Below are 461373 nucleotides of genomic sequence, written 5' to 3'. Positions count from 1 at the left end.
CCACTCGTATTACAGTTGAACCACCGAAACGGTACAAGTTATACTAACGTAGATGCCGGAGATTCTGCCTCCTGACATCGCCACAAGTGTTGGGAGTGGATAATTGATATGTTAAAAAAGACTTTAGGTATAATCTTGATCATCGCCGTTATTGCAGTCGGGTTCTATCAGAAAGAAGCTTGGCTTGATGCTATAAAAGCAGGCGGATTGATCTCCGTTTTATGTAGTATGCTGCTGATAGCCGCCGACGTCTTTTTCCCGATTGTGCCGTTTGCAATCATTGCAGCTTTAAATGGCGCTGTGTTCGGAATTGCAAATGGTGTTTGGATTACACTGGCCGGTTCAATGCTCGGTACGATATTGCTGTTTTTTCTCGCGAGGTACAGCTTTCGAGATTGGGCCAGAAAAAAAATAAAAGCTTATCCTGCTATACAAGGCTACGAGGCTTCATTCGATAAAAATGCGTTTACTGCAGTTTTATTGGGAAGGCTTATCCCTGTTATCCCTTCTCTAGTCATGAACGTTGTATGCGGACTAAGCAGTGTTCGGTGGCATGTTTTTTTCTTCGCCTCTTTAATAGGAAAAATTCCGAACATTTTAGTTGTTACCATTGCCGGCGCCAATTTCTCCAGCAACAAATTATTATCTTTCAGTATTTACGGGGCCTACGTTCTGATCCTGATGCTAATCATATATATAAAGTTTCCTCATCTGGTGAAAGCATCAAAAAAATAAGGGCGGCCCGCTTCGCCCCCCTTACTTTTTTTCTGCTGCATGTCCTCCAAATTCATTACGGAGCGCAGCAACGACCTTTCCTGTAAACGTATCGTCTGTTAACGAACGGTATCTCATCAAGAGCGACATCGCGATCACCGGAGCTGCTGTCTGCAGATCTAGTGCCGTTTCCACTGTCCATTTCCCTTCCCCTGAGGAATGCATGACGCCTTTGATCTGATCCAGCCTCGCGTCTTTAGAAAAAGCTCGCTCAGTCAGCCCCATAAGCCACGACCTTATGACAGAGCCATGATTCCATACCCTTGCGACTTTCTCATAGTCAAATTCAAACGGACTGTTTTCCAGCACTTCAAATCCTTCACCAATGGCAGCCATCATTCCGTACTCAATGCCATTATGAATCATTTTCAAAAAGTGGCCGCTGCCCGCTTCTCCGGCATATAAATATCCATTTTCTACAGCAGTATCCCGAAACAGCGGCTCCGCGATACGCCATGCTTCCGGATCTCCTCCAACCATATAACAAGCCCCGTGACGCGCCCCCTCCATACCGCCCGAAGTTCCGGCGTCGAGATAATGAAGACCGGCTTCTTTCATTTGATTGTAGCGCCGGATCGATTCTTTATAATGAGAATTTCCAGCCTCAATGATAATATCCCCTTCGTTTAATAACGGTGCCACATCACTCAGTACAGTATCTACAACGCCATGCGGCACCATCATCCACAAAATTCGCGGCGTATCTAATAATGAAATCAATTCTTTTATATTTGTTGTCCCCTCAGCCCCATAAGATATCAGTTCATCAACAGCCGCTTGATTCACGTCATAACCGATTGCTTGATGATTGCGGTCGATCAATTGCTTTCCTATGTTTATGCCCATTTTCCCTAAGCCGATCAATCCTATTTTCATGTGAGTTCCTCCTGGTTGTCTAAACTCTAAAGCCATTACTCTTTATGTTCCCTGTGAACTGCTATGTGATACGTCCTGTTTTCTCAAATAAAAAACAAAAGCGGGCCGCGATCAGCAAGAGTGATTCCTTTTATCCCCAGTAACTTACTGCTCCGTGTTATATCGTTTCTGTATAATCTTTATCATAAAGAAGGCTTGATAATCATTTGGCGGCTTCATGTATGACAGCAAAAATCGCGGAAACATTCTTGATTTCCTCTCTATTTAAGTTAAAATATGGGAAGGGAATTCAACTTATTTCTAGCTAAGAAGGTGAAAACTTGCAGGATCAAACACAAACTATAATTGGAATTACGAAAACCGCGAAATGTTTATTATACGGTACACTTGCAATCATCGGTCTTCTCATTGGTTATTTTTTTCATCAGCTTGCGAAATGGGCATTATCCCTGCCGTGGATTCCATTGGAAGGCCCTCTTCGGCTTGTTACCTCTTTTCACGGATCACCGGTGAAGTTTATCACCGCGCTGCTTGGCCTGATTGCCGGTATATGGTTCGCTCATTCAATCATGAAATTGCTATTAACTGTACAGATTACAAACGACTCCGTAGCATTAATGAAAGGCAAGCATGTTCAAACGATCAACTCCGAAGACATTGCTCTGGTATTTATTGATCACAAACGGCTTGTCCTCTTAGGAACAGACGGATATGAACTGGCACGTGAAGAAATAGATGAAAAACCTAAAATCATTGAGCAGGCCTTTAAAAAGCACCATTACGTGTGGTCGGCTGAAGGTGACCCGTTTAAAGATAAATTTCGGCGATGGGTACCTGAATCACCCGATCTCTCTCCAAGCGCTCATGCTATATTGAAGGCTCGTCAGAAAGCACTGAAAGAAGAGGAAACAGACGACATTGAAGATTTCCGTCTTGAACTTGCAAAGATCGGGATTGTTGTACGTGAAGAAGGAACACGCCAGTATTGGCGAAAAGCAGAATCGTATCCTCCTCAGGAGAATCAGCCTAGCGGAAAAATAGGATCATAGCAAAAGAGGCTCAGAATTGAGCCTCTTTTTTTATTACTGAACAATAAACAATACTTTGGTACCATCTGGATAACTGCTCATTTGATTTCCGACCCATGAACCGGCGCCGCGATTATCAGAAGGCGTTACATATCGTACATCGGCTCCGGCACCTCCTTCTTCACAAACTGCCATCGGCCATTCATCCCGATCGTAGCCAGGCTTCGTTGGAATTCCTTTTAATGATTCCTCCCGCCTTTTGTCCGCTCCATCACGATCAATTGTACATATATCAGAATGTCCTTCGGCAATCGCATCTCTTATATGATCCCCGGTTTCCGGATAACGAGACAACGGAAAGTATAAAATTTTGTCATATAAAGCAGCCCCCTTGGCCTGTTGCGGAGCCGTCATATCCTTTCCCAACAAACAAAGAAAAACTGCTGCCGCCAGAAGAAGCATTGCCATCCATCTTTTCATCCTCATCCCCCCATACAGTTTCGTTCATTTAAATGTATGGGGGCAGCGTAAAGATTATTTTAAAAAACAAAACCTAAGCTCCCCATTGAGAAATTTCCCGGTACAGACACAGACAGCCTTCCGATCACATACATTGACATATAGGCTTTTGCCTACATAATCATGTGGAGGTGACGATGGTGACAGGTGTTTTCGCAGCGCTCGGTTTTGTAGTTAAAGAGCTTGTCTTTTTAGTATCTTACGTGAAAAACAATGCCTTTCCACAACCGCTCTCAAGCAGCGACGAAAAAAAATACTTAGATCTCATGGCTAAAGGGGATGAACATGCCAGAAACATGCTGATTGAGCATAATCTTCGCTTGGTCGCCCATATTGTAAAAAAGTTTGAAAATACAGGTGAAGACGCAGAGGACTTAATCTCCATCGGAACAATCGGGCTGATCAAAGGAATTGAAAGCTATTCCGCCGGAAAAGGGACAAAACTGGCGACGTATGCTGCGCGGTGTATTGAAAATGAAATCCTCATGCATTTGCGAGCATTGAAAAAAACAAAAAAAGATGTGTCCCTTCATGATCCGATCGGGCAGGATAAAGAAGGGAATGAAATAAGCCTGATCGATGTCCTAAAATCAGAAAATGAAGACGTGATTGATACGATTCAGCTCAATATGGAGCTTGAAAAAGTGAAGCAATACATTGACATTTTAGATGACCGTGAGAAGGAAGTGATTGTCGGGCGGTTTGGGCTTGATTTAAAGAAGGAAAAAACGCAGCGTGAGATTGCCAAAGAACTCGGTATTTCGCGCAGCTATGTATCTCGGATTGAAAAGCGGGCGCTGATGAAGATGTTTCATGAGTTCTACCGGGCGGAAAAGGAAAAGCGGAAGAAAGCGAAGGGGAAATAATGCAGAAGAAGCCGGATCTAATATGCCGGCTTTCTCTTATTCATTTACATGCTTCTTTTAAAACTTTCGAAACTAATGGAGACAGAATATACGATAGAGGTATGAAAATGCTTCCAGCTAACCGCTTGTCTCACTCTCTCAACTCGTCAGCACTGATAAGCTCAATTATCATTTCCGAGAAAGACGGTCAGGACCTTAGCAAACTTAAGTCCTTTACTCGCATTCTCCCTCAAGCGATTCTAAGTCGGACGTTCTAAAAGCTCGTCAGAAAATCGTTCATGCCTCAGCACATCCTTAGTCCCTGCTTTCTTATGCAGTCCTCGATCTGGCTGTCAATACTCGATTCCTCGATCCCTTGATCCCTTGATCGCTTGTTCCTCGGTTGATACCCTTACATATATTGCTATCACCCTGGATTTTCTTCCTATAACGTTTTATTAAATATTGATAGCAATCGTTAATGCATTTGCCAGCTTGCGTTCCCTCGATGATTATCACCTTCATAAAATGCATCACCCCTTGGGTAATGCTATGTAACAGCTGTTTGTCCAAATGAGGAGATTTTAAATTAAACTACAGTGTTATTAAACGTTTCAATGTATATGCAGAAAATAAAAAACACCGATAATTTGAAACAATCGATGTTTTGTTGAGACATTTCTACACTCCTTAGATCCTCAATAGGAGAGATTTTATTTTCTAATCAAAGCCTTAAATCAAAATTAGCTTATTATCGTTTACAAAGATTTATTCTCATTTTAAAAATGAAGTAGCGTTTTTATTGCCAGTTATTAATGCAATTTCAACAATACAAATTTTTGTTGAGGGGACTATTTAAGAAAACAGAAGTAGGGCAAAAATTAGAAGAAACCCTGGTATATAACAGAATACTGCCCCTATAGTAAATAAAAAAGCTACCACATTGGTAGCCTGATCTTAAAGTAACTTGCTTTTCGAATTAAGATTATCCTCATACGGTAGGTATTAAAATAACCAGTGATAAACAAAAAATTCCTCTCTTGAAAAGTTTGAGCTTAAGGGCTTGTATAGGTTAAAGAAATCATTAAGTACACTTTTTCGTCTGAACGGTTTATGTACGTGTGAATCTCTTCACCTTTAAATTTAATGACATCCCACTTGTTTAGTTGGTGTTTTTCCTCTCCAACTTTCATTTCCAATTGACCATTTAATACAAGTACGATTTCTTCAGATCCAGCCAAATGTGACTCACTGTACTCACTGTTTGGATCGATACATGCTCTATACCATTCAACCGTGCCAAGTGCCTTAAACAATGGGTTGATAAACCAATCATTATTTTGTCCCGCAAAGTGATGGGGAGGCACAAATCGGTGTACTTCAATTTCCTCTTCAAAAGTTAGTAAAGATGCTAATGGAATATTTAATCCTCTACATATTTTCCATAAGACATTTATTGTTGGGTTCGCTTCGCCTCTTTCAATTTTACCTAGAGTTAATTTACTGACATTGCTTAAGTTAGATAACTCTTCCAAGCTAATTTTTTTACTTCTTCGAATTCCTCTAAGTTTAATCCCTACCTGATTGGATAAGTCAATATTTTCTTCCTTCACTTTTTCACACCTTTCGCATTGATTCTATCAACAAAATATATTATAGTATACCAAAGATATAACTATAGTATACATTCAAACGAAAAAGTTAACTATATTATATCAAACAATCATCTAAAATCATAAAAGGAGCGTTTATAATTATGAAAAAAAAGGGAAACATTTATATAATTTGGAGCATCTTTTCTTTGTTTGTTATATCCATGAGCTTACGTGCTTCCATTACATCAATCTCTCCAGTTTTAAAAACTATTCAGGCAGACTTACAAATGTCTAATGTTTCGGTTAGTTTACTTACAGCCCTCCCAGTTTTTTGTATGGGGGTATTTGCTCCTGTGGCTGCAAAGCTTAGTCAACGATGGGGAATTGAATTGACCATTGCATTTTCAGTCTTATTAATTGGACTAGCAACAGCGTTGCGCTTTATGGCAACCTTCCCTTTTCTATTATTAATGACGGCTGTACTTACCGGAATTGGAATTGCAATAGCCGGTCCACTTATCTCTGGATATATAAAAAAACAATTTCCTAAATATTCATCTTCAATGATTGGTGTTTATTCAGCTGGCATGGGCGTTGGAGCATCCTTAAGTTCTGGGTTGGTAGTGCCCGCTATGCATTCTTTTAATAATTCTTGGAACATCGCTTTAGCAATATGGGCTTTATTCGCTGGAATTGGAATAATTGTTTGGATGCCAATCATTAAAAAATCTAAACTAAAGAAAAGTGTAGAAGGGGAGTCTGTAAAACAAAAAAACCAATTACCTTGGAGAAATCGATATGTATGGCTGCTAATGGTGATTTTTGGCCTACAGTCTGGCATGTATTATTCTTTTGCAACATGGCTAGCTCCAAAAGTACAAGAAGTAGGTTTTAGTGCCACATATGCAGCAACAACTGCTACTGTTTTTTCAATCATACAGATGATTTTCAGCTTCATCATCCCTATTTTAATTAATAATAATCCAAATAGAAAACCTTGGATTATTCTATGTGCTTTATGTTATTTTATCGGGATAATCACGTTAATAGCTGGAAGTATTTCACCCATTATTAGTGCTATTTTGACTGGGATTGGTGCCGGAGGGTTATTTCCAATAGCGATGATCCTTCCTTTAGACGCAACAACTACACCAAGAGATGCTAGTCAATGGACTGCTATGATTCAATTCGGTGGTTACATTATAAGTGGCGCTGTCCCTATACTTGTTGGGGCTGCAAAAGATATAACAAACTCTTATAATTTTGCATTCTTTTTATTACTTTTTATTTCAATCATATTAATGCTATTAACTTTAAAAGTTAGAAAGAAGAAAGAATCTAATTTTCAAATAAATGAGTTGAAAACAACAAGCACGTAATATTTTTAACACTTTAAAAACTACCTGAAATAATAAACCCAGCTTCTATTGTAAAGATGAAGGTGGGTTTATTATTTGGAAAATTACTCAAAACTATGTTATGCACCAACTCGATCTGCGGCAATTTTGAATCCATCCTTATCCTTAAGCAATTCAAAGCCGGACGTTCTAAAAGCTCCCCAAAGCTTCATCGGCATACTTCAGCACATCCTTAGTCCCTGCTTTCTTTATACAGGCCAGGCCTCTATCTGGCTGTCGATGCTTGACCCCTTGATCGCTTGTTTCTCGGTCGATACCTACATATATCGCCATCATTCTTTAAGCCAATATGTTTATTACTTACTGTTCTCCCTCTTCATGGGATGCAGCTAGCGAGTAATCTTACTCCATTTTCAATTTCTTCAATTGATAATCCACCAAATCCCAACATGATATAGGAATCATTTTCGGGGTTTGGATTAAGCCAAAACCTTGACGGAGAATATACTTTGACACCTTTTTGGAAACCAGCTTCGATCAACTCGAAGGCTGTTACGCCTTTTAGTTTCAATAAGATATGTAAGCCTGACTTTTCTCCAACAATTTTTACTTGATTGCCCATATACTGTTCAATGCTCCTTAACAGAGTCTGATGTTTTCTTTGATAAATCTTGCGCATTCTTCGTATATGCCTCTCAAATTCCCCGGATTGCATAAACATGGCCATAGCCCTCTGAATAATAGGAGAAGCAGATTGCTTGTAAGCTGCGAACTTTCGTGAATATTGAACCATTAGAGAGGATGGAAATACAATATAACTTAATCGAGCTGAAGGTAGAAATGATTTAGAAAATGTACCTAAATAAATAACCCTTTCCTCTTCATCCAATGATTTCAGTGAAGGAATCGGCTGTCCCCTGTATCGAAACTCGCTGTCATAATCATCCTCAATAATGTATCCCCCAGTTTGATAAGCCCATTTTAGTAAACGCATTCTTTTCGATATGGACATAATCATACCAAATGGAAATTGGTGAGAAGGCGTTAAATACACTGCTTTTGCCCTGCTCATTTGAATATGCTCCATTGACAATCCGTCCTTCTCAAGAGGAACTGGTTCAATTTGGCATCCTTGGTCTTTTAAGACTGATCGAACTCCACTGTAACCGGGTTCTTCCATGGCCACGTTTTTTTCCTGAAGTGCTAAAAGACGGCAGATTAACGCCATGGAGGCTTGTGTTCCGGCCGTTACAAGAATCTGTTCCGGTGTAGAGCGTACCCCTCTGGATTGCAGCAGATAGTTTGAAATCTCTCTCCTCAATGCAAAGTCACCCTGATTTTCTCCATAATGAAATACTTGATCAACTGCGTCTGACAGACATTTTTTCCACTGCTTCAAGGGAAACTTCTCCAGATCGATGTTTCCATATTTAAAATCCACAAGGACCTCGCTTGATTGTTTACTTTCCAACCTAATAGGATGTTCCACAACAATCGGATGTAGTAAAGGTTTCTCAATCTCAGCTACCCATATTCCACTTTTAGGGACACTTTCTAGGTATCCCTCTGATTGTAGCTGCTGATATGCTGTCTCAACCGTGTTTCGGCTAACCTTTAAATGAGCCGTTAGCTGACGAATTGATGGCATCTTCATTCCTGGCAAGAGCCTACCTTCCTCAATTTCATTCTTAATCCAATGATACAATTGACTATATAACGGCTCAGACGACTCCCTATGTAAAAATGGGGTAATTTCCACTGTTAACCCTCCATCTGTCCCTATTGTTTTTTTAAATTCTGTCACTTTTATTAGGTACAGAAATTCTCTAAAATGATTTTATCATTTATAAAGAAAGTTGGGATAAAAAAAATGCATAATATCCGCCAATAAAATTAGTATGTACAGATAATAAGAGGATTGATTTTACTCAGATACGATCGGTTAAATTGTTTGGATTATTCTTGAACTAGGTACTTTATTGGGAGAATTCTTACGCTGATGGAATCCCCAAAAGTTAGAGAAATCAATCTTATTAAACATTCAATGTAATATTAACAAGCATAAGTTCCCTACTTCGTGGGTTGATCTAAGAAAGGATATGTTAAGTATGCAAATTAACCAATTTGGACAAAAAATCGGTGAGCCAGTTGAGGGCTATCAGCATCCACTAGTTCCAACAAGAAACACAATAGCAGGAAAATACTGTACGTTAGAAAAGGTATCAATGAAGCATTTTGATGATCTGTACAAAATTGTTTATGGACCCGAGAGTGACGATAAACAATGGACCTATCTGCCAACCGAAAAATTTACAAGTGAAAAGGAATTCGAAATTTTCTTATCAAAATTAATAAAATCAGAAGACCCTTTTTACTATGCAATAGTTGACAATGACAGTAACGAAGCACTGGGCTCTTTTTCACTAATGAGGATCAATATCGAAAATAGTTCAGTGGAAGTTGGACATGTAATATACTCTGAAAGACTAAAAAAAACTAGAATTGCTACTGAAGCACAGTTTCTACTGGCGCGTTACGTATTCGAAGAGCTGCACTATAGACGTTATGAATGGAAATGTGATAGTTTAAACGATCCTTCTAGAAAGGCAGCTCTAAGATTGGGATTTCAATATGAAGGAACTTTTAGGCAAGCACTTGTATACAAACAAAGAAATAGAGATACAGCTTGGTTTTCGATAATTGATAAAGAATGGCCCAATATAAAAAATCGGTTCGAAAAGTGGCTTTTGGAAAGCAATTTTGATGAATATGGAAATCAAATTTCAAAACTAGACAACCAGTTTTGAAACGAGAAATTTCTTTATCCATTTTTATGATGTTTCAAAACAGATCCGCGGCTTTTTGCTCTCGAAGTTTTTTCATGGCCACCGGGCGTTGCAAGTGGGACTTCCCCTACAGATTTGACTCCACCAACCGTGGCAGAAATCGGTAGCACCTGGGCATTTCAACGTACTGGTGTTAATACAGAGTGCAAGCTTCTGATGCTTGCACATGCATTTGATTCGTGGAATACTATCAGAGTCACACTGAAAACTGACGCTCGTAACATACGTTCACGTTCTGCTATACAAAGGCTTGGTGCTACTTTTGAAGGCATTCGCAGGGCACATCTCCCTGCAAGTAATGGTAGCATTAGGGATACAGCTTACTTTTCAATCATTGCCGAGGAATGGCCTGCTGTCCGCACAAATCTCAAAGATCGGCTTGAAAAATATAACTGAGTAAAGCGAACGAGAATCAGAGTGTAATGAACATAAGCCGGAGCCTCTAGTTGAACAGGAATCCGGCTTTAATGAAAAGTGGCTTAGCGTGACAGGAAATTTGACTTTTTTAGTTTGAAGTTAAGCTTTGTGCAAAAAATCCATGTTTCCTTATGTCACTTTTGATATTTTAGGATTTGGAAATAAAAACAATCCTATGACCCCTTATACATGTATCTCGGCTGAACCCCAAATAGACTTTGTTCCGTGGTCATGTATCTGTTGAAAAAGCTGAATCTTTTTTGGCTTCTTGTACCTTTTGGGTACTAAGCACAAAACTTACGATTGCTGCAACGCTACAAACATATGGAAGTGAAGAATATCCCCAATTAGATATGACATAACCCCCAATCATTGAACCAATGGTAATACCAATATACAGAGCTGTATTATTCCATGCCATAACAATTCCTCGTTCTTTTGGATATTCCACTGCTAATCTTGCTTGGTATGATGTAAATCCTGCATACCCAACTAAAGCCCATATAAAAAGAAAGAAATAAATCCAATCACCAGATGAGAAGAATATCCCTAAACAAATGAGTATTAAAATTAACAAAATTAGCGTAACCTTCGAAATTTTCTCTTCTCCAAATTTATCTGTTAATTGCCCACTTGTAAGGCTCCCTAAAACAGCACCGACACCATAAAAAGCAACAGCTAATGCGATTTCTGATGACGAGAATTTATTTTTAGAGTAAAGAGCTGCACCTAAATAAACATAAAGGGTATACATTGAAATCGCCCAAATGGTAGTAACACTTACAGAACCAAGTATTCTTAGCAGATTTCCTTCTAACAGGTTTCTTGTTAAACCATTTTTAGGAATAGATTCCCATGTTTTAAAATTCACTGCCGCCAATACGGCTCCTATGATTGCCATTACAACAAATACTGAGCGCCATCCAAGAAAATGCTCTAATAACGTACCGATTGGCGCTCCTGCCCAAAGAGCCGTCAAGTGTCCTGAGACAACAATCGAAAGCCATGTTCCTCTTCGGTTAGGCGGGGCAGTATCTCCAATGATTGCGTATATCAAAGGAGTGATTGAAGCAACGGATAAACCAGCTAAAATACGGCTAACAATCAACCATAAAAATGAAGGAGAAAATGCAGTTAGCATATTAGAAATAGCGAACAGCAATAAGCCAAATGTAATCAATGTTCTCCGTTCTTTGATATCTGAAAGCCAACCGAAGCAAGGAGCCGAAAAAGCATATGTAACTGCAAAAACAGTTACCATCCATCCAGTGGTTGATGCACTAACTTTATATACTTCCGAAATAAACGGTAATAATGGGGATACCACAAATAAATCAGTACCCATTAGAAACAAAGTTATCCAACCAACGCTTAAACTTATCCTCCCTTGCAACTTCATATAATCCCCCATATGAAAAAATATTTTTACATGTATATTCTCTAGGGGGCATAAAAGAACTTTATGTAAGTGGTACACCCCCATAAAATGAGACAAATAAAAACACCGATAGTTTGAAACAACCAGTGTTTTCTCGGACAATTACTTCGGCCATTAGGTCCTAAGTAATTTTGAAGTCATTCATTACATCTTTTTACACAGTTTTATATTTTATGCACAAAAATGGGTACAAGTTCAGCAATCATCCAAAATAGAAATAAAAGGTCTGATCACCTTTCTCTTTATGCATAACTTGTTCTGCAGCAATTTTAAAATCACTTTTGAAGCACTGTCTTCATCTACGAAGTGAGTTTTTAATGAGCTAATCCTCAAAACCACTTAATTCACCATCGACAGATTTTCCATGAGAACTAAAAAGTTATTGCGGTCTCACCGAAAATTTAAATTGCGGTGCCCTATTGCCTTTTTCTCTCCCCAAAAGTAAAGGTTATTCCTCAAGGATTTAAAGGGGGGATACTAATTATATCGCATTTGATTCCATTGTTTCTGTTGATATCAAATAAAAAAACCTCCATTTCTGAAGGAGGTTGAATGTAATATTATCAAGTTTGAAAACGATCAGAGGCAATATGAAATGTGTTTTGAGTTTGATTTTCTGTTAAGTTGGATCCGAAACTACACACTAAAACAAGTGACAAACCCAGGATTAGGCATACCTTCTTTTTAAAAGTCATACAGGCATTCTCCCCTTTGAATTTGTGTTTGAGTCTCAAGCATTTTCTGATGATATACATAGGATGTTTCAAATTCTTTTGAGTTTGCGTAAGCAGCTGCGGTCTCACAGGCAATGTCTTCAATATATGAATAGTTCTTATTTTTTTCTAAGTATTCTATTGTTTTATTAACACCTTGTTGGTCCACTGCATCGACATAAAGAGCTTTTAAATATCCCTGTAATTTTGCGAAAAGCTCATCACCTTGATAAAGAGCTGCTGTCAAACCTTTCTTACTTACTTGGATAGCCTCATTCATTTTTCCTTGTTTAAAAAGGATTTTTGCATAAGAAAATAAAGAATGTGGCAAGTTTGTGAGCTTTTCTTTTTCTGTAATCTCCACTGCTTGCTTTATGTATACTTCCGCCTGCTCGTAATCACCACTATCAGCAAAATTAGTGCCTAAATTATATAGTGCAGAACTAATCAACCTTTTGTTATTCAATTCCCTAGATAACTCTAATGCCTTTTCAAGATGCGGCTGACTTTTTTCGTAATGTTTAAAATCAGTATAATTCCCTGAGATAACAAACATACATTGAACTTTTCGCACCTTATAAAGTTCATATTGATTATAAATATCCAATGCTTGTTTAACGTGATGCATAGACACATGACTTTGCTTCATACCATAATATGCTTCAGCTAACTTAAAATGAAACTCTGCCCTTTCGATCTCATCAGGGACATGTATAAGCTGCTTTTCAGCTTCTCTATAATAGTAAATAGCTTTCATGTATTGCTTCTTATCAAACTCGTACATCCCTCTGAAAAACAGAGAATAATACGACAAAAGACCAGATATGCCTTTATTTGAAGTCTCAATTTTTTCAAGAAGTTCGTCAATAGTTGGTCTTATACGTGTTGTTACGGGTTCCAAATAATCTAACATGAGTTGATGACGGAATTTCATTAGGGAGAAGTAAATGAGTAAATACTCATCTTCCTCCATCCGTTGGATTTCTTGCTCCACCTCTGCCTTTAAAATCTCTGCATCCGGGACACTAAATTGACGTATCATTTTATACCATTCATTGATCTTTACGCCAACTTCTGACGATGATAAAACCGGATTCACAGGACCCCTCCTTTTATGTCTTTTTATGTAATATTCTAACATTTCAAAAAAGTGTTTGAACCGCAAAAAAACCGCAAACTTTTTCTTCGGTACCTTTGATATGATTAACCAAGATAATTTTAGGCTCGTTTCTCTCCTCTTACATTATTGAACATAAAAATATGAGTATGTCTTGAAGAGATTTCTTCGCTTCTTTGTTCTAATTTCTTAAATATAAAAGAGAAGGCACATCTCTGCTTCCTAAACTTATTCCCACAAAAAATAGGAGCAGTTCACATGTTAGTTACTGCTCTACATAGTTTATTCCCCGTTAATTCGTTTTACAATGTATTCAGCATCATTTCCTACGCCTTGAAGCAATGCTGAACCTCGCCTATGCTGCCAAGGCAAACCTATAAAGTACAATCCTTCTACAGGTGAAACACCTCTATGATGTATGATTCGACCTTCTTTATTCAAAACACCTTTTATATTTATCCATTTAAGGGGATTCCTAAAACCTGTAGCCCAAATAATATTGTTTACTTCTAATGAAGATGAATCTTTAAAAATGATTTCATTTTGCTTTCCAGCTACGACTCTTGTTTTTAACATAATCTCCCTCTGTTTTATTGCGTGTTTTAGTTCATACCCAAATATTGGATCATCTTTCTTTTGAATGAATTTGCCTAATATCGATGTATGACTTGCATGTAAAACTCCTAATTTATCAAACCACCAAAAGATGCTTCTTTTTCCGATCATTAAAGGCAAATAAACAAGTTTATTACTACAGGCTAAATATGTAACTCTTTCTTTGGATAATTCAACAGCTATCTGCGCACCACTATTCCCCCCACCAACTACTAGTACATTTCCATGTACCAATTGTTTTGAATTCTTATATTGTGACGAGTGTAGTTGATTAATATTATCAGCTAAACCTTTTGATATTGATGGAATATTAGGGGTATGAAAAGGACCTGTAGCAATGACAAGATTCTTTGATTGATATTCTCCCTGATTTGTTTTTATTAAGAAATAATTCTTTGATTTTAGAACACTTATTACATCTGTCTGTAATTGGATTGGAATATCAAATCTTTCAACATATTTCTTTAGATAAGCTACAATTTCATCTTTTGAAGGAAATCCGTTTTTTTCTCCTTCAAGATGCATCCCAGGCAAAGAGCTATACATTCGAGAAGTAAATAAAACCAATGAGTCATACCGTTCTTTCCAGCTCTCCCCAACCCCCTGACTTTTATCCAAAATGATAAGCTTTTGGTCGGTCTGCTTAAGATAATATCCTATTGAGATTCCTGCTTGACCAGCTCCAATTACTATCGTGTCATACATATTAAGCCTCCCACTAATTTTATTCATACGAGAGATAGACTAAAACTGAACCTCATCAGATAAAAATTTTAATGATGATGGTGGTCATGCGGCTTCTCAATTGTGGCCTGACAAAGGATCGCATTGTCATGATTATGTGCTTCTGTTTCCATTTGAATGGTTACATGCGTAATGCCTTTATGCTCAAGCTCATGTTCAATTTTGCGTAAAATATTTTCACTTTCTGAAATGGTCAGCTGATCGTCAACCACAGCGTGGCAAGAAAGAGCATTTAATCCACTTGTGATAGACCATATGTGTAAATCATGAATGTTTTGAATTCCCTCTGTCTCTTCAATTGCACGAATGATGTCAGTGACATCGATATGTTCTGGAGTTCCTTCCATTAATATGTGAATGGAACTTTTAGTCACATTGTAACCACTTCTTAGAACAAGAATAGCCACAATCATACTAGCCAATGGGTCTGCCCAGCCCCATCCAAAGAAGATGATAAGTATGGCAGCTAGAATGGCACCTACAGAGCCGAGCATATCGCTTATCACATGCAAATAAGCTCCTCTTATGTTCAGATTATTCTTTGTATCTCCGCCACTCATCATAATCCATGCGACTAATATATTCACAACTAACCCGATAATACTAATCGTAAGCATGCCAGTTGTTGCTACTTCTGGTGGGTTAGAGAAACGTTCGATTGCTTCATAAATGATATAAAGAGAAATAAGAATTAATGCAACACCGTTTATCACAGCAGCAAGAATCTCAAATCGTTTATAGCCGAATGTCTTATTGTGATTTGCCTTTTTTTCAGCTAATGTAAAAGCAATCAAGGCAACCATTAATGAAATTGAATCACTCAGCATATGGCCTGCATCTGATAAAAGCGCCAGACTATTTGTTAAAAATCCACCTATGGCTTCTATCATCATATAACCTGTAATCATGATAAAAGAGATCAATAAAACCTTTTTATTAGCTCCCGTAGTATGATTGTGACCCATAAAAATCTCCTCCTTAACGAAAGTTTCTTGATTCATATGCTTTATTATTTCTTATCTTTTATTGAGCATTCTAACCTGACACTAGAAATATCAATATATGATTACATGCTCATATAAGAATATATATGCTCTTTACTGAAATGTCAAAATATTTATTATAAAAATTCCAATACAGGTTCTTTTGTATTCAAATAAAATCAATTGATGCTTTTCTTAAAAATACTATTGCAACTTGATAACAACACCACGACGACTATCTGATAAGCAAAAAAAGAGGAGCAAACACAAGGTTTACTCCTCTAACAGTCCCAACCCGTCACTTTCTACGTAGCATATAATCAAGATTCTTAATACCAAGACAAAAAGTTATTGCGGTCTCACCGAAAATTTAAATTGCGGTGCCCTATTGCCTTTTTCTGCGAACAAAAACTTGTTAATATTTACAGTACTAGTAGAGTTAAGGGAAGGGTGAATATCTTGATATCAATCACATCAGCTGAAGTGGGAATGAAAATTAATGAATGGCATAGGCATATTCAAAAATTCAACGTTACTGATGCTGAAATGTTAAAAGCTGAAATCGAACGTGATATAGAGGTTATGGAAGAAGATCAAGACTTGCTTATTTATCATCAACTAATGGCCTTTCGACATAAAATCATGCTGGAGTATACGCTGCCATCTGATGAGAATCGAATGGAATTTTCAGAATATTTGAAGAAAATCGAAGGATATAAGAAAAAACTGGACAATATGCGGGCATATTATTATAACTTCTTCCGCGGGATGTATGAGTTTAGAAACGGTAAATACACAAAGGCCATTACATATTACAAAAAAGCTGAACGCAAAATTCCAACGATCTCCGACAAGATTGAAAAAGCTGAGTTTTATTTTAAGTTATCCGAAGTCTATTATCATATGAAAATGACTCTTAACTTTCATACAATATCTATAAAAAACATGAACTTTATTCTGTTCGGCGTATTCAGTGCCATTTTGTCATTGCCGGCAACTACGATGACCTTGAAAACCATGAAAAAGCTCTCCCCCACCTTGCTTTAAAAGGTGCTGAGCTGCTTAAAAGTAAAAATACTCACATCTATGCCACTCCATTTTTCAATCTCGGTAATTGCTATTACAAAATGGACAACTTAAATAAGGCTGCACGTTACATCGAGCAGGCCTTGGTTCAATACAGAAAAATAAACTCTGACGTACTTCCACAGGCCTATCATGATCTAGCGTTGATTTATTTTATACAAGGCAAAAAAGAACAGGCATTAGAGTGTTTCCGCAAAGGAATCAGAAGCGCTGTAGACTTTAAAGACGAACTTTTTATGAACTTATTTGAAGCATTAGACGTTCTTTATATAAGAAATGGCGATACACCTAAACTCCTCAACATTTTTTCTCGTTTAGAGAATGGCAAAGTATACCCTTATATGGAAGAGATGGCATTTTTAGGAGTAAACCTTTTCGATTAAAATGGAAAAATAGAGGATAGTATCATCTGTTTCAAGAAGATGGTATATGCTCAAAAGCAAATATCGAAAGGGGAATGCATGTATGAAATCTAAATTGTTTATCAGTTTATCCGCCGTTTTAATTGGACTTGCCTTTTTCGGAACTATGTCTAATGGCGAAATGAAGGAAGCATCCCGGAATGTAACTCTAGCACCTACTCATGAATTCCTTGTTTGATTCGATAAACAACATTAGTTCTGATTCCCTTTAGCCGTTTCATAACGGCTTTTTCTTATTTCTAATACTGAAAAAATCCATCATACATAAAGCTTTTGAGGTGAAAATTTTGGACTTATTTGATGAATGCTTAGAAGCTCTAGGGAAAAACAAAGAAATCTTATCAGAAGAATTAACGGCAAAATATTATGAACTGCTTTCAAACTGTTTTCCCTTTACATCTTGGGGACGAATCAAGTGGGAAGAAGTTTGTTGTCACCAATTTATAGATTACGAGGAAGAGATTTACGATTGGCTAGCTAAACACCATTTTAAAGATAGGAACATTATTATCCTTTGGGGTTACGGAGAACAGCCAGCATTAAAAACCAGTCTTGAGCATGCATTAAACGTAATTGATGATGTAACTGCCGTTGGATCAGATACTTTTCTGTTTAGTGAATCTGGCTACGTTATCGAATTTTTTCATGATGGCGATGTTACAATTGGAAAGTCCCCTTTCATTGAAACGATTGGTAAATAGGTAAAATAGCACAGATCGAATGATTCATTTCCAACCTTTGATCCACATAACAGTTAGTTTCATCATTCTTCCATGGTAATATTTTGTTATATGATTAAATGAGAGGGTATGATTATGAAAGTCTTTGAAGCTAAAACACTTATGTCTGAAGCTACAGACCGCGCCAAAGAATATAAAGAACTAAGGACGCAAATGGTCAACTTGAGAAAAGCTTTACAAAGCGTCGCTGAACTGGATGACAGCGAATTCTCAGGTAAAGGCGCTAATAACATTAAAGCATTCTATCACGATCATGTTGGTGTCACTGATCAATGGATTGACTACATTGACATGAAAATCGCATTCTTTAACAGCATTGCCGGAGCTGTCGAAGACAAAGGTCTCTCTGATGCTTATATTGAAGAATCTTTTTTAGAACATGAACTGGCTAACGCCCATACAAAATCAAAATCAATCATGTCTGAACAGAAAAAAGCCATGAAAGATATCCTAAACGATATTGACGACATCCTTCCGCTCGACCTGTTTTCAACAGAAACCTTCAAGGATGAGCTTGCGGATGCCAATAATAAACGCAAAAAAACAATTGAAAAACTAGGTGATCTTGACGAGGATTTACTAACAGAATATGCTATGTCAGAACCAAATGAACAATTCATCAAGTCAGATTTCCAAAAGCTCCAAGAAGCAACTGGCAAAGGCAAAAACGCTACGCCTCTTCACTACAACGCCAAGGCGTACCGTGAGAGTGATATACATAAGAAAAAGGGCGATATTGAGAAACGTACAGAAGCTTATTTGACGATTAAGAAAGAGGAAGCTAAAGAGCGAGAAATCAAAGAGCTGAAGAAGAAGTTAGCTGACGGAGTGACGGATCCGGATGAATACTTAGAAATTGCCAAGAAGATCGGGTATGAGAACCTTGAGCCTGCACAGTTACAATATGTGGTGCAGCTTGAACAAGCAAAACAGCTCGAAGAAGTTGGTGAAAGTGTGATCAATGCCGGTAAGGCAGCAATTGATTTCATCGATGGAGTTAATGATGGGCTTAACGATGCGATTGACGATACGATATATGGCATCAAAGACTTGGTTGTAGGAGCCTGGGAATATTCACAGCTTCCTATGGAACTAAAACTTACAAAAACAATTACAACAGTCTTAAGCGTTCCCTCCTATCCAAAAATAATCTGGACAAACATCGTCGATTCATGGAATGATAAAATGATAAATGGTGATGCATACACAAGAGCACATTATATCAGTTATGCAATCGGCAATATTGTTGGACCAAAAGGTGCGGGTGCCGCAGTACAAACCACTACTAAGCTCTCAAAAGTGGGTAAAGTGGTTGAAGGTGGAACAGCCGCTTCTCATGTGAATAAAGGGATAAACAAAGGCAAAGCTTACATCAATTCTATTATTAGATAAGAATGATCTTGCACTTGTCGGAATTGCCCAAGACATCGACAATACATATAATATAAAGAATACGCCTTTATTAAAAAGTATTATTGAAGATAAAAAAGAGAGTGTACTTAGAAAATCTGAGACTTCTAACAACATGGGTATAGGTAATGTCAAACAAGGTGATAGTACCCCTCTCGCACCTGGCGGAGGATTAGCTGCTCATGAAGCAAAGGGCGGGCATCTAATTGATAGACATATCGGTAAGACTGATGAAGAGTTATTACAGAGACTACAGAAAAACAAGAGGATACGTGCCTCTTCTAGTTTCACTGATAGGCCAACTGCAGAAAAAGTCGCTAATGAAACATTAACTAAATATAAAAAGGAAATTGAAGAGTGGTTAAATAGTGATATTGACGATACATTACCGTTGCCTTATAGGGGAACCGAAGTTATAGGTAGAGGAGTTCGTAGAGGTTCAAATGAAGTTAAAGATATGACTAACGCAAGAATAGTATTAAGGAAAAATGAAGATGGTAGCTTTATACTAACAGGCTACCCAACGAGGTGATATATAATGATTGAAATTAAAGTTTCTGATCCTGTATTTAGATTTCTCGGTGGACATTTCCACCAAGATATAGAGTCTCCGGAAGATGCCCTTGATGAATATTTAAATGAAGCATCACAAAAACTAAAAGAAAGAGATTTAATAGCACTAACTGAGTTTGTAAATAGTGATTATTCAGAAGAAGACAAGAATGAATTTATAGAAGAAGCAGCTGATGGTATATACTTTCCTGAAGATGATATAACTCCATTAGAATGGCTTAAGCAAGTCATTGAACAAATTAAAGAACACCTTAAAACAATATAGTTAGAAAAGGAGCCCCTCTTTTTAAGAAGGGCTTCTTTTAATTATTTTCAATAAGTCTTCAAGTTTTGCTTTAGTATCAGGTCCATAAATGTCGTCCTGAGTAACCCAAACATAGGCTAAAATCGTTTGACACACTCTTGTGTTCTGCGAAATCTTAATTCACTAGCAAAAGTAGAACCTAATAAAAGAATTCCACCCATAATTTGTAATAACGTGAATTGCTCTTGTAATATTAGACCAGAAATGAGAATAGCAACAAATGGGTCAACATAACTTAACACAGCTATGCTCTGACCTTTTAATTTTTCCATGCCAGAGAAAAACAACCAGAACCCTATTCCTGTGTTTACAATCCCCAGAAAGATTATAAAAGGAATTGATGATGATGATACACTTAGCATGTTAAGTCCTTCTGTAATAAGGACATATGGTAGAAGAATTAAAGCTGTGACCAACAGTTGGATAATGGTTACTTCCAGCCGATTCATCTCTTTAATAAACTTATTTAACAACATTAACGCAGCATAAAATGCAGCTGCAATTAACCCCAAAATAATCCCAATTAAATCCTCTCTTCCGGATGCACTAACACCATTTCCGACAATGAACATCATCCCTAATACTGCTACGAAGATACATATCACTTTTTTAAAAGAGAGTTTTTCCTTTAAAAAAATAGGTGAAAGTAACATCACAAAAACAGGTGCAAAATAATAACCTAACGTGGCATTCGTTAGTGTTGTATACTCATAGGATTGATAAAGAAATATCCAATTTCCTCCCAAAGCAATGCCCGATAAAAAAAGAAATATCCCACAACTTTTTATTTTTTTCCAGGAGAAGCTTTTTCTCTTATTAATAAACACAAGTGTTAAAAAGAGAAAACCAATTGAGCTACTTAAAAACGCTGTTTCACTCGAAGATAAGTCAATGTATCTCACAACTAAACCAATTGTACCAAAAATAATCATTGATAATATAAACTGTATGCTAGATTTCATTTTCTACTCCTTCGAATCTGCGAAACAGCTTATATTTCGCAGATTCTTAATCTGTTTTAAATATAAGCGTGTTTATGAGCAGAAACGGTGGTGGTGGAGAAGTAGCAAGTCTAACACTCGGATTTGTCATTGAATTTGATAATGGCATAAATAAACCAACCTCCAGTTTTTTTGGTTAGATAAGTATATAATAAAAATATTTGGATGTATATTAAGAATTTTTGGATATAAAGGTTGTAATGGCTAATGGCAAAAGTCACTCAACCAAAATTGTGCTATTTAAAAGGATAAGGAGCTGTTTTATTATACTTAGAGCTTGTTCAGTTCCTCTTTGATAGAGCTTCAAGTTTGGCTTTAGTCTTAGGTCCATAAATTCCATCAGCAGATAGTCCATGCATCGACTGAAATCGTCTAACTGCATCTGCTGTTTTCGGTCCATATACGCCGTCGATACCGTTATTCTTCGCTCCTTTATCTGGGTAGAAATAAAGAGCCGCAAGTGATTTTTGAATCCCTTACAAACCCTTACGTGGCAAGGGTTTTTGTTGTTTTTCTCATTTATATTTTCATTTATGTTTCTTTTACATTTTCATATATAAAAATGAAGTGTCCTGATTACATAAGGTGCGTTTATTGTGAAGAGAACCATTGAATTTTTTTAAGTTTGACAGGGAGCCTACTGGGTGTTGTAGCATCTATTCTAGCTCTAGGTATCGCCTATTTAGATTTATTTTTTCATTTGATCAGATACTTTGATATGACAAGCGACCTTCTTGTTGGGGCATGGGGGTCTTTGATCTTTTCATGTATTGGGTTTACGGCTTCAATTGTTGTCTTATTCAAACGACTGGTTTTACTTAATACCAGTATACTTATGATCATCCCTGGAATCATGGTAATTGTAAGGAAAGGAAAAACTGCTCCTAAATCTGTTTAAATTTGAACACAAAAGAACCGCGACTGGCGGTTCTTTTATTGTATATTCCTGTTTAAATATACTGATTCATTATCATTGGACAGTACCATAATCAAAATCAATATCTTTCTTGTCTAAATCCCCCTTAAAATTTTTAGCATAGGTCATGGTTAAATGTACGCTTTTATCTATCCACCAAGTTCCATCATCTGTATTCGTATCCCAAGTAACATCTATATCTCTGTCAAAATTCTCAAAAAACACCAAATCCCCAACAGCTACTGTTTTTCCGTTGATCTTGTAATATATTAAAACTATTTTCTTATCGAATATACCTGTCCCGTGCTTTACGATTGTTAAACTGTAAGGCTTATTAGGACATTGCTGTTCAAGTATAACTTTAGGATTTAAAAATAAAACATAACAAATGAATAGAATTGGTACAATCATTAACCTTTTTAAGAATTTTTTATTGATATTTAACCCCTCCAACAGCATACTGATAGCGGTATAAAAAAACGTGATCCGTAAAATGCATTACTGGAACTTTCTTTGATTTTTAAATTTATTTTCTTATGCAGCTATCGCTATCCGTTAGTTTAATTAGAATTCAGATAATCCAAGACACGGTCAACTCTTTCATTGACTGAGTGATCGCCTTCAATCTTTAGCACTGGACAAGATAAATCTTCCATCCAATGTTCATGCAAAGCTCTACTTCTAACTTCCATTCCAGCATTATCATATAAAGAAGCCCACTCTAAAAATGCTTTTGATTGTTCATATTTACTGCCACCGGCTAACACTTCATTTCCATAACGCTGAAATTCCCTATGCCTTAATCTCTCAAGCCGTATATCTTGTGGAATCCATAAGAAGACGACAAGGTCAAAATAACTTTTTAGATTATCGCCCCAGCCACACACTGCACCAGAAAGAATCCATTTCTCATTTATTGTTAAGTCTTTTTCAAGCAACTTTCTTCTTTCAGGAATTTCTCTTTTTTTAGTGAATTTATCTATCCAATAGTAATCATCGGTATCAAAATGCGTATGAGGCAAATGCTTTGATAATGCAACACCCAATGTTGAAGTCCCGACACCAGAAGCTCCCAATATGTGAATATTTTTTTTCATAGTTCCCCTCCTTATTAAACAACCATACTCCATTTTTGTTGCATAAGGTACATACTATTATTTTGACATAAATCCCTAAAGACCTTTACTTTTCTAGAGAAATCCAGATGTGTGTCAAAATTATCATTCTTACGAAAACAGCCATTATTAAACGGATTCATATTCCATCTTTTTAGACGAATTTTCCTATGAAAAAGTCTTGCTTTCCATATAATATTTAAACGAATCCAATTTTTAGATTGTCGTCTTTAAGGAGGTTTTTTATCTTGAGGTATACAAACAGTCATTTAGAGGATTGGATTGAAAACTTATACAGAAAGATTGATATTACAGAACCTGAACAAATTAATTTTGAACGGATTGCCGAGTCATTAGATATCAGGCTTTCATTTAAACCTGTTACAAGCTTCGCACTTAAACATAGCGGAATTTATAACATATGCTTGGACAGCCGAAAAAGTCGAATTGAACAATGGTATGATTTCGCTCATGAATTTTGCCATATATATAGACATGAAGGCGATAAAAAAACAATGCCTGCAACTTGGACTGATTATTAAGAGTGACAGTCCAATTATTTTACATATCACTTTTGCATTCCAACTTTTATGTTGCGTAATATTAATCTTTTGTACATATAATCACATACAATTGAATATGTGCTTGTTTATTTAAGGTATCCTCTTCATTCGCTAAGAAACGTTTAAGCATTTATTACAGGAAACTGACTCAACATTTATTTAATCAAACACAGGAAATCTGTGCACCCCCCTTTTGTAATTAATAATGAGATCCTCATGCATTTACGCGCATTGAAAAAAACAAAAAAAGACGTGTCCCTTCATGATCCGATCGGGCAGGATAAAGAAGGGAATGAAATAAGCCTGATCGATGTCCTGAAATCAGAAAATGAAGACGTAATTGATACAATCCAGCTCAATATGGAGCTTGAAAAAGTGAAGCAATACATTGACATTTTAGATGACCGTGAAAAGGAAGTAATTGTCGGGCGGTTTGGGCTTGATTTGAAGAAGGAAAAAACGCAGCGTGAGATTGCCAAAGAACTCGGTATTTCGCGCAGCTATGTATCGCGGATTGAGAAGCGGGCGCTGATGAAGATGTTCCATGAGTTCTATCGGGCGGAGAAGGAAAAGCGGAAGAAAGCGAAGGGGAAATAATGCAGAAGAAGCCGGATCTAATATGCCTGCTTCTCTCATTCATGTACATTCTTCTTTTAAAACTCTCGAAACTAATGAAGACAGAATATACGATAGAGGTATAAAAATGCTTCCAGCTAACCGCTTGTCTCGCTCTCTCAACTCGTCAGCACTGATAAGCTCAATGATCATTTCCGTAAAGACGATGAGGATTGTAGCAGATGACTTGACTTTTAAGTCCTTTGCTTGCATCCTCTCTCATGCGATTCAAAGCCATAGTTTGAAACCATCGGATCTGTTCTAGGATGAGTAGACTGGATCAATTTTCAACAGAAGATTTTATAAACTTCATGAAAATTGCTTCCGTAGTAAACGACCATATGATAGACTCAACTCGAAAAAGTTTCCGTTAATTTCATATACCTTACAAAATCAATCACTAAAAGATAAGTAATAGTGTTATGGGATCTTTATCTGAAAGTAACTAAAAAGAACCCATTTTGAAAAAAATCAATCAAAATGGGTTCTTTATTATTTTTTTAGCTCTGTTTAATATAATGTTTCAATTGCCTCACGCGTAAACGGAATTAATTCTTCTGTTCGTCCATCTCGGATTTTGTTTACCCAGTCAGGGTCAGCCAATAATGCGCGACCCACAGCCATCAGATCAAATTCTTCACGTTCTAACCTCTCGATCAAATTGCCCATTTTGTTGGCTTTACCAGTGGCCTCTTCTCCAGTAGCGAAGAAATCCAAGAAATCAGCGCCATCAAGACCGACAGATCCAACTGTAATTGTTGGTTTTCCTGTTAACTTTTTAATCCATCCTGATAGATTCAGTTCAGATCCTTCAAATGCAGGTTCCCAAAAACGACGAATAGATGCATGAAAGATGTCAACTCCTGCATCAACTAATGGCGTTAAGAAACGTTTTAGTTCTTCTGGAGTTTCTACTAATTTTGCTGTATAGAAATCATATTTCCACTGTGAGATTCGCAACGAGATTGGAAAATCTGGTCCAATAACACGTCGGCAAGCTGCGATGACCTCACTCGCAAAGCGTGTGCGCTTAACTATGTCGCCACCATATTCATCAGTACGTGTGTTTGTTTTTTCCCAAAAGAACTGATCAATTAAAAATCCATGGGCTGCCATAATCTCAATGCCATCAAAACCAACCTTTTTAGCATTGGCTGCTGCCTGTGCAAAAGCTTCAACCAATTCCAAAATTTCTTGTTTTGAGTAATCATTAGCGTTGCCTCGTGCACCCATGTGCCACAATTGAGAGAAAATTTTCCCACCGGCCTCGTGTACCCCATCAACTACTTTTGACCAACCGTTTAGCGCCTCTTCTCCGTATAAGTGTGGTACGTCCTCCTGCCATGCTGGCACCTCGGATGCAACATCAGGATGGTTGATAAACGTACCCTCTGTCACAATAAGTCCAACACCATTTTCAGCTCTACGACGATAATACGCAGCGACATCCTCCCCTGGTACTCCATTTGGAGAAAAGTTTCGCGTCATAGGTGCCATCAAAATACGATTAGATAGTTTCAGATTTCCCATTTCAAATGGTTTAAAAAGAGCTTCAACTGACTGAAAATTATTCATAAAAACCTCCAAGTTTTATACTTTAAGACTTATTCATTATGCATTAACTCCATGATCAAGAGCAGATCCGACTTTCAAGGCAGTTGCTACCATAATTGATTCAGCAACTTCTTCTTTTGAATCTCTATGTTTTTAATTTGTTTAACATCGTCTTGACTAATAATTCTTCCCTCTAATTCCTTTTATCCGTACCTACCGTTTGGTACAATTTTATGTTAGCAATTAAGCGGACAATCTGTTAAGAAATGTTTCGATTTCTTCTTGTGTTTTCCGAGCCTTGCTAACAAACCGCCCTGCTTCTTCTCCGTTATGATAAGCGATAAAACTTGGAATACCAAATACATTCAGTTCGATGCACAAATCAATAAAGTCATCCCGGTCTACATAAATAAACTGATATTCCGAATAATTCGCTTCAATGTTCGGTAAAATTGGCTCGATCGCCCGACAGTCTGGGCACCAGTCCGCTGAAAACATAAAGACAACGCGCTCTGTATTTTTTAACTTCTCAAATTGATCAATTGATTCTAATTTTTTCATCATGATTCCCTCCATTTTTTCATATACATAATCTTTGAATTCTTTAGCACCTATAGGATGCTTGATATCATCTATATTATCCATTTGAACTTCTCGCATCCATCCTTAATCATAAGGGGATTCATTTACATATTCAGGACTATCCTCTAATACGGTGTTTACTTTTAGAATTTAAAGGATGAGATAAGGAGTAGTTTTAATGGACTCCACAACACCACAGCTATTGTTTATCGTTAATGAATTCCATTCCTCGGGGGATCTAAGAATACAATTTCATCAAATTGTTGTTTGAGCATTATATCTGTAATCCCTAAACGTACTCGATCTTCAATTGCCCATATAGGGTCCTTGGAATAATACAGTTCTGTTGGTGTAATCACTTAACCTCCTTCTATCAATAACTAAACTCCTGTACCTACCAGTCGGTACAATATTATATTAGCATGCTTTTTTAGCTTTTTGCAACCCTGTATCTTTTTATAATATTCACCATTTTCATTCACAAAGCACAATTGTTACTACCAATCATCAATTATCTACCTTATTTAAAATAGAGTACAACAGAGTAGCTTAAGAAAAAAATCACTGTATTTCAGTGATTAATAAATGCATCATTCCAGAAGGGGTCTTGACTATTACATCATCATTTAATTTGTGACCAATTAGACTTTTTCCGATTGGAGACTCATCGGATATATAGTTTTCAGATAAATGTGATTCTGCGGGACTAACAAGTTTAAGATGCATTTCATATTTTCCTGTCATTTCTTTAACAGTGACAATGGATCCGATCCCTACTTCTCGTATATTTGCATTTTTAATTATTTTTGCTTGCTTTATAATGTATTCCAAATCATTTATTTTCTTTTTAAGTGCAGCAAATTCATCTACTGAAATTTGATACTCAGGATCTTTATTAAAATCACAAAAATTTCTGCTCTCTTGAACTTTTTCACTAACTTCTTTCCATCTTTTTTTCTTTAAAAAAAGTAATTCTTTCTTCAACGCATTATAACCAGCTTTCGTAAGTAACTTCTTGTCCACCAATCATTCACCCTCCTTTACCCAAACTACTTTTCTCGGCTTTGTTGGATTTGTTACATTTTGCATAAAGAATCACCATACACTTATGCAATAATCAGTAACGTTAGGGAAATCCGGAAAATCATGTTTTTAAGATTAAGCCTGATGCTGTACTGTTAGTCCAACAGTTGGTTTGGCCTTAAGCTCCATAATTCTATGGAACTTCCGCACTTATGCAGTGGGATAATAACAAGAATGGTGTTAAAAATAAAGCTGTTTACTATTCAACTAAAGGATTGCTTTAATTAAAGAACAAAGATTAAACAGGTAAAAATGGATCCGTCAAGTTCTCTTAAAAACGAAAAACACATGCCATTACTGTGTTAAAAAACAAAATGAGTACATCGTTTAATGTTTATAATGGATAAGAGAAATCATTGCCCAAACTCCTATAACAGGACCGATCGCAAGGATGGAGAATGCCCATTTCCACCCTACGATATCTTCAAAGACCGGAATCAAATAAATAGAAAGGACCGTAATAAGAAAACCTATAGCCATTTGAAATGTCAAGGCAGTTCCTGCACATTCTGATTTTGCGAAATCTGCAACCATTGCTGAAAATTGTGCCGAATCTGCAACAACTGATATCCCCCAAATGATTGCTACGATAACGGTAATCCATATAGAAAGACCAAAGGTGAGTCCGATACATAAAGAAGATAGAGCACTAACAATCATGGCAATCATAGAAAGTCGTGCTTTTCCAATTTTATCAGCATATAATCCACCTATTATCGAACCTATAGCCCCCGAAATTCCAATTGTTAAAAATGCGAACAGTGTACTGGTCTCTTGTAAAGCTGTCCCCTCTAAGGATGCTTTAAAGCTGGCTGTTAAGAAATATGGAAGCCATGTCCACATAGCATATAACTCCCACATATGACCAAAATATCCATAGTTAGCCAACATTACAGGTCGATCTTTTAAGATATATTTGAGTGTATTCATCGATACAGTAGCTACTTCTTTTTTAGACTCCGGAGCATCCGGAAGACCCCAATGCATAATACCAGCTGCGACCAATGCTAATAAAGAGCTGACCAGCATTAATATCTTCCAGCTGACATTCGGAATAAATAAATTAAAAAGATGCGGCAATGAAGAACCTAATGTCAGAGCTGCAATTAGGATTCCAATACCAAATCCTCGTCTATCTTGAAACCAAGTAGAGAGTAGTTTCACGGCAGTAGGATAAACACCTGCCATAGTAATTCCTGTTAAAAAACGTAAACTTAATCCCACTACCATTCCAGTGCTTAAAGTAAATAAACTATTGATGACAGCTCCGAATATACAGGCAATAGCAAATATTTTTCTTGGGTTATAACGGTCTGCCAACCCTAGAAAAGCAAAACAAATGGCTCCAATAATGAACCCAACCTGTACGGATGTGGTCATCCATGACCCTTCTGTTGCACTCATTCCCCATTGATGTTTTAATTGGGGAAGAACGGCTGAAGCGCTAAACCATAAACTGAGGGCAAATAGTTCAGCCAATGCAATCAAAAATAGAGCCTTCCATCTATTAATACTGTTCACATCAGACATAATGGGGGTTTTTCCTCCTCTCGGATTTCCAATTCTACCTGCAACGTATGAGAACGTAGACATTACGCATGTAATATGATCGTATATCTACGTTTTTTTAAAAAATTAGTTATACAAAATAAATAAGATCGACCCTGTCATAACGCTTTTTACTTATTACGTTTAAAAGTTGAATTTACTTGAACATTTCTTTCTAATGAATTTTTCACAGGCGAAATTTCCATTGCTTTTGAAACTAATTCTTCAAGTTGTTTATCGTCTGCATCACTATCTATTGTGAATTGAACATCAATTTCGTTAAAACCTGGATTCCCTTCTTTTAAGCCCAAAAAGACATTTAAATCTAATTGTCCTGAAGCGTTAACTTCTAGTGAATTTACCTTAATCCCCATTAAACTAGCTGTTGCAATAAATCCAATTGATAAACAACCACCCAATCCACTTAATAAAAGTTCAACTGGATTTGGACCCTTGTTAGATCCTGATAACCAATCTGGCTCATCAATCAGAACGGGTTTGTGATCACCTACTTGCGCTTCAGCGTAAAATCCATCTTTCCATTTTACCGAAGAAGACCATCCTGCCATTCCTTCCTCAGGATTTTTCTTATAATTTTCTACTAAGTTTTCAATAACTTTTGTATCGACTCCATTAATTTTTGTCATTTTTATATCTCCTTCATTTTGTTTTTTATAGGGATTATCTCTTTCTACTCTCGTTATCTAATAAAAGTTATTATGATTTTAAGGGGGGATGACACAGCTGCCAACAGTACATAACCCTCCATAAGATTATTCATCATAAGCAACTAATGCATTAACTCCATGAGAAAGAGCAGATCCGGCTTTTAAGGCAGTTGCTACCATAATTGATTCAGCAACTTCTTCTCTCGTTGCTTTCGCTTTTTTGGCTGCTTTAGTGTGGATATCAATACAGTAAGGGCACCCTGTTGTATGCGCCACTGCTATAGCAATCAACTCTTTTTCCTTCACACTAAGTAATCCCGCCTTCATCGCTTGTTGGTCAAATGTCATAAACGCTTTAAAGGCATCTCCATTTAACTGAGAAAACTCTTTTAGTCGGTTGATATAAGGAGCTCTAAATAATTCATCATCAGCTGTTCCATCATAAGCGTTTAAAGCATTAACACCATGAGCAAGAGCAGACCCTGCTTTCAATGCTGTTGCTACCATAATTGATTCAGCCATTTCCTCCCTGGAAGCTCTATGTTTTTTAACTTGTTTAACATGAAAATCAATACAATGGGGACATCCAGTCGTATGAGCAACAGCAACTGCAATTAATTCCTTTAATTTAGCTGTTAACTTTCCTTCAGATAACGCTTTTCTGTCAAAAGCTACAAATGTTTTAAAGCTTTCAGGTGAAAGTGTACTAAATTCACCTAAACGGTTAAAATGTGATTTTTTGTATAAACTATCGTTCTGATTCATAATTTTCCCCTCTAACTTTTTTATTTCACACCTAATTGTACCTACTATTCGGTACAATTAGGTGTGATGATAAATTACCAAAATAGATCAATGTTGTTTCTTATGAATTCCCGAGGTTTTCAATATAATGTTGGGCGCTTTGAGCTGCTATTGATCCATCACCCGTTGCTGTGACAATTTGACGCAGGGTTTTATCACGGATATCTCCAGCTGCATAAATACCAGGAATCTTTGTAGCCATTGCTTCATCCGTCACTACATAACCTTCTTCATTAGTTATGTCTAAATTTTTGAATGCACCATTTAATGGAAGTGTCCCCACGTAAATAAATACACCATTTGCAGGGAATTGAGATTGTTCCCCTGTTTTTGTATCTTTTAACGTTACTGTATTCACTGTTCCATTTCCTGCATTTATACTTGTAACTTCTTTATTCCAAATGAATTCAATCTTTTCATTGCTATATGCTCTTTCTTGGAGTATTTTTTGCGCACGCAACTGATCTCGACGGTGAATAATGGTGACTTTTGAAGCGAAACGTGTAAGATACACAGCTTCTTCTACAGCTGAGTCTCCTCCACCCACAACAACAAGTTCACGTCCTTTAAAGAAGGCTCCATCACACACGGCACAATATGAAACTCCTAGACCACCAAGCTCATTCTCCCCTGGAACTCCAAGCTTTTTATGGTCTGCCCCAGTAGCGATGATAACAGATTTTGCATAAAATTCTTTCTTTGTAGTTACTACTTTTTTTAAACGGCCTTCATCTATAATTTCTTTTATATCTCCATATTCATACAAAGCACCAAACTTTTTGGCGTGCTCAAACATTTTATTAGAGAGGTCTGGACCTAAAATATGATCAAAACCAGGATAATTCTCTACATCCTGCGTATTAGCCATTTGTCCACCAGGTATTCCACGTTCAATAAGCAATGTGTTCAAATTAGCACGTGAAGTGTAAACTGCTGCTGTCATTCCCGCGGGACCTGCCCCAACTATGATGACATCATAAATTTCCATTTCCTCCAATATGATCTCCCTCCTTTAAAAGAATACATTAATGCACATTTGATTAAAGGGACTTAATTTTTGAAACTTCTTCTTTTAATTGCGCAATACCAACAATACCAGCAAAAGGTTTTTCGAATTTATTATTAGAATAGAAGCGTGTATTAGGGATACTCATTACACCAAATTCTGCAGCAAGCTCCGGATTCTCATCCACATCAACTTTAACAACTTGTACTTTATCACCAAACTCTTTGTCAAACTCCTCTAATGTCTCAGCAAAAACCCGGCATGGTCCACACCAAGATGTTTGAGAAGTTTAGTAAAACCACTTTATCTGTATTTAAGTTCTTTTCTAAATTACCATCTGTTACTTTGATTATAGTCATTTTGTTTTCCCTCCTAAGTTGTAAAAAGCTTTTTTAATAATTAATTGAATCGATTAAAGAGTAGACACTTTACCTTTGACTTCTATTTCTACGCCTGCTTTTTTGACCATGTTACCTACTATACATGCTCTATCAGCTGCTTCACTCACTCTTTCCATTGACTGTACTTCTTTTTCTGTTGCATCAGCAGATAAAACAACACGAGGATAATGGATAATATCAAAACTACTGTCAGAAGCAACCATCTCAGAATCAACCTCAATACTCACTACTGGCAGTTTTCTTGATTCAACCATCGACACTAATGTTGCTACATAACAAGCTTGTACTGATGACACAAGGATTTCTTTAGGCGATGCTCCTTCCCCATTACCTCCATACTCTGTTCCTATAGCAATGGGTGTATCAATATATTGAGATTTGATGATGCCGTTTCCTTCTACTCCTCCTTTCCAAACAGCATTCAGTTTTACATTCACATTAGACATATGAAACACTCCTCTAGTTTTTGGTTGCCATACTTTTTTAACATTGTTAAAACATCATGTTGTATATATTTTACTTACTCTTTCTAGTCTTTTTTCTAATTGTTCAAAATGAACAAAGCGTGCTTCTCTCAAATATTCAGTTCCTTCAATGAATAAAAGGAGTGCAGGAACCGTAAGAATTGAAAACCTTGAGGCTATCTCCTCTACGTTGTAAGCATTGATATACCCTAATTTGATATGTGGAAATTTATCAAGTAATTCTCTGAGTTGAGGCAAGACTGCATGGCATACTCCACAATCCGGCCTTGAAATATACAAAAAACTAAATTTATTTTGATGGATAAAGTTATCTATTGAATCTAAAGATGTTAATTCAACTGTTTCTACCATTAGTTCTCTCCCTCCTAATACTAGTCTTTAATAGGATTAAACTTAAAATTGCCATTACTAAAGAGATCAGATCAGTTTTAGAAGAGAAGTTAGAGTTTAAAAACAAACTCATCTAAGAGAAATTTTGTTGCTCCCACTTATTTTTTACTTGTAGGAATTCCGCAGCTTCCATCAGTACAAAGTGTGTCATCCTCACTATTCACTGATAGATTCTTAAGTTTCAGTAACGGATTTTCTTCTTCCCATACCTTGTTGAGTGCCTCTAAGAAAGCCTCTGCTGGTTGTGCCCCAGAAACGGCGTATTTCTGATTTATAATTAAAAAGGGAACTCCAGAGATACCATAACGCTTAGCTTCTATTTGATCTGATCTTACCTCATCTGCATAAAGAGACTTGTCATTTAGGACCTTCAGAGCCTCTTGTCTATCTAAACCAGAAGCTTCTGCTAAATCTGCAAGCGTTTCATGATCACCTACATCCTTAGAATCAGTAAAGTGTGCATAAAGCAGAGTTTCCGACATATCAGCTTCTTTTCCTTTTGTTTTTGCCCATTTTGTTAAGCGATGGGAATCAAACGTATTAGTTGGTTTCAAACCTTCTAAATTAAATGTTAATCCAACCTTTTTTGCACTTTGAGTTAAGTTTTCAAGGAACTGTTTTGTTTGTTCGGAATCCCCAAATTTATGGAGTAATTTTTCATAATAACTTTGCCCGTTATATACTGGCGCACTAGGATCTAATTCAAAGCTTTTATATTCAACTTTAACTTCATCTCTAAAAGGGAATTGTTTCAATGCTTTTTCTAAATTTTGTTTACCTATATAACAAAAGGGACATGCTACATCAGACCAAACTTCAATTTTCATATGAACACTCCTTTAATTAAATTATTTAAATTTGACTTACGTAATTATCGTATTCCTCCGCATTTAGAAGTTCTTTTATCTCCTCTGTGTTAGAAGCTTTTACTTTCAGTAACCACCCTTTATCATAAGGTGATTCATTCACAAATTCTGGACTATCTTCTAATTCTGTATTCACTTCTATAATCTGTCCGTTAATCGGAGAAAAAAGCTCCGATGTAGTTTTAACTGATTCAATACTCCCAAAGCTAGTATCTTTCACTGTTAAAGTTCCCATTTCTGGGAGTTCTAGGAACACAATTTCTCCAAGCGTTGATTGAGCATAATCAGTAATTCCTAAGGTAACAATATTGTTGTCAACCTTTACCCATAAATGTTCTTTAGAATAAAACATATCTGTTGTACTCCTTCAGTCAGTTATAAGCAAGTTACTGTACCTACTATTCGGTACAGTAACTTGCGAAAAATACTCTTATAATTATTCTTTTTTCTTATTGTGACTTAAAGATGCCTGAACATGAACATTTCTTTGGATTGTATTTTTTACAGGTGAAAGTTTCATGGCCTGTGCAACAAGTTCTTCAATCTGATGTTCATCCGCATCACTATCGACATTAAAATGCGCATTGATTTCATCAAAACCAGGATTTCCTTCCTTTAATCCTAAAAAGACATTCAAATCTAGTTGTCCTGAAACCTCTACTTCTAACGAGTTTATCTTGATTCCCTTTCCACTAGCATTTGCAATAAACCCCACTGACAGGCAAGAACCTAGTGCGCTTAATAAATATTCCACTGGGTTTGCTCCCTTATTGGAACCTGCTAACCATTTTGGCTCATCAACATGAATAGGAGCATGATCACCTACTTTTGCCTCCACATGGAAACCGTTATCCCATTTTACAGAAGATGACCAACTTCCAGTACCTTCAGCAGGATTTTTTTTGTATTGCTCCACTAAACCTTCAATAATACTCATATCAACACCATTTAATTTTGCCATTGTTTATCTCTCCTTCGTACAGGATTGTACCTACCAGTCGGTACAAAAAGAGCTTAACATAAGAAAGACAATATTGCAAGAAAAAAAACAGTTGACTATTCTAGATTAAATTGTTTTCGAATTACTTCTATAATGTCACTTAAAAAGTTGACGTTTTGTTGGTTTTTCATTAGCAAAATTCCTCCTTCAATCATAGCTACAATTGCTTGAGCATCTTTTTTTGTATCAAAGGAATCTAACAGGCCTTGTTCAACCATTTCATTTATTGTAATCTCTATAGCCCCTATCCAACATTCAAATAAATGTTGAATTTTTACACGAAACGTTTCATCATGCTCACTCATTTCAATGGCTAAGTTTCCTATCGGACAACCTGATTTATTCTTCACTTCAGTATGAAAAGTAAGTGTTCTGTCCAGCATCATATTTAACTTATTTACTGGAGTATTATCTGACTGAAGAATATCTGATATTAACTCTGTTTGCCATTCATGGACTATAGATTCCACTACTGCTAATCCTAAATCATATTTAGAAGAGAAGTAATGATAAAATTGGCCTTTTCCAATCTCTGCAGCCATAAGAATATCATTTATAGAGGTTGCTTGATATCCCTTAGAATAAATAATCTCTCTTGCAGCTGATATTATTTCATGCTTTTTAGACAAATTTCTCACACCTTAATCGCAAAGTTTAGTTTATATATTATATGATTCCATTAGGTTTTGCCAAGTAATTTATGAATGGTTCATATTTCTATTATCCAGTATAATCATCAGAACATTGCTTTCAAGTAACGAACAGTTAAGAAATAACTTAAATTATAAATGCGCAGAACAAGCAGGAAAAGTTTTAACGGCTCCCTTTTCCTTTTGACTCAATTGTCAATGTTGAACCAATCCAATACATAAAGAAAAAACCCTCAATTGAGAGGGTTTAATAATTCTTATGTTTGATTCCGGTCAGAAAGTTGATGATATGCTGCACTTTCTTCTATAGTAAAAGTTGCAACGAAACCTAAGCTTAAAGTAACTGCAGTAAGAATAATGATTACGCCTTTTTTAAAATTCATACAGGCATTCTCCCCTCTGAATTTGTTTTTGCGTTTCAAGCATTTTTTGATGATAAATATAGGATGTTTCAAACTCCTTTGATTTTGCAAAAACTTCAGCCGTATCAATTGCGATATCTTCCACATACGCATAATTCTTATTTCTTTCTAAGTAATCAATCGTTTTTTTGATTCCCGCTTGATCTACTGCATTAATATAAAGTGCTTCCAAGTACTTTTGCAGGGACACAAAAAGTTTGTCACCTTGGGATATCGCAGCCGATAAACCCTTTTTACTCATTTTTATTGCTTCACATGTTTTCCCCTGCTTTAAAAAAAATTTAGCGTATGTAAACAGGGAATGTGGTAAATTGCTCAACTTAGCACTTTCTGATACCTTGGCAGCCTCATTTAAGAAATGATCTGCTTTATCATTTATTCCTAAATCTGCGTAATTCTTTCCGAGATTGTAGTAAGCCGAGCTAAGTAGCCTTTCATTGCGATCTAATTGTTTGGACAACTCTAAGGCTTTTTCAAGGTGCGGCAAGCTTTTCTCGAAAAGTTTAAAATCAACGTAATTTCCAGATATCACGAAATGACATTGTATTTTTTGCACTTTATAAAGTTCATATTGATTATAATGGAGAAATAACTGATGAAATATTACAGGCTGCTTTGGAGATTATAACGGAGCAATTAAAAGAAAGACGGAAATCAGATAAATAAACGCAGTTTGTTTATTATTATTTATTTCTGTTTATTATGTTTAATTCTGTTTACTAATAAGATTTAGATTCTCATTCATATCCTCATTTATAAAGTGATTTTTGAATCCCTTACAAACCCTTACGTGGCAAGGGTTTTTGTTGTTTTTCTCATTTATATTTTCATTTATGTTTCTTTTACATTTTCATATATAAAAAAGAGCGTTTGTTGTGAAAAAAACTGCTAAGTATCGAATTGGAAAAAGAGGGCTTCTTGTTAAAAACCTTGCAAGGTTGTAAATGAAAAAAATACGGTTTTCTCGTCAACGCCAACGCTTTCTGCGACCTCTACAAAAGTCTTAGACATGGATTGCTCTTGGATGGATTTTAAAAGCCTTTTGGTCATCTACGTTTTTCATCAATGGATATTAAGCGTTCCCAGATTCACGACACTTGTATCGTCTGCGGTTCAATTGTAAGCCCACTCGCTTTAAACGAATGGGCAAATCAATAATTGGTTTCTTTCTTGAACTGTGTTTGTACAACTTGTCAAAACCACATTCAGGACAACGTTCAGGTGGATCGACTGCTTCAACTTTAAACATCATATCTGTGTTATTTTCTTGTGGTGATTCAATTGCAATTAGATCTGAAATACATAGTAGGCCTCTCATGTTTTTATCCTTTAAACAGAGGGTAGGAAATATCCCTGCTTCGTTACTGTATAGGAACTAATATTTCACACAAATGATTATCAATCATTTGTGAAGTATATCTTTCTATAATTGGTTGTTCTCTTATTGATAGATTATTTCTTTCTATCTCAGTAAAAATACTGCCCCAAAATTCACTGACTGCCTCTTTTATATGGTCAAGCAAGAAAACAGCGTATTTCCCACCAGAAAATTCACCAACATGAGCTGGTTTTTCCACATTAAAATCTTTATTTATAACAACGCAAACATCATAACGACATTCTTCTTTAGGAGTAATCTCTGGGTTATCTTGTGGTATGCCTAAAATTGTAGAATGATCAAATACACCATTCGATTTTGCCCACTTTTTAAAATTCTCCATTAATTCTTTGTTTTGCTTTTCACCATACTCCCCAACATTTCGGAAGTAAGCAATCCTTGATTCAGGTAATTCTTCAATAGTTATTTTCATATTTTAATCCTCCTTTCTTAGATAAGGTAATTCGATTTAAAATGTTTTTCAAGTTATTTTTTAGAATATTCTGATTATTGCAGTTTAATTAATCCATTATTCCACTTTACTATATTTTAAGCACATCTGTTAAATAAAAGTAAGCTACATAAACTTTACTCAATGATTTATACAGTCATTAGGCGTAAAGATGCGACTTACTGTCGGGAAGCTGGTACAGGAACCCAGTGACTAACCGCTACCCGTTTTTTCCCCGTATGTGTATCGTAGATATGACGCTCTATTTTTCCAATATTGCCGCCGTACACATGAATTCCTACACACGGATCATTGGAGGCACACTCCACTTTGTGAAGGTCTTGGTCAGTGGAGCAACAGACGACAACCTCCCCTTGCAGAATATAACGGTCATTACATGCTATCAGTTCCTCATGCTTATTAGAAGGCGATGCATACTGTATTTCGTGTTCCGTTCCTTGAACTACTCCAATTACGCCCCACGTTCCATGATCATGGACAGGAGTGGATTGCCCAACATCCCAAACCGCAACCGCGATAGAAAAACTCTCATCGTCAGCAATATACAACGGATACAGAGCGTATTTTGGGTTCGGTTGCCGATACTGTGAAGGGAGAATATTATCGGCCTGTAACAGATGTCTCATCCTCTCCGCAATCTTACCAGTCAAAACCTCTTCAGTCCCGCCGTCATGAACAATTCGATCCACATCCTTAATAAAAGACTCAATTTCAGGATTTTTCATTAACAAACACCACCTAAACTAAAGTTTATATACCCTACCCCTGTATTGTATATGAATTTCATGCTGAGTTTCAAGGATAAATTCCCTTCCTTATCCAATTCAAGGTAATAGATTTTATTCGAAAAAGTACTTTTGTTAAATGCGTATATAAAGATGTGCTTCTGGTCTTCAACAATTAAGATAGGAGATTGATTATTAAGATTCTGTTTAAACACTTTTCATTATCAATTATTGTCATTAATTACTTAGCAGCTCTTCAATAAACACCACACTTATCTTAGATGCATTTTCCCGTGAAAAAAGTCTTAGTTTCCCCTATAATATTTAATAAATCCAATTTTTAGATTGTCGTCTTTAAGGAGGTTTTCATCTTGAGGTATACAAACAGTCATTTAGAGGATGGATTGAAAACTTATACAGGAAGATTGATATGACAGAGCCTGAACAAATTAATTTTGAACGGATTGCCGAGGCTTTAGATATCAGGCTTTAAACCTGTTACAAGCTTCGCGCTTAAACACAGTGGAATTTATAATACATGCTTAGACAGCCGAAAAAGCCGAGTTGAACAATGGTATGATTTCGCTCATGAATTTTGCCATATATATAGACATGAAGGCGATAAAAAAACAATGCCTGCAACTTGGACTGATTATTTAGAGTGGCAGTCCAATTATTTTACATATCACTTTTGCATTCCAACTTTCATGTTGCGTAATATTAATCTTTCGTACATACAATCACATGCAATTGAAAATGGGCTTGGCTTTTTAGTTTGAACATATATTACAGGAAGCTGACCCAACATTTATTTAATCAATCAGTGACGGAAAATCTGTGCACCCCCCTTTTGAATAAGGAGAAACTAGTTACTGATTAGTAACTAGTTTTTATCTTAAAAGATTTAAATGTTTGGTTTCACCATATCTTCTGGCTTAACCATTTCATCAAATTGCTCTTCCGTTAATAATTCGAGTTGCACAGCAGCCTCTTTTAACGTTAAGCCTTCTTTATGAGCAAACTTAGCAATTTTCGCAGCTTTTTCATATCCGATATAAGGATTCAATGCTGTGACAAGCATCAAAGATCCGGAAAGATTTTCTTTAATGGTTTTCTTATTAGGTTCAATACCAACCGCGCAATGATCATGGAAAGATTTTATTCCATCACTCAGTAACTGCACGGATTGAAGGAAGTTATAGATAATAACTGGTTTAAATACATTTAGTTCAAAGTTGCCTTGACTTGAAGCAAATCCAATAGTTGCGTCATTCCCCATAATTTGAGCCGCAATCATGGTAAGGGCTTCACATTGAGTAGGGTTAACTTTACCGGGCATAATGGAGCTGCCAGGCTCATTTTCCGGGATTGAAATTTCCCCGATACCACAGCGAGGACCGCTTGCAAGCCATCTAACATCGTTCGCAATTTTCATTAAGTCAGCAGCTAATGCCTTCATTGCACCATGTACATACGTTATTTCATCATGACTGGTTAAGGCATGGAACTTATTCGGTGAACTTTTAAACTGTTGGCCTGTAAACTTCGAGATTTCCTCTGAGACAACTTTTCCAAACTGTGGATGTGCATTAATGCCTGTCCCTACTGCCGTACCCCCGATAGCAAGCTCACGCATTTTTTCAGTTGCTTCCAAAATCATTTCTTTCGAACGATCAATCATATATACCCAACCGCTAATTTCTTGTCCAAGGGTTAAAGGTGTAGCATCTTGAAGATGTGTACGACCTATTTTTACAATGTCATTGAATTTTTTTGCTTTTTCATCTAATGTGTTCCGAAGTTGATCAAGTGCAGGAACTAATTGTTCATAGATAGCTAATACACCTGCAACATGCATCGCTGTTGGGAAAGTGTCATTCGAACTTTGACTGCGGTTGACATCATCATTTGGATGTATGGTTTGTATAGAGCCTTTTTCTTTTAATAAAGCTGTTGCAAGGTTTGCTATCACTTCGTTAACATTCATATTGCTTTGTGTACCGCTTCCCGTCTGCCAAACAACGAGTGGAAAATTGTCATCATATTTGCCTTCAAGAATCTCATCACAAACTGCTGTAATAACCTTTGTTTTTTCACTATCCAAATTACCTAGACGATTATTAGCAATAGCTGTACTGCGCTTCAATATAGCAAAAGCTTTAACAATACGGATAGGCATTTTTTCAGAACCTATCTTGAAGTTCTCTTTACTACGTTGTGTTTGCGCTCCCCAAAACTTATCAGCAGGCACCTTTATTTCTCCAAAAGTATCTTTTTCAATTCGATAGTTCATTAAAATAATCCTCCTTCTGAATACACAATTAGTTTATAATTCATATAAAAATTCATATATTTTTTCGATAAATTGATCATAACACTAATAAATTATGATGTATAATGCATAATAAATATGATTTTAATTCTTTTATGTAATGATTTATAAAAAGGTGGATGTTTTAATGGAATGGGAACAATTAGAGTACTTTCAAACTCTTGCTCGTATACAGCATGTAACTAAAGCTGCTGAAACGTTATCAATAACACAGCCAGCACTTTCTCGGTCTATTGTTAGATTAGAAAATTACTTAGGGGTTCCGCTTTTTGATAGACAAGGCCGGTCCATTACATTAAATAAATATGGGGAAAGATTCCTCAAGAGGATCGATTCCATCATGAAAGAATTTACTGAAGGAAGGGAAGAAATTCAATCCCTTTTACAACCAGATCAAGGTGAAGTGTCTTTAGGCTTTTTACACACACTGGGTACAACCATCGTTCCAAATTTAATTGGAGCATTTAAAGATCAATACCCAAATGTTCATTTCCAACTAAACCAGTCTCACTCTAATCAGCTTTTAGATAAACTAAAATCAGGTGAACTAGATCTCTGCCTGCTTGCTTCTTTTCCAGTCGAATCAAATATAATGTGGAAACCCTTATGGAAGGAGGAGCTCTTTTTATTCTTGCCCAAACATCATGTGTTAGCTACTCGTCAGGAGATTACCTTAAACGACATTGCTCATGAGCCTTTTGTTTTAATGAAAGAAGGTTTTGCTCTTCGAGTAACCATAGATCATATATTTGAACAGGTTAATATTACCCCAAACATTGTATTTGAAGGCGAAGAAGCTGCTACAATCGCAGGTTTTGTTGCAGCAGGTCTGGGCGTTTCAATTCTTCCTGATTTTAAAGGCTTAGACCAAACAAATATCGCAAAGGTTCGCATTAGTTGGCCAAGGTTCGAGCGCACAGTTGGTATTTCCTGGATTGAAGGGAAGTATCTATCACCTGTCGCTGAAAACTTCAAGCAATATATCATCAATCAGTTTCCTCAAATAGATTCGATATAGTATTAAGTTACTGTTGCTGATGCCAAGTCATGATGCTCCTAGATGGATTTAATAGCTCTAAAAAAACACAAAGAAGATACCAAAATGGCTTTTTGGTATCTCTTTATTAGTTCGTTGCCCTCAATAAAGTGGAAGTATTTGCAGTTACAGAAGCTTTCAAGCATCTGAAGTTATCCAATACACACTCATTGCATCATTTTATATCTATTTTGGGCACAAAATGGGCACGGTTTTTTTCCTTCCAAGTAAAAAAGAAAGGTTCTTTCCTTCCTTTAGTCCCTAACTTGATCTCCAACTATTATGAAACCAACATTTGAATCTGTCTGTATCTACAAAGTGAGTAAATATTAAAATGCTTAATACCATTACTGTCAAATGGAATTAGACTAATCATCATCAATGATAGCTGAGTCATTGAGGATAACTTGCTTATGAGTCCTTTACTTGCGTCCTCCCTTAAGCGGTTAAAAGCTGGACGTTCAAACAACTCACCAGAATACCCTTCATCAGCATACTTCAGCACATCTTAGTCCCTGCTTTCTTTATGCAGGCTTCGATCTGGCTGTCAATGCTCGATCCCTTGATCACTTGTTCTTCGGTCGATACCCTTACATATATGGCTATCACCCTGGATCTCCTTCCTATAACGTTTTATTAAATAATGATAGCAATCGTTAATGCATTTGCCAGCTTGCGTTCCCTCGATGATTATCACCTTCATAAAATGCATCACCCCTTGGGTAATGCTATGTAACAACTGTTTGTTCTAATAATGAGGTGATTTTCAATGAGTATATAAAAGCAGTAAAAAAAACCGATAGTATTAAACCACCGGTTTTTACTACACTCATTAGGCCTTCAACATTATAAAACCATCTTGCACGTTATGAATGTTTATTTTTATTATACTCTTTACTTTCATTTTCTATAATTTTTAATTTCTTCCTTATGATAGCTTGTTTTTATGAATTGTATATTTCTCTGTTTAGATTCACAACATCCTCGTGTGAAAATTTAACATCCTTTTTCTCTGCAAATATTTCCATCACTTTGTCGCGTAGTAACGGTGCTTTTTCTTTATTCGCCTTTTTCAACGCTTTCGTAAGTTCATCTTTTGTTAGCTCTGTGCAGTAAGCAGGAGTTCCTGGTTGCTGTCTCCAAGAATCACTTAAAGAACCACTGTCTATTGCATCGAAGCCTAACTCGGATACTACGTCTATGACTACTTGTTTTTGTGATGTGTCATCACCAGAAACTGCTATCGCGATTCGTTCACTAGAATCTACGGTTGTTCCTTCATTTTCTAAAGTATAGGCTAATAAATTGTTGAATGCTTTAATGACAGGTCTGCCTAATTGATTTGATACCCAAACACTTTCAACCATCCCGTTCTCGATTTCTTCAATTTTGTCGTCTCTAAAAGGATAATAATTTGAAGTATCTACAATGATTACATCCTCTCCGACTTGATCGATCATATTTCGAATGCTTGACATTGCTTTTGTAGGAAGAGATATGATCAGAACATCAATGTTTTTAATTGCATCCTTTACGCGCACAGGGGTTCCAGCAAGCTTTTTTCCTTCTAAATATTCAATTGCCCTTGCATCTGCAATTTTGACATCATGCCCATTCTCAACTAATTTTTTAGAAATAATTGACCCAATTGTTCCTGCACCTATAATTCCGAATTTCACTATTTTCCCTCCTAAAGGATTTGTATATAAAAAGAATAATTCTGCTTAAAGTTACACAATTATTTGTTTACCAAATCGCAACATATAATCATTAGATATGAAAAACGAATTGAATAATTCTTTTACATATACTAGAATAAAATCATTTCTCATCTATTTAAAGAGGGCAATATAAATTGCCGTAGTACATTTTTTTGTACTTAACAGCAGAAAGCAGGTGAAAAGGTGTCTAAAATATGTAAGGATGGATTTGACAAAGAGTATATAAAGGAACAGAGAGAAGTATATGGAATTGCATATGCCCAAAATATGCTTTCGGGACGCTGGAAATATATTATTCTCTGGTTTTTAAAAACAAAAAAACGTCGTTATAGCGAAATTAAAGCTTTTTTATGGGACATTTCACAAGGTTCTCTTACAAAGCAGCTGAGAGAATTAGAAACAGATGGATTAATTAAGAGAGAGGTGTTTCCTGAGGTTCCTCCTCGTGTAGAGTATTCACTAACCTCAAAAGGGAAAGAATTCATTCCTATAATTGATTTGATGGAAGAGTTCGGAAAGAAGTTTGGGGAGCAGATAGAGTAATTTTACGATAAGAGTTTATGAAGAAATGTATTAAAGTAACGGGGCAAGAGTTAAAAGATCAGAAGCTGTCGAATGTGACAGCTTTTTTTTACTAACTAAGCAGGTTGACACAAGCTTCCTTTTTCGGGACATTTGCCGGATCTTTTGTTTATTCCATTTAAATTCTTTTTCAAATTCGTTTTAACAAAATCTAGCCACCTTTTTATCCAGTTTTTGGTACTAAGTACAAAAAAATGCACTACGGCAATTTAAATTGCCCTCTTCATAAATTAGAGTGCTGATTTTATCATATTGTATACAAGTTACACTTTTTTCAAAAGTAACTCTAGCCCAACTTAATCAGCTTGAATCTAATATGTAAGAAAGGAAGAGTGTCAATATGAACAATACAATTGAATTACTTTGTAATCATACTTCCATTCGGTCTTTTACAGATCAACCTCTCACAAAGGAGCAACGAGAAGCAATCTTTAAGGCAGCTAATCAGACTTCATCTTTCAGCCTTCTTCAGGCCGTTTCTATCATTAGAATTACAGATCCAGATCTTCGAAAAAAAGTAATGGAGCTTTCTGCGAACCAGCCTTATATTGAAGAGGCAGCAGAGTTTTGGATTTTTTGTGCAGATTTTAACCGAAATCATCAAATCGCTCCCGATGTAGATCTTGAGTATATTGAATACCTTTTAATAGGTACATTTGATGCTGGGCTAATGGCTCAAAATGCTTTGACTGCAGCCGAATCAATGGGACTCGGTGGCGTATATATCGGTGGAATTAGACTACATATTACAGAATTAACTGAGATATTACATTTACCAAAACATGTGGTTCCTTTAGTAGGGCTATGCATAGGCCACCCTGCTGAAGAGAAACCTGGATTAAAACCACGTTTGCCTCAATCGATGGTCATGTTTGATAATCAGTATCAATCGCTAGATGATGAAAAATTAGCAACCTATGATCAACAGATGCGTGAGTATTACCAGAATCGTCCTGTTAAAGCGCCTTTCACAGTGAAAAAAGTAAAGGGATGGAAAGATCATATTGAGGACCATCTCGAAAGAAGCAAACTCCCCTTCATGCTTGAGTATTTAAATAAACAGGGATTTGCTAAAAAATAAATTTTCCCAAGAGAAATTTTCGGTATTCTATCCAAATAAAAGAGGAAGAGTTTTGACGCTCTTCCTCTTTATGCTTAAAAATTTTTTATTGATATTTAACCCTTTCAACATAGCCCTCCCTTTTTAACAATCCATTTCATTTAGGATAAACCCCCATCATTGAACGTATTTCCTATGAAAAATGATTTTGAACCTCATAGGAACCCTTACATGACAGGGTTTTTGTTGTTTTTTTCGTTGTTTATCAAGACCTAAATCAAAAAAAGCCATAAAAAATAAGGAGTGATACATATTATACATGACTAATATGTATCACTCCTTTAGTTCTTGTTCAATAATCGCGCCCGATTGTGGAAGATCGTTATTGAAACTAAAACCCCCGATAGTTGGATAAGAAAAAGTAAAAGAACTTGCTATTTCTCAAATACATCCACCAAATTTTCAATGTTAGTTTGTTTTTCATACATACTAATAAAAAAATAAAACCTTGTTATAACTTTACAAGACAAACTGAATTGACTATAGTCTAATTAGACTAAAATATTGATGTAAAGAAGTGAAAAATGAGATGATAAAGTCTTTTTTAATGTTGGGGCAGTCGAATATGGCGGGCCGTGGATTTTTGAATGAAGTAGACCCTATCTATAATGAAAAAATAAAAATGCTGCGCAATGGACAGTGGCAGATGATGACAGAGCCGATTAATTATGACCGTCCGGTTTCCGGCGTTGGCCTAGCGGCATCTTTTGCAGATGCATGGTCGAAAGCTCATCCCGATGAAGAAATTGGCTTGATCCCTTGTGCGGAAGGTGGCAGTTCATTGAATGACTGGCATCCGGAAGGCATCCTTTTTCAGCATGCTTTGTCCGAAGCCCGCTTCGCCCTCCGGTCCAGTCAAATTTGTGGAATCCTTTGGCACCAAGGTGAGAGTGATAGTTATCGTTCGCTACATGAAACTTATTACGAGAAATTAACTCTTATCATCGAGACGCTAAGAAACGAGTTGGAAATTGATGAGGTACCGTTGATTATTGGAGGGCTTGGTGACTTTCTTGGGAAGACCGGTTTTGGACAGCACGCGACTGAATTTCGACAGGTTAATGAACAATTGCTTCGTTTTGCCAACGAACAACAGAATTGTTATTTTGTTACTGCAGCAGGTTTGACTGCGAATCCTGATGGCATTCATTTAGACGCAGCTTCACAACGCAAATTCGGTTACCGCTATTTCGAGGCTTTTTCGAAAAAGTACCATATCTTGAAACCCATTTCGGGAGAGGAGCAATCACTGAAAGTGAATGGTGACTATTCTAAAACAGAACAGATTTACCTTCATAGTATGGATTTGGCTTCGGGTAAAATTACGTACGCGGAATTTGAGGCGCAGATGGCGAAGGTGATGAAACCATGATTCCCTTACTTATCCTTGGCTTGCTAATCCAAAACCCCGGAGCTCACGGCTATGAACTTCTGGCCTTAATGGAAAAACGTCATTACAAATACATTGTTAACTTCACGAAAGGTTCATTTTATTACAATCTGCAGCAACTTGAAGAAAAGTGCTTAATTGAACAGATTCAGCAGAAACCCTCAACCAGCGGGCGTGAAATCCGTAACTACAAAGTCACAGATTCGGGAAGGGCAGAATTCGAAAAATTAATGATCAAATACGGCACCAAATCGGAATATGTGAACCTGCAATTTTATGGGGCGTTACTCTTTGCCGATGAATTCGACAAAAATAAATTACTGGATCTGATCCAATCACAAATCGATCAGACTAAAACTCGAATCGAGCTCCTTGATGAATACCTGTCCATCACTCAAGAAATTCCCGGCACAATCGATTACTTTCGCCGTATGAACGAAAATTCCCGTTCACATCACTTGGTTAATTTAGAGTGGTTTGAAAAATTGAAAACAGAAATAGAATCAACTATTGCAGAATAAAAAAATGCAAAGTTAAATATAAGAATATTAGTTACCTAAATATAAAACCTGTGTCGTAGATATCTAGTAACATCTTTGATACAGGTTTTATACTCCTTCTTTAATTAAGCCAGCTAATAGAGTTGTCAACACTTGCCCCCCAACAAGAGCAAATGAATCTGCTGCGTGTCCTTCTTTTTCAATCCTTCGTATGAATAACCACTATTTACACCGTTGTCTTTCTCATTTATATTTTCATTTATGTTGCTTTTATATTCTAATATATAAAAATGAAGTTGCTTATTACATAAGGAGCGTTTATTGTGAAGAGAACCATTGAGTTTTTTTTAAGTTTGATAGGGAGCCTATTGGGTGTTGTAGCATCTATTCTAGCTTTAGGTATCGCCTACCTTGATTTATTTTTTCATTTGATCAGATACTTTGAAATGACGAGCGACCTCCTTGTTGGTGCATGGGTATCTTTGATCTTTTCATGCGTTGGGTTACCGCTTCAATTGTTGTCTTATTCAAACCAAAGTTGAGCAGTGTTTTACTTTTTATCTCAGGAGTTGGAGGACTTATATGTATTGATTGGTTTTACTTAATACCAGCTATACTTATGATCATCCCTGGAATCATGGTATTTGTAAGGAAAGGAAAAATGAAGACTGAAACAATTTAGAGAAGAGTATTATGATAGACTCTTCTTTTTTCATTAGTTTAATTTCTTCTTTGTACACAAGAAAACCTCCCGCTAAGGAGGCGGGTTTATGCATTCATTTTAATGAGTTATAAATACTTTCCGTATACTTTGTGATGACTTTATCATAATCTGGATACTTATATCTAAGACTTTCTGATACAACTTTTGAATATTTCCTAAATAATTCATAGCAAGTAAATAACGACTTCCACATTTCTTGATACCCATTCATAGAATATGTAGACATTAGCTCTTCCCATTCTTTATTTGAAAGGTAACGTTTAATAAATTTATAGTTCTTCCCCATACTGAATGAATACCCTTGCTGGGATGCAATATGCCACGCCATCATTCTCAATAAATTAGGACGTACATTCTCATTTAAATGGTCAATTGCAAAAAGTATTTCTTTTCTTGCTAATCCTTTTACTACGTATGTCGAAACCATCCAGAACTCATTACAGCAATCATCAAATTCCCTTGCAGAAGGCTCTTTAATCCAATATTGACGATCATTTGGGATTACTTTATTTTTGATGAAATTATCCTTATCAAGCAGGACCTCAACCAAACCATCGTTCTTAGCAAAATAATCTTCTACTTCACTGATTGGAATAAGGGTTAGATCTAATTTGTTACCATCCTCAAAAAGAATGATGTATGAAAACCAGTTACCTAATTCAGGAGGAAAAAGCTCCATATCTTCGGGTTTTTGCATCATAATGCGAGTACCAAAGAATTCAAGCCACCGATCATTATCTTTAAAAGATTCCATATCAGTTACAAAATAAGAAATGTCATAGTCTCGGAAGTTGTCGGGGAGAATATTTCTGTTTGTACGTGATCCTTCCAAAGTAACCAATCGGATTCTTTCATCATTCAAAGCAAAGTCTAAAAAAATGTCCATCATAACCTGTTCACTCCGCATTGCATGTATTCCTCCGTTTCAACTTTTTCTTTTTGCAGCCTAAATACCTCTAACTCTAAACCGAATATGGCTCTAATTATGAAACAAACACTTTTCATTATCGATTATTGTCATTAATTACTTAGCAGCTCTTCAAGAAACACCACCCTTATCTTAGATGCATTTTCCCGTGAAAAAAGTCTTAGTTTTCCCTATAATATTTCACGAATCCAATTTTTATATTGTCGTCTTTAAGGAGGTTTTTCATCTTGAGGTATACAAACAGTCATTTAGAGGATTGGATTGAAAACTTATACAGGAAGATTGATATTAAAGAACCAGAACAAATTAATTTTGAACGGATTGCCAAGGCTTTAGATATCAGGCTTTCGTTTAAACCTGTAACAAGCTTCGCACTTAAACACAGCGGAATTTATAATATATGCTTGGACAGCCGAAAAAGCCGAACTGAACAATGGTATGATTTCGCTCATGAATTTTGCCATATATATAGACATGAAGGCGATAAAAAAACAATGCCTGTAACTTTTTTCAAATTCACAAAACCAAAAAAGAAAGTCTACTCTATTATTATTTTAAACTCATCCTCTAATTCCTCTTGAGCCTCTTGTAAAACTTCTAATGCATCATCAGCGTATGAACCTAAAAACTTTTTACTACACTCAAAATTTCTCCAGATTAAAGTTAACGGCAACTCTATCCACCCTGTAAGGCAATCCCATAAAGCGTCTAAATTTCCCCCATAGTAGTCTGGGAAGTCTAATTTATCTTTTAATGCATTATGTAACCCTTCTTTATTTTGAAAATCTTTTCCATATACAACTATTTTTTTCATTAAAAACTATGTCCTCCATTATTTAACTTAACAAACGTTTTATAATAAATCTGTTGTTTTATACCCTCATTCGAATAAAGTAATCTGTCATTCCCTCTGTAACCTGTGATATAGTTTATATCAGCTTCGCACCACACTCTATTTTTAGCTTCAGAAAGATTTTTCTCTGTTTTTGTATATATCTCCCCCGATACTTTTACCCGGTGCTACTTACCTTTTATGCTTTCTCATCCTACTTGCTTCTTCTTTATTTATGTAATTATCCGGCACCGGCCATTGATCGCCATCTCATCCATACTGAGCAACACTCCAATTTCACATTAGAGTTGCTGAACCATAGAGTACTCTCTGCAACTGTTGAACCTCTTTCACCATCCAGTGATAGCTGTTAATTAGATTTTCCGTTATCCTTTAAGAACTAACATATTAGCAGGGAGCTAGCCATGATTGAAAAATACACAACTGAAGTTTCTTTAGACTTTTTTAATGGTGATGAAACAGATTTAAAGGATACAATTGAGGAGATGAAACTTTTTGCAAAGACATATGAGAACGATAAAGTAACCGTCCTAAGTGTTACTGAAAACGAATCTTCAAAGAAAAAAAACTATAAAGTTCTTTTACAGCACGAAAGAGATACAGATAATCTAGGACGTAAATATGAATATGATGAAGAAAAACTATTCGGTTTCTTTGAAGATGAAGAATAGTTATTACCCCGTTAGCGCATACAAAGAACCCACATTTTAGTTGGTTTTTTCAATTACTCATTTACATACCCTTAAAATCTATCTCATGATTAAACCTGCGCAAGGCTGCCCTTATTTGAATCACTGTTCTGCCATGCTCGGGAGCTTCTAAGACATGCGCAGTAGCCCGCCTGAACATGTATTACAGGAAGCTGACCAACATTTATTTAATCAATCAGTGACAGGAAACTATGCTCCCCCCTTTTGTAATTAATAAAAAATCCTCATCATGCATGTACGCGAAATGAAAAAACAAAAAAGACGTGTCCCTTTATGATCCGATTGGGCAGGATATTGATTACGAAGATAAAAATGAATAGCTGCATTCGAAAAAGCTATGTATCACTCAGAAACTCATGTTAAATAAGTGGATAGCCCTTCTCATAAAGGAGATAGGCTCTTTTTTACTTCAATATTGTTTTCGATTTCGCGTTTTTGGACCGTAAATTCTATCCCAGGTAATCCGTTGTATGAGTAACATCTAACGTCAAAATACATCACAAACATTGATTTAAGATACCGTTCCTTTTGCAACATATGAGAATAGGGATGATTAAACCACTCAGTAAAAATCTCTTTCTGTAGAATTTCTACACCTTTCCTTTAAAATGCTTTATTTCTATAAATACGAATCGACAGAAGCCAAGAACAAACATATAGAATAATAACCGAAAATAGAATTAATAAATAAACATTAAGATTTTGTAATGATAATAATATTCGAACACATTCTCTGATTATATCATTCAAATTTCGGAACAAGGTATTAACTAATACCATATAAATACCAAGTAAGATAAGTGAGCCTTTGAACAAATATTGGCTGTTAAACTGATAACTAAATGGAAAGATAAATGAAGCAGATACCATCACAAGGCATACGATAAACATTAGATCTATCCATGTTGTTAGTTCTCTATGAATGATCAAGTTCCCTATGAAAATTGTAAGAACTACAATCAAAGTAAAAATAAGTACCCCGATGTACTTTGAACTAACAATTTCCCTTCTTGTATAAGGCAGTGAATTCAGCAGGGTATTTATTCGGGCTTTTTCATCCATTGAAAACGCGTTCATTATTATGACAATACTAAATACAAAACCTGACCAGATATATGATATATTTAACGTTAAATAAACAAATAAAGCAGGCAGCAATATCATAAGAGATTTCTTTTGTAAAATGATATCTTTTCTTATTAAGTGAAACACCCTATTTAGCCCCTTTCTTTGTATAGAACATCAGCTCTTCAATCGTTGGTTTTTCGATTAAAACTAAGTCACCAAACACGTCTTCTATTCGTGTTCTATTGGTTGTTAATGCCTCAAAACCAGCATTAGATTTCCGAATAGAAATAAACTCCTGTTCTGTATCTCGATCTAATAACTCCGCGCCTCCTTTTACAATGGCATACTCTTCTTGAATTTGATAAGATTTCTTTGTGAAAATATGCTCACCATTATGAATAAAAGTAATATAATCTGCAATACGGTCTAAATCTGTTGTAATATGTGTAGAAAAGAAGATCGTTTTCTTTCCATCTTGCATTATATTATGCAGTATATCCAGAAAATCCCTGCGAAATATTGGGTCTAATCCCGATGTGGGTTCATCCATAATAATTAACTCTGCATGATGTGATAAGGCTATTGATAAAGAAGCTTTCATCATCATTCCTTTAGAAAATGATTTGATTTTTTTATTTAACGGCAGTTCAAATTTTTCAACATAGTAATTAAATAGGCGATCATCCCATTTCATATAGCAGGGCCTTATAATCTCCTTCATTTCTGCTAATGTTAAATGTGCGTAGAAAATATTTTCATCAAATACAAAACCAATCCGTTGCTTTATTTTTTTTTCATGTGCTTTATGATCTAACCCAAATATTGAAATCGATCCGCTATCTGGTTGCAATAAGTTCATCATAAGTTTAATCGTTGTAGATTTCCCAACACCATTACCACCGATAAAACCCGTTATAAATCCTTTTTTAACTGTCATTGAAATATCTTTTAGCTGAAAATCACCAAATGATTTATAAACATGTTTGAATTCAATAACATTTTCCACTATTCTTCCTCCCTATATAACAGTGTAAGTATGCCCTTTAATTCTGTAAGTGAGATGCCCATTTCTTTACTGTTTTGAATTGCCGTCAACAATTGCTCTTCAATTACCTTCATTTTTCTTTCTTTCATCATCTCACTATCCTGCTCCGATACAAAAGAACCTTTCCCAACAACCGAATATATGAATCCGTTCTTCTCAAGTTCCTCATAGGCACGTTTCGTTGTAATAACACTTATATCCAAATCCTTCGCTAACTGCCGCATTGAAGGTAAGGATTGCCCTGCATGTAATTCATTGGTCAAAATATGTTTTTTAATTTGAGCATAAATTTGCTCGTAAATAGGTTCTTTTAAATGATTTGAAATGATAATTTGCATATAAAACCCCGCTATCATATTGTATATATACTTTATATACAATATATCCAAATTAATATCAGAATACAACTCTTTTTTAATCCAATCCTTCGAGTTTATCGTTTGGTTAAGTGTAGGGCTCTAATGCTTCATTCACTTGTAAGGTGCATGAATCATTGCCAAGACAACAGAGGGATAGTTGAGAAGGTTTATTTCTTCACTCAATTTATATTTAAATTGCTAATTATGTATAGAAAGTTAATTATGTTTACACTCCAAATCAGAAAGAAACACAAATTACATAAGAATTAGGATAAAATTTTTAATAATGTACACATTCATTTATAGAGATAATAGAAGTTCGGTAATGTAGTGCTCATGATCAAAAGTTTCCTTTACGGAGTGTAACAGCCTGGGAAATACAAACAAAAATAAGCACCCCCTACTCAGAACATAATATCCAAGCAGAGGTGCATATAAAAATGAGCAGGTATATAATGGTGTGTTGACGTATTTTCTCCTGATTATTTCAAGAGAGACTCAATTTCCGATTTCGTTTTCGTTCCATAAATCCGTCTATATTGGTATTGTTGCCCTTCCAATGCTCTCTATTTCAACTTAGACTAAAAAATCATTTTAAAATTCATTTCAACTAGCATCCCTTTCGAAGTAACTCGCCCCCGCATATCATGTACTATCCTCTTTTAAAGGAGGTGGACATATGGGATACTCAAATGGTTGTGGTAGCTCCTTCGCATTAATCGTGGTGCTATTCATCTTACTAATCATTGTTGGAGCAGCTTTCTTCGGAGGCTATCCAGAAGGCGTTCCTATTTAACCCTATATGCAGGAGTACCTCCCTGTTCTGTTTGACGCCATAAGAAACTTTTATGGCGTTTTAATTTATTTTTTAGACAAAAAATTCATTTTTTCTTATTTAGACGTAAATCTATGTCGAAAACGATCGTTTGGCATATCTTATACTACCCTCACTAAAGGAGGTGGCAATATGTCTAATGGTTACGGTAGTTCCTTCGCGTTAATTGTGGTGCTATTCATCTTGTTAATCATTGTTGGAGCAGCTTTCTTTAGATATTAAGTTAATATCCGCAGCAGCACCTCCCTGTTCGGCTAAACGCCATAAGAAACCTTTATGGCGTTTTGTAATGTGATTAACTCCTTATCCTGACAAAGTTTCTGTACCAGGGAAATATAAATTACAAATCTTCATCTTTCTGAAACTCTATGAGCTTTTTTAAAACGTCCACAGTTTTACCTTACATCATTCATATTGATCCAGAGCCATTTTATACGCTCAGCTGAAGTTATATAGTGTAGCAATATAAAACAAAAAAAGTTACAAAGATCAATAATTCAATAAATAATCTTGTTCACGGCTATTACAGTTTGACCGCTTCGACTAGGATCATTGCCTGCAAATATGGACCAGATAATAAATCACTACAATTGGTAAAGCTAAAGTTAAAGCATATTCTAAGCACACACCCCCTATGAAAATGACTGCAGCACTTCAAGTGAAAATCTTAGAAGTAGATTAATTTGACTCAGTTTTTCCAACTCCTCAGTTTTTATAGAGATCTTCTCCACCATTAAAAGATAGTAAAATATGACAACTTTTCCCGTTCTGGTTATGATAAGTCGGTTGCATCTTAATTATTCGAAGGATTACTTGTTACCCTTTTCGAAATCAATTACTTGTTTTTGTTGCGAATACTGCCCACTGCCGTTGGCAGAACATCGGTCCAAAACAATACCTATATTCTTACATTGACAAGGGTATGCTGCCTCCTTAAAATGAAAATGATTATCAACATCAATTAGGGGGGGAATACAGATGCTTAGTGGGAAGATTCGTTTGAAAATTAAATTTACTTTCGTATCGATACTCATCTTTTCTATTTTATTAGCAGGATGTACAAATGCAGGACAAACAGAGAAGAAAGATCCTCACAGTATGGTCACAATTGCTTGGCCTAGAGATATAGGAGAAATAAACCCACATGTCTATAACCCTTCCCAATTGTTTACGCAATCAATGGTGTACGAGCCTTTGGTCTCTTATGAAGCGGGCGGAAAGCTTAAACCGCATTTAGCTGAGTCTTGGGATATATCTAATGACGGCAAAGTGTATACGTTTCATTTGCGTAAGAATGTAACATTTTCTGACGGGACAACATTTAATGCAAAAATCGTGAAAAAGAATTTTGACTCCATTTTAAAACATCCTGAGTTACATAGCTGGTTAGGATTTATTACAAAAATAGCTCAAACAAAAGTGATCGATAATCATACATTTCAATTGACACTGACTGAATCATATTATCCAACCATTCAGGAGCTTGCTGTTGTACGGCCTGTTCGGTTTTTAGGAGAGGCTGGGTTCCCTAAGGATGGCGATACATCAAAAGGTGTAACAAAACCGGTCGGGACGGGTCCATGGGTATTGGAAGAGCATAAAACCGATGAATATGCGATTTTTAAACGCAATGAAAATTATTGGGGTGAAAAGCCTAAAGTCGAGAAAATCAAGGTGAAAGTCATCCCAGACGCAGAAACAAGAGTACTTGCATTTGAAAAAGGTGAACTGGACTTAATTTACGGTGAAGGCGTCATCAGTTTGGATGCATATAAGCAGCTGCAATTGACAGGTCAATATGAAACAAGCCTTTCCGAACCGGTGGCGACGAGACAGCTTGTCATGAATACAAAAAAAGAACAGCTTTCTGATGAACGTGTTCGCCAAGCCCTGCACTATGGCTTTAATAAAGACGCCATGGTGGAAGGCATTACCTCCGGATTAGAAGAAAAAGCAGATCATATTTTGCCGACAACCTTCCCATACACGTCTGATATTGATGTAAAGCCAGTGAAATATGATGCGGAAAAAGCGGGAGCGTTATTAGATGCAGCAGGTTGGAAGCTTCCGAATGGCAAGACGGTGCGTGAGAAAGACGGAAAGCCTCTTGAATTTAGTTTAATGTATGATTCAGCGGAATCCATTCAAAAAGCAATGGCAGAAACGCTGCAAGCAGAGTGGGCAGCGATTGGGGTGAAGTTGAATCTTGAAGGAGTAGAATTGGCGACTCAGGTTAAACGGTTCAAAGCGAATGAATTTGATATGAACTTCTTTAGCAACTATGGCGCACCTTATGATCCGCATACATTTGTAAACATTGTCGCGTCAAAAGGATTTGGATTTAATGAAGCGATTTCGGCATATCCAAACAAGGATGAGCTATTGAAGCAGATGGCAAAAGTTCCCAAAACAACTGATAAAAAAGAGCGTCAACTTCTTTACTCATCTATTTTAACATCCCTTCAAGATCAGGGAGCTATCGTTCCTATCTCTTATATAAAAAAGACAGCGATCTACCAAAAGAATATTACAGACTTTACTTTCCCTGCCAACCGTGATGAACATCCATTTACAGGTATTCGCATTAAGCAGTAGGAGGCTTTTATGGGCATCTATATATTGAAACGAATCATGTCCATCATACCAGTGTTTCTTTTAGCTACACTTCTGACAACTGGAATGATTCAACTCTCACCGGTTGACCCGGCTGAAGCGTATGTAGCCGCAGCGCATATTCAGCCAACCGATGACATTTTAGAGCAAAAAAGACATGAGTTTGGCTTAGATCAACCTTTCTATATCCAATATGTAAACTCTATTTTGAAGAAATGCCAATTCGATTTCGGCATTTCTTATGTTTCGAATAAGCCGGTTTGGGACGAGGTTACACTCCGAATGCCAGCAACGATCGAACTTGCGCTTGGTAGTTTATTGATCGCGGTGGTTGTCAGTGTGCCTCTCGGCTTCCTTGCGGGAATGAAAAGAAATCGCGCAATTGATCATATCAGTCGCTTCATTTCCTTTTTCGGGGCATCCATTCCGACTTTTTGGTTAGGGTATATGTTGATTTTTTTCTTTTCTGTTCAATTAGATCTTTTTCCAGTAGAAGGAATTGGGACATGGCAGCACCTCGTACTGCCGTCAATGACGCTGGCGCTTCCTTTAATTGCTATGTATACAAGACTTTTGCGCGCCAGTGTTATAGAAAACCTGCAAGAACCATATGTACAATACGCAAAAATCAGAGGCTTGAAGAATAAAAGCATTATGGCTAAGCATGTATTGAAAATGGCCATTTCTCCGATGATTACAGGCCTAGGAATGAATCTTGGCAAACTTCTCACCGGAACCATTATTGTTGAAGTGGTTTTTTCTTGGCCTGGCTTTGGCCGTTATTTTATTGAGGCCATTTTCAATCGTGACATCCCTGTCATTCAATGCTATGTGTTCATAGCCGCCACATTTTTTATATTGAGTAGCTTAATCGTTGATCTCATTCAAATGTTTATTGATCCGCGCATTTCCAGGAAAGAAGGGCAGTTTCGATGATCACAAGCATACGCATGATATGTAAAAGTCAAAAAGTGATAACAGCATGTATCATCATATTATCAATTCTATTTCTCATTGCTGTATTTGCCCCTTGGATTGCGCCGAATAACCCTGTTGCTGTTCATTTGGCATATAAGCTGCACCCTCCATCCTTGGAGTTCCCTTTAGGAACTGATCATTTAGGAAGGTGCAACTTATCCCGCCTTTTGTACGGAACACGAATTTCTTTGGGATTTGCAGTGCTCATTTTTATTTCCTCACTTGTGATCGGTCTCATCGTCGGTACGATTTCGGGATATAAAGGCGGATGGATTGATCATCTGTTAATGAGATGTTGTGATGGTGTGATGGCCTTTCCGAACTTAATTTTAGTTCTTGGTCTAGTGGGCATATTCGGACCTGGACTTCCTCAAGTCATTCTTGCCCTCATGCTTGTGCAATGGGTCTATTATGCGAGAATCTTTAGAGGAATGGTGCTTAGTCTCAAAGAGGAGAACTTTATTAAAGCCGCACAAATCAATGGATCATCACAATGGAAGATTCTGAAAAAACATATCATACCTAATGTGCTCCCTCCCCTCGTTGTCATGGGTACATTGGAAATGGGCTGGGCCATTATGGACATATCCGCTATGTCGTTTCTTGGATTAGGCGTCCAGCCACCGGCTGCGGAATGGGGAGCGATGATTCATGAAGGTAAATCGTATATCCGGACGAACCCTGAGTTGATGATTTATCCAGGGATGATGATCATGATTGTGGTTGTAACGTTCAATTTATTAGGCGAGAGCTTATCAGAAAAATACGGAGTCAAACGTCGATGATAAAAAGGAATGAGGAAGTTGGGAACAGAACAATCACCGGTGCTGCAAGTTAGAGATTTGCATGTACAGGCCAAAACGCACAAAGGAGTTTCTACTCTAGTGCAAGACGTCAATTTCGAACTGAAGCGCGGTCAAGTCCTTGGCCTGATTGGTGAGAGCGGATGTGGAAAAACAGTAACAGGCATGTCCATTCTTCAGATGCTTGATCAGAAAACAACCAAGGTGAAAGGAAGCATTTCACTACTAGGCCGAGAATTAAACGGATTGGCAGATAAAGAAATGCGCAAAATACGCGCCAAAGAAATTGCCTATATTATGCAAAATCCGATGAACGCTTTTACCCCCGTTTTTACGATTGGTCATCAAATGATTGAAACGATTCGCACTCATACGTCTTTTAACAAAAAGCAGGCAAAGGAGCTTGCAATCGAAGCGTTGCATAATGTGAGCTTATCCAATCCTATTAAACTTTTAAAATCTTACCCTTTTCAATTAAGCGGCGGAATGCTTCAACGGGTGATGATTGCAACCGCGGTATGCTTACATCCAAGCATTCTCATTGCGGATGAGCCCACAACCGCACTAGACGTAAATAATCAGAAAACCGTGCTGAAACATTTAGACGCCATGCGCTCTGAATGTGGAACGGCGATTTTGCTTATATCTCATGATCTGGGCGTCATTGCTGAAATGGCGGATGAAGTCGCTGTGATGCAGAAAGGAAGAATCACAGAAAAAGCAGATGTGCTTCAGCTGTTTGATGCACCAAAGCATGAATATACAAAGAAGCTATTAGGTGCACGTTTGACATTGCCAATTGATGAACGTGCCATTGGGTCAATTTGACGAAAGAGCGCATTTTAATGAGGTGAACAAGTGAGTTTATTACAAGTGAAAGAAGTCTCTCATCGTTATGCGGAGCGTTCATTATTCAAATGGAAATTTCAATCTAAACAAGTCCTATCCGATGTCAGCTTTTCGATTGAGAAGGGTACATGCTTAGGCTTGATTGGGCCAAGTGGAGCCGGTAAGAGTACATTGGGAAAAGTGTTGCTTGGTTTAGAACGGCCGCAATCAGGTCAAATCCTTTTTCAAGGGCATGATATGTATAGCGTAGATAAATCGATCCGGCGAAAAATCCGTCGTGACCTTCAAGCTGTCTTTCAAGATTCATACTCGTCCGTCAACCCGCGAATGACGGCGGAACAGATAATTGCAGAACCATTAGAAAACTATGAAACCCTCACTGCGGCGGAACAAAGACGAACCATTATTAAGTTATTGGAAAGAGTAGGCCTAAGTGAAAATGATTTAACAAAATATCCGCACCAATTCAGCGGCGGGCAATTGCAGCGGATCAATATCGCCAGAGCAATCTCGCTCAAACCGAAACTGATCGTTTTAGACGAATCAGTCAGCAGTCTGGACATGGTTACCCAAACGCTTATACTCGATTTGTTAAAAGAGCTCAAGGACGAGTTTGGGTTATCGTATTTTTTTATTACGCATGATTTGAAAGCCGCTTATCAATTGAGTGACACATTAGGTGTTCTAGATAACGGAAAATTAGTTGAGCTATACGAGTCCAAACTCCAGTTCTTTGCATCAGACCATCCAGCAGTAAAAGAAATGAGACGCTCCATACTCGCAGAACACCCGCGCTTTCGTTCGATAGGAAGAGGAACGATGCTACAATAAGGAAGGCGCGTGTAGATATATAGCATTTCCGGTTACATCGTTTTTTCATGATATTACTTTAACGAGTACAGCATGTCTCTTGTTGTTCAAAGCATGGAGTGCTGATTTCAATAGAACGGTTGCACCGTTAACTGCTTTCAACTCACGGCTACACATGCCACATTTTAACCAATGTTCCTGCTTTAAATATGACATTGAAAAAGAACCGTTGGCTTTAAACCATTGGTTCTTTTTCTAACTGTTTTTGCTTTCGTTGTTGTGTTCGCATAACATACACTCACAGAACTTTGAAATAATACCAGAGCTTCTTCATCTTTAGTCATTTCATTTTTTCCTCATACTCTCCCTTACTCTTCACCCTATCTTCAAAAAGCTTTTTCCCAACCGTCAAGTTAATATTGATCGTATCTTAACTTTGTTAATGACCGTCAATCCCCGTTGCGAAGAGAAAGAAACGGATAAAAACGAAAGAGGGCAAAAAAGCTGCTGACGAGGAGTCAGCAGCTAAAAGTATTTAAACATTCAAACTCCATCAGGGACTAAGCTTGTTTTTCCCCATTCTATCAATTTTCCATAGTGAAAAAAAAACCGTTTGTGTAGAAGAAATGCCATAATTCACGGTATGTTCATCTTCATTTAATGCGCCATCATCTCATGGGCAATATCGTGTCCATCCATTTTAGACGGGTAGTAGGTTGGCCAGTTTTTCACTTCATCAAGTAAAGCTTCACGGTCCTCACCCCAATACAGATGGTAATGGCTAGCTTTAGTCGGGTAGATACTATGATCGCTAAACTGAATATACTGAGGAAGTCCTTCAGCTTTTTTAGCTCGTTTGAATATGTATCTTACCCCTCTATTGCCCGCATCATATGTTAGAATTTCGTACCCGTCATACGTATACTTACCTGAATATTCTTTTCCATTTTTGAAGAACGTTACAGTATCTTTTTGGATTACAATACGGTCAACATCTGTTTTATACCCTTTTTTATAATACTCTTTATATTCTTCAGCTGTCTTGTCACCTTCATGTTTTGATTTATATGAAAATACTTCGTCCAGAGTGCCATCTTGCAGGTATGGATATACCGATTGCCAGTCTCCTTCCCAATCAGAAAGTGAACGATCCTTTACTTGGCTGTTTTTAAAATAGCCTTCATGAATTTTTTCTGTCTCTTCACCATGTGCATGACTATGGCTATGGCTATGATCGTGATCATGAGATTCTGATGTTTGCTCTTGCGTGTTAGAAGAGTTTTCTTCACCTGCTGAGGATGATGTTGCTGTTTTATTAGACTCACCTTTAGATGAACCTGAAGTCTGACATCCTGCCAATATTAGTAATAAACCAATCATAAATATCCCTAATCTCTTTGCAAATAAAATTTTCATTACAACACTCCTTTTCCCAAACCGAAATAATTACGATTTGCATTATACAATTATCTTGTTCAAAAATCAAAGGGAAAATGCTCCTAATCTCGCTTGAATGTTGCTGGGAGCAGATGGCGATTTCATTAGAATCCTACTTTGTTAATCAGAAATTCTTTTAAAATGCGAAAATCTACGATATTCCATGAGGAGAGATTTGTTGTGAAGTACACCTTTTTAGGAAGAACAGGATTGCGGGTCAGCCGTTTATGTTTAGGTGGCTCGATACAGATGAAAAGACCGCGTTCCATATTATAGATGAAGCGCTCGATAGCGGCATTCCCACAAATGCAGGTGCGGAAGACATAATAATAGCAAAAACCATACCAACATTGTTGGTATGGTTTCTCTCAGATAGGCCCAAAGAAGAGACTCTATTGTACGAATTATATAGCTAGTTGCATTTGTAACCGACAGGGCCGTCTGAACCTGTGTACACATATGTGTCAGACACATATCCAATATTCACGACCCCCCGGGAATCTTTCCACTGGATTTGGTCCCAAATATTACTCGTTCCATACTTCCCGGTAACAGTCGTTCCGTAAGCGTAACAATAGTAAGGAACACGTGAGCCGCTAGGAATGGAAAGCATAATAGGATAGTTTGTACCTGGACCGCTACGCATATTTACAGGCGCACCGCTGCTTGTTGAGACAGTAAAGTACTGAACGGCAAGTGCCTGACTGGAAAAAATGAATAATGATGCGATCATCACGGTTAACATACTCAGCTTTTTCAGTTTTGTCAATTGAATCCCTCTTTCTATGAAAATATCACTGTCTTAGTTTTTTGATTTCAGCTTAGACTACCAGCTGCATTTAGGGACTACCGGGCCGTCTGAGCCTGTATACATATATGTATCAGAGACAAATCCAGGAACAATCTCCCCGCTTGCAAGCGTCCGTTCTGTGTAGTTCCAAATATTACTCGTTCCATACTTTCCAGTTACAGTTGTACCGGTTTTGTAGCAGTAGATCGGGATGCGGGTTCCGCTCGGAATAGTAGTTACAATCCCCCAACTTGTACCTGGGCCGCTGCGCATATTTACGGGAGCACCGCTGCTTGTTGAGACAGTGTAATACTGAACTGCTTGTGCATGACTAGAAAAAATGAATAATGACGCCATCATAACGGTTAATAAACTTCCCATTTTTAACTTTCTCAACTTATACTCCTCCTCATCATAAATATCCTGCGTCTGGTTTTCTTACATTCAGTTCAGGAATGATTCGGCAGACCACCTACGCTCCTTTCGTTTACATATATTGATCATATTACCATCAAACAGGTATATGAGAAGTGCCATTATTACTGAATTTTCCGACAGAAGAGAGGATAAAATTTGGGAATATAGGGATTACAATGCAAGCAAAAATAATGCATGAAAGTTATCACACACACCAATTAAAAGCTTGATTGCTAATCAAAATTTTTGATGATCCCTCTGTCAGTTTCCATCATAAGTGGTGCATCTATACTGTATTTATCCGAGAATATCCATCTTCTCCCGACAGGACCTAATAAAATATAGACCCCTTCTTTATACTCCCCCATGAAATGTAAATGATTTTTTGAGAAAGGTTCATCATTTCTTTGCCGAATTCCCAATTTTAAAAGGTAATCAAAACATTCTTTAACATGATCTGTAGATAAACCAATCTCGCTTATCCCTATTACATTGTCGGGCGTGAATTCTTTTGACCTCGTTTCCGGAGAGGTTTCTAATCGAGAAATAAACTCAACAATATTACCTGCAGGATCTTCAAAATATATCGATCTTGCTTTTGCATTTGAAAAATACGCTTCATCGTCACCATCTTCTTCAAGTAAATCAACCTTCTTTTTCAGCCATTCTTTAGCTTGTGCGAAAATATTCGAATGGATATTAAACGCAAAATGATAGTAATAGCGATTCACTTCGTCTTGGTGCAAGGTTAAGATGCTTTCTCCCACTTGAAATATGGCTAATGTATCAGTTAACGCCAGCCTTTTAAATTGAAGGATATCTTTATAAAAGCTTACAGTTTGATTAAAATCAGAAACAAATATTTCAAGATTTTTTATTTTCACTATTCACACCCCCTCTCTTAATATATCTAAAATGAGAAACAAATTCTTTCTACATTTAGCTTATTTAAGCTACATCATTAGACTGAAAAATAAAGAACCACCTGCACTTGTTTTTCATCCACATTTCGTAGCTTTAACGATACACAGTATGCCTCTTCTATCAGCCAGCAGCCGTAGGATCTCCACTTTTATAGCTTCCAGTCACATTGTGATCTGAAACCACTTTCTGAACTCGTCACCAATGTCATGACTAAAAGCTGCAGAGATTTACTCGTTCTAGTTTTCTACATCAAAATGATAGAAAACTATGCCCCCTTTCTTGTCATGTGTATCGAAATCCTAAAATAATAGCGGATTTTTTATAATATGAGTTTCTTGTCTAGGACAACCTTTTTTCTTCATCATAACTTATGTAGTAAGACAAGATTTTTTGAGAGGGTGATTTTGATGAGCTGCAGCAACGGTGGGTTTAGAAGTGTGGACGAATTCATGTTCGGCTCTCGTCGCGGGAACAACGGTACCAATAGCTTCAATGGCTTCAATGGTTTTAATGGGGGTAATGGAGGTAATGGAGGTAACGGAGGCAACAATGTAGAAACAATTGTTTCTCCCACAAGAAATGTTGTAAATACGACAACCAATGAACGTACTGTTAGACGTGTTCAGCCGACTCACATTGTTAATGTTAATAGAAATATTACAAGAGTAGAAAATTACTATCCAGTGACACAATCTATAGAGAATGAAAATATCGTTGAGGAATATGATTGTGGAAGTGACTTAAGAAATCCATGCTGTAAACCAGTAAAAGGATTCAATAGGTAATCATTCAGTAAAGATGCATTTTAGGCATCCTTATGGATGCCTTTTTCATAACCCTATCCTTTCCAATTATAAGATTTTCGGCATTAATATGAAGAGAAATGAGTTGGTTTCTTCAAAGATAAGCATTTAACAAAACGCTCGTATAAAAAAGGGGGACTTGGAGCGAGTCCCTGAAAATGATAAAAAAAGAGAGGTTTTCTTCCTCATTTCTTTGTGAACTTGTTTTTTTGCAAATGATCTTCTATCGCTTGTAAAGCCTGATTCTCGTCAACGCCATTAGCTCTTATCCTAATGTGGGTATTAGGTTTAATTCCTAGTGACATCACATCAATGAGGGACTTGGGTGTGTTTTTCAGATCGACAGCTTCCCCTTGATATTCAAGATATATACTGGAGCTGAATTTACAAGCCGCACGTACTAACAAGACTGCTGCACGTGCGAAGCCTGTACTCGCGATAATTGTATACTGTTTTTCTATCATTCTCCCCTGCTCCTTAGGCCTGAGAATTCCTTAAAGAATTGGAATAGGCCAGTTTTTATTCATAAGCCCTCTATTCTTTCTCTCAATCCGAAACATAGTATTTTGTTGAATTCCAGCAATATCGTTTTCGAGCATAATTCATGATGACCAACTATTCGGTGAGGTACATATGGTTCTTCTAGAAACTTAACTTCTGCAGGCGTCAATTTAACTGCAAGAGCACCTACGGCATCTTCAAGGTGTGACATTTTCGTAGCACCGATAATAGGAGCTGTTACAGGCTCTTTCTGCAGCAACCAGGCAAGCGCGATATGAATACGGGAGACACCGCGTTTTTCCGCGATTTCCCCTGCTCTTTTATGATAAATGTTAACAAAGAAGGAATTGTTTAATTCATTCTAGCCTTACTGGTACTTATCCATGAAAACTTTCCGTTTTAGGTCTGCTTTTGAGTTTGTCCTCATTTTCGCGCAATTTCCCATCATAATCCTCAATTTTTTTATTTAATCTTTTTATTGTTTCATCAATTTCTTTCCGCTTTTCTATCAATCGCTGTCTTTCGTCAGCCAGGATATTTTTGCGGGCTTCTACTGTTCGGTCTCCTTCAGTAAATAACGTTGTATATTCAATTAACGCTTCTATCGTTAGTCCAGCATTTCGCATGCATTTGATGAATTCAACCCATTTGATATCTTCTTCATCATAATCGCGGATTCCGCTTTCTTTTCGTTTTACCGGCGGGATCAATCCAACACGTTCATAATATCTGAGCGTTGCGGCTGTTAGGCCAAACTGCTTTGCCACTTGCGTAATATTCATATTTTTCACCTCTTTATCCTGCTGTTTTTGAAGATAACACTTAAAGTTCACTTTAAGTCAAGAAGAAACCAAGTTTAAACTCTGACGTATTCCTCAATCTCATTCTTCAGGAGATGTCGTGAATATTCCGCCGCACGTAAAACATTGGCATGGCGCAACAAAAGACAGTTGGCTTGTACATGTAACCATTACTCTTGGAGAGACGGACCTGTTCATGATGAATGGTATGATACATGATAAAACGAACGCATCGAGTCAATTGATTCGATGCGTTTTTTATATGAGCGGCCGTACAGAATTTAATACTTAAGTGTTAAAAAAGCATTATTTCTTCAATAATTGTGTTTACTCTTAATCTTTTATAAAAATATGTTTCTAAAAAAACTCTTGCCTTAAAGTGGACTTTAAGGTTTAAAGTGATGTTGAACACACATGACAAACACCAAGTGACATGTTCTTATCTGGAAACTGACTATATGAAAGGAAGGTCTGTATGTGTAATCATTATAAAACTCGTGTATTAAGCGTACCAAATGCTAAAGCGAAATTTGAACAGACGACAATTGAAAGAAGAGAATTACGGCCGCACGACGTCTTAATCGACATTAAGTTCAGCGGTATTTGCCATTCCGATATCCACAGTGCGTTCGATGAATGGGGCGGAGGAATTTTTCCGATGGTTCCCGGTCACGAAATCGCCGGAGTTGTGGAGGCTGTGGGAGCAGAAGTCACAAAATTTGCTGTCGGAGATCGCGTTGGCGTCGGCTGTTTTGTTGACTCCTGCGGAGAATGCGAATACTGCCTCAGCGGTGAGGAACAGTTCTGCACTAAAGGTGTTGTCCAAACTTATAATTCACTGGACTATAATGGAAATCCGACGTATGGCGGGTACAGCCAAAAAATCGTTGTCACTGACAGGTTCGTTGTTCGGATACCGGACAGTTTGGAGATGGATGTTGCCAGCCCTCTACTGTGTGCAGGGATTACAACCTATTCCCCTCTAAAACACTGGAACGTCGGCCCAGGCAAAAAGGTTGCGATTGTAGGGGTCGGCGGGCTTGGTCATTTGGCGATTCAATTTGCGCATGCTTTGGGTGCAGAGGTAACCGTCCTGAGCCGCTCTATGAATAAGAAAGAGGAAGCCCTTGAACTAGGGGCTGACCATTACTATGCAACCAGTAATCAAGCTACATTTACTGAATTGGCCGGGCGTTTTGACGTAATCTTAAATACAGTATCCGCGAACCTTGATGTAGATGCCTATTTATCAATGCTTCGGATAGACGGAACCCTTGTGAATGTAGGGGCACCGGCCGAGCCGGACAAATATAGTGTATTCTCCTTAATCATGGGCCGCCGCAGCCTAGCGGGTTCTCTTGTCGGCGGAATTCCAGAAACACAAGAGATGCTTGATTTCGCTGCTCAGCATGGCATTGCACCTAAAATTGAGGTGATTCGTGCCGATCAAGTGGATGAAGCATATGAGCGTGTTCTTCGCAGTGATGTACGCTACCGATTCGTTATTGATATCTCTACATTATGAGTCGGAATAGTTGTAAAAGGTGAGGTAGCCATACTATTGGCTACCTCGCCTTTTGTTTACTGCACTCCGCTCCACAGTGAAAATCATTTAAAAAGTCTTTTTTTAAAAAAGAAATAAGTTAAGAAGAGCGCTAATCCTTCTGCCTCGTTTTGGCGGCGATGTTACCATATGAAAACCATAAAATCTATAAAACAACCCCTTCGCAGGACTCTTGCGAAAACCATCTCAAGCAAATATTTTGAAGGAAAATGAACGTGCCTGTTATTCTATGGTATATAGGAATTCATAGGAGGTATAAATATGAGCAAAAAAATCGCTGTTCTCGTTACAGACCAATTCGAAGATATCGAATATACAAGTCCGGTAAAGGCATACGAAGAAGCTGGCCATAGCGTCGTTGCCATTGATTTGGAAGCAGGCAAGGAAGTTACCGGTAAACATGGCGAGAAAGTGAAGATCGACAAAGCGATCTCCGACGTAGATGCAAGTGAATTCGATGCCCTATTAATTCCTGGAGGATTTTCCCCAGATTTGCTTCGCGGAGATGACCGGCCGGGTGAATTTGCGAAAGCATTTGTAGAAAATGAGAAACCTGTTTTCGCTATTTGCCACGGCCCGCAGGTACTCATTGATACGGATCTTCTGAAAGGCAAAGACATCACTGGCTACCGCAGCATTCGCAAAGACTTGATCAACGCTGGTGCAAATTACAAAGACGAAGAAGTAGTCGTCAGCCACAACATTGTAACAAGCAGAACACCTGATGATTTGGAAGCATTTAACCGCGAATCATTGAACCTGTTGAAATAAGAAAAAGGCACAGACTGTTTGAGTCTGTGCCCTTTTTTATAGAGAAAGTGTAAGAATTTCTATTCCCCCTTCATTAAAAATGCCTCTTTTTTCTTTTCTAATCAGCCTTTGCGTTGACATTCTGAAAGGCTGCTGTAGCATCCCAAACGTTCAAGCCAAATTGACCTTCTGAGAATGCAGAATCTTCAGCATCTATGACTAGACGGTCATCCAAATATATTTTAAAGTGAGCGCCATGAGCCACAGTTTTCAAGTGATATTTTTTATTTATATCTATCGGTGTTTGGTGTTCGGCAATAACAGAGGCAATCCCGTCCTCAAATTTAAAAAATTTCACAAGATCATGTTTCGCATCCACATTGGCTACATAACCGTTTTGTGCGTCTTTATCAGAACGAAACACAAGAGCCCCTGCCCCTTTTCCGTTCCCATCCTTAATGATTATATCGGATTCATAAGTGAAGTCAGCTCCTGATGCTGAAGACATCATGAAGGAATCGCCGTCTGATCGTCCTTGTTTTCCATCAATTGTGTCGGCCCACGTACCGTTTACAGTTGTCCAGCCAGTCAAATTGGATATAAACGGTGACGCTCCCCATGCTTTATTTAAAGGATGAATCGTTAGGGAGTTTACCTTAACACGGCCATTAATAGCATATAATTCAAGACCTTTGCTTGATCTATCCGGAAGAATGATGTCAGTCAACACCTGTTGCCCGTCATTACCAAATACTTCGACTGAAGAGCGGTCAACAAAAATACGCATTTTTATCTTTCCATTTACCGGCTTCAGCGGAGCTGCTTGCTTCCCAGTGTTAAAGGTTGGATTAAAGGTGACATTTCCGGATTGGCTTCGGTCAACGAACAGTTTGCCGCTCTTTTGATGATAACCGACTTTTGTATATTGATTTCTCCCTGTTCGAACCTTAAAACCGAATTCAGAAGCCGAACCTGGATTCACTTGAAACTCTGCATTCATTTCATAAGCATCTCCAGATATACCCGCCAATACATTACTGCTCTCTGGCGATATAATCTTATTTTCCCACTTCTGCGCGGCTCCCCTGATAGATTGCAGCTCTGTTACTGGTGTTTGAATAACTCTGATCCCTTTAGAAAACGCTTTCAATTTTACTTCTCTTGGAATAGTCATTGCACTTCTCCATGGAGATGTAGGAACATCGTTGGCATATTGCCAATTGCTCATCCACCCTAGCCAAAGCCGCCGTCCATCTGAAGAAGGAACATCGGACCAAGAAACAGCCGCATAAAAGTCTTTACCGTAGTCGGTCCATAATACTTTGTCTGACGGGTTTTCGTTCTTGAAAGTTGTTCCATCAAAACTTCCTACAAAATATTGCATGCCTGATCCTCCTGAAACCGCACCGTTTCCCACACTGACTTGCATCACCCATTTCTTTTGTTTCGGATTGCCGTCTACAGGAAGCTCAAATAAATCCGGACATTCCCATACGCCTCCATGACTTCCTTGTCCTTGTCCAAACTCACTTGCATATGTCCACTGCTTCAGATTTTTTGATGTATAAATGAGTATTCGGTCACCAGCTGCCAGGACCATCACCCACTTTTTATCTTTTTCATACCAAAACACTTTCGGATCGCGAAAATCTTTTTTTCCCGGGTTTGGAATGACCGGATTACCTGAGTATTTCGTCCACGTTCTGCCTTTATCATTACTATAGGCGACGCTTTGCACTTGGCCGTCTTCATGATCCTGCGTATATATAGAGACAAGCGGCTTCTCCTTTCCGGTTTGAAAAACCGCTTGTATTATTCCAATCGACCACTGCGCTCCCGGAAAAAATTGTACCTTTTTCATCAGGTGACAGCGCTATGGGAAGGTGCTTCCAGTGAACTAAATCCTTGCTTACTGCATGGCCCCAATGCATCGGCCCCCATTGCAGACCGTATGGATGATGCTGATAAAACAAATGATACTCCCCTGCATAATAAACCATTCCGTTTGGATCATTCATCCAGTTTGCCTCTGGTGTGAAATGATATTGGGGACGGTAATCCTCATCATAGTAGCTTGAATCGGCTGCACTTACTGGCAGTGCCATAGTAAACAGCATGGTGAATAGGATCACGACTTGAATTAGCTTCTTTTTCATTCTGATTCTCTCCTCTCTAACATTTAAAAACATTCAAGAGAGACATCTGCACGAGTGATCCGTGATAAAAGCTGTATCGAATGATGAAGAGGTTATGAGAAAGACTTCTGCAGGTTCTCCCCTTTTTACCCGTTAAGCGCTTATGCCAGAAATCCAGCCCAATAGCCAAGAATACCGATCACAAATATGCCAACTATAATAAGGAGCGGATTTACTCCTTTTCGCAGCATCCATGCCACTAATAAAGTCAATCCTAAAGGCAGCACCCCCGGCATAATGCTGTCTAAAATATTTTGCACAGTTTGAACGTCAACTTTTCCGTTATCATCTTTAATTCTTGAAACAACGATCGGGATGTTGATGGTGGTCCACTTGGAGACCAAAGCCCCCATCACAAATAACCCGAGGATGGAAGCACCTTCTGTCAGTTTTTGAATACGATTCCCTGCTAGATCCTGCAGAATCTCCATCCCTTTTACATAGCCATACTTTAAACCGTAATATTTTGTGGTTAATCTGATGGCATTCAGCAGGAAAAAGAACAGCAGAGGACCGGCAATGTTTCCGCCTAAAGCAAGAGAAGCCCCTAAAGCAGCCAATACGGGGCGTACGGTTCCCCAGAAAATAGGATCGCCCACACCCGCTATCGGACCCATTAAACCGATTTTCATCCCGCTTATTGCTTTCCCGTCTATTCCTTTATTGTTCGCCATTTCTTCTTCCATGGCAGCTGTCACCCCAAATATGGGTGCGGACAGCCACGGATGTGTATTAAACCATTCCAAATGGCGCTGCAAAGCTGCGTTTCTTTTCGCTCCCGGACCGTACAATTTTTTTATCGCCGGTATCATCACATAGCAATATCCCATTGCCTGCACACGTTCAAAGTTAAATGAGCCGAGCAAGAAATTCGAACGGATAAACATACTGAAAATGTCTTTCTTTGTTAATCTTTTTTCTTTCTCCAATTTTCATCCCCCCCTCATTCTTATGCATCAAGATCGTCATCATCATCATAGACAGCTGCATTGCTGCCGTCTGCGGCTGCGGCGACTGCCCCGTGGGCGCTATTTTTTTGCATAACCTGCTGGTATAAAAGCGCCAGACAGAGACCAAGAGCGCCAAATCCTACTAAATTGAAATCGGTAAACGCTGCCAACAAAAAACCAATATAGAAAAATGGCTTAAGATAAGGGATATTCATCATATTGATCACCATTGCATACCCCACAACAACAATGATGCCTCCTCCTATTTGCAAACCTTTGGTAATGACTTCCGGAATATTTCCCAAGAACACCTGAACAGCGCTCACACTGATTAAGGCCACAATCAAAGTCGGTATCATGACACGCAGCGCTTGAAACACCATGGCGGTAACATGCATAATTTCAATTCCTTTGATATTCCCCTCCCTGGCATATTTATCAGCACGGTGAATGAAAAAGACAGTAATCGTTCGGACAAAAATAGTAAGCGCTTGACCTGCAGCTGCCAAAGCAACAGCGACGGCAATGCCTTCACCAATGCCTTGATCAGCGGTAATCACTAAAATGGTTGAAATCACAGAGGCAATGGCTGTATCAGGCGCCATGGCGAGGCCGACATTCATCCAGCCCAGCGCCATCAGCTCCAGCGTTCCTCCTAAAATGATTCCTGTTTTTAGATCACCAAGCACAAGGCCAACCAAAGTGCAGGCAATCAGCGGACGGTGTGTTTGTCCTTCATCCAATACACTTGCAATACCTGTAATGGCTGCAATGATTAACAACAAAATAATTTGTATTGAAGTCATCATCTCATCCCCTTGATGATTTTGTTACATTTCTCAAAATCTCCATAAAGTCTTCACTGGTATCAGAAGGCAGCTGCCTCAATTCCAGTGTGACGCCTAATTCATTTAATATTTCAAACGCCTCTGTATCCTCTTCAGTTACGCTGACTGATTTGGTGATTTGCCGGCGATTATTCTCAAAACGCATCCCTCCGACATTTACGGTTTTGATAGGGACGCCTGCTTCTATGAGAGATACAATATCGGATGGGTTTTCAAACAGCAGCATCGCCGTTACCCCTTCGTAGCGCGGACTATGAAACGCCTTTGCCATTTTAGAAATTGATACGGCACTCGCCTTTACATTGGAAGGAGCAACAGATAGGATCAGGGTTTTTCTCATTTCATCCTGCGCAACGTCATCTGACACAACGATGATTCGGTCTGCTGCATGGACTTTAATCCATCTTGTCAGGATTTGGCCGTGAATAAAGCGGTCATCAATTCTTGCCAATGTAATGTTCATCATAGTTCATCCTCTCTTTTTTCTTCACAAACTGTTTTTGCTTTTTCTAAATGTTCGCTGCAAACTTGAAAGCTTTGCTGGCTCATTTTTTTTAAGTGATTCAGCAATTCTTTGAGTTTCAGATGTTCTCTCAGGCTTAAAACCTCCAGTAGTATCGGCAGGTTTATGCCGGCAGCCATATCCATTCTTTGATCCTTAGCGATGAAGGAAGCCGCTGCGTTATACGGTGTGCCTCCAAAAATATCAACTAAAAAAAGCACCTCATTTTCTTTCGGAATATCCTGAAGCGTCTGATGATATTTTTCTTGCAGCGTTTGGATGCCCTCTCCTTTAAAAAACGGCACCGCTATCAGATGATTTTCTTCACCGAATATCATGCCTGAAGATTCTTTTAATGCTATGGGAAAGTCCCCATGTCCGCTAATAATGACTGAAATCATAACACGATTGCTCCTTTCCTTTTTCGTACACCCATTTATAATGCAAGTATCGTGCCAAAGAAGCTGTGTTAAGCGTTTTCATTTGTTTTGCAGCACATGAAGAAAGCTGATTGAAAACACATGTGAATACAAAAATAAACCTGTATTAAAATGGCGTTCCATTTAATACAGGTTTACGTAAAAAAATCGTTTTTAACACATGTGGCCATGTACTTCGTCAGCAAAAATGGCGGCTATAAATAATTTTTCATCATCGCTTATGTTCAGCCCCAATTTTTGTTCGTAAGGGATTAATGTTCGCTCTGTCACCTCAAAGATCTCTTTCAGCTGATCGGTTATTTCGTCTTCTTCGGAAAAAGCAATCGGATTCTGTTTAATCACCCTTTCAAAGGCAAAAGCTGTATGCATAATCACTTTGATCATCACTGTATTATTGAAAATGATGCCTAGTTCATCTTGAATGGTCTGAAGCCACTCTAATAAGATTTCTATAATGTGATGGGGGTTCAAAAAAACCAGATACTTTTTCAAACTATCCTCGCAAAGCTCCCGTACAATGATGTTTGTGCCCGATAATCCATTACTCATCGGGATGCTTCCTTTTGTGATCGCCTGTTGGATCATCTTCTCTCCTTCTCCTCCAATTAATACCTCCAATGATACATGCGGAGCATTGATTTTAGGATCTTTTGTTCCTACTGTCGCAAGGATCTCATACTCTTTTTCGATTTCTTTGATGCTGTTTGCCAATTTAATCGATGATACGGTCAATATGTGGATGGGAACATCAGAGGCCTTGTTTACGATCGTTGTTAAGATGTCTTCCAGCTTTTTTGCCGTTCCGCTGCCTGTTGTGCAGATTGAAACCAACGCCCTCTTTTTTCCTGGTGAGGCGGCAGGCTGCCGATCCCATAACTCAATAAAATCCTTTGTGACCGAATCATATATGGCATGTAAATGTAAATTCAGATAGTTCACCTTTCTGACGGCGTCCAGCACCATTGAGGTCGTGACATTGCTGATTGTTTTGATTTTGATGCCTGTTTTTTCTTCAAGCTTGCTTTCCAGCATTGCAAGTGACCCCATGTCAACAAGCATTAAAACACCTTCACCTTCATCTACCTGCTGTATTTTTCCCGCTAAGCGCTCCATAATTTCCGCAGGTGAAACAGAAAGGGGCATATCAACGGCCGCAATTGGGGTGCTTCCTAAAAGCTCCGTCGCTACTTCTACCATGGAACTCGCCATGCTATTTCCATGTGCGGCAACCACAATCCCTACTCTTTTGTTTTCTTTTAACGTTTTGATGGAATGAATCAGCATCGTTAAGTAGATGACTTCTATTTCCGGGACGGTTACTCTGAAGTGTTCCTGAATTTTGTCTTTAAATATGAGCGCCACCTGATACTCTTTCACATGGGTATCACGGATTTCATCCGTTTCCTGCGCATTTAAAATATCAATTTGCTTACCGCGTTTTAAAAATGAATCGATATGCATACTTAAAAAATAGATAAATTTACGGTCAAATGTGCAATTCAGTTCATGTTCAGCAACTTCTTTTAATTGCTTCGTCATTTGAATCACGCCGTCCTCAACAAATGTCAGCAGGTTGTCATTTCGGAACGCGCTTTGATTAAAAAAGCTTCTGACATGCAAATGAATATCCGTTAAAATATATTGGTTTATTTCCTTTTTGGACAAACCTTCTTTGTTTAGCACTTCGACCTTTTCTTCTATCAAATGATACAAATTAAATGATAGATCATCATCAATTTTTGTTGTTTCATCTTCTACTATCGGGGATATGATGGTTGTGATATTGACATATTCAGAAATCGTTTTGCTTCTTTTCATGTTTTTGCTGCTTGACATCCAATCTTGCTTGATTTCATCCGGGAGATCCCGAACGGTCAGTTCAACAACTTCATCTCTGTCAAGATTATGTAAGAATCCATGTGCACAAACTAACTGCACATTTGATTTCAGCTGTCCCACATTCCCAAACTTCGCAGAATGAATCAATGCATTATATACATCGATATGCACACTTAGATTCTTCTTAATACGCTCTGCTTCTTTCCCTAATAAAAACGTTGTGAGATCAACTCTCTCTTTAAGAGATCGTTCTTCCAGCGATGGAATATGAATCGTCATTGGAATTCTCCGCAAAAATGTTTTTAATAGAGCAGAATTAGGGTTTTCGGTAGTTGCGCAAATAAATAATACTTTCGATGTTCTTTTATGTTCAGTTTCTCCAAGACGGTTATAAGATCCGCTGTCGATAAAATAAAACAGCATTTCTTGTCCCTCAGGCGGAAGACGATGAATTTCATCCATAAACAGAATGCCCCCGTCGGCCTGCTCAACTAAACCGGCTTTATCTTCGCTGGCACCGGTAAATGCTCCTTTCTTATGACCAAATAATTGAGAGAGCAATAATTGAGGATTGTTATAGTAATCTGCACAGTTAAATGTGATGAACGGAGAACCAGCCTTCAAAATGTCAGAGTAAATCGCAAACTGGTAAATCCGGTTCGCAAAAAGGGATTTACCGGAGCCTGTTGGTCCTAAGAGAAGCATGTGCAGACCGTGCGGAGGATAAAAAACAGCTGCTTTTGCTTGAGAAATTGCTTTCTTCAAACTGCCTTTTGCTCCAATCATAAGTTCAAGAGGATTCGTAGAAATATTTTGATCGTTCTTTTTTTGATTTTCAGAAAGCCCCTTCAGTTCTTTCACTTCCATTATCTCTGTATTCCATTTTTTGTTGAATGCCCTTTCCACTACTTCCACTGGAATGTAGCGCACGGGAAACGTTTTAATTTTTATTACCTTTTTGGACCGCACGAGATTGTTTAATTCAAAACTGACATTGGACCGCTCTATCTTCAATTGCTGAGCAATTTCCTTTGCTGAATTTCCCTGTACCTTTAAAAGATGATCTAAGCTGGAGTCATGAAAATTATGCATGAGCTGATGGTATATTTTATCAATTCTTTTCATCTATATCATCCTTTGTCCTTATTAGTCAAAATTGAAAAAACGGACATCAGTTTTATGCCTTGTACTGAGGATCTCATCTCATTCTATGGCCTTGCGTCCGCACTCGGATTTTCTTTTTCAATATTCTGTGAAATGTTTTTGTATGCAGGAACAATAGCACGTATCTCAACACAAAAGCTTGCACCGATTAAAAAATAATTTCGTTATTTGTCTAAACAAACACCCTTTTTGGTGTTTTTGATCTATGATTCACTCAGGTTGTCCCCCTTCAAAAGTAATAATTCGTAAACAGTTTACCACTCTCCGTGAACATATTGGTGACAAAGTTCTGATACTTCAGAAAATACATCTTAAAGATCAGGGCAAATAACCCAAAACTTAATCTCTTGTCATTATAAACATGACTGAATGTAAACTCTCTATTCTTCTTATAACATTATTATTTTAATAAAAAATAGTGGGATATATTATTAGAGCGGCAGAAAAGAAATCCTTTACTCATCCTGATGGATATTACACCTTATAAAAATAGAAAAGAAAGATAGATACATTAGTTACATTTAATTAAAAAAATCAATAAAATTTAAAATAATATAGTTTCCTGTTATAATGATAGATAAAAAATTTAGGAAGCTATGATTCCTAAACAACCAAGATAACTATATTTTTTATTGGAGGAAAACATAAAGTGACGGACGATTCCACTATGGACAATTCTCTGCACAAACGGAAATTGTCCAGAGGCCTTAAAAACAGGCACATACAACTCATAGCGATTGGGGGGGCAATCGGAACTGGTTTATTCCTAGGATCAGGGAAATCAATACATTTTTCAGGACCCTCTATTTTATTTGCTTACATGATCACGGGCGTATTTCTCTTTTTTATTATGCGTTCACTGGGAGAGCTGCTCTTATCAAACGCGGGATATCACTCTTTTGTTGATTTTGTAAGTGATTATTTAGGAAATATGGCAGCATTTATTACCGGCTGGACGTACTGGTTTTGCTGGATCTCACTTGCTATGGCTGATTTAACAGCTGTCGGTCTTTATACCCAATATTGGTTTCCTGGTGTACCCCAATGGATGCCAGGGTTCATTGCGCTTATGATGTTGCTCATCATGAATCTAGCGACTGTAAAACTTTTTGGTGAATTGGAGTTCTGGTTCGCATTAATCAAAATCATCGCAATACTGGCACTGATTGTTATCGGTATTGTCTTGATCATAAAAGGATTTTCCACACAGTCAAGCATAGCCTCCTTCACAAATCTTTGGAGTCACGGCGGCATGTTTCCAAATGGTTTACATGGATTTATCCTCTCATTCCAGATGGTCGTGTTTGCATTTACGGGCATTGAACTTGTGGGGCTTACTGCAGGCGAAGCAGAAAACCCAGAAAAAGTAATCCCTAAAGCAATTAACAATATCCCTATTCGAATTTTGCTTTTTTATATTGGCGCTCTTCTTGTGATTATGAGTATTTATCCATGGAATATCATTAATCCTGCTGAAAGCCCATTTGTTCAAGTATTCTCAGCGGTCGGTATCATAGCAGCCGCCAGCATCATTAATTTTGTTGTACTGACATCTGCTGCTTCAGCTGGCAATAGTGCTTTATTTAGTACAAGCCGGATGGTATACTCGCTTGCCAAGGATCATCATGCACCTGACCCATTGCAAAAGCTGACTGCCTCAAATGTACCAAGCAATGCATTGTTCTTTTCAGCCATTGCCATTCTTATTGGTGTTATTCTGAACTATGTAATGCCAGAGCAAGTCTTTACGCTTATCACAAGTGTTTCTACTATATGCTTCATCTTTATTTGGGGCATTATTGTGATTTGCCATTTGAAATATCGGAAAACAAGACCGGATGCAGCAAAGGTGAATACATTTAAAATGCCGCTTTTTCCATTATCCAATTACGTAACACTGGCTTTCCTGGTGTTCATACTGGTTGTGCTGGCACTCGCGAAAGATACGCGTGTTTCCCTATTTGTCACTCCAGTTTGGTTTCTCTTATTGATGATTGCTTATAAAGTTCGTCATACTAAGTGAAATCATAAAAAAGACAAGGGAGTTGTTTATCCCTTGTCTTTTTTGTGTGCTGCGAGGCACTGGATATTCCATGTTTTACGATCCCGCTCATTTAGTGTCATGATCTTTTCCCGTACAAATGTCTCCAAATAAACGTATGCTGAAGATAAAAACATACCTGCCTCCGTGATTTAATCTCCATATTTATCAAAAGACTCCGTTCAAAATATGAACGGAGTCTTTTGATAAGTGGCCGTGACATCAATTTAAACCAGTTTTAATACCAAACCCAACTAATATGATTCCCGTTATTTTTTGAAAAGCTTTCTGGAACTTGGGATTTTTCATCCATTTTTTTGCGTAATCAATGATATAAACGAGAAAGAGGAACCATAACACCGCTAATAGGGTGAGAATTGAAGCTAAAATAATGAGCTGCTGGTTTACATTTCCCTTCAGATTAATGAATTGGGGCATGATCGTGACATAGACCAAAACCGTTTTGGGATTGAGAATGTTACTGAGTGACCCTTGCATAAAGGAAGATTTATAGTGTCGTTTCGGAGAAATTGCTGCGGTTTTTGCTTGAGCTTGCATGTCGTCTAAAGAAAACATATTTTTTGCAAAAAAACTTTTTATCCCTAAATAAATTAAGTATGCTGCTCCCAAATATTTGATTGTTGTAAAAAGAATCACCGACTTGGCAATGACCATTGATAAACCTAGAATGGCAATAACCGTCCAAAAAGAAAGTCCCGTTGCCAATCCGAGAATATTATATCGGCCAGCCTTTGCGCCATACCTAAGGGTATTTTTCATAACAAGCATCGTATCTGCTCCTGGAATGATAACCATCATGGCAGCGATCGGTATGTATGCGAGTAAGCTGTGCATGTTCTTTCCCCCTTTAAATGAATCCCCTTAACATATAGTGACTACTAAAGTAACTCCCTATAAAAAGTGTATCAATACGTTTGGAAAAAATCAATATGGTTTGTTAAAATAGCGATTACAAAGGCAGCGACTGCTCTTTATATTGGAGGATGTATGAAGGAAAATATGTTAGACATTTTAAAAAACCTCAATTTTACCGAATATGAATCAAAAGCTTATCTGGCATTATTGCAAGAAGCGCCTTTAACCGGCTATGCGGTAGCCAAAAATTCGGGCGTGCCTCGTTCAAAAATATATGAAGTCTTGGAAAGCTTAGTCTTAAGAGGAGATGTTTTTGTAAGCCACGGAAACACGCCTCAGTATGTCCCTGTACCCGCTAAAGAACTGATTAAAAACCGACGGCTCAAAGCGGAAGAGAATTTTGACCAGGCTGAAAAATACTTTGAAAAATTCGAGCAGACCGCAAATGACCGGGAAAATATCTGGAATATCACCGGACGCAGTGAAATTCTTGAAAAGGTGAAGGCTTGTATATTATCAGCAAAAAAAAGAATCCTCTTGGAGATCTGGAAAGAGGATTTCAAAGAGGTGGAATCAGAGCTGAGACAGGCGGCAAATAAAGGTGTCATTGTCACCATTATTGCCTACGGAGATATCGCATCTGATTTTGCTAATGTTTACCTTCATGATATGAGCAGTGAAATTACAGAAGAGTATGACGGACGGTGGCTTGTATATAGCGGAGATGATTCAGAAGTAGTAGCAGGTATTGTCTCTCTTGGCAACGATAGCCGTGCTGCATGGACGATGCATGTAGGTTTAGTCATGCCTATTACAGAAGTGATCATTCATGATCTGTATCTCATGGAAATTATGAAGAAGCATAGAGGGCTTTTAGAAGATAGTTTCGGGAAAAATCTCATCCAGTTACGACGCAAATTTTCAATCCACTCAGATTTTAAAAAACATTACTTGGAATAGAACACATGATATTTCCTGTATACCATGTAACCAAAAAACATGGCTTGTATCAACAAGTCATGTTTTTTTATGCAACTCCCCCATTAATAGGGTCTTTTCCGTTTATTTTTAAGCAATTGATCCTCCCCTCCCGCTCCTGATCACTTTTTTAAAAAAAATAATATCTGCGCAAACTATTTTTCAAACTGCCCCGTCTATCCTAGGTAACATCCTACGATATACGTATATTCAAAAAGGAGCCCTTTATTGCAATGAAGAAAAAACAAACAATAAAAGCGTTACTTGTCACGTGTATAACTGACCATAAGCAAGATTTCTACAGATTAGCCTTCAGTTATGTGAAAAATCAAGATGACGCATTAGATATTATTCAGGAATCTATAAAAAAAGCGCTCAGCTCAGTTGAAACGGTCAGAAACCCTGAGACGATAAAAAGCTGGTTTTATAAAATCTTAGTACGTACAGCTATTGATTTTTTGCGAAAACAAAAAAAGTTAAAGGTGATCGATGACGAAACGATTGAGTTTTTAAGCTCAGGAAAGGAAGATCACTATAAGGACACTGATCTTCATGAAGCGCTCGACGAATTGCCGTCCCACTATAAAACAATTATTATTTTGCGTTTTTTTGAAGACCTCAAACTAGAAGAAATTGCGGAAATTACAGGGGAAAACTTGAATACCGTCAAAACGCGCCTTTACAGAGCATTGAAGCTGATGCGCATTCAGTTGACGAAGGAGGATTCTTAATGGATAAGAGATTACAGCAATTAAAAGAAGAATATAAAAATGTCCAGATTCCTAAAGAACTGGATATCATTGTCGAAAAAGCCCTTCAGCAAAAACCAAAAAAGAAAAGAATCGTCATGTGGCCGACATCAGCAGCTGTCGCGGCAGCTATTTTATTCACTGCACTTGTCAACATCAACCCAGATGCAGCTCAAGCTATGTCAAAAATCCCTGTCATCGGCAAGATCGTCAAAGCCATCACTTTTATTGAGATCAAAGAAGAGAAAGATGAATCAAGCATCGATGTCAAAACGCCTGCTCTGTCGGGACTTTCTAATAAAGAGCTTGAAAACAGCATCAACCAGAAATATTTGAAAGAAAGCAAGCAGATGTATAAAGAATTTATACAGTCCACATCCAAAAATAAAAAAGGACATCTCAGCATCTACAGTGATTACGAGACAGTAACAGACACGCCAGATTTAATTTCTATTCGGCGTGATATTGAAAAAACACAAGCATCATCTTACACACAAAGCCGTTATATCACAATTGACAAAAAGAATGATATCTTACTTACATTAAAAAGCTTATTTAAAGATGACCGCTATATCAAAGTCATCAGCCAAAACATCAAAGAACAAATGAAACAGCAAATGAAGGAAGATCCAAATAAAATCTATTGGGTCACTGACGAGGATGCAGAACCATTCAAACACATTCAGCCTGATCAAACGTTTTATATTACAGAAGACCATAAACTTGTGATTTCATTTGATGAATATGAAGTTGCCCCCGGCTATATGGGCGTTACAGAGTTTAAAATTCCGACCAGCGTCATCTCAAATCTGCTCATGGGAGAACGTTATGTTCGATAACAGAAAAACATCCATGTCATCATCTGTGTCATGGGTGTTTTCCCTTTCGCAAAGGGACCTGACAGATATCAAGAAGGCCGTAACCTTGCAGCCAAAACAGCGAGAATATCTGCACATTATTGGAGGAATACCATGTATCACAAAACACAGCATCACCGCTACATCACTGGACTCGATGGCCTTCGGGCTTTTGCCGTCCTGGCAGTTATCGCTTATCACCTAAACTTCAATTGGGCTAACGGTGGCTTCATTGGAGTTGATATCTTTTTTGTATTATCAGGCTACTTAATTACATCTATTATATTGCCGGCACATGGAAATAATATCAGCCTTGATTTTCGGGACTTTTGGGTGCGCCGAATTCGGCGGCTTCTGCCAGCGGCTTACCTTATGATCATTTCCGCTGTTATTTGGGTCGTCGTGTGCAACCGAGAACTTTTGCACACTGTGCGCGGAGATGCCATCTCTTCTCTCTTTTACATGAGCAATTGGTGGTTTATTTTTCATAAACTCTCGTATTTTGATAGCTTCGGATCCCCGTCACCGCTTAAAAACCTTTGGTCATTGGCAATTGAAGAGCAATTTTATATTGTATGGCCGATGTTTTTGGTTGCTGGAATGTACATATTTAAAAACCGTGCGAAACTGGCGGCAGCGGTATCGTTGCTTGCGCTCTGTTCAGCCGTGATGATGAGCGTACTGTATGAACCCGGCGGAGATCCGAGTCGCGTGTACTACGGCACAGATACTCGTTCGTTTGAACTTCTCATAGGATGTGCTCTGGCTCTGATATGGCCGATGAAAAGGCTGTCTTCCAACAGGCTGCCATACAAACTGAAGCGCCTTTTGTATGGCACAGAACTATCGGCGTTTTGTATTTTAGTTTTGTGTGTCTATTTTACAGATGAATACGAACCTTTTCTTTACAGAGGCGGAATGTTTTTAATAAGCATTACCGCAGCGGTCCTTATTGCATGTGTATCCCATCCGAGCAGCTTTTTGGGCATTCTGCTGTCATGGAGGCCTCTTCGTTGGCTTGGAACGAGGTCTTACGGTATTTATCTTTGGCACTACCCTGTTATTGTGTTAAGCACGCCGATTCAAGAAATCGGAAACCCTGTTTTTTGGCATATCGCGCTAAAGATCTTCGTTACATTTATACTCGCCGAGCTTTCCTATCATTTCATTGAAAAGCCGATACGGACAGAGGGGTTTAAGTCATTTTTCCGCCGGGCTTTTATTCATAGAATTCGAGAATGGAAAACGACATCTGTCATCAGCAAAATGTCAATTGGCTTCGTCATTCTCGCTATACTTATTTTTGCAGGGGGACTGTCAGGGGTAGCCGGAGAGAAAAAACATCCGCAATGGACGTATAGCACGTCAGAGCATAGAAAGTTGGCAGCATCCGATAAAGACGGAGAAAACAAATCGAAACAAAAAACAACAGCCTCAAATAAAGATCAAGAGGAAACGAGCGCAAAAGGACAGGAGACTACGAAAAAAAAGGACATAAAATCTCAGAAAGAACCGGCAGCTGCTGATAAAGAAGTATTAGCAATAGGGGATTCCGTCATGCTTGATATCGCCTCCAGCCTCCGTCAGTCTCTTTCACATGTCATAATTGATGGGAAGGTGGGAAGACAAATGTCTCAAGCTTTAGAACTGACACGAGAATACAAGTCTTTTAATCAGCCGAATAAAGCTGTCATCATTGAACTGGGAACCAATGGCTACTTTACAAACAGCCAAATCGATCAATTGCTTACATCTTTCTCAAAAGCTCATATCTATCTTGTCAATACGCGGGTTCCCCGGCAATGGGAAAGCAAGGTGAATGAAACTTTGCGGCAGCAGGCTAACACGCATAACAATATTACGTTGGTTGACTGGCATACAGAAGCTCTCCAGCATCCGGAGTATTTCACCCCTGACGGCGTACACTTGGTTCCCCAAGGGGCTGAAGCTTTAACCGCTCTTATCGTTCGGGCAATAAAATAGATTAGCAAAAAAGAGGTCCTGCTTAGACCTCTTTTTTTGCGATGGATCAATTCCAGCTGCGTGCAGCAAATTGCTTTTAAAAAAGAATTGCCGTTCACATTGATGACATGGACCAGGCATAAAACCTAATCTATTGGAAATTTATATTCTGCATTCTAAAATTATTCCTTCCGCTTCGTTCTCAAATTCACCTAATACGATAATAACCTTCGATTCTTTATTCATATTGCCACCCCCTTCGTTTATGATCTATTTATATTACAACATTTTTCAATTTATGTTAATAAATAGGTATAAGAAAACTCACAAACTACCGCCCTTCCTAACTTGAGAAATGGCTGACCTATATATGGTCCTCATCATTTTTATTTCTAGCTGTGAAGCTCTTATGTTTACCTATCGTTTACGTGAGGGTAAGAAAATATAGAATGGAGGGATCATCGTGGAAGCTAATGCAGAAAAAGAGATGAAAAAGCAAATAAATCGATACGAGCTTTTTTTCAAAAAACGATATAAAGTTCTCTATACAGTAAACGATTTTATCATTGGCTTTTTATTTTTCATCGGCAGCTTTTTCTTCTTTTACGATGAATTAATGTCTGCAGGGATATGGCTGTTTGCGGTTGGCAGCTTCCTGCTTTTAATCAGACCGACGATTCGTTTGGTTCATGATTTTCATTACAGAAAACATCTTGAGCGTCTATATCATCATGGAACATCCTCTGACTAGCATGAAGTGTGAGGAAGCGAACAGACAAATGCATAGTCTCAAATCGGACATTCTAACTCAAACGGCATGATGAGATGCAAGAATAAAAAGAAAAGAACGCTTGATTAAGTTTCTAGAAAATTAAACCCAAAGATACAAATATATAACTTTATAACTATTCATTTATAAAAAACCAGAAAAAACCTAAAGTTTTATATCTTTTGGACGATAATAATAACAAGGCCGGCGCGATACTCCCTATAACATCCTTTTCAGTAGATTTCAATATCGTGCCGGTTTTTTTCACATGCTAAAGCAATCCCGCCATCTCTGGCGGGATTTATTTTTACTTACATTCCAGTCCATACATCTTTTACATAACGTTTTTGATCTTGCAGCTTCTTCAGCCATTCTGCTGACGCTTCCTGACTTGCTCCTTTGTCAGCTTCATAAGCCGCACGCAGTGTGTTCTCTACTTCAGGAGCCATTTGTGCACCATCGCCGCATATATAAACGTGCGCACCTTTTTCAATCAGTGAAATTAATTTCTGTGCATCTTGTTTTAGTAAGTGCTGAACATATACTTTTGGTTCGTCTTCCATTCGTGAATAGCATCGATGGACTGTTACCAAACCGGCTTTTTCCGCCTGGTCAAGCTCTTCTTTATAAAGATCGTCATGATCAGGACGCCGGCATCCGAAGTATAAATGAGCTTCGCCAAGCGCACTTCCTTCCTTCTTCAGAACGGATCTGGCCTGGATGAAACCTCTGAATGGCGCAATTCCTGTACCCGGTCCCACCATAATCAGCGGGGTTTGGAGATCATCAGGCAGCTGGAATCCAGATTGCGGTGTCCGAATGAAACAGGCAACCGTATCACCTTGACGGAGTCCGGCTAAGTAATTGGATGCAACGCCCTTATATTCCCCGCGTCCGCTCCAAGCTGAGGCCTTTACAACTCCCACCGTCATACTGACCCTATTTGCTTTGACCTTCGGTGAGCTTGAAATTGAATAATATCTTGGCTTTAGTGATGGCAAAAGCTCTAAAAACCGTTCAAACGGCATTTCACAGGCCGGATAGTCCTCTAACAGATCCAGCATTGTCACACGTTTTGTCAGAACATGTTCCTTGTACATTTCATCACTCGATATAAGTAATTCCAGCTCTTTTTTATGAGGCGGGCATACTGTATATGAAGCCAGCTCACGAAGCTGAAGCCTTGAAGCAGAATCCTGCAGCTCTACGTAAGATGATAATAACTCCATCACTCTGATCGGCCGATCCAGCGGAAGGTGAGCCATATGCGGGCTGCCGTTCATTTTTATCACAGCTTGCGGCTGCAAATCGAATCGGTTGAGAACCCGTTGAACCAGCTCTTGGCTGTTTTTCGGCAATATTCCGATGTGGTCGCCTTCTTTATACGTTTTTGAGTCAGGGAGCTCCAATTCTATATGACGCGTCGAACGCAAACTGCTTGCTGTCTGAAGCTCATGGTTTTCAAGAACGATACCTTCAAACGCGCCATACGCTTTAGCAAGCGGTGTCTCTGTTGCTTCACTGAGGAATGTAATGGATAGTGACGGCTTCGTTTCTTTCTCGGTTATTTCATTCACGTGAAAGGCTTCCATTGTTTCCTTCCAAAAGCGGTTTTCCCAAGACTCGCGATGGCTTTCAAAGTCATCGGCCGCATCGCCTTCCCCAATGGATGTCAATCGTGATGCTCCTTTTGATGCCATCATGTCATCGATAAGGCGAGGAATTCGCTGATACGTGCTGGCCCAGCTCCGGTTTCCGCAGCCAAATACCGCATAGGAAACACCCTTTAATTGACCTTCCTCCAACTCTCCCAGCCACTCGACAAAGCCAGAAGCATTATCAGGCGGCGCCCCGTTATATGAGGCAGTCACAATGACAACAGCGCCTTGGTCGGGGAGTTTTCCAATGTAATCATCAAGAGGTGCAGTTTCCGCTGTAAAGCCGAGCCGGCGCCCGTAAGCTGCCAATTCACCTGCCATGCCTTCTGCGGTGCCGAGGTTTGAACCGTAAAGAACGAGTAAAGGTGTGCCGTGTTTAGGTTTTGTCTCGTTTTCCTTCGTTTCGTGCGCGGTGCCAGTCTGTTCTTTTTTCTGAACATTCATTTGGACCGTTTTCCTTGGTTTCACTGTAATTTTAAAATCATCCGGTTTAATTGTTAATGCCTCTTTGATTTTGAGCTCGTAACCAGTGTGATTCATCAATTCAAAGTGCTTTAATACAAGTCCGAGAACCATTGTCGCTTCTTGAAGCGCAAACTGCATCCCGATACACGCCCGCTGGCCGTTTCCAAACGGTTTATACGCATGGTGAGGAATATTTTCAGGGTTCTCAAACCGTTCCGGACGAAAATCTTCTGCATCTTCACCCCAAGCGTTTTGATCTCTGTGAAGTTTTGGGATCAAGACGGAGACGGGCTGTCCTTTACTGATAGGGTATTCGCCGCCTAAAACTGTTTCCTCCTTGGCATAAAGAGAAAAAGCGGGCGCTGTCGGATACAGCCTAAGCGTTTCATTGAGAACCATCCGAACATATTTCAGCTGCTGAATGTGTTTATATTCAGGCGGGTCTTCCGTTAACACGCGATCGGCTTCCTCTTGAGCTTTTTTAAGTTTTTCCGGATGTTTAAGCAGACAGTAAATCGCAAAGGAAAGCAAGCCGCTCGTTGTTTCATGGCCTGCGATTAAAAACGTGATGATTTGATATCTGATGTTTTCATCATCCAGTGTCTCACCCGTTACAGGATCTTTCGCATAAAGCATGAGCGATAACAGATCCTTAATGTTTTGGTCCGGGTTTGCTTTTCGCTCTGCTATAATTCTGTCAACCAGCGAATTCATCACTTCGATATCCTTTTGGAACTGCTGTCTCGTTTTGACCATCATCTTATCCTGCAGGCCCAGTCTTTTTGTTTGGTTCATTCCCTCTTTTAAAGCCCGGAGCATGCTGGTGATAAACGGATGCTGCGTATCACGGTAAAAGCTGTTAAACCGATAGTTAAATCCGCATAACCCGATGGTATCAAGCGTCAGGCGGGTCATATCGTCCGCCACGTCAATTTCTTCATTCGGATTCAGCCGGCTCCATTTTTGAATCAGCTGTGTCGCGATATCCAGCATCATAGAATGATAGCCTTTCATTGCTTTTTGACTGAAGCTCGGCAGCAGAATACGATGGGCTTTCTGCCAATTCGGCTCGTGCGTCCAGCTTGTAAACAATCCGTCTCCTCCGAACTCACGCACTTTCAGCAAGCCTTTTCCAAGGTTTTTGTCAAATCGGCTCTCGTCACACACTTCAGCAACGAGTTCATGGCCTGATACGAAAACGCCGGATACACCAGGAAAATCGAAACGGAAAATCGGCCCTAACTCATCAGCAATCCGCCATAAGGATTGGGAAAGCTGTTCCTTTTCCAAATGCGGGAGGTTTTTTAAAGGTCCGTATGTTTTCGGCTGAGGTATTGCACTTGCCTGTTTCATAAACATCTTCCTTTCTTTATTCTTCTGAAGTCAATGAATGAAGTTTAATCGCGTCCCAGCAGCACTGCTCCAATTCAGAAATCAAATCAGCATTCATCTCTATATCACCTTGTTGCACAAGCTGATACAACTTGAGAAATGCGCCTAATACAATCGCAATTAATACATTGGAGGGCAAGGAGCGGATCACTCCTTCTGTTTTTCCCTTGTTAAAGAAATCGTCAAGCATTTGAGTCAGGTTTTCTATCATTTTTTTGCTTGTTTCATTTAAATAGTGAGCATCCTTTTTCGTTTCAAGAAAAAACAGCGCGTAGTCGCTCTCCTTCGTAAATTGAACGAGACAGCAAAATATGTGGCGAAAGCCCTCTCTGACAGGCATTTCAGAATAATTTCGCTTTACCTTTTCTGAAAAACGCTGAATGCTTTCTTGAAACAAAACATTGACGAGTGTTTCTTTGCTGTCAAAGTAGCGATAAATCGTGCCTGTACCAACTTCAGCTCTTTTTGCTATCATTGGGATGGTGGTGGCATCAAATCCTCTTTCCGTAAAAAGCGAGAGCGATGCCTTCATGATCAAATCGTATTTACTGATAAGTGCGGATGCCATGTAAACTTAAAACCTCCGATTCATTTAGGAATGAACATTCATTCCGGTTGTTCATAAATGATATCCACTCTGTCTCGAATCACCTCTTACCCATTCTTATGTTTATAGTTTATATGAAAAAAACTTTTTTTAATATAAATGCTATGCAAAAAATATAAAATTAAGAAAATATACCCAAATCCCTGAATGTCAGAAGTCTGGATATATTTCCCGAGAAATTTTTTATTTAACAGCGACAATACAAAGGCACGAATCGCGTCTGATGACAGAAATGTCTCTAAAATGCTGATCTTGCAGCAATTGAATATATTTTTTCTCGTTTTTTTCTGCATTGTTATTAATACTGATGTAAAATCGGCCGTCAATTTGAAGCACTCGATAAATCTCTCTTAATGCGAGCCTGACATCAGTACAAGCCTGAACCGTATGTAAAGAAAATACTTTATTGAAGGTACGGTCTTCAAAGGGGATCCTTTCCGGATGACCATGGAAAATGCCCCCTTGATCTGTTTTCTTTTGCTTTTGGATTGCACGAGATACCTGTCTTACTTTTCGCTTAGAAGAGTCGATGCTTTTTATGCTTCCCTTTTCAAGTTTTCCCGTTATTGTCTTAAAGACAGAGCCGTTTCCGGTTCCAATTTCTAAAATTCTGTCATTTTCTTGTATGTCTATAGAATCAATCATCATATGCTCAATTATTTTAGTTTGCTTATATTTCCCAGAAAATAATTTCAATAGGTTCGCTCGTTTATAAAGTTTGTTTTCTAGCATTTTAAACACCTGCTTTTGGTTTCCTGTGCTTATTTATTATATTAAAAAAATAAACATCGCTTCATTTCTTATACAGAATGAAGATATCAACTAGACGGCAATGTGTTTAGAAATGTTTCAACAGAACTGAACATTTTCATTTTTTCCCGCAAAAAAAGGCAGAAAACAAAATGTTTTCCGCCCGCTTTTTAATGCCAATGATATGGGAACATATACAGCCTTTGCTGCTGCATCGCCGCCAGTCTCTGCTGACGGAATGGATTGCCATAGCCGTGTTTGAAGGAATGCGGCATGGATGCATAACCATGACCTATCGACGGCAGCCTTTTTTGTTGAAAGTTCATCATGCCATCACCTGCCCTTACATAAAGTGCTGCTTTTTTTATGATATGCAGGACGGCATTTCCTTGACAGCTTCATTCGCTACACTTGGTCCTTCTCCATCGTATAATGCATCAATAGTTCCATTTTAAGCATTTGTCATCTCTCCCTTCTGTATTTTGTTTCCTTTTTCAGCGCCAGTTTGTCAAATAAAGATGTTTCAGCTGAGATTCTTTCATTTCATCATAAATCTGCTCGATCTGCTGTTCTTGTTCGAACTCTTCCGGGCTTTTAAACCGCTTGTTAATCGTTAAAGTCAAAAAGAATAGGTTAATCGTCATATCGCTCACCCCCTTTCAAAGTCTGCCCCAAGCGAAATAACCCGCGGCATCTCCCTGCTGCGGGCACATAAAAACCGCAGACAAAAGAAGACACCCATGTCTCTACTGCCTGCGGGGAGTTGCGTATGTCCGACGATTCCGAATTTAATGCGTGCGATAAGCATCGGTTAAGGAAGGACACGGACTCTTCCACAGGCTGAATAAACCATTATAAATTCCTTGTACATTGCGTGAGCCATTAACTGGTCTGCGTCGTTGTCGCATTGTCATTTTGATTCAGCCTCCTTTGCTTTTTTTCTTACTTCGTAAGTATATCCACCAAATTCCATTTTGTAAACATCTTTTTCTAAAAATGGACGTAAATTGTGTGATTCATCGACTGTCTTTGTCCCTTGTTTATGATACCTGTTTCATTTCTTTTCTGGAGCGGTCTTTCTTATGATATGCGATAAAATAGATGAATCCGACAAACACTGCTCCTCCAATAACATTGCCGATAAAAGCCGGAATGAGGTTTCCGATAAACTGCCCCCACGTAAACGAGCCTGCAAAAATGGCAGCCGGAATCACAAACATGTTGGCGACAACGTGCTGAAATCCGATTGCCACAAAGGCCATGACAGGGAACCAGATGCCAAAAATTTTCCCTGCGCCATCTTGAGCACCGAAGGAAAGCCAAACTGCAAGACACACCAGCCAGTTACAGCCGATGCCGGAAACGAGAACCTTGCCAAAGCTCATATCAAGCTTGCCTTGTGCAACAGCGATCGTCTTTTCCAAATATGGCCCCGTTTCGGTTAAGCCGACAAGATGGCCGAAAAAGTAAGCAACAAACAAAGCTCCGATCAGATTCATAATGGTGACGATCACCCAATTAACCGCCAATTCCTTTAGTGATATTTTTCTCGAAAATAACGCCATTGCCACTGACATCATATTTCCTGTAATCAGCTCAGCCCCTGCAAGAACCACAAGTATCAGTCCTACAGGAAATACCGCAGCCCCGATAAAACTGGACATGCTTCCCCATTCTTTCGGAAGATCGCCGATCACCCTGATATCAAGCAAATAACCGAGTGCGATAAAGGCACCGCCTAAAAACCCCAGCACCAAGAGAGACAGCAGCGGAAGCTTTACCTTTTTCATCCCTGCTTCAATTGCTGCTTCTGCTATTTCATCCGGTTTCCGAAAACCCATACTAAATACGCCCCCATTGTTTCTCCATTTTTACAGTTATAAAAGAAAAGCATCAAAAAAGGCAGCACTCAAATAACCTGTATCAATCAGGTGTTTGAATGCTGCCTAACTTGTGTGCATACCCATACAACAACATCAAGCAGAATTAAGATATTGATAGAGAATATATACAGTTCGTGCATACATTCCATTGCTTTTGTCCTTCTATAACTGCAGTAAAAACATCATATCAAATGTGACAATTTTGTGTCAATGGCAAATATGCTAGTTAAAAAGGACTTCTTTTTGGTCGTCAATTTTTCGGTCAAAGACAAAAACAGATACGGCGATATTTTCTTCAATTTTGATATCAGAAAACAAATGAACAAGCTTAGCCCCGATCAGCTCCTCCATTCCTTCCGGCGTTTTTTTAGAGTAAAGGTCTTGAATCAGGCTTGTCCGGGCCGCATGTACCATTTCTCTTCCCTCAGGCGTGCGGGCGATAAACTGCTCGCTCGCGCTCAGGTTGCCGTAGAGCGTCGACACAGCCATATTATCTACAAATACCGTGTGAATCCGTTCAGGTCCTTTGCCGAACAATTCCTTGCGAAGTTTTCGAATAATATCATTGAACTCATGAATTTTCTTTGACATGCTGATTACCCCTTCCGATTTTGCCTTAAAAAAGGCCGTTCCCGGTTCCCCTCAGGACATTTCACTTGGTTAAAATTTTCCTGTCATATTGTATTATAATAAATATCACTTTATAATAAAAGCAGTGTTGATGGATTTGTAATAGGATCTTGTTATGAGTCTATCGGTTTATAAAAATCCAGGATTGGTCTGTTAGTAAGACTTGCTAGTGAACTATTCCGCCATGTGTGTTTACACCTTCTGTGAATGAAAGACAGGTGTATCTATACATGGCTTTTTTGACTTCTTGAAAGAAAGATGGAGGGGAATATGAATATGATGGACGATAAGTCGATCAGTGTCCGCGTTGACGGAACAGAAATTCAAGCACGAGCAGGGGCCACAATTTTAGATATTTTAAATGAAAATGGGATTGAGTATCCGCAAATCTGCCACGTCCCAGAGGTTGATCCGATTCAAACATGCGATACATGCATTGTAGAGGCAGACGGCAAGCTGGTTCGTTCATGCTCTACGGTCGCTGAAAACGGAATGTCAATTGATCTTTCGGGAAATCGGGTGAAAGAGGCACAAACCGAAGCAATGGACCGCCTTCTTGAAAATCATTTGCTGTATTGTACAGTTTGCGATAATAACAATGGGAACTGTACACTGCATAATACAGCGGAAATGATGGGGATCGAGCATCAAAAATACCCTTATACGCCAAAAGAAGATCCGTCTTGTGCGGTTGATATGTCTCACCCGTTTTACCGATATGATCCAAACCAATGCATCGCCTGCGGCCAGTGTGTTGAGGTGTGTCAGAACCTTCAAGTCAATGAAACACTCTCTATCGACTGGGAACGCGAACGTCCGCGGGTTATTTGGGATGAAGGAGTTTCAATCAATGAATCTTCTTGTGTCAGCTGCGGCCAATGTGTCACGGTTTGTCCGTGTAATGCACTGATGGAAAAATCAATGCTTGGCCAGGCTGGCTTTATGACGGGCATCAAGCAGGATGTCATGGAACCAATGATTGACCTTGTCAAAAATGTTGAACCGGGGTACAGCAGCATATTTGCCATTTCTGAAGTTGAAGCGGCAATGCGTGAAACGAGAACGAAAAAAACCAAAACGGTATGTACGTTCTGCGGCGTCGGCTGTTCCTTTGAAGTATGGACAAAAGGCCGGGATATCTTAAAGATCCAGCCTGTTTCCGATGCTCCGGTTAACGCGATTTCTACATGCGTGAAAGGAAAATTCGGCTGGGATTTCGTCAACTCTGAAGAACGGATTACAAAGCCTTTAATCCGTAAAAACGGGGCTTTTGTTGAATCATCTTGGGAAGAAGCCCTCGATCTAGTCGCAAGCAGATTAGGTGCAATTAAAGAGACATACGGCAAAGGCTCTGTCGGATTCATTTCTTCTTCTAAAATTACGAATGAAGAAAACTATGTCATCCAAAAATTAGCGCGTCAGGTATTTGAAACAAATAACGTCGATAACTGCTCTCGCTACTGTCAGTCTCCTGCTACAGACGGGTTGTTCCGTACGGTCGGCATGGGCGGTGACGCCGGCACGATTAAAGATATTGCCAAGGCCGGACTCGTCATCATCGTCGGCGCCAATCCGGCTGAAGGACATCCGGTGCTTGCAACACGGGTCAAACGTGCACACAAGCTCCATGGACAAAAATTGATCGTTGCCGACCTGCGGAAAAATGAGATGGCTGAGCGGTCTGATCTGTTCATCAGTCCTAAACAAGGTACAGACCAAGTATGGCTGATGGCCGTTACGAAATATATGATCGACCAAGGCTGGCATGATCAAGCGTTTATTGAGGAGAACGTGAACTACTTTGAAGACTATAAAGAAACACTTAAAACCTATACGCTTGATTATGCGGAACGCATCACAGGCCTCTCAAAAGAAAGCATCATTCAAATTGCCGAGATGATTCGTGACGCTGACGGCACTTGTGTTCTTTGGGGAATGGGTGTTACTCAAAATACGGGCGGCTCTGATACGTCAGCAGCGATTTCGAACCTGCTTCTGGCAACAGGCAACTACCGCCGTCCGGGTGCCGGCGCTTATCCACTGCGCGGCCACAATAACGTTCAAGGCGCTTGCGATATGGGGACATTGCCAGGCTGGCTTCCGGGATATCAGCATATTACAGATGACGAAGCACGCGCCAAATTTGAAAAGGCTTATGGTGTGGAGATTGAAGGAAAACCAGGTTTAGACAATATTCAAATGCTTCATTCCATTGAAGAAGGCAAGATGAAGGCCATGTACCTTGTTGGTGAAGATATGGCACTGGTCGATTCGAATGCGAACCATGTGCATGATATTTTATCAAGCCTTGATTTCTTCGTGGTTCAGGACATTTTCCTGTCGAGAACGGCTCAATATGCCGATGTCGTCTTGCCTGCCACTCCATCTCTTGAGAAAGATGGAACGTTTACCAATACAGAGCGCCGTGTGCAGCGATTGTATCAAGCGCTTCCGACACTTGGAGACGCGAAACCGGATTGGTGGATTATTCAAGAGGTGGCAAACCGCTTAGGAGCCGGATGGAGCTACAGCCATCCAAGCGACATTTTCTCTGAAATGGCGAGTCTTTCTCCTCTATTTGGAAAAGCCAGCTATGAGGTGCTTGAAGGCTGGAACACCTTCCTATGGGGCAGCTTCACAGGTGAAAGCACGCCGCTTCTGTATGAAGACGGATTTAATTTCCCAGACAAGAAAGCCCGTTTTGCACTGTCTGATTGGACTGAACCTGCCGCTTTCCCTGAGGAATATGATCTTCACATCAATAACGGCCGGATGCTTGAGCATTTCCATGAAGGAAATATGACAAATAAATCGAAAGGCATTCAATCCAAAGTGCCGAATGTATTCGTCGAAGTATCGCCGGAGCTTGCACAGGAGCGCGGCATTTGTGACGGTTCACTGGTTCGCCTCGTTTCTCCGTTCGGAGCTGTTAAATTAAATGCGCTCATTACTGACCGTGTGCGAAAAAATGAACTCTACCTGCCGATGAACTCGACAGACAAGGATTCAGCGATTAACTTCCTGACAGGGCCTGCGGCTGATAAACGCACGAACACGCCTGCTTACAAACAAACGAAGGTTCGCATGGAGGTGCTTGGAGGCTGCGAAAGCGCACCGCTTCCTAAAACAAATCCGCGCAACAAGAAACGGAATCCGCAAAACGGCGTCGAGGCAGAAAGAAAATGGAACCGTCCGGGTTATGTCCATTTGACTGATTAAATGAAAGGGGGAAACGAAAATGGCCACTCCGATTACAACGATCAAAAAAGAAACAAAAACAGCGGAGCAAATCAAGCTTGAGAAAATCGAGGAGCTGAAGGAGCTGCTGACGGAAAATGAGGATGCCGTCTCGAAAACGATGACGTTAATGAGTGAACTTAATGAGCTTGGCATCTTTGATGCAGCAGCAAGCATGCTGAGGGCGAAAGAAGACATCGCCAAAATCGCGCTTGGCCAGGTATCTCGCGAGCCTGTCACAAACCTCATCAACACGATGATGGCGGCTGGAGGCGCTTTGACAAAGGCTGATCCTGCGTTTACAGGCAAGCTTTTAGAAAGCGTAATGGCGGGAACCGAACAGGCGCAAAGCTTTTTAAAAGAAGACAAGAAAGTCGGCATTCTCGATCTTTTAAAAGCGATGAACGACCCTGATATTAACAGAGCAGTCGGCTTCGGCCTTCAGTTTTTAAAAGGCATGGGAAAAGAGCTGCGAGAAGAATAACAAAAAACAGCCATCAGTTGATGGCTGTTTTTTTATTCGTCGGCTTCTTCCAAGCGCTTCTTATATACAAGTGAACGGTCGGCGCAAAAGAAAGCGCCGGCTAAAAACACGCAATCCGTCATAAACATAACTGATTTCTGGCCTAACGTTAAGCCCTGATCAGGAAGAACCGCGCCTATATATAAAAAAGTGCTGACTGCAAGCAAGGTAAAAGCGAAATGCTTGTAGTCTTCTTTTAATGATTTCATTCTATTCTTCTTCATAAAAGAATCACCTGCCAGATTCATAGTATACGACTATTATAATATACTCTGGCAGCTTACAGAGAAAGTAAATCTATCCATTTGTTATAAAATGTTAAGAGCCTGCTCGATATCTTCCAGCAAATCCTCCCCATCCTCTATTCCCACAGAGATTCTGATCAAGCCGTCTGTAATGCCGAGTTCAAGCCGGCGCTCTCTCGGAATAGAAGCATGTGTCATTCTAGCCGGAACAGAAATTAAGCTTTCTACAGCGCCCAGGCTTTCTGCAATTGTAAACAGCTTAAGTTTGCCTAAAAAGGCATCCACTCGCTCTTCACTGCCAATATCAAAGGAGATCATGCCTCCAAAGCCTGATCCTTGAGATTTCGCAAGCTTATGTCCCGGATGGTTTGGAGAACCAGGGTAATATAACGTTTGAACAGCAGGATGCTGCTCAAGAAAGCTTGCGATTTTCCGCGCGTTTTGATCGATTGCTTCCATTCTGAGCCCCAGTGTTTTGATCCCTCTCATTAACAGCCATGAATCCTGAGGGCCGAGCACGCCGCCTGTTGAATTTTGCACAAAATGCAGCTCTTCTCCAAGCTCTTTCGAAGCTGTAATAACTAAACCGCCGACAACATCACTGTGCCCGCCGAGATATTTAGTCGCACTGTGAAGTACGATATCAGCGCCTAAAGTAAGCGGCTGCTGAAAATATGGTGTATTAAAGGTGTTGTCTACGATTAGAAGAACCCCCGCTTTTTTCGCAATATCTGCCATCAGTGATAAATCGGTGATTTTGAGAAGCGGATTTGTCGGTGTCTCAATATAAATTGCCTTTGTATTGGGACGAATCGCTTTTTCGACTTCTTCTCTGCTGCTTGTATCCACAAAAGTTGATTCAATGCCGAGACGGTTAAGCACTTTTGTCATCACTCGATATGTCCCGCCGTACACGTCATCAGTCAAAACCACATGGTCTCCGCTGTTAAACAGCATCATAACAGCTGTAATTGCAGCCATTCCTGAGCTGAACGCATAACCTGCTTCCCCGGCTTCGAGCTCTGTCACAAGCGTTTCCAGTGCAGTTCTTGTCGGGTTGGCCGTTCTTGAATATTCATAGCCGGTATGCTGCCCTGCTTTTGGCTGCTTGTACGTGCTCACTTGATATATCGGAACGGAAACAGCTCCTGTTTTCTCATCACCTGTGATCCCGCCATGTACCATCAATGTTTTTTTCTTCATATCAGATGCCTCCTTCGTATATATGTTTGCTGATATACCGATCACTGCTGTCTGGGAATACTGTGACAATATTTGTTCCGGCAGACGATTTTTTCGCTTCCTCCAATGCCGCATAAAGCGCTGCACCTGAAGAGCTTCCGATCAGCAGGCCTTCTTTTTCAGCCGCTTCTTTCACAAGTCTAAAAGCATTCTCATCTGTTACCGTATATATTTCATCAAAATGGCTTTGATCCATATAGTCAGGGATAAACTCCATGCCGATCCCTTCTGTTTTATGAGCATAAGGCTCTCCGCCGTTTAATATGGAGCCTTCCGGTTCGACAATCACTGTTTTGACTGCGGGATGTTTTTCTTTTAAGAAGGATGCTGTTCCCGCGAATGTGCCTCCTGATCCTGCCCCCGCGATAAACGTATGAATATTGCCGTCAAGCGCTTTCCATATTTCAGGCCCAAGAGTCTTATAGTAAGTCGATGGATTTACTCGGTTTTTAAATTGCAAAACACAATAGGAATTATCAATTTCCCTCTCCAGCTGTATCGCTTTTTGAATGGCTCCCTGCATTCCGTCTTTACGCGGCGTATGCACGATTGACGCTCCTAGCGCCTGCATAATTTGCTGCTTTTCTTTGCTGAAATGTTCCGGAACACAGAAAATGGCTTTTAAACCATGTTTTCTGGCGTTAAGGGCAAGCCCGATACCTGTATTTCCGGCCGTTGCCTCTATAATGACTCCCCCGGGCTTCACTTTGCCTGAATCCAGGGCGTCACGAATCAGCATATCTCCCAGCCTGTCTTTTATGCTTCCGCCAGGGTTCATCATTTCCAGCTTGGCATATACAGCCACTCCTTCAGGAATATCAAAATTCTTCAAGCGGAGAAGCGGTGTATTCCCAATCAGCTCCGTAATGTCCGTAATAACTGTCATATATGTCCTCCTCCTTGATAGAGGTTGTTTTAGGGAAAACGGAGGAGAACACTCCCCCGTTTTAATGAATTCGTTTGATCACTTTTAACACAAGCTCTGTTGAGTGAACAGCGGCCTGCTCTAAAAATTGGTCAAATGATACATGTGATTCTTTTCCTGCGATATCAGATAATGCTCTGATCACAACAAACGGCGTTTTAAACTGGTGGCACACTTGAGCGACTGCCGCTGCCTCCATTTCAACCGCATACAGATCAGAAAATCTCGCACGCACCTCTTCGACCCGCTTCGGATCATTCATAAAAGAATCACCTGTTGCGATCGTTCCTTTTGCAACTTGAATGCCGTCAAGCTCAGAAATCGCTTCTTCAGTAATGCTGATCAGCTTTTCATCTGCGGCGTAAGCAGCCGGAAGGCCTGGCACCTGTCCGTATTCATAATCAAAGGCCGTTACATCTACATCATGATGGCGAACGTCAGTAGAAATGACGACGTCTCCCACATTCAGTGTATGATGAAATCCGCCCGCTGAGCCTGTGTTAATCACATAATCAGGCTTGTAGCGATCAAGCAGAAGTGTCGTGCTGATCGCAGCATTCACTTTTCCAATTCCTGATTTTAAAAGAATCACTTCAGTTCCTTCATATTGGCCTGTTGTAAATTCACAGTGCGCGATCGTTTCTGTTTTTGCATTTTCCAGTTTGTTTCTTAGGATGGTTACTTCCTCTTCCATTGCTCCGATGACTGCTAGTTTCATCTATACACATTCCCTTCACTTTACCGTTTGATCGCCTCCATTATCCACACGAAGTCGTTTTGCTGAATGAATTGGACTGCAAAACCTTCAGCTGTAAACATCTCTTTCATCGTTTCCAATGTGGGATAATGCTCTGTCTTTAAATCATTCGCCAGCTGATAGAAGCCCTGAGAACGTGCTTTATCAATGGCTTGATTATACGCTTCCTCGTGTTCAAAGACAGTATCGGCAAACACTATTTTATCATGCATGTGAAGGTATTTGCCATATTGCTTTATTGCAGCTCGTTTTTCTTCGTCAGTCAAATGATGAAAAGCATATGAACTGACAATCGTGTCAGCCTGAAATGGCGGTTCAGGGAATGTCAGGAAGTCTCCGTCAACAATTTCCGCCCTGCCGCGAAGCTTGTCAGATGCTAACTTGCGCATCGCCGGAGACGGCTCGACTCCAAATACAGATTTCCCCGCTTCAAGCAGTTTCGCTGTCAAGTTGCCGGTCCCTGGCCCAAATTCTAATACACGAATCCCTGACCGGCTGACAATGGCATTCAAAATATCATCATAGCCTCTGAACGCCTCTTTATACTGAATATCAAAACCTTGAACTGTTTGATCGTAAGTTGCGGCCCAATCCTCAAAAAGAGGGATAAATTCACGTCCCATAGTTGTCACACTCCATATTTTATAATTCCTATAAGCATACTATGAATTAATGATGGAACAGTTCCTATCTTACCATATCTTCTTGAAAGTAGGTACTAAAACACTTTGGTGTTTTTTATCCAGTCATATATTGCGCGTACAGCGTAAAAAGGCTTATACTTCATATGACTTGTAAAGGCGGAGGGGTCGAAAGATGAATTTTCAATTGGATATGATTAAAGACAAAGTAGAATTTTTCGAAGCGGCATCATTGCAGGAGCTTGAAAAGAAAATCAACACACAAATTGAAAACAATAAAGCAATCATGCTGCGTGTGAAATCTGTCTCGCATCAAACTGCTGTGGCAGACGGAAAATTTTTTTACAGCGCCGTTGTTCATTTTGCGGCTGAGGTGTAAAACAAAAGCAGCCGAAAGATTCGGCTGCTTTTGTTTATTTTAATTTTTCTACTTTTGTCGGCTTCCAGCCTTTTTCATCAACCCATGTAATCGTTACTTGATATTTCTCTCCGCTCGTTTTATCTAAAATCTTACCTTTGGCATCCTGAGGGCTGCCGTTATTTCCGAGCCAGAGCACGGTCATGTTATCTGTTGAAACACCGGTTGCATATGATATGGCTTTCAGCATCTCAGCCCAGTCTTGTGAGCTTGAGTCATAAGTGGCGGCATGCTCGCCCTTCTGCTCAGTTCCGACTGCTTTCCAGTCAGGATTTTCATACGTTTTTTCTACATCACTTGATGAGCCGCCTTCTGTGACTTTTGCGTCTTTAAGCGGGTCATCTGAATTTGAGTCTGAATCTGAATCTGAGTCATCACTTTTAGAAGAATCATCTTTTTTGGAATCTGAATCTGAGTCAGAAGATTTCTCAGAATCCTTTTCGCTGTCAGATGTATCTTTCTTACTGTCTTTTATATCCTCATCCGATTTCTTTTCCGTCTTTCCTGAAGCCGGAGATTCCTGTTTTTGCGCCGTTTCAGAATCCTTGCTGACATCTTTGCTAGAAGGACTGTTAATGAAGAGATTGGCTGCTACTACAACAATTAGAATAGATACGATTGCGATTAAGATGTTAAGCACTAAATTAGCTTTCCTGCGCTTATCACGGTTTTCATAACGAGATTGATTATTGCTCAATAATTCTGCACTCCTTTATCCCTCTTGGCTCAGCATATATTTTACCATGTGCTGAGAAGTTGTTCTATTTCTGATTGATTTCAATTTCGTGTACTTTTTTAACAATATCATAAAACACCGAATTTGTCAGAGCCTTATCCCCCGGCGTATCCATGTGCAATACGACAAGCGCGTATTTCGGCTTATCCGCAGGAAAATACCCGGCAAACCATTTTTCATAAAGCGTTTCTTTATCTTTTGAAAGCTTGCCTGTCTGGGCGGTGCCTGACTTCCCTGCTACAGTATACGAGAGATCCTGAAACCTTCTGCCCGTTCCGGAAGGAGATTCCACCACCCGCCGCAGCATTTTTTGAAGCTGCTGTGCCGTATATTTGTCTATTGTTTCTCCTTTAAGCTTCTGATCTTTAAACTTGACGAGCGTTGTGCCGTTTTTGTATTCAATCTGCTCTGCGATTTTCACCTGCCGCTTTTCACCGCCGCGGGCGATTGTCGCCATCATATTAGCTACCTCAAGCGGCGTTACCTTTACATTTTTCTGCCCGATCGCTGTTTGCGCAATTGCTTTTTTGACTGATTTGTCTTTTTCATCCCCCCAAATCACACCGCTTTTTTCATTATAGAATTGGCGGAAATCTGACTCGTGGTACAGTTTTCCTTCCCAGCCTGCCCGATCTGTAAGGGACAGCTTTTCTGACATGTCTTCAATGACGGAATGGTCTTTCTTCATTAATTGTTCGGCAAGACTTGTAAACGTGTAATTGCAGCTTTGTGCGAAACTTTCTTCAAAGGACAGGGTTCCTTTGTCGTCTCCCGGTTCGCCGTACAGGTTTAAATTACAATTAAAGGTTTGACTCGGCTTTACCGCGTTATGCTCAATCGCAGCTGCCGCTATCACAGTTTTAAAAACGGAGCCGGGATAGATTGGCGTCAGCATGTAATTTTGAAGCGTGTTTTGTCTGGACACATCGGCATCCGGTTTGCTTACGATGCCCAACACACTGCTCTTTTCGATGTCCAGCAGCACCGCTCCTCCTTTTTTCAGCCCCTGATCATCTAGTATGCCTTCTATCGCTTTTTGAATGCTTTGATCAATCGTTGTTTTGACTTGGAGCGGATAAAATGAGTTGGCCTCAGCTGTATATTTGACGTCCATGCCGAACAAAGGGTTTCCTTTTCCGTCCACATGATACAAAAGCTTCGTGTCCTGTTCCGGGAGCAAAAACTCATCAAATGTCCGTTCTAAACCAGTTGTGCCGATTTTCGTTTTAATCGGCAGGTTTTCCTTTTCTGGATACTTATTGCGGAGAAGCGCCGGATCTTGATTGGTTGTGCCTATCGTATGCGAGGCAAGACTGGGCTTGTCTTCATTCTCCATATATACGCCGTAAATGCCAGGATATTTCAAAGAATTGATTTTTGTGATAGATTCCTTCGAAAGTGTTTTGATTTTCTTTTGATGTAAAATAACTGGTTTTTTCGATTTTGCAAGAGTCTGATGCAAATCATCTTCAGACATGCCGAGAATCTCTGCGACTTTTTTAATCGGCCAGTCCTGCGTTAACAGAAAAGGAAACAAGACAACCGCAGGCTCGCTTGTACCCGTCAGCGCTTGGCCGTTTCGATCTAAAAACGATCCTCTGCCGTCAGAAATGAGCACTTCCTCCGTCCGCTGATTAACACTTTCCTGTATTAAATTAATTTTCTTTTTCGAAAATGATTCTGTGAAAAACAGCTGGATTTCCGCGAGCCTCAGCAAAAGCAGAAAAAACACGATTAAAAAAGCCAGGACAGCCAGCTTCATTCGTTTCGATAACTTCATAAAAAAACACCTCACCCACATTGTGGACGAGGTGTTTCTTTGCTAAACGGATATTATGAAATTTTCACAATTTTCACGAGCATTTCTCCGCCCGGCGTCTGAACTGTGACTTCATCATCTACTTTTTTGCCAAGCAGGCTTTTAGCGATCGGCGAGTCGTTTGAAATTTTCCCTTCAAACGGATCAGCTTCAGCGCTTCCGACGATTGTATAAGATTCTTCATCACCATCAGGCAGTTCGACGAAAGTGACGGTTTTACCTAAACCGACAACGTTAGAGCCGCCGTCATCTTCAATGATTTTCGCATTGCGGATCATATTCTCAAGAGTCGTTACACGGCCCTCTACGAATGCCTGCTCTTCTTTCGCTGAGTCGTATTCAGAGTTTTCGGAAAGATCCCCGAAACTTCTCGCGATTTTGATGCGCTCTACTACTTCTTTTCGTTTAACCGTTTTCAAATATTCTAATTCTTGTTCAAGTTTTTGTTTTCCTTCTACAGTCATAGGAAAAACTTTCTCTTGTGCCATGTCCCTTCACTCCTTCTGGTTGTCCCTCAACATCTTCGATTATGTATGAGAGCATAAACTAAAATACAAGAATGAGAACACAGGGCAGTCCTCGTTCTTCTCTCCCATATTGGTACTGTTTATCTTAAACTGAATCTTGTGGTTCTGCAAATATTTCGCGTTTATAAACAGGGAAAGAAGGGAATTTACACATCCCCTTCCTGCCTATACATAATATGGTCAGAGTTATTTATGTCTATGCTATGGTATTACAAAATCGCGTTTTGTTCAAGAATGGTTTGAATTTTTGTGACCATCAGATCAATTGCAACGTGATTTTGTCCGCCTTCCGGGATAATAATATCAGCGTATCGCTTTGTCGGCTCAACGAATTGATTGTGCATCGGGCGGACAACAGACACATATTGTTCAATGACAGAATCAATAGAGCGTCCGCGCTCATTAATATCTCTCATAATCCGTCTGATGATGCGCAAGTCAGCGTCTGTGTCAACGTAAAGCTTGATATCCATCAGGTCGCGCAGCCTTTTATCTTCAAGAACAAGAATGCCTTCAAGAATAATCACGTCTTTCGGCTCTACGTGAACCGTTTCTTCTGACCGTGTGTGAAGCTTATAATCGTAAATCGGCTTTTCAATCGGACGGTAATTCAATAGGTCTTGAATATGCTCGATTAAATAGTCATTATCAAACGCAAGCGGATGATCATAGTTTGTATTCAGCCTTTCTTCAAATGGAAGATGGCTTTGGTCTTTATAATAGAGGTCTTGCTGGATCATTAAAATCGAGTGCCCTTTGAATTGTTCATAAATTGAACGTGTGACACTCGTTTTTCCTGAACCGGAACCTCCTGCGATTCCAATGACTACTGGACTCTTACCCATGGGTGATTACTTCCCCTTTCTCATCATGTTGCTCGGATAAATCTTTTTGTCTAATTTGAATTTGACAATTTGCAGGGGATGGCGGGCAGCGTCTAGCTCATTTCCGTCTTCGTCCCAAATGGTTTCAATCGTATGTGTAAAGTTTTCGATTTCCGGACCGAAAAATTCTACTTCGTCGCCTTTTTTGAAGAAATTGCGCTGCTGAAGAGTGACCATTTGTGTATCCTCATCATAATTCAGCACTAAGCCGACAAAATCAAATGTTGTTTTTTTGCCGTGTTCGCCAAACATTTGCTCTTCATAGCCTGGTGTTCCTTCGAAGAAAGCTGTCGCAGTGTCACGGTTGGCGCATTTATCAAGCTCTTCCAGCCATTCTTTTTGAATCACAAAGTTATCGGGATCAGCGCAATAAGCGTCAATCACTTTACGATACACGCTGACAACTGTCGCTACGTAGTGAATGGATTTCATCCGTCCTTCAATCTTTAAGCTGTCGATGCCCATTTCAATCATTTTCGGAATCGACTCAATCAGCTTCAAGTCTTTCGGACTCATTGCAAACGGAGCGTCTTCTTCACTGTATAAAGCAACGGCATTGGCACCGTCGGTTTGATATAAATCATAATCCCAGCGGCATGACTGGCAGCAGCCTCCGCGGTTGGAATCACGGGCTGTCATGTGATTGCTCAGGACACAGCGGCCGGAGTATGCAATACACATCGCGCCGTGAATAAAGGATTCAATTTCGATATCTACTTTTTCTTTCATTTCTCTGATTTCGAGCGCGCTTGTCTCACGGGCTAACACCACACGGTCAAGCCCTTCTTCCTTCCAGAACTGAACAGCCTTCCAGTTGGAGAGAGATTGCTGCGTGCTCAAGTGAACCTCAACATGAGGAGCTACTCTGCGGCAGGTTTCGATAATAAGCGGATCTGCCACAATGATGCCGGCAACATTGGCGTCACCGAGAGCTTTTAAATAATCTTCAAGCCCGTCAATATTCTCATTGTGGGCAAAAATATTTGTCGTGACGTAAATTTTCGCGCCGTATTTTTTCGCAAATTCCACGCCCTCTGCGATTTCTTCAATCGTAAAGTTATCCGCATTCGAACGAAGCCCGTATTCCTGCCCTCCGATAAAGACGGCATCCGCTCCGTAATGTACAGCAATTTTCAGCTTTTCAAGATTCCCCGCAGGCGCGAGAAGCTCTGGCTTTTTCGTAATCACACGCTTACCATCAACTATTTTAGAAATCTTATCATTTACGGCAGTCATAGCGTAACCTCCTTTTCATTAATAAACCGTTTCTTTAAAGAAGAAGCCGGTATCTATTTTTCTGTTTACTGGCTGAATGTTTTCAATACGTTCGATCCAGTCTTCTTTTTTCGCTTCGTAATCGTCACGGTTTTCCGCACACAGATCAATCGCTTCTCTGTACATGCTGGTGACTTCCACTAAGTATTCAGATGATTTCAGAACACCGTCGATTTTGAAAGAATCGACTCCCGCATCTATCAGCTCTTCAAGTTCATCAATAATGCACACATCGTTCGGGCTCATGATATGTGTGCCGTTCTCATCTTCGAAAATCGGATATTTATTATGGCGTTCCTTATCATGCAGGAACATGCCGGATTCTTTTTTCTTTCTTTCAATGTCCATGACTTTGCCTTGGTATTCGAAATAGTTTCCGATCAAGGAACGCTTCGACTGGAACATGCAGGTCATTCCATGCACCTGGACTTCAATTTCAACTTCTGCGTTTTCTTTGATCTCAACAATGCTGTCCATATTTAATTCTCTGGCAAGCACAGATCGAGCTGCGCCTTTACGTCCCCAGTAGTTGCATGTATAATAGTTGGTTCCTGTCGTTTCTGTGCTCCAATGAAGCTTCAGCTCCGGCGCTGATTCACGTGCAGCCATAAGAACGGCAGGATCGCCGAATACAGCCGCATCAACGCCCGTTTCCGCTAAGAAAGCGAGATAATCGCCAAGTTCTCCCACTTTATCGTTATGAAAAATTCCATTTACGGCAACGTATACTTTTGCTCCTTCGTTATGGGCAATGTCTACCGCTTTCGTTACATCCTCACGGGAAAATTCCCCCGCTAATCTCAGACCGTATCTCTGTTCCCCAACTAAAAACGCAGTTGCCCCCGCCTGAATCAGCGGCAAAATGTCTGCCGTACTTGTCGGTGTGACTAAGAGCTCTGGCTTTTTCATGACGTTCACCTCTTCTTTTTACTGATCGCAAGCCCGTCCCCAACAGGGATAATCGCAGTTTGATAATCCGGATGATTCATTAGCCAATGATTATACTCATCGATTTTTGATACCAGCCTGCGCCTTCTTTTTGGTTCTATTTTGCTGTAATCCTCTGCCACCAGACCTTTAAACAGCACGTTGTCTGTTAAAATCACCCCGTCTGGCGAAAGCATCGGTTCATATAAGTGAAAAAAGTTTTGATATTGACCTTTAGCAGCATCAATGAAAATCACATCATATGGCGCTGTGACATGAACGGCTTCTGCTAATTCGAGCGCGTCCCCGTAAAACACATGGATTCGGTCATCAAGCTGAAAATCCTTTATGTTGTTAACAGCTTCCTCATGGCGTGTCTCATTGCGTTCAATCGTATATATTTCTGCAGACGGCAGTGCCAGCGCCATTCGAATGGCCGAGTAACCGATAGCCGTTCCGATCTCCAGTATTTTCTTCGCCTGTTTGACAGACAAAATTTGGAGCAGCACTTCTATGCCCGCTTTTTCCATAATCGGAACATGATGTTCTTCCGCATATGCTTCCAGTTTCCTCACGTTATCCGGCTGAGGCTTCAATAATGCTTCTATATAGTCATTTATTTGTTCATAGCGGTCTGTCACAACAAACAGCCTCCCGTTCTAAAAAGGAGTGCCCCAGTCTTTGACACAGGACACTCTCTGAGCACAACTTGTATACGTTAGTAAACAACCCGATATATTTTATCATAAAACCTTGCGGAATGCGAATAAAAGGAGAGCTTTTGCTCTCCTTTTATTTCTGATTTTTTGCCGAAATATATTTTTCTTTTGCTTTATTATGTTCTTTTAATGTTTTCGTAAATACGACCTCACCGTTTGATTTTGCTAAAAAGTACAGATAGTCCGTTTTATCCGGATGAAGCGCCGCTTCCCATGACGACATTCCGGCATTGGCAATCGGTCCTGGCGGCAGACCACTGTTTTTATACGTATTGTACGGCGAATCGATTTCAAGGTCTTTATAAAGCACCCGGTCTTTATGCTTTCCAGCCGCGTACAAGACGGTCGGATCGGTCTGAAGCGGCATCTTCTTTTTCAGCCTGTTATAAAAGACGCTGGAAATTTTATGGCGATCCGCTTTTTCAGTCGCTTCCTCTTCGATCAAAGAAGCCATCGTCAGCAGCTTATGCACAGAAAGCTTTTCTTTCTTCATTTCTGTTTTGTATGTTTTCACATAAGAATCTGTCTGTTTCATCATCTCAGTTATGATATTCTCAAGCGACGTATCCGGATCGTGGAATGGATATGTAGCCGGGAATAGGTATCCTTCCAGCGGATGCTTTATATTTTTCTGAAAAACATCGTTTGTAACGGTGTCCGGAAATTCCTTTTTCAGCTGATTGATAAACGTTTTATCGTCCAGCTTTGCCATGACCTGTTTTTTTGAGTATTTCGTTTCCTCCGCAATGGCTGTGGCGATCTGTGTCAGCTGTTTCCCCTCAGGCACCGTGATTTGAAAGGCGTAGCTTGTTGCTCCGCTTGTCAGCTTCTTGATAATGGCATCCAGATCCATTCCTTTGTTCAGATGGTAGTACCCGGCTTGGAATCCGGAAGCTTTTTTATATTTTACATAGTACTGAAATGCCTTTTCACTTTTTATGACATTGTTTTCCTTCAAAATCGATGCGATCGCAGATACAGACGATCCGCTCGGAATGTTAATATTAACTGTCGTTTTATTGTTTTTTTCAACAGGTTCCAGCAGTGATTTCCCATATAAAAATGCTCCGCCTATGATGAGAAGCAGCACAATAATGGAAGACAGTACAATTCTTTTTTTATTTAAAAATGATTTTTTTTGCTGATTAATATACATAAGGTCTCCTCCCATCAGCTTTTATACTACATGATTCATGCTGTTTCGGCAATTTATTACAAAAAAAGTCTCTTTATAAGCAGAAAAAAAGCCGGAGCAGTATAGGCTCCGGCTTTTGGCGCGGTTTTTACTCTTCGTCTTCTTCCGCTAAAAACGTGTTTAATGTCTCTTCGATCATATCCCATTCTTCATCGGTTTCGATCGGGAATAGTTCGCCGTCTTCACCATCTTCGTTTGGCGTAAAGCTGGAAGCAAGAATTTCTACTTCTTCGTCATTCTTTGTTTCAATTGGGTAGTACAACACATAAGATTTGCCAAACTCTTCGTTTTCAAATGTAAACAGCACTTCGCAAAGCTGTTCATTTCCTTGATCGTCAACAATTGTAATATTTTTTTCGCCGTGTTCCATTATATTCACCTCTGGCTTTAATTTAAGCTGTCAAGATATCCTTGCAGAATCATAACAGCCGCCATTTTATCAATGACTTTTTTTCGTTTCTGCCTGCTGACATCAGCGGCAATCAGCATTTTTTCAGCCGCCATTGTGGTAAGACGCTCGTCCCACAGCACAACAGGAACATTGTACGTGGTTTCAAGCACTTTCGCAAATGTTTGGCTGGCTTCACCTCTCGGGCCGACTGTTCCATTCATGTTTTTAGGAAAGCCGAGCACGATCTTATCTATAGTATAGTCTTTTGTCAGTTCAGATAAACGGGGTAATCCGTAATCGCCCTCTGCTTCATTTATCTTTATGGTCTCAATGCCTTGAGCAGTCCAGCCCATTTCATCGCTCAGAGCAACACCGAGTGTTTTGGTTCCTAAATCGAGCCCTAATATTCTCATTGTTTATTTACGCCTCTTTATGCTGTTCTAAATAAGACTTCACCAATTCCTCGATTAATTCGTCTCTTTCAAGTTTGCGAATTAAATTGCGAGCGTCACGATGCCTAGGAATATAAGCGGGATCACCTGACAGCAAGTATCCGACAATCTGATTGATTGGATTGTAGCCCTTTTCCTGAAGCGCGTCATACACAGTAATCAGCACCTCATTTACGTTAGTCTCGGCAGAATCATCGGAGAAATTAAATTTCATCGTTTTATCAAACGAGCTCACCGTTTTGCACCTCTTTCCCAAATTCGCAGGCAAAGTTCAGCCTGGGGTCCTAATCTTACCATCATTCTACACTACATGGGCAAATTATAAAACGGATTTCACCCAATCTTCTACAGAAGCCAATGCTTCTTCTAATTTTTCCGGCTGTTTGCCGCCCGCCTGTGCCATGTCCGGACGGCCTCCTCCGCCGCCGCCGCAAACTTCCGCGGCTTGTTTGACAAGCTTGCCGGCATGAAGGCCTTTCTCAATCAGATCCTTTGTAACACCGGCAGAAATATTGACTTTATCATTTTGCACAGCGCCAAGCACGATGACCGCAGAGCCGATTTTTGCTTTCAGTTCATCAACCATTGTGCGGAGATGGTTCATGTCTTTGGCGTTTACCTTTTCCGCAAGCACGCTGACACCATCAACTTCTTTTACTTTTGATAGAATCGCGCCTGCTTCAACGTTGCCAAGTTTCGCCAGAAGAGATTCATTTTCTCTTTGTGCTTCCTTCAGCTCAGCCTGCAGCGCAGCAACGCGCTTTGGCACTTCTTTGATATTTGTTTTCAGTTCGTCGGCAGTCTGCTTCAAAACTGAGATCTGGCTGTTCATTTCCACGTAAGCGCCTTGTCCTGTTACAGCTTCAATCCGTCTAGTGCCCGCTCCGATTCCAGACTCAGATACGATTTTAAATAAGCCGATTTCCGCTGTGTTGCTGACATGGCATCCGCCGCAAAGCTCAAGGCTGTAATCCCCAACTTGAACAACCCTTACAATATCACCGTATTTTTCTCCGAACAGAGCCATAGCTCCCATTTCTTTTGCTTCAGCGATCGGTTTCAGATCAATGCTGACCGGGATGCTTGCCCAAATCTTTTCGTTTACAATGACTTCAATTCGTTCGAGTTCTTCTTTTGTCACTTGCCCGAAGTGTGAGAAGTCAAAACGAAGGCGGTTTTCATTCACAAGGGAGCCCGCCTGATTGACGTGCGTTCCAAGAACATCCTTCAAGGCCTGGTGCAATAAGTGCGTTGCCGTATGGTTTTTAATCACGCCGCTTCTCATATGATCTTCAACCTCAGCTGTTACATGCATGCCTTTTTGAACGGTTCCGCTCTCGACAACACCTTCATGCACATGCTGGCCGTTCGGCGCTTTTTGCACATCTTTCACTTTTACCACTGCCTGCTCGCTGCGCAAAAAGCCTTTGTCGCCGATTTGACCGCCGCTTTCCGCATAGAAAGGTGTTTCGTCAAGAATGATCTGTACAGTTTCGCCTTCATGTGCTTCTTCAATTAACTGGCCGTCCTGCAGAAGCACTATCACATTGGCATTAGCCTTTGTTTGGGAGTAGCCGACAAATGTGCTTTCTTCTGTTACGTCGCGTAATGCGCCGCCCTGCACCTGCATGCTGCCGACATCCTGACGTGCATTTCTGGCCCGCTCGCGCTGCTGGTTCATTTCTTCTTCAAAGCCTTTATGGTCAACTGTCATGTTCTCGTCTTCCGCATATTCTTCAGTCAGTTCAACCGGGAATCCGTACGTGTCGTAAAGTTTAAAGACATCCGCACCTGAAATGACGCTGCTGCCCTTATCTTTTTCCTTTTTGATCATTTCTGACAAGATGGCAAGTCCTTCATTCAGTGTTTCGTGGAAGCGTTCTTCCTCCGTTTTAATGACCTTTGAAATGAATTCTTCCTTCTCTTTTACTTCAGGGTAGAAAGCAGCCATGATCTCAGCAACAACCGGCACAAGATCGTACATGAACGGACGGTTGATATTAATCGTTTTGGCATAACGCACAGCGCGTCGCAATAAACGTCTTAATACATAGCCGCGTCCTTCATTTGACGGAAGCGCCCCGTCACTGACAGCAAAAGCAACCGTTCTGATGTGGTCGGCGATGACTTTAAATGCAGTGTCTTTTACATGATCTTGGCCGTATGCTTCACCGGAAATCGTTTCTGTCGCTTTGATGATTGGGACAAACAAATCAGTATCAAAGTTTGTCGGGACATTTTGAATGACAGATACCATTCTTTCAAGCCCCATCCCTGTATCGATGTTTTTCTTCGGAAGCGGCGTATACGTGCCGTCCGGATTATGGTTGAACTCAGAGAATACAAGGTTCCATACTTCAAGATAGCGGTCATTTTCTCCCCCAGGATAAAGCTCCGGATCGTCAGGATCGTTCCCGTACGCTTCACCGCGGTCGTAGAAAATTTCTGTGTTTGGTCCGCTCGGCCCTTCGCCGATGTCCCAGAAGTTCCCTTCCAGGCGAATAATTCTTTCTTCCGGAACACCGATTTTTTTCGCCCAAAACTCATACGCTTCTTCATCTTCCGGATGAACTGTAACAGAAAGAAGCTCTTCGTCAAAACCAATCCACTTGTCACTCGTTAAAAATTCCCAAGCCCATGTGATCGCTTCTTCTTTAAAATAATCACCGATGGAAAAGTTTCCGAGCATTTCAAAGAATGTGTGATGGCGCGCGGTTTTACCCACATTTTCAATATCGTTTGTTCTGATTGCTTTTTGAGCGTTTACGATTCTTGGATTTTCCGGCACAACGCGGCCGTCAAAATATTTTTTCAGCGTCGCAACACCGCTGTTAATCCAAAGCAGTGAAGGATCTTCATGAGGCACTAATGACGCGCTCGGCTCTACAGCATGTCCTTTTTCTTTAAAGAAATCCAAAAACATTTGACGCACTTCAGCAGAAGTTAAGTGTTTCATTGTATTTCCTCCTCTATAAAAATCGAAATTCTCTTCAGTGACAGCAAAAAAGCCCTCCCCCTATGCAAACACACGTTTACACAGGGACGAGAGCTGTCTCGCGGTACCACCCTGATTACGGGCCTTATGATTCGCCCGTCACCTTTCATCCAATAACGCAGGATGTGCGGCAGCGATTAACTGCACTCAGGATTAGCTTCCTCCGATCTTCTGATAAAGCTCCTTTCAGCTTACGGAGCTTCTCTCTTTAACAGGGCTTCGGCGTACTCAGATCCGTCACTCGAGATTCGTATGTATTCTACGAGAAATTATAGACAAGCGGCACGCCAATGTCAATGCTCCGTCCGCATCCGCAGAAAATGGATCATCATTACTTTTAAAACAGCCGCAGCAGGCACTGCCAGTATCATGCCGACAATCCCCGCCAGCTCACCTCCGGCAAGAAGCGCAAGCATGATCACTACCGGGTGCATCTTGAGACTTCTGCCGACAATAAACGGACTGAGGACATTTCCTTCCAAAAATTGAAGTACAAACACCGTAATGACAACGACAAGAACGGCCTTCACAGAAATCGTCATTGCAATCAAAAGCGCAGGAACAGCGCCGATAAAGGGACCGAAGTACGGGATGACATTCGTAATACCCGAGATAAGACCCAGTATCAGCGGATACGGAAGGCCAAATATCCAAAATGTAATACCGGCTACGGCTCCGAGAATCAAGCAGACGAGCAGCTGGCCGCGAATGTAATCACCGAGAGAATCATCTACATCAAGCAAAAAAGCGCTGCCCCGCTTCCTCCACGACTTCGGCGTCAAATACCACACCGTTTTTTTCATCAATTCGATGTCCTTGACCATATAAAACACGAGAAAAGGAATCGTTGCCGCAATTAAGAAATAGTCGAGCACTTTACGGATTCCGCTAATTGCCCCTTCGATTGTGCCGGCGAAAAACGCCTCTGTCTGCCTAATCATTTTGTCTATGCGGTCATGCATGCCGTCCGGCCAGTCATCTGTATGGTTATGCACATGGAGAAGGAGCCCATTATACGTCTCGGCAAACATAGGTATATTTTCTGACAGATCCGTCAGCTGCACGATTAGAACAGGCACACCTTTATATAATGCCCAGCCCAGTCCGCCAAAAAAAAGGACGTAAATCACCAAAATGCTTAAAGTCCTTGGCAGACCTTTGTCATGAAGCCACTCAGTGACCGGAAGTAATAAATAAGAAATAAAAATAGAAATGATCAAGGGAATAAAGATCGATTTTATGACGAGCCACAGGGGAGACCATAACATATCTAGCATACAAAAGACATAGACTGTTAACAGGACCAATAAACAAATGGCCACCCATAACAAAAGCTGCACCGGTTTCTGGAGCATCTGCTTTCACCTCTTCTATATCTTTTGAGGATTATAGGGAATTATTCTCTTATGTTTTCTTTACACAGACAAAGGGAATGGATATTTTTCCACGCTAAATTTTCAGAAAAGTTTGACCCTTTCGCACTAAGGTATGCATCATATCGTGTTGTTACTTTCCTCAACCTTGTAAGTTAGTTACATTCACACATAATTATTGAAGTTTCTGTTAGGAGGATTGCGATGATCTCATTTCAAAATGTAAACAAGCATTACGGAGATTTTCATGTGCTAAAGCAGATTAACCTGCAAATCGAAAAAGGTGAAGTCGTCGTCATTATCGGCCCATCAGGTTCCGGAAAAAGCACTTTGCTCAGATGCATCAACAGGCTGGAGACGATTAACGAAGGAACACTTACCGTAAACGGCACAGTTATTAATGACAGAAAAACTGACATTAATAACGTACGGCGAAATATCGGAATGGTGTTTCAGCACTTTCATTTATATCCTCATAAAACCGTGCTGCAAAATATTATGCTGGCGCCCGTAAAAGTACTCGGACAATCCGCTGAACAAGCGAAGGAAACTGCGCTGTATTACCTTGAAAAAGTCGGAATCCCTGAGAAAGCTAACGCCTACCCTTCCCAGCTTTCCGGCGGGCAGCAGCAGCGTGTGGCTATTGCCCGGGGACTGGCGATGAAGCCGGAGGTCATGCTGTTTGACGAGCCGACATCGGCGCTCGATCCGGAAATGATCGGTGAAGTGCTTGATGTGATGAAGAACCTCGCCAAAGAAGGCATGACAATGGTTGTCGTGACGCATGAAATGGGGTTTGCGAGAGAAGTGGCGGATCGTATTGTCTTTATTGATGAAGGAAACATTCTGGAGGAAGCAGCACCGGCTGAGTTTTACGCAAACCCGAAGGAAGAACGGGCACGCCTATTCTTGAGCCGTATTTTAAATCATTAAAAAGAGAAATGGGGGAGTTTGTATGAAAAAGATTTTATCGTTAGCATTGATTTCTTTAATCGCTGTTGTCATGCTTGCTGCATGCGGAAGCAAGGGGTCAAACGGAGAAAGCGCAAAGGATAGCAAAAAAGATACATTAGCTGCCATTAAAGATCAAGACAAAATTGTTTTCGGTGTTAAAACCGACACCAGGCTGTTCGGCCTGAAAAACCCAAGCTCAGGTGATATCGAGGGATTTGACATCGACATTGCTAAACAAATCGCTAAAGATATTTTAGGCGACGAAAACAAAGCTGAATTTAAAGAAGTCACATCAAAAACAAGGATTCCGATGCTTCAAAACGGAGATATCGACGCCATTGTCGCAACGATGACGATCACTGATGAACGAAAAAAGGAAGTTGACTTTTCCGATGTCTATTTTGAAGCAGGCCAATCACTTCTCGTGAAAAAAGGCAGCAAGATCAAAAGTATTGAGGACCTTGGCAAAGGCTCGAAAGTTCTCGCTGTAAAAGGCTCCACTTCCTCTCAAAACATACGCGAAAAGGCGCCTGATGCGAGTGTATTAGAGTTCGAAAACTACACCGAAGCCTTTACAGCGCTGAAATCCGGTCAAGGCGATGCTCTCACAACGGATAATGCTATTTTATACGGAATGGCTGACGAGAATAAAAATTATCAATTAACAGGAGAACCATTCACGGATGAGCCATATGGAATTGCCGTAAAAAAAGGACAATCGGCTCTCGCAAAAGAAATTAACGCTTCTCTCGAAAAGATGAAATCGGACGGTAGATATGACGAGATTTATAAAAAATGGATTAAAGAAGAACCAGCTGAATAACGAACATCCCGGGGTGAGCAGGCGATGCTCATCCCGATTTTATAAGGAGAGTGAATAAAGCATATGAATGTGTCTATTCTATTCGATAACTTCGACATGTATATGGACGGTTTTTACCACACGCTGCTCGCAAGCCTGATCGCGCTGGCCGGCAGCTTTGCGCTTGGCGTTCTTGTCGCGGTGATGAGAATAACAGTATTTAAGCCCTTGCAATGGCTCGGGACGGCTTATGTCGAATTTATCCGCAATATCCCCTTGCTTTTGATTACATTTGTCTTTTACTTTGGACTTCCAAATGCGGGTCTGAGGCTGGATGGATTCCAAGCGGGTACCGTTGCGCTCACAATTTATACGTCTGCTTTTATCGCAGAAGCCATCAGAGCCGGCATCCAGTCTGTTTCAAAAGGGCAAATGGAAGCAGCCAGATCGTCAGGCTTTACCTACAGCCAGGCAATGATATATATCATTTTGCCCCAGGCGATCAAAATTGTGATCCCCCCCTTGGGCAATCAATTTTTAAACTTGGTCAAAAACTCGTCTATTCTCGGGGTTGTTGCCGGATTGGATCTCATGTATCAGGCGGATTTGGTGTCATCAAGCACGCTCGTCGTTTTTGATGTCTATATCTTTGTGGCACTCTTTTACTTAGTGCTGACGATACCGCTTAGTATCGGTGTTAACTATTTGGAAAAACGGCTGGAAAGAAGCTATTGATAAGGAGTGAAAAACATTGGATTTCATCGGAGCTTATTCATCTGAACATTTAGCTTTTTTATGGGACGGCTTTCTCGTCACACTGTACGTTGCATTTATTTCTATCTTTCTGAGCTTTTTTTTCGGGTTGATCGCAGGTACTCTCCGTTATGCGAAAATCCCTATTCTTTCTCAACTGATTGCCGTTCTCGTTGAAACGATCAGAAATCTCCCCTTATTATTAATTATTTTCTTTACGTTTTTCGCCCTGCCGGAAATCGGGATCAAACTTGAAATTACAGCTGCCGCTATTACAGCCTTAACAATCTTTGAATCCGCCATGCTTTCTGAAATCATACGGAGCGGCCTGAATTCAGTTGACAAAGGGCAGATTGAAGCGGCGCGTTCCTCCGGTCTTAGCTATACACAGACACTTTTCTCTATTGTGATGCCTCAGGCGCTTCGCCGGATGGTTCCGCCGATCGTAAGCCAGTTTATTTCTTTATTAAAGGATACATCGCTAGCTGTTGTGATTGCCCTGCCTGAGCTTATTCATAACGCGCAGATTTTAAACGGGCAAAGCGCTGACGGCAGTTATTTTTTACCGATTTTTCTGCTGGCGGCATTGATGTATTTTGCAGTCAATTACAGTCTTTCACTTGCAGCCAGACGCCTAGAGGCACGGCAGACATAAAAAGGATACTCTAAAGAGAGTATCCTTCATTCCTTAAAACATCTTCATCATTCTTTTTCTCATCCGCTTCATGCTTCGATTATTCAGCATGTCAGATTGAGTTGCCATTCGGTACACGAGAGCCCCGGCTCCCAGCGCCAAAAGAGAAGTCATTGTCCGATTCATCCTGCGCATCTCCTTTCGTTATTAAAAATTGATGCTGCGTTCATCCTCAGAAAACAAATCATCCAGGCTGCTTAGCGTTCCGTCTTCTTCCACTTGATGAGTTTCAATCTTCCCTTTGACCACTGTCAGCTCAATGAAACAGCCCCAGCAATAATATTGGTTCACGCCGATTTTCCCGATATCCTTACTTTTGCAGTTCGGGCATATAAGCATATCTCACACCTCTATCCGTTCAGAACGATCTCGTCTTTCCGCACCTCTACAAGCGAATCCGCTCTTTGGATCTGGCGTTTGCACCCCGCCAAGTCAGAAAAGAAACCGTCCGAGAGTTCATATGCTACGATTATGCCCTTGTCCAAACAAAAGTATACATCTTCCAGCATCCCCAAAATATCACCCTCTTGCGATTTCACGAGCTTCATTTTCATCTGCTCATATGTGAAGCATGATTTCGGAAGAGGCAAAAGCTGTTCTGAATTGACTGCGGCCAATATCCGGTCATGAAGAATGCAACTGATATCACATGCTCGTAAAAGCGCATGATGGTTATGAAAAAGACGTTTTTGTTCAAGAATAAATCCGAGACAATTTCCTTCAAGAGAAAAACAAATATCAGAAATCGTCCCAAGATAAACAGAAGTTTGTTCTGAATATACAGGAAAACCTTCTACCTCATGGCATGTTCTCAAAGTGTGATCAACCACCTTTTGTTGAACAGGCTTAGGTTTTGCTTTTCGCCTTTGACACATACGATGAAATCACTTCCACCCCCAATGAAAAAAGCTCCCGCAAACACGGGAGCCCTTTTTACAGCTGTTCTTCTTTCATAAAATCGAATGGCGTAATGCCTTCCATTCCGATATTTGCGTCGTGCACGCTGAACGGGAGCTCTTTTTGCAAAGCCGCCAGCTCAGCATCCATTTCAGCCGCCTGCGCTGACAGCCTGTTTTTTAATGAGGTCTGTCTGACAGTCGCGTCATTATTTTTCACGCCCCACTCCAGCGCTTCCTCTTCCCCGCATAAAATGAGAAATTTCTTCGCCCTCGTGATGGCAGTATATAGAAGGTTTCTTCTGAGCATTCTATAGTAGCCCTTCACTACAGGAAGAACCACGATCGGAAATTCACTGCCCTGCGATTTATGAATAGAGCAGCAATACGCATGAGTAAACTGACTGAAGTCTTTTTTCGTAAATGTCATTTCATTGCCGTCAAAAGAGACAACAGCCATGTCTTCTTTTTCTGTATTTTCCTTCGCGTAGAAAATGGAAGTGATTTCTCCAATATCGCCGTTAAACACATTGTTTTCCGGCTGATTGACAAGCTGCAAAATTTTATCCCCGGTTCTATAGACAACGTCACCGAACTTAATTTCCCTCCGCTTTTCTTTTGGAGGGTTTAAAATATCCTGCAACATCACATTCAGCTCATTGATTCCGGCTTTCCCTCTGTACATCGGTGCGAGGACCTGAATATCTTTTGCCGTATATCCTTTTTTCAATGCATTCGCGACAACCTTCTCAACCACTTCTTTAATTTGCGAACCACCGCAGCGAATAAAGGAACGATCCTTTGTCGGGGCCGTCAGGTTGTTCGGAAGCAGCCCGTTTTTCATCTCGTGGGCAAGCTCGACAATCGACGATCCTTCCGCTTGCCGATAGATGTCTGTCAGTCTTACGGTCGGAATCACCTGGGATGCCAAAAGGTCTCTGAGCACTTGACCGGGTCCGACGGAAGGCAGCTGGTCTTCGTCTCCGACAATGATGATTTGAATATGGTCAGGGATCGCTTTGAACAAATGATTCGCAAGCCATATATCGAGCATACTCGCTTCATCGATAATCAAAAGCTTCCCTTCAATCGGCTGGTCCTCTGTATGAGTAAATCCTTCCGCGCCGTTCCAGCCGAGCAGCCGATGTATCGTAACCGCCGGAAGACCCGTTGACTCACTCATTCGTTTCGCCGCTCTACCTGTAGGCGCGGCCAGCACAATCGGAAAGGCTTCATCTTTTTTATAATCCGACGGATCAAGCGAAGCACCGTGGAGTTCTCCATACAATTCCACAATGCCTCTGATGACCGTTGTTTTACCGGTACCCGGCCCTCCCGTTAAAAGAAGCATCGGTGACGACAGCGCTTTTTGTATCGCTTCCTTCTGACTCGGCGCGTACTGAACATTCATACGCTCTTCCAATTCCCCTAAAGCCAGAAGGAATTCTGATTCAGGAAACTGGTCGTCATATTCGGTTTGGCTTGCGATCTGTTTCACACGCTTTGCAACATTTTGTTCAGCGAAAAACAGCGACGGAAAGTAACATCGTTCATCTTCAATGACAATATCCTTATTCTCTCCAAGCGCAATCATTGCATTAGCGGCATCCATTTCTGTAATGCGCTGTCCATCTGCCGCTGACTGATTTAACAGCGTTTGGGTTTCGATAATCAGCTGCTTCGTTTCTATGTACGTATGCCCTTCTGAAAGGCATGTCGTTTCAAGCGTGTACAAAATAGCCGCTTTTATCCGCTCAGGATGATTCCCTGAGAGCCCCATTCTTCCGCCAAGCTCATCTGCTTTTCCAAAGCCTATGCCTTCCACGTCTCTCACAAGCTGATAAGGGTTTTCCTGAATTTTCTCAAGCGTCTCGGATTCATAGGCCTGATAGATTTTCATAGACAGCTGAGGGCCGAACCCAAATTGATTCAGCGAAATCATAATTTGCTCCAGTCCCTGATGCCGCTGCAAAGCACCGGCAAGGGTGTCAGCTTTCTTTTTTGACAGTCTCGGAACATCATAAAGGACTGAAGAATCAGCCAAAATTTTATTAATCGCACTGTCACCCAGTTTTTTTACAATCTCTTCAGCGGTTTTTTTACCGATTCCTTCAAACAGATCGCTCGACAAATACTGAATGACACCTTCTTTTGTTGTCGGGATCTCCTTTTTGAAATGCTCAGCTTGAAATTGCAGTCCGAACTTTGGGTGAGTAACGGTTTTTCCGTAAAACGTGTAGGTCTCTTCTTCTTGAAGCGCAGGGAAGTAGCCCGTCACGGATACGACTTTATCTTCAATAGCTTCGGAGGTCTCTCTGACTTTCACTTTCAGAACCGTATATAAATTGGCGTCATTGTGATAAATGACGGTGTTTACTGTCCCTTTTAAAAAGGGCTCCTCCTCCATTTTCAGCTGATCCGGGTGCTGCTGCACGAGCCGTCCCTCCTCCTGAGCTTTTTATGATGGGTCGATCAGTTTTTTTGCATGAAGCGCCAGCATATGATCGGGCTGGATTTCGATAGCCTTGTCCAGCATTTCAAGCGCTTTTTCACGATTTTCTTTATAAGCATAAGCGACACCGGAATTATAAAACGCATCCGCGTGCCCCGGGTCTTGCTCTGTTACAGCTTCGAATTGGCTGAGTGCTTCGTCCAGCATGCCTTCGTTCGCTAAGCACATCCCGAATTGGAAACGCGCTTCTGCATCGTTTTCATTCAGCTCGACGGCTCTTTGTAAATATGGCAGAGCGAGCTTAGGCTGCTCAAGCTTTACGAGAACGGTTCCAAGCATGTAGAAAAGATCACCGTTCTCCATTCCGGCACGCAGCGCTTTTTCAAACATGTCTTTCGCTTCTTTGTACATTTCTTTTACAACATAGACATTTCCTGCTCCATAATAAGCAGTGGCTGCCCCGCTGTCTAAGTCAAGCGCTTTTTCATAAAACGCAAGCGCCCGTTCCAGTTCATTTACTGATGAAAGCAGGTTAGCAAAGTTAATATACGGAATTGCGTCTTCTTTGTTCTCTTCAATCGCTTTTGTAAAAGCCTCTGCCGCTTTTTCGTAATCGCCTTCCTGCATTGCCTCTATACCGGCTTGATTGTAGTCCACAGACATCTTCCTTTCATTAAAAAACCCCAACTCGCTGTTGAGGTTTTTTTCATTTTATACATACCACAATTTTGTTCCGTCTTTATATACGTCATCGATGGTTCCGCCGCCAAGGCATTCTTCGCCATCATAAAAGACAACGGCTTGTCCCGGTGTGACAGCACGGACCTGTTCGTCGAAGATAACCTCCGCTTCGCCTTCCCCAGTCATTCGAACCGTGACTTTATGGTCTTCTTGACGGTAACGGAATTTAGCCGTGCAGGAAATCTCTTCGCCCTTCATGATATCCGAACGAACCCAGCTGATATTGGTTGCTGTGATTTTATCGGAGTAAAGGAGCGGGTTGTGGAACCCTTGATCCACGTAAAGGATGTTCTTTTCAAGATCTTTACCGACCGCAAACCACGGCTCGCCGCTTCCGCCGATGCCAAGGCCGTGACGCTGTCCGATCGTGTAGTACATTAACCCGTCATGGCGTCCTTTTACTTCGCCGTCCATCGTCATCATATCGCCCGGCTGTGCAGGGAGATATTGGCTAAGAAACGTTTTGAAGTTGCGTTCGCCGATAAAACAGATGCCTGTGCTGTCTTTTTTCGTTGCCGTTGCAAGTTCTGCTTCTTTGGCAATTTCACGCACACGGCTTTTTTGAAGCTCGCCGATCGGGAACATGACTTTGCTTAGCGTATCTTCTGTCAGCTGATTCAAGAAGTACGTTTGATCTTTGTTTTCATCAATGCCGCGCAGCATTCTGACTTTGCCGCCGCTTCTGTCGACCCTTGCATAGTGGCCAGTCGCTAAATAGTCGGCGCCAAGTGACAGGGCATGCTCCAAAAATGCCTTGAATTTAATTTCTTTGTTGCACAGCACATCCGGGTTTGGTGTTCTGCCTGCTTTATATTCATCGAGGAAGTATTGAAATACCTTCTCGTAATATTGCTTTTCAAAATTAACGGCATAGTACGGAATTCCGATTTGATTGCAGACGCGGATGACATCTTCATAATCCTCTGTCGCCGTACAAAAACCATTTTCGTCCGTATCATCCCAGTTTTTCATAAAGATTCCGATCACATCATAGCCCTGTTCTTTTAACAGCAGAGCCGCCACAGATGAGTCTACTCCGCCGGACATGCCGACAACGACTCTTGTATCCTCCGGCCGTTTTTCCATTTCATTCACTCCAATAATTAAGTCCGCCTTATTGTGTCAGCCGCTTTACAACGGCAGCCACATGTTCGGCAGCGGTTTTCACTTGCTCAGCCGTATTGCCGAGACCGAAGCTGATTCGAATTGAGGACGTCAGCCGGTCGCTCTCTTCACCGAACATGGCAGTCAGAACGTGTGATGGCAGGACTGAACCAGCGGTGCACGCTGATCCGCTGGAGACCGCAACTCCCGCCATATCAAGATTTACCAGCAGTGCCTCCACAGATGCACCGGGAAAATAAAGGTTCATGACATGCGGAAGGCTATGCTCTTGATCTCCATTGATCTCGAATGCCACATCGGCATCCTTAAGCGTACCGGCAATGATTGTTTTAAACGATTGATACTTCTCGTTTTTTTCGTCCCGTTCTTCGCCCGACAGCTTGACCGCTTCTTTCAGCCCGACAATTCCCGGAACATTTTCTGTTCCGGCACGGCGTTTTCTTTCTTGCTCTCCTCCGAATAACAGCGGAGAAAGCTTTACATCCTTACTTGCATATAAAAAGCCTGTCCCTTTTGGCCCGTTGAGCTTGTGCCCAGAAACAGACAGAAGGTCAATATGGCTGCTTTTCACATCAATTGGAAAAAACCCGAATGCCTGAACAGCATCGGTATGAAAATAAGCCGTGTGTTCCTTCAGCAGCTGGCCGATTTCATCGATCGGCTGCACAGTTCCGACTTCGTTATTTCCATACATCACTGTCACAAGGATTGTATCATCACGTAGTGCTTCTTTCACCTGATTTGCACTGACTCTGCCGTTTTCATCAACATCCAGATACGTCACTTCAAATCCGTCTTCCTCCAGTTTTTCGCAAGTGTGTAGCACGGCGTGATGCTCAATTTTTGTCGTGATGATATGTTTTCCCTGATCTTTTCTGGCAAGCGCAGTTCCCATTATCGCTAAGTTGTCGGCTTCCGTTCCCCCGCTAGTGAAAATAATTTCCTGTTCTGCCGCACCAATTTCAGCTGCAATCTGCGCTCTTGCTTCGTCCACCCATTTGCGTGATTCTCTTCCAAATGAATGAATGCTGGATGGATTGCCGAAATTTCCGGAGAAATGCGGTATCATTTTCTCCAGCACGCGATCATCCATCGGAGACGTTGCGGCGTGATCCAAATAAATCCGTTCCATTTTGTTTTACACCTCTGATTTAAATATAGAACATATAAGCTTCTTGCTCCCCATCTGTATAGCTGGCAAGGTCCTCTAATGTTGTGCTGTCTAACACTTCTTTGACGGCATCCCGTATGCGGATCCACAGCTCCCGCTTGGCAGGCTCCTCGTCTTCGAGCACTTCCACAGGGCTGATCGGACCTTCAAGCACGCGGATGATGTCTCCAGCTGTAATGGCATCCGGCTCACTGCCTAATACGTATCCGCCGTATGCGCCTCTGATGCTTTTGACTAAGCCGGCATTTCTGAGCGGTGAGACCAGCTGCTCTAAATAATGCTCTGACAAATTATTTGTCTGTGCGATGCTTTTTAATGAAGTCGGGCCTTCACCATGCTTTTTCGCGAGCTCGATCATAATGGTGAGACCGTATCTTCCTTTGGTTGATATTTTCAACATGAACACCTCTGTTATTTCATGATTTTCCACATATATAATGGTAATTTCTATATAATTCGTCCGTTTATTAAATAATAGACCAACTGCTATTATAGCATACCTTCTGCGAATTTTCATGGAAGCTGGCGGAAACGGGGCTTCCCCCTTTTCTAATTTCCGGTTTTCCGTTACCCTGTAATTAAGTAAGGAGAGATGATGATGAAGCCATTGGCATATCGGATGCGTCCGACGAAAATAGAGGATATTATCGGCCAGCAGCATCTGGTGGCTGAAGATAAAATTATCGGCAGAATGGTTCAGGCAAAACATTTGTCATCCATGATTTTGTACGGGCCGCCCGGAATTGGAAAAACCTCAATCGCAACAGCAATCGCCGGTTCAACAAGTATTGCTTTCCGCAAGCTGAATGCCGTTATTAACAATAAAAAGGATATGGAGATCGTAGCCCAAGAAGCCAAAATGTCCGGCCAGGTCATTTTGATTTTGGATGAAGTCCACAGACTCGATAAAGGAAAACAAGATTTTCTTTTGCCTTATTTAGAAAATGGCATGATTATTTTAATCGGCGCCACTACAGCTAACCCATATCACGCCATAAATCCGGCCATCAGAAGCCGAACGCAGATTTTTGAGCTAGAGCCATTAACACCTGAATTGATTAAACAGGCATTAGAGCGAGCTCTTCATGATGAGCACCGGGGGCTTGGCACATATTCCGTTTCAATTGATGACCAGGCGATGGAGCATTTTGCCCACGGATGCGGAGGAGATGTCCGTTCCGCTTTAAATGCGCTTGAGCTTGCCGTATTGTCAACGAAGGAGTCTGCGGACGGCGTGATTCACATCACGTTAGAGTCTGCGGAAGAATGCCTGCAGAAAAAGAGTTTTTCTCACGATAAAGACGGTGATGCGCATTATGACGTCTTGTCCGCTTTTCAAAAATCGATCCGCGGCTCTGATGCCAACGCCGCTCTTCACTATTTGGCCAGATTAATTGAAGCGGGTGACTTGGAAAGCATCGCGAGAAGACTGTTGGTTATCGCCTATGAGGATATCGGCTTAGCCAGCCCGCAGGCCGGACCGAGAGTGCTGCATGCAGTTCAGACCGCCGAACGTATCGGCTTCCCTGAAGCGCGCATACCGCTGGCCAATGCGGTCATTGAGCTCTGTCTCTCGCCAAAATCCAATTCAGCTATTTTAGCAATCGATGAAGCGCTCGCGGACATCAGAGCAGGAAAAATCGGCGATGTCCCAAAACATTTAAAAGACGCGCATTATAAAGGAGCACAGGAACTTGGAAGAGGAATCGACTATAAATACCCTCATAATTACGAAAATGGATGGGTTGAACAGCAGTACCTCCCTGATCCTTTAAAGAACAAGCAATATTACAAACCGAAGCAAACTGGTAAATTTGAATCTGCGTTAAAGCAAGTGTACGATAAATTAATAAAAAGAAAATAAAAAAACAGCCTTGAATATGCTTCAAGGCTGTTTTTTATTCATTATTTATCCTTCACGCGTTTGATTTCAATATCTTTCAAAAGATCCATGACAACATGACCGCCCATAATCAATCCCGCAACTGACGGCACAAAAGCATTAGAGGAAGGCGGCATTTTGGCTTTGCGGATTTTCGCATCGTCATTTCCGACTTCTTTTCTGACGTCTTCCCGGATTACAATCGGGCTTTCATCGGAGAAAATCACTTGAACGCCCTTTTTGATGCCTTCTTTACGGAGTCTCGTACGAACCACCTTTGCGATCGGGTCAGTATGCGTTTTAGAAATATCTGCGATTTGGAAACGTGTCGGGTCTGTCTTATTCGCCGCACCCATACTGGAGATCAGCGGAATATCCCGTTTCAGACATTCTTTCATTAAATGGATTTTATAATGAATGGTGTCTGACGCATCAATCACATAGTCAAGGTTATACTCAAAGAATTGCTCATACGTTTCTTCCGTATAGAACATTTTTAACGAAATCACTTCACACTCGGGGTTAATGTCTGCAATACGCGCTTTCATTAAATCCACTTTCGGCTGACCGACAGTTGAAAGAAGAGCGTGAAGCTGACGGTTTACGTTTGTGATGTCCACATCATCCTTATCAACAAGCAGGATGCGTCCAACGCCTGAACGTGCAAGCGCCTCCGCTGCGAACGATCCGACGCCTCCAACTCCAAGCACAGCAACCGTGCTGTTTTTCAGCGTTTCAAGGCCTTCTTTTCCGATAGCTAATTCATTGCGTGAAAACTGGTGTAACAAGAACCTCACTCCACATTCGTAATCTGGTTTTCATATGATAAATGGCTATTACAGAAACAGCCGTTTTTTCTGCGCATAAAAAATAAAGTCCCAATTGTGCCGTTGCAGCTTTCCTTTGTTTTGAACCCGCTCTCAGCAGGTGGGTGCCCTCTTTTAAATCTTGTAAGTCCTCTTTACCGAATGAAAAGAGGCATGTACGCCATTTAAAAATGCGGGCTCCCAAATCAAAAAAATGTTCGGTCAAAACTAGGTGTACAACTAACACATCAGGACTTTATTTAACTTGTCAAAATCATATCATAGACGATTTTGATTTTCAAGAATCGAACTGCACATTCAGTTCTTTACTTTTGATTTAATAGAAAGGTGAAGTTCATCAAGCTGCGCGTCGCTTACTTCTCCCGGCGCATCTGTCATCAGACAGCTTGCACTTGCCGTTTTCGGGAAAGCGATCGTATCTCTCAGATTCGTACGGCCGGCAAGAAGCATCACGAGACGGTCTAAGCCAAGCGCGATTCCGCCGTGCGGAGGAGCGCCGTATTCAAATGCCTCAAGAAGGAATCCAAACTGTTCTGCTGCTTCTTCTTTTGTGAAACCAAGCAGTGCAAACATTTTTTCCTGAATATCCTTTTCGAAAATACGGATCGAACCGCCGCCAAGCTCATAGCCGTTTAAGACGAGGTCATAGGCTTGTGCTTTCATGTCCTCAGGCGCTGTTTCAATCAGCTCAAGGTCTTCACGGACAGGCATTGTAAACGGATGGTGCGCTGCGTAAAAACGGCCTTCCTCCGCATCATGCTCTAAGAGCGGCCAGTCAATAACCCATAAGAAGTTGAAGAGGTTTTCATCAATGAGTCCCCGTTCTTTCCCAAGCTTTAAGCGCAGGGCTCCGAGTGATGCGGCAACAACTTCGAATTTATCCGCTCCGAACAGCAGCAAGTCACCCTCAGCGGCATTAAGTGCTTCAATCAGCTTAGACTGCTTTTCATCATCAAAGAATTTGGCGATCGGGCCTTTCACTCCGTCCGCTTCGACCTTCACCCAAGCAAGTCCTTTCGCTCCGTAATTTGCGGCAAACGCGCCTAGAGCATCGATGTCTTTTCTTGAGTAATCGCCTGCCCCGCCTTTTACGTTGATGGCTTTGACTACACCGCCGTTTGCCACAGCTGATGAGAACACCTTAAATTCAGTATCTTTTACAATGTCAGATACATCTGTCAAAAGCATGTCAAAGCGAGTATCCGGTTTATCAGAACCGTATTTGTTCATCGCCTCGTCATACGTCATTCGAGGCAGAGGAAGCTTGAGTTCCACACCTTTCGTTTCACGCATAATCTTTGCCATCATATCCTCAGCCAATGACATAATGTCTTCCTGGCTCATAAAGGACATTTCAATATCGATTTGCGTAAACTCAGGCTGGCGGTCCGCACGCAAGTCCTCATCACGGAAACAGCGGGCAATCTGATAATAGCGTTCAACGCCTGAGACCATCAGAAGCTGTTTAAATAGCTGCGGAGATTGAGGGAGCGCATAGAATTCACCTTCGTGCACACGGCTCGGCACCAAGTAGTCACGTGCGCCCTCAGGTGTGCTTCCTGTTAAAATCGGCGTTTCAATATCAAGAAACCCTTTTTCATCTAAAAAGCCCCGAGCAGCTCTCGTCACGTTATGGCGCAGCTGGATCGTTTGAAACATAGCCGGTCTGCGCAAATCTAAGTAACGGTATTTTAAACGCACGTCCTCTGATACATCATCCGCTTGATCAGAAATGGCAAACGGAGGCGTCTTCGCAGCACTCAATACAGTCACTGCATCAGCGTGAATTTCAATCGCGCCTGTTTTCAAATTCTTATTCACTGTACCTTCTTCGCGCGCAACCACTTTTCCTTGAATATCAAGTACATATTCGTTTCTGATGCCTTCCGCAATAGCAAGCGCTTCTTTTGATACATCAGGGTTAAAAACGACTTGAACAATTCCCGTACGGTCACGCAAGTCAATAAAAATCAATCCGCCGAGGTCCCGTCTTTTTTGGACCCAGCCTTTCAGCGTTACAGATTCGCCAATTGCTTTTTCAGTCATTTCGCCGCAATAATATGTTCTTCCAAACAATGCGTTCCACTCCTTATCCCTTTTGGTTTGCTTTCATCACATGTATCAATTCATCAAGAGCCACTTCAATCTGTTCGCCTGTTTTTGCATCCTTTACATTGATTTTGTTTTGAGCAAGCTCATCCTCTCCCAAAATCGCAATAAATCTGGCGTTGAGGCGGTCAGCTGTTTTAAACTGGCCTTTCATTTTCTTATTTTCGTAATCAATTTCACTGGAAATGCCTGCTTCTCTCAGTTTGTACACCAACGAAACGGAATAATCCTTCGCTTTCTCGCCAAGCGTCACGATATAGCAGTCAATCCCCTGATCAACAGGCAGTTCTCTTTTTTCAGCATCAATTGCGGCAAGCAGGCGTTCAATGCTCATCGCAAATCCGATGCCGGGCGCTTCTGGTCCGCCGATTTGCTCGACCAATCCGTCATAGCGGCCGCCGCCGGCAAGCGTTGTAATCGCGCCAAAGCCTTCCGCATTGCTCATGATTTCGAATGCGGTATGATTATAATAATCCAGCCCTCTCACAAGGTTAGGATCAATTTCATAAGAAATGCCGAGATCGCTTAAATATTGCTTCACTTTTTCAAAATAAGCGGCTGATTCTTCATTTAAGTAGGTAAGAATAGAAGGTGCCGATTTCATCAGCTCATGATCCCGGTCCTTTTTACAATCCAAAATTCTGAGCGGATTGGTGTGCAGACGTGACTGACAGTCTGAACAAAATTCCTCGATGCGCGGCTCAAAGTGTTTCACGAGCGCTTCTCTGTAGCTTTTGCGGCTGTCCCGATCGCCAAGACTGTTTATCACAAGCTTGACGTTTTTCAAGCCGGCCTTCTGATAAATACCCATCGCCAGCGCCATTACTTCAGCATCTATTGCAGGATCTTTCGATCCAATCGCTTCGATTCCAAACTGATAAAACTGGCGGTAACGGCCTGTCTGCGGACGTTCGTAACGGAACATCGGCCCGACATAATACAGCTTTGTCGGCTGAACAGGATTCGCAAATAATTTATTTTCATTAAAAGCGCGAACTGCTGCAGCAGTTCCCTCGGGGCGAAGCGTCAGGCTTCTGCCTTTGCGGTCCTGGAAGGTGTACATTTCTTTTTGTACAATATCCGTAGACTCCCCGACGCCTCTGGCGAACAATTCTGTATGCTCAAAAATCGGCGTGCGGATTTCTTTATATTGATAAGTTCGGCAAGTGTCTCTCATGATTTGTTCAACATACTGCCAGCGCTCTGATTCTCCGGGCAGAATATCTTGTGTTCCTCTTGGAATGTTATATCCCATGTGTAGACCTCCTTATGTATCCCTTATAAAATATACATTTATCGTCAATGATGAAAAATAAAAAAACTCCCGCCCCTACTATACACATATAGTAGGGACGAGAGTTATACCCGTGGTGCCACCCTAGTTGGAATATTTTCGTATTCCCGCTCGATCCTTTAACGCAGGTTCACGTTCACTGCCTAATGACGGTATCACGCGTTCAGCAGGAAACCTCCGGAGTGTTGTTTCGAGAAAGACGCAATGGGAGCCGCTTTCAGCCTGGGGCGGTTCCTCTCTAGCCATGCAATCTGACCTACTCTTCTCCATTATTGGTTCAGTTTAATTATTATTTATTATGTACTCGATTTCTATTATAATAATGGCATTGCTGTACTCTGTCAAGCTTTATTCCGGTTGTTTTTCTGCTGTGATGCTTCTTTGGACATAAGACCAAATTCCGTTGCCGTTTCAGTGAGATAACCGATTGTATCAGGATCGGCATGATCACTGAAATGCAGGTTTCCTTCGCCGTCGTGAAATGCACGTCCCATTTTTGGATGATATTTCATGATTTGCACACCTTTTTCATTGGATTTATGCCTAGTATAAACAAATCATTTTATTTTTATTTAAAAATCAGAAAGGACTTTACGATATTAAGAAAGAATGCTTTTTTTTATGATCATTAGAAAGGAGGACACAATGAGCAAGAAACACTTTGTCCTTATTGTATGTATTATCGTCGCCGGGGCGCTTTTCCCGCCTTTTTCTGCCGTTACAGCCGCTCAGGGAGAAGCGGTCATCGCAACAGATGAAATGAACGTCAGAAGCGGCCCGGGGCTTAGCTACGGCATCATGGCGGAGGTGAAAAAAGGAGAACGCTACCCCATCTTGAAAGAAGACGGAGACTGGGTGCAAATACAGCTTGGTTCCGGAGATAAAGGGTGGGTTGTCTCCTGGCTTATTACTAAGGAAAAACAGTCAGGCACAAGCTCTACAGACAGCAGTGAAACTGTAACATCAACAGATCCCGATTTACGGATGAGAACAGGCCCTGGTACTTCATACGAAGTCATCGGCAAATTCCCGCAGGGCAGCCAAGCCGCAGTGATTGACAAGGATTCCGGCTGGATCAAAATATCATATCGAAATTCCACCGGATGGGTATCTTCCGAATACGTCACTTCAGGCAGCGGCAGTTCAGCGTCTGAGGAAAGTGATCAGACAGAATCATCTGGTTCAACAACGGGCACGGTTGGCGTTTCTTCACTGAATGTCAGAGGGTCCGCCTCACATGATGCAGCGATTATAACAAAACTCTCGCGAGGAACGAAACTTACAATCCTCGAAGAGAAAAACGGCTGGCTCCATATTGAAGTGAATGGGCTAAAAGGCTGGGTCGCAAGCCATTACATTGTGACCAGTTCTGACCCAGCTGAAGATTCAGCTGATGTCAGAAGTTCAGACAGTACAAAAAAAGCCTATATCGTATACGGAGGAACGAATTTAAGAAGCGATGCTTCAACATCAGCTTCTATCGTTAAACGCGCAGCCAAAGGCGATGCGTACTCCATTACCGGATCAAAGGGCAGCTGGTATGAAGTAAAACTTGACAATGGGCAGACCGCTTATGTCGCCAACTGGGTGGTACAGACGTCTAAAAGCGCTGAAGAATCCGGAGAGCCGCCTGTCGCTGATTCCGCTTCCGGAAGCGGGTCGCTGAAAAACAAAGCGATTGTTGTCGATCCGGGGCATGGAGGAAAAGACAGCGGAACAATCGGCTATTCAGGCCAATTCGAGAAAAAACTGACGATCAAAACGGCGAAACTGCTGGCCAGCAAACTTAGATCAGCAGGAGCAGACGTGTATGTGACACGGCAGGATGATACATTTGTCAGCTTACAGTCACGAGTCTCGACGTCTCACTACCGCAATGCAGACGCCTTCATCAGCATTCATTACGACAGCTTTGCGGATACTTCTACAAGGGGAAGCACAGCTTATTACTACAGTCCTGCAAAGGATCAGGAACTGGCATCAGATGTACACTCTGAAGTGGTTAAGCGATCTTCAATTCCTGACCGCGGCGTACTGTTCGGAGATTATTATGTGCTCCGTGAAAACAAACAGCCCGCTATGCTGTACGAGCTAGGATATGTAAGCCATCCGCAGGAAGAAGCCATTGTACATAGCAATTCATATCAAGAAAAAGTAACAGACGGAATTGAGAGCGGATTGGAGAAATATTTTCAATAAAAAAAGCTGCCTTTTGGCAGCTTTTTATTTTGAATCCATAATCAATGTGACCGGTCCGGAGTTTGTGAGCTTTACATCCATCATGGCGCCGAATTTACCGGTTTCTACTTTGATTCCTTTTTCACGAAGCAGGTCATTCCATTTTTCATAAAGCCCCAAAGCCTTATCAGGTTTTGCGGCGTTCATGTAGTTCGGGCGCCGTCCTTTTCTCGTATCTCCGTAAAGCGTAAACTGTGAAACAGACAAAATCTCTCCGCCTGTGTCTAGAAGCGACAAATTCATTTTTCCATCACTGTCATCGAAAATGCGAAGATTCACCACTTTATCCGCTAAGTAAGCGGCGTCCTCTTCTGTATCATCGTGAGTGATGCCGACCAGGACCATAATGCCTTGTCCAATTTGGCCGATCACATCTCCATCAACGGTTACGCTTGCTTCTGTTACTCGCTGAACGACTAATTTCATTTTCTGACTCCTTTAATTCATGACGCGGCGCACAGAATATATATCCCTTATTTGCTTAATGCGCTCGACGACTTTATGCAGATGATTGATGTTCTGGATAAAAATAGCCATATGAATGGTTGCCACTTTGTTGCGATCCGATTTGCCAGAGACAGAAGAAATATTTGTTTTCGTTTCATTCACTGCCTGAAGCACCTCGTTAAGCAATCCGCGGCGGTCATACCCAAGAATCTCGATCTCAACATTGTATTCCTTGCGTTTTTGCACCTGTGACTCATGTTCCCACTCTACGGGGATCAGCCGCTCCTGCGCTTCATTCGTTTTGACATTCGGGCAGTCGTCGCGATGGACGGAAACCCCTCTGCCTTTTGTAATGAAACCGACAATATGGTCACCAGGCACAGGATTACAGCATTTCGATAAACGCACAAGGAGATTGTCGATCCCCTTGACGCGAACGCCAGCTTCCCGCTTTCTTCCTTGCGGATACGGTTTAGGCTCCGCAGTGACATCCTGAACAATTTTTTCTTGTTCTTCCTGATCGCGCTGTTTTCTTTCTTTTTCCGTCAGCCGGTTCGCCACCTGCAGGGCTGTGATGCCATTGTAGCCGACCGCTGCGTACATGTCTTCTTCATTTGAGAAATTAAATTTATCTGCAACTTTTTGGATGTTCTCCGGTGTCAGGACGTCCTTCACTTCAAAGTCCAGATTTTTAATTTCTTTTTCAACCAATTCACGGCCTTTTTCGACATTTTCTTCGCGCCGCTGCTTCTTAAAGAATTGACGGATCTTATGCTTCGCCTGTGAGGTTTGAGCAAGCTTCACCCAATCCTGACTCGGACCATAGGAATGCTTGGAGGTGAGAATTTCAACGATATCACCTGTCCGGAGCTTATGGTCAAGGGTCACCATTTTTCCGTTGACCTTCGCACCGATTGTTTTATTGCCGATTTCAGAGTGAATCCGGTAAGAGAAATCAATCGGGACAGAACCGGACGGAAGCTCGATGACATCTCCTTTTGGCGTAAAGACGTACACCATATCCGAGAACAAATCGATTTTGAGCGATTCCATAAATTCTTCGGCATCTGTTGATTCATTTTGGAATTCCAAAATTTCGCGGAACCATGAAAGCTTTTTCTCAAATGTTGCGCTTTCACTCGCTGCTTTTCCTTCTTTATAAGCCCAGTGAGCCGCAACCCCATATTCCGCGATTTCATGCATTTCAAAGGTGCGGATCTGCACTTCCAGCGGGTCGCCTTTAGGCCCTATAACTGTTGTATGAAGCGATTGATACATGTTCGGCTTCGGCATTGCGATATAATCTTTGAACCTGCCGGGCATCGGCTTCCAGCAGGTATGAATAATGCCGAGCACCGCGTAGCAGTCCTTTATACTGTTCACGAGAATCCGGACAGCAAGCAGATCATAAATTTCATTGAATTGCTTATTTTGCAGCACCATTTTTCTATAGATACTGTAAATATGTTTCGGCCGGCCTGAGAAGTCAGCCTTGATATTGACTTCTTCGACACGTTTTTTCACCTCATTGACAACCTCGTCGACATAAAGCTCGCGTTCTGCGCGTTTTTTCTTCATGAGGTTGACAATTCTGTAATATTGCTGAGGATTCAAATAACGGAGCGCCGTATCTTCCAGTTCCCATTTAATCTTTGAAATCCCGAGGCGATGAGCCAAAGGAGCAAAAATTTCCAGCGTTTCATTAGAAATTCTACGCTGTTTTTCTTGGGGAAGATGTTTCAGCGTCCGCATATTGTGAAGACGATCCGCCAGCTTGATCAGTATGACCCGGATATCTTGAGCCATAGCGACAAACATTTTGCGATGATTTTCCGCCTGCTGTTCCTCTTGAGATTTATATTTAATTTTACCGAGCTTCGTTACACCGTCCACAAGCATTGCTACTTCCTCGGAGAATGCTTCCTTCAGGTCATCAAGCGTCACATCAGTATCCTCCACTACATCATGCAGAAATCCGCCCGCGATTGTGGATGGATCCATTTCAAGATCAACGAGAATTCCCGCAACCTGAATCGGATGAATGATGTAAGGCTCACCTGATTTGCGGTATTGCTCGCGATGAGCATCTTCAGCGTACAGGTATGCTTTTTCGACAAATGCGATATGCTCATCGGATAGATAACTGCGCGCTTTATCAATAACTTGCTCGGCAGTCAATACTTGTTCGTTCGCCATGGAATCACCTTTTTTAAAATGTAAACTGTATTGTAGTTTATTATCAAGAAAAAAACGATAGATGTAAAGAGCAGAAGTTCAAATCACCAAATAATATATCAAATAAATGCAAAACAATAGGAAAAAAGCACCCTGTATCGAGTGCTTTTTCCTTTATGAGGTTATCTTTAGTATTTCATTAATGTTAAGATGTCATAATTATCAAGTTTATTTCTACCATCAAGGTAAGAAAGCTCGATTAAGAAAGCGATACCAGCTACAATGCCGCCAAGCTCCTCAACAAGTTTGATTGTTGCTTCAATTGTGCCGCCTGTTGCAAGCAGGTCATCTGTAATAAGCACACGCTGGCCTGGTAAAATCGCATCTTTGTGGATCGTTAATACGTCTTTGCCATACTCCAAACCGTAATCCACTTTGATGACCTCGCGCGGCAATTTGCCTTCTTTGCGCACCGGTGCAAATCCGACGCCAAGCGCGTAGGCAACCGGACAGCCGATAATAAAGCCGCGCGCCTCTGGGCCGACAACCAAATCAATTTGTTTTTCTTTCGCATATTCCACAATTTGATCTGTTGCATAGCGATAAACATCGCCTTTATCCATCAGTGTCGTAATATCTTTAAATTGCACGCCCTCTTTCGGGTAATCGGGTACAATTGTTACGTATTGTTTTAAATCCATCTGTTTTATGTCCTCCTCGTACTTTCATAAGCCTCTGAATCTTGTTTCATCAGCTTATTCAGCCATTCCTTCAGCTCTTCAGCCGCAGAATAATTCAGCTTTTGATCCAGCTCCATCAGCTGCTGTTTTGCTTGATATGTTTGCGAGTCTGTTAAATCGCGTTTTTTCGCTCCGCTTATTACAGACAGCACACCATTCTCTATTTTAACAAAACCGAGATCAAAAAACACCTTTGTCATGAAATTGATTGTTTCAACGGACCAGCCTTTATGCCTCGCAAGCTCTGAGCCGTGTTTATTCAAGTCAAAAGTGCCTCTTTTCAGCAAGAATGCATAATACCATTTAAAGTGGTCTCTTGCCGGAAAAGATGATAAAAAGTGTTCCTCATGATTGAGAAAGATGAAGTAAATCCGCTCAGGCGCTTTGCCTTCCAGCAAACGTGCGAGCATGTCCAGCGAAGGCGGAGAATCCAGTAATACAATATATGCATTGTCAAGTTCACATGCCTTCGCTTGGTCTTCAGAACTGATAACGTGCACGTCATGGCGAAAATCTTCAGACTGAAGAAGCACTTTGGTTTCTTCTTTGAAGGAGACAATGACTCGTTTATCAGACGGAAGGGCGGAAACCGGATCTTTCCACGTGCGTTTTCCTCTTAAGTCAAACAGCTGCCATTCAGCAACAGCCGCATCCTTGATCATCAGCTGCGGTTTTTTTCTGTTATTCCATTCGTTGATCGACATTTCACCAACAATCGAAATTTTTGAACCGGGCACAATATTTTCCTCAAGCTCGCCTTTATTGAAACCGACGCAGTCAAGCTGGAAGGAATCGTTTCTAATCGTCATTTTGACATGATTTTTATTCGCCCCGATTTTGCGGACATCTTCCAGCACTGCGTTTTCTACCATCACATGCGGTTTCGGGTTCAGCATGCCGAAGGGGGAAAGCAGATTCATCTCTGTGATGCTTTCAACCGTAATGTCCTCCACGCTGCATACGAGGTCTACTTCCTGTACAGGAATAAAATCTTCTTCTGTAAGCGTATTGTCAGCTATCTCATTCAGCCTGTTCCGCAATTCCGGCACATCTTCGGCATTCAGCGTCATGCCAGCCGCCATTGGATGGCCTCCAAAGTGCGGAAGAATATCTCTGCATTCAGAAAGGCTTTCAAACAAATTAAATCCCCTGATGCTTCGTGCCGAACCTTTGGCGATCCCTTTTTCTTCATCAATTCCAAGGACAATGGCCGGGCGGTAAAAACGGTCTACAAGCTTTGAAGCAACAATTCCGACGACTCCGGGATTCCATCCTGCTTTTGCCACGACAATCGCAGTTTGATTAAGCCCTTCTTGTTCAACCATTTCAATCGCTTCATCCGTCATTTTGCTGACCATCTTTTGCCGTTCTTTATTAAGCTGATCGATTTCAGCGGCAAGCTCTTCCGCTTCAAACGGGTCCTCTGACATCAGCAAATGAACAGCAGGATCGGCCTGTTCAATTCTTCCGACTGCGTTCAGTCTCGGTGCGAGCTGAAATCCGACGGTTTCTTCGTTCGCTTCTCCGATTTCTCCGCCTGAGAGCTTAATCAGTTCTTTTAAGCCAAGCCGGTTCGTCCGCCGGAGCTTTTCGAGACCTAATGTTGCAATTAATCTGTTTTCATCATGCAACGGAACTAGATCGGCAATGGTGCCGATTGCCGCCAGGTCAAGAAGTTCATCTGGCAATTCGCCCAATAATGCGTGGGCAAGCTTAAACGCCACGCCCACTCCTGCAAGCTCCTTAAAAGGATAGGTGCAGCCAGGCTGCTTCGGGTGAACGATCGCATGGACATCCGGAAGCTCCGGTCCAGGCTCATGGTGGTCGGTAATGATGACATCTAAGCCAAGTTCCTTTGCTACCTTCGCTTCATGGACAGCGGCAATCCCCGTATCAACCGTAATAATGAGTGAGAAGCCTCGTTCTTTAATCGAGCGAAATGCCTGTTCATTAGGGCCGTAGCCTTCTTTAAACCGGTCAGGTATATAAAAATCAACTTGCGCCGACAGCTTTTGCAAAGTGTGCAGCATCACTGACGTACTGGTAACTCCATCGGCGTCATAATCGCCATATATCATAATCTGTTCTTGTTGTGAAATCGCCTGTTTTATTCGTTCTACCGCTTCTTTCATCCCCTTCATCTCATAGGGATCATAGAATTCGGTATCCTTTGTATGTAAAAACAGCCTCGCGTTTTCTGCCGTATCAAAGCCTCTTTTTACAAGCAGCGACGCAACAAGAGGTGTTATGTCCAATTGTTCTGTGAGTGATTTGACCTTTTCCTGATCTGGTCGCTGGATTTCCCATCGCATTTTTGACGCTAACATAAATTCACCCCTCAACCACCCTATTATACTAGAGCATGCTGAGGGGTTTCAAATATAATTCGAAAACTAGTCTTTTTTCTCAATAATGGCGGATGCATCCTGTGTGTCGGCTTGAACATCATTCAAATGAGCATCCTCTTGGTTATGTATCACATCCTGTGCGGTTTTGGTTTCTTTCCGCAACGCTTTTATTTCTCTCTTTAATTTCATGACTTGAAAAATTCCGGCAGAAAAAACGATCAGCGCCCCCATCAGTACTGAACCTAAAATGACTAGAATAAGCGGCCACTCTGATCTGCCAAACAGGTAATCAACTTCTACGGATCTTACATTAATGACTGCGAAAACAGCGACAAGCAACGTAAAAATAAGTGCAAATATAATCGTCCATTGTTTGTTCATTCGATTACCCCCAAACTTCACTTATTGAGGTTAGTTTCCCTATTCACATTGGTTTTAAACATGGCTTGACGCGAGTCAAGCCCCCAGTGCGGTTAATTTTTCACGGATCAGCCTCTTCAGTCCGTCTCTCTCTCCAGAGATGACGAGTGTATCTCCTTCTTCTATCACTGTTTCAGACCCTGGATTCAATTGCTTTTTCTGATTCTTCTTTAATATAGCGATGACTGTCGCTTGATATTCCTGCCGCACGTCCAAATCACCGATTGTCTTGTGAACGGCTGGTGCTCCTGCTTCTGCTTTAAACCATTCTATGATCAAATCGTCAAGAGCCACTTCCACGGTTTCTAACGCTTTCGGTTTATATGCCATCCCGCCCAGAATCGCAGAAATCTGTCTCGCTTCCGCATCATCAAACTGTACGGATGTCACACATTCTTCATGATCATTTTCGTCAAAATAATACAGCTCCCTTCTGCCGTCGTCATGAATGATAATTGATATTTTATCTTGGTTTCTGGTGACAATCTCAACTTTTTGCCCGATACCCGGCAGCTCCGACTCGCGAACCTTCATACCCAAACCCTCCCACATAAATGAAAACCTGTCACAAATCCTCTTCACACCATTTATATGTTTAATTGTAAGCGTATGTCATTATAGCAAATGTCTATTTTAAGATCAATCAAACGCCAAAAAATCAGGCTGCCCATAATGGACAGCCTGACAGCTACTCTATTGTTCCGTACCTTTTTTTAATTCTTTCCCTTTCCAAACAAGCCAAATTTGCGCGGCAATGTAGAGGGATGAATAAACACCTGTTAACAGCCCAACCAATAGAGCGATTGAGAAGTTTGTAATAGAAGATGCCCCAAAGATCAGCAGTGTTATGACAACAATCACTACAGTTAATACAGTATTAATGGATCTTGTAAAGGTTTGCTGCAAGCTTAGATTTACGATATGGCTCAAATCGGCAAACGTTTTCGGCTTGCGCTTTTTCATATGCTCGCGAACCCTGTCAAATGTAACGATTGTATCATTAATCGAATAACCGACAATCGTCAGGACGGCCGCAATAAAGGTAACATCTACCTCCAGCCTTGTAATGCTGAAAAATGTGACGATAAAGAAAGCATCATAAAGCAGTGAAACAATCGCAGCAATCGCCATTTTGTACTCGAATCGGATGGAAACGTAAATAATGATTCCGATTGAAGCAATGGCTACTGCGTACAATGCATTTCTCGCCAGTTCTTTACCAACAGTAGGTGACACCGTGCTGACATTCGGCTCGGATCCGTACTTGTCTTTAAAGTAATCTTTCACTTTTGCAATGGTTTCTTTATCAGGCACTCCTACAAAGCGGGCAACACCAATATTGCTCTTTTCGCCTGACAAGACAACCGTGTCAGGTTCCATGCCAAGTGATGCAAAGTCCTTCTCCACCTGCTCTGTCGTGAGCTTATGGTCACTTTGCACTTCAATCCGTGCGCCGCTCGCAAAGTCAATGCCCAGATTCAGTTTAAATACAAGCAGAATAATAATCCCGGCAACGGTAACTGCACTTGAGAAAATAAAGAAAAAGTTTCGCTTGCTCGTAAAATCCCATTTTTGGAACGGCGTATACGGTTCTGTATTTTCATCTGTGTCCTGGATGTCCACAATATGTTTCTTTTTGACGCCAAACCAGCCTTTTTTCCGGTCTAACCATCTGCTTTCCACAAGAAGCGAGAGCAGAAATCTTGATAAGAAGACTGCGGTAATAAAGCTTGTCAGAATCGACAGAATCAGCATTGTCGCAAACCCTTTAACAGAGCTTGTCCCAAAGACAAAGAGCACAACCGCTGCAATAATGGTTGTAATATTCGCGTCAAAAATCGTCGCAAATGACCGTCTGTTTCCTGAGCGGAAGGCAGAACGGACGGATTTTCCTAGCTTAAGCTCTTCCTTAATCCGCTCATAGGTGATGATGTTGGCATCTACAGCCATCCCGACCCCTAAAATGAGTGCGGCTATTCCCGGAAGAGTGAGAACAGCGTTCATCCAGTCAAAAATCTGGAGCGTAATGTATACATAAACTGATAGCGTAATCACTGCAATCAATCCTGGCAGGCGGTAATAGAAAAGCATGAATAGGAAAATAATAGCTATTCCGACAATACCTGCAAACACCGTATCATGCAACGCCTGCTGTCCAAATTGTGCGCCTACTGATGTTGAGTATTTTTCAGTCAGTTTAACAGGCAGCGCCCCGGCATTTAAAATGCTGGCTAAATCTTTCGCTTCCTGGACTTTAAAATGCCCTTCAATTGTAACGTCTTTTGTGTTTAATTCCTGGCTTACATTCGGAGCGGAAACATACTTAGGGTGCTCTTTTTGAACTTCTTTCTTAAAAGAGTCTCCTTTTTCGTAATCCATCCAAATGACAAGCTGGTTGTTTGGCGCCATTTTCATGACCTTTTTCGTCACTTCACCGAATTTATCAGCATCTTTCAGTTTAATACTGACAATCGGTTCATTTGTTTTGGCGTCGTATGTTTGTTTTGCCCCGTTTTCAACGAGATCAGAACCGTTCAGCAATTCTTTGTCATTTGTATCTCTGAAAGAAAGCTGAGCCTCAGTCGCCAAAATTTCCCGCGCTCTGTTTTGGTTTGTCACACCAGCTAGCTGAACACGAATCCGGTTATTTCCTTCAATTTGGATGTTCGGTTCACTGACACCGAGGACATTCGCCCTGCGGTTCAAAGCCTCTACTGTGCTGACCAGAACGTCTTTTGTGATTTTGTCACCTTTTTTTACGGGCTGTACGTCATACAGCACCTCAAATCCGCCTTGCAAATCCAATCCTAACGTAATATTGTTTGCAGCAGGCTTTGTAAAGTAGCCCAGCCCCGTGCCAATCAATAGAACGAAAAGGAAAAACGCAATCAAGCGTCCTTTTTTCATTATGTATATCCTCCCTTAAACCTATGCAGATCAACTGCTACCTCAGTAGTTCTTCCAATGCTTCCTGACCTTCTTCACTGCCCAGCCAATTAGACGTTTTAAATGACTCAACAGTTGCATAGTTCATAAATTCTCCAATTTTCACTGATAAAATATCCCTTGTCAGTTCATAGATGTGCAGCTCCGATTTCTTTTTCCACTTCTTGTTTTTTAAGTATGACCACAAGCTTTCGAGTTCAACATCATCATATCCCAGAATCTTAAACTCTTCCAGTTTGCTGTAAAGAAACGGCCTTACGTGGTCTTTATACAGATCGGCTGGATGCTTATCCACGAATTCCACGCTCCTTTTTTATTGTTTTTCAAGAAGACTTGTCATGCTTGGACGATATATACGCATATCTTTATTGTATATGATTCCAGGTAGTTTGAGAAGGCAGGGGGTAAAAATGGCGAAACAGACGTTTTTAAAGGGCACTCTTATCCTTATCGCAGCAGGGATGGTCACAAGAATGCTCGGCTTTGTCAACCGGGTGGTCATCGCCCGTTTTATCGGCGAAGAAGGGGTCGGGCTCTATATGATGGCGGCTCCTACCTTTTTCTTAGCCACTACATTAACTCAATTCGGTCTTCCCGTCGCGATCAGTAAGCTTGTCGCTGAAGCCAGCGCACGCGGAGATCATCAAAAAACGAAAAATATTTTAGTCATGTCTCTTACCATCACTGGGATTCTCAGCCTGATTTTCACACCGCTATTTTTATTTTTCGCCCCGGTAATGGCGGAAACCATGCTGACAGATCAGAGGACGCTGTACCCCCTCTTGGCCATTACTCCGGTCGTGCCGATTATCGCCATATCCAGTGTGCTGAGAGGGTATTTTCAAGGAAAACAAAACATGAACCCGCTTGCCGTTTCACAAGTCCTGGAACAGGTCGTCCGCATTTCTCTCGTGGCTGTATGTACGACGATTTTTCTCCCTTACGGAATTGAATATGCCGCAGCGGGAGCCATGCTTTCTTCAGTTGCAGGAGAGCTGGCGTCACTTGTTTATTTATTCATTTGTTTCAAATTCAAAAAGACAATGAAAATCAGAAAACATTTTTTTCAATCGATTAAAAATGGAAAAGAAACTTTTTCTCAATTAATGAGCGTCTCACTTCCTACAACCGGCAGCCGTTTTATCGGCAACCTGTCTTGGTTTTTTGAACCCATTGTTGTCGCGCAAAGCCTTGCAATTGCCGGAGTGGCGACAGTTGCGGCTACAAAGCAATACGGGGAACTGACCGGCTTTGCCATGACGCTGCTGACTCTGCCCAGCTTTATTACATATTCTTTGTCGACCGCGCTTGTTCCTGCGATAAGTGAAGGAATGGAACAGAAAAAACTTCAGGTGGTTGAATATCGATTGGAGCAGGCCATGCGGCTGTGCCTGCTTAGCGGGGGCATTTCAGTAGTGATTTTATATGTGTTTGCGGATGAGCTGATGAGCGTGATGTATGGGTCCTCAGGCGCAGCTGTGTTTATAAAAGTCATGGCTCCGTTTTTTCTGCTTTATTATTTCCAGGGTCCGCTTCAGGCTGTGCTGCAGGCGCTCAATTTAGCAGGAGCTGCAATGATGAACAGCTTGATCGGAGCCCTTGTAAAAACAGGCCTTATTTTCGTCCTTGCCACGAGACCGTCTCTCGGCATCATGGGTGCTGCATTAGCGATTGTAACGGGCATGGTGCTCGTCACCCTTTTGCATGCAGCGACAGTGAGCAAAGTGCTGCCGATCAGCATCAAAATAAAAGAGTACGTGCTCTGCTTTGCGGTTATTTTTATATGCGGGTTCCTCAGCTCTGCTGTCAAACAATATGTGCGGTTCGGAGAGTCGGAGGCTGTGAATGTTGCCGGATGGATTGCGATAAGCGCTGTTTTCTATATCATCTTGCTGCTCGTTTTCCGTTTAATCAAAAAAGATGAGCTTCGCCGCATCCCTATTATCGGACGCCTGATCGTCCGATGAAAATCAGGTGCGGCGCCCATCTTTTTCATCAATAAAAAATTCGCCGTCAGTAAACGAACAAAATGATATAGCTGAAGGATTCGTATATCCCTGTTTCAATAAATTCTCCTCAAGCCACTGGTTATCTTTGCCGATCCGAGCCAGGTTCTCAGTTTGAATGTCACCGTCAATGATAAGCGGCATCTCCAGCTGTCTATGTTCATCATTGTTTTGTTTTTTTACGACAGTCAGTTTGCCTGACGGCTCTAATATAGCAAATGATACTTCAGCCACTCTGTCGATATTATTTTCTCTTAGCTGAACCATCAAATCATCAAAATTATAACGCTGTGATTTCATGGCGTTTTCGTCAATTTTTCCGTATTTAATGATAATGGTGGGCTTGCCGTCAAGAAGCTGACGTACGTTCCGGTTTTTTAAGGATATGTATGCAAACGTCACTTGGATCATCATTAGCACAAGCATTGGCAAAATGGTATGAAACAGATGGTCCTCTACGTTTTCTATGGCCAGGACAGCAATTTCTGCCATCATGATAAAGACAACGAGATCTAATATACTAAGCTCTCCGATCTCCCGCTTGCCCATGAAACGAAAAATAATCAGGATCACAAAATATAATACGACTGTGCGAAACGTTATAGTAAGAAGCTCTTCCATCATGCACCTCCAACTCATCATAGCATGCAACAAAACATACGATTTATGTAAGAAAAAGTGATCGTATTTCATAAAGCTTTTACGTCTAATTCACGGAACGAGGGAATACATTTTTACAAAGACGAGCCATCAGCATGTCTGAGGCTTTGTTTAAAAAGAACAGAAGCCTTTATAGATAGGCAGGGAGGAGAAATTCATGGAGGAAACGAAACAAGTTGGAAAAGGCATACTCTACGGCTTAATCGCTATTTTTTCAGCCATGCTCCTAACGAGTTTAGCCGTTTCACTTTTACTGACAGCAACCTCGCTTGAAGAATCATCATTCAACTGGCTGATCACCGCCGTATCATTTCTTTCTTTATTTATCGGCGGATTCATATCTGGCGGGAAAGGGAAGGAAAGAGGATGGCTGATTGGGGCATTGACTGCTTTAAGCTTTTCCTTGATTATTTTACTGTTTCAATATCTGGGATTCGGAAAAACATTTACAGCAGAACAGCTGCTCTTCCATCTTGGCTTTTTAGGCGTATGTATGCTTGGCGGCATTTTCGGAGTGAATTTGAGAGGAAGCAGATCTTCCTAATAAAAAAAGAGCGGGGGTTACCCGCTCTTTTTTTGTTTGCTATGTATGAACTCCTGCTGTTATTCAGCAGCAGAAGTTTCTCTGATCGCGCGGCGGTCGAAAGTAAGACGTGTGTTATCACCAGTCTTAATGACGACTTTGCTTTCGTCGATAGAGTCAACTGTACCGTGCAATCCACCGATTGTCACGACTGAATCGCCTTTTTTCAGTTCCTCCTGCATTCGACGCACAGCTTTTTGCTGCTTCTGCTGCGGACGGATCAGCAAGAAATAAAGAACCGCAAACATTAAAATAATAGGAACTAATGTACCTAAAGTACCTGTCATCTTTTTCCCCCCTTTCTGAAACAAACTTGCCATTATGGCTTTTTATATTAGAAGCTTTTCGCATTTGGCTTGTTATAGCCGTAACGCTCAAAGAACTCTTCTCTGAAATCACCCAGACGATCCTCGCGAATAGCCTGTCTTACCTGCTCCATTAAGTGTAACAGAAAATGAAGGTTATGGTAAGTTGTTAATCGGAGTCCAAACGTTTCATTGCAGCGAATCAAGTGTCTGATATACGCCCGTGTGTAATTTTTACATGTGTAGCAATCACACTCTTCATCAATCGGACGGAAGTCTCTCTCAAATTTTGCGTTTTTCATATTGAGCCGTCCTTCAGCAGTAAACACCGTGCCGTTCCGTGCAATACGGGTAGGCAGCACACAGTCAAACATGTCTACTCCGCGGATCGCTCCGTCAATCAGAGCATCCGGAGAACCGACTCCCATCAGATACCTCGGCTTATCCTTCGGTAAAAGCGGTGTCGTAAATTCAAGCACCCGGTTCATAACGTCTTTCGGTTCACCAACGGACAATCCACCTATAGCATATCCCGGAAAATCAAGGGAAATCAAGTCTTTCGCGCTTTGTGTACGCAAATCTTCGTATTCTCCCCCCTGAACAATACCAAACAGGCCTTGCTCGTCCTGCCGGGCATGGGCATTCAGGCAGCGTTCAGCCCAGCGGCTTGTCCGCTCAACTGACCGTTTCATGTAATCGTATTCTGCCGGATATGGCGGGCATTCGTCAAATGCCATCATAATATCAGAGCCGAGTGCGTTTTGGATCTCCATCGCTTTTTCCGGAGATAAAAACAGCTTATCTCCATTTAAGTGATTGCGGAAGTGAACGCCCTCTTCCTCTATATTACGAAACTTGCTTAATGAAAAGACCTGAAAACCGCCGGAATCTGTTAAAATTGCGCGGTCCCAGTTCATAAATTTATGGAGTCCGCCCGCTTCTTTTACAATATCCTGTCCCGGGCGAAGCCATAGGTGATATGTGTTGCTTAATATGATGCCCGCGTCCATTGCCTTCAGCTCTTCAGGCGCCATTGTTTTAACTGTCGCCAGTGTGCCGACCGGCATAAAAACAGGCGTTTCAAAGGAGCCGTGGGGAGTATGCACTCTGCCCAGGCGCGCCCCTGTTTGTTTGCATTCTTTTATAAATTCATAGCGTATTGGTTGTTCAGCCACTTTTTATGAGGCCTCCTGTTCTCAATTTATATAATCAGCATTGCGTCGCCGAAGCTGAAGAAACGGTATTCTTCTTCAACCGCATGGTTATACGCACGCAGAACGTTTTCTCTGCCTGCAAGCGCACTGACCAGCATAATCAATGATGATTTCGGCAAGTGAAAGTTTGTAATCATTCCGTCAATGGCTTTGAATTCATAGCCCGGATAAATAAAAATAGATGTCCATCCGCTTGATGCTTTAAATCGCCCATCATGTTCACCGGCAATCGTTTCAAGCGTGCGGGTTGAGGTCGTGCCGACAGAAATAATCCGTCCGCCCTTTTCCCTTACGCTGTTTAAAGCCGCGGCCGTTTCTTCTGACATTTGATAGAACTCTGCATGCATATTATGCTCTTCCACTTCATCGGCACTGACCGGACGAAACGTTCCGAGACCGACATGCAGTGTGATGAACTCAATCTGAACGCCTTTGTCCTTCAGCTGCTGTAAAATGTCTTCCGTGAAATGAAGTCCGGCTGTAGGCGCAGCGGCAGATCCGATTTCTTTTGAAAACACCGTTTGGTAACGCTCTCTGTCATCAAGCTGTTCCTTAATATATGGCGGAAGCGGCATTTCTCCGAGTGATTCCAGCACCTCGTAAAAAATACCGTCATATTGGAACTCAACTTTTCTGCCGCCATGCTCCAGCTCTTCCGTGCAGACAGCTTTTAATCTGCCGTCTCCAAATGTTACAACGGTTCCTTTTTTTACCCGTTTTGCCGGTTTGACGAGCGTTTCCCACCTGTCACCGGCTTCCTGTTTCAGCAAAAGCAGTTCTACTTTTGCCCCCGTATCCTCTTTTGTTCCGAATAACCGGGCAGGCAAAACGCGGGTATTGTTCAGCACGAGACAATCCCCTTCTTTAAAGAAACTGATGATCTGTTTAAACGAGCTGTCTGTCAGCTCTCCTGTATGTTTATCAAGCACCATCAGCCTTGAAGCGTCGCGCTGTACCAATGGCACCTGTGCAATTAAACGTTCCGGAAGTTCAAAATCAAATAAATCAACTTTCATAATTTCACCTTTATTCTAGTCTTTTGTTATTTCATTCTGCCGAAAAGATTAAGCAAGATTGATAATACCACACTTATGATAATACAAGTGACAACCGGGAAGAAAAACGTCACATTTCCTTTTTTTACAAAAATATCTCCCGGCATCTTGCCGACAAAATGCAAAACCGCTCCGATAATTAGCAAAACAGCACCAAGAATCATAATGATCTTAGGAAATTCAGTCATATCGGGGAGCCTCCATTTGAAAATGATGATAAACGGCCGGTGTGACGATCCTTCCCCGCGGCGTTCTCTGGATAAAACCGATTTGCAGAAGATACGGTTCGTACACATCTTCAATCGTATGCGGTTCTTCGCCGATCGTGGCTGAAATCGTATCAAGCCCCACCGGACCGCCGTTAAATTTTTCGATCATTCCCATCAGCAGCTTGTGATCAATGTGATCCAAGCCAAGACGGTCGACTTGAAGCCGCTCCAAAGCGTCCTGAGAAATCTCTTCTGTAATCCGGCTGTCGCCTAACACCTGTGCAAAATCCCGGACCCTTCTCAGCAGGCGGTTGGCCACCCGCGGCGTTCCTCTTGATCTTCTGGCAATCTCAAGCGCTGACGGCTGATCAATTTCAACCTCAAACACATCAGCCGTTCTCGTAACAATATCAGCAAGCTCTTCTTGTGTATAATACTCAAGCCGCGACATGACGCCGAATCGATCTCTTAACGGCGCCGTCAAAAGCCCTACTCTTGTCGTGGCGCCGACCAGTGTAAAAGGCGGAAGATCAAGACGGACTGAACGGGCAGAAGGCCCTTTTCCAATGACAATATCAAGACAAAAATCTTCCATTGCCGGATAAAGCACCTCTTCAATCGATCTGTGCAGCCTATGTATCTCATCGATAAATAATACATCCCCCGGCTCGAGCGCCGTTAAGATCGCAGCCAAATCACCCGGCCTTTCAATCGCAGGTCCCGAAGTCGTCCGCAACTCCACTCCCATTTCGTTGGCAACGATGGAAGCAAGCGTCGTTTTTCCAAGCCCTGGCGGACCGTATAAAAGAACATGATCAAGCGTTTCCTGTCTCATTTTTGCGGCATCTATAAAAACACGCAAATTCTCTTTTACCTTATGCTGCCCGATGTATTGAACCAGGCGCTGAGGCCTCAGGCTTTGCTCTATCACTGATTCATGGTTGTCTGCTTCACTTGAGACGAGCCGTTCATCCATGAACATCACCTTACTTCAATAGTTTTTGTAATGCTTTTTTTACGTACTGGTCTGTTGTCAGACCAATATCCTCTTTTAAGTGAGGAAGTACCTTTTTGATTTCTTTTTCGGCATAACCAAGTACCCTGAGGGCCTCGAGTGCTTCTTCAAGCGCCGTTTCTGCCGTTTGTTTTTCAAGTCTTTCTTCATGATTGAACAGATTTTCAATCATTTCAGGCACGACGTCAGCCAGCTTTCCTTTTAAATCAAGGATAATCTGGCGGGCAGTTTTTTTGCCGACACCCGGAAACTTGACTAAAAAGGCTTCATCTTCATTTTCAATTGCTTGAATGACCGCTCCCGGGTCACCTGATCCCAAAATGGCGAGTGCCCCTTTTGGACCGATTCCGGTCACATTTAACAGCTTTGTAAAGAGCGCTTTTTCCTCCCTTGTTGAAAAGCCGTATAGTAAAAACGCATCTTCTCTTACATGATGGTACGTAAAAATGGTTTCTTGACTTCTCTCCTTATATATAAACGGATTTGGCGTAAAAATCTGATAGCCGATGCCGCCGTTTTCTATCACAATATATTGGGGAGATACATAATCAATCGTCCCTTTAACAAATTCGATCACGAAAATTCACCTCTTTGACTGTTCTTCATTGTACCATAAAAACAGCCAAAGGCTTAAAGAAAAGTTAACATATGTTCGCTTCTCATTCATTGTTCCACGAAAAAAAAGACATGAGCACATGTCTTCAATCAGCAGTGGTCACCCGCTGTACGTCTTGATATGTTCTATGACATCTTCAAACTCCGCTTTCGTCCGAAACGGAATGCCTTTTTCGAGATTTTTTTGCATATGGCTCTCCAGTCTTTCTAAGTCAATTTGAAAAAAAGATTGAATCGGTTCAGAATCCGACTCCGGCCGTCCATGAAAGGTGGAAATTACTCCGCTGTCAGAAACGCCGATATAACCATTCACCTTGCTGAGCGGAGAAATATCGTCCACCTGCTTCCGAAATAGAACGTACCCATTTTTATGTTCGACAAGCGTCCATCCCGCATAATCCGCCCAAAAGTCATCCATGGACAGCACCTTTTCACGCTTATGCTCGATGCTGACCTCTCCATCCAAATACACTTTTTCAAGCTGCACATGCACTTGCAGCGGTTCATAGTGCTCCACTTCCGCCCCTGACGCGCGGGGAGCACCCATTAGAAAAGCTGCGGCTGAGCATAAAATCCCCAGCAACAGATACGCAGTGCTAAATCGTTTCACCCTTTACACCTCTTTGCACACGTTTATGACTAGTCTGACCAAAGAGGCTACTGCTTAACCGTTTCCTCAAAATTTGTTTGCACATTTTTCCTGACAAGCCGTTCCTCTGGATACATATCGGCGTGCCGTTCTGAAATCGTCAGAAATTGTGTCAGGAAAGCACTGAGAAAATATAATGCCGCAAAAATCCATATCACGCCGCCTGCGCCGAGCGGGCCGATAAAAAGGCTCACGATGCCGGGAGCAATAAAAGCGCACAGACCCGATCCCAGATTTAACACAGACATGGCAGCACCTTTGTTATCAGGCGCAAGCGTCGGCAAAAGCGCGCTTAATGGAACATATCCGGCCAGTGCCGCACCGTAGCAGCAGGCAATGATCATCAGCACCCAGTACTGATGCCCGATCAATTGCGGCGTGTAATAGAGCGCCAGTGTAAAAATGCCGCTGCCGACTCCGCCAAACCACATGACAGTATTGCGCCAGCCCAGTTTATCTCCGACCGCGCCGAAAATGATGTTAAATATAATGTTGACAAAAAACAGCGTCCCCCAAATTTGCAGCCATTCTGAAACAGAATAGCCGTAACGCGCCAAATAGGTCGGAAGAAATATCGCAAATCCGAATTGTCCGATAGCATTTATTGTCTTGACTACGCCGCCGATGCCGACTTTAGGATTTTCAAACATAATTGTAAACGCCTTCGACAGCTCTTTCCATTTCGGCTGATCTTGTTTTTGTACAGGCATAAATTTATCTTTATTAAAAAACAGTGCGAGAACTCCGCCTGCTGCCACAAATAGTAAAGCGCTCCAAAGCGTATTGATTTCTCCAATCGCCGGAACCGCATAGCTCGAATAAAACGGTCCAAGCACGTTCAGGCCGCACGTAAACATAAACCAAAACCAGCCGACGGCTTTACCAAGGATTTGCTGAGAGGTGCTGTATGATACCCATACAAGAAACGAGTATGCAAACAGCGGGTATCCCAAGCCCCTGAGCGCGTAGCTGCCCAAGAGAGCCGGATAGTACATATGAGGAATCGCCCAGCCGATAAAAGCAACCGAACCGAGGATAAAAGCAAGTAAACCGACCGTCATCGTCTTTCTTGGCCCCCAAGTCTGGACAAAGGTTCCTGATAGCCAAGCCGAAATCGTGACAGCAATGCCATACACCGTAAACAGCGAAGCAGATTGCTGCATACTGAGACCGTGATCAACAAGAAAAGGAGACAGCCATCCTTGCTCAAGTCCGTCTCCAACCATAAAGATGACCACACCAATATAACCCCAAATCATGTGAGAAGGAATACCGATTTTGTTTAAAGCATTTCCTTTAGCATGTGCTGTATTCATGATTTCCACCGCCTACTTTTTATAAAGTATCAATGGAATGTATATACCCAAGCTTGCTGTATTGTAATCCCTTTATCTGAATATTAAAAAACAATTTTTTCAGTATGTTCAATGCTGACAGGCATGCCTAAAGCGAGCGACTGCTGAGCCGCCCTTGCTATTCGTTCCGCCTGAAAGCCGTCCTCGCCGGTGCAGGCAGTCTCCCGATTGGTTTTGATCGCATCTGCAAACTGAAGAATCTCTTCTGTGTAGGCTTCCTTATAGCGTTCAAGAAAAAAGAAATGCGGTTTATCCTTCATGACAAAGTCAGCCGTTGACACTTCTACCGTCGTCGGCCTGCTGTTATCCGCTGCTGCCGAGCCTTTCGTGCCGAAAACCTCGACCCGCTGGTCATATCCGTACACAGCTTGACGGCTGTTGTCTATCACACCCATGGCACCGTTTGCAAATGTCAAGGTAATGACAGCCGTATCAATGTCCCCCAGCTCTGCAAAGGACGGATTCACCAAAGCCGCTCCTTTTGCATACAATTCCGTCACTTCACTTCCCATGATGTATCTCGCCATATCAAAATCGTGAATCGACATATCGATAAATAAGCCGCCTGATGTGCGGACATAATCAACATTCGGGGGTTCAGGGTCCCGTGACGTAATTTTTAATAAATGAGGCGGGCCGATTTCACCATTTGAGACAATGGTTTTGATTTTCTTAAAATGAGGGTCGAAACGGCGGTTAAATCCGACTTGCAGCTTAACCCCATGTTTCCGCACGGCCGCAAGTGCCTCCTTCGTTTCATCAGGAGAAAAACTGATTGGTTTTTCACAAAAAATATGTTTTTTCGCCTCAGCTGCTTCTCTGATGATTTGCGCATGTGTGTTTGTTGGCGAACAGATAAAAACAGCGTCAATATCAGGATCAAGCAATAAATCTCTATAGTCAGCGGTTATGTATTCAATGTGGTGACTGGCGGCCCAATCCTGTAAACAGCTTGCAGAAATATCAGAAACCGCTTTTATTTTCATATGAGGAATCCGATGTATATTTTGAACATGAAGTTTGCCGATGCGCCCTGCACCGATAATTCCTGTCACCATCTGTTTCGTCATAGCGTGTTCCCCCTTGATAGTTTACGAAAGCGCTTTATTTCAAATTAATAGTATCCCATTTGTAAGCGCTTTTCAAGGAGTGGAATCAACGTTTTCATGTCTCTTTTATCACAATCAAAGCTTATAGGTAGCCTTCTTTCCCAAGACCAGATACACTATATTTAGGCTCTTTTTCCTGAACAGTTTTGGATTTTCCTATAAACAACTGCATAAAATAGAGCAAAGAAGGTGAATGAAATGCTGACAAAAGCAGAGGCACTGGCCCATTCAGTCATATACCGCCAAAACAGCAGATTTGATAAAGTCAAAGAGAAACCCGAGGAATTAACATTGATCGGCAAGGGACGAAGCGCCTATGTGTTTGCCATAACAGAAGGTGACCGGAAAATGGCGCTGAAGGTATTTTTTCCGGAGTATCAAGCGACAGCCGTCAAAGAAGCAGCGATTTATGAAAAATTAGCCGGATCCGCATTCTACCCTGACATTTATGAAACTGGTGATTCATTTATTTTAATGGAATATATTAAAGGCGATACCTTTTACAACTGCCTGAAAAAAGGCATCGCGATCAGCGACGATATGATTCAGCAGGTAGAGGACGCACTTTCTGACGCCCGTGCAGCCGGCCTCAACCCGTCAGACATTCATTTGCGCAATCTGATTCTGACAGAATCCGGAGCAGTGCGGGTCATTGATGTTGCGAGATTTGAACAGACGAAAACGTGCACGCAGTGGGACGATTTAAAAACGGCGTATCATACGCTTTATAAAAAGCCGATTTTCCCGAAAAAAATCCCGGGCTTTTGGCTTGAGGTTATTGCTTTTTTATATAAAAAAGTTTGGTTTCAGAAGCACTTTGCACAACGGAAAAGAAAATATTTTTCATAGAAAAGGCAGCCGCATAAGCGGCTGCCTTTATCATTTTATTTTTACTTTCTGACAGCAGAAATTAAATTCATTTGTTCAGGCGACAGCTTGATGCGATATCCTCTCACACTCAAATAAACCGCGTCTGAGTTCTTTTCGCTGGAATGACAATATGTGTTTTCCATTTCTGTCTCCTCCACCCTTTATCTATTTTCTTTTATCATACCTGCACTTTATTGAGGAAATTTTAAAGAAATGTAAAGATCGTATAAAATCCGTGATGTGGTAAAAGAGAGAAAAAGGGAGATAGTCACATCAAAACACGCAGTAAAGTCCTTCTTATAATATTCTCATGTCTTCTGTTCTTCGGCGGTGCCGTCTATTGGATGTTTTTTTCACTGAAAAACGTTCCGAAAGGCAGCCTCGTACAATCAGTGGAATCGCCTGACGGAAGCTATACGCTAAACACTTATATATCCAAAAATACCTTAAGCTCAGATGCCGCCAGGGGCGAACTCGTGAATGAAAAAACACTTGTCAAAAAAACAATCTATTGGAATTATCCTGACAGCAGACTATCTGTTAAATGGTTGAACAACAATACAGTAAAAATCGGCAGCCAGACTTTACATCTCGATATCGATGAAACTTATGATTGGCGAAAGGATGATCATTGGATTCGTGAGGAACCGCCGCAAGCATCAGTGAGGTGAGATAATGAAAGATCCTTATCGTTTGCCTTTTATATACACAATGAGCTTGGCTATTTATTTCTCAAAGACTGTTTCATAATTGGTGTCCACATGCCTTTATAAACAGAAGCGCAGCGTACTTCATACGCTGCGCTTTTTTCACCCCATTCTCCCCTCTCATGATCATTACACGTTATATAATGTGACAGATTGATTGTAAAAATAGTTCAATTAACCCAAAATCCTCTTTATAAATGCAATCGAAACGACGTGAGGAGGAAGCTTGATGGCAGATGTTGTTGCTAGTTTAAACGCGGTCTTATGGAGTACACCCGTCATTTATATTTTATTAGGAATTGGATTGATCTTTTCTATTGTGACCCGTTTTTTACAAGTCAGACACATCAAGGAAATGATTGTGCTGATGTTTCAAGGCAAGAGCTCAGAGGCAGGGGTATCTTCGTTTCAAGCATTATCAATCGCGCTGTCCGGCAGGGTGGGGACCGGAAACATCGCAGGTGTGGCAACAGCAATTGCGTTCGGCGGACCCGGCGCGGTGTTCTGGATGTGGGCCATTGCTTTTATCGGTGCTTCGAGCGCCTTTGTTGAATCTACTCTTGCCCAAATTTATAAAGTGAAACAAGGCGGCCAATATCGAGGCGGACCCGCTTATTATATAGAAAAAGGATTAGGCATTAAGTGGTTTGCTGTTTTATTTGCGGCTGCGGCCCTTATTGCAATGGCTCTCCTTATGCCAGGGGTCCAGTCCAACTCCATTGCAGCGGGCGTCCAAAATGCATTCGGCATCTCTCCTGCCATTACTGGCTGTTTTCTTGTTCTCTTATTAGGTTTTATCATTTTCGGAGGTGTAAAACGTATCGCCAGTGCCGCACAAATGATTGTCCCGTTTATGGCAGTCGGATACATTCTGCTCTCTCTGATCATCATTGTGATGAATATTTCTGAACTGCCTGCTGTCATTTCTTTGATTTTCAGAAGTGCTTTTGCATTAGATTCCGCATTCGGCGGTCTCATCGGCATGGCCATTTCATGGGGCGTCAAACGAGGCATTTATTCAAACGAAGCCGGACAAGGAACAGGCCCTCATCCTGCTGCCGCCGCAGAGGTATCTCATCCGGTAAAGCAAGGATTGGTTCAGGCATTTTCTGTTTATATCGACACTTTATTTGTATGTTCCGCTACAGCATTCATGATTTTATTTACCGGTATGTACAATACACAGGCTGCCGACGGTTCATTTATTGTCAATCACCTGAAAGGTGTAGAAGCTGGACCGGGCTTCACTCAGGCCGCCATTGACAGTGTGCTGCCCGGCTTTGGTGCAGGCTTTGTCGCTATTGCTTTGTTCTTCTTCGCTTTTACAACCATTATGGCTTATTACTACATCGCTGAAACAAATATCACATATTTAGCGAGAGGCAGAGAAAGCAAGTGGGCAATGCTGGGCTTAAAACTGATCATTTTAGCCGCGACATTCTACGGTGCTGTCAAAACCGCTACACTTGCTTGGGCATTAGGTGACGCGGGACTTGGCATTATGGTTTGGCTGAACGTCATTGCCATTGTTTTGCTCGCCAAGCCGGCGCTTATTGCGTTAAAGGATTATGAGCAACAGAAGAAACAAGGCTTAGACCCAGTCTTTGATCCTAAAGCTCTCGGCATCAAAAACGCTGATTTCTGGGAGAAAGAATACACACACGAAAATGAGCGCGTCTCTTAAGATGAAAAAAGACCGGCCTGAGATCACTTCGCGCCGGTCATTTTTATATTACTGGTAATTTGTATACACTGCCTGAACATCATCATCGTCTTCAAGCGCATCGATCAATTTTTCCAGTTTTTCAACAGCCTCATCATCAGCCTCTGCATATGTTTTCGGAATCATGGTTACTTCAGCTGAATCAACTGGATAATTTGCTTCAAGTGCTGTTTTTACCTCTTCAAAACGTTCAGGCGCTGTTAATACCTCAAAGAATTCATCCTCTGTCTGCAGCTCTTCGCCGCCCGCTTCTATGACATCAAGCATCAAGTCATCCTCTTCTATTTGCCGATGTGTGCGGTCAATTGCAATGTACCCCTTCCGTTCAAACAAAAATGCTACACATCCGCTTTCTCCGAGACTTCCGCCGTTTTTATTGAAAGCTGTCCGCACATTTGTCGCCGTACGGTTTTTATTATCAGTTAAGCACTCCACCATGACGGCAACCCCTGAGGGACCGTAGCCTTCATAGGTGATTTCCTCGTAGCTGCTGCCGTCCTGGCTTCCTGCGGCTTTTTTTAGGGCACGGTCTATATTATCATTTGGCATATTGGCGCCTTTTGCTTTTTCAATCACAAGCCGCAATGCTGAATTTGCTTCAGGATCGGCTCCGCCTTGCTTTGCTGCCACATAGATTTCTTTAGCAAGCTTCATAAATACTTTTCCGCGCTTTGCGTCTTGCGCATTTTTTCTTTTTTGGATGTTTTTCCACTTAGAATGGCCAGCCATGCTTTCACCTTCCTTGATATTTCTATGTACACTTTAATGGGTATTGCAAGCCGTTGTAAAGAAAAAGACCGCCGGGAATCACTCTCCGGCAGCCTTCTTAGTCCTAGCGTCTGTTCATTTTATGAAGTCTTGTGAACAGTCCTTTATCTGTAGATACTTGAACGTCACGGCCATCCGCATAGTTTCGTGCGGCTTTTTTGACATTTTGCCTGTCAGACTGTGTAAAATCAGCGTGGCTTCTGACTGCGATGACTACTTTGTCATCCGTTACCATCACTTGTGTGTCGTTGACGTTTTTGACTTGTTTCACACGATTGGCGATTTTTGCGGCAAGTCTTCTGTTCTCTTGGTTGTCATACCCGTTGTTGTTCGTCCCATTTCGGTTCATGTTTCTGTTATTTGTGTTGTTATATGTTCCGTCAGTTGCCAATGGGACGCGATCATCTGCAGTAACACGGTCGTTTACATTGGTTGTGTTTCGGTCACGGCCGTTCTGGCCGTTCTGGTCCTCCATCAATTCAGAGACCGGGCCGTCGTGATCCATCCCGTCTCCCTGTCTGTCAGCGTCATTCTCATTTGTATAATATCCGATTGGACGGGTATTGCCGTTATTACCGTTATTACGCGTATCATTAAGGGCATCATTATTTGCGCCGCATGCTGTTAATCCGGCTGTCATCAAAATGAGGCCTGCAATTGTTAACTTTCTACCCAATGGAAAAACCCCCCGAGGACTGATTGAGCATGTTGTGCTCGTTTTTATCATGTGCATCAGGGAGATATGTTAAGCGTGTCAGTTATGACCATTCGACGATTGTAAGACAATATAAAAAAAGGAACGATTTACATCGTCCCGAACAATCATTCACTTTCTTCTTCCGGGCGTCCAAACATCTGGTTTGTTGAAGGCTGATTTGGCATGGAAGTTCCGGCTGCATACGGATTCGGATTTGCTCCTCCGTAAGGCATATAAGGAGTTCCATATGCTCCTCCCTGATATCCAGGTGCTGAGAAGTATGGCTGCTGATCATCGTCACACCCGCAATCATCATGATCCTTAAATGGCGGCATATAACCATGTGCCACATTTGGCTGATAAGCACCCATCACTTGAGGAGCGCCATAATAAGGACCATATGGCATATGCCCATAAGGAGATCCATAAGCCGGCGATGCATATTGAGGCGCGCCGTGCGAAGGCTGATATCCGTAATGCCCGTGATGGCTGTTTTCATGATGCTGGTTATCATATTCACCCGGATCATATTGCGAAGGTGATACAAAACCTGGCTGGTAGCCATAAGGCTGATGCATCGGAAATGCATGTGCAGGATAGTATGGGTAGCACAGGCCGGATCCAGGCAGTATCGGTGAGACAGGAACCGGACATGGCACAAAATGGGCTGGATACGGATAATATGGCTGAACTGCCGGCATATTCGGAACAGTGTGGTGGATGTTTTCTTCTTCCATACCGCCTACATCTGGCGCCTTAGGCGTATTGGGCATATTCGGATAATTTGCATTTTCCATATTACTCATTGCCTCCTGTTGTGGAAATTGATCTTGCATGTCATACATATGATCTATATTTCCGTCATGATGCTTTTTAGGCTCCTCCGGTTTAGGAGGTGACCAAGGCTGAAAAAGCTGATTCATATCATAATAATCGTTCACATCAGCTTCAGGATACACATTATCATGCAAATTCGGCATCGGCGGGACAAAAGGAACAGACTGCTTTTCTTTCGGTTTTGTGTCTTCTACGTCGACAACGGATTTAGGCTTCTCCTTAGAAAATGGATGTTCTTGCTTCTCATCCCCGACTGCCGCCGGACTTTTGCCCGCTTTTATCTCTTTTCTGACTGGAACACCTCCAGACGGCACTTTTATTTTCATCCCAGGCATGATTAAATCTGGATTGCTGAGCTGCGTATTGAGTTTTTTTACTTCCTCAACATCAACTCCGTATTTTTCAGCTATTTTCCAGAGTGAATCGCCTTTTTGAACGATATGGATTTTCAACGTTTTCCCCTCCTATGCAAAACGTGAACAGTTCAGTTGTGATTACAATATGTTTCTTCACAACATATGCCTGATCGAAAGAAATTATGAGTACAGGAGGGGAAATATTTCTGGTTTACGTGATGGAAAGCATTCGATTCAGCGCAAGAAGGGCATCGTCCTGAATGACTTTCGGCACTTTGATCACGCCTGCTGGTTCTCCTTTTTCTATTTGTTCTAAAGACCAGAGCAAATGCGGGAGGTCAATTCGATTCATCGTCAGACATGGACACATATCCGGATTGAGTGATTCAATTTGTTTGTCGGAATGCTCTTGAATCAGTCGCTGAACAAGATTCATTTCTGTACCGATTGCCCATTTGCTTCCCGGCTGAGCGTGGCTGATTGTATCAATAATATATTTCGTTGATCCGCTGTCGTCACTTTGCATTACGACTTCATGGGAGCATTCAGGATGAACAATGATCCGGATGTCAGAATCTCGTTCTCTCAAATCATTTATATTTTTCACGGTGAATTTTTCATGAACAGAGCAGTGGCCTTTCCAAAGAATAACCTTGATATCGTTTTGTTCTGCCTCGTTCTCTAATTGATCTTGAATCGGGTCCCAGACAGCCATGTCCTCAAGCGGGATACCAAGTTCATAAGCGGTGTTCCTTCCTAAATGCTGATCAGGCAGAAATAAAATGCGTTTTTTCTGTGTAAACGCCCATTCAAGCACTTTTTTGGCATTGGATGAGGTTACAGTCGCTCCGCCGTGCTTTCCGACAAATGCCTTGATCTCCGCTGTAGAATTCACATAGGTTAATGGTATGATCGTGTCGCCGAATATATGCTGAAGTTTCTCCCACGCCCTGTTCGTCTGCTGCATGTCAGCCATATCAGCCATAGAACAGCCCGCTCTCATATCTGGCAGGATGACCGTTTGGTCCGTACCTGTCAGCATATCAGCGGTCTCTGCCATAAAATGTACGCCGCAAAATACAATATATTCCGCATCCTTATTTTTTTCCGCCATTTGGGCAAGCTGGAGTGAATCGCCCGTTTGGTCAGCAAATTGAATTACTTCATCCTTTTGATAATGATGGCCTGGAATAAACAACTTGCTCCCGAACTTTTCCTTAATGGCTGCAACACGTCTCTCCATCTCTTTCATTGACAGCCCTTTATAATGGTCAGGCATCATTTCAAATTGTTTGATTGCCTCAAGAATTGACATAACCGCATTCCTCCACTGACTGATTTGTTAACGCTACATCCATGCTGATATCTAAGCTTCTGACCGAATGAGTCAGAAATCCTAAGGAAATATAATTCACACCCGTCCCTCTAAAAGTGGGCAGAGATTCTAATGTAATTCCTCCGGAAGCTTCGGTTTTAATGTGATCCGGTGTGATATTTGCAAAATGGCGGACAGTGTCAGGCGGGCAATTGTCAAACATAATGACATCAGCTTCAGCAAGAATGGCTTCTCTGAGCTGCTCCTCAGATTCAATTTCCACTTCAATATTCACCATGTGCCCTGCTGCCTGCCGCGCTTTTTCACACGCCTTTACAATGGAACCGCAAGCTGCAATATGATTATCTTTGATCATGATTCCGTCGTACAGGCCGAATCGATGGTTATATCCTCCTCCGACCCTGACCGCATATTTTTCGAGCATTCTTAACCCCGGCGTCGTTTTCCTTGTGTCACAAACCTTAATCTGTTCATCATCAAGCCGTTCAACAGCCTGCCTTGTCATCGTCGCAATACCCGACAGCCTTTGAATAAGATTTAATACTACCCTCTCTCCAGAAAGAAGAGCAGCGGCCGGCCCGCGTAAGACGGCAATCACATCACCCTTTCGCAAATGATCTCCATCTTTTTTGTGTAAAAACGTCTGAACCTTTTCATCTAAAAAGGCAAAGCCTTCCTTTATTACCGCAGCTCCGGCGAAAATGCCGTCTGACTTTGCAACAATTGAGGCCTCACAGTTCTGTCCTTCAAAGATGGACTGTGATGTAAGATCTCCCGTCCCTATATCCTCATGAAAAAAGTGATTCAGCAATTTTTTCAGCTGTAAATGATTCATTTCTCCAAATCCCTTCGTTTTTTCTCATTTTGGTTCCCTTTTTTGTATGGACAATTTGTTTGCCTTGCCAGCCTGTATCAGCCTGAGGGATATCAATTCGAAAATGCGCCCCCCTGCTTTCTTCCCGCAATAGAGCAGACGAAGTCATCAGCTTTGCAACCTGACACAAGTGAGAAAGCTCCAGCTGCGGAATTGTGATATCCTTCACATTTATCTTCTGAGATGGGAGCCCATAAAGCCAATTGCTCATCTCAATCAGTCTGTCTTTTTCTCTTACTATGGACATGTCGCTTGTCATTCTGTTTTGCAGTTCAGAAAGCTCGATATTCGGCACCGCATAAACTCCGCTGGTTTCACCGTTGAATTGACTATACCTGATATCAACCGGTTTTCTCATGATATGTTCTGCTGCTCTTTTACCAAATACAAGTGCCTCCAGCAAGGAATTGCTCGCAAGACGATTGGCTCCGTGTAAGCCGGTGCATGCAGTTTCCCCTATCGCGTAAAGCCCGGGCACAGTTGTTTCTCCCCACCGATTGACTGAAACGCCTCCCATTAAGAAATGCATTCCCGGCGCAACAGGTATTTTTCTTTTACGAATATCAACCCCTGCCTTTTCGCAAATAGAGGTGATTGTGGGAAAACGCACTTCGAAGTCAGAAATAGCGCTGCAATCAATATACACACGTTTTCCTTTTGCTATTTCTTCATGAATCACCCGCGAGACGACGTCCCGTGGTGCTAAATCCTCCAGCGGATGCCGTCCGGCCATAATACGGCGGCCGTTTTGGTCTGTTATAAAACCGCCCTCACCTCTGACTGCCTCTGAAACAAGCCCACACGAGACGCCATTTTTGACGAGAAGTGTAGGATGAAACTGGGTAAACTCTAAATCAGTTAATTCCGCTCCGGCCCGGTAAGCAAGTGAAAGACCATCACCCGTGACAGATGGATCGTTCGTATGGTGCTGAAACAAGCTTCCGCATCCGCCAGCTGCCAGCACAACCTCATCCGCATGCCGCAAATTGATCCGGCCGCGGCTGTCTTTCGTCACTACACCGGCACAGCGCCCATTCTTCATCAGCAAATCAACCGCTGTTTCATTCTCGATGACTTCGATTTGGCTATTGATTTGTTTCAGCAAGTAATCAATAAGCATGCTGCCTGTAGCGTCTCCTCCCGCATGAAATATGCGGTTACGCGTATGGGCTCCTTCCCTGCCAAGGCTGACTTTGCCTTGTTTATCCCGGTCAAATGGAAAGTCATTCTCCAAAAAGTTCTCAATGATGGTTTTTCCATCAAGTAAAACGTCTGATACGATGTTTTGATCGTTATGTCCGCAGCCTGCATATAACGTATCCTCCATATGAGACGCAATCGAGTCATCTTTTGCATAAGCCGCCGCAATTCCGCCCTGTGCATGTCTTGAATTGCTGTTTTTTGTGCTTTTTTTCGTGATGACAGTCACCTGGTATGATGGCGGAAGTGCAGAAGCCAGGGCAAGTGCCGCCGCTCCTGAACCAATAACCACAATCGTCTTTATAGACATATGCCACCTCCTGTTGTTTACACCTGTCTTGACACCTATATTTACACAACGATAAAATAAACTCAAGAGTTTTTTATGAAGAACATATGGAGGAAAGACCGGATGATTTATTTAGATTATGCAGCAACCACGCCAATTTGCGAGGAAGCACTGGACGTATTTCAGAAGCTCAGCATTGATATGTACGGGAATGCCAGCAGCTTGCATGACGCTGGGGGAAAAGCAAATCATATACTGGAGTACTGCCGGGGGAAAATAGCTGACATAATCGGCGGAGAAACAGGCGGTATATATTTTACAAGCGGCGGCACTGAATCCAATTTTCTTGCCATTCAATCATTGTTAAACGGCCTGCCAAAAACAAAAAGACATTTTATTACGACTACCATGGAACATCAATCAATCCATAACTGTGCTGCTTTACTGCAGAATCATGGCTTTGACGTGACAATCATTAAGCCTAACGAGTACGGACTTATTACCGAGGAAATATTGGCAGCTCATATTCGCCCGGACACAGGCCTGGTTTCTATTCAGCATGCCAATTCAGAAACAGGAATTATTCAGCCCATTAAACACCTGTCATCGTATCTTCACAATAGGCAAATTCTTCTTCATTGTGATGCGGTACAAACATTCGGCAAACTGCCCATCCATACTGAAGAAATGGGGGTGGATGCTCTCTCTATTTCCAGTCACAAAATTCACGGCCCTAAAGGAGTCGGAGCTGTCTATATTCGGCCGGACGTCAATTGGAAACCGGTGTACCCTGACACCGTTCATGAGAATGGGTTTCGAGCAGGCACGTTAAACGTACCGGGTATCGGAGCCTTTACAGCGGCAGCGGAGCTGATCGTAAGTGAAATGGAAAGTCAGATATCCCATAATCAAATGTTAAGACAATACTTTTTAGAACAAATCCGTATTCGGTCTCTCCCTGTAACCCTTGCGGCAGATGGTGCAAACACAGAATGTCTGCCCCATATTATCGGGTGTTTTTTTGGCTCATTTGAAGGACAATATGTTATGTTAGAATGTAATCGGAATAATATTTGCATTTCAACGGGCAGCGCTTGTTCTGCAGGTTATCACGGGCCGTCTGAAACGATGAAAGCGTTAAGAAAAACAGAACAGGAAGCCCTGCAATTTATCCGCATCTCTTTCGGAAAAAACACAACAACTGAACAGCTGGATATGTTATTACATACGTTTACAGCGCTTTTGGAACAAAGGAAAGGAGAATATCATATTGACCGAAGAATTAAAGCTCTTGGGCGCCAATAGGCGTGAGCAGCTTCTTTTGTGGCTGAAGGAATCCACATCGCCGCTGACAGGAGGAGAGCTCGCAAAAAAAGCAAATGTTTCGAGACAGGTGATCGTTCAGGATATCTCGCTTTTAAAAGCGAGAAACGAGCCGATTATCGCCACAAGCCAAGGCTATGTCTATCTGGACGCCGCCGCTCAGAAGCATCAGCAGGCAGAAAGAATTATAGCGTGTCTGCACGGGCCTGAACGGACAGAAGAAGAATTGCAGCTCATCGTGGATGAAGGGGTAACTGTAAAAGACGTAAAAATCGAGCACCCTGTATACGGAGATTTAACTGCAGCGATCCAAGTCGGCACGCGAAAAGAAGTCGAACATTTCATCAAAAAGATCAATTCCACAAATGCCGCCTATTTATCACAGCTGACAGATGGTGTGCATCTTCATACACTGACAGCACCCGATGAACATCGCATCGATCAAGCCTGTCAAGCACTCGAAGAAGCCGGTATTTTGATTGAAGACTAAAAAAAGCCCTAATAGGGCTTTTTATAATTGATAAGATTGATATGTACCAAGCAGCTTTACTTTGCATCCGAGCGCTTCAAGCTCCTGCATAGCCCCAGGGATTAATACTTCATCAAACGCCTGTTCAATATCAATAATAAAGAAATAATTCCCTAACCCGGTTTTGGTCGGACGGGATTCGATTTTTGACAGGTTTAAGTTTCTCCAAGAAAAAGCAGACAGCACTCTATGCAGCGCTCCGGACTGATCATCCTGCGGAAGCATCACCATCAGTGTTGTTTTTGGTCTTGAATTCAATTTTGAATTCACTTCAAAGGTTATATTTTCATCAGGAGACAGAATGACAAATCGCGTATGATTGTCTCTATAATCCTGTATATCCCGTTTTACGATTTTTAATTCGTATGTAGAAGCCGCCATTTCATTGGCAATCACCCCGATATTCAGCTCGGGATGGTCACTGACAAACTTTGCCGCCGCTCCGGTTGAATTGGCGTATTCATACGGCACGGAAGAAAAATGCCGATGCAGAAATTTATGGCACTGCGCAATCGCATGTGAGTGAGAATAAATTTTGTCTAGATCTTTCCACGCATTTTCTCTGGAAGGATGAACGAGTAAGTGCTGATGAATCGGTAATGTCATTTCACCTACGATGGGCAGAGGCTGTTCATGTATTAAATAGTCTATTGTTAAATTTACTGATCCTTCTAATGCGTTCTCTAAAGGAACAAAAGCAAAATCAACCTCACCTGAAACTGCCGCATCTATACATCCCGGTATCGTGCGGTAAGCAACATGCTCGGCGCCATTTTGGAAACAAGAACTGACTGCTAGATGTGTGAATGTAGCTGCTGGACCTAAATAACCGACTTTCATGACAATATTCTCTCCCCTTACGCTCCTGAACCTAATATTTCAACCTTTTCTACAAAGTCAAACTTTCTCATCTTGTTCATTAATGTATGAATATCCTCTTCCATTGCAGATGTACTGATAGACAGCGTTACGTTTGCTCTCCCTTGAAGCGGGATGGTCTGGTGAATGGAAAGAACGTTGCTTCCAGAGTCAGCCACCGCCTGAAGGAGCTGAGATAACGCCCCGGAGCGATCCTCTAAATGAAAGAAAAGTGTGATAATTTGCTCTTTAACCATTGTATAAAAAGGAAAAACGGCATCTCTGTATTTATAAAATGCACTTCTGCTTAAATCCACCTTTTGAACGGCATCTGCCACTGATTCTGCTTTTTTTCGATCCAGCAGTTTTTTGACTTCCAATGTTTTTCTCATCGCATCAGGCAACACATCTTCACGGACAAGATAAAACGTCTCCTCTTTCACTTGCATCCCCCCTTTTGAAAATAGAGAGCCTGATATCCAGGCTCTCACCCATCATTAATCAATAAATTCAAATTCGAATTCAAGAAGTCTGATAATGTCTCCGTCTTTGGCCCCGCGTTCTCTGAGTGCTTCATCAACACCCATTCCCCGCATCTGTCTTGCAAATCGTTTAACAGATTCATCACGTGAGAAATCAGTCATCTTGAATAACCGCTCAAGACTGTCTCCTGAAAGCACAAAGACTCCGTCAGGATCTCGCGTGATGCTGAATGGCACTTCTTCATTCTCCATCGTGTACATAACACGGTTTTGCGTAAGCTCTTCCTCGTCATACAGCGGGAATTCCGGAGTGTTTTCCAGCTGATTGGCAACTTCATACAGAAGCTCGCGAAGACCTTCTCTTGTCACTGCACTGACCGGGAACACCGGATAATCATCCGTCAGCTTTTCTTTAAACCCTTCAAGATTTTCCGCCGCCTGCGGCATGTCCATTTTATTTGCGACAATAATTTGCGGGCGCTCAGTGAGACGCAAATTGTACTCGCTCAATTCCTGATTAATTGTCACATAATCCTCATACGGATCGCGGCCTTCCAAGCCGGACATATCAATGACATGAACGATAACACGGGTCCGCTCAATATGGCGCAAAAATTGGTGGCCAAGCCCGACGCCTTGATGAGCCCCTTCAATCAGTCCAGGCAAATCGGCTATAACGAAGCTCCGTCCATCATCTGTTTCGACCATGCCAAGATTCGGAACAAGTGTCGTAAAATGATAATCCGCAATTTTCGGTTTTGCAGATGAAACGACGGACAACAAAGTCGATTTTCCTACACTTGGGAACCCGACAAGCCCGACGTCTGCAAGCACTTTTAATTCAAGAACAACATAGCGTTCTTTTCCCGGTTCACCGTTTTCTGAGAGCTGAGGTGCGGGGTTCGCCGGTGTGGCAAAGCGTGAGTTCCCTCTTCCGCCTCTTCCGCCCCTTGCGATGACAGCCTGCTGTCCATGTTCGGTTAAATCGGCAATGACCTGTTTTGTATCATCGTCTGTTACAACAGTGCCAGGCGGAACTTTAATGACCATATCATCAGCATTTCGTCCATGCTGGTTTTTTGACATGCCATGCTCGCCGCGAATCGCTTTAAAGTGTTTTTTATATCTAAAATCCATAAGAGTACGGAGACCTTCGTCCACTTCAAAAACGACGTCTCCTCCTTTTCCGCCGTCGCCGCCGGCAGGGCCGCCTTTCGGCACATATTTTTCACGGCGAAACGCAACCATCCCGTTGCCTCCGTCGCCGCCTTTTACATACACTTTCACCTGATCTACAAACATAATGTCCTCCGTTCTAAACCGTTAAAAACTCCGCTAGTTCAACCCAATTTCAATCAGACATTCGTGACTTGTGATCTCAAAACGCATGATATCAAAGTCCTCATATCCATTTTGCCGAAAATCGTCAAAGGCAGATATATTGGCAAAAGTGCCGTGAAAATCAAGGTACAGAATCAGCTGTCTGTCAGGATGATCGGTTTGAAGCGAAACGGTTAAATGATTTTCACTGCCTCTAGTGACTGCTTGTTCAAACAGATCAAACAGCTTTCTCATCAGTTTCGCCAATTTTTGATCATAAGCTGACAAATCCTTAATTTCCCCGAGAACTTCATATTCAAGTGTCATACATTGGGCTTTCCAATTAAACGTAAGAAAATCAAACGCTAAATGCGGTGTTTTCAGGTTTGAGAGCTTTGATTCGTGCTTAGCGTCTATCACCATTTCTTCAATGATTTCAAAGACGCGGTCATACTTCTGCAAGCTTAAGTTTCCTTTAATTAGCTGCAGCTTATTCATCCAATCATGCCGGGAATGGCCAAGAAGATGAATCAGTTCATTTGTTAAAGCCGTATCGCTTATATTTTCTTCTTGATTTTTTGAAACATCCTTCATTTTCGCACTCCCAATCATTTGATTTCTTATTTAGGAGTCTGTATAAGTGTGTATTATGAATTATAACAGAGAAGGCTTTGATAGAAAAACAATTGTTTTTCCCAGAAATATCATGTTCCTTTTTTCTGGCTTCGGTTGATTTTCAGCCAGGCAGAACATTTTATGTATTACTGCTTGGGGAACATATCCAGTGGGTTTGAGACATTCGTTCTCATTCTTGGCGGGGTCTGCTCGCACATACTCTGCATAACATTCTTGATGCTTACTCCGCATATTGCAAAAAAAACTCCAGTCATCATCGACCGGAGTTTTTGAATCATTATTGAGCTACAGGATATACGCTCACTTTTTTGCGGTCACGGCCGAAACGTTCGAATTTAACAGTTCCGTCGATTTTCGCAAAAAGAGTGTCATCTCCGCCGCGGCCCACGTTTTCACCTGGGTAAATTTTTGTTCCGCGTTGACGGTAAAGGATAGAACCGCCTGTTACGAATTGACCGTCAGCACGTTTAGCACCTAAACGTTTAGCCTCAGAGTCACGTCCGTTCTTTGTAGAACCTACTCCTTTTTTAGAAGCGAAAAACTGAAGATCTAATCTAAGCATGTAGCTCACCTCCTATATTATGTTTGTGGTCACACGCAAGTGATCTTTATAATCCCGCTCAATTGTCTCTAACGAAACAATCATGCCTTCAATCAGCAACTGAGCTTTTTGGCGCGCCTCCGGATCAAGAGATTCAGGGAATTCAAAGTAGAAATAACCCCCGTCTTCTCCTATATCAAGAAGCGGCTCGAAGCCCGCCAGCGCGATGACCGCGTTAACGGATCCAAACACAACGGCTGTTACTCCGGCACAAACGAGATCTTGTCCATGTTCAGCAAAGTCGGCGTGGCCCGTCATTTCAAAAGACAATAAGCTTTTGTCAGTACGGGACCGTCTGATTGTTGCCTGAATCATGCTTACGCGTTGATTTTTTCGATCGTCACTTTAGTGTAAGGCTGACGATGACCTTGTTTTTTATGAACGTTTTTCTTTGCTTTGTATCTGAAAACAGTGATTTTTTTCGCGCGGCCTTGTTTTTCAACTTTAGCCGTTACTGTTACGCCTTCAACTGTAGGGTTGCCGACTTTCACATTGTCTCCGCCAACAAACAAAACGTCTTCAAAAGTAACTGTTTCACCTGCTTCAGCAGCAAGTTTCTCGATGTAAACAGTTTGGCCTTCTTCAACTTTAATTTGTTTACCGCCTGTTTTAATGATTGCGTACATTCTCTGCACCTCCTATTAGACTAAGACTCGCCAGATACCAGGGGGCTGTAAAACAACTCTTAACACCTGTACTGAGCGGTTGTAGCATTGGTGCTACATCCATAACATTAAAAAATATATCAGAATACAAGGCGTTTGTCAATCGATTTTAATAAGGGAGCAGCAGCTCTTCCATGGAGGAATTTGTCCGTTTATCAGCAAAGTAGGCATGCAGCACTTCATTCTCATCCAGCTGGCTTAGCTTCTCGCCGGATTTTTCTATAATAATGGGATGCTTGCAGCCTCGTTTGAATTCCGCCATGACATGATAGACTTTGTCCTCAGCATTAACGGTAAGCGGTAGCAATTTTTCAAGCTCACGGTTTTTCCCATAATATCTTTCCAGGAGAAACCTCACATGGATGTAGTGTCTTTGCCTGTACTCCTCAAACAGAGAAACAGCCAGAAAGACAAACAAAACCCATGCGCTGATTTGCAGAGGAACCGCAAATAAAACCCAGCATGCGAGAAGCAGGCAGCACACAAGTGAAGTCTTCAGATTCAGCCGGTGCGCTTTTTGAAAAGACAGATGCTTTGAAAAAATTAAAAATAACAGCTTGCCGCCATCAAGCGGCCAAATCGGCAGCAGATTCACAAATAAAATAGATAGATTATAAAATGTAAACAGTTCAAAGGTCTGCTGATCAATTATTGAGAGGCCTGCAATCATCCAAGCCGCAAGCTGAAGCCAAATGTGCTGAAGAGGTCCGGCAATAATAACCGCAAACTCTTCCTTTAACGGCCGATTTCCGTGCTCTTCCACTTCAACTGTTCCTCCAAATGGCAGCAAAAAAACACGCTTGATTCTCCAAGAAAAAAACACGGCCAGAGCGGCATGCCCCAGCTCATGGATCAGAACAATCACAAGCAAACACAGCAATGCTTTCATATGCCCTGTAATCAGCCCCAGCGCCATGATAATCCAAAGAAAAGGATGAACATGAATTTTCAAGATGAGGTCAAGCCATTTATTCAAATGAGATCACCTGAATCGGATCAATAAATTTGTCGCCGTCTTTCATGGCAAAATAATAGAGCCCTTTGTTATGATCATCGAGTTTAATCGAACCGAGCTTTTTGCCTTTATCTACAAAATCATATAAAGCGACATCCACGTCTTTCAGTTCACCATAAATGCTGTAGGTATTGTCAGCATGCTGCACTTTCACTGTCAGCCCCGTCTCACCATCTTTACTGACTTCAACAACATAGCCTTCTTTTATACAATCGATTGTATCGCTGCTTGTTTCGACTTTAATGCCTTCCCCGTTGTCCTGAAAATCCTGCTGAACTTTACCAGATGCGGGTGCGACGAGATCCTGACCCACTTCAACCTGCTGTTCCTTATTTTTCTTTTCAGGAGCGAGAAATGCAAGCGGGCTGCCAAATTTCGTTTCAAACCAATGGCTTGCTGAAGCAAATTGAAATTCTGTTTCGAAGGTTTGTGCAACGACCGGCTTGATCTGGCTGACGGGTCCAATATTTGTTTTATAGGCTATGGCAGAAACAAGAACAAGGCAGGCCGATAGAAGACATTTCAGAATAATTGAGTCTGTTTTCACCAAAGGGTGTCTTCCGCTGAAATTCGAATTGCCATCTTCATATACCGGGAGGGTTCCATGTTTTTCCTGATCAGACATCATGACCCAAGACGGCGGTTTTTCCTTTTCGGAACCTGTCTGAGTAGGGAAACGTTTTGAGCCGGAAACCTGTTTCCTTCTTTTTTCTAATCGTTTTCTGATTTCATCTGCTCTGTGACTCATTGCCATCATCCTTTGCATTCGTTGGGTTTGTACATCATATGTCTTGTCCACGGCAATTATTCGATTTACCTTCAGCACAGAGCAGTCAGAAACAAAAAAACCTGACACAGCATTTGCTTTGTCAGATTCTTCTCTTTTATTCTATGAAATTATGATCTTACTCCGAAAAATGACTTAATCTTAGCCATCATTCCCTTGTTTTGCTCTTCAAGCACCTGCAAAGGAACAGATTCGCCTAAAATGCGGCGGGCAATATTGCGATATGCGATGGAGGCGCGATTTTTAGGGTCCATTGCAATCGGTTCGCCATGGTTAGATGCCTTAATCACTTCATCATCATCGGCAACGATACCGAGCAAATCAATCGACAAATGCTGAACGATTTCATCGATATCCATCGTGTCACCGTTTTTCATCAGGTGATTTCTGATTCTGTTTACGACGAGCCGCGGCGGTTCAATATTTTCTTCTTGTTCCAAAAGCCCTATAATGCGATCAGCATCTCGCACAGCTGAAATTTCAGGCGTTGTGACCACTACCGCCTTGTCAGCCCCGGAAACGGCGTTTTTGTATCCTTGCTCAATTCCTGCGGGGCAGTCTATGATGACATAATCAAATTCCTGCTTGAGCTCTTGGACCATAGTTTTAATTTGTTCAGGAGCAACAGCCGTTTTATCGCTCGTTTGAGCAGCAGGCATTAAATAGAGCAAATCATCAAAACGTTTATCCTTTACGAGCGCCTGATGCATTTTACATCTGCCCTCTACAACGTCTACGAGATCATAAATAATTCTATTTTCAAGACCCATTACTACATCCAGGTTGCGCAGTCCTATATCAGTATCTACTAAACATACACGCTTCCCTAAAATGGCTAAGGCGGTACCGAGGTTAGCAGATGTTGTTGTTTTACCTACTCCGCCTTTTCCCGAAGTTATTACGATAGCCTCACCCAATTCACATTCCTCCCTCAAGCCTTGTTAGATCAGGTCTTAAATGAGCCAAATGTTGAAGGCGTTCAATGACCATATTTCCGTCTGTATCTAAATAAGCACATTCCATTTCGTTCCCTTTTTGAATGTGGTCTGGGGAGCGATTTAACACGTGATTGATTCTTAACTGTGTCGGCAGCATTTCAGAGGCAGCAATGACCGCATGATTATTTCCGTTAAATCCGGCGTGGGCAATCCCTTTCAGCGAACCCAAAACAAAAATGTTTCCGCCGGCTCTGACTGTCCCGCCCGGGTTCACATCTCCGATTAGAAGCAAATCGCCCTTCACCTCGAGCACTTGGCCTGAACGGACAATTTTTGAAACAGAAATAATTTCAGCTTCCTCTTTCATACGCTGTGCTTCTTTTTTAGTAATGACTTCACTCTCAATAGAATGAACAAACAAATCTTTCTTTGACGCAATTAATTCGGTCAGCTGTTCTTCTTGTTCCTGATATAAGCAGCGATTGCCCAGCTTAATGTGAACACTGATTTTCTGGCCTTTTCCATCTGTATATTGTTCAATTGACAGCATATTCTGAAGACCATCGAGAAGCTCATCAAAAGAACATGCATCATCAAGATGCAATGTCAAACCATTCTTTGTTCCTTTTATCGTTACATATTGCTGCTTTTTGGTCTTCACAATATTCACCTCAACAACATACTCATTTCGTCAAAAAAAGATAAAATCCTTTTTACTCATCTCTCAATTCTTTCTTTAGACTCATAAAAAATAATCTAAATGGGAGAACCAGGATGAGTGCGCTTATCATATTTAATAAAACTGTCGGTATAAACCGGTCTAGCACAAAGCCATTAAACGTCATAATGTCTTTGTGAATCAGCGACTGAATGCCGAATACATAAAATTCAAGCAGGCAAACTGCGAGAACAGCAATCAGGATGACGACAAAAGCGTTTGTGTGCAGCACTTTAAACGCTTTTGACGCCAAATAGCTTAGCCCCGCAAAGCCAAACATATAAACACCTAATAGACTTGTATAATTCATATCATATAGAAAGCCGAAAATAAAACCGTAGATCACCGCGTGTTTTTGATTGATAAAAGCCGACATAAAAATCAGCACAAGCATCAGAAAACGCGGGACGAGCACCTGGTCATCCGTGACGAACGGGAAATGCACCAGATCAGTAAAGATGCTTTCCGCCGAAAAAACCAACATCATAACGAAAGGGAGAAGGAAACGTTTCACGATCCTTCCTCCTCTGTATCGACAGTCGGCACATCACGATTAACAACGATCACATTATTTAAATCAGAAAGATCAGCCGCAGGTTTTACATAGGCAACTTTCGTTAATCCATAAGAGTCAGACTCAATCTCAGTCACTTCACCGATTGTCAGCCCTTCTGGAAATACGCCTCCTGTGCCCGACGTTTCAATCAGATCGCCTTTTTTCACGTCTTGTTTATCCTTGCGTTCGATTATGGTCATCTTCAGCCGTTTTTTGTCTTTATCATAGCCTTCGATTAAACCGTAGCCTTTGCTGCCTTTTTTCCCGGAAATGGTTGTTGCGACTCTGTTATTCCGGTCAGTATCGCTTAAAAGCTGGACCGTAGACGTAAAGTTATTAAGGCCGGAGCTTTTAATCTTCCCGATTAATGCGCCTTTTTCGTTCGTTACAGCCATATCTTTCGCTACGTTTTGCTGAGTCCCTTTGTTAAGGGTCACCTGCTTCGCCCAGTTATCAGGACTTCTGGCAATGACTGTCGCCAAAATCGGCTTGTAATCTTTTATTGATTTCACATGGCCGAGTTCGTCACGCAAGGATTTGTTTTCGTCTTCAAGTTCTTGGAGCTTGGCTTCATATTTTGTCTGTCCGTCAAGCTTTTCTCTCAGACGCTCGTTTTCTTCGTATGTGTTTTTTAAATCACTAATGTTCTCAAATATCCCTGCAAAAAATTCGGCAGGCGTATGAAAAATGTTTTGAAATACTCCCGTCGTATCACCGATCAGTTTCTCAGGCCAGGTGGTATTACGGCCGTCCTTCAGCGAAAATCCAATCATAGCCACCAATATGATAATACACAGAAGTAATAGCATTAACCGTTTATTCGGCATCGTGTTACACCTCTTCTATTGAACTCCCGATTATCTTGTTTTTCCTTTGAAAAGATGGATGTGCTCCAGTGCTTTTCCTGTACCGATCGCTACACAATCAAGCGGGTCTTCAGCGATAAGGACCGGCATTTTTGTTTCTTCGCTGATGACTTTGTCCAGATTACGAAGAAGCGCTCCGCCGCCGGTTAACACAATACCTCTGTCCATGATATCTGCGGCAAGCTCAGGCGGTGTTTTTTCAAGTGTGCTTTTCACTGCCTCTACAATAGTTGACACAGTGTCACGCAAAGCATTAGAAATTTCTTTTCCAGTAATTTCGATCGTTTTCGGCAGACCTGTCAGCAAGTCACGGCCGCGGATTTCCATTTTATCGGATTCTTCTGCGGATTCAGCAGAGCCGATATCCATTTTAATCGCTTCAGCAGTGCGGTCCCCGATCATCAGGTTGTATGTTTTTCTGATGTAGTTGATAATCGCATCGTCCATTTCATCACCGGCAACGCGGATGGATTGAGATGTTACAATACCTCCGAGGGAAATAATCGCAACTTCTGTCGTTCCGCCACCGATATCAACAACCATGCTTCCAGTCGGTTCCCAAACCGGCAGATTGGCGCCGATAGCCGCAGCAAACGGTTCTTCGATCGGATACGCGTCACGCGCTCCGGCTTGTCTTGTCGCATCGATAACAGCACGCTCTTCAACCGCAGTAATGCCGGATGGCACACAAACCATCACATAAGGTTTTCTGGCAAACATGCCTTTATTTTTAATGGCCTGATTGATGTAATATTTCATCATGGTAGCCGTCGTTTCATAATCAGCGATAACGCCGTCTTTCATCGGGCGAAGAGCTACTACGTTTCCAGGAGTCCGTCCGATCATATTTTTCGCATCATTTCCGACAGCAACAATCGATTTCGTATCCGTTTGCAGAGCAACGACTGACGGCTCTCTCACAACAATTCCTTTACCTTTCACAAAAACAAGCGTATTCGCAGTTCCAAGATCTATACCAAGGTCTCTTGTACCAATTCCAAACATATGTATGTATCTTCCTTTCTTAAAGCAAAAATACCCTAAAGGGAAAAACTCATAAACTCTATTATAGCTTAATTCGACGAAAAAAAAAGTGTTACAAATATCCTTTTTCCTTTAAACTCACAAATTTTTTGTCGCCAATCACCAAATGGTCAAGCAGCTCGATGCCAATCAGGTTTCCGCATTCAAACAGCCTTCTTGTCACTTCAATATCTTCCCTGCTCGGCGTCGGATCCCCCGAAGGATGATTGTGGATACAAATAAAGGAAGCGGCAGATCGTTTGAACGCTTCTTTAAATACCTCCCGGGGGTGGACAATAGATGAATTCAGACTTCCGATAAAAACAGTGCGTTTATGGATGACTTGGTTTTTTGTATTTAAATATAAACAGACAAAATGCTCCTGGGTTAAAAAGCGCATATCCTCCATGACCAGGTTTGCGCCGTCTTCCGGGGAGCGGATTACAAAATGTTCTTCATTGGCTAGTTTATGAATACGGCTTCCCAGTTCAACTGCTGCCAGTATTTGCACAGCCTTCACCAGACCGATTCCCGGGATGCTGGACAGCTCCTCAACGGAAGCTTCTTTCAGCAGACGCAGCCCGTCAAACGAGCGCAGAAGCCTGTTTGAAAGGTTCATAACAGATTCGTTCTTTGTGCCTGTCCGCAATAAAATAGCCAAAAGTTCGTTGTTTGCTAAGTTCTCGGCTCCGACTTTCAGCAGCCGTTCTCTAGGTTTTTCTTTCTTTGGGAAATCTCTGAGTTTTAATGGCAGATCGTGTATGATCAAGCCCTCCTTTTCTTTCCCTTCCCGTTTATAAAAATCGTCAGGCTTCTACATCAAAATCCTTCAGAACTCTCATTGTTTTTGATATAGGGAGCCCTACGACTGAATAATAATCTCCGTCTATTTTTTTTACAAAAAGTGCGCCTTTTCCTTGGATGCCGTATGCACCTGCTTTATCCATCGGCTCTTTCGTTTCAATATAAGTCCAAATATCTTCTTCGCTGAGGGGCCAAAACACAACCTCTGTCTTATCATAGAACGTTTCGCTGTGATTTGCGGCTTGAATACTGACAGCGGTTATCACTGAATGACTACGGCCGGAAAGCCTGCGAAGCATTGCAGCGGCTTCTTCTTGATCTTGCGGTTTGCCAAGGCACTCACCGTCAAGACATACCATTGTATCAGCACCGATTACAATTGCGCCCGGATTGAGATCGGCCACAGCCTTAGCTTTTTGTTTTGCCAACCATTGGACGTTTTCTTCAGGTGAAAAGTTTCGATTTAATTTTTCCTCTACTTCACTGACAATAATGGTGTAGGGGATCTGAAGCAGATCGAGGAGTTCTTTTCTTCGCGGAGATTGTGATGCAAGTATAAGCGGCTTAGCCATGTTCGTCATCCTTTCAGGGTTTGCTTAAGAAAAAAAGATACTCATTTATCCTACCAAATCATGAGGCTCGCCACAATTTCAGAAAAATAACTTTTTCATGACAAAATAAAAAAAGCCTGTCGCTAAGGACGAAGGCTCAGGCACTTTCTATTATTTAATTACGGCTAAAAGCTGCTGCTGAGCCTTCCATCCGGCTTCAGCACTTGGGTCCTCTAATTCCTTTAACGCCTGCAAAACTGCTTTTTTCTCTCCCGTTTCAGCCGCTTCTGATTCACCGAGCGACTTTTCTATTTTTTTAACACTTGCTTTTGTGATATCTTCTCCGAGAATCGCCTTCGCAGAGAGCTCTGCTGTTTTCTTGAAAGAATCTGTCATATCCGACTCTATTGATAAGGATAATTCCTTGCCTCCCCAAGCTTCAAAATCGCTGTCGATCAAAAGCTGCCCTAACTGCTGTGATACAGCCTTATCATTTGCCAGGCCCGCAATGACATACGTATACCCGTCATCCTTTGACAGGGAGACGGCGGAATATCCTTTTTCAGTCAGCTGTTCAGTTAATGTCTCAGCACCCTTTTCATTTGAAAACTTTCCTGCTTGAACTGCATATGTTTTATATGTACCTTCCGTTTGTGCCGCTTGTTTTTCACCGCCGGTGCTTTGTTTCTCCGCAGATGTATCTCCTGCTTTTGCCGTCTGGCTGCCTAAAGAATCGTCTAAGGAGGCTGGCGCCGACGCTTCTTTATTGCCTGATATATTCAATGCGAATAGCCCTAAGCCTGTGCCTAAAACCGCAGCAAAGGCAATTGTCGCCGCCACTCTTTTTACTGGCTTGGCCGACCCTGACTTTCCTTTTGAATAGAGCTTCGATTTCTTCTTTTGATAAGGCGGAACAACTTTGGGGTCATCTTTAAACACCTTATCCTCGTCTGAATCCCAGTTGAATTCATCTTCATCAGTATGTTCATGGGATGCCGCAACCTCCTGCTCCGCCTTTCTCTTTTCCTCCCAATTTGAAAACGTCATGTTTTTTTCTTGCTCTGTCTCCGGTGTCTCTTGTTCATAAACTGTTTCTTCTTTTCCATTAATCGTCACCTTAAGGGCTTTTTCTTCCGCTTTACTGATTTTTTTTTGCTTCCTTTTTTTCAATTCTGCTTCCTCCCTTCATTTGTGTGACCGTTCTTGTGGCTTTTCATGCTACACACTTTAGCACAGGCGAAAAAAAAAAGAACAAGACTTTTGTCGTCTTGTCCAAAAAACGTTCGTCAAATTTTTTATCAGTCAGCCTAACGCCGTTTTGACATAAAAGGAAATGATAGAGTCACCGTATAAATAAGCGAAAATGCTTCCTGCCGCAATTGCCGGGGCAAAGGGAATCGGCTGTTTTCTGGCCAGCCTTCCGAACAGTACAGCGGCAGCTCCGTACAATGCGCCTATAAAAACTGAAAAGAAAAAGGCGGCAGCAAGCATTTTTACACCAAGCACAAGGCCAATAACGGCAAATAATTTAACATCCCCTCCCCCTATTCCTCCATGAGTGATGACGGCAATAAAGGCCAGTAAAAGAAAACCGGCAGCCGCGCCTATAAAGCCTTCATACCAAGAAAGAAGCGGAGAAATGATTCTGCCAGCTGCCAGAAAGGGAAGAAAGAATAGCAATATGCGATTTGGAATCAGCATAAAGTGAATATCTGTCACAGAAACAATAATTAGAAGAGATAGAAACACCAACGCAACAATCAGTTCCCAAGACAAACCAAAACGAAATCCCGCGGCTGCAAATAAACTCGCTGTCGAGAGCTCTGCCGCCGGGTACATAAGAGAGAGCTTTTGGCCGCAGCTTTTGCAATTGCCTTTTTGCAGAATAAAAGATAAAACAGGGATTAATTCCGTCGGGGTTAGGGTTCGACGGCAAAAGGAACATGCTGAACGCGGACTTATGATGGATATGTGCAAGGGGATACGGCATCCAACCGTATAATAAAATGAACCGAGGATAAGGCCGAGGACAAAAAGAATCTGAATCATAGACAACACACCTTTACTCTCTTTAGATTATGCTATGGATTGTAGCACAGCAAGCATATTGATCTATAATAAGCAATTTTAGATTTTGACAGAAAAAATCCCGGCAGAATATCATTATTGATTCTGCCGGGCCAAAGTCATTACAGCATTCTTTTTCGAATGTCAGAAATAAAATAAAGTGATCCCGTAATGAGCACGATATCATTTGAGCCTTTTTTGCTTTCTATTAATTTGATCACATGCTCCGGATCTTCATTCCAGCTTTTGCTGCTGATTTCACTAGCATCATACAGATCTTTCGCAAGAGAAGCACGCGGAAAATCAAAAGAAGCAAAATGAATCGAGTGCGCGATCGTTTCCAGTTTCTTAATCATGTCATGATACGGCTTATCCTTTAACGCACTGAACACCACACAAATATCGGAATCTGGGAAACGCTGCTTCATCGTTTCAGTCAGCTTATCGATCCCTTCTTCATTATGGGCGCCGTCTAAATATACCGGCGGATGTTCCTGAACCAACTCTAATCTGCCCGGCCAAGCAGCCTTTACGAGCCCGCTTCTTAACGCAGAATCACTCATTTCAGCAATGTTTTCCCTGTTAAGCCACTCGGCAGCCAAAATGGACAATGCCGCATTTTGTCTTTGATGCGTACCGATGAGAGATGTTCGAATATCTTCATAACACGTTTCTCCGGTTTTTAAAGAAAACTGTTCTCCTGCAGGGAGAGCCTTTTCATTATAAATCCTGCTTGTATCATGCAATGACTGAAAAGGAGCAGATTTTCGCTCAGCTTCATGCCGGATTACCTGTAAGGCTTCCGGCTGGGTAACGGCTGTCACGATCGGAATGCCTTCTTTTATAATCCCGGCTTTTTCGCCTGCGATTTCTTCAATGGTGTTTCCTAAAATGTTCATATGGTCGTGTCCGATACTTGTGATGACGGTTAAAAGCGGCTCGACAACATTAGTAGAATCGTACCTTCCGCCCAGACCTGTTTCAAAAATAACAAAATCGACCTGATGATACGCAGCAAAATATAAAAATGCACAAGCCGTCATAATTTCAAATTCTGTCGGCTGACCGTGTTCAGTTTGATCAAGCTCTTCAACGATCGGTTTCACCTGATTAACGAGTGTGAGCCACTCCTCATCTGTAATAGGTGTGCCGTTTACGCTGATGCGCTCATTAAATGTGATGATATAAGGCGATGTAAACGTACCGACAGTGTATCCCGCTTCTTGCAGCATAGAACGGATAAAAGCGACAGTTGATCCTTTGCCGTTTGTTCCCGCCACGTGGAGCGCGCGGATTTTCTTTTCAGGATGGTCCAATCGCGCCATCAGCTGCTTCATTCGATCAAGACCGGGCTTCACTCCGAATTTTAGACGGCTGTGAATCCAGCTGCGCGCTTCTTCATATGCAGTAAACAATGATAATCCCCTCTTTTATAAGACAAGGCGGTTTCTCAAGAAACCGCCTCGGCTTTTCATTAGCCCTTCAGCTCAGCCATTCGTTTTTGAACAGCGTCACGCTTTGCCACATAATCTTTCTCTTTCTCACGTTCTTCATCAATTACGTGCGCAGGCGCTTTTTTTATAAATCCTTCGTTTCCAAGTTTCTTTTGGACACGCTCGACTTCTTTCGTCAGCTTATCGAATTCTTTTTGCAGACGGGCGATTTCTTCATCGATATTAATTAAACCTTCAAGCGGAAGTATGACCTCTGCTCCTGTGACAACTGCCGTCATTGCTTTATCAACAGCTTCGATATCTGTACCGATTTTCAGCGCGCTCGGATTTGTAAAGCGTTCCACATAAGAACGGTTTGCTTCGAGACGGGCTGCGACCTCGTCCGTGCTCGCTTTAATGTACAATTCAACTTGCTTGCTCATCGGTGTGTTTACTTCGCTGCGGATATTACGCACAGAACGGATCAGTTCAACGAGAAGCTTCATGTCAGCAGCAGCTTCAGTGTCTGTATGCTCAGGCACAACAGCAGGCCATGTGCTTACAGTAATGGATTCTCCTTGGTGAGGCAGGTGCTGCCAAATTTCCTCCGTTAAGAATGGCATAAACGGATGGAGCAGGCGCATCGTTTGATCCAGAACATAAGCAAGAATGGAACGGGTTGTTTTCTTAGCCGCTTCGTCTTCTCCGTATAGAGGAAGCTTCGCCATTTCAATATACCAATCACAGAAATCGTCCCAAATAAAGTTATATAAATGGCGGCCGACTTCACCAAATTCATATTTATCAGCTAGCTGTGTCACACTTTCGATCGTTTCGTTTAAACGCGTTAAAATCCACTTGTCAGCTACTGATTTCTCACCTGAAAGATCAAGCTCATCATATGTCATGCCATCCATGTTCATTAATGCGAAACGAGAAGCGTTCCAAATTTTATTGGCAAAATTCCAAGTCGATTCCACTTTTTCATAGCTGAAGCGAAGATCTTGGCCAGGAGAGCTTCCAGTCGCCAGGAAATAGCGAAGGGAATCGGCTCCGTACTTGTCAATCACTTCCATCGGATCGACACCGTTGCCAAGAGATTTACTCATTTTTCTGCCTTGCTCATCACGGATTAAGCCATGGATTAAAACATCTTTAAACGGACGTTCGCCAGTAAATTCAATCCCTTGGAAAATCATGCGTGACACCCAGAAGAAAATGATGTCGTAGCCTGTAACGAGAACGTCAGTCGGATAATAGCGTTTAAAGTCTTCAGCTGTCAAATCAGGCCAGCCCATAGTGGAGAAAGGCCAGAGCGCAGAACTGAACCATGTATCCAGCACGTCTGTATCCTGCTCCCAATTTTCGCTGTCCTCCGGCGCTTCAAGACCGACATATAACTCGCCTGTTTCTTTATGATACCAGGCAGGAATGCGGTGGCCCCACCATAATTGACGGGAAATACACCAGTCGCGGATATTTTCCATCCAATGCAAATACGTTTTTTCGAAGCGGTCAGGAACAAAGTTGACTTTTTCTTCTTTCTCCTGCAATTCAATTGCTGCATCAGCAAGCGGCTGCATACGCACAAACCATTGGGTAGAAAGATATGGTTCAACAACCGCTCCGCTCCGTTCACTATGTCCGACAGAGTGCAGATGGTCCTCGATTTTGAAGAGAACGCCTGCCTCTTGTAAATCTTTAACGAGCTTTTTGCGGCATTCAAAGCGATCCATGCCTTGATATTGCAACGCATTTTCATTCATCGTGCCGTCTTCATTCATGACAAGAATGCGCTCTAAGTTATGGCGGTTGCCAAGCTCGAAGTCGTTCGGATCATGGGCAGGCGTAATTTTCACCGCACCTGAACCAAATTCCATATCAACATAGTCATCGCCGACAATCGGTATTTCACGATTTGTAATAGGCAGAATAACCGTTTTTCCGATAAGGTGCTTGTAGCGCTCATCTTCAGGATGAACCGCAACGGCCGAATCACCAAGCATCGTTTCTGGGCGTGTCGTCGCGATTTCAATTGAACCTGATCCGTCAGCAAGCGGATAGCTCATGTGATAAAACGCGCCTTGAACATCCTTGTAAATGACCTCAATGTCTGATAAAGCTGTTTTTGTTGCCGGGTCCCAATTTATGATGTATTCGCCTCTGTAGATCAAGCCTTTTTTATAAAGTTTGACGAATACTTCGCGAACCGCTCTGTTTAAGCCTTCATCAAGCGTGAAGCGCTCACGGGAATAATCAAGGCCAAGCCCTAATTTCGCCCACTGGCTGCGGATGAAGTCAGCATACTCTTCCTTCCACTTCCACGTTTCTTCAAGGAATTTCTCACGGCCTAAATCGTATCGGCTTGTGCCTTCTTCACGAAGTTTCGCTTCAACTTTAGCCTGTGTCGCGATACCGGCGTGGTCCATCCCCGGAAGCCACAGTACATCATAACCCTGCATGCGTTTCATTCTTGTTACAATGTCTTGCAGCGTGGTATCCCAAGCGTGACCAAGGTGAAGCCTCCCTGTTACGTTTGGCGGTGGAATAACGACAGAGTACGGCTCTTTTGTCTGATCGCTGCCTGCTTCAAAAAACTTACCTTTTAGCCAAAAATCATATCGGTCTTTTTCAACCGCAGCCGGATCGTATTTCGTCGGCATTGTTTGTTCATTCGTTTCCATCATAACCCTCCAGCATGTTTAAAATGGCTGAGAACGAAAAAAGAGCCCTTCATCCTTGGGAAAAGGACGAAAAAGCTCTTTCGCGGTACCACCTTTTTTCATGAACTTTGTCAGTTCATGCGCTTCAACGGATAACGGGGGTTTCCCGAATTTCTCTACTCTTCTTTCAAGAAATTATGCTCCCGGGCGACCTTCCAATCAGACAACATAAGAAGCCTTTCAGCAAGCGGCTTCTCTCTCTGCATGCGTCTTTCTTGTACTCTTCCCGTTCTAAGCAGGTGTATCTATCAGCTCATTATATACTTTATTTATGTTCTTTATTATAGTAAAAGTGTTTTTGATTCGTCAATCATCTTTTCCAAAAATACTGCGTCCTATACAAGATGGGCAGGCACCTATTGACCAAGTATACATATGATGCTTGTAAATGCGTTGAGGAGGATGCACCGTGAAGAAACGTTTCAGCTCTTATTCCCTGCCGCCGTGGGTCAGGCAAATTCGGCTTGTATCCGCGCAAGTGATTATCCCGATTACGATTTTCCAAGGTATCAGAACCATTTTCTTTCCGACAACCTTTGATGTCTTGCTGCTCGCAATATTGATTCTGTTAGCCTGTGCGCTTCATTTGGAATGGATATAAACAAACAAGTCCGCGCCAATTAAGACGTGGACTCGTTTTCCGCCTGAAATTTTTTCTCTTGTTCAATTTGATGGATTTTCATCACAAACGGCTCAATATTTTTCATTTGCCAGTATGCCTTTAATAAGTGTGTACATTCATCTTTTTCACGCCGTCTTTTCCCGGTCTGATAGCGGTTCAGCACTTTGTACACCGTTGCCGGATAAGCCATGTAACTGAGAAAAAGACTGATTTCAGCCTCATGCAGAGGAAATGCTTTCGTATATGCATAAAACCAATCGACACACTCCGGACAAGCTTTTGGAAAACCGCTGAACATTCGTGTGTAAAAGCCGAGCAAGTCGTTATGCGGCGGCCCCACAGACGCTCTCTCAAAATTCGTAAAGTATCCGGTCCCTGCATCATTATACAGAAAATGGTGAATAGACAGGCTGCCGTGGGTAATGACAACCCTTGAGGAGCCTTTTTCTTTTGCCGCTTCATACCAGTCCTTAATCCGCTCAAGCGCAAAGTTTACGGCGGAAATGGTTTCTGAATAATAGGTTACAGCCTGCAATTCAAAGGGGGAAAGGTACCATTCTTTCTCAGCTCTGTCTACAAACTGTTCATAAATGACCTTTTCATTTTCCCACTTTTTTCTCGTTTGTTCATAGTGGCGTTCAATGTCTTCACGCCTGACCTTGATTTCCTGCGCAGTTCTCTCGTGAAGGCGGGCTGTTTCTCTAAATAGATAGGCATGTTTCTGATCCCGCTCTTCCTCTTGGTCAAATTGGAGCCAAGGCATTAAGTAATAGGAGTCTCCAGTTTGTACGCCCCCGGAGAAAAACTCTCCCCCATTTGTTCTGTAAATGGGAACAAAGGAATGAAAGCCTTTTTCCTCAATTGCCACCATTTGATCTGTAAAATGTTTGCCGCGAACCGACTTCATTTTTTTCAGCGCAAATACCCCATAATCTGAATACACTTTCCACACACGAGAACTGACTGGCTCAATAAATTGAGCCGTCAGTCCGTATTCCTGAAGAACCGATTGGACATCTTCCATTCCATTCACCACATTTTCCGATCGCTTACGGCTTACGCATGGCTGCTGTTGTATTGAGGGATATAAAGAATCTGCCCTGCTTTCAATTCATCATCCAGCGCCAAAGAATTCATCCTGATCAGCTGCTGGGAGGTAATGTCGTACCGTTCGCATAAACGTTCAATGGTATCTTCCTGCTGAACAATACAGATTTTCATTCTAGAAAACTCATCTTCTTCTCTTGTAAAGAGTTTTGTTAAATAAAGAGAATTATGATTTTCCTTTGTTTCAGTTCCCTTTGTTTGAGCAGCAGGAACAGCCCCAGCAATAGCATCTGTTTCCTTCCTTTCAGGTTCGGAAGTGTCTGGCAGCTGGTAAGAATGAAAAGACGCCTCTTCCTCAGGTTCTTCAGGTGTAGGTGTTTTTCTCACTTCAATTTCAAAGCTTTCTTTCTTCTGCTCTTCTTCCTCCAGCAGCTTAGGCGCTGAATAAAAGGAATGCTCTTCTGAATCTTGTTCCGGCAGGAAGGTACGGTAGGCCGGCGTAAGTTCTTCTTCCTGAGATTCCCCTTCAGCACTTATCTTTTGATTAAAATGCAGGGTTGGAGCTGCTGCTTCTTCCTTTAAAAGTGCAGCTGGCGCTTCTTCCTGCTCTCTGCTTCCTTCTAAAGAAACAACGTCTTCATGTATAGTTTCCTGGACTTCCTTCAGTTGTTCTGCATCCTGTCGAGGTGCAGGCTCTATGTGATCCGATAGCTCCGATTCTGTTTTTTGGGATTCTTGACGCAGAGCATGCTCAAGAATAGAAGAATCTGGTTTTTCTGTTTTTTCTTCACCACGCTCAGCCTCTTGCTGAAGCTCAGCTTCTACAGCAGGTGATATTTCCGCCGCTGAAACAAGCGGTTCTGACAGTTCAGCCTGCTCTTCTTCCGTCTCTGCTTTTTCGCGGATCTCTATTCCTGAAGCAGCCTTTGGGGAATCTGCTTCTACTGTTTCCGCTTCCTCACGAAGCCCTGCCTCTGAAAGAATGAGCTCCGGCGGCTTCGCTTCTTCTGCATTTATATCTTTGCTGCCCTCTGCTTTTAAAGCAGCTGATTCTGATCGCTCAGCTTCTTTCTTTTCATTTTCCTGTTCTTCACGAAGCCTCGCTTCCGAGACAACAAGCTCTGGCGGCTCGGCTGGCGCTTCTTCTGCTTTTATACCGCCGCTGCCCTCTGCTTTTAAAGCCAATGGCTCTGATCGCTCAGCTTCTTCCTCTTCATTTTCCTGCTCTTCACGAAGCCCCGCTTCCGAGACAACAAGCTCCGGCGGCTCAGCTGACGCTTCTTCTTCCGCTTTTATATCTTCGCTGTCCTCTGCTTTTAAAGCCAATGGCTCTGACCGCTCAGCTTCTTCCTCTTCATCTGCTTGCTCTTCACGAAACCCCGCTTCCGAGACAACAAGCTCCGGCGGCTCAGCTGGCGCTTCTTCCGCCTTTATACCTTCGCTGTCCTCTGCTTTTAAAGTCAATGGCTCTGACCGCTCAGCTTCTTCCTCTTCATTTTCCTGCTCTTCACGAAGCCCCGCTTCCGAGACAACAAGCTCCGGCGGCTCAGCTGGCGCTTCTTCCGCCTTTATATCTTCGCTGTCCTCTGCTTTTAAAGCCAATGGCTCTGACCGCTCAGCTTCTTCCTCTTCATTTTCCTGCTCTTCACGAAGCCTCGCTTCCGAGACAACAAGCTCTGGCGGCTCAGCTGGCGCTTCTTCCGCCTTTATACCTTCGCTGTCCTCTGATTTCAAAGCCAATGGCTCTGACCGCTCAGCTTCTTCCTCTTCATTTTCCTGCTCTTCACGAAGCCCTGCTTCCGAGACTAGAAGCTCCGGCGGCTCGGCTGGCGCTTCTTCTTCGCTGTCCTCTGCTTCTAAAGCAAATAGCTCTGGCGGCTCAGAAAAACCTTCATCAGGAGCTTCATAGAGAGGAATGTCTTGCTCTCTGTCTGCTGTGTCATCAAGAAGGCCTTCTATTGCTAAATCAGCCTGGATCGTCAGGATGCGCGAGTCTGTTAGTTGATAGTCAAATGCATCAATAAACACAAAAACTTCATGTAAATGACTGACTTTATTTTTCGGGATGGTAATATCGACAGGGAAACAATGAGTCAGTTCCGCAGTTCCATCCTCTCTCGTTCTGACCTCTTCGACAAACCGCTTATCGGTATAAAACTCTTCAGTATTTTTGCTCTGATCTATGTTGTACTCACCTGTAAGTTCAAGCGATCCTCTGATTGAAACGTAATCATTTACTTCCTGAACCCTAATATCAGGATCTAATGAAATGGAAAGCAGTTCAGAAACTTCCTGTCCTTTTTGGAAACAGATCGATTCTTCTACAGAAAATTGCAATCGATGATTTTGCGGCAAGTTCATATCCTCCTTTCATCTAATCCTTAAAATTAGATGTCACTAAAGGTGTATGTATGAAATGGAGAAAATATGAATGGGGAAGCATAGAAAAACCGGTACAAGGATGTCCTTGATACCGGTTTTTATCGTACTTATCCGCGGCTGATCTCAGCGAATACGTTCTCAGCTGCCTGAATTGTTTTTTCAATATCTTCATCAGTATGAGCCGTCGAGAGGAAAAGCCCTTCAAATTGAGACGGCGGAAGGAACACACCTTCGTTTGCCATTCCTTTATAATACTTGGCAAACAGCTTCAAATCCGATGCTTTGGCTGTTTCATAATTGATGACAGGTTCATTTGTAAAGAAGAAACCGATCATTGAACCTGCGCGGTTAAAGGTATGCGGAATACCGTGCGCCTCTGCCGCTTTTGATATGCCTTCTTCCAGCCTGTCACCTTTTTTCATAAAGGTCTTGTATGATTCAGGCGTGAGCTGCATTAATGTTTCGAGTCCAGCCGTCATCGCAAGCGGGTTGCCTGACAGCGTACCTGCCTGATAAATCGGACCGCTCGGAGCAATCCGCTCCATAATTTCGGCTTTACCGCCATAAGCGCCGACAGGCAGTCCGCCCCCGATTACTTTTCCTAAGCAAGTCAGATCAGGCGTTACGCCGAAATAGCCTTGAGCGCATTTGTAATCGACCCGGAAGCCAGTCATGACTTCATCAAAAATCAGCAGCGTGCCGTACTGTTCAGTAATATCACGCAATCCTTGCAGGAAGCCTTCTTGCGGCGGAACTACTCCCATGTTTCCGGCAACCGGTTCTACGATGACGCCTGCAATATCTTCACCGAACTGTTGGAATGCAAGCTTTACACTTTCTAAATCATTGTACGGAACGGTGATGGTGTTTTTCGCTATTCCTTCAGGTACGCCCGGGCTGTCAGGCAGACCGAGTGTTGCCACTCCTGAACCCGCTTTAATCAGCAGAGAATCTCCGTGTCCATGGTAGCAGCCCTCAAATTTTAAAATCTTATTGCGGCCTGTATATCCTCTTGCCAAACGAAGCGCGCTCATGGTCGCCTCGGTTCCTGAGCTGACCATCCGTACAATTTCTACTGACGGCACTCGGTCAATGACGAGCTTCGCCAATTCATTTTCCACCTCAGTCGGAGCCCCGAAGCTTGTCCCGTATTCAGCCACTTTTTTGAGGCTCTCTACAACGCGGTCATTTGTGTGTCCTAAAATTAAAGGCCCCCATGACAAGACGTAATCAATATACTCATTTCCATCAATATCATAGATTTTAGAGCCTTTTCCGCGCTCCATAAAAATCGGGTCCATGTCTACCGATTTAAAGGCGCGAACGGGGCTGTTTACACCGCCCGGCATGAGTTTTTGCGCTTCTTTAAAAGCCGCTTTTGATTTTTCATAGCTTCTCATCTGCCTCAACTCCTGTCAACTGAATAAAATTACTCCGCAAGCCATTTTGCTGCGTCTTTTGCATGATACGTAATAATCAGGTCGGCACCCGCACGCTTCATGCTTGTCAAAATTTCTAAGACAATCTCTTTTTCCTTGATCCAGCCGTTCTGAGCTGCAGCCTTCACCATAGAATACTCTCCGCTTACATTATAAGCCACAAGCGGCAATGTAAACTCATTTTTTACATCCCGCATGATATCCATATAAGAAAGTGAAGGTTTCACAATCAGGAAGTCCGCGCCTTCTTCAACATCTGATTGGGCTTCACGGAGTGCTTCCAGACGGTTGGCAGGGTCCATTTGATACGTTTTGCGGTCGCCAAATTGAGGCGTGCTGTTTGCTGCATCACGGAACGGACCGTAAAACTCACTTGAATATTTCACGGCGTAAGACATGATCGGAATATTGATGAAGCCTTCTTTATCTAACGCTTCTCTGATAACCGTCACAAATCCGTCCATCATGTTAGAAGGCGCAATGATATCCGCTCCGGCTTTTGCTTGGCTGACAGCTGTCTGTGCCAATAGCTCCAAGGATTCATCATTCAGGATCTGTCCGTCTTTGACGAGACCGCAATGTCCGTGATCTGTATATTCACATAGGCATGTATCAGCAACGACAACCATCTCAGGGAAGTGCTTTTTAATTTCGGCAATTGCTTCTTGCACAATCCCGTGGTCATGGTAAGCTTGCGTTCCGCAATCATCTTTTTCTTCAGGTATGCCGAAAACAATGACGGATTGAATTCCGAGACTGACCAGCTCAGCCACTTCATCCTTTAATAGATCTAAAGATACATGATAAACATCAGGCATTGAAGGAACAGCTTTTTTTCCTTCTAAACCTTCAACGACAAAGATCGGATAAATAAAATCAGATGGATGCAGACGAGTTTCTTTCACCATCTCTCTCATTGCTTTTGATGACCGCAAACGGCGGTGTCTGTTAAATGATTGACTCATATTCTATCTTCCTTTCTAGACATGCGGCACATTAAATCAAGCATGCCGTCAATTGTAAATGTATCAGGCATATACGACGTGATTCCGTACGACAGCAGAGCGTCCCTCGTTAGCGGTCCGATGCTGATGCAGGCCGTCTGGTGCGCCGGCCATTTTTTTATTCCTTCTCCCAGAACATGCATAAATGTATGTACGGTTGATGAGCTTGTAAATGTCATATAATCAAATGAATACTGATTCGCGGCATTTTTTAATTCCTCGATGCCATCTTCATCAGGAACAGTTTCATATACGACCCATTCCTTCACCTCAAAGCCAAGAGGCGCAAGCTCTGTTTTTATCACATCGCGAGATAAATTGCCTTTTATGACTGAAATTCGTTCTGACGGTTCGGCATGCTGCTTAAGAGCGTCCGCCAATTGTTCTGCAATATAGTCATGAGGCATTACATCAACCGATACGTTGTACGATTCTAAACGGCGTGCGGTTTTTTCACCAACAGCCGCAATTTTTTTATGACCGGGAACAATAAGCTGATTTTCTTTCAGATAAGAAAAAAAGAAATCCGCTCCATTTACACTCGTAAACACAAGCCAGCCGGGTATGGTTAGATCTAGTCGCACCTGTTCCGCCAGATCATTCGGCAGAGCTCTACGAAACGTGATCAATGAGGCCAATACCGCTTTTCCGCCAAGCTGCTCCACTTTCTGCCGAAACGATTTTGCCTGCGTCTTATTTCGGGTGACAAGCACTGTTTTTCCTTTCAAAGGAAAATCATTTACCATTCTCATCAAGCTCCCGTTTTACGCGATCGATTAAATCTTTAGCGCCTTTATCAGTCATGAGAGCCGCACAGCGCTTACCGACTTCCTCCGGATCGTTTCCGGTGACGGTTTCTTTGAAAATGATTTTTCCATCAGGCGAAGCCACAAGCCCTGTCAGTTCAATTTCATCCTGGCCATTTATCACCGAGTAGCCGGCGATCGGCACCTGACAGCCGCCCTCCATCGCGTTTAAGTAGGCACGTTCTGCCAGTACAGTCCGTTTTGTGTACTCATCCGTAAACTGAGAAAATAACGTTAAAAGCTCTCGATCGGATTCGCGGCACTCAATTGCAAGAGCGCCTTGGCCAACAGCCGGAAGACAGCGCTCAGGCTCAAGAAATTCAGTTACGACATCCTGCTTCCAGCCCATTCTGGAAAGCCCTGCCGCAGCTAAAATAATTGCGTCATAATCTTCGTTTTCCAGCTTTTGAAGTCTCGTATCTATATTACCTCTAATCCATTTAATTGTAATGTCAGGGCGCTCAATCAAAAGCTGCGCGCTTCTTCTTAAACTGCTTGTGCCGATTACAGCACCTTCCTTCAATTCAGAAAGCTTTACACGATTCTTTGATATAAGAGCGTCACGAGGATCTTCCCGTTCAGGAATACAGCCGATCACAAGGCCTTCAGGCAAAACGGCAGGCATATCCTTCATGCTGTGAACAGCCATATCAATGTCTTCGTTTAAAAGCGCTTGTTCGATTTCTTTGACAAACAGCCCTTTCCCTCCCACTTTTGACAGGGTAACATCAACGATCCGGTCACCCTTTGTGACGATTTCTTTTATGTCAAAAGCAAAAGAAGGATTGATTTCCTTCAGTTTGCGAATCACCCATTTTGTTTGGGTCATAGCGAGTTTGCTCCGTCTGGAACCTACTTTTATCGTTCTCATTTTTTCTTTCCTCCCGAATCTGCTTGGGCACATTATTTAACTGAACCAATGGAATTGAGACAGGCTTCCGAGCAGGAAATAATTGATCATCAGCACGAGAAAACAAGCCGTATTCCACAGTGCGGCGACCTTCCCCTGAAGCTCTTTAATCAGCCTGATATAGAGATAATAGCTGTAGAGAAGCAGGACGACAAACGAACCAAGCACTTTGGCGTCGAACCAATACAGCGTTTCTAGAGACACATACGCCCAAATGACGCCAAGAATCAAACTCAGCAAAAGCATCGGAACTCCGATGACATTCAGAACATACGCCATATAATCAAGCTTAGACAAATCTTCTATTCTCAACAGCCACTTTCCCCATTTTTTCTTTTTTAACAGATGATATTGAAACAAATAGAGCACAGAAAATACAAAAGAAAGGGAAAAAGCACCGTAAGAAAGAATCGCCATTGTAATATGAATCACTAACAGCTCCGATACGAGCTGACCCGAAAAAGCCGCTGACTGCTGCTCCGTCGGTGAAAATGTATGAATGGCGATCATAGCAAACCCTATTACATTTGTAAAAAACACAATAAAATCAACACGCAGCAGCTTTGTCAGTACAAGTGACAGTGTGACAAGCACCCAAGCATAAAAATAAAGCGCCTCCGTCACATTTAATACCGGAAACCGCCCCGTCACCCACATAAAGTAGGCTAAATACACGGTTTGCAGAGTCCAGACAATAGAAAGCAACCAGAAGGCCATTTTCCCAGCCTTCCGGTTGTGTTGAAGAAAATCTATAAAATAAAAGAGTACACTTAATGCGTAAATGACGATTGTCCCTTCATTAAGTCTTGCCATTGCAGTATCAATCATTCAGCTTTCACTCACTTACAAGTGGGGCAAACCCCGCTCTTGATTCAGCCTTCTTATAAGAATGGACCTTTTGGCTGCCTTCAACGCTTTTGATCATTTGCCGGTCTGCAGCTTCTTCTATATCAAAAATCTGCATAAACAAAGCCAGCTTTTCTTCAGAATCAGCCTCTGCCGCCAGTTCTTTCACCTTTAATATCGGGTCGCGGAGCATTTGATTAATGATACTTTTCGTATGTTTATTTAAAAGTTTTTTCTCTCTTGTCGTCAAATGCGGCAGCTTCCGTTCGATGCTGTCCATCGTTTCAGACTGGATTGCCAGCGCCTTTTCACGCAATGCGGAAATGACGGGCACTACACCGAGTGTATTCAGCCATTGTTTAAATTCAACAATGGTTTCTTCGATTAACAGTTCAACCTTCTCAGCGGTTTCTCTCCGCTCTTTCAGGTTCGCTTCTACGATCCCTTCAAGATCGTCTATATCATAAAGGAAGACGCCTTCTAGATCGTTCAAAGCGGGATCCAAGTCTCTTGGCACGGCGATGTCCACCATAAATAAAGGACGGCCCTTGCGAAGCTTATTCGCGTTTTCCATCATTTCTTTAGACACAACAAAATCACTCGCACCGGTAGAGCTGATTAAAATATCGGCTTCTGCAAGCGCGCTTTCAAGCTGATTTAAGCTTCGCGCTTCACCGGAGAAACGGTCTGCAAGTTCTTTCGCTTTCAAGTATGTTCTGTTAATGACGGTCACTTTTCCGATTCCCTGTCCATGCAGATTTTCGGCTGCAAGCTCGCCCATCTTTCCTGCACCAAGGATCAATATATGCTTGCTTGAAAGGTTTCCGAAGATTTTTTTCGCAAGCTCAACGGCCGCATAGCTAACAGACACTGCATTAGAGCCAATGTCTGTTTCGGCATGAGTCCGTTTACCCACTGTAACCGCCTGCTTAAACAACTCATTAAAAATCGTGCCGATCGTTTTTTCTTGCTGAGCTGTTTTGAAGCTGTCGCGCACCTGGCCGAGAATTTGCGTTTCACCGATCACCATAGAATCCAATCCGCAGGCTACACGGAACAAATGCTCAACAGCCGCATCGCTTTCATAAAATCTTAAAAACGGCGACAGGTCTTCTTTGCTTAAGTGAAACCAGTCAGCTAAAAATTTCTTTATATAATAACGGCCGGTATGGAGCTGGTCGACTACCGCATAAATTTCAGTGCGGTTGCAGGTAGATACGATGATATTTTCGAGAATGCTTTTCTCTGCTTTTAGCTGCACCATCGCTTCTGCAAGCTCATTCGGCTGAAAACTTACTTTTTCACGTATCTCAATAGGGGCGGATTTATAATCTACTCCCACAACAAGTATATGCATAGCTTTCCTTACACCCCCAACACCCAAACTTTAATTTATAATCATTCTAACATAGAATTCATTATTTATAATAATTATAACATAGTTTCTTTCGCAAATTGTGAACAGATTTCAAAAATCTTGTGCTATATTAGAAAAAGCTTCACGAACAAAATATGTTCCTATTGACAATACCAAAAACAGCAGAAAATTACTCAAAATCAGCTCTAGAAAACAAGAAGGTGATATGCATGAAACAAAAATCAATTTTATTTCCTTGTCTGCTGCTCGCCGCATCCGTTTACGCATGGCTTGAAAGCTGCCAAGCCGAACTGTTTTCAGGTCAGGATCAATGGCCTGTTCTTCTTATGCTGTTAGGCGCATCCTTTATATACCAAGGAAAAAAAGAAGCTGTCTCCCCCCATTTCTTTATCGGCTTGCTTCTCTTCGGAATCGGTTTGCACTTTTTCGCTAAGCCAAAGTGGACATGGTGGCCGGATGATTTTGAAATGCTACTCTTCATGGTCGGCTTCTCACTGCTCGTTTCAACCGTTCAGAAAAAAGAATATGTATATGAAGCTGTTTCGATGATTTGTTTTTCCCTGTTTCTTTACTTTTTCAAACAGATTATGGCATGGCTCGAGTCTGCGCATGTTCCCACGGCCCTGCTGAAAGAGTATTGGCCGTTTGTATTTATCGGAATCAGTTTATTGTTATTATTGATAAAACGAAAAAAATCTATACGATAAATAAAACCGGCAGAGAGTATTCTCTACCGGTTTATCATTTTTTTGATCACTCCCCAAGCTTCGTCTTTCCCCTTTTTCGTTTCTGAGGAGAAGAGAATCAGCTCGTCTTCCGGATCAATATTTAATGTCTGTCGGACAACCTTCGCATGTTTGTCCCATTTTCCTTTCGGGATCTTATCCGCTTTTGTAGCGATAATAATAACAGGAATGCCGTAATACTTTAAGAATTTATACATCTGCACATCATCATTAGACGGTGCATGCCGCAAATCAACGATCTGCACCACTGCTTTCAATTCCTCGCGTGTCGTGATGTAGGTTTCAATCATTCTGCCCCAAGCTTCACGCTCGGATTTTGACACTTTGGCAAAACCGTAACCCGGTACATCAACAAAATGCAATTCGTCATTAATAATGTAGAAATTTAATGTTTGTGTTTTTCCCGGTTTTGATGATGTTCTCGCAAGATTTTTACGATTAATCAATGAATTGATAAAAGATGACTTTCCAACGTTCGATCTTCCGGCCAGTGCAATCTCCGGAAGCCCCCCTTCAGGGTACTGTTCAGGTTTAACTGCACTGATTACGATTTCTGACTTTGTGACTTTCATTTCTTCTCTCCTACTAAGGCATGTTCCAAAACTTCGTCTAAGTGGGATGCCAATATAAAGGTAAGCCCCTCTCTGACGCTTTCTGGAATATCCTCTATATCTTTTTCATTATCTTTAGGCGCAATAATGGTCGTCAATCCCGCTCTATGTGCCCCGAGTGCTTTTTCTTTCAGTCCGCCGATCGGAAGCACGCGTCCGCGAAGCGTAATTTCGCCAGTCATTCCGACTTTACGCGATACAGCCCGTCCTGTTAAAGCAGAAACAAGCGCAGTCGCCATTGTGATACCGGCAGACGGACCATCTTTAGGCACCGCACCCTCAGGAACATGTATATGAATATCATACTTCTCATGAAAGTCAGGTTCAATGCCAAGTTCTTCTGTTTTTGAACGCACGTAGCTGAAAGCCGCCTGAGCAGACTCTCTCATGACATCGCCAAGCTTACCCGTCAGGATCAATTTTCCTTTCCCTGGAGAAAGCGATACTTCGATCGACAGCGTATCTCCGCCGACAGTTGTATAAGCCAGCCCCGTGACTACGCCCACCTGATCTTCCGTTTCTGCTTGTCCATATCTGAAAATTCGTTTTCCGATAAAGTCATGAAGATTTTTCTCCGTAACTGTAATCCGTTTTCTATCTTCAGAAACAATGGCTTTTGCGGCCTTGCGGCAGATGGCAGCAAGCTGGCGTTCGAGGTTTCTCACACCTGCTTCTCTCGTATAATAGCGAATAATATCAAGAATGGCCTGATCACGCAGCTGCAGGTTGCTCTTTTTGAGCCCATGCTCCTTGATCTGCTTCGGAAGAAGGTGATCTTTCACAATTTCAAGTTTTTCCACTTCCGTGTAGCCCGCAATATTAATGATTTCCATTCTGTCTCTAAGCGGTCCCGGGATTGTCGCTAAATTGTTAGCCGTAGCGATAAAGAGCACTTTTGACAGATCAAAGGTCTCCTCAATGTAGTGGTCGCTGAAGGTGCTGTTTTGCTCCGGATCAAGCACTTCAAGCATTGCGGATGACGGATCGCCTCTGAAATCAGAAGACATTTTGTCAATTTCGTCTAGTAAGAAGACCGGATTCAGCTTGCCGGCTTTTTTCATGCCTTGAATAATACGTCCCGGCATTGCCCCGACATATGTCCGTCTGTGCCCGCGAATTTCTGATTCGTCGCGCACCCCGCCAAGTGAAATTCTGACAAATTTCCGATCCATACTTTTAGCAATCGATTTGGCTAAGGACGTTTTTCCGACCCCCGGAGGTCCTGCCAAACAGAGAATCGGGCCTTTTAAGGATTTTGTCAGCTTCTGAACCGCCAAATACTCTAAAATACGCTCTTTCACTTTTTCAAGTCCGTGATGTTCTTTGTCCAAAAGATGTTCAGCCTCTTTTAAATCAAGCTTATCTTCTGTCTCATCCGTCCATGGGAGAGCGACCAGCCAATCAATATAATTGCGGATAACAGAACTTTCGGCAGAACTGGACGGAATTTTTTCATATCTGTTTAATTCCTTAAGAGCCGTTTCCTTCACATGTTCAGGCATACCCGCTTCTTCGATTTTTTCGGTCAGCGATTGAACTTCACCTGTTTTGCCTTCTTTATCGCCTAGCTCTTTTTGGATCGCCTTCATCTGTTCGCGCAAATAATATTCCTTTTGCGTACGCTCCATTGAACGTTTGACACGCTGGCCAATTTTTTTCTCGATCTCAAGCACTTCTTTTTCATTGTTGATAAAATCAATGACCTTATTCAGTCTGTCTTTGACATCGGCCGTTTCTAAAATATCCTGCTTATCCTTTAGTTTAAGAGGCAGGTGAGAAGCAACAATGTCTGCCATTCTGCCCGGCTCTTCGATATCAGTAACCGCGGCATACGTTTCGGCTGAGATTTTTTTAGAAATTTTTATGTACTGATCAAAGTGGTCCAACAAAGTCCGCATCAGCGCTTCGTCTTCTGTATCTTTTGAATCATCTTCATGGATCAGCTGAATGTCTACCGATGTATAATCCTCATGCTCACTGTATTCAATGATCTGGGCGCGCTGTATGCCCTCCACCAGCACACGAATCGTACCGTTCGGAAGCTTCAGCATTTGTTTAATTTTCGTATAGGTGCCGACAGTAAAAATTTCGTCTTCACCCGGTTCGTCTATCGAAATATCCTGCTGAGTAGCTAAAAATATCATATGATCATGCATCATTGCCTGTTCAAGGGCCTGAACCGACTTGTCACGTCCTACATCTAAGTGCAAAACCATTGTCGGGTACACTAATAAACCTCTTAAAGGGAGGAGCGGGATGCTGCGTTTTAATTCTTCTGCCATGTGACTGACACCTCCGTGACTTTAGTATGAACCATTATAATACAACTTTTTCATCCTTGTACAATAAACGGCATGGTTCAGCTTTTCTATAACACAGTCTCCTCGTAGTATACCCTTTCTTTCTCATCTGAAAAAGGAAAAGATGTCCTTCATAAAAAAAACCCTATTTTAAAAATAGGGTCAGACTGATTCTTTATTCATTTGCATGTTTAACGGTTTTTGTTCAGTAGGCGGGTTCACTAAAATTTCATCAAGCACTTCCTGGAACGTTTTCACCGCCACAATTTTGATCCCTTCAATCTGTTTTAAGATCGATTGCTGATTTTCATGCGGGATAATAACTTTTTTGGCACCGGACTGTTTTGCCGCTTTAATTTTCGGGATCACGCCTCCAATCGGTTTTACAAGTCCGTTTAGACTGATCTCGCCTGTCATGGCAACCGTGTTATCGATCGGAATTTTATGAACGGCTGAAAAAATTCCCGCCGCCATGGCAATACCTGCCGACGGCCCGTCAATCGGAATGCCGCCGGGAAAATTAATGTGGATATCATAGTCTGAAGGCTTCATTCCCATTGTACGCAGTACGGTTAGCACATTCTCAACCGAGCCCTTTGCCATGCTTTTCCGGCGAATTGATTTTGATTGGCTGCCGATGCTTTCTTCTTCTGCTATTCCGGTAATGTTAATTGAACCTTTATCCTGAGCCGGTGTTACGTTCACTTCGATTTCCAGCAGCGAACCGCTGTTTGGGCCATACACTGCGAGTCCGTTTACAATGCCGATTTGCGGTGCAGTGCCGATTTTCTGCTCGTGCTTAGGGGTAAGCTGGCTGGAATGAATCACCCATTCTATATCCTCAATGGTGATGTCCTTCCGATCTTCGGTCACCGCCATTCCCGCCGCGATTTGAATCATATTGACGGCTTCCCGGCCGTTCCGCGTATAGCTGGTCAGCAAATCAAGCCCCTCTTCAGAAATATTCTTTTCAATCTTATCCACTGCTGTTTTGGCAACTGATTTCAGCTCATCTTTCTCAAGCTCGCGGAAAAATACCTCTAAACAGCGGGATCGGATTGCCGGAGGGATTTCATTAGGCATTCTTGTTGTCGCACCGATCAAACGAAAATCAGCTGGAAGCCCATTTTGAAAAATGTCGTGAATATGGTTCGGTATTTGTGTATTTTCTTCGCTGTAATAAGCGCTGTCTAAAAAGACTTTCCGGTCCTCAAGCACCTTCAGCATTTTATTCATTTGAATAGGATGCAGCTCCCCAATTTCATCAATAAACAATACACCGCCGTGGGCATGCGTGACAGCCCCCTGCTTCGGCTGCGGAATACCCGCCTGTCCCATCGCTCCGGCCCCTTGGTATATCGGATCATGTACAGAACCAATGAGCGGATCGGCAATTCCTCTTTCATCAAATCGAGCCGTTGTCGCATCGAGTTCCACAAAAACAGCCTGCTCTTTAAAAGGTGATTGCTTATGTTTTTTGGCTTCCTCTAACACAAGCCTTGCAGCAGCTGTTTTTCCGACTCCCGGCGGTCCATAGACAATGACGTGCTGGGGATTCGGTCCGCACAACGCCGCTTTTAACGCTTTAATCCCGTCTTCCTGACCGACGATATCTTGAAAGCTTTTAGGGCGCACCTTTTCAGATAACGGTTCGGACAGGCTGATAGCCCGCATTTTGCGAAGCTGCTCCATTTCCTTCTTTGATTCCTTATCTATCGTGACTTTTTGTGTCCTTTGATTTTTAAGCAAATTCCAAAAATACAAACCAATGATAATCCCAAAAAACAGCTGAATAAATAATGCGATCCCTGTCCAACTCATGGTGGTCCCTCCTGAAAAACAATTTATGTATCCAATTCATTCCTCTGATTGCTAGTATCTCCCACAAAAGAGGGGAATAAACGTTTTCCGGAAGAGTTTACACAACAAAAAAACCTCCTGAATGTTACCACTCAGGAGGTTCATTTTCATTTTTAAGCAGACGTTTTATCTTGGCTAACCTCAGTACCGTCCTTTAACAAAAGGCGAGGCGGTTCTCCATGCGTTACAGTCGCCCCAGTAATCACACATTTTTCAATGTCATCACGGGAAGGCAGGTCAAACATCACATCAAGCATAATGCCTTCAATGATGGAACGGAGTCCGCGTGCTCCTGTCTTACGCTCAATTGCTTTTTTAGCAATTTCAGACAGCGCTTCTTCTTCAAACTCAAGCTCAACATTATCAAGCTCAAGCATTTTCTTGAACTGCTTCACAAGAGCGTTTTTCGGTTTTGTTAAGATCGCAATCAACGCTTCTTCGTCAAGCTTTTCAAGGCTTGCAATAACCGGAAGACGTCCGATGAATTCCGGAATTAATCCGAAACGGAGCAAGTCTTCTGGAAGCACTTTTGAAAGAAGGTCTTCTTTCTCCAGATCTGCAGCCTTATTATCTGAACCGAAGCCAATCACTTTTTGTCCTAAACGGCGTTTGATGATTTGTTCGATACCATCGAAGGCACCGCCGCAAATGAACAAAATGTTTGTTGTATCAATTTGAATAAACTCTTGATGAGGGTGCTTACGTCCACCTTGAGGCGGCACGCTCGCCACAGTTCCTTCAAGAATTTTCAGCAATGCCTGCTGCACGCCTTCACCTGACACATCACGTGTAATAGACGGGTTTTCAGACTTTCTTGCCACTTTATCGATTTCATCAATATAAATAATGCCTTTTTCCGCTTTTTCCACGTCATAGTCAGCAGCTTGGATGAGTTTCAAGAGAATATTCTCTACATCTTCACCTACATATCCAGCTTCTGTCAGGGACGTAGCGTCAGCAATCGCAAACGGCACATTTAAAATACGGGCTAAAGTTTGCGCAAGAAGGGTTTTACCGCTTCCTGTCGGGCCGATTAATGAAATGTTACTTTTCGAAAGCTCGACATCGTCCACTTTGCTGTTGGAGTTGATGCGTTTGTAGTGGTTATACACCGCAACAGCTAGTGATTTCTTCGCCTGATCCTGACCGATTACATATTCATTCAGAATTTCACGAATTTCCTGCGGCTTCGGCACATCTTTAAATTCTACTTCTTCTTCTGTTCCGAGTTCTTCCTCCACAATTTCAGTGCAGAGTTCGATACATTCGTCACATATATATACACCAGGTCCAGCTACAAGCTTACGAACCTGATCTTGTGTTTTTCCACAGAACGAGCATTTTAATTGTCCTTTTTCCTCGTTGAATTTAAACATTCTTTCACCCCTTAATCTTGTCTCACTTTTTCTTTTACCGGCAGAGCAAAAGAAAATGATTCTTGAAACGAAACGAGTATGTATTGCATTTTACCATACTTTCCAAAAAGACGGTAACATTGTGTTTCTGACTTGCACATTCTATATGTATGACAAAAAACAGCCTGCATTAACTATATTGCCCCAAGAAAAAGAGATATATCATAATTGTACAAAACAAGGCACGAATCATTCGCGCCCTGTTTTATTATTACTATTATTATGCACCATATTAACGGTTTTCTACAAGAAAATCAATTGCTTTGCGAACTTTTAAATCTTCTTTCATCGCGTCAGTAGAACCGATGGCTTGTTTGATATTTTCAACAGGCATGTTGTATGCTTCAGCCATTTTAGAAAGCTCAGCATCAACTTCCTCATCTGTTACTTCAAGGTTTTCCGCTTTCGCAATCGCCTCAAGAGTCAGGTTAGATTTTACGCGTTTTGCAGCATCTTCTTTCATTTGCTCTTTTAACGCAGCTTCGTCTTGGCCTGAGAATTGAGTGTAAAGCTCAAGGTTCATGCCTTGCATTTGAAGACGCTGTTCGAATTCTTTCAGCATGCGGTCAAGCTCAGTGTCAATCATCGCTTGAGGAACATCGATTTCAGCGTTTTCAGAAGCTTTCAGAACAAGCTCTTCACGCAATTTAGCGTCAGCTTCGTTTTCTTTTGCTTCTTCTAAACGTTTCTTCGTTTTTTCAGTCAATTCAGCAAGTGTTTCCACTTCTTCATCGATATCTTTTGCGAATTCATCATCAAGCTCAGGAAGCTCTTTCGCTTTGATTTCGTGAATTTTCACTTTGAAGACAGCTGGTTTGCCGGCAAGATCTTCAGCGTGGTACTCTTCAGGGAATGTTACTTCAACATCCTTCTCAGCACCTGCTTCAAGGCCAACTAACTGATCTTCGAAGCCAGGGATGAATGAACCTGAACCCACTTCAAGTGAATAGTTTTCAGCTTTTCCGCCTTCGAATGCTTCGCCGTCAACGAATCCTTCGAAGTCAAGAACAACTGTGTTTCCTTCTTCAACAGCGCCTTCTTCTTTTACAACAAGCTCAGCTTGACGCTCTTGAAGCCCTTTTAGTTCGTTTTGAACATCTTCGTCAGTTACAGCTGTGTCGTCTTTTTCGACGCCTAAGCCTTTGTATTCGCCAAGCTTCACTTCAGGTTTCACTGTTACTTTTGCAGTGAAGATTAAGCTTTCGCCTTTTTCGATTTTTTCAACATCGATTTCAGGACGGTCTACAGGCTCGATTCCAGCTTCTTCAACCGCTTTAGGGTATTCTACAGGAAGAAGAATATCCAAAGCATCTTGGTAAAGAGCTTCTACGCCAAAGCGCTGTTCGAATAAACCGCGAGGAATTTTCCCTTTACGGAATCCAGGAATTGAAACTTGCTTAACTACTTTTTTAAATGCATCATCAAGTGCCGTTTTAAATGTTTCAGCATCAACTTCAACCGTTAAAACGCCTTCGTTGCCTTCTTGTTTTTCCCATTTTACAGACATGTGTTTCCCTCCAAAAATCTATTCAGGTTGTGTCGGTCTTCCATTCTAAAGCAATCATTCGGCTTCGTCCATCAAAAACGAAGCTGCCAAAGATCAGAATCATTATGTATACATTTTAATAATGAACTGCAAAGCCTGTCCAACCGTATTTCTTATAACCCGTTATACACAAATACAACCATTATATTATAACATAACACATACCGCTTTCAACTATATGGCGTGATTTACAAATAAGAAATTTCTTCAATATCTTTAATCATTGTGCACGCTTCATCAAGTTCTCTGTCGGTAAACTCATACATCATATGCAGCTCTTCTCTTTCAATCTCAATCCCATGCATTTCATAGCCGACTTTATGCAGGGCCGCCGCCCAAAGATCGGCAGACAGCAGTTTTGGCTGAAATGGATATAAAACATACAAATGTCTTCTCCACAGTTCTTCTACCGCTGCATACAGGGTTGGATTTTCATTCCCAAGCGTTTCATCCAGCACACGGAGAACGCGGTGCAAAATCGGGGAGGCGTCAGGCGGGACAGTCTCGCTCGGCTCGATTGTCATGGAGTCGCCGAATTTTGTAATGTGGACCGGTTTGCTGTAGTCGTGTTCCGCCATTAACATCACGATCATCGTCTTGATAATCGGGTGAGCAGCGGGATCTTCAAGAATTGTTTTTAACAGCCCCGTATACTTCGCTACATTGCGGTCTTTCAATGAATGGATCAAATTCATTTGTTCCTCTGGGCTGGCTAACACTTTCTCCGTGTCGATCACATCTTCATACTCTTCGGCCCAAGCCTCGTCTTCTCGCTCTGGGTCGGTCATTTTGCGGCTGAAATCAAGCAGTTTATAAAATTGCTCGGCGCTTTCCGCAGGCAGCTGATTTTCCTCCAGGACGGCCTCAATCGTGCTTTTGACTTCTTCGTATTTCTTAAGCTGAATTAAGATCGTCATGTATACTTGTAAAACTGTAAAATACTGGCCGTATCCTTCTTTCAGCATCTTTTCGCATACACGTTTTGCCTCTTCCAATTCGCCCAGCTCCAAAAAGCAAATGGCCATACCCAAGTGAAGATCTGATTCAGTATCATCATATTTCATTGCTTCTGAAAACAGTTCCAGCGCCTCTTGATACTTTTTCTCCTTCAGCGAGGACATTCCTTTTTCCACCAGACGGTCTTTCAAATGAGGAAAAGGAATAATTTTTGCGTTTTTCTTGTCATGCGTCATACCTATATTCCTTTCAGGCATTTATTTTGTTCAAGTGTATCAACACCCGTACACAAAAACAAGAAAGGAAAGGTTCTGCCAGGCAAAAAAAGCTGCCGGACAAATTGCCGGGCAGCTTTTTTTAAGCTTGAAGCCAAGAGCTTCTCTGCGACTCAAATTGCTTAATTTCATCTTCAAGTAAAAGCGTTAATGAAATTTCATCATAGCCGTTGATCAGCATTTCTTTCCAATGCGGATCGACTTCGAATGAGATCTGATTGCTTTCGCTGTCGTGAATAAGCTGATTTTCAAGATCGACTGTCATTTGCAGTGACTGATTTTCGTATTGTCCGACAAGCTTTTTCCAATTGTCATACGGCATACGAATCGGCAGCATACCGTTTTTAAAGCAGTTTTGGTGGAAAATATCAGCAAATGACGGTGCGATAATGATTTTAAAGCCGTAGTCATCAAGCGCCCACGGAGCGTGTTCACGCGATGACCCGCAGCCGAAGTTTTCTCCCGCTATTAAAATGGACGCCCCTTCATAAGCCGGCTGGTTTAATTCAAATTCCGGGTTTGGTTCGCCATTCGCATCGTATCTCCAGTCAAAGAATGCAAAACGGCCGTAGCCCGTTCTTTCAATTCTCTTTAGAAATTGTTTCGGAATGATCTGGTCTGTATCAACATTAATACGATTTAATACGGCCGCTTTCCCCGTATGTGTTTTCAAAGGTTCCATCTCGTGCACTCCTTACACAACTGTTTTTTCCTGATAAAACTTTCTGACATCCACGAAATGGCCGTGAATGGCGGCCATCGCAGCCATCGCAGGGCTGACGAGATGTGTTTTCGCGCCTTTTCCTTGTCTGCCCTCAAAGTTACGGTTAGAGGTTGACGCACAGCGCTCTCCTTCAGGAACAACGTCATTATTCATGCTCAAACACATGCTGCAGCCTGATTCTCTCCATTCAAATCCAGCGTCTAAGAAGATCTGATGAAGCCCTTCCTTTTCAGCCTGAAGTTTTACGCTCTGAGATCCAGGCACGACGATTGCTCTAACACTTTCAGCCACCTTTTTCCCTTTGATCATATCGGCAGCCTGGCGGAGGTCAGTCATGCGTGAATTTGTACAGGAACCGATAAATACGTGCTCCACTTTAATGTCTTCAATTTTCTGATGAGGAGTCAGCCCCATATATTCATAAGCGCGAATCGCTTCTTTTTTGTCATCTTCCGCTGAAAAGCTTTCCGGCGCCGGAACTTCAGAATCGACAGGAAGAACCATTCCCGGGTTGATACCCCATGTCACCATAGGAGAAATGTCATTGCCGTCAAGCACAATTGATTTATCGTAAACAGCACCTGGATCAGTGCGCAGCGCTTTCCATTCTGCTACGGCTTTATCAAATTCTTCTCCTTTTGGCGTATACTTGCGGTTTTTGCAATATTCAAATGTCACTTCGTCAGGCGCAATCAAACCTGCTCTTGCTCCGGCTTCAATTGACATGTTGCAAACGGTCATCCGCTCATCCATCGTCATGTTTCTGAATACTTCCCCAGTGTATTCAATAACGTAACCGGTGCCGAATTTCACGCCGTATTTACCGATAACAGCAAGAATGACATCCTTTGCCGTTACCCCTTTTTGCAGTGTCCCGTCTACACGCACCTCAAGCGTTTTCGGACGCTGCTGCCAGAGTGTCTGTGTAGAAAGAACATGCTCAACCTCACTCGTTCCGATTCCAAATGCCAGGGCGCCGAATGCACCGTGAGTGGAAGTATGGCTGTCGCCGCATACGATCGTTTTTCCCGGAAGCGTTAAGCCAAGCTCGGGCCCGACTACATGGACAATCCCCTGATCTACGCTGTGAAGATCGGCAAGGCGTACGCCAAACTCTTCGCAGTTCCGCTCAAGCGCTGTCACTTGGCGTTTCGCAACTTCGTCCGTTATCTCAAAGCGATTGACGGTTGGAATGTTGTGATCCATCGTTGCGAATGTATTTTGCGGTCTCCTGACCTTTCTTCCCTTTTGTCTCAACCCTTCAAATGCCTGAGGGGATGTCACCTCATGGATGAGATGCAAATCAATATAGAGAAGATCCGGTTTTCCCTCACCATGTTTTACAATATGCTGATCCCAAATCTTTTCGATGATCGTTCGAGGCATCATCTTTATTTCCTCCCTCTACCTATGAACTAAGACCGCTTACACCATAAGCTGTCACACGTTAGAAATTGTATTTTCACTCATCAATGCCGTCTTTACTTCCTCTGTAATGGCCTGAGTGCTGCTGTATTCTTCGCCTCTTGCCAAGTCTCTTGTTCTTTTTCCGGAAGTAAGAACCTGATTGACTGCATCTTCTACAGCTTTCGCTTCTTCTTCAAGCCCGAAAGATGTTCTCAAAAGCATTGCCGCTGATAATATCGCCGCGAATGGATTTGCCATCCCTTTCCCTGCTATGTCAGGTGCTGAGCCGTGTACAGGCTCGAACAGATGGAGTCCTGAGCTTGATAAGCTGGCTGACGGAAGCATTCCGAGAGAACCTGTTAGCATGGACGCTTCGTCGCTTAAAATGTCACCAAACATATTTTCAGTCACCACGACATCAAATTGATTCGGTGCATAAATCAGCTGCATAGCCGCGTTATCAACGAGCATATGCTCAAGTTTCACATCAGGATATTCTTTTGCGACGTCTTCAGCCACTTCCCGCCACAGCCTGCTTGATTCAAGAACGTTCGCTTTATCAACAGAGGTAACCTTGCCTTTTCTGGCAGCCGCCATTTTAAAGCCCTCTCTGATCACGCGTTCAATTTCTTCCCTCTTATAAAACAGTGTGTCTACCGCTTCTTGCTCACCTTCACTGTTTACATAGCGTTTGCTCGGCTGTCCGAAATACAAACCGCCTGTCAGTTCACGAACGATAACGAAATCAACGTTATCAATATATTCTTTTTTCAAAGGCGAAGCGTCAGAAAGGCTTTCAAACACTTTCACAGGCCGTAAATTCGCAAACAGGTCAAGCTGTTTTCTAATGCTGAGCAGACCTTTTTCGGGTCTCAGCTCCGAAGGGTTTTGATCCCATTTCGGGCCGCCGACAGCACCAAGCAAAATAGCATCAGCCTTTTTACAAATCGCAATGGTTTCCTCTGGGAGAGGGTCGTTGTGTTCGTCAATTGCCGCTCCTCCAATAAGGCCGTATTCAAATTCAAATTCATGGCTGAAGCGTTCGGCAACACTTTTCAGCACGTCTGTCGCTGATTCTAATACTTCGGGGCCGATCCCGTCTCCGGGCAATAGAGCAATCCGTTTCTTCAAATTAAGTTCTCCTTTCTTTTATGATCCGACAGCTGTATGGTTTTGCAGTCCGTTCATATTAGACTGGAAAACCAATTGACGGTTGACAGCGTTCAGATAGGCTTTCGCCGAAGCTTCTAATACGTCTTGCGCTATGCCCCGCCCTGCTGATTCTTTTCCGTTTACTACTACTCTTACATAAACCTGGGCAAATGCGTCTTCGCCTTTTCTATTGGACTGAATGCGGTAGTCTAAGAGCTCCACATCTTTATCAATACAGCGTTCAAGGGTATTGTATATCGCTTCCACGCTTCCGGCTCCTGTTGCCGCTTCCTGAATAAGCTGGGCGTTTTCTTGATTTTTCAAAGAAACCGTAGCCGTAGGGACCTGAGATGTTCCATAATGGACTTGCAGAGAAAGAAATTCATACCCAATCTTGCGGTCTGTTACTTTTTCTTCTAAAATAAGAGAGACAAGATCCTCATCAGTGATTTCTTTTTTCTTCTCAGTTAACTCTTTAAACATCGTAAAGAACTTATTAATCTCTTCACTATCAAATTGGAATCCCAATGCAGTCAGCCGGTCTTTAAATGCATGGCGTCCTGAATGCTTGCCTAGGACAAGCGCATCTGCCGTTACACCGACAAGCTCTGGTGAAATAATTTCGTATGTTGATTTTTCCTTTAAGAAGCCGTCCTGGTGGATGCCTGATTCATGAGCAAATGCGTTGTCGCCCACTACCGCTTTATTTCGCGGAACAGCCATACCTGTGAACTTGCTTACTAAATCACTAGTGCGTTTTATTTCATTTAGCGTAATGCCTGTTTCGACTTGATAGAAATCTTTTCTGATATGAAGGGCAACTGCAATTTCCTCCAATGCAGCATTTCCGGCTCTTTCACCAATTCCGTTAATCGCACATTCAATTTGATCGGCGCCATTTTCGATCGCTGAGAGAGAATTGGCGACTGCCATTCCCAAATCATCGTGGCAGTGAGCTGACAGCTTTGCTTGATGAATGTTTGGAACGTTCTCTTTCATATATTTAAAGATATTCCCGTATTCTGCCGGAGCCAAATAGCCGACTGTATCCGGAAGGTTGATGACACTAGCCCCTGCGTCAATCACTTTTTCTACGATTTCCGCTAAAAACGGCAGTTCAGTTCGGCAGGCATCTTCAGCAGACCATTGAACAATCGGGAAACGCTCTTTTGCGTATTTCACCATTTCAACGGCTCTTTCGATGACCTGTTCACGCGTCATTTTCAGCTTGTGTTTTAAATGAATGTCCGATGTGGCAATGAATACGTGAATTCTTGGCTGAGCACCGTCTTTTAACGCTTCCCAGGCCGCATCAATATCACCTTTTACACAGCGGGCAAGACCTGTCACAGAACAATTTTTTATGGTTCTTGCGATTTCCTGCACAGCTAAAAAGTCACCTCGGGACGAAGCGGGAAATCCCGCTTCAATGATATCTGCCCCGAGTCTTTCGAGCTGCTTTGCTATGGCAAGTTTCTCCTGTGTATTTAAGTTTACTCCAGGTGATTGTTCACCATCACGAAGCGTCGTATCGAAAAAATTAATTTTGCGCAACGGAGACCACCGCTTCCTTCTTCTTGCCTTGTTTGACAAACGGCATCATTTCACGAAGCTTTCTTCCCACCACTTCGATTTGATGTTCGTTTTCGCTCGTATTGATTGCGTTGAAACGAGGACGGTTTACTTGGTTTTCTACGATCCATTCTTTTGCAAATGTTCCGTCTTGGATGTCTTTTAAGACTTCTTTCATTGATTCTTTTACTTTTGCGTCTACAACACGCGGCCCGGATACGAAATCTCCCCATTGAGCAGTATCAGAAATAGAGTATCTCATGCCTTCCAAGCCTTCTTCATACATAAGGTCAACGATCAATTTCAGTTCATGAAGACATTCAAAGTATGCAAGTTCCGGCTGATAACCAGCTTCAGTTAATGTTTCAAATCCAGCTTTTACAAGGGAAGTTAATCCTCCGCAAAGTACAGCTTGCTCACCGAACAGATCCGTTTCTGTTTCTTCTTTAAATGTCGTTTCCAAAACGCCTGCTCTTGCTCCGCCGATTCCTTTTGCGTATGCCAAAGCTTTATCTTTCGCTTCACCTGTCACATCTTGATAGATCGCGAACAACGCCGGTACGCCTGCTCCTTGCTCATATGTTCTTCTAACCAAATGTCCAGGACCTTTAGGCGCTACCAAAAATACGTCAACATCTGCCGGTGGAACAATTTGGTGGAAATGAACGTTAAATCCGTGAGCGAAGACCAATGATTTGCCTGCAGTCAGCTCATCTTTGATTTCAGCTTCATATACTTTTTGCTGCTGTTCATCCGGAAGAAGAACCATAATGATCTCAGCTTGAGCCGCAGCTTCTTTTACTGAAAATACTCGATGTCCGTCTTCTTGCGCCTGAGTGAAAGATTTTCCTTGTCTGACACCGACAATCACGTCAATTCCGCTTTCTTTCAGGTTCAGCGCGTGTGCATGCCCTTGTGAGCCATAACCGATAATCGCTACTGTTTTTCCAGCCAATACGTTCTCTTTGATATCACCGTTATAATATACTTTTACCATTTCAATCTCTCCCTTGTTTTGTTTTATACAATAGATATTGTTTTATTGGATGACGACTTTTGCTGAGTGCCCCTCGCAAAAGCCGTTGTACCTGTTCTCGCAATTTCTTTGATTCCATACGGTTTTAGTAATTCAATCAGCGCTTCAATTTTGTTAGATTCGCCAGTCACCTGTACAACGATGCTGTCTCTGCTGACATCAACGACAGAAGCTCTGAACGGCTCTATCATTCCGTGAATCTCTGTCCTCGTTGACGGTGCGGAAACGACCTTGATTAAGGCCAGCTCCCTTTGGACAATTGATTGATTTGTGATGTCAGTGACTTTCAGTACATCAATTTGTTTGTTAAGCTGTTTTGTCAGCTGTTCAACATCATTTTCTCCTTCAACGTGAACGACAAAGGTAATTCTGGAAACGCCGCTTGTTTCTGTGTGTCCAACTGTAATGCTTTCAATGTTGTAGTGTCTTTTTGTAAATAGACCGGTGATCCGGTTTAACACGCCGGAGCGGTTCACCACAGTCAATGTGATAATTCTTTTCAAGGTTTCACCCCCACCATTTCATGCAGCCCTTTCCCCGGAGCCACCATCGGGAATACTTTTTCTTCGCTGGCGACCCGAACATCAATGACAACCGGTTCTTTTGATGTCAATGCCTCTTCCAGCTTTTCCTTCGCTTCTGCATCAGAGGAGATTCTGATGCCTTTAATGCCGTATGCTTCTGACAATTTGACAAAGTCCGGCTGTGAAGCGAATTTAGACTCTGAATAACGCTCTTCATAGAAAATCTCCTGCCACTGTCTTACCATTCCGAGACAAGCGTTATTTAAGATCACAACTTTAACCGGCAGATTCAATTCGCGAATAACATCAAGTTCCTGTAGCGTCATTTGAAAACCGCCGTCTCCAAGCACCGCCACCACGGTTGCATCTTTATCGGCCAGCTGTGCGCCGATCGCTGCCGGAAGGCCGAAACCCATTGTTCCAAGACCGCCTGATGTCACCCATTTATCTGCCTTTTGGAACGGATAAAATTGCGCTGACCACATTTGATGCTGGCCGACATCCGTTGCGACAATGGCTTCCCCTTTTGTAAATTGATGAATGTATTCAATCAGTTTTTGAGGTTTAAAGCCTTCTTCTTCATTGTCTACATACCAGAGCGGATACTCTTCTTTCCACTCGGCAAGCTGTTTTTTCCATTCGCTTGAATCGCCTTGTTTGCCGTTTTGTTTGATCAGCTCTTGCAGGACAACTTTGCTGTCGCCGACAACCGGAATCTGTGTTTTCATGATTTTTCCGATTTCAGCCGGATCAATATCAATGTGGGCAATCTTTGCGTTTCTCGCAAAATGTTTCAGGTTTCCTGTGACGCGGTCATCAAAACGGGCGCCGATGCTGATTAAAAGATCACAGTCATGAAGGGCCATGTTCGCTGTATAAGTGCCGTGCATACCCGCCATCCCCAAGAAAAGCGGATGGTCTGCCGGGAAACCCCCAAGTCCTAAAAGCGTGTGTACAACTGGAATTTGCTGCTGTTCCACATAATTTTTTAATTCTTCTGACGCTTTTCCGTGCAATACGCCCGCACCCGCTAGGATAACCGGTTTCTTTGCGCTGCTTACAGCTTCCACAAGCTTGCGGATCTGCAAATAATTTGGCTCCGTTGTCGGCTGATATCCCGGGAGATTCATCTCGTGATCATAACTGAATTCCCCTTCAATTGCTGCAACATCTTTCGGAATATCGATTAGTACAGGTCCCGGTCTTCCCGTTGTCGCAATATGGAACGCTTCTTTAATGATGCGCGGCAGATCTTCCGGCTGGCGGACCTGATAGCTGTGTTTTGTAACCGGCATTGTAATTCCTAAAATGTCCGCTTCCTGAAAAGCATCGCTGCCGATAACGGAGGTTGCCACCTGCCCTGTAAAGACGACTAAAGGCAGTGAATCAATCATGGCATCCGCAAGTCCAGTAACAAGGTTTGTCGCTCCCGGGCCTGATGTCGCAATAACGACCCCTGGTTTTCCAGAAACTCTCGCGTATCCTTCTGCTGCATGAATGGCGCCTTGCTCGTGTCGGGGAAGGATATGTACCATTCCTGAATTGTACAGTTTATCGTAGATCGGAAGTACAGCTCCGCCCGGATAACCGAATATCATTTCTACTTTTTCTTTCTTTAATGATTCAATCAGCATTAACGCTCCGCTCATCGTCTGTGTACATTTGGCAGATGCTGAATCCACCTGTACATTAGTCCCCATTTTTAGTTCCTCCTTTTGGATTTTCATCCTCTAAAGATCATCATTTATTAGCTTTACAGCTGATTATTCAATAAAAAAAGCCCTTCCGCCCACAATCAGCCGCGCAGTGAATGCGATAGCCAAAAGGGGCGAAAAGGCTCTTCTTTCCGCGGTACCACCCTTGTTTACGGCCTTTCATACGGCCGTCTCATGGATATTCCTATCCGTTTTAATAACGAGTAAACATCATCGTTCACCCGGCCAAGTCCTACTGTGATTTCAGACTGGCACTCTGAGGCGAGTTCACCTTGTAAAGCTTCGCCGGTTCTCAGCTAATCCGGTTCTCTGTGGAAAGCTTTTTCAAGGCTACTTATCCTCATCTGCGCTTTTCATATTCAGTCTCTTGAACAGCTTTTCTGCCGTCCAAGAAGATCGTTTTTTTCATTTTTTTAGTATCCTATTGCAATCATTTGTGCTTGTGAAACTTGCGTTTATCTTTTGTTGAACTCATATTACGCCGCTTTGGACGCAGTGTCAACAGCATTTTTTAAAATTATTAGACAATTTAGATTAATCAAACTATACTGTATACGCTTTCATTATTGGTATATAAGGAATTTCAAAAGATAAAAGTTTTTGTAATTTTTTTATTAATCTATCAAGTTTACACTCGAATTTTTCAATTTCATATAAACATGTCATATAATATGACGTGTTTTTGTTTCGATGAGACGTAGATGAGACGTATATATGAAAGATCTTCTGGCAAAAAAACAATTTCAGTTCGGATAGGCTCTTTCATTATTTTTCGTCATACACTGGTGTTATCTTGCAAAGAAAAGGTGATACGAGATGAATAAATCATTAGCAGACATCCAATTCCCCGGGGGTTTTCCAAGCTTTCCCCAGCCATTTTATCCGGCAGCTCCCAGCTTTTATCAGCAAGGCCATCAGCCATTTGGAGGCTTTGGATACGGACAGCCGTACAGCCAGGCATACAGCCCGCTAAGCACCCCATCTGCTATGTACTCTTCATTTCCATATGCTTCAGGATTTTACGGGCAGCAATTTTCAGGTGCCGGCTATAGCGGCCATGGCGGCGGTTTTAGTATCCCGGCGACGCACGCCGGAGGGTTCAGCGGAGCATCTGGTGTACACGGAGGATTTCGATATTAAATATCATCAGGTGTCGAACATCTATGTTCGGCACTTATTAATTTATTCATCTTTAAATAAAGCTAATAGAATGTGAGGTTTCCTATCTTACTATTTGGAAGCAAAAAGGATATATTTTAAGATAAAGGATAAGTCTGTTCAGAGTGACACGTTTTTGAGGAGGAATTCATTTTGCATATTAAAGTAGATGATTTGACCGGACATCAAGTGATCGAATTAGTAAGTGAGCATTTACATAGCATGACTCTCATGTCTCCGGCTGAAAGTATTCATGCCCTGGACATAGAAAGGCTGAAAAAACCTGAGATTACATTTTGGAGCGCTTGGGACGGCAATAAATTAGCCGGCTGCGGAGCACTTAAGGAACTGGACAGCCGGCATGGAGAAATTAAGTCGATGCGAACCTCTTCTTCCCATTTAAGAAAGGGCGTTGCCAGCAAGGTTCTTCAGCACATTATAGTAGAAGCCAAGCGGCGCGGCTATCAGCGATTGAGTTTGGAAACGGGGTCAATGACTTCTTTCGAGCCGGCAAGAAAACTTTATGAAAGCTTCGGATTCCGGTATTGCCAGCCGTTTGCAGACTATATAGAAGATCCGAACAGCGTGTTTATGACAAAGGAATTGTGAAATATAAAGGATAGATAAGTGCGGGACTATGTTTCTGTCTTATCTATCTTTTTTATTTCCTCCTGTCTTTCGCCTGAATGCTGTTGGCAGCACCAAGTGTTTTCTATTTTGTTTATTTTAAAACGTAACGGGAATTAAAGACGACAAGAACGATAAAATTTTATTTTTACAGAGGAGGAGATTAATATGACAAAAAGTGTAGTTGGTGTATACGAAACTCCGCAAGAGACCATTGCAGTGATTGAAGGCTTGCTAACAAAGGGGTATGATTCTGACAATATTTCTGTTGTCACAAATCGCCGGGATACCGATTATCTCGAATCCCGTACAGGGACAGAAGTAAATCAAGTCCTAGAAGCAAATGATAGTGATTCTGAATCCTTTTTCGATAAACTGAAAGATTATTTCACAATGGATGATACAGGCGCACACAGCAAAGCATTATCAGACCTGGATATCTCAAATGATGAAATAGACAAGTATCAAGAGGACCTGGATGACGGAAAGCTTCTCGTAGCCGTCGATACAGACGCAGACTTAGATGCGACTATTGATAACGGCAATGCCCTTTCAGGCGGCTTTGCAAATACAAATGAGACAGTGGATTATACAACAAAAGAAGAAAAAACCATGCCGCTTCGAGAAGAACAGCTGAAAGTGGATAAAGAAGATATCCAAACCGGAGAAGTGGAAATCGGAAAAGAAGTCAAAACAGAACAAAGAGATATGGACATTCCGGTAAGACATGATGAAATTTACGTTGAACGCCGTCCGGTGGATGAAAACACGGCAGACGCTTCTCCCGTAAATGACTCAGAAACGGTCAGAGTTCCTATCGTTGAGGAAAAGCTTGAGGTGACAAAAAAACCCGTTGTTACGGATGAAGTGGTTGTCGGAAAACGGACTGTCGAAGAAAACGAACATATTTCCGAAACTGTGAAGAAAGAAGAACCTCGTCTGAATAAAGAAGGAAATGTCCGCGATCTGGATGATGATACGTTAAATAACAAATAAAAATCATCATAAACAAAAACCTCAAATCCTTTAAGATTTGAGGTTTTTTCTTGGTACGTCCCAGGAGAGATTCGAACTCCCGACCGACGGCTTAGAAGGCCGTTGCTCTATCCAGCTGAGCTACTGGGACACGTTTTGTTTTTTGTTTTCGCTTTAACTATCAGCGACAAGATTTATTATATATGGGATGCAATGATAAGTCAACGGTTTTTTAGAATTTTTTTCATGAGGAAGAAAATTTTCTTCCTCATGTGATATTTCATAGGGTTACCCGGTGTTGCAAATCAATGATTTCATCGCCTGCTTGGTTATAAAAACGCACTGTTGCTGTATCATTTTCTAAAGACAGTATAGCATAGCTTTCTGTGCTGCGCACTCTTGGAAGGCGGATGCTGCCGGGATTAATCAGCAGTTTTCCGCGCAGCATTTCGCTTCCTGCGATGTGTGAATGCCCGAAGCAAATGATATCCGCTCCGAGCTCCTCTGCACGATAGTATACGTTTAGCAAGGTCTGTTTAATACCATGAAGGTGTCCGTGCGTAACCAATATTTTTTTGGAACCGGCCGTCAGCAGGAGCTCGTCCTTAAAATCGCCGATAAAATCACAATTGCCTTTTACAACGGAATAAGGCTCTAACGCCGGATGGCCGGTTTCAAGCTCAGAGTCTCCGCAATGAATCATGAGATCAACATCCGCTTCATGACGTTTCGCTATGGTTTGAAGCTCCTCTTCAAGCCCATGGCTGTCACTGATAATCAGCACGTTCATATATAAGCTCCCCCTTATGCCTCCAACAGCTTCGACAGCTTTTTAAGCGCGTCAGCCCTGTGGCTGATTTTATTTTTTTCATCACTTGTCAGCTCGGCCATAGTTTTATCTTTATCTTTGACGATAAAGATCGGGTCATAGCCAAATCCGTATTCTCCTCTCGGCTCTTCGGCAATATAACCTTCAACATGACCTTCGACTGTTTTTGTTTCCTCTCCCGGAATACTTACGGCAAGCGCGCAGCGAAAACGTGCCGTACGCTGTTCTTTTTCGATGCCTCTCAGCTCGCTCAGCACTTTATCGATATTCGCCTGGTCATCTTTCTGTTCCCCTGCATAGCGTGCTGAATAGACGCCGGGACGGCCTCCTAAATTATCAACGGACAAGCCGGAGTCGTCTGCAATCACCATTTTGTTCACTGCTTTCGCCACCGCTTCCGCTTTTAGAATCGCATTTTCTTCAAACGTATGGCCTGTCTCTTCAATTTCATCTGTAAACCCGATTTCAGCTAATGATTTTACCTCGTACCCTTTCGGCTCAAGGATTTCTTTAAATTCCTTCACTTTTCCCGGATTGTGAGTTGCAATAATTGCTTCTTTCATGATGATCAAGCCTTTCTGTCATTATTTCAGTTCTGGAAGAGAATCGCCCAGTACTTCTTTTTGCTTGTCAATCAGTTCCTGAATGCCTTTTTCTGCAAGACCGAGAAGCCCATTCAGATCCTCACGTGAAAAGGTTGCCTCTTCCCCTGTTCCCTGAAGCTCCACAAAGCGGCCGCTGCCTGTCATGATGACATTCATATCAACTTCAGCAGCAGAATCTTCATCATAATTTAAATCTAACAAAATTCCCCGCTCTTTATCAATTCCGACAGAGATCGCTGCCAGGTAATCAGTGAGCGGGTTTGTTTTAATCGTTCCTGCTTTGAGAAGCTTGCCAACCGCAATCGCCATGGCAAGAAATGCTCCGGTAATGGAAGCCGTTCTCGTTCCTCCGTCCGCCTGAATGACATCACAGTCAATCCAAATCGTACGTTCGCCCAGTTTCTCTAAATCAACGACTGCCCGAAGCGCGCGGCCGATCAAACGCTGAATTTCCATCGTTCTGCCGGAAATTTTTCCTTTGGAAGATTCTCTGATCGTTCTTTGATTTGTAGCCCGCGGCAGCATGCTATACTCAGCTGTAATCCACCCTTTGCCTCCGCCCCGCAAAAACGGCGGTACGCGGTCCTCTACAGATGCGTTGCAGATTACTTTTGTATTCCCCGCTGTTATTAGAACAGACCCTTCCGGATGGCTGATAAAGTCCAAATCAAACGTGATTGGACGCAGCTCATCATGTTGTCTTCCGTCATGTCTCATGTTTTACCTCCGATTGTATGTACATAAACCATTTTTGTCCCGGAATTGAATAAAGAAAGAGGCAGCCGGAACGCTAACCTCTTTCTTTCTAGTATATCAAAAATCCCAATTTAAAAACTACCCGTATTCACTTGAGACGGTCTGGATACCGCTTCTGAAAGTTTTTCGCCTTTTTCGTTCACAAGCTCGGCTTTTCCGTTCACTTTAACGGATACGCTTTTTACATCCGGCTGCTCTGTTAAAGTCAGCACAATGCTGTTGAGCACTTCTGAAGAAATCATTTTCGTCTTTTCATCGGCGCTTCCGAAAATGGATTGATTAAAATCTAACGTTACACGTCCATCTTTGATTTTCGGCTTACTGACCAATTTCACATCTTCGCTGAAATCCGTTAACAGGCCGCTCGCCTTGCTCGGGCCCTCAGCCAGTTCATTAATAGCCGCTGTAATGTCGTCTGTTTTAGAATTGTCAATTCGTTTCGTTACCGGCACGTAATACTCACTGTCATCGGTTTCCGCCAAATAGTAGACTGTCAGCGGATGTGTAGCAGTGAGATCATTGACGCCTGCTGTTTCCAAATTAATCCCGTCCTTACGGCTTAAATCGTCTGAGATCGGCGTGCCGCCTACAGGCATCTCCTTCAGTTCATGGCCGTTGATTCTCAGCTTTACTTTATCAATTGAACTGAATTGAGTCAGCGTCCACGTCACCGATTGAACGATTTTCTGTTCATCTTCCTTCTTATAGTTTTTAAATTCTTTCGAGAAGTCCGCTATAGCAGTGCCATCTTTTTTGATATCTACGTTAACAGTTGTGTCAGCCGGCAAAACAGCTCTGAAGCCATTCGGCAGAATCTCTGACACAGGCCCGCCCTGCACAAGGTATTCAAGCGCCTGCTTAGCCGTTCCTTCACTTTTCGGAAGAGGCATCGTTTGAGCAACGACATAACCGTTTTTATCAATGAGATAAAGCTCCCTCATCACTGTAGAAGAGTCCTGATTCGCTTTTTCGGTATCACTTTTTTCATTTTTTGTTTTTTCGGCTGCTGTTGTATTTGAATCGGTCCCCGCTTCATCATTTACGTATGTAACGTCTTGAGGCGGATCGATTTCCTCAGCTGTCTTATCGGATTGAAATAAACCGCACCCGGATAAAAGCAAGGCAGAGGTGAGACAAGTGGCACCAATGACTGCAGGTCCTTTTTTCAGCATACTTTTCCCTCCTAAGGCTGTTTGTACTACTATGTATACGAGCCTCTGCGGAAAATAGACCGATGAATTCCATTAAAAACAGAAAAAACCCGCAACACGCCGTTGCGGGGCAAAACTATCTTCTAATTGGTTCTCGCAAAGAGATGCATTCTACGTGACCTACTTCATGGCCAAACCAGTCATCTGCTATTTTCGCAAACTGATCCCGTTCTCCTGTAGTCAGGAATTGATGATCTGGGGTAAACGGAGATTGATTCAGCAGTCCTTTATACGATAGAATCGTACTCACTTCCCGGGCTGTTTCATCGCCTGACGAAATAATATTCACATGCTCTCCCATATATCTTTGAATTGCGTCTTTTAAAATAGGATAATGGGTGCAGCCTAAAATCAGCGAGTCAATCGATGTATCTTTTAATGGAGATAATGATGTTTTGACAATCTCGTCTGCTGTTTTGTCCAGAAACTTTCCGCTTTCCACAAACGGCACAAGCAGCGGACAGGCAAGATTTTCGACCTTCAGTTCGGCATTTAATGCCAGAAGGGCTTCTTCATAAGCATTGCTCTTAATGGTGTTTTCTGTGCCGATTACACCGATATGCTGATTTTCTGTCACTTTTATCGCTGCCCGCGCACCAGGCTGGATCACCCCGACCACCGGAATATCAACGTCGCGCTGGATGTCTTCCAGTGCAATTGCTGTCGCGGTGTTGCAGGCGATCACCAGCATCTTAATGTGGTGGTTTTTCAACAAATAATTTGTCAGCTCCCGCGTGTATTGAAGCACTTCTTCTTCAGGACGCGGCCCGTACGGACACCGTTTTGTATCCCCTACGTAGATTATATTTTCTTTTGGTAGCTGTCTCATGATTTCCTTTGCAACGGTTAACCCGCCAACCCCGGAATCAATGACTCCTATTGGTTGTTCCAACAAAATCGCCTCATTTTCTCTTCATTTCATGCTGCAGTTTCATCAATGATTTTTCGAAGATGGCTATTTCTTCATCTGTAAACGTTTCGAACATATCACGCAGGTATTCCTGCCTTTTTGTAATGACCTCTTGGATAATGCGTTCTCCTTCAGGCAGAAGGTGTATCCTGACGACACGTCTGTCCGCCGGATCCTTTACCCGCTCGACAAGCTCATTTTTTTGCATACGGTCGATGAGATCCGTCGTCGTGCTGCATGCCAGATACATTTTCCCCGATAGTTCGCCGATTGTCATGTCTCCTAATTCATAAAGCCATTGCAGACCGACAAATTGCGGCGGCGTGATCGCGTATTGGTTTAGGATTTCTCTTCCTTTTTGTTTAATGATCGCGGCAATGTGGCGGAGCGACTTTTCAATGTCCGCAACATGCTCCAAAGGTTTTGATGTCATTTGTCCATCCCTCACTCAAGGATCTCTTACGCACAAAAGCGTTCCGTGTCTATTTTCCTTCTTTTTTAAAGAAAATGCAAGACTCGCGGGACGAGAAATAGAGGGACATTAGGCAAATGAAAGCAAATTGAAAATCTCGTTTTATATCGTATCATCCAAGTTTAATATAGGAATTTGGAACTTTTCAAACAAACAGCAATAACCGGCTCCCTCCTGAAAAGAAGGAATACCGGCAAGGATTAAAGCTCTAGCTCACCCATTCTAAGAAGCTCAACAACGGCTTGCGAACGCCCTTTCACACCTAATTTCTGCATGGCATTTGAAATATGGTTTCGAACGGTTTTCTCACTGATAAATAGCTCGCTTGCAATCTCCTTTGTTGTCTTATCTTGAACGAGCAATTCGAACACTTCTCTTTCTCTTTTCGTTAGCAGCGGCTTCGATTGAAATTCTTTCTCCTTCAAGTATTGTAACCCTCCTTGCTAAGGTGAGAGCGAATCTGAAACGAATGGGTTTTGATATAGTCAAGATATCATATGTCAGGAGGGCGCAGGAGGTGACGTTTACAGAAGAATTAGTTTATGGTGTATGGAGAAGCTTTTCTTTCTCCTCACTCGTCCAGCTGACAGCCTTTCCGCTTTCCTTTGACACTTGAACCATGACAACAGCTCCAGTGAAGCAAGGCTCCCCTACGCTATTTTCTCCGAGGTAATGCAAGGTGAGGGATGAACTGCCGACAGCGCTTGTTTTTACATAAATACGCAAGTCTTCATAAGGCATAACTTGGCGCAGATAATCACATTGCTGACTGGCGACGACTGTCATGGTTTGCTTATGTTGTTTCATCATATTCAGATTTTTAAAATAAGATATCCTCGCTTCTTCAAAATAGATGAAAGGGATTACATTATTCATATGCCCAAACATATCTGTCTCAGAAAATCGTACAGATACTTCATTAAAAAAAGAAAAGGATTCTTTCCATTTTTGAAACGGCATGTCAATGTAAGCAGGAAGCTTCATTTCACTCATCTCCTTATTGTTAAAAAAACCTCTCCCATGCGGAAGAGGTTTTTTCATCTTATACTCTGTCGCTTCCGAAGAAATTGCGGAATGCTTGTAAGTTTGTATCCCTGTTTAAGGCAGCGATAGAAGTGGTCAGCGGAATGCCTTTCGGACAGGATTGAACGCAGTTTTGCGAGTTGCCGCAATCTGCAAGGCCTCCTTCATCCATCAGCGCTTCCAGCCGGTCGGATTTGTTCATGGCTCCTGTCGGATGGGCGTTAAACAGACGGACCTGAGACATTGGAGCAGGCCCCATGAATTTCGATTTGCTGTTTACATTCGGGCAGGCTTCCAGGCAGACACCGCACGTCATGCATTTTGATAATTCATATGCCCACTGGCGGCGTTTTTCCGGCATTCTCGGTCCCGGCCCTAAATCGTACGTGCCGTCGATCGGTATCCACGCTTTTACTTTTTTCAGAGAATTAAACATTCTGCTGCGGTCAACCTGCAGATCACGCACGACCGGGAACGTTTTCATCGGTTTTAAGCGGATCGGCTGTTCAAGCTGGTCAACAAGCGCCGTACAAGACTGGCGTGGCTTTCCGTTTATAACCATTGAACATGCGCCGCATACTTCTTCAAGACAGTTCATATCCCATGTGACAGGAGTTGTCTTTTCACCTTTCACGTTAACCGGATTCCGGCGGATTTCCATTAGAGCGGAAATGACGTTCAGGTTCGGGCGGTATGGTATTTCAAATTCTTCATCGTAAGGCGTGCTGTCGGGTGTGTCTTGACGTGTGATAATAAATCGTATGGTCTTTTTCTCACTCATGATTATTTCGCCACCTTCTTCTTCGAGTAATCCCGTTTCCGAGGCGTTATCAGTGATACATCGACATCCTGATACTCAAACTCAGGCGCTTCATACGGGCTTACATGTTTAGCCATTGTTGTTTTGAGCCATTCATCATCATTACGCTCAGGGAAATCCGGTTTATAATGGGCGCCCCTGCTTTCATTACGGTTGTAAGCACCCAGTGTAATCACCCTGGCAAGCTGAAGCATGTTTGAAAGCTGGCGTGTAAACATAGCTCCCTGGTTGCTCCATTTTGTCGTGTCATTGATGTTAATCTTTTTATACCGCTCCATTAACTCCTGAATTTTGTCATCTGTTTTCAACAGCTTGTCGTTATGGCGGACAACCGTCACATTCGCCGTCATCCATTCCCCGAGCTCTCTATGGAGGACGTACGCATTTTCGTTTCCGTCCATATTCATGATCTCAGCCCATTTTTCTTCTTCTTTTTTCACGTGGGCATCGAATATCGATGAAGACATATCCTCTGCGGAAGATTCTAAGCCGTTTACATATTTAACCGCATTCGGTCCGGCTACCATTCCTCCGTAAATCGCGGAGAGCAGGGAGTTTGCTCCCAAGCGGTTGCCGCCGTGCATGGAGTAATCACATTCTCCAGCGGCAAACAGTCCCGGGATATTTGTCATTTGATCGTAATCTACCCATAAGCCGCCCATTGAATAATGAACCGCAGGGAAGATTTTCATTGGGAGTTTGCGCGGGTCGTCTCCCATAAACTTCTCATAAATTTCAATGATGCCGCCGAGCTTAATATCAAGCTCTTTTGGATCTTTATGAGACAGATCGAGATACACCATGTTCTCGCCGTTGATGCCGAGTTTCTGATTCACACACACATCAAATATTTCGCGTGTCGCAATATCACGCGGCACCAGGTTCCCATATGCAGGATATTTTTCCTCAAGGAAATACCATGGCTTACCGTCTTTGTATGTCCATACGCGTCCGCCTTCACCGCGCGCTGATTCACTCATCAGCCTTAATTTATCATCCCCCGGTATAGCTGTCGGGTGGATCTGAATGAATTCTCCATTTGCATAATACGCTCCCTGCTGATAAACGATCGATGCAGCAGACCCTGTATTAATCATGGAGTTTGTGGATTTACCGAAAATGATTCCCGGTCCGCCTGTCGCCATAATGACAGCGTCAGAACGGAAGGATTCAATTTGCATGTTTGTCAGGTTTTGCGCGACAATTCCGCGGCAGGTTCTGTCATCATCTAATATAGCGCCAAGGAATTCCCAGCCTTCGTATTTTGTGACCAGACCGGCAACCTCGTATCTGCGCACTTGCTCGTCCAAAGCGTAAAGCAGCTGCTGGCCAGTCGTCGCACCTGCATAAGCTGTTCTGTGGTGCTGTGTACCCCCAAATCGGCGGAAATCAAGCAGCCCCTCAGGCGTCCGGTTAAACATGACGCCCATCCGGTCTAATAAGTGGATGATTGATGGCGCCGCTTCACACATCGCCTTAACCGGCGGCTGATTGGCAAGAAAGTCTCCCCCGTATACAGTATCGTCAAAATGTTCCCACGGAGAGTCGCCTTCCCCTTTTGTATTGACTGCTCCGTTGATGCCGCCTTGGGCACAAACCGAATGAGAACGTTTCACAGGAACGATGGAAAACAGCTTAACCGCCATTCCTGATTCCGCTGCTTTGATTGTCGCCATGAGGCCGGCAAGACCCCCGCCGACTACAATAATGCTTGTTTGACTCATGATAGCCCCTCTCCCTCTAGTAATCTAGTACTCTTATACAAATGCAAAAATCGCTTTTAAGCCTACGTATGACAGTGCAACAAAGATAATCAGCGTAACGTACGTCGAAATTCTTTGAGAACGTGGCGTTACAGTGATGCCCCACGTGACAGCAAAAGACCATAAACCGTTCGAGAAGTGAAAAATTGTCGATAAAACACCTACAATGTAAAAGCCCAGCATAGCCGGCGAGCTCAAGATATTCGCCATCATGTCGAAATTGACCTCAGCGCCCATCTGTGCAGCAATGCGGGTTTCCCACACATGCCAGCTCACAAAAATGAGGGTGATGATACCCGTTACACGCTGCAGGACAAAGAGCCAGTTTCGCATATAGCTATATTGTCCTGCGTTATTTTTCGCAGTAAACGCTATGTACACACCATAAACTGCATGATAAATTAAAGGTAAGAAGATAATAAAGATTTCCAGAGCATACCTGAAAGGCAGACTATCCATAAAATGAGCAGCATTATTGAATGCTTCCGCGCCCCTTGCGGCAAACTGGTTGACGACTAAATGCTGAATCAAAAAGATGCCGACCGGTATGACGCCAAGCAAGGAATGCAATCTTCGAAAATAAAACTCTCTGTTCCCAGACATTACTTTACCCCCTGTTTGATAAGTGCGAAATGTGCTAAATCTCTTCCCCCACTTCTTTCAATTGTAAGCACTTTATTAAGATTTATTGACAATTTCATTTTACTCCTACCACAAAAGGGCGTCAAGAAAACGCGTACATAAATTCTAATTTTCCGAATTGATTAGTTGATTCAAAAATTTTATTTTATCAATATATAATTCTTTCTTAATTTTTCATGAGAATTACAGGATCATTCTGTAATCCTCCCCCCTGTTTGGGCTATAATATACGAAGGAGAGAGGGGAGACAGATATGAAGTCTAAATATGAAGCATCAATACATAATCTAAAAGAAATTGAAATGAACGCCTATGCCTATGAACTGATACGAGAGATTGTTCTCCCAGACATGCTTGGCCAAGATTACTCTTCCATGATGTATTGGGCAGGGAAACATCTCGCCCGAAAGTTTCCTCTTGAATCATGGGAGGAATTTCCGGCTTTCTTTGAAGAAGCAGGCTGGGGAACCCTCACAAACGTTAGCGCAAAGAAACAAGAGCTAGAATTCGAGCTTGAAGGACAGATCATTTCCAATCGGCTAAAATATCAGAAAGAACCTTGCTTTCAGCTGGAAGCTGGCTTCATCGCCGAGCAAATTCAATTGATGAATGATCAGATTGCCGAATCATACGAACAAGTAAAAAAGAGAGCCGATAAAGTGGTTCTGACTGTTAAATGGGATATGAAAGACCCTGTTTAATGAAAAAGGCGGTGACTGCATGAGTCCCGCCTTTTTGGTTGTCATGACACAGCTGAAGGATGTTTCGAGAGCTCGAATGCATCGTGGAGTGCTTCCACCGCTTTTACCATGTCATTTTCGCTCACTACTGTTGAAACTTTGATTTCAGATGTGCTGACCATTTTGATTAATATGTTTTTTTCCGCCAGTACAGCAAACATTTCAGCCGCTACACCAGGGTTTGATACCATGCCTGATCCGACAATGGATACTTTGGCCAATTTGCTTTCTGTCTCGATTTTTTCGAATTCCAGCGCATCTTTGTACTCTTCAAGTACGGCAACAGTCTGGTCCGCGTCTTCGGATTTAACAGAGAAGGAAATTCCGGTCTCATGGTCTCCCGCCTGCGTTTGAATAATGATATCCACGTTAATGTTTCTTTTTGCAAGAGTTGTAAAAATAGTAGACAAAGTGGTCAGGCCGCTTGTCAGCCCGTAGATGGTTACCCTTGTGATTTGATCTTCGAACGCGATGCCTCTGACGATAAGATTCTGCTCCATGGATGATTCCTCCTCAATTAATGTTCCCGCTTCTGTTTCTGTACTTGAACGCACTTCTAACGGCACTTGGTGATTTTTCGCAAATTCAACCGCTCTCGGATGAAGAACTCCAGCGCCTAAATTGGCAAGCTCCAGCATTTCATCGTAAGAGATGCCGGCAAGCTTTCTCGCTGATTTCACGTAGCGCGGATCGGTTGTAAACACGCCGGGCACATCTGTATAAATATCACATTTATCCGCTTTTAATGCGGCAGCCAAAGCCACTGCTGTTGTGTCTGAACCGCCTCTGCCCAATGTCGTGATTTCACTGTCGTCTGTCATGCCTTGAAACCCTGCCACAACAACGACTTTTCCTTCCTGAAGCTGGCCTTCTAACACGGATGTGTTCATCTCCGTAATTCTGGCGTTGCCATGGACGGCCTCCGTGCGGATCCCCGCCTGCCATCCTGTATAGGAAACGGCGTCATAGCCTTTTTCCTGCAGCGCCATGGAAAGCAAGGAAATGGTGACCTGCTCGCCTGTTGCCAGCAGCATATCCATTTCACGTTTGCTCGGCTGATCAGTGATGTCTTTTGCAAGGCTGACCAATGCGTCAGTGGATTTCCCCATAGCTGATACGACAACAACGACTTGATGGCCTTTCTGTTTTTCCGCAATGACACGGTTTGCTGCATTTTGAATTTTTTCGACTGAGCCGACGGAAGTACCACCGAATTTTTGTACAATGAGACCCATGTATAACCACCCTTTACATTTTGGTTCGTGCGGGTGAGGAGAAAGAGCGCTTTGTCCACAATAAAAAAAGCAATGAGAGGAATTGCTCTCATTGCTTATCAATTAATCATCACGATGATTATGAACAACGAGATAGCCCTCCAAGAAAATGATTTCTTGACAGCCTTACATTTATTCAATGCACGGCCAGCAAATAATACCGATGGGGTTTTATTTGCTTCGGCGACGCTCCCCTTTCAGCCTTTTTCTCAGAATCCATCTTTCTCCAAAGGCTTACTCTTGAAGTTCGCACCTCTATCTTCACCATATTACACGATCTAATTATGAAATTAGTTCACATTTTATCAGAACTTTTTCAAAAGGACAACATTATTTTTGCAATTTATCATAAAGCAGCTGTGCCGCCGCTGCGGGTACACCCGCTTTTTTGATGTCCTCGAGGCTTGCTTCCTTCATTTTTTTGACGGAACCGAAATGCTTTAACAGCATTTTCTTTCTTTTTTCTCCGATTCCGGGTATATCGTCTAGCACAGACTGGAACGCGCTTTTCCCGCGGATTTGCCTGTGGAAGCTGATCGCAAACCGGTGCACCTCATCCTGAATGCGCTGAAGCAGGTAAAATTCCTGGCTGTTTCGTTCAAGATAAACCGTCTCCAGCGGATCGCCGATTAATAAATTGGAGGTTCTGTGTTTATCATCCTTCGCCAAGCCGGCAATCGGGATATCAAGGCCGAGTTCGTTTTCTATGACGTCACGGGCCGCATTGATCTGGCCTTTCCCTCCGTCTATAATGATCAGGTCAGGGAGCGGCAGGTTTTCGCGAAGCACTCTTGTATATCTTCGTCTGACAACCTCTCTCATTGAGCCGTAATCATCAGGCCCTGTGACAGTTTTGATTTTGTATTTGCGGTATTCCTTTTTGTATGGTTTGCCGTCGATGAACACAATCATCGCCGAAACCGGGTTTGTCCCTTGTATATTCGAGTTATCGAACGCTTCGATTCTGTGCGGGGTATAAATATTTAAGGCGTCTCCGAGTTTCTGCACAGCACCGATTGAACGCTCCTCGTCACGTTCGATTAAAGAGAATTTTTCTTTAAGCGCGATTTTTGCGTTTTTATGTGCCAGCATAAGCAATTCTTTCTTCGACCCTTTTTTCGGCTGATGGACGTTTGTTTCCAACAGCTGCTCAATCATCGATTGATCGACGCTGTCCGGCACTAAAATCTCCTTCGGCAGAAAATGGTTGTTTTTTGAATAAAACTGCCCGATGAAGGTAAGGAACTCTTCATCTGCTTCCTGATAAAGCGGAAACATGCTGACGTCACGTTCGATGAGCTTTCCTTGCCGTACAAAAAAGACCTGTACGCACATCCAGCCTTTATCATAAGCGTAAGCGAATACATCACGGTCGACTAAGTCGTTCATCGTCATTTTTTGTTTTTCCATCGTTGATTCGATATGGGCAATTTGGTCACGAAGCTCCTTTGCCCGTTCAAATTCAAGGTTCTCAGCCGCCTCAAGCATTTTCTCTTCAAGCTCTTTTTTGACGTCGTTATAGCCGCCTTTTAAGAAACGGGTAATACTCTCAACCAGCTCTCTGTTTGTCTCTTCAGAAATGTCCTTTACACACGGAGCAAGACATTGTCCGAGGTGATAATAAAGACACACTCTGTCGGGGAGCTTTGAGCATTTTCTGAGAGGATAGAGACGGTCGAGCAGCTTTTTCGTCTCCCTTGCGGCCTGCACATTCGGATACGGTCCGAAATAGCGCCCTTTATCTTTTTTGACATTGCGGGTGACAATCAGCCTTGGGTGGCGTTCATGGGTGAGTTTTATAAAAGGATAGGTTTTATCGTCTTTCAGCATGACGTTATATTTCGGATCATGCTTTTTGATCAAGTTCATTTCTAAAATAAGCGCTTCAAGATTTGAGGACGTCACGATGTATTCAAAATCCTCGATTTCCGTCACAAGCCTCTGTGTTTTTGCGTCATGAGACCCGGTAAAGTAGGAGCGCACTCTGTTTTTCAGCACTTTTGCTTTTCCTACGTAGATCACTGTCTGCTGACGGTCCTTCATTAAATAACACCCGGGCTGATCGGGAAGGAGGGCGAGTTTTTCTTTCAGTTGTTTGTTCATATGTTACCCTTCCTTATAGTTAGTCCTTTGTTTCCAGTTTAACACGAACAGGTGTTTTTCTCCATGGTTCACGATTGGCGAATAAAAAAAGCGATCCCTCAATTGGAATCGCTCTGGCATGTAAGCAGCCGAACATTAAAGATGTTTGTTTACAAGCTCTTGAAGCGCTTCTTTCGGTTTGAAGCCTACAGATGTTTCAACAACTTCTCCATCTTTTAAGACAAGAAGTGTCGGGATGCTCATAACGCCGTATTTGCCTGCTGTTTCTTGGTTCTCATCTACATCGATTTTTACGATTTTCAGTTTGTCGCCCATTTCTTGATCCAATTCTTCAAGAACAGGTGCAATCATTTTACAAGGTCCGCACCAAGGGGCCCAGAAATCAGCCAGTACGACGCCTTCGCTTGTTTCAGCTGAGAAAGATTGATCAGTTGCTTTTACGATAGCCATTATTGAATTCCTCCAATTGTGAAATGATGATTTTTAGTATAGCATCTCCCATTCGTTCACGCTATTTAAATGCTTATAAATTATTTTTTCCTGATCACAATCGGTTTACTCATAGAATGGGGCATTTCGAAATTAAAACACGAATCTGATAATCGCTCCGATCACCACGATTGCGCCGATGATCATTAAAATTGTACGAAGCATAGGACAACATCCCTTCTATAACCGTCATATACTTTACCATGCCCTTTTGGAGCTGTTTCAAAACAAAAAAGAGCGCTGTCCTCTAGTGGATCGGCGCTCCTTTTTTTGGTTAAGAATCAGTCCGTAATGTGAGTAAGACAACTGCCATTGGCGGCAGCTTTGCTTTCAATTTGTTTTTATTTACAGAATAACGGCTGAACGATTCAGGTTTTACGTGCTCCGGGTCATCAAACGTGTTATGGGCGTTCATCTTTTCAGCAGTCAGGATAACGCCGGAATGATCCACAGTCTTGTCAAGACCTCTCAGCTCGATCTCCACCTCTGCTTTATTTTGATGATCAATGTTACAGATGCTGACGTTTATATCGCCCTCAGCATTTCTTGATGCTGACACACTGATTTGAGGCAGCGTTTCTCCCTTCCATTCATAGTCAGCGGACGTTGTTTCAGTATCTAAAAGAGAGGCATCCTGATGTACCTTAAACATATCAAACACATGGTATGTCGGCGTTAATAGCATCCGTTCTCCCTCAGTCAGAATCATAGCTTGAAGCACGTTTGCCGTCTGTGCGATGTTGGTCATTTGCACCCGGCGGCAATGCTGATGGAAAATGTGAAAGTGAGAAGCTGCGACCAGCGCGTCACGAATCGTGTTTTGCTGATATAAAAAGCCTGGGTTTGTTCCTGGCTCAGGGTCAAACCATGTGCCCCATTCGTCAATAATCAGTCCGACCCGCTGTTCCGGATCATACCGGTCCATAATTGTTCCGTGTTTTTCAATCAATTCATCAATGTATTTGGCCTTTTTCATCGTGATGAACCATTCGTCCTCTGTAAATTCTGTGGCCGATCCTTTGCCCTTCCAGAAATCTCCCGGAATCGTGTAGTAATGAAGGCTTAGCCCATCCATCAGGCCAGCGGCTTTTTTCATGAGCACGTCCGTCCAATTAAAATCATCGACGTTTGCACCGCCGGCAATTTTATAAATTTCATTGCCGCTGTAATTGCGGACATACGTTTGAAAACGGCGGTATAGATCGGCATAGTACTCTGGATGCATGTTGCCGCCGCAGCCCCAATTTTCATTGCCCACTCCAAAATATTTCAGCTTCCAAGGCTCTTCTTTTCCGTTTTGTTTTCTCCAATCCGACATGGGCGTGCCTTCTTTAAAGGTCATATATTCGATCCATTCCGCCATTTCCTGAACTGTTCCGCTTCCTACATTGCCGCAAATGTAAGGTTCGCACTCAAGCAGCTCGCACAGCATCATAAATTCATGTGTCCCGAATTCATTCGATTCAACTGTACCGCCCCAGTGAGTATTGAGCATCGTCTTGCGGTCACCCACACCATTAGCCCAATGATATTCATCCGCAAAGCAGCCTCCCGGCCATCGGAGGACAGGAATACGCAGCTGTTTCAGCGCTTCTAACACATCTTTTCTTATACCGTTTATATGAGGAATGCTTGATTCCGTTCCGACCCAAATCCCTTCATAAATCCCTCTTCCTAAATGCTCAGCAAAATGACCGTATATATTTTTGTTGATCGTTCCTTTTACAATATCCGTTTGAATCACTGCTGTATGTTCAGACATGCTTGATCATTCCTTTCATAAATATGAAAAGCACCACAGTCAAATATAGGATCTGTGTTTTGTCTGAGGAGCCAGCATGAATGTAAGCGCTTTTAAAGTAACCTTATTATATATGTCCGTACATGTCAACGACTTTTTTTATTACTAAATATTTGTACGTACGTATTCAAAAACCCCGAACTTTTGCAGTCCGGGGCTTCCCTTTATGAGTGAATATTCAGCTGTTTGAATTCTTCAGTCAGTAATGGGACGACTTCAAATAAATCTCCTACAATACCGTAATCAGCTATTTTAAAAATATCGGCTTCAGGATCTTTATTGATGGCGACAATTACCTTGCTGTTGGACATCCCCGCCAAATGCTGAATGGCACCGGAAATTCCGCAGGCGATATACAAATCAGGAGTGACAACTTTTCCGGTCTGTCCGATTTGAAGAGCATAGTCACAATAATCAGCGTCACACGCCCCGCGTGAAGCGCCGACTGCTGCGCCCAGCACCTCGGCAAGCTCCTGCAGCGGCTGAAAGCCTTCCTTGCTTTTTACACCGCGGCCGCCCGCAACAATGATTTTCGCTTCAGAGAGATCAACGCCGTCCGCTGTTTTTTTGACGATCTCTTGTATGACGGTACGGAGATCCGTAAGGGAAACTTCGATGCTTTCAATGCTGCCTGCCCGGCTGGCGTCTTTTTCTAACGCTTGAATGTTGTTTGGACGAACCGTCACAAGCGTCATCGGATCCGTTGAAATGACACGTTCAAATGCCTTCCCTGAGTAAATCGGTCTTGTGAAAACAACGTTCTCTCCGGTAACGCTTACATCTGTAGCGTCAGAAATCAATCCCGTTTGGAGCCGGGCTGCAAGCTTCGGCGACAGATCCTTCCCCATTGCAGTGTGTCCGCATACGACCGCATCAGGTTTCTCCTTTTCAATAATGGTTCGCATCACTTGGCTGTATCCGTCTGCCGTATATGCCTTGAGCTTTGGGTCCTCAGCTGTGAGAACTTTGTCTGCACCGTAGTGGATAAACTCCTCTGCATGCTGTGATACGTTTTCTCCTATAAGAACACCGATCACTTCTCCATCACCTGAAATGGTTCTTCCAGCGGAGATCGCTTCAAAGGTGACATTTCGCAGTTCTCCGTCACGAATTTCTCCGAGTACGATCACTTTTTTTCCCATCCTAACATCCCCCTGTTTCTTTGAATGTGCAAGCGCTAAATGACTTTCGCCTCGCTGCGGAGCAATGATACGAGCTCTTTTGCCTGTTCGGCAGGCTCACCCTGCAGAAGCTTTCCGGCTTCTTTTTTCGGAGGCAGAAAACGTTCAATTGTTTTCATTTTTGGTTCAGCATCTTCTTCATCCAAGTCCAGATCATCCAGCTCAAGCTCTTCAAGCGGTTTTTTCTTGGCTTTCATGATCCCCGGAAGCGATGGGTAGCGCGGTTCATTTAAGCCTTGCTGAGCTGTGACCAGCAAAGGAAGAGTCGTTTTGATTTTTTCAACATCCCCTTCAACGTCCCTTTCCGCTTCTGCGTCACTTCCATTGATGTCGAGTTTGGTGATCGTCGTGATGCACGGAATGTCCAAAAGCTCTGCCAGGCGAGGCGCCACTTGTCCTGAGCCTCCATCGATCGCGACATTTCCTCCGAGAATAAGGTCAAACTCCTGATCCTTCATATAGTGGTATAAAACTTGAGAAATGGAATACTGGTCGGGTTCTTCGAGATCATCTTCTATGTTGATTAAAACGGCTTGGTCACATCCCATGGCAAGCGCTGTACGCAGCTCCTTTTCCGCTTCTTCGCCGCCGACAGTAACAACGGTGATGGTGCCGCCGTGTTTTTCCTTCAGCTGAATGGCTTCTTCAATCGCATATTCATCGTACGGATTGATAATCCATTCAGCCCCGTCATCCTGAATCTCCCCTGCGTCAATGACGATTTTTTCTTCTGTGTCAAACGTCCGTTTCATCAGTACAAATAGATTCATGATCATATCCCCTTTTATTCGCCTTTGAACTGAGGCTTTCTTTTTTCGAGAAATGCCTGAATGCCTTCCTTGGCGTCCTCCGACTCAAACGCTTCTCCAAAACGCTTTGCTTCAAGCTTTAAGCTGCCTTCATAGGAATACACCTTATTTGTATAGAGAAGCTCAAGCAGAGACGCCATCGTTTGCGGGCTTTTTTCTGCAAATTTGGCGGCAAGCGTTTTCGCTTTTTCAAGCACTTCTGCTTCATCTTTTGCTCCGATTGTCACAAGTCCGAGGTCAAGCGCTTCTTTCCCCGATATCGGTTCTCCTGATCCAATGAGCTCCAATGCTTTTGCTGTACCAACGTATCGCGGGAGCCGCTGTGTACCTGCAAAACCGGGAATAATGCCGAGGTTAAGCTCAGGAAGCCCCAGTTTGGCATCTTCTGCCGTAATTCTGATATGGCAGGCCATTGCAAGCTCCAGCCCGCCGCCGAGGGCAGCTCCGTGAATCGCTGCGATAATCGGTTTTGGAAAGCTCTCCATTCTCTCCATCAGCTGCTGGCCGCGTTCAGCCAGCATTGAGGAATCCTCACTGTTTCTCAGTGATGTAAATTCTTTGATATCAGCGCCGGCGGAGAAGAACCTTCCTTCCCCGTGTATAATAATGCACCGCACGCCGGCATCTGTCTCACACTGATCAAGACAGGAGGACAGCTCTTCTAATATCCGGCTAGAAAGCGCGTTTGCCGGCGGATTGTGAATCGTCATAACTGCAACAAATTGATCAACTGCGAGTGATATTGCATTCATAGGACAGAACTCCTTTACTTATTGTGAATTCCGGATACCAGTAATTCTAAAACACTGTCTGACAAAGCAGCCAGATCATATTTTTGATCATTCATCACCCAGGTCGTCACGGTTTCGTCAATCGTTCCAAAAATCATCTGCCGGGCGAGGCGGACATCGAGGCCTTCTTTTAACTCGCCTGATTGTATTCCTTCCGTCAGAATGCCGTCTAAAATATTTAAGTAGCCCTTTAATATTTCATTAATTTTCTGCCGCAGCTCCAAATTGGATTGGCGGAGCTCAAGCTGAGTGACAATGGCGAGGTTATGGTCGCCCGCCAAAAGTGAGAAATGTTTTGAAATCACGAGCGCCAATTTCTCTTTTGCTGTTGCCTTTTCTTTTATGTCCTCTTCCATCCGCTCAATGAATTGGCCCATTTTTTCTTTAAACAGAGAAATTAAAATGTCTTCTTTATTTTTAAAATAAAGATAGATGGTGCCGTCCGCTACTCCGGCTTGTTTGGCGATTTTAGATACCTGTGACTGGTGGTAGCCGTTTTCCGCAATGACTTCAACTGCTGCATCAATAATCTGCATATACTTTGGCCGTTTTTGCTTCAATTTTCATCGTTCCTCCCTATAGAAATGAATGACTATTCATTCATAATTTTATGATAAGAAGGATTTTCCGGTTTGTCAAGTTTATTCATAAATGTTCTCTTTTTCTGGCTCTATTTGTTACTTGATATGATGATTTTCGGTTTCTTCTTCAAGTAAACGCCTTCTTAAAATTTTCCCAACCGCTGTTTTCGGAAGCTCTTTTCTGAATTCATAGGCTTTCGGCACTTTATAGGGTGCGAGACGGGCTCTGGCGAAAGCGTCCAGTTCTGCTGCGTCGGCTTGTGCGCCTTTCTTTAACACGACAAACGCTTTTACCGTTTCCCCTCTGTACGAATCAGGCACGCCTGCAACGACAATTTCCTGAATCGCTTCATGTTCGTACAGCGCTTCTTCAACTTCCCGCGGGTAAATATTATAGCCGCCTGCGATAATGATGTCCTTCTTCCGGTCGGCAATATAGAAAAATCCATCTTCATCCATATAGCCCATGTCTCCGGTAAAAAGCCACCCGTCCCTTAAGACAGCAGCCGTTTCCTCCGGCTTGTTCCAGTACCCCTTCATGACCTGCGGGCCTTTTACGACGATCTCACCGTGCTCATACGGAGCGGCAAAATGGCCAGTCTCTTCAGAGTAAATGGCTGCGTCTGTATTAGGCCAGGGACAGCCGATACTGCCGGGTTTGTTTTTTCCCCAAATAAAATTAGCGTGTGTCACCGGAGATGCCTCGGATAAACCATATCCCTCCACAAGCTTTCCGCCAGTCAGCTTTTCAAATTGCTGCTTCACCTCGACAGGAAGAGCGGCTGAGCCGCTGAGGCAGCTTTTAATGGATGACAGATCGTATTGCTGTAATTGGGGATGATGCAAGAGGCCAATGTAAATCGTCGGCGCGCCGGGAAACAGTGTCGGTTTTTGTTTATCGATGATTTTGAGCGTTTGCAGCGGATCGAACTTGGGAAGCAGGATCATTTCAAATCCTAGTTTAATCGTATAATTCATCACTGCCGTCAGCCCATAGACGTGAAAAAATGGGACAATGCCAAGCACTTTTTCATCGCCTTCCTTTACGTTGTACATCCAAGCCGCACACATTTCGGTATTGGCTAAAATATTTCTGTGCGTGAGCATGACTCCTTTGGGCGCTCCCGTCGTACCCCCAGTGTATTGCAGAACGGCAATATCATGTTCAGGGTCAATGTCCGGAATTGTGATCAGCTCTGTTTTTTCCCGCTTCATGCTTGAAACAAAGGTATGAATATTGTCGTTTTCATCATAATCAATGTGCACTTTTTGTTTTTGCGTAAGCGGATAGAGAATATTTTTTGGAAATGGCAAATAGTCTTTTATACTCGTTACCAATATCTGATCCACGATTGATAACGTTTTCATTTTTATTGCCTTCGGGAAAAGCAAATCCAAGGTGATGATCACACTGGCCTCTGCGTCTCTCAGCTGATATTCGAGCTCATGCTCGGTGTAGAGCGGGTTTGTCTGCACCACGATACCGCCGGCAAACAGCACCCCATAATAGGAAATGATGGATTGCGGACAGTTGGGCAGCATGACAGCCACTCTGTCTCCTTTTTGCAGGCCATGTTGCTGCAGAAAAGCTGCGAGTTTAAGAGCATCTGTCAAAATGTCATGAAAGGTGAGTTTCTTTCCGAAAAAAGATACGGCTGTATTGTCAGGGAATCTTGCGGCGGAGTCTGTCAGGATGGATTGCAGGGTTTGGTTCGGCAACGGAAGCTCATGCGGGATTTCGTCGGGATACTCAGCAAGCCACGGCTTTTGAGACTGCATAAAACCTCCCCTTTCGATTTTAGAGTTCACCCTATTATTATAGCAGATGGACGGCAAAAAAAAGAAAAAGAAAGGAAAATCTTTCTTTTTCTCATCTTACGAACAGATAAATAAGACCAATCAACAAAAAGATTCCCGCCGCGGCGAGCAGTATTTTTGCAAGCTTTTCCATCTATTCTCCGTCCCCTTATATTCCGGCTGCCACAACAAATGAGAGCCCGACAGAAATGACAAATGAAATAAAGCCGACAGCCCGGTTATCATTTTCAATTTCTTGATCAATTTTAAACCGCGGTGTCAAAAACTCAAAAATGAAGTAGCTGATCAAAAGCATAACAAACCCGTACACACCCCAGCCGATCATTTGCAGCAGAGAATTGTGCTGAGAGATGGAGTGCTGGAACACATTTGCTATCCCTAAAATTTTCCCGCCTGTTGCCATTGCCACAGCGAGATTTCCATTTTGAATCTCTTCCCAGTTTTTATAAGCTGTCACCAGCTCAAACACAGTCAAAAAGAGGACGAGGCAGAGAACCGCGACACTGTAATACGCCGCGATTTCCACAAGCTCGTTTTCCCAAAAATCACTCATGGCCATACTCCCTTTTATTTTAGTTCAACAATTGTAACGCCTGATCCTCCCTCACCAGCTTCACCGAAACGGGAGTTTTTAACGCTGCGGTGATTTTTCAGGAGATCCTGCACGCCTTTTCTTAAAGCGCCGGTACCTTTGCCGTGGATAATGGACACTCTTGGATATCCCGCTAACACCGCGTCATCCAAGTATTTTTCAACACGGCTGAGGGCATTTTCATAGCGCTCGCCGCGAAGATCAAGTTCAAGCGATACGTGGTAATCTTTGCCCTTAACCGCCGTAATGAGTTTTTCTTTTTTTGGTTCCGGAGCCGATTTGATAAATTCCAAGTCTTTTTCTTTCACTTTCATTTTTAAAATGCCGATTTGAACATTCCATTCATTGCCGCCGGTTTTTTCAAGCAATGTTCCTTTCTGCCCGAAAGTAAGGACTTTTACTTCATCCCCCGGCTTCAAGACGCGTTTTTGCGTTTTCGGTTTTTCCGGTTTTTTGGACTTTTCAAAGGTCGGCATAGCGCCTTCTAACCGTTTCTTCGCGTTAATCAGCTCGTGATCCTTGAAGGACTTGTGTTCTTCTTTAATCGAGCGTAATTCGTGAATGATGTCTTCAGCTTCTTTTGTGGCCGCTTTAACTTTTTCAGCCGCCTGCTGTTCGGCCTCTTCCATCAATTTGTCTTTTTTGCTGTTGAGTTCGATGATTTGCTGCTGCAGCTCTTTATGCAGCTTTTCGGCTTCTTTTCTGAACGCCTCTGTTTCCGAAAGCTCTTCTTCCGCCCGTTTTTTGCTTCGTTCAAGAGACGCAATCATCGTATCGACCTCATTATGCTCGGCCGTCATTTCTGATTTCGCCTGCCCGATAATATGGTCCGGAAGCCCGAGCCGTTTAGAAATTTCAAAGGCGTTGCTTCGTCCCGGCACACCGATTAAGAGCTTATAGGTTGGTGAAAGGGTCTCAATGTCAAATTCGACACTGGCGTTCATGACGCCTTCTCTGTTATAGCCATACGCCTTTAACTCAGGATAATGCGTCGTCGCTAATACTCTGGCATTGGTGCGGTGGACTTCATCCAAGATGCTCATGGCGAGTGCCGCGCCTTCTTGCGGGTCTGTACCCGCTCCCAGTTCATCAAAGAGCACAAGGCTGTTTTCGTTGACTTGTCTTAAAATGCCGACAATGTTCACCATATGGGAAGAAAATGTACTTAAGCTTTGCTCGATCGACTGTTCATCGCCGATATCAGCGAACACATGCTCAAATACAGCGGCTTCCGATCCTTCATCTGCCGGAATATGAAGACCCGATTGCGCCATTAAGGTCAACAGCCCCAGTGTTTTTAAAGTAACTGTTTTCCCCCCGGTATTCGGTCCTGTAATCACGATGGTTGAAAAATCGCCGCCCAGCTCGATGTCATTGGCGACCACCTGATCAGGCGGAAGCAATGGATGGCGCGCTTTTTTCAGACGGACAAATCCGCTGTCATTCATGGTCGGTTTTGTAGCTTTGACCGCTTTTGCGTATTTCGCTTTTGCAAAAATGAAGTCAAGCGTCTGCAGGACTTGCAAATCTTGAAAAAGCTCCTCTGTGTGCTCCGCCGTATGCTCTGTCAGCACGCGTAAAATCCGTTCAATTTCTTGCTTTTCTTTCACTTTCGCCTGCTGAAGCGAGTTGTTCATATCTACAATCGCCTGCGGTTCAATGAACAGAGTCGCGCCAGAAGAAGAGGTGTCATGCACAATGCCTCCGTAGCTTGATCTGTACTCTTGTTTGACCGGGATAACAAAGCGGTCATTTCGGATTGTAACAATCGTATCAGACAGCATTTTCGAAGCAGAGGAGGAACGCAGAATGGACTCTAACCGGTCTCTGATTCTCGATTCGAGCGTTCTGAGCTGCGTGCGGATTCCTCTTAACGTTTCTGACGCGTGATCTAGCACTTCGCCGTGATCATCTATGCAGGAATTAATTTCTCGTTCTATATCGGGCAGTGTAATGAGCTGTTCAGTATATTGCTGCATCAGCGGAATGTCGACTCCGTCTTCAGCCATTTGTCCGAGAAAGTGTTTCATTTGTTTGACTGCGTAAAGCAGTCCTGATATTTCAGTGAATTCCGAGGGACTGAGAACGCTGCCGATTTCCGCCCGTCTTAATGCCCCTCTGATATCGGTAAGGCCGCCAAACGGTGCCTGGCCTCGCAGCCGGATGATCGCAGAGGCTTCATCTACCTCATCCAGCTGTTTTTTGATTTCGTCAATCGAAGCAGAAGGCTTTAGCTGGAGAAGCATTTCTTTTCCGAGCGATGAAGCGGCGTGCTCGATTACCTGTTCTTTCACTTTATGGAATTCAAGAGATGATAATACTTTTTGCTGCACGGTTGTGTGAGCCTCCTTACTTAATCGTTGCGCTTCAGGAATGCCTGTACATCTTCAAGCGACCGGGCATTCAGGACGTTTTTACTTTCCGTCCAGCCTTTGCGCGCGGCAGTAACGCCGGTTTTCATATCGTTTAACATCTCGATGTTATGGGCATCGGTATTAATGACCAATGTAACTCCTTGTTCATTTGCTTTTATTAAATGCTCTGTCCGCAGGTCGAGACGCGCAGGGTTAGAGTTGAGTTCAAGCGCCGTATTTGTTTTCTTCGCGAGCTCAATCAGTTTGTCGATATCGATTTCGTAACCGGCACGTCTGCCGATGAGGCGTCCGGTCGGATGTGCGATAATGTCAACATGCTTGTTGGTCAGTGCCGTCTCAAGCCGCTTCATAATGACGTGCTCCGGCTGATTAAAGCTTGAATGGATGGATGCAATGACAAGATCCATTTCCGCCAGCACATCGTCATCATAATCAAGTGTGCCGTCAGGAAGAATATCCATCTCAACGCCTTTAAAAATGCGGAAGTTCTCAAACTCAGCATTCAGCGCGTCAATTTCTTTCGCCTGCTGCTTGAGCCTTTCAGCAGTCAGCCCGTTGGCGACCTTTAAATATTGCGAGTGATCAGTGATAGCCATGTACTGATAGCCTTTTTTCATGCATGCTTCAGCCATTTCCCTAATCGAAAAGGCGCCATCGCTCCATGTGGAGTGCATGTGGAGATCGCCTTTGATTTGATCGTGCTCTATGAGTTCAATGCTGTCGTTGTAGGTTTCCACCTCTTGCCCGCTTTCACGGAGTTCCGGCGGGATCAGCGGCAAGCCGAAGTGTGCGTAAAATTCCCGTTCACTCGGGAAGGTTTTGATTTCTCCTGTTTCAACCGTCTCGACGCCGTACTCACTGATCCGTTCACCGCGTTCTTTTGCAATTTGCCGCATTTTGATATTGTGGTCCTTCGATCCCGTAAAATGATGAAGAGTTGTCGGGAATTGTTCTTCCGTCACGAGACGGAAATCGACACTTGTTTCATATTCAAAAGAAAGAATGACCGATACCTTCGTGTCCCCGCTGGCAATGACGCTTTTGATGTTTGGCAGCGCAAGCAGCTGCTCTCTTACTTCAGCGGGATGATCCGTCGCAATAATATAATCCAGATCTTTGACGGTTTCGCGTGCTCTGCGGAGACTTCCGGCACGGGAATATTTGATGATGTCTGTCAATTGAGAAAGATGCTCTTCAATTTCCCGCGCGACCCGGAGCGCATAGCCGATCGGAAAACGTTCAGGCTGTTTTCCGGCTTCTCCGAGCGCCTGTAATATTTTTTCTTCGGATTTCTTGCCGAATCCCGCAAGCCCTTGGACTTTCTGCTGTTCGCAGGCTTCCTTCAATGATTCTGCATCATGTACGCCAAGCTCTTTATACAGCTTTGCGATTTTTTTGCCGCCGAGCCCCGGGAGCTTCAATAAAGGCACCAGCCCTTCCGGCACCTCCTGCTGCAGTGATTCGAGCGTACTTGACTTTCCTTCATCTATATATTCTTTTATGACGCTGTACGTGCCTTTTCCGATACCGGACAGTGACATCATGTCGTCCATTTCTGATAAACTGCGGTCGTCCTGTTCCAAGGCTGCCGCTGCTTTTCGGAATGCGGAAACTTTAAACGGGTTGTCCCCTTTCAGTTCCATGTAGACTGCAATGGTTTCCAGCAGCCGGATAATATCTTTTTTATGCATAGAATAACCCCCAGACGTTCACATATGTTTCCATCATACTTGAAAAAAACTTCTCCGGACAAGAGAAGTTTTTTATCCTCCGTATTGCGTCCAAAGCTCCTGTAAAAGCCCTGACAAATACGGTGTATGGTTGATCATGACATTTGCGAGAGACGATTGCCCCATCATTTGCTGTAAGCCGTCTATCGGAAGTACGGAAGCAACATACAGCAGCACAAATGTAAATAAATAGACTTCCAGAAAACCCAGAACGGCACCGAGCATTTGGTTGATTTGTTTAATCACAGGAATGCCCGCTACAATACTTAGGAATGAGCCGATGATTCTCAGTAAGATTTTAGCGATAATAAATAGAACGACAAACGCAATCGCATTATAGTAGGCTGCTTCCAGATTTCCCGAGAAAAAAGAAAACGCCGGCTGTCCCGCTGAAAAATCGGGTGCGGGAATCCACTTCAAATGCGGTGCGACATTTTTATAGAATAAAGACGCAAACGCGATCGAAAGAATAAAGCTCGTCAAGCGGATAAACTGGAGGATAAAACCGCGTTTTAATCCCAGTAAAGTCCCCATCAGGAGCAAGATTAAGATGATGATATCTAGCATAGTTGTTCAATCCTTTTCTTTAAGCTGACGCTCCAGTTTTTCATATTGCTCTTTTAATTTCACATAGTCATGCACCACATTTACCGCTGTCAGCACTGCAAGTTTATTTATATCAAGATATGGATTTTTTTGATTAATTTCTCTCATTTTATCATCAACAATTCCGGCCACATATCTCATATGGGCTCTGCTTTCTTCACCGATCATAGTGAAGTGCTGGCCGTAAATGTCAACGGTTGTTTTCGTTTTTTTGCCGTCAGACAACGTTTCTCCTCCATTCCGTGAGAATCCTAGTTCCTATCATAACACGTTTATTAAATGAATGGAAAGACGAGCCTCCCGCTGTTATGATACACTGGTAGATACAGTGAATCGTGTAAAAAAAGGAGATTATTACGTGTCCCATTCTGTGATAAAAGTACCAATGTCTGCTATTGACCAAATGAAAACAGCGTATAACAGTTCACTTACTGCATCTGTGCCGCAGGGTGCCATTTTCCAGGCAAAACCGGCAGGCTGTACCATTACAGCTTATAAGTCAGGGAAGGTATTGTTTCAGGGCAAAAACGCAGAGGCAGAATCTGCCCGCTGGGGAACTGCTGAGCCGCAGGAAAAGAAAAAAACGGCAAAAAAGCCGGCTGATTCACGCTACGCCCCTCCAACACACATCGCAGGCATGTCTGTCATCGGCTCTGATGAGGTTGGAACCGGAGATTACTTTGGCCCAATGACGGTTGTCTGCGCATACGTTGACAAAACAAAGCTTTCTTTAATGAAGGAACTCGGTGTGAAGGATTCTAAACACCTAAAGGACCCGCAAATCATTGAGATCGCCCGAAGCCTGATCAAAACCATTCCGTACAGCCTGCTCGTTTTAAAAAACGAAAAGTACAACAGCATGCAGGAACGAGGCATGAGTCAGGGAAAAATGAAAGCTCTCTTGCATAATCAGGCCATAACCCATCTTTTGCGAAAAATGGACGGAGTAAAACCTGAGGCGATTCTGATCGACCAATTCGCCGAGCCCGGCGTCTACTACAACCATTTAAAGGGAAGAGACATTGTACAGGAGCGCACCTATTTCAGCACAAAAGCCGAAGGCATTCACCTGTCAGTGGCTGCTGCATCGATTATTGCGAGATATTCCTTTTTAATGGAAATGGATAAGCTTTCGCGCGAGGCGGGAATGACACTGCCGAAAGGGGCCGGCCCTCATGTAGATGAAGCGGCCGCCAAACTGATTCTCAAAAAAGGGTTATCCGCTCTCCGAACCTTTACAAAACTCCATTTTGCCAATACGCAGAAAGCGCAGCGCCTGGCGGATAAAAAACGTTCATAGAAAAAGCTTGCAGATGTTCTCTGCAAGCTTTTTTATTAGCCTCTCAATACGGCCTGATAAGTGTTTTCCAACGCTTTCAGGACTTTGTCGTGCGCTTTTGTCACTTCTTCTTCAGTCAGCGTTTGCTCCGGATTTACATATTGGAGTGAAAAAGCGACTGACTTTTTGCCTTCCTCCATATGTTCGCCTTCGTAGACGTCAAAGACGGTTACTTCTTTCAGAAGCTTGCCGCCCGCCTCTTTAATGACGCTCTCGAGCTGGCCGCTTGTCACTGATTTATCTGTCACAAGCGCGATATCACGTGTCACAGACGGATATTTCGGAATCGCCGTGTACACGAGCGGCGCCGTGTCTGCTGTAAGCAGCGTGTGAAGATCAAGTTCGAACACGTACGTTTCTTTAATATCCAGTTCTTTTTCCAGTGAAGGATGGACTTGGCCAATAAAGCCGATAAGAGAGCCGTTTAAAAGAATGTTCGCAGTTCTGCCCGGGTGCAGCTGTTTTCTTTCTGATTGCACAAATTCAATGCTGCCCAGGACGTTCAGTTTATCTAACAGCCCTTCAACAATTCCTTTTGCGACAAAGAAATCGACCGGTTTTTTCTCGCCCTGCCACAGATGCTTGCGCCATAAACCGGTTACCGCTCCTGCCACGCGCTCCGTTTCAACAGGTTTTGTATCCTCTTCCTTCGTCAGGAAAACGGAACCGACTTCGTACAATGCAACCGAATCAGTTTGTCTTGCCAGGTTGTAAGAAACGGATTCAAGCAGATTCGGAACAAGGCTGTGTCTGAGAATGCTTCTTTCTTCACTCATCGGAAGCGCAAGGACAGTGTTAAATGATTTTTCAATCGCAAAAGCCGCCGCTTTTTTCTCGTTTGTTAATGAGTAGGTAATCGCTTGTGACAAGCCGGCTCCTTCAAGGAAACGTCTGACTTTACGGCGTTTTGCCTGGTAAGGCGTCAATCCGCCTGTTGTTCCCGCTGTTTCAGGAAGTGTGGACGGAATGTTGTCGTAGCCGTACAATCTTGCCGCTTCTTCAATCAAATCCTCTTCGATGCGAATGTCACCGCGGCGTGACGGAACAGTCACAACGAGTAAGTCATTTGCTTCTCCGACAGTAAAGCCAAGACGCTTATAAATGCTGATCAGTTCTTCTTTGCTGATCGTCATGCCGAGAACGCTGTTCACCTTGTCAGCCGATACATGAACGTTATTCGCTTCGATTGTGAGATGGTCTTCTTCAACAGTTCCGGCAAGCACTTCACCGCCGGCATACAGGTGGATCAGCTGTGCCGCTCGTTCTGCCGCAAGACGAACACGCGCAGGATCAATGCCTTTTTCGAATCTTGCACTCGATTCACTTCTCAAACCAAGATCTTTTGAAGCCTTGCGAACCGTCTGCCCGTTGAAGAACGCAGCTTCAAGCAAAATCGTTGTTGTGTCTTCCCGAACTTCTGATTCTGCTCCTCCCATAACACCAGCAACGGCTTGTGCTTTCGACCCGTTTGTAATGACAAGGTGATCAGCAGACAGTTTTCGTTCCTGATCGTCGAGTGTTAAGATTGTTTCATTTTCAACAGCTTTTCTGACTACGACTTCCTTAGAGCCAAATCTGTCATAATCAAACGCGTGAAGCGGCTGTCCGTACTCCAATAAAACAAAGTTTGTGATATCCACGACGTTGTTATGCGGTCGAATGCCTGCATTCATCAGTTTCGTCTGCATCCAAAGCGGTGACGGAGCAATTTTTACGTTTTTAATGATTTTTGCTGCATACAGCGGATTTGCTTCCTGGTCTTCAACTTTGACAGAAATGTAGTCTGACGCTTGTTCTGAAGCGACTGGGTAATCCGTTTGCGGAAGCTTTACCTCTGTGTCTAAAATCGCTGCAACCTCATAAGCAACACCAAGCATGTTCATCGCATCGGCGCGGTTCGGTGTTAAACCGAGCTCTAAGACAGCATCGTCAAGCTGTAAAGCAGCTAACGCATCACTTCCTGCTTCAACATCATTTGGGAAAACGAAAATGCCTTCCGCATATTCCTTCGCCACAAGCTTGCTCTCAATACCGAGCTCTTGTAAAGAACAAATCATGCCGTTTGATTCTTCACCGCGAAGCTTGGCTTTTTTGATTTTGAAATTGCCCGGCAGCACCGCTCCGACTGTAGCGACTGCAACTTTTTGCCCTTTATCCACGTTTGGCGCGCCGCAAATGATTTGGACGGGTGCCTCAGCTCCGATATCTACAAGGCACTTATTCAGCTTATCGGCGTTTGGATGCTGTTCGCGCTCCAGCACATGGCCGATGACAACGCCTTTAATGCCTTCTCCTTTATACTCAATTCCTTCAACTTCAATACCGGCTCTTGTTATTTTCTCAGCAAGAACAGCCGGATCCATGCCTTTTAAATCAACATAATCCTCTAACCATTTATAAGAAACAAACATTCTAGCATCCTCCTCTTACGCCTGTTTAAACTGCGAAATAAATCTGACATCGTTTGTATAGAAGTGGCGGATATCATCGATGCCGTATTTCAGCATCGCGATGCGCTCAACACCCATTCCGAACGCAAAGCCCTGATATTCCTTCGGATCAAAACCGGCCATTTCCAGCACATTCGGGTGAACCATGCCGGCGCCGAGGATTTCAATCCAGCCTGTTCCTTTACATACAGAGCAGCCGTTTCCTCCGCACTTAAAGCACGTTACGTCTACTTCTACTGAAGGCTCGGTAAACGGGAAGAAGCTTGGGCGAAGTCTGATTTCACGGTCTTGCCCGAACATTTTTTTCGCAACCAGTTCAAGGGTTCCTTTTAAATCACTCATGCTGATGTTTTTATCAACAACAAGCCCTTCAATCTGCATAAATTGGTGAGAGTGCGTCGCGTCATCATTATCGCGGCGGTATACTTTTCCGGGACAAATGATTTTAACAGGCCCTTTGCCTTTGTGCTTTTCCATCGTCCGCGTCTGAACAGGAGAGGTTTGCGTTCTCATCAGCATTTCCTCTGTGATGTAAAAGCTGTCCTGCATATCGCGGGCAGGGTGTTCTTTCGGCAGGTTGAGCGCTTCGAAGTTGTAGTAGTCCGTCTCGACCTCAGGGCCTTCTTCAACGGTATAGCCCATGCCGATAAATAGATCTTCAATTTCTTCAATGACAACAGTGAGCGGATGGCGTCCGCCGATTGCGACAGGATTACCCGGGAGTGTGACGTCAATTGTCTGTCCCGCAAGCTTCTGTTTCATTTCTTCTTCCTCAAGCTTTTCGTTTTTAGCTGCAATCGCATTGGCGATTCGTTCTCTTACCTCATTGGCAAGAGCGCCCATTTTCGGACGCTCCTCCGCAGAAAGCTTGCCCATTCCGCGCAGCACTTCTGTGATCGGCCCTTTTTTTCCGAGATATTGAACCCGAATATCATTGACAACCTTCAATGAGCTTGCCGCTTCTACTTGATCTAAAGCTTCTTGTTCCAGCTGTTTTAGCTTTTCTTCCATTTTGCATCCTCCTTTTATGTAAACAAACCGTTATATGTCTTTGGAAAACAAAAAAACCCGCCCCTTATAGGACAAGGGACGAGTTGTGGCCGCGGTACCACCCTTATTTCAGACAGACTGATGCTGTCGTCAGCTTCATTGACATAACGGAATCAGATTCCGGTTCACCTTTACGCGCAAGGTGCGCGGTCCCGGTGACAACTCGAGAGGTGAAACCAATTTCCGGCTGCTTTAAAAATGCTCTCAGTCTGCGGCATTTTCTCCCTGGAAGGCAGTTGATCAGAAATCGAGATCCTCTGTCACGGTTTTTCAAATATTATGTTCTATTATAGTGAAATACTCCGCTCGGCGCAACACTATCCTCGCAAGTGGTACACCAGAATAGCCGCCGCAATAGCAACGTTCAGTGATTCAGCCTGCCCGTACAGCGGGACGTACAGGTTTAAATCTGTTTTTTCCAGCAATCCGGCATCCACCCCTGCCCCTTCATTGCCGACGATTAAAGCAAATGAACCGGATGGTGAAATGTCCTGGTAAGGCGCCCCGTTTTGCAGTGCTGTGCCGTACACTTTTACGCCCTCTGCTTTTAATTCATCCACGTATGATTGTAAATTTCTTCTCACAACAGGAATGTGAAAATGGGAGCCTTGCGCGGATCGCAGCGTTTTTCCGTTAAACGCATCCGCCGTGCCGTCACCGAGCACAACCGCATCCAAACCGGCTGCGTCCGCCGTGCGAATCATCGTGCCGAGATTCCCCGGATCTTGAACAGCGTCAATCAGCAGCACACGTTTAGGCGGCGCGAGATGTTCTTCCGGCATATGGCAAACAGCGGCGATCCGCTGCGGTGTTTCCGTTTCTGTAACAGCTGAAAACGCGTCTTCGCTAAGCACGTAGCACTGGATGCCCATATCAAGATTCGGCGGGATGTCCGCTTCATCCTTGACAAGAATTTCTTTCACCGCGCCCGGGCTCTTCAAGGCTTCTTCAACAAGATGTTCTCCTTCAATCAAATAGGTATTCGTTTTTGTTCGTTCTTTTTTTGTGTGAAGTTTTTTCCAATCCTTCACTTTTTGGTTTTTTGCCGATTCTATTTGTTTCACTGTCTGTGTGGCTCTCCTTTTTTTAACATGATGTTATTATATCGCAAGAACAGCACATAATAAACCGGGTGCAGGGTTAGAATATACGTATTACATTTTTAGAAAAAAGGAGCGCTTCATATGGATCTTAATTTACGTCATGCCGTCATTGCCAATGTAACCGGCAATGATCAGGAGCAGCTTGAACACACAATTGTGGACGCGATTCAAAGCGGTGAAGAAAAAATGCTTCCGGGACTCGGCGTTTTGTTTGAAGTCATTTGGCAGCACGCATCTGAGAGTGAGAAACAAGAAATGTTAAAGACGCTGGAAGGCGGATTAAAACCTGCCCAATAGCACATCAAAACCGGGTGACAGCGCCCGGTTTTTTTCTTATATAATAAAAACATGAGGGGGATCGCCGCCATGTTTTTACAACCGCTGTTAGCGAAAAAAATCATTGCCGAAGTGAAAAAAATGTACGAACGTGAAGTCATTATTGTCAGCACAGACGGCCTCATTATCGCAAGCACAAATGATGAGCGAGTCGGGCTATTTCATGAAGGAGCGCTCATCTGCGCGAAAGAGAAACGCAATGTGATCATTACAAAAGAAGATGAAAAGAGACTCAAAGGGGTAAAGGCGGGGTTAAACCTCCCCGTATTTTCTGAGCGTGATGTCATCGCCGTGTTCGGACTGACGGGAGAACCTGCTGAGATTCAGCCGTACGGGGAGCTGCTCAGGAAAATGACAGAGCTGTTCATTAAAGAATCGTGGCATCTGGAGCAGACCCAGTGGCGCGAGAGAATGCTGGAATCCTTTATGATCGACTGGCTGCAATTAAAAGAATGGTCTCCGGGTTTTCTCGAAAAAGCGCAGCTTCTTGGCGTTGACCTTACCTCCCTCCGCCAGATGATCCTCATTCAAGGGCACGAATGGTCTCCCGGCGATATTGATCAAATGACACGCGCCTGGAAATCAGTGTTTCCATCCGATCTATTCATCAGATGGGGAAATGAACGTATTCTGATTAATCACGAAGTGCCGAAACATGAACAAAAGGAGCAGCTTTTGCGGCAAATTCAGCTTATTTGTTCATTGGCTGAACGCCTCGGAAACAGCCGTGCAGCTGCCGGCGTTGGGAGGGCTGTCAGCTGCTCCGGCCTGCCGCAGTCATACGAACAGGCAGAAAAAGCGCTAGCCGTCAGCCTTAAACGCAAAACCGCCGTATGCGAGGAAGACCTGAAGCTTGATATGTGCCTGACTGAGATCAGCCCGGGTACCCGACATGAATTTCCGCAAAGAGTGTTTCAGGAAGCGCTCCGGAACGAAGAGCTTATGAATACGATACGAACTCTCTTCCATTACGATTTGTCCCTGAAAAAAACGGCTGAAGAGATGCATATTCATATCAACACGCTCCGCTATCGCCTGTCAAAGGCTGAACAGCTGACGGGTTTAAGTTTTCAGCGTACAGAGGACATCGTCACGATGTATGTCGCGCTTTACTTTTTAGGTCAAGATACAAAATAGAGAGAGTTTCAGTTTCATTTTTTGTATGTCCCTACATGGAAAGCTTTGCTTTTTTTCTTTTACAATAGATTGAAAGCATTTTTTGATAGGGGGATGGGTGAACATGATCACCAAAGATGTAAAAGAACAGCTGATCCAAATCGTCGGACCGGAAAACTATGATGACTCGAAAGCCGGCCGTCTCGTGTATTCATATGACGCGACACCGCAATTTCAGTCTATGCCGGATGCAGTGATTGCGCCGAGAGATGCACATGAAGTATCACGTATTTTAAACATTTGCAGTGAGCACCGTGTACCGATTGTTCCGAGAGGATCGGGGACAAACCTGTGCGGGGGCACGTGCCCTACTGAAGGCGGGCTTGTTCTTCTCTTTAAGCATATGAATCAGATTCTTGAGATTGATGAAGAAAATTTGACGGCCACAGTCCAGCCTGGCGTTATTACCTTGGATATAATTCGTGCGGTTGAAAGCAAGGGGTTGTTCTATCCGCCTGATCCGAGTTCTATGAAAATATCAACCATCGGAGGAAACATCAACGAAAATTCCGGCGGTCTCCGCGGCTTAAAATACGGCGTCACCCGTGACTACGTCATCGGGCTGGAGGTTGTTTTGGCAAACGGAGATATGATCCGCACTGGGGGAAAACTTGCAAAGGATGTAGCCGGGTATGATCTCACGCGCCTTTTTGTCGGCTCAGAAGGGACACTCGGCATTGTGACAGAAGCGATTCTGAAACTCGTGCCGAAGCCAGAAACAAAGAAGACGCTGCTCGCCCTTTATGAAAATATTGATGCCGCTGCTCAAACAGTGTCAGCCATTATTGCCGAAAAAATTATACCGGCTACACTTGAATTTCTCGATCAGCCTACCCTTTTGGTGATTGAGGATTATGCCAAGATCGGCCTTCCGACAAATGCGAAAGCGGTTCTTTTGATCGAACAGGACGGGACAGCTGAGACCGTGGCTCGTGACATGGAAAAAATTGAGGCAATTTGCAAAAAAGGCGCTGCCGTCTCCGTTCAAACTGCACAAACAGATGAGGAAGCATTCGCCCTCACTGAAGCCCGGCGTTCAGCGCTTTCTGCACTTGCCCGTTTAAAGCCGACCACCATTTTGGAGGATGCGACTGTACCGCGGTCAGAAATCGCAAATATGGTAAAAGCCATTAATGACATTGCCGCGAAATACGATATTTCGATCTGCACCTTTGGCCATGCCGGGGATGGAAACCTTCATCCGACATGCACGACAGACATAAGAAATAAAGATGAAATGGAGCGAGTCGAACAGGCTTTTGCCGAGATTTTTGAAAAAGCGATTGAGCTTGGCGGCACGATTACCGGGGAGCACGGAGTCGGTGCCATGAAAGCGCCTTACTTGGAAATGAAGCTGAAAAAAGAAGGCATCGCCGCAATGAAAGCAATGAAAGCGGCATTTGATCCAAAAAATATCTTAAACCCGGGCAAAGTGTTTGCGAAAGATGCCAGAAAACGTGTGGTGACGGAAAGATGACAACAGAAAAAGAAATGAAACAGATCCAACATGAGTTTAAAGAGCGTATGGATGAGAGCGAACTTTTGAATTGTATGCGCTGCGGTTTCTGTCTGCCTTCTTGCCCAACCTATATCGAATCCGGTTTTCAGGAATCTCACTCGCCGCGCGGGCGAATCGCCTTAATGAAAGCAGTCGCCGACGGTGTGATTGAACCGGATGAAGATGTCGAGCGTTCACTGTCTCTTTGCCTCGGCTGCCGCGCGTGTGAACCGGTATGCCCATCAGGCGTTAAATACGGACAGCTGCTGGAGGAAGCAAGAGATATTATCCACCAAAATAAAAAACACTCGCTCAGCGCGCGTGTTATGAGAAAAGCGGCTTTTCAGGAGCTCTTTCCGCATCAAAACCGCATGCGTTCGGCTGTGAGTCTCATTGGGTTGTACCAGCGGTCAGGGCTGCAGACGGCTGTGCGAAAAACCGGCATGCTCCGCATTCTGCCTGAGCATTTGCGCACGATGGAAGCCGTTCTTCCGGATGTGCCTAAACGTGAAGAAATGAAGCATCGGCCGCGTTTACTGCCGGCGGTCGGCCCAGCTAAAAAAAGGGTTGCTTTTTTTTCAGGCTGTTTAATGGATACGATGTTTTTGCCGACAAACAATGCCACGCTGAAACTGCTGCAGCTGGCAGGCTGTGAAATTGTCATCCCGCCTGAGCAGGCATGCTGCGGCGCACTGCATGGACACAGCGGCGAAAAAAATGCGGGAAAAGAGCTTGCGAAACAAAACATCGCCGCGTTTGAAGCGCTAGACGTAGATGCTGTCATTACAAACGCGGGCGGATGCGGAGCCTTTCTCACTGAATACGGCCATTTGCTGAAGGATGATCCCGAGTGGTCGGAGCGGGCTGTTTCATTTGTGCAGAAGCTAAAAGATTTTTCATCGGTTTTGATTGAGCTTGATTTTCACCAAAAAGACTTGGAGCTTGAAACACCTAAGCTGATTACCTATCAAGATTCATGCCACCTGAGAAATGTAATGCATACATCTTCGGAGCCCAGAAAGCTTCTTCAAAGCATCAAGGGAGCTGAATTCAAAGAAATGGATAAAGCGGACAGCTGCTGCGGATCAGCGGGAATTTACAATATTGTTGAAGCAGACATGTCAATGAAAATACTGGACAGTAAAATGGCTGCTGTCAAAGCAACTGAAGCAGCGGTCATTGTAACCGCCAATCCAGGATGTCTTTTGCAGATGAAGCTCGGCATTGAACGAGAGGGGTTAAACGGCAGGGTCCGAGCTGTTCACCTTGCTGATTTGCTATTGGAAGCCGCCGGATCGCTAACATCATAAGAAAGCCCAAAACAATTTCTGTTTTGGGCTTTGTGCTTTATTCCATCGGACTGCAAATTTCAATATAATGTCCATCAGGATCGGCGATATAAGCGACCGTCTGTCCCCATGGCTTCACTTTAGGCTCCCCGATAATGGTTATGCCGTGTTCTCTTACTTTTTTGATGACCGCTTCTACACTTTCAGTGACAAACCCGATTTCAAATGTTTGTGAAGAAACGGGTGTTTCCGGTATATCTAACGGCGTCATTTCCTTGACACTTTCTCGTGTATTGAGCGCCAAAATGGTGGAGCCGGTATCAAACTCTACATATGTGCCGTGTTCCGCGCGGATCGGCAGCCCCAAAATATGCTGATAAAAATGAATCGAGCGCTGGCTGTCCGATACATACAGGATGATATACTTCATTGATAAATTCATTTCTTTTCCTCCTTAAGGTTTCCATTTTTCCTTTTATCCCGGTATAGAGGCTTCCATTCTTAAGCTGGGATCTCTCCACATCTGCGCCCATTTTTTCACTGCCGCCACGATAATGATGAAGCCTAACAGCAGCATGATGATAGACAAAACGCCATTCAGGACACTGTAACCCGCAGCGTCTGGATTGAGATACACATAGCGCACCATCCAATAGCCCGCGTAATTCACAGTCACATATAAATAGGCGAGCGGAATGAGGCAGGTGAGGATGTAACGGCGTTTGTCGGCGATTTTCAGCACAATGGTTGCTCCGATAATCAGACCCACTGAAGCCATCAGCTGATTGGAAACGCCAAACAGCGCCCAAATGGATCCGATATCACCTGAGTAAAGCAAATAGCCCCACATAAAGCAGGCAAGCGCACTGGCAAATACAGATCCGGGAATCCAGTCCGTTTTCTTCAGCGGCTTATACGCCTCTCCGAAGAAGTCCTGAATCAAATAGCGTGCCACACGCGTGCCGGCGTCGATCGCCGTTAAAATAAACACCGCTTCAAACATAATGACAAATTGGAAAAAGTATGAGGCCAGATGGCTGAAAAACGGAATTCCGGTAAAAATATAAGTCATTCCTACCGCAAGCGTGACGGCTCCCCCTGTTCTGCCTTCTAAGTCCAAACCGATTTCCCTGCTCAGTTCAGGCAAATGCACAACATCCATGCCGAGCGTACGGAAAACCTCAGGCGTGCTGTTGATCGCAAAGTAATCTGCAGGCTGCAAAGCAGTCGCCGCAATCAGCGCCATAATGCCGACAAGGCACTCAACAAGCATTGCACCGAAAGCAACCGGCTTCATATCACTCCATTTATTAAGCATTTTCGGCGTGGTGCCGGAACCGACAAAGGCATGGAACCCCGAGATCGCGCCGCAGGCTATCGTAATCGAGATGAATGGCCAGACAGGACCCGCAAGCACAGGCCCGCCGCCTTTTATAAACTCCGTAAAAGCCGGAAATGGAATGGACGGATTCACGACAAACACACCCGCAATTAAAGCGATAAACACACCGATTTTCATAAAACTGCTTAAATAATCGCGCGGTGCGAGCAGCAGCCAGACCGGCAGTGCCGCTGCAAAAAAAGCGTAAATCGGCAACGCGATTGCAAGCGTTTTCGTATCAAGGGTTAACAGATCACCAAATGCGGTAGTCTGCACCCAAGGGCCGATAAACACTCCGGCCATTAAAAATAGAAAACCGATAGAAGACGCCAGCTTTAAATTCCCTGTTTTCTTATAAAACAAGCCGACACCCATCGCAATCGGAATCGTAATCCCTACAGCAAATGTCCCCCACGGATTCCGTTCAAGCGCGTGCAGCACAACCATCGACAGGCCTGCCATCGTAATGGTAATAATAAACAGCATGGACAGTCCCGTACAAAAGCCGGCAACAGGACCAAGCTCATCCTTCGCCACTTCCGACAGCGACTTTCCGTTTTGACGCATTGACGCGAACAGCACAACAATATCATGGACGGCTCCCCCTATCACCGCCCCGATTAACAGCCATAATAATCCCGGCAAATAACCGAACTGCGCCGCGAGAATCGGTCCGACCAGCGGCCCGGCCGCCGCAATGGCCGCGAAATGATGACCGAATGAGACCCATTTATTCGTAGGCACATAGTCTTTTCCATCCTCAAGCGCATGTGCAGGCGTTGGCTTTTCATCATTCACTTTGAGAACCTTCACCATCATAAATGTTCCGTATAAACGATAGGCGATAGCCAATATACACATTGACGTTATCACAATTGTAACCGCATTCATTTCTCCCCAACCCCTTTGCTGTTTTTCATAAATATATCATAATTTCAAAGCAAAAAGCGGTCATTTTTTCCTATTCAAAAAAGCCGGCTGGAGTGGGCCGGCTTGAGGCAGTTAGTTTAGTTCAATGTCTCCAGAGGTTGTACGAACTTTTAAATGGTTAGAGGGGCTATTACCTACATAACCTACAACACGGTGCTCTGTCTTTTCTTTATACAGGATGTGGTCGAGATTGACCGCAGCATCACCTGAGTCAGCCTGAAAATCCACTGCCAAAGATGCAGGTTCTTTCTGATACCCTACTGACACACTTCCGCTCGTAGTGACGATGTCGACCTCTTCGTTCTGATGATCCTGAAGAAGATCAATATCCCCGGAAGTTGTCTTATAGTTCACCTTTTCAGCTGTTGTGTGGCTGCTTTTTATTGATCCGCTTGTTGTCTTTACCTCACCTTGGCCGAATGAATTTTGATCAGCTTGAACATCTCCGCTCGTTGTTTTTAGCGTCAGCTCGTTTTCGATGCGTGTATGCTTCAGCTCAATATTTCCTGATGTAGAGTCAGCAGCTGATTGATCCGTTTGCGCATTTTCTATCAGAATATCGCCAGAGGTTGTCGTTACGGTTATCTCATCATACTTCTTTTTCGGAATCGTGATTGTGATTTTCATATCCTTTTCGCTGCCCCACGGTATAAAAGAGATGATATTCTCGCGTGCTATTTGATTGATTGTTAATGATTTGCCATCTTGGGTCACATCGAACAGCTTTTTGCTTTTATCACTGACTTGTCCTTCAGCAGCTACCTGAATATCATCCGTTTGCCCGCTTTTGACCTCTGCATTCATCGAGCTCGTTGCTACCTCAATTTTTTTAATATCTGCAGGATCATAAGTTTCGGCAGCTTTCACCTCTTCATTTGTAAAATCCGAGGCAGCTGCAGAGATGACAGCTCCGATTACCCCGACTGCAAATACTGCGATCAATCCTATTATGATTTTTTTCATGTCTGCGCCCCCGTCACCAGCTTTAAATTATATCTGATATATCGTAAACTCACGCTATACAGCAGCTTTCCTATATGCCACAGCCCTATACAAGATAGCAGTCCCAGACTGCCAAACATGAGTGATAAAAAGAACTCCAGCATCATGTGCGTATTCATTTGAAACATCACCATGCCGACAAACATAATTGGTGATACAGAGAGTGCAAGCGCTGCCCCGCAGAAACCTACGTACACTCCAAAAATGCCAATAGCTGGTCCCAGCACAAAAATCAAATTCAAGATGCTTATCGCTGCTGCTGAACATGCCATCTGGAAGAGGTTCTTCTTAGGGCGCTGCACTGCTGGAGCAGTTTCCGTCACATCTGGCACCAATTCCTTTGCAATTTGTTTTGGGGAGCCGAGTTCCCTGATAATGTTCGCTTCCGGCCTGCCTTCTTTCATCCCTTCGGTAATATGTTCCTCAAAATCAAATAAGATCTCATTCCGCTCTTCTTCAGAAAGCGGCTTTAACGCTTTGCTTAACTCCTGTAAAAACTGTTCTTGGTTCATCGTTCTCCTCCCCTTGCCGCATCAATGATTTGGTTGACGGATGCTGTGAACTGATCCCATTCTGCCAGCAGCAATTTCATTCGCATGACACCAAGCTTTGACAACGTGTAATATTTTCTGGCAGGCCCTTCAGAAGACGGAGCCATATATGTTTCTAAATACTCCTCTTTCGTCAGTCTTCTTAGAAGAGGATATAAGGTGCCTTCAGCAATAGCCATATACCGGGAAATGTTTTGAGACAGCTCATATCCGTATTGGTCTTTTTCAGCAATACATACAAGCACACATAACTCTAATGCTCCCTTTTTAAATTGAGCATTCATGATCAAATCCTCCCTGCGGCCCGTAATTTTGTTTATATTTTCCACCATCCCTCACATGGTAACATCCACTACTGAACATTACAAGGTACTGAATCATATTTACTAAGAAAAAATAAAAAACCGGAGACAGATCTCCGGCTCATGTTGCTATTATGATTGTTTTTGCAGACGGATCACATTCCATGAAAGCGGCGTGAAATGTGCAGTTAAGCCGTTTTCGCTGACAGACGATGTTCCGTTGGAATGCGGGACGACATTTTTTCTGTTATGCTGGTTTGTCGCTTTGATGTCCTGATGCTCAAGTACGATGTGCTCTGCGATTTGATACGATTCAAAGCCTCTGAGCGAAATCTCCGTCTCCATCTGATCCTCAGCTTTGTTTACCGCAAAAATCGTCAGTGTTTCTTCCTCTTCGGAGTACACAACAGCGGCATCAACATACGGCACATCAGTAAAATCAGCGCAGTCATACTTCGGTGAAGAAATAAGCGGTTGCAGCGACTCTCCTCGGCCGTAGACAGAAGCATGCATGTACGGATAAAAAATCGGCTGTCTCCATGCTTCTCCGCCTTTTTCCGTCATGATTGGCGCGATGACATTTACAAGCTGTGCAAGACACGCGATTTTCACACGGTCTGCGTGCTGCAGCATCGTAATGAGCAATGAGCCCACCAATAAGGCATCTTCAAAGTTATAAATATCTTCTAAAATAGGCCGCGCAGTAATCCACGGTTCTACTTTTTTATCAGCTTCATTTGAGTGATACCATACATTCCATTCGTCCAGAGAGAGATTGATTGTTTTCTTGCTGCGTGTTTTTGCTTTTACATAGTCACAGGTTGCAGCAACAGATTTAATAAAATGATCGAGATCCATTGAACGAGCCAGATAGTTTGGCAGATTGTTATCCCGGTTTCCGTAATACGTATGGAGAGAAATATAGTCGACATGCTCGTACGTATGCTCCAGCACCTTTGCTTCCCAATCGATAAAGGTCGGCATGCCGCTGTTTGAGCTGCCGCAGGCAACAAGTTCAATTGATGGGTCAACCCATTTCATGACCTTTGCCGTCTCCGCGGCAAGCCGTCCGTATTCGTCAGCTGTTTTGTGGCCGATCTGCCACGGGCCATCCATTTCGTTACCCAGGCACCACGTTTTGATGCCGTACGGCTGCTCATAGCCATGCGATCTTCTCAAATCACTCCAGTAAGAGCCTTTCGGATGGTTGCAGTATTCTACGAGATTGCGGGCAGCATCTATCCCTCTCGTGCCGAGGTTAACAGCCATATTGACTTCTGTGTTCACCTTTTTTGCCCAAGTTAAAAATTCATTCGTTCCCACTTCATTGGTTTCTGTCGTTTGCCATGCCAAGTCAAGGCGTCTCGGGCGGTTCTCAACAGGTCCGACGCCGTCCTCCCAATTATACCCTGATAAAAAGTTTCCGCCCGGATAGCGGATGATCGGAACCTGCAATTCCTTGATTAACGCCTGGACATCCTTGCGAAACCCGTTTTCATCAGCCTGAGGATGATCAGGTTCATATATGCCTTCGTATACAGCACGCCCCATATGCTCGATGAACGACCCGTAAATCCGTTTGTCGACTTCACCAATTTTATATTCTTTGTCCACAATCACTCTCGCTTTTTTCATTATACGTTTCCTCCTTCATTATCCTTTGACTCCGCCTACTGTCAGGCCGGAGATAAAGTACTTTTGGAAAAACAAGAAAATGATAATCACCGGCAAAATGGCAAATACTGAGCCGGATATGAGCATGTCATAGTTGTTTCCGTAAGGGCTAAGCAAGCTGGACAGCCCGATTGGAAGCGTAAACATTTCTTTCGACCGAAGCACAATCAAGGGCCATAAGAAGTTGTTCCAGCTGTTTAAAGACTGGAGAATAATCATCGCTCCGAATGCCGGTTTCATCAGAGGCGCCATAATTCTGAAAAAAATGCCAAATTCCGTACATCCGTCCATCCTTGCTGAATCCAGCAGATCTTTCGGAAGGCCGAGTGCATATTGCCGGAAAAAGAAAACAGCTACCGGCGAAACGATAAACGGCAAAATGACACCCGTATACGAATCGATCAAATGCAGTCCGACTGTAAGCTTAAACAACGGGAGCATCATCACTTCCAGCGGAACCATCATAATAATCAGCACAAGAACAAAGATGATATTTCTGCCTTTAAATTCATAAACCGCTAGCCCGTATCCGATCATCGACGAGAAAAACAGAGTAAGCACTGTCGTTAATAGACCGAGCACAAGGCTGTTAAAAAACCATTTAAAATAAATGCTGCCGCCGTTAAACAAAAATGTATAGTTATCAAGACTCATCACTTTTGGATCAATGTCAACATTCAGCCCCACCCGCAAAAGCTCAGATGACGGCTTTAATGATCCTAAAAGCAGACAGAAAATCGGGAAAATATACAACAGGCTCAGCATGATAAAAAATAAAGTAAGCGCGATTCTGTACACCCGAAACTGAGGACTGTGCTGCAACATTTACCCCTCCCCCTTAAACGAGCCTGACAGTTTTAATGAAATCAGGCTGACAACAAGTATGACAATCAAAAGGACAATGCCGATGGCCGCCCCGTATCCCATTTCATTGTAAGCAAGGCCCTGCTGATACAAATATCCGACAAGCGTCAGGCCGATATTACCCGGGGAATTATTTTGCCAAAGGACGTAGCTTTCCTCAAACATCCTGAACCCTCCAATGATGCTGATGGTTAAAACGTAGACGGATACAGGCTTCAGAAACGGCAGCGTAATGTGCATAAATTTTTTCATCGTATTTGCTCCGTCAATATCAGCGGCTTCGTACAGCTCTTTCGGCACATTTTGCAGTCCGGCCAAAAAGTAAAGGATGTTAATTCCCATCCATCTCCACGAAGCAAGCAGCACCATCAAAAACATGCCGGTATGTTCATTGTTCATCCAGTTCTGCGGTGAAAAGCCGAGTTTCAATAAAATCGAATTGGCTAAAGATGTTTCCATCTCTCCAAAAATCAGCCGGAAAATGATTCCAGCCACAATGGTAGAAGTCAGTGCAGGTATAAATAACGCTGATTTGAAAATGTTTCTGAATTTGACCAGTTTCGAATTCAAGAATATGGCTAACAGCAATGGAACTGGAATCAGCACAATCAGCGTCCAAAACGTATATTCCAGCGTATTAAAAAGGGCGGTATAAAACGTCGGGTTGTTAAGAGCGGTGTAATTGGATAACCCGACAAACGTCACCTCTCCAGGCAATATTCTTTGAAAGCTCATGATGAAGACACTAATGATGGGGTATAGAAAAAAAACAAGAAAGGATAAAACAAATGGCGCTGTAAACAGATAAGGCGCCGCTTTTTTCGAATAAAAAATACCTCGCCAGCCTGATTCTTTCGCAGCCGAAGGAACGGGATGAGCCGTTCCCGTTTTCACAGGTTTCATGAGAACCTCCCCGCTTTCACTTTTTGAATGGGATTCTATTTCTGTTTCAGTTCACCTGCCGCTCTGTCCAAGGCTTGTTTTGGCGTCTTTTGCTGAGATTTGAGCGCGTCGAATAATACGCTTCTGTTGACAAGGTCTGAAGCCTTGGCAAAATCCTCATGTAAATAAATCGGATTGATTTCATCCTTGATATCGAGCAGCACAGAAAAAATGCCTGTTCCGTTTTGGAAGTAATCCGTGTATTGGTTTTTCTCTTTCAATTCCTTGGAGCTCCAGACATCCCAGCGAAGCGGATCGAACCCGAGCACACTCCAAAGCTTTTTGTTTCCTTCTTCAGAACCCTTCGCAAAGGCGAGAAACTCTTTCGCTAATTCGACATGTTTGGCCTGCTTTGGCACAACGGTGGCTGTGCCGCCCAAACCTGCTGAACGGTCGCCTCCTTCTTTCCATGCCGGAAGCGGCCGAATGGCAATCTTCCCTTTCAGATCAGGCATATAATCTATGAATCTTCCCATATACCAAATCGGCATCAGAACAGAAGCCGCTCCGCCTTGGTTCATAAAACCGTAATATTCTTCACTGTGATGCCCGCCGCCTGGTGCAGCGATCATTGTTTTATCATTAATCAGGTCTTTTAAATACTGAAGCGTTTTTACGTTGGTGTCATTATTCAGGATCAGCTTTCCGTTTTTATCAAAATACCCTGAGTTTTGCTGTGAAATCATAGATAAAAATGTTGCTGAATCATTTGTTTCCACTGTTCCCATTGGCTTTCCGGTCGCTTTGCGCACTTTCTGTCCGGCTTTGCGGTAATCATCCCATGTTTTCATATCATCCGGGTTGATGCCGGCTTTTTTCATAATATCCATGTTATAGAACATAACTGTCGTTCCTACATGAGTATCCAGTCCGTATAGCTTGCCGTTTTTGCTGTACAGCGTAAGACGCGCCTCTACGAATTTATCCCGGTCTTTTTCAATAAGCGGGGACAAATCGGCAAGCGGTACATCGGTGCCCTTCAGAAAGTTTGAAAACCGGGCCAATTCTACATCTGCAATGTCAGGCACGCCTTCCCCGGCGATTAAGGAAATCGACAGATTATCGTGCATTTGGCCATACGGATAGACGACCGTATTCAGTTTAATTTGACGGTCAGGATATTTCTTGTTCCACTCTTTCACCATTTCCACATAAAACTGCTCATGAAGTCCGTTAAATGTCCAAAAAGTCAGCTCCGTTTCACCCGGTTTACCGGATGACCGTTCCGCTGAACACCCAGCGATAAATAATGTCAAAACCATCATGAGCGCAAGAAAACAGACAGTCATCTTTTTCATCTATGTTACCCCTTCCATTCGAGGTGCGGGCTATTCATAAAGACCATGATTGACAAGCGTTTTGTTTTCATTGATGAGTCTTAATCCGGTGCAGCGGTCTCTTAAGGTGTGTGCGTGTCTGAAGGCATTTTTGACGGAATCCTGCCCGACACCGATTTCGTCAAAATACGCGGGGCCTCCGGCAGATTTCAGCCAGCCGGCCAGCTTTTTTCCTTCCGGCAGCGTTTCATAAGCCGATTGAATGACTTCCCGCTGACGCGGAGAAAATTCGTTCAGCCCTTCGGCTTGGATCAGCTTTCTGTACGTGTCAGTCAATAAAACGGCCGCACAGCCCACTTTTGCCCCATGGAGAATCTGAGGCCGTTTTTTCTCCATTAATTCCATCTCAATCCAATGGGAAATATGATGCTCCCCTCCTGAAGCAGGACGGGAATGATCCAAAGCCAGCATGACAAGTCCTGATACAATCAAGGACTCCATCAGGACCCGGATGCCCGTTTCCGTTTTCATCGCAATGTCTTCAGCGTGTTCGATACAGGCATCAAGTGCTTCTTGTACGAGCTTTGCGCCTGTTGATGAATATGGCTCACCAGCGAGCTGATGAGAAATGTTCCAATCAGCCAGAGACGTCATTTTGCCTAGCATATCCCCAAATCCAGCCGCCACCATAGGCTGCGGCGCCGATTTTAAGATGTCAAGATCAGCGAACAGCGCGGACGGGGCCTTCGTTTGGATGGTGGTTTTCGTACCGTATAAAATAATGGGCGCACCGGCTGATGTAAATCCGTCAACGGATGGGGCGGTCGGATAAGAAATAAACGGCAGCCCCCTCTGGAAGGCGGCAAAACGCACGATATCATGGATAGTCCCCGAACCGACTGCGATCATGATATCTGTTGATTTTTTCGTATGGACCAGCACATGAATGAGTGACCGTTCATCTGCCGCCACATCTCCTGCTTCATTTTCCGGAATGATCAGACACTCCGCCTGAAGCCCTTCCTTTATCAAGCGGTCTTCTAACTCGATCCCCGCTATGCGGTGCGTATTCCGATCACAGACAAGGACGATACGCTGATCATTCTTTCTTTTTACATAATCCAACAACCGATCGGCTGCTTGTTTTTCTAGAACAATTTCTTCTACTTCTACAGGAAATGTCATCTCCCCCGCGTGTTCAAAAGCACGCTGAACGTCAGCTGCGATATGATTCATAGCAGAATCCCCTCCTCAGCCAGTTTGGTTACATCCTTAATGGACTCCAGTACATAATCCGGCGTATACAAACGCTGTTCTCCCGGTTTCGCTGAACCAGTCAGCACTAAAACGCTCTTCATGCCATACAGCTTTCCCATTGCGATATCAGATTCAATGCTGTCCCCTATAATCATACATTCATGTGCAGAAAGCCCCAGCGCAGTACAGGCAGCCTCCGCCATCAGCCACGATGGCTTTCCGACGACAAGCTCCGTCTTCGCCTGAGCAGAAGCTTCTATCGCCCCTATCATTCCGGCGACGTCGATGGCATTCCCCTCCTCATTAGGAAAATAGCGGTCTTTGTTCGTGGCAATTATACGAGCGCCTGCGGCGGCCGCTTTAAAGGCTTGATTCAAGTCTTCGTAGGTGAGTGTTTCATGAAGCGAGATGACAAGCCAATCCGCCTCCTTCGGTTCATCTGCTGTCTGGACGCCTGCCAGCCTCAGTTCGTCAATCAAGCCCTGTTCTCCAAGCACCCATACCTTTGAAAAACGATAGTTCCTTTTTAAAAAGGCTGCTGTCACACTTGATGACAGGACAATTTCGTTTACATCTGCATCTATTCCGGCACCAAGCAGTTTTTTTCTGCACATGGCACGGGAGATATTTCCCCGGTTGCTCAAAAAGACGATTTTCTTTCCCATATTTCGAAGTGTACTGATGGCTTCTCTTGCTCCATCGATCAGTTCGTTTCCTCTGAATACGGTACCGTCCAAGTCAATCAGAAAACCGGCCGGTGATACTGCGGGATTATGACTGGCCATAATACGCATTTGCTCCGTGTTTTCGATAAAAGTGCTTTTCGTGGAGAACAGTATTGATCGGGTTGACATTCTTGTTCAGCATCATAGAGTGATACGCCATTTCCGCAACCGTTTCTAACACCACCGCGTTATGAATGGCGTTTAAGGCATCTGTGCCCCAGCAGAACGGGCCGTGGTTATTAACGAGCACGCCCGGCACCTGCTCGTATTTATGATGCTGAAAGGTCTCCGCGATCACTTTGCCTGTATTCAGTTCGTAGTCATGAATGATTTCTTCATCGTACATTTCACGTGTACACGGAATCGCACTGTCGAAATAATCGGCATGTGTCGTGCCTAAAGGGGGTATGTCCCTTCCGGCTTGCGCCCAGCTTGTCGCCCATTGAGAATGGGTATGGACAATCCCGCCGATATTTGGAAACGCGTTATACAAATAAACATGAGTGGGTGTATCAGAAGAAGGTTTGAGCGAGCCTTCTACGACCTCGCCTTCCAAATTCAAAACAACCAAGTCATCGGCTGTCAGCTCGCTGTATTCGACTCCGCTCGGTTTAATGACGATTAACTCTTTTTCACGGTCAATACCGCTCACATTTCCCCACGTAAAGGTCACCAGCTGATGCTCTTGAAGCTTCAGGTTGGCAGCCAGCACCTCTTTTTTTAACGTTTCAAGCATGCTCATCACCCTTTATGAATTCTTTTGTGCGGCAGATGAAAATTGAAGATTTTTTATCGTTTTCAGACGCTTCATGACATGATTCTCTTTTCCGAAATATTGAACAAGCTCTTTATATTCAGCGTATAGCTTTTCATATACGGCGGCATGCTCAGCATTTGGCGTATATGAAATATCTTTCAGTTTCCCCATGTGCGCCGCTGCCTCTGTGACATCATCATAGCCGCCGTTTTCTTTACCGGCCGCAAGCGCGCCGAAAATGGCAGATCCTAAGGCAGGGGCTTGCGGTGAACCTGAGATTTTAATATCCATGTTTGTGACATCCGCATAAATCTGCATGACAAACGGGTTTTTCTCAGCAATACCGCCAGCTGCGTAAAGTTCTTCAATTGGCACTCCGCTTTCTCTAAATGTTTCAATAATCATCCTTGTGCCGTATGCTGTTGCTTCAACTAACGCACGGTAAAGCTCTTCGGGTTTCGTCAGCAGCGTCATGCCAAGCAGCATCCCCGTTAGATCAGCATCAACAAGGGTTGAACGGTTTCCATTCCACCAATCCAGGGCAAGGAGGCCGCTCTCCCCCGGCGCTTGCATGTTTGCCTTCTCGCTCAGCAGCTCGTGAATGCTGACATTTTTTTTCTCCGCTTCGTCTTTATAGGCTTGCGGGACACACGTTTTCACGAACCATTCAAAATGATCGCCCACACAGGACTGTCCGGCTTCATACCCCGCAAATCCCGGAAGGATGCCGTTGTCCACAACCCCGCACATGCCGGGCACAATGTTTACCTCGTCTCCTAAGAGAACGTGGCATGTTGAGGTTCCCATAATCATCAGCATTTTTCCTGGTTCTGTGATACCGACAGCCGGAACAGAAACATGAGCGTCAACATTCGCAACAGCAACCGCTGTGCCCGGAAGGAGACCGGTCAGCTGTGCCATTTTTTTCGTCAGCCCGCCTGCTTTTTCCCCTACTGAGTGAATCGATCCCGCTAACTTATCTTTTGTAATCGTTTTCATTGCAGGGTGAAGTTTTTCAAAGAAATTCTCTGAAGGATATCCCGCTTTTTCACTCCAAATCGCTTTATAACCAGCTGTGCAGTTGCTTCGCTTCAGCGAGCCGCACAGCTGATACACGATCCAGTCAGCTGCTTCGATCATCCGATCAGCTGCTTCATAAATGTGCGGCGCTTCTTCGGCAATCTGCATCACCTTCGGAATCATCCATTCTGATGAAATCTTTCCTCCGTAGCGCTGTAAAAAAGCTTCTCCTTCTTCTTCGGCGATTTGATTGAGCCGATCAGCATGCTTTTGGGCGGCATGATGCTTCCAAAGCTTCACATAGCTGTGCGGCTCCTCTTCAAATTCCGGCAGCATACATAATGGCTGTCCTTCACTGTCGACAGGCAAGATCGTACATGCCGTAAAATCAATTCCGATCCCGATGATCTCTTTTGGATCAACACCAGTCTGTTCAAGTAATGATGGAATCGTTGTTTCCAAGACTTCCAGATAATCTGCCGGATGCTGAAGCGCCCAGTCCCGCGGCAGCTTTTGACCCGTTTTGGGAAGGACGGTATCAATGACGGCGTGTGGATATTCTTTGACAGCCGCCGCCAGCTCTTCTCCAGTTTTGACGTGAACGAGCACCGCTCTTCCTGATAATGTTCCGAAATCAACACCTATTGTGTAAGCCAAGTGACATCCTCCTCTCTACTTTTGAAGCCTGTAAAGCGCCTCGTTCCATTTCAATTCATGTTTCAGCTTGTGAATCGATGTATCGCGAGAAATCAAGATACTTTCAACCCCCGCCATTTCCGCCCAATCCATCAATTGCTCCGCTGTCAATTCGTAAGACAAGCAGGTATGGTGTGCGCCGCCGGCTAAAATCCATGCCTCTGCCGCTGTTTTTAATGAAGGCTCAGGCTTCCAGAGAACGCGGGCGACAGGCAGATTCGGCATATCTTTCTCGATTTTCTGTCCGTTTACCTCATTGAGCACGAGACGGAAACGCCCTCCGATATCAACCAGACTCGCTTGAATGGCTGATCCGCTGATGCCATTGAATACAAACCGCGCCGGGTCATCCTTGCCTCCGATAGACAGCGGATGTACTTCAATTTTCGGCTGATCCAAAGCAACTGTCGGGCACACCTCAAGCATGTGTGAGCCAAGAATCATTTCATTTCCAGGTTCAAAATGGTACGTATAGTCTTCCATGAAGGACGTTCTTTTACCTTCAGCCATGATTTTCATCATCCGGACGAGAGCAGCCGTCTTCCAATCACCTTCTCCGGCGAACCCGTAGCCTTTTTCCATCAGCCTCTGAACGGCCAGCCCAGGCAGCTGTTTCATTCCGTGCAGCACTTCAAATGAAGTCGTAAAAGCCGTGTATCCGCCTTGTTCAAGAAAAGCGGTTAGACCAAGTTCAATTTTCGCCTGTTCTTTAATGGACGCTATCTTTGCTACGTCTCGTTTCGTTTCCTCGCTGATGACATAAAGCTTGTCATACTCTGCATAGAGTGTTTCGACCTCATCGTCAGAAATTCCATTCATCACTTCGACAAGATCCCCGATGCCATAGCCGTCAACCTGCCAGCCGAACTGGATATGCGCTCCCACCTTGTCTCCGTCCGTTACTGCAACATGGCGCATGTTATCTCCGAATCTGGCAACCTTGATATGTCTGCTTTCATTTAACGCAGCCGCCGTATTCATCCACTGAGAAATTTCTTTCTTTACCTCTTCATCATCCCAATAGCCCGCGACAACTTTACGGCTCAGCCCCATACGGGAATTGATGTACCCGTACTCGCGGTCGCCATGTGCGGATTGGTTGCTGTTCATAAAATCCATGTCAATCGTACCCCATGGAATATCGCGATTATATTGAGTATGCAGATGCATAAGCGGTTTTTGATAAGAGGAAAGGCCTTCTATCCACATTTTTGCAGGAGAAAATGTGTGCATCCATGTAATAATACCGGCGCATGTCTCACTGTACTCCGCTTCTCTTAACAGCTGTCTGATGGTTTCCGAGGAAGTTACAACAGGTTTATGCTTAATTTTATATCTGGAAGAAATGCCGCTAAGCCCCTCACAAATGCTTTTTGCATGCTGGTCTACCAGCTGCAGCGTTTCTTCTCCGTATAGATGCTGGCTTCCTGTTACAAACCAGAATTCATAATCTCTTGTCTGAAGCATGTTGACTGCCCCTTTCTTATAAAATAAAACGCTTCCAATTCTAAATTGATAGATACGTACTAATAAACAAAAACTAGTGAATTATCATTAATTTGTACGAACAACTTCATTATAGTAATTCAGTAGGATACTGTCAATCTTTTCTTTTAAAAAAAAGCCAGGTATTCACCCGGCTTATCAGTTTAATAGGACGGCCAGCCCGAACTCCAATTCAAATCATTGATTAGTAGCTTGGGAATGCCGTTATCTTTCGCGTCATAGGCATGGCGCACAAGTATGTTTCCATTTACAATATCCTGACCTCCAGGCCCTTTCCATTGATCATTGCCGAAATCTAAGATGGTGCCCCCTCCTTCCAGCATGCTTTTTCCGCTTTTATCAAGATAAGGCCCTGTTATGCTTTTAGATCTCCCATAAGCAATTTTGTACGTACTATTTACCCCGTCACAGCATTTATCAAATGAAACCATTAAATAGTAGTAACCATTTTGATACGTGAGGGTAGGAGCCTCCAGCGCTCCGCTATTACTCGGTCTCGACGCAATGGAATAAAGCGATCCGGTAGGCTTCATCGTGTTCTTATCCAGCTTGGTCAGCTTGATTCCGCTCCAAAATGAGCCGAACGCAAGCCACGGGTTGCCATCCTTGTCAAAGGTGAGTTCCGGGTCGATGGCGTTATAATTATTGGAGCTCGTCGACCTGATCACCAGGCCTTCGTCTTTCCAGCTTCCCGAGCTGATGCTTGTTGAAGAAGCAAGGCCTATGGCAGAGACATTTTTTCCGAAAGAAGAAACTGAATAATACAGCCAGTACTTTCCGTTATAATATTGAATGTCCGGTGCCCACTGGTTTTGGCCGTAATTCGGCACATAAGTGGACCACCATGATAAAGGTGTGCTGAAAATCGATTTTTGCACGGTCCAATTTTTAGCATCCGACGATTTGAGAACCCGCAGCCCCCTTTCTTCCGTAAGGCCTGTTCCAAACGCGTACCACGAGCTTCCCTCTTTGATCATCGTTGGATCATGAAGCAGTTCATTAGATGCTCCCCAAAATGCAGCGGATGCCGGAGAAGCGGAAGTCAATAACAAACCCGCCGTCAGAGCAGCACTCGAAAAGTGAAAGAACCGTTTCCATGCTTTTTTCTTTTTCAATTTTTTCAAACCTCCCTTATTTTAGAAAGCGCTTACAAATTGTGAAATTGAATCCTCCTTTCCTTACAAATGAGCTGCATCTCGTACGTGATCAGATTCAGGAATTTTTCGGTATCTCCTTTATTGTAGTCACTCCGCCAAAATTTGTACAGACAAAAAAATAGAATCCGCCTCACAAAGCGGATTCTTCCGTATCTTTATTGGTACGTAATATCGTCAACCGTTTGCCGGTCTAACTTCTTAATGACTTCGGTGATTAATTTTACCGCGTTTTCATAATCGTCACGATGCAGCATGGCAGCGTGCGTATGAATGTATCGTGTTGCAATGGTAATGGACAGCGCCGGAACACCGTTTGCTGTCAAATGAATGGACCCGGAATCAGTTCCTCCGCCGGCGATCGCATCAAATTGATATGGAATGCCTGCTTCTTCTGCTGTATTGACAACTAAGTCACGAAGTCCTTTGTGGGAGACCATAGATGCATCGTACAGAATAATCTGCGGCCCTTCTCCCATTTTGCTTTGCGCTTCCTTCTCAGAAATCCCTGGCGTATCTCCGGCTATTCCTACATCAACACCGAAAGCAATATCAGGCTGTATCGTGTGCGCAGAGGTCTTCGCTCCTCTTAGGCCAACTTCTTCTTGGACAGTTCCAACGCCATACACAACGTTTGGATGATCTGTGTCTTTTAAATTCCTCAAAACATCAATGGCGATCGCACAGCCGATACGGTTGTCCCACGCCTTTGCTAAAAGAAATTTTTCATTGTTCATGACCGTGAATTCAAAATGCGGAACGATCATATCACCTGGGAGTACGCCCCATTCCAATGCTTCCTCACGGCTTGAAGCCCCGATATCAACGAACATCTCTTTGATATCGACCGGTTTTTTTCTCGCTTCAGCAGATAAAATGTGCGGTGGCTTAGATCCGATAACACCTGTGACCTCTCCCTTTTTCGTCACGATGGTGACACGCTGAGCCAGCATGACTTGAGACCACCAGCCGCCGACAGTTTGAAAACGGATAAAGCCTTTATCGGTGATTTGTGTCACCATAAAGCCGACTTCGTCCAAATGCCCGGCAATCATAATTTTCGGACCGTTTTCCGCACCTGTTTTTTTTGCAATTAAACTGCCAAGCCGGTCAGTTGTCACTTCATCAGCAAATGGTTCTATGTATGATTTCATCACTTGCCTGACTTCTCTTTCATTTCCCGGAATGCCTTTTGCATCAGTTAATTCTTTCAGCATGGTTAACGTTTCATCCAATTTTGCCATGATTCCAAAAACCTCCTTCATCTGTCCTGCATTATTATTATACAAAACCTGACGGCAACCATACGACTATTTCACTTAAAAAGCGGGTATATCTTTTTTAACAAACTTCTTTTAGAAAAAGTGAAACCTTTTTCTATGCTCTACGTATTACATCAGATCATCACAATGAGGGAGGTGCCTTCACACAATGTTTATCATGGTTCTCCGGATTTTATTGCTTGCTCTATTTGCTTACTGTATTTATGCCTTGGTCAAATATGTCGCAAATCCAAAGAGAAGACTGAAGCTGGCCCAATCAAAAGAACTTTTTTATATTATCGATGAACAGAACAATACCCGAAAGAACTTTCAATTGACGTATAAAGGCGTGCTTTTTGAAGGAGAAAAGCATATTCCTTCCAAGGATCATCCGTTGTTCATCCACACCATCTTTGTATGGACGGAGTCTCCTGAGAAGCTAAAAAACTTTTCCGCAAAAGATTTTGAGAATATTGAAGAAAAAGTACTGGAACGATATCCGGATTGTAAAATTGACTGGGATCTGCCCATTAAACTTGCAAAAAAAGCAGAAGAGCGGTAAACGCTTTTCTGCTTTTTTATAAATCAAACGGACTGTAATAGATGCCGATCAACACCGCTTCAATCACCAAAAGAAGCGGCACACCGTATTGAAATGATGCGTGCTTCGTTTTATGTCTGAAGGTCTGCATGCCGAGCCAGACACCAAGCGCTCCAAACACGATGGCGATCAGCCACAGCCGGTCTTCAGAAATTCTCCATTTGTGGCGCTGCGCTCTTCGTTTATCTGCGCCCATCACCCAAAAACCGCACAGATTGATCAGAACTAGATATACAGCAATTATCATGTTGCCTCATCCTTTATATAAAAAAGCCGCTCTCTAAGAGCGGCTCTATATCATTATTTGTTTAATTGAGCTTTAGCAGCATCAGCAAGCTGATTGAATGCAGTAAGATCGTTTACAGCAAGATCAGCAAGCATTTTACGGTTTACTTCGATACCAGAAAGCTTAAGACCGTGCATTAAACGGCTGTAAGAAAGACCGTTCATGCGAGCAGCTGCGTTGATACGAGTGATCCAAAGCTTACGGAAATCACGTTTTTTCTGACGACGGTCACGGAAAGCATAGTTTCCAGATTTCATGACCTGCTGGTTAGCTACTTTGTATAATGTATGTTTTGAACCGAAATAACCTTTTGCTAATTTAAGAACCTTTTTACGACGCTTACGTGTAACAGTTCCGCCTTTTACTCTTGGCATTAAATTTCCCTCCTAATTGTTCCTTGTCCGATTACTTGATGTTAGCAAGCATTTGTTTGATACGTTTGAAGTCTCCTGCGCTTACAACAGCACTCTTGCGAAGCTTACGCTTTTGCTTTTGAGATTTGTTGGCGAATAAGTGACTTGTGTATGCATGAGAACGTTTTAACTTCCCAGAACCTGTCTTTTTAAAACGTTTAGCAGATCCGCGGTGAGTTTTCATTTTTGGCATGGGATTTCCTCCTTATTGCTTTTCGTTTTTCGGCGCGAGCATTAAGAACATGCTGCGGCCGTCCATTTTTGGTTTTGTTTCGACTGTCGCAACCTCAGCACATGCTTCAGAAAAACGGTCTAGTACACGCTGGCCGATTTCTTTATGAGTGATTGCGCGTCCTTTAAAGCGGATAGAAGCTTTCACTTTATCGCCTTTTTCAAGAAATTTAATCGCATTGCGCAACTTCGTGTTAAAGTCGTGCTCATCGATTGTCGGGCTTAATCTAACTTCTTTTAAGTTAATGATTTTTTGATTTTTGCGTGCTTCTTTGTCCTTTTTCTGCTGCTCGAATCTGAACTTTCCGTAGTCCATGATGCGGCAGACAGGCGGTTTTGCATTTGCTGCAACTAACACAAGGTCAAGATTTGCGCGGCCGGCTATTTCAAGTGCTTCCTGACGGGACTTGATTCCAAGCTGGTCGCCATTTTGTCCGATTAAGCGGACCTCACGTGCACGGATACCCTCATTAACCAATTGATCTTTGCTAATAATGAGCCACCTCCATAGTTTCTTCGAATTGATTCACAACTCTTTTGACTGCATTCTGCAGGCAAACAAAAAGTGCGGGCATTATAAAACACCCACACTACGAACATCTGTATCAATAAAAATGTACGGTCAACCTGCCAACTACATGAATGTGTCAATCAGGTGAGAAGCGGGTGCTTCTGCTTGTGATTTATATTCAATTCAATAACTATTCTACACAATGCCGGATGTTTAGTCAAGGATGACTTATCCGGAACAACTTTCTCATTGTAACATGGGTTATTTATGAGTGCAAGAGAGAAAAAGAAAATCTTTTATTCTTATCCAGAATGCAGTGTTCTGAACCCTCCTGCCAATCATGAAGAATTTTGTTAAACAGCATCGGCTGAGCCAGCGGCGCTCCATGGCAGTTCCCCGGAAACATAGCGTTCTCGAATTTTCATTCATCTTTGCGATTTCAGCTGCGATGCTTACATCACTTTTCTTTCTTTTTCCCCGACTGGCACCAGCAGGCTGGCACTGGTTTGTCTGAGCGAATCGGGTATCGTACATGTCATATTAGTATTTGATAAAGCGTACCTGCACTCATTTGACTGCTTACTTTATAGTATGTTTCGAATCGGCTGGCATGAAGATAAAGCATTTTTGTCTGAGTCTGGAAAAGATCAAAACGGCGCCACAAATGTTGAAAATGGCTGATTTGATCTTCCCGCATCCAGCCGCTGACACCCCCGCCATAAATAAAAATCAGGAGTTGCGGATGCTCTGCACCAGATTCTGTTATATGAAGATCAATATACTACCCCATCCTTCTCCTTATTTCGCAGTTTACCAAAAACCACATATAGGAAAAAATGCAAAACAAAGTGAACCTCACACTAAAAAAGCCGATATAAGAACGAGAAGGGAGTCTGACACATGAACAAACTGATACAGCTTACTCTATTTTTAACATTGATAGTAACCGGCTGCTCCAATAGCAACAGCATATCTTCAGAGCCAAAAGAAGAGACTGTTATCACAGCCGCAGCGTTTCATGAAAACAAGCTGGAGAAAGAGCTGAAAAACCTAAAACCCGTTTCATTGAAAATGGTGAATCCGCTCGCAACTGAATTAGGAAAGGTGAAGGCGAAGGAAGAAGCAGAGAAACAAAGGCAAATCGCTGCAGCGAAAAAACGTGAAAAAGAGCAGAGAGCGAAACGAAAGAAACAACAGGAGGAAGAAGCGGAACGGCAACGATTGGCACGGACTGCAGCAGAGAGACAGCGATTAGCGGAAGCAGAAAGGCAAGCTGAGCTTGAAAGGCAGCGTCAGGCAGCACTCCAAAAACAGCAGGAAGCGAACGCCGAAAAAAAACGGCAAGCGCAGGCACAGCGTCAGCAGAATGAGGCATCCTCATCTAACAGCCAAAATGCGCCATCTTCACCGAGCCAGACAGATGATGCCATTCAACAGCCGGCTTCAGAGCTTCCTGATGACGACGGCTATGGTTATGAAGAACGAAAAAAGTGGCATGACGATCAAGTGGAATGGGGCATTAAACAGGGATATATCGATCCGGAAGACGCACCATAAAATAGAAAAAGCCAAGGGTTCAGCCTTGGCTTAACCTCCGATCAGCTGCACGAACACAGGAATGACCAGAACCGTTACGACCCCGACAACGACAACAGCGATACTTGCCATCGCGGCTTCGACTTCACCCATCTCGATCCCGACAGCTACACCGAGTGCGTGTCCGGACGTTCCGAGTGCCAACCCTTTCGAAATGGGATTCTTCACTTTAAATACTTTTAAGAACAAAGCGCCGAGCGCATACACAATGACGGCGTTAAAGATAACAGCAAAAGCTGTGATATCGCTGATGCCGCCAATATCTTTTGATAAAGGAAGCGCAATCGCCGTTGTTGCCGCCTGCGGAAGCATACTTTTCATAACAGCCTCATCAAGGTGAATCCCTTTTGCAAGCAAATAGACAATCGTGACAGAGCAGATAGAGCCTACGATAATGGAGGACATAATTTGCCACCAGTATTTTTTCAGTTTATCTCTTTGTTTGTACAATGGAATGGCAAAGGCAATCGTCGCGGGTTCCAAGAAAAACTTAATGATTTCTCCCCCGTTATTATAGTCAGCGTAAGAGAAACCGCCGATTTTCAAAAATGCAATCCCTAGCACCATCGCAACAAACAATGGAGTGAAAAGGAAGAACCCTTTTGTTTTTTTAAATAAAAAGGTGCCAATGCCGAAAGCGGCCAGTGATACGACAATTCCGAAATATGGACTCATTGTGCTTTCCATTTCATGAACCTCCTGCTTCTCTTAATGATGAACAAGTTCGTTTTTCTTCTGCGGCGGCTGTACTGTTTTTGCTTTTATGTCATCAGCAGTCTTGCGTTTTCCGCTCAGTGTAAGAATAAGCTGAGAAAACAATCCTGTTGCCCCCAATAAAATAATCGTTGCGAGAAGGATGACAAGGACGATTTGCAGGCCGTATTGCTGCATCACACCAAGAGAATTCATAACAGATATACCTGATGGAACAAATAAAAATCCGATCAATGAGGTTAAAGACGTTCCGAGCGTTTCTACTTGTTCCAGTTTAATTACTTTCAAGCATAATAGGAGAAATAATAAGACCAATCCTACAACTGACGCCGGTATAGGAATTGGGACAAAAGCGGCAATCATATTGGAAACCATCATAATGACGGCAAAAATAAATGCTTGTGTTAAAAATCCGTACACTTTTTTAGCACTCATTTTCTTCACCTCTTTCTCTTTTGTACCCTCATTATAAATAAGAATTTCTCTCTATTAAGCGCTTACATGATAACTTGCCGAATATTTAAGGTGAGTTGCAGCATAAAAAGGATGAAATACAAAAAGCCGCCCGTCAAATATGGAGCAGCTTTTTTAATTCCTTGGCATATGTCCGGCTGACCGGTATTTTCGATCCGTCTTTCATTATCAGGTTATAGGTGGAATTAAACCAAGGCTGTATCTCTTTGATGTACTCAGTATTAACGACAAAGCTTCGATGGACGCGGAGAAAATCAGGTTCCGGAAGCTTTTTTTCAATGACAACGAGCGTATCATTGACAGAATAAGAAGCATCAAAGGTTTTTACATTGACATGGCCACCTTCGGTTCCCGCAAAGATTATATCCTTCGTATCCACAATCACAATCGATTCACCGACAGATAAGGCTAATTTATGCTGGCTGGCATGGCTGGTCTGTTCTGGTTCAGCAATCTCCCGCTTTACCTTTTTATACTTTTTCATTGTTTGCCGAACCCTTTCTTCATCGAAAGGTTTGGTTAAGTAATCGAGAGCGTCCACTTCAAAAGCTTTAAGTGCATACTGGTCATAGGCCGTCGCGAACACAACCGCCGGTGGATGCTTCATATTCTTCAATCGTTTTGCGATATCAAAGCCATTCTCACCGGATAAGTCAACGTCTAAAAACAGCAAATCAGGCTTTTCATCCATCATTTGGTCAAACGCTGATTCAATATTTTCCGCTTCATTGATTTCCAATTCCTCATTTGTCCTTTTAAGCAAATAGGCCAGTTCATCTCTTGCCAGAATCTCATCATCAACTATTAACACCCTGAGCATGTTCTTCTCCCTCTTTCATTTGTTGCATAGGTACTTGAAAGGAAACCTCTGTCCCTTTATGTACCTCACTCTTGATATGTAATGCAGCCTGCTGCCCGAATAAACCGATCAGCCGCTGATTCAGATTATAAAGCGCAGTCCCTGTTCCTTCCTTAGAAGGCAGCGGTTTATTCCCCAATTCCGGCAAGACGTCCGGCGGAATTCCGCGCCCATTGTCCGTGACCTTCATATAGACGGATGACTCGTCAGATAAGACACAAACCGTTACCTTGCACATGTCTTGTTTTTTTGGAAATGCGTGCCGTAATGCGTTTTCAACAAGCACCTGCAAGACAAACGGAGGAATCTCAATTTGTTCCAGCCTGCTGTCAATATCAAGCTCAATCTTATATTTCCCGGGAAAACGCGCCTGTTCTAATGACAGATAGGCTTGAAGATGGTTCAGCTCCTTTGAAAGCGGGATCAGCAGCTGTCTTGCTCCCTGGAGATTAGAACGAAAGTACACGCTAAGCTGCAGCAAAAGCTTACGGGTTTTTTCAACATCTGTCCGGCATAAAGCAGAAATCGTATTGATGGCATTAAATAAAAAATGCGGGTTAACCTGTGCTTGAAGCGCTTTGATTTCCGCATCCTTCAGAAGCTTGCTTTGCAGCTCGGCTTCACCGAGCTCAAGCTGTGTCGAAAACAGCATGGCCAGCCCCTCGGCAAGCTCCTCCTCTACCTGACTGAGGCCGGCCGGGCTTTTAAAATACATTTTTAACGTTCCGATTGTGTTGCCGTTTGATGTCAAAGGCAGTACAATCGCCGCATGCAAAGGGCATTCCGAATGGGTGCATTCAATCTCTTCCTGTGAAGTAGCCTTCATGATACGCCCTGTTTTAATTACCTTTTTAGACAGGCCTGTGATCAGGCTTTTAGATGGGATATGATGGTCCATTCCCGCGCCGACATGCGCAAGTATTTTCTCATTGTCCGTCAGAGATACCGCATCCGTTCCGGTCATCTTATGGATGATGGCCGCTACACTTTTACAAGAGCTTTCATTTAACCCTTGACGGAAAAAAGGAAGCGTCTGATCGGCAATGGTCAGCACCCTGTGCGTTTCAAGCGCCCTTGCCTGTTCTTCCTTGCGAATAATGGCTTGAATAATCGACAGGAAAATAAAGCTGCCTGTTCCGTTAATGAGGATCATCGGAATCCCGATCATGCTGACAAGCTCCCAAGCATCATTGAACGGCTTTGCCATCAGCAAAATAATGACCATTTGCAAGGTCTCCATACCGATCCCGACGAGGGCTGCGATACGCGGTGTCGGCATTCGATAGCGCTTCGTAAAATACCTGCCGATCCACCCCGCAAGAAACCCTGCTAAAACGGATGAGACCGCACAGCTTAAAGCCGTGCTGCCGCCGAGCGAAAAACGGTGAAGGCCTGCTAATAAACCGATTCCCGCTCCTACAAACGGCCCGCCCAAAAGCCCGCCTATTTCCACGCCCAAAATACGGGTATTTGCAATAGAGCCCGACGGATCTATTGTAAACACCCAATCATTATTCACAATCATATGTTTTTGAATTTCGATGCCGGTATAATTGCTGATGATGCTGAAAAGAGAAAAAATAGAAATCAATACAGCTTTTCCTTTGTAGCCCTCCGGATTTTGAAGTGCCTGTCTGAAAAGTTTAGTGTGGGCCAGAATAAATCCCAATATAACGATAATCCCTACCCTTTCCAGCATCATGATCATTAATTGAATCATCTGTGTCACCTGTTCTTTCCCATTTCATTTTATCATTTTTTCGGCAAACCGTTTCATGGCTGACTGTTTTTTTAAAATCGTCTGAAAACATATTTCACAAGACTTTTATCTATTGTAGAATAAACATGAGCCTTTTGGCAGAAAGAATTGAATCTGAAGCAGAGGAGAAGATCATGAAAGCCGTATTTTTTGATTTAGACGATACACTACTTTGGGATGAGAAAAGCGTCAGAACAACATTTGCAGAAACATGTTTACAGGCCGAGAAAAAATATGGTCTTGACCCTGAGGAATTCGAAGCAGCTGTTCGGGAAGCGGCGAGAGAATTGTACATGTCTTACGAGACATACCCTTATACGGTGATGATCGGCATTAACCCATTTGAAGGGCTGTGGTCGAATTTCTCCGAGCCGATCAGTGAAGGGTTTCAGAAGCTGAATAAGATTGTGCCGGAGTACAGACGAAACGCATGGACAAACGGCCTGAAAGCGCTTGGTGTCGACGATCAGGCATATGGTGAATATTTGGGAGAGTTTTTTGCAGCGGAACGCCGAAAACGCCCGTTTGTTTACGATGAAACATTTGATGTGCTTGATCAATTAAAAGGAAAGTACGAGTTGTTGCTTTTGACTAACGGCGATCCGAGTCTGCAAAAGGAGAAGCTCGCCGGCGTGCCTGAGCTCGCCCCTTATTTCAATGAAATTGTCATCTCAGGCGCTTTTGGCAAAGGGAAACCTGATGCTTCTATTTTCGAGCATTGCCTGCAGCTGATGAAGATCCAGAAAGAGGATGCCATCATGGTCGGCGATAACCTGAATACAGACATTTTAGGCGCTTCCAGAGCCGGTATCAAAACCGTATGGATCAACCGGACGGATAAGAAAAATGAAACAGAAGTGACGCCTGATCACATCATCAGCAGCCTTCATGATTTGTTTCCTATTTTAGAACATAAATAAAAAAGCATGATCTCTTACATGAGATCATGCTTTTTTGTATTATTTCTTCGCTTCAGCTACAGCCTTTTTCACAAAATCATCAAGTGAAATGGTTTCAGACTTCTGCTCTCCGTATTTACGGACGTTTACCGCACCGTTTTCTGCTTCTTGGTCACCGACCACAAGCATGTACGGAATTTTTTGCATTTGCGCTTCGCGGATTTTGTAGCCGATTTTTTCATCACGGCTGTCGACTTCTACACGCAGGCCTTCACGCTGCAGGCGCTCTTGTACTTGCTTCGCATAATCCAAATGCACAGCCGGAGAAACCGGGATGACTTGGAACTGAACCGGTGCAAGCCATGTTGGAAGTGCGCCTTTATGCTCTTCGATTAGGAATGCAACAAAGCGTTCCATTGTTGATACCACACCTCTGTGAATAACAACCGGACGATGCTGCTTGCCGTCTTCACCGATATATGTCAGATCGAAGCGTTCAGGCAGCAAGAAGTCCAGCTGAACAGTAGACAATGTTTCTTCCTTGCCGATCGCTGTTTTCACCTGAACATCAAGTTTAGGGCCGTAGAATGCAGCTTCGCCTTCTGCTTCGTAATAGTCATGGCCAATTTCGTCCATTGCCGCTTTCAGCATAGATTGCGCTTTGTTCCACATTTCATCGTCATCAAAGTATTTCTCTGTGTCTTCCGGATCACGATAAGACAGACGGAATGTGTAATCGTGCAAGCCGAAATCTTCATATACGTCCTGAATCAAACGAACTGTCCGGATAAACTCATCCTTAATCTGATCCGGGCGGACAAAGATGTGGGCATCATTCAGTGTCATGCCGCGCACCCGCTGAAGACCTGAAAGCGCACCTGACATTTCGTAGCGGTGCATTGTGCCGAGTTCAGCGATACGAATCGGAAGCTCACGGTAGCTGTGAATATCGTTTTTATAAATCATCATATGGTGCGGGCAGTTCATCGGACGGAGCACAAGTGTTTCATTATCCATTTCCATCGGAGGGAACATGCCTTCTTGATAATGATCCCAGTGTCCTGATGTTTCATACAGCTCTTTGCTTCCAAGCACTGGTGTATAGACGTGTTCATAGCCGAGGCTGATTTCTTTATCGACAATATAGCGCTCGATCGTGCGGCGGATTGTCGCGCCTTTTGGCAGCCAAAGCGGCAGACCTTGTCCGACTTTTTGAGAATTCGCAAACAGCTTTAATTCTTTGCCAAGTTTTCTGTGGTCACGCTCTTTTGCTTCTTCAAGCATGCGAAGATGCTCGTCAAGATCAGCTTTTTTGAAGAAAGCTGTTCCGTATACACGCTGAAGCATTTGATTATTGCTGTCACCGCGCCAATATGCACCTGCAAGGCTTAACAGCTTAAACTCTTTAATTTTTCCTGTTGATGGAACGTGTACGCCGCGGCACAGGTCAAAGAATTCGCCCTGCTCGTAAATCGATACGGTTTCTCCCTCAGGAATCGCATCCAGCAGTTCAAGCTTCAGGTCATCGCCGATTTCCGCAAAGCGGGCTTTCGCTTCTTCACGGCTGACTTCTTTTCGAACGATCGGAAGGTTCGCATTGACGATTTTTTTCATTTCTTTCTCGATTTTCGGCAGATCCTCCGGCGTAATCGCTTCTTCCATTTCTACATCATAGTAAAAACCGTTTTCGATAACCGGACCGACACCGAATTTCACGTCTTTGTAAATGCGTTTAATCGCTTGTGCTAGCAAGTGAGCCGTACTGTGGCGCATAATCTCAAGACCCTCTTCTGATCCTTCAGTAATGATTTCCACAGTGCCGTCTTCGTTGATCGGCGTTTTCAAATCGATTTCTTTTCCGTTCAGTTTTCCGGCTAATGATTTCTTTTTTAATCCCGGACTGATGGATGCCGCGATATCTTCTGTTGTTGTTCCTTTCGCAAACTCCTTGACTGCTCCATCAGGAAATGTGATTTTTACCATATCTGACATCATTGTCACTCCTTTTTTTGCATATAAAAACCCCGCCCCCTATGAAAGGGACGAGGTTGAATAAACGGAATCGTGGTTCCACCCTTTTTTCCGCAAGCCAATACACCGGCATCTGCGGCTCTAAACTCTGTAACGGGAGTTCCCGTCAGCTATTACTGTTCCTTATAAAGGGGGTTCACAGCTGAGGTTCAAAGGCGGTAAAGCGAATGGTCCTTAGCTGGGAAGCTTGCAGCCGTGACTTCCCTCTCTTTAAGCCGGTATCATTCCTTCATGTCCTTATCAGTACGTGTGTCAATCTTAATCTCCTATGTATTATAAATTGTTCGTTCCAAAAAATCAACACGATTGTATTTCCTTTTTTTCAAGCGGCAGCCTTAAGTTTACAGGCTGCCGGCACTTATCCCTCTGAGTGCTTGACCGGTGTTTCAGCGTTTGAAAACGCGTGAAGCGGAAGCATTTGCACACGCTCTTGAAATACGTTTTGAATCGTCCTTACCATCATATGCTCGGGCTGGTCTGTATAGAGAATCACCTCATCAGGCGCGATGGAGATCAGCGGCGCAAGCAAATGGGAGTCAATGTACATGGGATGATCCCGGACAAATCGCCTGTCTATGTATTTCATTTTTTCCCGTTCCGGCACATAGCGCATCTCCCACAGTGTAAATGAACCATCATGGACAATGTGCACCTTTTTAATTCGCGGCGGTTTAGCCATTACATAATCTCTGAGTGTCTGAATAAAGTTTTGGTACTCCTGCTCCATCTTATATTCGTCTATTGCCGCTTCCACAGTTTCTCTAAGCTGTTCGTAGTACTGTCCGAGGCGAAAGGTTTGAAAGGAACGAATTGAAAATACCCCGTCCTCTAAACAAATCGTTTGGAGCTCATCTAAAATACACTGCTTGCGCGGCGGCTTCATCGGTTCAAACGGAAGAACATCAGCTTCTCCTTCTATAATACTGTGTGCGAGCTGAAGGATTTGCTGCTGCTCATCCTGGTCCGTGAAACAATACGTCTCTTCAATCAACGACAGCATATGCTCGTCTTCTTTGCAATCTAAAAAAAACTTGACCAGAATCGGCTCCATAAAACCCTGAATAGAGAAAGCCGGCTCAGCTTTTTCAATCCCGATTTTTCGTATGCCTTCACGGACAATGATGTTTTTCCGATCGTCCGAATGCTGAATGAGATGTAAAAAAGCGGCTGTATCATGGTCATCTTCAAAGATTATTTCAAGCATGTTTGTCCCCCCTTACGGCATCTGTTACAAGTATATGGGGGATGTTTTTAAAATAGACGTAAAGGTCACCGGCAAATCTTAATTTGATTCTTGAAACAAGCTTTGCATTTTCTTTCTGAAGATAAATGGCAGCGTCATAAAAATGATATAAAATCCGAGGACGAGAAAGAAGGCGGGCAAATTGCCCGTGAAAAAGCTTGCTCCCAGCACGTTCAGCGCAACGGTCCCAGGGATGATTCCCGCAGCCGTCGCCGTAAAATATGGGAGCGGCTTGACATTAGAAAGCCCTGCCGCATAGCTGACGAAGTCAAAATTAATCGGAAGAATCCGCAGAAGAAAGATATAGAAAAAACCGTTTTCTTCCATCTGTTTCTGGATATTTTCCAGCCTTTCGTGATGGCTGTTGGTTTTTGCCGCCAACAGACCGGCTGCAAAAAATGAGACAGCCGAAGCGCACATCGACCCGAATAGTGTGTAAAGCGTGCCGAGAATCGGGCCAAAGGCCAGACCGCCCGCAATAGAAATAACTGATACCGGAAATAATACAAGCGGTCTGACGATCGATATCCCGATAAAGATAAGCGGCGCAAAGATGCCAAATGATAAAACCCATATCCGGATTTCTTTCGGAGATAGATTTAAATACCTTTTATTTGCCCAAAAAATCAAGCCTGCTCCCGCAAGCACTGCCAGCCATTTAACAGCCGTTTTAAGTTTCATACCCTCAGTTCCTTCCCCTTTGAACCGCAGCGGTTATTAATGGCGGCGGTTTTCTCCGTCAAGACGGATAGGAGCAGCCAGATATAAAATCCGCTCCATTAATCTTGCCGCTTTCACTTCTTCCTTTTCTCCCCTTTGCGAATACGTAAAATGATGTTTCAGCTCATCAGGCGAGAAATTAGAAGAGAAGAAAGTCGGCAGCTGCTGGGACATTCTGTGCTGAAGCACTGTTCCGATAACTTCATCCCTGACCCAGCTCGTCATCGATTCTGCTCCGATGTCGTCGAGCATCAATACAGGCGTGGTTTTTACCATGTTCAGCTTTTCTTCCAACGAATGATCTTGAAGCGAATTTTTCAGCTCTCTGACAAATTCGGGCACATAGACGATCATGGAGGAATACTCTTTTTCCGCCAGCTCATTGGCAATAGCGGCTAGCATAAAGGTTTTTCCTACACCGAACTTGCCGTACAAATATAATCCTTTCCCTTTTCCCGTCTCATTATAGCTTTTCAGAAAATCCGTGACATGCTGGAACATTGCAAGTCTGCTCGGATCATTAATATCAACCTGCTGGAACGTCGCTCCGAGAAGATCCTGCTGAATATACATGCTTTTCATGAGAGACTTCTGTTTTTTCTGCTGATCGAGCTTTCGTTTGACCGGACATTCGTAATACTCGATATCAATAGAGCGGCCGGTCATCACAAGCTTCGGATGGTAGCCCTCCAACAGATTATTGCTGTTTTCGTCTTCTGAACAATAAGAGCAGTGCTTGCTCTGTCCAATATATTCATAAAGCTTATTTAAGCTTCTTTCAATCATTTTTTGATCGATGACGTCTTCATTTTCCTTTAAAAATGCCTGAACGTCTTGATCCTTCATCACTTTTTCCTTCATTTGTTCAAGACGCTTTTGGAAATCCGGTCTGCCGGTTACGCCCTGCAGGGAACGGCTGATTGGTTCCATGTATTACTTCACCCCGCATCTCTGCTCTTAATAGGCAGAGTATTTTTTCAGTTTTTTCATTTCTTCCATCATCTTTTTCTTCTGTTCTTCCAAGTCCTGTTCATGCAGCATTTGCTGTCCGGTTTCAGAATCGGAAGCCGTTTTCTTTTCTTTCATCCAGTCAGGAAGTTTTTCTTCGCGAATCACTTTTTGATTTCGTTTAGAAGATTGGCTCGTTTTCCCTTCAGCCCATTCGAGATACTGGCGGTTTTCTTCTATGGCAAGCTTCATCGCTTCTCTGACCGTTTTGACTTTTTTGCGCGCCCAATGGGAGGCAATTTTTTGTATATAATTTTTCGACAGCTTCATGTCGGTTTTCAGCATGACGTAATAAATCAATACATTTGTGACGCCTGGCTCCAGCTTCTGTTCAAACATAATTTCTTCTATAATTTTTAGATCTGCTTTTGACGGTTCGGTTCCGTCCGCGATATCCTGAAGAAGCTTTTTCGGTGAGATGACCTCCAGCAATGCGATCAGCTCACTATCCAGCGAATCCTCTTCTGCCGCTTTTCCGCCTTCACGCAGATGTACCGGCTGTGTTTTCTCCACTAAGTCCGGCAGCTGTCCGTTCCTCTCGATTTGGTACCAGTCGCTTGCTGCTTTTCTTAAAGCTTCGGTGGTAATCACTTCATGCTCATCGATCGCGCTCATGACGACATTTTGCATCTGCAAAGGATCAATGCCGTACAAATAAGAAAGCTTTTTAATCGTTTCCCGCACCTGCTGTGTCATTGCTTTTCTTGGAATCATCGTCTCCGAAAGCCCCGCTAAAAACAAATCAAAATCGAACACATCCTCTGTAACGGTATAGGACGGAGCCTGTCCGACAGTTGTATACTCCCTTCCCGTCGCAAGTCTCACCGTTTCCTCCATATCGGATGTGAGCTTCCATTCACTCGGCTGCAGTGATTCAAACGCATGATTAAACGGCCTTGTAATTTCTTTGGCGTCTTCTGAAATCGCCGGATGCGTAAAAAATTGTTTTAACTGCTGATATTTTGTTTTTCCGACTCTGTTATACAGGAAAACGTTCAGCATGCCGTCTTCGAAAAATTCATTCGGCCGCAGCGGCGGCAGCAGTTCATATATAAAGAGGCGCTCCTGCCGCTCGGATTCTTTCATATATACTTTTAGCAATCCGATGCCCTCGAGCTTCCCCTGTTCCTGATGGATCGTTTTCAAATTGGACTGGGTCATTCCCATCAGCTGTCTATGTGTGGATTCTCCGCCCCACAGACGGTTTTGTTCAAGTTCTCCCCACAATGTCATATAAAGAGAGAATGCAACAGGGCCGATTAAGGGCTGGTACAGTTGTGTAATAATTTGTCTGTCAATATCCTGCAGCATTGATTTGCTTTTCACCACATAAGGGTCTACAGGCAGTACATCTTTCCAGTAGTCAGCCATACATTCTCAAACCTTCCGATTATGTTTCTACCTCTCATTTTACACCGTTTCGAATATCTATCAAATGCCAATTTTGCACATGAGAAAAGAGCTAGAAGAATCCTTTTAGCTCTTTAACGCTCTTTCTTTATTAAATCTTTTAATTCATCGATAAAGACATTAATATCTTTAAACTGCCTATAGACGGACGCGAACCGCACGTATGCGACTTCATCAACCTTAGCCAGGCGATCCATGACCATTTCTCCGACGAACTCGCTTTTCACTTCGGAACAGCCTTGATTGCGCAGTTCTTTTTCAATGTCAAAACACATATCTTCCAGCGTTTTGAGTGAAACAGGCCTTTTTTCACATGCTTTAATAAGGCCGCGCAGCATTTTTTCCCTGCTGAATTCCTCTCGCACGCCTTCTTTTTTTACAACGATGAGCGGGGTTTCCTCCACTTTCTCAAAGGTAGTAAAGCGGTAATGGCAGGCTTCGCATTCCCGTCTTCTGCGAATGGATTTTCCGTCATCCACAGGCCGTGAATCGAGGACTCGCGTTCCGTTATGCTGGCATGAAGGACATTTCAATAAAATCAGCTCCCAACTATTTCGTTCCCTGCAATGTATATTCGGCAGCCTCCGGCTATAAGTGTTGTGACAGGCATCTGTCGGGAGAGCCGTTGTTTAGGCTGTGTCTAACAGCATCAGGCGGTTTATGACATATCTCTTTCTTATTTTACAAAAAAAACGGAAAAAGAAAAAGCTAGCCGCCCCTGTTTGTTCATAAAAATAAAAGGAGCATAAGCTAAAAAGCGCGTAACGGCTTTCTAGCTCCAGCTCCCTTTGTGTTCGTGTTTACTTTATAGTACTTTCGCTTGCGCCTGTTTAATCTGCACAGGGCCCATTCCTCTTGGTATTTCAATGTTTTCTCTTGTATCAGCATGTAATGCCTCTGCAATGTAGTCAGCAGCGACATTAGGATCTAAGTCTCCACAAGTATAAACATCAATGCTTGCATATCCGTGCTCAGGAAAACTGTGAATCGTTAAATGTGATTCAGAAATAATAACGACTCCGCTTACGCCCTGCGGTGCAAATTTGTGAAATGCAACCTCGCGCACCTCAGCTCCTGATTTTAAAGCAGCATTTACAAACGTTTTTTCAATAAAATCCATGTCATTCAGCTTATCAAAATCGCATCCCCATAGCTCGGAGATAACGTGACGCCCCATTGTTTCCATAGTCATGGACCCCCCTTAACAAGAATTAAAAAGTGAAGTTCCAACAACTGGGTCGGCTATTTACCACGGGGGAAAGTTAGTCCGGAGAGGTCCTAACCCTTTAAGTAATCCCGAAACAGTCTCAAGCAAGAAGTTCACGAAAAATAGTATACTGTGTTTAAGTCTAATTTGCAAGAAGCGTTTTTTCAGAAATATGCTGTTAAGGGTTTTTTCTTAAATTGTGTCCATGACCTTATTCTATACAGCAGATGGATGTTTCATTCGTGCCGCCACATGGCGGATGAGATCAACTACTCTGCATGAGTAGCCCCATTCATTGTCATACCATGCGAGAACCTTTACTTTCCTGTCTTCCATCACCATTGTCGTAAGCCCGTCAATAACCGCCGAATGCGGATTCGTATTATAATCTGTCGACACGAGCGGTTCATCCGAATAATCAAGCACTCCGTACATTGACGTTTTGGCAGCCTGTTTGAATGCTTCGTTTACCTCTTCTGCCGTTACATCCGTTTTCAAGTCGACAACAAGATCAACTAATGAGACGTTCGGTACAGGGACACGCAATGCGAGACCGTGAAGTTTTCCTTTCAGGTGAGGCAGAACAAGCGAAAGCGCCTTTGCCGCTCCTGTTGTCGTCGGAATGATGGATTCACCGCATGCCCGGGCGCGGCGCAAATCTTTGTGCGGATTATCAATATTTTTTTGATCGTTCGTATAAGCGTGCACTGTCGTCATTAGACCGCTCTCAATGCCAAATTCATCATCAAGCACTTTCACAACCGGTGCAAGGCAATTTGTCGTGCATGACGCGTTTGAAATAATGACGTGGCGTTCAGCATCAAATTGGTCTTCATTAACACCCATCACAATGGTAACGTCTTCATTTTTCCCCGGAGCGGTCAGAATGACTTTTTTCGCGCCCGCTTCAATATGTCCCATCGCTTTTTCTTTTGAATTAAACTTCCCTGTTGCTTCAACGACAATGTCAATATCATATTCCCGCCAAGGCAGCTGTTGCGGATCACGGCTGTTTAACAAGAGTACTTTTTTTCCATTCACAATCAGACTGTCTTCTCCAGCCTCAACCTCTTTGTCGTACCGTCTGTGATTTGTGTCATACTTTATTAAATGAGCCAGCGTTTCAGCCGAATAGCTGGCGTTAATAGCCACTACTTGAATTTGATCGTCTAACATTGCTTTTCTAAAGACCATTCTTCCGATTCTTCCAAACCCGTTTATCGCTACTTTTACCTTCACGTTGGTCACCCCTCATCAATTATGTCATTCTAAATTGTTGTCATCTGAAATTAGTATAACACATTAAAAAGAATTCGCCAGTACATATTGATAAAAATCAACGATTATAACGCTAATTTATGATGTATCATACGTTTTCTTGCACACAATATGAGGATAAAGAATCAAAAAAGCAGCCAGCGCTGCGCACTGCCTGCTTTATTTTCTTATGATTCCTGTTTCAATTTATCATTGAGCACACTTTCTTCTAATACAGAGAAAGTATCGCCGTATACCTTGTTGATATGATTTGCTCCCCAATCGCAGAGCATATCTAAAATGCCTTCTAAGCTGCGGCCGTATTCACTCAGTTCGTATTCCACTTTAGGAGGAACCTGATTGTACACGATACGGTTAATGACACCGTCAGCTTCCAGCTCACGCAGCTGCTGGGTCAGCATTTTTTGAGTGATATTCGGCATTAAACGCTTTAACTCACTTGTTCGTTTTTTTCCGTGTGTCAGGTGGCATAAAATCACGCATTTCCATTTCCCGCCTATTACTTCAAGAGTCGCTTCAACTGAAATGTTATATTTTTTCTTCTCCATGCGGTTCACTCTCCTTACAGGCACCAAAAAGTGACTATAGCACTTAAAAGTACGTACTTTTCTTTTTTGATGATATCTTTCATAATCACATTTGCCGGCTGAATTGAATCTGCTCTTTTATTTATATAGCTTGTTCGGCAGAATTTCAATCATACAACACATAACAGAAAAGGAGGAACTTGAATGACTTCAGCCAATAAAAGCAGCATTCCTGCACTTCTGGCTCTCGCCATTAGTGCATTCGCGATAGGGACAACTGAATTTATCAGCGTCGGCCTTTTGCCGTTAATATCTGATGATTTACACATTCCTGTAACAACAGCAGGATTGACCGTTTCGCTATACGCACTGGGTGTTACGTTCGGCGCGCCTATTTTAACGTCATTAACCTCAAGCATGTCACGAAAGACGCTATTGCTTTGGATCATGATCATTTTTATCGCCGGGAATACGATGGCCGCGTCGGCCTCAAGCATCGGGATTCTTTTAACAGCACGTGTGATATCCGCTTTTTCACACGGTGTGTTTATGTCGATCGGCTCGACGATCGCAGCTGATCTTGTCCCTGAAAATAAAAGGGCGAGTGCGATTTCCATTATGTTTACAGGACTCACCGTCGCAACAGTAACCGGAGTTCCTTTCGGCACGTTTATCGGCCAACAGCTCGGCTGGCGGTTTGCCTTTATGGTTATTATCGCCGTCGGCATTATCGCTGTCATTGCAAATGGCATTCTTGTCCCTTCCAATTTACGAAAAGGGACGAAAACAACGATGCGGGATCAATTGAAGCTTGTGACAAACGGCCGTTTACTGCTTTTATTTGTCATAACAGCTTTAGGATACGGAGGAACATTTGTTGTGTTCACTTACCTGTCTCCCCTGCTTCAGGAAGTGACGGGCTTTAAGGCCGGCACTGTAGCCATTATCCTGCTCGTATACGGAATTGCCATTGCCATCGGCAATATGATTGGCGGGAAACTGTCCAATCGAAATCCGATCGCCGCGCTGTTTTATATGTTTATCGTACAGGCGCTCGTCCTGTTTACGCTAACATTTACGGCTCCTTATAAAATTGCTGGCCTCATTACGATTCTCTTTATGGGCTTGCTGGCCTTTATGAATGTGCCCGGCCTGCAAGTATATGTCGTCATGCTGGCTGAACGTTTTGTACCGAGCGCAGTAGACGTAGCATCCGCGATTAATATTGCAGCATTTAACGCAGGAATTGCCCTAGGATCTTTTTTGGGAGGCGTGATTACCGATTCCATCGGGCTGATTCATACCGCGTGGATTGGAGCTTTAATGGTAGCAGGAGCCGTCATCTTAACAGGCTGGAGCCGCCTTCTGGAAAAACAGGATCGGCAGGCAGCCTAACATTTCAATAAGGAGGAAACAAACATGACAACACATTTACAAGCAGCAGCAACACTTCATAACGGGGTGAAAATGCCGCGGTTCGGCCTCGGTGTATTCCAAGTGGAAGAAGGATCAGAACTCGTCAATGCGGTGAAAACCGCCATTGTTCAAGGTTACCGCAGTATTGATACTGCCGCAATCTACGGAAATGAAGCGGGAGTTGGGGAAGGCTTGCGGCAAGGAATTGAAGAAGCCGGCATCTCCAGAGAGGATCTATTTGTCACATCAAAAGTGTGGAATGCGGATTTAGGGTATGAGGAAACATTGGCGGCATTTGAAACAAGCCTGTCAAAACTCGGTTTGGAATATTTAGATCTATACCTCATTCACTGGCCTGTGGAAGGCAAATATAAAGAAGCTTGGAGAGCACTTGAAACACTGTATAAAGAAGGCCGTGTCAAAGCGATCGGAGTGAGCAATTTCCAAATCCACCACCTGAAGGATCTGCTGAAGGATGCTGAAATGAAGCCTATGATCAACCAAGTGGAATTCCACCCGCGCCTCACGCAAAAAGAGCTGATGGCTTATTGCAAGAAGCAAGGCATTCAAATGGAAGCATGGTCACCTTTAATGCAGGGACAATTGCTTGATCATCCCGAACTGACAGACATTGCAAAATCATATAACAAATCAGTCGCGCAAATCATTTTACGCTGGGATTTACAGCACGGTGTCATCACCATTCCTAAATCAACAAAGGAACATCGAATTAAAGCGAACGCGAACATATTTGATTTTGAATTATCACAGGATGACATGAACCGAATTGATGCGTTAAATGAAAATCTGCGCGTCGGTCCTGATCCGGACAATTTTGATTTTTAATCACAAAAACACCGTTCATAATGAACGGTGTTTTGTTATGCCCAGCAGCTGAGAATTTCCTCAAGCTGCTGTTTTGTCTCTTCGAGTGTGCCGCTATTGTCTATTACGTTATCCGCTCTTGACACTTTTTCCTCTAATGGAATTTGGGAGCGGATCCGGCTAAGCGCTTCTTCCTCCGTTAATTGGTTGCGCTTGGTCAGGCGTTCAAGCTGAAGCTCTTTTGTCACACTGACCACAATAATTTTATCCACTAAAGACTCCAATTTGCTTTCGAACAAAAGCGGGATATCTAATACTACAAATGTCTCCTGATTTGCAATGGACTCATTACGCCGCTTGAGCATTTCCTCTCTGACCGCAGGATGAACAATTGAATTCAAAGCAAGACGCTTCTGTTCATTTGTAAAGACCAGCGCCCCAAGCTTTCTTCTGTCTATATCACCATTTTCGAGCAGAATGTCTTCACCAAATTCGTCAATGATCTGCCGGTAGGCCGGCATCCCTTTTTCTACCGCTTGTTTTGCAATGATATCCGCATCTATGACAGTGATTCCTTTATCTATCAGCATATTGGCAACCGTACTTTTGCCGCTTGCTATTCCTCCCGTTAAACCAATGACTAAGGTCAAGAGATCCACTCCTTTTTACAATTTCCAGAGCCCGATCGTGATCAGCAGAAGCCCCGGCAAAAACGCCATTTTATCGATCCATCTCCATTTAGACAGAATATGGCCGGCATTGATGCCGACTGACACAAACAGCGAACTCATAATCGCGACGGTTATGCTCATCGCAATGGGAGAAAAACCGAGAATGGCAGCTCCCATACCTGCTCCGAAGGCATCAATCGACAGGGCGAATCCCAATAACACCGCTTCAATCCCATTAATCACACCAGATTTGTCGATATCCGCACTCATCGGTTTTCTCAAAATGTGGATCACAATGCCCAATGACCGAACCTCTAAATTAAGCAGCGTTTTTTCATGCAATAAGTAGTCTTTGTCTTTTGCCGGCCTGAAAAATTGATATAAAACCCACACGCCGATTCCAACCAATATTAACCCGCCGAGCTTCTCAGTCACATACACGGGAAAAAACTTGGTGAGAAAGCTTCCGATCAGCATGGATATAAACATAACAGTGCCGGAACAGAAGGCAATGACAATTATGGCTTTTAGCGGTATCTTCATTTTTCGCAATCCATACGTAAATCCGACTGAAAAACTGTCCAAGCTGACAGCTAACGCCAGCAGCAGTATAGAAACCATTTGCATATCCGTTTCTTCCTTTCTGTTGGTGCTCTTGTATCAGATGTTAAATGCCCGGAGATTCATCACAATCATGTATATGGAAAAGTGAAAAATCCGTGTTTCCGAAAAACGGCACTTCCTCTATTACAGAGTTACTGATATATGCACCGACAGCTTGGACGATGAAGCATTCCTCTATTTTTTCTGGCACTTGGCGCAAAAATGTGTGCCTCTGCCTCCGACGACAATTTTGGTAATCATGGTGCCGCAATTTTTGCAGGGCTCATCTTTTTTCCCGTACACAAAATGCTGCAGCTGAAACATTCCGATTTCTCCTTGGGAATTGATATACGACCGGACAGTGCTTCCACCGGCATCAATCGCTTCCTGAAGGGTATTTTTAATTTCAGCATGAAGTTTTTTGATTTTTTTATCTGATAGCTGGTTTGCCTTTGTCTCGGGATGGACGCCCGCTCTGAACAGAGCCTCGTCCACATAAATGTTCCCGAGTCCGACGACCGTTTTCTGATCCAGAAGAGCGGTTTTGACAGCTCGGTTTGTTTTCGCGAGCCGTGCTTTCAAATACGCACTCGTAAATTCTTCTGCATCCGGTTCGGGTCCGAGCTGAGAAAGCGGCAGCTCTCCTGCTTCCTCTCCCGGTTTAAATAAATGCATGGTTCCGAATTTCCGAACGTCCCTGTAACGCAGCTGGGTTCCGTCCGTCATCGTAAATATGACATGCACGTGTTTATCGTCCGGCTCCTCCTCTTGGTGAAGCCCGTACTTTCCTTCCATACGAAGGTGGGAGACCATGACATAATGATCCAAGTTAAACAGTAAAAACTTTCCCCGTCTTCCGATGGACTGGATGGTTTCTCCTGCTAAGTTTCGCGCAAATTCCTCCGGTTCGGCAGGCCGTTTGATGATATTCGGCCATCTGATCTCTACCGATTTGATTGTTTTTCCTCTTACAAGCCCGGTCAGAGTGCGCCGGACGGTTTCAACCTCTGGTAATTCCGGCACATCCATCACTTCCTTTTTCTCTGTTTATTTCGCATCGTACCAGGATGGGCCTGAAGCAAAGTCCACTTTTAACGGCACATCTAATGCTAGCGCATGCTCCATCACTTCTGGAACAAGCTTTTCAAGTATTTCAATTTCTTCCTTCGGTGCTTCAAAAATCAATTCATCGTGTACTTGCAGCAGCAATCTAGTCTTCAGCTGCTTTTCTTTCAGCTTGGCTGCCATATCAATCATGGCTTTTTTAATAATATCCGCGGCACTTCCTTGAATTGGCGTATTCATTGCCGTCCGCTCCGCAAAGCTGCGGATATTAAAGTTTCGGCTCGTCAATTCAGGGATGTAGCGGCGGCGATGCAGCAGCGTGGTTACGTAGCCTTTTTGCTTCGCGTCCTGCACCGAGTCCTCCATATACGCTTTGACGCCCTGGAAGCTTTGCAAATATCGGTCGATGAATGCCCCGGCTTCTTTCCGCGTAATGCCGAGATTCTGTGAAAGCCCGTAATCACTGATGCCGTATACGATTCCGAAGTTGACCGCTTTCGCCTGGCGTCTCATCGCCGATGTCACTTCATCCTCAGCGACATGGAACACATCCATTGCTGTTTTTGTATGAATATCCATGTCGTTTGTAAAGGCTTCGATCAAATTTTCATCCTTTGAAATGTGAGCAAGCACCCGCAGCTCGATTTGCGAGTAATCAGCCGCAAAAATGAGCCAGTCTTTTTCAGACGGAACAAAGGCCTGGCGGATCTTGCGCCCTTCCTCAAGCCTGATCGGTATGTTTTGCAGGTTCGGATCGGTCGAGCTGAGGCGCCCTGTTTGCGTTAAGGCTTGGTTAAAGCGCGTATGCACCTTGTGTGTATCTTTTCTTGTCACCTTTAAAAGCCCTTCGATGTATGTCGATTGCAGCTTCCCGATTTGTCTGTACTGCAAAATATAGTCAACAATATCATGTTTGTCAGCCAGCTTTTCAAGCACATCAGCAGACGTTGAATAGCCTGTTTTCGTTTTCTTCACAACTGGCAGGCCGATCTTTTCAAACAGGATGACGCCGAGCTGTTTAGGAGAATTGATATTAAACGACTCTCCCGCAATATCATGAATTTTTTCTTCATATTCCTTCAGCTTGGCGCCCAGTTCTTCTCCCATTCGTTTTAAGCGGTCAACATCAACCTTTACGCCGGTTGACTCCATTTCTCCGAGAATAAGCGCCAGCGGCATTTCCAGCTCCTCAAACAATTCAAGCTGATCGTTGTTCTCCAGCTCCTGAACGAGCTTTTCCCGGAGGCTTTGAATGGCTAAAGCCTTTCTGACGAGATGCTCAGACAGTTCGACTTCTGCCGGCACTGCGCGTTTTGCTCCCTTGCCGTAAACTGATTCATCGCTTGAAACGATATGCAAGCCGTAATCCTTAGCCACACTGGCAACGTCGTCATACGAATTGCCCGGATTAATGATATAAGCGGCAAGAAGCGTATCAAACTCCGCACCTTTCAGCTCAATGCCCTGCCAGCGCAAAGCCACGACAGCCCGCTTGCTGTCAAAGACCCATTTTTTCTGATCGTCATTTTCCACCCATTCTTTAAACACAGCAGACTCGACAGCAACGTCTTTTGGAATAAAGTAGGCTCCCGTTTCGTTCACTATCGAAAAACCGAGAATCGGCACTTCATGATAATTATCACCAATCTGTTCAACGACAAATGCAGATGGAGAAACCAATATATCGCTAGTCACGTCGGTGACTGTTTTGACATCAATTTCTTCTAACGACTGATCCTGCTCCGCCTCTACACCGTCTTCCCCGAGCCGTTCAAGAAGCGTATTGAACCCAAGGTCCTTAAAGATGGCAATGACCTGTTCACGATTAAAGCCTTGATATTCCAGACCCGAAACGGACACCTCAATCGGCGCATCGGTCATAATCGTCGCCAATTCCTTGCTCATCAAAGCCTGATCCTTAAATTCTTCCAGCTTTTCCTTGAGTTTTTTTCCGCTTACCTCATCAATTGATTCGAGCAGCTTTTCAACAGAATGGAATTGCTTTAACAGCTTAATCGCGGTTTTTTCCCCGACACCAGGCACACCCGGGATGTTGTCAGAAGAATCCCCCATTAAACCCTTCATATCAATAATTTGGTCAGGCGTGAGCCCGTATTTCTCCTGGACATGCTCTGGTGTGTAAAACTCAACATCGGTAATTCCTTTTCTCGTAATGGCAACCGTCGTCTGATCTGTTGCCAGCTGTGTTAAATCCTTATCGCCCGAGAAAACCTTTACCTCAAAGCCGTCTTTTTCAGCCGATTTGGCGAGTGTGCCGATAATGTCGTCAGCTTCGTATTGTTCCAGTTCGTAACGGCTGATTTGATAGGCATCAAGCAGCTCGCGGATAAACGGCATTTGTTCTGAAAGCTCAGGCGGGGTTTTCTGTCTTCCGCCTTTATACTCTTTAAATGTGCCGTGACGAAACGTCGTTTTCCCGGCATCAAACGCAACCAGCATATGCGTCGGCTTTTCATCCTCAAGCATTTTCATCAAAATCATCGCAAAACCGTAAACCGCATTTGTATGAATTCCTTTATCATTGCTTAACAGCGGCAATGCGAAAAACGCCCGGTAAGCCAGACTGTTTCCGTCTACAAGCACTAATTTTTTTCGTTCCGTCATTCAATATCCTCCTAAGAAGCAGCAGCTTCCATTCATCTCATAATAATAGTCTTTAGCTTCTCTTATTTTAACAAAGTTCAATTTGAAAGGAAAATACGCGAACCGATGAGAACACACAAAAAAGGACGGGAACACAAAAAGGTTCCCGCCGTCAAAATTGGCTCCTTGGATGAAGGGGTTCTACTACATCCTACCAGCATAGGTTTAACAGTGCATGAAGATATTGTTAAAGCTTTGTAAACATTAAACAGGCTTTTCAGCAGCCCGCTTCAGCGTCACTGTAAACACAGTGCCTCTGCCCGGCTCGCTTGTCACATCGATTTTGCCTTCATGAGCCTCTATTAAATGCTTTACAATCGCAAGACCGAGACCGGTCCCGCCTGAGTTTCTGCTTCTGTCTTTATCAACGCGGTAAAACCGTTCAAAGATGCGGGAAATTTCTTCTTTCTGGATGCCAATCCCGGTATCGGAAACTTCAATTTGAATCTCTGTTTCTCCCGGTTTGACATTGATAGCTACCGAACCCTTCTCCGGTGTATAGGTTAATGCATTGTTTACGAGATTCAAAAACACCTGTTTCAGCCGGTGCGGGTCGCCCGCTACATAGAGAGGGTCTTTCGGAACGTTCAGCTGTAAAGAGATACCTCTCTCCGTCGCTTTATGCTTAAGCAGCGTTTCAATATCAGCCAGCATTTTTGCTGCATCGAACGTTTCGATGCTGAGCGTAAAGTTTTGCTGCTCAATCTTAGAAAGATCAAGCAAATCCTGCACCAATGACTGAAGCCTTTTGCTTTCCTTTAAAATAATCGAGAGAAATTCTGAAAGCGCCTCTTTATCCTCCATTGCCCCGTCTAATAGCGTTTCCGTAAACCCTTTGATCGATGTAATCGGCGTTTTCAGCTCGTGGGAAACATTGGCCACAAAATCTTTTCTCATCTGCTCTAATTTTTTCGTTTCTGTCATGTCATGAAAAACGAGCACAATCCCTTTCCATTCATCATCCGGCCCCATAATAGGAACGCCGTCCACTTCAAAATAACGCCTTTCAATTTTGATTGGAAGCCTTAATAGCTTGCATTTCTTCGTCTCAGTCATAAAAATCTCTTCGACAAGCTGGATCACTTCTTCATGTTCAAATGCATCATGGTAAAGACGGCGCAGCATCTGATTCGGATTGACATGAAACTGCTTCGCGTAAGACCTGTTGACGAGATTGATAAAGCCTCTTCCATCAATCATAATCAGCCCGGAGCCGATGTTTTCAATGACAGTCAGCAGGCGGTCGCGCTGCATTTCCTGCGTCCTCGTCATTTCCATCAGATCAACGGCAAGGCTGTTCATGGCCCGGCCAAGCTTGTCAGAACGCCTGATATAACCGCCGTATGTACGGGCATCGTAATTCCCCTTGGACAGCTCTGTTGCCATGTTTGTGGCTGCTTCAATAGATCTTTTGTAGCGAGAGGTCATATTAGAATAAAAGAAAACAATAATAATAAAAGCGGTACAAAGACTGGCCGTCAGCATGCCCCACATCTCGCCATTCAGACCCGAGCTTTCTTCACGGGAAGTAAGCAGCACATACCCCGTTTTTTCGCCTTTGCTCCTAAGCGAAAGCCCATAATAAAGCATGTTCTCCTCTTTCGCGAGAACTCCCTCATGACCGGAGACAAGCGCCTGAATCTGTGAAGAATCCGCCGCGCTGCCGTCAGACCCGTACAGCACCTTTCCTTCTGTATCGATCACGGACGCTTCTACATCAAGCGCACTGCCTGCATCTTTAATGACTTTCTCATTTGCCTGGTCATTCAGATTGCCGGCATCAAGCAGCGAAGCCATGTATTTGGCTTCCTTTTCAATGTGTTCCTCCGATTTTTTTTGATCAGAAGATTCAAAGAGCTGCTGTAAAAACAGCCCGAGTACACTAAACACCACAATCATACAGACAACGAGCACAGAAAAAAGGCGCACACGATATTTAATCATTCATTTTTGGCTCCTCCAATTTATACCCCAATCCCCTAATGGTTTTAATATAGATCGGTTTTTTTGTATTCGTTTCAATTTTGTCTCGAAGATGACTGATATGCACATCAACAATTCTCGTATCTCCGGCAAAATCGTAGTTCCAGACAGCACTTAAAAGCAAATCTCTCGTCAGCACTCTGCCTTTATGTCTGCCTAAATACAAAAGCAGCTCAAATTCTTTCGGTGTCAGCTCAAGCTGATTTTCTTTAAAATAAGCTTCATAATGATCGGGCAGAATCTTCAAATCGCCGATAACAATTTGTCCTTCTGTTTCCTCGTTTTTCATATCATTAGAGGGCGCAGCCATTTCAGAACGCCTTAAAATAGCTTTTACTCTTGCATTGACTTCTCGAGGGCTGAACGGCTTGGTCATATAATCATCAGCACCAAGCTCAAGCCCTAATACTTTGTCAAATTCTTCATCCTTCGCTGTCAGCATCAAAATAGGAAACATGAGTTTTTGCTGTCTCAGCTGCTTGCATACTTCAATTCCATCCAGCTTTGGAAGCATCACATCAAGCACAATTAAATCAGGATTTTCTGTTTCCGCCCTTTTGAGTGCTTCTTCTCCATCCGAAGCAGTAATAACCTCATAGCCTGATCGCTCCAAATTGTACTGCAAAAGTGTAACGATAGATTCTTCATCATCCACAACTAAAATTTTCTTGTTCATGCTGTGCCTCCAGTATCTTAATTCCCCGACATCCTATTTCTCTATTTTATGTCATCTTACCATGTTTCATGATTTTATTTTAACGAAAGCCGGACATTCCGACAATTCGCCTTTTACATCATTTTAAAAGAAAAATACAAGAGGCAGCTGAGGAATATGAGGAAACGCTTTCATTTTGTAATAAAAAGAGAAAGGCTTCGATTAAACCAGCCTTTCTCTTTTTATTTTAGGATAATACTTTCATCACATTTTTGACAGATTCAACTGATTTATTCAGCTGTTCTTTCTCGTATTCTGTCAATTCAAGCTCAATGATTTGTTCAAGCCCGTTTCCGCCGACAATTGTAGGAACACCAAGGTAGATGCCTTCATAGCCGTATTCTCCTTCAAGATAAGCAATTGTAGGAAGGACGCGGCGCTGATCTTTTAAGATTGCTTCGATCATTTCTGTCAGTGAAGCCGCAGGCGCATAATACGCGCTTCCGTTTCCTAAGAGATTCACGATCTCGCCGCCGCCTTTTCTTGTGCGCTCCACAATCGCGTCAATCCGGTCTTTTGGAATGAGGGTTTCAAGCGGGATACCACCAGCATAAGAATAACGTACAAGCGGCACCATATCGTCACCGTGTCCGCCGAGAACAAAACCAGTCACATCTTTCACTGACAAGTTTAATTCCTCCGCCACAAACGTTCTGAATCTTGCCGTATCAAGCACACCTGATTGGCCGATCACGCGCTCTTTCGGGAAGCCAGACTCTTTGTATACTGCGTATGTCATTGCATCAACAGGGTTTGTCAAAACCACAATGATAGAGTCAGGAGAATATTTCACGATTTCTCGTGTGACGCTTCTCATAATTTTTTCGTTTGTAGAGACTAGATCATCCCTGCTCATACCAGGTTTTCTTGCAATACCGGCTGTAATGACAACAATGTCAGAGCCCGCCGTATCCTCATAATTAGATGTACCCGTAATTTTCGCGTCAAAGCCTTGAACCGGGCTGGCTTCCAGCATATCAAGGGCTTTTCCTTTCGTAGGGTTCTCCAATTGCGGGATATCAACGAGAACAACGTCCGCCAGCTCTTTTTGAGCGGTTAAGAAAGCTGTTGTCGCTCCGGTAAAACCTGCTCCGATAACAGAAACTTTTTTACGAGTATTTCCCATGTCTCTCTTCTCCTTTATGGCTAATTTTAGGCTGTTTCCTTGCTTAGTCCATGTTTTTAATCAGTTCTTCTCCGAACTCTGAACATTTAACTTCAGTCGCGCCGTCCATTAATCTGGCAAAATCGTAAGTTACGACTTTAGAAGCGATTGTTTTTTCCATAGATTTAATGATTAAATCAGCCGCTTCATTCCATCCTAAATGCTCAAGCAGCAGCACACCTGAAAGAATAACTGAAGATGGGTTTACTTTATCAAGTCCGGCGTATTTAGGAGCCGTTCCGTGTGTCGCCTCGAAAATCGCATGTCCTGTTTCGTAGTTGATGTTCGCCCCAGGAGCAATACCGATTCCGCCTACTTGCGCCGCAAGAGCGTCAGAAATATAGTCTCCGTTAAGGTTCATTGTTGCAACAACATCAAATTCGCTTGGACGTGTCAGAATCTGCTGAAGGAAAATATCAGCAATGCTGTCTTTGATAATGATTTTGCCTGCTGCTTCTGCTTCGCTTTGCGCTTTATTAGCGGCGTCTTTTCCGTCTTTTTCAGCAATGCGGTCATATTCAGCCCATGTGAAGACTTTTTCGCCGTATTCTCTCTCTGCAAGCTCATAGCCCCAGTTTTTGAAGGCGCCTTCCGTGAACTTCATGATGTTTCCTTTGTGTACAAGCGTTACAGACTTGCGGCCGTGCTCAATCGCATATTCAATTGCCGCTCTGACCAGACGGCTTGTTCCTTCTTCAGAAACAGGCTTAATGCCGATACCTGATGTTTCAGGGAAACGGATTTTGTTGACATTCAATTCATTTTGCAGGAAGCTGATAAGCTTTTGCACTTCTTCAGAGCCTTTTGCGTACTCGATGCCTGCGTAAATATCTTCTGTATTTTCACGGAAGATGACCATGTCAGTATCCTCAGGGCGTTTTACAGGTGACGGCACTCCAGTAAAATATCTTACCGGTCTCAAGCAAACGAATAGGTCAAGCTCTTGTCTGAGCGCTACGTTCAAAGAACGGATACCTCCGCCGACAGGTGTCGTTAACGGGCCTTTAATCGCGATGAAATATTCGCGGATGACATCTAATGTTTCAGCAGGAAGCCACTCACCTGTTTTATTATAAGCCTTTTCACCGGCATAAACTTCTTTCCACGTAATTTTCTTTTCACCTTTATATGCTTTTTCTACTGCGGCTTCCAAAACTTTTGAAGCCGCATTCCAAATATCAGGACCGGTTCCGTCTCCTTCAATAAACGGGATAATCGGGTTGTTTGGTACGTTTAATACTCCATTAGAGACTGTAATTTTTTCACCTTGTGCCACAATAAAAACCTCCCAGTATGTAATTCATATTTAGAAAACATTTTATTTTTCTTATATAGAAAACAAAATGATTTTTCTTAACATTCTAAAGTGTAAACCATCTTTGATGTTCTGAACAAGAGGCTAACTTCATTAACATAAGCCAGCCTCCCATGGTTCTTTAGGCTCTTTCTTCAATCGGAACAAAAGTTTGTTTGTCAGGGCCTGTGTAATCTGCACGCGGGCGGATCAGGCGGTTATTGTCATACTGCTCAAGGATATGAGCGAGCCAGCCTGACATTCTGCTTACAGCAAAAATCGGTGTGAACAGGTCATGGTCTATTCCGAGGCTGTGATAAACAGAAGCGGAATAGAAATCAACGTTAGGCGGAAGCTTTTTTTCTGATGTCACGATTTCTTCGATGCGAATCGACATGTCATACCATTTGCTTTCGCCGGTCAGGTTGGTCAGACGTTTGCTCATTTCTTTTAAATGTTTGGCGCGCGGATCGCCATGCTTATAAACGCGATGGCCGAATCCCATTATTTTTTCTTTCTTTTCCATCTTGGCGCGAACGAAAGGCTCGACATTCTCCACTTCGCCGATCTCTGTCAGCATTTTCATGACGCCTTCGTTTGCACCGCCGTGAAGCGGGCCCTTCAGTGCGCCGATCGCTGCAGTGATTCCTGAGTAGATATCCGAAAGTGTTGCGACACAGACCCTCGCTGTAAACGTTGACGCGTTCAGCTCGTGATCGGCATGTAAAATCAGTGCTTTGTTGAAGGCTTCAACCTCAATCGGCGAAGGCTCTTCTCCATTTAATGTGTAGAGAAAATTCTCGGCAATGCCGTAGTCTTCTCTTGGCTCAACGGGTTCAAGACCCTTGCGGATTCTGGAAAACGCTGCAACCAGACCAGGCACCTTTGCCTGAAGGCGGATCGCCTTTCTGTAGTTGGCTTCCGGGTTCATGGTATCAGCCTCGCTGTCAAGCAGGCCTAGTAAAGAAATCGCTGTCCGAAGAGCAGCCATGGGATGAACATTTTCGAGGGAATAAGATTTGAAGTGCTCAATAATTTCTTGCGGAACGGCAGCTTCTTTTGCTAACTGCTGTTTTAACTCATCAAGCTCTTTTTTGTTTGGCAGCCTTAAGTGCCAAAGCAAGTAAATGATTTCTTCAAAGCTCGCATTCTCTGTCAAATCATCGATATCATACCCCACATATGTAAGGGTATCATCAATAATCGAACTAACAGATGATGTTGTTGCTACAACCCCTTCAAGACCGCGTGTCGCTGTCATATATAACATCTCCTTTTCAATAAATTTCCCCTTTAAGAGTGTTGTAAAAACATGAGGCTAACTTAAAAAGCACGTTGTAAGTATTTCTCCCCCCAAAAGAAAATGCTTACATTTTACTGCCTGCTGGTGCTGAAACCCTTTGCTTATGAAAGAACATAACAAATTCTTATAAGCTTTTTTAAGTTTGTGCCTATTCCTATTATAAACAATAATCAGACATTTGTTAAATGTTTACCTATAATTTTTTTTTTCATTCTATGATTTTCCCTAAAAAACGCCTTTATTTGCGGGTTTTGGCATTAAAAAAAAAGCGGCAGCAAGCCGCTTTTTTTATGAAGTGAACAGTTTTACGAGCTGCATCGCGATATAAGCAATCCCCGCTCCGATCAGCGGACCCACTGCGACTCCGCCGAAAAGCGCGACAGCGAGAATGGTACCGATGACAAGAGCAGTGGTGATGTGAGGATCGTTTTCCAGCAGGGTCAGGCCATTTTTGGCAATCAGCGCAACGGCAATTCCCGCCCCCAATGCAATCCATGCGTAAGAAGAACGCATTGCCTCACCAAGCTGTTTAAATCCAATCTCTCCTGTGGCGATTGGAACAAGAACAGCAATTGTGATGACGGTCACGCCCCAGTTGATACCTTTTGACTGGATAGTCGGGAAAAATTTTTGGTCAAGTCCCACGATTTTAATGATCAAAAGGACGGATACAGCAAAAAGCAGCGATTGATTTTTTGCGATAAGTGCAATAGCCAAGAGTAATATTAAAAATAAATTCGCTTGTGTAAACACGCGTCATCCCTCCTTTAAGATGAATGTATTCATATACAGCCGTACCGTGAATAAACATAACAATAGGACATGCTGACGAGAGGAGGAGCGTTTTTGTGAATCAATCCTATATCACTATTTTTTTACGAACCCTCTTTGTCGTGTCGCTTACAGCCGGATCAGCAGCCGCTGTTTATTATTCGTTTCCGTTAACATATCCGTTCCTCATTGCCCTTATTCTTTCAACAGCGATTCACCCTGTTGTAGACTACTTGGACAAGGTGACCGGATTCCCGCGAACTTTAAATGTCATCGGCGTGCTTGCCTTTTTTCTGCTCGCGGCGTTCGGTGTGCTGACCATTGTGATAGCAGAAATCGTAACAGGGACTGCATATCTTGCAAAAACCCTTCCCCCGCATATCAGCACATTTATCTCTTATTGTGAAAAACTGTTTACCACTCATATCCAGCCGCTCTATCACGAACTGACCGTTTTATTTCATGAATTGGAGACCAACCAGCAGGCTTCCATCGTCACTCACATTCAGACACTTGGAGATTCCGCTGCCAAAAACGCAGGACTGCTGCTGTCTCACATTCTTGAAATGATCCCGAAGTTTTTCGCGCTGCTTCCGAATACCGCGGCTGTTTTGATATTTTCACTTCTTGCTACATTTTTCATGACAAAGGATTGGCACAAGCTGAAAGCGATGCTCGTTTCAGTGCTGCCGGATCGAATAACAGCAAACGGAAAGGCGATCAGCAGCGAGTTAAAAAAAGCAATGACCGGTTTCATTAAAGCGCAGGCTGTTCTTGTATTCCTTACGATGGTCATTGTATTCATCGGTCTTTCTCTCTTAAAGGTTGAGCATGCAGCAACGATTGCTTTTTTAATCGGGCTAGTCGACCTTCTCCCTTATTTAGGAGCAGGATCCGTCTTCGTGCCGTGGATTTTGTATTTATCGATTACAGGCCAGCTTCCTCAAGCAATTGGAATTGGTGTGCTGTACCTTATCGTACTCGTTCAGCGGCAGCTGACAGAGCCGAAAATATTAAGTAAATCAATCGGAATCGATCCGCTGGCAACACTCATTGCCCTCTTTGCCGGCTTTAAATTGTTCGGATTTTTAGGACTGATTGCCGGTCCTGCCGTTCTCGTCGTCATCCAGGCTTTTATTACAACAGGTGCCTTAAAGGAAATATGGTCCTACATCACTGTCCAGCAAAAATAAAACAGCAGCCCATAATGCAGGCTGCCGTTTTTATTTTATAATGATCCGCTTGTTCTTCGACATGCCTCTCAGCCATTTGAACAGGATCGGCTTACACCAGCTGCGGGTGAACGGGATAAGCAGGCATGCGCCGGCCAGGTCTGATAAAAAGCCTGGCAGCATCAGCAAAAGGCCGCCAATAAAGATGCACAGGCCGTCAGCAATCGCTTCACCAGGCATCTTTCCGTATTGAAGGTCACGCTGAACCTTGAAGTAAACTTCAGTTCCTTGTTTTTTGGCAGCTGCTGCCCCAATGATCCCGGTCAGAATCATCAAAAGAACCGTCGGAAGAATACCGATCAGCTTGCCCGTAAATAGAAATATGCCGATTTCAATTGCCGGAAACACAATAAAAAGCAAAAATAAAAACCTCATCTCCAGCCCCCCACATGTGTAAAACGCCTTCGTTCAAAAATAGTGACAAATAGAGAAAAGGAAGGGAATACGCTCCCTTCCCATTTTCAGATGTGATTAAAGTACACTTGCACGGCCTTGGTAGACTGCCCCTCTAGAAGCGTCAACCGTAATATCCTGGCCTTCTGTCAAAATGGATGTCGCATTTTCCAAACCAACAATAACCGGAATGCCGAGGCTTAATCCGACTACTGCAGCATGGCTTGTCAAGCCGCCCTCTTCTGTAATAAGAGCAGACGCTTTTTCAAGAGACGCGATCATGTCACGGTCAGTGCTAGTTGTAACCAAAACCGCGCCGTCAGTCATTTTTTGTTCGGCTTCTTTCGCGTTTTGCGCAATGACAACCGGACCGTAAGCTGATTTGCGGCCGATACCTTGGCCTTTAGCAATGATATTGCCGACAGTATGAACTTTCATCAAATTCGTTGTTCCTGACTCGCCGACAGTGCCTGCTGTAATGACGATCAGGTCACCATTTTTTACAATTCCGCTGTGTAATGATTTTTGCACAGCGTCTTCCAGCATCTCATCAGTTGAGCTTGCATTTTGACCGCTTTCTGCGAAAACGCCGGATACAAGAGCGAGTTTTCTGGAAACAGAATCATTTACAGTCACAGCGACAATCGGTGCCTGCGGGCGGTATTTTGCAATCATACGCGCTGTATGGCCGCTTTCAGTCGGCGTTACAATCGCAGTAGCATTCAAGTTAATGGCTGTATGTGCAACAGATTGGCCGATTGCATCAGTAATCGTCATGCCTACTTGGTCTCTGCGCTTTGAAAGAATCTCTTTGTAATTCAGCGCCTCTTCAGAACGGGATGCGATGTTGTGCATCGTTTGAACCGCTTCAACCGGGTAGTTTCCGGCAGCTGTTTCACCAGAAAGCATGATCGCATCTGTGCCGTCGAAAATTGCGTTTGCGACGTCACTCGCTTCCGCACGAGTCGGACGCGGGTTGCGCTGCATGCTGTCAAGCATTTGTGTCGCTGTAATAACCGGTTTGCCCAGTGCGTTGCATTTTTTAATCAGGTCTTTTTGCACGAGCGGCACTTCTTCAGCCGGGATTTCCACACCTAAGTCTCCGCGCGCAACCATTAAGCCGTCAGACACTTCGAGAATAGAATCGATGTTGTCTACGCCTTCTTGGTTTTCAATTTTAGGGATAATTTGAATATCCTGAGCATTATGCTCCTCAAGAAGTTCACGGATTTCAAGCACGTCAGTAGAACGGCGTACAAAAGACGCAGCGATGAAATCTACCCCTTGCTCAATACCGAAAACGATATCTCTCGCGTCTTTCTCAGTAATACCAGGAAGGTTGACGCTGACACCCGGCACGTTAACGCCTTTTTTGTTTTTCAGTGTTCCGTTGTTTAGTACTTTTGTTTTGATTTCGCGTTTAGCGGCATTCACTTCAAGTACTTCAAGACCGATAAGCCCGTCATCTAAAAGAATCGTTGAGCCTTTTTCAACGTCCTCTACTAAACCTTCATATGTTACTGAAATCTTATCAGTTGTTCCAACTACCTCGTCCATTGAAACGATAAGCTCTTTGCCTGTTTCAAGCTCAATAGCACCATTTTCCATAGTATGTGTACGGATTTCAGGGCCTTTTGTATCAAGCAGGATTCCGACGTTTTTGCCGAGCTTTTTGCTCGCTTCGCGGATATTTTTAATACGTGCTCCGTGCTCCTCAAAATCTCCGTGAGAAAAATTTAAACGAGCCACATTCATTCCTGACTCCATTAATTTCGTAAGCATTTCAATACTTTCACTTGCCGGACCGATGGTACAAACAATTTTTGTTTTTCTCAATTCGTTCACTTCCTTCTGAAATCTTCAGCCTTCTGCTGCATTCTTAAATAGACAGTTCTTTTGAAAGCTGATACATGTTTTGCTCAACTGTGTGTTTTTGATCCAGTATTTCTATAATATCATGGTCTACAAGCTTATTGTTTTGTATACCTACACAGCGTCCGCCTTTTCCTTCAAGCAGCAGTTCAACCGCATACGCGCCAAGTCGGCTTGCCAGAACACGGTCAGCAGCACTTGGGGAACCGCCGCGCTGAATATGGCCTAATACAGATACCCTAGTTTCAAGATTTGTTTCTTCTTCAATGCGTTTCCCGAATTCAACACCGCTGCCTACCCCTTCGGCAACGATAATAATACTGTGTTTCTTCCCGCGCTCATGACCGCGTTTTAGCCGGGCAATGATTTCGTGCATGTCGTAATCAGCCTCAGGGATTAAGATTGATTCCGCACCGCCTGCAAGTCCGGCCCATAATGCAATATCGCCGGCGTGGCGGCCCATCACTTCGATCACATATGTACGTTCATGAGAAGTCGCTGTATCACGAATCTTATCAATTGCGTCAATTACTGTATTTAAAGCTGTGTCGAAACCGATTGTAAAATCAGTACCCGGAATGTCATTATCAATTGTACCCGGTACACCTACACATGGAAACCCGTGCTCCGTTAATTTCTTCGCACCCATGTATGAGCCGTCTCCGCCGATAACGACAAGCCCTTCGATACCCAGCTTCTTCAAGTTTTCGATCCCTTTTTCACGGCCTTCAACCGTTTTGAATTCAGGACATCTTGCTGTATAAAGCTTTGTTCCTCCGCGATGAATAATATCACCTACAGAACCGAGCTCTAGCTTTTCAATCTTTCCGCTGATCAATCCTGAGTATCCGTTATAAATGCCGTAAACTTCAACGTCATGATAAATCGCTTTTCTGACAACTGCGCGAACTGCTGCATTCATTCCCGGGGAATCCCCGCCGCTCGTCAATACCCCTATACGTTTCATTCTCCATTCACCTCAGCAAACATATATGATTAAAACATAACATGATCATTGCCCTAAAAACAATGAAAAGGGATCTCCATCCTCCCTATGAAACCTTACCTATTATACAATTAAATAAATTGTTTTTAAATAAAATTTAAGGAATGTCACAAAAAATAAACGTGAGCCAAAGGCTTCACGTTTATTTAGTTTACCCCGATATATTGATCTTCAATCGATACTTTCCCAATTGCTTTGTATTTTTCATAGCGCTGCTGAATTAATTCTTCTTCATTCAGCTTCAGCAAAGTCTTTAACGATTGTTTAAGGGTTTCATCCATGTAGCTTGCCTGCAGCTTAATATCGTGGTGCGCTCCGCCTTTTACTTCTTTTATCATATGATCTATAATACCTAATTCTTTTAAGTCAGGCGCAGTGATTTTCATTGTTTCCGCCGCTTTTTTGGCAAGACTGGAGTCCTTCCATAAGAGTGCCGCAGCACCTTCCGGAGAAATAACAGAATAAGTAGAGTTTTCCAGCATATGCAAGTGGTTGCCCACACCTAAACCTAGAGCTCCGCCGCTTCCGCCTTCGCCGATGACGATACAAACAACAGGCACTCTAAGGCCGGCCATTTCAAACAGGTTTTTGGCGATTGCTTCGCTTTGTCCTCTTTCTTCAGCTGCTCGTCCAGGGTATGCCCCCTTCGTGTCAATAAAACAGATAATCGGTCTGTTAAATTTATCAGCCTGTTTCATCAGACGAAGCGCTTTACGATAGCCCTCAGGATGAGGCATTCCAAAGTTGCGGACCAGGTTTTCCTTCGTGTCTTTTCCGCGCTGATGACCGATAACTGTCACAGGCAGGCCGTGGAACTTGGCAATACCGCCGACAATGGCTTCATCGTCTCCGTACGCTCTGTCGCCGTGACATTCAAAAAAGTCTGTAAACAGGTAATGAATATAATCAAGTGTTGTCGGACGGTCCGGCAGACGTGCGATTTGAACACGGTCCCAAGGCTTCAGATTTTTATAAATATCATCCTGAAGCTTAGCTAGACGGTCTTCAAGCCGTTCGATTTCTGCACTCAGATCCATTTCCGAATCCTGGGTGAATTTTTTCAATTCGGCGATTTTGGTTTGCAGTTCAATCACCGGTTTTTCAAATTCTAATCTTGCAGCCACTCAATGTCACCTCCTGTTTGATGCATATCCAGCAGATTCTCTAACGTTTTTTTCATGTCGTCGCGGTGAATAACCGCATCAAGCTGTCCATGTTTTAATAAGAATTCCGCCGTTTGGAAATCCTCCGGCAGTTTTTCGCCTATTGTCTGTTCGATAATCCTTCTTCCGGCAAAACCGATCAGCGCGCCAGGCTCCGCAAAATTATAATCGCCAAGAGAAGCAAAGCTTGCCGATACCCCGCCGGTAGTCGGATGCGTCATGACTGAGATAATGAGACCCTGTTCCTCACTGAATAATTTTAAGGCAGAGCTTGTCTTTGCCATTTGCATAAGGCTTAATATGCCTTCCTGCATCCTTGCACCGCCGGAAGCAGTAAAAATAATAAACGGAACTTTATCCGCTTTTGCTTTTTCAATCGCAAGCGTGATTTTCTCGCCGACGACAGAGCCCATGCTGCCCATACGGAATGAAGAATCCATTACCGCGACAACAGCAGGAAATCCCCCGATGGTGCCCTTGCCTGTGACAACAGCCTCGTTTAAGGATGTTTTCTCGCGATCTTTTTCAAGCTTTTCCAGATATCCCGGGAAACCGAGCGGGTTTTCCGATAACATCCCCTGATTGAATTCCTCAAAGGACTGTTCATCCATCAAGCTTTCGATACGCTGTTTTGCATTCATTGGGAAATGATAATCGCAGTTCATGCATACCCGCATATTTTTATCCAACTCTTTAGTGAGCATGATTTTTTTACACTTAGGACATTTTGTCATAATGCCTTCCGGAACATCGTGCTTCGCTTGATCTGACGGTACGGAAGCATACTTTTTCTTTTTAGTGAATATATCCTTTAACAAATGATTACCTCCCTTTTGTGAAGGGTTCTCTTCACCGCATGCCATCCAGACAGATAGACTTGCTAATAACTTTACCGAAACTATTGTACTTTTTTTGTCAAACGCTGTCATCCTCAATTCGACAACTTTTTATCCGCAGACGCGTGCGGACAGACTCATGATAAACCTAATAAATCGTTGAACCAGTAAGGTTGGTAACGTATTCAAAAATCATGTTAAACTCGGCTGAAATTTTTTTAAGTCCTGACCCCAAAAAAATTTCAGCCGCAAGTTTAACTTGAGAACAGCGCGCCGGTCTCCGCCAACGCGCTGCCATTTTTGGAATGAATTAAAATTATTCGCCAATAATCGTAAGTTTTCTGGTTTTTTCTGCAACTTCTTCAGGATCTACAGTAATTCTTGCCACACCTGTTTCCATCGCCGCTTTCGCCACAGCCTTAGCCACAGCAGGCGCAACACGTTTATCAAACGGTGCAGGGATGACGTACTCTGGGCTAAGCTCATCGTCTGATACTAGTGAAGCAATGGCTTCAACCGCTGCAATCTTCATTTCTTCGTTAATGTGAGTAGCGCGCACGTCAAGCGCTCCACGGAAAATTCCCGGGAAGGCAAGCACATTGTTTACTTGGTTCGGGAAATCTGAACGGCCTGTTCCGATAACGCTTGCTCCAGCTTCACGCGCATCTTCCGGCATAATTTCCGGATTCGGGTTTGCCATTGCGAAAATGATTGGATCTTTCGCCATGCTTTGTACCATTTCTTTTGTTAGCGCACCTTCGACAGACACACCGATAAATACGTCAGCACCAGCGATCACATCTTCCAAAGAGCCGTCTTTACGGTCTTGGTTTGTGAATTTCGCCACTTCGTTTTTAACATCGTTCATACCGTTCGGACGCCCTTCATAAATGGCTCCTTTTGAATCGCACATCACGATGTCGCGCACGCCGAAATGGTAAAGAAGCTTAATGATCGCAATACCTGCAGCACCGGCGCCGTTAGCCACAACTTTAATGGAAGACATGGATTTCCCAGACAATTTCAGCGCGTTTACAAGACCAGCTACTGTGACAATCGCTGTGCCGTGCTGATCGTCATGGAAAACCGGGATGTTCGTTTCTTTTTTCAGACGCTCTTCAATGATGAAGCAGTTTGGCGCCGCGATATCTTCAAGGTTGACACCGCCAAATGTCGGTTCAAGCAATTTAACGGTTTCAATGATTTTATCAACATCATTTGTGCCCAAAGCAATTGGGAACGCGTCTACGCCGGCAAAGCTTTTGAAAAGAACGGCTTTACCTTCCATAACAGGAAGTGCGGCTTCAGGGCCGATATTTCCAAGGCCGAGCACAGCTGTACCGTCTGTCACAACTGCTACCATGTTCCCCTTCATTGTATAATCATATACTTTGTTAATGTCTTCATGAATATCCTTACATGGTTCTGCTACACCCGGGGAATAAGCAAGGCTTAAATCTTTCGCATTTTTAACCTCTACTTTAGATTTGGATTCGAGCTTCCCCTGGTTCACTTTATGCAGATGTAATGCTTCTTCTCTTAATGACATTCTCCTAAACACTCCTTAATGGAATTTTTTGATTCGTATGCTGCTGCATTGATTGCTGCATTCTGCGGAGTAGATCTATCAGAATATTTAAACAGAGTAACATAATTGCTCCAATTGTATAACAAAAAGCGAATGGTTACCACTGTTTTAAAACGACGTTTTTTTGACCTAACAGCTCTTTTAAGCGGTATAACACCTGGTGATCCGCATCGATATGGAACGCCTCAGGAAGCTTTATCGTCTGTTTTTGCCTTTCATAATAGAGATAAACGCCGGTTTCCCCCTTATGCTCCAGCAAAATGCGCTTGATCTTTGTCAGGATCTCCTGACTGTGCTGACTGCTTTCTATTTTCATATAAACCGATGGCGCTTTTTCAGCATTCATATTTTCCAGCAATTTCGCTCTGGACATAATAAACTGGACTTTTTCCTGCCTGATTTCACATTTCCCTGCTGTGAACAATAGAGCGCCCTCTCTTAAAACCGGAGAAAGCTGTCTGAATTGTTCAGGGAACACAACGGCTTCCATTTCGCCGGTCTCATCACTTAACGTTAAAAACGCCATGTTTTGACCTGTTTTTGTCCGAATCGTTTTGATTTTCGACAGCAGGACACCGAGTGAAACCTGCTTTTTAACAGCCTGCTGAGCTTGCTGAATGGGTACCGCTCCTCGCGCTGTCAGCTGGTTTCGAAAGGCAGAGAGCGGATGATTTGAAAAATAAATACCGAGCGTTTCTTTTTCAAATGCAAGAATATCCACAAGCGGAAGCTCCTCGGTTTCCACGTACTTCGGTTTAATGGAGAACGATTCTTCTAAAAACAATCCCATTTGGTCATCGTCCGCGGCGAATAGCTCGGCATGCTCTAACGCAACATCAATCGATGCGAGCAGCGTAGCCCGGTTTTGATCGAATTCGTCCATTGCACCAGAAAATATGAGTGCTTCAAGCGTTTTGCGATTTACGCTTTTTGACGGCACGCGAAAGCAGAAATCGAAAAGATCTTCAAATGGTTTCTCTTTTCTTGCTTTATATATATCTTTGACTGCTGAGACGCCTACACTTTTTATCGCACGGAGGCTGTACCTGACAGCCCCGTCTTCAACTGTAAACGGATAGCTGCTTTTGTTCACTGACGGAGGAAGGATACGAATCCCGCTCCCCTTCGCTTCGTAAAGATATTGAGCTATTTTATCCTCATTGCCAATGACGCTTGTAAGCAATCCGCACATAAAATATAAAGGATAATGAGCCTTCAAATACGCAAGCTGGCAGCCGATCATGCTGTATGCCACCGCATGGCTTCTGTTGAAGCCATAGTTTGCGAATTTGACGATTAAATCGTAGACTTCATTTGCAGTGTCTACAGAATACTCCTTTTTTAAGCACCCTTCAACAAAATGGCTTCGCTCTCGGTCAAGAATGTCTTTCTTTTTTTTGCTGACTGCACGTCTGAGCAGGTCCGCCTCGCCTAAAGAAAATCCTGCCATACGCGAAGCAATCACCATAATTTGCTCCTGATAAACGATGACACCATACGTATCTTCCAATATCCCTCTTAAATCTTCGTGGGGATAATGAACCGGCACGCGCCCGTGTTTACGGTCGATAAATAACGGAATATTTTCCATCGGGCCGGGCCGGTACAGTGCGTTTACCGCGACAATATCTTCTAATCCTGAAGGCTTAAGCCTTTTCAAAACGCTTCTCATTCCTGAGGATTCAAGCTGGAAAATCCCTGTCGTATCCCCTTTTGACAGCAGGGAGAATGTTTTTTCGTCTTGATAAGAAATACTCGAAAGATCTATTTTAATATTTTTTTCTTTTTCAATCATTGAAGTGATGGACTCGATGAGTGTCAGGTTGCGCAAGCCCAAGAAATCCATTTTCAAAAGGCCCAGATCTTCGAGGTGATCCATCGCGTATTGCGTTAAATAGATCCCTTCATGTCCTTCCTGAAGCGGGACAACATCAGTTAACGGTTCCTCACTTAAGACAACGCCGGCCGCGTGGGTTGACGTATGTCTCGGAAGACCTTCTATTTTTCTGGCAATCGTAAACACTTGCTGAAGCAGACTTGACTCACTGAGTCGCTTATTCAGCTCCGGCGATTGCTTTCTCGCATCATCCAAGGTCATGCCCGGCCTTGAAGGAATGAGCTTCGCAAGCTGATCCGCTTCCTTCGGGCTTACACCGAATACCCTTCCGACGTCCCGAAGCGCCGCTTTTGCCGCCAGCGTCCCGAAGGTAATAATCTGGGCGACGTGCATTGCGCCGTATTTCTGCTGAACGTATTGAATGACCTCGTCCCTTCTCGTATCCGGAAAGTCGATATCAATATCCGGCATACTGATTCGTTCCGGGTTTAAAAACCTTTCAAACAGCAGGTGATGCTTGATCGGATCAACGTCCGTGATATAGAGGACATAAGCTACGAGCGATCCCGCCGCAGAACCCCTTCCCGGTCCTGTCACAATCCCTTTTTCATGGGCGTGCTTCATAAAATCCCATACGATCAGAAAATAATCGCTGAACTTCATCCGCTTGATGACATCAAGTTCATATTGAAGACGTCGAATATACTGTTCATCTGGTGTATCGAAGCGGCTGCGGAGCCCTGTCATACAAACATCCGTCAAATAATCATCCGCGGATGTACCGTCTGGAGTCGGAAATGATGGCAGGCGGGTCTGTCCCAGACTGACGTCAACCCGGCATTGTTCTGCAATCTCAACAGATGCTTGCAATGCCTCAGGATGCTCTTGGTATATAACACGCATTTCATCAATGGATTTCAAGTCGAGATCCGGCATCTCTTCGTTTGATGCCTCAGTGAGTTTTTCACCTGACTTTATCGCTTTCAAACAGCGATAGGCAGCCTGATCTTCTTTCCTTATATAATGAACATCGCCTGTCGCCGTGACCGGAATTCCCGTTTCTTCAGACAGCCGGAGGATTTGCTCAGATAAGAATTTATTTTCTTTAAACAGCTGAAAGGATAAATAAAAAGCGCCTTTTCCGAATATAGACTGAAAATGAAGTGCGGCTTGAGCGGCCTGGTCAAACAGCCCTCCTTCAAGCAGCATTTCAATATAGCCCTTCTCGCCGGGGGTGATCGCAATAATGCCTTCGCGATAGCTGTTAAGCCATTTTGGCTTCAGGCCGTTTCTTGATTTCGATTGCAGGACGCTGCTGATTTTCAGCAGGTTTTGATAGCCTGTATTTGATTTTGCCAGCAGGACGAGAGGGTAGGCTTCGAGCTCGTCATCATCTGTGAAAACAGAAGCCGTCAAGCCGATAATCGGGTTGATCCCCCTCGCCTTGCATGCTTTATAAAATTGTATAGCTCCGTACATGACATGATCATCTGTCAGCGCCAAAGACGCATATCCGAGCCTGTCAGCTTCACTGACGAGCTCTTCCACAGCCGCGGCGCTGTTTAGCAGGCTGTACCCGCTATGCACTTGCAGGTGAACAAAAGACATGCTATCACCTCTTTCTCCATTACGATCCATTTCTTTCTTCATTATAAGTCGGGTTTTCAAAAGAAACAAATGTTCTTTTTCGAGTCGTCATCATACTTGTCCCGAATGCTCAATATGATATAAAAGGTGAGGTGATCAAGATGGATCAGGAAGCTGGTTTTATGGTAAATTTTATCAACAGTTATTTTATAGCATTAGGGGTGCTGATCGGAGGCGCACTCATCGGAGGCCTTGGAGCATATTTGGCAGGCGAAGCCCCACTTACGGTTATTACAAAGCTTGCGAACAGATTAAAAATATGGGCACTGGTCGCCGCTATCGGCGGTACATTCGATGCGGTATACAGCTTTGAACGGGGTATTCTTGAAGGCAATACGAGAGATTTATTCAAGCAGATTCTTCTCATTATCTCGGCCATGGGCGGGGCGCAAAGCGGCTGGCTTATTATTTCATGGCTGACGCAGGAGCATATTTCTTCATGAGAGTGCCGCAGCATTACAAGAAACCGGGATGGCAGCGTTTTTTTGCAGGTATGATGTGCGGAGCCGTGATCAGCTGGTTTTTTTTCCTGTTTACATACGGAACATTCCAGGAGGAGCAGGTTTCCCTCATCGAAAAACAAAAAGAGCACGTCAAAGACTTGAACGACCAAATTTCCATCTATCAGGAAGACCTCCACAAACTAAATGAAGACAATAAAAGAAAACTGCTTATTCAAAGCGTCGATGTCAAATTGCTGAATGGAGAAAAATATAAAATTTCGCAGCCTGATAAAACAAAATTCGAGGAGCATGTAAAGGATGATATTTCAGAGGTCATTACAAAGGATATAGAAAGCGTCTATAAAACGAAGGAGCTTTTAAAACGGACAATTGAAAATAAAGTCTATACGATCAATGAAAAAAAATATGAGGCAGCCGTCAAGGAATTAATTATTTACACAAGGCTTTCGGTAGAAATCGAAATATCATTCGCGACGTAAATATGGAATTTTTTTAAATTTTTCAAACTCCTGTCGCTTTTTCCCATTCTTTTTTATAAACTATAAATGAGGCTTAATAGCGAAAGGAGGAGGAAGGGAAATGGAGGTTTACAGTGACCGTCAGTTAGCAAAAGATCAAGCAGCCCGACTCAGACAAGGTTTTTCTGCATATGCCGAAACAAACTCACTCGCTTCCCTCATCAAAAAAGAACTTCAATCTCACAATCTCCAAGTCTACGAGGACCTTACTGAGTTCGGCTGCTGGTTCATCCCCGTCACAGATGAACACTAAGAGAGAGGGTCTCCCCTCTACTTGTGTTCTTTACATAACGTCTCCAGATCAGCTAAAATCTGTTCCGCTTTATCCCAGCTGTAAATGGAGGCGCCTGAAGCCAGAGGATGCCCTCCGCCGTTATATTTCCGGGCGAGTCCGTTAATAACAGGCCCCTTTGAACGGAATCTGACTCTGATTTGATCGTCTTCTTCTATGAAAAACACCCATGCGCGAATACCTGAGATATTTCCAAGCGTCCCGACAAGCTGCGACGCTTCAGAAGCCGTTGTGCCGAACCTTTCAAGAGTATCCTTTTTGATGAAAACAGAAGCAGCGCCATTTTCAGACAAAGACACATTTTGAAAGATATAGCCGTTAAGCTTCACCACATTCAGTTTTGTTTCATACAATTGATTAAACAGCTCTGAAGAAGAGAACGGATACTTAATAAGCTCGCCTGCATATTTTAATGTTTTTTCCGTTGTATTGGGAAATAAGAAGCGTCCGGTATCACTGACAATGCCGGCATAGATCAGCTCTGCAGCTTTTGTATTCAGCTTCCAGCCGTGCTCTTTTCCTTCTAAATACAGCTCGTAAATCATTTCACTCACTGAGCTGGCATTCGTATCGACCCATAGAAGATCGCCGTAAGGATCTTCGTTCGGATGGTGGTCGATTTTCATTAGTTTGGCGCCTGATAAATAACGCTGATCGTCGACTCTTTCCTGATTTGCCGTATCGCAGACGATCACAAGGGCGCCTTTATATGTTTCATCGTCCACCTCATCGAGGGTATATAAGAAAGAGAGGGACGGTTCTGGCGTGCCGACCGCAAAAATATTTTTTTCAGGATACGTTTCACGCAGGATTTCCGTAAGTCCGCACTGAGATCCGTAGGCATCCGGGTCAGGGCGCACATGTCTATGTAAGATAATCGTGTCATATAATGATATGGTTCTGATCAATTCTGTTTTCATTTGATACTCCTTTATTGTTTTTTTTCATTAAATCACATTCTCTGCCGACGGAAAAGAAAAATAACGTCAAAACCAAGCCCGTTTTTGTATAGAATGGGTTTGTAAACTTTTACGATGGAGGATTTCATTTATGCTGGTTCTTGTTTTTTTGATTGGGCTTTCAGCCTGCTTTTATGTGTACTATAAAGTAAAAGGCGTACGGGCAAAGCAATCTTTGGAAAAAGAAATCTTTTCAGCAAAATCTAGCATGGCATTAGGATCGCTGGTGCTGTTTTACGGACTCAATCAAATGATATTATTCCATTCAGTATTAACGTTAGTAATCGGCGGCATCTTTATCGTCATCGGAGCCGGAAGCGCATGGGCAGGTTATAAAGCCTACAGCCATTACAATCCCCTTCACGCCAAAGAAGCTGAAAGAGATCACGCGTAAGGGGCGCCTGAGACGTCCCTTAGCTTCTTTCCATCAGCTGAACCATCAGCATTGCTTTAGACACGATATGGCCTTGGCTGTGCACTTCAACTTCCATTTTTCCGAACTTTCTTCCAGCCTCTAAAATGCGCGGCTTGACTTCGATGACCGACTCCATCTGCACAGGCTTCAAAAAGAAAATGGTGATGCTTTCTATCACTAGTTCGCCGCGTTTTTTCGAGCGCAAAAACCGATTGGCCGCTTGCGTCAAAATGGTCGTAAACACGCCATAAGAAATCGTCCCCAGCTGATTTGTCATTTGCGGCGTTACTTCATACTGATAAACCGTCTGATCCTGTTTATCCTCATCCTCATCTTTAAATCCTCTTGAGACGATATCATCAAGCTTTTCCCCGACTTGAGGCTGCTTTTGAATCATTTGAAGAGCTTTCAGCACGTCTTGGCGGCTGATCATGCCAATCAGTTTTTGGTGTCCGTCAGTGACGGGAAGCACTTCGATCCCTTCCCATACCATCATTTGCGCCGCTGAGGCGACAGACGTTTTTCCAATAACCGTAACCGGATTTTTTGTCATGACTTTTTCAATGGGTGCATTCCGGTCGTGACCTGCGATATCTTTCGAAGTCAAGATCCCGTGGATTTTCATTTGTTCGTCGACAACCGGGAAACGCCCATGGCCCGTTTCAAAATTTTTCTCGTACCATTTTTCAAGTTTATCCTTAGGTGAAAGATATATCGTACGGTCAGCGGGCGTTAAAATGTCCTCCACCAGAACGATTTCTTTTTTGATCAGCTGGTCATAAATAGCTCGGTTAATCATAGCGGCGACTGTAAAGGTGTCATAGCTCGTGGATAAAATCGGCAGCTCAAGCTCGTCTGCCAGCTGCACGATGCTGTCATCTGTGTTAAATCCGCCCGTTACAAGTACAGCGGCGCCTGCCTCAAGCGCCTGTCTGTGTGCATTGATTCGATTTCCGACAATCAAAAGATTTCCGGCTGCCGTGTACCGCATCATCGCATCCAGCTCCATTGCGCCTATGACAAATTTATTTAATGTCTTATGGAGTCCGGCCCGGCCTCCGAGCACTTGTCCGTCTATGACGTTTACAACCTCTGCATATGTAAGCTTTTCGATATTTTCTTTTTTCTTTTGTTCAATTCTGATTGTTCCGACACGTTCAATCGTACTGACAAAGCCTTTATTCTCTGCTTCCTTGATCGCTCTGTACGCCGTGCCTTCACTTACTTTCATTTCCTTTGCGATTCTCCGCACAGAAATTTTTTCACCGACAGGCAGCGAATCAATATATGTTAAAATTTGTTCATGCTTAGTTGCCAAACCTTTCACCTCTAAGGGACAGTCTTCTGCTTTTATTATAAGGGCTCGGATGATTGATTCGCAATGAGGCAGGAAAATAAAAAGGAAGCCTGCCCGGCTTCTTACAGCGCAGTGTTCTGTTGGGTGCTGAAGAACGAATCCATCATTCAGACTTCCCGCAAGCTCCTGGCCTTCGTGATTCCTTTCACATCTATAAAAACAATGTCTTTATTTTTCTTTTATATTGATGTCAACTGCTGCTTTTACAATCTTTTTATTCCCTATTTTAGATAAAACAAATAAAACAGCAAACAGCCATATTGCTCCTATCGCCGTATAGATAAATGGATAAACAGCTGTGTTTTCAATCCATTCATTTATCAATGTTCTCGCATTTACTAATATAATAAATCCTCCTACAAGCACACCCATCAATTGCGGGTGAAATTTCTGTACGAGCCATGCTGCGATAGGGGCCGCGATAATTCCGCCAGCCATTAACGAACACACCCATAACCAATTGACATCCTCCCATCCCAATGAAACAAGAAAACCGACAGTTGCAGATACTGCGATGGCAAACTCACTAGTATCTACAGTTCCTACTACTTTCCTCGGACTCAGGCCTTTTCGGGATAATAAAATCGGAGTGGTGACGGGGCCCCAGCCACCTCCTCCTGTGGCATCTGCAAAACCGGCGATCACTCCTAAGGGAATGGATTGTTTTCTGCTTAACGGTACATGTTTTTTCTCAAGAGCCGGCTTGTATTGAAATAAAAATCTTATCAATACATATCCGCCCAGCAGGAGCAGAAACAAAGAAATATAGGGTTTCGCCACATCTCCGGGTAAATGGCTGAGAAATGCAGCGCCTAAAAAAGCCCCTATTGAACCGGGAATGACAAGCTGATAAACAGTTTGTTTGTCAACATTTCCAAATTTAATATGTGACACTCCTGATGCGGCAGTCGTGACGACTTCCGCTAAATGGACAGAAGCCGAAGCAACAGCAGGCGTTATGCTGAAAGCTAATAACAGCGAAGTTGAGGTAACACCATAAGCCATACCTAACGAACCGTCTATTAATTGCGATAACAAGCCTATAAATGCAAAAACAATTAATTTCTTCATCAGCACACCTCGTCTGTATCAATCGAATATTTTCTCAAAGCAAACCATCTCTGACTCTTCATTCCTGCGTTCATTATCCTAATAATCTTCTAGCGCTTTCATATAAAAAATAAGAGGCTTTTATAATGGCAGTTTCATCAATTGTAAATGCCGGGTGATGCCAATCATGATCACCGCCTGTTCCAAAAAAAACAAAGGATCCGGGAATATGCTCCAAATAGTAAGCAAAATCCTCCCCGGCAGTGGATGGGTCGGGTGAAATGACCTGAAGCTGTGCTTTATGAGCAGCAGCTTTTACGATTTCAGTTATTGCTGTATCATTACAAAGCGGCGGCGGTCCGGAAATCCACTTCACATTCGCCTTCAAAGAAAAAGCAGAAGAAATCTGCTCTGCAACAGACAGAAAACGCTGCTTCACTTGTTCCCGAACCTCTGAATCAAATGTTCGAACAGTACCTTCGATCACCGCTGTATCGGGGATGACGTTCCATGTGCTGCCGCCTTCGATTTTCGCTACAGTTACAATCGCGCTTTTTAGCGGATTTACATTTCTGCTTACAATCGTTTGCAGGGCGACGATAAGCTGAGAGGCGCCGACAATAGGATCAAAACCATTATGCGGCAATGCTGCATGAGCGCCTTTTCCTTGTATCGTTACTTTAAATCGGTCAACAGCAGCCATAAGAGGGCCTGTTTTTAACCCTACAGCGCCAACCGGTATATCGGGTTTGTTGTGAAGACCGATAACTGCTTCAATGCCATCCAATTGGCCATCCGCTATCACTTTTGCAGCGCCTGCGCCTGATTCCTCAGCCGGCTGGAATAACAAACGAACCTTTCCTTTCAGGCTATCTTGATTTTCCTTTAGCAAAAAGGCCGCACCAAGAAGCGCTGCCGTGTGAAAATCATGGCCGCACGCGTGCATGATTCCTTTCTTTTTAGATGCATAGGGCAACCCTGTTTTTTCTTCGATTGGCAGCGCGTCAATATCAGCCCTCAAAGCAATGGCCGGACCTTCTGACTCCCCTGCTATATCTGCGAATACACCTGTTTTTAATGATGTAGGACGAATTGGTATGCCCTTTTCTCCAAGGCATTTTGCAATAAAATCGGTTGTTTCAAATTCTTCTTTTGACAGCTCGGGGTATTGGTGCAGATGCCGGCGTATTGCGATGAGCTCTTTTTCAAGCGATAAGAGATTCAATGGATTATGCTCGCTATCATCTTCAATTGTTTTTGCTGTCTGATATGGGTATGCCCCTTCTATATTTCTCCAATAATCTAAAGGCATGTTTTCTCCTCCTTTCAGCTCTTTACCTATCTGCCTTTAACATCACAAGATCTCCAGTCTCTTCAATATAAGCAGTAATAAAACGGCTCAATTTAAATGCAAGACCGCCCGGCCCAAATTTTACACACTTACTGGGAGGGTTCTCATTCTCTGCCTGCAAAAAGCTTAAAAAAGATAAAATATATATACGCCGATATGCAACTTGTGTAATACCATACTCAAAAAACCAATTGTCAATCACATTGTATACACCGCGGTTGATCCCGTATAAACTGTTATACTTCTTGTAAAAGCTGAGGTCCGGAAGATTTAACTCAGGGTGTGAGAGCAGGCTTTCTTTATTTTGAGATGCAATTCCCATACGTTCAAAGCGTTTGGAAGCGTATGAAATATCCTTTTTGATTTGCTCTTTTAGTGACTCCAAAGAATAAAACCTTCTTTCATCTCTTATTTTAAAGAGAATGCTGCATTCCATATGTTCTCCGTAGATCTCCCTATCAAAGTGAATCAAAAAAATCTCAATGGTTTTTTTCAGATTAGGACCAATCGTTGGTTTCACTCCGATATTCATAACCCCTAAATAAAATTGCTGGTTGATCGCCGCCAGAACCCCGTAAACGCCGTTAGGAAGCCCGTTTATTTCGGTTTCTATATTTGCTGTGGGAAATCCTAATTTTCTGCCCAACTGTTTTCCTTTCACAACCGTACCTGCAATGATTGCCAAAAAAGTCATCCTCCTCCCGCTTCTCCTATTAATGATTTGATGAATGTACAAAAGGATGATGAACCGAAGTATCAAGCCCAAGATTTTCCCGCAATGTCCCGCCGTTATAGTCTCTGCGGTACAGCCCTCTTTCTTGAAGAATCGGAATCACTTTTTCTACAAAGGCATCAAGTGTTCCCGGGATATCCGACCCGATGATAAAACCGTCAGCAGCTTCGGCTTTGAACCAAGTCTCAAGCAAGGAGGCGACCTGCTCTGGTGTACCGATGAATGGAGTCCTTGGAAAAGCCATTTCCCGCGCCACTTCCCGTAGTGTCATGTTTCTGGCTTTCGCTTCTCTCTTAATTCGATCTGTTGTGCTTTGAAAAGCATTCTTTCCAACTTCGCCAATATCGGGAAACGGTTCATCAAGCGGGAACACACTCAGATCGTAATCATCAAAAAATCTCCCCAAATAAGTAACTGCATTCTCAATCGGAATCAATTCTGCAAATTCCCAGTATTTCTTCTCTGCTTCTTCTTCCGTATCTGCCACAATCGGGCTGATTCCCGGAAAAATCAGCACGCTGGAAGGGTCGCGCCCTTGAGCGGCAGCCCGCTTTTTAATATCCGCATAAAATGCGATTGTCTCGCCTAATGAATTGGAATGGGTAAAAATCGCATCTGCATTTTTGGCCGCAAATTGACGGCCTGTTTCTGAAGAACCCGCTTGAAACACGACAGGCTCTCCCTGATTTGAGCGCCCGATATTTAAAGGCCCCTCTACTTGAAAATATTCTCCTTTGTGATTCAGACGATGAAGCTTTGCCGGATCAAAAAACTGCCCTGTTTCTTTATTGTGTATAAATGCGTCCTTCTCCCAGGAATTCCACAAACCACGCACAACATCCAAATGCTCTTGTGCAATAACGTAACGCTCGGTGTGTTCTGGCAGTCTGGTTCTGCTATGATTGCGTGCAGCTCCTTCCTGCGGAGAAGTAACCAGATTCCAGCCAGCCCTCCCCCCGCTGATGTGATCCAGCGACATTAACTGCCTTGAAATCGTAAATGGTTCAGTAAAAGAAGTAGAGAACGTACCTACTAAACCAATGTTTTTTGTGACGGACGCAAGCGCCGATAATATGGTGATGGGTTCAAATCGATTTAAAAAATGGGGAATTGATTTTTCAGAAATAAATAAGCCGTCTGCAATGAAAATGAAACTGAACAAGCCTTTTTCAGCTGTTTGAGCCTTTTGCTTGTAAAATTCCACGTTTGTACTTGCGGAAGGATCGACTTCAGGGTGACGCCAGCCGTCAGTTGTTCCCCCAACCCCATGAATAATGGCTCCAAACTGAATATCATTTCTTCGCGTCACCTTTTTTCCTCCTTAATCTGAGCGTAATTGGCAAGTGCAAGCTCAAGATTTTTAATACCAATTTCAGTAATCCCTTCATAACGATTACCGCCGCCAACTTCTACCACAGGAACGTGGTGTACTCCGTATTTCACCTGTAAAATGTCTCTCAGCTCTTCCTTCTCCGAAACATCGATATTTTGAAATGCTATTGCTTTTTCATGTAAATAATTTTTGACTTCTTCGCAATATGCACAGCCTTTCTTACTCCAAACCACAACGTTGACAAAATCGCTCATGTTTTATCCCCCTTATTGTTTTGCGGCTAGAACTGCATCACTCAGCAGCTGATAAGACAGCCGTTTTTCGTCTGCATTTTTGATCGGTGAAAAAATGACAAAATCGTTAATTCTGTATGTGTCTGATAAACGTTTTAATTCGTCCGCCGCTTCTTCCTTCGTTCCGGCAATCACCCCGGTTTTTTGGACGATGATGTCATAGGGCTGGCTGACGTTCTCAAGATAGGCTTCGGCTTGTTCGCGGGTACCGACATTCACTCTCCTCCCATCTTGCACAATCACTTTTATCGATTCACGCGACTCAATATGTTTTTGTGCCTCTTCCTTTGTACGCGCCGCAAAAACAGCGGGAGCAAGGTGAAATTCCGCTTCAGAGCCTGCTGGCAGATGCGTGTCAAAGGCTCGGCGGGCTTCTTTTAGCACTTTCTCTTCACCGTTAATAAAGTAAGCAAAGACAAAAGATATTCCCAGTTTTGCAGCTGAAATTGCGCTCTCTGTGCTTCCCCCCAGCAGAAAAAGTCCCGGCCTGTGTTCAGCCTGCGGTGCCGGCCGCAGTTGCGCAAAACAGTGGGCATCTGGAAAATCATCCCGAATGAAATGAGTGAGATCCTCCAGCTTTTCTTCAAACTTGCGCGCCGGTTTTACATATTCATATTGCAGAGCGTCTGTCGACAGCTGAAAACCGCCGGGCGCTTTGCCTACTCCAAGGTCAATGCGTCCGGGAGCTAATGCAGACAATAGATGAAACTGCTCCGCCACTTTGTATGGGCTATAATGCTGCAGCATCACGCCGCCGGATGCTAAACGTATGGTCTTTGTGCTTGCGGCAAGATACCCTAAAAGAACTTCAGGAGCGGAGCCGGCAATATCACTATTGTTGTGATGTTCAGCGACCCAAAAACGGTAATATCCATACTCTTCAGCCATCTGCGCCAACTTCACCGTATGCTGTAATGTATCGGCTGCGGTTTCTCCTTCACCTGCCAGACTTTGGTCTAATATACTTAAGCGGATCATATCACCGGCTCCTTTATGTGTTCTTTTATTTCATATAAATACTCCGGCGAAACACGGCGGAGAAACCGCTTTGTTCTTTCTTTTTTCGTATGGCGGAAGACTTCATCCGGAGTTCCTTGTTCAACAATGACGCCCTCATCCATAAAAACAACTTGATCTGAAACCCTTTTCGCAAACTCCATTTCATGTGTAACAATGATCATAGTGGCTCCGGTCCTCACAATATCGAGCATGACCTCAAGAACTTCGCCGACCAGCTCTGGGTCAAGCGCAGCTGTCGGCTCATCGAACAGCAGCACATCAGGATTAATGGCAAGCGCCCTCGCTATTCCAACCCTTTGTTTTTGCCCTCCCGATAATTGACTCGGATAAGCGTTCAATTTGTCTTGAAGCCCAACCTTTATCAGCTCGTTCTCTGCTATGGCATACGCGTCTTGTTTTCTCATTTTCCGGGCGACCGTCAAACCCTCCATGACATTTTCAATCACCGTTTTGTGAGTAAACAAATGATATTGCTGAAATACCATTGCTGTCTGTTTTCTGAGCCAGCGAGTGTCTTTTTTTGTCGGAAAACTGCAATTAATCACTTTGTCATGTAAAGAGATGATCCCTTCGTCCGGCCTTTCTAATAAATTAAGGCAGCGTAAAAAGGTGGTTTTCCCTGACCCGCTTGGACCGATAATTGTCACAACTTCTCCTTTGTGCACAGTCAGATTTATTCCTCTTAATACCTGGTGCATGCCAAAACGCTTATGAATATTTTTAATCTCAATCATAAAGTGCCTCCTTGAAATCTGGATGCCTTCCTCTCAAATATTCCATTTACGGTTTCCATCATAAGAGTCAGCACCCAATAGATAATCGCCGCTCCGATAAAGGCTTCCAAAAATGCATAATTATCAGAAGCAACGATAGTCGCTGTCCCTGTTATTTCAGGAACAGCCACTATAGCTGCAATAGAGGTCGTATGCAAAAACCCGATGCCTAAATTTGTGAAGTTAGGGATTGAAACCATCAGTGCCTGCGGCAATATCACTCGACGAAAGGTTTGACCGTGCGTCAGGCCGATTGAATAGGCCGCTTCGACCTGTCCGGTATCCATTGCCAAGATGCCCGACCGGATAATTTCTGTTAAATAAGCACCAGCAGTTAAAGACAAAGCCATGACCACAAACACGGCGACCGGAATCTCATTGGCGGACCAGCCGAGATGAAAAAAGCTGCTGACACGATCCACAATCGGCGGCACGCCTAAATAAATCAGCATAATATGGAGAATGGCAGGTGTACTCCGAAAAAATGACACATAAAGCCTTGAACAAGCCGCCAATCCCTTTATTCTAAAAATTCTGACCATTATATTTCCAAGTGCCGCAAGAAATCCGAGGATGATCGGCAAAACAGCCATCATCAATGTCAGCGGAATGGTTTTTATCATTTCTTTCATGGCGGAAGCAATAAATGGAAAGTCAAATTGCAATCTTCTCCCCTCCTAGTCCCCGTACATATTTCAATGTATGTTCATGTCAAAAACGGTAACAAGTCGTTTTTGATCCTTCTTGATTCGTTTTTCGGCCAATGTAAAGAACCTTTCGAATAAAACTGCTACGGCATAATAAACAACGGATAGCGCAATGTACACTTCAAGAGAATGATTGCTTGAGGTAATCAGTGTTTGGCCCCTTCCCGACATATCCATCACACCTATTGAAAAAGCAAGAGACGTATCTTTTAAAGAACTGATCACCATGTTTCCCATATTCGGAAAAGCCTGCACAAAGGCCTGGGGCAGAACGATGCGCCTGAAAGCCTGCCTTCCGCTGAGACCAATACTGTACGCCGCTTCCGTTTGGCCTTTATCAACACTGCCCGCCCCTGCTCGAATGATTTCAGCTGCTGCTGCGGCATTGCTTAACGCGTATGTTGCAACAGCGGCATAAAACGGATCCATTTTTGATGTATCAATCCCTATCACCCCCGTCAGCGCCGGTATGCCATAAAACACGATAAAAAGCTGCACCATAACGGGTGTACCTCTGAAAAACGAGATATACACTCTTGCAAATTGATTTACAATAGGAAAGTTATAGATGCGGGGCAGCGCTAAAAAGAGCCCCAATACAAACCCGAATAGCAATGACAGCGTTAAAATGTATAATGTAACCGGCAGATAGCCGATTAAGGTCGGTACAAAATCTGCAATCATGCTGATATCAAACGCTTTTTCCATCACGGCTCCCTCTCTTTATACTCAATACTGTTCCTTGGAATAATCGTCGCCCAGCCATTTTAAACTGAGCTCTTTCAGTGTTCCGTCATCAATGATTTCCTGTAATGCTTTGTCAATGTTTTTACGTAATGTTTGTTCATTTTTGTTAAACATAAAATACACTTTGGCATTGGAGAGCGCATCACCGACCGTTTTTTCTTTTATCGCGCTCGTTTTGTTTTGAAAATCCACTGCAAAAGGCGTTGAGATTGTTGCGTCGGCACGGCCTGACTGCAGCTGGTTCGCGGCATCGTTTGAACCCTGGCCCGCATAGGCAATCTCGAATGGATCGCCATGTTTCTCATTCCATTTTTTCAACACAAGCGCGCCGTTTGAGGTTGCGCTTGTAATGACCCGTTTCCCTTTTAAATCTTCAATCCCGTGAATGGTATCGTTATCTTGAAGGACGGTTATTTTTAAAGGGAAATGATTGTAGGCGACCTCGTTAAAGAGAAACTTTTTTTCACGCTCTTCGCTTTTCTCCATTTGATGTGCCACGATATCGACTTTATGCTGGCCGAGACTGACAAGCAGGTTGGAAAATTCCATCGTTTTGAAAGTGAATTTATAATTCGGCAGACGCTTATCAATCTCTTTGACCAGCTCGACATCATAACCGGTCAAATCGCCATCATCATTAATAAAGCAAATATTCGGAAATTGGGTCCCGGTTCCGACCGTAATCGTCTGCACCTTCTTTTCTCCAGCCCCCGTTGTTTGGCTGCCGCCGCAAGCCGAAAGGACTGTTGTAACGGCAAACAATATTGTCATGACAGCTGCTTTTGTCCTCATCTTATCGCCTCATTTTCAGCTTCATTTATTTTTAAAACTTGATTTTGAGTAATCTGCGCCGAGCCATTTTTGACTCAGCCTTTTTAACGTTCCGTCTTTCTCCAGCTTTTTAATGGCTTGATCCGTATCATCAGCTAAGGTTTGACTGCCTTTATTGAACATGAAATATACCTCAGTATCCAATAACACATCACCGACTGTCTTTTGACGGAAAGCGTGCGTTTTATTTTGAAAGTCGACCGCAAACGGTGTGGATATGGTTGCGTCGGCACGGCCGGTTTCAATTTGATTGGCCGTGTCATTGCTTCCCTGTCCGGCGTATTTCAGATGAATCGGATTGCCGTGAGCTTTGTTGTACGTCGTGATATAATCCGCTGCATTTGATGTGGCACCGACAATGACTGTTTTTCCGTGTAAATCTTTTAATGTATCAATCTTGTTATTATCCTCTCTCACGGTGATATACATCGGCGAATAGTTATACGGCACTTTATGATACAAAAAACGTTTTTCGCGCTCTTTGTTTTTGGCCATATTGTGGGCGATCACATCAATTTTTTTATTTCCAAGACTCGTCAGAAGATTTGAGAAATCCATCGTCTTAAATTCGAAGGTATATTGAGGCAATTGTTTATCGATGGCTTTCATCACTTCAATGTCGTACCCGGTCAAATCGCCTTTTTCATTTAAAAATGCAATATTCGGAAAATCTGTCCCAGTGCCGACAATAATCGTTTGAGCCTGACTATCCGTTTTCCCGTTTGTTTCCTGTCCGCATCCAGCCAGTAATCCAAACACCGACAGCAGAAAAGCTATTCTCATTCGCTTATTCATAGGCTGCCTCTCATTATGCCCAGCTGGGGGTGCCTAAAAGCGACGGCTCAAATCGTTCCGGAATCAGAACCTTATGCATCATGACACCTATATCCCCATCTTTCTCCTGCTCAAAATACACTTCATACCCCCTCCTTCTGTACATATCGACGAGCCAAGGATGCTTGCGCGCCGAGGTGCCGAGCGTCAGCGCCGGTGCCTTCAGCATATCCCGCAGCACTTTTTCCTCAACATACGTCAGCAGCTTACTGCCGACGCCTTTCCCTTTATATTCCGGCAGCGTTGCAAACCACCATACAAATGGATATTTTGAAGGGGGCGATTCATTCTCCCATGGAAACCGGATGGTAATCGTTGAGATGAGCTTGCCGTCCCGCTCCAGCACAACTGCTGAATGATTTTTGATATTTTCTGACACCATATGTATGTCAGCTCTTGTGGAAGGCCAATCAATATCCAGCTGCCGAATTGGTTGAAAGGCGCTGTTAACCAGTTTTAAAAACTCCGGTGCATCTTCAACAGTTGCCAATCGAAAAATATCCTCACTCATTTTGAGCACTCTCCTCCACAAAATATACAATTCCTATTTGTTTACTAAGCTTTTATTGTTTATACTATAAAGCATACTTTCATGTTTGACTAATCAAAAAAAATAATCCTTGAGTTCAGAAAATGTAATGATGAAAAGACAGGGGGGAGAAGCATATTGGAGTTTCGCTCAATTAAAACGTTTCATACGATTGTTACATTCGGAAGCTTCTATAAGGCTGCGGAAATATTAAACTATTCACAGCCGACAATATCGATGCGCATGAAGCAATTAGAGCAGGATTTAGGCGTGCAATTGTTTGAACGGGGAAAACACCTGCAGCTGACAAAAGCCGGAAGACTCTTTTTCGAAAAAACAGGGGATCTTTTAACTCAATACGAGGCGCTTACGCACACTCTTTCCGACTTAAAGGAAGGGGATGCCGGCATTATCAATGTAGGCATTTCAGAGCCGACTGCAAGCTTCATATTTCCTGATATTCTGAAGGATTTCTTAAATGATTATCCAAAGATAACGGTTAATGTAAACGTAGATGACGCCAATACCTGCAGCCAAAAGCTTTTAGACGGCACTATTGATTTTGCAGTCTGCGGCGAACCGGAACTGATTCTTGAAAATTATTACAAACCGTTTTTTTATGACACTTTAAATTTAATTGTATCTGATCGTCATCGGCTCGCTGAGAAAAAAGCTGTTCATTTATCTGATTTAGAAGGCGAATGTTTTATATTTACGCCTGCCAATTGCCCCATTCGTATTCAAATTGAACAGCACTTGCATAAGGCATTTAGTAATCATTACAAGAAAATGGAGCTCACAAGCAGCATGGCACATGAATATTACGTGCGAGAAAACATTGGTATTTCAATCTTCACCAGTACGGCACATTCTAAACCGCTGAAAGGCACAAAAGTCATCCCCATTATCAATCTAGACATATCACCGCCTATAGGGCTTTTGACAAACAGAAAAGAAAAACATTTTGACAGCGCGACAAAGGACTTAATTGATCGAATTAACAACTGCTTCCATCAGCGCAGCCAAGAGCTGAAAGCTGCGGTCAGTTCCGAATTATAAATGGCAAAAATGACAACGGTCATTCCGCACGAAAAATAAAAAGCATCTCCTGATTTTCAGGAGATGCTTTCAGCGTTTAAAGCTCAATCGATTCACCGACGGCCATGACTTTTCCGACTCCGCCCGGCAGGCTGTCTGCAAATGCTTCCGGGTCTTGCTCGATGACCGGGAATGTATTGTAATGAACCGGTACAACTTGTTTTGCCCGCAGCCATTCTGCAGCTAGTTTGGCGTCTTCAGGCCCCATCGTAAAGTTGTCGCCGATCGGCAGGAAGGCAAGATCAATATGGTTCAGCTCCCCGATCAGCTTCATGTCAGAGAAAAGAGCCGTATCGCCGGCGTGGAAGATCGTTTTGCCTTCAACAGTCAGCAGAATACCGGATGGCATGCCTGTGTAGGTGATCGTTTTGTTTTCTTCGTCAGTGATGGCAGATCCATGAAAGGCCTGTGTAAGCTTCACTTTCCCAAAATCAAACTGATGGGAGCCGCCGATGTGCATAGGGTGAACATTTAACCCTTTCCATCCCAAATATACAGCCAGCTCATTGGGTGCCACAACCAGCGCGTTATTTTCCTTTGCGATTTGCTCAGTGTCGCCCACGTGGTCATTGTGGCCGTGAGTCAATAAGATAGCGTCCGCTTTTGCATCCTCCGGCTTTAAATCGGTTAACGAATTTCCTGTCAAAAACGGGTCAAATAAAATATGGTGGTCATTCGTTTCTACTGCAACTACAGAATGTCCGTGATACGTTACTTTCATTTCCTTCACCTCGTCACTTTGTTTTTTATGTTTTCATTTTCCCTTTTTAAGATGCTGAAAAACTTATGTGGATTGATTCTTGTTAATCACATTGAGGCCCCCGGTTGCTTCAATTACAGTTCCTGTCACCAGGTCTGAGTTCTCTTCGCACAAAAAGGCAATGATTCTGGCGATATCTTCACCGGTGCCGGATCTTCCTATCGGCGTTTTTTCTTTGCCGATACGCTGTCTGGCTTCCTCAATTGACGCTTCCTTCATGTCGCCGACAATGTCGCCCGGGCAAACCATATTAGCGGTTATGCCCGATTCAGCTTCTTCTATCGCAATTGTTTTTGTTAAAGAAGCCAATCCCACTTTTGCGGCGCCGAAAGCGGAGCGGTGAAGCCAGCCGGGTGCGTGTGCCGCGCCTTGAAATCCGTACGTGATGATACGCCCGAATTGCTGTTTTCTCATGACCGGAATAACTGCTTTGAATAAGTGAAAGACGGCGCTTAAATTCCCTTCCAGCATACCGTACCATTCGTCATCGGTATAATCAGCTAACTTTTTTCGTTCAAATATGTATGGCCCCGCGTTGTTAATCAAAAAGTCGATTCTCCCGAAGCGGTCCAAGGCAGCGTCTGCGATGCGCAGCAAATCTTCTTTTTTGGTGACATCACCTTTTACAAATTGCAGCCGGTCAAGGTAATCAGGACAGGCTTCCTTCAGGCGGTTTACTGCCTCTTCATCCTGCCTGTAATTCACTGTTACTGAATACCCCTTTGCAAGCAATGTTTCAGTCACTTTGCGGCCTAATCCCTTCGAACCGGCAGTAATTAAAGCATGTCGCACATGAATACCTCCCAAAGCAACGTCGCCGCTTTTCAATAAAGTGTTTCTTCTTCTACTTTACTATAAAAGGCCGGCAATATCACTTTTTACACTTTGCCATACAAAAAAAGCTGCCTATAATAGACAGCCTATTCCGCAGAAGATGAAGGCTCTTGATCCGGGATATCCACATAACCGCTTTGATATGCTTCGGAAATGAGCCTTGTTGTCTCCTGGCTTTCTTGTTCATCATAAATATAGCGTTCCGGTTCTTTTTTCATCCTTCTGCCTCCCATCATTATAGGGGTAGGTTGGCTATAATGACGAGATTTTATGAAGGAAATTTTAACAAACTCCGGCAGCCACGCAAGCTTTCGCCTTTACGAGCGCCTCCTCAACCTGTTTGAAGCCCGTGCCTCCTGCGCTCATTCTTTTTTCGACCGCATGATAAGGATCCAAAACAGTGTAAATATCTTCTTCGAAGAGATCGCTCGCCTTCTGAAAATCGTCAAACGGCATGTCGCTTAAATAGATTCCTTTTTCGATGCATGTGTACACAAGCTTTCCGACCGCTTCGTGCGCTTCTCTGAATGGCATTCCTTTTTTCGCTAAATAATCAGCCAGCTCCGTCGCATTTGAAAAGTCTTGTTTTGTCGCTTGCTTCATGATGTCTTTGTTCACAGTCATTGTTTGAATCATGCCTGTGAAGATTTGCAGGCTGCCTTCGACCGTTTTCACCGTGTCAAACATGCCTTCTTTGTCTTCCTGCAGGTCTTTGTTATAAGCGAGCGGAAGGCCTTTCATGATCGTAAACAGCCCCATCATGTCACCGTACACGCGTCCTGTTTTGCCGCGGATCAGCTCAGCCATATCCGGGTTTTTCTTCTGCGGCATCATGCTGCTTCCCGTTGCATACGTATCGTCTAGCTCAATGAATTTAAACTCCTGCGAGCACCACAGAATGATTTCTTCAGAGAAACGGGAAAGGTGCATCATCAGCATGCTGCTGTTGCTTAAAAATTCCAAAATGAAATCTCTGTCGCTGACGCCGTCGAGGCTGTTTTCATAAATGGAATCAAAGCCGAGCAGCTCTGCTGAATACTCACGATCGATCGGGAAGGTGGTACCCGCGAGCGCTCCGCAGCCGAGCGGAGATTTGTTGATCCGCTTCATTGAATCCTGAAAACGTTCCTTGTCGCGCTCCAGCATCCAGAAATACGCAAGCAGATGGTGAGCGAATGAAATCGGCTGGGCGCGCTGAAGATGAGTGTAGCCCGGCAGAATGGTTTCAACATTTGCTTCTGCCTTATCAATGAGCGCGCCTTGGAATGCCTCTATCAGCTCGATAATGTGAGTGACATGGTTTTTCAGGTACAAATGCATGTCAGTTGCCACCTGGTCATTCCGGCTTCTTCCGGTATGCAGCTTGCCGCCGAGAGGGCCGATTTCGTCAATGAGCATTTTCTCAATGTTCAAATGAATATCTTCATAATCAACTGAGAACTCTAATGCCCCGTCTTCTGCTTTTTGCAAAAGGGCATTCAGTCCCTCACGGATTTTCAGCTCTTCTTCTTCTGTCAGGATACCGCATTTTTTCAGCATGGCAGCATGTGCGAGAGACCCTGTAATGTCTTCGGTCACTAAATGTTGGTCAAATGATATGGACGCGCCGAATTCGTCGACCCATTTTTCCGGTGTTTTTTGGAATCGGCCTCCCCAAAGCTTCTTCATGCTTTAACCTGCTCCTTCTTTTTCACGATGCTGTTCACTTTTGTCGGAAGTCCCCAAAGCTCGATAAATCCGATTGCCGCATGGTGATCAAACGCATCGTCTTTTGTATATGTTGCAAGCTTTTCATCATATAGAGAGTATTCTGATTTACGCCCCTCTACAATCGCATGGCCTTTAAACAGCTTCACGCGAACGATGCCTGTAACGTGTTTTTGCGTTTCTTTTAAGAAAGCGTGCAGCGCGTCTTTTAAAGGTGAGAACCATAAGCCGTTGTAAATGATTTCTGACAGCTTTTGTTCGATGGCCGGTTTAAAGTGCGCGACCTCTTTCACTAATGTCAAATCTTCCAGTTCTTTGTGTGCTTTGATAAGCGTCATCGCACCCGGGCATTCGTATACTTCACGGGATTTAATGCCGACAAGGCGGTTTTCTACGTGGTCGATACGTCCGACACCATGCGCGCCTGCAATTTCGTTCAGTTTTAAAATTAATTCAGAAAGTGAGTAAGAGACGCCGTCGATGGATACAGGCACGCCTTGTTCAAATGCGATTTCTATCACTTCCGGTGTATCCGGTGTTTTTTCCAGCGGCGCTGTAAGGTCGTATGCTCCTTCTGGCGGAGCAGCCCACGGATCTTCTAAAATGCCGCACTCATTTGCGCGTCCCCAAAGGTTTTGATCAATGGAATATGGGCTGTCAAGATTAATCGGAATCGGAATGCCGCGGCTTGCCGCATATTCAATTTCTTCTTCACGAGACCATTGCCATTCCCGAACCGGAGCGATGACTTCAAGGTCAGGATTCAATGATTTAATTGATACCTCAAAACGCACCTGGTCATTTCCTTTCCCTGTACATCCGTGCGCAATTGCCTGCGCCTCTTCTTTTTCTGCGATCTCGACTAATTTTTTTGCAATAAGCGGCCGAGACAATGCGGACACGAGCGGATATTTCCCTTCATACATCGTGTGAGCCTGCAAAGATAACAGCGCGTAATCCTGGGCGAATTCTTCTTTTGCATCGATCACGTAAGAATTTGTTGCGCCGACTTCAAGCGCTTTTTGCTGAACAAACGCCAAGTCCTTGCCTTCGCCGACATCCAGACAGCAGGCGATGACATTATACCCTTGCTCTTGAAGCCATTTTATCGCGACGGAAGTATCGAGACCCCCTGAGTATGCTAATACGACTTTTTTCTGTTCTGCCATGATAAAAATCTCCTCTCAACCCTGTTTCTTTTGTATAAAAATAAATTATATTTAATAAAAATACATTTTGTATGTATACACTTTAACAAGTAAGTTCCTTTTTTTCAAGCCTTTTATTAAAAAAACTTCACCCATTTTTCCAGGTGAAGTTTCGTAGTATTTATTCATTTACTTGTCTTTTCTGATTTCTCTGACCACATGGGCGATCTCCGGAATAATCAGCTTATTCATCGCCAGCTTTACCGCACCGCTGGAGCCTGGCGTTGAAAAAATGGCTGTGTGTTGGATAACGCCGGCTGTGGCTCTCGACATGATCGCACTGGAGCCGATGTCTTCTGTATAACTGAGCATCCTGAATATTTCTCCAAAGCCGGGCAGCTCTTTAGAAAACAACGGCGTAATGGCTTCAATGGTGACGTCCCTCTTTGCAATACCCGTCCCGCCGTTTAAGAGGACCGCGTCCGTCTGATCATCCATGCATCCCGCTAAGACAGACCGCTGCAGGGCATCCTTTTCGTCTTTCACAATTTCATATGCAGCAATCTGATGGCCGGCTTCTTCTAAAGATGAGATCATCAGCCTGCCGCTTTTATCCGTTTCTTCCGTTCTCGTATCACTGACAGTAATCACTTTGCACCGGACAATATCGGGTGCTTCTTGTTTATGCTCTTGAACGCTCATTGGCTCACCTCTTTGTATTTTTGTCTACCTTTATGATGCTTCAACAAAAAAGCACATTCAAGTGAATGTGCTTTTTGCATTATTTAGCTAAACGAACAACGTCTCGTGCAATCATGACTTCCTCATCAGTCGGAATGATCATAACTTTTACTGGAGAATGAGGGTAGCTGATGAACGCTTCCTCACCGCGTACGTTATTAAGCGCAGGATCCCAGTATACGCCCATAAATTCCAGACCGCGAAGAACGCGTTCTCTGACTTCTACGCTGTTTTCACCGATACCGGCAGTAAAGATAATCGCATCCACACCGCTCATTCTGGCAGCGTAAGAACCGATGTATTTGTGGATGCGGCTCGCGAAGACTTCAAGCGCAGTTTCCGCGCGCTCATTTCCTTGTTTCGTTGCTTCAACGATGTCACGAAGATCGCTTGAGAAACCGGAGATGCCAAGCAGTCCGCTTTTTTTGTTTAATGTATTCAGTACTTCGTCAGCTGTCTGGCCTGTTTTCTCCATAATGTATGGGATAAGGGCAGGGTCGATGTTTCCAGAGCGTGTACCCATTGCAACACCGGCAAGCGGCGTGAAGCCCATAGATGTATCAATTGATTTTCCGCCTTCAACAGCTGCAATACTTGCGCCATTGCCAAGGTGGCAGGAAATCAGGCGTAAATCTTTTAACGGACGGCCGAGAAGCTCTGCCGCACGCTCAGTCACATATTTATGAGAAGTGCCGTGGAAGCCGTATTTACGGATACCGAATTTTTCATAGTATTCGTATGGCAGGCTGTACAGGTAAGACTGCTCAGGCATTGTCTGATGGAATGCCGTATCAAAAACAGCAACCGCAGGAACATTTGGAAGCACTTCTTTGAAGGCTTTAATTCCGACGATATTTGCCGGGTTGTGCAGCGGCGCCAATTCAGAAATATCTTCGATCTCCTGAATTGTTTCGTCCGTTAATAAAACGGAATCGCTGAATTTTTCTCCGCCGTGTACCACACGGTGTCCAATTCCGTCAATTTCATTTAAATCTTTGATAATGCCGAATTCTGTCAGCTTATTAAGCAGCATTTTAACCGCTACCGCATGATCAGGTATATCAGTTACTTCTGTATTTTTTTCGCCGTTTACAGAAATCGTGAACACACTGTCGGCGATACCGATTCGTTCAACTAAGCCCTTCGTTAAAACGGTTTCTGAAGGCATTTCGAAAAGCTGAAATTTCAAAGACGAGCTTCCTGCGTTAATTGCAATAATTTTGGACATGATTGACGCTCCTTTTTACTCTGTATCAACATCTTCGTTTTTCGTACTTTTTTCCCGGGTGAATCATCATTTTCTCCCGAAAAATATCTGACTTTTCCATTTAAACATTGTCATGTCGGCTTTTCAAGTCAACTTGTGTATTGATAACGCTTACAAAAAGAAGTCGTTATTTTCAGACACATTGCCTATCCGCTTAACATTGATTAACGCTTACATCATGCAGTTTCTCCTTTCGTATTTTGTGTTTTGAAACCCTATTCAATTCGTTTATCTGCCCTCTGATGTTCAAACAAAAAAACAGCTTAAGCTTCCTCATATGACGGACGCTCAAACTGTTTTTTCATTTTCTATTTTTCCTTAGTAAACCACGCATCTATTTGCGCCATCATGTCGAGCATCGCCTTCTGGTTGGAGAAAGACGGCAGATTCGCAAGCAGAATTTGGTTCGGCGCTTTCGTCTCTTCATCTGTTTTCTGAAGCACAAGGATACTTTTGGCATGGGCTTCGTCTTTAAAAATTGATTTCGGCAGCTGCAATAGTGCATTGATATGAACCTTGTCCTTGAAAAACTGCTTCAGCTTGTCGCTTTGAGAGCTTTCAAACAAATGATTTGGGATCATAAAGAACAGGTATCCGCCCGGTTTCGTATGCTTGACGCTTTGCTCAATAAACAAATGATGGGCGAAGGAATGGCCTTCATCCGCTTTCAGTTCAAAGGCATTTGCCCCTTCGTCATTCGGATAATAGCCAACCGGCAGATCGCATATCACTGTGTCAACCGGATCGATAAACAGCGGCTCGAGGCTGTCCTGGTGGAACAGTTCCAGCTCTTTTTTCAGAAGGTTCGCCTGGTCATAGGCGATTTTCAAGAGCACGTCATCTATCTCTATGCCATAGCTTTTCACCGTATTTTCAGACAGCTGGTTTAACACGGTGAACAGAAGATTTCCCGTTCCGACAGCCGGATCAAGAAGCGTTAACTCCTTTTTTCCTGCCATAAACTTATTTACCAGATAACTGATAAAAAGCCCGATTGTGTCCGGTGTCATTTGTCTGTTTGGATGGGATATATCCTTTAATCCCTTTAGGACGGCAAGCTGGAATGCTTTGCGCACCCACTCGTGCTCATATGTGTCAAATTCGGCTTTTTCAAGCAGTGCTTGAAGCTTTGCAGCCTTCTCATTCGGCAGCTTCAGCTGATCTGTTTTTTCAAGAAAATACATTTCTCCCGCTTCGGCAAGCGCTTCTATATATGAAATCTGCAATTCATTTTTTATGATGATCGCGGCATCATCCAGCAGCCCGTATACCGCACCTACATGATCGTTTTGCATAATGTGTTCCTCCTTGCCATGAAAAAAGCTCCGGCGGCAGCCTGGAGCTTTTTTCACCTGCTTACTTCAATAATGCCTTGGCAGCCTCAATCGGCTCTTCATAATTCGGGTGGTTCGTTGCTTCGCTTACATATTCAGCGTAAACGACTTTTCCGTTCTCATCAAGCACAAATACGGAACGCGCAAGCAGACGAAGTTCTTTTATGTATACACCGAACGCTTCGCCAAATGACATGTCTTTGTGGTCTGACAGAGTTTCTACTTTGTCAATTCCGTTTGCTCCGCACCAGCGCGCCTGTGCAAATGGAAGGTCCGCACTGATTGTGTAAATGTTGACATCTCCAAGCTTTGCAGCCTCTTCATTAAAGCGGCGGGTTTGTGCATCGCAAACGCCTGTGTCAATTGAAGGGATAACAGAAATAATCGTTACTTTTCCTTTCATGTCAGCTAACGATTTTTCTTCAAGGCTGTTTGTCAGCACTGTGAAATCAGGAGCTTGATCCCCTACTTTCACTTCTTGTCCGACAAGCGTAACAGGACCGCCTTTGAATGTAATTTCAGCCATTATAATTCCTCCCTTTCGTATGTATGTCTCTATCATAGTAAAGTTTCTTGCAAACTGCAAAGTTTATGCCAAAAAAAAGTTAACTGCGGCCGCCGCAGTTAACCCTTCTTTAATAATTCATATTGTTCATTTGGTTTTGATTTTGGCCTTGGTTTTGATTCTTGTTATTTTTCTTAAACATTTGCTGTATGCGTTCCAGTGTTTGAGGGGCTGCGTCTAGAATTTTCTCAATCAAATGTGTATTTTCATCTAAATGAAGCATTCTGATGCCAGTCGAACCGACAATTAAAAACGCGATCGGCGTAATGGACACACCGCCTCCGCTTCCGCCTCCGAAGGGCAGTTTTTGTTCTCTTGTTTCATCGTCTTCCGATTTTTTCTCAGCCGGCTTGCCGCCAAACTCGCTGCCGCCTGCGGCGAATCCGAATCCGACTTTAGAAACGGTTAAAATCACGCTTCCATCCGGTGTTTCAACCGGATCCCCGATGATTGTGTTAACATCAATCATTTCCTTCAAGTTTTCCATTGCGGTTTTCATTAAACCTTGGATGGGATGGTCTGCCATATACGCTTCCTCCTTAAACTGATGAATCATTCTTTGAAGTCATTCGAGCCGACGGATTTTTCTTTAATACAGAAAGCTCCCGTCCGTATTTGACGAATTTGAAAGCTGCAAGCATAGCATGTCCAAAGCGAAAAAAGAATATACACTGAAAATGGGTCTTGGAAACAGGGACTTGAAACGATGGAATCACTTCATAAACAGGCTTGTTCACAAAGTCTAAATGGTCATGAAGCATAGCTGCGATACCGCCTTTGACTCCCCATACGGCACCCGTTAACACACCTGTCACTGCTGCGTCATGAACCCCGACAACTGTGATCCATTCGAGTTTTGTGATATGCAAATGCGCTATAAAAGAGGCGCTGATTTTCCTTAACTTAGTGACATGATGCAGAAGCATTTCAATTTTATTGATGCTTTGCTGCACATCATCAAACGTAATTTTTTTCTTGCTGCTGCTTTTTTTCACTTTCGTTTTTGTGTTCTGTCTGATATCGACTGTTCCATCATCTTTGTTCACCTTAATCGCCGGAATTGTTTTTTTAATCCGAACCAGGCCAAACAGCGTTGTAATTTTCAAAGTTATTTTGTCATTATCCTCAGCATGAAGATACTCCGCGCCAACATGAATTTTCATTCTGAGAAGCAGCACGATACCTATAAGAATAAGAATGGCTGACAGCACATATACCATATTCTTCACTTCCTCTAGGAAGCATTATCGCCCATTCAGCAAAAAATAAACCCGGACGGGGTCCGGGTTTAGCTGTTATTTACGATATAATTTTTCGTGCACCACAGTTGTATCAGCAATGTAATCATGAATCCCCTGTTTTTTAGGAGAAAAAGCGACGATGATATATAAAATCCAAATTTTATCAATATACCGCCCGACCACTTCACGGAAAATCACAGTGCTCCATGTCAGCTTATAGCCCTGCTTGACAGAAATTACTTTAAGGCCGAACACCATTTTTCCGAGCGTTTGTCTGAAGTATTTGGTCATCAGCGCAAAGTATGCCAGATAAACGAAAAGCGTTGTGATGCTGTACGCTGAGATGGTGAACATGCCGGATATTTTCGGCAGATCCAGTAAAGTAAAGATGGGAGAAACGATTAAATGGTTTAACCCCCACACAACGAGCCAATCAAGCAGGAAAGCCCAAAAACGGACCCAAAAGCCCGCATATGCGTGTGTGAGCTGTTCCGCTTGATCCGGGCCTGCGATGTCGCTGCGCTCTAACTCTTCATATGTCGCATCCATTATTGATCCCTCCTACTTCGCATAGAGATACATCATTCTCGGCGAACCGGATTGTGAAAGAACTTCTCTCATATTCAGAAAATCAATTTCACTTTTAAACATTTTGTTCGCTCCCATAGTAAACAGAGAGCCTAATCCGAAGCTTTCCTCGTAAGAGACGACAGAAGCGTTTTTCAAGTTTTTATGATCCTTTTTCATGGCCGCAATTGTATCATCATAAAATCCGAGTTCATCCACAAGATTCAGTTTTTTCGCCTGCCGCCCGTCATACACGCGCCCGTCCGCGATTTTCTTTACTTCCGCTTTCGATATGCCGCGGCCTTCCGAAATGACATCGACAAAGCCTTCATAGGAGTTATCAACCATAGATTGCATGATATTTTTTTCTTCTTTTGTCATCTCACGGGAAGGAGACATAATGTCCTTGTGAGCTCCGCTTTTAATGGTCTCAAAAGAGATGCCGAGCTTATCAGCCAGCTTTGAATAATTCACGCTCTCCATGATAACCCCAAGAGATCCTGTCAGGGTTTCCGGTGTCGCAAAAATTTTATCGGCAGCTGTTGAGATATAATAACCTCCGGAAGCTGCCATCGATCCCATTGACACATAGATTGGTTTTTTTGTTTCTTTTTTTACCTCTTCCAGTTTTTTATGTATTTCGGCACTTTCATACACTCCGCCTCCCGGAGAGTTTACCTTGAGTACGATCCCTTTTACCGCATCATCCTCTTTTGCCTGCTCAAGATTTTTTAAGAATGTTCGGTGGTTATACCCGTCTGAACCGAGCAGACTGCTTGAATCACCATTATCCTGAATGGTGCCGCTGACCTCCAAAACGGCGATTTTGCTGGAAAGGCTTCCGTTTTCAAGCGTCACTTCCTGAGATTCATCTGTCAGTGACGTAAGGTCTGTTTGGGCACCCTTGACACTTTCAAAGAAACTCATTGAGATACTGACGATGATGGACACGCCAAAAATTCCAAGGGCGATCACTAATGCGATCCATCTTTTTGCATTCATTTTTTCTCCTCCTTTTTCCCAAACTCTCTCATTATACGATTCAAATGAAAAAATGTTTCATTGATGAGAAAGCTCCGGCTTAACGGGCTGCCGGCAAACGTGGTACACTTATGACCAAAGGTATTTTATCACAAATACTGGATGGCAGAAAAACTTAAATATGACAGCAAAGGGGAAATGGGATATGACCGATCATCGCCGTAATGTTTATTTTTTTCACAAACAGGACCAGGAAACAAACAAACAAGTCAGCTCCTTAACACAATTGGCTGAAGAGAACGGATTTACTGTTGTCAATCAGCCTTCTGACGCCAATATTATTGCCAGTGTAGGCGGAGACGGTACATTTTTGCAGGCGGTCAGAAAGACGAATTTCCGTGACGACTGCTTATACGTCGGCATCACCAAAAAGGGGAAAGCTCATTTATACTGTGATTTTAATAGTGATGAGCATGAAAAAATGGTGGATGCGATGACGTTTGAACAAATTGAGGTCAGAAAATATCCGCTGATTGAAGTGACAGTGGATCAGACCAGTCCTTTTCATTGTTTAAACGAAGTTTCCATTCGTTCGAGCATAATTAAAACCTTTGTGATGGATGTGCTGATTGACGATCTGCACTTCGAAACGTTCAGAGGAGACGGGATGATTATTTCCACGCCTACAGGCAGCACAGCTTATAATAAGTCTGTGGCCGGAGCTGTCGTTGATCCGCTGCTTCCCTGCATGCAGGTGACGGAGCTTGCTTCGCTTAACAATAATACCTACCGCACTCTAGGCTCTCCGTTTGTCCTCAGCTCTGAACGAAAGCTGACGCTTCGTGTGGTGCAAGCCGGAAATGAACACCCGATTATCGGTTTGGACAATGAAGCACTCAGCACAAGAAACGTGAAAACGATTGAAATCAAGCTGTCTGATAAAAAAATAAAAACCGTGAAACTAAAGGACAATTCATTTTGGGAGAAAGTAAAACGGACATTTTTATAGAAAAAGAAAAGGACAGGCTATTCGCCTGTCCTTTTTACTGTTGATTCTCATATACAATCTGACCGTTGATAACGGTTTTTTCTATCTTTAAAAGATGAAGCTGTTTCGGGTCAATTGTAAACGGATCTTCACTGAGAACGGTAAAATCCGCGTCATACCCTTCGGCTATTTTCCCCCGTGTCTGCTCTTTGTAAATGATCTCAGCACTTCCTGCTGTATAAAGCCTGATAGCTTCATATACTGTTAAACACTCGCTTTCGTTATAGCTCGGACCGTTCTGTTCGCGGCTGCTTGTCCGGAGCACCGCAGACTGAATGCCGAGAAGCGGCTCAACAGGCTCAATCGGAGCATCAGAACCCCCTGCACATAAAATGCCTTTAGAGATCAGTGTTTTCCAAGCAAAAGCTGTTTTCATACGGCCTTCTCCAAGACGGTCAATCACCCACGGAAAATCACTGGCGACAAAATGAGGCTGAAGATCAAGAGCAATCGGCATGCGTGCTGCTTTTTCAATCAGTTCATCATTCAGCACCTGAGCATGGATCAGACGATCATGCCGGCCGCTTTTTGGCGGATGCTGCTCGACAGCCTGCAGCACTTTTTCAAAGGCAAGGTCGCCAATGGCATGGACGGCAACCTCCATTCCTTTCTCTCTCGCTTTTTGAACGAGGCGGCTGAGTGTTTCATCATCATGGACTTGAACACCGTTTGTAGAAGGATCGTCATGATACGGTTCTTTTAACAAAGCTGTTCTCCCGCCAAGCGCTCCATCAGAAAATAGTTTCATCGCACCGAATTCAACGTACGGGCCAGACGGCTTCTTCATTTGCTCCCACCGATCAACCGCTTCATGATGAACGAGCAAATGACAGCGAAACGGATACTTTCCGCTTGCCGCAGCCGTCTCATAAGCTTTCATCGGAACGGACACATCGCCGTAATAAGACAAATCTTCCGAATGGCCGCCTGTCAGGCCTTTTGTCCAGCAATCCTGAATGCCCGCTGTAAGCGCCTGATCAACATAGTGCTGAGATACAGGCGGAACGGCTTGCAGGACCAGATCCTGCGCCTTATCAAACAGAAGCCCCGTCGGCTCACCGTCTGCATCTCTGCCAATGACTCCGCCATCGGGATCAGGAGTGGCTTTTGAAATTCCTGCGGCTTGCAGCGCCGCAGAATTGACCGCTATTGCATGCCTGCATACCCGCTTGAGCAGGACGGGCCTGTTCGGGAATAAAGGATCAAGGTCATGCTTCGTCAAATAAGCCGGCTTCTGGAATTGATTTTCATTCCAGCCCTCTCCAATGAGCCAATCGTCTTCAGACAGGCTCTCTTCTCTTGCCTTCGCAGCCTGCAGCACAGCTTCTTTAGATGTAAACGAAGACAGATCAAGCTGGAGCTGTTTTTCTCCGTGCCCGATCAGATGCAAATGGCTGTCCACAAATCCTGGAAACATGACTGCTCCGTTCAAACTGATGTCTTTTGTTTCCGGTGAACTGTATTTCTTCTTCAGACTCTCATAGCTGCCGGTGCCTTTTATGACACCATCCTCAACATAAACAGCCTCCGTTTGGTGGCCTTCTTCGAGCATCGTATAAATGAAACCGCCGTGCCATATCGCCTTCATTCACGTTCACTCTCTTTCTTTACGTCTCTTTATTGGCTTTGAGCTGTTCTTCACGTTTTCTTAATTCCACTCGTCTGATTTTTGCAGAAGCCGTTTTCGGCAGGCTTTCGACAAATTCAATCTCTCTTGGATATTTGTATGGAGCCGTAATGGTCTTCACATGATTTTGCAGAACTTTGACGAGCTCATCACTGCGTTTTTCGTGATCTTGCAGGACAACGTATGCTTTAACGATGGAGCCTCTTATTTCATCAGGGCTTGCGACGACAGCACATTCTTTGACTTCAGGGTGCTTCACGAGCGCATCTTCCACTTCGAATGGCCCGATCGTGTAGCCGGAGCTGATAATGATATCGTCATTCCGGCTTTCAAACCAGAAGTAACCATCCTCATCTTTTCTTGCTCTGTCTCCTGTTAGGAAATAATCGCCGCGAATTTGTGTTTTCATTCTGTCCGGATCTTTAAAATATTCTTTAAAGAGTGCCGGGGTGCTGAGGTGAACAGCGATATCACCAACCTCACCAGTTTTGCAGATTTCACCGTCTTCATTGATGATCTCCACCTGATTTCCCGGTGTCGGTTTTCCCATGCTTCCCGGTTTAATGTCCATATCCTTTAAGACACCGACTAAAAGCGTGCTTTCTGTTTGGCCGTATCCGTCTCTGACCTTGACGCCGAAATGCTTTTGGAACACGTCAATCACTTCGCGGTTGAGCGGCTCACCGGCTGAAACAGCGCTGTGCAGGGCTGAAAGATCGTAGCTATCTAAGCCTTCGACCTTTGCCATTAAACGGTATTCCGTCGGCGTACAGCAGAAAACATTGATTTTGTAGCGGTTTAAAAGCTCTAAATATTTTTCAGCTTTGAATCTGCCTTGATACACAAAACCTGTTGCTCCGCTTCCGAGTACCGCCAATAGCGGACTCCATACCCATTTTTGCCAGCCTGGCGCAGCAGTCGCCCATACGGTATCCTGTTCAGAAATATCAAGCCATGCACCGGCAGATGTTTTTAAATGAGCAAATGCCCATCCATGTGTATGTACAACACCTTTCGGCTGTCCCGTTGTTCCGGAAGTATAAGACAAGAACGCCATGTCTTCTCTTGTTGTATCAGCAGTTTGAAAACGGCTTCCATCCGCATCAATCGTTAATAGATTTTTCCATCCGGCATCATTTTCACCAATAGAAAGTTTAATCAGGCGGTCTGCAGTACTGACATCACGGAAAGCGCCAATAAAAGCAGAATAAACAATGGCGCCTTTCACTTCGGCATGTTCAATCCGGTATTCAAGATCTTTCGCACGAAGCATTTCAGAACAAGGAATAACGACCATTCCCGATTTCAGGATAGCCAGATAAACGGCATAGGCTTCGAGCACACGCGGCACCATTACAATCAGTTTATCTCCCTTTTTAAATCCAAGATCAGCCAGAGCCGCACCGATTTTATTTGTTTCTTCCATAAGCTTTTCATACGACCATGATTTTTGTTTGCCCGATTCATCCTCCCATAATAGGGCGGTTTTTTGTCCAGTTGCACTGAACTTTTCGATTTCATTAACTAAATTGTATTCCATTGGGGCAATTAAATCTTCTCGTTTCAACACGAACAACTCCTCACTTTCTCCACCCATTATACATAAATACATGCCGTTTCCGTAAGGATATGCCTAAAAACAAGCTCCATAAACATCGGTTTTTATAGGCCGCTGGTCCTTTTTTATAAAAAAACGAAAAAGAGTGGGGAAAAACCCCACTCCTAAGCCATTATGTGAAATTGTAAATTAGAATTGTCCTCCGCCCATGTTTTGTTGAGCAAAAGATACAAGACGTTTTGTGATCTCTCCTCCAACAGAACCGTTAGCGCGAGAAGTTGTTTCTGCTCCAAGGTTTACACCGAATTCAGAAGCGATTTCCAATTTCATTTGGTCGATAGCTTGAGCAGCTCCTGGTACTAAAAGGTTGTTGCTGTTACCTGAGTTATTGTTAGCCATGTGTCTCACCTCCTTGTGAGTATAGAATGTGTTAAAACACATGGCTTCATACAGAAAATCTTTGGTAATTGTATACAGGAGCCGACTCTTAGTTAAAAGAGTTCTGCGAATTTGTCGTTTGCTTCTTGTTCGCTATATAATGTCATTGTTTCAATGTGATCAACCGCCTCTTGAATCAGCGGTTCAAAATCCACAAAGCTCTCAAAGTGTTCGATTTTTTCTTTTTTCGGGCGTGTTTTCGGGCTTGGCGGCGTAAAGATCGTGCAGCAATCTTCAAATGGCTGGATGCTTGTTTCGTATGTGCCGATTTCCCGTGATATTTCGATGATTTCTGTTTTATCCATAGCGATTAACGGACGCAGAATCGGTGTAGACGTAACCGCATTAATCGCGTACATGCTTTCAAGCGTCTGGCTCGCTACCTGTCCGAGGCTTTCCCCCGTAATAATCGCGAGCCCGTTTCTTTTTTCTCTGATTCTGTCGGCAATTTGAAGCATTAAGCGGCGGGTTGCCGTCATCGTATAGTTTTCAGGAATTTGTTTTTGGATCAGCTCTTGCGTCTTTGTAAACGGGACGATATGAAGCGTCATGCTTCCTCCGAAGCGAGACAGACACTTCGCTAAGTCCATCACTTTTTGTTTCGCACGTTCGCTTGTGTATGGCGGGCTGAAGAAATGGACAGCTTCTACTGAGAGTCCTCTTTTCATTGCGTAAAAACCGGCTACCGGGCTGTCAAAACCGCCGGAAAGCATCAGCATCGCTTTCCCCGCTGAACCGACCGGAAGACCGCCGGCGCCTTTTTCATTGCGAATCGTCAAAAAGGTTGCTTCCTCCCTGATTTCAATTCTGAGCGGAATGTCTGGATTGCGGACATCAACTGTCAGCCCTTCTGTATTTCGCAAAATATGGCCGCCGATTTCAGCGTTCATTTCATTCGTATCTAATTCAAACTGTTTATACGCTCTCTTTGTCGCGACTTTAAACGTATCACCAGGCCGGTATTGATCCTTGATCGCCTGAAGGGCAGTTGTTTTAATATCATCAAGGCGGCTCTCACACTTAATGGCCAGACTGAAGCTTTGAATGCCAAACACCTGTTTCAAGTGAGGAAAAAGAGCCTCAGGGTCCACTCCATTTAATGTAATCGTCATACGATCCCGATTAGAAAAGTATTTTAATGTTGGATAGTCTTTCAGGACAAGCCTGACGTTTTGCTTTAAACGTTCAATAAAGCTTTTTCTGTTTTTTCCTTTGGTTGATATCTCCCCAAAACGAATTAATATATGATCGTAATTCATGTTCTACCTCATCATTTTTTTTAGTTTTTTGATGCCAGGCACAAGCGCGTTCATAAATGGCTCTGTCACATCGCTTGTCTGGCTGTAGTTTAAGCTGATTCTGATGCTGCTTCCGGCGATCTGCTCTCCCTTGCCCATCTGTAACAGGACTTTGCTCGGTTTATGTTCCTTTGCCGAGCAGGCTGATGTCGTTGAAACGAATATATCCTTTTCCTCCAGCATATGCAAAAGCACCTCCGCTTTTATGCCCGGCACAGAGAAATTAATGATATGCGGAGCGCTATTGAAGTGAGGCGTATTTAAGACAACACCGTCTGAATCACTCAGCCTTTTCATAAACAATTCCTTTGCGGCCGCCATTCTTTCAAGGTGATGATGATAATCATCAGCCGCAAGATTGATGGCTTTGGCCAGTGAAACCGCACCTGCTGTATGCTCGGTTCCTGCACGTATGCCTTTTTGCTGGGAGCCGCCTGTTATCAGCGGGATAAGACGCGTTCCTTCCTTTACTAAAAGTGCACCTGTCCCCTTCAGTCCGTGGAATTTATGGCCGGATATGGAACAAAGATCAATGCCGGCATTCTCGATCGCCAAGGGAACTTTAAAGATGCCTTGCACATAATCGACGTGAAACAGAATGTTCGGATACTGCTTCAGCACTTCTCCAGCCTCTTCAATCGGCTGCACGGAGCCAACTTCATTGTTCACATGCATCATGCTGACAAGCACGGTATCCGGCCGAATCGCATCTTTCAGTTCCTTAATGGACACAAATCCATCTTCATTTACTGAAAGATAAGTTACTTCAAACCCGAATAGCTCTGTCAGCTGCTCCAAAGATTCAGTAACGGACGGATGTTCGATAGAAGTGGCAATGATATGTTTGCCTGTTTTTATCTTTGACAAAGCGGCTCCTTTTAAAGCCACATTATTAGCTTCTGTAGCACCTGACGTAAATACAATATCATAATTCTTTAGGCCCAAGGCTCTTTTTATTTGATTTTTGGCTGCCTGAAGCAGCTGTTCCGTTTCGGCTCCATATCGGTGCAAAGATGAAGGATTGCCAAAATATCGGCTGCTAGTCTGTTCATAAACGTTCAAGACTTCATTATAAGGTTTGGTCGTTGAACTATTATCTAAATATATCATCTTTTTTTACTCCTTTATGAAAGCGGTACAAGGTATGATATTTATGTTACCATAACAAAATTTAATAGAAAATTACAAAAAGCTAGTATTGACTTCTAAATTTTTTACCATATAATAAGATTTGTTCGTTTCGTCATATTATCTGACAATTAATTGACAGAATATTTTAACATAATTATTAGGAGGATTTTCATGAAACACTCACTGCCTGTCAAAGATACCATTATTATTGGTTTCATGCTATTTGCGCTATTCTTTGGAGCAGGAAATATGATTTATCCGCCGGAACTTGGACAAGCAGCCGGACACAATGTCTGGAAAGCCATCGGCGGATTTTTACTGACCGGGGTAGGTCTGCCTCTTCTCGGAATTATCGCTATCGCATTAACCGGCAAGGATGCTAAAGGACTTGCTGATAAAGCTCACCCTGCATTCGGTACAGTATTTACTGTTGTGCTTTATTTATCAATCGGACCATTATTCGCCATCCCGAGAACAGGAACCGTTTCTTATGAAATTGGTGCAGTTCCGTTTCTGGCTGGCGTTCCTGAAAGACTGTCTTTATTAATTTTTACACTCATCTTTTTCGGCATTACTTACTATTTAGCGCTAAACCCAACCAAAGTCGTGGATCGAATCGGAAAAATTCTCACTCCAATTAAATTCACAATTATTTTAGTGATTGTTCTCAAAGCGATTATCACGCCAATGGGCGGTTTAGGTGCAGTAACGGAAGCATATAAAGGAACACCGGTATTTAAAGGATTTTTGGAAGGCTACAAAACAATGGACGCGCTTGCTTCAATCGTATTTGGTGTTGTCGTTGTAAATGCTGTGAAAAGCAGAGGCGTTACACAATCAAAAGCTCTTGCGGCAGCTTGTATTAAAGCCGGAATAATTGCTGCATTAGGGCTGACATTCATTTATGTTTCTCTGGCCTACCTAGGTGCAACAAGCACAAACGCAATCGGGCCTGTTGGTGAAGGAGCTAAAATTTTATCAGCATCGTCCCATTATTTATTCGGTTCATTAGGAAATATCGTACTTGGATCAGCTATCACAGTCGCGTGTTTAACCACAAGCGTTGGGCTTGTCACTTCTTGCGGCACATATTTTTCAAAGCTTATCCCTGCGTTATCATATAAAGTTGTCGTTACCATCGTCACTTTATTCAGCTTGATGATTTCTAATTTCGGGCTTGCTCAAATTATCGCTTTTTCAGTTCCTATTTTATCAGCTATTTATCCGCTTGCCATTGTCATTATCGTTCTTTCATTTATTGATAAGCTCTTTAAAGAAAGACGTGAAGTTTACATTGCATGCTTAATCGGTACAGGATTATTCAGTATTTTAGACGGAATAAAAGCAGCCGGCTTTTCGCTCGGAGCTCTAAATACGTTTTTAAATGACAATCTGCCGCTATACAGCCTTGGCATCGGCTGGGTGATTCCTGGAATCATCGCCGCCATTATCGGCTATATTCTTACCTTTTTCATCGGTACATCCAAACAGCAGCTTAAAGAAATAAGTTAATGTTATGGTCGCCTGCGTTACTGCGCAGGCGTTTTTTTAATAAAAAAGAGCCCGCTCATAAACTGCGGGCTCTTTTTTACGATCTGAATTTAAGCGGATAAATCAGCTTTTATTTTTTTCACAGCACCTGGCGCAGCTTTCTCTACAGCTGCAGCCGCAATTTCATAGGATTCTTCATAATCATAAGCGTAAAACCGTCTTTCCGCTTCTTTCAGCTGTTCAGATAAAATATGGTTCTGGCTTCTGAATCGGTTTCCGAACTGAATGATTTTTTCAATCAGCATAACCTGCTCTACCAGTTCCTCTGATTCCCGGCTTGCCCTGTTCACGATATCTTCCGCTTGTTTCAGATGGGCTCCGGCCTCTTCCATATTTAAAGGAATTTCGTTTAATTGATTGACCGTTTCTTGAATGTGATGATGCGCGTTTTCCAGCATCTCTTGAATATGACTCGGGATGCCCGGGATGTTGCTTGTCTTCAGCAGTCTTGCTGTTTCAGAAATTGTTTTTTTCAGATTGCCAAGTGTCTCTCTCGCCTGCAGTTCTTCTTTTCTAAGAGCCTGCAGCTTTTCACGGTAATCCGTATGGTCTTTTTTCACTTCTTCAATCTGCTTCTCAATTGATGCAACCTCTTCAACTAAAAGAGAGTAGGCGACATGCTCTGCATCCAGCTTATCTTTTACTGACGCAAGCAGCTTGCCGACTTCATCAATGCGCTTTTCAAAGGCCTGCTGTTTGCCTAGCTCACCAGCTGTCAGTCTGTAGCTTTCCTTCACCAGTTCAGTTTCCGCCTTTGTCTGCTCCTTCTCTTCTTTCAGCTTATCGTAAGCAATGATCAGCTCAGGCATTTTGCTTAACACAGATTGGCCTGCTTCAACTTCACCCTCGAGCTGCTGGTAAACAGATTGAATATTTTCGTCTATGAGCTGCAGTATGGCAGATGCTTCATCAATATCCAGCTCAGTCATCAAAACATGTTCTGCCCGTTTCAGCTGATTTGACAGGTTTTCCAGTTCCTTATCAATCTGGATATGCTCAAGCTTATACCCTTTCTCTTTCATTTCGCGATATCCGTCTTTGAGCTTTGCAATCTGGCCCGGCAGCGTCTGCTTGCAGTCGGCTAACAGTTTCGGCACATCATCTATGTACGACTGAAGCCGTTCTAGATTGCGGTCCTGCTCAAGGAGAACTTTTCTTGCAGTAATATAGTTCCCGCCCTCTGTCTCTTCTTCAAACTGTTTGATCCCGCTCCAAATCTCGTCAAGATCTGCTTCAAGGCTGTCATAAAGCTCTCCGTAAAGGTGGCTGTATGCCAGCAGGTTTTTTCGGGACTTTGAGTAGCGTTCTCTTACCTGTTCAATCTCTTCGCGGCTCTTTTCTTCACTTGTGACGAGATTGCTGATTTCCCGGAGTATCTTTTCAATGTTCGATTCCGCCGCTGTCAGGAGATCGTCGATATGAACGAGCACTTGATTGGCTTTTTTAAACCGGTATTTGTCCGCGCATTCTTCGGCATCGTAAAGGAGCTCTTCAACTTTCGGCATATGGGCAGTGACAATCTCATCCCATTCTTCACGCCATTTCTCAAAGAACTCTTCTGTCTGCCCCGTCATTTTCAGATGTTTAATTTTGGACATTTCTTCCACTATCGATCGATTGAGAATTTCAATCTTCCAAGATTCCAAACGATCAATTTCCGTGTAGATTTTTTTCCTGAAAAAGTAGCCCGCCGCAAACAGCGCGAGCAGTACAATTAATAATCCAATGACAAACTCCATAATGAGCCCCCTTGCTGTTAACCTTAATCTGTCAGGGTGTTTTATTTATTCAGAAAGATTTCAGGATATGTATTGAGAAAAACTGTCGTTTTCATTGTTATTATGATACCATGTAACCAACATTTTTTGAGCAGAAATCAAAAACTTTTTGTGCAAAATCGGCAGGATTTGACTATTTTTTCACGGGGTGACACCAATGCTAAAGCGAGACGGACATATTCACACACCATTTTGCCCTCACGGAACAACAGACACACTCAGACAATATGCGGAGGAAGCGATAAAAAAAGGCTTTCAATCAATTACGTTTACAGAGCACGCTCCTTTGCCTCCCTCTTTTACCGATCCGACACCGCAAAAAGACAGCGCGATGGCGCAAGCCTCTTTGGAACGCTACATTAATGAAATTTCCGGATTAAAAAAAGAATATCGCGGACAGCTTGACATACGGACCGGGCTTGAGGTCGATTATATTGCTGAATACGAAGATGAAATCAAATCGTTTCTGAATACATACGGCCCATTTTTAGATGACAGCATCTTATCCGTTCATTTTTTGCGCACAAGCTCGTCTTATCTGTGCCTCGACTATGATGAGCATACATTTAAAAAGCTGATCTCAGAGTGCGGAAGCATCGAAGCTGTATATGAACTGTATTACCGCAGCATTTATTCTTCTATTGTAGCATCTCTCGGCGCCTATAAGCCAAAAAGAGTCGGTCACATCACACTCGTTAAAAAATTCATCAGGCTGTTTCCTTATAAAATGTCCGATCATATTCACAGACTTGCTTCTGAGTGCCTGAACGCTGTCAAGGAAAACGGAATGGAGCTCGACTTTAATACATCAGGTCTGAGAAAAACATACGCGGGGGATATTTATCTGGAGGATTGGATGATTGAGGCGGCGAAGCAAAAAAACATCCCGCTTGTATTCGGGTCTGATGCCCATCAAGCGGGTGATGTCGGATACGCGTATGAGAAATTTACTGAACTGCGCTAATTTGTGACCGCATGTCTCCTGTCCGGAATACGCTTCTGATCCAAATCTTGATTTCCTCAAAATACATTTTATAAAAGTACGGCTCGTGCGGCTGCATATAGAGCACTTCTGAAATATATTGAGGCTGGAGATAGGGCATCATCAAGAGAGATTTTAATTGAAGAATAAAATGAGGCAGCGGCAGCGTTAAATGTTCTCGCTGTTTTTCTCCTTCCTCAATAATCAGCTGGAAGATATACTTTTCCTTCATCAGGTACGTCGACATTATTTCCCTTATTAAAGTCGAATCAATGGTGACTTCCCGGTAGACAAACCGAGTTAATTGACGATTGTTATGCTGATAGGATAAAATATCGAAAACCAATTGGAGAAGCTGTTCCTGCGTGCTTTGAAAAGAGATGTTGCCTGCCGCTGTTTCAAGTGTTTTATTGTAGCCTTCGTAAAACTCTGAAACTAAGTGTTCCATCAAACCTCCTTTGCCTTTAAAATAGTAGGAGATGTGCGCAACATTTACATCAGCTGACTTTGCAATTTCACGGACAGATGTGCCAGAAAATCCTTTTTGGTTAAAGAGCATGACAGCAGATTCAATAATTTTGTCTTTGGTGCTTACTTTCATACCGGCTCACTCCTTCCTCTTGTTACAAATTCAAGGCGGAGACCGGCTGTTCCTGTAAGAACTTATCGACAAATGCCGGCAGAAAAGCCGGGATTTTGTTTTATATTATAGAAAAAGTGAGGGTTTTCCATGTTTCATGTCGAACAACAATCTGGAGATAAAGAAAAAGACTACCAGCTTCTGCTCAAACAGCTCGAAGCCATAACAGAAGACGAAACAGACCAAATTGCAAACTACGCAAATGCGTCAGCACTGCTTTATCATTCATTGCCTGAGGTCAACTGGGCCGGTTTCTATTTTGCTAAAGAAGGGGAAGGACAGCTTGTGTTAGGGCCATTTCAAGGTCTGCCGGCATGTGTCCGTATTCCTTTCGGCAAAGGCGTTTGCGGAACAGCATATGCAAACGGAAAAGTAGAGCGAGTTGCGGATGTAAACGCATTTCCGGGACATATCGCCTGTGATGCAGCATCTCAATCAGAAATTGTGCTTCCGATTCATGTAGACGGAAACCTAGTCGGCGTTTTGGACATTGACAGCCCTGTCAAAAACCGATTTGATGAGATCGATGAAAAGTATCTTACACAATTTGCAGAAATCCTTGAAAAAGCTTTAGTGTAGAGCATACAACAAAAGCCCAAAACATGTAGCGTTTTGGGCTTTTTTCATTTTATCGACTCGTGAATCATCAAACGGTTTTTCCCGCTGCGTTTCGCGGTGTAAAGCGCTTCGTCGGCCTCGTGAACAAGCTCCTTCAAGGATTTTTTCGATTCTGAGTCCCAGCAGGAGATTCCGCATGAAATCGTCACCTCAGGCTTCGTGCTTTTTCTCACCGCACAAACAAGCCTTTCGGTAATCCGTTTCCCGACAGCAACCGTCACATTCGGAAGGTAAACCGCCAGCTCCTCGCCCCCCCAGCGGGCGCCGACATCATGCTTTCGAATATTGCTTTTGATAACGGAAGCGACCTGTATTAAAATCTCGTCCCCTGTCTGATGTCCGTACGTATCATTTACATTTTTAAAATTATCAATATCAACAAGAATAAAAACGCCTTTTTGATGAATTTTCATGCTGTATTGAATTTTTTCATCTAAATAGACTCTTGAATACAGCTCTGTCAACTGATCCGTTTTCACCAGATGCTCAAGGCGGTCGCGAAGCATCGAATTGGTCACAGCCAGCGTTGCGTGATGAATCAGCGCTTGGAACAGCTTGTACATTTCAAATGTAAAAGCGTACATTTCCTTTTTCAGCAAAACGGCAAATCCCAGGAGCTGGTCATTCTCCATCATCGGAACAGCCATAAGTGAACCGTATCCGGCTTTTCCAAACACAGACTGTCCATTTCCGATAAAAACGCCATTCTCACCTTCGTACAGTTTTTCTTTTATTTCATTATATATATCAGACGACTTCGTTTCTTTAAAAAATGCTGTGCTCCCGGGAAGCAGTGTCTGATGTTCAAAATGGTCAATATGGAAAAAACCCACTTCTTCAGCATGAAATGATTCAGCCATTCTCACAGCAAGATCGTTCATCGTATCCGTCAGCGTCAGCCGCTGGTTGAGACGGCGCGATGTTTCATTAATTAATTCCAAGTTTGCAATACTTGTTTTGGATTGTTCATAGAGCTGGGCATTTTCAAACGCCTTTCCCGCCGCATTTGCTATCAGTGACATTTCATCAAGGTACACGTCGGTAAGAGGACTGTCTCCCGCCCCACCTGCCATCAGAACGCCGTACGTTCCCTGCTGCCCTTTAATTGGGATGTAAGCGACCGTTTCATTTTTCCGCAAAATGTTCCCGGATAGATAGACTTTAAGCGCAAAGGAATCGGCATCTTCCCCTTCCATATACAGTTCCTTTGCAGGAACACCTATACATTGGTCCTGATCATGAGAAATAAACAGAGAAAATTGAAACAGGGGAAACGTGGTGTGTAAGCTTTCAAGAAGCTTCTTCAACACTTCCGTCTGGTCGAGCAGCGAATGGAACAGTTCTGTCATCTTGTATATCTTTTTTTGATAGATTGTTTTGATATAAAGTCTTTCCTGTTTCATTGACTGATTCAAAAAAGAAGAAATCAAATCCGGAAGCTCTTCCGGAAACACTCCGTCCTGCCTGCATGTTAAATGAAAGCTCCTGCCGGAGACATGATCCTCGATAACATAAAATGAGGCATTTATTTTCGATGCAGAAAAATGCACTTCATCCTCTGCCATTTGTGCCATGTGATCAGATGGAGACGGTAAAAGGGATACGCAAAGTGATGGAAAATATGTTTGAATAGCCGATGTCAGCCATAAAAGAGAGTCGGTGAATGAGACCTTTACAGATTTGGTTAATAAAAAATCGAGCATATGATAACGAAAGGCGGGTAATTGATCTTTTGTTTGTTCTATCATGTTTTATCACCTAAAAAGTTTACCACTAATTTTTGTTTATTATATCATAAACAGCAAAGCGATAATGGATGAATGGTTGACTTCAAAACAAATAAATTATATAATGACCTTTGTGTGAAATATTGCAGCCTTTTTGTTCAGCTTCTATGTTTTCATTTTGTTCCTTATCAGTAAGGTGTATCGTGTAACTCTCTGCTGCTGGAGCGAGGATACATGAAAACAAAATGTCCATGGTCGAATAGAACAGACGGTTTTTATTTTCCACAAAAATAAAACCAAAGGAGGAGTCACATTATGGCTCGCTATACAGGTCCATCTTGGAAACTGTCCCGCCGTCTAGGAATCTCTCTTAGCGGAACAGGAAAAGAATTAGAAAAACGCCCTTACGCTCCAGGTCCACACGGCCCAGGACAACGTAAAAAATTATCAGAATACGGTTTGCAATTGCAAGAAAAGCAAAAGCTTCGTCACATGTACGGTGTAAACGAACGTCAATTCCGTACATTGTTTGACAAAGCTGCAAAAATGACTGGTAAACACGGCGAAAACTTCATGATTCTTTTAGATTCTCGTCTTGATAACGTTGTGTACAAGCTAGGTTTAGCGCGTACTCGCCGCCAAGCTCGCCAATTGGTTAACCATGGCCACATTACTGTAGACGGAAGCCGCGTTGACATCCCGTCTTACCAAGTAAAAGCTGGTCAAACAATCGGTGTTCGCGAAAAATCAAGAAACCTTTCTATCATCAAAGAATCTGTTGAAGTAAACAACTTCGTTCCTGAATACCTTACTTTCGACGCTGAAAAGCTTGAAGGTACATTCACTCGTCTTCCAGAGCGTTCTGAACTTGCTCCGGAAATTAACGAAGCGCTTATCGTTGAGTTCTACTCTCGTTAATCGTTTAAAAAACCCCAGCCGCTATGCGGTTGGGAGTTTTTTTTCGTCTGATTCTTCTACCGTTTCCTGCTGGACAACACTTTCTCTGGCCTGCTGCTCCCAATAATCCCGCTGCAATCTTTCTTTGGCGATCGTACACATGAGATTCACGGTGAGCTCTCCCTCCTATTGAAAAGGTGGTGAATGGTCGTGTTTGCCCTATCTAATATACTCTTTCCCTCAAATTCCTATGCGCTAAACCACAAACATCCTTTGCCAATTAAGCAAAGGATGTTTTTTTCTTATTTATATGTGACAAGGAAGTATTTTTTCTTCCCGCGGCGCAGAACAGTAAATTGATCTTCAATGCGGTCTTCAGCAGATAAGATATAGTCAATTTCTGTCTGGCGTTCACCGTTAATGTAAACGGCTCCGTTTTTAATATCTTCACGGGCTTGGCGTTTAGACGGTGACAGTTTCGATTCAACCAGCACATCTACGAGTGACAGTTCTTCAGCGCTGTCTTTTTCTAGAGAAGGCACATCTTTAAAACCGATTTTTACGTCTTGGGCAGAAAGCTCTTTAATATTGCCGCTGAACAATGCTTGGGAAATATTAATCGCTTGCTCCAGTGCCTCGCGTCCGTGAACGAGCGCTGTCACTTCTTCTGCCAGGCGTTTTTGCGCTTCACGCTTTTCAGGTGCTGTTTCAGTTTTTTCAGCATATTCTTCGATTTCTTCCTTTGAAAGGAACGTGAAGTATTTTAAATATTTCACTACATCACGGTCGTCTGTATTGATCCAGAATTGATAGAACTCATATGGGGACGTTTTTTCTTTATCAAGCCAAATTGCGCCGCCTTCGGTTTTTCCGAATTTTGTGCCGTCCGCTTTCGTTACAAGCGGAATGGTAAGACCGAATGCTTTTGCTCCTTCTTCTTCAGATTTTCTGATCAGCTCAAGGCCAGCTGTAATGTTGCCCCATTGATCGCTTCCGCCGATTTGCAGCTTACAGTTTTTCTCTCTGTACAGGTTTAAGAAATCATAAGATTGAAGAATCATGTAGCTGAATTCCGTGTAAGAGATGCCGGATTCGATTCTGGAGCTGACTGTATCTTTTGCCAGCATGTAATTGATGCCGAAGTTTTTGCCGACGTCACGAAGGAAGTCGATCACATTCATGTTTCCGATCCAGTCGTAGTTATTTGCCATAACAGCTGGATTTTCCGCTGATTCAAAATCAAGAAATCTTGAAAGCTGATTTTTGATTTTTTGCGACCATTCGACAACGATATCAGCCGTGTTTAATGTACGCTCAGCTTTTTTTCCGCTCGGATCGCCGATTAAACCCGTCGCGCCGCCCACAAGCGCAATCGGATGGTGCCCCGCAAGCTGAAAACGGCGGAGTGTTAAAATGGGCAGCAGGTGCCCGATATGCAAGCTGTCTGCTGTCGGATCAAAGCCTGAGTACAGGCGGATTTTTTCTTCGTTCAGCTGTTTATTCAGTCCTTCTTCATCCGTCATTTGCTGAATCAATCCGCGGAAGGATAAGTCTTCAAGTAAGTTTGTCATGAGATAAAGCTCCTTTTTTAATAAAATAAAAACGCCCCTTCGTGTAAACGAAGGGACGATTGATTATCGCGGTACCACCCTACTAATAAGAGCATACATACAGCTTTTCGCTCTTATCACTTTGCCTGATAACGGATCAGGTCCGTTCTTTCACTACTGAAAGCCTGAGCGGCTTTGTTTGCAAAAGCGGTTCATGAGTGTATTCGATATATCCGTCTGTGCTGATTTTCACCGGCCATCAGCTCTCTGGAACGTAAGGATATTCTACTTGTCTCAATCTTTACCTTTTCATATGAAGCTATATCATTTTTAACATAAATAAAATCCCGTGTCAACGGCGCCTTTTAATCCTCCATCGTTGACAGGTCTCCGGCCGGAAGATTCAGTTCCCACGCCTTCAGCACACGTCTCATGATTTTACCGCTCCGTGTTTTTGGCAGCTTATCCTTAAATTCAATTTCACGCGGAGCCGCATGGGCTGCAAGACCTTGTTTGACAAATTGGCGGATTTCTTCCTTCAGTTTATCAGATGGCTCAAACCCTTCTCTGAGAGCGATAAAGGCTTTGATGATTTCGCCGCGCACGGGATCAGGTTTTCCAATGACCCCCGCCTCCGCAATTGCCGGATGTTCGACAAGCTTGCTTTCCACTTCAAATGGTCCGACGCGCTCACCGGAGGTCATGATGACATCGTCCACTCTGCCTTGGAACCAAAAATACCCTTCATCATCCATGTAGGCAGAATCACCAGACACATACCATCCGCCAGGCATAAAATAAGATTCGTATTTTTCAGGGTTGTTCCAAATCGTGTGCATCATAGATGGCCAGCCCTTTTTAATGGCGAGGTTCCCCATTCGATACGGCGGAAGCTCGTTCCCCTGATTGTCAACGATTGCTGCTTCTACACCGGGAATCGGTTTTCCCATCGAGCCTGGTTTAATATCCATGCAAGGATAGTTGCAGATCAGCTGTCCGCCCGTCTCTGTCATCCACCATGTATCATGAATCCGTTTATGAAAAACTTTATGCCCCCATCTGATCACTTCCGGGTTTAAAGGTTCACCGACACTCAGCACATGGCGGAGTGAAGTCAGATCATATTTGGCAGCCATCTCATCTCCGGCTCCCATCAGCATTCGAAAGGCAGTCGGCGCGCTGTACCAGACGTTTACGCCAAGCTGCTCAATCGTTCCATACCAGCTTTCCGGGCTGAATCGTCCGCCGACAATAACATTTGTCGCTCCGTTCAGCCACGGCGCAAAAATCCCGTACACCGTTCCAGTCACCCAGCCTGGGTCGGCCGTGCACCAATAAATGTCCTCTTCCTTTAAATCAAGGACCCATTTTCCTGTCTGATACTGCTGAACCATCGCCTCATGGACATGAAGCACACCCTTCGGCGTACCCGTAGATCCTGATGTATAGTGAAGCAAATAGCCGTCTTTCCTGTCCATCCATTCAATGTCCAGTCTTGTGCTCTCATGCTTAGCCACTTCATCATAATGAATGATGTTTGTTCCTCTCTTTTCAGCCTGGCCGCCGACTATGAATATATGCTGTAAATCAGGCAGCTTTTCAACCGGAATCCTTTCCAAAAGCTCAGGCGTCGTGACGACAACCTTTGCCTCGCTGTTTTGCAGCCGGTCCTTAACAGCCCCCTCCATAAACGCTTCAAATAACGGCCCGGCGATTGCGCCGATTTTGATAGCGCCTAGCATAATAAAATAAAGCTCGGGTGATCTCGGCATAAAAATAAAAACGCGGTCCCCTTTTTCCACATTTCCATACCGTCTCAGTACATTCCCGGCTCTGTTTGTTTCTTCTTTCATTTCTTTAAATGTGTATTTTTCATCCCGTTTTGCGTCCTTATAATAAAGCGCTACTTTGTTTTTCCGAAAAGATTCGGCGTGGCGGTCTATCGTTTCATAAGCCGCGTTCAATTTCCCTGTCTTATGCCAAGAGAAATGTTTTTCCGCTTCGGACCAATCAAATTGCCGATACGTTTCATCGTAGTTTTCTAGGTTATGATCCCCCTCTATAGCTGGTAACGCTTTCAAATTCATGTCAAAACATCCCCCTTTGCTGAAGTTGTCACATTTATTATAGTATATATTCATATTCTTCTCAATTTTTAAAATATAAACCATGTTGAAAACGCTTTATAATTTGTTATTCTTAAAGGAGGCATGTATTTTTTATAGAAATTGATGGGACGGTGAATCAGTGGAACATCATAAAACATATCACTCTGCAAACATCAAAACAGCAACCGGCTCCTTACTGATAGAAGGGCCTGTCTCTCCAGAAGACTTGGCAGGTTATGAGTTTCATAAGGATTTGACCGCATTTCGGCCGCCCCGGGAACAGCATGAAGCATTAGTCGATATTGCCGGCCTTCCTGAGGGACGCATTATCATTGCCAGAGACGGCCAGGCCATTGTCGGCTATGTAACGTATCTATACCCTGACCCGCTCGAAAGATGGTCAGAAGGAAATATGGAGGATTTGCTTGAGCTCGGAGCCATTGAGGTGGCGCCGGAATACCGGGGATGTTCTGTCGGAAAAACGCTTCTGACCGTCAGCATGATGGACGAACAAATGGAGAACTACATTGTGATGACGACAGAATATTACTGGCATTGGGATTTAAAAGGGATGAAAAAGGATGTGTGGGAGTACAGAAAGATCATGGAGAAAATGATGAACGCAGGCGGATTGGTCTGGTTTGCCACCGATGAGCCAGAGATCAGCTCCCATCCTGCGAACTGCCTGATGGCGCGCATCGGAAAAAACGTCAGCCAGGAATCAATTGAACGATTTGACAGGCTCCGTTTTTATCATCGTTATATGTATTAACTGACACTGACAAAGGGGAAAAGATAATGATTGTTGAGCAAATCATGAAAAAGGATGTCATCACATTAACGAAAACGGATACGCTTGAAACGGCAATACACAAGCTGAAGGAATTTCATATCAGGCATTTGCCTGTTATTAATGAAGACCGCCATGTGATTGGGATGATTACAGACAGAGATATGAAACAGGCCAGCCCCAGCATATTTGAAGAAAGCAAACGCAGCCGTTTTCTCACACGAAGCGTTGAATCCATTATGAAAAAAGACGTCGTGTGCGCCCATCCGCTTGATTTTGTTGAAGAAATATCAGCAGTTTTCTACGAGCACGGCATCGGCTGCCTTCCAGTCGTGCAGCATCACAAGTTAATCGGCATTCTGACAAAAACCGATTTGCTGCGGACTTTTGTGAAGCTGACAGGCGCTGACCAGCCCGGATCGCAGGTTGAGATAAAAGTAAATGACATCACAAAAAGCCTCGCCGATATCAGCAGCCTCTGCCAAAGACTTCAGGTAAAAATACTGAGCGTTCTTGTCTATCCCCATGACGATTCCGGCGCAAAAGTGCTTGTATTCCGTGTCAAGACGATGAATCCGCTGCCGTTTTTGCAGGAATTGCAAAAAAACGGGCATCTCATCGTATGGCCGTCAGAGCACAGGGATCAGCTATGAGGGACAGTGTGTTTATTTATTCTCCCTCTTATCAGACTTATATGTTTCATCAGGAGCACCCCTTTAATCAGCAGCGTGTTCTGCTGACATATGATTTGCTCAAATCGATGGATGCCTTTGACGAGGGGGATATCGTCAGTCCCCGGCTTGCGGCGGAAGATGAGCTGGCTCTTGTGCATACGGACGATTATATTCAGGCAGTACAGCTTGCCGGCGCCGGAAAACTTCCACCCGAAGAAGGGGAAAGCTACGGGCTCGGCACTGAAGATACACCCGTCTTTGCAGGCATGCATGAAGCTGCCTCACTATTAGTCGGCGGAACCTTAACAGCTGCGGATTATGTCATGTCTGGACAAGCACTGCATGCTGCCAACCTTGGGGGAGGCCTGCACCACGGGTTTCGCGGAAGGGCTTCTGGATTTTGCATATACAACGACAGCGCTGTAGCGATTCAGTATATTCAGAAAAAATATCAAGCCAAGGTGCTGTATATTGATACGGACGCCCATCACGGAGACGGTGTGCAATTTGCGTTTTATGATAATCCCAACGTATGCACCCTGTCCATTCATGAAACGGGACGATATTTATTCCCCGGAACCGGTCAGATTCAGGAAAAAGGCAGCGGAAAAGGCTACGGATATTCCTTTAATATCCCGCTTGATGCTTTTACGGAGGATGATTCATTTATTGAGGCTTACCAGACAGCAGCTTCAGAAATCGCCGCTTATTTTCAGCCGGATGTGATTATCAGCCAAAATGGAGCTGATGCCCATTACTACGATCCTCTGACGCATTTGTCAGCAACGATTGCCATTTACGAACAGATTCCGCGGCTCGCTCACGCTTTAGCGCATCAATATTGCGGCGGAAGATGGATCGCCGTCGGAGGAGGCGGATATGATATTTGGCGTGTGGTGCCCCGTGCCTGGGCCCGAGTATGGCTTGAAATGAAAGGGATCGATCCGGGACATGACATTCCATCTGAATGGATCGCAAAATGGCAAAAGCAATGCCCAGTCACCCTTCCGTCCAGTTGGAGCGATCCCGCCGATTTATATCCGCCGATTCCACGCAAGCCAGAAATTACAGAAAAAAATGCCCAAACCGTCAGCAAAGCGTTATACGCGATACGATCAGAGCGTCAGGAAAAAACAAAATAAAAAAACGACCTTCACGAAGAGGTCGTTTTTGATTTTTTGATGACGATTTCTACACGTCTGTTTTCCTTCATGTGTTCATTTGTTTTGTTATCCTTTACAGGCTTTGTATCCGCATAGCCAACAGCGATAAATCGCTTCGACGGGAGTTTCTCTTTTGATGTGAAATATTGAATCACTCCGCTTGCCCGTGCTGCGGATAGCTCCCAGTTGGACGGATACCTGTACGTTGAAATATTTCGGCTGTCTGTATGGCCCTCCACCTGAATATCATTTGGAATAGTCTGAAGAAGAACTGCAATTTGGTGAAGAAGCGTTTCAGCATTTTCCAACACTTTAGCCTCGCCTGAATCAAACAGCACCGCTTCCTGAAGAACGAGCACGACACCGCGTTCATCCCGCTTTGCTGTCATTTTCGCCTTCAGCTGGTGCTCTTGAATGTATGTATTCACTTTTTGCAGCAGTTGATCCTGCTGATTCTCTTGCTTCTTTGCATCGGCTGACGGCGTGTCTTTTTGATCGATGGCTGTCTGGTCTGGCTGAAGCCCGCTGCCTTCCTTTTGAATCGAGTTCACCGCTGCTTTAAATTTCTGCAGATCAATCTGCGACATCGAAAAAAGTAAAATAAAGAACACAAGGATCAGCGTAACCAGATCTGTAAAGGTGACCATCCAGCCCGAGGATGATTGATTGTTTTTCCCGTTTCCATTCCTTCGTTCAAAGCGGTCTCTTCTAAGCTTCATGTACAGATCCCTTTTTTGTCTTTACTTGATTATGCTGCTTCCGCCATTCTTCCCGAGAACTGAAAACGACGAGCTGGCTTTCCAGATTGCGCGGATTTTTTCCGGATTGTATCCCGATGATACCTTCCACCATCACCTGTTTGATGAAGATTTCACTTTCTGTTTTTTCTTCGAGCTTAGCCGCAATCGGGTTAAATACCATGTTTGCCAGCAATGATCCGTATAAGGTCGTCAAAAGTGCAACAGCCATATTCGGACCGAGCATATCAGGGTCATTTAAGTTTTTGAGCATCAGCACCAGCCCGACCAGTGTCCCGATCATGCCCCACGCCGGAGCGAATTCCCCCGCCTTCTCCAAAACACGCCGGCCTTTGCGGTGCCGTTCCTCCATTGCTGCAATTTCTGAATCCATGACAAGCCGAATCGTTTCTTCATCCCAGCCGTCAACCGCCAGAAGCAGCCCCTTTTTCAAGAATGGATCTCTGATTTCTCTGGCCTGGTCATCAAGTGATAAAAGCCCATGTTTGCGCGCATGATCGGAAAGGGAAACGAAGGTTTTCACAAGATCTTTTACATTGTCTTCCTGGCGGATAAATGCCTGCTTTAACACAGTGGGCGTTTTTTTCAGCTCTCTCGGCGGAAAACTGATAAAAACAGCGGCGCAAAGCCCTCCTGTTACGATAAAGAAAGAAGTCAGATCTAGAAAAGAGCGGAAACCGCTTACTCCCGATCCGGAAATAATTCCAATCACAATAATAATTGTTCCTAACACAAAACCAACAGGTGTAAGATAATCAAAACGTTTCATCATTTCTCCTCACTCATACGAAAAAAGCAAGAATCCACCCTAGAGGTGAAGCTTGCTTTCTTGTTTTTCTTATGACTTGGTTGACTGTCTTAACTCTATACGATGCGGCAATTCGACAATATGCTCTTCCACCGGCTCTTTATTCATGAGCTTTGTCAGCAGTCTCATGGCAACCGCGCCAATATCATACGTCGGCTGAACTACTGTTGAAAGCTGCGGCCGAACCATCAAGCTTAATCTCGTATTATCAAAGCCGATAATGTCGAGATCCTCAGGAATGGAAAGGCCTTGATCCTGTGCGGCATGAATAATGCCGAGCGCCATTTCATCAGTTGCGGAAAGAATCGCTGTCGGTTTTTTGTCCAGGCTCATGAGATGCTGAAGCGCCTCAAGTCCGGAATCATACGTGTAATCACCTTCAGCGACAAATTGTTCATTAAACGGAAGATTCGCCTCTTCAAGCGCCCGTTTGTAGCCTTGCAGTTTCTTTGAGCGGTTGATCGGTTCTGTCATCGGGCCGGAAACAAACGCGATATCAGTGTGCCCCTTATCAACCAAAAGCTTCACCGCGTCATAAATCGCCTGCTCGTAATCAATTGCGACTGATGGTGTTTCACCTTGCTCTTCAACAGAAGCGGCAAGCACGATCGGCACTGGCGAACGCTTAAATTCCGCTACATGCTCGTCCGTAATGTTTCCGCCCATAAATACGATGCCGTCGACCTGTTTGCCGAGCATTGTGTTTAATAAGTGCAGCTCTTTCTCCAAGTTTTGGTCAGAGTTGCTCAAAATGATGTTATATTTATACATTGTCGCGATATCTTCAATTCCGCGCGCAAGCTCTGAATAGAAAATGCTTGAGATATCAGGAATGATGACACCTACAGTTGTTGTTTTTTTGCTTGCAAGCCCTCTTGCCACCGCGTTTGGACGGTAGCCGAGACGGTCAATGGCTTCCAAGACTTTTTTTCTCGTTGTCGGTTTTACATTCGGGTTTCCATTCACGACACGGGAAACGGTTGCCATGCTTACATTAGCTTCTCTCGCTACGTCGTAGATCGTAATATTGCTCATCCTAAAACCACTCCTTTTACTGGATACACTTATCCTTATCTATAGCATAAACACTTTATGTAGAGAAATGTCATAATGTCCGAATTTATGTCGTTTATGATTTGTAAGCGTAAGTCAGTAGTCTACATTATTTTTCATTATTCATCAAATTTAAATACTTCTCATGAAATTATACACGTTTTTATAGATGATGAAAACGTATACTTGAGTTTTATAATTAAATAAACGAGAAAGCGCAAAAAAAGGCCGCATATGCGGCCTTTTGTATTGATCTCATTCCATTAGGCGTTGACTTTCACCATTGGTTTCAGTTCATTCAGCCATTTTTCGAATTCAGGGATCGCCATTTGCTGAGCAGAGTCAGAAAGTGCGACTGATGGATCAGGATGAACCTCTGCCATTACGCCGTCAGCACCGATCGCCAAAGCGGCTTTAGCTGTCGGAAGAAGGAGGTCGCGGCGGCCTGTTGAATGCGTCACATCAACAAAGACCGGCAAATGCGTTTCCTGTTTCAGAATTGGCACAGCTGAGATATCGAGCGTGTTTCTCGTTGCTGTTTCGTATGTTCTGATACCGCGCTCACAAAGGATAATTTGATCATTGCCTTGTGCCATAATGTATTCAGCTGCATTGATGAATTCCGAGATCGTTGCAGCAAGTCCGCGTTTCAGAAGGACAGGCTTTTTCACGGAACCTGCAGCTTTCAGCAATTCAAAGTTCTGCATATTACGCGCACCGATCTGAATTACATCAATGTAGTCAAGCGCTTCTTCAATATGAGCCGGAGTTACGATTTCGCTGATAACAGCCAGATCAAATTCATCCGCTACACGTTTTAAGATTTGGAGTCCTTCTACACCGAGGCCTTGGAAATCGTATGGGCTCGTACGAGGCTTAAAGGCTCCTCCGCGAAGAATTTTAATCCCTTGTTTTTTAGCAGCCGCAGCCACTTCCGCCACCTGCTCATAGCTCTCAACCGCACATGGTCCGACGATAAATCTTTGCTGGCCGTCTCCGACTTTTTCACCTTTGATATCAACGATTGTATCTTCAGGTTTTTTCTTACGGGAAACAAGAAGCGCTTTGCTGTGATCTTCCTCCTGAAGCTCTAAACCTGCTTTAAAGATTTCTTTAAAAATGTGCTGGATAGTAGAATTTTCGAATGGTCCGTCATTGTTTTCAATGATTTTATTTAACATTGTGCGTTCTCTGACAGGATCAAAGCGATTGACACCTTGCGCTTCTTTCGCTTTACCGATCTCTTTCACAACATTTCCGCGCTGGTTGATTAATTTTAAAATTTGCAAGTTTAATTCGTCTGCCTGCTGCCTTAGAAGCTCTAATTCTGTGTTGCTCATTTTTTTCATCCTTTCCCTGCACATTCATTTTTTATTTTGTAGTTAACATGCATCTTACTATAAGTAAAACCAAATGGAAATACTGAAATACAAAATTTTAAAAAAAGTCTACTTTATTACCCAAACGCTTTTAAGTGATAAAGTAATGTATGATGCTATCGTACATGATGTGAAGAAAATGATCAATAGTTTTTTTCAAAAAAAAAGCGCCAGATCATATCTGGACGCTTTTTTCTAGGACAGATGCTGCTCAATCGCCGCTTCTGTAATTTGTGAATGTGAGGTATGCCACTTTACTTCACCGTTTTGGATCACGAAAACTTGAGGGCTTTCGTGCTTGACTCCGTATGTTTCTGCGATGAAATTTGACAGGGGCCGTGCCTCTTGCACTTGCAGATAGTAAGCCGGCACTTCTTCATGCTGATTTGCAAAGGCATTAAATTCTTGAAATGCGGCTTGGCTGATCGGGCATGTTAAGCTGTGCTTAAAAAACAAGAAAGTGCCTTCCTTTTCTGCAATACGCTTAAACTCTTCCTCAGATTGAATTAGCTGTTTTGCCATTAGTCAAGTCTGCTCCTTCCGGGCTCAGCGGTTGATGTGCTCGGCCTGTTTTTGTGCATCTTTCAGCTCGTCTTTTACGTCTTCTTTCGTTTGGAGGACTTGATCTTTTGCTTCGTCAGCCGCCTGCATTGCTTCATTTTTCATATCTTGCGTAGCAGATGATGACTCGGTATTTGCAGATTTTGAACGGTCTCTTAAATCTTTGACCTTGTTCATGATCTGTCCTGACTGATCGGCGACAAGCTGTGTGATGTTAGATGTTTTGTCTTTTGCAATGCTGACATATTGTGTGCCTTTTTCTTTTGCATCTGCCGTCATTTTATCTGTTTTATCCCGCAGAGCAACAGCTTGATTTCCGAGATCGTCGCGTAGTTCTTTCCCAGATTTAGGTGCTAGGAAAAGCGCAGTGGTGGCTCCGATGATTCCTCCGATTAAAGTACCGATTAAAAAATCTTTACTATTAATTCCATCTTTGCTCATCATTATTCCTCCTCAAAGTGTTTTTCTCTCTTAAAGAGCTGATTTCTTTCGCTTCCACTTCTCCCAAATTTCCATTGCTGCTTGGCTCCAGGTGACAACCTGATTGATTTTATCTTGGTTTTCTCTCACTGATGCCGATACAGACCCTGCCGCCTGCTTCATTGATGTATTGAACTGCTGCACAGAGGTTCCCACCCCTTGAACAGCATGAACGACCGTGTTCAGCTTTTCTGATTTTTCCTGAATATCTTCAGCCAAGCGGTTGGTCTTATGTAAAAGCTCGGCAGTTTCAGTGGTAATGCCTTTCATTTGTCCCTCCAGCCCTTCGAGCGTGGATGCAACATGTTTTAATGTCAGCTGCAGTGACTTTAGTGTTTTAGACAAATAGATCACTAAGACGAGAAATGCTACTGCGATTAGTGCAACGCTTAAATAAAGAATGATAATCATCTTAAACCTCCTTGCTGCAGGATATACTGCTGTTTACCCGATTTGTAAAATCATAAACATATCTGTTGGGCTGTATACATATTATTCTCCATTACATTTGAAAAATCCTTTAAGAGGATTTCTCTTCAGATAAATAAAAAGCAGTGAAATCACTGCTTTTTATTATGCCATGACGTTTTCGTAGGCTCTCATATATTTTTGGATATCTCCTGCTCCCATAAAGATGAGAACGGCTTTATCATGAGCTTTTAAAACAGATGTATCATCTTCTGCAATCAGCTTGGCATTATTAATTTTTCCCTGCAGGTCGCCGATCGTCAGCTTTCCTGCGTTTTCCCGGGCTGACCCGAAGATGTCGCATAAATACACACAGTCTGCCCCGCTCAGGCTTTCAGCAAATTCATCAAGGAATTGCTGTGTCCGCGTAAATGTATGAGGCTGGAATACCGCAACGATTTCACGATCAGGATATTTCTGTCTTGCCGCCTCAATCGTCACTTTTATTTCTGTCGGATGATGAGCGTAATCATCAATTAACACTTGGTTTCCGAGCTGTTTCTCATTGAATCTGCGTTTGACGCCGCCAAATGATTTAAGGCCATGTTTAATAACGCTGGCGTCAATTTCTTCATAATGGCACAACGCGATGACCGCCAATGAGTTCAATACATTATGATGGCCATACGCAGGAATATAAAATGTGTCATAGAATGTATTGCGGACAAAGACATCGAAAGTTGTCCCTTCTGTGCTTTTTACAATGTTTCTCGCTTGAAAATCATTTTCTTCTCCTGTGCCGTAATAAACGACAGGCACATTCGCATGGATTTTCGGCAGATACTCATCATCACCGCAGGCAATAATGCCTTTGTTAACTTGAAGAGCCATTTCCTGAAAAGCGTCAAACACATCGTCAATATTTGAGAAGTAATCAGGGTGATCAAAATCAATATTCGTCATAATCGCGTAGTCAGGCTGATAGCTTAAGAAATGGCGGCGGTATTCGCACGCTTCAAATACGAAGTATTCGCTGTTTTCATTTCCTTGGCCTGTTCCGTCCCCGATTAAGAAAGACGTCGGTTTTGCGTTTTGGATAACGTGAGCCAGCAGCCCCGTAGTCGACGTTTTACCGTGCGCACCAGTAACCGCGACACTGGTGAATTTTTTCATGTAGTCACCTAAAAACTTATGATAACGAATCACCGGAATTCCGTCAGACATCGCTTTTTCAATCTCAGGGTGCGTGTCTGGGAATGCGTTTCCAGCGATAACTGTCATGCCGGGTTTGATGTTATCCGCGCTAAAAGGAAGAACAGTGATGTTTCTTTTTTCAAGCGCCGTTTGTGTAAAAATGAATTTTTCGATATCCGATCCTTGGACAGTATATCCATTATCATGAAGTATTTGGGCAAGCGGACTCATACCCGTCCCTTTTATTCCAACAAAATGATAAACAGTCATAATTGTACCTCCAACAAACGTCTATCTGTTCCCCAGTATATGACGTTCATTTCAATTTGCGACCGCGGCGGCTGAAAAGCCGCCTGACGGCGTATCCTTATATTTTTTGTTATGTTCAGTATCCGGTTATTTCTTTCCGATTAAACCTAAATATCACGATTTCTATGCCCATTTGCTGTAAAGCGGCATAGCTGTTAAATGCTCTATCCATTATCATACCATGTTTGCTGTGAAAATGAACCTATATTATTCGTTTATTAAATCACTTGCAGTGATCAGCACCTCTCGAGGCTTGCTTCCTTTCGCCTCAGAGATCATACCTTCCGCTTCCATCATATCAATCAGCCTTGCAGCCCGATTATATCCGATTCTGAATCTTCTTTGCAGGCTTGACGTGCTTGCACTGTTTTGCTCAACAACAAATTCGCACGCCTCATAAAACAGCTCATCCTCTTCCTTTAAGGCAGAGCCTTGTCTGACCAATTCTTCCTGTTCGAATAAATAAGCTGGCGGCAGTTGGTTTCTGACATGGGAAACAACACGGTCAATTTCTCGGTCCGATACAAAGTTGCCTTGGAGACGGACCGGTTTTCCAGAACCGTTCTCCAAAAAGAGCATGTCTCCTTTGCCGAGAAGTTTTTCCGCACCTGCCATGTCAATGATTGTTCGGGAATCAACCTGGCTGGAGACAGAAAACGCAATTCTCGTCGGGATATTCGCTTTAATCAGACCGGTAATGACATCGACTGACGGACGCTGAGTCGCGACTAGCAAATGGATTCCGCAGGCTCTTGCTTTTTGAGCAATCCGGGCAATGCTTTCTTCTACATCATTTGGAGCTACCATCATCAAATCCGCAAGCTCGTCAATGACCACAACTAAATACGGCAATTTTTCGCCCGTTTGATGATCAGAGGTTAATTGATTAAAACGGTCAATATCGCGAACACCGGAATGGGCAAACAGTTCATAGCGGCGCTCCATTTCCTCAACGACCCATTTTAAAGCAGCAGTGGCCGCTTTGGCGTCGGTAATGACAGGGCTGACGAGATGAGGAATTTTGTTGTAAGGCGCAAGCTCTACCATTTTCGGATCAATCAGCAGCACCTTCACTTCACTCGGATCAGCTTTATAAAGCAGACTCACTAAAATTGTATTGATGCACACGCTTTTTCCCGATCCTGTAGCTCCGGCAATAAGACCGTGCGGCATTTTCTTCAGATCAATGACAACAGGATTCCCCGAAATATCCAATCCAAGTGCTGCCGTAAGCGGTGACGTGCTCGTCCTGAAAGCAGAGCTGCGAATCATTTGGCGCAAATCAACCACCTTGCTCGTGCGGTTCGGCACTTCAATTCCGATCGTGTTTTTCCCCGGAATCGGCGCTTCTATTCGAATATCTCTGGCGGACAGGCTGAGTTTAATGTCATCAGACAGGTTGGTGATTTTATTCACCTTTACACCCGGTTCAGGGTGTACTTCAAATCTTGTGACTGACGGCCCTTGCGTTACATGAACCACATTGGCCCGAACGTTAAAGTTTTTCAAAGTTAAATCAAGCAGCTGACGCTGGTTTTCTATCCACGCAGTATCGTCCTGAACTTGTGCTGGCGGCACATCAAGCAGTGAGACATTTGGGAACACATAGCTTCCGCGGCGCTCCCCTGCTTTTTGCTGTTTATGCGTATCGCTTTTCAGCATCATAACATTAAAAGGAACAGACGGTCCCTTCTGAAGTGCTGGACTTCGTTCAGGATTGTTACTCGACTTCTCGGTTCTGTTCTGCTGTTCTGCTGGGGCCGTGCGTCTTTCACCCGCAGGAACTTCTTCCTCCCGGCTTTCATCCGCCGCAGAATAGGATGGAGAATCCTCTTCTGTGCTATGTTCGGGTTCTGGATAGTCATTTATCTGGGCCGCGGTTGCTTCAGGCTGGCTGTTTTCCTCTATCACTTGAGCTGATGCAGCTTCCGGAATAATTTCTTCGTGAGCAGCTGTATGGCTGTCTGACAGTTCCTCTGCTTCTTGCCCGGCATCTGCCACAGTCTCTTCCTCGTATCGTTCATTATGCAAGAAAGGCTTTTCATGCTCATGGAATTCCATTTCTTCTGTTGGGGCTGAGGTGTAAGCAGTTTCTGGAACAGCTTTTTCACGAACGTTTCCTTCGTTGGCTGACGGCTCTTCTGCCTCAGTTTCAGCACCTGTCACAGCCTCTTCCCCATATCGCTCATCGGGTAAGAAATGCTCTTCCTTTTCAGGCTCTTGGTTTTCCGTTTGTTCTGCTTGAGTTGAGACGGTGTCAGCAGTTTCCGGAACAGCTTCTTCGCGGGCATATCCTTCGTTACCTGACAGCTTTTCTGCTTCCATTCCGGCACCTGTCACAGTCTCTTCCCAAGATTTTTCTTCGCGCAAGAAAGATTCTTCCTGCTGCTTCATTTGTTCTGTTTCTTCTGACCGCATCTCAGCAGCTTTTGGAGCCATTTCGTCTCCAGCGTTTACTTTTTTGTCTGACAGCTCCTCTGCTGAGTGCTTTGCCATTGTTTCATTCGTACTTTTTAGGACGCCAGAAGGCTGTTCTTCGAATCGGTCATATGAAAAGAGAGGCTCCTTCTTCTGTTGCTGCGGCGGCCGGTCCGGCATTGGATAGCTGCGTTCGCGTTCGATTTCTTCTGAAAGCAGCGTTACCTTCTCTTCTACAGGTTCCGGCTTTTTTTGCACACCTTTTTTTTCCGCAGATTGTTTCGGCACGTCCTTTTTCACAGATGGTTTTTGATTAAATCCATATACAGGCGAAGGTATATTTGTCGGTTTAAAAGGTTTCTTGGCCGGCTCTGATTTTTCATATGTATGATGCTCTTTTTCATTATTTGTGCGGTCTCTGTGCTGAGCAGCGCTCGAACGAGGCTCCGCTTGCGGTTCCTCCGATGGCGGGCGGCGCCTTCTCAAATCATTTTTTTGATATCCGTCAGGCACAACCGGAAAACGGAACTTGCCTTTAGGATATTCGTAATATATTTTAGGATCTTCCAATCGTTTTAATTGTCCTTCGGAGTGATGCGATTCTGGCTGTTTCGGAATTTGAGCAGGTTTTGTCTCCCGTTCAGCGTCCTCTTCACTCTCTCCTAAAAACAAATCAAAAAATTTATGAAGCCAACTCATAATTCATCTCTAACTCCCTTATAGTTTTCTGGGACGATTTTTAGTATACCACTGCTTGTCGGCCCAGAAAAGATTAAGCTTTCAGCAAAACAAAGCCGCTAAACAAGGGCTTAGCGGCTTTTTTTACATGATTCGATTTTTTCGGCGTATTTATGGGAGTCTAAAACTGAAATGCGTCTCCAGCCTCATGGTCTCCTTCTAATACAAGGATTCCTTTTTCAGCCGGAGCGTCAGGCAATGCAAGCTCTTTTGCGGAGCAGATCATTCCGCTCGACGGTACGCCCCGAAGCTCAGCATCCTTAATGACGAGTCCGCTCGGCATCACAGCGCCGACTTTGGCAACGACAACTTTTTGACCTTGATCAACATTAGACGCGCCGCAAACGATCTGAAGCGTTTCATCTCCTACGTTGACTTTACATACGCTTAATTTATCCGCATTTGGATGTTTTTCTTTTGATTCAACATATCCGACAACAAACTTTGGCGATAAATCAACGACTAATGTTTCTTCAATGCCGTTTCTGTTTAGCATTTCATTCACATCTTGAACGAATGTTTCTGAAAGGGCAACAGGGCCGTTTTCATCAATGGTTAAGTATGAAGACGCGTTAAAGATGTTAAAACCCGTCGTTTCATTTGTTTCGCTATTGAAAATTTTGACGACGTCGCCGTGTTTTTCATAGCCTACTTGCTCGCGCGTTACGTCTTTTAGAGAGATCAGAAGTGTATCTCCCACACCTTCTTTATTATAAAAAGCGTTCATAAGTAAAAAATCCTTTCTAATCCTTTTTCGGACGGCTTTTTGCCAAGATAAACACCGGCTCCAGCTTTCCTTCATTGTACAGGAAAGAAAGCGCCGTAATCGGAACGGTGCCGCCTGCAAAGAAGCTCATCGACATTTGTCCTAAAATATCATACCCTGATTCATTCCGAATGTCAGCAAGTATCAGAACGTCCTGATGCGGAACAGAGATCGCGAGCTCACCTTTAGCATTTTGTTTATACTCATTTAAAATCGCTTCGTTCAGAATCCGGCTGGCGTCGTAACCGTCATTTGCTCTGAAGAAGTAAAAGAGATTGCCGGCAACTGTATCCTCTTTGACAACCGTCGGCAGAGAGCGGAGGTTAAACGCAGCCGTTTCTCTGATCCGCTCCCTTGTCCAGTTTTCTTTCTCCAGCATGCGCTGATCAATTAAACGATAGGTTTTGCCCAGATCAAGCGCGTAGTAAATTCTTGTTTCTGCGGTATGATCGTCATAAATAAGCGGAATCTCTTCGCTGGACTTGTCCGGAAAAGAGGTTGAGCGGATGACCGGATAAATGCGGCTTTCCTTCCCGGTTATTTCCTGCGACTTCCCTTCCATAGCTGTCATGGCTTCTGATACATAGTAAACGATCTCGTCAATGGCTTCGTCTTTTTTCAGTTCCCATTTTGCAATAATCGGCGGCAGGTCGAGCGTAATTCCTTTTTTAGTTGTTTCATCCTCAACACGGAGGGTGTCTTTTTCTCTGTCAAATAAAAAGGAGCGATTCTCGTGCTGAAGGCGCTGTTTCAATATGTCTGACAGCTTCCTTGAGGTCATTTTCAAACCGGATATCCTCCTTTACGCTTTTGCGAGAGAGTCAGTTAAAAACTGTTCAATTTCTTCTTTTGTTTTGCGGTCTTTGCTCACAAAACGATTCACTTCTTTTCCTTCATTAAACACAACAAAGCTTGGAATGCCGTAAATCTCCCACTCCGCGCATGTATCAATAAATTTGTCGCGGTCTACATAGTAGTAAGTGAATTCAGGAAAGTCTGCTTCCAATTCCGGAAGAAAAGGCTCTACAAAACGGCAGTCCGGGCACCAGTCAGCAGAAAACATAAATACTGCCCAATCATCCTTTACCGCTTTTTCCAGCTCTTGCGTTGTTTCGATTTTTTTCATCAAATATCCCTCCAGTTGTTTATGTTCTTACATGTTAGTTTATCGATACTCGTCCATTTGGATCATACCAAACTGCTTGCGGCAAAACCACTTATATGCAACGAATGAATATGTAAGATAAGCTTTCCCATTATCATTATCATATTTTATTTGCATTATCAAGCACGTTTCGTTTAACATCTTTTACATGAGGGTAAAATTGACAAATGGTCATACATAAGGAGGGATCCAGTTTGGAGTTTATCGTCTATTTAGCCGGAGAAATCCACAGCAATTGGCGGGAGGAAATAAAGGAGAAAACGAAGTCACTGAAGCTGCCGATTACGTTTGTCGGCCCGATGGAGCATCACGACCGTTCAGACAATATCGGAGAAGAAATCATGGGCGCTCAGCCAAACGCAGTCTATAAGGACGACAAGGCTTCTGATATCAATAACTTCAGAACTGCCGTCTTGATGAATAAAGCCGACTTTGTAATCGCCTTGTTTGGCGAAAAGTATAAACAATGGAACACAGCAATGGATGCTTCCTATGCCATCGCAAAAGGCAAACCCCTGATCATCATTCGTCCTGAATCGCTACACCACCCATTAAAAGAGCTTTCAAACAAAGCGAATATGACTGTTGAAACGGTGAACCAAGCCATTAAAGCACTTTCCTATGTATTTGAAACAAAATAAGAAAAAAGCTTGTCGACATGGCTTACAGCCTTGCTCAACAAGCTTTTTCTCCAGGTTTTACATATTTTCTTTAATTGCTTCAACTGTCTGCTTGTCACAGGCAGTTACGAGCTTTATCAGCATTTCTTTAGCCGCAGCGTAATCATCAATATGGATAATAGACGCATTTGTATGAATGTAGCGGGAGCAGATCCCGATAACTGCTGACGGAACGCCGCTGTTTGAAATATGCACTCTGCCTGCATCTGTTCCGCCGCCCGAAACAAAGTATTGATATGGAATCTGATGTGTTTCAGCCATATCCAGAACAAATTTTCTCATTCCGCGGTGCATGACTGTTGTTCTGTCAAGAATGCGGAGCAAAAAGCCCTTTCCAAGCTGCCCAAACTGCTGTTTATCGCCGCTCATGTCGTTTGCCGGACTGGCGTCAAGCGCGAAGAACAAATCCGGTTTGATCATATGAGACGCTGTCTGTGCGCCTCTTAAGCCGACTTCTTCCTGAACGGTTGCGCCAGCGTAAAGCGTATTCGGCAGTTCTTTACCTTGCAATTCCTTCAGCAATTCAATGCTCAATCCGCAGCCGTACCGGTTATCCCACGCTTTTGATAATATTTTCTTTTCATTCGCCATAATGGTAAACGGGCATACAGGGACAATTTGCTGGCCCGGTTTAATACCGATTTTGATAGCGTCTTCCTTATCATCCGCTCCGATATCAATCATCATGTTTTTGATATCCATCGGACGGTTTCGCTGAGCATCTGTTAACAGATGCGGCGGTATGCTTGAAATAACTCCCGGAACCGGGCCGTTATCTGTTTGAATTTCCACTCTTTGTGCCAGCAGCACCTGACTCCACCAGCCGCCGAGCGTTTGGAACCTCAGTAATCCGTTATCTGTAATGGATGTCACCATAAATCCGACTTCATCCATATGTCCAGCCACCATGATTTTCGGCGCGTCCTCTCCGCCTTTTCTGACTCCGAAAACACTTCCCAGTCTGTCCTGAACGATATCATCGGCATATTTGGCAAGCTCCTGCTTCATAAACGCACGGACCTGATGCTCATTGCCCGGCGCTCCGGGAAGCTGCGTCAGTGTTTGGAAAAGCGCTTTCGTTTCTTGATTCATGTTTTCCCCTCATTTCTATGTAGTTCTTTTATTTTATTAGAAAAAATTCTGTTTTCCAAGCACTCTGATTGAATCTGCTCAATGAGCCGCGTATCGCTTAACAGGATTTGGCGGTTTCTGTATAATGGAAGTATGATCAATCAGGAGGTGCTTTATTTTGAAATTGCGTCATCTTCTTTTAGGAGCAGGACTTGGAATTTGTACGGCTGTTGTTGTGAAGCAATATGTGATGAAGCCTTATATTTCTTCAGAAAGAGCGCTTCGTATCGTAAAATCCGCTTTTAAACAGCGGGGGCCGATTGATGGATCATGGATCTACACCCAGCCGGAGCCCTACAATGTGAATGGAGAAACCGTGCAGGTGTACAAGACCGGTGTTACACGGTCAGCTTTCGGAGAACTAGAGCAATATGAAGTGATGGTGGATGCGAAAACGGGGAGAATTGTAGATGTCATCGATACAATCGCGTCTTAACACCGGACAAGCGTAAAATAGGAGCCGCTGCCCATGCAGCGGCTCTTTTTTATATTATATCGCGCGAATTGGTTTGTATACCGGATACCACATCGCGTCCTGCACAGCCTGAATGATATCCTCAGGCTCTTCAGTGGCCACGCCTTCCTTAATGGCGGTTTTAGCGACTTCAACTGCAACCGTTGCCGATACAGTCCGTAAATCCTCCACCTTCGGAAGCATCGGCGCGCCAGGCATGCCGACATTGACCATACTTGCGATCGCGCGGGCACATGCTTCAAACATGCCATCGGTGATTAATTTTGATTTGGTGACAATCGTTCCAAGCCCGAGACCAGGGAAAACAAGCGCGTTGTTTGCTTGGCCAATATGGTACGTTACACCGTTATATTCCACTGGCGGGAACGGGCTTCCTGTCGTGATCAGCGCACGGCCTTCTGTCCATTGGATTAAATCCTCCGGTTTTGCTTCAGAAAGAGTTGTCGGATTCGACATCGGCAAAATTGCCGGACGTTTTACGTGTGACGCCATTTCTTTGACAATTTCTTCAGTAAAGGCACCGGAAACCGTAGATGTTCCGATCAGGATCGTCGGTTTCGCCTGCCGGACCACTTCAAGGAGATCAATGCCCCCTCCTTCTCCGTTACGCTGATAATCCTTCACTTCATCAGCCGAACGGGCATAAGGCTTTTGGAAATCGAGAAGCTGATCCATATCATCTGTTAACAGCCCGTTTCGGTCTATGCACCAGAATCGCTGGTACGATTCTTCCTCACTCAGCCCTTCGCGCACCAATGCTTCCCGCAGCTGTTCAGCAATTCCGATTCCTGCCGTCCCCGCTCCGAATATCACGACTCTGTGATCCTTCAGCGGGACTTTTGATGCTTTTGCACAGGATAAAACTGCCGCCAGTGAAACAGCGCCTGTGCCTTGTATATCATCATTAAACGTACATATTTTATCTTTATAGCGTTTCAAGATGCTGCGTGCATTTTTCGCTCCGAAATCCTCCCAGTGGAGCAATGCATTCGGGAATGTCTCTCTTGCAAGTGAGACATATTCATCAATAAATTGGTCATAGCGTTCACCGCGCACTCTGGAATGCTGATTGCCGACATAAAGCGGATCGTTCAAGAGGCTCTCTTGATTTGTGCCCGCATCCAAAACGACAGCCAGCACTCTGCTCGGATCAATTCCGGCAGCGGCCGTGTATACCGCAAGCTTGCCAATTGATATTGCGATACCGCCGACTCCCCAGTCTCCGATTCCTAAAATCCCTTCAGCATCGGTTGCGACAATTAAATCGATGGCATCACTTTTGTCTTTAAACTGTTTAAATGCCTCTCTCATGCCTTCCGGGTCATCGATGGACAGATAGAGCCCTCTCGGCTTCCTGTATTCATGGCTGTATCTCTGAATGGCCGTACCTACTGTCGGCGTGTATACAATCGGGAGCATTTCCCCTAAGTGGTCATTTAACAAACGGTAAAACAGCGTTTCATTTCGATCGTGCAGCGCTGTCAAATAAACGTTTTTACTTAAATCATCAGGCTGTGAGGAAAACTGTTCGTACGCTCTTTTGGCCTGTTCATCAATGGTCAATACCTTCGGCGGCAAAAAGCCATTCAATCCGAGCGCTTTTCTTTCCTCTGTTGTAAAAGCTACTCCTTTGTTCAAAAAAGGAACAGAGAGTACTTCAAGGCCTCTTAATGTTGTCTGAATTTCTCCTTCGTTCGTTACTTCAAATTGTTTCACCCTGCCTCTTCCTTTCTGAGCATAATTAGTACTAGGTTTGCTTTATTAGCCGGAAATCATGCAGGGTAAACATGAAAATATGCTATTGTTTCTTTCGTTTGAGTGATTCTGTCATTCTTTCGTCCCCGTCCCATTTTAGTGCGCGATATACGGCATCATGATAAAAAATAAACCATGCGTCTTTTTCCGCTGCATACGCCTGCCACTTTTGCTTTTGCGGTATAGAGGTCATCGGATAATCATCATAAGCCAGCACCCATAATGGATTGCGGTGGGCGTGTGTCGGCATCAAATCCGCCATATGTACCGCGGTTTCACCCGCATCCTCACATACAAGAACACAGTGGCCGTCACTGTGGCCCCCGGTATGATGCAGTGTAACCCCCTCTGTTATCGTGCAAGTGTCTTCAAAGGTCTTCACTTGGCCGGCAACCGCCTCCCAGTTTTCTTTCCAGTAGGTATTTTTCGATCTGATATTCGGATGGCGCATTTCATTCCATTCAACAGATGAAGTATAAATAACGGCATTTGGAAAAACTGGCACCAGTTTATCTCCTTCGTATTCCGTCAATCCGCACGCATGGTCAAAATGAAGGTGTGTCATGGCGATCACGTGGATATCTTCAACCGTTAACCCGAGCGCTGCTAATGATGTTTTCACATTGGATTCTTGGGTCACACCGTAGTTTCTTTTTTGTTTCTCAGTCAGCTTTCCGGACCCGATACCGGCATCGACGATCACGTTCAACCCGTCTTTTTGAATAAGAATTGGATCTGTCCTTAGTTCAATCTGGTTTTTTTCATTGACTGGGTATTTTTTTGACCATAACGGCTTTGGAACAACACCGAACATGGCTCCTCCGTCCATGTGAGTCACCCCTCCGTCAAGCCAAGTTAACGTCGTGTTTCCAATTTTCATCGTTTCCATTTTCATCCCCCCTGTCATCATCGTAGCAAACAGCGCATAAAAAAAACAGACTCCTGTGTCAGAGTCTGTTTTACGCTCTCCATTCAACTTCAGCCCGATAGATCGGCTGGCCGAGTGCTGAGAATTTTTCTTCATATTCTGTCATGATGTTATCTTCCATATCGCTGTTATGCAGATCAAGACTGACATATGTCAGCAGCAGACCGTATTCCGAGAAGCTTTTCAGCGAGTACTCAAACAGGCCGCGGTTGTCTGTTTTAAAATGAATCGCTCCGCCTTTCCCCATCACTTCTTCATATTTCTTGAGAAAATGGGAATACGTCAGACGGCGTTTTTCGTGGCGGTTTTTCGGCCAAGGATCTGAAAAGTTCAAGTACACCCGTTTGACTTCACCCGGCTCAAACACGTCTGTCAGCGTGTCCGCGTCTATATTCAAAAGCTTTACATTCGGCACTTCGCTATCCTTTACTTTCTGGACAGCTGTCACAATTACGCTTTTAAATAACTCAATACCAATATAATTAATGTCAGGATTTTGTTTGGCCATCCCGGAAATAAATTGCCCTTTTCCTGTACCGACCTCGATATGGATCGGATTGCTGTTGCCAAACACTGTATTCCATTTCCCTTTATAATCAGCAGGATTGCTGATGGCAATATCTGCGTTTTCAGCCAAAAAGTCATCAGCCCAAGGCTTGTGGCGCATTCTCATATGATTGACACCTCTATCTATTATTTCGACTAACAACATACCATGAATTAAAAAGACCCGCAAGCTTGTTTTTGAAGGTGTGCCTTTTTAGAGCAGATCACATAAAAAAAGAGGTTCCCATCTGTCGGAACACTCGTGTCTCATGCATAAAACCATACTGTTTTGAACAATTTAACCCGTAAGATACTGAAGGGATGTGTACCGTTTTATGGGTTTAAATTACGAGAATCAAGTTGATCTATTGAAGGACATTTTGACTGACCATCAATTAGACTGCTGCGGAACCGTCGCAGAGTACGAACAGCTTGAACGTGTGATTAAATCGCTGATGGCAAACACCGAGCTCGATTCACACTTAAAAAACGTGCTGGAAGATGTGTACCGATACAGCCAATCAGGAATATCATCCAAATCTATCGACTCACACATACAAGAGCATCAGAGCAGCTTGTCTCAATGGGTAGAGGAAATGGATTCGTATTCCTGATTATTAAACAATTCGCTTCATCAGCATATGCAGTTCTTCCATTGCATCATGGAATTCTTTATCGTTTCCTTTGGATTTATGCCAGGCAATGAAAGTGATTGTTTCAGATAGCACATACCATGCCATTCTTAACCGAAGGCCGTCCGTTAACTCAATACCGTACATGCCCAGCCAGCTCTCCCAAGCTGGCTTTTCGACGTAGTGGTACAGCAATGGCCCCAGATCCATCGCCGGATCAGCGATCATGGCGCCGTCCCAGTCAATTAAATACAGCTGGTTGTCTTCAGACAATAACCAGTTATTATGATTGACATCACAATGGCAAACGACTTTCTCACCGAAATGCACTTCATGCAGATGATCCTCTAAATACTTAATCCCTTCTTGAATCAGCGGCGAAGATTGCTGCACAGCAAATACAGCCTGTTTAAGCTGAGACAGCAGAGTCCCTGGATTCAGCGGTTCCTTTCCAAGTCTCTTCAGCATGTCCAGCAAGGCTTTTGATGTGTGTATTTTACGAAGCAATTCAGCAACGGACCGTCCGCTCATGTCTTTCGGCTTCAGCTCTCTGCCGGTCATCCAGTGCTGGGCCGTTATGACGTCCCCATTCTCCATCCGTTTTGTCCAAACCAGCTTAGGAACAATGCCTTCGGCGGATAAAACAGCTAAAAAAGGTGAGCTATTACGTTTTAAAAAAAGCTGCTGCCCGTTATGTTTCGCATAATATGCATCTCCTGTAGCTCCTCCGGCGGGGAAGATCTCCCAATCGCTACCTAGTAATTGTCCCAACCAGTTCATATCAATGTTCAACCCATCATTTCTTAAAATATTTTAGAATAAAGGCCTATTCGTCTTCAGTCTATCCAGCGAATGCCTTTTTCGTACGAATCGTATGAAAAATAAAAAAGACAGCTATTGAGAGTCTCATATGCTAATCAATAGCCGTCTTTTAAATTTTAGCGCTATAGCACAAACTTCGTCAAGCAAAACTCGTAAGATCTCGTGCTAAATATAAGATAACCGTTCCGATGCCGTTTACAGCAACCGCTTTCTTGATTTCTCCAGGCTCAGCACGAAACCCGTCAGTATCACATAGAAGGCGGTAAGCCTTATCTTTCGGCAGCTGCCATGTAACAGAATCGGGGCTGGCATGATGGATCACAATGATTTCTTCCCATTCGTCGATTGCACCGAGGTTAAACAGCCGGTATACAATAAGGTGCTCTTTGAGAGCCAGACATTCAAGGCAGCGCTGAATATCGGCTGATGACGTAAGCCGGAATGCCGGATGCGCTTTTCTGAGCGAAATCAGCCTGCGGACATAGTCAACATCCTGCTTGAATGTTTCACGCCGCGACCAGTCCAGCTGGTTGATGCTGTCACTGGATTGATAGCTGTTTTCCACCCCCTGCTTCGTCCGGAAAAATTCCTGTCCGCTGTGAATAAACGGCACTCCCTGGGCCAGCAGAATGATTGCAGACGCCAGCTTTTGCCTGCTTCTTTTTCGGCTCTCACTTTCTTGAGGAAGCGCGAGGCTCATTTTATCCCAAAATGTGTGGTTGTCATGCGACTCGACATAATTGATGGACTGGCTCGGCGCAGACACAAGCGGGGCTGTCTCTTTCCATCCGGAAGATCCGGCAATCCCGTGCATGACTGTTTCCGTTTTTTCGCCGTTCCCAAGGGCAAAACCCGCCGCCGCGATATGAAAGGTATTCCCTTTAACAGCGTCACGAAACGAATCATTAAAAAAACCGACGCCCGGCATTTTCGATGCATTCGCCAATGTCGCTTTCTGTTCAGGCGGCAGCGGTGTTGCCAAATCCCAGCCTTCCCCAAAGAGAAGGATTCCGGACTTTACCTCAGATGCTTTTTCTTTCATATGAAGAACCGTTTCAATATCTAAAATGCCGAGCAGATCAAAGCGGAAGCCGTCGACATCGTATTCCTTTAGCCAATACATGACGCAATCCGTAATGAATTTCCTTGCCATCCGCCTTTCTGAGGCGATGTCATTCCCTACGCCGGTGCCATTCGAAGGCATTCCGAATTGATCATGCCGGAAGAAATAACCGGGCACCGTTTTTTCAAAGGGCGAGTGCTCTCTTTGGTATACATGGTTATAAACAACATCCAGAATGACACGCAGGCCATGCTGATGCAGGGTGTGAATCATTTGTTTTACTTCTGTGTTTCTTGTCTGAGGGTCGTGAGGATTGGAGGAATAGCTTCCCTCCGGGGCGAAAAAATGAAGCGGATTATAGCCCCAATTGTAGGCGGCAAGCGGGTTTTCTTCATCAACTCCGGCATAATCGTTTAGCGGTAAAAGCTCTATATGCGTAACGCCAAGCTCTTTTAAATAAGAAAGTCCTGTAGAACTGCCATTTTTCGTTTTGGTGTCCGTTTCAGCAAGCGCCGCATATTTCCCTTTGTTCTTCGTACCGCTGTTTTCATGAATGGAGAAGTCTCGGATGTGCATCTCATAAATAATGGCTTCAACGGGGTCTGAAAATGGTGTAAGCGAAGGAGCCGAATTTGCTTGATCAGGGCGCAGCACGACACCCTTCTCTCCGTTGACCGTCACAGCTTTTGCATACGGATCAACCGTTTCTGTCCATTCTAAATTGTTGCAAATCCGGTACACATACTCATAACCGTGCAGATCTCCAGCCACTGTAACGGCGTATACTCCATTTTCCATTCTTGTCATTTGGAACGTGTCCCCGCTTTTTTCGGGATGTGACAGCTTGACGGCAGCTGACGTCGCAGCAGGCGCCCATACCTTAAATTCAGTATAATCCGAAGCGTAAACAGCTCCGAGCTCTCCGTCATAATAAAATGCAGCATCAAACGCATCCGTCCTGACAACCGCCCCGATTTGGAGATCCGTTTTTCCGCCGCCAGATGCTTTGACATGATGCGTTTTTCCGAAAGCCACCGGCTGTTCAGCTACACATACATACTTGTATTTCCCTTCTATTTGCCATTCCTGACTGACTGTCAGAGGAATTTCCGCTGTATCTGTCTCAAGCTGAAAAGGCGGCGTAAAGGTATCTTTTTGATCAGCAGGAATCAGAACCGTAATGATATTCATTTCATCGGCATACGCTTCAAAGCTCCGTTGGATACTGACCATCAGAATCTCTCTCCTCCAAAAACGTTTATGTTTTGATCCGTAAGGGTGAGGGACTCGATGCCAGACGGAATGGGGTTGTACCCATGATTTCTCCGTCAGCATGGAATGGAATTTTGTCCTTCGTGTAAAACGTAATGTCTTTCGCTTTAAACATCGTCACGCCGTCCATTTTGGTGTGTTTTCCAAATGTCATCAAGCATAAAAACCAATACTTTTTCAAAAACGGCAGATTCTCAACAATGATGATATCAAATGCCTGTTCGCGCGGATTCGCAAGCGGGGCTGCCCTCATGCCGCCTCCATAAAACGGATGATTGGAGACGACCGCAAACCAGACATGATGAAATTCCTGTGTCTCTCCTTCAATTGTACAGGCCAACGAAAACGGCTTAAAGGTAGCCGACGCGTACAAATGGGAAAGCGGATAGACAACAAAGCGGAGGCGCAGAAACTGGACCGCCCGTTTTAATGGAAATTCCATCGCCTTCTTATTGACATATGCGTCAAAGCCGATTCCGATATGATTCAAAAAATAAAGAACCTGCGATTTATCCTGAAGCAAATTAATGCTTCCTAAATGAAACGTTCGCGTTAACGGACGCTTCAGCTTTCTGATTTCCTGAATCAGATCTATTTTCTTAATGGAGAATCCTCTGGAAAAATCATTGTACGCGCCAGCCGGCACAAAACTCAGTTCGATATCGTCAACATCTTTCAGCCCGTTGACGACTTCGTGCATCGTTCCGTCTCCGCCGATAACGATCAGGCGTTTCAGCTTATGTTCCTGAATCGTTGAAATCTGCCGGGCGAGAACCTCGGCGTGTCCCGGATGTTCAGTTAAAAATGAGCGGTGCTCAATCTTTCGTTTCAGTAATTCCTTTTGTATCGACTTCCAAACACGCAGGCCTTTTCGATGCCCTGCTGCCGGATTAATAATAAAAAACCATTGGCTCATCTTTCTCACCTGCTTATGTTATGAGAAAACCGCTCAAATCGTTCTGCTTTACTCCAGCCACTCCTGTCTGCGATAGGAGTCTGACAGGCAATAAGACAACAAAGCTTTTGCAGCCTTTAATTGATGATGTTTTATCGGAGCAGTGTTTTTCTTCTGCCTCTCCATCCAATCCGCCAAGCCCCGTTTGTCCACTATTTCCAGACCGTACGGCGGTTCGGGGTAATCAATGTATGACGTTCTGCTCAGGAGTAATTTCGATACTGGAATATCAGCGCCTTTTTCCTTTACGATCTTCGACACCACAGATCCCGTCCGAAACAGACTCAACGCCGGATTTAATACCGATTCAGTCTGAGAGCCTGTTTTCTTCTCCCAAAAACGATGTTTAGATCCTATGTACACACTGTCTTCCTCTGCCTCTATAAAAGAAACGCAAAAAATGTCAAGAGGTGAAATGATCACTATGCTTAATTCTACTGCCGCCTGCTGAATTTTGAGCACAGGCTTATACATAATAAAATAAGAATCAGGAAGCTGCTGGGCCAGAAAATGCAAAATGCGGTCCTGCTTCACCTGGTTTGACAGATTTGACATCTCGGAAAGAGTAGAGCTTGCCCATTTGAGCTGAAATTCATATAAATGTCTTTTATAAAAGGAAGCAAGCGCCATCCTGCTCTTCGGCAGCCTTACGTTCAGATCGTCTTCTTCCTCAAACCATTGGTGTCTCTCTTCTTGTATATCGGCTTCTATCTCTTCTTTTCTTCTTTTCAATGAAAATTTTTTTCGTTTCTGCACCGGTTCCGGCTGTTCAGCACTGGCTTGTCTTTCTTCATGCTGGCGCTCCGCTGCTTCTAATAATGAAATCCAGCGCTCTTTTTTCAGCCGTATAAACTGATTCATATAATGGTACGGATCAAGTTCATATCTCGATATATAATCATGTATTTTGATGATTTGTGCCATTTTGTTTCTCCACTCCGCATGAATTAAGTTAAATAAAATTTGTATTTTTCCTCATATTTTGGTGATTGATTTAAGTGTGTCTGAAAAAGTGAAAATCGTTCAATAGCCGTTGAAACCTCACCGCTTTTAAACGGGACCTGCGCCGGAAATCCCTTTTGGCCTGTCCATTTTCTTGCCAGCGTCATATGGGGATGATACGCTCTCTTTTCCACTTTAAAGCCTGCTTGAAGAACAGCTTGTTTTGTATGCTCCCGCAGTGTTTCGAGCGCCGTATTCTTCTTCGGCTCCAAATGTAACACGCGCGGCTGCCTGCGGTCTCCGAACACATCTATTTTGTCAAACTCAATTGTAAACGGATTGGCATCAACAGCTATCTCGGCAAGCGAGCTTTCAAGCTGCTTGATTTGCGCTTCGTCCGCCGCACCGAGAAAAATTAACGTGATATGGTAGTCAAGCGGGTGCACCCATTTTTGAAACGTGAGCGCCGGCTCGCTTTTCGCAGCCTGGTAAATCGGATTTGCAATTTCCGGCGGAATGGGCACGCCGATGAAATAATGAGGCCGGATATCTGACATCCGTCTGACACTCCCTTCTTTGACTGCTATTATTTTATCAATAAAGAGGCTGCGCGAATAGAGGAACCGCATATGAAAACACTCTCGCGCAACCGTTTATTATGTTAGGATATTATATGACACTTGTTTTATTCAGAAAGGAATGACAATGTTGAAAATCGTTGAAAACACTTCTGATCTTATAGGAGATACACCGCTTGTGAGATTGAATCGGCTTCAGCCGGAAAACGCAGCACAAGTCTATTTAAAACTTGAATTTTTCAATCCAAGCGGCAGTGTGAAAGACAGAGCCGCTTACAATATGATCATAGAAGCAGAACAAAACGGCTTACTCAAGCCTGGCTCAGTTATCATTGAGCCGACCAGCGGAAATACCGGAATCGGACTCGCCATGAATGCGGCGGCCCGCGGCTATAAAGCGATTTTAGTAATGCCGGATACAATGACGAAGGAGCGGATCAACCTCCTCAAAGCCTATGGTGCAGAGGTTGTGTTAACTCCCGGATCGGAAAGAATGCCCGGCAGCATTAAAAAAGCAAAAGAGCTTGCCGAACAAATTCCGAACAGCTTCATTCCGATGCAGTTTGATAATACCGCAAATCCTGACGCGCATCGAAAAACAACTGCTCTGGAAATTGCCCGGGCAATAAAAGAAATCGGAAAACCGCTAGGCGCTTTTGTAGCTTCTTCCGGTACTGGCGGGACCATTACAGGAACCGGTGAAGCGCTAAAAGAACTTTTCCCGGATATTTTGGTTCATGTTGTCGAGCCTGCGGGGTCTCCGGTATTATCAGGCGGAAAACCGGGTGCGCATAAGCTGGTTGGGACAAGCCCAGGCTTCATTCCTCCAGTTTTAAATCAAGATGTATATGATGAAATTATCAAAATCACTGATGAGGATGCTTATACGACAACCAGACGCCTTGCTGCGGAGGAAGGAATTCTCGTCGGGCCTTCTTCAGGCGCTGCCTGCTTCGCGGCGATTGAAGCCGCCAAACGTCTCTCTCCTGATCAAGTCGTTGTCTGTATGACAGCTGATACCGGAGAACGTTATTTATCAACTGATTTATGGTCATTTGTGTAAAAAAAGGACTGGCTTCAGAAGAAGCCGGTCCTTTTATTTTGCAAGTTCATAGATGGCCTGCGCATATAAAGCAGTCGCTCTGAGGAGATCATCAATTTCAATATATTCATCCTTTTGGTGCGCACTATCGGGACGTCCGGGGAACAGCGGTCCGAATGCGACGCCGGCTTTCAAAGATCTTGCATACGTTCCCCCGCCGATTGAAATTAAATCAGCTTTTTTGCCCAATTGGCCTTCATATACCTTTTGCAGCGTTTTGACTAGCGGATGGTCTGCTGATACATGATGGGGCTTGCTGTCTTTAAATTCTCCAAGCTCAAATTCGCTTGCGCTTTCAAATGCATCGCGGATCATTTTGCTTTCCGCTGTTACAGGATAGCGGATATTGATTCCGAGCTCGCCTCCTTGCCCTTCTGTATAGCGCAGTGTTCCGACATTTAATGTCAGCTCTCCGCTAATGTCATCCTCACAGGCGATATTCAGTTTCTTTCCTCTTGTATCATCTGAGAATTTATCTGTCACAACTTGAACAAAACGTTGTCCTGCTTCATCCAGCTCAGTTTGGCTCAAAAATTCTGCCAGTTTGATGCCGGCATTCACTCCATTGTTCGGTTCCATCGCATGGCAGGAAAGTCCGTGCATGCGCAATATCAGCTGACCGTTCTCAATCTCAGCTGCACCTTTTTGATCCGTCGCGCGGAGCATGTCTTGAAATGAGGCAAGAACCTCTTCTATATTTGATCCTTCGAGAACGGCTTCCGCAGCGTCTGGCACCATGTTTAAGCGAAGACCTGATGTAAACGAGGCAAGAACTGTTTCTGAAGCGGCTTTATTTGTATGGTGCGGGATGAGCAGTGAAGCATCAATAATCCCTTTTTCCGCGTTAATAATCGGGAAGTCAGCATCTGGCGCAAAACCGAGAGTCGGCATTTCTTCGTGCTTGAAATAATGCTCCACACATCTCCAATCACTTTCTTCATCTGTTCCGATAATGATTCTGACACGTTTAGAAAGCGGCAGATTCATGTCTTTGACGATTTTCAGCGCGTAGAACGCCGCCATCGTCGGACCTTTGTCGTCAATGGCGCCCCTTGCATAAATCCGTCCGTTTCGGATGTCCGCTGAAAACGGATCACTTGTCCAGCCGTCTCCGGGCGGTACAACATCAACATGGCAAAGAATGCCGACAATGTCTTCACCCTCGCCCCATTCGATATGACCGGCGAACCCGTCAAGATTTTTTACGGAAAATCCTTCTTTTTCTCCAAGCTCAAGCAAAGAGGTCAAGCTGGCATTTACCCCTTCTCCGAATGGTTTGCCGGGCCCGGCTGTTGTTTCGTCCATTACACTGTTGATTCTCAAGAATTCCTGCGTATCGCGAATCAAATCATCTTTTTTTCTGATCACTTCGACTTCCCAGTTCATAATGATCCCCTTTCTGCAATAAATCACTTGCAAAAACTAAATAAAACGAATAATATTAATGGTGTTTTGTTAAAACGTTCGTAATTGGAGGTTACTATGTTTCATCTAAAAGAGCAGCAAACATCGATTAAACAAGAAATCATAGCTGGATTGACGACCTTTTTCACAATGGTCTATATTGTAGTGGTGAATCCGGTCATTTTAGCGAATGCCGGAGTTCCTTTTGACCAGGTCTTTACCGCAACGATTATCGCCTCCATTGTCGGAACGCTGTGGATGGCCCTGGCTGCAAATTATCCGATTGCCATTGCGCCCGGCATGGGCTTAAACGCTTACTTAGCTTATCACGTTGTAGGCGCAAGCGGCGGCGGCATCACCTACGCAACAGCTTTCAGCGCAGTATTCACAGCAGGGGTTCTCTTCATTATTCTATCGTTAACGCCTTTAAGAAAACAACTGATAGAAGCGATTCCAAACAATTTAAAATACGGGATCACCACAGGGATCGGGCTTTTTATTGCGTTTATCGGTTTACGGCAGGCGGGAATTATTACGGCTGATAAATCAAATCTGGTCACACTCGGCAACCTTCATTCGCCAGCGGTTATCTTGACGCTGATCGGCTTATTGATCAGTGTGATCCTGATGGTGCTGAATGTAGGCGGAGCGTTATTTATCGGAATGGCAGCTACCGCTTTGATCGCTTTTTTTACCGGCCAGCTGCATTTCCCTAAAGGCTTTATGTCTTTTCCGCATTTGCCTGAGGGATTGATTATTTCAAATCCGTTCTCCGCTTTTGGCGATGTGATCCATCACGGCCTGTACGCTGTCGTCTTTTCATTTCTGCTGGTAACGATTTTTGATACGACCGGTACGATGATCGGTGTGGCCGAGCAAGCCGGATTGATGAAAAACAACAAGCTCCCGAACGCGCGTAAAGCGCTGCTTGCTGATTCAACGGCGACCACAGTCGGTGCTGTATTCGGAACAAGTCCGACAACCGCGTTTGTCGAGTCTTCAGCTGGCGTCGCAGCTGGGGGAAGAACAGGTCTTACGTCTTTAACTGTCGCGGTATTGTTTACAGCATCGATGTTTTTCAGTCCGCTTGTCAGCGCCTTATCCGGCATATCCGCCATCACTTCTCCGGCTTTGATTATTGTCGGCAGCCTGATGATGGGCTCGGTGTCGAATATTAACTGGAAGGAGATGGACGAGGCATTTCCGGCATTTCTCGTTGTTCTGACCATGCCTCTTACATCAAGCATTTCCACAGGAATTGCGCTTGGCTTTATTTCGTATCCGATTGTGAAAGCAGCACGGGGAAAATGGAGAGACATTCATCCTCTCGTCCTCGTATTTGCCGTTCTGTTTTTCATCCAGCTATTTATTCTATAACATACAGAAAACCCAAACGGCATCCGTTTGGGTTTTTATTTCACCAAAAAAGAGATAGCAGCCGCCAAAAAGCAGCAGGCAACACAAGCATAGTGCAGCGTGTTCACACAGCTTTTTCTGGCCCGGTAATATTCATCACTTTCCTTATCAGCCCCAATTAAGATCGGCGCATCCATCACTTTGTCAAAAATAAGCGAAAGCACATAACGGCAAACACCTGTATAAACCAGCAGCGCAATCACCTTAAGAAAGATCGGGGAAACGACTGTTAAAACCGTAAAAGCCGACAAAAGCATATACAAGTGCCTCGCATACTCCCCATTCCTCAGCATGACTTTAAAAAACAATTCTTTATAAATTGTATACATTGTCCGTTTCTTAAATATCCTTTTTGAATTCCGGAATAATAGTGGTTTTCTCCTCATCCTGTCCTTTACTCTCGGCATTCTCACATCTTGGCTCGTCATCATTACAAGACCTGCAAGAGTGAGCCTGATTTTTTTCTCCTCAAGCACCTCTGCCTCAAAAGCCGAAAATGAAGCCGTCTTTTTCAAACTGCGTATGAAAGCAAAAATAAAAAACAAAACACCGGCAAGCGAGAGCAAGTGCCACTCAGTAAAGGTAATCATGAGAAAAGAACACGCCAAAAGCACAGCCTTGAGAAAATAGTCTGCAATCTGTCTCCAAATAGATCTTGGTTTTCTGACCCTGTCCTGCTTCAAGGATAAAAAGAGCGTATGAAGACCGAATGCATAGATCAATAGAGCAGCGCTTTCTGGAATCGTGACGCGAACAGAATCAATGATAAAGGGAAGAAAAAGAAAAAAGAGCAACAGCCATTTGGCGAACGTGAACAATAAAGAATACACCAATGCGTATTGTTTCATCTGGCGAATGATCGCTTTCTTTTGCAGCAAAAACACCTGGTCCGCTTCCAGTAAAAAAGTATGGATGGAGCCTGTGCAAACAATCAGTATACCGACAGCGTATAACCATCTCCATTCGACTCTCTCAGACCACTCGTAAAGAAGGCCGTTTCCATTCGTCCACTCCACATACTGATAAATCACAAAAGCAAGCGCCGGCAGGACAATGTAGAGCGCAACCGTCCAATCAATGACAGCATGCAGCACCTTAAACTGATATCGGTAAAAATCCAGCCACCTTCGAAAAAAGAGAGACCGTCCGTTCATACTTTTTCTCCTTGAATCGCCGTATAAAAACAGTCAAGCAATGACTGCCCGTCTAATCCTGTTTGCTCTTGAATATCTTTTAACGTTCCCTGAAGAAACAAAGAACCTTTATCAATCATGTAAAACCGGTCGCAGATTTTTTCCGCGGTATCAAGTACGTGTGTGCACATGAGAATGCCGGCTCCTCTATCTTTCTCAGCCTTCAGCATGTCCACAAAGCGTTTTGTCGATATCGGGTCAAGGCCGATAAACGGTTCATCAATCACATACATATCAGGCTTAGAAAGAAAGGCCTGAATCAGCATCAGCTTTTGCTGCATGCCCTTCGAAAACGTCACCGGCAGCTCATGCATGACATGATCAAGCGAAAATGTTTCAAGAAGACTTTGGGCCCGGTATTCGAATTCACTCTGACCAATGCCGTGCAAAGTGCTGATCAGGTCGAGATGCTCCCACAGCGTTAATTCCTCATAAAAGAACGGGTGCTCCGGAATATAAGCAAACGAGCAATCATTCCAAGCGATAGTCCCTTTAAAGTCTTGCGAGAGGCCGAGTATCGCCTTGATGGCAGTACTTTTTCCAGCGCCGTTCGCTCCAATCAACCCGACAAGCTCCCCTTCTCTGACTTCCAATAAAACATCGGTGAGCACTTTTTTTCGGCTTGTATACCCTGCTTGCTCTATCGATGCTTCCAACAACATTCTCAATCTCACTCCCCCCCCCAAATCACATACGAATCAGAATAAAAAAAGTTTCTTTATCCATAATAATATTGTGGTGAAATACATAGTAATCCAACAAGGATGGCGGCCAAACTCAAATTGGAAAAAATTTATCATACTTATTCCTAGATTCACCGCTGCGAAATCGTGTATAATGAAGGCGAATTATTTAAATATTACAGATGTCTGCCTTAGTTGCTATTTCGTACGCAGTTGATAGTCGTGAGTTGTGGTTAGTCAAGTCCATCCGATCTTATGATAGGGAGTGGTTTTTTGAAACCTTCAACAAACCGTATGCTAACTCGAATCAAATCAGTTTACATGTTTATTCAAGAGAAAGGCCTTGTGACAACACAGGAACTGGTTGACGAATTCGGCATTACACCTAGAACGATTCAAAGAGACTTAAATGTGTTAGCATATAATGATCTTGTTCATAGTCCAAGCCGTGGCAAATGGGAGACAACGAGAAAGAAAGTAAAGATTACCTCATAACATTAAAAATTACATAGGGCCGCCCTGTGAGCGGCCTGATAGATACAGGGCGAGAAACGTTCTTAGCCTTGTTTTTGTGTGCTTATATAATAAAAAATCCCGCATGTGTGATGCGGGATTTTTTCATGCTTGCGGCTCGTTCAGCCTTTCAAGTTCTTCTTCTGTAAGCTCACGGTATTCTCCCGGCTCCAGAGCAGGATCCAAGGATACGCGTCCCATTGAGAGCCGCTTCAGATAAATGACTTCATTGCCGACAGCATTTGCCATCTGTTTGACTTGATGATATTTCCCTTCTGTTATCGTCAGGTATATCACGGTTTGCCCTTTATCGTTTGCCTTTATTTCTGCTTGTGCCGGCTTTGTTTTGTAGCCGCCTTCAATAAATACCCCAGTCTCTAAGCTGTTGATGTCTTCTGGCGAAATTTGCGACTTTAAGTGGACCTCATACATTTTCGGAACATGCTTTTTCGGCGATAGCAGCCGGTGAGCGAGCTGACCGTCATTTGTCAGCAGCAGAAATCCTTCTGTATCCTTATCAAGCCGGCCGGCAGGAAACGGCTCGAATCTAAGTTCATCCGGCGTCAGCAAATCGACCACTGTCTTTTGCCGGCTGTCCTCAGTCGCTGACAGCACGCCCTGCGGTTTATTCATCATGATATAAATAAACTCGCGGTAATCAATCGGCTCGCCATAAACGGTCACCTCCTGCGCATCAGGGTCCACGTGCGCTTTAACATCTTTTGCCGGCTTTCCGTCGACCATGACGGCTCCCGCTTTCACAATCGATTTAACCTCTTTTCTCGAACCATACCCGCTGTTGGCAAGCAGTTTATCTAGTCTCATGCCAATCTCTCCTTCCTATAAAAGAAAGCCCGCATCAAGCGAGCCCTCTGTTTCAACATATTCTGTTAATCAGCAGCATGTCTGCCTTTCTTTAAGAACCCCGGTAAACGGCGGCCGAATATTTTCTGTAAAAACCCTAAACGATAAGCGCAATACAGGTAGACAGCTCCGCCGACCACAGCGGCAATCAGCACGACGATCGCAGCATGCAGCTGGCCATCCTCGTAGGAGATGAAAAAGCTTAACACCCACTGGACGATTTTAACGGCTATCGCCATCACTGCTGACAAGAGCAGCATCAGAACGCCCCGTTTCACTAATATTTTATACGAATAGCCGGCATGCCGTTTGATCATGATAAATCCGTATATAAGTGAAGCTGTATACCCGAGTGCCGTAGCTAAAATAGCTCCGTCAGCCTGCATCAGCTTAATCAGCGGGACATTCAGCACAAGTTTGATCACGACACCGATCACAAGACTGGCAACCGCAAATTTTTGCTTATTGATGCCCTGCAATATGGCGGCGTTGACAGTAAACAAAGAGAACAAGATCGCAACTGGCGAATACCAAAACAGGATGTCTTTCCCCAATTCAGGATGAAGGCTCTCTGATCCGTAAAAGAACGTGTACACAGGGCCTGCTAATACCGATATACCGACAACAGCCGGAATAATTAAAAACAGGATCGTCTGCATCGACTGGTTGATCTGCTGATTTAACAGCTTGTAGTTTCTGCTTGTAAACGATTCTGTGATCGTCGGAATTAAGGTCAGTCCGAATGCCGTCGCAAGAGAAACCGGGATCATCACGAGCTTCTGCACGTAAAGTGTCAGAATGGCCATCATATCCTGACTGATAGCTTGATGCCCCGCTTCAATCATGGCTTTGTTAAACGTATTTGTATCAATATAGTTATACAAAGGGATAGCTAGTCCGACAAACACGTAGGGAGCGGCATAGCTGAAGAGCTCGAAAAACATTTTCTTGTAGCTTAAATCTGCTGTCGGCCCCGTATTAGGCATCATCGCCAGCAGATTGCCTTTTCGTTTGTTCCAATAAATATACAATACGATCAGCCCGCCGAAGGCACCGATCAGAGCTGCAAAGGTTGCATAACCGACAGCGATCACAAGGCCGCCGTTTAAGACTTTCAAAATCAAGAAGGTCGCACTCAATAAAAAGATGATGCGGACAATCTGCTCAACAACTTGAGAGACAGCCGTCGGCCCCATCATTTGGTGACCTTGGAAAAATCCGCGCACAAGACTCATAATCGGCACGACTAAAAGCGCTAAGCTGACCATGCGGATGACATATACGACATGATCAATCGTCAAACCGTTATTATCTTTGCCCCCAAGCGATATTTCCGCAAAAAACGGAGCAGATAAATATAGTATGAAAAAGGCAATCATTCCCGTTACAAGCATAACCGACATGCCCGCCTTCAGCATTTTTCTGCTTGTTTCATAATCCCCTTTGGAATTATATTTGGAAACAAATTTAGAAACGGCGGCTGGAAAGCCCATTGTGGCAATGTTCAAAAATAAAGTGTATTGATTGTATCCGTATTGAAATAACGCACCGCCTGTCGCTCCGACCATGATGCTGAAAGGAATTAAATAAACCATTCCCAGTATCCGTGAAATATATGTACCGAGCGTTAACACAAACGTGCCTCTTAACAGTTTGCTTGACATGTTTCTTCATCACCATTTTCTACGAAGATTCAACTTTTCTATTTTAACACAACTGGGCATATAGACGGTAATAAATACAAAAGCAATCTCAGGAACAATGCAAGTTTGCGGCAAAATACGTTTAAGCAGAACCTGTCTTTCGCTATAATAGTACTGCGGACAGCGTTCCGCACACGAAATGTAAAAAGAAAGTTGATGATAAAGATGAAGCAGTATGACGTAATTGTAATCGGCGGAGGCCCTTCAGGTCTGATGGCTGCCATTGCAGCCGGAGAACAGGGTGCTGATGTTTTGTTAATAGATAAAGGAAATAAGTTAGGCCGTAAACTTGCCATATCCGGAGGCGGCCGCTGCAATGTGACAAACCGCCTTCCTGTCGAAGAAATTATTAAGCACATCCCCGGCAACGGCCGTTTTTTATACAGTGCGTTTTCTGAATTTAATAATGAAGATATTATCAAGTTTTTTGAAAATCTCGGGATCAAATTGAAGGAAGAGGATCACGGCCGGATGTTTCCAGTGACAGACAAAGCGCAAAGTGTTGTCGACGCCCTGTTAAACAGGCTGAAACAGCTGCGTGTGACGATCAGAACGAACGAAAAAATCAAATCTGTTACATATGAAGATGGACATACGGCAGGCATTGTGACGAATAATGGCGAAATGATTCATAGTCAGGCAGTCATTATCGCGGTTGGCGGAAAAAGCGTTCCCCATACCGGCAGCACGGGTGATGGCTATGAATGGGCCGAAGCCGCAGGCCACACAATAACAGAGCTGTTCCCGACAGAGGTGCCCGTCACATCTGCCGAGCCGTTTATTAAGAAAAAAACACTGCAGGGTTTATCGCTCAGAGGTGTCGCCGTCAGTGTATTAAACAAAAAAGGCAAAGCCATTATCACACATAAGATGGACATGCTGTTCACTCATTTCGGCCTCTCAGGCCCCGCCATACTCAGGTGCAGCCAGTTTATCGTGAAAGAGCTGAAAAAACAGCCGGAAGTGCCCGTCAGAATTGATTTGTTTCCGGATATCAATGAAGAAACGCTATTCCAAAAGATGCACAAGGAGCTGAAAGACGCGCCGAAAAAAGCGTTAAAAAATGTGCTGAAGCCTTGGATGCAGGAGCGCTACCTTCTTTTCCTGCTTGAAAAAAACGGCATTTCACCGAACATATCATTTTCTGAGCTGCCGAAGGAGCCTTTCAGACAATTTGTCAAAGACTGCAAGCAATTTACCGTTCTCGCAAACGGCACGCTGTCTCTAGACAAAGCGTTTGTCACAGGAGGCGGTGTATCGGTGAAGGAGATTGACCCGAAAAAGATGGCGTCTAAAAAAATGGACGGCCTGTATTTTTGCGGCGAAATCTTAGATATTCACGGTTATACAGGCGGATACAATATCACATCTGCGCTCGTCACAGGCAGACTCGCCGGACTGAATGCCGGACGCTTTTCCCGTACGTAAACATTAGACTTTTCAAACTCTTACAGCATGCCGGGCATTTGAAAATTTCCCGCAAAAATGTTAGGGTGAGATTTGTTTTGTTTCACCTGATTGCGGGGTAATTTACAGGAAGGAATGATCTGCCATCGTACGACCATACTAAGCCTGCGAGGAAGATATAGGCGTACACAAAAAAGTCAGAGGGTGAGAATGTTTGAAGAATATATCTAGTGTATTTTGGATTGTGATTGTCATCACAGCCGCAGCCGTTTTGTGGGGCGTTATTTCTCCTGACAGCCTGCAAAACGTGTCTCAATCGGCACAATCGTTTATAACAGATTCATTTGGTTGGTATTATCTATTAGTTGTCTCTTTGTTTGTCGGGTTCTGTCTCTTTTTAATTGTCAGCCCGATTGGAAAAATTAAACTGGGGAAACCGGATGAAAAACCGGAATTCGGGTTATTATCTTGGTTTGCCATGCTGTTCAGTGCAGGCATGGGAATCGGCTTAGTATTCTATGGTGCGGCTGAACCGATCAGCCATTACGCAATTAGCTCTCCATCAGGTGAAACAGAAACCCCCCAAGCCTTCAGAGATGCGCTCCGGTACACGTTTTTCCACTGGGGACTGCACGCTTGGGCCATTTATGCCGTCGTGGCATTATGTATCGCATATTTTCAATTCCGCAAAGACGCGCCTGGATTAATCAGCAGCACACTGACTCCGATTCTCGGCGATAAAGTAAACGGCCCGATCGGTAAACTGATTGACTGTATCGCTGTTTTCGCTACAGTTGTCGGCGTTGCAACGAGTCTGGGGATCGGCGCAACTCAAATTAACGGCGGATTGAATTACCTATTCGGTATTCCGAATCATTTTATCGTTCAATTGATTTTGATTGTTATTGTAACAGTGCTCTTTTTACTATCGGCTTGGAGCGGACTCGGAAAAGGCATTAAGTATTTAAGCAACACCAATATGGTGCTAGCCGGATTGCTGATGCTGTTTATGCTGGTTGTCGGACCTACCGTTTTGATCATGAACTCACTTACAGATTCAATTGGGCAGTATATTCAAAACATTGTTCAAATGAGCTTCAGACTGGCGCCGAACGATCCAGGCAAACGTGAATGGATCAACGGCTGGACGATTTTCTATTGGGCATGGTGGATTTCCTGGTCTCCATTTGTCGGCATTTTCATCGCTCGTGTATCCCGAGGCCGGACAATCCGTGAATTTTTGATCGGCGTCCTGGTGGCACCATGTATTTTGGCTTTCCTATGGTTCTCCATTTTCGGTGTTTCCGCAATGGACCTTCAGCAAAAAGGTATCTTTAATGTGGCGAAGCAGTCTTCCGAAACGATGCTGTTCGGAACACTGGATCACTATCCGCTGACAATGATCACGTCTATCCTGGCATTGATCCTGATCGCCGTGTTCTTTATTACATCAGCTGATTCAGCGACATTTGTCCTTGGTATGCAGACGACATACGGTTCATTAAACCCGGCTAACTCAGTCAAACTCAGCTGGGGCATCATTCAGTCTGCTATGGCAGCTGCGCTCTTGTATTCCGGCGGACTTGCCGCTTTGCAAAACACAGCGATTCTGGCGGCACTGCCATTTTCAATTGTTATCTTGCTCATGATTGCTGCCCTTTATAAAGCATTGGCAAGAGAACGAAAAGAAATTAGAGCAGCAGAGAAATTCCAGAAACCAAGAAGCCCAAGAGTGAAAAAGGCTTAACCATAAAAAAAGATCTTTCCGCAGTCCGCGGGAAGATCTTTTTTTATTTTCGATATAAAATGAGTGCGGAAAAACAGTAGAGCTGCTCGCCTTCAGGGTCACATGCCGCTGAAACCGTATATTTGATATCAACCAGCTGCTCTTCCGATATTCCTTTTAAAAATGAATTGATCTCCGTTTGCAAATCTTTTTCATGCTCTTCATCAAACACTGCCACCTTCAGCATTTATCCGCTCTCCTTTCTCTATCAATCTATTCCGTTTGGAATCAATATATGATAGAGAAAATGTTTACCTCGTCTCCGGATAAAAAGCTTCTGGTGCAGGATGTTTCTTTGACGGTTCATGGTCCTGCTGCTCCAGCTTCACCAGGACGGCATAAGCGATCCTCATGTGGCAGTAGCTGATGAGACTGACGCTGAAAAAAGGGACAATTCCCGGCAGATAAGCCAGCAGGAAAAAGAGCGCGACCGTCAGCGCAAGCATGACGAGGGTATATTGTAAGTACGCCACACTCAGCAAGAGGGAAAACTTAAAATACAGGCGCTTTTTCCAATCAAAGTGGACGAGCAGCGGAAACACATAAAAAAGCATTGATACAAACAGAAAGCCAAATATCATAATAGCAAAGCGCAGGATATGCAATAAAAAGTGGCTTGGGTAAATAAAGGCCAAATCGATATAAATGATCAAACCGATTAACACCAGTACAGCACCGATCAGATTGGAACGGAGAAATTCAGCTTTGTATTCCCGCCAAAATGTCGGCAGCACCGGAACGTGATCCTGACCCTGAATCCATTTTCGCATAACAGCGAATAAAGCGGCAGTCGCGGGCATGACACCGAACACTCCGAGACCGAGGATTGTAAAAAGCAGCCAAAGCAAATTGGTATACGCAAACCTCATGATCCACTCGCAAAAACGCAGCACCCGTGCCATTGATCCGTCATGTTCCACGAAAGCCCCTCCTCTTCGCTTTTATACATTTTGCATATGAAAAAGCTGTTTAATATCAATTGGTTTCTTTTCAACAACGGAGCGCCATATTCCCTCACCGACCGCGATAGAATAGGCTCCGGCTTCGGCTCCGGCCAAAATGTCATACTGGCGCAGGGGATCTTTGCCTATAAATAGATCAGCAAGCAAAAGCGGATCACCTCCGCCGTGTCCTCCCTCGTTTTTGACGACTTGAATGGTTTGCTTCGATTCAAAAAGCGGATAATACTCAATCGTCTGCTCTGGAAAAGCAAACGGAATTCTGGAAGGCTCATGGAATTCATTTGATTCAATGCGTCCTTTTGTGCCGTTTATCGTAAGGCGGTAGCCTTCGTACGGAGCGGAAAATGTGATCGAGTAGCTTAAAAGCGCACCGCCGTCATATTTGACAGCCGCCACATACGTATCCTCAATATCGATCTCCTCGTCAAAAATGCACGCGTCAGGGCGATATGCGGTATATAAGCTTGACTGGTCTGCATCCGCCTTGAGATGATCATCCTTTACAGAAGCTTTAGAGGCACGGGGGTGCCATCTCGCATAGTAATGGCATTTCTCTTTGACCCGGCATGTGCCGCAAAAACGCCCGTCTTCTTCCGGCAGCGGATTCCACTCACTGTCCGGCCCGTAGTAATTCAACTCGCCGTAAGCAAATACCTCCGCCGGGTTTTGGCCGAGCCACCAATTCACCAGATCGAAATGATGTGTGGATTTATGGACAGAAAGGCCGCCGGAAAATTGCCTGGATCGGTTCCAGCGTTTAAAATAGCTGGCGCCGTGATAGGTATCAATATACCAATTCAAATCAACAGACGTGACCCTTCCTATTTTTCCCTCTAAAATCATTTCTTTGATTTTCCGATGATACGGGCTGTAGCGGTAATTAAACGCGACAGTAACCTTCCCTTTGCTTTTCGCTTCTGCCTCAAGCACCCGCTTTGCATCCTGCACCGTCGTCACCATCGGTTTTTCCGTTATGACATCCGTATCCCACTGAAGGCATCTCAATATATAGGTAACATGGGTGTCATCCCTTCCCGTCACAATCACAATGTCTGGCTTCGAAACGCTCATCATATTATCAAAATCTTCTTCTTTATACTCCGGTACTTGTGCAAGCTCCGGAAATGCCTCTTTGCAGACGGCGAATCGTTTCGGATCGGCATCCAGCAATCCCGTAATTTCATAAATGGATGAAAACTGTTTGAGCAGCGGTTTGATAAACATGCTGAGGGCTCTGCTGCTTAATCCGCAAATGACGATGCTTTTCAATGGTCCCCACCCCTATCGGACTTCTGTTAATTGGGAAATCAGCTGCAGCGCTTCCTCTGTTTTTTCGGAGTATACAGGGATAAACGCCGCCATATTTCGATTCAGCCGAAAAGAATAGCCGTTCAGCTGTTTTTCCCCTTTCTCAATCAGAACGGCATAGACTGTTTTTTCTCCCGTTTTTTGATTTACGGCTGTATAGGGCGATGAATGTTTCAGTGACAATCCGTCTAACGGCTGAAAATTTTCCGGATCATCGTATGCTGCAAACAAGTCTTCAGGCACGATAAAGACGTCACCCTCGCGAGCCGTAATTTCAGTCAGCAGCTTTTCCGGCAAAGCGGGAAAGATTTCTGCCCTGCCTGCCTTCTTTTCAGCAGCCTCTTTTATGTTATCCTGTACGCCTGCCTGCATATCTGAAAACAGGATGACATGAATGCCGTCCGGTCTGCTTGAACACGAAGCCAAAAACAGCACCGAGACGATCACACATACAGCCGCACATAGAAATCTTTTCATTTTTCGTCTGACCCGAGAAGCGCTTCCAATTCTGTCATCGCCAAAATAAACGCTCCCGCCCCGTGAAGGTCGTTTGTGCTCCGTTCCCGGCTGACATAATAATCATAAAACCCTGCCGACGTTCCGACACATATATCTTTGACGAGAAACGCGCCGTCTTTTGTTGTTTCAGTTTTATGCTGAATCAGGCCTTGATACGCTTTTAACAATGATGTTTTATAGGACCTGTCGAGATATCCTTTATTGATTCCTTTAGCGATGGCATACATATACAGGCACGATCCCGAGCTTTCCAGCCAGTTGTCAGATCTGTCGCCCTTGTCAACGATCTGATACCATAATCCTGTTTCCTTGTCTTGGCAGCGGCAGATGCTTTCGAGCATGTCCTGCAGTGTTTTTTTCCAGACATAACGAGTTGGGTGCTTCTCAGGCAGCTCTTCAATCATGTCTGCGAGTGACATGACGTACCAGCCGATTGAACGCGCCCAAAACTCCGGAGAGCAGCCTGTCTCTTGACTGGCCCAAGGCATTTTTTTCGCTTCATCCCACGCATGATAGAAGAGTCCGGTCTTTGGATCCTTCGTATGCTTTCTCATCAGGCCTTCCTGAAGCACAACCATGTCAAACAGCTCCGGCTCGTGCTTCAAATTGGCATATTTCAGTGCAAACGGCCCGCCCATATATAAACCGTCAAGCCACATTTGATATGGATAGCCGTCCTTATGCCAGAACCCCTGCTCTGACGTTCGGTTCAGCGTTCCGTATAAGCCCCGCAGCCTTGTTGCCGCTTTTACATAGCGTTCATCCTTCGTCTTTTCGTATAAAGGAAAAAGAATAAGGCCCGCCTGAATCGCGTCGAGTTCGTCTCTTTTAAATAATAGATTGCCGTAATCATCAATTAGGAGATCCGCATAAGATTTCGCATAATCAAAGTACCGTTTCTGTCCGGTTGCTTCCCAAAGACGCAAAACCCCGCATAAGAAAACGCCCTGATGATAGTGCCAGCGGTTTGCAGGCGGCAGCTCTTCAACTGTATACGTGTTCATAATCGTTTCTGCCAATGCCTCCGCATACGTAAGAGGCGACTTTACAGCGATTGATTGATCCATTGATACCATCCCTTTCTTAATAGATTCCTTCCTCGCCAAATTTCTTCGCCAAACGATTCGCAAGCATGACCAAAATCAGCCCGACCGCCGCTTTAAATACGCCGACCGCTGTACTGTAGCTGAATTGGCCCTGTTTCAGCCCTGCAGTATAAACGTACGTATCAAAAATTTCCGCGACTTCCCTGTTTGTGGCGTTTAACAGCAAATATACATGCTCAAAGCCAAGCTCCAGCGTGTCCCCAATTTTTAAAATCAGCAAAACGACGATGACGCTTTTGATAGCCGGCAGCGTAATATGCCACATTTGCCGCACCCGTCCCGCTCCGTCCATTTTCGCCGCTTCATAAAGCTGAGGATCAACCGCCGTCATTGCGGCCAGGTAGATGATCGTTGACCAGCCCGCTTCTCTCCAGATGACCTGCAGAATATACAGCGGACGGAACCATTCTTCATTCAGCAGAAAATTGATTTTTTCACCGCCAAAAAACGTAATCAGTTCATTAATCAGGCCCCCGTCTACTGTCAAAAGCACAAATGACAGCGATACAACAATGACCCAGGACATAAAGTGCGGAATATAAATCAGCGTCTGAACAAATTTTTTAAAGAGTGCAATCCGCACTTCGTTTAGAAGAAGCGCTAATAAAATCGGCACCGGAAAAAAAATGGCCAGATTCAAGGCAAAGAGCACGAGCGTATTTTTTAACAGGACAAAAAATGTAGGCTCTGTAAACAGCCTGATAAAATGCTTCAGCCCGACCCACTCGCTGCCCCAAATGCCGAGAAACGGCTGATAATCCTGAAACGCAATCACGATTCCCCACATTGGAACATATTTAAAAAACAAAAAATAAATACATCCCGGCAAAATCATAAAGTACAAAAACTTTTGCTGCAGCAGCTTATTTAGTAAGCGCTTTCTTTTTTCTTTTTTAAACATGACTGCGTCTACAGCCGGCGCTTGCGCTTCTGCTGTTTTCATCTTTTTCAAAGCCTCCTTTCACGGGTTCTTGTTTTCACTGTAGCGCAGCGTGCAAAAGTCCGTCTACAATCATATGATCACATTCTGCCTGAGCCCTTTGTCATCAAGGGTTTTGCCTCTCTATCTGAAAAAAAGACACCGATATTAGAAAATGATTATTGACAATATCTATCAATCTTTGGATTAATTGTATTAAGATGTTATGAAATGGGGGGTTTTATGAAAAGAAGCCAATACAAGTTTTATTACAAACTCATCACGTTTTTTTGTTTACTCAGCACCATTCCCGTCATTTTGGTCGGTTTGTTTTCGTACGAGCACTCTCAGAAAACGGCCATCTCCAACGTTTCGGAGGAAAAACTCGACACACTCCAGCAGACCCAGCTAAGCATCGAGCACATCCTAAAAACCGTCGATCATTCTTTAACCCACTATGTGAGTTCGCCGCCTCTCCTCCGCACACTGTCCGAGCCTTTGCACTCTGACCAATTTCAAATCTATGACCAAGTGAACCAAGAGCTCAACTATTTGCAAAGCTTTGATACCGATTTGTCCAACATGACGCTTGTCAGCTATATGAAAAACTGGTACATGAACAATTCCGGTTTGTACCGCATGAATACGGACTCCCTTCATGAAGCAGCCGAGGCGTATTCGAAAAACAAAGCGAGCCGGTCCTATTGGACGCTGGAAAAAAACAACCGTTTGATCTCCACAAAGGAAGGCGCTTCAGAAAGCTGCCGGTATAATATCAATTTGATTAAGCAGCTCCCGCTGAACAGCACAAACACGAAGGGACTGGCAGCCGCAAGCATCCCAAGCTGTTCACTCGTTAAAAATATGCCTGATTATTCAAGCGCAAACAGCGTGTTTATCATTGATGAAAAAGGCCGTATCATCCTTCACAACAACATGTCTGATATAGGCGATTCTCTTCAAAACGACGATTTTGTCAAAAAAATGCTGGGGCAAAGCTCCAAAAGCGGCCAGTTTGAAACAGTCATTGACCGCATTCATTATAAAGTGACCTATCAAAAATCAGACTATAACACGTGGACTTATTTTTCTCTCGTTTCCCTGCCCGAACTAAAAAAAGAAGCCAAGTCGATCGGCTGGATCACCTTTACGGTATGCTTCGTTTTGTTAACGCTTTCATTGTTATTCTCTTGGCTGGGCTCCCGTCATTTTTATAAGCCGATCCGGCTGCTTTATGAATCGTTTGCGCGGCACGGAGCCTTTCCAGAAAAACAGCCTCATCAAAACGAGTTTGAATTAATTGAGCAAAGCTTCAAACAGCTCAAAAACAGAAACGACGACCTTGAAGAAACAATGAGGCAGCAGGCCACTCATCTTCAGCAATATTTTATGGTCAGGCTTATGCTTGGAAAGCTGACGGATGAGGAGGTCAATAACCGCTTTGAAAGCCTCGGCTTAAAACAAAAATGGCGGCATCTCGCCCTGCTGGTGCTCCAAATTGACACGCTGAATCAAACACCGTATGAGAAAAAAGATATGGATCTGCTGTTGTTTGCCGTCAACAGCCTGATTGAGCGAAACATCCCCGCGGAAAAACACCTCGCACCAGCGGTAGTTGATAAACAGCAGGCAACCATATTGATGAATGAGAGCGGAACAAAAGAGGAATTTATGGCCGAGCTGAATGATACTGCCCGGATGATTCAGGATACAGTTGAAGCTGAGCTGCACCTGTCTGTCAGCATCGGCGTCAGCCAGCCGTTTGATGCATTAGCAATGGCGAAAAACGCTTATGCGGAAGGCTCAGAAGCGTTAAAATACCGGCTGAAAGCAGAAAACAAATCGATAATCTTTTATGAAGACCTGGATCAGAAAAAAACGTTCAAAACCCATTTTCCGAAGCAGCTTCAGCATGAGCTGTTCGATGCTGTAAAAGCCGGTGACAAGGAGAAAGCAGACAAATGCCTGCACGCGATTTTACAGTCGATTTTTACACACAACACCAACCCGTACCAATTTCAGATCGCAATCGCCCGTTTTCTGAATCATGTCATTGAACTGATGCATGTACTCGGAATTGAACTATTTGAGCTTGAAGAAAACAAAATGCTGTATGACCAAATTTTTGAGCTGAAGACATTCGAGGATACTGAAAACTGGCTGAAGCAAGAATTCATTGATCCGATGACAGACAAAGTAAATGCCCGGGCCGATGCACAGTACAAGAATATTTCCGACAACATAATCCATATCATCCACCATGAGTTTGAATCCGATTTAACGCTGGACGAAATTGCCCGCAGGCTGCATTACAACCCGAACTACTTAAGCAGTATTTTCAAAAAAGAAATGGGCATTTCATTCAGCGAGTATGTCTCGAATTACCGCCACCATATGGCAAAAAGCTGGCTGGCTGAATCCGACATGGCGGTGAAAGACATAGCTGAAAAGCTCAAATACAAAAACTCGCAAAACTTTATCAGATCCTTTAAAAAGCTGGAAGGCATCACACCGGGCAACTACCGCCAGCAAAAAAGAAGCATATAAAAACCCAAAACCGCTAGTGCGTTTTGGGTTTTTTCAATATTACTTTGTTTTTTTAAACGCTTCCTCGTATTCCTGAATAATCTGCTTTCCTCCGCTTGTTTCCCATTTTTCAACTTCTTTATCAAACTGGCTTTCTGTAATTTCTCCGATCATATATTTATAGGTGGCATCGTCTATCATTTTTTTCAGTTCATCTCCGCGCTCAGACTCCGCGGCGGAATACAAGCTCTCTGCCGGATTGGAGACGATGATGTTTTCATTGTCTTCCGTCAGCTCCTCGTACGCTGTCCGTAGCGGATCACCGGTGTTTTTTAAGTAGGCTTTATCAATGGCGATTAAGGCGGACAGCGGCTGAATATCAGTCTGCCAATCTTTTACCTGGCTTTCTTTTCTTGTGAATGTTTTGCCTTTTCCTTTATTGTAATGAACCCCGTCAATGCCGTATGTCATCAGGCTGTAGACGTCCTCTTCGGCTATTCGGTCAAAGAACGCCAAGATCCGTTTCAGCTCGGCTTCTGATTTCACACTCGTTTTCGGAAAAGCAAATACACCGTTATGCCCTCCTGACGCCCATACACGCTCTTTTCCGTCAGGGCCTTTTATGCGGTTGATGATCTCCAGCTCCATTGATTTATCGGAAGCATTGTCACGCAAATTGACAGCGTCCACCATATTCCCGATATAGATGCCGGCTTTTCCTTGAGAAAACAGCTCCTGCTGCTGGGTTTTGCTTGTGACCGGAAAGTCTTTATTCATGTAGCCGTTATCACGCAGTTTTTTCATGTAATCCATCGTGTCTTTGTATTCTTTCGTCATGAAATCAGGCGTAAATGTGCCGTTTGATTCCTTCCAGTCTGTCGGCATGCCTTCATATGAGCCAAGCGTCTTAAAAGCGCCGTAAATCAGATCATTTCGGTCAGTCAATCCGAATGTATCATCTTTTCCATCCTTGTCCGGGTCGTTCTCTGTAAACGCTTTGGCAACTTCATAAAGATCATCCAGCGTTTCCGGCGTTTTCAAATTCAAATTGTCCAGCCAGTCCTTCCGAATGACGATGCCTTGTCTCGAGAGGGGACGCTCTCTGTATATCCCGTAAAGCTTGCCATCGATTGTGACATTTTTATTAATGAGTTTATTCATCTTGTTTAAATTCGGATAATCTTTGATATAATCGCCGATTTCCCAGAACATTCCCGATCTGAAGGCATTCATCACAGACGAATTTTTAATGTCTTGAATCGTCACGATTTGCGGGAGATTGCCGGCTGCAAGCGCCGCATTCAGTCTGTCTTCTTTTACCGCATCAGGAACCCACGTGATGTCCAGTTCTGTATTTGTCAGCTTCTCAATTTCTTTGATCGCCCTGTCTTTCGGCGGCTGCTGGTGATACAAAATCGCCATCATAGACAGCTTTACCTTTGAATCCGAGTCCGCCTTGCCTGATGATTGATCAGCTCCTTTACAGCCCGCCAGAACTCCTCCGAGAGCAAATACAAGCACAATCAGAAGCACCCTCCATTTGTTTCCCATGATATCCCTCCGTTTCATATTCTTTATCCTTTGACAGACCCCAGCAAAGCCCCTTTTGCAAAATGCTTTTGAATAAATGGATAGACCAGCAGAACCGGAATGGTCGCTACGACTATTACTGCCATTTTGATCGTTTGCTCAGGCGGCGGGCTGCCCGAGCCCATTTCCGACATATCCCCTTGTACCCCGCTTGAGACAATAACGATTTGGCGCAAAAGCACCTGAATCGGCCACTTAGCTGAATCATTTAAGTACAAGATCGCCGTCATATACGTATTCCAGTACGTCACCGCATAAAACAGTGAAATCGTTGCGATCGCTGGAAGAGACAGCGGCAGCACAATTTTGAAGAAAATCCCCAAGTCATTGCAGCCGTCAATTTTTGCGGACTCTTCCAGGCTCGCCGGGATGTTTTGAAAGAAGTTTTTCAGAATGATCAAGTTAAAGGCATTAATCGCTGTCGGCAAAATAAGGGCCCAGTAAGAATCGAGCAATCCAAGCGATTTGACCACAAGGAAAGTCGGAATCATTCCGCCGCTGAAGAGCATCGTAAATACGACGAGAAACATGAGCGGCTGCCGCCCAATTAAGTCGCGGCGGGATAAACCGTAAGCCATCAATGAAGAAAGAAACATGCTGACCGCCGTGCCTACAACTGTCACAAACACAGAAACGAGCAAGCTTTTATAGATAATATCTGTCGAAAAAATGTAACGATAGGCATCGAGCGAAAAAGTGGTCGGTATTAAAATGAATTTTTTCGAAACCACTTCCTCTACTGTGGCAAAGGATGCCGCAATGACATGAATAAACGGAAGTACGCATATTAAAGCGAACATCAGCAAAAATCCGTAAATCAAAATATCAAACAGGCGATTTTTCAGTGAATGTGCGATCGTTCCCACCCCCTTTTTGTAAGCGTTATCATTTTTTTAATAAACGAGCTGCAGCATGTGACGATATCGTGTCTAAAATGTAGCAAATATGCGATTGCCATGTCTATAATCATTTGAACACTGTCCCTTGCCCGGCGGCATCGGAACTGGCTTGAAACCGATCATAAAAGAAAAAGAGCATAATCTTAGAAAATGATTATGCTCTGTTATTGCCGTTCTCTTCCTCTTTCAGAAGCTCAGCGGTATTAATTTGAGGCGCAAACCCAAGCTCCTGAACCGCGGATTCTATCGACCACGGCTTGCCGGGATTGTCAGAGACGGCGTAATAAGTGCCGTAACGGATATTCGTTTCAATGGCTGCTTTAAAAATCGACAGCAAGTCCGGGTGGGAAAGAAGCGTTTTTTTCGTCCGGTCGTTCTCATGCAGTGTATCCATTTCATCTGTGACGACCGTTCCGATTCGAAGGTTGATGACAGAGAGCTTATTTTCCAGATAAAACAGGTGGCCGATATGTTCCGAGGTCAGCTTTAGGACGCCATATAGATTTTTTGACAGCGGATAATCGTCGGTTGTGATTTCCCGCCCTAAGAGCGAACGCCCGTCTTTTTCGTACACATCTGTCACATGATTGCTGCTGGCGAAAACAACCTTTGGGATGCCGAGCTCTGCTGCCGCGCGGCACAAATAGTAGCTTGCTCTATAAAAAATATCCGTCATTTTTTCAAATTCAGCTGTGTCCATGACATCGTATTTGATTTTGACAGCGAGTAAGTTCACGATCACGTCTGTATCTCTCGGAATCTTTTTCAATAGATCCTCATAGTTTGACGCGTCTGCCTGAATAGCGGGTGCTAAGCCCTCGTAACGGTCTTTATCCAGCACCGTCACCTCGTACTCAGACATAAGCCCTTTAGCCAATATCCTCCCAATCACACCATTTCCGCCGGCGATCAGCACTTTTCTCATATGTTCACTCCCCTTTTTTTATAGATTGCCCATTTTCGCCGGGGACGACACGTTTTCAGCATTCACATGGCTTCCTTTAGCCTTCATTAAAAAATAACCGGCAGCTCCATAAGCGCTCTAAAACCAATTAGCTTCCGGTATCGCACTTCAGAAACAGCGAGCTGCAGGCCGGGCATGCGCTGCAGAAGAGTGTTAATTGCAATTTGTGCTTCTAGCCGTGCCAGTGAGGAACCTATACAAATATGGTGGCCCTGTCCGAATGAAAGATGGGGATTAGGGCTTCTGGTGATATCGAACTCATTGGCATGCGCGAATACTTTTGGGTCTCGATTGGCAGCCCCCAGCAGAATATAGACATGCTCCCCTTGTCGAATCGTTACGCCATTCATTTCAATATCTTCTGACGCAACACGGGCTGTCATTTGTGTGGGGCTTTCATAGCGTAAACATTCCTCAACTGCGGTATGAATCAGGGCTGGGTTTTCTTTGAGCTGCAAAAGCTGTTCTCGATGCTGCAGCAGACAAAGAATTGAGTTGCTGATGAGATTTACTGTTGTTTCATGTCCTGCGATCGCCAGCAATATACATGTTGATGCCACTTCCTCCTCCGTCAGCTTACCAGCCTGTCCTTCCTTCAGCAGCATGCTGATCACGTCATGCTGCGGTTTTTGTTTCCGTTTTTGAATGAGCTCTCTAAAATACCCCCTCATCCTTACAGTGATCTGATTGCCATCTGTTAACACCTTTCTTGATCGGGTAAAATCAATCGTTTGAACAAGGCTTGACGCCCACTCTTTAAATTGATCCCTTCCTTCTGCCGGCACACCTATGATCTTAGCTATAATGCTGCTTGCCAAAGGAAAAGCAAGGTTAGAAATCAGCTCCATCTTTTTTTCCCCTTGCACTTGATCAAGCAACTGATGGACAGTTTCATTTATAAATGGGCGATAGCCCTCTGTCATTCTCGGAGTAAATACCCCGCTGACCGGCATACGCAGGCGCCTATGATCAGGCTGATTCTGAAACAGCATCATCTGCTTCTGGACATGATTCAAATCCTTATATTTTATGGAGGTCTCAGGCAGCGGGACACGTGTTCTGAATCTGGTATCTTTCAGAATTGCTGCCGCTTCCTCATATCCCGTGACATACCAGCCTGGATACTTCAAAACATTCCCTTTATATAAAGGGTGTGCAGAACGTAATGTATCGTAAAAAGGATAAGGGTTTTTAAAAAACGCAGAAGGTGTAAGTGAAATTGGAATTGTCATATGCTCCCTCTCATGATTCTGACATCATCATTTTGACTCTATAAAAATAAAAGCAATCGACATGACACCGATTGCTTTTATTCTTGCTTTCAGCTATTAGCACTTAAACTGGCTTTCATCTCTTCGACCGATTCTACTTCAAATCCTAAATCACTCAGCATTTTATGATCCTCCGTCTCCTCCTGTCCGGAAGTCGTTAAATAATCTCCGACAAAGATGGAGTTGGCGGCGTACAGCCCCAATGGCTGCAATGAGCGGAGATTGACCTCTCTTCCACCAGAAATGCGGATTTCTTTTGACGGATTAATATAACGGAACAGCGCCAGCACTTTTAAACAATACAGCGGGTTTAATTCATTTACGCCTTCTAATGGTGTGCCATCAATTGCATGCAAAAAATTCACCGGAATGGAATCGGCGTCAAGGGCTTTCAAGCTTTGTGCGATATCGATGACATCCTGCTTCGTTTCCTTCATCCCGATAATGGCGCCTGAACATGGAGACATGCCGGAGGTTTTTGCAATCTCAACCGTATTGACCCTGTCTTCGTACGTATGTGACGTGGTAATGTTTGAATGATTTCTCTGAGATGTATTGACATTATGATTATAGCGGTCTACTCCGGCTGCTTTCAGCCGTTTCGCCTGCTCCGGCTTTAGCAGTCCGAGACACGCACAAATTTTCAGCCCATACGTCTCTTTTATTTCCTGTACTGCTTCTGCGACCTGATCGACCTCTCTGTTGGACGGCCCCCTGCCGCTTGCCACGATACAGTATGTACCTATGTTCAAATCATGCGCCCGCTTTGCGCCTTCCAGAAGGGTTTCCTTTTTCACCATCCGGTAAGTCTCAATCGGCGCTTTCGAAATCGCAGACTGGGAACAATAGCCGCAATTCTCCGGACAGAGCCCTGATTTTGCATTCATAATCATATTGAGCTTTACTTTTTTTCCATAAAATCGTTTTCTGATGTGAAAAGCTCCATGCATCAAAAGCAAGATGTCTTCATCTGGACAGTTTAAAATCGAAAGCGCCTCTTCGTTGGTCACCTCTGCTCCGTCCAGCACCCGGTCTGCAAGTTCCATCCATTGATTCATTTTCATGCCCCCACTCGATTGATCAGTAATGATAAATCTATATGGTCCTTCACCATATCCTGAATCGTTTCTTTTGTTGTGTTTATCAGCTTTGGCGTCACTCCTAATAGCGGCACACCGCATAGGCTCTCAATCATTTCAGGATTGGTTTTTTCATCATGATCAGGAGAATCACTGATTCCATTGATGACGATTCCGGCGATTGGAAGACCCATGCTTTTGGCATATTGAACAGTTAAAAAGGTGTGATTAATCGTTCCAAGATGAGGGCGGGCCACAATAATCACTGGAAGCTGTAACGCTTTTATGACATGACTGACTAAAAAATCCTCTCCTAATGGCACAGAAATCCCGCCCGCACCTTCTACGATGAAGCATCCATGTTTTTCTCTTATCCGCTCCCAATGGCGTAAGACTTCTTGCATTTTGACAGCCTTGCCCTCCAGCTTTCCTGCAACGTATGGAGCTAGCGGCTCTTTGAATGCAAAAGGCGTAATCTCTTCATGTGAAAGACTCGTTTGCGACATCTCTTTCAGCAGGCTTGTATCGCTCTCTGGATGATGAGGGGAGATCCCGCTTAAAAATGGTTTAAATACTCCGACATCCATCTTATTTTCCCGCAATAAGGCTGCAAGACCGCAGGATATCACCGTTTTCCCCACTTCTGTATCTGTTCCGGTTACAAAAAAACCTCTCATGGAATGATGTTCAGCTCCTTTCCGATTGAACGAAATGCTTCCAGCAAATGATCAATATCCCTCATACTGTGCCCAGCAGTGATGGTTAATCGGATACGGCTTTCTCCTGGCGCAACGGTCGGCGGACGAATAGCAGGGGCATAGATTCCTTTGTCCTGCAGTTTTTCAGCAAACGTGACCGTTTTTCGGGTATCGCCGATGACCACCGGAATAATCGGTGTATGATGCCCCTTCACCACATAGCCCATGTGCTTCAGATTCGTTTTGATCATCTGGATATAAGAATATAAAAGCTGCCGTTTTTCCTTGCTGGCCTCCATGATGTCTAACGCCTCATGGGCAGCTGCACAGCTTGCCGGCGGAATAGCGGTTTGAAAGATAAACGTTCTGGCATGGTTCAGCAGAAAGTCGATGAATACCGCTGAACCTGCAGCGAACCCCCCTTCCGCTCCGGCAGCTTTGCTTAACGTGCCGATGACAATGTCAGGACAAACACCGAAGTGGTCACTCGTCCCTCCTCCTGATTTTCCCAAAACACCTGTTGCATGCGCATCATCAACGATCACGTAAGCATTGCAGCTTTTAGCAAGAGAGATGATCTGATCAAGAGGGGCAATCGTGCCATCCATGCTGAATACCCCGTCTGTTACGATAAAACGGCGCTGGTACCGCTGTGTTTCTTTCAGTTTTTCTTCAAGATCAGCCATTTCGATATGGCGATAAATGACCGTATCAGCCTTAGACAGGCGGCAGCCATCGATGATACTTGCATGATTTAATTGATCACTTAAAATGACGTCCCCTTTTTCAGGTAACGAAGAAAGGACACCGACATTGGCTAAATAGCCGCTTGAAAACAGTAAAGCCGCTTCTGTCCGTTTAAAGCCGGCAATCTTTTTTTCGAGTTTTTCATGCCAGGTCGAATTGCCCGTCGTTAAACGCGAGCCGGTGCTTCCTGCTCCAAATTGCTGCAGTGCTTCTTGAGCTGCAGAGATCAAGCGGTTATGGTTTGCGAGACCTAAATAATTGTTTGACGACCAGACCGTTTGATTTTTGCCATCAATCGTCACCTCCGGAATTGGAGGCCCATTCATTGTTCGCAGTGTACGGTATACGCCGGCTCCCTTCGCTTTGTCTAACCGGCGGCTTAACCAGCTGTCAATGCTCAAGGCTGGTTACCTCTTGGATCGCTTCTTTCATAATAGACACCATTGCTTCGAGCTCTTCAGCTGTGCTGGCAAGCGGAGGCAGAAATGCAATTACATCGCCGAGCGGTCTCGTCAGCATCCCGAGCTCTCTCATTTTCAAAGAAACTTTGTACCCCACTCGCCGATCAGCAGGATAAGGCCGTTTGGTTTCCTTTGACTGAACAAGCTCTGCGCCGCACATAAAGCCGAGCTGCCGAATATCCCCAACGTGAGGAAGTGCATGCAGGTCTTGAAGAAGTAAATGGAGCTTTTTACTTTTTTGCGCGACTTGTTCAACGATGTTTTCAGATTCAAATAATCTCAGGTTTTCAAGAGCAACCGCACAGCCAAGCTGATTTCCTGTATAGGAGTGACCGTGGAAAAAGGTTTTTTGTTCTTTGTAATCATCGTAGAATGCATGGTAGATGTCTTCGGTGGCAAAAGTGACAGCTATCGGCAAATAGCCTCCTGTAATGCCTTTGCCGGCAGCCATTAGATCAGGCTGAACATTTTCGTGCTCACATGCAAACATTTTCCCCGTACGCCCAAAACCAGTGGCAACTTCATCAACAATCATTAAGACATCGTAAGCTGTACAAAGCTCGCGCACACCTGCCAAGTATCCTTCCGGCATCACAATCATGCCGGATGCTCCTTGAACCATTGATTCAATCGAAAGTGCTGCAATTTCGTGATGGTGTTCCTTCAGCAGCTGTTCAAGCGCATAGAGACACTCATCACGGCTCTGCACAGGATCGCCGCTTTCAGAGCGGTATACATAAGGGATCGGAGCTTTATAACTATCAAACATTAACGGGCCATAGACGTGGTGGAACAGTTCAATTGAACCGACACTGACGGCACCGATCGTATCGCCGTGATACCCATTTTTCATTGCGATAAATTTTTGTTTCTCAGGCTTTCCGATGTTCTTCCAATATTGAAACGCCATTTTTAGAGCAATTTCCATCGCTTCTGCACCGCTGTCCGAATAAAAAACACGCGTCAGCTTCTCCGGACTGATCTCGGTTAATGTCTCGGCAAGTTCAGTCGCCGGGACGTTGGTCATGCCCAATAATGTGGAGTGAGCAATTTTGCCAAGCTGTTTTATGATGGCCTCATCTAATTCCTTTTTGCGGTGCCCATGCACATTAAGCCAAACGGAAGAAAAGCCGTCATAATATTCCTTGCCGTTTATGTCTTTTACTTTGATTCCGTTGCCGCTTTCGATGATCAAGGGATGTTCATCATAGTCTTTCATTTGAGTAAAAGGCAGCCAAAGATGTTTTTTACTTTTTTCTATCAAATCTTGAGTCATCATCTTCCTCCCACTCTATCAAAATAGGCTGCTTCTCGAGATCATTTATGTATGTGTTTACATTTACAGAGCCGTCAGCAAAAAAGATTCGGCAGCCCTCTTCATTCCCGTATTCTTTCATTGCTGTAATACGCTGATAGCCCAATTTTTTACCCGCGACGTAGCCTGTTATGTAATCAGGGTCATCTGACCAGCATAATTCTGCAACAGTTGCCGGATGCTCACTCACCTTTGAAGCAAGTGCAAGGGCCTCTTTTATTCTTGGGTTTGATGGTGCGCCATAGCGTTGTGCCCATTGTCCAAAATTGAGGTCGGGCCAATCCATTCTGGACACCCGTACACCTTTTTCGTGTGTTTGATCAATTCGTTTGCCAGTGTGAATATCAAACACCACCGCTCCCCTGATACCTGACCATTCAGACATTTGTTGATATGCTTTTTCAATCACTTTTCTTGGAACACCCGCTCTCTCCAATAAGAATCGGGCAAGACTTTGTCCCTCTTCCGGGGATTCTACTTCATTTGTCTTCATTGGTAATGGATGAATCTTCTTAACCGGCTCATGAACCTCTTCAAATTGAATTTGCATAAAATCCGGTTTTCCTCTAGAGTGAGATAACCCTTTTTCTAATAAGGCATTCACCGTACGTTTCATATTATCGAACGTGATGAGCCGTTCTCCGCCGGATATATGCTTTCCTCCATCTTCGTGAGACCCATTCATAGAAGCTCTCATTCTGACACTGTAAAATGTTTCTTCTTGCATACCTTCTCGCCCTTTCAGCTTTGATTACAGAAGAAAGTATTCTATTTGTTAACAATTTATAAATTCAGGTTAACAATTAGAATACTATTATGTATACACAATTCTGTCAATATCAGAACGCCATTTCCTCATAAACAAAATCTATTTATCATGTATATTCCTGATAACTGTATTGATCCACTAGAAAAAGAAGAGACGGGCAGATGCTCGCCTCCTTACCTGTTTGAACCATTTCAGAAAAACACGTAAAGCCTGCCCTTTTTCATGTCACAGCCACTTTTTCAAAAACTGCAGAGCTTCATGCCTCATCATAGCTGTTTCAAAATGCCCTGAAGCGGAGCGCACCATACGGTAACAATCAGAAGCCCCTTTTTCAGCATACAAAGCTGTTAATTCTTTTTCGATTTTGTTCACTCCCTCAGCGGGTGTTAGCCGATCATGTATGCCGGCAAGACTAAGATGCGGTCGCGGTGCGATCAGGCTTTGGATATCTGATGCAGAAAAGTGCTTGGCAAGAGACGGAACGTAATAATAAAAGCCATGCCGGTCAAGGTTCTGTGTTTCAATCAGTACATGATGGTCAACCTGACTGCATAAATCCGCACATGCCTTAATCCGTTCATCAAGCGCCGCTGTCCACCAAGCCATCAAGCCCCCCATAGACATGCCGATCGTTCCGATTCTGTCAGGCTGAATATCAGGGCGGCTCTGCACATAATCAATGGCTCTTATACTGTCGTAAATCATCATGCCCCACATCACCCTGCCCGTCAGAAGCATCTCTTTAAAAATCTCGCTTTCTGATTTTCCCCGTCTGTCTCCAAATCCCCAATGGTCGATTGCCAATACGCCATATCCGAGAGAAGTCAGCTCCCGAGCAAAAGAAGGCGCTTTCAAATAATCCGCTCCCTCAAGCAGTTCACTTTTTCCCCGTTCATACTGCCCGCCATGCGAATGCTGAAATAATATAACCGGACACCGTCCTTTTGCGGCTTTCGGCTTCACAAAATATGCAGGCACCTTTTCAAGCCCATTTATATCAAGCAGCAGCGTTTCAATTATATATCCCTCTTTTTCCTCAATACGCAGCGTTTCCGCCCCCGTATGCTTCCGATCAGGTAAATCACCAAGCAATCGAAACAGCAGCTCTCTTTTTTCGTTACTCATCCCATCACCCTTCCTTTTTCGCTTATCTTCAATGTACGAGACGGATTTGTTATTCCCTTTATTTTTCACACAGCATACAGAAACAAAAATCGTAGTTTACTAAACTTTTACTAAAAATAACAAAATATTCTGAAATTAATCATTGTAACCGCTTACTTTCATATGATAGTATCAATTTATCAAAAACGCATGAGTAAAATATTTCTTTTGTTTTAGTAAATCTCATTCAAATGAAAGGGAGTAACCATGGTTCGTATAAAAGATATCGCCTTAAAAGCGAACGTTTCAAATGCTACTGTTTCGAGAATTTTAAATGAAGATCATTCGCTTTCTGTGGCTGGTGAAACGAGACAAAGAGTGATCAGTATCGCTGAAGAGCTAGGCTATCAAACTGTTGCTAAACGCCGAAAAGCCCGCGGACAAAAACAGCGTGCCCAGCCGCTTATCGGGGTGCTGAGCTGCTTATCTCCCGATGAAGAACGGCAGGATCCTTATTTTTCTTCTATTCGCAAAGGAATTGAAAAAGAATGCTTTGAACAGGAAATTTTCATTACAAACTCCATCCATCTCGGTTCCTTCCAGGAGCATATTTTTCGGGAACTAGACGGTATCATTGTTATCGGCCGTGTCCATGACGAAGCCGTTCAACATATCAGCGGCCGATTGGAGCATGCCGTATTTATCAATCATTCTCCCGATCCGCAGATATACGACTCGATTGGGATTGATTTTGAAGCCGCCGCACGCCAGGCAATTGATCACCTTTTCGATTTAGGTTACCAACGATTAGGCTATATCGGCGGGCAGGAGAAGGAGCATACACTGAGGGACGGCCAAAGCATTCGCAGAACAATTGAGGACAAACGCCAGACTGCCTTTTTGCAGTCCGCCCATCCTCAGCCTGAACACGTCCTGGTCGGCGATTACAGCATGCGCGAGGGCTATCGTCTGATGAAAAAAGCCATCACTCAAGGCAATCTGCCGGAAGCCTTTTTTATCGCAAGTGATTCTATGGCCATCGGCGCATTGAAAGCACTTCGGGAAGCCGATCTGCATGTGCCGCGGGATACAGCCATTGTCAGCTTTAACGGCATTGAAGAGGCCGAGTTTGCCAGCACACCTTTAACCACGGTGAAAGTGCATACAGAGGAAATGGGCCGCACAGGCGTAAAACAGCTTCTCGACCGCTTTAACGGCCGAACAATTCCTCATCAAGTCACCCTGCCGACAACACTGATCATCAGGCAAAGTTGCGGATACACAGCTAAGGAGGTGACGCAAGACAAACGTTCATCAAGATCATAAGGAGGAAAAGATGAAACACATATTTGTTTTATTTCTCTCTCTTATTCTGCTGATTCTGCCGGGCTGCTCATCTGAAGAAAGCGCTGCAGATACGGGCAAAAAGACGTTAACCATTTATTCTACGATGTCAACAGACAGTGAAAGAAACACATTCAGAAAACTAGCCGCAGCGTTCGAAAAGGAAAGCGGCATTCGCGTCAGCATTCATTTCCCAGGCAATGACTATGAAAATATGATGCGTGTCAGAATGGCCGCCAATGATCTGCCTGATCTCTTTGATACTCATGGCTGGGGGAAAATCAGGTACGGGGAGTATACAGCCGATCTCCGGGATATGGACTGGACTCAGAATCTTGATCCAAATTTAAACAGCATCCTTAAAAACAAAAGCGGAAAGGTATACGCATATCCGATCAACCAGGCAAAGGACGGCCTGGCGTACAACCGCAATATGTTAGACCGTTTCGGCATTGACCCGCCGGAAACGATGGATGACTTTATAAAAGCACTGAGAACGATTAAAGAAAAAAGCAATGGAGAAATCGTTCCTTTCTGGTTCGCCGGATATGACAAAAGCTCTTTCGCCCAATATTATGACCAATTCGCAACACCTCTTCTCATCACAGATCCTGCCCATAATGAAAAGAAACAGCTCATTGACGGCACCTTCAATTGGAGCAAATTTACTTATCTTTCAGATACCCTCAAACAAATGCAGAAAGAAAAACTCATCAATATCGATGCCGTAACAGCAAAAAAATCACAGCTCATTGAGTTAATGGCTCAAAACAAAATTGCTTTTACCATGCAGGGCGGCACCCTCGGCCAAGACGTCGCCCAAATTAACCCGAATGTAAAGGTTGGGATTATCCCGACACCAGCTATTCACTCCGGTGATGACCCGATATGGATTGGAGGCGAGCGCTATACCCTGGCAGCATGGAAAGACTCGCCTCATTTAAAGGAAGCAAAGCAATTTATCGCATTTATGGCTCGTCCCGCCCATGCGAAAGAAATGGCTGAAGCCACATCGCTTCCTTCAGGGCTGACCAATGTAAAAGCTGATATTTTCTATGCCAAAGACTATCAGCATTATCAGAACATGAAAGTTGAGCCCTATTTCGACCGATTGTACCTGCCGAACGGGATGTGGGATGTGATGGGAACGGTCGGCCAGGAGCTTGCGGCAGACATTTTGACACCCAACGAGATTTCTAAAAAGCTGGGAAGAGAATATAAACGACTCCGGGAGCAATCTGGAACACAGGGAGCTGAAAACAATGAGTGAGATCGCAAGAGATGTTCATGTGAAACAGGTCAAGCCGAAAAAACAATCCTCACTTTGGTGGATGTATATTCCGGCTCTGCTCTCCGTTTTGATCTTCATGATTTATCCGTTTGTAAAAGGCGCTTTTATCACCTTCACAAACTGGAACGGATTTTCTCAGGTTTATCAGTGGGTCGGTTTCGCTCAGTATGAAAGGCTGTTTGCGGATCCCGACACATGGCATATCTTAAAAAACACGCTGCTATACGGACTCGGCAGCACCTTTTTTCAAAACGGCATTGGGCTTCTGTACGCCCTGCTATTAAATCAAAGCATAAAAATGAAAGCGATAACAAGGACCATTGTGTATTTGCCGGTTATGATCAGTCCGCTCATTATGGGCTACATTTGGTACTTTTTCTTTTCTTATGACGGAGGCGCGCTTAATGACCTGCTTGGCGTTTTCGGCATCACCCCGATCAACGCGCTCGCCAGTCCGTCTTCGAACCCATGGATCATCGTCATGATTAACACGTACCAATATGTCGGCATCGCCATGATTGTCTATTTGGCAGGCTTGCAAAGCATTCCGAAAGATTACTATGAAGCAGCGGAAATGGATGGCGCGACACGGGGCCAGCAGTTTTTTGGCATCACCCTGCCGCTGTTAATGCCTTCGATCACGATCAATATGGTCATCAACATTATCGGAGGCTTAAAGCTGTTTGACGTGATAATTGCGCTCACTGCAGGCGGACCCGGAAACGCGTCGCAATCGATGTCAACGTTTATGTATGACCTGTATTTTAAACGGCAGGATGCCGGCTATGCTGCGACACAAGGCATATTTATGGCATTTGTCATTTTGATCATCAGCTTTTGCGCGCTTGCGTACTTTAAAAGAAAGGAGACGGAAATGTCATGAGAGCCGCCCGCTCAAACAAACTGCGGTTTATTACACTTCTTGCTGCCATTGTAGCCTGTGCGCATTTCATTCCTTTTTACATTCTGCTGACCACTTCATTGAAAGCAAAAGGAGATTACAGTTCCAAATGGCTGTTTCCAGCTGATATTTCCTTTCAAAATTTTTCTGAGGCATGGGAGCGCGCTTCACTTGGCAACTCGTTTATCAACACAATCATCATCACAGGTGTTTCGGCATTGTTATTAATCATATTCGGCTCACTGGCCGCCTATCCTCTTGCCCGGCGGGAAACCAAGCTGAATAAAGCCGTTTTCGCGCTGCTGATTTCAATTATGATCATCCCTCCGTTAACGTCCATGGTGCCTTTGTACAGAATGGTCGTGGACGCCGGCATGGTCAACACACACGCAGTCGCCATTTTGATCAATACAGCGGCGTATATGCCATTAACCGTGTTTTTGTATTCCGGCTTTATCCGTTCAACCATTCCAAAAGAGCTCGAAGAAGCGGCAAGAATGGATGGAGCGGGAATGCTGAAAATCTTTTTTACGATCGTATTTCCTTTGCTGAAGCCGATCACTGCCACCATCTGTATTATTTCCTGTGTCTTTATATGGAATGACTATCAATTTGCGATTTTCTTTTTACAGGATCAGAAGGTGCAGACACTTACTGTCGCAATGGCCGGATTTTTCGGAGAAAACGCCAACAATCTGCATTTGGTCGCCGCGGCTGCCATCATGGCAATGCTGCCGATGGTCATTCTGTTTCTGGCGCTGCAAAAATACTTTATTGCCGGGCTGTCATCAGGCGCGGTAAAAGGATAATGAAATAAAGGAGGAACCGACATGAAAAAAATCACATTTATCGGTGCAGGGAGCACAATTTTCACAAAAAATGTTTTAGGGGACTGCTTGTTAACGGAGGCGTTAAATGGATTTGAATTTGCGCTTTACGACATTGACCCAAAACGCTTGCAGGAATCTCAGCTTATGCTCGAAAATTTGAGAGACCGCTATAGTCCGAGCGTGGTTATCAACAGCTATGACGACAGAAAACTGGCTTTGCAGCAAGCGGGCTATGTGATTAATGCCATTCAGGTCGGAGGCTATAAACCAAGCACAGTCATCGATTTTGAGATTCCTAAACGATACGGATTGCGGCAGACGATTGCCGACACAGCGGGCATCGGCGGGATATTCAGATCACTCAGGACAATCCCCGTGTTATTTGATATCGCAAGAGATATTGAGGAAATGTGTCCCGACGCTTGGTTTTTAAACTATACAAACCCAATGGCCTCCCTGACTGGCGCTATGCTTCGCTATACGGATGTGAAAACGATCGGGCTCTGCCACAGCGTCCAAGTGTGCACAAGAGATTTATTTAGATCTCTCGGTATGGAGCACGACGGGATTGAAGAACGAATCGCAGGCATCAATCATATGGCATGGCTGCTGGAAGTGAAAAAGGCCGGCGCTGATTTATATCCCGAAATCAAAAAGAGAGCGAGAGAAAAGCAAAAAACAAAGCATCATGACATGGTGCGATTTGAATTGATGGATAAGTTCGGTTATTACGTCACGGAATCATCAGAGCACAACGCAGAATACCATCCTTATTTTATTAAGCGGAATTATCCTGAATTGATCAACGAGCTGCAGATCCCGCTGGACGAATATCCAAGAAGATGCGTGAAACAGATAGAAGATTGGGAGAAAATGAGGGATGACATTGTTAACAATAAAAACCTCACCCATAAACGCTCAAAGGAATATGGCTCAAGAATAATAGAAGCAATGGAAACGAATCAGCCGTTCACCTTCGGAGGAAACGTCTTAAATACCGGACTCATCACAAACCTTCCTTCCAAAGCGGTAGTTGAAGTGACATGCGTCGCCGACAGAAAAAAAATAACCCCGTGCTTTGCCGGAGAACTTCCTGAGCAGCTCGCAGCGTTAAACAGAACGAATATCAACACACAGCTGATGACCATTGAAGCTGCTGTTACACGAAAAAAAGAAGCTGTCTACCAGGCAGCCATGCTTGACCCGCATACAAGTGCGGAGCTGTCCATCAATGACATTATTTCTATGTGTGATGATTTATTTGAAGCGCACGGCGATTGGCTTCCAGCATACAAATAAAAAAAACTAGGGGTGATCTCTCCCCTAGTTTTTCGGTTTCGTTTCGCCTTCCCAGGCCATCATGCCGCCTTCTACGTTGACTGTTTTAAAGCCTTGCTCATCCAAATACCTGCAGACATTCATGCTGCGCATCCCTGATCGGCAGATAAAAGTGTACTCTTTGTCTTTATCGAGGGTGTCCATTTTTTCAGGAATATCCCCCATGCGAATATGAACCGCTTGCGGGATCATGCCTTCCGCAACCTCTTCATCTTCTCTGACATCAATCAAATACAATTCTTCATCCGCCTCGATTTTGTCTTGCAAAGCAGCTGTGCTGATTTCTTTTATTTCCAAAGAAAACACTCCTATTCACCAATAATCATGTTCAGTATATCAAAGTCAGCTGGACGATTGCTATTTTGAGACTGATGAAAAAAATCCCCTTTTTGACAAAGGGGATTTTTCCAGGATTAGTTTGCCACAATATTGACAAGCTTGCCAGGCACCGCGATGATTTTACGAATGGTTTTGCCTTCAAGCTGCTCTTTGACCTTTTCATCTGCTTGAGCAAGCTGTTCGAGCTGTTCCTTCGTCGCATCTGCAGGAACCTGTAGTTTCGCTTTCACTTTTCCGTTCAGCTGAACAACGATTTCAACTTCGTCGTCAACAAGTTTTGCTTCATCATATACAGGCCAAGCCTCATATGCAATCGTACCGCTATGGCCCAATTTTTCCCACAGCTCTTCCGCGAGGTGAGGCGCGATAGGAGAAAGAAGCTTCACAAAACCTTCCATATATTCCTTCGGCAGCTCTGACGCTTTGTAGGCTTCATTGATAAAGACCATCAGCTGAGAAATACCTGTGTTAAAACGCAGGCCCTCATAGTGGTCTGTCACTTTCATGACTGTTTCATGATAGACGCGCTCCAATGTTTCACCGGCGCCTTCAACGATTTTGCCATTAAGCTCACCGCTGTCTTCAACAAACAAGCGCCATACGCGGTCAAGGAAGCGGCGTGCGCCGTCTAAGCCTGATTCAGACCAGGCAATTGAAGCATCAAGCGGTCCCATGAACATTTCGTACAATCTCAGCGTATCAGCGCCGTGAGAGGCAACGATTTCATCAGGGTTGACAACGTTCCCTTTTGACTTACTCATTTTCTCGTTGTTTTCACCGAGAATCATTCCTTGGTTATACAGCTTTTGGAACGGTTCTTTCGTCGGCACTACCCCGATATCATAAAGGAACTTGTGCCAGAAACGGGCATACAGAAGGTGAAGCACAGCATGCTCCGCGCCGCCGATATACATATCAACCGGAAGCCATTTTTCCATTTTCTCAGGTGATGCCAGCTGATCCGGATTGTGCGGATCAATGTAGCGCAAGAAATACCAGCAGCTTCCCGCCCACTGCGGCATTGTATTCGTTTCTCTTCTTCCTTTTTTCCCTGTTTCAGGGTCTGTGACTTCAACCCACTCTTTAATGTTCGCAAGCGGTGATTCGCCGGTGCCGCTCGGTTTGATTTCGTTTGTTTTCGGCAGAATCAACGGCAGTTCTTCCTCCGGCACAGCTGTTGACGTTCCGTCCTCCCAATGAATGATCGGTATCGGCTCGCCCCAGTAGCGCTGGCGGCTGAAGAGCCAGTCGCGCAGACGGTAAGTGACTTTCTTTTCGCCGTTTTTCGTTTCTTCCAGCCAAGCGATCATTTTTTCAATCGCTTCCTGTTTATTAAGCCCGTTCAGGAAGTCAGAGTTTACGTGCTCTCCGTCGCCTGTGTACGCTTCTTCTTCCACGTTTCCGCCTTTCACGACTTCCTTGACTGGAAGGCCGAATGTGTTGGCGAATTCAAAATCACGCTCATCGTGACCGGGAACAGCCATGACTGCACCTGTTCCGTATGAAGCAAGAACGTAATCTGCGATCCAGATCGGCAGTTTTTCACCGTTTACAGGATTGATCGCATAAGCTCCCGTGAAGACGCCTGTCTTTGTTTTCGCGAGATCCGTGCGCTCAAGGTCACTCTTTGATTGAATTTCTTTGATATAAGCTTCGACAGCTTCTTTTTGCTCAGCAGCTGTGATTTTTTCTACCAATGCATGCTCCGGAGCAAGTACAGTGTATGTAGCGCCAAACAATGTATCAGGTCTTGTTGTAAACACCGTAAATGATTCATCATGTCCGTCTATGCCAAAATGAACGTGCGCACCTTCAGAACGGCCGATCCAGTTGCGCTGCATGTCTTTAATGCTTTCCGGCCAATCAAGCTCTTCCAAGTCATCAAGAAGCCTGTCCGCATAAGCTGTGATTTTCAGCATCCACTGCTTCATCGGGCGTCTTTCGACCGGATGGCCGCCGCGTTCACTCTTTCCGTCGATGACTTCTTCGTTGGCAAGAACCGTACCGAGTGCAGGGCACCAGTTTACCGGCACCTCATCAACGTAAGCAAGGCCCTTTTCATAAAGCTTTAAGAAAATCCATTGTGTCCATTTATAGTATTCAGGATCTGTCGTGTTGATTTCGCGATCCCAATCATATGAAAAACCGAGCGCCTGAATTTGGCGGCGGAAATTATCAATATTCTGCTTCGTAAACACTGCCGGGTCATTCCCGGTGTCGAGAGCGTATTGCTCAGCCGGCAGACCGAATGCGTCCCAGCCCATCGGATGAAGAACGTCATACCCCTGCATGCGCTTCATGCGGGAGAGGATATCCGTTGCTGTATAGCCTTCAGGGTGTCCGACGTGCAGACCCGCTCCAGACGGATAAGGAAACATGTCCAGCGCGTAAAATTTTTGTTTCTCATTATGATCAAGAGTGGCAAATGTTTTGTTTTCCAGCCAATAATTTTGCCATTTCTTTTCTATCTCTTTGTGCTGAAAACTCAAAGTAAAAACCTCCTTCTGATTGAATACGGCGTTTTATGGTTCAAGTATTGACGGGAAAGGGACAATTATATTCAGAATATTCCCAAACTAAAAAAAACTCCCTCATCCCTAAAAGGGACGAGAGACTTTCGTTTTCCCGCGGTACCACCCTCGTTAGCGCGGCAGACGCCGCACTCACTTGATACTTTTAACGCAGTTATGCGTCAGCGGCTTTTCACCGCTGCAACTCTGAGGTGAGTTCGGAAACAAACTTGATTGACTTTCACCAGCCGTCAACTCTCTGAAACAATATCTGCTTCTTACTGCTCCTCTTCATTGTTCTTATCGCAACCGTAATCTTAACTGTATTTTATAGAATTCTGTTCATAAGTGCAAGCAGGTTTGTATACAATGGGAATGTACCCTGAACGGGCGAAGATTGAGGACAATTATTCTGGTGGAGTTTTGGTTTGACGTTTCGACTCGGCCGGTTCGCCGCCGCTGTTCATTTCTCTTACAAAATCAAAGCTTCTGAGAACAGCTTCACCGCCGTAGCCTGAGATAATGGATAAGATGACAAGTTGAATTCCTGAATCGGGGTCAGCGGATAGTACAAGTAAAATGGAAGCCGTCATGCCGATAAACCAATCTTCCAAAAATCCAAGATAGATAAACCGCTTCGTCATCCTAGGTTTCTCCAGTCTGCCTCTCTTTTTCACATGACCGAGAATCCCCATGATTCCTCCAATTACACAAGCAATTAATACCTGATGCAGCATCTTCATCATCACCTTCCTAAAGCCCTTATTTCGTAAAGCGACTTCAGGCCATCCAGCCCCCTTAAACGATTCCGATGATTTTCGATATCTACATACTGGCAAATCTGAAAAAAGCTTGTTTCTTCCATTATATGTGAACACATGATCGGTAAGCTTGATGCATTGGATTCATTTTTCACCCAGTGACATTGACCTAGTCACCTATTTAGCATGTAGAAACCTTTCCGTTCATATGTTCAAACTCTGTTCTTATTTTTAGTGTATACGAGGACAAGCCCTAATGACAAACAACAAACTGCGCTTGCTTGAATCAGAACATGTGTTGTGCTACGGTTACTGTAGAATTCATTAAAAAAAGGGGAATATCAGGCTTTCGCATAGCAAGCTGGCGGACTAAGGGGGAATTATATGGCTAGTTTTCAATCATTCGGAATAAAAGGACAGCTGGACATCATCAAAAAAGCGCTTGATCACGCGCGAGTCGGTGTAGTGATTACAGATCCTTCACTTGAAGATAATCCGATTGTCTACGTAAACCAAGGCTTTGTTCAAATGACCGGCTATGAGGCCAAGGAAATTTTAGGAAAGAACTGCCGCTTCTTACAGGGGAAAGATACAGACGCTGGTGAAGTGGACAACATCAGAGCCGGTTTACAAAATAAAGAACCGGTTACAGTTCAGATTCAAAACTACAAAAAAGACGGAACGATGTTCTGGAATGAGTTAAATATTGATCCGCTGGAAATAGAAGACAAAACCTATTTTGTCGGAATTCAAAAAGACATCACCAAGCAAAAAGAGTATGAAAAGCTTCTCGAGGATTCCCTCACAGAAATTACTGCACTTTCAACTCCTATCGTGCCGATTCGCAACGGCATTTCGGCTCTTCCGCTAGTCGGCAACCTGACAGAGGAGCGATTTAATTCCATCGTCAGCACATTGACGAATATCTTATCAACATCCAAAGATGATTATTTGATCATTGATTTATCAGGATTGGCCCAAGTAAATGAACAAACCGCCGACCAGATTTTCAAGCTGAGCCATTTGCTGAAATTGACCGGTACCGAATTAATCATTACCGGCATTAAGCCCGAATTGGCTATGAAAATGAATAAACTGGATGCCAATTTCTCATCGCTGAAAACATATTCTAATGTAAAGGATGCCGTGAACGTGCTTCCGATTATGTAAAAAGATCCCGCTCATCCGGCGGGATCTTTCTTATGAAGAAACTGAAGCTTGCTTATTCGCTTTATCAGCTGATTTTAACCGTTTGTCGTATAAAATCGTCGTGGCTATGCTGATCATAAGCAAAACCAAAAGTGATAAAACAAGAGCGTGAATGCCGGAATGATCGACGAGCACTCCTCCGAACAAAGGCCCTATCATTCTGCCACCTGTCGCAGCGCTGTTCACAAACCCTTGATAAAATCCTTCTTTCCCTTTAGGCGCAAGCTGGTTGGCAATCGTCGGCACGGCAGGCCAAACAAGCATTTCCCCGATGGTCAAGATCACCATGGCAGCCAGAAACATTGGAAATTGCTTCGCAGTCAGCAGCATGCTGTAAGACACAATAAAAATGACAAAACCAATGATCATTTGCGCTTTCAGCGACTCAGCCCATTTTTTCACAAAAAAGCTGACAAGCGGCTGTCCAACCACAATTAAAATTCCGTTAATCGTCCACAGCACACTATATAAAGAAAGAGACATTCCGATGCTTTGCGTGTACGATGCAATGGTGGTAGACCATTGAGAATATGCCAGCCATCCGAGCACATACCCGCTGCTCAAAATAACCAGAGCCGTAAATTTTGCTTTGCTGCTTACAGCGTCATAATCAAGCACAGACGTTTGAGACACATCCTTCGTCTGAATATTTCGAAATCCGAAATATACGATAAAGAAAAAGACCACATACAGCGCGGCATTCGCCAAAAATACGTATGAAAACGAGAAAGACGCCACCACGCCGCCAAGCGCAGAACCGACGGCAACACCTGCGTTTTGCGCGACATAGATCGCATTAAATGCCCTTCTTCCCCCTTCAGGCCACACTGATCCAGCCATTGCGTAACTGGCCGGAAAAACAACACCCGAACCGAACCCGACAATCGTAAGCAGCACAATATAAAACGGCCAATCATGAAAAAAGACGAGACCCACCAGACTTGCTAACGTAATCGCAATTCCGAGCATGATGGATTTGAACCCGCCGATTTTATCAAACAAAAACCCGCCGCATAAATTCCCTGCCACACTGGCGCCGGAATTCAGCATAAGGACAATCCCCGCGACCGTTAATGACTTTCCTAAATGATTATGAATATAAATCGTGTTAAGCGGCCATAAAAAGGATGCACCCGTCACATTAATAAACATCCCTATCACTAAAATTTTCAATGCGCGCGGCATACTGATCCCCCTTTCTTATCTATAAAAGCTCATGAAAAAACGGAAACCTCAACAGGCTCCGTACGAATCCAGTTATCATAGCACATTCATTCTATCTGTCTATCTCATATTTTTCAACAGATGAGTGTGAAAAAATCTAACAAATATTGTTCGAAAATTGTAAAATAAATAGAAAAAGGGGTAATTTTCATGGAAATGGCATTCGCATTCCTCGGTTTTTTTGCATTTCTCTTTTCGCTTGGGTATGGAGTGTACCATCTCGTCAGATATGTGCTGAAAAAAGAAAAACGATTCTCTAAAAAACTCTTTTGGCCGCTTTTCATTGGAGGCCTCATTCTGGTCTTCACCGGAGCAGCTTTGACAGAACCTGACGCTGCCGCAGCAAATGCTGATAAAAAATATTCAGCACTAAACACTGAATATAAAAGTCTTAAACAAGAGCATGAAGCACTTGAGAAAGAGTATGAAGCCATCAGCTCTGAAGCAAAGAAACTGAAAGACGACACAAAAGATCAAGACAAGCTCAAGCAGCTGGAGATAGAAAATAGTGAACTAAAAAAGACTCAGAAATCATTAAAAGCAGAAAATAAAGAACTTCAAGAAAAACAAAAACAGCTCAAAGATGATACCAAAACAGCAAAGGCTGAAAATGAAGCCCTTCAACAAGATAAAACAAAACTTGAAAAGCAATTAAAAGAGGCACAAAACCGAACAGCCAGCACAAAAGAAAACAGCGAACATTCTTCAACCAGCACAAATAAAAGCAACGAAACCAGCTCAGCTGATACAGCAGAAGGCTGTCTTATCAAAGGCAGCAAAAACGGCATTTATCATACGCCGGGCAGTACATACTATGACCGGACGACAGACCCAGCTGAAATGTTTTGTTCAGTTGAAGAGGCTGAGGCAGCCGGGTATCGGGCGCCGAAACGATAAACAAAAAAGCTCCAGTTCTCTGGAGCTTTTACTGTTTTACAATGCCGACTTAATCACCTTTTTATAATAAAGAACCGACAGAATACCGAAAATAGAATAGAGTGCAGTATATAACACCATCACCATAATCATCGGCGACCATACCTCTGATCCGAATAAGAACCAGCCGGATTGTACGGCAAAGTAACTGTGAAAGAGGCCGATCACCAATGGAATGCCGAAGTTATACATTTGTTTGATGCGTACCCCCTTCAGCAGGTCGCCCTGTGTAAAACCGATTTTTCTTAGGATGGTATAATTCGGTTTTTCTTCTTCACTTTCACCCATTTGTTTAAAGTAAAGGATACACCCCGATGTGATGAGAAATGTTAATCCTAAGAAACCAACGATGAACATGACCATACCAAAAAGAGATTTTTGCGCAATACTTGTATCCAGCCTTGATAAATGTAGATCTTTCTTGTTGACCTTTTGAAAGAGCTCATTTGCTTTTTCAAGCTGATCTCCATGTTTCATATTGATGCCGATAAATTCAGATTGCGCCAGCTGAATGCGAGGGTCTTTATCTTTATTCAGCTGTTTAAACAGGTTGTCATCCACTATGACTGCGGGCATTCCCCCGCTTGTAAACGTGTAGGATACAAGAAACTCTTCTCTTAATCCTTTATAGTGTAATGATTTTGTCTCATTCTTGCTTTTGACTTTAATGCTGCCGGAGTCTTTTAAAACCATTATCTTTTGCAGCAAGTCAGTATATCCTGAGAAAACCGCTTCCCCAGCCGCCACATCGACTCCTTTTACATCTTTATCGCTAACAACAGCGAGCTGTGTGTTGCTGGGATCGCTCTGCATCTCTTTCGAAGTTCCATCCATGATATTTGTGAGATCAAATGACGATTGCAGGACAGGCATTTCTTTTTTGACGTACGACATGTCATTTTCACTCAAACTGCTTTCAAATCGTTTGGCATCTTTCTCATTCATGAATGAAAAATCCGCCGCTACATTTTGTTCAGCAGTCTTTTCTGCCGAGTAATACGAAATATAAGCAAGGGATAACAGCCCGATGGCGAGCGCTGAAACGGTTGTGATAATTGTCAGAAGCAAAGCGTTCGATTTCATTCTGAACATAATCGATGACAGTGACAGAACCTCTGAGATATTCAAGTAGCCGCCCTTGCTTTTCCGAATGATGTTCGAGATAAACGTAACCGATCCTTTATAAAAGAGAAACGTCCCGATAATGACGGAACCTAAGATAAGACTCATTGCGAAAAACAGTTCGTTTATGGTCTTGAATTTTCCGCTAAACAGCTCGGAAGACACGTAGTATCCCGTTAAAATCAACACGATGCCCAGCGCCCCGATCAGCATCTGGAAAAAAGAGATTCTCTTCACTTTATCCTCAGTGGAAGACGTTACTTTAAACAAAGATAAAATGCTTTGTTTTTTGATAAACGTATAATTCATGATCATAATCAAAAGGTAAATGCCGCAGAACACAATGATTGTTTGAACCAAGGCTTGCTCAGAAAAATGCAGTTTCGCATCAGCTTTGACATCGACGATTTTGAACAAGATCATGAGCACAAGCTTTGAGATTGAAAATCCGGCAAAAACCCCGATGGCTAACGAGCCGAAATACAGCATGATGTTTTCCGCACTTAAGATTCGAAAGATTTTGTGCTTTGTCATTCCGATTAATTGAAACAGCCCGATCTCTTTACTCCGTCTTTTAATAAAAATGGTATTGGCGTACAAAATAAAGATTGATACAACAGCCACAAGCAAAATTGAAGCGGTTTTAATAGCCGCGGCGCCTTTAATGGAAGCTTTTACTTCATTAATGGCCGGGTCATATTGGAGTGTGACAAATGCGAAATAAAGCGCCACACTAAAGATCAAAGCAAACACATAGAGGTAATAATTTCTGATATTCTTTTTCAGATTTCGCAGTATGAGCTGATTAATGTTCATGCTGCACCCCGCCTAACACGCCTTGTGTTTTCATGATATCCTGGAAAAACGTCTGCCTGTCTTGGCCTCCTTTATTCAGCTGCGTATACATCAGACCATCCTTAATAAAAATGACTCTGCCGCAGTAGCTCGCTGCAACGGGATCATGGGTAACCATAATAATTGTGGCGCTGCGTTTTTGATTGAGCTGGCTCAGCTTGTTTAATAAATCAGAGGCTGATTTTGAATCGAGCGCGCCGGTCGGCTCATCAGCGAAAATAATGCTCGGGTCATGAATAAACGCTCTCCCGGCGGATGTTCTCTGCTTCTGGCCGCCGGAAATTTCATTCGGGTACTTATCCCGCAATTCATAAATACCCAATTCCTTCGCCACTTCCTCAAACTTGCGGTTTGCTTCCTTTTTTGATATTTTCGTGATCGATAACGGCAGAAGGATATTTTCTTTCACTGTTAATGTGTCTAACAAATTGTAATCTTGAAAGATAAAGCCTAAGTGCTGTTTTCTAAATTCAGCCAGCTGCTTTTCCTTCAAGGACGTCATTTCGTTTCCGTTAATGTTGATAGTTCCGTGGCTTACCTTATCAATCGAGGACAGAACGTTAAGCAAAGTCGTTTTGCCCGATCCTGAAGCACCCATAATACTGACGAATTCGCCCTTTTCAATGTGAATATCGATGCCCTTCAGCACTTCCTGTTTATTTAGCTTGTTACCATAGCTTTTTCGAATTTTATTCGCTTCTAAAATCATCATTTCCGTAGTCTCCTTTATATTGGATAATGTTATTATAAAAAGGATTGACGGGCTTTTCCTTCGATTAAGCGAACAAAAAAGAAAAGCATGTGACATTTTCGTCACACGCTAATGACACGTTCGAATTGATTTCGTTTCGGAAAGGTTAAGGTAAAGGTTGTTCCATCCCCAAGCTCTGAATGCACATTGATATCGATCAGCAACGGTCCTGCGGCTCTCTTCGCCAGATACAGCCCCATGCCCGTAGAAGACTGATTATGATGATCGGTTGTGGATGTAAACCCTTTATCAAAAATCCGTGAGACATCTTTCCTGTCAATGCCCCGTCCAAAATCTTTCACCTCAAGAACCTTCCGTTCGTCTTTTTCATAGCTGTTGATCACAATATCAGCGGCTTCACTGTATTTTACGGCGTTGGTCAGCAGCTGCCTGATGATAAAGGCCAGCCATTTCGCATCGCTCAAGACTTCCTCTGCCTCCAGCTGCATATCAAACCCGATTCCTTTCTGTATACACCACGATTGCAAGTCTCTGATCTCTTTGATAATCAAGGGCTTAAGCTTGATCATCTCTAAAGACAGATCATTTTCGATAAAGGACATGCGCTTTTGATGAAGCTGCTGATCAAGAAGCAGATGGATGCGCAGCCACTCATACGATAGCTGGGCTTTTAATGATGGGTCTTCCATCCGATCGATGATTAAATGCAGCGCTGTTAATGGCGTTTTGACCTCATGTATCCACGCCATCAGTTCATCTTTTTCATTTTCTAATGCCAAGCGATTCTGCAATGCAGATTGCTTCAATTGTTCCGTTTGTCCGGTGATGCTTTTTTCAATCATCTCTTCAAACGGCGTTTCCGGTTCACTTATGGCTGTGACATCAAGATTATTTTCCCATTCTTCGAGGCTTTTATAGAATGCGATTTCTTTCCGAAAACGGATGATAACAAACACAACAAAGATCAAGACACACAAATAAACAATATAAAGAACATTTTTAAATGGAATAGACGGATCAACAAAGGCTATCAGCAAAATCAGAATTTGCTGCAGCAAAAATGCGGCAATCCAGCTTCGTCTTTCGATGAGGAATGCTTTAATCATAGAAATGATCCTCTTCCTTCGCCATGTAGCCTTGGCCGACCTTCGTCTCGATATATGTTCCAAGCTGCAGTTCGTCCAATTTTTTCCGCAGGCGGTTGACATTGACGGTCAGTGTATTATCGCTGACAAAACGCTCATCATTCCACAAGCTTCTGATCAGCTCTTCCCTGCTGACGATCTTGTTTTTTTGTTCTATTAGCTGTTTTAGAATGAACATTTCATTTTTAGTCAGTTCAACAGAACCTTCGTCATTGCTGACGAGGTTCTGCTCTGCGTCTATGGCAGCCCCGCACCATGTTTTGATCGTGCTCGGCTCCGTATTATAATGATGCACGCGCCGGAAAATCGCTTGGATTTTCGCAATCAGCACATCAAAATGAAACGGCTTTTGAATAAAGTCATCCGCTCCCAGCTGCATCGACATGACCATATCAGCAGGGTGGTCACGAGAGGATAAAAAGAGAATCGGAACATTTGACCGGGAACGGATCAGCCGGCACCAATGAAACCCGTCAAATTTAGGGAGCTGAACATCAATAATGACGCAATCAGGTTTGATTGACGCAAATTCCTGCATTACTTGGCTGAAATCCTGTATACCGTATACATCATAGGACCATCCCGTTAAACGCTCCTTGATTTCATGAAACAGCGATTTATCATCTTCTATCAGCAAAAGTTTAAACAATGAACTCACCGCACTTTTTCCTTTTTTATGTCAAGTGTATAGCAAATCTTGTTGATGCGCTATACAGAAAAGCCGGCTGGTTCAGCCGGCTTTTTCTGATTACAATTCTCTTCTTAATGCTGTCAGCACGTTGGTTTTTGTTGCTTTTCGGGCTGGGTTCATACCCGAGATCACAGCGACACCGCCGCAAATCACAACCGCAATGATGACAAGGCTGAGCGGAATATAAGAAAACGTATAATTCAGATCGCCCGCTTCGCCTCCGCTTGTCGCCGCGAGAATCATCGGAACGGCCAGGTTGACAAGGTAGCTCACGCCGTAAGAAATGATTATCCCGATCACACAGCCTAAAATTCCGATATACGCACTTTCCATCAAGAACATTCGGCGAATGATAGACGGACTTGCCCCAATCGCTTTCATAATGCCGATCTCCTGCGTTCTTTCTGTAACCGCCATCGTCATCGTGTTAAATATTCCAATGGCTGAAATGATAACCGCGATACATCCGACAAAGATCAGGCCGATTTTGAAGACCATGAAGAAGGTGTTGGCTCCTTCAAGCTCGGTAGTAACTGATGTGACATAGTATCCGTCATCTGTTAGATCATTTGTCAGCTGTTCCACATTCTCAAATTTATCAGCAAAAACGCCCACATTTTTTTCAACATTCCCGCCCTTGAAGTCCAAAAATTCCGAAAAGTCCTTCTTGAACTGATCACTAATGAAGATGTTTGAATCCTCCATCCAATCTTGAGATGGTTTTTTTGTAATACCGACAATTTTAAAGTCATATGTTTTTGTTTTCGTAACATCCCCTGTTTTAGGATCTGTTTTTGATACACTTAATTCGATCGTTTTGTTCAGGATGTCTTTCGTGTAGCCCTTTGGTTCTTCTATATCTTCGGGGTTTCCTTTTGCTTCTTCGATTTTTTTGTTATATGCTTCAGATTCTTTTTTCGTCAATAATCTCTTTGCAAAGTCGTATCCTACTACGATTTCATTTTCCGACTTTGCGACTCTTCCTTTTTCTAATTCCATATTGGCCTTTAATTCATCGTTCATATTGGTAAAGATAAGATTAGAGCTTTCATTTGTGCGATTGCCTAAAGTTGCTTTGTTTGGCTCATACACTTGCGTTCTTTCTACAACTGACCTTACATGATCATACTTCTCTAAATCAGCTTTTTTAATAGGCTTATCCCCTTCCTTGCCCATTACACTGACTTTAGTCACAATTTGCTGGCTCATCGTCATATCTGTGATTGTCTTTTGAATCCCAAATCCTACAGACGATAGCACAACCAAAAACGCACACGCCATTGTTGTCGCAAGAATTGTCATAAAGACGCGGAGCCTGTTTTTCTTCATATTTCTTCTGATAAAATGAACCTGATCCTTAAATCTCAACGGTAATACCTCCTTTTAACACACCGTCATGCAGCTGGAATTTTGAGTGTCCGATTGAAGCTACTTCATCATCATGAGTAATAATCACAAATGTAATGCCCCGCTCACGGTTCAGCTGCTGAATCAATTCCAGCACTTCCTGTTCCGTTTCTGAATCAAGGCTTCCCGTTGGCTCATCCGCTAAAATAATCGACGGATTTAAAATCAGCGCTCTCGCAATGCTGACACGCTGCTGCTGGCCGCCTGACAGTTCATTAGGATAGTGAGCAGCATGGTTTTCAAGACCGACGCGTTTCAGCATGTCCTGTACCTTTTTCTTGCGCTCAGACGGTTTGATCCCTTTTAGCGCCAGCGGCATTTCGACATTTTCATACGTCGTTAAGCCCGGGATGAGCTGAAAGCTTTGAAAAATAAACCCAAAGTGTTCAAGGCGGAACTGCGCCCATTCCTTTTCATTAAAGCCCGTGACATCAGTTCCGTTAATCACAATACGCCCTTTTGTCGGTGAGATGTAGCCTGAAATCAAATTCAGAAGCGTTGACTTCCCCGACCCGCTTCGTCCGACGATACAGGCGATTTCTCCTTTCGCCACATTCAATGAGACATCCTTCAATACTGGAACTTCATTCTCACGGCCCTTTTTTCCGATCGTGAAAGAATGGTCGATATGCTGAACATCTATCATATGTTCTCTCTCCCTTACAACTGTTTTATTTTTTTATAAATCGCAAAATAACTAATGAAGAAACCAACCAAGGCACCTGCAGCCATGCCAAGGAGATAGCCGGCAAAGCTCTCGCTTGTAGCAAATCCAAAGTAGCCGAAGCCCAAAATGCCAATGATAATGACGATCACTTGCACCGGACGATCCAATGCTTTCCACAAAAAGAAATATCCGTTTCGTTCATTTGACAGTTTGACGAAGCTGATGTACCCGATGAGGTAAAAAATAATGCTCATGACAGCCGGAATCACTAAATAATTCGGTGAATCTTCAACCCAGTTTGGAATAACATATGTGATCGGAAATATATACTGCATCCATTCAGGTATAGGGTAATCTAGAAATCTCGCTCTCCCGCCAAAGAGGATATCCATATTAATCGCAGGAAGGGTAATCACTAAAAAAGGCAAGATGGTGACAGTAAATGAGACCAGCAGCTGTGCAAAAATATTGCCTGTCAAAGCTCCTCCAGCCATAACCAAAGAATAAGCCAGCATGCTAACAATGATCATTCCCAAGCTGTAGTTGTGAAAATAAACGGCCTGATCAGGCTTCAAAAACAAAATCAGCAAAACTGATAAAACATAACCTATGAGTTGCGGTATCACAATAACCATTCCGCCGGTGAGGAACTTCGCATTAAATATCTGCCCCCGTGTATAAGGAAGGCTTAATGTAAAGTCAAAGTAGCCCTTGCTCCGTTCAATCCCAAGCTGGCTGACCGCCAAAACCACACCCCAAATCCAAAATACTGAGATAAATGTGCTGTTTAAATAATCAACGCTGAATACGCAGGGGCCGACCCAATTTTCTTTTCCAGTAACACAGCCTTGATAGGTAAGATACATATTTAAAATCGATAAAGGATTACCTAGTATAAAAACCAAAATGGTGATAACTAAGGCGACTTTATTTTGTTTCCACTCCTTATAAAGCAGACCGGAATCCGGCATTTTACTTCCCTCCAAACTTTAAGCCGTTATCTTAATGTCTTACTTTTTTAAAGATGGAAAAATAACTGATCAAAAATCCGACAATTCCTCCGATAATCATTCCGATAATGTAACCCGCTATGGATTCACCAGCAGAATGCCCCACTATACCAAAACCCAGGATTCCTAACACGATGACAAGGATTTGGATAGGTCGATCTAATGTTTTCCATAAGAAAAAGTATCCATTACGCTCATTATGATGTTTTATAAAACTTATATAGCCAATGAAATAAAAGAGAATACTCATCACTGCAGGGATTAGTAATAAGTATTTACTTTCCGCCACCCAACTTGAATCCACATAAGCAATCGGGGAAAAGTCCATCAAATTATTTTCAAAATCGAAGTAATATTCAACATTGGGTAACATTTTCCAAATTTGAATCCCTGAGATAATCTCTATATTTGAAAAAGGCAAAACGATAATCAAATATGGCAATACAGAAGTTGCAAAAGCTGTCAACAACTGAGCAAAAGCGTTTCCAGTTAACGTCCCAGCGGCCATTACTAATGAGTAAAACATAATGCTGGTGATCATAACACCGATGCTTCCATGTTCAAAAAAGTTTACTTGTTCAGGTTTTAAGAAAAGAATCAGCAGCCATGCTAATAAAAATCCGACTAATTGCGAAAGCACAAGGACAACTGCGCCTAGCCAAAATTTCGTTTGAAAAATTTGGCTTCTTTTATATGGAAGACCTAACAAAAAGTCCATCGTACCTCTCGAACGTTCAAGCCCGACCAAACATACTGCCAGTATAATCCCTATCACCCAATTGATTTGAATCATGCTGTCTATGTGGTAATCTACAAAAAATGCACACAGTTTTGGATCTGAATGTGCTAGGCATGACTCGTTTAAAGAATATGAGTGATAAATCGTTAAAGGATTTGCCAGCACCAAAAACACAATACTTAACACAATCACCACTTGATTCTGCTTCCACTCTCGATAGAGGAGACCTCGGTCTACCATCTCCGCTTCCCTCCAAACTTCGCAATGAATACTTCTTCTAGGTTGACAGGAAGCTCATTCCACACTTTTGGCTTCAGCTCTCTTAAAAAGCTCTTGTTCTTCTCATCGCTTTTCGGGATCAGCACCGTGTAAAACACACCGGCCTGATCGAGCATCGGAATGTTTTGCTCTCTGATAGCCAAATTGACATCTGTATCAAACGCCATTTGAATTTTGATGTATTCTTCTTTTAGCTCATCAAGATCCATCACATTCGTCAGTCTGTTATCTTCGAGAAAACCGATTCGGTTGCACATCCGTTCAATGTCCTCAAGGCGATGGGAGGTGATCAGAATGCTCGTATCACGCTCAGCCACTTCATCAACCATCAGCTGCAGCACATCATGTCTTGTCACCGCGTCAATGCCGTCCGTGGGCTCATCAAGGAGAATCAGCGCCGGTCTCGCCGCAAATGACAGAACGAGCGACAGCTGTTTTTTCAAACCTGTCGACAGCTCGCGGTATTTTTTCGTTTCCGGAATTTCATATCTGTTCATCAGCTCATTCGCGTACGTGACATCAAATTTCGGATAAATTCTTCTTAGGATGTCAACAAGCTGCTTGTATGTATACTTATCATAAAAAGGATTTTGAACAGGCATGTAGATGATATTCTGTTTGACCTTCGGATGCTTTTTGATTTCTACGCCGTCAAACAAAATCGTCCCGCTGTCGGCGAAAATGATTTGCTGGATTAAGCGAAGCATTGTCGTTTTGCCTGACCCATTGCGGCCGAGCAGCCCGAAGATTTCTCCTTTTTTAATTGTTAATGAAACATCTTTTAATACTTGATTTCCGTCAATCGTTTTTGACAGCTGTCTTAATTCAATCATCGCTCTTGCCCCCTTTCACATCAGCGCTGATTTCTTTTATCCATTCTTGCAGTTTATCCAGCTCAACCCCCGCATAATGTGCATCGATGATGAGCTGTTTGAGTTGCTCTTTAATCATCGTCATCTTCCCTTCAACCAGTGTCGTTTTTGCATTTTCCGATATATAGGTCCCTCTGCCACGCAGCGTTTCAATAATACCCTCTCGCTCAAGCTCTTTGTACGCTTTGCTGACAGTATTCGGATTCGCAATAATGATCGTCGCCAATTCTCTGACAGAAGGAAGCTTATCACCAGGCTTCATGATCCCTTTCAAACAAAGCTCTTTCATTTGCTGAATAATTTGTTCGTAAATGGGCGTTGAGCTTCTTGGATCGATTTGAATCATTTACTTCCCTACTTTCTATACGATCTGAACCTTTTATAGATAAAACTGATCAATTATACTTTTTTGCCATTCAAAACCGATCATAACGAGTACAAGAAAAAAAGAACAAGCGATCACAGATGCCGCGATCAGCATTGGCACGTTACGTTTGTTTTGTTTTTTATGTTTCATAACTGCCTCCCTTAATTTCAATATATAAATGACTGTTTCATCAGTGTCTATAGTGTATTACTTCAATTAGTACACTTAATACAATAAATACTTTACTGTGCAAAGTCAATCCTTTTTTTACAAAAAAACGGACCCTTATCAAAAGGGTCCGTTTCTTACACATCAAGAGGGTGCTGCAAGATCATATTATTTTGCAAAGCTTGAAGCTGAAGTCTCATTCTGTACAGCTGTTCTCTCTGCTGATCATTTGATGACAGCCATAATTTATTCAAGGCATTTACCGCATTTTCAATCTGCATTTGCGCATCACTGTATTCTTGGTCGTTATAATGCTCTTGTTTAGAAGCGATTTTCAGCTGTTCTTCAGCATAATCATACGCCTGCATACATTGTTGGAGATGTTCATCTACTGATTGTCTTGTTGCCACAGTAACCCCTCCTCTTGGTAATGGAAACAATCCATCATCCATAGTGTAGCCTCATCAGACATGATTCAATAAAGAAATTTATGGTCGATATTCATTTGTTCTCATATGAAATGCGTGCTACAATTTTAGGATGCAATTGTACGCAAGGAGGCACATTAATCGTGATTCAGAACAATCCTTTTCCTTATTCAAATACGGAAAAACGCTATCATACATTAAATTATCATCTCAGAGATCATTTCGGGCATAAGGTATTTAAAGTAGCGCTTGACGGCGGCTTCGACTGCCCGAACCGGGACGGCACTGTCGCTCACGGCGGCTGTACCTTTTGCAGCGCTGCGGGATCCGGTGATTTTGCAGGAAACCGGGCCGATGATTTAATGACGCAATTCCACGACATTAAAAACCGCATGCACGAAAAATGGAAGGACGGGAAATATATCGCTTATTTCCAGGCTTTCACCAATACGCATGCTCCGGTTGAAGTGCTTCGAGAGAAATTCGAGTCTGTTCTCGCGCTCGATGATGTGGTCGGCCTTTCAATCGCCACACGTCCGGACTGCCTGCCGGATGACGTTGTTGAGTATTTGGCAGAACTGAATGAACGCACGTATCTTTGGGTGGAGCTTGGGCTTCAGACAGTTCACGAACGCACAGCTCTTCTGATCAACCGGGCACATGACTTTGACTGCTACATTGAAGGTGTGAATAAGCTAAGAAAACACGGCATACGCGTCTGCTCGCATATAATCAACGGACTTCCTCTGGAAGACCGCGATATGATGATGGAAACGGCAAAAGCAGTGGCAGATTTGGACGTCCAGGGTATTAAAATCCATTTGCTTCACCTGCTAAAGGGCACGCCGATGGTGAAGCAATACGAAAAAGGAAAGCTGGAATTTCTCTCTCAAGACGATTATGTGCAGCTCGTCTGTGACCAGCTTGAAATCATCCCGCCAGAAATGATTGTACACCGTATCACTGGTGACGGGCCGATTGAATTGATGATTGGGCCAATGTGGAGTGTGAACAAATGGGAAGTGCTTGGCGCTATCAATAAAGAACTTGAAAACCGCGGCAGCTACCAAGGTAAGTTCTTTCAGCGTCTTCAGGAGGAATCGGCCTTATGATTCTGAAAAAAATTCTTCCCTACAGTAAAGAGCTGCTAAAAATGGCCGCAGGGGATGGAGACATCGTTGTTGACGCCACAATGGGGAACGGGCACGACACCCTGTTTTTAGCTGAGCTTATCGGTGAAAACGGCCATGTATACGCATTTGATATACAAGAATCAGCAGTGGCCAATACGAAGGAGCGGCTCGGTGACACCTATCAAAACCGGACAACTTTATTTCATAAAAGCCATGACAAAATTGCTGAATCACTTCCGCAGGAAACACACGGCAAAGTGGCGGCCGCTGTGTTTAACCTCGGCTATCTGCCAGGCGGGGACAAATCGATTACGACAAACGGCAATTCAACGATTCAAGCAATTGAACAGCTTCTCAGCATCATGAAAGATGAAGGCCTGATTGTTTTGGTCGTCTATCACGGCCACCCGGAAGGCAAAGCTGAAAAAAACGACGTGCTCGACTTTTGCCGGGACTTGGATCAGCAAACAGCCCGTGTCTTAACATACGGATTTATCAATCAGCAAAATGACCCGCCGTTTATTATTGCTATCGAAAAAAAAGCTCAAATCAGCAAATGATTTGAGCTTTTTTCTTTGAGTTTTTCATCCAGGCCATTTTTTGAAACTTTCTGTAGGCTCTGCCGTTGATATAAAAGAAAAAGGAGGTTTTTCCGCTTGCTTTGATCAGCTTTTTCGCGAGCCGGCCCATTTCCTTTTGGCCCGCCACTTTATCATCAGACAAATAGACACCCAGCAAGCCGCGGTTGATTAAGCGGTGGAAGTTTTCGTGCGGAATGCCGTGCAGATGTTCATCGGCTTTCTGAATAAAGTGCTGCAGCCGATTCATCATTTCTTCATGCGACTGATAATACGAGCAGAAATTCAAGTCCCCTTCAAGCAAGTCCTCCTCCTGGTCAATCAAATAATCAAGCAGAATATGAAGACCTTGTATGTAAGGAAAATAACTGTTGCGGATTTTTTTTGCGGTGCTTTCAGTAAAATCGGGCTGAAACGAATATGCGACAAGACAGAAAATGCCCAGCGTGGAGCCTGCACAAGCTGAGAATTCATACCATTCCATCTCGGGAAGCTCTGATTCATATTGGGTAAACCACTTTTCAAGGCGCGGGACACGCTCATGCTCAACAACGTGCTTATGCACCTGCAAATCGCAATAATAGCCGCAAAGCTCAAGCAGATAAGGTTTAATCATGTCGTAGTGTTCAATAGAACCGAGGACTCGCTGGCACGTTTTCACCAATTCCTGCAAATATCCGCTGTCATCCTGCTCGTCCCTGAATTGATAATAATTTTGCGGTTCAGCTCCCACTGTCAATGCGTCCTGCATAGAGGTGTGAAGCATTCGAAAATCTTCCGGGTCAAGTGATGTGCTGCGGTCGCACAAATTGTCCAGGTAATCGCTGATCGTTTGGTATGCGATGATGAACTCAACACATTTCTGCTTATGATTTCCTGACAATAAGGCCAATATGCCGCCGCCTTCGCAGTGAAACGTTTTATCTCGAATACTTGCGGTTGCCTGTGCTTTTAATTCACTGTTTTTAATTGCTTCTGATTTTTGCTTCCATATGTTCAGCTCTTGATGAACGAGCGGAAAAATATCACGATATACTTTTGCCATCAGTCCAAAAGGATGTTCCGGTACTGTCAACACATGCACCCCCCTAGTTCAAATATATTGATCAGTAAATGCTCTTGCGGCTTTAAAAACGTCTTCTCTTTCCGGTTCATTAAATATTTCATGATAAAGCCCTTCCCATTCCCTATATGACTTATTGTGGGAAGCAACCCCTGAAAACCACTTGATGACCTTCGTTTTATCGACCAGCTTGTCATCTCCGGCCTGCATGACCAAAAGCGGCACCCTCAGAAAAGCCTCTGTCGGCACCATGGCAGACTCAAGAGTTTTTAACAGCTCTCTGTACCATCTGACAGAAACCTTCGTCACAAAGAGGGGATCGTTCTGGCCTGCTTCGATGACATCTTCATTGCGTGTCGCCATATCAATCGATAATCCTGAATCAACTTTAAGCGACGGAGCAATGACATTCAGCCCCTTTGATGCAAGGTCAAGCACTTTATTGACTTTAATTTGCAGCCCGAGACACGGTGATGATAAAATAATTCCCGTAATGCGGGGGTTTCTCTGCTGTTTAAACCATTCAATCGCAATCAGGCCGCCCATGCTGTGGCCGAGAAGAAAAACAGGCAGTTCAAAGGTTCGCGCTTTATCTATCCAAGTATCTACTTCATCAATGTATTCTTGAAATGAGTGAATATGCCCCCTGGCCCGGGTGGTTGTCCCTTGTCCCGGCAGATCACCCATTACAACGTGATAACCCGAAGATCTCCACATTTCACTCAGCCATTTATACCGTCCATGATGTTCACTTGCCCCGTGGATCATAACAATCACTGCCACAGGTCTGTCTGCTTTCCAGGTCCACATGCGGTTCACCTCATACAAAAATTAAATAGAGAAAGAAGGATGAAAGATATATGATTTACCCTTATAAGGAATACACGCCAGAAATCCACCCAACGGCTTTTGTAGCCGATAATGCAACAATTACCGGTGATGTGGTCATCGGGGAACAATCCAGCATTTGGTTCTCAGTTGTCATAAGAGGAGATGTAGCCCCGACCAGAATCGGTAACAGAGTCAATATCCAGGATTTAAGCTGCCTCCATCAAAGCCCGAACCGAACGCTTCTCATTGAAGATGACGCCACGATAGGCCACCAGGTTACACTCCATAGCGCCGTGATCCGCAAGAACGCCTTAATCGGCATGGGTTCAATCATTTTAGACGGAGCCGAAATCGGTGAAGGCGCATTTATCGGTGCCGGCAGCCTTGTTCCTCCGGGAAAAATCATTCCGCCAGGCCATCTAGCCTTCGGCCGCCCGGCAAAAGTCATCCGTCCTTTGACGGATGAAGACCGAAAAGACATGCAGAGAATACGGTCTGAATATGTAACAAAGGGTCAATATTATAAATCACTTCAATAAATGTAAGACCATCTTCGTTTTACTTTACCATTTTTCAAAATATTATTTAAGCGATAACCTTCGCTGACCCGAACCAAATGCAGTTCGGGTTTTTAATTTTCCATAAAACGTTCACATGTAAAAATGAACATGTGACTTTTATCTTATCATAAAAAACAAGACGCCACTGTAAGCAGTCTCTGCAAAAAACATATTCCTATTCTCTGCTCTCTACGAGCAGCTTTACTTAAACAAAAAAGAGCCCTCCGGGAGCTCTTTTTGTCAGCTGATCTGTTGTTCAGTTGACACAGCTGCGTTTTTCTTATGAAAGCCTTTGCCATAATAAACGGCTATCAAAATCAGAAACCAAATCGGACCGACAATTACGGCGACTCTTGTTTCCGGGCTATAAGCCATCAGGATAATGACAAATGCTAAAAAGGCCAAAGATAAATATGACGTGAATGGGTAAAAAGGCATTTTATATTTTAATTGCTTTTGATCCTTTGGCTGCATGCCTTTACGATATTTGATCTGAGAAAGCAAGATGATCGCCCATGTCCAAATCGCCCCGAACGTCGCAATGCTTGTGACCCAAGTAAATACCTTCGCAGGCACGACATAGTTTAACAGCACACCGACTAATAATGCACCCGCAGAAGCCAGTACGGCCTTACCCGGAATGCCGCCTTTGGTCAGCTTACCGTATGCTTTTGGCGCCTCGCTCTGCTCCGCTAGGTTAAAGAGCATACGTCCGGTGCTGAATATGCCGCTGTTGCAAGAAGACAACGCTGCCGTCAGAACGACAAAGTTAATGATGCCTGCCGCATATGGAATCCCCACTTTTTCAAACGTGAGTACAAAAGGGCTTCCTTGCGATCCGATTTCCTGCCACGGATAAATGGACATGATAACAAATAAAGCACCGACGTAAAAAATCAAGATACGCCAAAATACCGTATCAATTGCTTTCGCTAATGATTTTTGCGGGTTTTTGACTTCGCCGGCAGTCACCCCTATCATCTCTATGCCTAAATACGCGAACATCACCATTTGAAGTGACAATAAAACCCCTTTTATTCCATGAGGAAAAAATCCGCCGTTGCTCCACAAGTTGCTGATGCCAGTCGCAATGCCTCCATTGCCGACTCCTGTAATGATCATTAATAAACCGACAGCAATCATAGAAAGGATCGCGACAATTTTAATCAATGCGAACCAAAACTCCAGCTCTCCATACGCCTTTACGGCGAGGAAATTAACACCAGTCATAATCACCAGCGCCGACAATGCCCAAATCCAATTGGGCACATCCGGAAACCAGTATCCCATATAAATTCCGACAGCGGTGATTTCCGCCATACAGGTTACAACCCATAAGAACCAGTAATTCCACCCGGTTAAGTAACCTGCGAGCGGACCTAAGTAGTCACGCGCATACCTGCTGAAGGAGCCCGCGACCGGCTTTTGAATCGCCATTTCCCCAAGCGCCCTCATTATAAAAAACATAACCAGGCCGCTGCAGGCATATGCCACCAAAATACCCGGCCCTGCTAATTGAATAGCTGATGCGGAGCCAAGGAAAAGTCCCACTCCTATGGCAGCCCCTAAAGACATCAAAGAAATATGCCTTTCTTCCAGACCGCGATGCAATTCTTGTTTTTGTTTTTGCATGTTCCCTTCTCCCCTAGAAAAAAATATCATTACATCATTTTTCTGAATATTTCACACGAATGTGCAGGGTAATCAATGATGATGGAGAAATACTGGTATAATAACAAGGCTTTCGACGAATCGAAAGCCTTATCTGTTAGACAAAGATGACTTCTTTAGGCTGATGGCTCAGCTCTTCAGGCATATACCGTTTTTCGATATTGATGCTGTGCCAGATCATAAAGATGAGCACTGTCCAAATTTTACGGCTGTTATCAGCCTTGTCGGCACAATGGTCTTCAAGAAGCTGAAGAACGTAATCCTTATGGATATAAGCGTCCGTTTGGCTTTCCTGAATAATGCTGCGCACCCATTCGTTCATTTCGTTTTTCAGCCAATGACGGATCGGTACAGGGAAACCGAGCTTTTTGCGGTTCAATACATGATCCGGCACAATGCCTTCAGCAGCTTTGCGAAGGAGATACTTTGTCGTACCGTTCTTTGTTTTCAATTCATCAGGAATTTTAGACGCAACGTCAAATACGACTTTATCAAGGAATGGCACACGCAATTCCAAAGAATTCGCCATCGTCATTTTATCCGCTTTTAGCAAAATGTCGCCTCGCATCCAAGTGTGGATATCGACATACTGCATTTTGTTAATATCGCTGTATGAGCTGCTTTCTGTAAAGTAAGGCTTCGTCACATCACGATACGAAAGGCTCGGATCATAGTGCTTCAGCAGCTGTTTCTTCACGGATTCTTCAAAGATCTTCGCGTTGCCGATATAACGCTCCGGAAGCGGAGTGCAGCCGCGCTCAAGCAGGCTCTTTCCTCTCATTCCCTCAGGCATAACGGCCGCTACGTGCAGAAGCATCTTTTTCAAGCCGGACGGAATGCGTTCAAACGGTTTAAGAGAAAGCGGTTCACGGTAGATGTTGTATCCGCCGAACAGCTCGTCCGCACCTTCGCCAGATAACGCAACCGTTACGTGTTTTTTTGCTTCTTTCGCCACGAAATACAACGGAATCGCAGCCGGGTCTGCAAGCGGATCATCAAAGTGCCATACGATTTTAGGAAGCTCGTTCATGTATTCTTCAGGTGAAATGACTTTGCTTATATTTTCAATGCCCAGTGCAGCGGCAGTTTCTTTCGCTACATCAACTTCACTGAAGCCCTGCTGTTCAAATCCGACAGAAAATGTTTTCAGGTTTGGATGAAATTCTTTCGCAACGGATACAATAAACGAAGAATCGATTCCGCCTGATAGGAATGAACCGACAGGCACATCACTTCTCATATGAACGTTTACAGAGTCATAGATAGCGTCTCTGACTTCTTTGACAAGTTTATCTTCTTCCGTCTGAACAGGCTGGAAGCGCGCCTTGAAATACGTTTTGAATGTGATATCACCGTCAGGACGGATTGTAAACTGAGAACCCGGCTCTACTTTTTTCACATCAATATCAAGCGTACTTGGCTCAGGAACGAATTGGAAAGACATATACTGCTGTAATGCTTCTTTATCTATTTCAATATCATTTTGGGCTGCCATTAAACTTTTTCTCTCTGAGGCAAAATAAACCTGATCATTGATCGTTGTGTAATACAACGGCTTAATGCCGAATGGATCTCTTGCTCCATAAAGAACATGATCGTTTTTATTCCAAATCAGAAAGGCAAACATGCCGCGCAGCTTGGAAGCCGCTTCTTCTTTATAGTGACGGTAAGTCGCAAGAAGAACCTCTGTGTCAGAATCTGTGTTGAAAGTATATCCCTTTGCTTCAAGCTCTTCTCTCAGTTCGATATAGTTATAGATTTCCCCGTTAAAAATAATCCAATATTTTTCATCTTCATATGATAAAGGCTGTCCGCCATTCTCCACATCAATAATGCTGAGCCGTCTGAATCCGAATCCAACGTGCTCATCATGGTAATATCCGTCACTGTCAGGACCGCGGTGAACGATCATTTGGTTCATTTGTTTGATTAGTTCTTCTTGATCAGCGGTTTGAGTTAACGGATGCTTGTTAAAAACCCCGACAAATCCACACATAGTATTGCCTCCATATTTAAAATTGTCATCATTGAACCCCTATTTATAGACGCTGTGAACAGTGTTTGGTTTCACAGTTATGTAAAAAAATAAACATGGATACATCGATAAAAAAGGGAAAGCCGCTTAACCAGTAAGCGGCTATAAAATTATTCTCCTAACGCTTCTTTACGCAGCTGTTCCGCTTTGTCTGTACGCTCCCACGGAAGGTCAACATCGTGGCGTCCAAAGTGGCCGTACGCGGCAGTCTGTTTGTAGATCGGCCGGCGTAAATCAAGCATTTTGATAATGCCGGCAGGTCGTAAATCAAAGTTATCGCGCACAACTTCAATCAGTTTTTCCTCCGAAGCTTTTCCGGAACCGAATGTGTTGATTGAGATAGACACAGGCTGTGCAACACCGATCGCGTAAGCAAGCTGCACTTCGCAAGAATCTGCAAGCTCAGCCGCAACGATGTTTTTCGCAACGTATCTTGCAGCATAAGCAGCTGAACGGTCTACTTTCGTCGCATCTTTACCAGAGAACGCGCCGCCGCCGTGACGTGCGTAGCCGCCGTACGTATCAACGATGATTTTACGTCCTGTAAGCCCCGCATCCCCTTGAGGTCCTCCAATGACGAAACGGCCTGTAGGGTTAATGAAGTATTTTGTTTCTTCATCAATTAATTCTTTAGGAACAACCGGATTGATGACATGTTCTTTAATGTTGCGCTGAATTTGCTCAAGCGTAATTTCAGGGTGGTGCTGGGTTGAAATAACAATCGCGTCAATGCGGACAGGTTTGTTATTTTCATCATACTCAACCGTTACCTGTGTTTTGCCGTCAGGGCGAAGGTAAGGAAGAACATCTTCTTTACGCACTTCACTCAAGCGGCGGGCTAATTTATGAGCAAGTGAAATTGGAAGAGGCATAAGCTCTTTCGTTTCGTTGCACGCATAACCGAACATTAAACCTTGGTCACCCGCTCCGATTGCTTCAATTTCTTCGTCGCTCATTGTGCCTTCACGGGCTTCAAGCGCTTGGTCTACACCCATCGCAATATCAGCAGACTGCTCGTCAATTGATGTTAAAACCGCACAAGTTTCCGCATCAAATCCGTATTTTGCACGTGTGTATCCGATTTCTTTAATCGTTTCACGAACCGTTTTTGGAATGTCAACATACGTAGAAGTTGTGATTTCTCCGCTGACAAGAACCAAACCAGTTGTCACAGACGTTTCACAAGCAACACGCGCGTTAGGGTCTTTCTTTAAAATTTCATCTAAAATGCTGTCAGAAATCTGATCACAGATTTTATCCGGATGCCCCTCCGTAACAGATTCTGATGTAAATAAACGACGATTTTTACTCATGATTTGCTTCCTCCTGCACAAGGCCTCCCGAAAGACCTTATATATATGATACGGAACTCGCTCCCTCTTATACAATGTTACGTTTATATTAGAGATGTTAATTGGCATATTTATGAAATAAAAAAACCTTTTCCGTTCGAGGAAAGGGTTTGGTCTTTGTGCCTTTCACTCTTATCGCTCAAGGAATCATTCAACCTTGCATCAGGTTAGCACCTTGGTTGTCTCACACAATTTAAACATAATGAATAATAGAGAAACCGGTTGCTGGGCTTCATAGGGCCTGTCCCTCCGCCAGCTCGGGATAAGAGTATCCGCTCAATGAAATATCTTATCGTAAAAGGGTTTGCAATGTCAATATGAATCAGGAGAAATAGACGCCTTTATTGCGGAAAACAATGGAAATGCACACACAAAAAACGATAAATAGTATAGACTATTTGAAAATATATGTTATACTAATTCACAATTAGCAAAACACAAATAAAATGATAAAGGAAGGTTTCTTATGAACTCAGTTGATTTAACCGCTGATTTGCAAGCCTTATTAACAAGTCCTAATGTGCAGCATAATTTATCTGCAGCTCAGCTTACAGAAAAAGTACTTTCCCGCAACGAAGGCATTTTGACATCCACGGGTGCCGTCCGGGCGACCACAGGCGCTTACACGGGACGTTCGCCGAAGGATAAATTTATTGTAGAAGAAGCAAGCACAAAGAGTAAGATTGATTGGGGTCCGGTGAATCAGCCTATTTCCGAGGAAGCATTTGACCGGCTATACACGAAAGTTGTCAGCTATCTGAAACAACGTGATGAGCTGTTTGTTTTCGAAGGATTTGCCGGTGCTGATGAAAAATACAGACTGCCGATCACGGTCGTTAATGAATTTGCATGGCACAATTTATTTGCCAGACAGCTGTTTATCCGTCCTGAAGACAATGATAAAAAAACAGTCGAACAGCCGTTTACCATTCTTTCCGCTCCGCATTTCAAAGCGGACCCAAAAACAGACGGCACACATTCAGAAACCTTTATTATTGTTTCTTTCGAAAAGCGCACGATTTTAATCGGCGGAACGGAGTATGCCGGAGAAATGAAAAAATCGATTTTCTCCATCATGAATTTCCTGCTGCCTGAGCGAGATATTTTATCCATGCATTGCTCCGCCAATGTCGGTGAAAAAGGCGATGTCGCGCTTTTCTTCGGCCTGTCGGGAACAGGAAAGACCACCCTTTCGGCGGATGCTGACCGGAAACTGATCGGTGATGATGAACACGGCTGGTCGGATACTGGTGTCTTCAATATCGAAGGCGGATGCTATGCCAAGTGCATTCATTTAAGCGAAGAAAAGGAACCGCAGATTTTTAAAGCGATTCGGTTTGGATCCGTTCTCGAAAATGTTGTTGTAGATGAAGATACGCGTGAAGCCAATTACGATGATTCCTTCTATACAGAAAACACACGTGCCGCTTACCCGATTCATATGATCGACAACATTGTCTCTCCGAGCATTGCGGGCCACCCGTCAGCGATTGTATTTCTGACGGCTGATGCATTCGGCGTTCTGCCGCCAATCAGCAAGCTGACGAAGGAGCAGGCTATGTACCACTTCTTAAGCGGTTATACGAGTAAACTAGCTGGAACCGAACGCGGCGTCACGTCTCCTGAGACGACATTCTCCACATGCTTCGGTTCACCGTTCCTTCCGCTCCCGGCCCATGTATATGCGGAAATGCTCGGCAAAAAGATCGACGAACACGGCGCAGACGTTTACTTGGTCAATACCGGCTGGACCGGCGGCGGCTACGGCACAGGCGAACGCATGAAGCTTTCATACACACGGGCGATGGTAAAAGCAGCGATTGAAGGCAAATTAGAAAATGTGCAAATGACCACTGACGATATTTTCGGCTTGCACATCCCGGTTCATGTTCCGGGTGTTCCCGATCATATCCTACAGCCGGAAAACACGTGGAATAACAAAGAGGAATACAGAGAAAAGGCTGTGTATCTGGCAAACGAATTCAAAGAAAACTTCAAAAAGTTCACAAATACAGATGCCATCGCGCAAGCAGGCGGGCCTCTCATTTAAAAAAGCAAAAGCCAAGAGCAATTAAGCTCTTGGCTTGTTTTAATTGACTGTATGCAAAGAAGTCAGCTTGTACGTAATGATTGTCCGCCCGTCTGTCCATTCAAGCTTCTGCACTTCGGCTGTGCCTGACTTTTCACCAAACTTTGTTTTGCTGACATCCATCGGAATCTCCATTGGATAAATGCGATACCCGTCTTTCTCTAATCTGAATATATTTTCATCTATGCGAACTTCTTTTCCTTTTGTCACAATCAATGTATTAAATTCAACAGGCATTCCCAAATTGAAATCCCCTTTCGTTCTCTTTTTTCTATATCATAACATATTTCACCGTCAGCGGTTTTTCATCCACTGCGTGAGCTGCCGCACAATACGCCGGTTTTCCTTCGGCGGAAAATAATGTGTGAAGGTACTGTAGTACCACGTCTCTACAGGCTTGTGCAGCTGTTTTAATTTCTCCTCAAATAAATACGAATGCTGAATGGAAACGTTTTGATCTTTTTCTCCGTGAATTAATAAAACGGGTGCCTCAATTTTGTTCACTTGGTCAAAAGGCGTTCGCCATTTGTATTCGTCAGGCACCTTTTTCGGCGTTCCCCCAATCACTCTTTTCATCATTCTTCGTAAATCCTGCCGCTCTTCATATGTAAGAATCATATCACTGACGCCTCCCCACGAAACGAATGAAGCCGCATGTCGTCCCATTTCAATCGCAGTAAGCATTCCCATTATGCCGCCTCTGGAGAAACCGAAAATATGAATTCTGTTCTTTTTCACTTGCGGATGCTGCTGGAGCAGGCGAAAAGCGGAAAAAGCATCCTCTCTGTCTTCTCCTGCAAAATCCTCGTTGCCCTCCCCTCCCTGGTTCCCTCTGTAAAAGGGGGCAAATACAACAAATCCTTGGGACGCAAACTGGATAATTCGGCCCGGTCTGACCATTCCAACACTTTTAATACCGCCGCGCAAATATAAAAATCCGTCATATTGCCCAGGTGCCGCCGGCTCCGCCAGCAGCCCTTTCACTTTTAAGCCATTTGAAAGGTAGCAGATGGTAAACAAACGCACATGCCGGCTCGGCGACGGAAATCTTCTTTTCTCAACAATCAATGCTCCCGCCTCCTTTTTTCTTTATTCTTTCCTGCCTTTAAAAATAAATCCTGTAACCCGGATTAGGCATTCACACATTTTTATACCCATCATACGATATGTAAAGCAAAAAAGGATATTAACTTGATGCTAAATAAGGAGGTTGTCATGTGAACAAATGGTTAAGGCTGGGCTGTTTCTGCGTTTGCAGTGTGTTTCTCACCATTGCCCTGAGCGCTTGCAAGCAGGAAGCTACACTCACGAAAGTAAAAGTAGCCGAAGTGACCCATTCCATTTTTTATGCACCTTTATATGTTGCAGAATCTAAAGGATTTTTCAAGGATGAAGGCCTTGATGTCGACGTCAATACGACCTGGGGCGGTGATAAAACGATGACTTTGCTTCTTTCAAACGGCTCGGACATTGCTCTTGTCGGATCAGAAACATCCATTTATGTCGAATCGCAAGGGGCTAAAGACCCTGTCATTAACTTCGCACAGCTGACTCAGACAGACGGAACGTTCCTTGTCGCAAGAGAAGATGCCGAAAATTTCAGCTGGGATCAGCTGAAAGGAAAGACTTTTCTCGGCCAGAGAAAAGGCGGTATGCCGCAAATGGTCGGCGAGTATGTGCTGAACCAACATCACATTGATCCGCATAAGGATATTGAACTCATCCAAAACATAGACTTCGCCAATATATCCAATGCCTTTGCTTCTGGAACCGGTGAGTATGTCCAGCTTTTTGAACCGACTGCTTCACTCTTTGAGAAAGAAGGCATCGGCCACATCGTTGCTTCGTTCGGAGAAGAATCAGGCCAGGTTCCTTATACAACTTTTATGGCAAAACAAAGCTATTTAAAGAAAAACGAGAATACAGCCGTCAAATTCACGAGAGCTATTTATAAAGCGCAGCAGTGGGTGGAAAACCACTCAGCGAAGGACATCACAGAAGCGATTAAAAATGAATTTGACGATACCGATCCAGATGTCATCGAAACGTCCATTGAACGCTACAAAAAACAAAATTCGTATTCTCCGGACCCGCTCCTCAACGAAAAAGAATGGGAACTGCTCCAAACGATTATGGATCAGTCGGGTGAACTGCCAAAGCATATACCATACAGTCAGCTTGTGAACAAACACATCGCCGAAAAAGTCACCTCGGAAAAATAGGAGGCGCCATCTATGTCTTTTTTACATGTCGACCATGTAACCCATACTTATTTTTCTATTAAAGAAAAAACAACCGCCGTACAGGACATTCATTTTGATGCCGAAAAAGGCGATTTCATCTCATTTCTCGGTCCGAGCGGCTGCGGAAAAACAACACTGCTTTCCATAATTGCAGGCTTGATTGAACCTTCGGAAGGCAGAGTTCTGATTGAAGGCCGCGAGCCGAATCAAAAAGAACATAACATTGGCTACATGCTTCAGCAGGATTACTTATTTCCCTGGAAATCCATTGAGGAAAATGTGCTCCTCGGTTTAAAAATTGCCGACACGCTTACTGAAGAAAACAAGGCCGCAGCACTTGGTCTTTTGCCGGATCTGGGTCTCGTTGATGTTGAAAAGAAATATCCTAAGGAGCTGTCAGGCGGGATGAGGCAGCGGGCTGCGCTTGCAAGAACTCTTGCCCCAAACCCAAGTCTGCTTTTACTGGATGAGCCATTTTCCGCGCTTGATTTTCAAACGAAGCTGTCTTTGGAAAACCTCGTTTTCCGCACATTAAAGGAGTATCAAAAAACAGCGGTGCTTGTCACTCATGATATAGGGGAAGCGATTGCGATGAGTGATACCATCTTTTTATTTTCTAATCAGCCGGGCACCATTCATCAAATTTTTACAATCCCTAGAGAATTGGCTGCGATGATGCCTTTTGACGCCCGTCAGGAGCCATCCTTCCAGACGCTGTTTCAAACGATATGGAAGGAGCTGAATTCTCTTGAGAAACAGCAAAGAAACAATTGATCTGCTTCATGAGCAATTTCAATTTAAACAGAAAAAAGAGAAATGGAATGTGCATTCTTTTCAGCTTGCGATATTTATCCTCTTTTTCTCCGGATGGGAAATCGCAAGCAGACAGAGCTGGATTGATCCTCTGATCTTCAGCTCGCCGTCAGCCGTATGGCGTTTACTGATTGAAAAGGTTGCTGACGGCTCATTGCTGTCGCATATCGGGGTTACTTTATTTGAGACCGTGCTTGGCTTTTTGCTGGGGACTTTCCTTGGCACGTGTCTTGCCGCGTTGTTATGGTGGTCCAATCGGCTTGCCAGGATATTAGATCCATATCTGGTCATTTTAAATGCGATGCCGAAAGTGGCGCTCGGACCTATTCTGATTGTTGCGCTCGGTCCCGGCTTTGTCAGCATCATCGCGATGGGAGCGGTCATCAGTGTCATCATCACAACCATCGTCGTTTATACCGCCTTTCAAGAGGTGGATGAAAACTATATTAAAGTAATGAAAACATTCGGCGCAAACAAGTGGGTTATTTTTAAAGAAGCGATTCTTCCCGCATCTTCGCCCGCTATTATTTCAACCCTGAAGGTAAACGTTGGTTTATCGTGGGTCGGTGTCATCGTAGGCGAGTTTCTTGTTTCAAAGGTCGGATTAGGATACATGATTATTTACGGATTCCAAGTCTTCAATTTTACACTCGTCTTCTTAAGCCTGTTGATTATTGCTGTATTTGCCACCCTGATGTATCAGGGCGTAGAACTGTTAGAAAAGAAATGGACGAAGGGCAGAACATAAAAACCCGGCGGATAGCCGGGTTTTTAGTTGATCCATCCCGCTTCTTTCAGTTTTTTCAAACTGATGGGAAGCACAGAATCCTTCATAATAAAGCTGAATTTTTTATTGCGGGGCAGGTTTTCCGGAAGTTCACGAAACAGAACCGGCCCTTTCGTTTCAAAGTAATCACTTTGCTTTTCAAGCTTCTCTATATCTGCAAAATATATATTTTTCACAATAACCTTTTCTTTTCCGAGAACTTTATACTGTCCAAGATACTTGAGGCTTTTCACCCTCGCCCCTGTTTCTTCCTTTACTTCTCGAAGCGCCGCCTCTTCCGCGCACTCCATCGGTTCCACTTTCCCGCCCGGAAACTCAAAGCCTCTGTCCTCATGTTCTGTCAAAAGCCATTTGTCACCAAAACGGCAGATGACCCAGACATGCTTCGGGCTGTCCGAAAAGGGCTGATTGTCAAAGGAGAGCTGAACAGTATTCTGATAATAATCTTTAAACTCGTACATGTTTATCCCTCAAATCCGTTCCTAGCTATCTTCCATACATCATACCACAGTTACGTTTCTTCGGAAGCTTTTTATCAAAAAATAAGGGAAACCCAGCACGCCATCCGGATCTGAAACGATAGACCAGCTCGTACAGCTTTTGGCCGCAGCTCTTGTCAAAATGTAAATGACTGACGCTCTGGGCTTTATTATGACCCGCGAACAGATAAAAGTTACGGTTTGCGCCTGAATTTATTTTTTAACGTTTCTAATAGATCCACAAGCATTTCCGGAACAGGTATACCGAGAGAGCTGGCTGTCACGACAATTTGCACAGATTCATAAAGAATATAAAACATAATGGCCAAGTCACGTATTGATCCCTGTGTATTCAGCAGCTGGTCAAAAAAGTGGCAGACAGAGATCAGAGCCAACGTAACTAATTTTTTGACGAAACGGGCAAAAACCTTCTTGAACGCCAGTTTGTGAATAATCGTTTCCTTCAAGGTCGTACTGATAAATTCAATTGCCATAAGAGACAGCAGAATGAGGAGTGAGTACTGAAAACCTCCGAAGAAAAACCCCGCTGCTGAAACGCTGACTGCAAAAAACGAAAAGATGCCAAAGTCTCTATCCATTTATCCCAACATCCTTTCACAGAAACGGCCTTACCATATTCTATGGAAAGCACGCCGAACGGATTGGATTTTTCAGAAAAATGGACTAGTTGTCGCCTATTTTTGCGAGGCAAAATAAAAACCGGACATCTTCAAAGATATCCGGTCTTTCTTTTCTATTATCCAAGGTAAGCTTTCAGCATCCAGTTATGTTTTTCAATATTTTGGTGAATGGCAAGAAGCATGTCCCCTGTTGTTTCGTCTCCGACTTCATCAGCTAAGTCCATGCCGCTTTTCAGTTCTTCCGCGATGACTGTAAAATCATCATACACACTCTGAACCATTTGTTCTGCTGTCTCGTTTCCGTTCGCTTCTTTTACAGAAGCTGTTTCCAAAGATTCTTTCATTGTCGCGATCGGTTTTCCGTTCAAAGCCAAAAGACGCTCTGCCAAATCATCAATATAAGTTGCTGTCTCGTTATAAAGCTCTTCAAATTTTTCATGCAGTGTAAAGAAATCTTTCCCTTTTACATACCAGTGATAATTATGTAGTTTCACATACATGACTGTCCAGTTGGCTACTTGTTTGTTCACGGCTTGAATCAATTGTTCTGACATATTATCTTCCTCCTTGTTTATATTAGGTGTATACCCTTCATATCGTACGCTAAAACCTTTATTTTACCCGTCTGTCACAATGTCTTCCACTATGTTACAATTATTGAAAACGGGAGGTGGAATCATGACGCTTCTCATCACGATAAGTATTTTGATTGTGCTGGCTGTTTTGCTCGTAAGTGTTTGGACGACTGTAAAAGCCTATAATGTAAAACACACGATTGATCCTCCTCAAGAAGGAAATGCTCCCGGTTCAGACCCAAAAGGTCAATGATGGTGTGATTGCTCTTCTTCAGGTTGCTTGGTGGCAGCATCGGCATCTCCGACTTGGACTTTTAAGGTCGGCATGCTGTGCTGTTTTTTTGCAGTTACATGAGATTGGACAGTGTATACGCCATCTTCCTTAAACTCTGTCTCAAATCGATATACGCCATCTTCCTGTTTGGCTTTAAACATCTTGCTGTCGTTTTTTTCTCCGTCTTTCCATACCTCAAACTCCACTTCATCAGCATCTGTCACCGCTTCATCTCCGTAAGAAACCGCCGCTTCATAAGCAGCATTCTCTCCCGGCTTCACTTTTTCCGGTCCGGTGAGTTTTACATCTAATACCTCAGGCGTCTCAGCTGCTGTATGTGCTTTATTCGCCTCAGATCCGCACCCGTTCAGTAAAAAAACAGCAGAAAAAAGTACTGCAGCGACCATCTTTTTCATTCCATCACCCTTTTCGTCGTTTACCTCAATAGTAGCAAACGCTTACAGCAAATGGTATACAAAATCTGTAACGTCACAAAAAAGACCTTTTTGCTTTCGGGCAAAAAGGTCTTTTTTCTATTTAGCCAAATACTTTTAGCAATTCTTCTTTATCCTGTGACAGCCAGAAACGCATCAAACGTTTTGCGCCTTCCAGGTCATGAAGCTTCGCCTGGCCGCACTGCTTTTCATTGGCAGCCGGAATTTCGGTAATTTCTACAGCTTCCTTCATTGTGTCTTCAAGCAAGTCAACGATTTCCGCAGGAGTCGGCTCTCCGCTGACAACAAGATAGTAGCCGGTTTGGCAGCCCATTGGCGAAATATCAATAATATCAAAATGATCATATTTCTCAGCATGAGTGCGAATCGTAAATGCGAGCAAATGCTCAAGTGTATGGATCGTATCAGGCTTCATCGCCTGTTTATTCGGCTGGCAAAAACGAATATCAAATTTATTTACAACACCGTCTGTTCCTACTTTATGCACACCGCAATGTCTTACGTATGGGGCAACAACCGCATTATGGTCAAGTTCAAAACTTTCTACTGAAGGCATAATGGCACTCTCCCTTTTTTAAAAATGTATTTTTATTATAACATACCTTTCCGATAAGAATTATCGAATAACTTTTCAAACCGCGTTATTTTTTTTATACTTGCATCAGAAAGGTTGCTGAAGACACATGAAAACCATATTTATTGCTCTGATCAGAGGGTACCAAAAATTCATCTCGCCGCTGACGCCGCCAACATGCCGCTTTTATCCGACTTGTTCACAATATGGAATCGAAGCCATTAAAACGCACGGCGCCCTTAAAGGCGGATGGCTGACTCTCATACGGATTTTGAAATGCCATCCATTTCATCCGGGCGGAGTCGACCCCGTCCCTGAAAAAAAGCGCAAAGATTAAGCGTTATAGCCGTTTACGACAACATCCAGTTTTCCTGTCTCAGGATCAATGACTAAACCATGGACAGGCACAGTTTCCGGGAACAGCGGATGATGTTTAATGACGTCCACGCTGTCTTTTACGCTCGCTTCCACTGAATCGAAGCTTTTAAACCATTGGTCAAAGTCAACTCCGGAGTACTTCAATGTTTCGATGCGTTCTTCCGGAATTCCTCTTTCCTTTATTCTATTAAGCATGCTTTCACTGCTGATTTTGCTCATACCGCAATCGTGGTGTCCGATTACACAGACTTCATCTGCGTTCAGCTCGTACACTGCAACCAGTAAACTTCTCATAATGCTTCCGAACGGGTGTGTAACAAGCGCACCGGCACTCTTTATAATTTTGATGTCACCGTTTCGCATATTCATCGCATGCGGCAGCAATTCAACCAAACGAGTGTCCATGCAAGAAAGAATCGCCATTTTTTTATCTGGGAATTTTGATGTCTGATACTTTTCATAATCTTTTTGTTCAATAAAAGTTTTATTAAAGTCAAGAATATCATTTAGAAGACTCATAGCGGTATTCCTTTCCGGTCTTTTTTCTTCAATATATCACAGCCTCTGCCTTTCGTCATCCTATCGGCAAGATGTTGAGGCCAGAAAAAAAGGCAAGCCCCGCGGCTGCCTCATTTTCCCATGTTATATCTTTTGTTGAACTGCTCGACTCTTCCGCCTTTTTCATTGAATTTCTGGCGGCCTGTATAAAACGGATGAGTATCTGAGCTTACCTCTACTTTAATAACCGGATATGTGTTTCCATCTTCCCACTCCGCTGTTTCTTCCGATGTTTTGGTAGACCTGCTCAAAAAGCGGTATCCGCTGTTTACATCCTGAAATATTACTTTGTGATTCTTCGGATGAATTCCTTCCTTCATGTATATCTCTCCTTATTAAATCGTAATAATTACGTTTTATTTTATATCCTAACAAACATTTTGTCAATCTCCTTACAGGTTTCCCGATCTTTCGCTTCATAAACCTCATGCTTTTAAGAACAGGAAGAATAATCTAACCGAGGAAGCAAATAATAAACCCATATTACATACAGATCGTTTTGAGAAAGGTGGTTTATTATTGTGGATGATTTAGTATTGGCTAGGAGTCTTTTTGGTACGACAATGGGCTTTCATATCATTTTCGCAACCTTGGGAGTCGGTCTGCCGCTCATGATTTTAATAGCTGAATTGATCTATCAAAAAACGAAGGATGACCATTATGCCATCATGGCGAAGAGATGGACAAAAGCACAGGCTGTTTTACTGGGGGTCGCCATTCCAACCGGAACCATTGCCGGTACTCAGCTCGCGCTTTTATGGCCGGGTTTTATGGAAGTCATCGGCCGGGTCATGTCCCTGCCATTCCAAATTGAAATCTACGCTTTTTTTATCGAAGCCCTATTTATGTCGATTTATGTATATGCCGCAGACCGCTTATCGCCGATCATGAGGATTATCGCTGTTGTCTTTGTGCTGATCGGGGCCGCGGCGTCTGCCATTCTGATCACGAATGTCCATGCCTTTGAAGGAACCCCGGCCGGATTTAAAATTATAAACGGAAAAATAACTGATGTTGATCCGTGGGCCGCGTTTTTTAACCCAAGCTTTTTTGTAACCGCCGGCCATGTCGTTCTGTCTGCGTTCATGACAGGAGCCTTTATCGTTGCTTCTGTTGCCGCATACAAAATGATCCGGTCGAGAAAAAAAGAAAACGTCTATCGCTTTCACCGGAAGGCCCTGCTGCTCGCGCTGACGATCGGCGGTATCTTTTCATTGATAACAGCCTTAAACGGCCACGAATCAGCACAGATGCTGCATGAATATCAGCCGGAAAAACTCGCCGGAGCAGAGGGCCTGTTTGAAACAAGATCCCATGCCCCGCTTGCAATCGGCGGATTTACCGATCCGGAAGAGGAAAAAGTGAAATGGGCAATCGAGATTCCGTGGGCATTAAGCTTTTTGGCAGCCAACAGTTTTGACACTGTTGTAAAAGGATTAAATGCGTTTCCGAGAGACGAATGGCCGCCGCTTTTTATCCACACGTTATTTAATGCGATGGTCGGTGTCGGAATGCTGCTCATTCTTTATTCCATTATCGGTGTCGTCTGGAGAAAAGTATTAAAGAAAGATCGTTTTCCAACCTGGCTGCTGTTGATTTTCATGACGGCCGGTCCTCTCAGCATTATCGGAATTGAATTCGGCTGGATTTTTGCTTGTACGGGGAGACAGCCGTGGGTCATCTATCATCTGCTGAAAACATCAGATGTCGTCACGACGACAGGCTCGATCGGTGTGCTCTTTCTGTTTTTCACATTTGTTTACGCCGTGTTGGGCGCAGCTGTCGTTTATGTGCTGCTTTACTATTTCAAAAAGCACCCTGTGGATGAGGATTTAAATACGGCGGAGTCTTAATAGCTTCGCAAGCAAGCAGGAAACTAAATGGAAGGAAGATCGACAAATGGACATTTCAACTGACGCTCTGATCGCCATCTCAATTATTTGGGGTTTTGTGTTTATTTACGCCGTCATGGCCACAATGGATTTCGGAGCGGGATTTTGGTCTATGATCTATTTAAATAAGGAGCATATGAAGGCGACTGATATCGCAAACCGCTTTCTGTCGCCGACTTGGGAGGTCACTAACGTCTTTATCGTGGCCATCGTCGTTGCGCTTTTCAGCTTTTTTCCAGGTGCGACGTTTGTGCTCGGAACTGTTTTATTAATTCCCGGCAGCATTATTTTATTGCTTTTAGCAATCCGAAGCGGATTTCTCGTTTTTTCAAACACAGCGAAGGAAAGGAAATTGCTCAGATATATTTCCGGCATCTCCGGTTTTATTATTCCTGCTGTTCTGATTTTGGTTCTCCCGGTGACACACGGTGGATTTATCGAAAACACAGACGGCGTATACAACTTGAATATGTCTACCATTTTGACAAGCCCAAACGCCTATTCATTTATAGGGTTTGCGATTTTAAGCACTTTATTTTTATCCTCCCTGCTGCTGGCGGATGTTTCGAATGTGGCTGAGGAACAGGACGCCTACACGGCGTACAGAAAAAGCGCCTTAATCACCGGCCCGATTTCGCTCCTATTTGCCGTATGCATTATGCTGACGATGCGGAATGAAGCAAACTGGCTTTATACTGGAATGATGAATGATTTTTCCTGGATTATTGCGTCGTTTATTACATTCATCATCGCAGGCATAGCTCTTTTTCTGCCTAACAAAAGCTTCGGCAAAAAGATTGGGAAACCCAGACTGGCGCTTGTCGCGATTGCGATACAGTATTTCCTGGCAAGCTACGCGTACGGCCGCGCCCACCTCCCTTATATGATTTATCCGGACGTGACGATCATGTCCGGTTTCACCGAGCCCGCCACGTTCAGAGCGCTGTTTATGACATATATCGTTGCATTCATTATCCTGTTCCCAGGCTTCTACTTCTTCTGGAAGCTGTTTATGAAGGATAAACGGTATATCCGCCAGCAGGAAGAATAGGGCCCAAGCCCTCCGGCTATACTAAGCTTGAACCTTTATAAGGAGGGGATGGCATGGACCAGAAAATCCTATGCGAGGTCAACAACTGTTCTTATTGGGACAAAGGCAACAGATGCACAGCCGATGCCATTTATGTTGTCAGCCATACTGGCGAGACTGCCGAAAACAGCCGGGAAACAGACTGCAAAACGTTTAAACCGCAAGATTTGTAAAAATCAAAAGAAAGAGCTGGCATCAGACAGCTCTTTCTTTTTCTGTTTTGAGCATTCTTATCTTTTTCGTCATCACTCCGTTTGACGGCGAAAATAAAAAGGCACCTGCATAAAAAACTCCTGTCATTGCCGCCATCGCTCCGGAGATGGAAACATTGAGCCATGTTGCGCAGATATAGCCCAATAGAGCTGACAGCCCTCCGATCACCGCGCTGATAATCAGCATATAAAGCAGCCGGTCCGTTAATAGATGGGCGGCAGCAGGCGGAACAATCAGCATCGCCACAACCAATATGGCGCCGACCGAATCAAAGGAGGCAACGGTCGTAAGCGACAGCATACCCATCTGGAGGTAATGAATCAGCATGACCGGTATTCCGAGGGCCAAAGCCATTTGCGGATCAAACGAAGAAATTTTGAACTCCTTATAACACACACTGACCATCGTTATATTGAAAAGCAGCACAACAACCAGCATCCAAAACGCTTTTGGCCCGATGTCCACTCCGAATACCGTGATCGTATTCCATGGCACAAAAGCGATTTCTCCCATTAATGAATGTTCAATATCGAGATGGACATTCGCTCCATATACTGATAACAAAATGACGCCCACTGCAAATAAGGAGGTAAAAACAACGCCTATGGCGGCATCTGATTGAACCCCTTTGCTGTGAAGAAGCTGTACCAAAAATGCCGTTAACAGTCCCGACACGGCTGCACCGATGAACATAGGAATCCCGTCAAGGCTTTTTGTCACAAGAAAAGCACCCACAATTCCAAGCAAAACAGTATGACTGATGGCATCAGCCAGCATTGCCATTCTCCTTAATACAAGAAATGTTCCGATCAACGCACAGCTGACACCGACTAGTATGCCCGTCACTATAATCCACGCTTCAAAGCTCATTGGCAATCTTCCCCTTCTCGATTTCAGGGTATGGCTGGCGGAGCTCAGGCATCCTGCCATGCAGCTTCAAAAGTGAAAGAAGCCTATCTCTTGTAGCCTCCGGCAATCGGTCCGGCACAAAATCATCCTGATCCGCACCTGCTTTTTCTATATCCATTTCATGCATGAGGTACATTTCATACATCCGATATTTTAAAGCCGTAAGATAACCTTTTTCTATCCCAGCCTGTGTCACTTTCCAAACTCCGTTTTCAATCCGCACAACGCACCTCTCTTTTTCCAAATCATTCAAAACTTTATGACATGATGAAGGTGAAAGCCGCCTTTTCTTTCGTATACTTTCCTCCGTTACATATATTTCCTTATGTTCATACTGCTCAAAAATCGTCAGAAGCACCTGCTCCCGGTTTGTTTTTCTGCGCAGCCTTATTAATCTTATCCCTTTAGCAGCCAGTCCCCGCTTAGGTGCACAAATCATCGAAAAAAGAAAAATGATCGTTGCCGATAAAATCATCAAAGGCCCCGTCGCCATGCCCTCCATTGTTGTACTCAGCAATGTTCCGGACACGCCGCTGATCCCGCCTGTCATCCCGGCAATCACGATCATGCCCGTTAAACGCTCGGTCCAATATCTTGCGGCAATCGCGGGTGTAATGAGCATAGCTGCCATTAAGATGACACCTACAGTTTGAAGCCCTATCACAACAGCGCAGACAATAAGACAGGCCATAAATCCGTTTAAAAAACGTACCGGCAATCCCAATCCCTTTGCAAATGCGATATCAAAGGTGATGATTTTAAATTCCTTAAAAAAGACAGTACAAAGCAGCAATAAAACGGCGGATACTCCCGCAATAAGAATGATATCCTGTCTGACTAATGAAGCAGCCTGGCCGAACAGAAAGGAATCAAGTCCGCTTTGGCTTCCCGACCCCAGCTGCTGAATATATGTCAGCAGTATAATACCGACGCCAAAGAAAACAGAGAGAACGATCCCAATTGCCGAGTCCTCTTTTGTTTTTGACAGCCGCGGTATCAGCTGAATCATCCACGTTCCGAGAAGCCCTGCAAGCGCTGCGCCGAGCAAAAAGAAAGGGAGCGATTTTTCTCCGGTGAACAGAAAAGCGAGACACACACCCGGCAGGGCAGAATGGGCCATCGCATCTCCGATTAAACTTTGTTTTCTAAGCAGCACAAAGCTCCCCAACACGCCGCTTGCTGCGCCGAGCAAAAGCGTCCCGGCCAACACCCACTGTGTATTCGGATGCTGGAGCTGCAGCCACAAACTTTCTATCAATGCGCTCACCCCTTGTTACCTTCTGCCAGCACTTTATCTTTTAGAAATGTCAGCCTTCCTCCATACGTTTTTTGAAGGTTTTCAATCGTAAACACTTCCTCCGCCGGGCCGAAGGCGATTTTCCTTAAATGAAGCAGCAATATCCAATCGAAATAGTCTTCGGCGGTTTGCAGGTCATGGTGGACGACAAGTACGGTTTTGCCCTTATCCTTAAGCTCCGCCAAAAGAGTCATGATTGCCCGCTCCGTCGCTGCATCCACGCCGGCAAACGGTTCATCCATAAAGTAAATGTCGGCGTCCTGGCAGAGTGCCCGGGCAAGGAATACCCGCTGCTGCTGGCCCCCTGACAGCTGGCTGATCTGCCTGTTCGCATAATCGAGCATGCCGACTTTTTCCAAAGCCGCTTCAGCCATTTCCGCGTCTGCCTTTTTCGGTCTTTTCAGCAAGCCGATTCGGCCATACCTTCCCATCAGCACGACATCGAGAGCGCTGGTAGGAAAATCCCAATCAACCGAACCTCGCTGCGGCACATATCCGATTCTTGTCCGCTGTTGTTTATAAGTTTCGCCGTAAATGGAGATGTCTCCTGAGGCACGGGGCACAAGACCGAGAATCGTTTTGATCAAAGTGGACTTTCCAGCGCCGTTCGGGCCGATAATACCGATTAATTTCCCCTCCGGCACCTGCAGCGAAATCTCTTGCAGAACGGGCTTTTTATCATAAGCGACTGTTACATTTTCCAGCTCAACAGGAAACATTTCTTTCACCTCTATTCCTTATTTAAGCGCTTCGGTAATCGTGTTGATATTATGGCGGAACATGCCTTCGTATGTGCCTTCTTTTGTCCCCTTTTCACCCATTGCATCCGAATAGAGCTGACCGCCGATTGACACCGAATGGCCTTTTTCTTTAGCCCCTTCCACCACGGCATTAATTGATTTTTCAGACACGCTGCTTTCTACAAAAACAGCCTTAATTTGTTTTTCTGCCAAAAGCTCAACCAGGTCCTGTACATCCTTTAAGCCATAATCTGAATCTGTGCTGAGCCCCTGCAGGCCTTCCACTTTAAATCCATACTCTTTCCCAAAATACGCAAACGCATCATGAGCGGTTACAAGCACACGGCTTTTCTCCGGAATGTTCGCAACCTCCTGACGAGCCCATTTATCTAAATATTGCAAATTATCTTTGTACTCTTTTGCGTTTTTCTTAAAATCATCCGCATGCTCAGGCATCGCTTTGCTGAATTGCTCTTCGATTTCATCAATTGCGTAAATCCATAATGGGATGCTGAACCAGACGTGAGGGTCATACATCTTCCCTTTTTCCGCAGAAATAAGCTTGCTTTTCGGAATCGCTTCGGCAACCGCCGCCGCTTGTTTTTGTTCACCGATTTTACGGAGAATGTCTTCCATCTTCCCTTCGAGATGCAAGCCGCTGTACAGTACAACGTCTGCTGATGTCAATTTTCTCGCATCACCTTGTGACGCTTTGTAAAGGTGCGGGTCTACTCCCGGTCCCATTAAAGAAGTGACCTTCACATGCTTTCCGCCGACTTTTTCAGCCGCGTCTGCAATTTGGGAAGTCGTTGCCGTCACTTGCAGCCGCTGATCAGAGCTTTTACCGGAAGACTCTGATCCACAGCCCGTTAAAGCAAGGCATGCAAGGATCAATGCCGCTATCAGTCCTCTTTTTTTCATTTGTTCCTCCTCTTTGTCATCGATGTCCTGTTGTTTTATCTTATGTTGTGTTTTCTTAGACATGTGACATTTAATTAGACAAAAGCATGTTTTGTTTATATAGGACAAAAAGTTTCCTTAGTGCAAAAATATCGCGTTTGTCCATTTCTGTCAAGATATTTCCACATAAAAAAACCGGCTGGTTCAGCAGCCGGTCAAACGAGAAGGGATGTATTCAACGCTTTTACTCTAACAGCACACTCACATTCTCTCAAATTGATAAAATGCCTTTTTCTCATCCATGCTGTGTGAAAACATCCATTTTGGTCACATATTTTCGCATTATTTCCTGATTTACTTCAACCCCTAAACCAGGCTGTTTCGACACAGAAATAAATCCGTTATCGATACGGATATCAGGGGTCACAATATCCTCATCCCAATACCTTGAAGATGACGAAATATCGCCAGGTATCGTAAATTGGGGCAAGGAAGCCAGCGCCACGTTTTGCGCTCTTGAAATGCCAGTCTCCAGCATTCCTCCGCACCAAACCGGCATATTGTGCTCCTTGCACAGATCATGGATTTTCAGAGCTTCCGTCAATCCGCCGACACGAGAAGGCTTGATATTAATTACTTTGCAGCTTCCCAGCTCAATCGCCCGTCTCGCGTCATCAGCTGAGCAAATGCTTTCGTCAAGGCAAATCGCCGTTTTCATATGCTTTTGCAAGTGGCGGTGATCAACAATATCATCAGCTTGGAGCGGCTGTTCAATCATCATTAAATGATATTCATCAAGCTCCTTTAAGCGGCTGATATCCTTGAGTTCATAAGAGGAATTCGCATCAGCCATAAGCGGGATGCCAGGGAATCGGCTGCGGATGGCTTTTACCAGTTCCACATCTTGTCCTGGCTGAATTTTAATTTTTATTCTTTGATAGCCTTCTTTTTGATAAGCTTCAATTTCTTTCAGCATATCCTCAAGAGGCGCTAAGCTGACAACGACTCCGGCAGGGACTTTGTCTCTTGTCCCTCCTAATGCATCCGCAAGAGAAATCCCCATCTTTTTTGCATAAATATCCCAAACAGCCGATTCAAGCCCCGCTTTTGCCATCCTGTTACCTTTATAGCGCGCCAAGCTGTCCGGCACTTCAGAAGGGTGGCTGAATTCACGTCCGACGACATTAGGAATAAAAAAATCCTTCAGCATATGCAGACAAGTGCCAATCGTTTCCTCGGTGTACCATGGTGAGGAGAATGCAGACACTTCTCCCCATCCTGTAACTCCGGATATATCGATGGCTTCTACAATCAAAAATTTGCGCTCCTGAAGCGTCTCAATACTGTTTTTGAACGGTTTTTTTAGATTCATGCTCAAATGATAAAGCGTAATTTTTTCTATTTCGATCATAACAGTTCTCCTTTACGCGCATCCTTCAGCTGATTTCGCAATAGCTTATTCGACGCATTGCGCGGCAGGCGGTCTAATACAAAGAATTTTGCCGGAACTTTATATTTCGCCAAACGTTCTTTGCAAAAAACGGTCAGTTCTTCAGCGCTGACAGGCTGA

General features: G+C 43.3%; 451 protein-coding genes, 1 tRNA gene, 1 other RNA gene, 20 pseudogenes, 2 riboswitches and 7 other annotated features (1 of these 482 only partly in view). Of the genes and pseudogenes, 116 read left to right on the top strand and 357 right to left on the bottom strand.

The window, feature by feature from the left end; translation table 11 throughout:
- Window positions 1–108: 108 nt before the first annotated feature.
- Window positions 109–735 carry a TVP38/TMEM64 family protein gene (locus tag DIC78_RS18550; RefSeq protein WP_024122122.1) on the top strand — a complete coding sequence of 209 codons (627 nt, stop codon included), beginning with the start codon at window positions 109–111 and terminating at the stop codon, window positions 733–735.
- A gap of 21 nt (window positions 736–756) precedes the next feature.
- Here the strand turns inward: DIC78_RS18550 and gnd are convergent, their stop codons facing one another.
- Window positions 757–1650, bottom strand: coding sequence for a phosphogluconate dehydrogenase (NAD(+)-dependent, decarboxylating) (gnd, locus tag DIC78_RS18545; RefSeq protein WP_127696750.1), 894 nt, complete (start codon window positions 1648–1650; stop codon window positions 757–759).
- A gap of 320 nt (window positions 1651–1970) precedes the next feature.
- On the opposite strand from gnd, the gene DIC78_RS18540 reads away from it, so the two are divergent.
- Window positions 1971–2699, top strand: coding sequence for a YqeB family protein (locus DIC78_RS18540; RefSeq protein WP_127696749.1), 729 nt, complete (start codon window positions 1971–1973; stop codon window positions 2697–2699).
- Window positions 2700–2732: 33 nt separating this feature from the next.
- Here DIC78_RS18540 and DIC78_RS18535 read toward each other — a convergent pair whose 3' ends face one another.
- A complete protein-coding gene (locus tag DIC78_RS18535; protein ID WP_127696748.1) occupies window positions 2733–3158 on the bottom strand; it encodes a sporulation-specific Dnase NucB in 426 nt (141 codons plus the stop codon).
- Window positions 3159–3334: 176 nt separating this feature from the next.
- Here DIC78_RS18535 and sigK point away from each other — a divergent pair, with 176 nt between their 5' ends.
- Window positions 3335–4063 (top strand): RNA polymerase sporulation sigma factor SigK, encoded by a 729-nt coding sequence (gene sigK, locus DIC78_RS18530; RefSeq protein ID WP_206197101.1) that lies wholly within the window; start codon window positions 3335–3337, stop codon window positions 4061–4063.
- 242 nt (window positions 4064–4305) lie between these two features.
- On the opposite strand, the pseudogene DIC78_RS22220 reads toward sigK, so the two are convergent.
- Both DIC78_RS22220 and DIC78_RS18520 read right to left on the bottom strand, forming a co-directional pair.
- Window positions 4306–4473, bottom strand: a pseudogene (locus DIC78_RS22220) (hypothetical protein); the annotation flags it as partial.
- A 624-nt stretch (window positions 4474–5097) separates the two neighbouring features.
- The gene (locus DIC78_RS18520) at window positions 5098–5655 is read right to left on the bottom strand and encodes a helix-turn-helix domain-containing protein (protein WP_101861070.1); all 558 of its coding nucleotides are present in this window, start codon (window positions 5653–5655) and stop codon (window positions 5098–5100) included.
- A 143-nt stretch (window positions 5656–5798) separates the two neighbouring features.
- Here DIC78_RS18520 and DIC78_RS18515 point away from each other — a divergent pair, with 143 nt between their 5' ends.
- Window positions 5799–7016: an MFS transporter gene (locus DIC78_RS18515; RefSeq protein ID WP_106020130.1), complete on the top strand. Its 1218-nt coding sequence runs from the start codon at window positions 5799–5801 to the stop codon at window positions 7014–7016.
- Window positions 7017–7158: 142 nt separating this feature from the next.
- Here DIC78_RS18515 and DIC78_RS18510 read toward each other — a convergent pair.
- A pseudogene (locus DIC78_RS18510) lies at window positions 7159–7331 on the bottom strand (recombinase family protein); the annotation flags it as partial.
- Between the two features lie 40 nt (window positions 7332–7371).
- Entirely contained in the window at window positions 7372–8754 is a 1383-nt protein-coding gene (pdxR, locus tag DIC78_RS18505; protein ID WP_223203882.1) for a MocR-like pyridoxine biosynthesis transcription factor PdxR, read from the bottom strand.
- A gap of 349 nt (window positions 8755–9103) precedes the next feature.
- Here pdxR and DIC78_RS18500 point away from each other — a divergent pair, with 349 nt between their 5' ends.
- On the top strand, window positions 9104–9802 hold the full coding sequence (locus tag DIC78_RS18500; RefSeq protein WP_106020131.1) for a GNAT family N-acetyltransferase: 699 nt from the start codon (window positions 9104–9106) through the stop codon (window positions 9800–9802).
- Window positions 9803–9901: 99 nt separating this feature from the next.
- A pseudogene (locus DIC78_RS22075) lies at window positions 9902–10237 on the top strand (GNAT family N-acetyltransferase); the annotation flags it as partial.
- Between the two features lie 250 nt (window positions 10238–10487).
- Here DIC78_RS22075 and DIC78_RS18490 read toward each other — a convergent pair.
- The 4 genes from DIC78_RS18490 to czcD all read right to left on the bottom strand — a co-directional run bounded on the left by DIC78_RS18490 (window position 10488) and on the right by czcD (window position 15850).
- Window positions 10488–11657 (bottom strand): MFS transporter, encoded by a 1170-nt coding sequence (locus DIC78_RS18490; RefSeq protein ID WP_127696745.1) that lies wholly within the window; start codon window positions 11655–11657, stop codon window positions 10488–10490.
- Window positions 11658–12380: 723 nt separating this feature from the next.
- The gene (locus DIC78_RS18485; RefSeq protein ID WP_127696744.1) at window positions 12381–13508 is read right to left on the bottom strand and encodes a Rap family tetratricopeptide repeat protein; all 1128 of its coding nucleotides are present in this window, start codon (window positions 13506–13508) and stop codon (window positions 12381–12383) included.
- 300 nt (window positions 13509–13808) lie between these two features.
- The gene (locus DIC78_RS18480; RefSeq protein ID WP_127696743.1) at window positions 13809–14846 is read right to left on the bottom strand and encodes a flavin-containing monooxygenase; all 1038 of its coding nucleotides are present in this window, start codon (window positions 14844–14846) and stop codon (window positions 13809–13811) included.
- Between the two features lie 68 nt (window positions 14847–14914).
- Complete coding sequence (czcD, locus tag DIC78_RS18475; RefSeq protein ID WP_101861076.1) at window positions 14915–15850, bottom strand: CDF family zinc transporter CzcD; 936 nt, start codon at window positions 15848–15850, stop codon at window positions 14915–14917.
- A gap of 477 nt (window positions 15851–16327) precedes the next feature.
- Between czcD and DIC78_RS18470 the strand changes: the two are divergent.
- From DIC78_RS18470 to DIC78_RS18450, 5 genes and pseudogenes are all read left to right on the top strand, one after another.
- Window positions 16328–17430: pseudogene (locus DIC78_RS18470) on the top strand (response regulator aspartate phosphatase).
- Window positions 17420–17554, top strand: a complete 135-nt coding sequence (gene phrE / locus DIC78_RS18465) for a phosphatase RapE inhibitor PhrE (protein ID WP_106020134.1) — start codon at window positions 17420–17422, stop codon at window positions 17552–17554. The pseudogene DIC78_RS18470 and the gene phrE overlap by 11 nt, the downstream one beginning before the upstream one ends.
- 109 nt (window positions 17555–17663) lie before the next feature.
- Window positions 17664–18077, top strand: coding sequence for a CDI toxin immunity protein (locus tag DIC78_RS22215; protein WP_420867028.1), 414 nt, complete (start codon window positions 17664–17666; stop codon window positions 18075–18077).
- 114 nt (window positions 18078–18191) lie between these two features.
- Window positions 18192–20058 (top strand): annotated as a pseudogene (locus DIC78_RS18455) (T7SS effector LXG polymorphic toxin).
- A gap of 6 nt (window positions 20059–20064) precedes the next feature.
- Window positions 20065–20364, top strand: coding sequence for a contact-dependent growth inhibition system immunity protein (locus tag DIC78_RS18450; protein WP_019260160.1), 300 nt, complete (start codon window positions 20065–20067; stop codon window positions 20362–20364).
- A 116-nt stretch (window positions 20365–20480) separates the two neighbouring features.
- Here the strand turns inward: DIC78_RS18450 and DIC78_RS18445 are convergent, their stop codons facing one another.
- The 4 genes and pseudogenes from DIC78_RS18445 to DIC78_RS18425 all read right to left on the bottom strand — a co-directional run bounded on the left by DIC78_RS18445 (window position 20481) and on the right by DIC78_RS18425 (window position 23417).
- The gene (locus tag DIC78_RS18445; protein WP_127696742.1) at window positions 20481–21365 is read right to left on the bottom strand and encodes a DMT family transporter; all 885 of its coding nucleotides are present in this window, start codon (window positions 21363–21365) and stop codon (window positions 20481–20483) included.
- Window positions 21366–21685: 320 nt separating this feature from the next.
- Window positions 21686–21877, bottom strand: a pseudogene (locus DIC78_RS18440) (peptidoglycan-binding domain-containing protein); the annotation flags it as partial.
- 497 nt (window positions 21878–22374) lie between these two features.
- Window positions 22375–22731, bottom strand: a complete 357-nt coding sequence (locus DIC78_RS18430) for a hypothetical protein (protein ID WP_223203884.1) — start codon at window positions 22729–22731, stop codon at window positions 22375–22377.
- Window positions 22732–22880: 149 nt separating this feature from the next.
- Window positions 22881–23417, bottom strand: coding sequence for an ATP-binding protein (locus tag DIC78_RS18425; protein WP_103672588.1), 537 nt, complete (start codon window positions 23415–23417; stop codon window positions 22881–22883).
- Between the two features lie 266 nt (window positions 23418–23683).
- On the opposite strand from DIC78_RS18425, the pseudogene DIC78_RS18420 reads away from it, so the two are divergent.
- Together DIC78_RS18420 and DIC78_RS18415 are read left to right on the top strand one after the other, a co-directional pair.
- A pseudogene (locus tag DIC78_RS18420) lies at window positions 23684–24201 on the top strand (ImmA/IrrE family metallo-endopeptidase).
- Window positions 24197–24595, top strand: a pseudogene (locus tag DIC78_RS18415) (sigma-70 family RNA polymerase sigma factor); the annotation flags it as partial. The pseudogenes DIC78_RS18420 and DIC78_RS18415, both read left to right, overlap by 5 nt.
- A gap of 528 nt (window positions 24596–25123) precedes the next feature.
- On the opposite strand, the gene DIC78_RS18410 reads toward DIC78_RS18415, so the two are convergent.
- From DIC78_RS18410 to DIC78_RS18335, 16 genes and pseudogenes are all read right to left on the bottom strand, one after another.
- Window positions 25124–26188 carry an NADH:flavin oxidoreductase gene (locus DIC78_RS18410; protein WP_127696740.1) on the bottom strand — a complete coding sequence of 355 codons (1065 nt, stop codon included), beginning with the start codon at window positions 26186–26188 and terminating at the stop codon, window positions 25124–25126.
- 222 nt (window positions 26189–26410) lie between these two features.
- The gene (locus DIC78_RS18400) at window positions 26411–26728 is read right to left on the bottom strand and encodes a thioredoxin family protein (RefSeq protein WP_127696941.1); all 318 of its coding nucleotides are present in this window, start codon (window positions 26726–26728) and stop codon (window positions 26411–26413) included.
- Between the two features lie 582 nt (window positions 26729–27310).
- Window positions 27311–27772: a GreA/GreB family elongation factor gene (locus tag DIC78_RS18395; RefSeq protein WP_223203937.1), complete on the bottom strand. Its 462-nt coding sequence runs from the start codon at window positions 27770–27772 to the stop codon at window positions 27311–27313.
- 387 nt (window positions 27773–28159) lie between these two features.
- Window positions 28160–29362: an MFS transporter gene (locus DIC78_RS18390; RefSeq protein ID WP_127696738.1), complete on the bottom strand. Its 1203-nt coding sequence runs from the start codon at window positions 29360–29362 to the stop codon at window positions 28160–28162.
- A 149-nt stretch (window positions 29363–29511) separates the two neighbouring features.
- Window positions 29512–30027 carry an OsmC family protein gene (locus DIC78_RS18385; RefSeq protein ID WP_010788739.1) on the bottom strand — a complete coding sequence of 172 codons (516 nt, stop codon included), beginning with the start codon at window positions 30025–30027 and terminating at the stop codon, window positions 29512–29514.
- 126 nt (window positions 30028–30153) lie between these two features.
- Entirely contained in the window at window positions 30154–30813 is a 660-nt protein-coding gene (locus tag DIC78_RS18380; protein ID WP_127696737.1) for a carboxymuconolactone decarboxylase family protein, read from the bottom strand.
- Between the two features lie 100 nt (window positions 30814–30913).
- Window positions 30914–31849, bottom strand: coding sequence for a thioredoxin-disulfide reductase (gene trxB / locus DIC78_RS18375; RefSeq protein ID WP_127696736.1), 936 nt, complete (start codon window positions 31847–31849; stop codon window positions 30914–30916).
- 43 nt (window positions 31850–31892) lie between these two features.
- Window positions 31893–32075 (bottom strand): annotated as a pseudogene (locus DIC78_RS21915) (thioredoxin domain-containing protein); the annotation flags it as partial.
- A 195-nt stretch (window positions 32076–32270) separates the two neighbouring features.
- A complete protein-coding gene (locus DIC78_RS18365; protein WP_127696735.1) occupies window positions 32271–32705 on the bottom strand; it encodes an OsmC family protein in 435 nt (144 codons plus the stop codon).
- 54 nt (window positions 32706–32759) lie between these two features.
- Window positions 32760–33095, bottom strand: coding sequence for a thioredoxin family protein (locus DIC78_RS18360; protein ID WP_127696734.1), 336 nt, complete (start codon window positions 33093–33095; stop codon window positions 32760–32762).
- A gap of 137 nt (window positions 33096–33232) precedes the next feature.
- Entirely contained in the window at window positions 33233–33961 is a 729-nt protein-coding gene (locus DIC78_RS18355) for a DsbA family oxidoreductase (protein ID WP_127696733.1), read from the bottom strand.
- Between the two features lie 25 nt (window positions 33962–33986).
- Complete coding sequence (gcvH, locus tag DIC78_RS18350; protein WP_127696732.1) at window positions 33987–34352, bottom strand: glycine cleavage system protein GcvH; 366 nt, start codon at window positions 34350–34352, stop codon at window positions 33987–33989.
- 84 nt (window positions 34353–34436) lie between these two features.
- Entirely contained in the window at window positions 34437–34961 is a 525-nt protein-coding gene (locus DIC78_RS18345; protein ID WP_127696731.1) for an OsmC family protein, read from the bottom strand.
- A 95-nt stretch (window positions 34962–35056) separates the two neighbouring features.
- The gene (locus DIC78_RS18340) at window positions 35057–35629 is read right to left on the bottom strand and encodes a TetR/AcrR family transcriptional regulator (protein ID WP_164848146.1); all 573 of its coding nucleotides are present in this window, start codon (window positions 35627–35629) and stop codon (window positions 35057–35059) included.
- Between the two features lie 278 nt (window positions 35630–35907).
- A complete protein-coding gene (locus DIC78_RS22020) occupies window positions 35908–36033 on the bottom strand; it encodes a hypothetical protein (protein ID WP_262927560.1) in 126 nt (41 codons plus the stop codon).
- A pseudogene (locus DIC78_RS18335) lies at window positions 36023–36652 on the bottom strand (aspartate phosphatase); the annotation flags it as partial. The gene DIC78_RS22020 and the pseudogene DIC78_RS18335, both read right to left, overlap by 11 nt.
- On the opposite strand from DIC78_RS18335, the pseudogene DIC78_RS18330 reads away from it, so the two are divergent.
- Window positions 36652–36738 (top strand): annotated as a pseudogene (locus tag DIC78_RS18330) (transcriptional regulator); the annotation flags it as partial. The pseudogenes DIC78_RS18335 and DIC78_RS18330 sit on opposite strands and share 1 nt — an antisense overlap.
- Before the next feature lie 288 nt (window positions 36739–37026).
- On the opposite strand, the pseudogene DIC78_RS18325 reads toward DIC78_RS18330, so the two are convergent.
- From DIC78_RS18325 to DIC78_RS18315, 3 genes and pseudogenes are all read right to left on the bottom strand, one after another.
- A pseudogene (locus DIC78_RS18325) lies at window positions 37027–37390 on the bottom strand (transposase family protein); the annotation flags it as partial.
- A 43-nt stretch (window positions 37391–37433) separates the two neighbouring features.
- On the bottom strand, window positions 37434–37883 hold the full coding sequence (locus DIC78_RS18320) for an AraC family transcriptional regulator (protein ID WP_127696729.1): 450 nt from the start codon (window positions 37881–37883) through the stop codon (window positions 37434–37436).
- 197 nt (window positions 37884–38080) lie between these two features.
- Complete coding sequence (locus tag DIC78_RS18315; protein ID WP_127696728.1) at window positions 38081–38647, bottom strand: cysteine dioxygenase family protein; 567 nt, start codon at window positions 38645–38647, stop codon at window positions 38081–38083.
- Window positions 38648–39018: 371 nt separating this feature from the next.
- Between DIC78_RS18315 and DIC78_RS18310 the strand changes: the two are divergent.
- A pseudogene (locus DIC78_RS18310) lies at window positions 39019–39527 on the top strand (ImmA/IrrE family metallo-endopeptidase).
- A gap of 24 nt (window positions 39528–39551) precedes the next feature.
- On the opposite strand, the gene fumC reads toward DIC78_RS18310, so the two are convergent.
- Window positions 39552–40940 carry a class II fumarate hydratase gene (fumC, locus tag DIC78_RS18305; protein ID WP_127696727.1) on the bottom strand — a complete coding sequence of 463 codons (1389 nt, stop codon included), beginning with the start codon at window positions 40938–40940 and terminating at the stop codon, window positions 39552–39554.
- A 166-nt stretch (window positions 40941–41106) separates the two neighbouring features.
- Between fumC and DIC78_RS18300 the strand changes: the two genes are divergently transcribed.
- Window positions 41107–41997 carry a LysR family transcriptional regulator gene (locus tag DIC78_RS18300; protein ID WP_127696726.1) on the top strand — a complete coding sequence of 297 codons (891 nt, stop codon included), beginning with the start codon at window positions 41107–41109 and terminating at the stop codon, window positions 41995–41997.
- A gap of 421 nt (window positions 41998–42418) precedes the next feature.
- Here the strand turns inward: DIC78_RS18300 and DIC78_RS21910 are convergent.
- Window positions 42419–42624: pseudogene (locus DIC78_RS21910) on the bottom strand (recombinase family protein); the annotation flags it as partial.
- Window positions 42625–42959: 335 nt separating this feature from the next.
- On the bottom strand, window positions 42960–43694 hold the full coding sequence (locus tag DIC78_RS18290; protein WP_127696725.1) for an NADPH-dependent F420 reductase: 735 nt from the start codon (window positions 43692–43694) through the stop codon (window positions 42960–42962).
- 225 nt (window positions 43695–43919) lie between these two features.
- Between DIC78_RS18290 and DIC78_RS18285 the strand changes: the two genes are divergently transcribed.
- The 4 genes from DIC78_RS18285 to DIC78_RS18270 all read left to right on the top strand — a co-directional run bounded on the left by DIC78_RS18285 (window position 43920) and on the right by DIC78_RS18270 (window position 47349).
- Complete coding sequence (locus DIC78_RS18285) at window positions 43920–44279, top strand: winged helix-turn-helix transcriptional regulator (protein ID WP_024122237.1); 360 nt, start codon at window positions 43920–43922, stop codon at window positions 44277–44279.
- 379 nt (window positions 44280–44658) lie between these two features.
- The gene (gene nfsA / locus DIC78_RS18280) at window positions 44659–45399 is read left to right on the top strand and encodes an oxygen-insensitive NADPH nitroreductase (protein ID WP_106020149.1); all 741 of its coding nucleotides are present in this window, start codon (window positions 44659–44661) and stop codon (window positions 45397–45399) included.
- A 568-nt stretch (window positions 45400–45967) separates the two neighbouring features.
- Window positions 45968–46810, top strand: coding sequence for a sialate O-acetylesterase (locus DIC78_RS18275; protein ID WP_024122239.1), 843 nt, complete (start codon window positions 45968–45970; stop codon window positions 46808–46810).
- On the top strand, window positions 46807–47349 hold the full coding sequence (locus tag DIC78_RS18270; protein ID WP_060399085.1) for a PadR family transcriptional regulator: 543 nt from the start codon (window positions 46807–46809) through the stop codon (window positions 47347–47349). The genes DIC78_RS18275 and DIC78_RS18270 overlap by 4 nt, the downstream gene beginning before the upstream one ends.
- A gap of 755 nt (window positions 47350–48104) precedes the next feature.
- On the opposite strand, the gene ant(6) is transcribed toward DIC78_RS18270, so the two are convergent.
- Complete coding sequence (gene ant(6) / locus DIC78_RS18260; RefSeq protein ID WP_106020151.1) at window positions 48105–48959, bottom strand: aminoglycoside 6-adenylyltransferase; 855 nt, start codon at window positions 48957–48959, stop codon at window positions 48105–48107.
- 248 nt (window positions 48960–49207) lie between these two features.
- On the opposite strand from ant(6), the pseudogene DIC78_RS18255 reads away from it, so the two are divergent.
- Window positions 49208–49489: pseudogene (locus tag DIC78_RS18255) on the top strand (ImmA/IrrE family metallo-endopeptidase); the annotation flags it as partial.
- Window positions 49490–49518: 29 nt separating this feature from the next.
- Here DIC78_RS18255 and DIC78_RS18250 read toward each other — a convergent pair.
- Window positions 49519–49794, bottom strand: a complete 276-nt coding sequence (locus tag DIC78_RS18250; RefSeq protein WP_106020152.1) for a barstar family protein — start codon at window positions 49792–49794, stop codon at window positions 49519–49521.
- Window positions 49795–50237: 443 nt separating this feature from the next.
- Here DIC78_RS18250 and DIC78_RS18240 point away from each other — a divergent pair, with 443 nt between their 5' ends.
- Window positions 50238–50504 carry a hypothetical protein gene (locus DIC78_RS18240; protein WP_127696724.1) on the top strand — a complete coding sequence of 89 codons (267 nt, stop codon included), beginning with the start codon at window positions 50238–50240 and terminating at the stop codon, window positions 50502–50504.
- A 642-nt stretch (window positions 50505–51146) separates the two neighbouring features.
- Here DIC78_RS18240 and DIC78_RS18235 read toward each other — a convergent pair.
- The 3 genes from DIC78_RS18235 to DIC78_RS18225 are packed head-to-tail and all read right to left on the bottom strand — an operon-like array spanning window position 51147 to window position 52994.
- Complete coding sequence (locus DIC78_RS18235) at window positions 51147–51707, bottom strand: ABC-2 transporter permease (RefSeq protein WP_240671149.1); 561 nt, start codon at window positions 51705–51707, stop codon at window positions 51147–51149.
- A 49-nt stretch (window positions 51708–51756) separates the two neighbouring features.
- Entirely contained in the window at window positions 51757–52617 is an 861-nt protein-coding gene (locus tag DIC78_RS18230) for an ABC transporter ATP-binding protein (RefSeq protein WP_127696722.1), read from the bottom strand.
- The gene (locus DIC78_RS18225) at window positions 52617–52994 is read right to left on the bottom strand and encodes a GntR family transcriptional regulator (protein WP_106022544.1); all 378 of its coding nucleotides are present in this window, start codon (window positions 52992–52994) and stop codon (window positions 52617–52619) included. The genes DIC78_RS18230 and DIC78_RS18225 overlap by 1 nt, the downstream gene beginning before the upstream one ends.
- A gap of 700 nt (window positions 52995–53694) precedes the next feature.
- On the opposite strand from DIC78_RS18225, the gene DIC78_RS18220 reads away from it, so the two are divergent.
- The 7 genes from DIC78_RS18220 (at window position 53695) to nikE (ending at window position 59924) form a co-directional block, all read left to right on the top strand.
- Complete coding sequence (locus DIC78_RS18220) at window positions 53695–53811, top strand: YjcZ family sporulation protein (protein WP_010335054.1); 117 nt, start codon at window positions 53695–53697, stop codon at window positions 53809–53811.
- A gap of 171 nt (window positions 53812–53982) precedes the next feature.
- On the top strand, window positions 53983–54072 hold the full coding sequence (locus tag DIC78_RS18215) for a YjcZ family sporulation protein (RefSeq protein ID WP_024122253.1): 90 nt from the start codon (window positions 53983–53985) through the stop codon (window positions 54070–54072).
- A 756-nt stretch (window positions 54073–54828) separates the two neighbouring features.
- On the top strand, window positions 54829–56445 hold the full coding sequence (gene nikA, locus DIC78_RS18205; protein ID WP_106022545.1) for a nickel ABC transporter substrate-binding protein: 1617 nt from the start codon (window positions 54829–54831) through the stop codon (window positions 56443–56445).
- 9 nt (window positions 56446–56454) lie between these two features.
- A complete protein-coding gene (gene nikB / locus DIC78_RS18200) occupies window positions 56455–57399 on the top strand; it encodes a nickel ABC transporter permease subunit NikB (protein WP_106022546.1) in 945 nt (314 codons plus the stop codon).
- A complete protein-coding gene (gene nikC, locus DIC78_RS18195; RefSeq protein WP_095713400.1) occupies window positions 57396–58226 on the top strand; it encodes a nickel ABC transporter permease subunit NikC in 831 nt (276 codons plus the stop codon). Before nikB ends, nikC begins: the two co-directional genes overlap by 4 nt.
- A gap of 18 nt (window positions 58227–58244) precedes the next feature.
- On the top strand, window positions 58245–59072 hold the full coding sequence (nikD, locus tag DIC78_RS18190) for a nickel import ATP-binding protein NikD (protein WP_106020159.1): 828 nt from the start codon (window positions 58245–58247) through the stop codon (window positions 59070–59072).
- Window positions 59073–59102: 30 nt separating this feature from the next.
- On the top strand, window positions 59103–59924 hold the full coding sequence (gene nikE / locus DIC78_RS18185) for a nickel import ATP-binding protein NikE (protein WP_106020160.1): 822 nt from the start codon (window positions 59103–59105) through the stop codon (window positions 59922–59924).
- Window positions 59925–60106: 182 nt separating this feature from the next.
- Here the strand turns inward: nikE and DIC78_RS21685 are convergent, their stop codons facing one another.
- Both DIC78_RS21685 and DIC78_RS18180 read right to left on the bottom strand, forming a co-directional pair.
- The gene (locus tag DIC78_RS21685; protein ID WP_174754430.1) at window positions 60107–60247 is read right to left on the bottom strand and encodes a hypothetical protein; all 141 of its coding nucleotides are present in this window, start codon (window positions 60245–60247) and stop codon (window positions 60107–60109) included.
- Between the two features lie 313 nt (window positions 60248–60560).
- A complete protein-coding gene (locus tag DIC78_RS18180; RefSeq protein WP_127696721.1) occupies window positions 60561–61319 on the bottom strand; it encodes a metal-binding protein ZinT in 759 nt (252 codons plus the stop codon).
- A gap of 201 nt (window positions 61320–61520) precedes the next feature.
- Between DIC78_RS18180 and DIC78_RS22210 the strand changes: the two are divergent.
- Window positions 61521–61738, top strand: a pseudogene (locus tag DIC78_RS22210) (aldo/keto reductase); the annotation flags it as partial.
- Window positions 61739–61752: 14 nt separating this feature from the next.
- Here the strand turns inward: DIC78_RS22210 and DIC78_RS18170 are convergent.
- From DIC78_RS18170 to DIC78_RS18160, 3 genes are all read right to left on the bottom strand, one after another.
- Entirely contained in the window at window positions 61753–62109 is a 357-nt protein-coding gene (locus DIC78_RS18170) for an SH3 domain-containing protein (RefSeq protein WP_024122261.1), read from the bottom strand.
- A gap of 57 nt (window positions 62110–62166) precedes the next feature.
- Window positions 62167–62526 carry an SH3 domain-containing protein gene (locus DIC78_RS18165; protein WP_127696720.1) on the bottom strand — a complete coding sequence of 120 codons (360 nt, stop codon included), beginning with the start codon at window positions 62524–62526 and terminating at the stop codon, window positions 62167–62169.
- Window positions 62527–62780: 254 nt separating this feature from the next.
- The gene (locus DIC78_RS18160; RefSeq protein ID WP_127696719.1) at window positions 62781–63431 is read right to left on the bottom strand and encodes a VOC family protein; all 651 of its coding nucleotides are present in this window, start codon (window positions 63429–63431) and stop codon (window positions 62781–62783) included.
- Window positions 63432–63908: 477 nt separating this feature from the next.
- On the opposite strand from DIC78_RS18160, the gene DIC78_RS18155 reads away from it, so the two are divergent.
- Window positions 63909–64256 (top strand): CotD family spore coat protein, encoded by a 348-nt coding sequence (locus DIC78_RS18155; RefSeq protein WP_223255290.1) that lies wholly within the window; start codon window positions 63909–63911, stop codon window positions 64254–64256.
- A 203-nt stretch (window positions 64257–64459) separates the two neighbouring features.
- Here DIC78_RS18155 and DIC78_RS18150 read toward each other — a convergent pair whose 3' ends face one another.
- From DIC78_RS18150 to adhR, 3 genes and pseudogenes are all read right to left on the bottom strand, one after another.
- Window positions 64460–64738 carry an HPr family phosphocarrier protein gene (locus DIC78_RS18150; protein ID WP_095713407.1) on the bottom strand — a complete coding sequence of 93 codons (279 nt, stop codon included), beginning with the start codon at window positions 64736–64738 and terminating at the stop codon, window positions 64460–64462.
- 143 nt (window positions 64739–64881) lie between these two features.
- A pseudogene (locus DIC78_RS18145) lies at window positions 64882–65097 on the bottom strand (aldo/keto reductase); the annotation flags it as partial.
- 55 nt (window positions 65098–65152) lie between these two features.
- Window positions 65153–65557 carry an aldehyde stress transcriptional regulator AdhR gene (gene adhR, locus DIC78_RS18140; RefSeq protein ID WP_024122264.1) on the bottom strand — a complete coding sequence of 135 codons (405 nt, stop codon included), beginning with the start codon at window positions 65555–65557 and terminating at the stop codon, window positions 65153–65155.
- 109 nt (window positions 65558–65666) lie between these two features.
- On the opposite strand from adhR, the pseudogene DIC78_RS21900 reads away from it, so the two are divergent.
- The 3 genes and pseudogenes from DIC78_RS21900 to yraA all read left to right on the top strand — a co-directional run.
- Window positions 65667–65867: pseudogene (locus tag DIC78_RS21900) on the top strand (hypothetical protein); the annotation flags it as partial.
- 183 nt (window positions 65868–66050) lie between these two features.
- Window positions 66051–67100: an NAD(P)-dependent alcohol dehydrogenase gene (locus DIC78_RS18130; RefSeq protein WP_127696718.1), complete on the top strand. Its 1050-nt coding sequence runs from the start codon at window positions 66051–66053 to the stop codon at window positions 67098–67100.
- A gap of 300 nt (window positions 67101–67400) precedes the next feature.
- A complete protein-coding gene (gene yraA, locus DIC78_RS18125; RefSeq protein ID WP_069487145.1) occupies window positions 67401–67910 on the top strand; it encodes a cysteine protease YraA in 510 nt (169 codons plus the stop codon).
- Window positions 67911–68007: 97 nt separating this feature from the next.
- Here the strand turns inward: yraA and DIC78_RS22205 are convergent, their stop codons facing one another.
- From DIC78_RS22205 to DIC78_RS18095, 7 genes and pseudogenes are all read right to left on the bottom strand, one after another.
- Entirely contained in the window at window positions 68008–69063 is a 1056-nt protein-coding gene (locus DIC78_RS22205) for a GH32 C-terminal domain-containing protein (protein ID WP_420867039.1), read from the bottom strand.
- Window positions 69058–69889 (bottom strand): annotated as a pseudogene (locus DIC78_RS22200) (glycoside hydrolase family 32 protein); the annotation flags it as partial. The gene DIC78_RS22205 and the pseudogene DIC78_RS22200, both read right to left, overlap by 6 nt.
- A 296-nt stretch (window positions 69890–70185) precedes the next feature.
- Window positions 70186–71013, bottom strand: a complete 828-nt coding sequence (gene levG, locus DIC78_RS18115) for a PTS fructose transporter subunit IID (protein ID WP_024122268.1) — start codon at window positions 71011–71013, stop codon at window positions 70186–70188.
- 20 nt (window positions 71014–71033) lie between these two features.
- The gene (levF, locus tag DIC78_RS18110; protein WP_101861138.1) at window positions 71034–71840 is read right to left on the bottom strand and encodes a PTS fructose transporter subunit IIC; all 807 of its coding nucleotides are present in this window, start codon (window positions 71838–71840) and stop codon (window positions 71034–71036) included.
- 4 nt (window positions 71841–71844) lie between these two features.
- On the bottom strand, window positions 71845–72345 hold the full coding sequence (locus DIC78_RS18105; protein ID WP_127696717.1) for a PTS sugar transporter subunit IIB: 501 nt from the start codon (window positions 72343–72345) through the stop codon (window positions 71845–71847).
- Window positions 72345–72785, bottom strand: coding sequence for a PTS fructose transporter subunit IIA (gene levD, locus DIC78_RS18100; protein ID WP_095713411.1), 441 nt, complete (start codon window positions 72783–72785; stop codon window positions 72345–72347). Before levD ends, DIC78_RS18105 begins: the two co-directional genes overlap by 1 nt.
- 192 nt (window positions 72786–72977) lie before the next feature.
- The gene (locus DIC78_RS18095) at window positions 72978–75788 is read right to left on the bottom strand and encodes a sigma-54-dependent transcriptional regulator (protein WP_127696716.1); all 2811 of its coding nucleotides are present in this window, start codon (window positions 75786–75788) and stop codon (window positions 72978–72980) included.
- A 688-nt stretch (window positions 75789–76476) separates the two neighbouring features.
- Here DIC78_RS18095 and DIC78_RS18090 point away from each other — a divergent pair.
- A complete protein-coding gene (locus DIC78_RS18090) occupies window positions 76477–77850 on the top strand; it encodes an amino acid permease (RefSeq protein ID WP_106020170.1) in 1374 nt (457 codons plus the stop codon).
- A gap of 240 nt (window positions 77851–78090) precedes the next feature.
- Here DIC78_RS18090 and DIC78_RS18085 read toward each other — a convergent pair whose 3' ends face one another.
- Window positions 78091–78723, bottom strand: coding sequence for a LysE family transporter (locus DIC78_RS18085; RefSeq protein WP_024122275.1), 633 nt, complete (start codon window positions 78721–78723; stop codon window positions 78091–78093).
- A gap of 153 nt (window positions 78724–78876) precedes the next feature.
- Here DIC78_RS18085 and DIC78_RS18080 point away from each other — a divergent pair, with 153 nt between their 5' ends.
- From DIC78_RS18080 to DIC78_RS18060, 5 genes are all read left to right on the top strand, one after another.
- Complete coding sequence (locus tag DIC78_RS18080; protein WP_127696715.1) at window positions 78877–79704, top strand: TrmB family transcriptional regulator; 828 nt, start codon at window positions 78877–78879, stop codon at window positions 79702–79704.
- 251 nt (window positions 79705–79955) lie between these two features.
- Window positions 79956–80453, top strand: a complete 498-nt coding sequence (gene sigV, locus DIC78_RS18075; protein WP_127696714.1) for an RNA polymerase sigma factor SigV — start codon at window positions 79956–79958, stop codon at window positions 80451–80453.
- Window positions 80453–81310: an anti-sigma-V factor RsiV gene (gene rsiV / locus DIC78_RS18070; RefSeq protein ID WP_095713415.1), complete on the top strand. Its 858-nt coding sequence runs from the start codon at window positions 80453–80455 to the stop codon at window positions 81308–81310. The genes sigV and rsiV overlap by 1 nt, the downstream gene beginning before the upstream one ends.
- Window positions 81311–81442: 132 nt before the next feature.
- Window positions 81443–83311 (top strand): acyltransferase family protein, encoded by a 1869-nt coding sequence (locus tag DIC78_RS18065; protein ID WP_127696713.1) that lies wholly within the window; start codon window positions 81443–81445, stop codon window positions 83309–83311.
- A gap of 466 nt (window positions 83312–83777) precedes the next feature.
- Window positions 83778–84041 carry a YrhK family protein gene (locus tag DIC78_RS18060; RefSeq protein WP_373271173.1) on the top strand — a complete coding sequence of 88 codons (264 nt, stop codon included), beginning with the start codon at window positions 83778–83780 and terminating at the stop codon, window positions 84039–84041.
- A gap of 329 nt (window positions 84042–84370) precedes the next feature.
- On the opposite strand, the gene cypB is transcribed toward DIC78_RS18060, so the two are convergent.
- From cypB to DIC78_RS18025, 7 genes are all read right to left on the bottom strand, one after another.
- Window positions 84371–87535, bottom strand: coding sequence for a bifunctional cytochrome P450/NADPH--P450 reductase CypB (gene cypB, locus DIC78_RS18055; protein WP_127696712.1), 3165 nt, complete (start codon window positions 87533–87535; stop codon window positions 84371–84373).
- 16 nt (window positions 87536–87551) lie between these two features.
- Window positions 87552–88142 (bottom strand): transcriptional regulator FatR, encoded by a 591-nt coding sequence (locus DIC78_RS18050; RefSeq protein ID WP_024122281.1) that lies wholly within the window; start codon window positions 88140–88142, stop codon window positions 87552–87554.
- A gap of 222 nt (window positions 88143–88364) precedes the next feature.
- The gene (locus DIC78_RS18045; protein WP_024122282.1) at window positions 88365–88913 is read right to left on the bottom strand and encodes a class I SAM-dependent methyltransferase; all 549 of its coding nucleotides are present in this window, start codon (window positions 88911–88913) and stop codon (window positions 88365–88367) included.
- 188 nt (window positions 88914–89101) lie between these two features.
- Window positions 89102–89260: a hypothetical protein gene (locus tag DIC78_RS18040; protein WP_125825436.1), complete on the bottom strand. Its 159-nt coding sequence runs from the start codon at window positions 89258–89260 to the stop codon at window positions 89102–89104.
- Between the two features lie 165 nt (window positions 89261–89425).
- Window positions 89426–89575, bottom strand: a complete 150-nt coding sequence (locus tag DIC78_RS18035) for a YrzI family small protein (RefSeq protein WP_024122284.1) — start codon at window positions 89573–89575, stop codon at window positions 89426–89428.
- A gap of 396 nt (window positions 89576–89971) precedes the next feature.
- Window positions 89972–90772 carry a formate/nitrite transporter family protein gene (locus tag DIC78_RS18030; RefSeq protein WP_095713420.1) on the bottom strand — a complete coding sequence of 267 codons (801 nt, stop codon included), beginning with the start codon at window positions 90770–90772 and terminating at the stop codon, window positions 89972–89974.
- A gap of 264 nt (window positions 90773–91036) precedes the next feature.
- The gene (locus DIC78_RS18025) at window positions 91037–91405 is read right to left on the bottom strand and encodes a Na-translocating system protein MpsC family protein (protein WP_024122287.1); all 369 of its coding nucleotides are present in this window, start codon (window positions 91403–91405) and stop codon (window positions 91037–91039) included.
- A gap of 315 nt (window positions 91406–91720) precedes the next feature.
- Between DIC78_RS18025 and fdhF the strand changes: the two genes are divergently transcribed.
- Window positions 91721–94663 (top strand): formate dehydrogenase subunit alpha, encoded by a 2943-nt coding sequence (fdhF, locus tag DIC78_RS18020; protein WP_127696940.1) that lies wholly within the window; start codon window positions 91721–91723, stop codon window positions 94661–94663.
- A 19-nt stretch (window positions 94664–94682) separates the two neighbouring features.
- Window positions 94683–95165: a helical membrane plugin domain-containing protein gene (locus DIC78_RS18015; RefSeq protein WP_010335090.1), complete on the top strand. Its 483-nt coding sequence runs from the start codon at window positions 94683–94685 to the stop codon at window positions 95163–95165.
- A 32-nt stretch (window positions 95166–95197) separates the two neighbouring features.
- Here DIC78_RS18015 and DIC78_RS18010 read toward each other — a convergent pair whose 3' ends face one another.
- From DIC78_RS18010 to DIC78_RS17990, 5 genes are all read right to left on the bottom strand, one after another.
- Window positions 95198–95428 carry a YrhC family protein gene (locus DIC78_RS18010; protein WP_010335091.1) on the bottom strand — a complete coding sequence of 77 codons (231 nt, stop codon included), beginning with the start codon at window positions 95426–95428 and terminating at the stop codon, window positions 95198–95200.
- An 84-nt stretch (window positions 95429–95512) separates the two neighbouring features.
- On the bottom strand, window positions 95513–96652 hold the full coding sequence (locus DIC78_RS18005; RefSeq protein ID WP_101864607.1) for a bifunctional cystathionine gamma-lyase/homocysteine desulfhydrase: 1140 nt from the start codon (window positions 96650–96652) through the stop codon (window positions 95513–95515).
- A gap of 1 nt (window position 96653) precedes the next feature.
- Window positions 96654–97577, bottom strand: coding sequence for an O-acetylserine dependent cystathionine beta-synthase (locus DIC78_RS18000; RefSeq protein WP_127696711.1), 924 nt, complete (start codon window positions 97575–97577; stop codon window positions 96654–96656).
- Between the two features lie 61 nt (window positions 97578–97638).
- Window positions 97639–98334, bottom strand: coding sequence for a 5'-methylthioadenosine/S-adenosylhomocysteine nucleosidase (gene mtnN / locus DIC78_RS17995; RefSeq protein ID WP_024122292.1), 696 nt, complete (start codon window positions 98332–98334; stop codon window positions 97639–97641).
- 20 nt (window positions 98335–98354) lie between these two features.
- On the bottom strand, window positions 98355–98996 hold the full coding sequence (locus tag DIC78_RS17990) for a class I SAM-dependent methyltransferase (protein ID WP_024122293.1): 642 nt from the start codon (window positions 98994–98996) through the stop codon (window positions 98355–98357).
- A 193-nt stretch (window positions 98997–99189) separates the two neighbouring features.
- On the opposite strand from DIC78_RS17990, the gene DIC78_RS17985 reads away from it, so the two are divergent.
- Window positions 99190–99393, top strand: coding sequence for a YrzA family protein (locus DIC78_RS17985; protein ID WP_127696710.1), 204 nt, complete (start codon window positions 99190–99192; stop codon window positions 99391–99393).
- Between the two features lie 34 nt (window positions 99394–99427).
- Here DIC78_RS17985 and DIC78_RS17980 read toward each other — a convergent pair whose 3' ends face one another.
- The 13 genes from DIC78_RS17980 to DIC78_RS17920 form a co-directional block, all read right to left on the bottom strand.
- Entirely contained in the window at window positions 99428–100129 is a 702-nt protein-coding gene (locus DIC78_RS17980) for a YrrS family protein (RefSeq protein ID WP_024122295.1), read from the bottom strand.
- A 64-nt stretch (window positions 100130–100193) separates the two neighbouring features.
- Entirely contained in the window at window positions 100194–101948 is a 1755-nt protein-coding gene (locus DIC78_RS17975) for a peptidoglycan D,D-transpeptidase FtsI family protein (protein WP_024122296.1), read from the bottom strand.
- A 53-nt stretch (window positions 101949–102001) separates the two neighbouring features.
- Window positions 102002–102475 carry a transcription elongation factor GreA gene (gene greA / locus DIC78_RS17970; protein WP_010335099.1) on the bottom strand — a complete coding sequence of 158 codons (474 nt, stop codon included), beginning with the start codon at window positions 102473–102475 and terminating at the stop codon, window positions 102002–102004.
- Window positions 102476–102723: 248 nt separating this feature from the next.
- Window positions 102724–103359 carry a uridine kinase gene (udk, locus tag DIC78_RS17965; protein WP_010335100.1) on the bottom strand — a complete coding sequence of 212 codons (636 nt, stop codon included), beginning with the start codon at window positions 103357–103359 and terminating at the stop codon, window positions 102724–102726.
- A gap of 6 nt (window positions 103360–103365) precedes the next feature.
- Window positions 103366–104634: a peptidase U32 family protein gene (locus tag DIC78_RS17960; protein WP_044154332.1), complete on the bottom strand. Its 1269-nt coding sequence runs from the start codon at window positions 104632–104634 to the stop codon at window positions 103366–103368.
- Window positions 104635–104652: 18 nt separating this feature from the next.
- Window positions 104653–105582, bottom strand: coding sequence for a peptidase U32 family protein (locus DIC78_RS17955; RefSeq protein WP_095714640.1), 930 nt, complete (start codon window positions 105580–105582; stop codon window positions 104653–104655).
- 5 nt (window positions 105583–105587) lie between these two features.
- Window positions 105588–106241, bottom strand: coding sequence for an O-methyltransferase (locus DIC78_RS17950; RefSeq protein WP_024122299.1), 654 nt, complete (start codon window positions 106239–106241; stop codon window positions 105588–105590).
- 151 nt (window positions 106242–106392) lie between these two features.
- Window positions 106393–107475, bottom strand: coding sequence for an endolytic transglycosylase MltG (mltG, locus tag DIC78_RS17945; RefSeq protein ID WP_127696709.1), 1083 nt, complete (start codon window positions 107473–107475; stop codon window positions 106393–106395).
- A 127-nt stretch (window positions 107476–107602) separates the two neighbouring features.
- Window positions 107603–107884, bottom strand: coding sequence for a DUF1292 domain-containing protein (locus DIC78_RS17940; protein ID WP_010335105.1), 282 nt, complete (start codon window positions 107882–107884; stop codon window positions 107603–107605).
- Between the two features lie 17 nt (window positions 107885–107901).
- A complete protein-coding gene (gene ruvX, locus DIC78_RS17935; protein ID WP_024122301.1) occupies window positions 107902–108318 on the bottom strand; it encodes a Holliday junction resolvase RuvX in 417 nt (138 codons plus the stop codon).
- Window positions 108319–108325: 7 nt separating this feature from the next.
- Window positions 108326–108592, bottom strand: a complete 267-nt coding sequence (locus DIC78_RS17930) for an IreB family regulatory phosphoprotein (RefSeq protein WP_003225903.1) — start codon at window positions 108590–108592, stop codon at window positions 108326–108328.
- 84 nt (window positions 108593–108676) lie between these two features.
- Window positions 108677–111313, bottom strand: coding sequence for an alanine--tRNA ligase (alaS, locus tag DIC78_RS17925; RefSeq protein ID WP_127696708.1), 2637 nt, complete (start codon window positions 111311–111313; stop codon window positions 108677–108679).
- 332 nt (window positions 111314–111645) lie between these two features.
- The gene (locus DIC78_RS17920) at window positions 111646–112707 is read right to left on the bottom strand and encodes an AI-2E family transporter (protein WP_105953512.1); all 1062 of its coding nucleotides are present in this window, start codon (window positions 112705–112707) and stop codon (window positions 111646–111648) included.
- Between the two features lie 222 nt (window positions 112708–112929).
- On the opposite strand from DIC78_RS17920, the gene DIC78_RS17915 reads away from it, so the two are divergent.
- The 4 genes from DIC78_RS17915 to DIC78_RS17900 all read left to right on the top strand — a co-directional run bounded on the left by DIC78_RS17915 (window position 112930) and on the right by DIC78_RS17900 (window position 115889).
- Complete coding sequence (locus DIC78_RS17915; RefSeq protein WP_024122304.1) at window positions 112930–113658, top strand: amino acid ABC transporter ATP-binding protein; 729 nt, start codon at window positions 112930–112932, stop codon at window positions 113656–113658.
- 22 nt (window positions 113659–113680) lie between these two features.
- The gene (locus DIC78_RS17910; protein WP_024122305.1) at window positions 113681–114502 is read left to right on the top strand and encodes a transporter substrate-binding domain-containing protein; all 822 of its coding nucleotides are present in this window, start codon (window positions 113681–113683) and stop codon (window positions 114500–114502) included.
- A 63-nt stretch (window positions 114503–114565) separates the two neighbouring features.
- Window positions 114566–115216, top strand: coding sequence for an amino acid ABC transporter permease (locus DIC78_RS17905; protein ID WP_024122306.1), 651 nt, complete (start codon window positions 114566–114568; stop codon window positions 115214–115216).
- 16 nt (window positions 115217–115232) lie between these two features.
- A complete protein-coding gene (locus tag DIC78_RS17900; protein ID WP_127696707.1) occupies window positions 115233–115889 on the top strand; it encodes an amino acid ABC transporter permease in 657 nt (218 codons plus the stop codon).
- A gap of 33 nt (window positions 115890–115922) precedes the next feature.
- Here DIC78_RS17900 and DIC78_RS17895 read toward each other — a convergent pair whose 3' ends face one another.
- From DIC78_RS17895 to cymR, 8 genes are all read right to left on the bottom strand, one after another.
- Window positions 115923–116054 (bottom strand): YrzQ family protein, encoded by a 132-nt coding sequence (locus DIC78_RS17895; protein WP_024122308.1) that lies wholly within the window; start codon window positions 116052–116054, stop codon window positions 115923–115925.
- A 21-nt stretch (window positions 116055–116075) separates the two neighbouring features.
- The gene (locus tag DIC78_RS17890; RefSeq protein WP_010335110.1) at window positions 116076–116267 is read right to left on the bottom strand and encodes a hypothetical protein; all 192 of its coding nucleotides are present in this window, start codon (window positions 116265–116267) and stop codon (window positions 116076–116078) included.
- Window positions 116268–116278: 11 nt separating this feature from the next.
- Window positions 116279–116803 (bottom strand): PRC-barrel domain-containing protein, encoded by a 525-nt coding sequence (locus tag DIC78_RS17885; RefSeq protein WP_106022554.1) that lies wholly within the window; start codon window positions 116801–116803, stop codon window positions 116279–116281.
- A gap of 58 nt (window positions 116804–116861) precedes the next feature.
- Window positions 116862–119258: an SF1B family DNA helicase RecD2 gene (gene recD2 / locus DIC78_RS17880; protein WP_127696706.1), complete on the bottom strand. Its 2397-nt coding sequence runs from the start codon at window positions 119256–119258 to the stop codon at window positions 116862–116864.
- A 24-nt stretch (window positions 119259–119282) separates the two neighbouring features.
- Window positions 119283–119903 carry a tetratricopeptide repeat protein gene (locus DIC78_RS17875; RefSeq protein ID WP_081638347.1) on the bottom strand — a complete coding sequence of 207 codons (621 nt, stop codon included), beginning with the start codon at window positions 119901–119903 and terminating at the stop codon, window positions 119283–119285.
- Window positions 119904–119987: 84 nt separating this feature from the next.
- A complete protein-coding gene (gene mnmA, locus DIC78_RS17870; protein WP_004398509.1) occupies window positions 119988–121103 on the bottom strand; it encodes a tRNA 2-thiouridine(34) synthase MnmA in 1116 nt (371 codons plus the stop codon).
- A gap of 28 nt (window positions 121104–121131) precedes the next feature.
- On the bottom strand, window positions 121132–122274 hold the full coding sequence (locus DIC78_RS17865) for a cysteine desulfurase family protein (protein WP_103672584.1): 1143 nt from the start codon (window positions 122272–122274) through the stop codon (window positions 121132–121134).
- Window positions 122275–122293: 19 nt separating this feature from the next.
- Window positions 122294–122710 carry a cysteine metabolism transcriptional regulator CymR gene (cymR, locus tag DIC78_RS17860; RefSeq protein WP_003225879.1) on the bottom strand — a complete coding sequence of 139 codons (417 nt, stop codon included), beginning with the start codon at window positions 122708–122710 and terminating at the stop codon, window positions 122294–122296.
- Window positions 122711–122911: 201 nt separating this feature from the next.
- Between cymR and DIC78_RS17855 the strand changes: the two genes are divergently transcribed.
- On the top strand, window positions 122912–124177 hold the full coding sequence (locus tag DIC78_RS17855; RefSeq protein WP_127696705.1) for a replication-associated recombination protein A: 1266 nt from the start codon (window positions 122912–122914) through the stop codon (window positions 124175–124177).
- 41 nt (window positions 124178–124218) lie between these two features.
- Here DIC78_RS17855 and DIC78_RS17850 read toward each other — a convergent pair whose 3' ends face one another.
- The 5 genes from DIC78_RS17850 to DIC78_RS17830 form a co-directional block, all read right to left on the bottom strand.
- A complete protein-coding gene (locus DIC78_RS17850) occupies window positions 124219–124983 on the bottom strand; it encodes a tRNA threonylcarbamoyladenosine dehydratase (RefSeq protein WP_059293512.1) in 765 nt (254 codons plus the stop codon).
- A gap of 83 nt (window positions 124984–125066) precedes the next feature.
- Window positions 125067–125259, bottom strand: a non-coding RNA gene (gene ssrS, locus DIC78_RS17845) — 6S RNA.
- A 60-nt stretch (window positions 125260–125319) separates the two neighbouring features.
- Window positions 125320–127098: an aspartate--tRNA ligase gene (gene aspS, locus DIC78_RS17840; RefSeq protein WP_024122315.1), complete on the bottom strand. Its 1779-nt coding sequence runs from the start codon at window positions 127096–127098 to the stop codon at window positions 125320–125322.
- Between the two features lie 13 nt (window positions 127099–127111).
- A complete protein-coding gene (gene hisS / locus DIC78_RS17835; protein ID WP_127696704.1) occupies window positions 127112–128386 on the bottom strand; it encodes a histidine--tRNA ligase in 1275 nt (424 codons plus the stop codon).
- Window positions 128387–128476: 90 nt separating this feature from the next.
- Window positions 128477–128707, bottom strand: a binding site (T-box leader).
- A gap of 59 nt (window positions 128708–128766) precedes the next feature.
- Window positions 128767–128937, bottom strand: coding sequence for a YrzK family protein (locus DIC78_RS17830; protein WP_010335119.1), 171 nt, complete (start codon window positions 128935–128937; stop codon window positions 128767–128769).
- Window positions 128938–129070: 133 nt separating this feature from the next.
- Between DIC78_RS17830 and DIC78_RS17825 the strand changes: the two genes are divergently transcribed.
- Window positions 129071–130624: an N-acetylmuramoyl-L-alanine amidase family protein gene (locus DIC78_RS17825; RefSeq protein WP_106020185.1), complete on the top strand. Its 1554-nt coding sequence runs from the start codon at window positions 129071–129073 to the stop codon at window positions 130622–130624.
- A gap of 24 nt (window positions 130625–130648) precedes the next feature.
- Here the strand turns inward: DIC78_RS17825 and dtd are convergent, their stop codons facing one another.
- The 8 genes from dtd to DIC78_RS17785 all read right to left on the bottom strand — a co-directional run bounded on the left by dtd (window position 130649) and on the right by DIC78_RS17785 (window position 140034).
- A complete protein-coding gene (gene dtd / locus DIC78_RS17820) occupies window positions 130649–131089 on the bottom strand; it encodes a D-aminoacyl-tRNA deacylase (protein WP_106022203.1) in 441 nt (146 codons plus the stop codon).
- A 12-nt stretch (window positions 131090–131101) separates the two neighbouring features.
- Window positions 131102–133306: a GTP diphosphokinase gene (relA, locus tag DIC78_RS17815; protein ID WP_010335122.1), complete on the bottom strand. Its 2205-nt coding sequence runs from the start codon at window positions 133304–133306 to the stop codon at window positions 131102–131104.
- Window positions 133307–133473: 167 nt separating this feature from the next.
- Complete coding sequence (locus DIC78_RS17810) at window positions 133474–133986, bottom strand: adenine phosphoribosyltransferase (RefSeq protein ID WP_010335123.1); 513 nt, start codon at window positions 133984–133986, stop codon at window positions 133474–133476.
- A 5-nt stretch (window positions 133987–133991) separates the two neighbouring features.
- On the bottom strand, window positions 133992–136352 hold the full coding sequence (gene recJ / locus DIC78_RS17805; RefSeq protein ID WP_127696703.1) for a single-stranded-DNA-specific exonuclease RecJ: 2361 nt from the start codon (window positions 136350–136352) through the stop codon (window positions 133992–133994).
- Window positions 136353–136418: 66 nt separating this feature from the next.
- Window positions 136419–136754: a LapA family protein gene (locus DIC78_RS17800; protein WP_024122318.1), complete on the bottom strand. Its 336-nt coding sequence runs from the start codon at window positions 136752–136754 to the stop codon at window positions 136419–136421.
- A gap of 75 nt (window positions 136755–136829) precedes the next feature.
- Window positions 136830–137327, bottom strand: a complete 498-nt coding sequence (locus tag DIC78_RS17795; RefSeq protein ID WP_024122319.1) for a cation:proton antiporter regulatory subunit — start codon at window positions 137325–137327, stop codon at window positions 136830–136832.
- A 159-nt stretch (window positions 137328–137486) separates the two neighbouring features.
- Window positions 137487–139700 (bottom strand): protein translocase subunit SecDF, encoded by a 2214-nt coding sequence (secDF, locus tag DIC78_RS17790; protein ID WP_024122320.1) that lies wholly within the window; start codon window positions 139698–139700, stop codon window positions 137487–137489.
- A 37-nt stretch (window positions 139701–139737) separates the two neighbouring features.
- Window positions 139738–140034 (bottom strand): post-transcriptional regulator, encoded by a 297-nt coding sequence (locus DIC78_RS17785; protein ID WP_024122321.1) that lies wholly within the window; start codon window positions 140032–140034, stop codon window positions 139738–139740.
- 115 nt (window positions 140035–140149) lie between these two features.
- On the opposite strand from DIC78_RS17785, the gene spoVB reads away from it, so the two are divergent.
- A complete protein-coding gene (gene spoVB / locus DIC78_RS17780) occupies window positions 140150–141706 on the top strand; it encodes a stage V sporulation protein B (RefSeq protein WP_024122322.1) in 1557 nt (518 codons plus the stop codon).
- 3 nt (window positions 141707–141709) lie between these two features.
- Here the strand turns inward: spoVB and DIC78_RS17775 are convergent, their stop codons facing one another.
- Complete coding sequence (locus tag DIC78_RS17775) at window positions 141710–142366, bottom strand: DUF421 domain-containing protein (protein ID WP_127696702.1); 657 nt, start codon at window positions 142364–142366, stop codon at window positions 141710–141712.
- Window positions 142367–142562: 196 nt separating this feature from the next.
- Between DIC78_RS17775 and DIC78_RS17770 the strand changes: the two genes are divergently transcribed.
- On the top strand, window positions 142563–142949 hold the full coding sequence (locus tag DIC78_RS17770) for a TIGR04086 family membrane protein (RefSeq protein WP_024122324.1): 387 nt from the start codon (window positions 142563–142565) through the stop codon (window positions 142947–142949).
- 59 nt (window positions 142950–143008) lie between these two features.
- On the opposite strand, the gene yajC is transcribed toward DIC78_RS17770, so the two are convergent.
- The 9 genes from yajC to iolG form a co-directional block, all read right to left on the bottom strand.
- On the bottom strand, window positions 143009–143275 hold the full coding sequence (gene yajC / locus DIC78_RS17765) for a preprotein translocase subunit YajC (RefSeq protein WP_024122325.1): 267 nt from the start codon (window positions 143273–143275) through the stop codon (window positions 143009–143011).
- Between the two features lie 47 nt (window positions 143276–143322).
- Window positions 143323–144468 (bottom strand): tRNA guanosine(34) transglycosylase Tgt, encoded by a 1146-nt coding sequence (tgt, locus tag DIC78_RS17760; RefSeq protein ID WP_024122326.1) that lies wholly within the window; start codon window positions 144466–144468, stop codon window positions 143323–143325.
- Between the two features lie 26 nt (window positions 144469–144494).
- The gene (gene queA, locus DIC78_RS17755; RefSeq protein WP_106020188.1) at window positions 144495–145523 is read right to left on the bottom strand and encodes a tRNA preQ1(34) S-adenosylmethionine ribosyltransferase-isomerase QueA; all 1029 of its coding nucleotides are present in this window, start codon (window positions 145521–145523) and stop codon (window positions 144495–144497) included.
- Between the two features lie 26 nt (window positions 145524–145549).
- The gene (locus DIC78_RS17750) at window positions 145550–145750 is read right to left on the bottom strand and encodes a DUF2905 domain-containing protein (RefSeq protein WP_003222669.1); all 201 of its coding nucleotides are present in this window, start codon (window positions 145748–145750) and stop codon (window positions 145550–145552) included.
- Entirely contained in the window at window positions 145743–146747 is a 1005-nt protein-coding gene (ruvB, locus tag DIC78_RS17745; RefSeq protein WP_024122329.1) for a Holliday junction branch migration DNA helicase RuvB, read from the bottom strand. The genes DIC78_RS17750 and ruvB overlap by 8 nt, the downstream gene beginning before the upstream one ends.
- Window positions 146748–146757: 10 nt before the next feature.
- Complete coding sequence (gene ruvA / locus DIC78_RS17740) at window positions 146758–147363, bottom strand: Holliday junction branch migration protein RuvA (RefSeq protein WP_024122330.1); 606 nt, start codon at window positions 147361–147363, stop codon at window positions 146758–146760.
- Window positions 147364–147501: 138 nt separating this feature from the next.
- On the bottom strand, window positions 147502–148011 hold the full coding sequence (locus tag DIC78_RS17735) for a sporulation cell-cell signaling protein BofC (protein ID WP_024122331.1): 510 nt from the start codon (window positions 148009–148011) through the stop codon (window positions 147502–147504).
- Window positions 148012–148058: 47 nt separating this feature from the next.
- Window positions 148059–149366, bottom strand: a complete 1308-nt coding sequence (locus DIC78_RS17730; protein WP_127696701.1) for an MFS transporter — start codon at window positions 149364–149366, stop codon at window positions 148059–148061.
- 83 nt (window positions 149367–149449) lie between these two features.
- Window positions 149450–150475, bottom strand: a complete 1026-nt coding sequence (gene iolG / locus DIC78_RS17725; protein ID WP_127696700.1) for an inositol 2-dehydrogenase — start codon at window positions 150473–150475, stop codon at window positions 149450–149452.
- 237 nt (window positions 150476–150712) lie between these two features.
- Here iolG and DIC78_RS17720 point away from each other — a divergent pair, with 237 nt between their 5' ends.
- Complete coding sequence (locus tag DIC78_RS17720) at window positions 150713–151363, top strand: phosphotransferase (RefSeq protein ID WP_106020190.1); 651 nt, start codon at window positions 150713–150715, stop codon at window positions 151361–151363.
- A 41-nt stretch (window positions 151364–151404) separates the two neighbouring features.
- On the opposite strand, the gene DIC78_RS17715 is transcribed toward DIC78_RS17720, so the two are convergent.
- On the bottom strand, window positions 151405–151527 hold the full coding sequence (locus DIC78_RS17715) for a hypothetical protein (protein WP_127696699.1): 123 nt from the start codon (window positions 151525–151527) through the stop codon (window positions 151405–151407).
- A 174-nt stretch (window positions 151528–151701) separates the two neighbouring features.
- On the opposite strand from DIC78_RS17715, the gene DIC78_RS17710 reads away from it, so the two are divergent.
- Both DIC78_RS17710 and DIC78_RS17705 read left to right on the top strand, forming a co-directional pair.
- Complete coding sequence (locus tag DIC78_RS17710; RefSeq protein ID WP_240671148.1) at window positions 151702–152055, top strand: DUF5412 family protein; 354 nt, start codon at window positions 151702–151704, stop codon at window positions 152053–152055.
- 265 nt (window positions 152056–152320) lie between these two features.
- Window positions 152321–153775: an alanine/glycine:cation symporter family protein gene (locus DIC78_RS17705; protein WP_127696698.1), complete on the top strand. Its 1455-nt coding sequence runs from the start codon at window positions 152321–152323 to the stop codon at window positions 153773–153775.
- A gap of 48 nt (window positions 153776–153823) precedes the next feature.
- Here DIC78_RS17705 and DIC78_RS17700 read toward each other — a convergent pair whose 3' ends face one another.
- The 6 genes from DIC78_RS17700 to nadB all read right to left on the bottom strand — a co-directional run bounded on the left by DIC78_RS17700 (window position 153824) and on the right by nadB (window position 160192).
- The gene (locus DIC78_RS17700) at window positions 153824–154543 is read right to left on the bottom strand and encodes a YebC/PmpR family DNA-binding transcriptional regulator (protein WP_106022198.1); all 720 of its coding nucleotides are present in this window, start codon (window positions 154541–154543) and stop codon (window positions 153824–153826) included.
- 103 nt (window positions 154544–154646) lie between these two features.
- On the bottom strand, window positions 154647–155258 hold the full coding sequence (locus tag DIC78_RS17695; RefSeq protein ID WP_024122340.1) for a spore germination protein SgpA: 612 nt from the start codon (window positions 155256–155258) through the stop codon (window positions 154647–154649).
- A 146-nt stretch (window positions 155259–155404) separates the two neighbouring features.
- Complete coding sequence (gene safA, locus DIC78_RS17690; protein WP_106020193.1) at window positions 155405–156568, bottom strand: spore coat assembly protein SafA; 1164 nt, start codon at window positions 156566–156568, stop codon at window positions 155405–155407.
- 115 nt (window positions 156569–156683) lie between these two features.
- The gene (nadA, locus tag DIC78_RS17685; RefSeq protein WP_127696697.1) at window positions 156684–157787 is read right to left on the bottom strand and encodes a quinolinate synthase NadA; all 1104 of its coding nucleotides are present in this window, start codon (window positions 157785–157787) and stop codon (window positions 156684–156686) included.
- Window positions 157774–158643: a carboxylating nicotinate-nucleotide diphosphorylase gene (gene nadC / locus DIC78_RS17680; RefSeq protein WP_127696696.1), complete on the bottom strand. Its 870-nt coding sequence runs from the start codon at window positions 158641–158643 to the stop codon at window positions 157774–157776. The genes nadA and nadC overlap by 14 nt, the downstream gene beginning before the upstream one ends.
- Window positions 158597–160192, bottom strand: a complete 1596-nt coding sequence (nadB, locus tag DIC78_RS17675) for an L-aspartate oxidase (RefSeq protein WP_127696695.1) — start codon at window positions 160190–160192, stop codon at window positions 158597–158599. Before nadB ends, nadC begins: the two co-directional genes overlap by 47 nt.
- A gap of 102 nt (window positions 160193–160294) precedes the next feature.
- Between nadB and DIC78_RS17670 the strand changes: the two genes are divergently transcribed.
- Complete coding sequence (locus DIC78_RS17670; protein ID WP_127696694.1) at window positions 160295–161476, top strand: IscS subfamily cysteine desulfurase; 1182 nt, start codon at window positions 160295–160297, stop codon at window positions 161474–161476.
- On the top strand, window positions 161442–161984 hold the full coding sequence (locus tag DIC78_RS17665; protein WP_095714293.1) for a transcription repressor NadR: 543 nt from the start codon (window positions 161442–161444) through the stop codon (window positions 161982–161984). Before DIC78_RS17670 ends, DIC78_RS17665 begins: the two co-directional genes overlap by 35 nt.
- Before the next feature lie 21 nt (window positions 161985–162005).
- Here DIC78_RS17665 and pheA read toward each other — a convergent pair whose 3' ends face one another.
- The 4 genes from pheA to DIC78_RS17645 are packed head-to-tail and all read right to left on the bottom strand — an operon-like array spanning window position 162006 to window position 165277.
- Window positions 162006–162863 (bottom strand): prephenate dehydratase, encoded by an 858-nt coding sequence (gene pheA, locus DIC78_RS17660; protein ID WP_106020198.1) that lies wholly within the window; start codon window positions 162861–162863, stop codon window positions 162006–162008.
- A gap of 17 nt (window positions 162864–162880) precedes the next feature.
- A complete protein-coding gene (thrR, locus tag DIC78_RS17655; RefSeq protein WP_010335153.1) occupies window positions 162881–163324 on the bottom strand; it encodes a transcriptional regulator ThrR in 444 nt (147 codons plus the stop codon).
- 54 nt (window positions 163325–163378) lie between these two features.
- Window positions 163379–164665 carry a GTPase ObgE gene (gene obgE / locus DIC78_RS17650; RefSeq protein WP_024122348.1) on the bottom strand — a complete coding sequence of 429 codons (1287 nt, stop codon included), beginning with the start codon at window positions 164663–164665 and terminating at the stop codon, window positions 163379–163381.
- Between the two features lie 33 nt (window positions 164666–164698).
- Window positions 164699–165277, bottom strand: coding sequence for a sporulation initiation phosphotransferase B (locus tag DIC78_RS17645; RefSeq protein ID WP_095714292.1), 579 nt, complete (start codon window positions 165275–165277; stop codon window positions 164699–164701).
- A gap of 77 nt (window positions 165278–165354) precedes the next feature.
- Between DIC78_RS17645 and DIC78_RS17640 the strand changes: the two genes are divergently transcribed.
- A complete protein-coding gene (locus tag DIC78_RS17640) occupies window positions 165355–165477 on the top strand; it encodes a hypothetical protein (protein WP_125825434.1) in 123 nt (40 codons plus the stop codon).
- Window positions 165478–165596: 119 nt separating this feature from the next.
- Here DIC78_RS17640 and rpmA read toward each other — a convergent pair whose 3' ends face one another.
- The 16 genes from rpmA to valS all read right to left on the bottom strand — a co-directional run bounded on the left by rpmA (window position 165597) and on the right by valS (window position 180027).
- The gene (rpmA, locus tag DIC78_RS17635) at window positions 165597–165881 is read right to left on the bottom strand and encodes a 50S ribosomal protein L27 (protein ID WP_003222623.1); all 285 of its coding nucleotides are present in this window, start codon (window positions 165879–165881) and stop codon (window positions 165597–165599) included.
- Window positions 165882–165893: 12 nt separating this feature from the next.
- Window positions 165894–166235: a ribosomal-processing cysteine protease Prp gene (locus DIC78_RS17630; protein ID WP_024122350.1), complete on the bottom strand. Its 342-nt coding sequence runs from the start codon at window positions 166233–166235 to the stop codon at window positions 165894–165896.
- Between the two features lie 2 nt (window positions 166236–166237).
- Entirely contained in the window at window positions 166238–166546 is a 309-nt protein-coding gene (gene rplU / locus DIC78_RS17625; protein WP_127696693.1) for a 50S ribosomal protein L21, read from the bottom strand.
- A gap of 13 nt (window positions 166547–166559) precedes the next feature.
- Window positions 166560–166637, bottom strand: a sequence feature (ribosomal protein L21 leader region).
- A gap of 57 nt (window positions 166638–166694) precedes the next feature.
- On the bottom strand, window positions 166695–167561 hold the full coding sequence (locus tag DIC78_RS17620) for a M50 family metallopeptidase (RefSeq protein WP_044154177.1): 867 nt from the start codon (window positions 167559–167561) through the stop codon (window positions 166695–166697).
- Window positions 167554–168348, bottom strand: a complete 795-nt coding sequence (locus DIC78_RS17615) for a M23 family metallopeptidase (protein WP_127696692.1) — start codon at window positions 168346–168348, stop codon at window positions 167554–167556. Before DIC78_RS17615 ends, DIC78_RS17620 begins: the two co-directional genes overlap by 8 nt.
- Before the next feature lie 149 nt (window positions 168349–168497).
- Window positions 168498–169304, bottom strand: a complete 807-nt coding sequence (minD, locus tag DIC78_RS17610; RefSeq protein ID WP_024122353.1) for a septum site-determining protein MinD — start codon at window positions 169302–169304, stop codon at window positions 168498–168500.
- A 1-nt stretch (window position 169305) separates the two neighbouring features.
- Window positions 169306–169986, bottom strand: coding sequence for a septum site-determining protein MinC (gene minC, locus DIC78_RS17605; RefSeq protein ID WP_024122354.1), 681 nt, complete (start codon window positions 169984–169986; stop codon window positions 169306–169308).
- Window positions 169987–170038: 52 nt separating this feature from the next.
- Complete coding sequence (mreD, locus tag DIC78_RS17600; protein WP_010335162.1) at window positions 170039–170557, bottom strand: rod shape-determining protein MreD; 519 nt, start codon at window positions 170555–170557, stop codon at window positions 170039–170041.
- A complete protein-coding gene (mreC, locus tag DIC78_RS17595; protein ID WP_024122356.1) occupies window positions 170554–171426 on the bottom strand; it encodes a rod shape-determining protein MreC in 873 nt (290 codons plus the stop codon). The genes mreD and mreC overlap by 4 nt, the downstream gene beginning before the upstream one ends.
- Before the next feature lie 30 nt (window positions 171427–171456).
- Window positions 171457–172470: a cell shape-determining protein MreB gene (gene mreB, locus DIC78_RS17590; RefSeq protein ID WP_010335164.1), complete on the bottom strand. Its 1014-nt coding sequence runs from the start codon at window positions 172468–172470 to the stop codon at window positions 171457–171459.
- A 91-nt stretch (window positions 172471–172561) separates the two neighbouring features.
- Window positions 172562–173257, bottom strand: a complete 696-nt coding sequence (gene radC / locus DIC78_RS17585) for a RadC family protein (protein WP_024122357.1) — start codon at window positions 173255–173257, stop codon at window positions 172562–172564.
- 37 nt (window positions 173258–173294) lie between these two features.
- Window positions 173295–173864: a Maf family nucleotide pyrophosphatase gene (locus DIC78_RS17580; protein WP_024122358.1), complete on the bottom strand. Its 570-nt coding sequence runs from the start codon at window positions 173862–173864 to the stop codon at window positions 173295–173297.
- A 150-nt stretch (window positions 173865–174014) separates the two neighbouring features.
- Window positions 174015–175013 carry an SPOR domain-containing protein gene (locus tag DIC78_RS17575; protein WP_105953484.1) on the bottom strand — a complete coding sequence of 333 codons (999 nt, stop codon included), beginning with the start codon at window positions 175011–175013 and terminating at the stop codon, window positions 174015–174017.
- Between the two features lie 132 nt (window positions 175014–175145).
- A complete protein-coding gene (locus tag DIC78_RS17570) occupies window positions 175146–175892 on the bottom strand; it encodes a prepilin peptidase (RefSeq protein WP_127696691.1) in 747 nt (248 codons plus the stop codon).
- Between the two features lie 140 nt (window positions 175893–176032).
- On the bottom strand, window positions 176033–177325 hold the full coding sequence (locus DIC78_RS17565; RefSeq protein ID WP_127696690.1) for a bifunctional folylpolyglutamate synthase/dihydrofolate synthase: 1293 nt from the start codon (window positions 177323–177325) through the stop codon (window positions 176033–176035).
- Window positions 177326–177384: 59 nt separating this feature from the next.
- Window positions 177385–180027, bottom strand: coding sequence for a valine--tRNA ligase (gene valS / locus DIC78_RS17560; RefSeq protein ID WP_127696689.1), 2643 nt, complete (start codon window positions 180025–180027; stop codon window positions 177385–177387).
- Window positions 180028–180086: 59 nt separating this feature from the next.
- Window positions 180087–180309 (bottom strand) — a binding site (T-box leader).
- A 166-nt stretch (window positions 180310–180475) separates the two neighbouring features.
- On the opposite strand from valS, the gene DIC78_RS17555 reads away from it, so the two are divergent.
- The gene (locus DIC78_RS17555; protein WP_024122364.1) at window positions 180476–180667 is read left to right on the top strand and encodes a hypothetical protein; all 192 of its coding nucleotides are present in this window, start codon (window positions 180476–180478) and stop codon (window positions 180665–180667) included.
- Window positions 180668–180686: 19 nt separating this feature from the next.
- Here DIC78_RS17555 and cotN read toward each other — a convergent pair whose 3' ends face one another.
- From cotN to hemA, 8 genes and pseudogenes are all read right to left on the bottom strand, one after another.
- A complete protein-coding gene (gene cotN / locus DIC78_RS17550) occupies window positions 180687–181712 on the bottom strand; it encodes a spore coat protein CotN (RefSeq protein WP_095714285.1) in 1026 nt (341 codons plus the stop codon).
- A gap of 1670 nt (window positions 181713–183382) precedes the next feature.
- Window positions 183383–184090: pseudogene (locus DIC78_RS22195) on the bottom strand (stage VI sporulation protein D); the annotation flags it as partial.
- Window positions 184091–184224: 134 nt separating this feature from the next.
- Window positions 184225–185517, bottom strand: coding sequence for a glutamate-1-semialdehyde 2,1-aminomutase (gene hemL / locus DIC78_RS17540; protein ID WP_127696687.1), 1293 nt, complete (start codon window positions 185515–185517; stop codon window positions 184225–184227).
- A gap of 29 nt (window positions 185518–185546) precedes the next feature.
- On the bottom strand, window positions 185547–186521 hold the full coding sequence (hemB, locus tag DIC78_RS17535) for a porphobilinogen synthase (protein WP_024122369.1): 975 nt from the start codon (window positions 186519–186521) through the stop codon (window positions 185547–185549).
- The gene (gene hemD / locus DIC78_RS17530; protein WP_127696686.1) at window positions 186518–187306 is read right to left on the bottom strand and encodes a uroporphyrinogen-III synthase; all 789 of its coding nucleotides are present in this window, start codon (window positions 187304–187306) and stop codon (window positions 186518–186520) included. The genes hemB and hemD overlap by 4 nt, the downstream gene beginning before the upstream one ends.
- A complete protein-coding gene (hemC, locus tag DIC78_RS17525) occupies window positions 187296–188237 on the bottom strand; it encodes a hydroxymethylbilane synthase (RefSeq protein ID WP_127696685.1) in 942 nt (313 codons plus the stop codon). Before hemC ends, hemD begins: the two co-directional genes overlap by 11 nt.
- Before the next feature lie 36 nt (window positions 188238–188273).
- A complete protein-coding gene (locus tag DIC78_RS17520; RefSeq protein WP_010335178.1) occupies window positions 188274–189104 on the bottom strand; it encodes a cytochrome c biogenesis protein in 831 nt (276 codons plus the stop codon).
- Window positions 189105–189111: 7 nt separating this feature from the next.
- Complete coding sequence (gene hemA, locus DIC78_RS17515) at window positions 189112–190479, bottom strand: glutamyl-tRNA reductase (protein WP_127696684.1); 1368 nt, start codon at window positions 190477–190479, stop codon at window positions 189112–189114.
- A gap of 230 nt (window positions 190480–190709) precedes the next feature.
- Here hemA and DIC78_RS17510 point away from each other — a divergent pair, with 230 nt between their 5' ends.
- The gene (locus DIC78_RS17510) at window positions 190710–191207 is read left to right on the top strand and encodes a hypothetical protein (RefSeq protein ID WP_127696683.1); all 498 of its coding nucleotides are present in this window, start codon (window positions 190710–190712) and stop codon (window positions 191205–191207) included.
- Between the two features lie 23 nt (window positions 191208–191230).
- Here the strand turns inward: DIC78_RS17510 and yihA are convergent, their stop codons facing one another.
- The 13 genes from yihA to ilvB all read right to left on the bottom strand — a co-directional run bounded on the left by yihA (window position 191231) and on the right by ilvB (window position 208325).
- Window positions 191231–191818 carry a ribosome biogenesis GTP-binding protein YihA/YsxC gene (gene yihA, locus DIC78_RS17505; RefSeq protein WP_106020210.1) on the bottom strand — a complete coding sequence of 196 codons (588 nt, stop codon included), beginning with the start codon at window positions 191816–191818 and terminating at the stop codon, window positions 191231–191233.
- On the bottom strand, window positions 191815–194139 hold the full coding sequence (gene lon, locus DIC78_RS17500; RefSeq protein ID WP_127696682.1) for an endopeptidase La: 2325 nt from the start codon (window positions 194137–194139) through the stop codon (window positions 191815–191817). Before lon ends, yihA begins: the two co-directional genes overlap by 4 nt.
- Window positions 194140–194319: 180 nt before the next feature.
- Entirely contained in the window at window positions 194320–195978 is a 1659-nt protein-coding gene (lonB, locus tag DIC78_RS17495; RefSeq protein WP_127696681.1) for an ATP-dependent protease LonB, read from the bottom strand.
- A 152-nt stretch (window positions 195979–196130) separates the two neighbouring features.
- Window positions 196131–197393 (bottom strand): ATP-dependent protease ATP-binding subunit ClpX, encoded by a 1263-nt coding sequence (gene clpX, locus DIC78_RS17490; protein ID WP_127696680.1) that lies wholly within the window; start codon window positions 197391–197393, stop codon window positions 196131–196133.
- A 271-nt stretch (window positions 197394–197664) separates the two neighbouring features.
- Complete coding sequence (tig, locus tag DIC78_RS17485) at window positions 197665–198939, bottom strand: trigger factor (RefSeq protein ID WP_024122378.1); 1275 nt, start codon at window positions 198937–198939, stop codon at window positions 197665–197667.
- Window positions 198940–199166: 227 nt separating this feature from the next.
- On the bottom strand, window positions 199167–200171 hold the full coding sequence (gene ddcA, locus DIC78_RS17480; protein ID WP_024122379.1) for a DNA damage checkpoint antagonist DdcA: 1005 nt from the start codon (window positions 200169–200171) through the stop codon (window positions 199167–199169).
- A 121-nt stretch (window positions 200172–200292) separates the two neighbouring features.
- The gene (leuD, locus tag DIC78_RS17475; protein ID WP_101861315.1) at window positions 200293–200892 is read right to left on the bottom strand and encodes a 3-isopropylmalate dehydratase small subunit; all 600 of its coding nucleotides are present in this window, start codon (window positions 200890–200892) and stop codon (window positions 200293–200295) included.
- Between the two features lie 12 nt (window positions 200893–200904).
- The gene (gene leuC, locus DIC78_RS17470; RefSeq protein ID WP_106020211.1) at window positions 200905–202323 is read right to left on the bottom strand and encodes a 3-isopropylmalate dehydratase large subunit; all 1419 of its coding nucleotides are present in this window, start codon (window positions 202321–202323) and stop codon (window positions 200905–200907) included.
- Window positions 202324–202374: 51 nt separating this feature from the next.
- The gene (leuB, locus tag DIC78_RS17465; protein WP_059293476.1) at window positions 202375–203472 is read right to left on the bottom strand and encodes a 3-isopropylmalate dehydrogenase; all 1098 of its coding nucleotides are present in this window, start codon (window positions 203470–203472) and stop codon (window positions 202375–202377) included.
- Window positions 203473–203490: 18 nt separating this feature from the next.
- A complete protein-coding gene (locus tag DIC78_RS17460) occupies window positions 203491–205047 on the bottom strand; it encodes a 2-isopropylmalate synthase (protein ID WP_024122383.1) in 1557 nt (518 codons plus the stop codon).
- Window positions 205034–206062, bottom strand: coding sequence for a ketol-acid reductoisomerase (ilvC, locus tag DIC78_RS17455; protein WP_024122384.1), 1029 nt, complete (start codon window positions 206060–206062; stop codon window positions 205034–205036). Before ilvC ends, DIC78_RS17460 begins: the two co-directional genes overlap by 14 nt.
- Before the next feature lie 23 nt (window positions 206063–206085).
- The gene (gene ilvN, locus DIC78_RS17450; protein ID WP_024122385.1) at window positions 206086–206604 is read right to left on the bottom strand and encodes an acetolactate synthase small subunit; all 519 of its coding nucleotides are present in this window, start codon (window positions 206602–206604) and stop codon (window positions 206086–206088) included.
- Entirely contained in the window at window positions 206601–208325 is a 1725-nt protein-coding gene (ilvB, locus tag DIC78_RS17445) for an acetolactate synthase large subunit (RefSeq protein ID WP_127696679.1), read from the bottom strand. Before ilvB ends, ilvN begins: the two co-directional genes overlap by 4 nt.
- A 121-nt stretch (window positions 208326–208446) precedes the next feature.
- Window positions 208447–208696 (bottom strand) — a binding site (T-box leader).
- A 460-nt stretch (window positions 208697–209156) separates the two neighbouring features.
- On the opposite strand from ilvB, the gene DIC78_RS17440 reads away from it, so the two are divergent.
- The 3 genes from DIC78_RS17440 (at window position 209157) to DIC78_RS17430 (ending at window position 211121) form a co-directional block, all read left to right on the top strand.
- Window positions 209157–209480 carry an inner spore coat protein CotQ gene (locus DIC78_RS17440; RefSeq protein WP_044154076.1) on the top strand — a complete coding sequence of 108 codons (324 nt, stop codon included), beginning with the start codon at window positions 209157–209159 and terminating at the stop codon, window positions 209478–209480.
- A gap of 171 nt (window positions 209481–209651) precedes the next feature.
- A complete protein-coding gene (locus DIC78_RS17435; RefSeq protein ID WP_127696678.1) occupies window positions 209652–210107 on the top strand; it encodes a GNAT family N-acetyltransferase in 456 nt (151 codons plus the stop codon).
- A gap of 186 nt (window positions 210108–210293) precedes the next feature.
- Window positions 210294–211121 carry a YsnF/AvaK domain-containing protein gene (locus DIC78_RS17430; RefSeq protein ID WP_106022191.1) on the top strand — a complete coding sequence of 276 codons (828 nt, stop codon included), beginning with the start codon at window positions 210294–210296 and terminating at the stop codon, window positions 211119–211121.
- A 56-nt stretch (window positions 211122–211177) separates the two neighbouring features.
- Here the strand turns inward: DIC78_RS17430 and DIC78_RS17425 are convergent.
- From DIC78_RS17425 to sdhC, 12 genes are all read right to left on the bottom strand, one after another.
- A tRNA-Arg gene (locus tag DIC78_RS17425) sits at window positions 211178–211251 on the bottom strand.
- A gap of 129 nt (window positions 211252–211380) precedes the next feature.
- On the bottom strand, window positions 211381–211890 hold the full coding sequence (locus DIC78_RS17420; RefSeq protein ID WP_024122391.1) for a YfcE family phosphodiesterase: 510 nt from the start codon (window positions 211888–211890) through the stop codon (window positions 211381–211383).
- Between the two features lie 14 nt (window positions 211891–211904).
- The gene (locus DIC78_RS17415) at window positions 211905–212501 is read right to left on the bottom strand and encodes an XTP/dITP diphosphatase (RefSeq protein ID WP_101863450.1); all 597 of its coding nucleotides are present in this window, start codon (window positions 212499–212501) and stop codon (window positions 211905–211907) included.
- Window positions 212502–212513: 12 nt separating this feature from the next.
- Window positions 212514–213251, bottom strand: a complete 738-nt coding sequence (gene rph / locus DIC78_RS17410; RefSeq protein ID WP_127696677.1) for a ribonuclease PH — start codon at window positions 213249–213251, stop codon at window positions 212514–212516.
- Between the two features lie 110 nt (window positions 213252–213361).
- Window positions 213362–214462 carry a GerMN domain-containing protein gene (locus tag DIC78_RS17405; protein ID WP_024122394.1) on the bottom strand — a complete coding sequence of 367 codons (1101 nt, stop codon included), beginning with the start codon at window positions 214460–214462 and terminating at the stop codon, window positions 213362–213364.
- A 115-nt stretch (window positions 214463–214577) separates the two neighbouring features.
- Entirely contained in the window at window positions 214578–215396 is an 819-nt protein-coding gene (racE, locus tag DIC78_RS17400; RefSeq protein ID WP_081638350.1) for a glutamate racemase, read from the bottom strand.
- A gap of 7 nt (window positions 215397–215403) precedes the next feature.
- Window positions 215404–215844, bottom strand: a complete 441-nt coding sequence (locus DIC78_RS17395) for a MarR family winged helix-turn-helix transcriptional regulator (protein ID WP_003222521.1) — start codon at window positions 215842–215844, stop codon at window positions 215404–215406.
- Between the two features lie 239 nt (window positions 215845–216083).
- Complete coding sequence (gene gerE, locus DIC78_RS17390; RefSeq protein ID WP_003184172.1) at window positions 216084–216308, bottom strand: spore germination transcription factor GerE; 225 nt, start codon at window positions 216306–216308, stop codon at window positions 216084–216086.
- 115 nt (window positions 216309–216423) lie between these two features.
- Window positions 216424–216867 (bottom strand): acyl-CoA thioesterase, encoded by a 444-nt coding sequence (locus tag DIC78_RS17385; RefSeq protein ID WP_024122396.1) that lies wholly within the window; start codon window positions 216865–216867, stop codon window positions 216424–216426.
- A 58-nt stretch (window positions 216868–216925) separates the two neighbouring features.
- Window positions 216926–217687 (bottom strand): succinate dehydrogenase iron-sulfur subunit, encoded by a 762-nt coding sequence (gene sdhB, locus DIC78_RS17380; RefSeq protein WP_024122397.1) that lies wholly within the window; start codon window positions 217685–217687, stop codon window positions 216926–216928.
- A gap of 2 nt (window positions 217688–217689) precedes the next feature.
- Window positions 217690–219450: a succinate dehydrogenase flavoprotein subunit gene (sdhA, locus tag DIC78_RS17375; protein ID WP_024122398.1), complete on the bottom strand. Its 1761-nt coding sequence runs from the start codon at window positions 219448–219450 to the stop codon at window positions 217690–217692.
- Window positions 219451–219483: 33 nt separating this feature from the next.
- Complete coding sequence (gene sdhC, locus DIC78_RS17370; protein ID WP_003237652.1) at window positions 219484–220092, bottom strand: succinate dehydrogenase cytochrome B558; 609 nt, start codon at window positions 220090–220092, stop codon at window positions 219484–219486.
- Between the two features lie 292 nt (window positions 220093–220384).
- Between sdhC and DIC78_RS17365 the strand changes: the two genes are divergently transcribed.
- A complete protein-coding gene (locus tag DIC78_RS17365) occupies window positions 220385–220831 on the top strand; it encodes a YslB family protein (RefSeq protein ID WP_010335208.1) in 447 nt (148 codons plus the stop codon).
- A 41-nt stretch (window positions 220832–220872) separates the two neighbouring features.
- Here DIC78_RS17365 and DIC78_RS17360 read toward each other — a convergent pair whose 3' ends face one another.
- The 14 genes from DIC78_RS17360 to zapA form a co-directional block, all read right to left on the bottom strand.
- Window positions 220873–222105: an aspartate kinase gene (locus DIC78_RS17360; protein WP_024122399.1), complete on the bottom strand. Its 1233-nt coding sequence runs from the start codon at window positions 222103–222105 to the stop codon at window positions 220873–220875.
- A 125-nt stretch (window positions 222106–222230) separates the two neighbouring features.
- A riboswitch (Lysine riboswitch) is annotated at window positions 222231–222410 on the bottom strand.
- 64 nt (window positions 222411–222474) lie between these two features.
- Complete coding sequence (uvrC, locus tag DIC78_RS17350; RefSeq protein WP_127696676.1) at window positions 222475–224247, bottom strand: excinuclease ABC subunit UvrC; 1773 nt, start codon at window positions 224245–224247, stop codon at window positions 222475–222477.
- 135 nt (window positions 224248–224382) lie between these two features.
- The gene (trxA, locus tag DIC78_RS17345; RefSeq protein ID WP_003222500.1) at window positions 224383–224697 is read right to left on the bottom strand and encodes a thioredoxin; all 315 of its coding nucleotides are present in this window, start codon (window positions 224695–224697) and stop codon (window positions 224383–224385) included.
- Between the two features lie 313 nt (window positions 224698–225010).
- A complete protein-coding gene (locus DIC78_RS17340; protein WP_127696675.1) occupies window positions 225011–226498 on the bottom strand; it encodes an alpha-N-arabinofuranosidase in 1488 nt (495 codons plus the stop codon).
- Window positions 226499–226701: 203 nt separating this feature from the next.
- The gene (locus DIC78_RS17335) at window positions 226702–227679 is read right to left on the bottom strand and encodes an electron transfer flavoprotein subunit alpha/FixB family protein (protein WP_127696674.1); all 978 of its coding nucleotides are present in this window, start codon (window positions 227677–227679) and stop codon (window positions 226702–226704) included.
- A gap of 35 nt (window positions 227680–227714) precedes the next feature.
- Entirely contained in the window at window positions 227715–228488 is a 774-nt protein-coding gene (gene etfB / locus DIC78_RS17330) for an electron transfer flavoprotein subunit beta (protein ID WP_106022184.1), read from the bottom strand.
- 14 nt (window positions 228489–228502) lie between these two features.
- Window positions 228503–229279, bottom strand: coding sequence for an enoyl-CoA hydratase (locus tag DIC78_RS17325; protein ID WP_103671723.1), 777 nt, complete (start codon window positions 229277–229279; stop codon window positions 228503–228505).
- Between the two features lie 14 nt (window positions 229280–229293).
- Window positions 229294–229878 carry a fatty acid metabolism transcriptional regulator FadR gene (gene fadR, locus DIC78_RS17320; protein ID WP_014477593.1) on the bottom strand — a complete coding sequence of 195 codons (585 nt, stop codon included), beginning with the start codon at window positions 229876–229878 and terminating at the stop codon, window positions 229294–229296.
- Window positions 229879–229995: 117 nt separating this feature from the next.
- Window positions 229996–231678, bottom strand: a complete 1683-nt coding sequence (locus DIC78_RS17315; protein ID WP_127696673.1) for an AMP-binding protein — start codon at window positions 231676–231678, stop codon at window positions 229996–229998.
- A 187-nt stretch (window positions 231679–231865) separates the two neighbouring features.
- Window positions 231866–232270 (bottom strand): DUF350 domain-containing protein, encoded by a 405-nt coding sequence (locus DIC78_RS17310; RefSeq protein ID WP_010335217.1) that lies wholly within the window; start codon window positions 232268–232270, stop codon window positions 231866–231868.
- A gap of 14 nt (window positions 232271–232284) precedes the next feature.
- The gene (locus DIC78_RS17305; protein ID WP_024122407.1) at window positions 232285–234642 is read right to left on the bottom strand and encodes an endonuclease MutS2; all 2358 of its coding nucleotides are present in this window, start codon (window positions 234640–234642) and stop codon (window positions 232285–232287) included.
- 20 nt (window positions 234643–234662) lie between these two features.
- Window positions 234663–236375 carry a DNA polymerase/3'-5' exonuclease PolX gene (polX, locus tag DIC78_RS17300; protein WP_106020221.1) on the bottom strand — a complete coding sequence of 571 codons (1713 nt, stop codon included), beginning with the start codon at window positions 236373–236375 and terminating at the stop codon, window positions 234663–234665.
- A 72-nt stretch (window positions 236376–236447) separates the two neighbouring features.
- Window positions 236448–236981, bottom strand: a complete 534-nt coding sequence (locus DIC78_RS17295; protein WP_024122409.1) for a CvpA family protein — start codon at window positions 236979–236981, stop codon at window positions 236448–236450.
- 6 nt (window positions 236982–236987) lie between these two features.
- Window positions 236988–237245, bottom strand: a complete 258-nt coding sequence (gene zapA, locus DIC78_RS17290) for a cell division protein ZapA (protein ID WP_024122410.1) — start codon at window positions 237243–237245, stop codon at window positions 236988–236990.
- Window positions 237246–237378: 133 nt separating this feature from the next.
- Between zapA and rnhC the strand changes: the two genes are divergently transcribed.
- Window positions 237379–238320 carry a ribonuclease HIII gene (rnhC, locus tag DIC78_RS17285; protein ID WP_127696672.1) on the top strand — a complete coding sequence of 314 codons (942 nt, stop codon included), beginning with the start codon at window positions 237379–237381 and terminating at the stop codon, window positions 238318–238320.
- A 35-nt stretch (window positions 238321–238355) separates the two neighbouring features.
- Here the strand turns inward: rnhC and pheT are convergent, their stop codons facing one another.
- On the bottom strand, window positions 238356–240770 hold the full coding sequence (pheT, locus tag DIC78_RS17280) for a phenylalanine--tRNA ligase subunit beta (RefSeq protein ID WP_106022182.1): 2415 nt from the start codon (window positions 240768–240770) through the stop codon (window positions 238356–238358).
- 15 nt (window positions 240771–240785) lie between these two features.
- Window positions 240786–241820: a phenylalanine--tRNA ligase subunit alpha gene (gene pheS / locus DIC78_RS17275; protein ID WP_059335559.1), complete on the bottom strand. Its 1035-nt coding sequence runs from the start codon at window positions 241818–241820 to the stop codon at window positions 240786–240788.
- A gap of 83 nt (window positions 241821–241903) precedes the next feature.
- Between pheS and DIC78_RS17270 the strand changes: the two genes are divergently transcribed.
- Complete coding sequence (locus DIC78_RS17270) at window positions 241904–242152, top strand: hypothetical protein (RefSeq protein ID WP_081638352.1); 249 nt, start codon at window positions 241904–241906, stop codon at window positions 242150–242152.
- A 24-nt stretch (window positions 242153–242176) separates the two neighbouring features.
- Here DIC78_RS17270 and DIC78_RS17265 read toward each other — a convergent pair whose 3' ends face one another.
- On the bottom strand, window positions 242177–242923 hold the full coding sequence (locus tag DIC78_RS17265) for a TrmH family RNA methyltransferase (protein WP_103671718.1): 747 nt from the start codon (window positions 242921–242923) through the stop codon (window positions 242177–242179).
- A gap of 120 nt (window positions 242924–243043) precedes the next feature.
- On the opposite strand from DIC78_RS17265, the gene sspI reads away from it, so the two are divergent.
- The 4 genes from sspI (at window position 243044) to DIC78_RS17245 (ending at window position 247282) form a co-directional block, all read left to right on the top strand.
- Window positions 243044–243259 (top strand): small acid-soluble spore protein SspI, encoded by a 216-nt coding sequence (gene sspI / locus DIC78_RS17260; protein WP_010335228.1) that lies wholly within the window; start codon window positions 243044–243046, stop codon window positions 243257–243259.
- A gap of 69 nt (window positions 243260–243328) precedes the next feature.
- Window positions 243329–244435 carry a CdaR family transcriptional regulator gene (locus tag DIC78_RS17255; RefSeq protein WP_127696671.1) on the top strand — a complete coding sequence of 369 codons (1107 nt, stop codon included), beginning with the start codon at window positions 243329–243331 and terminating at the stop codon, window positions 244433–244435.
- A 103-nt stretch (window positions 244436–244538) separates the two neighbouring features.
- On the top strand, window positions 244539–245951 hold the full coding sequence (gene glcD / locus DIC78_RS17250; RefSeq protein WP_106022180.1) for a glycolate oxidase subunit GlcD: 1413 nt from the start codon (window positions 244539–244541) through the stop codon (window positions 245949–245951).
- Window positions 245948–247282, top strand: a complete 1335-nt coding sequence (locus DIC78_RS17245) for a (Fe-S)-binding protein (RefSeq protein ID WP_127696670.1) — start codon at window positions 245948–245950, stop codon at window positions 247280–247282. The genes glcD and DIC78_RS17245 overlap by 4 nt, the downstream gene beginning before the upstream one ends.
- Before the next feature lie 37 nt (window positions 247283–247319).
- Here the strand turns inward: DIC78_RS17245 and DIC78_RS17240 are convergent, their stop codons facing one another.
- The 16 genes from DIC78_RS17240 to DIC78_RS17165 form a co-directional block, all read right to left on the bottom strand.
- Window positions 247320–247703 carry a VOC family protein gene (locus tag DIC78_RS17240; RefSeq protein ID WP_044153993.1) on the bottom strand — a complete coding sequence of 128 codons (384 nt, stop codon included), beginning with the start codon at window positions 247701–247703 and terminating at the stop codon, window positions 247320–247322.
- A 33-nt stretch (window positions 247704–247736) separates the two neighbouring features.
- Window positions 247737–249533 (bottom strand): carbon starvation protein CstA, encoded by a 1797-nt coding sequence (gene cstA, locus DIC78_RS17235; protein ID WP_106020227.1) that lies wholly within the window; start codon window positions 249531–249533, stop codon window positions 247737–247739.
- A 111-nt stretch (window positions 249534–249644) separates the two neighbouring features.
- The gene (locus DIC78_RS17230) at window positions 249645–250535 is read right to left on the bottom strand and encodes a DUF4097 family beta strand repeat-containing protein (protein ID WP_127696669.1); all 891 of its coding nucleotides are present in this window, start codon (window positions 250533–250535) and stop codon (window positions 249645–249647) included.
- Window positions 250532–251086, bottom strand: a complete 555-nt coding sequence (locus DIC78_RS17225; RefSeq protein ID WP_099043322.1) for an HAAS signaling domain-containing protein — start codon at window positions 251084–251086, stop codon at window positions 250532–250534. The genes DIC78_RS17230 and DIC78_RS17225 overlap by 4 nt, the downstream gene beginning before the upstream one ends.
- Window positions 251083–251409, bottom strand: a complete 327-nt coding sequence (locus DIC78_RS17220; protein ID WP_024122421.1) for a PadR family transcriptional regulator — start codon at window positions 251407–251409, stop codon at window positions 251083–251085. Before DIC78_RS17220 ends, DIC78_RS17225 begins: the two co-directional genes overlap by 4 nt.
- A 150-nt stretch (window positions 251410–251559) precedes the next feature.
- Window positions 251560–253062 carry an alpha-L-arabinofuranosidase AbfA gene (gene abfA / locus DIC78_RS17215; protein WP_127696668.1) on the bottom strand — a complete coding sequence of 501 codons (1503 nt, stop codon included), beginning with the start codon at window positions 253060–253062 and terminating at the stop codon, window positions 251560–251562.
- Window positions 253063–253080: 18 nt separating this feature from the next.
- The gene (araQ, locus tag DIC78_RS17210) at window positions 253081–253926 is read right to left on the bottom strand and encodes an arabinooligosaccharides ABC transporter permease AraQ (RefSeq protein ID WP_044153972.1); all 846 of its coding nucleotides are present in this window, start codon (window positions 253924–253926) and stop codon (window positions 253081–253083) included.
- Window positions 253927–254868: an arabinooligosaccharides ABC transporter permease AraP gene (locus tag DIC78_RS17205; protein ID WP_010335239.1), complete on the bottom strand. Its 942-nt coding sequence runs from the start codon at window positions 254866–254868 to the stop codon at window positions 253927–253929.
- A gap of 35 nt (window positions 254869–254903) precedes the next feature.
- Entirely contained in the window at window positions 254904–256205 is a 1302-nt protein-coding gene (locus tag DIC78_RS17200) for an arabinooligosaccharides ABC transporter substrate-binding protein AraN (protein WP_127696667.1), read from the bottom strand.
- Window positions 256206–256235: 30 nt separating this feature from the next.
- Window positions 256236–257420, bottom strand: coding sequence for a sn-glycerol-1-phosphate dehydrogenase (gene egsA, locus DIC78_RS17195; RefSeq protein ID WP_127696666.1), 1185 nt, complete (start codon window positions 257418–257420; stop codon window positions 256236–256238).
- Window positions 257417–258235: a sugar-phosphatase AraL gene (locus DIC78_RS17190; RefSeq protein ID WP_127696665.1), complete on the bottom strand. Its 819-nt coding sequence runs from the start codon at window positions 258233–258235 to the stop codon at window positions 257417–257419. Before DIC78_RS17190 ends, egsA begins: the two co-directional genes overlap by 4 nt.
- On the bottom strand, window positions 258213–258902 hold the full coding sequence (gene araD, locus DIC78_RS17185; protein ID WP_024122427.1) for an L-ribulose-5-phosphate 4-epimerase: 690 nt from the start codon (window positions 258900–258902) through the stop codon (window positions 258213–258215). Before araD ends, DIC78_RS17190 begins: the two co-directional genes overlap by 23 nt.
- A 12-nt stretch (window positions 258903–258914) precedes the next feature.
- Window positions 258915–260600 carry a ribulokinase gene (araB, locus tag DIC78_RS17180; RefSeq protein ID WP_127696664.1) on the bottom strand — a complete coding sequence of 562 codons (1686 nt, stop codon included), beginning with the start codon at window positions 260598–260600 and terminating at the stop codon, window positions 258915–258917.
- Between the two features lie 15 nt (window positions 260601–260615).
- On the bottom strand, window positions 260616–262106 hold the full coding sequence (araA, locus tag DIC78_RS17175) for an L-arabinose isomerase (protein ID WP_127696663.1): 1491 nt from the start codon (window positions 262104–262106) through the stop codon (window positions 260616–260618).
- Between the two features lie 182 nt (window positions 262107–262288).
- Complete coding sequence (gene abnA / locus DIC78_RS17170) at window positions 262289–263260, bottom strand: arabinan endo-1,5-alpha-L-arabinosidase AbnA (RefSeq protein WP_127696662.1); 972 nt, start codon at window positions 263258–263260, stop codon at window positions 262289–262291.
- A gap of 197 nt (window positions 263261–263457) precedes the next feature.
- Complete coding sequence (locus DIC78_RS17165) at window positions 263458–264543, bottom strand: M42 family metallopeptidase (RefSeq protein ID WP_024122431.1); 1086 nt, start codon at window positions 264541–264543, stop codon at window positions 263458–263460.
- A 187-nt stretch (window positions 264544–264730) separates the two neighbouring features.
- Here DIC78_RS17165 and ysdB point away from each other — a divergent pair, with 187 nt between their 5' ends.
- A complete protein-coding gene (gene ysdB / locus DIC78_RS17160; protein WP_024122432.1) occupies window positions 264731–265123 on the top strand; it encodes a sigma W pathway protein YsdB in 393 nt (130 codons plus the stop codon).
- Between the two features lie 16 nt (window positions 265124–265139).
- Here the strand turns inward: ysdB and DIC78_RS17155 are convergent, their stop codons facing one another.
- From DIC78_RS17155 to infC, 4 genes are read right to left on the bottom strand one after another with little or no spacing between them, the layout of a single operon-like run.
- Window positions 265140–265409 (bottom strand): DUF1294 domain-containing protein, encoded by a 270-nt coding sequence (locus tag DIC78_RS17155; protein WP_127696661.1) that lies wholly within the window; start codon window positions 265407–265409, stop codon window positions 265140–265142.
- A gap of 53 nt (window positions 265410–265462) precedes the next feature.
- A complete protein-coding gene (rplT, locus tag DIC78_RS17150) occupies window positions 265463–265822 on the bottom strand; it encodes a 50S ribosomal protein L20 (RefSeq protein ID WP_003222420.1) in 360 nt (119 codons plus the stop codon).
- A gap of 31 nt (window positions 265823–265853) precedes the next feature.
- On the bottom strand, window positions 265854–266054 hold the full coding sequence (rpmI, locus tag DIC78_RS17145) for a 50S ribosomal protein L35 (RefSeq protein WP_003222418.1): 201 nt from the start codon (window positions 266052–266054) through the stop codon (window positions 265854–265856).
- 12 nt (window positions 266055–266066) lie between these two features.
- Entirely contained in the window at window positions 266067–266588 is a 522-nt protein-coding gene (gene infC / locus DIC78_RS17140) for a translation initiation factor IF-3 (protein WP_071543361.1), read from the bottom strand.
- A 57-nt stretch (window positions 266589–266645) separates the two neighbouring features.
- Window positions 266646–266776 (bottom strand) — a sequence feature (ribosomal protein L20 leader region).
- Between the two features lie 727 nt (window positions 266777–267503).
- Between infC and DIC78_RS17135 the strand changes: the two genes are divergently transcribed.
- Entirely contained in the window at window positions 267504–268160 is a 657-nt protein-coding gene (locus DIC78_RS17135; protein ID WP_127696660.1) for a hypothetical protein, read from the top strand.
- A gap of 30 nt (window positions 268161–268190) precedes the next feature.
- On the opposite strand, the gene lrgB is transcribed toward DIC78_RS17135, so the two are convergent.
- The 4 genes from lrgB to lytS all read right to left on the bottom strand — a co-directional run bounded on the left by lrgB (window position 268191) and on the right by lytS (window position 271966).
- Window positions 268191–268886, bottom strand: coding sequence for an antiholin-like protein LrgB (gene lrgB, locus DIC78_RS17130; protein WP_038954251.1), 696 nt, complete (start codon window positions 268884–268886; stop codon window positions 268191–268193).
- A gap of 21 nt (window positions 268887–268907) precedes the next feature.
- Complete coding sequence (gene lrgA / locus DIC78_RS17125) at window positions 268908–269348, bottom strand: antiholin-like murein hydrolase modulator LrgA (protein WP_010335253.1); 441 nt, start codon at window positions 269346–269348, stop codon at window positions 268908–268910.
- A 133-nt stretch (window positions 269349–269481) separates the two neighbouring features.
- Window positions 269482–270207 (bottom strand): LytR/AlgR family response regulator transcription factor, encoded by a 726-nt coding sequence (locus tag DIC78_RS17120; RefSeq protein ID WP_127696659.1) that lies wholly within the window; start codon window positions 270205–270207, stop codon window positions 269482–269484.
- On the bottom strand, window positions 270185–271966 hold the full coding sequence (gene lytS, locus DIC78_RS17115; RefSeq protein WP_127696658.1) for a two-component system sensor histidine kinase LytS: 1782 nt from the start codon (window positions 271964–271966) through the stop codon (window positions 270185–270187). The genes DIC78_RS17120 and lytS overlap by 23 nt, the downstream gene beginning before the upstream one ends.
- A gap of 173 nt (window positions 271967–272139) precedes the next feature.
- On the opposite strand from lytS, the gene DIC78_RS17110 reads away from it, so the two are divergent.
- Window positions 272140–272925 carry an HAD family hydrolase gene (locus tag DIC78_RS17110; protein WP_127696657.1) on the top strand — a complete coding sequence of 262 codons (786 nt, stop codon included), beginning with the start codon at window positions 272140–272142 and terminating at the stop codon, window positions 272923–272925.
- A 39-nt stretch (window positions 272926–272964) separates the two neighbouring features.
- Here the strand turns inward: DIC78_RS17110 and thrS are convergent, their stop codons facing one another.
- From thrS to DIC78_RS17065, 9 genes are all read right to left on the bottom strand, one after another.
- Window positions 272965–274896: a threonine--tRNA ligase gene (gene thrS, locus DIC78_RS17105; RefSeq protein WP_010335257.1), complete on the bottom strand. Its 1932-nt coding sequence runs from the start codon at window positions 274894–274896 to the stop codon at window positions 272965–272967.
- A gap of 397 nt (window positions 274897–275293) precedes the next feature.
- Window positions 275294–276139, bottom strand: coding sequence for a putative sporulation protein YtxC (gene ytxC, locus DIC78_RS17100; RefSeq protein WP_106022170.1), 846 nt, complete (start codon window positions 276137–276139; stop codon window positions 275294–275296).
- Window positions 276140–276217: 78 nt separating this feature from the next.
- Complete coding sequence (locus DIC78_RS17095; protein ID WP_106020244.1) at window positions 276218–276859, bottom strand: TVP38/TMEM64 family protein; 642 nt, start codon at window positions 276857–276859, stop codon at window positions 276218–276220.
- 36 nt (window positions 276860–276895) lie between these two features.
- Window positions 276896–277828, bottom strand: coding sequence for a primosomal protein DnaI (dnaI, locus tag DIC78_RS17090; protein ID WP_024122442.1), 933 nt, complete (start codon window positions 277826–277828; stop codon window positions 276896–276898).
- Window positions 277829–277855: 27 nt separating this feature from the next.
- Entirely contained in the window at window positions 277856–279277 is a 1422-nt protein-coding gene (dnaB, locus tag DIC78_RS17085) for a replicative helicase loading/DNA remodeling protein DnaB (protein WP_095714233.1), read from the bottom strand.
- Window positions 279278–279390: 113 nt separating this feature from the next.
- The gene (gene nrdR / locus DIC78_RS17080) at window positions 279391–279849 is read right to left on the bottom strand and encodes a transcriptional regulator NrdR (RefSeq protein WP_010335260.1); all 459 of its coding nucleotides are present in this window, start codon (window positions 279847–279849) and stop codon (window positions 279391–279393) included.
- A 272-nt stretch (window positions 279850–280121) separates the two neighbouring features.
- Window positions 280122–280502, bottom strand: coding sequence for an adenosylmethionine decarboxylase (gene speD, locus DIC78_RS17075; RefSeq protein WP_003223584.1), 381 nt, complete (start codon window positions 280500–280502; stop codon window positions 280122–280124).
- Between the two features lie 237 nt (window positions 280503–280739).
- The gene (locus DIC78_RS17070) at window positions 280740–281762 is read right to left on the bottom strand and encodes a glyceraldehyde-3-phosphate dehydrogenase (RefSeq protein ID WP_127696656.1); all 1023 of its coding nucleotides are present in this window, start codon (window positions 281760–281762) and stop codon (window positions 280740–280742) included.
- A gap of 206 nt (window positions 281763–281968) precedes the next feature.
- Entirely contained in the window at window positions 281969–282349 is a 381-nt protein-coding gene (locus tag DIC78_RS17065) for a winged helix-turn-helix transcriptional regulator (protein WP_024122445.1), read from the bottom strand.
- 183 nt (window positions 282350–282532) lie between these two features.
- Here DIC78_RS17065 and DIC78_RS17060 point away from each other — a divergent pair, with 183 nt between their 5' ends.
- Both DIC78_RS17060 and DIC78_RS17055 read left to right on the top strand, forming a co-directional pair.
- Window positions 282533–283723, top strand: coding sequence for an MFS transporter (locus tag DIC78_RS17060; RefSeq protein WP_127696655.1), 1191 nt, complete (start codon window positions 282533–282535; stop codon window positions 283721–283723).
- 24 nt (window positions 283724–283747) lie between these two features.
- Entirely contained in the window at window positions 283748–284590 is an 843-nt protein-coding gene (locus tag DIC78_RS17055; protein WP_127696654.1) for an aldo/keto reductase, read from the top strand.
- Between the two features lie 35 nt (window positions 284591–284625).
- Here DIC78_RS17055 and coaE read toward each other — a convergent pair whose 3' ends face one another.
- From coaE to DIC78_RS17005, 10 genes are all read right to left on the bottom strand, one after another.
- Entirely contained in the window at window positions 284626–285219 is a 594-nt protein-coding gene (gene coaE, locus DIC78_RS17050; protein ID WP_101860140.1) for a dephospho-CoA kinase, read from the bottom strand.
- Window positions 285220–285234: 15 nt separating this feature from the next.
- A complete protein-coding gene (ytaF, locus tag DIC78_RS17045) occupies window positions 285235–285867 on the bottom strand; it encodes a sporulation membrane protein YtaF (protein WP_024122449.1) in 633 nt (210 codons plus the stop codon).
- Between the two features lie 171 nt (window positions 285868–286038).
- Window positions 286039–286866 (bottom strand): DNA-formamidopyrimidine glycosylase, encoded by an 828-nt coding sequence (gene mutM, locus DIC78_RS17040; protein WP_024122451.1) that lies wholly within the window; start codon window positions 286864–286866, stop codon window positions 286039–286041.
- Window positions 286867–286890: 24 nt separating this feature from the next.
- Window positions 286891–289533 (bottom strand): DNA polymerase I, encoded by a 2643-nt coding sequence (gene polA / locus DIC78_RS17035; RefSeq protein WP_106020249.1) that lies wholly within the window; start codon window positions 289531–289533, stop codon window positions 286891–286893.
- Between the two features lie 243 nt (window positions 289534–289776).
- The gene (gene pnpS, locus DIC78_RS17030; protein WP_106020250.1) at window positions 289777–291516 is read right to left on the bottom strand and encodes a two-component system histidine kinase PnpS; all 1740 of its coding nucleotides are present in this window, start codon (window positions 291514–291516) and stop codon (window positions 289777–289779) included.
- Window positions 291509–292231 (bottom strand): two-component system response regulator PhoP, encoded by a 723-nt coding sequence (phoP, locus tag DIC78_RS17025; RefSeq protein WP_010335269.1) that lies wholly within the window; start codon window positions 292229–292231, stop codon window positions 291509–291511. The genes pnpS and phoP overlap by 8 nt, the downstream gene beginning before the upstream one ends.
- A 226-nt stretch (window positions 292232–292457) precedes the next feature.
- Complete coding sequence (gene mdh / locus DIC78_RS17020; protein ID WP_010335270.1) at window positions 292458–293396, bottom strand: malate dehydrogenase; 939 nt, start codon at window positions 293394–293396, stop codon at window positions 292458–292460.
- A 43-nt stretch (window positions 293397–293439) separates the two neighbouring features.
- Window positions 293440–294711: an NADP-dependent isocitrate dehydrogenase gene (gene icd, locus DIC78_RS17015; RefSeq protein ID WP_024122455.1), complete on the bottom strand. Its 1272-nt coding sequence runs from the start codon at window positions 294709–294711 to the stop codon at window positions 293440–293442.
- Between the two features lie 160 nt (window positions 294712–294871).
- Entirely contained in the window at window positions 294872–295990 is a 1119-nt protein-coding gene (gene citZ, locus DIC78_RS17010) for a citrate synthase (RefSeq protein ID WP_010335272.1), read from the bottom strand.
- 330 nt (window positions 295991–296320) lie between these two features.
- A complete protein-coding gene (locus DIC78_RS17005) occupies window positions 296321–296785 on the bottom strand; it encodes a DUF441 domain-containing protein (protein ID WP_010335274.1) in 465 nt (154 codons plus the stop codon).
- Between the two features lie 95 nt (window positions 296786–296880).
- Between DIC78_RS17005 and ytvI the strand changes: the two genes are divergently transcribed.
- Window positions 296881–297996: a sporulation integral membrane protein YtvI gene (ytvI, locus tag DIC78_RS17000; RefSeq protein ID WP_127696653.1), complete on the top strand. Its 1116-nt coding sequence runs from the start codon at window positions 296881–296883 to the stop codon at window positions 297994–297996.
- A gap of 30 nt (window positions 297997–298026) precedes the next feature.
- Here ytvI and DIC78_RS16995 read toward each other — a convergent pair whose 3' ends face one another.
- The 7 genes from DIC78_RS16995 to dnaE form a co-directional block, all read right to left on the bottom strand.
- On the bottom strand, window positions 298027–298410 hold the full coding sequence (locus DIC78_RS16995) for an FxsA family protein (protein WP_106020252.1): 384 nt from the start codon (window positions 298408–298410) through the stop codon (window positions 298027–298029).
- Between the two features lie 96 nt (window positions 298411–298506).
- Window positions 298507–300264, bottom strand: coding sequence for a pyruvate kinase (gene pyk / locus DIC78_RS16990; RefSeq protein ID WP_024122458.1), 1758 nt, complete (start codon window positions 300262–300264; stop codon window positions 298507–298509).
- Window positions 300265–300307: 43 nt separating this feature from the next.
- Window positions 300308–301267: a 6-phosphofructokinase gene (pfkA, locus tag DIC78_RS16985; protein ID WP_024122459.1), complete on the bottom strand. Its 960-nt coding sequence runs from the start codon at window positions 301265–301267 to the stop codon at window positions 300308–300310.
- A gap of 185 nt (window positions 301268–301452) precedes the next feature.
- Window positions 301453–302430, bottom strand: a complete 978-nt coding sequence (accA, locus tag DIC78_RS16980) for an acetyl-CoA carboxylase carboxyl transferase subunit alpha (RefSeq protein WP_024122460.1) — start codon at window positions 302428–302430, stop codon at window positions 301453–301455.
- Complete coding sequence (gene accD / locus DIC78_RS16975; RefSeq protein ID WP_044153863.1) at window positions 302415–303287, bottom strand: acetyl-CoA carboxylase, carboxyltransferase subunit beta; 873 nt, start codon at window positions 303285–303287, stop codon at window positions 302415–302417. Before accD ends, accA begins: the two co-directional genes overlap by 16 nt.
- A 334-nt stretch (window positions 303288–303621) precedes the next feature.
- Complete coding sequence (ystJ, locus tag DIC78_RS16970) at window positions 303622–304854, bottom strand: NADP-dependent malic enzyme (protein ID WP_095714225.1); 1233 nt, start codon at window positions 304852–304854, stop codon at window positions 303622–303624.
- Window positions 304855–304990: 136 nt separating this feature from the next.
- Window positions 304991–308338, bottom strand: a complete 3348-nt coding sequence (gene dnaE / locus DIC78_RS16965) for a DNA polymerase III subunit alpha (protein ID WP_127696652.1) — start codon at window positions 308336–308338, stop codon at window positions 304991–304993.
- Window positions 308339–308478: 140 nt separating this feature from the next.
- On the opposite strand from dnaE, the gene ytrH reads away from it, so the two are divergent.
- The 3 genes from ytrH to DIC78_RS16950 all read left to right on the top strand — a co-directional run bounded on the left by ytrH (window position 308479) and on the right by DIC78_RS16950 (window position 309612).
- Window positions 308479–308820 carry a sporulation membrane protein YtrH gene (ytrH, locus tag DIC78_RS16960; protein WP_024122464.1) on the top strand — a complete coding sequence of 114 codons (342 nt, stop codon included), beginning with the start codon at window positions 308479–308481 and terminating at the stop codon, window positions 308818–308820.
- Window positions 308817–309320 carry a sporulation membrane protein YtrI gene (gene ytrI / locus DIC78_RS16955; protein WP_024122465.1) on the top strand — a complete coding sequence of 168 codons (504 nt, stop codon included), beginning with the start codon at window positions 308817–308819 and terminating at the stop codon, window positions 309318–309320. Before ytrH ends, ytrI begins: the two co-directional genes overlap by 4 nt.
- 100 nt (window positions 309321–309420) lie before the next feature.
- A complete protein-coding gene (locus DIC78_RS16950; protein WP_010335284.1) occupies window positions 309421–309612 on the top strand; it encodes a YtzJ family protein in 192 nt (63 codons plus the stop codon).
- A gap of 17 nt (window positions 309613–309629) precedes the next feature.
- Here DIC78_RS16950 and nrnA read toward each other — a convergent pair whose 3' ends face one another.
- Window positions 309630–310571 carry a bifunctional oligoribonuclease/PAP phosphatase NrnA gene (nrnA, locus tag DIC78_RS16945; RefSeq protein ID WP_127696651.1) on the bottom strand — a complete coding sequence of 314 codons (942 nt, stop codon included), beginning with the start codon at window positions 310569–310571 and terminating at the stop codon, window positions 309630–309632.
- 130 nt (window positions 310572–310701) lie between these two features.
- Here nrnA and DIC78_RS16940 point away from each other — a divergent pair, with 130 nt between their 5' ends.
- Window positions 310702–311004 (top strand): YtpI family protein, encoded by a 303-nt coding sequence (locus tag DIC78_RS16940; protein WP_024122467.1) that lies wholly within the window; start codon window positions 310702–310704, stop codon window positions 311002–311004.
- Window positions 311005–311023: 19 nt separating this feature from the next.
- Here the strand turns inward: DIC78_RS16940 and DIC78_RS16935 are convergent, their stop codons facing one another.
- The 13 genes from DIC78_RS16935 to DIC78_RS16875 all read right to left on the bottom strand — a co-directional run bounded on the left by DIC78_RS16935 (window position 311024) and on the right by DIC78_RS16875 (window position 322565).
- Window positions 311024–312343 carry a CBS domain-containing protein gene (locus tag DIC78_RS16935; protein ID WP_044153858.1) on the bottom strand — a complete coding sequence of 440 codons (1320 nt, stop codon included), beginning with the start codon at window positions 312341–312343 and terminating at the stop codon, window positions 311024–311026.
- A 207-nt stretch (window positions 312344–312550) separates the two neighbouring features.
- Window positions 312551–313453: a sulfite exporter TauE/SafE family protein gene (locus DIC78_RS16930; RefSeq protein ID WP_024122469.1), complete on the bottom strand. Its 903-nt coding sequence runs from the start codon at window positions 313451–313453 to the stop codon at window positions 312551–312553.
- Window positions 313454–313526: 73 nt separating this feature from the next.
- On the bottom strand, window positions 313527–314744 hold the full coding sequence (locus DIC78_RS16925) for an amidohydrolase (RefSeq protein ID WP_106022163.1): 1218 nt from the start codon (window positions 314742–314744) through the stop codon (window positions 313527–313529).
- A gap of 22 nt (window positions 314745–314766) precedes the next feature.
- Window positions 314767–315468 carry an RNA-binding riboflavin kinase RibR gene (ribR, locus tag DIC78_RS16920; protein WP_127696650.1) on the bottom strand — a complete coding sequence of 234 codons (702 nt, stop codon included), beginning with the start codon at window positions 315466–315468 and terminating at the stop codon, window positions 314767–314769.
- Window positions 315469–315496: 28 nt separating this feature from the next.
- Window positions 315497–316825, bottom strand: coding sequence for an LLM class flavin-dependent oxidoreductase (locus DIC78_RS16915; protein WP_106020255.1), 1329 nt, complete (start codon window positions 316823–316825; stop codon window positions 315497–315499).
- Window positions 316822–317103 carry a glutaredoxin family protein gene (locus tag DIC78_RS16910; RefSeq protein ID WP_106020256.1) on the bottom strand — a complete coding sequence of 94 codons (282 nt, stop codon included), beginning with the start codon at window positions 317101–317103 and terminating at the stop codon, window positions 316822–316824. The genes DIC78_RS16915 and DIC78_RS16910 overlap by 4 nt, the downstream gene beginning before the upstream one ends.
- A 12-nt stretch (window positions 317104–317115) precedes the next feature.
- Window positions 317116–318120 (bottom strand): LLM class flavin-dependent oxidoreductase, encoded by a 1005-nt coding sequence (locus tag DIC78_RS16905; protein WP_127696649.1) that lies wholly within the window; start codon window positions 318118–318120, stop codon window positions 317116–317118.
- The gene (locus tag DIC78_RS16900) at window positions 318117–318896 is read right to left on the bottom strand and encodes an amino acid ABC transporter ATP-binding protein (RefSeq protein WP_024122475.1); all 780 of its coding nucleotides are present in this window, start codon (window positions 318894–318896) and stop codon (window positions 318117–318119) included. The genes DIC78_RS16905 and DIC78_RS16900 overlap by 4 nt, the downstream gene beginning before the upstream one ends.
- Entirely contained in the window at window positions 318893–319600 is a 708-nt protein-coding gene (locus DIC78_RS16895) for an amino acid ABC transporter permease (RefSeq protein WP_101860130.1), read from the bottom strand. The genes DIC78_RS16900 and DIC78_RS16895 overlap by 4 nt, the downstream gene beginning before the upstream one ends.
- A gap of 30 nt (window positions 319601–319630) precedes the next feature.
- The gene (locus DIC78_RS16890; protein ID WP_024122477.1) at window positions 319631–320350 is read right to left on the bottom strand and encodes an amino acid ABC transporter permease; all 720 of its coding nucleotides are present in this window, start codon (window positions 320348–320350) and stop codon (window positions 319631–319633) included.
- 21 nt (window positions 320351–320371) lie between these two features.
- The gene (locus DIC78_RS16885) at window positions 320372–321181 is read right to left on the bottom strand and encodes an amino acid ABC transporter substrate-binding protein (protein WP_024122478.1); all 810 of its coding nucleotides are present in this window, start codon (window positions 321179–321181) and stop codon (window positions 320372–320374) included.
- A gap of 21 nt (window positions 321182–321202) precedes the next feature.
- A complete protein-coding gene (locus DIC78_RS16880) occupies window positions 321203–322015 on the bottom strand; it encodes an amino acid ABC transporter substrate-binding protein (RefSeq protein ID WP_106020257.1) in 813 nt (270 codons plus the stop codon).
- Window positions 322016–322028: 13 nt separating this feature from the next.
- A complete protein-coding gene (locus DIC78_RS16875; protein ID WP_106020258.1) occupies window positions 322029–322565 on the bottom strand; it encodes a GNAT family N-acetyltransferase in 537 nt (178 codons plus the stop codon).
- 156 nt (window positions 322566–322721) lie between these two features.
- On the opposite strand from DIC78_RS16875, the gene DIC78_RS16870 reads away from it, so the two are divergent.
- Entirely contained in the window at window positions 322722–323642 is a 921-nt protein-coding gene (locus tag DIC78_RS16870; RefSeq protein WP_106022162.1) for a LysR family transcriptional regulator, read from the top strand.
- A gap of 76 nt (window positions 323643–323718) precedes the next feature.
- Here the strand turns inward: DIC78_RS16870 and DIC78_RS16865 are convergent, their stop codons facing one another.
- From DIC78_RS16865 to sppA, 13 genes are all read right to left on the bottom strand, one after another.
- Window positions 323719–324402 carry a metal-dependent hydrolase gene (locus tag DIC78_RS16865; RefSeq protein ID WP_127696648.1) on the bottom strand — a complete coding sequence of 228 codons (684 nt, stop codon included), beginning with the start codon at window positions 324400–324402 and terminating at the stop codon, window positions 323719–323721.
- Between the two features lie 63 nt (window positions 324403–324465).
- Window positions 324466–325233: an SDR family oxidoreductase gene (locus DIC78_RS16860; RefSeq protein ID WP_059335663.1), complete on the bottom strand. Its 768-nt coding sequence runs from the start codon at window positions 325231–325233 to the stop codon at window positions 324466–324468.
- Window positions 325234–325361: 128 nt separating this feature from the next.
- On the bottom strand, window positions 325362–325493 hold the full coding sequence (locus tag DIC78_RS22015; protein ID WP_010335290.1) for a hypothetical protein: 132 nt from the start codon (window positions 325491–325493) through the stop codon (window positions 325362–325364).
- A gap of 64 nt (window positions 325494–325557) precedes the next feature.
- Entirely contained in the window at window positions 325558–326943 is a 1386-nt protein-coding gene (gene argH / locus DIC78_RS16850) for an argininosuccinate lyase (RefSeq protein WP_106020260.1), read from the bottom strand.
- Entirely contained in the window at window positions 326940–328151 is a 1212-nt protein-coding gene (locus DIC78_RS16845) for an argininosuccinate synthase (RefSeq protein ID WP_127696646.1), read from the bottom strand. The genes argH and DIC78_RS16845 overlap by 4 nt, the downstream gene beginning before the upstream one ends.
- 168 nt (window positions 328152–328319) lie before the next feature.
- Entirely contained in the window at window positions 328320–328832 is a 513-nt protein-coding gene (locus tag DIC78_RS16840) for a MogA/MoaB family molybdenum cofactor biosynthesis protein (RefSeq protein WP_106020261.1), read from the bottom strand.
- A gap of 79 nt (window positions 328833–328911) precedes the next feature.
- Window positions 328912–330099, bottom strand: a complete 1188-nt coding sequence (locus DIC78_RS16835) for an acetate kinase (protein WP_024122488.1) — start codon at window positions 330097–330099, stop codon at window positions 328912–328914.
- A gap of 347 nt (window positions 330100–330446) precedes the next feature.
- Window positions 330447–331433, bottom strand: coding sequence for a class I SAM-dependent methyltransferase (locus tag DIC78_RS16830; RefSeq protein WP_106020262.1), 987 nt, complete (start codon window positions 331431–331433; stop codon window positions 330447–330449).
- 61 nt (window positions 331434–331494) lie between these two features.
- Window positions 331495–331998, bottom strand: coding sequence for a thiol peroxidase (gene tpx / locus DIC78_RS16825; protein WP_024122490.1), 504 nt, complete (start codon window positions 331996–331998; stop codon window positions 331495–331497).
- A gap of 109 nt (window positions 331999–332107) precedes the next feature.
- Entirely contained in the window at window positions 332108–332563 is a 456-nt protein-coding gene (gene ytfJ / locus DIC78_RS16820) for a GerW family sporulation protein (RefSeq protein ID WP_024122491.1), read from the bottom strand.
- Window positions 332564–332576: 13 nt separating this feature from the next.
- Entirely contained in the window at window positions 332577–333257 is a 681-nt protein-coding gene (locus DIC78_RS16815; protein ID WP_106020263.1) for a DUF2953 domain-containing protein, read from the bottom strand.
- A 75-nt stretch (window positions 333258–333332) separates the two neighbouring features.
- A complete protein-coding gene (locus DIC78_RS16810) occupies window positions 333333–333827 on the bottom strand; it encodes an RDD family protein (protein ID WP_106020264.1) in 495 nt (164 codons plus the stop codon).
- Window positions 333828–333839: 12 nt separating this feature from the next.
- Window positions 333840–334847, bottom strand: a complete 1008-nt coding sequence (sppA, locus tag DIC78_RS16805) for a signal peptide peptidase SppA (protein ID WP_044153849.1) — start codon at window positions 334845–334847, stop codon at window positions 333840–333842.
- A 184-nt stretch (window positions 334848–335031) separates the two neighbouring features.
- Here sppA and DIC78_RS16800 point away from each other — a divergent pair, with 184 nt between their 5' ends.
- The gene (locus tag DIC78_RS16800) at window positions 335032–335835 is read left to right on the top strand and encodes an NAD kinase (protein ID WP_024122495.1); all 804 of its coding nucleotides are present in this window, start codon (window positions 335032–335034) and stop codon (window positions 335833–335835) included.
- A 34-nt stretch (window positions 335836–335869) separates the two neighbouring features.
- On the opposite strand, the gene DIC78_RS16795 is transcribed toward DIC78_RS16800, so the two are convergent.
- From DIC78_RS16795 to DIC78_RS16775, 5 genes are all read right to left on the bottom strand, one after another.
- Window positions 335870–337462, bottom strand: a complete 1593-nt coding sequence (locus DIC78_RS16795; protein ID WP_106020265.1) for an amidohydrolase — start codon at window positions 337460–337462, stop codon at window positions 335870–335872.
- A 19-nt stretch (window positions 337463–337481) separates the two neighbouring features.
- Complete coding sequence (gene mbcS / locus DIC78_RS16790) at window positions 337482–339071, bottom strand: acyl-CoA synthetase MbcS (RefSeq protein ID WP_106020266.1); 1590 nt, start codon at window positions 339069–339071, stop codon at window positions 337482–337484.
- A gap of 177 nt (window positions 339072–339248) precedes the next feature.
- Complete coding sequence (sspA, locus tag DIC78_RS16785) at window positions 339249–339458, bottom strand: alpha type acid-soluble spore protein SspA (protein ID WP_014114778.1); 210 nt, start codon at window positions 339456–339458, stop codon at window positions 339249–339251.
- Between the two features lie 92 nt (window positions 339459–339550).
- Window positions 339551–340756, bottom strand: coding sequence for a tRNA uracil 4-sulfurtransferase ThiI (gene thiI, locus DIC78_RS16780; protein ID WP_106020267.1), 1206 nt, complete (start codon window positions 340754–340756; stop codon window positions 339551–339553).
- A 3-nt stretch (window positions 340757–340759) separates the two neighbouring features.
- Window positions 340760–341905 (bottom strand): cysteine desulfurase family protein, encoded by a 1146-nt coding sequence (locus tag DIC78_RS16775; RefSeq protein ID WP_105990207.1) that lies wholly within the window; start codon window positions 341903–341905, stop codon window positions 340760–340762.
- Window positions 341906–342097: 192 nt separating this feature from the next.
- Between DIC78_RS16775 and brnQ the strand changes: the two genes are divergently transcribed.
- Window positions 342098–343438, top strand: coding sequence for a branched-chain amino acid transport system II carrier protein (gene brnQ, locus DIC78_RS16770; protein WP_095714206.1), 1341 nt, complete (start codon window positions 342098–342100; stop codon window positions 343436–343438).
- An 89-nt stretch (window positions 343439–343527) separates the two neighbouring features.
- Here the strand turns inward: brnQ and ezrA are convergent, their stop codons facing one another.
- Window positions 343528–345216, bottom strand: coding sequence for a septation ring formation regulator EzrA (ezrA, locus tag DIC78_RS16765; RefSeq protein WP_044153843.1), 1689 nt, complete (start codon window positions 345214–345216; stop codon window positions 343528–343530).
- Window positions 345217–345412: 196 nt separating this feature from the next.
- On the opposite strand from ezrA, the gene hisJ reads away from it, so the two are divergent.
- Window positions 345413–346219, top strand: a complete 807-nt coding sequence (gene hisJ, locus DIC78_RS16760; protein ID WP_106020268.1) for a histidinol-phosphatase HisJ — start codon at window positions 345413–345415, stop codon at window positions 346217–346219.
- Here hisJ and refZ read toward each other — a convergent pair.
- On the bottom strand, window positions 346203–346838 hold the full coding sequence (refZ, locus tag DIC78_RS16755) for a transcriptional regulator RefZ (RefSeq protein WP_010335311.1): 636 nt from the start codon (window positions 346836–346838) through the stop codon (window positions 346203–346205). The two genes, hisJ and refZ, sit on opposite strands and share 17 nt — an antisense overlap.
- 129 nt (window positions 346839–346967) lie before the next feature.
- Between refZ and DIC78_RS16750 the strand changes: the two genes are divergently transcribed.
- Window positions 346968–347456, top strand: a complete 489-nt coding sequence (locus DIC78_RS16750) for a GAF domain-containing protein (protein WP_101860116.1) — start codon at window positions 346968–346970, stop codon at window positions 347454–347456.
- Window positions 347457–347500: 44 nt separating this feature from the next.
- Here DIC78_RS16750 and DIC78_RS16745 read toward each other — a convergent pair whose 3' ends face one another.
- Complete coding sequence (locus DIC78_RS16745; protein WP_024122503.1) at window positions 347501–349243, bottom strand: diguanylate cyclase domain-containing protein; 1743 nt, start codon at window positions 349241–349243, stop codon at window positions 347501–347503.
- 294 nt (window positions 349244–349537) lie between these two features.
- Here DIC78_RS16745 and rpsD point away from each other — a divergent pair, with 294 nt between their 5' ends.
- Window positions 349538–350140 carry a 30S ribosomal protein S4 gene (rpsD, locus tag DIC78_RS16735; protein ID WP_024122504.1) on the top strand — a complete coding sequence of 201 codons (603 nt, stop codon included), beginning with the start codon at window positions 349538–349540 and terminating at the stop codon, window positions 350138–350140.
- A 21-nt stretch (window positions 350141–350161) separates the two neighbouring features.
- Here the strand turns inward: rpsD and sr7p are convergent, their stop codons facing one another.
- The 3 genes from sr7p to acsA form a co-directional block, all read right to left on the bottom strand.
- A complete protein-coding gene (gene sr7p / locus DIC78_RS22010; protein WP_262927561.1) occupies window positions 350162–350290 on the bottom strand; it encodes a small protein SR7P in 129 nt (42 codons plus the stop codon).
- A 131-nt stretch (window positions 350291–350421) separates the two neighbouring features.
- On the bottom strand, window positions 350422–351690 hold the full coding sequence (gene tyrS, locus DIC78_RS16730; protein ID WP_024122506.1) for a tyrosine--tRNA ligase: 1269 nt from the start codon (window positions 351688–351690) through the stop codon (window positions 350422–350424).
- A 48-nt stretch (window positions 351691–351738) separates the two neighbouring features.
- Window positions 351739–351980, bottom strand: a binding site (T-box leader).
- Between the two features lie 54 nt (window positions 351981–352034).
- On the bottom strand, window positions 352035–353756 hold the full coding sequence (gene acsA / locus DIC78_RS16725; protein WP_101863501.1) for an acetate--CoA ligase: 1722 nt from the start codon (window positions 353754–353756) through the stop codon (window positions 352035–352037).
- 160 nt (window positions 353757–353916) lie between these two features.
- Between acsA and acuA the strand changes: the two genes are divergently transcribed.
- The 3 genes from acuA to DIC78_RS16710 are packed head-to-tail and all read left to right on the top strand — an operon-like array spanning window position 353917 to window position 356383.
- Entirely contained in the window at window positions 353917–354549 is a 633-nt protein-coding gene (gene acuA / locus DIC78_RS16720) for an acetoin utilization protein acetyltransferase AcuA (protein ID WP_069487059.1), read from the top strand.
- A gap of 26 nt (window positions 354550–354575) precedes the next feature.
- The gene (locus tag DIC78_RS16715) at window positions 354576–355220 is read left to right on the top strand and encodes an acetoin utilization AcuB family protein (RefSeq protein WP_024122509.1); all 645 of its coding nucleotides are present in this window, start codon (window positions 354576–354578) and stop codon (window positions 355218–355220) included.
- Window positions 355217–356383: an acetoin utilization protein AcuC gene (locus DIC78_RS16710; RefSeq protein ID WP_059335601.1), complete on the top strand. Its 1167-nt coding sequence runs from the start codon at window positions 355217–355219 to the stop codon at window positions 356381–356383. The genes DIC78_RS16715 and DIC78_RS16710 overlap by 4 nt, the downstream gene beginning before the upstream one ends.
- Before the next feature lie 11 nt (window positions 356384–356394).
- On the opposite strand, the gene motS is transcribed toward DIC78_RS16710, so the two are convergent.
- From motS to DIC78_RS16645, 13 genes are all read right to left on the bottom strand, one after another.
- Complete coding sequence (gene motS, locus DIC78_RS16705; protein WP_105953385.1) at window positions 356395–357123, bottom strand: flagellar motor protein MotS; 729 nt, start codon at window positions 357121–357123, stop codon at window positions 356395–356397.
- Window positions 357113–357931, bottom strand: a complete 819-nt coding sequence (motP, locus tag DIC78_RS16700; RefSeq protein WP_024122512.1) for a flagellar motor protein MotP — start codon at window positions 357929–357931, stop codon at window positions 357113–357115. Before motP ends, motS begins: the two co-directional genes overlap by 11 nt.
- 69 nt (window positions 357932–358000) lie before the next feature.
- On the bottom strand, window positions 358001–359005 hold the full coding sequence (ccpA, locus tag DIC78_RS16695) for a catabolite control protein A (RefSeq protein WP_024122513.1): 1005 nt from the start codon (window positions 359003–359005) through the stop codon (window positions 358001–358003).
- Between the two features lie 281 nt (window positions 359006–359286).
- Window positions 359287–360363, bottom strand: a complete 1077-nt coding sequence (locus tag DIC78_RS16690) for a bifunctional 3-deoxy-7-phosphoheptulonate synthase/chorismate mutase (RefSeq protein WP_024122514.1) — start codon at window positions 360361–360363, stop codon at window positions 359287–359289.
- A gap of 234 nt (window positions 360364–360597) precedes the next feature.
- A complete protein-coding gene (ytxJ, locus tag DIC78_RS16685; RefSeq protein ID WP_024122516.1) occupies window positions 360598–360924 on the bottom strand; it encodes a bacillithiol system redox-active protein YtxJ in 327 nt (108 codons plus the stop codon).
- Window positions 360925–360948: 24 nt separating this feature from the next.
- On the bottom strand, window positions 360949–361404 hold the full coding sequence (locus DIC78_RS16680; protein ID WP_024122517.1) for a YtxH domain-containing protein: 456 nt from the start codon (window positions 361402–361404) through the stop codon (window positions 360949–360951).
- 30 nt (window positions 361405–361434) lie between these two features.
- A complete protein-coding gene (locus DIC78_RS16675; RefSeq protein ID WP_024122518.1) occupies window positions 361435–361854 on the bottom strand; it encodes a DUF948 domain-containing protein in 420 nt (139 codons plus the stop codon).
- A 162-nt stretch (window positions 361855–362016) separates the two neighbouring features.
- On the bottom strand, window positions 362017–363315 hold the full coding sequence (murC, locus tag DIC78_RS16670) for a UDP-N-acetylmuramate--L-alanine ligase (RefSeq protein ID WP_024122519.1): 1299 nt from the start codon (window positions 363313–363315) through the stop codon (window positions 362017–362019).
- A gap of 246 nt (window positions 363316–363561) precedes the next feature.
- A complete protein-coding gene (locus tag DIC78_RS16665; protein ID WP_127696645.1) occupies window positions 363562–366471 on the bottom strand; it encodes a DNA translocase FtsK in 2910 nt (969 codons plus the stop codon).
- Between the two features lie 160 nt (window positions 366472–366631).
- A complete protein-coding gene (gene ytpR / locus DIC78_RS16660) occupies window positions 366632–367237 on the bottom strand; it encodes a YtpR family tRNA-binding protein (RefSeq protein WP_106020273.1) in 606 nt (201 codons plus the stop codon).
- A gap of 16 nt (window positions 367238–367253) precedes the next feature.
- The gene (locus DIC78_RS16655; RefSeq protein WP_024122522.1) at window positions 367254–368063 is read right to left on the bottom strand and encodes a DUF1444 domain-containing protein; all 810 of its coding nucleotides are present in this window, start codon (window positions 368061–368063) and stop codon (window positions 367254–367256) included.
- Between the two features lie 15 nt (window positions 368064–368078).
- Entirely contained in the window at window positions 368079–368402 is a 324-nt protein-coding gene (locus tag DIC78_RS16650) for a thioredoxin family protein (RefSeq protein WP_010331513.1), read from the bottom strand.
- A 39-nt stretch (window positions 368403–368441) separates the two neighbouring features.
- A complete protein-coding gene (locus tag DIC78_RS16645) occupies window positions 368442–368558 on the bottom strand; it encodes a hypothetical protein (RefSeq protein WP_125825412.1) in 117 nt (38 codons plus the stop codon).
- 77 nt (window positions 368559–368635) lie between these two features.
- Between DIC78_RS16645 and DIC78_RS16640 the strand changes: the two genes are divergently transcribed.
- The gene (locus DIC78_RS16640; RefSeq protein ID WP_024122523.1) at window positions 368636–369082 is read left to right on the top strand and encodes a YtoQ family protein; all 447 of its coding nucleotides are present in this window, start codon (window positions 368636–368638) and stop codon (window positions 369080–369082) included.
- A gap of 57 nt (window positions 369083–369139) precedes the next feature.
- Here the strand turns inward: DIC78_RS16640 and DIC78_RS16635 are convergent, their stop codons facing one another.
- Complete coding sequence (locus DIC78_RS16635; protein ID WP_127696644.1) at window positions 369140–370213, bottom strand: M42 family metallopeptidase; 1074 nt, start codon at window positions 370211–370213, stop codon at window positions 369140–369142.
- Between the two features lie 157 nt (window positions 370214–370370).
- On the opposite strand from DIC78_RS16635, the gene DIC78_RS16630 reads away from it, so the two are divergent.
- The gene (locus DIC78_RS16630) at window positions 370371–370688 is read left to right on the top strand and encodes a PepSY domain-containing protein (protein WP_010331516.1); all 318 of its coding nucleotides are present in this window, start codon (window positions 370371–370373) and stop codon (window positions 370686–370688) included.
- A gap of 54 nt (window positions 370689–370742) precedes the next feature.
- On the opposite strand, the gene DIC78_RS16625 is transcribed toward DIC78_RS16630, so the two are convergent.
- The 3 genes from DIC78_RS16625 to trmB all read right to left on the bottom strand — a co-directional run bounded on the left by DIC78_RS16625 (window position 370743) and on the right by trmB (window position 374083).
- Window positions 370743–372443, bottom strand: a complete 1701-nt coding sequence (locus tag DIC78_RS16625; protein WP_127696643.1) for an NAD-dependent malic enzyme — start codon at window positions 372441–372443, stop codon at window positions 370743–370745.
- An 82-nt stretch (window positions 372444–372525) separates the two neighbouring features.
- Window positions 372526–373371: a YtnP family quorum-quenching lactonase gene (locus DIC78_RS16620; RefSeq protein ID WP_167492251.1), complete on the bottom strand. Its 846-nt coding sequence runs from the start codon at window positions 373369–373371 to the stop codon at window positions 372526–372528.
- Window positions 373372–373441: 70 nt separating this feature from the next.
- The gene (gene trmB / locus DIC78_RS16615; protein WP_038954257.1) at window positions 373442–374083 is read right to left on the bottom strand and encodes a tRNA (guanosine(46)-N7)-methyltransferase TrmB; all 642 of its coding nucleotides are present in this window, start codon (window positions 374081–374083) and stop codon (window positions 373442–373444) included.
- A gap of 208 nt (window positions 374084–374291) precedes the next feature.
- Between trmB and DIC78_RS16610 the strand changes: the two genes are divergently transcribed.
- Window positions 374292–374570, top strand: coding sequence for a YtzH-like family protein (locus DIC78_RS16610; RefSeq protein ID WP_024122528.1), 279 nt, complete (start codon window positions 374292–374294; stop codon window positions 374568–374570).
- 3 nt (window positions 374571–374573) lie between these two features.
- Here DIC78_RS16610 and DIC78_RS16605 read toward each other — a convergent pair whose 3' ends face one another.
- The 5 genes from DIC78_RS16605 to thpR form a co-directional block, all read right to left on the bottom strand.
- Window positions 374574–375368: a phosphotransferase family protein gene (locus DIC78_RS16605; RefSeq protein ID WP_038954258.1), complete on the bottom strand. Its 795-nt coding sequence runs from the start codon at window positions 375366–375368 to the stop codon at window positions 374574–374576.
- Between the two features lie 181 nt (window positions 375369–375549).
- Window positions 375550–377706: a type I pullulanase gene (gene pulA / locus DIC78_RS16600; RefSeq protein ID WP_127696642.1), complete on the bottom strand. Its 2157-nt coding sequence runs from the start codon at window positions 377704–377706 to the stop codon at window positions 375550–375552.
- A 25-nt stretch (window positions 377707–377731) separates the two neighbouring features.
- Window positions 377732–378661: a YegS/Rv2252/BmrU family lipid kinase gene (locus DIC78_RS16595; RefSeq protein WP_106020275.1), complete on the bottom strand. Its 930-nt coding sequence runs from the start codon at window positions 378659–378661 to the stop codon at window positions 377732–377734.
- A gap of 48 nt (window positions 378662–378709) precedes the next feature.
- Window positions 378710–379624, bottom strand: coding sequence for a hypothetical protein (locus DIC78_RS16590; protein ID WP_101860109.1), 915 nt, complete (start codon window positions 379622–379624; stop codon window positions 378710–378712).
- A 23-nt stretch (window positions 379625–379647) separates the two neighbouring features.
- The gene (gene thpR / locus DIC78_RS16585; protein ID WP_127696641.1) at window positions 379648–380199 is read right to left on the bottom strand and encodes an RNA 2',3'-cyclic phosphodiesterase; all 552 of its coding nucleotides are present in this window, start codon (window positions 380197–380199) and stop codon (window positions 379648–379650) included.
- A 148-nt stretch (window positions 380200–380347) separates the two neighbouring features.
- Between thpR and cysK the strand changes: the two genes are divergently transcribed.
- Window positions 380348–381283 carry a cysteine synthase A gene (cysK, locus tag DIC78_RS16580; protein ID WP_029441392.1) on the top strand — a complete coding sequence of 312 codons (936 nt, stop codon included), beginning with the start codon at window positions 380348–380350 and terminating at the stop codon, window positions 381281–381283.
- 33 nt (window positions 381284–381316) lie between these two features.
- Here cysK and pepV read toward each other — a convergent pair whose 3' ends face one another.
- A complete protein-coding gene (gene pepV / locus DIC78_RS16575) occupies window positions 381317–382708 on the bottom strand; it encodes a dipeptidase PepV (RefSeq protein ID WP_127696640.1) in 1392 nt (463 codons plus the stop codon).
- A gap of 96 nt (window positions 382709–382804) precedes the next feature.
- On the opposite strand from pepV, the gene DIC78_RS16570 reads away from it, so the two are divergent.
- Window positions 382805–384103, top strand: a complete 1299-nt coding sequence (locus DIC78_RS16570) for an NCS2 family permease (protein ID WP_127696639.1) — start codon at window positions 382805–382807, stop codon at window positions 384101–384103.
- A 35-nt stretch (window positions 384104–384138) separates the two neighbouring features.
- Here the strand turns inward: DIC78_RS16570 and DIC78_RS16565 are convergent, their stop codons facing one another.
- Window positions 384139–385296, bottom strand: coding sequence for an ABC transporter permease (locus DIC78_RS16565; protein ID WP_127696638.1), 1158 nt, complete (start codon window positions 385294–385296; stop codon window positions 384139–384141).
- Window positions 385293–386003: an ABC transporter ATP-binding protein gene (locus tag DIC78_RS16560; protein ID WP_127696637.1), complete on the bottom strand. Its 711-nt coding sequence runs from the start codon at window positions 386001–386003 to the stop codon at window positions 385293–385295. Before DIC78_RS16560 ends, DIC78_RS16565 begins: the two co-directional genes overlap by 4 nt.
- 288 nt (window positions 386004–386291) lie before the next feature.
- Here DIC78_RS16560 and DIC78_RS16555 point away from each other — a divergent pair, with 288 nt between their 5' ends.
- Window positions 386292–386513: a DeoR family transcriptional regulator gene (locus tag DIC78_RS16555; RefSeq protein ID WP_003152337.1), complete on the top strand. Its 222-nt coding sequence runs from the start codon at window positions 386292–386294 to the stop codon at window positions 386511–386513.
- Between the two features lie 123 nt (window positions 386514–386636).
- Here the strand turns inward: DIC78_RS16555 and DIC78_RS16550 are convergent, their stop codons facing one another.
- The gene (locus DIC78_RS16550) at window positions 386637–387356 is read right to left on the bottom strand and encodes a pseudouridine synthase (RefSeq protein ID WP_127696636.1); all 720 of its coding nucleotides are present in this window, start codon (window positions 387354–387356) and stop codon (window positions 386637–386639) included.
- Window positions 387357–387421: 65 nt separating this feature from the next.
- Window positions 387422–389059: a lipid II flippase MurJ gene (gene murJ, locus DIC78_RS16545; protein WP_024122540.1), complete on the bottom strand. Its 1638-nt coding sequence runs from the start codon at window positions 389057–389059 to the stop codon at window positions 387422–387424.
- A gap of 204 nt (window positions 389060–389263) precedes the next feature.
- Between murJ and DIC78_RS16540 the strand changes: the two genes are divergently transcribed.
- Both DIC78_RS16540 and opuD read left to right on the top strand, forming a co-directional pair.
- Entirely contained in the window at window positions 389264–390526 is a 1263-nt protein-coding gene (locus tag DIC78_RS16540) for a BaiN/RdsA family NAD(P)/FAD-dependent oxidoreductase (RefSeq protein ID WP_127696635.1), read from the top strand.
- 193 nt (window positions 390527–390719) lie between these two features.
- Window positions 390720–392252, top strand: coding sequence for a glycine betaine transporter OpuD (gene opuD, locus DIC78_RS16535; RefSeq protein WP_024122541.1), 1533 nt, complete (start codon window positions 390720–390722; stop codon window positions 392250–392252).
- Window positions 392253–392295: 43 nt separating this feature from the next.
- Here opuD and DIC78_RS16530 read toward each other — a convergent pair whose 3' ends face one another.
- From DIC78_RS16530 to rmgP, 6 genes are all read right to left on the bottom strand, one after another.
- Window positions 392296–392478 (bottom strand): sporulation protein Cse60, encoded by a 183-nt coding sequence (locus DIC78_RS16530; RefSeq protein WP_003325003.1) that lies wholly within the window; start codon window positions 392476–392478, stop codon window positions 392296–392298.
- 64 nt (window positions 392479–392542) lie between these two features.
- Complete coding sequence (locus DIC78_RS16525; protein WP_127696634.1) at window positions 392543–393211, bottom strand: YesL family protein; 669 nt, start codon at window positions 393209–393211, stop codon at window positions 392543–392545.
- A 21-nt stretch (window positions 393212–393232) separates the two neighbouring features.
- A complete protein-coding gene (locus DIC78_RS16520; RefSeq protein ID WP_127696633.1) occupies window positions 393233–394522 on the bottom strand; it encodes a Gfo/Idh/MocA family protein in 1290 nt (429 codons plus the stop codon).
- A gap of 12 nt (window positions 394523–394534) precedes the next feature.
- Window positions 394535–395038, bottom strand: coding sequence for a hypothetical protein (locus DIC78_RS16515; protein ID WP_024122544.1), 504 nt, complete (start codon window positions 395036–395038; stop codon window positions 394535–394537).
- Window positions 395035–396156, bottom strand: a complete 1122-nt coding sequence (locus DIC78_RS16510) for a glycoside hydrolase family 88/105 protein (protein WP_127696938.1) — start codon at window positions 396154–396156, stop codon at window positions 395035–395037. Before DIC78_RS16510 ends, DIC78_RS16515 begins: the two co-directional genes overlap by 4 nt.
- Window positions 396157–396163: 7 nt before the next feature.
- The gene (gene rmgP / locus DIC78_RS16505; protein WP_127696632.1) at window positions 396164–397129 is read right to left on the bottom strand and encodes a polygalacturonan/rhamnogalacturonan ABC transporter permease; all 966 of its coding nucleotides are present in this window, start codon (window positions 397127–397129) and stop codon (window positions 396164–396166) included.
- Window positions 397130–397336: 207 nt separating this feature from the next.
- On the opposite strand from rmgP, the gene DIC78_RS16500 reads away from it, so the two are divergent.
- Window positions 397337–399652: a helix-turn-helix domain-containing protein gene (locus DIC78_RS16500; RefSeq protein WP_127696631.1), complete on the top strand. Its 2316-nt coding sequence runs from the start codon at window positions 397337–397339 to the stop codon at window positions 399650–399652.
- A 39-nt stretch (window positions 399653–399691) separates the two neighbouring features.
- Here the strand turns inward: DIC78_RS16500 and DIC78_RS16495 are convergent, their stop codons facing one another.
- The 10 genes from DIC78_RS16495 to DIC78_RS16450 form a co-directional block, all read right to left on the bottom strand.
- Entirely contained in the window at window positions 399692–401182 is a 1491-nt protein-coding gene (locus DIC78_RS16495) for an extracellular solute-binding protein (RefSeq protein WP_024122547.1), read from the bottom strand.
- A 23-nt stretch (window positions 401183–401205) separates the two neighbouring features.
- Window positions 401206–402066, bottom strand: coding sequence for a carbohydrate ABC transporter permease (locus DIC78_RS16490; RefSeq protein WP_081638357.1), 861 nt, complete (start codon window positions 402064–402066; stop codon window positions 401206–401208).
- Window positions 402067–402274: 208 nt separating this feature from the next.
- Window positions 402275–403045, bottom strand: coding sequence for an NAD-dependent epimerase/dehydratase family protein (locus tag DIC78_RS16485; protein WP_101863524.1), 771 nt, complete (start codon window positions 403043–403045; stop codon window positions 402275–402277).
- Window positions 403046–403131: 86 nt separating this feature from the next.
- Entirely contained in the window at window positions 403132–404316 is a 1185-nt protein-coding gene (gene bioI, locus DIC78_RS16480) for a biotin biosynthesis cytochrome P450 (protein WP_127696630.1), read from the bottom strand.
- A gap of 89 nt (window positions 404317–404405) precedes the next feature.
- A complete protein-coding gene (gene bioB, locus DIC78_RS16475) occupies window positions 404406–405413 on the bottom strand; it encodes a biotin synthase BioB (protein WP_127696629.1) in 1008 nt (335 codons plus the stop codon).
- A 2-nt stretch (window positions 405414–405415) separates the two neighbouring features.
- Window positions 405416–406111, bottom strand: a complete 696-nt coding sequence (bioD, locus tag DIC78_RS16470) for a dethiobiotin synthase (RefSeq protein WP_127696628.1) — start codon at window positions 406109–406111, stop codon at window positions 405416–405418.
- On the bottom strand, window positions 406108–407280 hold the full coding sequence (gene bioF / locus DIC78_RS16465) for an 8-amino-7-oxononanoate synthase (RefSeq protein WP_106020288.1): 1173 nt from the start codon (window positions 407278–407280) through the stop codon (window positions 406108–406110). The genes bioD and bioF overlap by 4 nt, the downstream gene beginning before the upstream one ends.
- Window positions 407270–408616, bottom strand: a complete 1347-nt coding sequence (gene bioA / locus DIC78_RS16460) for an adenosylmethionine--8-amino-7-oxononanoate transaminase (protein ID WP_127696627.1) — start codon at window positions 408614–408616, stop codon at window positions 407270–407272. Before bioA ends, bioF begins: the two co-directional genes overlap by 11 nt.
- Window positions 408588–409382 carry a 6-carboxyhexanoate--CoA ligase gene (gene bioW, locus DIC78_RS16455; protein ID WP_127696626.1) on the bottom strand — a complete coding sequence of 265 codons (795 nt, stop codon included), beginning with the start codon at window positions 409380–409382 and terminating at the stop codon, window positions 408588–408590. Before bioW ends, bioA begins: the two co-directional genes overlap by 29 nt.
- Window positions 409383–409649: 267 nt before the next feature.
- Window positions 409650–410549, bottom strand: coding sequence for a dienelactone hydrolase family protein (locus tag DIC78_RS16450; RefSeq protein WP_095714554.1), 900 nt, complete (start codon window positions 410547–410549; stop codon window positions 409650–409652).
- A gap of 246 nt (window positions 410550–410795) precedes the next feature.
- Here DIC78_RS16450 and DIC78_RS16445 point away from each other — a divergent pair, with 246 nt between their 5' ends.
- Genes DIC78_RS16445 through melA form a run of 5 tightly spaced genes read left to right on the top strand, consistent with a single transcriptional unit; the run spans window position 410796 to window position 416193 of the window.
- Complete coding sequence (locus DIC78_RS16445) at window positions 410796–411854, top strand: LacI family DNA-binding transcriptional regulator (RefSeq protein WP_127696625.1); 1059 nt, start codon at window positions 410796–410798, stop codon at window positions 411852–411854.
- A 10-nt stretch (window positions 411855–411864) separates the two neighbouring features.
- Complete coding sequence (locus DIC78_RS16440; protein WP_105990180.1) at window positions 411865–413142, top strand: ABC transporter substrate-binding protein; 1278 nt, start codon at window positions 411865–411867, stop codon at window positions 413140–413142.
- Entirely contained in the window at window positions 413135–414046 is a 912-nt protein-coding gene (locus DIC78_RS16435) for a carbohydrate ABC transporter permease (protein WP_095714556.1), read from the top strand. The genes DIC78_RS16440 and DIC78_RS16435 overlap by 8 nt, the downstream gene beginning before the upstream one ends.
- Window positions 414043–414873: a carbohydrate ABC transporter permease gene (locus tag DIC78_RS16430; protein ID WP_024122559.1), complete on the top strand. Its 831-nt coding sequence runs from the start codon at window positions 414043–414045 to the stop codon at window positions 414871–414873. Before DIC78_RS16435 ends, DIC78_RS16430 begins: the two co-directional genes overlap by 4 nt.
- Before the next feature lie 21 nt (window positions 414874–414894).
- Complete coding sequence (gene melA / locus DIC78_RS16425) at window positions 414895–416193, top strand: alpha-galactosidase MelA (protein ID WP_127696624.1); 1299 nt, start codon at window positions 414895–414897, stop codon at window positions 416191–416193.
- 24 nt (window positions 416194–416217) lie between these two features.
- Here the strand turns inward: melA and DIC78_RS16420 are convergent, their stop codons facing one another.
- The 3 genes from DIC78_RS16420 to DIC78_RS16410 form a co-directional block, all read right to left on the bottom strand.
- A complete protein-coding gene (locus DIC78_RS16420; protein ID WP_127696623.1) occupies window positions 416218–416529 on the bottom strand; it encodes a rhodanese-like domain-containing protein in 312 nt (103 codons plus the stop codon).
- 116 nt (window positions 416530–416645) lie between these two features.
- Window positions 416646–419060, bottom strand: a complete 2415-nt coding sequence (gene leuS / locus DIC78_RS16415) for a leucine--tRNA ligase (RefSeq protein WP_095714558.1) — start codon at window positions 419058–419060, stop codon at window positions 416646–416648.
- Between the two features lie 110 nt (window positions 419061–419170).
- Window positions 419171–419385 (bottom strand) — a binding site (T-box leader).
- 103 nt (window positions 419386–419488) lie between these two features.
- Complete coding sequence (locus DIC78_RS16410; protein WP_003223352.1) at window positions 419489–419824, bottom strand: DUF4257 domain-containing protein; 336 nt, start codon at window positions 419822–419824, stop codon at window positions 419489–419491.
- Between the two features lie 402 nt (window positions 419825–420226).
- Here DIC78_RS16410 and ytvA point away from each other — a divergent pair, with 402 nt between their 5' ends.
- Complete coding sequence (gene ytvA / locus DIC78_RS16405) at window positions 420227–421012, top strand: YtvA family blue-light photoreceptor (protein ID WP_127696622.1); 786 nt, start codon at window positions 420227–420229, stop codon at window positions 421010–421012.
- 30 nt (window positions 421013–421042) lie between these two features.
- On the opposite strand, the gene DIC78_RS16400 is transcribed toward ytvA, so the two are convergent.
- Window positions 421043–422236, bottom strand: a complete 1194-nt coding sequence (locus tag DIC78_RS16400) for an MDR family MFS transporter (RefSeq protein WP_044153739.1) — start codon at window positions 422234–422236, stop codon at window positions 421043–421045.
- A gap of 189 nt (window positions 422237–422425) precedes the next feature.
- On the opposite strand from DIC78_RS16400, the gene DIC78_RS16395 reads away from it, so the two are divergent.
- Window positions 422426–423172 (top strand): LMBR1 domain-containing protein, encoded by a 747-nt coding sequence (locus DIC78_RS16395; protein ID WP_106020296.1) that lies wholly within the window; start codon window positions 422426–422428, stop codon window positions 423170–423172.
- A gap of 36 nt (window positions 423173–423208) precedes the next feature.
- On the opposite strand, the gene bceB is transcribed toward DIC78_RS16395, so the two are convergent.
- The 12 genes from bceB to DIC78_RS16335 form a co-directional block, all read right to left on the bottom strand.
- Window positions 423209–425149: a bacitracin ABC transporter permease BceB gene (gene bceB, locus DIC78_RS16390; RefSeq protein WP_127696621.1), complete on the bottom strand. Its 1941-nt coding sequence runs from the start codon at window positions 425147–425149 to the stop codon at window positions 423209–423211.
- Window positions 425139–425900: a bacitracin ABC transporter ATP-binding protein BceA gene (bceA, locus tag DIC78_RS16385; RefSeq protein ID WP_024122567.1), complete on the bottom strand. Its 762-nt coding sequence runs from the start codon at window positions 425898–425900 to the stop codon at window positions 425139–425141. Before bceA ends, bceB begins: the two co-directional genes overlap by 11 nt.
- A 101-nt stretch (window positions 425901–426001) precedes the next feature.
- Window positions 426002–427006: a sensor histidine kinase gene (locus tag DIC78_RS16380; RefSeq protein ID WP_127696620.1), complete on the bottom strand. Its 1005-nt coding sequence runs from the start codon at window positions 427004–427006 to the stop codon at window positions 426002–426004.
- Window positions 426999–427694 (bottom strand): two-component response regulator BceR, encoded by a 696-nt coding sequence (gene bceR, locus DIC78_RS16375; RefSeq protein ID WP_095714597.1) that lies wholly within the window; start codon window positions 427692–427694, stop codon window positions 426999–427001. The genes DIC78_RS16380 and bceR overlap by 8 nt, the downstream gene beginning before the upstream one ends.
- A gap of 99 nt (window positions 427695–427793) precedes the next feature.
- On the bottom strand, window positions 427794–429104 hold the full coding sequence (gene ytrF, locus DIC78_RS16370; protein ID WP_106020299.1) for an ABC transporter permease YtrF: 1311 nt from the start codon (window positions 429102–429104) through the stop codon (window positions 427794–427796).
- Window positions 429094–429789 carry an ABC transporter ATP-binding protein YtrE gene (gene ytrE / locus DIC78_RS16365; protein ID WP_024122571.1) on the bottom strand — a complete coding sequence of 232 codons (696 nt, stop codon included), beginning with the start codon at window positions 429787–429789 and terminating at the stop codon, window positions 429094–429096. The genes ytrF and ytrE overlap by 11 nt, the downstream gene beginning before the upstream one ends.
- A gap of 14 nt (window positions 429790–429803) precedes the next feature.
- Window positions 429804–430781: an ABC transporter permease YtrD gene (gene ytrD / locus DIC78_RS16360; RefSeq protein WP_127696619.1), complete on the bottom strand. Its 978-nt coding sequence runs from the start codon at window positions 430779–430781 to the stop codon at window positions 429804–429806.
- Window positions 430782–430812: 31 nt separating this feature from the next.
- Window positions 430813–431799, bottom strand: a complete 987-nt coding sequence (locus DIC78_RS16355) for an ABC transporter permease subunit (protein ID WP_127696618.1) — start codon at window positions 431797–431799, stop codon at window positions 430813–430815.
- The gene (gene ytrB / locus DIC78_RS16350; protein WP_127696617.1) at window positions 431793–432671 is read right to left on the bottom strand and encodes an ABC transporter ATP-binding protein YtrB; all 879 of its coding nucleotides are present in this window, start codon (window positions 432669–432671) and stop codon (window positions 431793–431795) included. The genes DIC78_RS16355 and ytrB overlap by 7 nt, the downstream gene beginning before the upstream one ends.
- Complete coding sequence (ytrA, locus tag DIC78_RS16345) at window positions 432664–433056, bottom strand: GntR family transcriptional regulator YtrA (RefSeq protein ID WP_024122575.1); 393 nt, start codon at window positions 433054–433056, stop codon at window positions 432664–432666. The genes ytrB and ytrA overlap by 8 nt, the downstream gene beginning before the upstream one ends.
- Window positions 433057–433089: 33 nt before the next feature.
- Window positions 433090–433227 carry a hypothetical protein gene (locus tag DIC78_RS16340; RefSeq protein WP_127696616.1) on the bottom strand — a complete coding sequence of 46 codons (138 nt, stop codon included), beginning with the start codon at window positions 433225–433227 and terminating at the stop codon, window positions 433090–433092.
- 155 nt (window positions 433228–433382) lie between these two features.
- Entirely contained in the window at window positions 433383–433655 is a 273-nt protein-coding gene (locus DIC78_RS16335; RefSeq protein ID WP_010331570.1) for a YtzC family protein, read from the bottom strand.
- A 161-nt stretch (window positions 433656–433816) separates the two neighbouring features.
- Between DIC78_RS16335 and mnmL the strand changes: the two genes are divergently transcribed.
- Together mnmL and mnmM are read left to right on the top strand one after the other, a co-directional pair.
- Window positions 433817–434785, top strand: coding sequence for a tRNA modification radical SAM protein MnmL/YtqA (mnmL, locus tag DIC78_RS16330; RefSeq protein ID WP_127696615.1), 969 nt, complete (start codon window positions 433817–433819; stop codon window positions 434783–434785).
- The gene (gene mnmM, locus DIC78_RS16325; RefSeq protein WP_106020303.1) at window positions 434782–435366 is read left to right on the top strand and encodes a tRNA 5-(aminomethyl)-2-thiouridylate-methyltransferase MnmM; all 585 of its coding nucleotides are present in this window, start codon (window positions 434782–434784) and stop codon (window positions 435364–435366) included. The genes mnmL and mnmM overlap by 4 nt, the downstream gene beginning before the upstream one ends.
- On the opposite strand, the gene tbcS is transcribed toward mnmM, so the two are convergent.
- Together tbcS and DIC78_RS16315 are read right to left on the bottom strand one after the other, a co-directional pair.
- Entirely contained in the window at window positions 435356–436459 is a 1104-nt protein-coding gene (tbcS, locus tag DIC78_RS16320; RefSeq protein ID WP_106020351.1) for a tetraprenyl-beta-curcumene synthase, read from the bottom strand. The genes mnmM and tbcS overlap by 11 nt on opposite strands.
- An 18-nt stretch (window positions 436460–436477) precedes the next feature.
- Entirely contained in the window at window positions 436478–437257 is a 780-nt protein-coding gene (locus tag DIC78_RS16315) for an alpha/beta hydrolase (protein ID WP_106020304.1), read from the bottom strand.
- A 50-nt stretch (window positions 437258–437307) separates the two neighbouring features.
- On the opposite strand from DIC78_RS16315, the gene DIC78_RS16310 reads away from it, so the two are divergent.
- Complete coding sequence (locus tag DIC78_RS16310) at window positions 437308–437817, top strand: gamma carbonic anhydrase (RefSeq protein WP_059291785.1); 510 nt, start codon at window positions 437308–437310, stop codon at window positions 437815–437817.
- Window positions 437818–438078: 261 nt separating this feature from the next.
- Here the strand turns inward: DIC78_RS16310 and alaP are convergent, their stop codons facing one another.
- The 3 genes from alaP to metK form a co-directional block, all read right to left on the bottom strand.
- Window positions 438079–439470: an alanine permease AlaP gene (alaP, locus tag DIC78_RS16305; RefSeq protein ID WP_127696614.1), complete on the bottom strand. Its 1392-nt coding sequence runs from the start codon at window positions 439468–439470 to the stop codon at window positions 438079–438081.
- 136 nt (window positions 439471–439606) lie between these two features.
- The gene (gene asnB / locus DIC78_RS16300; RefSeq protein WP_024122583.1) at window positions 439607–441505 is read right to left on the bottom strand and encodes an asparagine synthase (glutamine-hydrolyzing); all 1899 of its coding nucleotides are present in this window, start codon (window positions 441503–441505) and stop codon (window positions 439607–439609) included.
- A 149-nt stretch (window positions 441506–441654) separates the two neighbouring features.
- On the bottom strand, window positions 441655–442857 hold the full coding sequence (metK, locus tag DIC78_RS16295; RefSeq protein ID WP_127696613.1) for a methionine adenosyltransferase: 1203 nt from the start codon (window positions 442855–442857) through the stop codon (window positions 441655–441657).
- Window positions 442858–443025: 168 nt separating this feature from the next.
- A riboswitch (SAM riboswitch) is annotated at window positions 443026–443165 on the bottom strand.
- A gap of 197 nt (window positions 443166–443362) precedes the next feature.
- On the opposite strand from metK, the gene pckA reads away from it, so the two are divergent.
- Window positions 443363–444946, top strand: coding sequence for a phosphoenolpyruvate carboxykinase (ATP) (gene pckA / locus DIC78_RS16290; protein ID WP_127696612.1), 1584 nt, complete (start codon window positions 443363–443365; stop codon window positions 444944–444946).
- A gap of 39 nt (window positions 444947–444985) precedes the next feature.
- On the opposite strand, the gene DIC78_RS16285 is transcribed toward pckA, so the two are convergent.
- Both DIC78_RS16285 and DIC78_RS16280 read right to left on the bottom strand, forming a co-directional pair.
- Window positions 444986–445228: a DUF2584 domain-containing protein gene (locus tag DIC78_RS16285; protein WP_024122585.1), complete on the bottom strand. Its 243-nt coding sequence runs from the start codon at window positions 445226–445228 to the stop codon at window positions 444986–444988.
- A gap of 51 nt (window positions 445229–445279) precedes the next feature.
- Window positions 445280–446053: an alpha/beta hydrolase family protein gene (locus DIC78_RS16280; protein WP_024122586.1), complete on the bottom strand. Its 774-nt coding sequence runs from the start codon at window positions 446051–446053 to the stop codon at window positions 445280–445282.
- A gap of 149 nt (window positions 446054–446202) precedes the next feature.
- Between DIC78_RS16280 and DIC78_RS16275 the strand changes: the two genes are divergently transcribed.
- The 3 genes from DIC78_RS16275 to DIC78_RS16265 are packed head-to-tail and all read left to right on the top strand — an operon-like array spanning window position 446203 to window position 448789.
- Window positions 446203–447207, top strand: a complete 1005-nt coding sequence (locus tag DIC78_RS16275) for an ABC transporter substrate-binding protein (protein ID WP_127696611.1) — start codon at window positions 446203–446205, stop codon at window positions 447205–447207.
- Between the two features lie 12 nt (window positions 447208–447219).
- Complete coding sequence (locus DIC78_RS16270; protein WP_024122588.1) at window positions 447220–448002, top strand: ABC transporter ATP-binding protein; 783 nt, start codon at window positions 447220–447222, stop codon at window positions 448000–448002.
- Complete coding sequence (locus DIC78_RS16265; protein WP_024122589.1) at window positions 447977–448789, top strand: ABC transporter permease; 813 nt, start codon at window positions 447977–447979, stop codon at window positions 448787–448789. The genes DIC78_RS16270 and DIC78_RS16265 overlap by 26 nt, the downstream gene beginning before the upstream one ends.
- A gap of 23 nt (window positions 448790–448812) precedes the next feature.
- Here the strand turns inward: DIC78_RS16265 and ytkD are convergent, their stop codons facing one another.
- The 3 genes from ytkD to DIC78_RS16250 form a co-directional block, all read right to left on the bottom strand.
- Entirely contained in the window at window positions 448813–449289 is a 477-nt protein-coding gene (gene ytkD, locus DIC78_RS16260; RefSeq protein ID WP_044153687.1) for an RNA deprotection pyrophosphohydrolase, read from the bottom strand.
- A gap of 212 nt (window positions 449290–449501) precedes the next feature.
- Window positions 449502–449906: a phage holin family protein gene (locus DIC78_RS16255; protein WP_024122591.1), complete on the bottom strand. Its 405-nt coding sequence runs from the start codon at window positions 449904–449906 to the stop codon at window positions 449502–449504.
- Between the two features lie 158 nt (window positions 449907–450064).
- Window positions 450065–450502 carry a Dps family protein gene (locus DIC78_RS16250; RefSeq protein ID WP_010331587.1) on the bottom strand — a complete coding sequence of 146 codons (438 nt, stop codon included), beginning with the start codon at window positions 450500–450502 and terminating at the stop codon, window positions 450065–450067.
- A 124-nt stretch (window positions 450503–450626) separates the two neighbouring features.
- Between DIC78_RS16250 and ytzI the strand changes: the two genes are divergently transcribed.
- Window positions 450627–450776, top strand: a complete 150-nt coding sequence (ytzI, locus tag DIC78_RS16245) for a YtzI protein (protein ID WP_044153683.1) — start codon at window positions 450627–450629, stop codon at window positions 450774–450776.
- On the opposite strand, the gene DIC78_RS16240 is transcribed toward ytzI, so the two are convergent.
- Both DIC78_RS16240 and DIC78_RS16235 read right to left on the bottom strand, forming a co-directional pair.
- Window positions 450770–451213: a FixH family protein gene (locus DIC78_RS16240; protein ID WP_095714579.1), complete on the bottom strand. Its 444-nt coding sequence runs from the start codon at window positions 451211–451213 to the stop codon at window positions 450770–450772. The genes ytzI and DIC78_RS16240 overlap by 7 nt on opposite strands.
- Before the next feature lie 121 nt (window positions 451214–451334).
- Window positions 451335–451808, bottom strand: a complete 474-nt coding sequence (locus tag DIC78_RS16235; RefSeq protein ID WP_010331590.1) for an S-ribosylhomocysteine lyase — start codon at window positions 451806–451808, stop codon at window positions 451335–451337.
- A gap of 127 nt (window positions 451809–451935) precedes the next feature.
- Between DIC78_RS16235 and yidD the strand changes: the two genes are divergently transcribed.
- Entirely contained in the window at window positions 451936–452163 is a 228-nt protein-coding gene (gene yidD, locus DIC78_RS16230; protein ID WP_010331591.1) for a membrane protein insertion efficiency factor YidD, read from the top strand.
- Here yidD and DIC78_RS16225 read toward each other — a convergent pair.
- Both DIC78_RS16225 and DIC78_RS16220 read right to left on the bottom strand, forming a co-directional pair.
- Window positions 452160–452723, bottom strand: coding sequence for a beta-class carbonic anhydrase (locus tag DIC78_RS16225; RefSeq protein ID WP_024122594.1), 564 nt, complete (start codon window positions 452721–452723; stop codon window positions 452160–452162). The genes yidD and DIC78_RS16225 overlap by 4 nt on opposite strands.
- A 110-nt stretch (window positions 452724–452833) precedes the next feature.
- Window positions 452834–453082, bottom strand: coding sequence for a type B 50S ribosomal protein L31 (locus tag DIC78_RS16220; protein WP_010331593.1), 249 nt, complete (start codon window positions 453080–453082; stop codon window positions 452834–452836).
- Between the two features lie 201 nt (window positions 453083–453283).
- Here DIC78_RS16220 and DIC78_RS16215 point away from each other — a divergent pair, with 201 nt between their 5' ends.
- The 3 genes from DIC78_RS16215 to DIC78_RS16205 are packed head-to-tail and all read left to right on the top strand — an operon-like array spanning window position 453284 to window position 455917.
- On the top strand, window positions 453284–454615 hold the full coding sequence (locus DIC78_RS16215) for a cytochrome ubiquinol oxidase subunit I (RefSeq protein ID WP_106020311.1): 1332 nt from the start codon (window positions 453284–453286) through the stop codon (window positions 454613–454615).
- A gap of 46 nt (window positions 454616–454661) precedes the next feature.
- Complete coding sequence (locus DIC78_RS16210; protein WP_127696610.1) at window positions 454662–455705, top strand: cytochrome d ubiquinol oxidase subunit II; 1044 nt, start codon at window positions 454662–454664, stop codon at window positions 455703–455705.
- A 53-nt stretch (window positions 455706–455758) separates the two neighbouring features.
- Window positions 455759–455917, top strand: coding sequence for a DUF1540 domain-containing protein (locus tag DIC78_RS16205; RefSeq protein ID WP_010331596.1), 159 nt, complete (start codon window positions 455759–455761; stop codon window positions 455915–455917).
- 22 nt (window positions 455918–455939) lie between these two features.
- Here DIC78_RS16205 and DIC78_RS16200 read toward each other — a convergent pair whose 3' ends face one another.
- The 6 genes from DIC78_RS16200 to DIC78_RS16175 all read right to left on the bottom strand — a co-directional run.
- Window positions 455940–456827: a metal ABC transporter permease gene (locus tag DIC78_RS16200; protein WP_095714580.1), complete on the bottom strand. Its 888-nt coding sequence runs from the start codon at window positions 456825–456827 to the stop codon at window positions 455940–455942.
- Window positions 456817–458124: a metal ABC transporter permease gene (locus DIC78_RS16195; RefSeq protein ID WP_127696609.1), complete on the bottom strand. Its 1308-nt coding sequence runs from the start codon at window positions 458122–458124 to the stop codon at window positions 456817–456819. The genes DIC78_RS16200 and DIC78_RS16195 overlap by 11 nt, the downstream gene beginning before the upstream one ends.
- Before the next feature lie 5 nt (window positions 458125–458129).
- Window positions 458130–458882 (bottom strand): metal ABC transporter ATP-binding protein, encoded by a 753-nt coding sequence (locus DIC78_RS16190; RefSeq protein ID WP_101863546.1) that lies wholly within the window; start codon window positions 458880–458882, stop codon window positions 458130–458132.
- 18 nt (window positions 458883–458900) lie between these two features.
- A complete protein-coding gene (locus DIC78_RS16185) occupies window positions 458901–459824 on the bottom strand; it encodes a metal ABC transporter solute-binding protein, Zn/Mn family (RefSeq protein WP_106020313.1) in 924 nt (307 codons plus the stop codon).
- Window positions 459825–460098: 274 nt separating this feature from the next.
- The gene (gene menC / locus DIC78_RS16180) at window positions 460099–461214 is read right to left on the bottom strand and encodes an o-succinylbenzoate synthase (RefSeq protein WP_106020314.1); all 1116 of its coding nucleotides are present in this window, start codon (window positions 461212–461214) and stop codon (window positions 460099–460101) included.
- Window positions 461211–461373 carry the end of an o-succinylbenzoate--CoA ligase gene (locus DIC78_RS16175; protein ID WP_127696608.1) on the bottom strand. Its footprint extends 1298 nt past the window's final position, so only the last 163 of its 1461 coding nucleotides appear in the window; the start codon falls outside the window, past its right edge — the gene reads right to left on this strand; it ends in the stop codon at window positions 461211–461213. The genes menC and DIC78_RS16175 overlap by 4 nt, the downstream gene beginning before the upstream one ends.

The organism is Bacillus halotolerans (assembly GCF_004006435.1).
GTDB classification, from domain to species: domain Bacteria; phylum Bacillota; class Bacilli; order Bacillales; family Bacillaceae; genus Bacillus; species Bacillus halotolerans.
The sequence above is the reverse complement of the archived record's forward strand: the minus strand, read 5'-3'. Positions and strand labels throughout refer to the sequence as shown.

What these genes read in the sequence shown, in the direction of transcription:
- DIC78_RS18550 (WP_024122122.1), top strand. Translation starts at nt 109, where the DNA reads ATGTTAAAAAAGACTTTAGGTATAATCTTGATCATCGCCGTTATTGCA.
- gnd (WP_127696750.1), bottom strand. Translation starts at nt 1,650, where the DNA reads ATGAAAATAGGATTGATCGGCTTAGGGAAAATGGGCATAAACATAGGA.
- DIC78_RS18535 (WP_127696748.1), bottom strand. Translation starts at nt 3,158, where the DNA reads ATGAAAAGATGGATGGCAATGCTTCTTCTGGCGGCAGCAGTTTTTCTT.
- sigK (WP_206197101.1), top strand. Translation starts at nt 3,335, where the DNA reads ATGGTGACAGGTGTTTTCGCAGCGCTCGGTTTTGTAGTTAAAGAGCTT.
- DIC78_RS18515 (WP_106020130.1), top strand. Translation starts at nt 5,799, where the DNA reads ATGAAAAAAAAGGGAAACATTTATATAATTTGGAGCATCTTTTCTTTG.
- DIC78_RS18500 (WP_106020131.1), top strand. Translation starts at nt 9,104, where the DNA reads ATGCAAATTAACCAATTTGGACAAAAAATCGGTGAGCCAGTTGAGGGC.
- DIC78_RS18490 (WP_127696745.1), bottom strand. Translation starts at nt 11,657, where the DNA reads ATGAAGTTGCAAGGGAGGATAAGTTTAAGCGTTGGTTGGATAACTTTG.
- DIC78_RS18480 (WP_127696743.1), bottom strand. Translation starts at nt 14,846, where the DNA reads ATGTATGACACGATAGTAATTGGAGCTGGTCAAGCAGGAATCTCAATA.
- czcD (WP_101861076.1), bottom strand. Translation starts at nt 15,850, where the DNA reads ATGGGTCACAATCATACTACGGGAGCTAATAAAAAGGTTTTATTGATC.
- phrE (WP_106020134.1), top strand. Translation starts at nt 17,420, where the DNA reads ATGAAATCTAAATTGTTTATCAGTTTATCCGCCGTTTTAATTGGACTT.
- DIC78_RS18450 (WP_019260160.1), top strand. Translation starts at nt 20,065, where the DNA reads ATGATTGAAATTAAAGTTTCTGATCCTGTATTTAGATTTCTCGGTGGA.
- DIC78_RS18445 (WP_127696742.1), bottom strand. Translation starts at nt 21,365, where the DNA reads ATGAAATCTAGCATACAGTTTATATTATCAATGATTATTTTTGGTACA.
- DIC78_RS18430 (WP_223203884.1), bottom strand. Translation starts at nt 22,731, where the DNA reads ATGATTGTACCAATTCTATTCATTTGTTATGTTTTATTTTTAAATCCT.
- DIC78_RS18425 (WP_103672588.1), bottom strand. Translation starts at nt 23,417, where the DNA reads ATGAAAAAAAATATTCACATATTGGGAGCTTCTGGTGTCGGGACTTCA.
- DIC78_RS18410 (WP_127696740.1), bottom strand. Translation starts at nt 26,188, where the DNA reads ATGAATAATTTTCAGTCAGTTGAAGCTCTTTTTAAACCATTTGAAATG.
- DIC78_RS18400 (WP_127696941.1), bottom strand. Translation starts at nt 26,728, where the DNA reads ATGAAAAAATTAGAATCAATTGATCAATTTGAGAAGTTAAAAAATACA.
- DIC78_RS18390 (WP_127696738.1), bottom strand. Translation starts at nt 29,362, where the DNA reads ATGTCTGATGTGAACAGTATTAATAGATGGAAGGCTCTATTTTTGATT.
- DIC78_RS18385 (WP_010788739.1), bottom strand. Translation starts at nt 30,027, where the DNA reads ATGACAAAAATTAATGGAGTCGATACAAAAGTTATTGAAAACTTAGTA.
- DIC78_RS18380 (WP_127696737.1), bottom strand. Translation starts at nt 30,813, where the DNA reads ATGAATCAGAACGATAGTTTATACAAAAAATCACATTTTAACCGTTTA.
- DIC78_RS18365 (WP_127696735.1), bottom strand. Translation starts at nt 32,705, where the DNA reads ATGTCTAATGTGAATGTAAAACTGAATGCTGTTTGGAAAGGAGGAGTA.
- DIC78_RS18360 (WP_127696734.1), bottom strand. Translation starts at nt 33,095, where the DNA reads ATGGTAGAAACAGTTGAATTAACATCTTTAGATTCAATAGATAACTTT.
- DIC78_RS18355 (WP_127696733.1), bottom strand. Translation starts at nt 33,961, where the DNA reads ATGAAAATTGAAGTTTGGTCTGATGTAGCATGTCCCTTTTGTTATATA.
- gcvH (WP_127696732.1), bottom strand. Translation starts at nt 34,352, where the DNA reads ATGTTTTATTCTAAAGAACATTTATGGGTAAAGGTTGACAACAATATT.
- DIC78_RS18345 (WP_127696731.1), bottom strand. Translation starts at nt 34,961, where the DNA reads ATGGCAAAATTAAATGGTGTTGATATGAGTATTATTGAAGGTTTAGTG.
- DIC78_RS22020 (WP_262927560.1), bottom strand. Translation starts at nt 36,033, where the DNA reads ATGAATTTTAAAAAAGGCGTAATCATTATTCTTACTGCAGTTACTTTA.
- DIC78_RS18320 (WP_127696729.1), bottom strand. Translation starts at nt 37,883, where the DNA reads ATGAAAATAACTATTGAAGAATTACCTGAATCAAGGATTGCTTACTTC.
- DIC78_RS18315 (WP_127696728.1), bottom strand. Translation starts at nt 38,647, where the DNA reads ATGAAAAATCCTGAAATTGAGTCTTTTATTAAGGATGTGGATCGAATT.
- fumC (WP_127696727.1), bottom strand. Translation starts at nt 40,940, where the DNA reads ATGAACTATCGAATTGAAAAAGATACTTTTGGAGAAATAAAGGTGCCT.
- DIC78_RS18300 (WP_127696726.1), top strand. Translation starts at nt 41,107, where the DNA reads ATGGAATGGGAACAATTAGAGTACTTTCAAACTCTTGCTCGTATACAG.
- nfsA (WP_106020149.1), top strand. Translation starts at nt 44,659, where the DNA reads ATGAACAATACAATTGAATTACTTTGTAATCATACTTCCATTCGGTCT.
- DIC78_RS18275 (WP_024122239.1), top strand. Translation starts at nt 45,968, where the DNA reads ATGATAAAGTCTTTTTTAATGTTGGGGCAGTCGAATATGGCGGGCCGT.
- DIC78_RS18270 (WP_060399085.1), top strand. Translation starts at nt 46,807, where the DNA reads ATGATTCCCTTACTTATCCTTGGCTTGCTAATCCAAAACCCCGGAGCT.
- DIC78_RS18250 (WP_106020152.1), bottom strand. Translation starts at nt 49,794, where the DNA reads ATGAAAAAAATAGTTGTATATGGAAAAGATTTTCAAAATAAAGAAGGG.
- DIC78_RS18240 (WP_127696724.1), top strand. Translation starts at nt 50,238, where the DNA reads ATGATTGAAAAATACACAACTGAAGTTTCTTTAGACTTTTTTAATGGT.
- DIC78_RS18235 (WP_240671149.1), bottom strand. Translation starts at nt 51,707, where the DNA reads ATGATATTGCTGCCTGCTTTATTTGTTTATTTAACGTTAAATATATCA.
- DIC78_RS18225 (WP_106022544.1), bottom strand. Translation starts at nt 52,994, where the DNA reads ATGCAAATTATCATTTCAAATCATTTAAAAGAACCTATTTACGAGCAA.
- DIC78_RS18220 (WP_010335054.1), top strand. Translation starts at nt 53,695, where the DNA reads ATGGGATACTCAAATGGTTGTGGTAGCTCCTTCGCATTAATCGTGGTG.
- DIC78_RS18215 (WP_024122253.1), top strand. Translation starts at nt 53,983, where the DNA reads ATGTCTAATGGTTACGGTAGTTCCTTCGCGTTAATTGTGGTGCTATTC.
- nikA (WP_106022545.1), top strand. Translation starts at nt 54,829, where the DNA reads ATGCTTAGTGGGAAGATTCGTTTGAAAATTAAATTTACTTTCGTATCG.
- nikB (WP_106022546.1), top strand. Translation starts at nt 56,455, where the DNA reads ATGGGCATCTATATATTGAAACGAATCATGTCCATCATACCAGTGTTT.
- nikC (WP_095713400.1), top strand. Translation starts at nt 57,396, where the DNA reads ATGATCACAAGCATACGCATGATATGTAAAAGTCAAAAAGTGATAACA.
- DIC78_RS21685 (WP_174754430.1), bottom strand. Translation starts at nt 60,247, where the DNA reads ATGACTAAAGATGAAGAAGCTCTGGTATTATTTCAAAGTTCTGTGAGT.
- DIC78_RS18180 (WP_127696721.1), bottom strand. Translation starts at nt 61,319, where the DNA reads ATGAAAATTTTATTTGCAAAGAGATTAGGGATATTTATGATTGGTTTA.
- DIC78_RS18150 (WP_095713407.1), bottom strand. Translation starts at nt 64,738, where the DNA reads ATGATAGAAAAACAGTATACAATTATCGCGAGTACAGGCTTCGCACGT.
- adhR (WP_024122264.1), bottom strand. Translation starts at nt 65,557, where the DNA reads ATGAATATTACGCAAGTGGCAAAGCAGTTTGGCCTAACAGCCGCAACG.
- DIC78_RS18130 (WP_127696718.1), top strand. Translation starts at nt 66,051, where the DNA reads ATGTGTAATCATTATAAAACTCGTGTATTAAGCGTACCAAATGCTAAA.
- yraA (WP_069487145.1), top strand. Translation starts at nt 67,401, where the DNA reads ATGAGCAAAAAAATCGCTGTTCTCGTTACAGACCAATTCGAAGATATC.
- DIC78_RS22205 (WP_420867039.1), bottom strand. Translation starts at nt 69,063, where the DNA reads ATGACTATTCCAAGAGAAGTAAAATTGAAAGCGTTTTCTAAAGGGATC.
- levF (WP_101861138.1), bottom strand. Translation starts at nt 71,840, where the DNA reads ATGACTTCAATACAAATTATTTTGTTGTTAATCATTGCAGCCATTACA.
- DIC78_RS18105 (WP_127696717.1), bottom strand. Translation starts at nt 72,345, where the DNA reads ATGAACATTACATTGGCAAGAATTGATGACCGCTTTATTCACGGCCAA.
- levD (WP_095713411.1), bottom strand. Translation starts at nt 72,785, where the DNA reads ATGATTTCAGTCATTATTAGCGGACATGGGGACTTTCCCATAGCATTA.
- DIC78_RS18095 (WP_127696716.1), bottom strand. Translation starts at nt 75,788, where the DNA reads ATGAAAAGAATTGATAAAATATACCATCAGCTCATGCATAATTTTCAT.
- DIC78_RS18085 (WP_024122275.1), bottom strand. Translation starts at nt 78,723, where the DNA reads ATGCACAGCTTACTCGCATACATACCGATCGCTGCCATGATGGTTATC.
- DIC78_RS18080 (WP_127696715.1), top strand. Translation starts at nt 78,877, where the DNA reads ATGAAGGAAAATATGTTAGACATTTTAAAAAACCTCAATTTTACCGAA.
- sigV (WP_127696714.1), top strand. Translation starts at nt 79,956, where the DNA reads ATGAAGAAAAAACAAACAATAAAAGCGTTACTTGTCACGTGTATAACT.
- rsiV (WP_095713415.1), top strand. Translation starts at nt 80,453, where the DNA reads ATGGATAAGAGATTACAGCAATTAAAAGAAGAATATAAAAATGTCCAG.
- DIC78_RS18065 (WP_127696713.1), top strand. Translation starts at nt 81,443, where the DNA reads ATGTATCACAAAACACAGCATCACCGCTACATCACTGGACTCGATGGC.
- DIC78_RS18060 (WP_373271173.1), top strand. Translation starts at nt 83,778, where the DNA reads ATGAAAAAGCAAATAAATCGATACGAGCTTTTTTTCAAAAAACGATAT.
- cypB (WP_127696712.1), bottom strand. Translation starts at nt 87,535, where the DNA reads ATGAAACAGGCAAGTGCAATACCTCAGCCGAAAACATACGGACCTTTA.
- DIC78_RS18050 (WP_024122281.1), bottom strand. Translation starts at nt 88,142, where the DNA reads ATGGCATCCGCACTTATCAGTAAATACGATTTGATCATGAAGGCATCG.
- DIC78_RS18045 (WP_024122282.1), bottom strand. Translation starts at nt 88,913, where the DNA reads ATGCTAGAAAACAAACTTTATAAACGAGCGAACCTATTGAAATTATTT.
- DIC78_RS18040 (WP_125825436.1), bottom strand. Translation starts at nt 89,260, where the DNA reads ATGATGAACTTTCAACAAAAAAGGCTGCCGTCGATAGGTCATGGTTAT.
- DIC78_RS18035 (WP_024122284.1), bottom strand. Translation starts at nt 89,575, where the DNA reads ATGACGATTAACCTATTCTTTTTGACTTTAACGATTAACAAGCGGTTT.
- DIC78_RS18030 (WP_095713420.1), bottom strand. Translation starts at nt 90,772, where the DNA reads ATGGGTTTTCGGAAACCGGATGAAATAGCAGAAGCAGCAATTGAAGCA.
- DIC78_RS18025 (WP_024122287.1), bottom strand. Translation starts at nt 91,405, where the DNA reads ATGTCAAAGAAAATTCATGAGTTCAATGATATTATTCGAAAACTTCGC.
- fdhF (WP_127696940.1), top strand. Translation starts at nt 91,721, where the DNA reads ATGATGGACGATAAGTCGATCAGTGTCCGCGTTGACGGAACAGAAATT.
- DIC78_RS18015 (WP_010335090.1), top strand. Translation starts at nt 94,683, where the DNA reads ATGGCCACTCCGATTACAACGATCAAAAAAGAAACAAAAACAGCGGAG.
- DIC78_RS18010 (WP_010335091.1), bottom strand. Translation starts at nt 95,428, where the DNA reads ATGAAGAAGAATAGAATGAAATCATTAAAAGAAGACTACAAGCATTTC.
- DIC78_RS18005 (WP_101864607.1), bottom strand. Translation starts at nt 96,652, where the DNA reads ATGAAGAAAAAAACATTGATGGTACATGGCGGGATCACAGGTGATGAG.
- DIC78_RS18000 (WP_127696711.1), bottom strand. Translation starts at nt 97,577, where the DNA reads ATGACAGTTATTACGGACATTACGGAGCTGATTGGGAATACACCGCTT.
- mtnN (WP_024122292.1), bottom strand. Translation starts at nt 98,334, where the DNA reads ATGAAACTAGCAGTCATCGGAGCAATGGAAGAGGAAGTAACCATCCTA.
- DIC78_RS17990 (WP_024122293.1), bottom strand. Translation starts at nt 98,996, where the DNA reads ATGGGACGTGAATTTATCCCTCTTTTTGAGGATTGGGCCGCAACTTAC.
- DIC78_RS17985 (WP_127696710.1), top strand. Translation starts at nt 99,190, where the DNA reads ATGAATTTTCAATTGGATATGATTAAAGACAAAGTAGAATTTTTCGAA.
- DIC78_RS17975 (WP_024122296.1), bottom strand. Translation starts at nt 101,948, where the DNA reads ATGAAGTTATCGAAACGAATGAAGCTGGCTGTCCTGGCTTTTTTAATC.
- greA (WP_010335099.1), bottom strand. Translation starts at nt 102,475, where the DNA reads ATGGCACAAGAGAAAGTTTTTCCTATGACTGTAGAAGGAAAACAAAAA.
- udk (WP_010335100.1), bottom strand. Translation starts at nt 103,359, where the DNA reads ATGGGTAAGAGTCCAGTAGTCATTGGAATCGCAGGAGGTTCCGGTTCA.
- DIC78_RS17960 (WP_044154332.1), bottom strand. Translation starts at nt 104,634, where the DNA reads ATGACTGCCGTAAATGATAAGATTTCTAAAATAGTTGATGGTAAGCGT.
- DIC78_RS17955 (WP_095714640.1), bottom strand. Translation starts at nt 105,582, where the DNA reads ATGAAAAAGCCAGAGCTCTTAGTCACACCGACAAGTACGGCAGACATT.
- mltG (WP_127696709.1), bottom strand. Translation starts at nt 107,475, where the DNA reads ATGTATATTAATCAGCAAAAAAAATCATTTTTAAATAAAAAAAGAATT.
- DIC78_RS17940 (WP_010335105.1), bottom strand. Translation starts at nt 107,884, where the DNA reads ATGGAACACGGCGAAAAAAATATTACAATTGTTGACGATCAAGGAAAT.
- ruvX (WP_024122301.1), bottom strand. Translation starts at nt 108,318, where the DNA reads ATGAGAATATTAGGGCTCGATTTAGGAACCAAAACACTCGGTGTTGCT.
- alaS (WP_127696708.1), bottom strand. Translation starts at nt 111,313, where the DNA reads ATGAAACACTTAACTTCTGCTGAAGTGCGTCAAATGTTTTTGGATTTC.
- DIC78_RS17920 (WP_105953512.1), bottom strand. Translation starts at nt 112,707, where the DNA reads ATGCTCCAGAAACCGGTGCAGCTTTTGTTATGGGTGGCCATTTGTTTA.
- DIC78_RS17915 (WP_024122304.1), top strand. Translation starts at nt 112,930, where the DNA reads ATGATCTCATTTCAAAATGTAAACAAGCATTACGGAGATTTTCATGTG.
- DIC78_RS17910 (WP_024122305.1), top strand. Translation starts at nt 113,681, where the DNA reads ATGAAAAAGATTTTATCGTTAGCATTGATTTCTTTAATCGCTGTTGTC.
- DIC78_RS17905 (WP_024122306.1), top strand. Translation starts at nt 114,566, where the DNA reads ATGAATGTGTCTATTCTATTCGATAACTTCGACATGTATATGGACGGT.
- DIC78_RS17895 (WP_024122308.1), bottom strand. Translation starts at nt 116,054, where the DNA reads ATGAATCGGACAATGACTTCTCTTTTGGCGCTGGGAGCCGGGGCTCTC.
- DIC78_RS17890 (WP_010335110.1), bottom strand. Translation starts at nt 116,267, where the DNA reads ATGCTTATATGCCCGAACTGCAAAAGTAAGGATATCGGGAAAATCGGC.
- DIC78_RS17885 (WP_106022554.1), bottom strand. Translation starts at nt 116,803, where the DNA reads ATGTGTCAAAGGCGAAAAGCAAAACCTAAGCCTGTTCAACAAAAGGTG.
- DIC78_RS17875 (WP_081638347.1), bottom strand. Translation starts at nt 119,903, where the DNA reads ATGCAGGAAGGCGATTACGAAAAAGCGGCAGAGGCTTTTACAAAAGCG.
- mnmA (WP_004398509.1), bottom strand. Translation starts at nt 121,103, where the DNA reads ATGGAAAAACGGCCGGAGGATACAAGAGTCGTTGTCGGCATGTCCGGC.
- DIC78_RS17865 (WP_103672584.1), bottom strand. Translation starts at nt 122,274, where the DNA reads ATGGAACGGATTTATTTGGATCACGCCGCAACGTCTCCGATGGATGAT.
- DIC78_RS17855 (WP_127696705.1), top strand. Translation starts at nt 122,912, where the DNA reads ATGAAGCCATTGGCATATCGGATGCGTCCGACGAAAATAGAGGATATT.
- hisS (WP_127696704.1), bottom strand. Translation starts at nt 128,386, where the DNA reads ATGGGATATAACATTCCAAGAGGAACACAAGATATTCTGCCCGGAGAA.
- DIC78_RS17830 (WP_010335119.1), bottom strand. Translation starts at nt 128,937, where the DNA reads ATGAAATATCATCCAAAAATGGGACGTGCATTTCACGACGGCGAAGGA.
- DIC78_RS17825 (WP_106020185.1), top strand. Translation starts at nt 129,071, where the DNA reads ATGAGCAAGAAACACTTTGTCCTTATTGTATGTATTATCGTCGCCGGG.
- dtd (WP_106022203.1), bottom strand. Translation starts at nt 131,089, where the DNA reads ATGAAATTAGTCGTTCAGCGAGTAACAGAAGCAAGCGTAACCGTTGAT.
- relA (WP_010335122.1), bottom strand. Translation starts at nt 133,306, where the DNA reads ATGGCGAACGAACAAGTATTGACTGCCGAGCAAGTTATTGATAAAGCG.
- DIC78_RS17810 (WP_010335123.1), bottom strand. Translation starts at nt 133,986, where the DNA reads ATGGATTTAAAACAATACGTAACAATTGTACCCGATTACCCGAAAGAG.
- recJ (WP_127696703.1), bottom strand. Translation starts at nt 136,352, where the DNA reads ATGTTAGCGTCAAAAATGCGATGGGAAATCCAGCGACCAGATCAGGAA.
- DIC78_RS17800 (WP_024122318.1), bottom strand. Translation starts at nt 136,754, where the DNA reads ATGAACAAACAATGGACGATTATATTTGCACTTATTTTTACGTTGCTT.
- DIC78_RS17795 (WP_024122319.1), bottom strand. Translation starts at nt 137,327, where the DNA reads ATGAAGGTTCGCGAGTCGGAGCTGCCGGGTATCGGGCAAAAAGTTGAG.
- secDF (WP_024122320.1), bottom strand. Translation starts at nt 139,700, where the DNA reads ATGAAAAAAGGACGCTTGATTGCGTTTTTCCTTTTCGTTCTATTGATT.
- spoVB (WP_024122322.1), top strand. Translation starts at nt 140,150, where the DNA reads ATGGCGAAACAGACGTTTTTAAAGGGCACTCTTATCCTTATCGCAGCA.
- DIC78_RS17775 (WP_127696702.1), bottom strand. Translation starts at nt 142,366, where the DNA reads ATGGAAGAGCTTCTTACTATAACGTTTCGCACAGTCGTATTATATTTT.
- DIC78_RS17770 (WP_024122324.1), top strand. Translation starts at nt 142,563, where the DNA reads ATGGAGGAAACGAAACAAGTTGGAAAAGGCATACTCTACGGCTTAATC.
- yajC (WP_024122325.1), bottom strand. Translation starts at nt 143,275, where the DNA reads ATGACAGGTACTTTAGGTACATTAGTTCCTATTATTTTAATGTTTGCG.
- queA (WP_106020188.1), bottom strand. Translation starts at nt 145,523, where the DNA reads ATGAAAGTTGATTTATTTGATTTTGAACTTCCGGAACGTTTAATTGCA.
- DIC78_RS17750 (WP_003222669.1), bottom strand. Translation starts at nt 145,750, where the DNA reads ATGACTGAATTTCCTAAGATCATTATGATTCTTGGTGCTGTTTTGCTA.
- ruvB (WP_024122329.1), bottom strand. Translation starts at nt 146,747, where the DNA reads ATGGATGAACGGCTCGTCTCAAGTGAAGCAGACAACCATGAATCAGTG.
- DIC78_RS17730 (WP_127696701.1), bottom strand. Translation starts at nt 149,366, where the DNA reads ATGAATACAGCACATGCTAAAGGAAATGCTTTAAACAAAATCGGTATT.
- iolG (WP_127696700.1), bottom strand. Translation starts at nt 150,475, where the DNA reads ATGACGAAACAGATGGTGACAGGAATTATCGGTGCAGGGCGCATCGGC.
- DIC78_RS17720 (WP_106020190.1), top strand. Translation starts at nt 150,713, where the DNA reads ATGCTGACAAAAGCAGAGGCACTGGCCCATTCAGTCATATACCGCCAA.
- DIC78_RS17715 (WP_127696699.1), bottom strand. Translation starts at nt 151,527, where the DNA reads ATGGAAAACACATATTGTCATTCCAGCGAAAAGAACTCAGACGCGGTT.
- DIC78_RS17705 (WP_127696698.1), top strand. Translation starts at nt 152,321, where the DNA reads ATGGCAGATGTTGTTGCTAGTTTAAACGCGGTCTTATGGAGTACACCC.
- DIC78_RS17700 (WP_106022198.1), bottom strand. Translation starts at nt 154,543, where the DNA reads ATGGCTGGCCATTCTAAGTGGAAAAACATCCAAAAAAGAAAAAATGCG.
- nadA (WP_127696697.1), bottom strand. Translation starts at nt 157,787, where the DNA reads ATGTCAATTCTTGAGGCAATCAAACAATTTGAAATGATGCCTGACCAT.
- nadC (WP_127696696.1), bottom strand. Translation starts at nt 158,643, where the DNA reads ATGAATCATTTACAGCTGAAAAAATTGCTGAATCACTTTTTTCATGAG.
- nadB (WP_127696695.1), bottom strand. Translation starts at nt 160,192, where the DNA reads ATGTCTATAAAGACGATTGTGGTTATTGGTTCAGGAGCGGCGGCACTT.
- DIC78_RS17670 (WP_127696694.1), top strand. Translation starts at nt 160,295, where the DNA reads ATGATTTATTTAGATTATGCAGCAACCACGCCAATTTGCGAGGAAGCA.
- pheA (WP_106020198.1), bottom strand. Translation starts at nt 162,863, where the DNA reads ATGAAAGTCGGTTATTTAGGTCCAGCAGCTACATTCACACATCTAGCA.
- obgE (WP_024122348.1), bottom strand. Translation starts at nt 164,665, where the DNA reads ATGTTTGTAGATCAGGTGAAAGTGTATGTAAAAGGCGGCGACGGAGGC.
- DIC78_RS17645 (WP_095714292.1), bottom strand. Translation starts at nt 165,277, where the DNA reads ATGAAGGATGTTTCAAAAAATCAAGAAGAAAATATAAGCGATACGGCT.
- rpmA (WP_003222623.1), bottom strand. Translation starts at nt 165,881, where the DNA reads ATGCTTAGATTAGATCTTCAGTTTTTCGCTTCTAAAAAAGGAGTAGGT.
- DIC78_RS17630 (WP_024122350.1), bottom strand. Translation starts at nt 166,235, where the DNA reads ATGATTCAGGCAACAATCAGACGGTCCCGTACTGACAAAAGCTTATTG.
- rplU (WP_127696693.1), bottom strand. Translation starts at nt 166,546, where the DNA reads ATGTACGCAATCATTAAAACAGGCGGTAAACAAATTAAAGTTGAAGAA.
- DIC78_RS17615 (WP_127696692.1), bottom strand. Translation starts at nt 168,348, where the DNA reads ATGAGTCACAGAGCAGATGAAATCAGAAAACGATTAGAAAAAAGAAGG.
- mreC (WP_024122356.1), bottom strand. Translation starts at nt 171,426, where the DNA reads ATGCCGAATAAACGGTTAATGCTATTACTTCTGTGTATTATCATATTG.
- mreB (WP_010335164.1), bottom strand. Translation starts at nt 172,470, where the DNA reads ATGTTTGGAATTGGTACAAGAGACCTTGGTATAGATCTTGGAACTGCG.
- DIC78_RS17580 (WP_024122358.1), bottom strand. Translation starts at nt 173,864, where the DNA reads ATGGCTAAGCCGCTTATACTTGCATCACAATCTCCGCGAAGAAAAGAA.
- DIC78_RS17570 (WP_127696691.1), bottom strand. Translation starts at nt 175,892, where the DNA reads ATGATTCAGATTCTTTTTGTCCTCGGCCTTATCCTCGGTTCATTTTAT.
- valS (WP_127696689.1), bottom strand. Translation starts at nt 180,027, where the DNA reads ATGGAAACGAATGAACAAACAATGCCGACGAAATACGATCCGGCTGCG.
- cotN (WP_095714285.1), bottom strand. Translation starts at nt 181,712, where the DNA reads ATGGAAGATGTCCAATCGGTTCTTCAGGAATACGGACTGACGGCTCAA.
- hemL (WP_127696687.1), bottom strand. Translation starts at nt 185,517, where the DNA reads ATGAGAAGCTATGAAAAATCAAAAGCGGCTTTTAAAGAAGCGCAAAAA.
- hemB (WP_024122369.1), bottom strand. Translation starts at nt 186,521, where the DNA reads ATGAGTCAATCATTTAACAGACACCGCCGTTTGCGGTCATCAAAAGCA.
- hemD (WP_127696686.1), bottom strand. Translation starts at nt 187,306, where the DNA reads ATGGTAAATGATTTTCCTTTGAAAGGAAAAACAGTGCTTGTCACCCGA.
- hemC (WP_127696685.1), bottom strand. Translation starts at nt 188,237, where the DNA reads ATGAGAACGATAAAAGTAGGTTCCAGACGGAGCAAACTCGCTATGACC.
- DIC78_RS17520 (WP_010335178.1), bottom strand. Translation starts at nt 189,104, where the DNA reads ATGATTGATACTGCAATGGCAAGACTTAATGAAGGGACAATCGTCATT.
- hemA (WP_127696684.1), bottom strand. Translation starts at nt 190,479, where the DNA reads ATGCATATACTTGTTGTGGGAGTAGATTATAAATCCGCCCCTATTGAG.
- DIC78_RS17510 (WP_127696683.1), top strand. Translation starts at nt 190,710, where the DNA reads ATGAAACAAAAATCAATTTTATTTCCTTGTCTGCTGCTCGCCGCATCC.
- yihA (WP_106020210.1), bottom strand. Translation starts at nt 191,818, where the DNA reads ATGAAAGTCACAAAGTCAGAAATCGTAATCAGTGCAGTTAAACCTGAA.
- lon (WP_127696682.1), bottom strand. Translation starts at nt 194,139, where the DNA reads ATGGCAGAAGAATTAAAACGCAGCATCCCGCTCCTCCCTTTAAGAGGT.
- lonB (WP_127696681.1), bottom strand. Translation starts at nt 195,978, where the DNA reads ATGAGTTGGACAGGGATCGCATTATTTATTCAGCTGTTTTTTGGGATT.
- clpX (WP_127696680.1), bottom strand. Translation starts at nt 197,393, where the DNA reads ATGTTTAAATTCAACGAGGAAAAAGGACAATTAAAATGCTCGTTCTGT.
- tig (WP_024122378.1), bottom strand. Translation starts at nt 198,939, where the DNA reads ATGTCTGTAAAATGGGAAAAACAAGAAGGCAACGAAGGCGTTTTAACG.
- ddcA (WP_024122379.1), bottom strand. Translation starts at nt 200,171, where the DNA reads ATGACGCATGACAAGAAAAACGCAAAAATTATTCCTTTTCCTCATTTG.
- leuD (WP_101861315.1), bottom strand. Translation starts at nt 200,892, where the DNA reads ATGGAACCTTTGAAAACACATACGGGGAAAGCGGCCGTATTAAATCGT.
- leuC (WP_106020211.1), bottom strand. Translation starts at nt 202,323, where the DNA reads ATGATGCCTCGAACGATCATCGAAAAGATTTGGGATCAGCATATTGTA.
- ilvC (WP_024122384.1), bottom strand. Translation starts at nt 206,062, where the DNA reads ATGGTAAAAGTATATTATAACGGTGATATCAAAGAGAACGTATTGGCT.
- ilvB (WP_127696679.1), bottom strand. Translation starts at nt 208,325, where the DNA reads ATGGGGACTAATGTACAGGTGGATTCAGCATCTGCCAAATGTACACAG.
- DIC78_RS17440 (WP_044154076.1), top strand. Translation starts at nt 209,157, where the DNA reads ATGAATAAATCATTAGCAGACATCCAATTCCCCGGGGGTTTTCCAAGC.
- DIC78_RS17430 (WP_106022191.1), top strand. Translation starts at nt 210,294, where the DNA reads ATGACAAAAAGTGTAGTTGGTGTATACGAAACTCCGCAAGAGACCATT.
- DIC78_RS17420 (WP_024122391.1), bottom strand. Translation starts at nt 211,890, where the DNA reads ATGAACGTGCTGATTATCAGTGACAGCCATGGGCTTGAAGAGGAGCTT.
- rph (WP_127696677.1), bottom strand. Translation starts at nt 213,251, where the DNA reads ATGAGACATGACGGAAGACAACATGATGAGCTGCGTCCAATCACGTTT.
- DIC78_RS17405 (WP_024122394.1), bottom strand. Translation starts at nt 214,462, where the DNA reads ATGCTGAAAAAAGGACCTGCAGTCATTGGTGCCACTTGTCTCACCTCT.
- DIC78_RS17395 (WP_003222521.1), bottom strand. Translation starts at nt 215,844, where the DNA reads ATGACATCAAAACCTTTGGAGCATGTTGCGGACATTGAAAAGTCGCTC.
- DIC78_RS17385 (WP_024122396.1), bottom strand. Translation starts at nt 216,867, where the DNA reads ATGAAGCTTCCTGCTTACATTGACATGCCGTTTCAAAAATGGAAAGAA.
- sdhB (WP_024122397.1), bottom strand. Translation starts at nt 217,687, where the DNA reads ATGAGTGAGAAAAAGACCATACGATTTATTATCACACGTCAAGACACA.
- sdhA (WP_024122398.1), bottom strand. Translation starts at nt 219,450, where the DNA reads ATGAGTCAAACAAGCATTATTGTAGTCGGCGGGGGTCTTGCCGGCCTC.
- sdhC (WP_003237652.1), bottom strand. Translation starts at nt 220,092, where the DNA reads ATGTCTGGGAACAGAGAGTTTTATTTTCGAAGATTGCATTCCTTGCTT.
- DIC78_RS17365 (WP_010335208.1), top strand. Translation starts at nt 220,385, where the DNA reads ATGAAGTCTAAATATGAAGCATCAATACATAATCTAAAAGAAATTGAA.
- DIC78_RS17360 (WP_024122399.1), bottom strand. Translation starts at nt 222,105, where the DNA reads ATGGGTCTCATTGTACAAAAATTCGGTGGTACTTCCGTCGGCTCAGTC.
- uvrC (WP_127696676.1), bottom strand. Translation starts at nt 224,247, where the DNA reads ATGAACAAACAACTGAAAGAAAAACTCGCCCTCCTTCCCGATCAGCCC.
- trxA (WP_003222500.1), bottom strand. Translation starts at nt 224,697, where the DNA reads ATGGCTATCGTAAAAGCAACTGATCAATCTTTCTCAGCTGAAACAAGC.
- DIC78_RS17340 (WP_127696675.1), bottom strand. Translation starts at nt 226,498, where the DNA reads ATGTCTGAACATACAGCAGTGATTCAAACGGATATTGTAAAAGGAACG.
- DIC78_RS17335 (WP_127696674.1), bottom strand. Translation starts at nt 227,679, where the DNA reads ATGGGAAAAAAAGTGATCGTACTCGGAGAAATTCGTGACGGAGAACTG.
- etfB (WP_106022184.1), bottom strand. Translation starts at nt 228,488, where the DNA reads ATGAATCTATTTGTACTGATGAAACGGACGTTTGACACAGAAGAAAAA.
- DIC78_RS17325 (WP_103671723.1), bottom strand. Translation starts at nt 229,279, where the DNA reads ATGAATGCAATATCACTCGCAGTTGATCAATTTGTTGCAGTTATGACG.
- DIC78_RS17315 (WP_127696673.1), bottom strand. Translation starts at nt 231,678, where the DNA reads ATGCAGTCTCAAAAGCCGTGGCTTGCTGAGTATCCCGACGAAATCCCG.
- DIC78_RS17310 (WP_010335217.1), bottom strand. Translation starts at nt 232,270, where the DNA reads ATGAGTGATTTTTGGGAAAACGAGCTTGTGGAAATCGCGGCGTATTAC.
- polX (WP_106020221.1), bottom strand. Translation starts at nt 236,375, where the DNA reads ATGCATAAAAAAGATATTATCCGGCTGCTGGAAACCATTGCAGTCTAC.
- DIC78_RS17295 (WP_024122409.1), bottom strand. Translation starts at nt 236,981, where the DNA reads ATGCTAGATATCATCATCTTAATCTTGCTCCTGATGGGGACTTTACTG.
- pheT (WP_106022182.1), bottom strand. Translation starts at nt 240,770, where the DNA reads ATGTTTGTTTCTTATAAATGGTTAGAGGATTATGTTGATTTAAAAGGC.
- pheS (WP_059335559.1), bottom strand. Translation starts at nt 241,820, where the DNA reads ATGGAAGAAAAGCTAAAACAGCTGGAACAAGAAGCTTTAGATCAAGTA.
- sspI (WP_010335228.1), top strand. Translation starts at nt 243,044, where the DNA reads ATGGATCTTAATTTACGTCATGCCGTCATTGCCAATGTAACCGGCAAT.
- DIC78_RS17255 (WP_127696671.1), top strand. Translation starts at nt 243,329, where the DNA reads ATGTTTTTACAACCGCTGTTAGCGAAAAAAATCATTGCCGAAGTGAAA.
- glcD (WP_106022180.1), top strand. Translation starts at nt 244,539, where the DNA reads ATGATCACCAAAGATGTAAAAGAACAGCTGATCCAAATCGTCGGACCG.
- DIC78_RS17245 (WP_127696670.1), top strand. Translation starts at nt 245,948, where the DNA reads ATGACAACAGAAAAAGAAATGAAACAGATCCAACATGAGTTTAAAGAG.
- DIC78_RS17240 (WP_044153993.1), bottom strand. Translation starts at nt 247,703, where the DNA reads ATGAATTTATCAATGAAGTATATCATCCTGTATGTATCGGACAGCCAG.
- cstA (WP_106020227.1), bottom strand. Translation starts at nt 249,533, where the DNA reads ATGAATGCGGTTACAATTGTGATAACGTCAATGTGTATATTGGCTATC.
- DIC78_RS17230 (WP_127696669.1), bottom strand. Translation starts at nt 250,535, where the DNA reads ATGAAAAAAATCATAATAGGATTGATCGCAGTATTTGCAGTCGGGGTA.
- DIC78_RS17225 (WP_099043322.1), bottom strand. Translation starts at nt 251,086, where the DNA reads ATGAACCAAGAACAGTTTTTACAGGAGTTAAGCAAAGCGTTAAAGCCG.
- DIC78_RS17220 (WP_024122421.1), bottom strand. Translation starts at nt 251,409, where the DNA reads ATGAATGCTCAATTTAAAAAGGGAGCATTAGAGTTATGTGTGCTTGTA.
- abfA (WP_127696668.1), bottom strand. Translation starts at nt 253,062, where the DNA reads ATGAAAAAAGCGAGAGTGATTGTGGACAAAGAATATAAAATTGGTGAA.
- araQ (WP_044153972.1), bottom strand. Translation starts at nt 253,926, where the DNA reads ATGTTGCAGCACAGTCCTCAGTTTCGGGTGTACAGAATCGCGCTTACT.
- DIC78_RS17205 (WP_010335239.1), bottom strand. Translation starts at nt 254,868, where the DNA reads ATGAAACCTGTGAAAACGGGAACGGCTCATCCCGTTCCTTCGGCTGCG.
- DIC78_RS17200 (WP_127696667.1), bottom strand. Translation starts at nt 256,205, where the DNA reads ATGAAAAAGATGACTGTCTGTTTTCTTGCGCTCATGATGGTTTTGACA.
- egsA (WP_127696666.1), bottom strand. Translation starts at nt 257,420, where the DNA reads ATGAATCATATCGCAGCTGACGTTCAGCGTGCTTTTGAACACGCGGGG.
- DIC78_RS17190 (WP_127696665.1), bottom strand. Translation starts at nt 258,235, where the DNA reads ATGCGTATTATGGCCAGTCATAATCCCGCAGTATCACCGGCCGGTTTT.
- araD (WP_024122427.1), bottom strand. Translation starts at nt 258,902, where the DNA reads ATGCTTGAAACGTTAAAAAAAGAGGTGCTGGCTGCCAACCTGAAGCTT.
- araA (WP_127696663.1), bottom strand. Translation starts at nt 262,106, where the DNA reads ATGCTTCAGACAAGAGATTATGAATTCTGGTTTGTAACAGGAAGCCAG.
- DIC78_RS17165 (WP_024122431.1), bottom strand. Translation starts at nt 264,543, where the DNA reads ATGGCAAAATTGGATGAAACGTTAACCATGCTGAAAGAATTAACTGAT.
- ysdB (WP_024122432.1), top strand. Translation starts at nt 264,731, where the DNA reads ATGTTTATCATGGTTCTCCGGATTTTATTGCTTGCTCTATTTGCTTAC.
- DIC78_RS17155 (WP_127696661.1), bottom strand. Translation starts at nt 265,409, where the DNA reads ATGATAATTGCTGTATATCTAGTTCTGATCAATCTGTGCGGTTTTTGG.
- rplT (WP_003222420.1), bottom strand. Translation starts at nt 265,822, where the DNA reads ATGCCAAGAGTAAAAGGCGGAACTGTTACACGTAAGCGTCGTAAAAAG.
- rpmI (WP_003222418.1), bottom strand. Translation starts at nt 266,054, where the DNA reads ATGCCAAAAATGAAAACTCACCGCGGATCTGCTAAACGTTTTAAAAAG.
- DIC78_RS17135 (WP_127696660.1), top strand. Translation starts at nt 267,504, where the DNA reads ATGAACAAACTGATACAGCTTACTCTATTTTTAACATTGATAGTAACC.
- lrgB (WP_038954251.1), bottom strand. Translation starts at nt 268,886, where the DNA reads ATGGAAAGCACAATGAGTCCATATTTCGGAATTGTCGTATCACTGGCC.
- lrgA (WP_010335253.1), bottom strand. Translation starts at nt 269,348, where the DNA reads ATGAGTGCTAAAAAAGTGTACGGATTTTTAACACAAGCATTTATTTTT.
- DIC78_RS17120 (WP_127696659.1), bottom strand. Translation starts at nt 270,207, where the DNA reads ATGCTCAGGGTGTTAATAGTTGATGATGAGATTCTGGCAAGAGATGAA.
- lytS (WP_127696658.1), bottom strand. Translation starts at nt 271,966, where the DNA reads ATGATTCAATTAATGATCATGATGCTGGAAAGGGTAGGGATTATCGTT.
- DIC78_RS17110 (WP_127696657.1), top strand. Translation starts at nt 272,140, where the DNA reads ATGAAAGCCGTATTTTTTGATTTAGACGATACACTACTTTGGGATGAG.
- thrS (WP_010335257.1), bottom strand. Translation starts at nt 274,896, where the DNA reads ATGTCAGATATGGTAAAAATCACATTTCCTGATGGAGCAGTCAAGGAG.
- ytxC (WP_106022170.1), bottom strand. Translation starts at nt 276,139, where the DNA reads ATGCTTGAAATAATCTTTGAAGATGACCATGATACAGCCGCTTTTTTA.
- DIC78_RS17095 (WP_106020244.1), bottom strand. Translation starts at nt 276,859, where the DNA reads ATGAAACTTAAAACGGCTGTTAAATGGCTGGCAGTGCTTGCGGGAGCA.
- dnaI (WP_024122442.1), bottom strand. Translation starts at nt 277,828, where the DNA reads ATGGAACCAATCAGCCGTTCCCTGCAGGGCGTAACCGGCAGACCGGAT.
- dnaB (WP_095714233.1), bottom strand. Translation starts at nt 279,277, where the DNA reads ATGGCTGACTACTGGAAAGATGTACTGCCTGTAGACCCTTATGTGGTG.
- speD (WP_003223584.1), bottom strand. Translation starts at nt 280,502, where the DNA reads ATGGAAACAATGGGGCGTCACGTTATCTCCGAGCTATGGGGATGCGAT.
- DIC78_RS17065 (WP_024122445.1), bottom strand. Translation starts at nt 282,349, where the DNA reads ATGGAGAAGAAAAAATATAACATTTCAGTTGAAGCGACTCTTGAAGTA.
- DIC78_RS17060 (WP_127696655.1), top strand. Translation starts at nt 282,533, where the DNA reads ATGACTTCAGCCAATAAAAGCAGCATTCCTGCACTTCTGGCTCTCGCC.
- DIC78_RS17055 (WP_127696654.1), top strand. Translation starts at nt 283,748, where the DNA reads ATGACAACACATTTACAAGCAGCAGCAACACTTCATAACGGGGTGAAA.
- ytaF (WP_024122449.1), bottom strand. Translation starts at nt 285,867, where the DNA reads ATGCAAATGGTTTCTATACTGCTGCTGGCGTTAGCTGTCAGCTTGGAC.
- polA (WP_106020249.1), bottom strand. Translation starts at nt 289,533, where the DNA reads ATGACGGAACGAAAAAAATTAGTGCTTGTAGACGGAAACAGTCTGGCT.
- pnpS (WP_106020250.1), bottom strand. Translation starts at nt 291,516, where the DNA reads ATGATTAAATATCGTGTGCGCCTTTTTTCTGTGCTCGTTGTCTGTATG.
- phoP (WP_010335269.1), bottom strand. Translation starts at nt 292,231, where the DNA reads ATGAACAAGAAAATTTTAGTTGTGGATGATGAAGAATCTATCGTTACA.
- mdh (WP_010335270.1), bottom strand. Translation starts at nt 293,396, where the DNA reads ATGGGAAATACTCGTAAAAAAGTTTCTGTTATCGGAGCAGGTTTTACC.
- citZ (WP_010335272.1), bottom strand. Translation starts at nt 295,990, where the DNA reads ATGACAGCGACACGCGGTCTTGAAGGGGTTGTAGCAACAACATCATCT.
- DIC78_RS16995 (WP_106020252.1), bottom strand. Translation starts at nt 298,410, where the DNA reads ATGAGGTTTTTATTTTTGCTTTTTATTGTGTTTCCGGCAATTGAAATC.
- pfkA (WP_024122459.1), bottom strand. Translation starts at nt 301,267, where the DNA reads ATGAAACGTATAGGGGTATTGACGAGCGGCGGGGATTCCCCGGGAATG.
- ystJ (WP_095714225.1), bottom strand. Translation starts at nt 304,854, where the DNA reads ATGTCATTAAGAGAAGAAGCATTACATCTGCATAAAGTGAACCAGGGG.
- dnaE (WP_127696652.1), bottom strand. Translation starts at nt 308,338, where the DNA reads ATGTCTTTTGTTCACCTGCAAGTGCATAGCGGGTACAGCCTGCTAAAC.
- ytrH (WP_024122464.1), top strand. Translation starts at nt 308,479, where the DNA reads ATGGATCAGGAAGCTGGTTTTATGGTAAATTTTATCAACAGTTATTTT.
- ytrI (WP_024122465.1), top strand. Translation starts at nt 308,817, where the DNA reads ATGAGAGTGCCGCAGCATTACAAGAAACCGGGATGGCAGCGTTTTTTT.
- DIC78_RS16950 (WP_010335284.1), top strand. Translation starts at nt 309,421, where the DNA reads ATGGAGGTTTACAGTGACCGTCAGTTAGCAAAAGATCAAGCAGCCCGA.
- nrnA (WP_127696651.1), bottom strand. Translation starts at nt 310,571, where the DNA reads ATGAAAACAGAATTGATCAGAACCATATCATTATATGACACGATTATC.
- DIC78_RS16940 (WP_024122467.1), top strand. Translation starts at nt 310,702, where the DNA reads ATGCTGGTTCTTGTTTTTTTGATTGGGCTTTCAGCCTGCTTTTATGTG.
- DIC78_RS16930 (WP_024122469.1), bottom strand. Translation starts at nt 313,453, where the DNA reads ATGAAGAAATTAATTGTTTTTGCATTTATAGGCTTGTTATCGCAATTA.
- DIC78_RS16925 (WP_106022163.1), bottom strand. Translation starts at nt 314,744, where the DNA reads ATGCCTTTAGATTATTGGAGAAATATAGAAGGGGCATACCCATATCAG.
- DIC78_RS16910 (WP_106020256.1), bottom strand. Translation starts at nt 317,103, where the DNA reads ATGAGCGATTTTGTCAACGTTGTGGTTTGGAGTAAGAAAGGCTGTGCA.
- DIC78_RS16905 (WP_127696649.1), bottom strand. Translation starts at nt 318,120, where the DNA reads ATGATCCGCTTAAGTATATTAGACCAAAGTCTGGCAGGTGAAGGAGAA.
- DIC78_RS16900 (WP_024122475.1), bottom strand. Translation starts at nt 318,896, where the DNA reads ATGATTGAGATTAAAAATATTCATAAGCGTTTTGGCATGCACCAGGTA.
- DIC78_RS16890 (WP_024122477.1), bottom strand. Translation starts at nt 320,350, where the DNA reads ATGGAAAAAGCGTTTGATATCAGCATGATTGCAGATTTTGTACCGACC.
- DIC78_RS16885 (WP_024122478.1), bottom strand. Translation starts at nt 321,181, where the DNA reads ATGAGGACAAAAGCAGCTGTCATGACAATATTGTTTGCCGTTACAACA.
- DIC78_RS16880 (WP_106020257.1), bottom strand. Translation starts at nt 322,015, where the DNA reads ATGAATAAGCGAATGAGAATAGCTTTTCTGCTGTCGGTGTTTGGATTA.
- DIC78_RS16875 (WP_106020258.1), bottom strand. Translation starts at nt 322,565, where the DNA reads ATGAGTGAGGATATTTTTCGATTGGCAACTGTTGAAGATGCACCGGAG.
- DIC78_RS16865 (WP_127696648.1), bottom strand. Translation starts at nt 324,402, where the DNA reads ATGAAAGTAACGTATCACGGACATTCTGTAGTTGCAGTAGAAACGAAT.
- DIC78_RS22015 (WP_010335290.1), bottom strand. Translation starts at nt 325,493, where the DNA reads ATGAAAAAAGAACCGGAACGCTATATTTATGATGAACAAGAAAGCCAG.
- argH (WP_106020260.1), bottom strand. Translation starts at nt 326,943, where the DNA reads ATGAAGAAGCTTTGGGGAGGCCGATTCCAAAAAACACCGGAAAAATGG.
- DIC78_RS16845 (WP_127696646.1), bottom strand. Translation starts at nt 328,151, where the DNA reads ATGGCAGAACAGAAAAAAGTCGTATTAGCATACTCAGGGGGTCTCGAT.
- DIC78_RS16840 (WP_106020261.1), bottom strand. Translation starts at nt 328,832, where the DNA reads ATGAGCGTTCAAGAGCATAAACAAGAAGCACCCGATATTGTCCGGTGC.
- DIC78_RS16835 (WP_024122488.1), bottom strand. Translation starts at nt 330,099, where the DNA reads ATGTCCAAAATTATTGCAATTAACGCAGGAAGCTCGTCTTTGAAATTT.
- DIC78_RS16830 (WP_106020262.1), bottom strand. Translation starts at nt 331,433, where the DNA reads ATGCAAAACGATCATGTAGGTGCGGTATACGGGCTGCTGGATGATGCC.
- tpx (WP_024122490.1), bottom strand. Translation starts at nt 331,998, where the DNA reads ATGGCTGAAATTACATTCAAAGGCGGTCCTGTTACGCTTGTCGGACAA.
- ytfJ (WP_024122491.1), bottom strand. Translation starts at nt 332,563, where the DNA reads ATGGCAGACCATCCCATCCAAGGTTTAATGAAAACCGCAATGGAAAAC.
- DIC78_RS16815 (WP_106020263.1), bottom strand. Translation starts at nt 333,257, where the DNA reads ATGGTATATGTGCTGTCAGCCATTCTTATTCTTATAGGTATCGTGCTG.
- DIC78_RS16810 (WP_106020264.1), bottom strand. Translation starts at nt 333,827, where the DNA reads ATGGATGCGACATATGAAGAGTTAGAGCGCAGCGACATCGCAGGCCCG.
- sppA (WP_044153849.1), bottom strand. Translation starts at nt 334,847, where the DNA reads ATGAATGCAAAAAGATGGATCGCATTAGTGATCGCCCTTGGAATTTTT.
- DIC78_RS16800 (WP_024122495.1), top strand. Translation starts at nt 335,032, where the DNA reads ATGACCGATCATCGCCGTAATGTTTATTTTTTTCACAAACAGGACCAG.
- DIC78_RS16795 (WP_106020265.1), bottom strand. Translation starts at nt 337,462, where the DNA reads ATGAAGGCGATATGGCACGGCGGTTTCATTTATACGATGCTCGAAGAA.
- sspA (WP_014114778.1), bottom strand. Translation starts at nt 339,458, where the DNA reads ATGGCTAACAATAACTCAGGTAACAGCAACAACCTTTTAGTACCAGGA.
- thiI (WP_106020267.1), bottom strand. Translation starts at nt 340,756, where the DNA reads ATGAATTACGATCATATATTAATTCGTTTTGGGGAGATATCAACCAAA.
- DIC78_RS16775 (WP_105990207.1), bottom strand. Translation starts at nt 341,905, where the DNA reads ATGATATATTTAGATAATAGTTCAACGACCAAACCTTATAATGAAGTC.
- brnQ (WP_095714206.1), top strand. Translation starts at nt 342,098, where the DNA reads ATGAAACACTCACTGCCTGTCAAAGATACCATTATTATTGGTTTCATG.
- ezrA (WP_044153843.1), bottom strand. Translation starts at nt 345,216, where the DNA reads ATGGAGTTTGTCATTGGATTATTAATTGTACTGCTCGCGCTGTTTGCG.
- hisJ (WP_106020268.1), top strand. Translation starts at nt 345,413, where the DNA reads ATGCTAAAGCGAGACGGACATATTCACACACCATTTTGCCCTCACGGA.
- refZ (WP_010335311.1), bottom strand. Translation starts at nt 346,838, where the DNA reads ATGAAAGTAAGCACCAAAGACAAAATTATTGAATCTGCTGTCATGCTC.
- DIC78_RS16750 (WP_101860116.1), top strand. Translation starts at nt 346,968, where the DNA reads ATGTTTCATGTCGAACAACAATCTGGAGATAAAGAAAAAGACTACCAG.
- DIC78_RS16745 (WP_024122503.1), bottom strand. Translation starts at nt 349,243, where the DNA reads ATGATAGAACAAACAAAAGATCAATTACCCGCCTTTCGTTATCATATG.
- rpsD (WP_024122504.1), top strand. Translation starts at nt 349,538, where the DNA reads ATGGCTCGCTATACAGGTCCATCTTGGAAACTGTCCCGCCGTCTAGGA.
- tyrS (WP_024122506.1), bottom strand. Translation starts at nt 351,690, where the DNA reads ATGACAAACTTACTTGAAGACTTATCCTTCCGCGGATTGATTCAGCAA.
- acsA (WP_101863501.1), bottom strand. Translation starts at nt 353,756, where the DNA reads ATGAATTTGAAAGCGTTACCAGCTATAGAGGGGGATCATAACCTAGAA.
- DIC78_RS16715 (WP_024122509.1), top strand. Translation starts at nt 354,576, where the DNA reads ATGATTGTTGAGCAAATCATGAAAAAGGATGTCATCACATTAACGAAA.
- DIC78_RS16710 (WP_059335601.1), top strand. Translation starts at nt 355,217, where the DNA reads ATGAGGGACAGTGTGTTTATTTATTCTCCCTCTTATCAGACTTATATG.
- motS (WP_105953385.1), bottom strand. Translation starts at nt 357,123, where the DNA reads ATGAAGCTTAGAAGAGACCGCTTTGAACGAAGGAATGGAAACGGGAAA.
- motP (WP_024122512.1), bottom strand. Translation starts at nt 357,931, where the DNA reads ATGAAACGTTTTGATTATCTTACACCTGTTGGTTTTGTGTTAGGAACA.
- ccpA (WP_024122513.1), bottom strand. Translation starts at nt 359,005, where the DNA reads ATGAGCAATATTACGATCTACGACGTAGCGAGAGAAGCTAATGTAAGC.
- DIC78_RS16690 (WP_024122514.1), bottom strand. Translation starts at nt 360,363, where the DNA reads ATGAGCAACACAGAATTAGAGCTTCTAAGGCAGCAGGCAGACGAATTA.
- ytxJ (WP_024122516.1), bottom strand. Translation starts at nt 360,924, where the DNA reads ATGGCAAAACAGCTAATTCAATCTGAGGAAGAGTTTAAGCGTATTGCA.
- DIC78_RS16680 (WP_024122517.1), bottom strand. Translation starts at nt 361,404, where the DNA reads ATGAGCAAAGATGGAATTAATAGTAAAGATTTTTTAATCGGTACTTTA.
- DIC78_RS16675 (WP_024122518.1), bottom strand. Translation starts at nt 361,854, where the DNA reads ATGATTATCATTCTTTATTTAAGCGTTGCACTAATCGCAGTAGCATTT.
- murC (WP_024122519.1), bottom strand. Translation starts at nt 363,315, where the DNA reads ATGACTGTTTATCATTTTGTTGGAATAAAAGGGACGGGTATGAGTCCG.
- DIC78_RS16665 (WP_127696645.1), bottom strand. Translation starts at nt 366,471, where the DNA reads ATGAGTTGGCTTCATAAATTTTTTGATTTGTTTTTAGGAGAGAGTGAA.
- ytpR (WP_106020273.1), bottom strand. Translation starts at nt 367,237, where the DNA reads ATGAACGCTTTTTATAATAAAGAAGGTGTGGGAGATACACTTCTGATC.
- DIC78_RS16650 (WP_010331513.1), bottom strand. Translation starts at nt 368,402, where the DNA reads ATGAAAAAAATCGAAACAACGCAAGAGCTGGAAAAAGCGGTAAAGGAT.
- DIC78_RS16645 (WP_125825412.1), bottom strand. Translation starts at nt 368,558, where the DNA reads ATGCAAATAAAATATGATAATGATAATGGGAAAGCTTATCTTACATAT.
- DIC78_RS16635 (WP_127696644.1), bottom strand. Translation starts at nt 370,213, where the DNA reads ATGAATCAAGAAACGAAAGCGCTTTTCCAAACACTGACGCAGCTTCCC.
- DIC78_RS16620 (WP_167492251.1), bottom strand. Translation starts at nt 373,371, where the DNA reads ATGGAAACGATGAAAATTGGAAACACGACGTTAACTTGGCTTGACGGA.
- trmB (WP_038954257.1), bottom strand. Translation starts at nt 374,083, where the DNA reads ATGAGAATGCGCCACAAGCCTTGGGCTGATGACTTTTTGGCTGAAAAC.
- DIC78_RS16610 (WP_024122528.1), top strand. Translation starts at nt 374,292, where the DNA reads ATGGGTTTAAATTACGAGAATCAAGTTGATCTATTGAAGGACATTTTG.
- DIC78_RS16605 (WP_038954258.1), bottom strand. Translation starts at nt 375,368, where the DNA reads ATGAACTGGTTGGGACAATTACTAGGTAGCGATTGGGAGATCTTCCCC.
- pulA (WP_127696642.1), bottom strand. Translation starts at nt 377,706, where the DNA reads ATGGTCAGTATCCAACGGAGCTTTGAAGCGTATGCCGATGAAATGAAT.
- DIC78_RS16595 (WP_106020275.1), bottom strand. Translation starts at nt 378,661, where the DNA reads ATGAGCCAATGGTTTTTTATTATTAATCCGGCAGCAGGGCATCGAAAA.
- DIC78_RS16590 (WP_101860109.1), bottom strand. Translation starts at nt 379,624, where the DNA reads ATGGCACAAATCATCAAAATACATGATTATATATCGAGATATGAACTT.
- thpR (WP_127696641.1), bottom strand. Translation starts at nt 380,199, where the DNA reads ATGTCAGATATCCGGCCTCATTATTTCATCGGCGTGCCCATTCCGCCG.
- cysK (WP_029441392.1), top strand. Translation starts at nt 380,348, where the DNA reads ATGTTGAAAATCGTTGAAAACACTTCTGATCTTATAGGAGATACACCG.
- pepV (WP_127696640.1), bottom strand. Translation starts at nt 382,708, where the DNA reads ATGAACTGGGAAGTCGAAGTGATCAGAAAAAAAGATGATTTGATTCGC.
- DIC78_RS16570 (WP_127696639.1), top strand. Translation starts at nt 382,805, where the DNA reads ATGTTTCATCTAAAAGAGCAGCAAACATCGATTAAACAAGAAATCATA.
- DIC78_RS16565 (WP_127696638.1), bottom strand. Translation starts at nt 385,296, where the DNA reads ATGAACGGACGGTCTCTCTTTTTTCGAAGGTGGCTGGATTTTTACCGA.
- DIC78_RS16550 (WP_127696636.1), bottom strand. Translation starts at nt 387,356, where the DNA reads ATGAGACTAGATAAACTGCTTGCCAACAGCGGGTATGGTTCGAGAAAA.
- murJ (WP_024122540.1), bottom strand. Translation starts at nt 389,059, where the DNA reads ATGTCAAGCAAACTGTTAAGAGGCACGTTTGTGTTAACGCTCGGTACA.
- DIC78_RS16540 (WP_127696635.1), top strand. Translation starts at nt 389,264, where the DNA reads ATGAAGCAGTATGACGTAATTGTAATCGGCGGAGGCCCTTCAGGTCTG.
- DIC78_RS16530 (WP_003325003.1), bottom strand. Translation starts at nt 392,478, where the DNA reads ATGCTGAAGGTGGCAGTGTTTGATGAAGAGCATGAAAAAGATTTGCAA.
- DIC78_RS16515 (WP_024122544.1), bottom strand. Translation starts at nt 395,038, where the DNA reads ATGAAAAGATTTCTATGTGCGGCTGTATGTGTGATCGTCTCGGTGCTG.
- DIC78_RS16510 (WP_127696938.1), bottom strand. Translation starts at nt 396,156, where the DNA reads ATGGTATCAATGGATCAATCAATCGCTGTAAAGTCGCCTCTTACGTAT.
- rmgP (WP_127696632.1), bottom strand. Translation starts at nt 397,129, where the DNA reads ATGAAAACAGCAGAAGCGCAAGCGCCGGCTGTAGACGCAGTCATGTTT.
- DIC78_RS16500 (WP_127696631.1), top strand. Translation starts at nt 397,337, where the DNA reads ATGGGGGGTTTTATGAAAAGAAGCCAATACAAGTTTTATTACAAACTC.
- DIC78_RS16495 (WP_024122547.1), bottom strand. Translation starts at nt 401,182, where the DNA reads ATGGGAAACAAATGGAGGGTGCTTCTGATTGTGCTTGTATTTGCTCTC.
- DIC78_RS16485 (WP_101863524.1), bottom strand. Translation starts at nt 403,045, where the DNA reads ATGAGAAAAGTGCTGATCGCCGGCGGAAATGGTGTGATTGGGAGGATA.
- bioI (WP_127696630.1), bottom strand. Translation starts at nt 404,316, where the DNA reads ATGACAATTCCAATTTCACTTACACCTTCTGCGTTTTTTAAAAACCCT.
- bioB (WP_127696629.1), bottom strand. Translation starts at nt 405,413, where the DNA reads ATGAATCAATGGATGGAACTTGCAGACCGGGTGCTGGACGGAGCAGAG.
- bioD (WP_127696628.1), bottom strand. Translation starts at nt 406,111, where the DNA reads ATGAGAGGTTTTTTTGTAACCGGAACAGATACAGAAGTGGGGAAAACG.
- bioA (WP_127696627.1), bottom strand. Translation starts at nt 408,616, where the DNA reads ATGACTCAAGATTTGATAGAAAAAAGTAAAAAACATCTTTGGCTGCCT.
- bioW (WP_127696626.1), bottom strand. Translation starts at nt 409,382, where the DNA reads ATGCAAGAAGAAACATTTTACAGTGTCAGAATGAGAGCTTCTATGAAT.
- DIC78_RS16450 (WP_095714554.1), bottom strand. Translation starts at nt 410,549, where the DNA reads ATGAGTAACGAAAAAAGAGAGCTGCTGTTTCGATTGCTTGGTGATTTA.
- DIC78_RS16445 (WP_127696625.1), top strand. Translation starts at nt 410,796, where the DNA reads ATGGTTCGTATAAAAGATATCGCCTTAAAAGCGAACGTTTCAAATGCT.
- DIC78_RS16440 (WP_105990180.1), top strand. Translation starts at nt 411,865, where the DNA reads ATGAAACACATATTTGTTTTATTTCTCTCTCTTATTCTGCTGATTCTG.
- DIC78_RS16435 (WP_095714556.1), top strand. Translation starts at nt 413,135, where the DNA reads ATGAGTGAGATCGCAAGAGATGTTCATGTGAAACAGGTCAAGCCGAAA.
- DIC78_RS16430 (WP_024122559.1), top strand. Translation starts at nt 414,043, where the DNA reads ATGAGAGCCGCCCGCTCAAACAAACTGCGGTTTATTACACTTCTTGCT.
- melA (WP_127696624.1), top strand. Translation starts at nt 414,895, where the DNA reads ATGAAAAAAATCACATTTATCGGTGCAGGGAGCACAATTTTCACAAAA.
- DIC78_RS16410 (WP_003223352.1), bottom strand. Translation starts at nt 419,824, where the DNA reads ATGAAGATGCTGCATCAGGTATTAATTGCTTGTGTAATTGGAGGAATC.
- ytvA (WP_127696622.1), top strand. Translation starts at nt 420,227, where the DNA reads ATGGCTAGTTTTCAATCATTCGGAATAAAAGGACAGCTGGACATCATC.
- DIC78_RS16400 (WP_044153739.1), bottom strand. Translation starts at nt 422,236, where the DNA reads ATGCCGCGCGCATTGAAAATTTTAGTGATAGGGATGTTTATTAATGTG.
- DIC78_RS16395 (WP_106020296.1), top strand. Translation starts at nt 422,426, where the DNA reads ATGGAAATGGCATTCGCATTCCTCGGTTTTTTTGCATTTCTCTTTTCG.
- bceB (WP_127696621.1), bottom strand. Translation starts at nt 425,149, where the DNA reads ATGAACATTAATCAGCTCATACTGCGAAATCTGAAAAAGAATATCAGA.
- bceA (WP_024122567.1), bottom strand. Translation starts at nt 425,900, where the DNA reads ATGATGATTTTAGAAGCGAATAAAATTCGAAAAAGCTATGGTAACAAG.
- DIC78_RS16380 (WP_127696620.1), bottom strand. Translation starts at nt 427,006, where the DNA reads ATGATTAAAGCATTCCTCATCGAAAGACGAAGCTGGATTGCCGCATTT.
- ytrE (WP_024122571.1), bottom strand. Translation starts at nt 429,789, where the DNA reads ATGATAGATGTTCAGCATATCGACCATTCTTTCACGATCGGAAAAAAG.
- ytrD (WP_127696619.1), bottom strand. Translation starts at nt 430,781, where the DNA reads ATGCCGGATTCCGGTCTGCTTTATAAGGAGTGGAAACAAAATAAAGTC.
- DIC78_RS16355 (WP_127696618.1), bottom strand. Translation starts at nt 431,799, where the DNA reads ATGGTAGACCGAGGTCTCCTCTATCGAGAGTGGAAGCAGAATCAAGTG.
- ytrB (WP_127696617.1), bottom strand. Translation starts at nt 432,671, where the DNA reads ATGATTGAATTAAGACAGCTGTCAAAAACGATTGACGGAAATCAAGTA.
- ytrA (WP_024122575.1), bottom strand. Translation starts at nt 433,056, where the DNA reads ATGATTCAAATCGATCCAAGAAGCTCAACGCCCATTTACGAACAAATT.
- DIC78_RS16340 (WP_127696616.1), bottom strand. Translation starts at nt 433,227, where the DNA reads ATGAAACATAAAAAACAAAACAAACGTAACGTGCCAATGCTGATCGCG.
- mnmM (WP_106020303.1), top strand. Translation starts at nt 434,782, where the DNA reads ATGATTCTGAAAAAAATTCTTCCCTACAGTAAAGAGCTGCTAAAAATG.
- DIC78_RS16315 (WP_106020304.1), bottom strand. Translation starts at nt 437,257, where the DNA reads ATGTGGACCTGGAAAGCAGACAGACCTGTGGCAGTGATTGTTATGATC.
- DIC78_RS16310 (WP_059291785.1), top strand. Translation starts at nt 437,308, where the DNA reads ATGATTTACCCTTATAAGGAATACACGCCAGAAATCCACCCAACGGCT.
- alaP (WP_127696614.1), bottom strand. Translation starts at nt 439,470, where the DNA reads ATGCAAAAACAAAAACAAGAATTGCATCGCGGTCTGGAAGAAAGGCAT.
- asnB (WP_024122583.1), bottom strand. Translation starts at nt 441,505, where the DNA reads ATGTGTGGATTTGTCGGGGTTTTTAACAAGCATCCGTTAACTCAAACC.
- metK (WP_127696613.1), bottom strand. Translation starts at nt 442,857, where the DNA reads ATGAGTAAAAATCGTCGTTTATTTACATCAGAATCTGTTACGGAGGGG.
- pckA (WP_127696612.1), top strand. Translation starts at nt 443,363, where the DNA reads ATGAACTCAGTTGATTTAACCGCTGATTTGCAAGCCTTATTAACAAGT.
- DIC78_RS16270 (WP_024122588.1), top strand. Translation starts at nt 447,220, where the DNA reads ATGTCTTTTTTACATGTCGACCATGTAACCCATACTTATTTTTCTATT.
- ytkD (WP_044153687.1), bottom strand. Translation starts at nt 449,289, where the DNA reads ATGTACGAGTTTAAAGATTATTATCAGAATACTGTTCAGCTCTCCTTT.
- DIC78_RS16255 (WP_024122591.1), bottom strand. Translation starts at nt 449,906, where the DNA reads ATGGATAGAGACTTTGGCATCTTTTCGTTTTTTGCAGTCAGCGTTTCA.
- DIC78_RS16250 (WP_010331587.1), bottom strand. Translation starts at nt 450,502, where the DNA reads ATGTCAGAACAATTGATTCAAGCCGTGAACAAACAAGTAGCCAACTGG.
- ytzI (WP_044153683.1), top strand. Translation starts at nt 450,627, where the DNA reads ATGACGCTTCTCATCACGATAAGTATTTTGATTGTGCTGGCTGTTTTG.
- DIC78_RS16240 (WP_095714579.1), bottom strand. Translation starts at nt 451,213, where the DNA reads ATGAAAAAGATGGTCGCTGCAGTACTTTTTTCTGCTGTTTTTTTACTG.
- DIC78_RS16235 (WP_010331590.1), bottom strand. Translation starts at nt 451,808, where the DNA reads ATGCCTTCAGTAGAAAGTTTTGAACTTGACCATAATGCGGTTGTTGCC.
- yidD (WP_010331591.1), top strand. Translation starts at nt 451,936, where the DNA reads ATGAAAACCATATTTATTGCTCTGATCAGAGGGTACCAAAAATTCATC.
- DIC78_RS16225 (WP_024122594.1), bottom strand. Translation starts at nt 452,723, where the DNA reads ATGAGTCTTCTAAATGATATTCTTGACTTTAATAAAACTTTTATTGAA.
- DIC78_RS16220 (WP_010331593.1), bottom strand. Translation starts at nt 453,082, where the DNA reads ATGAAGGAAGGAATTCATCCGAAGAATCACAAAGTAATATTTCAGGAT.
- DIC78_RS16210 (WP_127696610.1), top strand. Translation starts at nt 454,662, where the DNA reads ATGGACATTTCAACTGACGCTCTGATCGCCATCTCAATTATTTGGGGT.
- DIC78_RS16205 (WP_010331596.1), top strand. Translation starts at nt 455,759, where the DNA reads ATGGACCAGAAAATCCTATGCGAGGTCAACAACTGTTCTTATTGGGAC.
- DIC78_RS16200 (WP_095714580.1), bottom strand. Translation starts at nt 456,827, where the DNA reads ATGAGCTTTGAAGCGTGGATTATAGTGACGGGCATACTAGTCGGTGTC.
- DIC78_RS16190 (WP_101863546.1), bottom strand. Translation starts at nt 458,882, where the DNA reads ATGTTTCCTGTTGAGCTGGAAAATGTAACAGTCGCTTATGATAAAAAG.
- DIC78_RS16185 (WP_106020313.1), bottom strand. Translation starts at nt 459,824, where the DNA reads ATGAAAAAAAGAGGACTGATAGCGGCATTGATCCTTGCATGCCTTGCT.
- menC (WP_106020314.1), bottom strand. Translation starts at nt 461,214, where the DNA reads ATGATCGAAATAGAAAAAATTACGCTTTATCATTTGAGCATGAATCTA.